Raw genomic sequence first — 447,506 nt, forward strand, 5'->3', positions numbered from 1 at the left:
CCGAGGGCGCCAAGCGGCTGGCCGTCGAGCGGGCGATCGCCTCCCTCGACCAGCACCTCGTCGAGCCGCTGATGTCGTGCGTGGCCTTCGACGCCCAGGGCGACCCGTGCGTCGAGGCCAAGATCCCCCAGGACGTCGAGCGCGACCTCGCGATGCCCGGCGGCCACATCTTCCACGGCGACCTCGACTGGCCCTGGGCGTCCGCCCGGGCCCGTCTCGACACCCCGGCGCAGCGGTGGGGTGTGCAGACCGACCGCGACGCCGTCCTGCTCTGCGGCTCCGGCTCGCGCCGCGGAGGCGCGGTCTCCGGCCTGGGCGGCCACCACGCCGCGCAGGCCGTGCTCGAGTCGCTCTGAGGCCCGTGCGAGGCGACGTGACCGATCTCGATTTCATCGCGCCGATCCCCGCTGGTAACGTTCTGTCTCGCGTTCACCGCACGCGGCATTAGCTCAATTGGCAGAGCAGCTGACTCTTAATCAGCGGGTTCGGGGTTCGAGTCCCTGATGCCGTACAGATACAGCCCCCGATCCGGTCACCCGGATCGGGGGCTGTCGTCGTCCCCGGCCCCTCAGAGGTGTCGGGGCAGCCGGATCGTCACGGTGGTGCCGTGCCCGGGGTCGCTGGCGACGTCGACCGTCGCGTGGTGGGCCCGGCAGATGTCGCGCACCAGCCCCAACCCGATGCCGATGCCCTGGACCGCCTGGTCGCGGGCGTGCTCCGCGCGCCAGAAGGGGTCGAAGACCTGATCGACCTCGTCGGCGGTCATCCCGACGCCGGAGTCGGTCACGGTGATCAGCACGTGGTCCTCGTGCCCGGTGACGCCGAGGGTGACGGTCCCCGGCGACGAGGTGTACTTCACGGCGTTGGAGACCAGGTTCTCGAGCACCTGCTCGATCTTCGGCGCATCGACGGTGGCCCACTCGGGCTGCGCGGCGTCGAGCCGCAGGCTCAGCACGGCCGACTGGGCCTGGGCGGCGAAGGTGCGGACCACCCCCTCGGCCAGGCCGGAGATGTCGGTCGGGGCCGGCGAGAGGTCCCGGCGCTGCTCGGCGGTGTCGAGGAGCTCCTGGATCCGCAGCTCGAGGTTGCGCGCGGCCTTGCGGATGCGGTCGAGGGTTTCGACGACGAAGGACCCGCTCCGTGCCCCGGGACCGGCCACCGACTGCCCCGTGAGGCCTGCAGGAACGCCGTCTCCGAGCTCCTCGGTCAGCAGCTCGAGGTAGCCGACGATCGCGGTGAGCGGGGTCCGCAGCTCGTGGGAGACCGTGGTGATGAACTCCTCCTTGGTCCGCAACGAGCGGGCCAGGTCGGTGACGTTGTAGGCGACGATGAGGGTGCCCCAGGCGGTGCCGTCGGAGCGCCGGACCGTCTTGGCGTTGGCGATGATCGCGATCTGGTGCCCGAGGGGCCCGATCCACTCCATCTCGTGGTTCTCCAGGTCGCCACGCAGCGCCCGCGGCACGATCTGGTCCTCGAACGGGATGACGGTCTTGTTGTCGGCGCGGCGGACGTGGTGCCCGGCGTACGGCGGCTCGTCGAGTCGGAAGCCGGCCGCGGCCACGGCCGCCTCGGCGAGGGAGTTGGCCATCACCAGGCGCTCCTCGGTGTCGTAGAAGGCCAGGGCCACCTCGACGGACTCGAAGAGGGTGCGCGACAGCAGGGCGCTGTCGCGCGCCTGCCGCAGCGAGTCCTGCAGCTCCTTGTTGGCCTCGCTCAGGCGCCGCTGGCTCGCCTCGAGCTGCCGGGCGGCCTCACCGACCGCGACGGACAGCCCGGTGATCAGGACGGGCAGGGTGACGACCCGGGCGATGTCGATCGAGCTCGAGGGGGCGGGCCCGTGGACGAGGATAGGGAGCAGCGTGATGAAGAACGAACCCGCCACCGCGACCAGGATCACCCAGCGGCGGAAGGCGTAGGCGAGCCAGATCACCGGGAACACCGCCAGGATCCCCACCGAGGGCAGGTCATCCACGTAGGCCAGGCGCATGAGCGCCACCCCGACGATGTCGGCCACCGCGAGCGTCATCATCGACCCGGTCGTCCGCCACCGCCACGGCAGCGCCAGGAAGAGGCAGCTCACGACGAGGATCACCCCGATCCCGGCCACCGCCTCCGCCGATCTCGCCCTCTCCGGGATGGCCCACAGACTCTCGCCGGTGACGAACAACGACCCGACCAGCAACGGGAACTGCGCACGCAGGAAGGCCCGCCGACGGCCGCCCAGCTTCTGCGTCGTCTCGTAGACCGGCATGGCGCCACTCCTCACAGACGCACCACGCCAGACCGGCTCAGTCGGCCGAGGTTGCGTCGATCAGTCCTCGTGCTAGCGGGCAGCGGCGTCCTGGGGCAGCGGCGACGCAGCCCGCCGACTCAGGGAGCGGCCTGGATGGTGGGCCCGGTCTCAGCCGCCTTCTCCTTGACAGCACCAACGGCCTCGGAGGCCTTCTCCTTGGCGGTCTCGGCGACGGTGACGGCCACCTCGCCCGCCTTCTCCTTCACGGCCCCGGCGGCGGCCTGGACCTGGGGGTTCTCCGCGACCTTCTGGGCGCTGGCGCGGATCTGCTCGTAGCGGTCGCGACCTGCCTTGGCGCCGACGACGTAGCCGGCAGCGAACGCCGCGGCGAGGGTGAGCTTGGACATGGCGGACCTCCTGGATCGATGTGTCCCCCTGTCTAGCAACAAGACCCACCCGCCGGTTCACGCCGCGGGGTGGAGGGGAGCGCAGCGCTCAGAGGTAGAGGCCGGCCGACTCGTCGGCGAGGCGGTCGGCGGCCACGGCGTGCACGTCGCGCTCGCGCATCACGACGTAGGTCTCGCCGTGCACCTCGACCTCGGACTTGTCGTCGGGGTCGAACAGCACCCGGTCGCCCACCTCGACGGAGCGCGCGTGGGGGCCGACCGCGGCGACGACGGCCCAGGCCAGGCGCCGGGCACCCATGGCCGCGGTCGCGGGGATCACGATGCCTCCGGAGGAGCGCCGCTCCCCCGCCTCGTCGTCGAGCTCGCACAGGATGCGGTCGTGCAGCATCTTGATCGGCAGCTTGTCGGCCATCTCAGCGCGCCGGACGGGTGCTCAGCGGGTGACGCGGCGGAGCACGACGAGGAGCACGACCGCGCCGACGACACCGCCGACGGTCTTGAGGATGTTGTCGGTGCGTGGCTCGCCGGTGACGGCGTCGACGTAGTGGCCCTTGATCTGGGCGACCTCGCGGCTCACGATCGTCTTGGGGCTCGACCGGTAGAGGAGCTGGTCGATCGTCGTCGCCAGACGCTCACGGGTCTCCGCGATCTCGCGCTCGAGGTCGGCCAGTTCGTCACTCACCCGGGAAGGGTATCCGAGCCCGGGGTCCGCGGGGAGACCGGGAGCAGCGCCCGGTCGATGGTGCGGGGGTCGAAGCCGAACGGCAGCTCGAGCCGGTGGGCCCGCATCAGGTCGTCGTCGGTCAGGACGTCGTACGTCGACCCGTCGGCCACCACGTGCCCGCCGCTGAGCACCACGGCACGCGGGCAGAGCTCGAGGGCGTAGGGCAGGTCGTGGGTCACCATCAGCACGGTGACGTCGAGGGAGCGCAGGATGTCGGCGAGCTCGCGGCGCGAGGCCGGGTCGAGGTTGGACGACGGCTCGTCGAGCACCAGGATCTCGGGCTCCATCGCCAGCACCGTCGCCACGGCCACCCGGCGGCGCTGCCCGAACGACAGGTGGTGCGGCGGGCGGTCGGCGTAGTCGGCCATGCCCACCTGCTCCAGCGCCGCCATCACCCGGGTGTCGAGCGCGGCCCCGGAGAGTCCGAGGTTGGCCGGACCGAAGCCCACGTCAGCGCGCACCGAGCCCATGAAGAGCTGGTCGTCGGGGTCCTGGAAGACGATGCCGACGCGGCGGCGGATCTCGGGGAGGTGCTGCTTCTCGACCGGCAGCCCGCTCACGGTGACCGAGCCGGCCCCCGCGGCGAGGATGCCGTTGAGGTGCAGCACCAGCGTGGTCTTGCCGGCACCGTTGGGCCCGAGCATCGCGACCCGCTCGCCGGCGTGGACGTGGAGGTCGACGCCGAAGAGCGCCTGATGGCCGTCGGGGTAGGCGTAGGCGAGGCCGCGGACGTCGAGGACGGGGGTGCTCACGGGCGGCTCACTGGATCCTCACTGGGGCAGCTTGCCGGTGTAGCCGCGCGACAGCATCGCCAGGTGGACCCGCTCACCGCGCTCGTAGCTGCGGATGAACAGCGCGCCGAACGACTTCGCCAGGACCGGCCAGTGGCGCGGGTCGCTCGCGGTGAAGCCGCGCGACTCGCGGGCCACCTTCATCCGGCGCAGCTCGTCGGTGACGACCTCGAGGTAGCGGATCATGAAGCCCATGATCTGCACCAGCAGGGCGGGCATCCGCAGCCGGGTCAGTCCCTGCAGCAGCGCCTGCGGCTCGGTGGTGGCCGCCAGCGTCACGCTCGCCATCACGCCGAGGGTCGCCGTGGCCAGCAGCTTGGCGCCCGCGTGCGACCCCGACTCGCTCACCGACAGCCCCAGGACGTCGGTGCGCGGACCGGTCGCGACGAACGGCAGCAGCACCGCGAAGAAGACGATCGGGACCTCGACGACCATCCGCTTGAGCACGTACGCCGGGGGCACCCGGCTCAGGCCGATCACGACGAGCAGCAGCCCGAGGTAGGCGGCGTACGCCGGCCACCAGCCGCGCGGGGTCGCGACGACGACGAGCATGAACACCACCAGCGCGACCAGCTTGAGGTGGGCCGGAGCCCGGTGGACCGGGGAGTGCGCGTGGAAGTGCAGCTGGTGGCCGTGGGCGGCGCCCATCAGACGGCCATTTCAGACGGTCGTGTCCACGGGGGCCGACGCGTCGTCGTCGACGCCACCGTCGCCGTGACGGCGGCGCAGCGCGAGGGTGAGCCCACCGGCCAGGGCGAGCACGACGACGACCCCGACGACGCCGGCGAGGCCGCCGCTGAGCCGGTCGTCGTCGACGAACGAGGCGCCGTAGCCCGCGAACGGGCCGTCCTCGGTGCCGTGGGTCTCGGCGGTCGCGGCGAAGCCCTTGTCCTCGGAGACCTTGGTCAGGCCGTCGGGGGTGCTGGCGGCGTAGAAGCTGACGACGCCCGCGAGCACCAGCGCCACGACGAGGATCGCGAGGGCGACGGCCCGGTTGGAGACCCGGCGGCCACCGGCCGGCACGGGGGCGCTCATGCCGCGACCCCGGCCGTGCGGACCTCGAGCGTGCGCTGTCGGAGCACCGACCGGGCGCCGTAGACCAGGTCGGGGCGCACGGCGATGATGCTGCCGACGGCCAGGAAGGTGATGACGCCCTCGCCGATGCCGATGAGCACGTGGACCCCGATCATCGCGCCGGCCAGGTTGCCGATCGGGATGTCGGCGGTGCCGCCGACGGCGTAGAGGCCCACGAAGAGCAGTGCGGCGACGGGCACGCTGACCAGCGCACCGACGCCCGCGGCGATCGGGACCATCGCGATCCGCTTCGGCAGCACCGCGACGAGGCCGCGGAAGACGAACCAGCCGACGACGACGGTGGTGACCCCCATCAGCACGATGTTGGTGCCGAGCGCGGTGATGCCGCCGTCGGCGAACAGCAGGCACTGGACCAGGAAGACGACGCTGGTGGCCAGCACCCCGGTCCACGGTCCGACCAGCACCGCGGCGATCGCCCCGCCCATCAGGTGGCCGCTGGTGCCGGAGGCCACCGGGAAGTTGAGCATCTGGGTGGCGAAGATGAACGCCGCGACCAGGCCGGCGAGCGGCGCGGTGCGGTCGTCGAGCTCACCCCGGGCCTTGCGCAGCGACACGCCGACCGCCACGGCGGCGACCGCTGCGGTGGCGATCGACGTCGGCGCGTCGAGGAATCCGTCGGGTACGTGCATGGGGTCCACTCCGTCGTCAGGTGGGTCGTCAAGTGGTCGTCAGGTGGGTCTGCAGGCGCGCGCGCCGCTCAGTAGGTTGAACGTGGCTCGCGCACTCACTCTAGGTTGCTGCAATCGACTTGCAACAGCGACCCTCTCCGGATTGGAGCACCCCATGACCGGCACCACCGACCGCCTGACGCCCGGCGACACCGCACCGGCCTTCACCCTCACCGACGACACCGGCGCCCAGGTGTCCCTCGCCGACCTCACCGGCAGCGGGCCGGACGGGTCGCGGGTCGTCGTCTACTTCTACCCGGCCGCGATGACGCCGGGCTGCACCAAGCAGGCCTGCGACTTCAGCGACTCCCTCGACTCGCTGCGGGGCGCCGGTCTCACCGTCGTCGGCATCTCCCCCGACAAGCCCGAGAAGCTCGCGAAGTTCCGCGAGAAGGAGGGCCTGACCATCCGGCTGCTGTCGGACCCCGACAGGACCGTCATGCAGCAGTGGGCGGCGTACGGCGAGAAGACGATGTACGGCAAGACGGTGCAGGGCGTCATCCGCTCCACCTTCGTCGTCGACGCCGACGGCAAGGTCGAGGTCGCGCAGTACAACGTCAAGGCCACCGGCCACGTCGCCAAGCTGCGCCGCGACCTGGGACTCGACTGAGAGGTAGGTGCTCCTGGCGCTCAGGTGCGACGAGCCAGGACGGGTCGTGGGCCCGTCGAGTGCCGAAGAGGGGACTCGAACCCCTACGCCCGAAGGCACAGGTACCTAAAACCTGCGTGTCTACCAGTTCCACCACTCCGGCGAGTGCGGGTCGATTGTGCCAGTCGGCGTCGGTCGAGCCCGAGGTCGCCGCGTGCGTCGTGCCCGGCGTACGTCGCTCAGACCGGGCGGGGCGAGGCGGGGCCGTTCACGAGGAGGGCCAGCACCCGACCCATCAAGTCCGCCGGCACGTCGTCCGGCGCGATCATGCGCTCCACGGCCAGCCCGTTGACCAGCGCCATCAGCACGATCGCGAGGTCGGAGGCAGGCATGGACAAGGAGGTGCCGGATCTGGCCGCGCGCTCGCCGATGGCGTCGCTCACGGCGGCACGCAGCGACGCACGCTGCTCCCCGAAGGTGCCGCCGGGGTCCTGGGTGCGCACCGCGCGCTGCCAGAGCTCGAGGAAGAGCAGGTGCCAGTCACGCTGCTCGTCGCCGGCGGCGGTCAGCCGGTCCCCGAGCACCTGCGCGAGCACGGCCAGGTCGCGGGCGTCCTGGTCGACCTCGGCCACCGCCTCCAGGCCGAGGGTGAGGTAGGCCGAGGTGCGGTCCTCGACGAGGGCGCTGACCAGGGCCTGCTTGCTGTCGAAGTTGGAGTAGACCGCCCCCTTGGTGAAACCGGCGTCGGCCGCCACGTCGTCGAGGGTGGAGCCCTCGATGCCCCGGCGGGCGAAGACCCGGGCCGCAGCCTCGAGCAGGGCCCGCCGCACGTCGTCGCGAGGGGGGCGCCGGCGGGCGGGGGCGGGGGGACGCGCGGACATGCCGCCACGATACCCACGAGTACTGCATACTCAGGAGTATCCACATCGATCTCCGAGGAGCGACCATGGCCAGTGACACCGCGGCTCCCACCCCGCGCCCTCCTCTCGAGCGGCTCCGACAGGGTGCGCGGTGGGGCCTCAACCACGCCTTGCCCAAGTGGGTGATCGCCCGCGCGGCTCGTGCCGGCGACCTGCACGCCCGGCTCGTCGTGGCGTCCCGCACCTCCAGCGACGTCCCCCTGGACCTCTTCGAGCAGATCCGGGTGGCGGGCCCGTTGCACAGGTCGACGTACTCGTTCGTCACCGCGAGCCACCCGACCGTGCGAGAGGTCCTGGCCAACCCCGACATGCGCGCCGGCGTGGACTTCGGCAGCGCCTCCGGACCGCTGGGCCGGCTGGGTCGCTGGTCCGCGGCCACAGCCCCGATCGGTCCGCTCACGCCGCCGTCCCTGCTGGTGACCGAGCCGCCCGACCACACCCGCATGCGCAAGCTCGTCACGCGGGTCTTCACGGTCAAGGCCGTGCAGGGTCTCCGCGAGCGCACCGAGCAGATCGCCGACGAGCTGCTCGACTCGCTCGCAGCACGGGCCCGCGCCGACGGCTCGAGCACCGACCCCGTCGACCTCGTCCCTGCCTACTGCGCACTGCTCCCGGTGACGGTGATCGCCGAGATCCTCGGAGTCCCCGAGGTCGACCGCGACAAGGTCCTGGAGTTCGGCTCCGGGGCGGCGCCGAGCCTCGATCTCGGGCTGTCCTGGCCGGAGTTCCGCTCGGTCGAGGACGCACTGTCCCGGTTCGAGGGTTGGCTGACGGCTCACCTCGAGCTCAAGCGCCGGGTGCCCGGGGACGACCTGCTGAGCAAGCTGGTCGCCGCTCGCGACGACGACGGTGTCGCCCTCACCGACTCCGAGCTGCGGGCCACGGCCGGCCTGGTGCTGGCGGCCGGCTTCGAGACCACCGTCAACCTGCTCAGCAACGGCATCGCCCTGCTCCACGACAACCCCGACCAGCTCGCGCTGCTGCGTCGCGAGCCCGGCCGGTGGCCGGCCGCGGTGGAGGAGGTGCTGCGGCTCGACCCGCCCGTCCTCCTCACCGGCCGCACCGCCGTGCGCGACACCGAGGTCTCCGGGGTCCGGGTCCCGCGGGGCGGGGTCGTCACCGCCCTGCTCGCCGGCGCCAACCGCGACCCGGACGTCTTCGCCGACCCCGGGACCTTCGACGTCAGCCGGAGCAACGCCAACGAGCACCTCTCCTTCTCCGGGGGCCGACACTTCTGCCTCGGAGCCGCTCTGGCGCGCATGGAGGGCGAGGTGGGCCTGCGCCGTCTCTTCGACCGGTACCCCGACCTGCGGCTCCAGCCCGGTGCCCGACGCCGCGACACCCGCATCCTGCGCGGCTTCGAGACACTGCCGGCCACGCTCTCCTAGCCCTGGCGACACCGGCTCGTCGTCCTGGGAGCACGACGGCATGATGGTCAGGAGGACTGCGGTACGCGACCGATGTGTCAGCGACTGCGGGCGTCGTACCGGTGTAGCCACGGCCGAAAGACGTGTTCGATCTGCCTCAAGGGAGGCGGCATGGTGGGCTGAGGTGGGCGTTCATAGCCAGCCGAAGCAAGTCACACGAACTGCGCGAGGCGGATCGGCTAGTCCTTCGCCCCTTCCGTCTCGTAGCGCTGAACACAGGCATCCTCGGACAGCTCCGCCCCACAAAACACGAGTGTGGCCGGGAACTCATCTCGGTAGGCCTTGCCGTTGACCACCGTGCCAACCGCGACGCCAGTGCGGACCGAATAGCTGTCAGATATGACCTCGATGCCGATGAGCAACTCGTGGCCGACCTCCCCATCTGTGACGGTAGTTCCAATGGCGTCGCCAATAGTGCCGAATCCACTACTGGTCGGAGGAAATCCCGGGGATATCTGCATGGCCCCGAATTTTCGATCAGGGCCAGCAACCTTCCACCCTATGACCTTGGCTGCGGCTTCTCCGCCAAGCCACGAGAGATCGCTGATCCTGGCTGGCGCCCCCGCTGGGTACATCCGTTCCAAGCCGTCTGTGAAAATAGTCCCCACCGGAAATCGGTCATAAGTGAGGTAGGTGACGTGTTCGCTCGGGACCCTCAGCCCACCGCTCGGCCGAGCGTCATGGGAGTCTGCCGAGGAATTGTGGCCAAGGGAGCACGAAACGCTTGCGGACAGAATGACGCAGATCGCGACGACCCTAAGCCCTGCCACTGAAATGGTCTTTCACTCCATCCGGTCGCTCGGTCAGGACGCCTGCATCCTCCGCGGCAGACGACGTGGGCGGCCTTTGCCCGGACGTCGATCCATCGGACCCGCACCCCGCTGCCACCAAGGCGAGCGCAAGTATGCCGACCGAGAGGAGGTAGTGCATGGCGGGATCGTAGGGGGAGCTCGTGGGCCCCGTCCTGAGCTGTGGGTACGTCGTACCCAGTTGATCCACGATGGCTGGACCTGCTCCTCGATGTGCCGTGGGGATCAGCCCCACTGACCTGCGGAAACGTCCAATTGTGCAGGTCAGGGCGCCTCGCTCGATCGTATTCACGTCCCCTCGTCGGCACTTCCCAGGACCACGACCCATACTTGTGCGGTGAGCGACCAGAGCCCGTGGGGCGCGCCCCCGCCAAGCAGCCCCTACGGCACCCCGGCCCAGCCCCCGCAGCCGCCGTACCAGCCCGGCGGCACCGGCGGGTGGAACGGCGGCCCCCCGTCGTACGGCGTCCCGCTGCAGCACGGCCCCCAGGGCCCGCAGGGCCCGAAGAAGAAGCGCACCGGTCTGATCGTCGCGGTCGTGGCCGTGGTGCTCCTGGTGGCGGCGGCGTTCACGGTGACGCTGGTCGTCGTCGGCAACGACGACGGCGACAAGGCGCCGGACGAGGCGTCGAGCAGCGACGCGTCGTCGCAGCCGACGTCCGACCCGACGGCGTCGGACCCCACCGCCACCGACTCGAGCGACCCGACCGACCCCACGAGCGACCCGACGACCGGGACGTCCGCGCCCCCGGTGGGCGACGGCGACATCAGCGGCGACGGCTACAGCTACGACCTGCCGGCGACCGGGTGGAAGGACGCCTCGAGCGACGCCAAGAAGCTGGCCGACACCATCGACAGCGCGATCGTCCTGGGCTCCTCGATCAACCTCGCCCAGAGCAGCATCATCGTCGAGGCGCTCAGCGCCGGCGGGGCCGAGTCGCTCGAGGACCTCGAGCCGCTGTGGAAGCGCAACCTGTCGAGCACCGACAACGCCACCCCGGTCGACATCGCCGACACGACCATCGACGGCGAGCGGGCCATCGGCGTCAAGATCGAGGACCGCCTCAACAACGCCGGCGACCCGATCACCCAGATCGCCTACCTGGCGCTGCACAACGGCAACCAGTACTCCATCGGCCTGTCCTACCCCAAGACCGGCGACACCACCTCGGTCGACGACTTCAAGAAGATGCTGGCCAGCTGGAGATGGTCGTCCTAGCGAGCAGCCGGAGTCAGGCCAGCAGGTCGTCCAGGGCCCCCGCCAGCTCGCGCAGCGCGGCACCCCGGTGGGAGATCGCGTCCTTCTCGGCGACGCTCAGCTCGGCGGTCGTCAGCCCCGGTCGGACGTCGGCGACGAAGAGCCCGTCGTAGCCGAACCCGCCCTCGCCGCGGACCTCGCGGATGACGGTGCCGTCCATCCGGCCCTCGACGACGTGCTCGCGCCCGTCGGGCAGGACCACCGCGACCGCGCAGACGAAGTGGGCGCCGCGGCGCTCGTCGGGCACGTCGGCGAGCTGGTCGAGCAGCAACCGGTTGTTGCGGGCGTCGTCCTTGGGCGGGCCCGACCAGCGCGCCGAGAGCACGCCGGGCATGCCGTGGAGGGCGTCGACGCACAGGCCGCTGTCGTCGGCGACCGTGGCCAGGCCGGTGGCCGCCGCACCGGCGCGAGCCTTGAGCAGCGCATTGCCCGCGAAGGTCGCCTCGTCCTCGACCGGCTCGGGGTAGTGCTCGACGTCGTCGAGGCCGCGGACCGTCGCGCCGGGCAGGTGTGCGGCGAGCATCCGCTCCATCTCCGCGATCTTCTTGGCGTTGCGCGAGGCCAGGTGGAGCTCGCGGGTGACCTCAGGCACCGAGCGCGACCCGCTGCAGCTCGGTGAGGTCGGCGCAGCCCTTCTGCGCCAGGTCGAGCAGCGCGTCGAGCTCACGGCGATCGAACGCCGCACCCTCGGCGGTGCCCTGCACCTCGACGAACGCGCCGGTGCCGGTCATCACGACGTTCATGTCGGTCTCGGCCCGGACGTCCTCGACGTAGGGCAGGTCGAGGCGGGGGGTGCCGTCGATGATGCCGACCGAGACGGCGGCGACCGAGCCGGTCAGGGCCCCGGCGACGCCGAGCGAGGCGCAGGCGTCGACCAGGGCGACGTACGCCCCGGTGATCGCGGCCGTGCGGGTGCCGCCGTCGGCCTGCAGGACGTCGCAGTCGAGCTGGATGGTGTTCTCGCCCATGGCGTCGTAGTCGATGACAGCGCGCAGCGAGCGGCCGATCAGCCGGCTGATCTCGTGGGTGCGACCGCCGATGCGGCCCTTGACCGACTCGCGGTCCGAGCGGGTGTGGGTCGAGGCGGGGAGCATGGAGTACTCGGCGGTGACCCAGCCCTGGCCCGAGCCCTTGCGCCAGCGCGGCACGCCCTCGGAGGCCGAGGCCGCGCAGAGCACCCGGGTCTTGCCGAACTCGACCAGGACCGACCCGGCCGCGTGGTCGAGCCAGCCCCGGGTGATCTTGATCGGCCGCAGCTCGTCGTCGGCGCGGCCGTCCTCGCGCGGGGTCGGGGTCGCAGTCTCGGAAGTCATGCGTTCGACCCTAGTCAGGTCACGTCAGCCCCGACACCGTGGTGCAGCCGACCTGTCGCTCGCCGGTCCTGGGGTAGCGGGTGCGTCATACGGTCTGGCGGCTCGGGGCGCCGCTCCGTATGACGTCCAGGCGGGCGGGGACGTCATACGTCGCGGCGCCCCCGGCCACCAGACCGTATGACGGACGCCGCCTACTTCACCTCGGCCTTCACCAGGCGCCACAGGCCGAGCGCGAACGGGATGACCAGCCAGATGAAGCCGGAGACGGCCATCTGCGCCCACTCCTCGCCGTCGGGGCGGTAGTCACCGGTGAACAGCGGGACCTGGGCGGTGTTGAACTCGATCCACGGGGCGACCTTGTCGAAGCCGTCGATGAGCGCCTCCAGTGCCGCGGCCACGGTGGGCAGGATGAACGTGTAGACAAAGTAGGCCACGATCGCGGCCGGGGTGTTGCGTAGGAGCATCGCCAGCGCGAAGCCGATCAGGACGCCGATCAGGCTGGTGAGCAGGAAGCTCTGGACCTGGTCGTAGCCGAGGTTCCAGACCGCCTCGCCGCCGTTGACCGGGCTCAGCGCCGTCCCGGCGGCAGCGACCAGGGCGCCGAGGACCAGGGCGGCGACCGCGAGGCCCAGGCCGGCCGTGATCTTGGCGCCCATCACGCGCGGTCGGCGCGGCTCGAGGGTGAAGGTGGCCAGCCCGGTGCGCTGGCTCCACTCGCTGGTCACCAGCATGATCATCAGGATCGGCAGGAAGTAGCCGAGCACCCCGCCGGCGACGCCGAGCATGGCGACGTAGTCCTGGTTGTCCTCGGGGAAGGCGACGGCCCCGATCGCGATCACGGCCACGACCAGCCCGATGATCGAGAAGGTCAACGCCCGGCCGGCGCGGGTGTCGAACGACTTGCGGGTCTCGACCGACACCAGCCGTCCGAACGGAACCGGTGCGTCGCCGCTGATGTCCATGGTGTGCGGGCGGGGAGCGGTGGAGGGGGTGGTGGCGCTCATGCTGCGGCTCCGTTCGTGTCGAGGGCGGGCGCGGTCTCGCGCTGGGTGTCGGAGGTGAGCTCGAGGAACAGGTCCTCCAGGCCGCTGGCGCCGTTGCGCAGCTCGGTGAGCACCACCAGGTGCTCGAGGGCGAGACGACCGACATCGGCCGTCGAGGCGGCGACCCGGAAGCCGCTGCCCTCCGGCGTGGCGGCGTACCCCGCCTGGTGCAGGGCCCCGGCCAGGGCGTCCTGGTCGAGTGCGGACACGATGCTGCTCGCCCTGCCCTCGCCGGCACCTCGCGCCAGCAGGGCCTGCTTGTCGCCGCGGGCCACGATGCGCCCGTGCCCGATGAGGATCATCTCGTCGGCGATGAGCTCGACCTCGTGGAGCAGGTGGCTGGAGAGCAGCACGGTGCCGCCGCGGCGGGCGTAGCCCTTGAGCAGGTCGCGCATCCAGCGGATGCCGGCGGGGTCCAGGCCGTTGGCCGGCTCGTCGAGGATCAGCACCTCGGGGTCGCCGAGCAGCGCGTGGGCGATGCCGAGGCGCTGCTTCATGCCGAGGGAGTAGTTGCGCAGGCGGCGCTTGGCCTCGGTCTCGCTCAGGGAGACCATCGCGAGCATCTCGTCGACGCGAGACGACGGCAGGCCCATCGTGCGCGCGCCCAGGGTGAGGATCTCGCGCCCGGTGCGCCCGGCGTGCTGGGCGCTGGCGTCGAGGAGCACCCCGACCCGGCGTCCGGGGTTGGGCAGGTCGCGGTAGGCGTGCCCGCCGATGGTGACGGTGCCGCTGGTCGCGGGGGTGAGCCCGACCATGATGCGCATCGTGGTGGTCTTGCCCGCGCCGTTGGGGCCCAGGAAGCCGGTCACGCTGCCCGGCTCGCAGGTGAAGCTGACGTCGTCGACGGCCGTGAAGCCGCCGTAGGTCCGGGTGAGTCCGTTGACTTCGATCATGGCTCCACTGTGTCGGTCGTCGAGGAGCCCGCGCATCGGCCGCGCGGCTGGCGTCCTGCGACCAAAGTCGTACGCCGAGCAGCCGACGGGCCGATGCCCGCGACCGCACGGCTCCCTAGGCTGGGTCCGTGACCGACGCGGGCCGGCCCAGCCCGGCGGAGTTCCAGCCCCACCTGCGGTGGTGGAGCCACGGGTGGCGCCTGGCCGTCACGCTCTCGGTCAGCACGGTGGTGTGGTTCACCATCAGCGAGACGCGCTCGACCGTCGTCATCGTCGCCGACCTGACCCTGGGCGCCGCCGCCTTCGTCCTGGTGCAGTACCGGCGTCGCTGGCCGCTCGCCGTGGCGCTGGTGACCGCTGCCCTGGGCACCTTCTCGGCCGTGGCCGCCGGACCCGCGGTCCTGGCCGCCGTCTCGCTGGCCACCACCAGGCGCTGGGTGCCGGTGGGCGTGGTGGCCGCCGTCAACTTCGTCTCGGCCCTCGCCTTCAGCCACATGTTCCCGCCCGACCAGCCCGAGCCCTGGTGGATCACGGTGTCCACCAACATCGTCTTCGTCTCCGCGGTGCTGGCCTGGGGCATGTACATCGGCTCGCGCCGCGAGCTGCTGTGGACCCTGCGCTCGCGGGCCGAGCGCGCCGAGGCCGAGCAGGAGCTGCGCGCCAACCAGTCACGGTTCGAGGAGCGCGGGCGGATCGCCCGCGAGATGCACGACGTGCTCGCGCACCGGATCTCCCAGATCTCCATGCGGGCCGGGGCGCTGAGCTACCGCGACGACCTCGGCGCCGACGAGCTGCGCGAGGGTGTGACCGTCATCCGCGACGCCGCCAACCAGGCGCTCGACGACCTGCGCGGCGTCCTCGGCATCCTGCGCGGCGGCGACGTCGGGGCGCACCACGCACCGCAGCCGACGTACGCCGACCTAGGCGAGCTGGTCGAGGAGGCCCGGCGGGCCGGGCTGCGCGTGGCGTACGCCGACGCGGTGGCCGACGTCGACGTACCCGTCCCCGACGCGACCGGGCGCACCCTCTACCGGATCGTGCAGGAGGGCATCACCAACGCCCGCAAGCACGCGCCCGGCGCCGAGCTGAGCATCGACGTGCACGGCTCCCCCGAGGACGGCATCGACGTGGTCCTGGCCAACCCGCTGGGCTTCGGGCCGACGGCCGCCCCCGGTGCCGGACTGGGCCTGGTCGGGCTCACCGAACGGGCCACCCTGCGCGGCGGGCGCATCGAGCACGGCGCGAGCGGTGGCCGGTTCGTGCTCCGCGGCTGGATACCGTGGTCGGCGTGACCCGGGTCCTGCTCGTCGACGACGACCCTCTGGTGCGCTCGGCCCTCCGGCTGATGCTGGGCGGCCAGCCCGACCTCGAGGTCGTGGGCGAGGCGGTCGACGGGCTCGACGGCGTCCGGCTGGCGGGCGAGACGCGCCCCGACGTCGTCCTGATGGACATCCGGATGCCGCGGCTCAACGGCCTCGAGGCCACCCGGCGACTGCTCGCGGCGGAGCACCCGCCGAAGATCATCGTGCTGACCACCTTCGACGCCGACGAGCACGTGGTCGAGGCGCTCGGGGCGGGCGCGGACGGGTTCCTGCTCAAGGACACCCGACCCGCCGACATCGTCGCCGCGATCCGCCGGGTCGCCGACGGCGACCCGATGCTGTCGCCGTCGGTGACGCGCACCCTGATCGCGCAGCTGCGCACCGGACCGGGCGACGACCGCGCCCAGTCGGCCGCGCTGCGGCTGACCGCCCTCACCGAGCGTGAGTACGACGTCGCCATGGCCGTGGGCCGAGGACTCTCCAACGCCGAGGTCGCCGCCGAGCTCCATCTGTCGGTGCCGACCGTCAAGACCCACGTCTCACGGGTCTTCGACAAGCTCGGCGTCACCAACCGCGTCCAGGTCGCGATCTGCGTTCACGACGCTGGTCTGGACTAGTCGGTCGGCCTGGCAGCCTCGGCTGGGGTGATCTCGACGCGCTCGCACGCCTTCGCAGGCTCAGGCGTGTCGCTTGCTCGATCTTCACCCGCAACGGCCCCTCGCTCGTTCCTCGCGAGGCGCCTGCGGGCTTATTTCACCTCGGCCTTGAGGATCCGGGTCATGCCCAGCCCGACCGGGATGACGACCCAGATCAGCAGCGCGACGAGCAGCCGCGCCCACTCGCTGCCGGAGTCGAGCGTGCCCGACAGCACGGGGTAGAGCGCGCCCTGCAGGTTGAGGTAGCGACCGAAGTCGCGGAAGTCGGCCCACAGGGCACCGATGGTGGCGACCACCGTCGGGACGGCGTAGATGACGGCGAGGAAGGTGACGATCGTCGCCGGGGTGTTGAGCAGCAGGGTCGCTGCGGCGAAGGCGACGGCCACACCGACGAAGAGGAACACCAGCAGGCCCACGGTGCCGGACAGGCTGGTGCCCCAGTCGACGTTGTCCTGGAAGACCCACAGCAGCAGCAGGCACACCAGCGCGACGGCGAACAGCACGACGGTCATCAGCAGGGCGACCATCGCGCCAGCGGCGAGCTTGGCGTAGACCACGACCAGGCGGCGCGGCTCGGTCGCGAAGGTCACCATCGCGGTGCGCTGGCTCCACTCGCTGGTGACCTGCAGCGCGACGACGATCGGCAGCAGCGGCTGCAGCACGTAGCCACCGAGGGTGGTGAAGTCGACGAGCCGGTACTGGGTGTCGCCGTTGAGCAGCCCGATCACCAGCAGGAAGCCCTCGACGATGATGATCAGCACCGCGATGGCGGCCAGCAGCCAGAACCCCGCGGAGGTGTCGAGCGCCTTGCGCAGCTCGACCTTGACGAGTCGGGCGAACGGGATCGGCGGCGTGCCGGAGACGTCGAGGACCGGACCCTGGTACGACGCCGGCGCGCCCTGGGCGTAGCCCGGGGGCTTGCCCTGCGGGAAGCCCTGGGGCGGGCCCTGCGGGTAGCCCGGGGGCTGCTGCTGCGGCTGGCCCTGCGGCGGGCCCTGGAACGGGGGCGGGTGCGGCGCGCTCATCGGGGGGCTCCTGGCTGCTGGGGGTATCCGGGCGGGGGTGCCTGCTGGCCCTGGTAGGGGTAGCCGGCCGGGGGCCCCTGTTGCTGGTAGCCGGGGGGCGGCCCCTGGTGCGGTGGGAAGCCCTCGCGCTGGGTGGTGGAGGTGAGCTCGAGGAAGAGGTCCTCGAGGCCGCCCTCGACCGAGCGCAGGTCGACCAGCACGACCTGCTGGTCGGCGGCGACCCGGCCGACCTCGACCGCCTCGGCCACCACGGTGAGGGCCTCGGGACCCGGGGTCACCTCGAGCCCCTTCGCGCGCAGGGCGGCGGCCAGCCGGTCGTTGTCGAGGGACACCACCGTCGTGGTCGCCCTGCGGGTCGCCTTCTGCGACTCCATCAGGGTCTTCTTGTCACCGCGGGCCACGATCCGGCCGCGGCCGATGAGGATCATCTCGTCGGCGATCTGCTCGACCTCGTGCAGCAGGTGGCTCGACAGCAGCACCGTGCCGCCGCGGTCGGCGTACCCCTTGAGGAGGCCGCGCATCCAGCGGATGCCGGCGGGGTCGAGACCGTTGGCCGGCTCGTCGAGGATCAGCACCCGCGGGTCGCCGAGCAGCGCGTGGGCGATGCCGAGGCGCTGCTTCATGCCCAGGGAGTAGTTGCGCAGCCGGCGGCCGGCCTCGTCGGGGCTGAGCGAGACGAGGTGCAGCATCTCGTCGACGCGCGACATCGGCAGCCCCATGGCGGTGGCGCCGATGGTGAGGATCTCGCGCCCGGTGCGACCGCCGTGCTGGGCACTGGCGTCGAGGAGCACCCCGACGTGACGGCCCGGGTTGGGCAGGTCACGGTAGAGGTGCCCGCCGATCGTCGCGCGACCCCGGCTGGCCGCGGTCAGACCGACCAGGATGCGCATCGTGGTGGTCTTGCCCGCCCCGTTGGGCCCCAGGAAGCCGGTGACCCGACCCGGTTGGCAGGCGAAGCTGACGTCGTCGACGGCGACGAAGTCGCCGTAGGTGCGGGTGAGCCCCTCGACCGTGATCATGGCGCACACTCTGCCCGATGGGCGACCGCGACCGCCGCGGGACCCGCGGTCGGGGCGCGGGTCGTCGGATCAGGTCTGCGAGCGACGCTCGACGGTCGTCTGGGTGCCGTCGGGGTTGGTGACCGTCTCCACGGTGCGGGCGCGGCGACCGGAGTTCCACGTCACGGCGGTCAGCACGATGACGACGGCGCCGACGGCGGCCATGATCCAGCCGACCATGGTCAGGTCGACGCCCTCGATCTGGTCGGTGACCGCCAGGGCGAGCACCAGTCCGACGACCAGCAGGAACCCACCGAATCCGTAACCCATGACGACTCCTTCGTGCGTGTGGACCGGGCGGCTGCCCGGGCGCGTCACGACGATGCTCGGAGTCGTCGACGGCAGGTCCACCCCCACGGGTGGGCGTCGGGCCGGGCCCGGCACTCAGATCTCGTACGTCGCCCCGGTGGCCGCGAGCTCGATCGGACCCGAGTAGGCCGTGCGCGCCTCGGCCACCATCCCGTCGGCGTCGAACCACGGCGGGACGTGGGTGATGACCAGGCGACCGGTCCGTGAGCGGGCGGCGGTGGCGCCGGCCTCGACCCCGGTGAGGTGGATGCCCGGCGGGTTGTCGTCGACCTCGCGGAAGGACGCCTCGCACAGGAACAGCCGCGTGTTGGCGGCGATCCGGTCGAGGCCCTCGCAGGTGGCCGAGTCGCCGCTGTAGCCCAGCGTCGACTGCCCCACGCTGATCCGCAGCCCGTAGGCCTCGACCGGGTGCTCCACGGGGATCGGCAGGATCGTGAAGGGTCCCAGGGTGATCGGGCCGGCGTACTCGCGGAAGTCGAAGGCGTCGGCCATCCCGGCCCCGTCGGGCAGCCCGTAGGCCTCGGACATCCGCTCGGCGACCCCGGTGGGGCCGTAGACCGGGATCCGCGGCTGGGCGCCGTCGGGGTGGTACTTGCGCAGGACGTAGTAGCCGCACAGGTCGCTGCAGTGGTCGGGGTGCAGGTGGCTGAAGAGCACCGCGTCGACGGCCAGCGCGTCGGCATGGCGCTGCAGGACGCCGAGCGAGCCGCTGCCGAGGTCGAGCAGGATCCGCCAGGTGCGCTTGTCGTCGCCGTCGCCGACGTCGGCCTCGACGAGGTAGCAGCTCGCGCTGGCGTCGGGTCCCGGGTAGGACCCGGAGCACCCGATGATCGTGAGCCTCATCAGGCTGCTCCTCCGACGAACTGGGTGGCCGAGGCCATCTCGGGGCCGAGGAACCGACGGCCGATGGTCTCGAACTCGACCGGTGAGCCGGTGGTGACGAAGCGGTACGACGGCTCGCCCGAGGTGCGCATCAGACCGGTGTCGGCCAGCATCCGGTAGACGTCCTTGGCGCACTCCTCGGCGCTGCTGACCAGGGTGACGCCCTCGCCGACGACGTAGGAGATGACGCCGGTCAGCAGCGGGTAGTGCGTGCAGCCGAGGATCAGGGTGTCGACGCCGGCCTCGACGAGCGGGTCGAGGTAGTCGTGGGCGGCGGCGATCAGCTCGTCGCCGCCGGTGACGCCGGCCTCGACGAAGTCGACGAAGCGGGGGCAGGCGCGGGTGCTGAGCGTGACCTGAGGGGCGGCGGCGAACGCGTCGTCGTAGGCCCGGGAGTCGGCGGTCGAGCGGGTGCAGATCACGCCGATCCGACCGGTGTGGGTCGCGGCGACCGCGCGCCGGGTGGCCGGGAAGATGACCTCGACGACGGGCACGTCGTAGCGCTCGCGCGCGTCGCGGAGCATGGCAGCACTCGCCGAGTTGCACGCGATGACGAGGGCCTTGACTCCCTGGTGGACGAGGTGGTCCAGGCACTCGAGGGCGTACTCGCGGACCTCGCCGATCGGCTTGGGGCCGTAGGGCTGGCGGGCGGTGTCGCCGACGTAGAGGAGCGACTCGTGGGGCAGCTGGTCGATCACCGAGCGGGCGACGGTGAGGCCGCCGAAGCCGGAGTCGAAGATGCCGATCGGGGCGTCGCGCAGGCCCTGGCCGTCCGAGGACTCAGCGGGCCACCGGGGCGAAGGCGGCACGGTCACGAGACGCAACGGTACGGCGTACCCGTGCCTCGGCGCACGACGTCTCGGGGGTGATGTCCGCGACGTCCGGGGCCGGCACGCGCATAGGGTGGGGCCGTGCGCGAGATCGTGGTCTTCAGCGGCAACGCGCACCGCGCGCTGGCCGAGTCCATCTGCGAGCGGCTCGGGGTGCCCCTGTCACCGGTCGAGCTGACCCGCTTCTCCAACGACTGCCTGCAGGCCCAGCTGCAGGCCAACTGCCGCCAGCGCGACGTCTACCTGGTCCAGCCGCTGGTCCCGCCCACGCAGGAGCACCTGATGGAGCTGCTGCTGATGGTCGACGCGGCCCGCGGTGCCTCGGCGGACAAGATCACCGCGGTCGTGCCCTACTACGCCTACGCGCGCTCGGACAAGAAGGACGCCTCGCGGCTGTCCATCGGCGGGCGTCTGGTCGCCGACCTGCTCGCCACCGCCGGCGTCGATCGGGTGATCACCATGACCCTGCACGCCCCGCAGGTGCACGGGTTCTTCTCGATGCCCGTAGACCACCTCACCGCACTGGGGGTGCTTGCCGACCACTACCTCGGCCAGGACCTCGGCGACGCGGTGGTGGTCTCCCCCGACTTCGGCAACGCCAAGACCGCCACGCAGTTCGCCCGGCTCCTCGGACTGCCGGTGGCCGCCGGCAGCAAGAAGCGCCTGGCCGACGACCGGGTCGTCATCGACGCCATCGTCGGCGACGTGCACGGGCGGCGCGCGATCGTGCTCGACGACGAGATCGCCACCGGCGGCTCGATCGTCGAGCTGCTCGACCGGCTGCGCGACCAGGGCTGCACCGAGGCCTCGGTCGCCTGCACCCACGGCCTGTTCGTGGGCGCCGCCGTCGAGCGGCTCAAGGACCACCCGATGATCACCGAGGTCGTCACGACCGACACCGTGCCGCCGCCCGTCGTCCCGGGCGGGTGGCCGCAGCTGAGCGTCCTGTCGGTGGCCGGGCTGCTCGCCGAGGCCGTGGCCCGCATCCACGCCGGCGAGTCGGTCAGCAGCCTGTTCGACGGGGTCGATCCCGCGCTCGGCCCGCCTCAGCCGCGGCTCTTCGACTGACCCGGCGCGTCGGCGACGTCCGGACCGTACGCCGGCGCCCTCGAGGTCACCTCGACTGCTCGCCCAGCCTGCGCCGCGCCTCGTCGTGCCCGAACAGGCCGGGCAGGCCCAGCCGGGCGCCGACCGCGGCGGTGAGACGGGCGTGGTTGCTCTGCGCGGCTCCGCTGGTCACCAGCGTGTCCGCGCCGGCCGCGAGAGCCTCGGCGCAGGTCCACTGGAGCTTGCGGACCTTGTTGCCACCGCCGCCGGGTCCGACGAGGTCGTCGCGCTTCACCAGCAGGTCACCGGGTCGCAGCCCGAGAGCGTCACCGAGCCGGTCGGCCAGCTCGACGGGGGTGCGGATCGGGGCCAGGTCGACGGGGGTCAGGCTCACTCACCCTTCCTAGCAGGACCGGCCCCGGAGCATCCGCTCGGCGCAGCCCGGCCTCGACGCGGCACGTTGATTCTGACCGCCCCTCCACGTTCACTAACCGGTTAGTGAACGCAGGAACGCCCTCGTGCGGACGGCACGGACCGCGTCTCGTCCGTTCAGCGCAGCTCGGCCGCGGTCGGCCACGGGTTGAACGTGCAGCCCTGGGTGCCCTTCGACTGCTGCATCATCACCGGCGCGAGCGCACCGGCCCGCGGGCAGCTCGCGTGGCCGTTGCCGAGCCAGTGCCCGGTCTCGTGGTTGACGACCATGTGGCGGTAGTCGCGCAGCGAGCGGCGGGCCTTGTTCCAGGCCGGCGAGGCGTGCAGCCAACGGGTCTGGTTGATGACCACGAACCGGCCCGCCCGGCAGCTCCACGTCGTGCTGCAGATGCTGTCGTACGACGGCAGCCGGCTCGCCTCGGCGAGCACCACCGTGAACGACCCGCCGCTCGACACCCGCCGGAAGCTGACGCCCGAGGCGCGCCAGCCGCGCGGGTCCTCGTAGGTCTCCTGCACGAGCCGCTTGAACTCAGTCAGGTCGGCCGTGATCCGGCCGTCCGTCCTCACCGAGTAGGTGACCGAGCGGCGTACGTCGACGACGTGCTTGGCCAGGACCGAGGGCGAGCGCGCCGCGGTGGTCCGGCGGCCGGTGGAGGAACCGGTCACCTGCACGCTGATCCGGCGCCCGACGTCGGCGGGAGCCAGGGCGTAGCGCGCGGAGCGGGCGTTGGCGATCGGGTCCGGCCCGCGGAACCACCGGTAGGTGAAGCGCTCGGGCTGCGGCCACCAGCGGCCGACCCGGGCGGCGAGGACCCTGCCGTAGCGCGGGGTCCCGGCGACCTGCGGACGTTCGCGGTTGACCAGCGCCGCCCGCACCACCCGGGCGCGCTCGGGCGACGTCGCCGTCGCGGTGTTGCCCTCGGCCTCCGTGGCCGTGACGCGCACGCTGAGCCGGTGGCCGAGGTCGCGGGTGCCGAGCCGGTAGGTCGACGCGGTCGCGCCGCTGATCGCCTGACCGTCGCGCAGCCAGCGGTAGGTCTTGGTGACCCGGGCCGGCTCCCACGCGCCACCGGAGGTCGAGAGCGTGCGGCCCCACACGGGCTCGCCGCGGACCGTGGGCTCCAGGGTGCTGACGACCTCGCCCGCGCGGGCGGGCTCGGCGGAGGTCGATGGCACCACGAGGGCCAGGAGGGCGCTGGCGAGCACGGCGACGACCAGACCTCGGGGCTTCCACATGCCGTCACCGTAACCCGGGGGCGCCGGGTGCCAGGGTGTCCCCATGTCCCGGATCTCGCTGTCGCGCCTGGCCGGCGACCGCGTCCTGGTGGTCGACGGCGGGGCCACGCACGAGACCACCCGGGCCGACCTCCCGGCGTACGTCGCCGGGCGCGAGGCCGAGGGTGCCGAGGCGGCCGATCCCCCGCGATGGGTCTGGGACGACACGGCCCGCTGGTATCCCCCACTCCTCGCGGCGGGGGTGCGGGTCGCGCGCTGCCACGACCTGCGTCTGGGCCACCACCTGCTCCGGCGGGCGCCCGCGGTCGACCCGGGGCAGCTCGTCGGCGAGGAGTCCGAGCACTGGGACCGGCTCGGCCCGACCCAGCCCTCGGAGCCGGTGCTGTTCTCTGGCGACGACGTCGTCGAGCACCTGCGCGCCGACCTCGAGGACGCCCGGCAGCTGGCCGCGGTGGCCGCGGCGACCGGACCCGGCGAGGCGGCCCGCCTCGGGCTGCTGCTCGCGGCAGAGTCGTCCGGGGCGCTCGTCGCGGTCGAGATGACCCACGCCGGCCTGCCGTGGCGCGTCGACGTCCACGAGCGCCTGCTGGCCGACCTGCTCGGCCCGCGACCGCCGCGTGGCGCCCGACCGGCCGGCCTCGAGGCGCTGGCGGCCCAGGTGCGTACGGCGTTCGCCGCGCCCGGTCTCAACCCCGACTCGCGGCCCGAGCTGCTCACGGCGCTGCGCCGTGCCGGCCTCGAGGTCGCCGACACCCGCGCGTCGTCCCTGCGCCGGCTCGAGCACCCCGGCATCGAGCCGCTGCTGCGCTACAAACAGCTGGCCCACCTGTTCTCGACCAACGGCTGGGCGTGGATCGACCAGTGGGTCAGTGGCGGCCGGTTCCGGCCGTCGTACCAACCGGCGGGCTCGACCACCGGACGCTGGTCGTCCAACGGCGGTGGCGCGCTCTCCATCCCGGTGCAGGTGCGCCCGGCCGCGGTCGCCGACGACGGCTGGGTCCTGGTCGTCGCCGACGTCGCCCAGCTCGAGCCGCGGGTGCTGGCCGGGATGAGCGGCGACCGGGCGCTGGCCCGAGCCGCGCGCGGCGCGGACCTCTACCAGGGCATGGTCGACACCGGCGCCGTCGCGAGCCGCAACGACGCCAAGCTCGGCCTGCTCGGCGCGATGTACGGCGCCACCAGCGGCGAGAGCGGTCGGCTGCTGGCCGGTCTCGCGCGCCGCTACCCCGACGCCTTCGGCCTGGTCGAGACGGCCGCCCGCGCCGGCGAGCGCGGCCAGGTCGTGCGCACCCTGCTCGGGCGCGGCTCCCAGACGCTCGGCGAGGTGCCCGCGGACCCCGAGCAGCAGGCCGCCTACCGCCGCTCCTGGGGGCGCTTCACCCGCAACTTCGTGGTGCAGGGCACCGGCGCCGAGTGGGCGCTGTGCTGGATCGCCGACCTGCGCCACCGGCTCTGGGCCCTGGGCTCGGGCCGGCTCGAGGAGCGGCCGCACCTGGTGTTCTTCCTGCACGACGAGGTCGTGGTGCACGCCCCGGCCGACCTCGCCGGCCAGGTCGCCGCGGCGGCCACCGAAGCGGCCACCGCCGCGGGCGCGCTGGTCTTCCGCGATCTGCCGATCGACTTCCCGCTCAACGTCTCCGTCGTGGCGTCGTACGCCGACGCCGGCAAGCCGGGAGTGGCAACCCCGGGATAGGCGAGCTCAGCCCCGGTCGACGTCGATCCGGTGCAGGGCCAGCCCCCAGGCGACGCCCTTGGCGACGGCGCCGATGAGCAGGAACGCCTGCCCGGCAGCGGTGACGAACCAGCTGAGCGGCAGCGGGCCACCGTCGGTCAGCATCCACAAGCCCACGAAGGTGAGCAGGACACCGGGGATGATCGCGATCCCGGGAGAGGGGGCCTGCCAGGTCGTGGCTCCGGCGCGGGGGGATGACATACCCCCAGTGTCGGTCATCGACCGCCGGTGCGGTGCGCGATCAGGCCCAGAGCTGACCCTCGAGCCGGTCCTCGGCCTCGTCGACGGTGCCCTCGTAGGCGCCGGTGGAGAGGTACTTCCAGCCGCCGTCGCACACGATGAACACGATGTCGGCACGCTCGCCGGCCTGCACCGCCTTGGCGGCCTGGCCGAGCGCGGCGTGCAGGATCGCGCCGGTCGAGACACCGGCGAAGATGCCCTCGAGCTCGAGCAGCTCGCGCACCCGGCGTACGGCGTCACGCGGGCCGACCGAGAAGCGCGAGTCGATCAGGTCGGCGTCGTAGAGCTCGGGCACGAAGCCCTCGTCGAGGTTGCGCAGCCCGTAGACGAGCTCGCCGTAGCGGGGCTCGGCGGCGACGATGCGCACCTCGGGCTTGGCGCGGCGGAAGAAGCGCGAGACGCCCATCAGGGTGCCGGTGGTGCCGAGGCCGGCGACGAAGTGGGTGATCGAGGGCAGGTCGGCGAGCACCTCGGGGCCGGTGCCGCGCTCGTGGGAGAGCGCGTTGGCGGCGTTGCCGTACTGGTAGAGCATCACCCAGTCGGGGTGCTCGGCGGCGACCCGCTTCGCCACGCGGACCGCCTCGTTGGAGCCGCCGGCCGCGGGCGAGGAGATGATCTCGGCGCCCCACATCTGCAGCAGCTGACGGCGCTCGACCGAGGTGTTCTCGGGCATCACGCAGACGATCCGGTAGCCCTTGAGCTTGGCCGCCATCGCCAGCGAGATGCCGGTGTTGCCCGAGGTGGGCTCGAGGATCGTGCACCCGGGACGCAGCGTGCCGTCCTTCTCCGCCTCCTCGATCATCATCAGCGCCGGGCGGTCCTTGATCGAGCCGGTCGGGTTGCGGTCCTCGAGCTTGGCCCACAGGCGTACGTCGGGGCTCGGCGAGAGCCGCGGCATCCCCACGAGCGGGGTGTTGCCGACGGACGCGAGGAGGTTGTCGTAGCGCACGGCTCCAGTGTGACAGTCGCCGCGAACCTCGCCGTGATCGTCAGACGTGCCCGGACAGCTGGGCCATCCGGGTCTCGAGGGCGTCGAGGTAGGCGTCGCGCTGGGCCGTCGAGACGGCGTCGCCGTCGAGGTGGCTGCACGCCGGCAGCACGTCGATCGAGAGCTTGGCCGCACCGGCCAGCGCGCGCAGCTCGTCGAGGCGGTCGCCGAACGGCGTACCGCTGCCCGGTGAGTAGGAGCGCACCACCTCGTCGACGTCGTCGGCGAACAGGTCGACCTTGGTCACCACCACGACCAGCCAGGTCGGGTGCGGACGGCGGACGGCCATCGAGGCGATGCGGTGGGCGGTGACGGTCCAGTCCTCGAGCTCGCGGGCGCGCTGCTCCTCGCGCTCGACGAGGGCGGGGCCGGTGGTGCCGGCCAGCCGGCGTCCGGTGGCCAGGCCGTCGGCGACCACGTGGAGCACGCCGTCGACGGGGTCGTCGTGGAACACCTCGTCGAGCGCGCCGAGGCGGGTGGCGGCGTTCTCGCCGGGCACGACCCGGAACCGGAAGCCCCGCAGGCGCCGGTCGCGGCGCACGCGGCGCTCCATGACGGCCGAGCCCGACTCCGACGTGCCGCCGGGCGCCGCCCGACCGCACAGGTGGTCGACCAGCTCGGTCTTGCCGACGCCGGTCATGCCGGTGACCGCGACCGTCGGGTAGCGGCGTTGGAAGGTGCCGGTGATCCGGTCGCGCCCGCGGCCGATCGCCGACGGCACGTCGCGCACGCCCATCAGCGCAGGAAGTAGGTCGGGTCGAACTCCTCGAGCGGGATGATCCGCACCCGCGGGAGCTCGGCGTTGAACGCCCGGACGTCGTACTCGAGGTCGAAGTGCTCGACCCCCTCGATCGCCAGCTGGGTGCTGGTGAACTCCCGGAACCCCAGGACCCCGACCCGTCGGTCGGGCAGCAGCGCGTGGATCGCCTCGGCGAAGTCGGCGTCGTGGCTGCCGAGGACGACGTCGGCGTCACCGCGCTCGCGCAGCGCCTCGAGGGTGCGCAGGATGCCGATGTCGACGACCTTCTCGTCGGCGCGCCCCGACAGCGGGACGGGTCGGTACTCCATGGCCAGCAGCGCCTGCACGAAGCCCGTGGGCAGGTTGCCGTTGCTGGCGTTGAGGAAGAACAGGCCGGTGACCGGCTGGCCCCACTGCTCCTCGAGGTAGGTCGTGACCCGCTCCCAGCGGGGACGCTCCTCGGGCAGCGGACGACGGCCGAGCACCGCCGAGCCGAGCGTGGCGTCGAGGTTCTCACCGTCGACGAGGACGAACGTTCGGCGCTCGGTCATGCGTGGAGACTATCCACCAGGCGCCACCACGGTGATCGAGCTGCCCGGACCAGACGGTGGTCGAGGAGGTTGCGCTGGCAACCGTCTCGAGACCACGCGACCGGGGCGACGAGGTGAGGTCGCCGGTCGGCGGCTGTGGAGTGGTCTCGAGACAGGCGCTAGCGCGCCTTCCTCGACCGGCGTGTGATGACCGTGGGGGTTATGCCGCGCCTCCGGCGACGGCGGGCAGCACGACGACCTGGTCGCCGTCCTTGAGCTCGGCGTCGAGCGAGCCGATGAACCGCACGTCCTCGTCGTTGACGTAGACGTTGACGAAGCGGCGCAGCTCGATGGAGCCGTTCTTGTCCTCGACCAGGCGGTCCTTGAGGCCGGGGTGGCTGCCCTCGAGGTCGTCGATCAGCGCGCGCAGCGTGGCGCCGGCGCCGTCGACGGCCTTCTCGCCGTCGGTGTAGGTGCGGAGGATGGTCGGGATGCGGACCTCGATGGCCATGGCGGTGCTCCTAGATCTCGGGTGTGAGGGAAGGGACGACGGTGATGTCTTCCTCGGTCACGACGCCGTCGACGATCCTGTAGGACCTGAACTCGACCGGACCCTCGTTATTCCCGTGCTCGCGGGTGCTGACCAGCACGTAGTGGGCGCCCGGCTCGCTGGCCAGGCCGATGTCGGTGACGCTGGGGTAGGCCTCGGTCGCGGTGTGCGAGTGGTAGACCACGACGGCTTCCTCGTCGCGGTCCCACATCTGCTTGTAGAGCGCGAGCAGCTCGGTGGAGTCGAACTCGTAGAACGTGGGGCTCCCGGCCGCGTTGACCATCGGCACGTGCCGCTCGGGCCGGTCGCTGCCCTCGGGGCCGGCCACGACGCCGCAGGCCTCGTCGGGGTGGTCGCGCTTGGCGTGCGCCACGATGGCGTCGTACGTCGCCTGGTCGATGGTGAGCACGACATCGAGGGTAGTGGCCCGCGACCCGGTCACCGTGCCCGGTATCTCCGCTCGGGACGGCCCGCCGAGCCGTAGCGGAGCCGCACCTCGGCCGCGGCGGTCTCGACGAAGTGCTCGAGGTAGCGACGCGCCGTCACCCGCGAGAGCCCGACCAGCTCGCCGGCCTCGGAGGCGGAGATCTCGGTGCGCTCGCGCATCGCGGCCAGCACCAGGTCGGCGGTCTCGGGGCTCAGGCCCTTGGGCAACGGCCCGCTGCCGGGGCGCAGCGGCGTGGTCCCGAACGCCTGGTCGATGGCCGCCTGGTCGGCGTCGCCGTTGCCGCCGGCCAGGACGCCCAGCGCGGCGGCGACGCGGTGCAGCCGGTCGGCGAGGTCGGCGTGGTCGAACGGCTTGACGAGGTACTGCATCGCCCCGCCGTGCAGCGCAGCCCGCACGGCCTCGGCCCCGCGCTCGGCGGTGACCATGACGACGGCGGTGTGGTGACCGGCCGCGCGCAGCCGGGCCAGGACCTCGAGCCCACCGAGGTCGGGCAGGTGGACGTCGAGCAGCACCAGGTCGGGGTCGACCTCCTCGACGAGGCGGAGCGCGTCGGCACCGGTGTGGGCGGTGCCGACGACCTCGAAGCCGTCGGTCTGCTCGACGAAGCGGGCGTGGATGCGCGCCACCATGAAGTCGTCGTCGACGACGAGCACCCCGATCACGTCTCGACACCCTGCCGTACGGCGGCGGCGGACACACCTCGAGGCAGGACGACCCGGAACTCCGCGCCTCCCTCCTCCGCGGCCCGGTCGACCTCGACCCGCCCGCCGCGCTGGGTGCAGATCAGCTGCACCAGCGGCAGGCCGATCCCCCGTCCGCCGAGCACGTCGGGCTTGGTGGAGAAGCCGCGCACGAAGATCGCGTCGCGCAGCTCGTCGGGGACGCCCGGCCCGTTGTCGCGCACCCGGACGTGGACGTCGCCGTCGACCTCGGTGACCCACACCTCGACCTGCGCGTCGGCCGTCCCGGCGCATGCGTCGACGGCGTTGTCGACCAGGTTGCCCACGACGGTGGTCAGGTCGGCGGACACCTCGGCGGGCAGCGGCCCGAGCCGCGAACCGGGGTCGAGGACGAGCTCCACGCCGCGCTCCACGGCGACGGCGTCCTTGGCGATCATCAGCGCGGCGAGGGCCGGGTCCTCGAGACGGGCCGACACGAACGCGCCGATCTCGGACCGGTGCCGGGTGATGCGGCCGACCAGCGTGCGCACCTCGTCGTACTCACCGAGCTGGACCAGGCCGGAGATGGTGTGCAGCTGGTTGTCGAACTCGTGGGTCTGGGCCCGCAACGTGTCGGTGATCGACAGGTTGGAGCTCAGCTGGCTCTGCAGCGACAGCAGCTCGGTGCGGTCGCGCAGCGTCGTCACGCTGCCGATGCCGCGACCGCGCGAGGACGCCGAGCGGCGGTTGAACACGACGACCCGGCCGCCGACCAGGGCGACGGCGTCCTGCACCTCGCCGGCCCCGGCGTCCGCCCCGTCGGTGCCTGCGGCGCCGGCTCCGTCGAGGAGGGCCTCGACGTGCGGTCCGAGCCCGAGGTCGGCGATGTGGCGGCCGACGGGATCGGCGGCGACCCCCAGTGTGACCCGCGCGGCGTCGTTCATCATCGTGACCCGGCCGTCGGTGCCGACGGCGACGACCCCCTCGCGGATGCTGTGCAGCAGGGCCTCGCGGTGGTCGGCGAGGTTGGCGATCTCGGTCGGGGCCAGCCCGCGCGTGCTGCGCTTGACGACCCGCGACACGACGTAGGTGCCGACGACGCCCAGCAGGGCACCGAGCCCGAGGTAGAGCGCGAGGTTGCCGGCCGCACCGGTGAGCCGGTCACCGATCGACGGGTAGGTCTGCTCGGCGAGCACGGCACCGACGAGCCGGACCCGCGTGCCGGATCCCGAGGCGTCCGGTACGACGGCGTAGACCGGCGCGTGGCCGGCGACCGCACGCTCGCCGTCCCCCGAGGCCCCGGGCTCGACGTTGCCGACCCACCCCCGTCCCTGCAGCACGTCGCTGTCACCGAGGTCGGCCCGGGAGCCGACCAGGGACGGGTCGGACGCCGCCAGCACCACGCCGTCGAGCGAGACCACGAGCACGTCCGTGGCGTCGGACGGGCTCAGGCCGCTCTCGATCGGCGGTGCCAGCAGCCGGGCCACCTCGGGGCCGGCGACCTCGCCATCGACCGCCGCCAGCAGGGTCGAGCGGACGAAGTCCTGGGCGGCGAGCGACTCGGCCACCGAGCGCATCGCCGGTCCCCGTTCGGACTCGAAGGTCGCGGTCGACTGCCGCACGCTGATCACGCCCACGATGAGGAGCAGCAGGGCGACCACCCCCAGCTGCAGGAGCAGGAACTGCCCGGCCAACGTCAGCTCGCGACGTCGTCCCCTCACCCCCGCGACCACAACGACCACAACCTCCTTTGCCACCGCAAGGGTGACGGGCGCCACACCTCCAGGACATGCTCCACGGCGTGTCACCTACATCACACCACCGAACCGGCCGATCCCGCCGGACCCGGCCGTTCGTCGCGGTCGTGGTCGCGATCGCACTGGCCTGCGCCACGTCGTCCTGCGGCGTCACCCGTGGCTCCGACGACCCCCACAACCGCCGGCTGCAGATGATGATCCCCAACAGCCCCGGCGGCGGCTACGACCTCACCGGTCGGGCGGCGGCCAAGGCGTTGGAGGACAACGACCTCACCGGCCGGTTCGAGATCACCAACGTGCTCGGGGCGAGCGGCACCGTCGCGATGCAGCGCCTGGCCAACTCCGAGGGCGCCGACGACCTGGTGATGACCATGGGCCTGGGCGTGGTCGGCGCGGTCTACACCAACAGGTCCGACGCCCGCGTGTCCGACATGACCCCGATCGCCCGGCTGGTCGAGGAGCAGGAGGGCCTGCTGGTCCCGGCCGACTCGCCGTTCAAGACCGTCGACGACCTGGTGGAGGCCTGGGAGGCCGACCCCGGCTCGGTGACCATCGGCGGTGGCTCGTCGCCGGGCGGACCCGACCACCTGTTCCCGTTCCAGCTGGCCCAGGAGGTCGGCATCGAGCCGCGCGACGTCACCTACGTCCCCTACGACGGCGGCGGCCCGCTGACGACGGCGCTCCTGGGCGAGAAGATCGACGTCGGCACCTCCGGTCTCGGCGAGTTCGAGGGCCAGATCGAGGACGGCTCGCTGCGCGTCCTGGCCGTCTCCGGCGAGGAGCGCCTCGACGGCGTCGATGCGCCGACCCTGACCGAGTCCGGCATCGACCTGGTCTTCACCAACTGGCGCGGCGTCCTCGCCCCGCCCGACATCAGCCAGGAGCAGGTCGACTACCTCGTCGACCTCTTCACCGAGATGCACGACACGGACGAGTGGCGCGAGGCCCTCGCCCTCAACGGCTGGACCGACAACTTCGCCACCGGCGAGGAGTTCACGACGTTCCTCGAGGAGCAGGACCGACGCGTCGAGGACACCCTGAAGGAGCTGGGACTCGCATGACCACGACCACCAACGAACCGGGCACCGCGACCGAGGGCCCACGGATCGTCGACCGGGCGCAGTACGGCCTCGCGGCCTTCCTGGTCGCCGTCGGCGGCTACGTCGTCTACGACGCGACCACCATCCCCGCCGGGTTCGCCGACCAGCCGGTGCAGCCCTACGCGTTCCCGTACGTCGTCGGCGCGGCCCTGCTGGTGCTCGGCGTCCTGCTCGCCGTGGCGACCGCACGCGGCGACCGGCCCGAGGCCGAGGACGGCGAGGACGTCGACCTCAGCGCCGGCAGCGACTGGCGCACCGTCGCCCTGCTCGTCGTGGTGTTCGCCGCCAACGTGCTGCTCATCGGCTGGCTCGGGTGGGCCATCACCGGGGCGCTGCTCTTCGCCGGCGCCGCCGGCGTGCTCGGCAGCCGCACCCACGTCAAGGACCTGGCGATCGGCGCGGCCCTCTCGGTCGGCACCTGGTACGGCTTCTACGTCGGCCTCGGCATCCCGATCCCCGCCGGCATCCTGGACGGGATCCTCTGATGGACCTGCTGCTCGAGGGCTTCCAGACCGCCCTGACCCCCCAGAACCTGATGTTCGCCGTCATCGGCGTGCTGCTCGGCACCGCCGTGGGCGTGCTGCCCGGCATCGGGCCCGCGATGACCGTCGCCCTGCTCCTGCCGGTGACCTACAGCGTCGCGCCGGAGAGCGCGCTCATCATGTTCGCCGGCATCTACTACGGCGGCATGTACGGCGGCTCGACCACCTCGATCCTGCTCAACACCCCCGGGGAGTCGTCGTCGGTCGTGACCGCGATCGAGGGCAACAAGATGGCCAAGGCCGGTCGCGCCTCCCAGGCGCTGGCCACGGCCGCGATCGGCTCCTTCGTCGCCGGCACCATCGGCACGATCCTGCTGGTCCTGCTAGCCCCCACCGTCGCCGACCAGGTCGTCAAGCTCGGCGCCCCGTCGTACTTCGCGATCATGGTGCTGGCCCTCTTCGCCGTCACCGCGGTGCTCGGCACCTCCAAGCTGCGCGGGTTCGTGTCGCTCTCCCTGGGGCTGGCGATCGGGCTGGTCGGCACGATGTCCGGCCCGGCCCGCCTCACGCTGGGGTCGCCCCAGCTCGCCGACGGCATCGACGTCGTGGTGGTCGCCGTGGCGATCTTCGCGATCGGCGAGGCGCTGTGGGTCGCGGCCCACCTGCGCCGCAAGCCGCTCGAGGTCATCCCCGTGGGCCAGCCCTGGATGAGCAAGGCCGACTGGGGCCGGTCGTGGAAGCCGTGGCTGCGCGGCACGGCGTTCGGCTTCCCGTTCGGAGCCCTGCCGGCCGGTGGCGCCGAGGTGCCGACGTTCCTGTCCTACATCACCGAGAAGAAGCTCTCCAAGCACCCCGAGGAGTTCGGCAAGGGCGCCATCGAGGGCGTCGCCGGCCCCGAGGCCGCCAACAACGCCTCGGCCGCCGGCACCCTGGTCCCGCTGCTCGCCATCGGCCTGCCGACCACCGCGACCGCCGCGGTGATCCTGGTCGCCATCCGCAGCTACGGCATCCAGCCCGGACCCCAGCTCTTCGACACCGAGCCGGCCCTGGTCTGGGCCCTGCTGGCCAGCCTGTTCGTGGCCAACCTGCTGCTGCTGGTCCTCAACCTGCCCCTCGCCCCGGTCTGGGCCAAGCTGCTGCAGATCCCGCGCCCCTACCTCTACGCCGGCATCCTCTTCTTCGCCTCGCTCGGCGCCTACAGCGTCAACTTCTCCGCCTTCGACCTCGGCCTGCTGCTGGTGATCGGCCTGCTGGGCCTGGCCATGCGGCGCTTCGGGCTGCCGGTGCTGCCGCTGATCATCGGGGTCATCCTGTGCCCGCGGATCGAGGAGCAGCTGACCACCGCGCTCAACATCTCCCAGGGCGACGTCAGCACCCTGTGGAGCGAGCCGGTCGCGATCGGCGTCTACATCGTGATGGCCCTGCTGCTGCTCGCCATGGCGATCAGCGCCCGACGCAAGACCGAGCCCGCGTTCCCCGCGCGGGCCGACTCCTACGACAGTGCGGACTTCTGACATGACGATCGTGGTGGGCTACAGCCCCGACGCCTACGGCCGTGCGGCCCTCGACCACGCGGCCGCCGAGGCCACCGAGAGGCGCGAGCGGCTCGTGGTGGTCAACGCGACCGCCGGGCAGAGCCTGGTCGACAAGGGCTACGCCCACGACGACGACATCGCTTCGCTCACTGCCCGGCTCGAGGCCGACGGTCTCGACCACGCCGTGATCCACGAGGTGGTGGCCGACGTGGCCGACGCCGTGCTGGCCGCCGCGACCTCGGAGCAGGCGCGCCTGATCGTGGTCGGCGTACGCCGGCGCACGCCGGTCGGCAAGCTGCTCCTGGGCAGCGTGGCGCAGCGGGTGATCCTCGAGGCGGCGTGCCCGGTGCTGGCGGTCAAGCCGCCGAGCTGATCAGCCCGCGACTCAGCCCCGCGACAGCGCGTCGACGAGGGTCTCCTGGAGACCGCCGACCCACTGGTAGATGTCGTGGGCCTGGGCCCGCGGGTCCTCGTCGGGCAGCGACCACCAGTAGTCCTCGTCGTCGTCCTCGACCCCGAGCCGGGTGGCCAGGGCGAGGCGGACGTCGTTGAAGGACCGCAGCCAGGTCATCGCCTCGGGCTCGTCGAGCTCGACGTCGATCATCAGCCCGTCCTCCTCGAGCAGCGGCGGGAGGCCGGCCTCCTCGAGGGTGTCGATCACGGTGGAGGCCGCCTGCGCCTTGCCGTCGCGCAGGGCGCCCTCGGTGAAGCGCCGGAACTCCGAGGCGGCCTCGTCGTCGTCGGCGTACGCCGAGGGGAACAGCCGGGCGAGCACGGGGTCCTCGGGCGGCGCGGTGGGGCCGGAGAAGTCCATCAGCGCCTCGAACGGGTCGCGGTCGTCGACGGTCGCCGACTCGTTGCGCAGCAGCTCGACGAGCTGACCCGTCAACGAGCGCAGCAGGTCGGCCTCGAACCCGGTGAAGGTCGCGATGACCCTCCCGCTGCGTCGGTGCCGCGTGAAGCCACCCATGCGCTTGCGCCTCATTCCGACTTCGACAACGTGGCCCACAGGCCGTACTCGTGCATGGCCTGGACGTCGCGCTCCATCTCCTCGCGGGTGCCCGTGGACACCACGCTGCGACCGTCCTCGTGGACCTCCATCATCAGCTTCTCGGCCTTCTTCTTGTCGTAGCCGAAGTGCTTCTGGAAGACGAACGTCACGTAGGACATCAGGTTGACCGGGTCGTTCCACACGATGGTGACCCAGGGGGTCGACAGGACGGTCAGGTCGTCGTGCTCCGGGACCTGCTCGAGCCCTGGATCGACCTCGACAGGACTAGCGGTGGACACGTCTTCATGGTGGCACACTTGCGCTCGTGCCCGACGCCACCTCACCTCCCGCCCTCGCCGACCCTGCCGCCCACGTCCGCGTCGACGAGGCCGACGGCGTGCTCACGCTGACGATGGACCGCCCGGAGGTGCTCAACGCCATGAGCGCCGAGATGAGCCTGGCCCTGGCCGAGCAGCTCGAGCGCGCCCACACCGACGACGCGGTGCGGGTGGTCGTGCTGACCGGCGCCGGTGACGCGTTCGGCACCGGCGCCGACATCGGTGGCCTCGACGCCCACGAGCGCTTCGACGTGCGCGCGATGGACGTGACGAGCCGGATGGTCCGCGCGATCGTCGGCTGCGACAAGCCCGTGCTGGCCGCCGTCAACGGCATCGCGGCGGGCGTCTCGTGCTCGCTCGCCCTGGCCTGCGACGTGATCGTGGCCCGGGAGTCGGCAGCGTTCCTGCTGCCGTTCGCCCGGATCGGGTTCATGGTCGACGGCGGCGCCTCGGCCACCGTCGCGGCCGCCGTGGGGCGCGCCCGCGCCATGCGGATGGGCCTGCTGGCCGAGCCGCTGGCCGCCCAGGAGGCCTACGACGCCGGCCTGGTCACGCACCTCGCCGCCGCCCCGGACGCCGACGGGGCGTCGTACGACGATCTCGTCGCGACCCTCACCCGCCGCCTCGCGGCCGGCGCGCCGCTGGCCCAGGCCGCGACCAAGCGCGCGATCAACGCCGCCACCCTGGCCCACCTCGACACCGCCCTCGACCGCGAGCGCACCGGCCAGACGTTCCTGATGCGCACCGACGACGTCGCCGAGGGCATGCGCGCCTTCTCCGAGCGCCGCAAGGCCGTCTTCCGGGGCGAGTAGTACGGCGGCGCCCGCCCGCCCGCCCGTTACCTGCTTGACAGTGCTCGGCGGCCGGAGACACGCTGGCCCGGCCCTGCGGCACGCACCCAGGGCGACCAGAACCAGGACGACCAGGAGACCGGCCATGACCTGGCGTCACTCGCTCGCCCCGCTGCGCGAGCGCAACTTCCGCTTCTACTTCGCCTCCCGCTTCGTCAACACCGCCGGCAACGCGATGGCCTCGGTGGCGCTGGCGTTCGCGGTGCTCGAGGTCACCGACGACGACCCGGCCGCCCTGGGGTTCGTGCTGGCGGCCCACACGATCCCGATGGTCGTGCTGCTGCTGTGGGGCGGCGTGCTCGCCGACCGCTTCCCGCGGGCGGTGGTGCTGCAGGTCTCCAACCTCACCTCCGCCGCCGCGCAGGGCGCGATCGCCTTCCTCGTCATCACGGGCACCGCCGAGCTGTGGATGCTGATCGCGCTCAGCGCCGTCCACGGCGTCGTCTCCGCCGCCGGGCTCCCGGCGATGGCCGGCATCATGCCGTCGCTCGTGCCCCGCGAGGAGCTGCAGCGCGCCAACGCCCTGATGTCGCTGGTGCGCTCGGGCCTGGTGATCATCGGCCCCACGATCAGCGCCCTGCTCGTCGTCGGCGCCGGCGCCGGCTGGGCGCTCGCGGTCGACGCCGTCATGTGGGTCGCCAGCGCGGTCTTCCTCGGGTTCGTCGACCTGCCCGCGCGCGAGCGCAAGGACGACGCGGCCAGCACCTGGACCGAGCTGCGCGAGGGCTGGACGTTCTTCCGCTCCACGCAGTGGCTCTGGGTCGTCGTCCTGGGCTTCGGCGTCCTCAACGCCATCCACGCCGGGCCCTGGTACACGCTCGGCCCCCTCCACGCCAAGGACACGATCGGCGAGGAGGGCTGGGGCGTCGTGCTCTCGGCCGAGGCCGTCGGGCTGCTGGCGATGACCCTGGTCATGCTGCGGATCCCCCTGCAACGCCCGCTGCTGTGGGGCATGCTCGGCATCTCGCTGCTCGGCGTACCGATCTTCCTGCTGGGCGCCGACCCGACGCTCGTCGTGCTCGTCGTGGCCGCCTTCGTCGCGGGCGCCGGCACCGAGGTCTTCGGCATGGGCTGGAACCTCGCCATGCAGGAGAACGTCCCCGACGAGATGCTCTCGCGGGTCTACTCCTACGACATGCTCGGCTCGTTCGTCGCGATGCCGATCGGGCAGATCGCCGTCGGTCCGCTGGCCATCGCGTTCGGCTATGGCGAGGTGCTGATGGTGAGCGGTGCTCTCTATGTCGTGACGTGCCTGCTGGTGCTGCTCTCCCCCGCCGTACGCCGGCTGCCGCGGGTCACGACAACCACTTCGGAACCAGCGCCCGCAGCACCGTGACGTTGCGGTTGGTCGTGACGCCGATCCGCTTCTCGATCGGCTTGAGCAGCGTCGCGTCGAGGAAGCCGCCGTCGATCAGCAGGTGCACCGCCCGCTCGGACAGCCCCACCCGCTCGTGCTCGGTCGTCAGTGCCTCGAGCTCCTCGCGGAGCGACGCGGACGGCGCCTCCTTGAGCAGCCACACGTAGTGCTTGCCGTCGTGTCCGTCGCCGAGGCGGTCGGCGTCGTCGACGACCGCGCGCAGCTCGTCGGCCGGGTAGACCATCGTCGGCACCTCGAACCCACGGTCCTCCCGGTAGGCCGTCTCGAGCGCCGCCTCGATCCGCGCCCGCGACCGCATCCGTGTCTCGAGCCGCACGTTGCCGGTGTTGATGTGGGTCGCGACGCCGTCGAACCCGGCCCCCTCGGTCGCCGCCACGATGGCGTCCTTCGGGAACTTCCGCGTGGCGCCGAGGTTGATCGCGCGCAGGAAGGCGACGTAGGTCGCCATCAGGCGCCCTCCTTGAGAAACCGGTCGAACCACGCGACGACCCGCCGCTGCAGGTCGACCTGGTGCCGCCTCTCGCGGACCAGGTGACCCTCGCGTGGATAGGTGACCATCTCGAGCGGCGCGTCCTGACCCCTCAGCGCCCGCCGGAACGCGACCGCCTGGCTGTGCGGCACCCGGACGTCGTCGGCCCCGTGCAGGATCAGCAGCGGGGTACGACGCCGCGCGGCGTGGGAGATCGGCGAGCCGACCGCGGCGCGGTGGGGCCCCGGACCGTCCCACGGCGTACCTCCGCCCAGGACGGCCTCGATGTCGGGGATGTCGCTGGTCTCCGCCATCAACAACCAGTCGCTGACGCCCGCACCCATGACGCCCGCCTTGAACCGGTCGGTCGCGGTGACCGCCCACGCCGTCATGAACCCGCCCTGGCTCCACCCGCCGATCCCGAGGCGGTCGGGGTCGGCGACACCCGCGGCGACGGCCGCGTCGGTCACGGCCAGCACGTCGTCCCACTCGACAGAGCCCATGGTGCCGCGGGCGGCCGCCGCGAACTCGTGACCGCGACCGGCGCTGCCGCGGTAGTTGGGCATCACGACGGCGTACCCCCGCGTCGCGAGCAGCTGACCCCAGTCGAGCGGGTGCACGTGCGCCTCGAGGGTGTCGCGGCCGTAGGGGCCGCCGTGCACGAGGACGACCGTCGGCCACGGCCCGGCGCCCGCGCCGCTGGACGGCGCCGGCCGGATCAGCACGGCGTCGAGGTGGGTGCCGTCCGGGGCGGTGGCGGCGAGCGCCTCCGGCACGCCGAGCTCGACGTCGGGCAGGTCGGCGCCGTGGTCGACGACGTCGCGCAGGTCGTCGGGCGGCCCGGCCAGGACCCGCACCGGCAGACCCGCGTCGAACAGCACGACCGCCAGCACCGGCCCGGCCCCCGTGGTCGCGAACGACAGCCCGAGCGGCTGCCCTGGCAGCTCGGCCGCCAGGGTCCGCTCCCCCGTCGCGACCTCGACCCACTCCAGTCGGTCGTCGAGACCGTCGGCGATCGCGACCAGCGCACGGGTCCCGTCGGTCGCCATCCCGGCCGTGCACCTCGGCTCCTCGCGTCCGGTGCCCACGACCCGCGGCTCGGCCCCCGCCGCCGGGACCGACCACGCGGTCGAGCCGGTCTGCACCCCGAGGTCGTGGTCGGCCAGGAAGACCAGCTCGTCGCCGACCCAGCCCAGCCCGCGGGCGTACGGCGCCGCGCAGACCGTCGACGCCTCCCCCGTGATCGGGACCACGACGACGTGTCGAGATCCCCAGTCCTCGTTGGTCGGAGCGTCGTCCGCGAGCACCGCGATGCGGGTGCCGTCGGGAGACCAGGCCAGCTCGACGAGGTGTCGGTCGAGGTCGTCGAGCCGCGTCGGCTCGGCACGGTCGCCGTCCACCTCCACCAGCCACAGGTGCAGGCGCTGCCACCTCTCACCATGGACCTCGGCGTCGTCCTTGTCCTTCTCCCGCCGCTCGTCCTCGTCGTCGGGCTCGTCGGGCGCCAGGAACGCGAGCCGGCCGCCGTCGGGCGACCACGCGACGGCGGCGACGTCCCGCTTGCGCACGACGACCGGCCGCGCCTCGCCACCGGCGACATCGAGCACGTAGACGCCGTGGGTGCCCCGCTCCTTGCGGTCGGAGAGGAACGCGAGCCGCGAGCCGTCGGGCGACCAGCGCGGCGACGAGTCGTGGTTGCCGAACGTCCACTGCCGTCCGGGGTCGCCACCGACGTCGGCCACCCACAGCCCCGCCTCGGGGTGCTCACCGTCCATGCCGAACGTGGTCACGGTCCACGCCACCCGACGCCCGTCGGGCGAGACCTGCGGGTCGAGCGGGAAGAGCAGCGAGGAGACGAGCTCGGGATCGATGCCGGACATGGTCGCGACGCTATCCGCTCAGGCGCGGCGTCGAGGAGCACCTGACCACCTGCGTGCCGGCGACCTTGTCGTGCAGCGCCTGCCGGTTGCGGTCCCACAGCGGCCACCCGTGGTCGAGCACCGCCAGCACGGCCACGACGACGAGCGCCACCGGGTGGTAGGCGAGCCGCGCCGGCCCGAACTGGGCGAACCACCGCAGCGCGGCCGTACCGAACGACAGGGGGCCCGGATCCGCGCGACGTCGCACGCGCAGGCCGGTCAGGAGCTTGCCCGGGGTGGCCTGCTTCCACAGCAGGAACCCGACGACGTAGGCGAAGTGGACGGCGGCCCCCACCACGGCGAGCGAGACGGCACCCCACGTCGAGAGCTCGACGACGGGCTCGTCGCGGGCTCCGTCGACACCGTCGAACCAGGCCCCGATCACGTCGAGGCCCCAGAGGCGGGCGACCGGCGCCCAGAGCAGGAAGACCAGCAGCCAGTCGACCACGAGAGCCGCACCACGGCGTCCCCAGCGGGCGAGCGGCTCGCCGTCCTGGGTGGTCGAGGCGACCCGCGGCTCCGGAGCCACCGGATCCGGCCAGCGACCACCGCCCTCCGGCCGCCCGTCCCACTCCTCGCCGTCCCAGTACCGCTGCTTGGTCAGGCCGGCCGGGTCGTCGTACCAGCCGGGGAACGCTGTGGTCATGGGTGCTCAGGACCGCCGGTGCATCACGACGCTGGTCTTGGCGGCCTTGTCGTGCAGGGCCTGCTTCTCGCTGTCCCACAGCGGCCACAGCGAGTCCAGGAGGTACCACAGGCTCGTCGCGGTGCCGACGAGCGGGACGAACCCCAGCGACGACGGGCCGTACTGCACCAGCCAGCGCAGCAGGATCGCCTTGAGGGGCAGCCGGCCGGGCGTCTCGCGCAGGCGCACCCGGGTGCCCATCGCGAGCTTGCCGAGGGTGGCCTGCTTCCAGGCCAGGAAGCCGACGACGTAGACGAAGTTGAGGGCCACGCCGATCAGCGCGATCACGACCAGGTCGCCGAAGAGGTCGCCCTGCAGGTCGGTCGCGCTGGGCGGCGTCGACCCCGACTCCGAGGCGTCGATCGACTCACGGATGAAGTGGCCGTACTCGGAGAAGACGTGGCTCCACCACGACCAGCCGACCACGATGCTGACCGGGATCAGCACGACCCCGTCGATGACCGAGGCGGCCACCCGGCGCCACCAGCCGGCGAGCTGCTGGCCGTCGGGGGTGGTGGGCGGGCCGGCGTACTGCTGGCCGTACTGCTGCCCGTGCTGCTGGCCGGCTGCGCCGTACGCCGCCGCGCTCGGCCCGAGCGGGGCGACCTGGTCGGTCCAGCTGGTGCCGTCCCAGAAGCGCTGCTGGCCGGGCACGTGCGGGTCGGGGTGCCACCCCGCCGGGGTCTGCGTCATGGGCGGATGGTGTCACGCGCTCGGGGCGGGCCCGAGCGCCAGGTGTCACAGGTTGCCGCGGGCGTCCTGCTCGCGCTCGATGGCCTCGAACAGCGCCTTGAAGTTGCCCTTGCCGAAGCCCAGCGAGCCGTGCCGCTCGATGAACTCGTAGAACACCGTCGGCCGGTCGCCCATGGGCTTGGTGAAGATCTGGAGCAGGTAGCCGTCCTCGTCGCGGTCGACGAGGATCTTGCGCTTCTTGAGCTCCTCGATCGGCACCCGCACCTCGCCGATCCGGGCGCGCAGCTCGGGGTCGTCGTAGTAGGAGTCGGGGGTGTCGAGGAACTCGATGCCGTTGGCGCGCAGGATGTCGACGCTGCGCAGGATGTCGTTGGTGGCCAGGGCGATGTGCTGGCAGCCGGCGCCGTCGTAGAACTCGAGGTACTCGTCGATCTGCGACTTCTTCTTGGCGATCGCCGGCTCGTTGAGCGGGAACTTCACCCGGTGGTTGCCGCTCGCGACGACCTTGCTCATCAGCGCGGAGTAGTCGGTGGCGATGTCGTCGCCGATGAACTCGGCCATGTTGGTGAAGCCCATGACCTTGTTGTAGAAGGTCACCCACTCGTCCATCCGGCCGAGCTCGACGTTGCCGACGCAGTGGTCGACGGCCTGGAACAGCCGCTTCGGGTGACCGGCCTGGCGGGTCACGGTGGTCGAGCGGGCGGCGTAGCCGGGCAGGTAGGGGCCGGAGTAGCGGCTGCGGTCGATCAGCGTGTGGCGGGTCTCGCCGTACGTCGCGATGGCGGCCATGCGGACCGTGCCGTGCTCGTCGGTCACGTCGTGCGGCTCGACGAGGATGGTGGCGCCGACGGTGCGGGCGTGGTCGATGCACTTGTCGACGTCGGGCACCTCGAGCGCGAGGTCGACGACGCCGTCGCCGTGCTTGCGGTGGTGGTCGTGCAGGGGGCTGTCGGGCAGCACGCCGCCGGTGAAGACGAAGCGGGCGCTGCCGCTGCGCAGCACGTAGGACTTCGAGTCGCGTACGCCGGTCTCGGGGCCGCGGTAGGCCTCGAGCTCCATGCCGAGCGCCAGCTGGTAGAAGGTCGCGGTCTGGGTCGCGTTGCCGACCACGAAGCAGACGGCGTCCATCGCGGTCACCGGGAACGGGTCGCGGCTGGCGTCGTACTCGACGAGGCCGACGAGCTCCTTGAGCTGCTCGAGGGTGAGGTCCGCGCGAAGCTCGTCCGGGGTCAGCGTCATGGCTCGATCGTCGTGCCGGGACGACAAGGTGTGCAACAGTACGCCGACACGTTGAGCACTATGTACAGTCGAGAGGCCGCTCATGGACGACCTGGACCGCACCCTGATCAGTCTGTACGCCGCCGAGCCCCGCGTCGGGGTGCTCGAGGCGTCACGGCGTCTCGGGGTGGCGCGCGGCACCGTGCAGGCCCGCCTGGACCGGCTCGTCTCGTCCGGGGTCGTCACGGGCTGGGGGCCGGACCTGTCACCGGAGGCCCTGGGCTACCCGGTGACGGCGTTCCTGACCCTCGAGATCAGCCAGTCGGCCGGCCACGAGTCGGTGGCCCTCCATCTGGCCGCCATCCCTGAAGTGCTCGAGGCCCACACCATCACCGGCGTCGGCGACCTGTGGTGCCGCGTCGTCTCGCGCTCCAACGCCGACCTGCAGCGCGTCATCGACCGCGTCGTCGCCGTCGACGGCGTCCAGCGCGCCTCCACCGTGATGGCGCTCGCCGAGCAGGTGCCCTACCGCGTGCTGCCGCTCCTCGAAGCCACCTGACCCCACGCGTCGATCCAGGATCTCGACAAGCTCGATCACCGACGGCGAGCGCCACCCTCGTCGGTCGAGCTTGTCGAGACCCCCACACTTGCTCACGTGGACGCGCTCACCGAGACCTGGGACCGCGCGACCGCCGTACAGCCCCTGCCCGAGCCGTGGGTCGTGCTGGCCACCGGGGCCGTCGCGCTGGTCCTCGTGCTGGGCTCGGCCACCTGGCGGCGCGTCCGCCTCGGCGTCACCGTCGTCCACGAGGCCGGCCACGCAGTCGTCGCCGTCCTCGTCGGCCGTCGCCTGCAGGGCATCCGGCTGCACGCCGACACCTCGGGCGTGACCGTCTCGCGCGGGCGCCCCACCGGCCCAGGCATGGTGGCGACCCTCGCGGCCGGCTACCTCGCCCCGGCGGCGGTGGGCGTGGGTGCGGCCCTGCTGCTGGCGAGCGGTCGCGGCGTGCTGATGCTGTGGCTGATCCTGCTGCTGCTCGTGGCGCTGCTGGTCTGGGTGCGCAACTGGTACGGCGCCCTGACCCTCGTCGTCATCGGCGCGGGCATCGGCCTGCTCACCTGGTACGCCGAGCCGGAGGTCCAGGCGGTCGTCGCCTACCTGGTCGCGTGGCTGCTGCTGCTCGCAGCACCGCGACCGGTGCTCGAGCTGCTCACCGCCGGCAAGCGGCGCAGCCGCACCTCCGACCCCGACCAGCTCGCCCGGCTCACCCACCTGCCCGCGCCGGTGTGGTGCGTGCTGATGCTGCTCGCCAACCTCGCGGGGCTGCTCGTCGGCGCCCTCACGCTGGCGCCCGACCTGCTGGCCCGCGCCTGAGCGACCCTGACGGCCGCCTGTGCGATCTCACACGTCCATACCAGCAAGGAACTCGCGCAGGTAGGGCAATGCGTACGCGATCCGGCCCCGGCCCTCGGGTCGGATCATCCCGGCGACGAGAAGGCGCTGCCGGTAGCGCGAAGCCCACGCGTGATCGACCCCGAGGCGGTCGATGACGTCGGCGATCTGTGACACGCGGCCGTCGGGCACCATCGCGAGGAGGAAGTCGCGGTCCTTCGCCGACAGGTCGGCGACGGCAGGGCGGTGCACCTTCTCGCCCAGCGAGCGGATGGCTCGAGGGACGATCGACTCGACGTCGTCGAGCGTGATCTCGGCGCGGCGGGGGTCGACCCGCCACGCGAGGTCACCCACGATCTGGACCATGTAGGGATAGCCGGCCGCCGCCTCGACGGCCCGCGCCAGCGCCTGCGCACTGATCTCTCGCCCTGCACGTCGCACCGGTTGTGCCAGGGCGTCGGCGGCCTCGTCCGCGGTCAGGGTCTCGAGGGTGATGCGTTCGGCCCGACGCAAGAAGGTGGTGACGTCGTCGGTGAGCAGGTCCTGGACCGCGGCCGGCAGTCCTGCTGCGAGGAAGGCGATGTCACGTTCCTCACGCCACAGGTGCTGGATCGTCCCGGCGACGGTCTCGAAATCGCCGCGCGCCCTGCCGCTGACCTTGTGGATCTCGTCGACCGTCAGCAGCACACCGGCACCGCGCTCGGTCATCACGTCGCAGAGCCGGGTGAGGTTGGGTCGCAGCCCCACGAGGTCCTCGCCGGGATCCAGGGTGCTGCTCACGCCGCCGAGCCCCGCCGGCAACGTGATGCCGGTGAGCCGTCGCCGCGACCGTGGTCGAGCTGGGTCCGGGCCAATCTCGGCCCGGACCCGCCGCCAGGCCTCGGGAACATGCTCGTCCTCCAGCCTCGACAGGATCCCGGGGCTAAGCGTCTCGTTGATAACCAACCACCCGTGCCGTCGCGCCTCGTCCTCGATGGCGTTGAGCAGCACGGTCTTGCCGATCCCCCGCGCTCCGGTAGCGAGCGTGATCCGAGCCGCTGCCCCCGGCCCCGCCTCGAAGGCATCACCGATCTCGGCGATGGGTTCCTCTCGACCAGCCACGGTCGGCGGATTGACGCCGAAGGTGGGACGGAAGGGGCTACGTGGCAGGCCTTTCATAGTCCTTCATAATACACGCCCTGCTTCATAGACCTTCATAGATGTCGGGACGCGCTCAGGCGCGCGAGCGGTAGAGCAACCACAGGAAGTACGGCGCCCCGACGACCGCGACGACGAGCCCGGCCGGCAGCTCGGCCGGCACGATCGCCACGCGACCGACGGTGTCGGCGACGCTGAGCAGGACCATGCCGAGCAGCATCGCGACCGGCAGCACCCGCAGGTGCCGGCCGGCGACCAGGGCGCGCGCTGCGTGCGGCGCGACCAGCCCGACGAACGCCACGGTGCCGACGGCGGCCACGGCCGTCGCCGCGAGCAGCGCGGCCACGGCCAGCGCGACGATCCGCAGCCGCTCGAGCCGGATCCCCACCAGGCGCGGGGTCTCGTCGTCGAGGGCGAGCAGGTCGAGCTCGCGGTGCAGCAGGAGCGCCAGCGGCACGGTGACCACGAGCGCGACCGCCACCGGGACGACCTGGCCCCAGCTGCGCCCGTACGTCGACCCGGACAGCCAGGTGTAGAGCGCGGGGGTGTTGAAGGGGTCGCTGTAGACGAGCAGCAGCGCGCACAGGGCTCCGCCGAAGGCGGCCACCCCGATCCCGACGAGCACGAGGCGGTCGGGGTCGAGACCGCCGCGCCAGGTCACGGCGTAGACGAGGACCATCGCGACGATCGCGCCGACCGCGGCGGCCAGGGCGATCTGTGCACTGCTCGGCGAGCCGACCGTGGTGACCACGATGACGGCGCCCGCAGCGGCTCCGCCGGTGACGCCGAGGATGCTGGGCTCGGCCAGCGGGTTGCGGCAGACCGCCTGGGTCGTCGTACCGGCCAGGGCGAGGGCTGCCCCGGCGAGCAGCGCGGCGACCACCCGTGGGGCGCGCTCGTCGAGGCCGAGCCGGATCTTGGGCACGGCGTCGCCCTGCAGCCAGTTGGCGACGTCGCCGACCAGGAACCAGGAGTAGCCCGCCAGCAGGCCGACGACGGCGGCGGTCGCGGCCAGGACGACGAGCACCGCGACCACGACGCCGAAGCGCAGGCGTCCGTGCAGCGCCCCCGGCCGGGCCGAGGCGGGACGTCGGGTCGGGCCGGCGTCGCGCGCCTGCCGGGCCAGGACGACGAGCGCGACGGCACCGACCATCGTGGTCGAGACCCCGGTCGGCACGCGCAGCGACTGCTCGGCGCCGAGCACCGCACGGACGACAGCATCGGTCAGCAGGACCAGGACGGCGCCGACCAGGCCGGCCATCGGCAGCAGCACCAGGTGGCGCGAGACCGAGGGCACGACGCGGGCGGCGAGTCGCACCAGTGCGGGTGCGGCGAGTCCGACGAACCCGATGGGACCGGCCAGGTTGACCGCGCACGCGCACAGCAGCACGGCCAGGACGGTGCCGAGGACGCGCGTCGCCAGGACGGGTACGCCGAGACTCGAGGCGGCGTCGTCACCGAGGCCGAGCAGGTCGAGACGGCGGGCCAGGAGCAGCGTGGCGAGGACCGTGACCGCCACGATCGGGCCCATCGACTCGACCCCGTCGAGGCCGGTCTGGGACAGCGTCCCGCGCCCCCAGGCGAACAGCCCGGTGGTCTCCTGGTCGAAGAGCAACAGCATCGCGGTGCCCACGGCGTCCAGGGCCAGCGCCAGCGCCGAGCCGGCCAGGATGAGCCGGGTCGTCGAGGCCGACCCGCCGCCGGCGAGCAGCAGCACCAGCCCGGCTGCGAGCAGCGCGCCGCCGAAGGCGACGAACGTGTTGCCGACGAACGGCACCGAGATGCCGAACGCGGCGACGGTGGTCACCGCCGCGACCGCACCCGCGTTGACCGCGAGCGTGTCGGGCGAGGCGAGCGCGTTGCGGGCCAGCGACTGGAACACCGCACCGGCCACCCCGAGGGCGACGCCGACGACGAGGCCGGCCAGCATCCGCGGCAGCCGCGAGTCGACCAGCACGTCGACCGTGCTGCCCGGGGCGCGGCCGAGGACCACGTCGAGCAGGTCGCCGGCCCCGACGGCCGTCGTCCCCTGGGTCAGGTGCCAGGACACGACCGCGACCAGCGCGACGACCACGGCCAGCAGTGCGCTCGCGGCCCCGAGCACGCCACGGACGCCGACGTCCTCGACGAGAGGCGAGTCGGCGTCCGGGCGGCGCAGCGTGTCGGTCAGGGCCGTGCCGCTCAGGTGAGGGCGTCGACGTACGCGTCGAGGATCTGCTCGCCCGAGCGGGGGCCGCCGAAGGTCCAGATGCCCGTCGGGAACGCGGTCACGCGGTCGTCGGTGACGAAGTCCGAGCGGGTCCACAGGCGGTTGGAGTCCAGGGCCTTGAGCCACTCGGTCGACTCGGTGCCGGTGTAGAACAGCTCGGCGTCCTTGATCGCGGTGAGGCCCTCGACGTCGGTCTGGCCCAGGCCGTAGGCCGGGTCGACCTTGCCGGTCCAGGCGTTCTCGAGCCCCAGCTCCTCGCCGAGCTCGCCCATGTAGGAGCCCTGCCCGAACGGGCGGATCGCCAGCGTCGAGCCGGTGACGTAGGCGTCGGCGTAGACGAACCGCTTGCTCTCGGGCTCGGCCTGCGCGACGGCGTCCTTGGCCTCGGCCAGGGAGGTGTCGAACTCCTCGAGCACCGCGGCGGCCTCGTCCTGCTTGCCCAGCGCCTGGGCGATCAGCTCGAAGGTCTTCTTCATCTGCCCGATCGGGTCCTTGGCGTCGGCGCCGGCGGTGACCAGGATCGGGATGTCGGTGTCCTTCAGCAGGTCGACGTCGCCGCCCTGCTCGACGATGATCAGGTCGGGGTCCTTGTCGAGCACGGCCTGCTTGTTGATCGACCCGCGCATCCCGACGTCGAGGTCGTCGCCGTCCTCGAGCGGTACGGCGGTGTCCCAGGTGTTGTAGCCGGCGGGGTCGGCAGCGCCGACCGGGGTGACGCCCAGGGTCAGCACGTCCTCGACCTGCTGCCACTCGGTGACCACGACGTCCTGGGCCGGACCGGGCAGCTCGACCGTGCGACCGTCGGCGTCGGTCAGCGTGATCGGGCCACCGTTGGCCGCGGCCTCCGAGGTCTTCTCGGCCTCGCGCTCGGAGCTGCTGTCCTCGGTGGTGCCGCAGGCCGACAGGGCGAGCAGGGTGGCGGCGCCGACGGCGATGACGGTTCGTCTCATCAGGGGTTCCTTGTGGTGGGGCGGGTGGTGGATCGGTGGGTGGATCGCTGGGTGGATCGCTGGGTGTGGTGGTGCCGACCGCGCGGGTCGGTGCGGACGGCCCCGGTGTCGGGGTCGACGAAGGTCTCGATGGTCAGGCCGTAGACGTCGGTGAGCAGCTCGCCGGCGAGCACCTCGACCGGCGTCCCGGTCGCGCGCACCCGGCCCTGGTGCAGCAGGACGACCGTGTCGGCCACGCCGGCGGCATGGTTGAGGTCGTGCAGGACGATCCCGACGGCGACGTCGTGATCGTCGGCGAGGTCACGGACCAGGTCGAGGATCTCCACCTGGTAGCGCAGGTCGAGGTGGTTGGTCGGCTCGTCGAGCAGGAGCACGCCGGTCTGCTGGGCCAGGCAGGTCGCCAGCCAGACCCGTTGCAGCTCCCCGCCCGACAGCTCGTCGACGGCGCGGCCCTGCATCGGCGCCGTACCGGTGACGTCGAGGGCGCGGTCGATGGCTTCCCGGTCGGTGTCGGCCAGTCCCCCGAACCGGCGGCGGTAGGGGTGCCGGCCGAACGTGACGACGTCGCGCACCGTCAGGCCCGACGGGTGCGGGCGCGACTGGCCCAGCATCGTCACGCGCCGCGAGAACGCCCGCGCGTCCAGGTCGAGGGCCGACGTACCGTCGTCGAGCACGATCCGGCCGGCCTCGGCCTTGTGCAGCCGGGCGAGCGCGCGCAGCAGCGTCGACTTGCCGCTCCCGTTGGGGCCCACCAGCGCAGTGACGTGGCCCGCCCGCAGCTCGACGGACGCGCCGTGGACGACGGTGGTGTCGCGGTAGCCGAGGGTCAGCTCGGCTCCGGACAACGCGGGCAGGTCGACGGACACGGGAGAAGGTTAGCCTGACCTAACTCCCGCCGCCTCCCGGGTCCGGTCAGCGGATCTCGTGGTCGGGGTGGTCGTCGTCGTAGGCGCGGCGCGCCCGGGCGATCGCGGCCCGGTGGTCGAGCGACCAGTCGGCGAGCTGCTTGACCAGGTGCGTCAGGCTCGCGCCGGTCTCGGTGAGTCGGTAGTCGACCTGGGCCGGGACGGTCGGGTAGACCGTGCGCAGGACCAGTCCGTCGCGTTCGAGCCGGCGCACGGTCAAGGTCAGCATGCGCTGCGAGATGCCGTCGATCGCGCGCTGCAGCTCGCGGAATCGCCGAGGCCCCTGAGCGAGCTCGACGACGACGAGCACCGACCACGTGTCGCCGACCCGGTCCAGGACGTCGCGGATCCCGCAGTCGGGATGGTCCGGCTGACCGCACGGCTCGAGGTCGGCGGCCTCGGCGGTTACCTCCGTGTGCCTGACTGACACGACAGTGCCTCCTTGTGGGCCGGTCTCCCCCGGTCGAGGATCTCGACGTAGTTACTGAAGAGAACCACGATAGGAGACACGACCGCGATGATCATGGTGACCGGGGCCAACGGACAGCTCGCCTCCCTGACACTCCGTGCGCTGGCTGCAGCCGAGGTGCCCGCGACGGGCAGCAGTCGCGAGCCCGGCGACGGGCAGCGGCGCCTGGACTTCGACGACCCCGGCAGCCTCGACCTCAGGGGCACCTCGACCCTGGTCCTCGTCTCGGCGGGGTACGCCGAGGACGATCGGGTCGTCGCCCGCCACCGGGCCGTCCTGGACGCCGCGGTCCGCGACCGTGTCGGCCACGTGGTCTACACGAGCCTGACCACGGCCGGCGACCACCTCGGCTTCGCACTCGCCCACCGGTCCACCGAGCAGATGCTCAGGGCCAGCGGCCTCTCGTGGACGGTGCTGCGCAACGGGCTGTACGCCGAGCTCTTCGGTGCGCTGCTGACCTGGACCGGGGACGCGGTGGAGTCCGCGTTCGGCGACGGCCTCCTCGCGGCGGTGGCGCGCCCGGACCTGGCCGCCGCTGCCGCCCTCGTGGCCAGCGACCCCGCGGCGCACGACGGCAGGACGTACGACCTCGTCGGGGAGCCGATCGCTGCCGCCGACGTGGCCGACCGGCTGGGCGTCGCGCACCGCACCGTGGCGCTGGGCGAGTACCGCGCCCGGCTCCTCGCCGACGAGACCCTGCTGCCGTTCCAGCCGCCGATGCTGCTGTCGATCGCGTCCGCCGTCCGACACGGCTTCCTGGGCGGCACCACCACCGACCTCGCAGGCCTGCTCGGGCGACCACCCGCCGACCCGCTCACCGTCGCGGCGGACACCGCCGCGTCGATGCGCCCCTGACACGTCTGAGCCGTCGGGACAACCGTGCCACCACCGCGAGGGGGCCACTCGACTCATCCAGGCCACCCCACGTCGGCTGAGGTGCGAGGAGCCCCAGCGACGAGCCTCGAGGCCACCGCAACCGATCCGCTGGCTCCCCCCACTCCCACGTCGGTCGAGGTGCGAGGAGCGCTAGCGACGAGCCTCGAGACCACCGCAGCCGACAGTCCCCACCCGACCCGGGGCTGTGGAAACAACCACGAGTCATCCACAGGAAGCGGACGCGGCCGGGTTGTCCACAACCCCCGTGGTTGAGCGGGAAACCCGTCCAGGACTGTCGGTGGTCGGTGCTGGAATACTCCTATGGCCCAGCACACCGAGACCCCTGGATCGGGACACCCGATCGAGGCGTTCCTGTGCACGGTGTTGGACGAGCTGAAGGGTCTGGCCGACGTCCCGACCTGGTCGATGGACGAGAAGACCACCACCAGGGTCGTGGGTCTCGCTGCCCGGGTCGCAGCAGGTGTCGCCGAGCTCGAAGCCAGGTCGATCAGACAGGCCGAGGTCCTGGACCTCCCCGGTGCCGCGCAGTGCCGCAACGTCGCCCGGTGGGTGCAACAGACCACCGGTGTCACCCGCCGCACCGCGAGGGCCAAGACCAGGCTCGCCGCAGGACTGTCCGATCTCGAACCCACCAGGACCGCGACCGCCCGCGGCGACATCCACGCCGAGCAGGCCCAAGCCATCGCCAACCATGTCGCTCTGCTGGACGACGAGAAGGTTCCCGCCCACGACAAGGCCCGCGCCGAGACCTTCCTGCTCGCTGAGGCTGTCGGTGGCCATGACGCCGATGCCCTGGCGACGATGGGGCACGCGATCTGGGAACGCCTGGACCCCGAAGGCGCCGACGAACGCGAAGCCAAAGCGTTGGAAGCCCAGGAAGAACGCGCCCGCAGACGCACCCGACTCACCATGGGCGACGACGGTGACGGACTGACCCACGGCCGGTTCTCCATCCCCACCGCCGCGGCTGATGCGTTCCGCAAACAGCTCCACGCCCTGGCCGCCCCCAAGCACGTCCGCGCCGAACACGGGGCGGGGTCCTACGACTGGACCAAGCCGTCGGCCGAACGCCTCGGCCAGGCGTTCACCGAGTGGATCGAGACCTACGACCCCGCCCAGCTCCCCAAGATCGGCGGCCTGACCGCCACCGTGATCGCCATCGGCGACTACGACCTCCTCCAGGGCAAGATGAAGGCCGCCCAGCTGGAGACCGGCACCAAGATCAGCCCCACCGAATACCTCCGCCTGGCCTGCGGCGCCGGGATCATCCCCGCCTGGATGAACGCATCCGGGGAAGTCCTCGCCCTGGGCCGCAAGCACAGGTTCCACACCCCCGCCCAACGCCTCGCCGCGATCGTCGAGCAACGCCACTGCCAACACCACAGTGGCTGCGACGTCCCCGGCTACCTGTGCCACGCCCACCACGACATCCCCTGGGCAGCAGGCGGAGGCACCGACCTACGCACCACCAGCCTGCTGTGCCCCCACCACCACGCACGCGCCCACCAACCCGGCCACGACCCCACCCGCACCTGACACCACAGATACATCACGTCGTACGTCGGTCGCTCGAGCTCGCGGAGCGCCCGCCTCACCACGCCTGCCCCCGGCACACGTGGGACGGGTACGCCCCTGGGCCGACGAGATCGCCGGTCAGTGAGCGAGCTTGAGCCCTACGACGCAGCCGACGAGCCCGACCATGAGGAGCACCTTGACCGCGGTCACCGACTCGTCGCCCGTCGCCATTCCGAACGCCACCGCGAGAGTCGCGCCGATTCCGACCCACACGGCGTAGGCGGTGCCGACCGGGAGGGTCCGCATGGCGTAGGCGAGACCGCCCATGCTGAGAACGAGGCCGACACCGAACACCACGGACGGCACCAGGCGACTGAAGCCCTCGGACCTGCCGAGCGCGACGGCCCACACCGCTTCGAGAACACCGGAGACCACGAGAACCAGCCACGCCATGACGAACTCCTCGAAGGCCGTCTTGTCGCGATCCGGGTACGGCTCCCTCGTCCGGTGGAGCCCGTCTCGGCTCGGGGGTCACGGTAGCCCGGCGGCGGGTGACCTCCGAATCATCGGACGGCTTCCCCACGCCTCGCCCGGGATGTGTGCTTCGATGCCCCGGATCAGACGACCCCGTTCGAGCCGTTGCCCTCGTCGAGGGCACGCCGTGAGAGGCAGGCATGGGCGACACCTCGACCCCCCGGACCACGGTGCGGATCACCACGTGCGACACCGACGAGACACTCGCAGCGGCCAGCGGCCTGTTCGAGCAGTACCGACACCACTACGGCGAGCCGCCGGATGCCGACGGGCGCGCTCTCGGTTGGCTCACCGAGATGGTCCGGTCGAGCATGCTCACGGTCTACACGGCGTCGGTAGGCCCGGGATCGGACGCAGCCCCCGTCGGCCTGGCGACCGCCCACGCGACCCCCGCGTCGCTGGCGATAGGCCGGTTCTGGCAGCTGCGCGACCTCTACGTGCTGCCCGAGCTCCGTGGCCGGGGAGCGGCGTCCGCTCTGGTCACCGCCGTCCGGGACGCGGCCCTCGTCGCAGGCGCGACCCGACTGTCCCTCGTGACGGAGCCGGACAACCACGCGGCGCTCGGGCTCTACCGAGGACTCGGGTTCAGGCCGATCGAAGGCCTGACGTCGCTCAGCCTCGACCTCACTCCCGGCCACCACCACCGCGCGGAACCCGACTGAGCCGCGTCGCGGTCGTCGCCCTCACGGACACCAGCCGACGCCGACCGCCCACGTACGGCGGCGATCAGAGGGCGTTGATCCGGTCCGCGTCGTGCCACAGGGACGTCTGCCGGGTGACGCGGTGGCACTCGAGCCCGGGGTCGGCCAGCAGCGCGTCGGCAAGGCGGGCGTCACCGGCGATCACGGTGCTGTCGTAGTCGACCTCGGTGTGCACGACCCAGGAGTGGTCCTGCGGCCACCAGTACGACGGCGACTGGACGGATCCGTGGTCCCTGGCCCACTGCAGCCACCTGGGGCCGTCGGCCGCGGTCGACTCGCGGCCGAGCGTGGTCAGGCCGGTCGGGCCCCGAGCGGAGAGCGCCTGCTCCTCCAGGCCCAGCACCTCGAGCTCGACCGACAGCTGGGGTACCTCCGCCACCGGCACAGCGGGGAACAGCCAGTAGCGCCGGTGCGGCCTCACGAACTGCGGAAAGCCGTGCCAGCTCTCGGGGACCGCGCCGGTGCCGTCCCACAAGGCGGCGTGGCAGGCCCCGGGGGTGCTGGTGTGCTGGGCGAGGTGCTGGGCGAGCCGGGCGAGGGTCGCGCGGTCCAGCGAGCCGGTGAGCGCCTGGTCGCTCGGCGACTCCGGGTCCTCGGGCCGGTGGGGCGAGTGGTCGCGACCACCGGTGATCGCGGTCCACTGGGCCTCGGGGTGCATGACGGTGCCGTGGCGCTGCGCGACCTCGGCCCAGGACGCCGCCGCACCGTCTCCGGGCAGTCCCTGGTCCGGCCGGTGGAAGAGCCGCAGGTAGGTCTCGAACCCGCCCGGCACCAGCTCGCCGACCGTGCCGCCGAAGTGAGCCTCGTCCACGACGAGCCACCGGGCTGGCGTCAGGTCGACACTCGGGTGCAGCACCGGGCCAACCTAGTCGGGAGCAGGCCCGCACGGATCGCGACTATCGTCGTCCCGTGAGCCGACTCCACCTGAAGACCGAGGCCAGCCTGGGTCTTCTCGCTGCCGACCTCGTGGTCCTGTGGCTGGCGCTGCCCGCGGCGTACGACGACACCGCTCCCACCTGGCTGCGCACCACGCTCGGTGCCGTGGCGCTCCTGGCGCTGGCGCTCGCGCTGTGGTCGATCCTGATGATCGTCCGCGACCTCCGGGCCCGCGGCGCGCGCTAGGACCCGCCCGCTGGGACTCGGGCGGTCCGCTCGGCCACCTCGGAGCGAAGCACCCGCCGCAGGTACAGCGAGACGAGCGGCCCCACCACGGCCATGGCCACCACCAGCAGCCGCAGCAGGGGCGGGCGGTCGACGTACTGGGCCCCGTTGGCGAGGTCCCACGTGCAGGTCACCCCGGGCGGCAACCACGACCGACTCGCCTCACCGAATGCCGACGCACCGGAGGACAGCGCGCAGTCGGTCATGTCGTCGACTCCCCACGGGGCCAGGTAGGCGACGACCAGGAGCGCGCACAGGCCCCACCCGACGAACGAGGCGTTCACCAGCCACCGACCGGGATATGTCATGCCAGCAGTGTCCAGGACCGCACCACGTCCGGGGCGCGGATCGGCAAGGGCACACCTACGCCCAGCGGAACCTCTCGAGACCCCGGGCCCCGAGTGGGACATGGGCCACCACGACGAGCAGGAGGAGCCCCACCGCGGCACCGACCACGTTGAAGATCAGGTCGTTGACGTCGGCGACGTGACCTCCGCCGAGGAGGTGCGCGGTGACGTACTGGGTCACCTCGATGGACAGGCTGACCGCGACCGCCGCCGCCAGCGCGCGGGCCCGTGACCACCTCGGCACGGCCAGCGACACGAGCAGCCCGACCGGCACGAAGACGACGACGTTCGTCACCGCATCGACGACCTCGTAGCCGGCCAACGGCGTGACGGAGACGAAGTCGCTCCAGCGGGGGCTGCTGGCCGGCTTGTCCGTGTAGATCGGGAACACCGTGTTGGCGACGACCCCCGCGACGTAGACCGCCATCGCGAGGGCCACCGCGGCTCGAGGCACCGTGAGCAGACCGCGGCGACGCAGGTGCCACACCCCGGCCACCACGACGCCTGCGGCCAGGGGGACGACCACCGGAAGCACAGGGACCTCACCGAACACCTCGAGCCACTCCGTCCTCGTTGCGCCGGCCAGCAGCCGCCGATCGGCAGCCGCCGACCAGGAGAACCCTGCCTGGCGACAGCACCGACCACCTCGTCCTGGGGTACCGACCCACGGCCCGCGAGTACCGGCCCGTGACGTCGTCGGTCAGTGCGCCTCGTCGGTGTTGCGCGAGTTGGTCAGCGTGAGCGCACCCCCGGCGGCCACGAGCCCGACGACGACCGCGAGCACGGCGTACGTGATCCGCTCGCCGCGGAAGAAGGATGCGACCAGGTCGCTGCTCCACGTGCCGGCAGGGAGCTGCGTGGTCACCAGGACGGCGATCAGGGTGCCGACGACCGCGGTGCCGACGCTGGTGCCGACCTCCTGGGCGGTGTCGTTGAGCGCCGCGCCGATCGACGTCCGGTTGGCCGGCATGGCGTCGATGAGGGCGACGGCGCAGATCGTCATCACGGTGCGCAGACCGATCGTCATCACGACCATGGCGACCGCGATGGCGGCGTACCCGTGCTCGACGCCCCACGACAGGCCGGCCATCGAGCCGGCCAGGCAGGCCGCGCCCACCAGGCAGGCGATCCGGTGGCCGAAGCGCGAGGCGAGCCACTCCGACACCGGCGTGGCGGCGATCATCGTGACGATGATCGGGAGGTTGGCCAGGCCGGCCCGCACGGGGCTCCAGCCGTAGGCGTACTGGAAGTGCAGGATCAGCCCGAACATCACACTGGCCATCGCGATCGACGTGCCGACCTGCGCGATGGCGGCCCCTCGGACGGTGCCGTTGGCGAAGAGGCCGAGGTCGAGCATCGGGGCGTCCGTACGCCGCTCGTGCCGCACGAACGCGAGGCCCGCGGCGACCGCGCCGATGATCGAGGCGAGGGTGACCGCGGAGAGCCAGCCGTGCTCGACGCCACTGGTCAGCGACCAGCAGGCCAGGCCGATCGTGGTGATGCTGAGCAGGGCGCCGGGCAGGTCGAGCCGGTCCGGGGTGAGGTCCTCGGGACGGTCGGCCGGTACGCCGAGGCGGACCCCGACGAACGCGACGAGCGCGATCGGGGCGTTGACGACGAGCAGCCACTCCCAGCTGACGTGGGCGAGCGCCGTACCGCCGAGCAGGGGGCCCAGGACGAACCCGGACATGCCGACGACGATCATCACCGTCATGGCGCGCATCCGCAGCGCCTTGTCGTCGAAGAGCCGGAAGACCAGCGAGTTGGTGATCGGCGCCATCGCCGCGGCCGCGACACCGAGGGCGGCGCGCAGCCCGATCAGCTCCCCGGGGCTCGAGACGGCGACGACGGCCAGGCTCAGCGTGCCGAACACGGCGAGGCCGACCAGCAGCACGCGCCGGCGTCCGAACCGGTCGGCGATCGACCCCGCGGTCAGCAGCAGGCCCCCGAAGGTCAGCGAGTAGGCGCCGGTGACCCACTGCAGCGACGTCGTACCGCCACCGAGGTCGCGTCCGATGGTCGGCAGCGCGATCGACAGCAGCGTGTTGTCGACCATCTCGACGAAGAAGGCCAAGCACAGCGCGGCCATCGGGATCCACGCGGCGCGCAGGGACGGATAGGTGTGCGTCGTGGCTGGCTGGCCGGACGTGGTGGGTGTGGTGGGTGTCGTGGCAGTCATGGTGGCCTCCTGGCGTACGGCGCTCGGGTTCCGAGCACGAGCAGACCGTAGGAAGCGGCACTTTCACGCCGGCTTCACGTCGGCTTCACGGGTTCGTCCGTGGTGAGTGCCGAGAACCCCGGCGTCGACGGGGCGACAGGTGCGACAGGTGCGCGAACGCGGCACACGGCGCAGGATGCACCCATGGCACACATCACGCGGTTCGACCACGTCGGGATCACGGTCGCGGACCTCGACACGGTGACGGCGTTCTTCGTCGGGCTGGGACTCGAGGTCGAGGGACGTCAGTACGTCGAGGGCGACTTCCTCGACACCGTCATCGGCATCCCCGGCTCGCGGACCGAGATCGTGATGCTGACCTCGCCCGAGGGCGGAGCCAAGATCGAGCTGTCGAGCTTCGTCCGCCCCGGCCACCAGCCGGGCTCGCCCACCGCGGCGGCGACCGAGCTCGGGCTGCGCAACGTGTGCTTCGAGGTCGACGACCTGCCGACCGTCCTCGACGGGCTGGCGGCGGACGGGTACGGCCTGGTCGGTGGGCTCGGAGAGTACGAGGACGTGTGGCGGATGGCCTACGTCCGCGGGCCCGAGGGTCTCATCGTGTCGCTGGCGGAGCGGATCGGCTGACCTCTGCCACGGGCCTCGACGACCCCGACGACGGCCCTGCCGACGGCCCTGCCGACGGCCCTGCCGACGTGAGCGAGCCCAGCAGTGCCAGCTTCTCGGCGGTGTCGGTATCGGCGCCCGGGTGGCAGAGGACCAGCACGAGGCCGTCGCGGGCTGATCAGTCGAAGATGACGTCACGCCCCTCGGCCCGCAGGCGCTCCAGGTTGTCCAGCATCGTCTGGAGCACCTCGGACGGGTGTCCCTCCCAGTCCTCGACCTCGCCGACCACGCGCAGCGGCTCGCGGCTCCGGTAGGACCGGGTGGGGTTGCCGGGGAACTTCTTGTCGGTCACGTTGGGGTCGTCCTCGAAGGGGCCGGCCGGCTCCACGACGTAGATGCGCCCACGTCCCTCGATGCCGCCCAGGGCGGTCGCCAGCTCGGCACCCCAGACCGCGGTCTCGAGGACCGAGGTGAAGTAGACGTGGTGCAGCACCCGCCCCTCCTGGAAGTTGGAGCCGAAGCCGGGCACCAGCTCGTCGCCCGGAGCAAGGGCGGCCTTGGTGCCGTGGAAGAACGGCCCCGCCACGTGGTCGTGGCTCTCGAAGGTCACCGGGACGTCGTCATCGCTCATGCCCCGACCATGCCCGACTCCACCGGGATCCGGCGAGGGCGCCTCAGGCGACGAGCCGACGAGGCGCTTGCCTACTTCGAGTGCCCCGGCACCGGCAACGGACCGATTCGAGGCAATCAACGGCAGACTCGAGCATCTGCGCGGATCGGCCCTCGGGTTCCGCAACCTGGCCAACTACGTCGCCAGGAGCCTGCTCGAGTCCGGAGGCTTCAGACCGCGACTCCCCCGGGTTGTAAGAGCCAGAATTCTCCCTTTTCCAACGCGCCGCTTCGTCGCGACATACGCTCCCACTACTTGTCCGCACGCCAGTGCTGGACCATTGTGGCGCAGTCGCGCATGAGGGCAGAAACGTGAACAACACCAGGAAAATGGCTGTCTTGGGCATTGCGCTCACTGCTGCAGGGGGTGTCAACCTATCGGCGTCTCCGGTGTCAGCCATGTCGGCTCCCGTCGTGGCCGCCGCCGCTTCGAGCGAGCCGGTGACGACGACGACATTGGACGCGTCTGGGAACTACGTCACCACGTGGGCCTTCGAAGGGTCTACAGCGGAGGTAGTGGGTCCGATTCCGATGATGATCGAACAAGCGATCGTTCCTGCAGCCGACGGGGAGTCTGTCGCAGTCAGTGCGACGGTCGAGCCGATCGACAACGTCGCTCCTGACGCACGCGCCGCCCACACCTCGGGAGGCGCGCACAGGAAGGTGAGCCGAGCGGCTTCCGGGGACTTCGGATGCGGAGGCACCGCACCTCTCGTGGCGTGGCCCTTCAAGGGGACGGTCAAGGACTGGGGCACGTACGCCGGCTCCGTGTACCTGTGTCGTGACTCCACAAGCTCCACGAAGGCTTATGTGATCGACAAGCAGATCATGACCGCACGCGGTTACGACGGCTTGTTCACAGACACGGTTCCGGACACATTTTGGGTCCAGGCACATGCCCACGACCACATCCAGGCGGGCGTGCTGGACTGGAAGCCCAACACCAACAAGAGTGACAGCAATGGCTGCACCTCCTATGACATCACCCTCGCTGGGGCAGTAGCCGAAGCCTCGACTACCGCCCAGGTGTGTGACGGCACGACCTCACCGATCTCCCCTCACTCGATTACCTACAAGGGTGTGCCGAGCGTCAGCCACGGATCGAAGTTCGAAGGGAACAACCTCTTCATGGAGGGCGACACTCCTTACACCATCAAGAACCTCGGATACCGACAGGCAAAGAGGTACAGCGCCTCCAACCCGTACCGCAATTTCGTGGCTCACACCGGCTATCGTTTCGAGATCGACTTCGATAAGGTCCCCGAGTAATCGAGTGATCACACATGGAGGATCACGTGCTTGCTGGCCCGTCAGCTGATCTGCGAAAGACATGGGTATCGGCGAACAGCTGGTGGGCGTCCTCTGCCCGGCGCCGCGAAGCCCGGGTACTTCTCGCTGGCCTCGTGCTGGGGCTCTTGATCTTCGCCGCAGTAGGTTGGACCTCCTCCTACCTCGAACAACGAACCAGCGAAGTGGTCACCGTCACACAAGTGTTCCAGTACGACTCCTCCCGCGTCTGCGTCCGCAGGTCCAGTGGTGAGGAGGAGTGCGGCAACTTTGTTGGTGCGAGTAGCGAGATCTCGACATCGCTGCTGGAAGTCGGACAGGAACTGCGAGTGCATCGCGAGGAGACGACCGTGGACGGCACTGATCTGCTCTTGTTCTACGGCCTCCACCAAGGGACTGAGTAGCCCCCTGGTCGTTGCCTCTCAGCGCGCCTCCTCGTAGGTGTCGGCCTCGACGTTCCACTCGTGCGCGTCGGCGTCTGTCTGGCCGTCGGAACGGGATCGAGGGCGGAGCTCCACGCTGTCACCGCATGACCGGGATCGCCCATACGCCGCGTCGCGTGTCGAAGGCGTCGTCGAGCTGGACTTCCTGCGTCAGGTCGTCCGCCTCGTCGGCCCGGATCGATGGCGCGGTGTCGTCGAGGTAGGTCGGGAGGACGTGAGCTTCTCAGACTGCTCGTCGCGGCCTGGCCGCGGGATGCTCAGCCGGACTTCTTCACGGCCCACTCGCGCACGCGGTCGATGCGGGCGCGCAGCTGCTCGGCGTTGGAGATGGCGGCGGCCGGACCGCCGCACTCCTTGCGCAGCGCGGCGTGGGTGACGCCGTGGGGCTGGCCGGTGCGGTGGTACCACGCGGCGACCAGCCCGTTGAGCTCGCGACGCAGTACGGCGAGCTGCTCGTGGGTGGAGACCTGGGCGACCGTGTCGGGCGGGTTGCCGGCCGCAGCAGCCGCCTGGTGGCGCGCCTTCTGGGCCTTGGCGCTGTCGGACTGGCGCTGCTGGAGCAGCTCCTTCATCTGCGAGGGCTCGAGCAGGCCGGGGATGCCGAGGAAGTCCATCTCCTCCTCCGAGCCGTAGGCGTCACCCTCGTAGAGCACGTGGTCGAAGGTGGCCTCGGAGCCCAACGCCTCGAAGGGCAGGCCCTCGAGCTCGGACGAGGCGGCCTCGCCGGCGTTGGCCTCGGCGAGCAGGTCGTTCTCCGCGGCGTAGATGTCGGTCTCGTCGATGACCCGGCGGCCGAGCACGTGGTCGCGCTCGACCTCCATCTCGGAGGCGTGACCGAGCAGCACCGGCACCGACGGCAGGAAGATCGAGGCGGTCTCGCCGCGCGAGCGTGCCCGCACGAAGCGGCCGATCGCCTGGGCGAAGAACAGCGGCGTCGAGATCGTGGTGGCGAACACCCCGACGGCCAGGCGCGGCACGTCGACGCCCTCGGACACCATCCTCACCGCGACCAGCCAGCGCTTGTCGCTGGCGGTGAACTCGGTGATCTTCTTCGAGGCGGCCTTCTCGTCCGAGAGCACCACGGTCGGCGCCTCGCCGGTCACCGTGCGCAGGATCTTGGCGTAGGCCCGCGCGGTGTCCTGGTCGGTCGCGATCACCATGCCGCCCGCGTCGGGGACGTGGCGGCGTACCTCGCTGAGCCGCTTGTCGGCCGCCGCCAGCACCGTGGGGATCCACGAGCCGGCCGGGTCGAGCGCGGTGCGCAGGGCCTGGTTGGTCATGTCCTTGGTCAGCGGCTCGCCCAGGCGCGCCGCGATCTCGTCGCCGGCGCGCGTGCGCCACGACATCTCCCCGGAGTAGGCCAGGAACAGCACCGGGCGCACGACGTGGTCGGCCAGCGCGTGGGCGTAGCCATAGGTGTAGTCGGCCACCGAGCGAGGTACGCCGTCGACCCCGGGCGCGTAGGTGACGAACGGGATCGGGTTGACGTCGGAGCGGAACGGCGTACCGGTCAGGGCCAGCCGCTTGGCCGCCGGCTCGAACGCCTCGCGCACCCCGTCACCCCACGAGAGCGCGTCGCCGGCGTGGTGCACCTCGTCGAGGATGACCAGCGTCTTGAACCGCTCGGTGCGGATGCGCAGCGCGAGCGGGTTGACCGCGACACCGGCGTAGGTGACCGCGATGCCGAGGAAGTCGCTGGAGATCTTGCCCTTGCCGGCCGAGTAGGTCGGGTCGAGCGGGATGCCGGCTCGCGCGGCGGCCTCGGCCCACTGCAGCTTGAGGTGCTCGGTCGGCGCGACCACCACGACGCGGTCGATGATCCGGCGTCCGATGAGCTCGGAGGCCACCGACAGCGCGAACGTCGTCTTGCCCGCGCCCGGCGTCGCCACCGCGAGGTAGTCGCGCGGCAGCCGCTCGAGGTAGTCCTTCATCGCCGCCGTCTGCCACGCCCGCAGCGAGGGGGCGGTGCCCCAGGCCGCGCGCTCGGGCCAGGCCGGGGTGAGGGCTGGCGTCAGGTGCGGGTCAGGGTCGTGACCCGAACTCACTTATCGTCGCCCGAGTCGTCCTTGAACTTCTCCCAGGCGTCCTTGCAGTCCGGGCAGACCGGGAACTTCTCCGGCGCCCGGCTCGGCACCCAGACCTTGCCGCACAGCGCGACGACGGGCGTGCCCATCACCATCGCCTCGGTGAGCTTGTCCTTCTCGACGTAGTGCGAGAACCGCTCGTGGTCGCCCTCGTCGGTCGGGATCGTGCGCTCGTCCTCGCGGACCTTGGTGTCGGTGGACGAGCCGAAGCCGAAGGGAGGAGCCATGCCGGCAAGTCTAGACGGGCTCGGCCCGACCACCCAGTCGGTCAGTCGCTCGCCGCTCCCCCCTTGAGCCTGATCGGTACGTCGCGGCGGTGCGGCGGCTCGGGCGGGTCGCCGTACGCCGCGAAGGCGGAGCAGATCGACACCGCACAGAGCGCCAGGCCCGGCAGGAGGAGGGCGAGGTGGGCGAGGTCGACATGGCCGAGCACGCAGGCGCACCCCATGGACACGACACCGACGACGAGTCCGAGGGCGCGCACCACCACCCGGTTGCGGGACAGGACGCAGGGCACCACGAGCATCAGCGGCACTCCGGTGCCGACCATGACGAGGGACCCGACCACCACCGCCAGACCGTCGTTGACGCCGCCGCCGTCGTCCAGGAGGTCGGTGAGCACGAGGAAGACGCCGCCGAGGAACCCGACGAGGAGCGGGAGGCCGTGCAGACCGACGAGGATCCGGATGACGAGGATGCTGCGATCACGAGTGGGCATCTCGGTGACCCTGGCGGCCGCGCGGTGGCGCCGGACCCGTCGGTGTACTCAGCTGGACCGGTCAGTTGACCTCGGGGTCCACCGGCCGGGTCGAGTGCCAGGCCAGGTCGCCGGGCTGGCGGCGCAGCACGTCACGGCGCAGCGTCGCGGTGTCGACCCGGAAGACGTCGCTCGCGGTGCCGGGGACGACGTACCAGCTGCCCTCCTCGATCTCGCGGTCGAGCTGGTCGGCGCCCCAACCGGCGTAGCCGGCGAAGATCCGCAGCCCGTCGAGCTCGTCGCTGACCAGCTCGACCGGGGTGTCGAGGTCGAGCAGCACGAGCCGGTCGACGACCTCGCGCAGGCCCAGGACCTCGGGCTCCGCGGTCGGGTCGGTACGCCGCAGCGCGACCGCGACGGCGCCGTCGGTCTCGACGGGGCCACCCGAGAACAGCACGTCGGGCTCGGCGACCACGTCGCTCCAGGCCTCGAGGACGGCGGCGACGGGCAGCGCGGTCGGCCGGTTGAGGACCACGCCGAAGGCGCCCTCGCCGCCGGCGTCGAGCACCAGGACGACGGTGTCGCAGAAGTGGGGGTCGCGCAGGGCGGGCGTCGCCAGCAGCAGCATCCCCGCCCGCACCTCGCTCACCGGACCATCATGACCCAGCCCCGCAGGGGTGGGCACGGCGCGACCGGATCAGGCGGCCAGCACCGAGCGCAGTCGGTCGAGCAGCGACGGCCGGTCGGCCCGGGTGATCGTGTCGTCGAGCAGGGTCGGGACGCCGTGGTGCAGGGCGCGGGCGCGCTCCTCGATCGCGGCACCGAGGGGGGCCGAGGCCGCCTCGGCCTCGACGCCGCCGATGCTGCCCTGACCCGCCATCACGGCGAGCAGGGCGTGCTCCTTGCGGGTCGCCTTGGCCATCGCGTGCGCCATCGCGTCGTCGACCGGCTCGGCCCGGTAGTGGTCGAGCACCAGGCGCACGCCGGGCAGCTCGTCGCACGCGGAGCCCCAGGCGGTGGCCACGGCGAGGGGCAGGTCGAGCGGCTGCTCGACCAGCCGGCGCTCGATGTGCCCGGCCAGGCGGGTGTGCCACTTGAGCTGCAGGACGCCGAGCAGCTCGAGGTCGTCGGCGAAGGTCTCGGCCACCCCGTCGACGTCGGTCGGGAGGACGCCGTCGCGGCGGGCGTCGGCGGTGGCGATCACCCTGCGCAGGATCTCGCCCCGGGAGTGGAAGGTCGTCCAGGTCATGGGGCGCTCCTCGGTCGGGGACACATTCACATACCGTGAGTACGTACCGTTAGTATGCAACATACTGGGAACCTTTCCCATGCTGCCCGAGGTGATGTGGGCAGGGTCATAGGCTGGCGCGATGCCGAAGTCGTCCGTGTCCAAGCTCGTGCCCAAGGTGCCCGGCGTGTCCGGGGTACCGGGCATGACCCGCCGGGCGGCGTACTCCGCCTCGACGAAGCGGGCCCTGGTCGACGTCGCCGAGGAGCTCTTCACCGAGCACGGCTACGCCAACGCCTCGCTCGACAGCATCGTCGCGGGCGCCCGGGTGACCAAGGGCGCGCTCTACCACCACTTCTCGGGCAAGCAGGCGCTGTTCGAGGCCGTCTTCGAGCGGGTCGAGGACGACGCCTCGCGCACCATCCAGAAGGCGCTTCGCGGCCGCAAGGACCCGTGGGAGAAGGCCCGGACGGGGCTGCGGATCTTCCTCGAGGTCGTCCAGGAGCCGCGCTACCGGCGCATCGTCGTGCAGGACGGGCCGGCGGTGCTCGGCCACGAGCGGTTCCGCGAGCAGGAGGAGCGCTCGACCTACGCCAACGTCGTCGACATCGTCCGATCGGTGCTCGTCGCGGGGTCGTGGGACCTCGACGAGGACATGGTGCAGACGTTCTCGCGGATCTTCTTCGGCGCCATGTCGTCGGCCGGCGAGTCGGTCGCCGGAGCAGAGGACACCAACGTCGCGGCCGACCGGGTCGAGGTGGCCATGGGGTTCATCATCGCCGGCTTCCAGGCCCTGACCGAGGCGGGCGTCGAGATGCCGACCGGCCTGCGCGGCTCGGGCCCGGACCAGGACGCGGACGAGCCCGAGCAGGACTGATCGAGCGGTCAGTCGCCGTCAGTCGAAGGTGACGTCGCCGCCGACCGCGGGGACGAGCTCGATCCACGTGTGCCCGCGGGGCACGCCGAGCGCGCCGGCCTTCGTGCGCAGCCGGAGCGGGGCGTCCAGGGCCTTCTTGGTCCAGGTGCCGCGCACCACGCGGCCGCCGTGGAACAGCAGCGCCTCGCCGTCGCCGACCAGCGTGGTCTCGGGCACGGGGTTGCCCGCGGGGTCGCGGTAGCCGGCGTCGCCGACCTCGACCCGCAGCACCAGGACGGTGTCGGCCGGGAACTCGTCGCCGTCCGCGGCCAGTCCGTCGTCGTTGCGGTAGCCGCCGTCGGCGTACGACCAGGTGGTGGTGTGGCTGGTCGAGAAGCGCGCCTGGACCGACGTCGCCGCCTGCCCGCCGCGCAGCGTGTCGGAGCCGGAGAACGGCAGGTAGTCGGGCGGGCGGGCGGGAGTGCTCCTCGCCTCGTCGGCGACGGTGTCGAGGTCGGCGAACAGGTTGTAGGGCGCGGGGCGCGACCGGTCGCGGGCGAAGCCGGCGGCGCCCTCCTCGTAGAAGGGGACGTCGGCGTCGCGGAGCCGGGCGATCGTCACCGTCGCCGCGCCGCTGGTGACCATGGTGGCGCCGACCGGGGTCACGATGCCGATGTCGGAGGCGCGCATCGAGCGCAGCGGGCCGACGTCGTCGGGGATGGTCGAGTAGTAGAAGGCCGCGAGCCGGGTGACGCCGCCCTCGACCATCTCCTCGACCACGAGGTCGGCCGCACTCAGGCCCAGCTGCGGAGCGCTCTGGCTGGTGTTGTCGACCTTGGCGACCAGGACCGGGTGCTTGCGGACCGAGGCACCCCGCGTGACGGGCAGGCCCGTCAGCGGCCACGTGTCGGGGTCGCCGCTGACCTCGTCGCGCGGCGCGCCGGCCACCGTGGCCTCGTCGTCGGGCTCGGCCGTGGTGGCGGGCTTGCTCGGACTGCCGCCGCAGCCGGCCAGGGCGAGCACGGCGACCAGGCCGGCGGCGAGCGTCGCCGCGGCACCGACGGCGCCGCGATCGGGGGCGCGGAGGACGAGCACGGGTCGAGTGTGCGCGACCCGGCCCGTCGGGTGTCGCACCTCGCCCGGCGAGTCCGTGCCCTAACCGAGCTTGGCGCCGCCGTCGACGTACAGCGTCTGACCGGTGATGTAAGACGCCTCGTCGCTGCACAGGAACGCGGCAGCGGCGGCGATGTCCTCGGGGAAGCCCACGCGGCGGACCGGGTTGGCCTCGGCGTTGAGCTTGCGGAACTCCTCGACGTCCATCTTGAGCCGCGCGGCGGTGGCGTCGGTCATCTCGGTGGCGATGAAGCCGGGCGCGATGGCGTTGGCGTTGATGCCGAACGGGCCAAGCTCGATGCCGAGGGTGCGGGTGAAGCCCTGCACGCCCATCTTGGCCGCGGAGTAGTTGGCCTGGCCGCGGTTGCCGAGCGAGGAGACGCTGGAGAGGTTGAGGATCTTGCCGTACTTCTGCTCGACGAAGTGCTTCTGGGCGGCCTTGGTCATCAGGAAAGCACCCTTGAGGTGGACGTTCATGACGAGGTCCCAGTCGCTCTCGCTCATCTTGAACAGCAGGTTGTCGCGGGTGATGCCGGCGTTGTTGACCAGCACGTGGATGCCGCCCAGCTCGCTGACGACCCGGCCGATCGCGGCCTCGACGGCCGCGCCGTCACTCACGTCGGCGCCGACGCCGATGGCCTTCGCGCCATCGACGAGCGGCAGCCTGGCGGCTGCCGCGGCAGCCGCGGTCTCGTCGAGGTCGACGACGGCGATCGAGGCGCCCTCCTCGGCCAGGCGGGTGGCGATGCCGAAGCCGATGCCCTGCGCCGATCCGGTGATGACGGCGACTCGCCCGTCGTAGCGACCCATCGTGGTGACTCCTCTGTGCTCGGGTGTGGCTCGTGGTGTGGTGCTGGCCACGGTAGATGGCTGGTGAATTTCGGGGTTCCGGGGGTCGGCATGAATCACCGGGTACCCGGTGATTCCTGCACTTCTGGGGCGTTGCAACGGGCCCGAAGTGCAGGAGTACCCGGGTACCCGGGGACTCCTGCTCAGACCCCGGGCCGCCCCAGCACCGCCCCGAGCCGCGCGGCGTACGACGCGGCCTCGGCGTCGTCGGCGTACGTCGTGCGGGGCCAGAAGAACCCGCGCAGCCCGTCGCCCTTGGTGCGCGGGACGACGTGCAGGTGCAGGTGCGGCACCGACTGGCTGACGGTGTTGTTCATCGCCACGAAGCTGCCCTGGGCACCGAGCCCGTCCTTGACCGCCGTGGCGAGGCGCTGCGCCGCCTCGAGGAACCCGTCGCGGTGCTCGGCGGGCAGGTCGGGCAGGGTCTCGACGTGCTCACGCGGCACGAGCAGCACGTGGCCCTTGAACACCGGGCGGGTGTCGAGGAAGGCCAGGAACCCCGGCTCGTCGAGGACGACGTGGGCTCCGGCCTCCCCCGCGAGGATCGAGCAGAAGACGCAGGGCTTGGCCACGGCTCGAGGGTAGGACAGTCAGCCGACCCAGTCGTCGCGCGCGTCGACGCAGGAGTCGGCGTAGTCGCAGAAGACCCCGTCGAGGCCGGCGTCCAGCAGCTGCTGAACCTCGCCGAACACGTCGCCCTTGGCGTTCGGGTCGGTGCCGCGGCGGAAGTTAGCGGGCAGGAACTGGTTCTCGTCGCGCACCGTGTAGACCACGACGCGCACGCCGGCCCGGTGGGCGTCGCGCACCAGCGTGCTCGGGACCGTGGTCGCGCCCGCGGCGTCGCGTGGCATCACCTGGGACTTCTCCGGGCCGACCCAGTCGGCGTACCGGGCGACCTGCTTCAGCCCGGCGGCCGAGGTCATCTGGGCGTACGTCGTGCCCTGCGCGGCCAGGTCGAACGGCCCGCCGATGGCACCGGTGAGCTGCACCAGCGGGACGTCGGTCATGGTGTGCAGGTCCTTGAGGTTGGAGACCTCGAAGGACTGGATGACGACCTTGCTCCGGGCGTTGTCCTTGCCGGCCTTCCTGAGCTGCCTGACGACCTTCTCCTCCAGCGAGAGCCCGATGGAGTCGAAGTAGGTCGGGTGCTTGGTCTCGGGCGAGACGCCGATCTTGTGGTGCAGCCTCTTCTCCCACTTCTTCACCAGGGCCAGGACCTCGGCGAACGTGGGGATCTCGAAGCGACCGTCGTAGCGGGTGTTGCCGGGACGCACCTGCGGCAGGCGCTCCTTGGCACGCAGGGTCTTGAGCTCGCGCAGGGTGAAGTCCTCGGTGAACCAGCCGGTCACCTGGACGCCGTCGATCGTCTTGGTCGTACGGCGTGAGGCGAACTCGGGGTGGTCGGCGACGTCGGTGGTGCCGCTGATCTCGTTCTCGTGACGGGCGACGAGGACGCCGTCCTTGGTGGAGACGAGGTCGGGCTCGACGTAGTCGGCTCCCAGACGGATCGCCAGCTCGTAGGAGGCGAGCGTGTGCTCGGGGCGGTAGCCCGAGGCACCCCGGTGGCCGAAGACGAGCGGCACGTCGAGCTGCTGGACGCGGGCGGTGGGCGCCTTGGCGGGTCGGTCGTCCACGAGCGCCTGGGCGGCCGGCGCGCGCAGGACGGGAACGGCGAGGGCGAGCGACAGGGCGAGCGGCAGCGCCGCACCCAGGGTCGTGCGCAGGGTCGTGCGCAGGGTCGTACGGGGGGTCCGAGAGGTCATGGCCCTACTCCACCCCCGCCCGGTGGCCGGGTCGTGAACGGGGCGCGACGGCTCCGCGGCCAGGTGTCCCCCGGCCCGGCGCCAGCCCAGGCCCGGCTCAGTCGCAGGGGTAGCCGCCGCACATCGGCGCGTCCACGACGAGCCGGCGCCCGCTGCCACCGCTGGTGGCGTCGAAGTGCTGGCTGTCGCTGGTGCCGTAGGTCCAGCTGAAGCCGGCCTTCAGCACGATCTGGACGACGGGGTGCGAGCGCGTGCGCCAGGCGACGCGCTTGTCGGAGCGCGAGGGCCACCACGTGTTGGGGACGGTGCCCTGGGCGGAGCGGTAGGGGTTCTCCCAGGTGTTGATGTCGAGCGCCCGTCCGGTCGCGTGGGGCGAGCGCACACCGGGGTTGCCGACGACGCCACGGCAGTTGAACGCCGAGGTGTTGCCGGCCGCCATCGAGCGGTAGTCGTCGCCGCCCTTGAGCCGCGAGGAGTAGCCGAAGTAGTCGACCCGGATGAGGGAGCGCAGCGGGTAGCCGCCGTCGTACATGCCCTTGAGCGCGCGGGACATGTTGTCGATCGCACTGGTCGCGGCGACCAGCTCGCCGCGGTACCGGTAGCCGTCGTAGCCCCAGTAGTTGATGCGGAGCAGACGCAAGCCGCTGCGGCCCACGGGGCAGCCGGAGCGCCACGAGCGCCCGACCATCGACGTCCACACCGAGTCGGGGATGCCGGTCACGACCGGGTCGGCGCCGGGCGTCGTGGCCCGTGGCTGGGCCGGCACCTTGACGGTCGGCTTGGGAGCAGCGCTGGGCAGCGTCACCGGGACGCCCGGGGGCCGGTTGTCGATCGCGTGGACGGGGCTCTTGTCACCGGCGACCCAGTCCTGGGACCAGGTGGTCGCACGCCAGCGCGAGTCGGCGCGCGGCCGGGTGACGAAGGTGGCGCGACCCCGGGAGTCGGTGCGCAGCGTGCGGTAGCGCTGCCACGCACCGTGGGACACCGACCTGTCGACGTAGACGAGCCCCACGACGGGGACACTGGTGCTGCTGTAGGAGCTGACGTTGATGCGCACGCTGCGCTCGTCGACCACGGAGCGGTCGCCGCCGACCTTGACGACGCCCATCCGCCGGATGAGCGGGGCCTTGGCCGAGGCGGAGGCCGCGTCGTGCGTCGCGTCACCGGCGTACGTCGCCCGGAAGGTGTTGTCCCAGCGGCTCTTGGCGCGCGCGGCCGTGGCGCGGACCTTGCCGTCGGCGTCGGTGACGACCGTGGTCACCGGCACCCAGGCGCCGTCCTGCCGGCGCTCGACGACCACGCTCGCGCCCGCGAGCGGGGTGCCGTCGGAGGCGGTCAGGACCACGTAGAGCGGCGCCTGGGCGCCGGCGTACCCCTGCGTGGTGGCCAGGGTGAGCACGGTGGGGTCGGCGGCGCGTGCGGGCACGGTGGCCAGGGTCAGGAGCAGGACGATCAGGGTCCCGAGACGGACGAGCATGCCCCGATGGTCCCTTGCCGGTCCTCGGTTGGGCCCACCCGGGCAGGCGACACGCCGCCACGAGGGCCTCGAAGCGCCCTAGCCTCGGGTGGTGCACCCCTGGGCGACGACGGCGCCGACCCCCGACGGGCGCCTGGCCGTCGTGCTGGTCGTGCTCGTCGCGATCGCCGTCGTGACGTCGTACGTCGGTCGGCTCGGCGTGGGGCGCGACCACGTCACCGCGGCCGTCCGGGCGGTGGTGCAGCTGGCCGTGGTCTCGGTCGTGATCGCCGCGCTGCTCGCGTCCGTGTGGGGTGCGATCGGCTTCGCCGTCGTGATGTACGTCGTCGCGACGGCGACCGCCGTACGGCGTCTCGGCGTGCCGGCGGGCCAGGCGGGCTGGGTGGCCCTCGCGCTCGCCGCGGGAGCCGCACCGGTGCTCGCGCTGGCCCTCGGGTCCGGGGTCGTGCCCTTCAACGGCGCCGGGATCGTGCCGGTCGCCGGCATCGTCATCGGGGGCGTGATGACGGCGGCCTCCCTGACCGGGCGGCGCGCCGCCGACGAGCTCGTCGCCGGCCGCGGCACCTACGAGGCGGGGCTCGCGGTCGGCCTGACGTCCACCGAGGCGGCCTACCTCGTGCTCGAGCCGACCGCCCGCGAGGCCCTCACCCCCGGTCTCGACCAGACCCGCACCGTCGGGCTGGTGACGCTCCCCGGCGCCTTCATCGGGGTCCTGCTCGGGGGAGGGACCCCGCTGGAGGCGGGGTCAGCACAGGTCCTGGTGCTGATCGGGCTGCTGGCCGGGCAGGCGCTGACCTGTGCGGTGCTCCTGCGACTCGTGGCCTCGGGTCGCGTCGTACGCCGGGACCTGGCGACGATGTTCCCGCGCTGAGGAGCGCTCAGCTCGGCAGGCGGAAGGTGACGGTGCCGGTCGCGCGACCGGCCGTGGCGTTGCCGGGGAAGACGACGCTCAGGGTGTTCTGGCCCTTGACCAGTCGTCGGCGGGAGATCCAGACGGTGGCCCTGCCGTCGCGGAGCCAGGCGTTCTTGACCACGACGCCGCCGCGTCCGCGGACCTCGACGCGGCCCCGGGCCTCGCTGCGCCACACGTCGACGTCGATCCGCACCTTGACCCGGGTCCGGGCGATGCTGAGGACCGCGGCGCGCACGACGGCGCGGGGCGGGGGCGGGGCGGCCGGACCGCGCACGGTGACCTTCAGCGACATCGAGGCCGCCAGGTGGGTGCGGGTGCGGGCGAAGGCCAGGGCCAGGGTGTGGGTCCCGGCGTCGAGCAGCCCGGCCGGCAGCGTGGTGGAGAAGACGCCGCCGGTGACGGTGACCCGGGCGAGCTCCTCGGCCCCCAGGGAGATGGTCAGGGTCCCGCTGGCGGCCGAGGTGGAGCGGACGGTGCCGGCCACCCGTACGCCGCCGGTGGAGGTGGTGCTCGTCTCGGCGGTGATCTGGGTGGCGCCGCGGCCAACGCTGAACTCGTCGATCACCCAGGGCGCCGTGTCGGGCTGCTTGACGTCGTACACCCAGGTGGTGACCGTCCGGGTGCCGGTGTCCAGGGCGCTGAAGACGCACAGGTCGTTGCTCTGCACGAACGGGAGCGGGACCCCGTCGGGGTTGGTGAACGGCTCGACCGACGGCAGGATCGGCTCGAGGCCGCCAGGGTTGCCCAGGGACAGGTAGTTGTCCTCGTCCCACGGGGCCGGCGGCAGGGGCCGGGTCCGGTTGGACAGGCTGTCGAAGGCACCGTAGGTGTTGCCGGTGTTGGAGGTCTCCAGGAAGTGGGTGCCGCTCGCCGAGCGGAACCGGTTCCAGAGGTGGCTGTGACCGTTGAGGACCAGGTCGGCGCCGGCCTCCTCCAGCAGCGGCTGCAGGTCGTGCAGCAGCATGTTGTCGCTGGGGTGGTACTCGTAGCGCACCGAGGTCAGGACGCCCGCGGCGTCGCGCGTCTCGATCCGGTCGGGGTCGGCGAAGACCGGCATGATGTTGTCGCCGAGGCCCTGGGGTCCCTCGTGCAGGACGATGACGGTGATCGGCGCGTTCTGGAACTCCCTGCTCGCCAGCTCCTTCTTCAGCCACTCGTACTGCTCGCTCCCGGCCGTCAACGACTCGAAGACGAACTCCCCGTAGCACTGGGCCATCGGGTCGGTGAGCGACGCGGCGGTCTCCTGGTAGCGGCTGCGCACGGCGCGGTCGGCCGGCAGCGGGTTGGCGGTCGTGCCGCGCCAGATCCGGGTGGAGAACAGGCTGACGAGCCGGACGTCGCCGACGGTGGTCGCGTAGTACTTCTTCCCCCCGGGCGAGTCCTCCGGGAGGCTGAACATCTCCTCGTACGTCGTGGTGCTCCAGGAGTTGTCCTCGATCCACTGCGCCTTGACCGCGGGGTCGCCGGTGGGGTTCACCGTGGCCGCGACCTTGTCGTAGTGCCGCTCGGCGATGTCGCGGGGCACGCAGTTGTTGAGGTCGAGCGCGGTCACCCCGTCCACCCGGCCCTGGACCTCGTGGTTGCCGATCGCCGGGTAGAGCACCGCCGACTGCAGGATCGCGCCGCCGGCGTAGGACCGACCGCCGGTGGAGACGCGGCCCCCGCGGCCCTGCAAGGACGGGAAGAAGCCGCTGCCGCGGGTGTCGTCGAACCACTCCGAGGCCCGGTCGGGCACGTTGACCAGGTCGCCGGCCAGGAACACCGCATCGATGTCACCGAGGGTCTGCTTGGCCAGCGCGAGGTTGGCGGGGGTGTTGACCATCGCCTGGTGGTCGCTGGTCAGCAGGATGGTCGCGGCCTGACCCTTCTTCAGGGCGGGGGCCAGCTCGAAGGAGCCCGACGCGGCGAACTCGCTGCCCGACGTGCTGACGATGCGGTACGGCGTCCGGCCGCTCAGCCCCGTGGCCACGGCCTCGTGACGGTGCACCTCGCGCGGCACCAGGGTGGTGGGCTTGTCGACCACGAAGGACGCAGCGTCCTCGACCACCCGCGACAGGCGCGCGGAGGCGGCCCGGAACACCTTGACGCCCGCCGGGGCGGTGCCGCTCGCGGCCGCCTGCAGCTGGGCGTCGCTCAGGCCCTCGACACCCGCGCCGACGAGGACGACGTGCGCGGCGCCGGCGTACTCGGTCATCCACACGACCGACACCCCGTCGGCCGTCGGGGCCTGGAGGTAGGGGTCGGTGAGCAGGGCCAGCGACCCGGCCCGAGCGGCCGACAGGACCCGACCCGTGCTGGCGGTGGAGGCATTGGCGGCGAGTGCGGGGCCCCAGGCCACCGCCGTCGCGGTGACGGCGCCGGCACCGACGACGGCGCGGCGCGAGAGGGGGAGCTTCGGGAGTTCGAGGGGCACGGCTGTTCCTTCGGCGGGTGGCGCGGACGGCCGAGCGCGACGTACGCATCGGACGCGGGCGCTGCGGTTGCAGCAGCTCTCGCCGCCCAGGCAACCGGGACCGGGCTCGCACCGGAACCAACGAAACCGCAGAACTCCCGGCGCGGACGAGTGTTGGTCTGGGCGATGCCTGCGGTCCACCCGGTGGCCGGGAAGACGGCCCAGGAGGCGCCAGACTCGGGGGGTCATGAAACGTGCCAGTGGAGCCCTCGGTCGACGCCACCTCACCACCGCGGACGGGGAGCCGGTCGAGCAGACCACGCTGGCGCGCAGCACCACCGTCGTGGCGCTGCTGATCGCCCTGCTGCGGCTGGGCACCCTCGTGCAGATGGTCCCCTCGCTGCTCGTGGCCGTCGACGTGTCGGCCCGTCCGGTCCTCTGCGCAGCCTCGTGGGGGTTGGCCATCCTCGCGGCGTGCGTCACCGCCGGCTCCTGCCTGCTGCGGCGTCGACCGCCCGGGGTGACCTGGGCGACCCTCGACGTGCTGATCGCCGTGACCGTGGTGCTGATCGGCATCCTCACCGTCCCCGAGCACCTCCGGTCCGGCAGCTGGGTGGGCTTCCAGCCCGGGTACGCCCTGTCCGTCGCGTGCTCCCTGCTCGTCGTGGCGGGTCCAGCCGTCTGGGCGGGTGGCGTCGCGCTCCTGGTGGCGGCCCAGGCGGCCTACCTCCAGCCCCTGCTCGCGTCGGGGCCCGTGGACGTCGCGTCCGCGGTGGGCCACCTGCTGACGTTGGTGGTCCTGTCCGCGGTCACCCGGGTCGGCGCCCGCGGGCTGCAGGAGGTCGCGCGCACGGCCGACGACCACAAGGCACTCGCCGTCGCGGCTGGGCGCGAGGCCGAGGCACGTCGCGGACGCATCGCCGTCCACAACGCGACCGCCGTGATGAGCCTGCTGGTCGATCTCGACCGACCCTCGGGCGCGAAGGAGAGCGAGGCGCGCGCCCAGCTGCTCCACCAGGCCTCCGACGAGCTGGTCCGGATGCGGAGCTACCTGCGTCGTACCGACCACGACCCGTGCTCCCCCGCGCCCGACCGGGCGGGGACGACCACCCTGACCGGGGTCGTGGACGAGGTCGCGCTCGACGTCGACGACCTCGACGTGGTGGTCCAGACCGACCTGGCCCGCTCGGTGCGGTTCGACGCGGGCACCGGCGCCGACCTCGCGGCGGCGCTGCGCAGCCTGCTCCTCAACGTCCGCCAGCACGCGCACGCGAGCCGGGTCGTGCTGCACGCCGAGGAGCTCGATCCGACCGGGACCTGGACGCTGAGCGTGCACGACGACGGCGTGGGCTTCGACCCCGCCGGGGTCGTCTGGGGCGCCGGCCTCACCGATCTCGTCGTCGGCCAGCTCGAGCGTCACCGCATCGACGTGGTCGTGGACAGCCTGCCCGGGGTGGGGACGACCGTGACCCTCACCGGCACCTCGGTCCCGGCCGGCGTCCGGAGCGGGGCGGGTCGTGGCTGACCCGCGGCTCAGCCTGGTGGACGACGCCACGGCGATCCGGGCGGCGGTGCCCGCGCTGCTGCCGACGACCACGATCGTCTCCACCCACAGCCGCGTCGAGGACTTCCTGGCCGCCTCGCCGGACTGCGACGTCGTGGCCGTGGACCTGCAGCTCGTCAACGAGACGCAGCCCGGCGCCCTGCAGGGGGTCGCGGCGGTCGCCGCGGTCGCCGACGCCGGCTACCGGGTGTGCGTCTACACCCAGGAGGAGCGCCGGTTCGTGCTGGCCTCCTGCCTGGCCGCGGGGGCCCTGGGAGCGGTGTCGAAGTCCGCGCCCCTGGAGGTGGCCCGGGCGGCGTTCGAGGGCGTGGCGCGCGGGGAGCTCGTGGCCCCGCCGGCGGTGGTGGGCATCCTGGAGGTCCTGAGCAAGCGCGGACGGCTCACCCTGCTGACCGACCGGCAGCGCGAGGTGCTCAACGGCCGGGCCCGGGGGCTCACCTACGACGAGCTGGCCCGGACCGTCCACGTGTCGCCGTCCACCCTGCGCAGCTGCTGGCGCGACATCACCGAGGTCGTCGGACGCCACCTGAGCGAGGTGTCGCCCGGCGACATCGAGCACGCCTTCGGGCTGCGACCCGGCGACCTGGTCGGCGTCTGGCCGGTGCAGCCCGCCTCAGTACCCTCGGCCCGACCGACCAGGAGGCCGCGATGACGACGGACGACGACCCGGTGCGCGACGCGCTCGCCGCACGGCTCGGTGAGCAGGCCGCGACCGAGCTGCTGGACCACGTCGAGGGCTACAGCAACTACCCCCGCACCGTCGAGGGCGTGGCGGCCTGGGACGGCGCCGCCGACATCGCCGGGGTCGACGCCGCAGCGCTCGCGGTCGTCGAGGACCTGGCCCTCCTCGGGCCCCTGGGTTTCGGTGTCCACTCCGACCCCGCCGACCGGCGCGCGGCCCGGCGGTTCTGGGGGCTGCTCACGCTGGCCGCCCGGGCCGACCCGGGCGTGCTGGAGCGGGTCCTCCCCCGCTTCGCCGGCCAGAGGTACGCCGACGACCTCGTCGCCACCATCCGTACGACGGCCGCCCCGGCGCCGGTCGACCCCGGTCCGGTCACCGCTCGCCCCCGGCACGCGGACCCCGACACGCTCGTCGACGGCTCCCCCGCGCAGGTCCTCCGCGTCGTCGAGCGGATGGTCGACCTGCCGTGGCCCGAGCCCGGCGCTGACGACCCCCTGCAGTGGGAGCGCGACGGTCTCGAGGGCCACACCCTGTGGCTGGCGCACGTGCTGCCGCTGGCGGCCGGTGCCGAGGCCGCTGACGTCGCGGCCCTGGTCGTGCCGCTGGTGGCGCTGGCCGACCAGCGGTGGCACGTGCGCCACCGCTTCGACGCGACGGCCTTCACCGACGACGCGTCGACGGACCCGGCGTCGTACGACCGGCGCAGCGCCCCGGCGGCGATGGTGCGCTCGCTCGGGGCCGAGCACGCCGTCTGGTGGCCGCTCGGCGACGACGCCGCGCTCCTCGTCGACACCTCGGGCGTCGTACCGGCCGCGGAGAGCAGGGCCGTGGTCCTCGTGCTGCCGGCACGGTGGCTGACGGCCCCCGACGCCGAGGAGGCGAGCCTGCAGCTCCCGCTGGTGCAGGACCTGCTCTCCGACGACGGGAGCCGGGTGATGAGCGCGGTGTGGGACGTCCTCGGCACGCGTGACCCCGAGGTCCTCGAGCCGCTGCTGCGGGTGCTGCCGACGATCAAGGAGGCGACCCAGGACCTCGAGCTCGGCGGGGCTCTCATCGCCAACGCCTCCCACGTCGCGCGTGCGCTCGACCGCGTCGCGCTGTTCGGGCGCGGCACCTGCCTGTGCACCGCCTACCTCTTCGACCAGCTCAGCGACCCGGCCAAGGAGGAGCGGCGCGGCCACGTGCGCATCGTGGAGACGATCCCCGGCGACGGCTCGTGGGTGCCCGACCGCATCTGCGAGTGCACCGACTGCGGCCGGCGCTACCGCGTCGAGGAGGGGCTCTACCACTACCCGTGGTGGGCGTGGACCTCGCTCGACGGGACCGAGCCGACGGTGCCGCGGCGCTGAGGTCGCGACGCCGGCACCACGCCGGGGTCACGACGCACCGCAGGGCCCCCGCGACGGTGTCGCGACGGCCCTGCGTCAAGAGGCTGTGGTGGTGGTGCGGTGCTGTGAGGCTGGTGGAGCTGCGGGGAATCGAACCCCGGTCCTCGAGCGCCGATCCAGGTCTTCTCCGGGTGCAGTCGGTGAAGGCGATTTTCTCGGCCCCGGCGCTCGCACAGACACGTCGCCGACAGGCCCAGTCAGGATTGAGTCCCGATCAACCCCCCTGACAGGGGATGAGCAGCAAGTCTCCTAGATGACGCCAGGATCCGGGACGGAGACGGATGCCCGGTCTGACGGTTCGATCACCGATCAGGCGGCGAGAGCGAACGAACTGCGCTTAGCGTCGGCAGTTATTGGTTTCCAGCGAGCGTTTACGAGATGACGCTGGCTCCTCGACCCGCTTCCCCTGGAACTAACGTCCCAAGTCGAAACCGATCAGCCCCTCTTGAGTTGTGGTGCGGTGCTGCGGTGGTGCTGTGGTGCTCTGCCCACTGTAGCGGTCGGGGGCCAGCGGGTATTCCGGTCAGGCGCCCTCGACCCCGAGCAGGGCCGCACCGTTGTGCCAGAGCACGTCGCGCAGCCAGTCGTCACCCAGGCCCAGGGCGGCCAGGGCGTCGAGCTGGTCGACGTAGGGGAACGGCAGGGTCGGGAAGTCCGACCCCCACAGCACCCGCGGCTGGAGGTCCGCCAGCGCGGCGACGACCTCGGGACCGAGGTGGTCACCGAAGAACGGGCTGACCGCCATCGAGGTGTCGAGGTGGACGCGGTCGTAGCGGGCGGCCAGCCGGGCGAAGTCGAGGCACTCGGGCGCGCCGAGGTGGGCGACGACCACCGTCAACCGGGGGTACGACGCCAGCAGGCGGCTCATCGAGGCCGGGCCGGTGAACTCGGTGCCGACAGGCCCCGAGCCGGCGTGGACGAGCACGGGTGTGCCGGCGTCGGCGAGCGTGCCCCAGACGGGCGTGAGCAGCGGGTCGTCGAGGTGGAAGCCGCCGACCTGCTGGTGGACCTTGAAGATCTCGACGCCGTCGGCGACGAGGCCCGCGACGTAGGCACCGGCCTCGGGCTCGGGGTAGAAGGTCCCCGACCACACCGCCTCGGGCACCGAGGCGGCGAAGTCGCGCGACCAGTCGTTGAGGAAGCCGGCCACGCCCGGCTTGTGGGCGTAGGGCAGCGTCGTGAACCGGCGTACGCCGAAGGACCGGAGCAGGGCGATCCGCTCGGCGACGGGCTGGCGGTAGCGGATCGGCCACTCGCGCCCGATCAGCGGACCGGCCTGGTCGAACACCCGCCAGACCGCGCGCTCGATCGCCGGCGGGTGGAAGTGGGCGTGGACGTCGATCAGCCCGGGGAGTCCGAGTCGCTCCCAGGCAGCGCGGGTGCGCTCGACCGGCTCGACGGGCTCGACCTGTGGGTCAGTCACTCATGCCCTTGAGGCGGCGGCCGACGGCCTGCTCGACCTCGCGCTGGGCGGTGCGCTCGGCGATGGTGTGGCGCTTGTCCCAGGACTTCTTGCCCTTGCCGACGCCGATCTCGACCTTGGCGCGCCCGTCGAGGAAGTAGAGGGACAGCGGGATCACCGACAGGCCCTTCTCGCTGACCCGGCGCTCGATCTTGTCGATCTCGATGCGGTTGAGGAGCAGCTTGCGCTTGCGGCGGGCGGAGTGGTTGGTCCAGGTGCCCTGGGAGTACTCGGGGATGTGGACCCCGTGCAGCCACGCCTCTCCCCCGTCGATGTCGACGAACCCGTCGACCAGCGAGGCCCGGCCCTGACGCAGCGACTTGACCTCGGTGCCCTGCAGCACGAGCCCCGCCTCGTAGGTGTCGTCGATGGCGTAGTCGTGCCGCGCCTTCTTGTTCTGCGCGACCAGCTTGCGGCCCTGCTCCTTCGCCATGTCCCCATCATCCCAGAGCGGCGCAATCGGGTTGCCGGGCGGCGCCCGGGTCGGGCCTCGGACAGGTCAGAGGTACTTCATCGGGTTGACGGCGACGCCGTCCTCCATGACCGTGAAGTGCAGGTGGCAGCCGGTGGACCAGCCCGTGGTGCCGGACAGCCCGACGACCTCGCCGCGGTCGACCCGCTCGCCCTTGGAGGCCTTGTAAACCGACATGTGGTTGTAGATGAGGACCAGGCTCTTGCCGTTGACCTTGCCGATGGACAGGTAGAGCCGGTTGCCGTAGACGGAGTCGAAGTAGGTGTCGATCACCGTGCCGCCCGCGGCGGCATAGAGAGGCGCCCCGCAGCCGGTGCCGAAGTCGGTGCCGTTGTGGAGGCTGTAGTAGCCGTAGATCGGGTGGATCCGGTAGCCGAAGGGCGAGGTGACCGGACCGGCGGCCGGCGGGCTGAGGTAGCCGCCGGACTTGCCCTGGAAGCCGCGGAAGTTGCGCTGACGCTCGGCGATCGCGAGCAGCTGCTTCTTGATCCGGGCCTCCCGGCCGCGCAGCGCACCGAGGACCCGGTTGTCGCGGGCGAGGGCGACATCGGCCTTCTGGCGCGCCCACGAGGCCTCCCTGACGAGGCCCTCGACCGTCTTCTCGGCCTCGACGGACTCGGTGTAGAGCCCCTCGAGCTCGACGAGGTGGGCGGCGGCCTGCTTGCGCTTCTTCTCCACCGCCAGGGTGGTGCGCTTGACGGTGGCCCGCTCGGCCGTGAGGTCGTCCTCGGCCTCGGTGAGGTCGACGAAGATGGTCGACTGGCGGCCGGTGACGACCTGGTTCGCCAGCTGGCGGGTGCCGAGGTCCTTGAGCGAGTTGCTCTCGAAGAGGTCGCCGATCTTGCGGAGCTCGGGGTCGCCCCCGGTGTAGATCATCGTGGTGGTGTTGCGCGCGATGCGGCGCTGCTTGTCGACGGCGGCGGTCGCGGCGCGCATGGCCCGGGTCGCCCGGTCCAGCTCGAGCTCGGCCCGGGTCAGGGCGTCCTGGAGCTCGGCGTCACGGTCGCGGGCCGCGCTCAACCGCTCGCGTACGTCGGCGAGGGTCCGGCGCGCGTCGGAGAGCCGGTCGAGGGCCTGGTTGAGCCGCGAGGTGGCCCAGGCGGCCGCCCGGCTCGACTCGTCGACGTCGGCGGCCGCTGCGGAGATGCGGCCCTTGACCTCGCGTTGCTTGTTCTTCAGGTCGCCCTTGTCGTCGGCATCGGCGGCGAGCGGTGCGGCCAGGGCCGCGAGAGAGACGAGGCCCACGCAGGCAGCGAGGAGTCGCTGCCGCGGAGCGCTGGGGAAGGAGCGCACGGGAAAGCCATTTCGTCGGGGGAAGCGTCCGGGGAAGAGGACGTGTTCGAAGGTAAGGCCGACAGGTCAGAATTTGAGGTATTTGCGGGTCAGCAGGAGTGTCGGGATCAGCGTGAGCAGCGGACCGGCCACCGCGATGACCGCCACGGTGAACAGGTAGTCGGGCCACCCGATGAACGGCAGGAAGTCGAACTCGGCGTCGAGGTAGTCGATGATCCCGAACTTCGTCAGCGCCGCGAGGCTGCCCGCGGCCAGTCCCACGCCCACGATGGCGTTGAAGATCGCCTCCAGCACGAACGGCAGCACGATGAACAGGCGCGAGGCGCCCACCAGGCGCATGATCTCGATCTCTCGGCGGCGGGCCAGGGCCGTCAGCCGGATCGTGTTGGCCACGAGCAGCACCGCAGCGATCAGGAGCACGCCTGCGGCGCCCCACGCGGAGTACTTGATGACGTTGATGAGCTTGAACACGTTGCCCACCAGGTCCTTGGCGAGCACGACGTTGCGGACGCCGTCGAGGTTCTCGACCGCGCTCTGCACGCCTTGGTACTCGTCGGCGTTCTTGAGGGTGATCTCGATCTCCTTGGGCACGAACTCGGCCGTGAGGAACGCATCGGGACCCACGGTCTGCGCCCGGGTGACCAGGCCCAGCCGGATGTAGTTCTCGAGCCCCTCCTTCTGGGAGACCTGCTTGATGTCCGCGACCTCGGGGTTGTCCTTGATCGTCTCGAGGACGGCCGCCTCCTGGGCCGGGGTCACGGCGTTGGGGCACTGCGGCTGGTCGTCGTCGGGCACGCAGAGGTAGACCGAGACGGTGAGCTCGCTGCCGATCACCTCGGTCGTCAGCTGCGCCTGCAGGTTGAGCATCACGCCGATGCCCCCCAGGGTCAGCGAGACGAACAGCGTGAGGATGACGGCCGCGTGCATCGACATGTTGCGACGCAGGCCCTGGCTCAGGTTGGTGCTGACGTGGCGCAGCTGCATGGAACGGGGTACTCCTGAAGATCGTGGGGTGGGCCGGGACGCGCCCGCTCGTGGTGCTAGTGCTGGAAGCCGTAGGCGCCGTCGGCCTCGTCGCGCACGACGTGGCCGTGCTCGAGCTCGATGACGCGCTTGCGCATCTGGTCGACGATCCCGTTGTCGTGGGTGGCCATCAAGATGGTGGTGCCGGTGGCGTTGATCTCCTCGAGGAGCTTCATGATGCCGACCGAGGTCGTGGGGTCCAGGTTGCCGGTGGGCTCGTCGGCGATGAGAATCATCGGCTCATTGACCATCGCCCGGGCGATGGCGACGCGCTGCTGCTCGCCGCCCGACAGCTCCTCGGGCATCCGGCCGGCCTTGTCGGCCAGGCCGACGATCTCGAGCGTCCGGGGGACGGTGGACTTGATCTCCCGGCTGGACTTGCCGGTGACCTGCATGGCGAAGGCGACGTTCTCGGCGACCGTCTTGGAGGGCAGCAGCCGGAAGTCCTGGAAGACGGTGCCGATCTGGCGGCGCAGCCGCGGGACCTTCCAGGTGGCGAGCCGGTTGATCTCCTTGCCGGCGACGTAGACCCGGCCGCCCGTGGGACGCAGCTCGCGCAGGACCAGACGCAGGGCGGTCGACTTGCCCGAGCCCGAGGTCCCGACGAGGAACACGAACTCGCCCTTGTCGACGTCGATCGTCACCTGGTTGAGCGCCGGCTTGCCGGGTCCGGGATAGGACACGGTGGCCTTCTCGAAGCGAATCACTGGAAGGACGGTACCCGCTCGGCGTGGTCGTTCCCCCGCTCCGGCGTGTCGCACCCGTCCGTAGGGTGGCGGGCGTGCCAGGTCGTCTTCGTCTCCTCCTGATCGCCGCCGGAGCGGGGGTCGTCGTGGTCGCGCTCGTGCTGTCGGTGCTGGTCAGCAGGGGTGACGACCCGGCGCCGCCGAAGGCCCCGTCGGACGCCGCGACGTCCAGCGGGGCTCCCGCCGAGCCCCCGGGCGTGGCCCTCGGCGACGTCGACACGCTGACCACCGCCGTGACACGAGACACGTTCTGCGCCGACGTCGCTCCGGGCGCGGTCGAGGCCGCCCTGGGCGGGCCGGCGAGCACCTCCACGCAGTACGCCGACGGTCAGCGCACCTCGGTGACCGGCAGCGTGCGCGACATCGCCCACGAGTTCGGCTGCACCTGGACCACGAGCACCGTCACCGCCCGGGCGTGGGTCTTCGCGCCGCCGGTGACGCGGCAGAGCGCGGCGGGCCTGGTCCGCACGGCGCGCCGGGAGGACGGCTGTCGACCGGTGGCGGGAGCGCCGGCCTTCGGCTCCCCCTCGATCGCCCTGCGGTGCCGCTCCGGGCGCGGCGTCCAGGCGTCGTACCGCGGTCTCTTCGGCGACGCCTGGGTCACCTGCGCCCTCGCCGACCGCCGCCCGGGCGGCGCCGACGACCTGGCCGAGCGGGCCGAGCAGTGGTGCGGCGCGGTGCTGGCGGCTGCGGGGTCCTGAGGCTCGCCGCTCTCGTCACGGGGCTACCCGTGGGCGCGCACCCAGGCCAGGGATCGCTTCAGGTCGCCGAGGTCGCGGTACCAGGTGCGGACCTCGACGCGACAGCGCAGCCGGGCGACGGCCGTGTCGTACTCCGCGCACTCGGCGGCGGCCTCGGAGTCGGTGGGCGGGCTGATGCTGGAGCCGTCGGCGTAGCGGAGCGTGAAGCCGTCGGCCGCGGTGCCCTCGACCTGCACGATCACCGGCCGGGCATCGCGCCCGGCCCCGTCGGTCGTGGAGGCCCCCGGGCGCGCGGCGTCGGCGGCGCCCGGGCGGGCCAGACCGAGGGCGAGCAACGCCGAGAGCAGCATCAGGACGGGCAGGAGCAGGATCTTCTTCATGGGTCCCCCGAGGGAGTCGTGCGCCGGCGGTTTCCGGCAGCGCGAGGGACGCTAGGCGCGGCGGCGGACGGTCCACCCGGCCTCGGCCGTGCCCTGTGGAGAACCCGTCGGCCCACCGGCCTGTGGACGACTCCTGGCTGCTCAGCGGGCCCGGGTCACCGTGATGGTGGTGTCGGGGCAGGTGTCGGCGAGGGAGGTCATCGCGGACTTCTCGGCGCTGTCGACCGACAGCCGCCACCGCAGCTTGACCGCGACGAACTCGCGCAGGTAGCGGCACTGCTCGTGGCCGGGGAGCCACTCGGCGACGTCCTGGTCGCCCTTGGCCCGGTTGTCGGCGGCGGTCACGGCGACCAGGCTCCGGGCGTCGCCCAGGTCGTTGGCGTAGGCCTCCCGGGTGTCGGCGGACCAGGTCGAGGCCCCCGAGTCCCATGCCTCGGCCAACGGGACCATGTGGTCGATGTCGAGGGCGCTGGCGGAGGTCTGCGAGACGGCGTCGTAGTAGGAGTACCAGCGCCCCCCGCTCAGGGAGCACGACGACCCGACCGTGACCGGGTCGTCGGCCTCGTCGATGAGCACCTCGTCGCGCGTCGTGCACCCGTCGCCGTCGGCGTCGACCCAGTGCCGGAAGAGGTCGCGGTCGTAGCCCGACCGGCTCTCGGCAGCCACGGGCAGGTCACCGATGGCCGTGGTGAGCGGGGCGGAGTAGTCCTCGGCGTACGCCGCGGACGGGACGAGGACGAGGGCCGAGCACATCCCCACACCGGCGAGGAGGCAGAGCAGCAGACGACGGACCATGAGGGACTCCCGAGAGTCGAGACGATGACCGGCGGACAGCCGGCCAGGACGACCCTGCGACACCTCGACCGGGGGCCACAACCTCTGGCCACCAGGTCGAGGGAGAACCCTCACCAGCAGGACCGCCCGCGCGGCCTGCGACCGCCGTTCTTGTGGACGACGTCACAGCGCGACAGGATCGCCACGACCTTCCCCACCCCGCACCTCGTCGAAGGGGCTGCCGTGCCCACACCGATCGACCCGACGTCCACCGGCTTCCTCCTCGCCGAGAACCGCAACATGCCGATGCACGTGGGTGGTCTCCAGCTGTTCCAGAAGCCGGAGGGTGCCGGGCGCGACCACGTGCGCGAGATGTACCGCTCGATGCTCGAGGCGGAGCAGATCTCACCGCTGTTCCTCAAGCACCCCTACCGCTCGGTGCGCACCGGCGGTCAGCTGGTGTGGAAGCCCGACGAGCAGTTCGACATCGAGCACCACGTGCGGCACAACGCGCTGCCGAAGCCGGGCCGCGTGCGCGAGCTCCTCGAGCTGTGCTCGCGCCTGCACAGCACCCGCCTGGCCTGGGAGCGGCCGCTGTGGGAGGCGCACCTCATCGAGGGCCTGCGCGACGGCCGGGTCGCGATGTACACCAAGACCCACCACGCCCTGCTCGACGGCGTCTCGGCGATGCGGCTGCTGGCCGGCACCCTGAGCACCGACCCCGACGAGCGCGACATGCCGCCGCCGTGGGGCGTGCTGCCCCCTCGTCGTACGAGGTCGGGCGACAGCGGCGGGGGCGGTCTGTCCGAGGTGCCGATGGCGGCCCTGCGCAGCGCGATGGGCATCACCGCCGAGGCCGCCGGCATGCCGTCCGCCCTGGTCAAGACGATCCGCAAGGGCCTGAGGAACGAGACCTCGGCGCTCTCGCTCCACGCCCCCCGCACGATCTTCAACCAGGACATCACCGGGTCGCGACGCTTCGCGGCCCAGGACTGGCCGATCGAGCGGCTGCGGGCGATCGGCAAGGCCACCGGCACGACCATCAACGACGTCGTGATGGCGATGTGCTCCGGCGCCGTGCGCACCTACCTGCTCGAGCTCGGCGCGCTGCCCGACCGCCCGCTGGTCGCGATGGTGCCGGTCGGCCTCAACGCCAAGCAGTCGCAGATCGCGTCGGCCGAGGGCGGCAACGCCGTGGGCGCGGTGATGGTGCAGCTGGCCACCGACCTCGACGACCCGGCGCGCCGCCTCGGCGCGATCCACAAGTCGATGAAGGACGGCAAGGAGGCGCTGTCGTCGATGACGCCGGTACAGATCCTCGCGATGAGCGCCATCGGCCAGGCGCCGGCGATCCTCACCCCGATGCTGCGCATGCAGGGCATCGTCCGGCCGCCCTACAACCTGATCATCAGCAACGTCCCGGGGCCGCGCTCCACCCACTACTGGAACGGCGCCCGACTCCTGGGCACCTATCCCCTGTCGATCCCGATCAACGGCATGGCCCTCAACATCACCTGCACGTCCTACGACGGCAACATGGCGTTCGGGCTGACCGGCTGCCGCCGCACGGTCCCGCACCTGCAGCGGCTGCTGACCTACCTCGACCAGGAGGTCGCCGCGCTGGAGCGGGCAGCCGGCCTCTGACAGGGGCCCGCCTCCCCGCGCCGGCTCCGGCACGTACCCGATTGTGGCGACGCGCCGTACGCCGCCCGGCTCCTAGGCTCGGGGGACGCGCAAGAGGGAGCGGACGATGGAGCAGATCTGGCATCACGTCCGGGCGTGGGCGGTGACCGCCGTGCTGGCGGCGGCGGTCACCTTCCTCGCCGGCACGCTCGTCGTGACGGGACCCGCCCCGGCGTCGTACGGCGCCGCGCCGGCGGGCACGCCGTACGCCTGGGGTGGCAACGCGTTCGGCGAGCTCGGTGACGGCACGACGACCTCCCACGGCGTCCCGGGCCCGGTGGCCGGCCTCACCGACGTGGTCGACCTGCACTCCGGCCGGGAGCACGTGGCCGCCCTGCGGTCCGACGGGACCGTCGTGACCTGGGGCAGCAACCAGATGGGCCAGCTCGGCTCCGGCACGACCGGGGGCAACCGGACGACGCCCGCGCCGGTCGCCGGCCTGAGCGACGTGACGATGGTGTCCACCGGCCACTACCAGTCGCTGGCGCTGCGCGGGGACGGGTCGATCTGGACCTGGGGCTACAACTTCGCTGGTCAGCTGGGCGACGGGACCACCACGACCCGCAACCGACCGGTCCGCGTCGTCGGCACCCGGACCTACCGCTACGTCGCCGCGGGACGCGACATGAGCTATGCCGTGGCCACCGACGGCACCGTGTGGGCGTGGGGGCTCAACGACGTCGGGCAGCTGGGCGACGGGACCACGACCAACCGGTCGACGCCGGTGCGCGTCGGCACCCTCACCGACGTCGTGCAGGTCGCGGGCGGACGCGACCACGGCCTGGCGGTGCGTGCCGACGGCTCGGTGTGGGCCTGGGGCTGGAACGCCTACGGCCAGGTCGGCGACGGCACCCTCGGCGACCGGTCGAGCCCGGTCCAGGTCGTCGCCGGCTCCCCCGCCCCGGCCGTCGGCGTCGCGGCCGGCGCCCACCACTCCTACGCCCTGCTCGCCGACGGCCGCGTGCTGTCCTGGGGCCGCAACTATCGCAACGAGCTGGGCGACGGCACCACGACCCAGCGCACCCGCCCGGTCCCGGTCCTCGGCCTGTCCGGCGCCGTCAGCATCGGGTCGGGGCGCGACCACGGCCTCGCCGCTCTGTCCGACGGCACCGTGCGCGCCTGGGGCGACAACAGCTCGGGACAGCTGGGCGACGGCACGACGACGAGTCGCTCCTCCGCGGTCGTGGTCGCCGGGCTCACCGGGGTGACCCGGATCGCGGGCGGCGCCGAGCTCTCCGTCGCGCTCAGCGTGGCCGGCGGGCCGCCGCCTCCGGCGGGCCCGACCGCCCGGTTCCGGGCCACCGCCGGCGCGAGCGCCAACGAGGCGACCGCGTCGGTCGCCGTACCGGCGTCGGTGCAGGTCGGCGACGTGCTGGTCGCGTTCGTGTCCACCGGCCGCCTGGCGAGCGTCACCGCACCCGTGGGGTGGGCCGCGCTGGGGTCGCGCACCGACGGGACCGACCTGAGGTCGTGGGCGTTCACCCGCTCCGCCGACGCGACGACGCCGGGCTCGACCGCCACGTTCGTCCTGGACGCCCAGAGCAAGGTCGACCTGACCCTGGTCGCCTACCAGGGCTCCTCCGTGACGGCCACGGCCTCGGCGGCCGAGGCCGGCAGCGGCACCGGGCACGACGCGCCGGCGGTCACCGTGCAGACCGACGGGTCGCTGGTCCTCCACCACTGGGTGACCAAGGTCAACGAGCAGGTCGTGTGGTCGCCGCCCGCCGACCTGACCTCGCGCCGGTCGGCCAACGGCGGCGGCAGCGGGCAGGTCTCGTCCCTGACGGCCGACGGCGGGCCCAGCGCCGTCGGCCCGTGGTCGTCACGTACGGCGTCGGCGAGCGTCGCGTCAGCCAAGGCCGTCGGGTGGACGGTCGTCGTCGCCCCCTGACGTCGCACGGGTCTCGTCGGCGAACCCGCCGCCCACCCGCTCCGCGACGGCACGCAGCCGGGCGCGCGTCACGTCGGCCATGGTGAGGAGGCCGGCCAGCTCGGCGTTGGAGCCGGGGCGCACCGGGGTCGCGACGTCGACGGACAGGCAGGTGCGGGTGCCGCCGTCGGCGGCGTTGGCCAGGGCCACCGCGTGGCCGGTGGTGCCGCTGCCGGCGAACGGGTCGAGGACGCGGGCGTCCGCCGGCATCGTCGCGAGCAGGCGCAGCAACAGGCCCGTGGGCTTGGGCGACTCGAAGACGTGCCCGACCAGGGCCTTGAGCTCGGCGACGGCGGTGTCGGTGGACCCGACCTCCTCGGCCAGCCAGACGGTGCGCAGCTTCTTGCGCCGCCCCGGCACGAGCCGGTCCTTCTGGAACACGTCGACCCGTACGCCGCCCCGCCCGCGCACGCGGCGGCAGACGAGGTCCGCGGGGCGCGCGTCGACGCGGGGCACCGACCAGCGCCAGACCGCCGGTGCCCCGTCGCCGAACACCGGCCGGATCTCCTGGCCGCCGGCGAACGGGCTGCTGCGCACCTCGCCGGTGTCCGGGTCGCCCCACAGCGCGAAGTGCATGGTCGGCGCGGTGACCGGGTTGAACTTCTTGTTGGTGTTGCGCAGCGGCAGCCGGCGGTAGGGGTGCGGCTCACCGGGGTCGCGCAGCGGGAAGTCGGCCGGGTCGACGGTGTCGGTGGTCGAGGCGTCGAGCAGGCAGGCGCGCGCGTCGCGGGCGTAGACGAGGAGGTACTCGTGCGAGGTGGCGAAGCCCCGTCCGAGCTGGCGGCCCTTGGGGTTGAGGTTGACGACGACCTGCGCCAGGAAGCAGGCCTCGCCGAAGACCTCGTCGAGCAGCAGCCGCAGGTGGGCGACCTCGTGGTCGTCGATGGAGACCGCCACGGCCCCGCCCGGGGCGAGCACCCGGCGTACCTGGGCGAGGCGGGGGCGCATCATCGCCGTCCACGCGGCGTGCGGGCCGTAGGAGTCGGCGTAGGCGAAGTCGTTGCCGGTGTTGTAGGGCGGGTCGAGGTAGGCCAGGTCGATCGACGCCTCCGGCAGCGTGGCGAGCACCGCGAGGTTGTCGCCGACGACCAGGCGGTTGGTCTCGGGCACGTCGCCATCATGGGGGACGTCGTCGCCCCGCCCGGAAACCGGTGAGTAACCGACGTCACAGTCGTGCGTTGTCCAGGTGTGAAGCTCCGTACGACGTCGGTCGTCGCCCTTGTCCTGCTCGGCGCCGGGCTGGTGCCCGCGCCTGCCCCCGCGGCCCCCGCCCCGGCCTCGTCGGCCTCGTCGGCCTCGGCAGCCTCGGCAGCCTCGGCAGCCAAGGTCACCACGACCGACGGCTGCGTCGCGAGCTTCCCCGAGCCGGGCACCTACACCAAGGTGAAGATCTGCTACACGCTCTTCCGGCCGGGCACGGCGACCAGCAAGAAGCCCGTGCCGATGCTCCTGCACAGCCACGGCTGGGGCGGGTCGCGCACCACCGACCCGACCCAGCTGGCCGCCTACCTCGACGCCGGCTACGGCGTGCTGTCCTTCGACCAGCGCGGCTTCGGCGAGTCCGGCGGCCAGGCCCACATCGAGGACCCGTCCCTCGAGGGCCGCGACGTCCGCACGCTCGTCGACCTGGTCTCCCGGCTCACCTGGGTCATGCAGGACGGGCGCGGTGACCCCCGGCTCGGGGCGGTCGGCGGCAGCTACGGCGGCGGCTACCAGTTCGTCGGCGCGTTCGAGGAGCTGCGGATCAAGGGCAAGCCGATCTTCGACGCCCTCGCGCCGGAGATCACCTGGAACTCGCTGCCCGGCTCGCTCGCGCCGAACGACGTGGTGCGCACCGAGTGGGCGGCCGCCCTGTCCGCCGCCGCCCTGCCCAGCAACGCGCTGCCCTCGTCGATCTACAGCGCGCTCGTCGAGGGGGTCGCCACCGGGCAGTGGCCCGACGGCACCGGTCCCAGCGGCGTCGACCTCGACCGGGAGCTGGGTCGCAACGGCCCGGCCTGGCACGTCTCGCAGGGCCGCCGCCTCGACATCCCGGTGCTGTTCGGCCAGGGCACCACCGACGGTCTCTTCCCGCTCGAGCAGGGCCTGACCAACTGGCGTACGGCGCTCACCCCGGCGGCTCGCAAGCGCAGCATCTTCGTCGGCTACAACGGGGGCCACGTGCTGCCGTCCGTCCTGCCCCAGGGGGTCAACGTCACCTCCGACCCGTGCAGCACCACGCTGGCCGGCGGCGACTTCCGCCGGCTGTCGATCCGGTTCTTCGACGAGCAGCTCAAGGGGCGTCGTACGGGCCTGGGCGGCTACGGCCGGCTCCACCTCGCGACCGCCGACTCCACCTGCGTCACCATCGCCACGCCCGGCGCCTCCCGGGTCAAGGCGATCGCCGGCGACGTCGTGAGCACCACCGGCGTCGGCGTCCCGCTGACCTACGAGATCGCCCCCGGTCCGATCAAGGTCGCCGGTACGCCGTACCTCACCGCCTCGGTGACGGCACCCGGCACGGACAGCCGGGCGTTCTACGGCCTGGCCGTCGGCACGAGCGCGCTGGACGCGCACCTGGTGCAGAACAACGTGCTGCCCCTGCGCGAGCCGGTCCCCGTCGACGGCGTGAGCCGTCGGATCGCGCTGCCGTCGGTCGCGGTCGACGTACCGGCCGGGCAGAAGCTGTTCCTGCTGGTGACGCCGATCAGCGACACGTTCGCCGCCATGGGATCGCGCGTGCCGGGCGTGATCACGCTCACCGGGACCCGGGTCCACCTGCCCGTCGTCCCGTAGTCACGGGCTCGTCACCGACCGGATCCGAGGAAACACCAGCCACACCAGCCCCATCGTGCCTACCCTGATCCGGTGCGGCCCCTCCCCTCCGTCGTCCTCGCCGGCCTGCTCACCCTGACGGCTCCCCTCGTGGGGTCCACGGCGAGCGCCGACCCGGCGTCGCCGGTCGCCCCGGTCGATCCCCACGAGGCCCAGACGAGTGACGGCGTCGTCGGCCCGATCGCGGCGAAGGTGTCCGCCCGGCAACGGCAGGACCGCACCGACAGCAACATCAAGCGGGTCAACGTCGTGCCGGGCGTCGACATCGTCCAGTGGGACCAGTCGTCCTCGCGTGGACCCAACGAGCTCTCCCTGATGACGGTCAAGTGGCAGACCCCGGGGCTGAGCGTCGACTACGCCAACCCGGGCAGCGTCGCGGCGACGGCGCCGGTCGCCACGATGCTGAAGGCCGACGCGGCGGCGGGTGCGGTGGCCGGGGTCAACGGCGACTTCTTCGACATCAGCGGGTCCGGCGCCCCGCGCGGCGTGGGCCGCGACCTCGACCGCGGCCTGCTCAACGGTCGGGTCTCCGGCTGGAACGGCGCGTTCTCGTTCACGAGCTCCGGGTGGCCCGCCATCGGCCTGGTCTCCACCAGGACCCGGGTGCGCAACTACCCCAGGCTCAAGGTCTCCTCGCTCAACGGCCCGGTCGTCGACCCCGACCACGTCGGCGCCTACACCCCGGCCTGGGGCAGGGCCTCGGGCACCGAGTGGACCGGCGGGCAGCGCAAGGGCGTGCGCTACCTGCAGGTCTACCGGCACCGGGTCGTGCGGAACTCCTACCGGCTCCCCCGCGGCAACGCGTTCCACGGCACCCTCCTCGTGGGTCGTGGCAAGGGCGCTCGCGCTCTGGCCAAGATCAAGGTGGGGACGCGCACCGACGTCCTGTCGGGCGCCGAGGGCGACCCGCGGATGGCGATCGGCGGCAACAAGTTCCTGCTGCGCCACGGCATCCTGCAGCCCTTGGACGACGCCCAGATGCACCCCCGCACCGCCATCGGCATCGACCGCGACACCAAGACCCTGCTGCTGCTCGTGGTCGACGGCCGTCGGTCCGACAGCCGCGGCTACACGATGGCCGAGCTGGCCGACGAGATGGCCGACCTCGGCGCCGACGACGCGCTCAACCTCGACGGCGGTGGCTCCAGCCAGCTCGTCGCCAAGCGCGGCAAGGTGCTGAAGGTGATGAACTCGCCGTCCGACGGCCACGCCCGACCCGTCGCCAACGCGATCGAGATCAGGTACCGGAAGCCCCGGTAGGCCCTCGGTAGCCCTCAGTCGTCGATCGCGACCAGCGCCACCGACGTCACCGCGACGACGCATTCCTGCTTGGGGTCCGCCACCTTGAGGCCGGTGATGGCGTAGCCCTCCCCCGACCGGCTCACGTCGACCCCGGGCGGTACGTCGCACCCGAGACCCACGACGGCGGCGTACCGGGTCCGACCGGCGGCGACGGGGTGGGCCGCGACGGCGCTGCGGACGTCGTCGGCGAGCGCGTCGGAGAAGGGCGCGACGAACGCGTCGACCTGCGCCGTCGAGGTGATCTCGACCGCCTGGTCGGAGACCCCGCCGCGCCCCGCGGCGCCGCTGACGATCTCGAGCAGCTCGAACGGCGCGCCACCCGGGATGAGCGGGGGGCTCTTGGTGGGTGGCTCGGACGGGTCGTCGGGGTCGGGGTCGGGGTCGGGCATCGTCGGCAGGTCCGAGGTCGTGGGCGCGGACGGGGAGGTGCTCGACGTCGTCGGGGCCGGGTCGGAGGCGGTCGGCGGCGCGTCCTCACCGCAGCCGGCGAGCATCACCGTCAGGACGGTCAGGAGCAGGGCACCGAGAAGTCGTCGCATGGTGGTCCGACGCTACTGGGACCGCCGTGGTTCCGGCGGCTGATGAGCGCTGAGGAGCGCCGATCCGCGCTGAGGCAGAGTGGGGCCGTGGGGTTCACGCGTGCCGAGCTGGAGTCGTTCCGCGATGCGGTCGTGCCCGACCTGCTGCCCCCGCCCGGGACGCCGCTGCGGCTGCTGTTCGTGGGGATCAACCCGGGGCTGTGGACCGCGGCGACCGCCACGCACTTCGCCTACCCGGGCAACCGGTTCTACCCGGCGCTGCTCGAGGCGGGGATCCTCGAGCGGCGCATCGATCCCTCGGCCGGCATGACCGACGACGACCGTGCCTACGTCCGCGCGCGGGGCCTCGGCATCACCAACGTGGCGCCCCGCGCGACCGCCAAGGCGTCCGAGCTCACCGACGACGAGGTCCGCGCGGGCGGGGCGGCGCTGGTCGCGCTCGTCGAGCGGACGGGTCCCGCCGTCGTCGCGGTGGCCGGGGTGACGGCGTACCGGGTGGCGTTCGGGCGACGCAAGGCCGTGATGGGGCGCCAGCCGGAGCCGCTCGGCGGCGCGGAGCTGTGGGTGGTGCCCAACCCGAGCGGGCTCAACGCCCACGAGACCGTCGCGACGCTCGCGGCGGCGTACGCCGAGCCGGCACGGGCCGCGGGTGTGCTGGCCTGACGGGTCTCGACAGGCTCGACCGCCGAGAGCCGGTGATCGAGCTTGTCGGTCTCCGCAGGCTCGACCGCCGAGAGTCGGTGGTCGAGCCTGTCGAGATCAGGTCGGGAAGTGCTGGTCCTTGCCCAGGACCGTGAGGCCGTCCTCGACCAGGAAGCCATGGGCGCGGTCCTCGTCGAGGTCGACGCCGATCCTGGCGCCGGCCGGGACCACGACGTTCTTGTCGAGGATGGCGTTGCGGATCGTCGCGCCGGCACCGACGCGGACGCCGCTCATCAGGACCGCGCCGTCGATGGTCGCGCCGGGGGCGACGTAGACCGCGGGCGAGAGGACCGAGCGCAGGACGGTCGCGCCACTGACGACGACCCCGGGCGAGAGCACGGCGTCGTCGACGAGGGCGGCGGTGCCGGCACCGGCCCCGACCTTGGCCGGCGGCTGCGGGCCGTAGGAGGTGTAGATCGGCCACTGGAAGTTGTAGAGGTTGAAGACGGGCAGCGGCGAGACGACGTCCATGTGGGCGTCGTAGTAGGAGTTGAGCGTGCCGACGTCACGCCAGTAGTCGCGGTCGCGGTCGTTGGACCCGGCGACGTCGTTGTCCTTGAAGTCGTAGACGCCCGCGAGGTCGCGTCGGACGAAGGCGGGGATGATGTCGCCCCCCATGTCGTGCTTGGACCCGTCGGTTGTCGCGTCGCGGGTGACGGCCTCGACGAGCGCGTCGGCGTCGAACACGTAGTTGCCCATCGAGGCGAGCACCTCGCCGGGGCTGTCGGGCAGGCCGATCGGGTTCTTGGGCTTCTCGAGGAACTCCCGGATCTGTCGCGGCGACTCGGGCTTGACGTCGATGACCCCGAACTGGTCGGCCAGGCCGATCGGCTGGCGGATGGCCGCGACGGTCGCGGCGGCGCCGGACTCGACGTGCTGGGCGACCATCTGGGAGAAGTCCATCCGGTAGACGTGGTCGGCCCCGACCACCACCACGATGTCGGGCTTCTCGTCCTTGATCAGGTTGAGCGACTGGTAGATCGCGTCGGCGCTGCCGAGGTACCAGTTCTTGCCGACGCGCTGCTGGGCCGGCACCGGCGTCACGTAGTTGCCGAGCATCGTCGACATCCGCCAGGTCTGCGTGACGTGCCGGTCGAGGCTGTGGGACTTGTACTGCGTCAGCACGACGATCTGCAGGTAGCCGGAGTTGACCACGTTGGACAGGGCGTAGTCGATGAGCCGGTAGATGCCGGCGAACGGCACCGCCGGCTTCGCCCGGTCGGCCGTCAGCGGCATCAGGCGCTTGCCCTCGCCGCCGGCGAGGACGATGGCCAGGACCTTCTTGCGGGCGCTCATGTGAGCAACGTTACCCATGTTCGGCGGGGCACTAGGTTGTGGACCATGAGGGTCGACGTGCTGAGCAAGGAGTACCCGCCGTCCATCTACGGCGGCGCCGGGGTGCACGTGGCCGAGCTGGTCCGGGCGCTGCGCTCGTTGCCGGCCGACCGCGACGTAGAGACGCGGGTCCACGCGTTCGGCGGGCCGCGCGACGAGGCCGGGACGTCGTCGTACGCCGATCTGCCCGAGCTCGCCGCCGCCAACCCGGCGCTGCGCACCTTCGGGGTCGACCTCGCCATCGCCGACGCCTGCGCCGGCACCGACCTCGTGCACTCCCACACGTGGTACGCCAACCTCGCCGGTCACCTCGCGGGGCTGCTCCACGGCGTGCCCCACGTCGTCAGCGCCCACTCGCTCGAGCCGATGCGGCCGTGGAAGGCCGAGCAGCTCGGCGGCGGCTACGCCCTGTCCTCCTGGGCCGAGCGGACGTCGTACGAGGCGGCCGCGGCGGTGATCGCGGTCTCCGCCGCGATGCGCGACGACGTGCTGGCGTCGTACCCGTCGATCGACCCGGCCAAGGTCCAGGTCGTCCACAACGGCATCGACACCGAGCTGTGGCGGCCGCGCGCCGCGCCCGACCGGGTGCGTGAGCTCGGCGTCGACCCCGACCGGCCGTCGGTGGTGTTCGTCGGCCGCATCACGCGCCAGAAGGGGCTGCCGCTCTTCCTGCGCTCGGTCGCCGCGCTGCCGCCCGAGGTGCAGGTCGTGCTCTGCGCAGGAGCCCCCGACACCCCCGAGATCGAGGCCGAGGTGCGCGGGCTCGTCGAGTCGCTCGCCGCGACGCGGACCGGGGTCGTGTGGATCGCCGAGATGCTGCCGCGCGCTGACGTGATCGCGCTGCTGACCGCGGCGACGGTCTTCGCCTGCCCGTCGGTCTACGAGCCGCTCGGCATCGTCAACCTCGAGGCGATGGCGTGCGAGACCGCGGTCGTCGCCACCGCCACCGGCGGCATCCCCGAGGTCGTCGTACCGGGCGAGACCGGGGTGCTGGTCCCGATCGAGCAGGCCACCGACGGCACCGGGACGCCGCTGGACCCCGAGCGCTACGTCGCCGACTTCGCCGAGGCCCTGACCTCGCTGGTCACCGACCCCGACCGGGCGGCGGCCTACGGGCGGGCCGGCCGCGAGCGGGCGATCGCGTCGTTCAGCTGGGAGACGATCGCCGAGCGGACCGTCGAGGTCTACCGGTCGGTCTGACGTGACCAGCAAGCTGATGTACGCCGTCTGGGACGGCGATGCCCCCGCGCTGCACTCCAGCGACCTGCACGCCGCCCTCGCCGCAGCCGGGGCGACCCGCCTGCAGGTCAACGTCGACGACGAGCCGGTCGCCGAGGCCATGCGGATCCCGACCGGACCCGCCTCGCTCGGCCCCGTGCGGGCGGTGGTGAGCGTGTGGGTCGGCAGCGCCGACACGGCACCCGTGGTGACGGCGGCCCTGGCCGCGGTCGCGCTCGTGGCCGGCTGGGAGGTCGAGGAGCGCCGGCCCCTCGACCCGCCGGAGGCCTGGGACGGCTCCCGCGTCGACGCGCTGGCCAACGTCGCGATCCTGCGCCGCCCCGCCGACCTGTCCGCCGAGGAGTGGCGGCACACCTGGCTGGTCGACCACACCCCGGTCGCCATCGCGACCCAGGGGACCTTCGGCTACCTGCAGAACGTCGTGGTCGCGCCGATCACCGACCTGCCCGACGGGTTCGCCCCGGTCGACGCGCTGGTCGAGGAGCTGTTCCTGTCGGCCGCCATCGACGACGTCCACGCCTTCTTCGGCAGCGGCGGCGACGCCGCCGAGCTCAGCGACCGGATGACGCGGCTGATGACCAGCGTGGCCCGCTTCGGGGCCGACCGCGACCTCGACCTGGTGCCGACCAGCCGCTACCTCTACGCCCTGTAGGGGTCAGGAGGGGGGTCAGGCGCGTTCGGCGAGGGCGAACGGGACCCGGACCAGGGTGCGGCCGGCGCGCAGGTGGTAGCTCGTGCGACCCAGCTTGACCACCTTGCCGACCTTGCCCTCGAAGTCGCCGGGCGCGGTGATGCGCAGCCGGGTGCCGACGCGGTGGACGGTCAGGCCACGGCCGGCGCGGAGCCGCGCGAGCTCGGCCTCGTAGTTGGGGTGCATCACGGCGGGGCGGCCGTGGTGGGTCCAGGTGAGCAGGTGGGACAGGTCGAAGGTGGGCAGGCACTCGCCGCACGTCGTCACCCGCTCGGGACGGCGGTGGCGCCCCGAGGTGTGGCCGGCCGGGCAGGTGCCGAGCCACGGCGGCTCGACCCGGGGCGAGTCGGGCGACACGCACCGTGCGCCGCTGCTGCCGATGCGGACCGCGATCGAGCGCCAGACCTCGTCGTGGCCGTGCTGGGGGCCGGCGAGGGCGTGGGCGATCTCGTGCAGGACCGTGTCGCGCACCTCGTCCTCGGAGTGCAGCGTCGTCAGGGGCGCGCTGAGGCCCAGCACCCGCGGCCCGAACCGGCAGATGCCGGCCCGCTTCTTGGCGCCGTCGTAGGCGACGCTCCAGTCACGCAGGCCGTGGTGCTCGAGGAGGTCCTCGGCCAGGGCGAAGGCGTCGCGCAGGTCCACGGACCCGACGCTAGCCGGAGCCACCGACAGCGCGACGCGACCCACCGGCGTACCGGTGGACGACGCGGGTCACAGCCGGTCGACCACGAAGTCGGCGGCCGCCTGCTCGAACGCGCGGCCGTGGCGCAGCATCGCGTGCTTGCCGCCCGGCACGACCCGGAACTCCACGTCGGCGGAGCGGCCCAGCCGGTCGGCGACCGCGCGGGCGCGTTCGGGCCGGGCGATCCGGTCCTGGTCGCCGTGGACGAACAGGACCGAGCGACCGGGCAGCGCGACGCCGTCCTGGGGATAGACCCACGCGTTGAGCGCGACGACGGTGCGGACCGCGTCGTGGGCCGCGCCGAGCAGCGCGGCGCGGCCTCCGAGGGAGTGCCCGACGAGCGCGACCGGCACCCCCGGCCAGCGCTCGCCGACCTGGGCGATCGCCCAGGCGGCGTCGTCGACCGGGGTGTGCCGGGTGTCCCAGCCGCGGTAGGAGTTGAGCAGGCGGAGCACGGCCAGGCGGCCGTGGCCGGCGTGGGCGATGCGCTTGGCGACCGGGATCATCCGCAGGACCGACAGCTGGGTGGGGCTGACCATCATCTGCTGCTGGCGCGAGGCGCCGCCGTGCAGCACGATCACGGCGCAGGCCGGGGAGGACGGCGTACGGACGTCGACGAGGCGGTGGGTGCTCATCGGTCGGCGTCAGCCCTCGTCGGCCCTCGGAGCGGGCCGGTCCGCCTCGGCCAGGCGCTCGTGCAGCCGGGTCCGGACCTCGTCGGGCGTCACCTGCGTACGACGGCGCTGGTCGCGCGCGATCACCGCACCGGTGGCGGCGACACCCGCCACCCCGGCCAGGCCGAGCCACTTCCAGAGCTTCATGCGACAGACTTCCTCACTGTGACGGACCACCGGACGACCAGCCTCGGGCTCGACGCCGCCGTCGACCTCACCCGCACCGGCGACCTGTGGCTGTTCCGCGGGCGCTCGGCTGCCGACCACGCTATCCGGATGGTCACCAACGCCCCGGTCAACCACGTCGGGATGGCCGTGGTGCTCGACGACCTGCCGCCGCTGCTCTGGCACGCCGAGCTCGGCAAGGGGCTGCAGGACGTGTGGACCGGCACGCACCACCGTGGCGTCCAGCTGCACGACCTGCGCGAGGCGGTGGTGCAGTGGTGCGGGCGCTACGAGCAGCGGGCGTGGCTGCGCCAGCTCGACACCGTAGTGACCGCCGAGCAGGAGGCCGCACTGCTGCGCACGATCGCCCGGCTCGACGGGACGCCGTTCCCCTCGACGGCGGCGCTGGCCGGTCGGTGGGCTCGTGGCCGGGTACGCCGTCAGGCCGGCGTCGAGATGACCTACTGCGCCGAGGTGGTGGCGACGACCTACCAGGACATGCGCCTGCTCGACTCGCGCCGCCCCTCCAACTACTACGACCCCGGCAAGTTCTGGTCCGGCGACGACCTCGAGCTCCTCGACGGCGCGACGTTGGGCGACGAGGTGGGGGTCGACGTCCCGGTCGTCCCGTAGCCCCCTACCGAGGAGGGGGCGTGCAGCCGACGCAGGTGCGCGCCGTGGGCCGCACCTCGAGCCGCTCGGGGTCGATCGGGCGACCGCAGACCTCGCAGGTGCCGTAGGTCCCCGCGTCGAGCCGGGCCAGGGCGGCGTCCACGTCGGTGAGCGTCTGGTCGGCCAGGCGCACCAGGGTGTCGATCTGCGACCTCTCGAAGGCGATGGTCGCCCCCTCGGGGTCGTGCTCGTCGTCGGCGTTGGTGTCGCGCGACGCCTCGACCACCTCGTCGAAGTCGCCGCGCAGCTGGGCCAGGCGTCGCGTCGTACGACGGCGCTCGGCCTCGAGCCGCTCGCGGGGGTCGGTCACGCACGCGCCGCTTCGTAGGCCGCCGCGACGTCGCGCGGGATACGGCCGCGGTCGCTGACGACGTAGCCCTGCACTGCCGCCCAGGCCCGGATCTCGGCCGGGGTCGCGGGGGCCGGGGTCAGGGGCGGGGCGTCGGCGAGGTCGGCGACGGCCGCGACGCCGTGGTCCTCCTCGGCGGCTGCGACCCACGCCGCGGCCAGGAAGCGGTAGGTCCACTCCTGGGCGAGCTTGCGGGTCTCGCAGAAGTGGATCGGCACCTGCGGCCATCGGACCTGGCACTCGGCCAGTCCCTCGAGCACGACGGCCGGTCGGACGTGCTTGACCCCCAACACCTGGGAGTAGCGGTCCTCCACGACGACGGCAGCCCGGGGTACGGCGGCGAGATCGGCGAGCTGGTATCTCAGCTTGCCGCTGGTCAGGGAGGACACCAGGTCGTCGAGGCTCTTGCGCTCGACGGACGCGACCAGCGCACCCGCGCGGACGACGCCGTAGTCGCCGGCGACCAGCGCCGCCTTGACGGTGGTCGCCTGTTGGTCGGAGAACCCGTAGGCGTAGCGCTCGTGGGAGTCGACCACGATCTCCAGGTCCTGGAGCCCGCTGGCGCGGGCGCGCGGGATGGCCCCCGCCGGCCGGGCCTGCTTGGTGGTGCGGGCCGACTGCCAGAAGATCGCCTGACGGCCACCCTTGATCGTCGTCATCACGAGCTGGCTGCGGTTCTCGCGGCCCCGGTCGAGCACCAGGTCGATGCTGGCGCCGCGCCGGACGCAGCTGCGCACCGGCACCCGCTCGACCACCTCGACGTCCTCGGGCCACTCCTCGACCCGATGGCAGTAGATCTTCGCCGTGCGCGGCCAGGTCTCGCGAGCCTTGAGGATGACGCCACGCTCGCCCAGCGGGATCCGCAGCAGGTAGGGCAGCGTGGAGTCGCCGTCGGGGTTGCGGGCGATCACGAAGTCGTCCGGCATGGAGCCGAGTCTGGCACCCCGAGGCACGAGACCGCGGGCGGCGCAAGGGCGGACGGCCAGGCTGTGGACGAGCGAGAAGTTCTCCACAGATTGCTCCGCGGGCCGCTCCGGGGTCGATTTCGCGGTCAGGGTGAAGGCGTCCTGCTGACCTCACTCGGGAGCTCGCCATGACCCTCGACCTCGTCCACGCCGACCTGATCTCCACCGTCGCCGAGCTGCGCGACGTCGCCTCCGCGCTCGACGCCGAACGACGGCGTACCGACCTCGCGGTCGACGTGCTGCTCGACGGCGGCTGGTCGGGGCGCGCCGCGTCCGCCTACCGGGAGGGCTGGGAGGAGTGGCGGGCCGGGTGCGGCCGGGTGCTGGCCGCACTGTCCTCGATGGCCGAGCTGATCAGCACCTGCCACGCCGACCAGGTCGAGCAGGACGAGCTCGCGGCCGCTGGGCTCCGCACGCTCACCGCGGAGCTGCTGTCCACGGGAGCCCGCTCGTGACCGCGTACGCCGTCGACCTCGACCGGCTGCTCGACACGATCGACCGGCTCGAGCGGTGCGAGGCGGCCTGCGACGAGGGCCTCGACCGCGTCTCGGCGCGGGTGCGCGCACTGCAGACCACCTGGTCCGGGCTCACCGCCGACGCCCAGGCCACCGCGCAGGCCGAGTGGGAGGCCGGCTTCGCGCTGATGCGCGAGGGCCTGGCCGACATGCGCCGCGTGGCGTCGACCGCGCGCGCCAACTACCTCCAGGCCGCCGACACCAACGTCCGGATGTGGACGCTGTGACCCACCTCGAGATCGGCGGCGTCGGCTACACCAACGCCTCCCAGATGCTCGGCGACGCCAACCGGCTCGCGGCGACCGCCGTCTCCGGCCTCAACGTGGCGCTCGCCGAGGGCGGCGCGATGGCGGGTGACTCGTCGTTCGCGGACGAGTTCGCGGCGGCGTACGACGAGGCCGCGGAGACGGTCGTCGACGTGTTCGTCGACGCGGTCGACGCGCTGGCCAGCCTGTGCCGCCTCGCCTACTGCTCGCTGGAGAACCACTACCGCGCCGAGCTCTCCTCGATCGCGACTACCACCACCTTCTCGACCGAGCCGGACGCCGCGGGCCACGACCTGTACACCGCCGTGGCCCTCGACCCACCTCCCTCGCTCGGCGGCGACGCCTCGTTCCTGCCCGGCTGGGCCAACGTCATCCTCGACCACGTCGAGGGCTTCGTCTGGCCCGACGCCGACGTCGACCGGCTGCGCTCGACTGCCGACGCCTGGCGCAAGGCGGCCGGCCAGATCGACTACGTCGTCGACCTCACCGGCGACGCCATCTGCGAGCTCTGGGAGGAGCGCTCCCCCGAGATCCCGCTCGCCACCGATGCCGTCGCCAGGCTGCGGATGGGGCTGCGCGAGCTCGCCACCGCCTGCGAGCAGCTGGGCACCGTCTGCGACGACTACGCCACGGCCGTGGAGACCCAGCGCGAGCTGATCCTCGACCTCGTCAGCGACCTGATCCGCGACGCCGTCCTGATCCAGGCCGCCGGGTTCGTCCTCGGCTTCGTCACCGGCGGCAGCACCAACGCCGTCGCGATGTGGATCAACTCCGGCAAGCTCGCCGCGCAGGTGCCACGATTCAAGGCGTTCGTCGAGGCGGTGCGGCTGGCGGGCGCCGGCGCGGCGACGACGATGCGAGCCGGCACGGAGGCGGTGGTGCGGGTGCGGAACAAGCTGAGCAGGTTCCGGAACGTCGCACCGATCAGGTCGTGGGGGCACTCAGCGGTAGTCGACCCGGGGCAACTTGCTCGGCTTCGTGCTTACATCGGGAACCCGAAGAGGTTCGATCCCAGGACGCTCAAAGGACTGTCGCGGCGAGACGTCCGCGAGGTCTTGGAACACTGGGAGATGCGGCCGGCCAAGAACGGCGTCGGCTTGATGTTCAAGGACCCGGTGCACGACGGACGACAGATTCGTCTGATGCAGGGCTACCTCAAGGGCAACCGCCCAGACGCCCTCACCCATGGCGACTACATGGTTGTCTCTCAGAACGGTAAGAAGTTCAAAGTTCCTCTGGAAGGAAACCCCCTGCTGTGATCGACATTCAGGCAGTCCGTGACGAATTGCTCGCCGACCTGGAGGAGACGCTCGAGTCTCAGGGCTACCTGCCAATGCACGATTTTGCTTGGACTCTCCGCGGGTACGAACTAGGACTCACGCCTCAGGAGATCCAGTCGATCAGCGCTGAGGTATACGAGCTCCTCATAGCAAAGACACCATCACGCCTGATGTGGAACGTATGGCCCAAAGACCTGGACGGAGCCTGGGACGCCGATGCGGGGACCGAGCCCGACTTCGACTTGGATCCGGATCGTCCGAAGGGCATACCTCTGCTCATGCTCGTTCCGCGACGCACCTGACTCGACGTGCCTCTACGTACCAACGGCGCTCGCGGCCTAGCCAAGGTGTGGCGCGTGGTTCTCGCCAGACGTGGCGGTCCGACAGCGCACTCCGGCTCGGCGAGTTGCCCGGGCCATACGTTGAGTCGGGGGTGACGGAGATCCGGACCCGAATCGCGGTACGGCGCACAGCAAGTTCAGCGTGATGCCCTATCTGCCGCCGTCTGCCGCCGTCGCCATTGACTAGAAGGGCAAGGTCATGTCATTTCCGCAACTAGAGGTCCTGATGAGCGCCTACTACCACCAGGACTGGGTCGAGCTGGGAATGTGGGAGACGCTCGAGCTCTACCTCCACGACTCGACTGGGGCCGACGCCGGTGCGTTGACGCTGGACCTCAGCCGGGCCCTCGGCACGCTGAGCGAGGCCGAGGTCAAGGCCCTCCTCGACTCCTACTACTGCGCGGTCTCCATGGAGGGCGAGCCGGGCGGCTATCGCGGCTGGCTTGAGGAGATCGCCCGCCGGGTCTCCGCGGGGCCCTGACTCGGCAGCAGCAGCCGCAGCCGCAGCCGCAGTCGTTTGTTCGTTCGCTTTCGGACTTGGAGGGCACGTGGAGACCTATGAACAACTGGGAGTCCTTATGGGGGCCTACTTCCACGAGGACTTCGAGGGCCTGGAGGCACCTCTTGAGGAGTACCTGGCTGACGCGTCCGACGACGAGATCAGTGTCCTGGTGTCGGACGTTGACGCGTTCGTCGCCGCCACCCCCATCACGGACCTGCAGCCGGCCCTGTACCGGCTCGGAAGCTACGTCTGGCTCGGTGAAGACTCGCGGGCATATCTGGACTGGCTAGAAGCCATTCGCCACGCAGCCGTTCTGCGATCAGCCGGCTGAGCCCACGGTCGTCCATCACAGCCCGAACGGTCTTTTGTTCGAACACGTGTTCGAGTATCATGAACCCATGCCCGCCGCCCTCGCCGACACCGCCGTGACCCCGGCGCTGCTGCTCGACGAGGTCCGCCGTGCCCGCGCTGCGGCCGAGGCCGCCGAAGCCCGGATCATGGAGCTCGCGGTCGAGTGGGCCCACGCCCACCCCGTCCTCGAGGGTGGTGAGGGGTGGCAGATCACCACGGCCACTGGCGTGGCCTACAGCGAGGTCGACGGCACCGCTCTGGCGTTGGACCCCACCGACCCCGCGGCTGAGGAGCTGGTCGAGTGGTGCGGCATCCCCCCGGTGGCCTGGGATGCCCCCGCGGCGTTCGCTGCGGCCAACAAGATGTTCACCGCCGCCGGCAAACGCCTGATCCGTGACGCGTTGATCCTGCACCACCGCCTGCCCCGGACCTGGGCGCGTGTGACCGGTGGTGAGGTCCCCGCGTGGCGGGCGCGTCGGGTCGCTGAGGCTGTGCTGGCCGCCCCGGCCGATGTGGTGGCCTACGTCGATGACCAGATCGCCCCCGTGGTCGGCACCATCGGCACCGTCACCCTGGACCAGGTCGTGGAACGAGCCATGACCCTGCTGCACGCCGAGGCCCGCGAGGCCGACCAAGCCTGCGCCACCGAGTCCCACGAGGTCCGCTTCCACGGTGACGCCCAACCCGACGGCACCGCCGAGCTGTTCGCCCGCGGGGACTACAAAGACCTCCACGACCTCCACCAGACCCTCACCCACGTCGCTGCAGCCCTCAAGGCCGCCGGCGACGACACCGACCTCGACGTACGCCGCGCCCGCGCCCTGGGGATCCTGGCCGACCCCGCCCAAGCCCTCGCCCTGCTCGCCGGCCGCGAGGCGCCCACGCTGTCCAAGCAGGCCGTGCTCTACCTGCACCTGACCGACCTGGCCCTGCTCGGCCTGGACCCCGTCGCCCTCAACGACACCACCCGCCACGCGATGCTCACCGCCCAGGTCCGCGACTGGCTGGCCCGCACCGACACCCACGTCGTGGTCAAGCCCGTCCTCGACCTCGCCGAGGACCTCCACACCGAGTCCTACGCCATCCCCACCCGGCTACGTGAGCAGACCCAGCTCCTGCATCCCACCTGCGTGTTCCCCTTCTGCACCCGACCCTCCCGACGCTGCGACCTCGACCACATCGATGCCTGGGACAGCGACCCGGAAAACCCGGGCGGGGCGACCTGCTCGCACAACCTCGCTCCCCTGTGCCGACATCACCACCGACTCAAGACCCACACCCCCTGGACCTACCGACGCCTCGACACCCGACTCTTCCTGTGGACCGACCCCCACGGGATCCACTACCTCCGCGACCACGCCAGCACGTCCCTCGTCGACCGCACCGTCGAGGACGCAGACGGCTACCCGGCAGGCGACACGCCCACCGGGTAGCCGTCGTACGTCGGGCTCAGCCCAGCCGCACCGCCGTCACCACCAGGTTGTCGACGTAGTGCAGGCGTCCGTTGGGCATCCGCCGCGGGGTGGTGCAGGTGATCAGGTGCACCAGGCGCTGGCCGTTGGTCCGGAACAGCTCAGCCGGCACTCCCCGGGTGCGTGGGTAGCGCCTCATGGAGCGCACCTCGAAGCGCTCCACCCGACCGGACGGGTTGGTCCAGCGCACGACGTCGCCGCGGCGTACGCCTCGCAGCGCGCCCATCTCCCCCGGCCGTCCCGAGACGTGACCGGACAGCACCGAGGCGCCGATCAGGTCGCCGTGGGCGGCGGTGGTGCGCAGCCAGCCGATGCGGCTGCGCTGGTCGGGTACGGCGATGGCGCCCCCGCCGTCGAGACCGACCGAGGCGACCGTGAGGCGGATGCCGACGCGGCTGACCGTGAGCGTGCCGCCACGCCCGGCCCTCGGCTCGGCCCGGTGGGACGCGGGCAGGCGGTAGTCGCTGTCGAGCCAGCGGGGCTCGACACGGCGCTGCGGCACGTACGGCGACGCCTCCGGTGCCGCCATGACGACGGCCGCACGCGGCGCGAGGCCGGACGTCGAGCGACCGGTCGGGACCTCCGGCACGACGGGCGTGACCGGTCGGGTCACCAGCGACGACTCACGGGTGAGTCCCGGCGGCGAGGCCGCCTCGTTCGTGGTCGCCGTCGCGACAGCGCGCTGGCTGTAGGTGTAGCAGCCGGGCCGCTCGAGGAGCACGGACGCCGTGTGGAAGACCCTGCTGCCGGTCACCCTCGTCGCACCGGATCCGGCGACCGGTGCACCCGACCAACGGAGTCCGGCGCACGACCGGCTGGAGGCGGGGGCGATGGGCCCGTAGAGCCGCCACCGCACCGTGACGGTGTCGTTCCACGCCAGGCCGGTGAGCCGGACGGTGTCGTGGATGCGGTCGCCGACGAGCGCCCGCTGGTCCGAGACGACGGTGGTGATGTGCGGGGTACGGCGGACGACCAGCGACGTCTCGGTGGCGAGCCCCGGCGGCGACGTCGCGGCCTCGGTGAGCGGGGTCGCGAGCACCTCCTGGCTGTAGGTGTAGCAACCGGCCCGGCGTACGACGACCGACGGCGTCCGGCGGTCGCGGCTGCCGGTCACCGTCATCGAGCCCGACCCGGCAACCGCGGCGCGCGACCAGCGCAGGCGGGCGCACGACCGGCCAGCGGCGGGGGCGAGCGGGCCGTGCAGGCGCCACCGCACGGTGACCGTGTCGTCGGCTGCGAGTCCGCGCAGCCGGACGGTGTCGTGGATCCGCGCGCCGACCACCGCGCGCTGGTCGGAGACGACCGTGGTGATGCGGGGAGTGCGGGGCAGGACGCGGGTCGTCTCGACGCGCAGCCCGCACGGCGTCGTCACGGGAAGCGTGTCGAGGTCGCCGGGCAGGCGCTGCACCCAGGTGTAGTAGCCGACCGCGCGCACGACGACCGACGGGGTGTCGTAGGTGCCGTCGACCGTGACCCGCTTGCTGACCCGGCCCGCCCGGGTCCACCTGCTGCAGTCACCGGGGCCGGGTTGCTTCGCGAACGGTCCGTGCAGCTCCGCCACGACGACGCCGCGGTAGCCCGGCGGGAGGTTCTTGACGGCGACGGCGTCGTGGATGGCGGCGCCGGGCCGCACCACGGCGTGGGAGGTCTTCGTCATGATCGCGGGCTGCGCCTTCTCGACGCGGGTCGAGGCGGTGACGGAGGCGACCGCGGTGTTGGACTGCGCGATCCAGCCGCGCTGCACCCCGGCTGCCCGGGCGGTCGAGCCGCCGTGCGTCGACCAGCCGCGCTGGCGGTAGAGCACGGCGTCGGACGCGGGTCCGCTCACGCGCGCCACCACCCGGAAGCGTCCGATGTCGGTGGGACGCAGCCGGACCACCGTCGTCCGGGTCCCGGTCGTCACCGGACGCGGGCAGGTCGTCGGCCCCCAGCACTGCCACCGCACGCGTACGCCGGGCACGGACCGTCCCGCAGCCGACCTGACGGCCACCCGGTAGCTGCGCACCTGGCCGACCCGGACCGGGCCGGTCCCCACGAGGTCGACCCGCAGCCGCCAGGGGCCGCGGAACGCCGAGCCCGCCCGCCACATCGACTGCGCCAGACCGAGGGTCCTGGCGTCGATGCCACCGACCGGCGGCCGCACGGTCTCGCCCACCTCGAGGCCGCCGGGATAGACGACGAGCCCACCGGGGCGGGTGCCGTCACCCATCACCTCACGCACGATCAGCGCGATCGCGGCGTCGCGGTCGTCGCTGCCGGTCGAGCCCCGCGCGGCCCAGGTCGAGACGACGTAGTTGAGCGCCGCGACCTCCGGGTCGCCGACGCGGCGGCCCAGTTGGTTGACCAGCCAGGCCGTCGACACCCGTTCGGCCCGTCGGGGCAGCCGCGAGTCGTAGAGGTAGTCGATGCAGAAGAAGATCCGGCCGTCGGGCGCCCGGTAGGTGCCGATCCAGGTCAGTCCGCTGCCCTGTGCCGTGGAGTAGCGCAGGCAAGCGCCGCGCACCAGGTTGGGGTCGATGCGACGGCAGTCGTCCTTGTCGACCCGGCGATGACTCGGCGGGTCGAGCGGACGGTCGTCGCGCTGGCTCGCCGGTGGCGAGGCCGTGGCCGGCGGTGCGCCGCCGGGTGGCGCGACGAGCAGCGTCAGGGCGCCGACGACGAGCGCCAGGATCAGGAGGGCAAAGGGAAGGGGACGGGTCCGAGAGGTCATGGCGCAGACGCTCGCCGCTGCGCAACCCTCGCTCAACGGGCCGCTCGCAGCCTGTGGATGGGAGCGTGAAAGCTCTGCGGTTTCGCGCCACTAAGGTCTCGCGCATGTCGTCATCCCGGCGCGGAATCGCCGTCGCCGCCCCCAGCGAGGTCGCCGCCGAGGCCGCCGAGCAGGTCGGGCACGCCGGCGGCAACGCCGTGGACGCCGCCCTGGCGGCCGCGCTCGTCGCGATGGTCAACGAGGTCGGCATCGTGTCACTCAGCTCGGGTGGCTTCGTGACGGTCCAGCCGGCGCGCGACGCCGCGGCGTACACCGTCGACGGCTGGATGGACGTCCCCGGCCGCGGCCTGAGCGAGGAGCAACGGCATGCGGCGCGCACCTGGGACGTCTCCACCGAGTACGGCGGCGGGGTCGACATCACGATCGGCCCGGGCTCCGTGGCGACGCACGGGTCGGTCGCGGCGTTCGGCGAGGCGCACGCCCGCGACGGGCGGCTGCCCTGGCGCGAGGTGGTGGCCCCCGCGATCGCGGTCGCGCGCGGCGGGTTCCGGCTCGGGTCCGCGTCGCGCTACTACCTCGACCACGTGCGCGACGACATCTTCGGCTGGGACGACGCCAGTCGCACCGCGCTGGCCTCCGACCTGCTCGTCGTCCCCGACCTGGCGGAGTCCCTCGAGCAGATCGCCGAGGACCCCCGGGCGATGCACGAGGGCGACCTCGCCGACGCGATCAGCCGTGACGTGCTGGCCCGCGGCGGGCTGCTGGGGCCGGCCGACCTGGCGGCGTACCGCCCGGTGGTGCGCCCGTCCCTCACCTCGCGCCTCGGCGCCTGGACCCTGGCCACGACTCCCCCGCCCTCGGTCGGCGGCGTGGTCGTGACCGCGATCCTGCGCCTGCTCGACGGCTGGTCGCCCGACGCACCCGACGCGGCCGCGCGTCTGGTCGACGCCCAGCGCCGGGTGCTCGGGCACCGACTCGACGTGCTGGACCACAGCACCGACCTGCAGGCCGACTCGTCGGCGTACCTGCGCACGCTCGGCGGGCTGACCGAGTCGGGCTCGACCGCCCACGTCTCGGCCGTCGACTCCGACGGGCTCGCCTGCGCGGTCACGGTGTCCTCCGGATACGGCTCCGGGATGATCGCCGCCGGCACCGGCATCTGGCTCGACAACTGCCTTGGCGAGCAGGAGCTCAACGCACGCGGCCTGCACGGCAGCCCCCCGGGCACCCGACTGCTGTCCAACATGGCCCCGACCGTCGTGCGGCACGACGACGGCTCGACACTCGCGATCGGCTCGCCCGGCGCCGACCGGATCACGACCGCGATCACCCAGGTGCTCGCGAGGTACGTCGCCGGAGTCGGCCTGCAGGACGCCGTCGGGCACCCGCGCGTGCACGTCCACCGGGCCGGTCGCGCCGACGAGGTCGTGCGCCAGGAAACCGAGCCGACGATGTACTTCGGCGGCGTCGGTGCCGCCCTGGTGCGAGCCGACGGCCGGCTGCTGGCGGCCGCCGATCCCCGCCGCGAAGGGGCGGTGCGGATCGTCCCGGCGTAGGCTGAGGTGACGGACCTGCGTGGAGGCCGCACGACCATGTGCCGCTCACGCTGTCCGGGACCGGGACCCATGACTGTCACTTCAGCGCACTGGCGCGAGCCTGACCTCGATCTCGACCACGACGCGGACAGCGAGGAGACGGGCGAGACCGCCGGACCCGTTCCCGTCGACGCCGCGGAGGCCGAGGCCGCCTGGGCCGCTCGCGTGCCGGAGGTCCTCGCCGAGGTCGCCAAGGGCTACCAGGCCCTGATCACGCACACCGACCTGGCGGCCCGGCTGCAGGCCGACACCGGCATCCGTACCCGCAGCAACCCCCAGACCTGGCTCGGTCGGGTCCTGGCCGTGGCCGCCGCCGACGACGTGGCCCAGGGCCGACCGCCGCTGACCGCCCTGGTCGTCCACCGCACCAACGGCACCGTCGGTGAGCCCTACAACGAGGTGCTCCGCGTGACCGGCCAGGCCGCGATCGAGGACGAGGTCGCGCGCGAGCGGCACGCCGCCGAGGCCCGGATGGAGTGCTACCGCTGGGCCGGCGCCAACCTGCCCGCCGACGGCGGCAACTCCGCGCTCTCCCCGCGCTACGACATGGTGCTCAGCCGCGGCCGCAAGAAGGCCCGCCAGGAGGCCGAGCCCGACGTGTGCCCGACCTGCTTCATGGCGATCCCGCCGACCGGGGTGTGCGACAACTGCGGCTGACCCGCAGCTGAGGTCAGTCGCCCTCGGCCCGTCGCCGCTGGGCGATGATCCGTACGACGTCGAGCGGGTTCTCCTCGCGCCAGGCCCTGAGCCGAGCGCGGTCCGACCGCCGCTGCGCGCTGGTGGCACCGGAACGTCGGTGCCACCAGCGCAGTGCGTCCTCGGCGTACGCGACGGCCGCGATGGGACGCGCCGCCCGGATCAGCGCGATCGCCTCGACGACGTCGACACCCTGCGCGAGCAGCACCGCGTAGCCGAGTGACGGCCCGCGGTTGATGCCCATGTGGCAGTGGCTCAGCACGACCGCGTCCGGGTCCTCGAGCGCCTCCTCGACCCAGCTGACCGCCGTCTCGAACCACGCCGGCGGCACCCGCTGACCCACGTCGTCCATGCCGTGCCACAGGTAGCTGACCCGGTCGCTCAGCCGTCGTACGAGGGCCTGGTCGTCGGCCTCGATCCGTACGTCGACCACGTGCGTGACGCCATGGGCCAGCAGCTCCCCGAGCTGGCGGTGGGCGAGCTCGTCGTCCCACTGGTCGAGGTCACCACCCACCGCGAGCCGCGGCGTCACGAAGGACGCGTTGGCCAGGTCGAGGGTCGGCAGGTCGCTCACGCCATCACTGTGCCGTACGACGCCAGCGCCGGGTCTGCATAGGACGTCCGACACACCCCGCCAGGCCTCGAGCGCCTCCGTCACCCCCCGAGTACGTCGCCGCCGTAACCGAACACGTGCAGGCTCAGCACGTCGACCTCTCGACGGGGTTCACCGAAGAAGGCGGCCAGGCGCGCCACCACTCGATTGAACGGACGTTCACGGGCCTGTCCCGCTTCGTTCCAGTTGGCCATCGGGACGACGAGGAACAGGTGCTGCGCGTCGGGCGCGATGTGCGCCTTCCACAGATCTTTGAGGTCGTGATTGTTGGTGGTGGTCCCACCCCGCTCCACCTCGGCCAGGATCCCGCGCTGCTCGGCCAACCGGAAGTAGAAGTCGGGTCGGGCGCGGGTGACGAACCCGTCCTGCGGCGTGATGACCACCTCCTCCCCGAAGCCGATCTCGACCCGGAGGAGCGTGGAGACGATGTCCTGCACCGCTCTGCTCTGCGCACGGTGGACGTGCACGAGGGCGATCTCCGGGCTGCTCGAGGCGAGGTGCGCCGACAGGCGCTGCGCGAGTCCGTCGACCCGTTCCAGCTCTGCGTTCTCCGCGTCGGTGGGGGAGGAACGGACGAAGCGTCGATAGCGGGTCAGCGTCACAGTCACGCAGCTTGGCCCGCCGGCCTGGCGGAAGCTAGTCGCGGGTGGAGAAGACCCGCACGGCACAGAACACAGCGAGGGCCAGACACCCGTCGGTGTCTGGCCCTCGCTGTCGGTTCGTCAGATCAGCTGCAACCGCTGGTCGAGCCGCAGCCCTCGCACACGTAGCAGGAGCCGGCGGGGCGCATCTTGGTGCCGCAGGTCATGCAGAGCGGGGAGTCGACGGCGGTGCCGGTGAGCTGCTCGAGGAGCTCGGCGGAGGTGTGGGCCTTGCCCTGGTGGACCTGCGCCGGGATCTCGCGCTGCTCGGCGCCGTGGGTGTCCTTGGTCTCGACGACCTCGTCGGTCTCGGCCGGGTCGGCCACCGAGGTCGACTCGACCAGCGTGACGCCGGACTCGATGAGCTCCGAGGCGTTGCCGGTCTCCTCGGGCGGGAGGTCGTAGGAGCCGGTCTCGAGGTGACGCTGGCGCTCGCTGGCCGAGTAGATGCCGAGCATGGAGCGGGCGTCGAAGTCGAGGTAGTCCAGCGCCAGCCGGCGGAAGACGTAGTCCATGAGGGACTGGGCCATCCGGACGTCGGGGTCGTCGGTGAGGCCGGCCGGCTCGAAGCGCAGGTTGGTGAACTTCGAGACGTAGGTCTCGAGGGGGACGCCGTACTGCAGGCCGATGGAGACCGCGATCGAGAAGGCGTCCATCACGCCGGCCAGGGTGGAGCCCTGCTTGCCGAGCTTGAGGAAGACCTCGCCGAGCTGGCCGTCGTCGTGGGCACCCGAGGTCATGTAGCCCTCGGCACCGCCGACGGTGAACGACGTGGTCCGCGAGGCGCGCGACTTGGGCAGGCGCTTGCGGGTCGGGGCGTAGACGACCTTCTCGATGACCTTGGTCTCGACGGCAGCAGCAGCCTCGGCGGCGTCGGCGGCGTCCTTCTTGGCGGTGCCGCCACCGTCGGAGAGGGGCTGGCCGACCTTGCAGTTGTCGCGGTAGACCGCAGTGGCCTTGAGGCCGAGCTTCCACGACTGCAGGTAGACGTCCTCGATCTCGGCGACCGTGGCGCTCTCGGGCAGGTTGACCGTCTTGGAGATCGCGCCGGACAGGAACGGCTGGCAGGCCGCCATCATCCGCACGTGGCCCATCGGCTTGAGCGACCGGGCGCCCATCGCGGTGTCGAAGACCTCGTAGTGCTCCTGGCGCAGGCCGGGAGCGTCGATGACGTGGCCGTTCTCGCCGATGAAGGCGACGATCGCCTCGACCTGCTCGGGCTGGTAGCCCATCTTGCGCAGGGCACGCGGGATGGTCTGGTTGACGATCTGCATCGAGCCGCCGCCGACCAGCTTCTTGAACTTGACCAGCGAGAAGTCGGGCTCGATGCCGGTGGTGTCGCAGTCCATCATGAAGCCGATGGTGCCGGTGGGCGCGAGGACCGAGGCCTGCGCGTTGCGGAAGCCATTGGCCTTGCCGAGCTCGACGACGTCGGCCCAGGCCTGGGTGGCGAGCTTGTGCACGCCGCTGTCGGCGATCGCGAGGGTGCGGATGGTGTCGTTGGCCGCCTGGTGCTTGCGCATCACGCGCTGGTGGGCCTCGGCGTTGCGGGCGTAGCCGGCGTAGGGACCCACGATCGCGGCGAGCTCGGCCGAGCGCTTGTAGGACTGGCCGGTCATCAGCGAGGTGATGGTCGCCGCCATCGCGCGGCCGCCGTCGGAGTCGTAGCCCAGACCCATCGCCATCAGCAGCGCGCCGAGGTTGGCGTAGCCGATGCCGAGCTGGCGGTAGTCGCGGGTGGTCTTGCCAATCGGCTCGGTCGGGAAGTCGGCGAAGCAGATCGAGATGTCCATCGCGGTGATGATGAACTCGACGGCCTTGGCGAACAGGGCGGCGTCGAAGGTGTCGTCGTCCTTGAGGAACTTGAGCAGGTTGAGCGAGGCCAGGTTGCACGAGGAGTTGTCGAGCGACATGTATTCGGAGCACGGGTTGGACGCGGTGATCCGACCGGTCTCGGGGTTGGTGTGCCAGTCGTTGATGGTGTCGTCGTACTGCAGACCCGGGTCGGCGCAGGCCCACGCGGCCTCACTGATCTTGCGGAACAGGTCGCGGGCGTCGACGCGCTCGATCTCCTCGCCGTTCTTGCGGCCACGCAGCGCGAAGTCGGTGCCGTCCTCGACGGCGCGCATGAACTCGTCGGAGACACGCACCGAGTTGTTGGCGTTCTGGTACTGGACGGAGGTGATGTCGACCCCGCCCAGGTCCATGTCGAATCCGGCGTCGCGCAGGGCGCGGATCTTGTCCTCCTCCTTGGCCTTGGTCTCGACGAACTCCACGATGTCGGGGTGGTCGACGTCGAGGACGACCATCTTGGCCGCACGGCGCGTGGCGCCACCGGACTTGATGGTGCCGGCCGAGGCGTCGGCGCCGCGCATGAAGGAGACCGGGCCCGAGGCCGTGCCGCCGCTGGAGAGCAGCTCCTTGGACGAGCGGATGCGGGAGAGGTTGAGGCCGGCGCCGGAGCCGCCCTTGAAGATGAAGCCCTCTTCCTTGTACCAGTTGAGGATCGAGTCCATCGAGTCGTCGACCGAGAGGATGAAGCAGGCCGAGACCTGCTGCGGCGACTGGGTGCCGACGTTGAACCAGACGGGGCTGTTGAAGGAGAAGTACTGGTTGACCAGGAGCCAGGTGAGCTCGTGCTCGAAGACCTCGGCGTCGGCCGGGGTCGCGAAGTAGCCGTGGTCGACGCCGGCCTTGGTGTAGGTCACCACGATCCGGTCGATGAGCTGCTTGAGGCTCCACTCGCGCACGTCGGTGCCGACGGCACCGCGGAAGTACTTGGTCGTCACGATCGTCGAGGCGTTGACCGACCAGGTGTCGGGGTATTCGACCCCGCGCTGCTCGAAGACGGTGGCGCCGGTCTTCCAGTTGGTCTGGACGACGTCGCGGCGCTCCCAGGTGAGCTCGTCGTAGGGGTGCACGCCCGGGGTGCTGAAGACCCGCTCGAGGGTGAGCCCCTTGCCGGTGCCGCCGCTGGTCTGGCTGGCGGCGTTGACGGTCTCGGTCATCTTGGTGCTCCTTGGGGGTTCCCGTGATCGGGGAGGTGGTCGTGGTCCAGTGTTGCGGGAGCCTCCGACAGTCCTGGTCGACTGCGGGGCCCTGGGGTGGAGCGGGGGGGAAACGACGTTGGTACGCCCGGCAGGCGGCTTCCCCACCACCTGCCGGGCGGTCTGTGTCAGCCCGTGGGCTGGGCGAGGGGCGGGAGCTCCTCGGCGTGCATCGACGCGATCTCCTTGATGAAGTCGTCGGCCGACTCGAAGGCGCGGTAGACGCTGGCGAACCGCAGGTAGGCGACCTCGTCGAGGGCCCGCAGCGGGCCCAGGATGGCCAGGCCCACCTCGTGGGCCGGGACCTCGGCGGCCCCGGTCAGGCGCAGGGCGTCCTCGACGTCCTGCCCCAGGCAGGCGAGCTGCGCGTCGGTGACCGGGCGGCCCTTGCAGGCCTTGCGGACCCCGGCGACGGCCTTGTCACGGGTGAAGGGCTCGGTCGCGCCGGAGCGCTTGAGCACGCTGAGCTGCATCAGCTCGACGGTGGTGAACCGCTTCTCGCACGACGAGCACGAGCGACGACGGCGGATCGAGCCACCGTCGTCGGCGACACGGGAGTCGAGGACCTTGGTGTCGGTGCCGCGGCAGTAGGGACAGTGCATGGTGCTCTCCTCCCTGAGGACGACGGTCGTGCGTGGGCCTGTGGACAACCGAGGTCTTCCTGGGGAGAACACTCGCCGCGCTGTGGGTCTTCCACCTCAAGCTGTGGACTAGATGTGGATAACTACATCGTTGTAACTACTAGATGTTGTGGTGACAGTACGCCGACGGCGGACGGGTACGCAACCCGAACCGGGACATTGCCCCAGGTTTGTTGGGCCCTCGGTCACGACATCGACAAATCCGCAGGTCACAGCCCTGGACAGCCGCCGCGCGCCCCGGTCTGGACCATGCCCCGACGGCGTGTCGGGCCCGCCGGGGCATGGGTGACAATGGGCCGCGTGACCCCGGGGAAGCGAGCAGGCGCACGGACGCGGCCCCGACTGCGTCCCCGCCTGCTGCTGCTGGCCCTCGGCGTGACCGCGGCCGTGGTCGCCTGGGGCTACCTGGTCAGCGCGGCCATCGACTTCGGCACCCGCGCCCGCGCCGGGGACGGGGCCGCCTGGGGCTTCCTGGTCCTGGCCGCCGTGGGCGCCGTCATGTGTCTGTTCCTGGGCCTGGCGCTCGCCGTGCGGGCGGTGCGCACGCTGGGCTCCACCCGCGTCGCCACACCGGGCTCCCCCACCGCGCCACCGGGACCCGGCACCCCTCCCACCGAGCCGCCGAGACCGCCGGGTGGACGCCGCGCCGCACGCTGACACCCGCCAGGGAAGTCGGGACGAGAGACGTCGGAAAAAGAAACAGAGGCTGCCAGGTGCGGGAGTCGTCTTCCCTCGACTCCGCACCCGGCAGCCCTCTGTGGGTTCGCCCGCCGGGGTCGAGGCGGCGGACGAAGCTGAGGACCTCAGTCGACCGGCACCGCGAGGCTCTGACCGGCATCGAGGACGACCGAGTCGAGGTCGTTGAGATCGACGAGGTGGGTGACCATGTCACGCACGTCGCGACCGTCGGAGGCGGCCGCGGCGATATCCCACAGGGTCTGGCCGGGCTCGACAACCACCGTCTCGGTGGCCTCGGGCTCACTGGTGGCCATCGATCCGCCGGCGAACATGACGCCGATCGCCGCGAGGACGAGGAAGGCCAGAACGAGCACCACGAGGCGTCCGCGACGGGTCAGCCGGTAGACGGGCCCAGCGACGGGCCCAGCAACGGGACGGACGGTGACGGACGTGGTGCTCATGGGTGCCTCCTGGGGAAGTGGTGCGCTCTCGATCTGATGTCTAGTGGTGACCACCGACAGTTCGATCGGTTCGAACACATGAGCGATTCTAGATCAGGTGTTCGAACGTGCGCAACCCCTCAGGCGAACAGGTGTTCTACTGCCGACGCAGGACCCGACCGCCCTGTCGCTCGAACACGGCGATCCCGGCCGAGGCCAGCGAGGGCGCCAGCATCGAGACGCGCATCGCCGCTCCACGCCAGGCGGGCACCGTGCGCAGCACCCGCCGCGACCCGATCAGGCCGAGCACCACCTCGGCGATCTCCTCGACCGTCAGCAGACGGCCGCCGGAGCTGACCAGGCGCTTGCCGGTGCCGTCGGACATGTCCTCGACCATCTGCGTCGCGACCCCGTCGGGCAGCACCGCATGCACGCCCAGCCCGGCCGGCGCCTCGAGGGCGACGGAGGTCGTGATGGACACGACGGCGGCCTTCGTGGCGGCGTACACCGACAGCCCGGGCACCGGGCCGAGCCCCGACAACGAGGCCACGTTGACCAGCGCACCCGAGGGCGCCCCGACCGGACCGAACGCGTCCAGGGCGGCGCGCATCCCCCACAGCGTCCCGAGCAGGTTGACGTCGACCAGCCCGCGCACCTGCTCGTCGCTCAGCGCCGCCAGGTCGCCGTCGAAGCCGACGCCGGCGTTGTTCACCCACACGCCCAGGGGCGCCAACCCCGTCGCGACCGAGGCGACCGCCCGGTGCGAGGCCGGGTCGCGCACGTCCTGGGCCACCCCGGTCGCGCCGATCCGGGTGGCCGTCGCGGCGACCGCCTCGGCATCGACGTCGGTGATCACGACCCGGTGCCCGGCGGCGACCAGGCGCACGGCGATCGCGCGGCCGATGCCGCGGGCCGCGCCGGTGACGACGGCGGACGTGGGAGCGGACGTGGGAGCGGACCCAGGCGGGGGCGAGGACGTCGGTGAGGGGGCGGAGGCCATGACCCATGGTCGCAGCCGTGCGCGCGACACGCCGTTCGAACACCTGTTTGAAATCGTCGGCGCCCGGTGGGACCCTGAGCCATGCCCGACAAGCAGCCCGACAAGCGGTCCACGAAACAGTCCACCAAGCAGTCGTCCAAGACCAGCAAGGTCTCCGAGCTCCCCGACGGCCCGGCCGACGCCACCGGCCTGACCCCGCGCCAGCAGCGCGTGCTGGCCCACATCAAGGACAGCCTCGAGCTGCGCGGCTACCCGCCGAGCATGCGCGAGATCGGCGAGGCGGTGGGCCTGACCAGCACCTCGAGCGTCGCCCACCAGCTGCGGGTGCTCGAGCAGAAGGGCTACCTCAAGCGCGATCCCAACCGACCGCGGGCCCTCGAGGTGTTCCTCCCCGACGTCATGGCGGCCCGCCGCTCGCTCGGCCAGGCCGAGGAGACGTCGTACGACGAGACCGGCATCGGCGATGTCGCCGTCGCGGCGATCCAGGTCCCGCTGCTCGGCCGGATCGCGGCCGGCGGCCCGATCCTGGCCGAGCAGACCTACGACGACGTCTTCCCGCTGCCGCAGCAGCTGGTCGGCGACGGCCAGCTCTTCATGCTCGAGGTGTCGGGCGAGTCGATGGTCGACGCCGCGATCTGCGACGGCGACTACGTCGTCATCCGCCAGGAGCAGACCGCCAGCAACGGTGAGATCGTCGCGGCGATGATCGACGGCGAGGCCACCGTCAAGACCCTGCAGCGCAAGGACGGCAAGGTCTGGCTGCTCCCCCACAACGAGGCGTTCGACCCGATCGACGGCACCGACGCCACGATCCTCGGCGTCGTCACGGCCGTGCTGCGCAAGCTCTGACCCACGATCGGGCCCGGCATACGCCGGGTGAACGCTCGACGACCGTTGTCACGACCCCCGTCACTCCACGTGCCGGGGGTCGTTGACTGTTTCCGTGACGACACCCACCGGCGTACGGCGACGTACCGTGCTCGCGACCGGCTCGACCGGCGCCGCCCTGACCACGCTCGCCGGCCCCGGCTCGGCGACCGCCGCGACAGCGCCCCGGTCACCGGCCGCTCGCGCCGCGCTCCACCACTTCCGCCACGGCGTCGCCTCGGGTGACCCGCTCCCCACCAAGGTGCTGCTCTGGACCCGGGTGACCCCCGACGCCGTCAGCAAGCCGGGCTCCGGCAAGGGCCCGCAGGTCACGGTGACCTGGGAGGTCTCGACCCGCAAGGACTTCCGCCGCATCGTCAAGCGCGGCACCTTCGTGACCGGTCCCAGCCGTGACCACACCGTCAAGCTCGACGTCGCCGGGCTCACCCCGGCCACCTGGTACTACTACCGCTTCGGATTCAAGGGCACCCACAGCCGCGTCGGGCGCACCCGCACCGCCCCGGCACCCGGGTCGACCCCGAGCCACCTGCGCCTGGGCATCGTCTCCTGCGCCAACTGGCAGGCCGGGTGGTTCGCGGCCTACCGCGGCCTCGCGGCGCGCAACGACCTGCACGCCGTGGTCCACCTCGGCGACTACGTCTACGAGTACGGCGCGGGCGGCTACGGCTACGGCCGGGACGACGTCGACATCCGCACCCACGACCCGAAGCACGAGATGGTCTCGCTCGAGGACTACCGGCGCCGCCACGCGCAGTACAAGACCGACACCGACCTGCAGGACGCGCACGCCAAGTTCCCCTGGATCATCACCTGGGACGACCACGAGGTCGCCAACGACCAGTACGCCACGGGGGCCGAGAACCACCAGGCCACCGAGGGCGACTACCTGCGGCGGCGGGCCCGCGCCCACCGCGCCTACGACGAGTGGATGCCGGTGCGGATGAACAGCACCACCAAGCTCGCCGACGGCGATCGGCTGTACCGGCGCCTCACCTTCGGGAAGCTGGCCGAGATCAGCATGCTCGACCTGCGGACCTACCGTTCGAAGCAGGTGTCGTCCGCGCTCTCGACGTCGTCCGAGGGCGGGATCGACGACCCCGACCGCACCATCACCGGCACCCAGCAGCTGGGCTTCCTCGAGCGCTCGCTGTCCAACCCCACGGCACTGTGGAAGGTCATCGGCAACCCGGTGATGATCACGCCGGTCACCTTCGCAGCGCTCCCCGGTGCACGGCGCGCGCAGGTCAACGAGGTCACCGGGCTGCTGCCCGACGACGGCCTGCCCTACAACGTCGACCAGTGGGACGGCTACACGGCCGACCGCCGCCGGGTGCTGGAGCACATCGAGGACCACCACATCCAGAACGCCCTCTTCGTCACCGGCGACATCCACTCGGGCTGGGCGGCCGAGGTGCCCTACGACACCGGCAGCTACCCGCTCGGCGGCACCGGTGCCGTCGAGTTCGTGTGCACCTCGGTGACCTCCAACAACCTCAAGGACATCACCGGCACCCCCGCCCACACCACGAGCACGGTCGTCGAGGCGGCAATCCTGGCCGCCAACCCGCACATCAAGTACCTCAACTTCGACGACCACGGGTTCTCCGTGCTCGACCTGGACGCCAAGCGGGCCCAGATGGACTGGTTCGTCATCGGCGACCGCGCCGACAAGGACACGCCCATCACCTACAGCCGCTCGTTCCTCACCCGCGCCTCGACCAACCGCGTCGAGGAGACCGACGTGCCGCTGCACCGCCAGGGCAGCCAGGGCAGCCAGCAGGACGGTGCCTGATGTGTGGCTGCGGTGACCGGCACGCGCCCGGCGAGCCCACGCCGTACGACGTCGGGCGCGACGCGCTGGTCACGGGGCGTCGCACGCTGCTGAAGGCGGGCGGCGGGGTCGCGATCTCGACCGCGGCGGTCGCGGCCGCCTCCTCCGCCGCGACCGCGGCCCCCACCCCGGCGCGCACCCGCAAGCGGGTCTACGTGCTGGTGGTCGACGGGTGCCTGCCCGAGGAGATCAGCGAGGAGCTGACGCCCCACCTCTACGCGCTGCGTGAGGGCGGCCGGCAGTTCGCGCAGGCGCGGTCCCAGCCGATCATGGAGACCATCCCCAACCACGTGATGATGATGACGGGCGTGCGTCCGGACCGGTCGGGGGTACCGGCCAACGCGGTCTACGACCGCGCGGCCAAGGTCGTGCGCGACCTCGACCGGGCCACCGACCTCAAGGCGTTCACCATCATCGAGCGGCTCAACCGGCAGGGCCTGCGCACCGGCACGGTCCTCAGCAAGGAGTACCTCTACGGCGTCTTCGGCACCCGGGCGACCGCGCGCTGGGAGCCGTTCCCGGTGCTGCCGATCACCGGACACGCGCCCGACGAGTTCACCATCCAGGCGGCGATGGCGATGGTCGAGGACGTCGACCCGCACCTGATGTTCGTCAACCTGGGCGACATCGACCGCTACGGCCACGCCGACGTCACCGGATCGGTGGGTGCCAAGGTGGCCCGCCGCCTGGCCCTGGTCAAGACCGACGGCTACGTCCAGCAGTTCGTCGACCGGCTCAAGGCGAGCGGCGCCTGGAAGAACTCGATGCTGATCGTGCTCGCCGACCACTCGATGGACTGGTCGACGCCCGACCGCGTCATCAGCCTGAGCGGGCCGCTCGACGAGGACCCGGTGCTGCGGGGGCGGGTCCAGATCGCCGACAACGGCGGGGCCGACCTCCTCTACTGGACCGGCCCCGCCGCGGGCAAGGAGGACGCGGTCGAGCGGATGCTGCGGATCGCGCAGGCCCAGAACGGCGTGCTGTCCGCCCACGACCGGCGCAAGGGGTTGCGCCTGGGCACCAACGCCGGTGACGTCGTCGTCTTCTGCCGGGCCGGCTGGCGGTTCAGCGACCCCGACCCGGTGACCAGCAACCCCATCCCCGGCAACCACGGCCACCCGGCCACCCGGCCGATCCCGTTCTTCCTCAGCGGCGGGCACCCGGCCGTGGTGAAGCGGTCCGCCTCCGCGCTGGTCGCCTCGACCGTCGACGTCGCCCCGACGGTGGCGCGGTTCTTCGGGTGCGCCACCCGACCGAAGGCCGGGTACGACGGCACCTCGCGGATATAGCGGTGCTGTCCGTGGTGGCGACTACGGTGACCGGCGTGCTGCTCTCACCTCCACGCCTCCGGGCCGGGCTCGCCCTCACCGTCGCGGCGGCGCTCACCGCCACCCTCCTCTCGCCGTACGCCGCCCCGCAGGCCTTCGCCGACCCGTCCGGACCGCAGGGCTCCGACGCGGCGGCGCGCACGGCCAGCCGGTCCGAGCGGGATGCGACCGCGGCCCTCGACCGGGCCCGTGCGGTCGTCGACGGGCGGGTGCGCGGCGACCTGACGATGGCCCTGCGCGACGTCGCGACCTCTCGTGAGGCCCTGGTCGGCGCCGACCGGGCCGCCGCCGACCGGCTGTTGGCCCGCCCCGGCGACAGCACCGGCGACGACCTCATCGACTACAGCGGCGAGACGATCGCCAAGCCGATCTGCTCCACGAGCGTGTGCGTCCACTACGTCACCACGGGCGCCGACGCCCCCTCGCTGGCCGACGCCGACGCCGACGGCAGGCCCGACTACGTCGAGACCGTGCTCGCCACGGTCGGCTCGGTGCGCACCAAGTACCTCACGGCCGGCTACCGCGCCCCCCGGCGCGACGGCGCGCTGGGCGGCGGCAGCAACAAGTTCGACGTCTACCTCGGCGACATCGGCCAGGGCGGCTACTACGGCTACTGCATCCCCGACGAGCCCAACACGTCCCACAACCGCGACCGCTACGACCGCTACTCGTTCTGCGGGCTCGACAACGACTACGCCGAGTTCGCCACCCACACCCCGCGCGAGAACCTGCAGGTCACGGTCGCCCACGAGTACTTCCACGCCACCCAGTTCGCCTACGACGCCTTCGAGGACGGCTGGCTGCTCGAGGCCACCGCGGCCTGGATCGAGGACGAGGTCTACGACACCGTCAACGACAACCTGCAATACCTCCGCACCAGCCAGCTCACCCGGCCCACGGTCCCGCTCGACACCTTCAGCACCAGCGGCAGCACCAACGGCTTCCACTACGGCACCTGGTCGTTCTTCCGCTTCCTCACCGAGCGCTACCCGACCCGCAAGGGCGGCCTGCCCAAGCTCGTGCTCGACGTCTTCCGAGTCGCCGACGGCGCCCCCGGCGGCGACGACGACTACTCGTGGCAGGCCGTCGACCGGGTCCTGCGGGCCAAGGGCACCTCGGGCGCCAAGATGCTGGCGAGCTACGCCGTCGCCAACCGGCGCGCCTCGACCCGCTACGCCGAAGGCGCGACCAACCACTACCCGTCGGCGCCGCTCGGCGCCAACAAGCGGGTCTCGCAGCGCACGGGCTACTCCCACACCTTCCGGCTCGACCACCTGGCGACCACCACCGTCCGGCTGACGCCCCAGTCCGTGGGCAGCCGCTACCGGCTCGAGCTCAAGCTGCGGCTGCAGCCGACGGCCCGGGGGTCCCTGGTCCGGATCACCAGCGCCAGCAAGGGCGGCCGCCTGACCACCACGACCGTCGCGCTCAACCGCAACGGCGATGCCAACAAGCGCATCGGCTTCTCCTCCGCCACGGTGTCCTGGGTCGAGGTCACCCTGGTCAACGGCAGCGGCCGGTTCCGGTGCTTCACCCAGACCGGCACCTCCTCGTGCCACGGCGACGCGCTCGACCAGCGGCAGCCGGGGACGCTCAGCGCCAAGGCGGTGCGCTGACCCGACCAGCCGGGGGCGTCATACGCCCCGGTCGGCCCGGCAGCCGAGCCGTATGACGTCCCGGAGCCGGGCCGTCAGCCCGGTCAGCCCGGTCAGCCCGCGCTGCCGGCGGCCGCGGCGAGCCGTGCCAGCGCCTTGCGGGCGACCTGGGGGTCGGCGGTGGTCCACATCGGCGGCAGGCTGGCCTTGAGGAAGCTGCCGTAGCGGGCCGTGGCCAGTCGCGGGTCGAGCACGGCCACGACGCCGCGGTCGGAGGTGGTGCGGATCAGGCGCCCGGCGCCCTGGGCCAGCAACAGGGCAGCGTGGGTGGCGGCGACCTGCATGAAGCCGTTGCCGCCGGCCTGGTCGGCGGCCTTCTGGCGCGCGCTCATCAGCGGGTCGTCGGGCCGCGGGAACGGGATCCGGTCGATCAGCACCAGCTGGCAGGTGTCGCCGGGCACGTCGAGGCCCTGCCACAGGCTGAGCGTGCCGAACAGGCAGGTGTGGGGGTCGCCGACGAACTGCGCCGCGAGCTCGGGCAGCTGCGCCTCGCCCTGGGCCAGGGTCGTGAGGTGGGGCAGCCGGGTGCGGACCTCCTCGGCGGCGGCCTCGGCGGCCCGGCGGCTCGAGAACAGCCCCAGGGTGCGACCCTCGGCGGCGTCGACCAGCTCGACGATCTCGTCGAGCTGGGCCTTGACCAACCCGTCACGACCAGGCGGCGGCAGGTGCCGGGCGATGTAGAGGATGGCCTGCTTGCCGTAGTCGAACGGCGAGCCGACGTCGAGCCCGATCCACGGCAGCACGGTGTCGGTACGCTCGCGCTCGCCCGAGGTCTCGCGCTCGGTGGGCTTGAGCCCGACGCTGGTCGCGACGGCCTCGAAGTCGCCGCCGAGCATCAGGGTCGCGGAGGTCATCACGACGGTCTTGTCGGTGAGCAGCTTGTCGCGCATCGGGCCCCACACCTGCAGCGGCGCGACGTGCAGGCGGGGCGGGGTCCGGTCGCCACCCTCGGACAGCCACAACACGTCGGCGTCGGACCCGGCCGCCATCCGACCGGCGTTGACGAAGACGTCCTGGACACTGCCCTTGGCCTGGGTGATGCCGGCGTCGCCGTCACCGCCTGCCGCGGAGCCCGCCTCGGCCTTGGGATAGGCCGACAGGCAGGCGCGGGCCGCGTCGCGCACGAGCACCAGGGCGTCGGCGAGGTCGTCGGGGACCTGGTCGAAGCGCCCCGGCCGGGCCTCGGCCATGGCGTCGCGCAGGGCGTCGGCGGCATCGGCGAGATCGTCGGCCTCGCTGCCCTCGACGTGGCGCTGGGAGCGCCGCGCGGCTCGCTCGACGTCGGCGGGCGCGAGCTCGTCGGTGGCGGCCTGGGTGACCCGGGCGACGAGCTCGTGCGCCTCGTCGATCACCGCGACGTCGTAGTCGGGGATCATCGGCACGCCCTCGATGGCGTCGATCGCCAGCAGGGAGTGGTTGGTGATCACCAGGTGGGAGCGGTGGGCCTTCTCGCGGGCCAGCTCGACGAAGCACTCCTGGCCGAAGGGGCACTTGGCCGCCCCGAGGCAGTCGCGGTGACCGACGCTGACCTGGCGCCACTCACGGTCGGTGTGACGTGGGGCGTTGTCGCGCTCGCCGGACCCCTTGGTCTCGGCCTGCTTCTCGGCCCACGACCGCAGCTCGAGGACCTTGCCGGCCATCGACCCCTGGGGGACGTCGACCAGCACGCCCTGGTCGTCGGGCACGCCCTCACGGATGCGGTGCAGGCAGGCGTAGTTGGAGCGTCCCTTGAGCACGGCGTAGGACGTGTCGAGGCCGGCGACGTCCTTGACGGCCTCGATCAGGCGCGGGAGGTCGCGCTCGACCAGCTGGTGCTGCAGGGCCAGGGTCGCGGTGGCGACCACCACGCGCTGGTCGTGCACCAGCGCCGGGACCAGGTAGGCCAGCGACTTGCCGGTGCCGGTGCCGGCCTGCACCAGCAGGTGCCGCTCGGCGGACAGGGCGTGCGAGACCGCCTCGGCCATCGCGACCTGGCCGTCGCGCTCGCTGCCGCCCAGCGCCGTCACCGCCCGGCTCAAGACGTCGCTGACGCTGGAGGCGCTGGTGGAGCTGGTAGCGCTGGTGGCGGTCTCGGGCACCCGAGCACCCTAACGACGTACGCCGACGACCCGCGGACCGGCGGACCCGGCTGTGGACAACCGTTCCACCACCTTGACGCACCGGTCGACGGACTTCGAACCAGGCGCGGGAGATCTTTTGTGCACCCCTCGACAGAAGCGGGTGATCGCTGTCACAGTGGCGGCACGGTCTCTCTCTCGGGCCGCACCTCTCCGGTCGCCCCCCTGGCACCGGACGACATGACGAGGAGATGCACATGTGCTTCGGTTTCGACGGTGAGGCAGCGCTGCGGCGCTCGCTGGAGGAGCGCGGCAGCTCGCGCCGCCAGATGCTGCGCGGCACCGCCGCGGGCGTCGGCGGCGCGGTGGGCCTGGCGGCGCTCGCGAGCGCGGCCCCGGCCAGCGCCAGCGCCGGCTCGCCCCAGCGCCACGGTCAGCACGGTGGCGGCCGTCGTCGCCACGAGGTCCCCGACGAGCTGATCAGCATCCAGCTCTACACGTTGCGCGCCGCCATGGGCACCCGTGAGGGCTTCGACCTGGTGATGAAGCGCCTGGCGCAGTACGGCTACCAGCGGGTCGAGCTGGCCGGCTTCGGCGACCGCACCGCCAAGGAGCTGCGCGACCTCCTGCGCGGCCTCGACATCTGGTCCAGCTCGAGCCACGACGGCATCAGTGCCACCCCCGCCGCCCTGCAGACCAAGCTGCAGAACGCCGCAACCCTGCGCCAGAAGTACATCAACGTGCCCTACCTCAACTCCACCAGCCTGTCGGAGTGGCAGAAGTGGGCCGACCAGATGAACGTCGAGGCGCGGGCGGCCAAGCGCTACGGCATCGCCTACGGCTACCACAACCACGCGCACGAGTTCACGATCGACCTCGGCGGCGGCAAGACGCCGTGGGACGTCCTCACCAACCGGCTCGACCCGCGCCTGGTCCACCTCGAGGTCGACCTCTACTGGGCCTACACCGCCGGGGTCAACACCGGTGCGAGCGACCCCGACCAGTTCGCGATCGACGTCGTCCGCGAGGCCCCGCAGAAGGTCCGCCAGTTCCACGTCAAGGACAAGGACGCGACCACCGGCGACATGAGCGACCTCGGCACCGGCGTCGTCGACTTCGAGCGGATCTTCCGCGCCCACGACGTCGAGGAGTACATCGTCGAGAACGACACCCCCGACGTCTCGCCGCTCACCTCGGCCGCCGTCGGCCGGTGCTACCTGGACACCATCAAGTTCTGAGCACCGACTGACCGCCTGACGCAGGCGCACCCCGACCGACGACCGGGGCCTGGAGACCCCGGGCCCCGGTCGTTCGCCGTCTCAGCGCAGGTGGTCGGCGACGGCCGCGGCGACGAGGTCGCCGAACTGCCGGTGCCCGCGCACCGAGGGGTGCAGGTCGTCGTCCTGGTAGTCGACGTCGGCGCCGAGCATCGAGACGTACGTCGCCCCGAACCCGGTCGCCGTCCGCGCCAGCACGGCATCGACGCGCCCGACCCGGGTCGCCCGTACGGGTGCGGGCGCAGGCCCCACGACGACCACCCGGTGGCCGGCGAGGGCGCCCAGCAGCCGCACGAACCCGTGCTCGATCGCGCGATCGCCCTGGTCGACGTCGTTGAGGCCGCCCTCGACCACGACCAGCGCGTCGGGATGGCCGGCGATCGCGCGCGCCGCGCGGTCGGCGTACGACGCGCCGTGGCAGTCGCTGGCCGTCTCGCTGAAGCCCGAGCCGCCGAACCCGTCGACGTGCACCCGCCCGGGCAGCCGCACCGGCCACGACTCCCCCGGCCCGACGCCGGTCCCGACCGACCAGGAGTCGCCGATGACGACGATGTCGGGCGCGGACCGTCCGGGGCCGGTCGGACCGGTGTCGAGGGCGCGCCGCTCGGCGGCGTCGATCCGGGAGCGCTCGCAGCCCTGCGGGGCGTCGCCCGTGGCGCGGGCGACGCCAAGCGAGGTCAGCGCGACCGCGGCCACCACGGCCAGGACCCCGGCGCGTCGACGACCGGTCACACGGCGTACGGCGTGAGCTCGCCGGCCAGGTCGGCGTTGGCCCGGCCGCGGACCAGGGTGCCGTCGCCGGTGTGCTCCATCGTGTCGATCTCGCCGTGCTGGTGGAGCTTGTTGACCAGGTCGCCGCGCTCGTAGGGCAGCAGCGCGTTGAACTCGACCCCCGGGCGCGGCAGCTCGCTCTCGACGAGCCGGAGCGCGGCGGCGATGCCCTCCCCGGTCTTGGCGGACACGACGACCGAGTGGGGCTCGTGCTGGCGCAGCCGGGCCAGCACCAGCGGGTCGGCCGCGTCGGCCTTGTTGACGACGATCAGCTCGGGCACGTTGGCCGCGTCGACGTCGGCGAGCACGGCACGCACCGCGGAGATCTGACCCTCGGGGTCGGGGTGGGAGCCGTCGACCACGTGCAGGATGAGGTCGGCGTCGGCCACCTCCTCCAGCGTGGAGCGGAACGCCTCGATCAACTGGTGCGGCAGGTGGCGCACGAACCCGACGGTGTCGCTCATCGTGTAGACGCGACCGTCGGCCGTGGTCGTGCGCCGGGTGGTCGGGTCGAGGGTGGCGAACAGCGAGTCCTCGACTAGCACCCCGGCGTCGGTGAGCCGGTTGAGCAGCGAGGACTTGCCGGCGTTGGTGTAGCCCGCGATGGCGACCGACGGGATCTGGTGGCGCTTGCGGTCGGACCGCTTGGTGTCGCGGGTGCCCTTCATGTGCTTGAGCTCGCGGCGCAGCTTGGCGATCTTGTCGTTGATGCGGCGCCGGTCGGTCTCGATCTTGGTCTCACCGGGACCACGACCACCGATGCCGCCACCGTCGGCGCCGACCCGGCCACCGGCCTGGCGCGACAGCTGGCCGCCCCAGCCGCGCAGCCGCTGCTTCATGTACTGCAGCTGGGCGAGCTCGACCTGCGCCTGACCCTCGCGGGACTTGGCGTGCTGGGCGAAGATGTCGAGGATCAGCGCGGTCCGGTCGACGACCTTGACCTTGGTGCGGTCCTCGAGGTTGCGCAGCTGGCTCGGCGCGAGGTCGCCGTCGCAGATCACGGTGTCGGCGCCGGTGGCGGCCACGATCTCGGCGAGCCCCTCGACCTTGCCGCGGCCGATGTAGGTCGCGGGGTCGGGCGTCTGCCGGCGCTGGTAGATCGCCTCGAGTACCTCGGAGCCGGCGGTCTCGGCAAGCAGGGCGAGCTCGGCCATGGAGTTCTCGGCGTCCTGCACCGTGCCCTCGGTCCAGACCCCGACGAGGACGACCCGCTCGAGACGGAGCTGGCGGTACTCGACCTCGGTGATGTCCTCGAGCTCGGTGCGCAGCCCGGCGACGCGGCGCAGCTGGTGACGCTCGGCGAGCTGCATCGCGCCCTGGGTCGGGTCGGCCTCCGGGTCGGGCTCGTCGGCGTAGCCGGACACGAAGTCGTCGGAGTCGTCGGAGTCGTCGTCGGTCTCGGGCCAGGCCTCGGTCTGCTCGAGCTCGGCGTCGAGGGTGAAGTCGCGGGCGTGCGGTGCGTTGGTCATATGCCTCCAGGTTAGTTCTGACACAACGCTGTGACGAGCGGCTTTCATCCGTGCGCGGCTGGTCGAGCTCATACAGTCTTGTCTACATGCCCGCTCCCCCACCCGTTCGGTTGCTCGGCCTGACGGGTGCGCCCGGCGTCGGCAAGTCGACGTACGCCGCCTCGCTCGGCCGGCCCGTGGTGCCGATGGACGGCTTCCACTACGCCGACGTCGAGCTGGTCCGCCGCGGGCTGCTGTCGGCCAAGGGGGTGCCCGACACCTTCGACGCCCCGGGCTACGCCGCCCTCCTGCGTCGGGTCCGCGCCGGCGAGCCCGACGTGGTCGCGCCGTCCTTCGACCGCGTGCTGGAGCAGCCGCTGGCCGGGGCGATCGCGGTGCCGGCCACCGGCCCGGTGGTCACCGAGGGCAGCTACCTGCTGCTCGACGAGCCGCGGTGGCGGGCCGCACGCGCCCAGATCGACGTCGTCTGGCACCTGCACCTCGACGACGCCGTACGCCGCGAGCGACTGGTCGCGCGCCACGTCGAGTTCGGCAAGACGCCGGACGAGGCGCGGGCCTGGGTGTCCCGCGTCGACGACGCCAACGCCCGGCTCGTGGAGGCCGCGGCAGCCCGTGCCGACCTGGTGGTCGAGCTCCCGGCGGGATAGTCCCTGACGTAAATCAAGAGTCCGGGCGCCGAATCCTTGATCTACGTCAGGGACTATCCCGACGCAGCAACTGCGAGTCCGCATTACTTGCGTATCCGCAGTTTGTGCGGGTAGGTTCGGACCATGCCCATCGACCCCGTCCTCCTCCAGGCGCTGCGCGACGCCCTGGTCGCGGCCGAGCAGCGCGACGCCGACGAGGCGCTCCCCCACCTGCGGGAGGCGGCCGACCGGCTCGCCGAGCTGATCGACGCGCAGCTGGCCGAGGCGGTCGTGCACCAGCGGGCCTCGCTGCGGGCGGCTGGCCAGAAGGTCGGGCTGTCCGAGAACGCCGTGGGCCCGCGGCTGGCGCGCACCGCCGCACTGGCGCCGTACGCCAACGACGAGGGGCGGGTCACCGCCGCCGCCGTCGAGCGCGCCCGCTACGACGCCGAGACCGGCGCCCCTCCCCCGGCGGCCAAGCCCGCCGCCGCCCCCATGCGCTTCCAGGCGCGCCGTACGACCCCGCCCCGACCGACGAGAGGCTCCTGATGACCGACCAGACCCTGACCCACCTCTACTTCCTGCTCGACCGGAGCGGCTCGATGCAGTCGATCAAGTCCGACATCGAGGGCGGGTTCGCCGCGTTCGTCGACGAGCAGCGCAGCGCCCCCGGCTCGTGCCGGGTGACGCTGGCGCAGTTCGACGACCGCTACGAGGTCGTCTACGCCGACCGCGACGTCACCGACGTCCCGGCCCTCGACCTCCAGCCGCGCAGCCGCACCGCGCTCCACGACGCCATGGGCCGGATGATCACCGACGCCGGCGCCTCGCTGGCCGCGCTCCCCGAGGACCGACGCCCCGGCACCGTCATCGTCGCGATCATGACCGACGGCCTCGAGAACGCCAGCCAGGAGTGGAACGCCGCCTCGATCAAGGCACTCGTCGAGCAGCAGACCCAGCAGTGGGGCTGGACGTTCATGTACCTCGGGGCCGACCAGGACGCCGTCGAGGTCGGTACGTCGCTCGGCGTGCCCGCCGCGCAGTCGATGACCTACAGCCGCGGCAAGGGCCGCGAGGCCATGGGCAAGAACAGCGAGAAGATCAGCCAGCTGCGCGCGGCCCGGATGACCGACGCCGCTGCCCCCATGCCGGCGTACACCGCCCAGGAGCGCGCCGACCTGGCCGACTAGTCGGACGCCGACCCGTCGCCCATGGGCGACGGGTCACCGCTGACGCACGTGGGCACAGGCGCCCGGGCCACCCGCGAACGCGACCACAGGTCCGCGGCCAATGTCACCGTGGGGGCATCCGGATGCCGCCGTCGAGGCGGACGGTCTCGCCGTTCATGTAGGAGTTGGTGAGGCACTCGATCACCATCGAGGCGAGCTCGGCTCCGGTGCCGAGGCGCTTGGGGAAGAGCACGTTCTGGCCGAGGTTGGCCTTGAACGCCTCGGACTCGGGGCCCTCGCCGTAGATCGGGGTGTCGATGAGGCCCGGGGCGACGGTGTTGAGGCGGATGCCGGAGGCCGACAGGTCGCGGGCGACCGGGAGGGTCATCCCGACGACGCCGCCCTTGGAGGCGGAGTACGACGCCTGGCCGATCTGGCCGTCGAAGGCGGCGACCGAGGCGAGGTTGACGATGGCGCCGCGGCAGCCGTCGGCGTCGGGCTCGTTCTGGCTCATCACGGTGGCGGCCTGGCGGACCACGTCGAAGGTGCCGATCAGGTTGATGTTGACGACCCGCTTGAACCAGTCGAGGTCGTGGGCGGACTCGAGCAGGCCGTCGCGGCCGATCGTGCGCGAGGCGAAGCCGATGCCGGCGGAGTTGACCGCGGCGCGCAGCGGCGCGATCTCGGCGGCGGCCTTGACCGCCCCGGCGATCTGGTCGGTGTTGGTCACGTCGACGTGGGCGAAGACACCCTTGATCTCCTCGGCCAGGGCCTCGCCCTTCTCGGCCTGGAGGTCGGCGACCACGACGGTCACCCCGAGGGCGGCGAGCTGGCGGGCGACGGCGGCACCGATGCCCGACGCGGCGCCGGTGACGATGGCAGAAGATCCGGTGAGGTCCATGTCACGGAGCATACCGACCCTCACACCGATGGTGTCAGGGTCCGGCGACCGGGCTCAGAGGTCGGTGGTGCCGCGCGCGACGATGACGGCGGGGCCGCTCATCAGCACCCGGCCCTCGCGGTCGCGGGTGATCGTGACGGTGCCGCCGGGCTGGTCGACGCGGTAGGTCGCCGGGCCCGAGCCGGCCATCGAGGCGAGCGCCACGGCGCACGCGCCGGTGCCGCAGGCCTGGGTCTCGCCCGCGCCCCGCTCGTGCACGCGCATCGCCACGTGGCCCTCGCCGCGTCGTACGACGAACTCGACGTTGACGCCGTGGGGATAGACCGCGGCGTCGTAGGCAGGCGCCTCGAGCAGCGACCCCGCGTCGGCCAGGTCGTCGACGAAGGCCACCGCGTGCGGGTTGCCGACATCGACGTGGGTGGCGGCCCAGGTGTGGTCGCCGACCGACACCTCGGTCTCGCCGAGCACGGTCGGGACTCCCATGTCGACGGTCACCTGCCCCTCGTGCGCGTCGCCATCGACGGTGACCGTCTTGACCCCGTCGCGGGTGTCGACCCCGAATGGCTCGCCGGCGTCGGCGAGGCCCTCCTGCACGAGGTGGAGGGCGAAGACGCGGATGCCGTTGCCGCACATCTCGGCGATGGAGCCGTCGGCGTTGCGGTAGTCCATGAACCACCGGTCCTGCTCGCGCACCACCCGCAGCACCCCGTCGGCGCCCAGCCCGCCGCGCCGGTCGCACAGCGCGCGGACGCGGGCGGCGTCGAGGTCGCCGTGCACCGAGCCGTCGTGGTCGGGCAGCACGACGAAGTCGTTGTGGGTGCCGTGGCCCTTGAGGAACGGGTAGCTCACCGGTAGAGGCCCTGGCTGTAGCTGGCGGGGTCGTAGTAGGCGTCGAGCAGCTCGAGGCTCAGGTCGCTGGCCTCGACCGTGGCGGCGATGACCGCACGCCGGGGCACGACACCCTCGGGGTCCCAGGTCTCGGGCTTCCACAGCCCGGAGCGCAGGAACGCCTTGGCACAGTGGAAGAAGACCTCCTCGACGTCGACGACCACGGCCAGGATCGGGCGGTGGCCCTTGACGACCATCTCGTCGAAGAACGGCGCGTCGGAGACCAGGCGGGCGCGGCCGTTGACGCGCAGGGTGTCGCCGCGGCCCGGGATCAGGAAGTGCAGGCCCACGTGGGGGTTGACCAGGATGTTGCGGTAGCCGTCGGCCCGCTTGTTGCCGGGTCTCTCGGCGAGGGCGATGGTGGTGTCGTCGATGACGTGGACGAGCTGTCCGGCAGGGTCGCCCTTGGGCGAGGCGTCGCACCGGCCCTCGGCGTCGCTGGTCGCCATCACGCAGAACGGCGACGCCGCCAGCCACTGCCGGTCGACGTCGAGCAGGGCCGTGCGGCCCTTGTCGCGGGCGCGCTGGTTGGGCTCACCGAGCAGGGCGACCAGCGCCTCGACGTCACCGATCTCGGTCCAGGCACCCTGCGGGGATGTGCTCGTCACCCGTCGAAGATACCGGGCCGGATCGGTCACCCGGGCTTGACGACCCGCGCGGAGCCCCCACCACGGCGGGTCGGCTCGGCGACCACCGTCAGCCGACCGCCCGGGGAGAACTCGATCGCGGTGACCGCCCCGATCTCGGCGGCGCTGGTGAAGGTGTCGCCGGAGGGGACGAGCTCGTGGCCGTAGCCCTCGAGCAGCGTCTGGTAGCGATCGAGGAACGGCGGCTCGGCGCTCACGGTCGGGGTGTTGCGCTGCGAGGCACGTGGCGCCGCGACCGCCTCGGGGAGCGTCATGCCGCGGTCGAGGCGGTTGAGCAGCACCTGCAGCACGGTCGTGATGATGGTGGACCCGCCGGGCGAGCCGACCGCGATGAAGGGCCTGCCGTCGCGCAGCACGATCGTCGGTGACATCGAGCTGCGCGGGCGCTTGCCGCGCTGCAGCCGGTTGGGGTCGTCGGCGTCGTAGACGAGGCTGAAGTCGGTGAGCTCGTTGTTGAGCAGGAAGCCGCGCCCGGGCACCACGATGCCCGACCCACCGGTCTGCTCGATGGTCAGCGTGTAGGACACGACGTTGCCCCACCGGTCGGCGGTGGTCAGGTGGGTGGTCGAGATGTTCTCGTTGTCCTCCTGCGAGGTCGGCCGGGTCGCAGCGTCACCGCAGGTGCCGTCGTAGTCGTCGACGTCGCCGGCCGGGACCGGCTTGGTGGCCGCGGTGTCGGGGTCGAGGCCGCAGGCCCGCTCGTCGGCGAAGCGCTGGTCGAGCAGCCGGTCGACCGGGACGTCGACGAAGCGCGCGTCGCCGACGTAGGCGCCGCGGTCGGCGAACGCGAGGGCACTGGCCTCGAGGTAGTGGTGGAGGAAGTCGCCCTCGGACATCGCCGACAGGTCGTCGGCCTCGAGGATGTTGAGCGCCTCGCCCACGGTGGTGCCGCCGCTCGAGGACGGGCGCATGCCGACGACGTCGAGGCCTCGGTAGCTGGTGTGGGACGGCGCCTGCACCGACGCGCGGTAGCGCTGGAAGTCGCCGGTGGTGAGGTAGCCCGGCGGGACCGGCAGGTCGGTGCCGCCCTGCGCGATCGGGGGGCGGCGTACGGCGACCGCGATCTCGCGCGGGAGCGCACCTCGCGTGAACAGCAACGGGTCGCGGCCGAAGGCCCGGTAGGTGCGGGCCAGGTCGGGGTTGCGGAACTTCTCGCCGACGACGGGCGAGCGCCCGCCGCGCAGGTAGAGGCCCTTGGTGGTGCGGAAGGCCGAGAAGCGCTTGCGGTTGTCGTTGGTCTGGGACCGGAACGTGTCGTCGATGACGAAGCCGGCGTCGGCGAGCCGGGCGCTGGGCTCGAGGACCTGGGCCAGCGACCGGGTGCCCCAGCGGCTCAGTGCGGTGCGCCAGGTGGCGGGGGTGCCGGGGACGCCGACCGCGACGCCGCTGGTGACCAGGTCGGGGGTGAAGGTGTAGGGCTCGCCGGTCTCGGGATCGAGGAACGCGTCACGGGTGATCGCCCGGGGCGCGGTCTCGCGGCCGTCGATGGTCTGCACCTGGCCGCTCTTGGCGTCGTAGTAGACGAAGTAGCCACCACCACCGACCCCAGCACTGAACGGCTCGGTGACCCCGAGGGCGGCCGCGGTCGCCACGGCGGCGTCGACGGCGTTGCCGCCCTTCTTGAGGACCTCCAGGCCGATGCGGGACGCGTCGGCATCGACCGAGGTGACCCCGCCACCGCTGCCGAACGAGACGGCCGGCCGAGCCGGTGTCGACGGGGCGGACGGGGCAGACGGGGCAGACGGCGCCGGGACGACGACCGGTGGCGTGGCCGCACGGGCCACGGGCCCGGCGGCGACGGAGCCGCCGGGGACGCTGAGCGCCACGCACAGCGCGAGCACGAGGACGGACAGGGCGGTGAGACGACGATGCATGGATCCTCCCGAGATCAGGTGGTCACACAATCACGAACCACCGACAGGCGCGAGCGGCCTGCGCGGCCGCGGCGAGCCGCAGCGCTCAGTGCGCGGGGACCGGGGCCCCGTGCTCGGACTCGACCCGACCGGGCATCAGGAACGCCAGCACCAGCACGGCGAAGCCGAGGACCGCGCCGACCCCGAAGCCCCAGCGCATGCCGCTGACCAGGGCGTGCACGGCGTCGGCACCACCCTCGGCCTGCGAGGTGGAGCGGGCGGTGAGGACGGCGATCACGATCGCCGTACCGGTGGCGGCGGCGACCTGCTGCAGGGCGCCGAGCATCGAGCTGCCGTGGGAGTAGAGGTGCGGCGGCAGCGCCCCGAGGCTGAGGGTGAAGACCGGCGTGAAGACCAGGGCCAGCGAGACCATCATCAGCACGTGGACGGGGAGCACCAGCCACACCGACTGCTCGACCGTGACCTGCGTGAACAGGCCCAGCGCGACCAGGATGCCGAACGCGCCCGGGATCAGCAGCGGGCGGCCGCCGACGCGGTCGTAGATCTTGCCGACCTGGGGCCCGAGCAGTCCCATCGCGAGGCCACCCGGCATCACCATCAGGCCGGACTGCAGCTCGTCGAGACCGTGCACGTCCTGCAGGTAGAACGGCAGCAGGATCATCGAGCCGAGCATCGCCATGAAGGCGACCGACATCAGCAGCAGCCCGACGGTGAAGGTGCGGTGCTGCAGGGTGCGCAGGTCGAGCAGCGGGGTGCCGGTGCGCTGCAGGGAGAGCTGCCGCAGCACGAAGGCCACGATCGACGCGACGCCGAGGGCGAGCAGGAGCCACGCCTTCACGCTCGCCCCGTCGGGGCCGCCCAGCTCGGACAGGCCGTAGACCAGGGGTCCGAAGCCGAGGGCCGAGAGGACGACGCTGGTCCAGTCGACGTCGCCGGGCCGGGTCTCGCCGATGTCGGTGAGCTTGCGCAGACCCACCAGGCCGATGGCCACCGCGATCGGCAGCACCAGCAGGAACATCCAGCGCCAGGAGGCCACGTCGAGGATCAGGCCGGACACGGTCGGGCCGAGCGCGGGGGCCACCGACATGGCCAGGGTGACGTTGCCCATGATCCGGCCGCGGTCCTGCTCGCGGACGAGCGTCATCACCGTCGTCATCAGCAGCGGCATCATGATCGCGGTGCCGGCGGCCTGGATGATCCGGCCGGCGAGCAGCAGCTCGAACGACGGCGCGAGCCCGCAGAGCAGGGTGCCGGTGGCGAACACGGCCATCGCGGACCCGAAGGCCTGCCGGGTGGTCACCCGCTGCAGGAACCAGCCGGTGACGGGGATGACGACCGCCATCGTGAGCATGAACGCGCTGGTCAGCCACTGGGCCGTCGACTTCGAGATCTCGAGCTCGACAGTCAGGCGCGGGATCGCGTTGATCATGATCGTCTCGTTGAGGATCACGATGAAGGTCGCGGCGACCAGCCACCGCAGCACGCCGTAGTCGGCGGGGATCTCGGTGCGGGTGTCGTCAGGCTTCTGGGCGGCGGGCGTGGTCACGGGGCCGGAGGTCTCGGGCGGCGTCGTCATGGTGGGTCGACCCTCTCAGAGGACAGGAGTCATCGGCACGTCGTTTGCCACATCTCCCGGCCGCGACTCCCGGCCGCGACTCCCGGCCGCGACTCCCGGCCGCGACCGGTCCGCAGACCCGCTCACCCGTCGAGCCGCGCCACGGCACGCAGCGCCTGCTCGACGCGGTCCGGGGCGTCGTACGGGACCCAGACGATGCGCGGGTCCTTGGTCAGCCAGCCCATCTGACGGCGAGCGAAGCGGCGCGTCGCGAACACGGTGCGCTGACGTGCCTCCTCCAGGGTGAGCCCGCCCCCCAGCAGGGCCGCGGCCTGCGCGTAGCCGATCGCGCGCGAGGCGGTGCGCCCCTCGGCCAGCCCCTCGTCGAGGAGCCGCTCGACCTCGGCGACCAGCCCCGCGTCGTACATCTCGTGGACGCGCTGCTCGATGCGCGCGTCGAGGGTCTCGCGGTCGATCTCGACGCCGACCTGGACCGTGCGCGGCTCGGTGTAGGTGAGCTGGGGAAGCGAGGCGGAGTAGGGCCGTCCGGTGATCTCGATGACCTCCAGCGCCCGCACGGTACGGCGCCCGTTCTCGGGCAGCATCCGCGCGGCCGCCTCGGGGTCGGCCCGCGCGAGCCGCTCGAACAGCGCGGCGGGCCCGACGGCGGCCAGCTCGGCCTCCCAGCGGGCGCGGACCGCCTCGTCGGTGGCGGGGAACTCGAAGCGGTCGAGGATCGCGCGGGTGTAGAGCGCCGACCCGCCCACCAGCACCGGCGTCGTACGACGGCCGCGCAGCTCGGCCACGACCCCGCGGGCCCACTCCTGGAACAGGGCCACCGTCGCCGGCTCGCGTACCGAGAGCAGGTCGAGCAGGTGGTGCGGGATGCCGCGGCGCTCGGCGACCGGGAGCTTGGCGGTGCCGATGTCCATGCCGCGATAGACCTGCATCGCGTCGGTGTTGACGACCTCGCCGCCGAGCCGCTCGGCGAGGTCGAGCGAGAGGCCGGTCTTGCCCGCCGCGGTCGGGCCGACCACGGCCACGATCGGGGGCCCGAGCAGGGGGTCGCGGCGCTCGGGCATGTCAGTAGTGTGGCGGTGCTCGCATCGAACTCACCGACTGGAGGAGGATCTCGTGGGCTTCATGGACACGATCAAGGGCAAGGTCGGCGTGGCCGTCGACAAGCACGGCGACAAGATCGCCGGGGGGATCGACAAGGCAGCGGCCGCGGCCGACAAGAAGACCGGCGGCAAGCACCACGACAAGATCGTCAAGGCCACCGGCAAAGCCAAGGACGGGCTCGACCGGCTCGACGGCAAGAACGACGACATCCGCGACCAGCGCCCATGACGCAGCCGGTCCCCGAGGAGTCCAACGAGGCCTACGACCTCGACAGCCCACCCCCGGGCGAGCACGAGAGCGAGGCCCCCGGCGCCGACGACGGCGCCCAGGCCGAGGAGGCCGTGCAGGAGGAGAACGCCGGCACCACGCTCGACCAGCCGTCGCAGTGAGCTCGTCCCCCACCGCGGGCTCCGCCGGCACTGCGGCGACGGACGACGACGGCTACTCCGAGCGGTACGCCGCGGAGCACGGCCGGTTCGTGGTCGTGCCGGCGTCCTACGTCTTCCTGCTGCGCCCCGGCACCGACGACCCGAGCCGCACCGAGGTGCTGCTGCAGCTGCGGCGCGGCACCGGCTACATGGACGACCACTGGGCCGCCGCGGCCGCCGGTCATGTCGAGCGCGGCGAGACGGCGTACGACGCGGCCCGGCGCGAGGCCCTCGAGGAGGTCGGCGTGAGCAACCTCGACCTCGCCTTCGTCACTGCCATGCAGCGCACCCGGCACGACCAGCCGATCGACGAGCGCATCGACTTCTTCTTCACCGCCCGCAGGTGGACCGGCGAGCCCCGCATCGTCGAGCCCACCAAGTGCGCCGACCTGCGCTGGTTCGCCCTGGACGCACTGCCCGACCCGGTCGTCCCGCACGAACGGGTGGTGCTCACCGGTCTGCGCGACGACAGCATCGATCCCTACACCAGCGTCGGCTTCTAGCCGACGCGTCTGGAGGCACCATGTCCGAGAGCGACACCCACCCGACCCCGGACGACCTGGGTCCCATGCCCGAGGCCGAGATCGAGCCCGGCGAGCCCAACCCCGGCGGCATCGACGCCGTCAGCCAGCCCGACGGCACCGACGAGGAGGCCGAGCCGCTGACGCGCGACCTCGACCCCGACGACAACCCCGTCACCGGTGAGATCCCGCTCGAGGTCAAGCAGACCGAGGACACCTCGACCGAGGCGACCCAGGAGAGCGGCGACGAGGCCGCCGACGAGGACCCGGGCGACGGCGGCACCTCCTCTCATGAGTCGCCGGCATGAGCGGGGCCGACGACGGCACGGGCGCGAACCCGGACGACGAGATGACCGCCCACGCCGGCGCCGACGACGGTGTCGACCACGACCACCTCGAGCTGACCGACTCCGACCAGGACACCGCCGGCGACATGGGCGTCAGCTCCGAGCGGGTCGGTCCCACGGGCCCCGGCCAGGTGGGCACGACCGGCACCCGCGATGTCGGTCCGGCCGACCGCGACGCCGACGCCGACGTGCCGCCCGAGCAGGCTGCGGGCGGCCCCGAGCAGAACCCCGACCCGCCGGTCCCGCCGGTGGCAGGCTACTCGAGCAGCGACCCGCGCTCGAAGGGCGAGGAGCCCTCCCGGCCCCGAGCCGAGCGCGAGGTCGACCGGCGTCCTGACGAGGACTGAGCGGCGCGCGGTTCGGGCCGGTCGACTCGCGCAATCGAACGAGTTGGGGGCTCGTGGATGGGGTGGGAGGGACCTGACTCGTTCGATTGAACGGGTTGGCCGCGCTCTCGGCGCCCAGACGGGCCCAACCCGTTCGATTGCACGAGTTGCCGGGCCCGCTCAGCGCAGCAGCCGCGTCTCCAGCGTCGTCTCGACCGCGGTTCCGTTCGGCCCGCGCTCCACGAAGTACGCCGAGGCCCCGGCACGCTCCGAGAGCGCCTCGACCATCTCGGTGCCGCGGTAGAGCACGCCCGCACCGTCGTCGGTGGCGTAGCCGGCCGGCAGCGCCCCGGAGCCGATCAGCGACTGGAAGAGCGGGCGACGCTGCTCCTCGGAGTCGTAGTGCACGCCGTTGGAGTAGGGCAGGAAGCCCAGCCCGTTGGTGATCGGGCGCAGGTCGGGGCCGAAGGAGTCGGTGGTGCCGCCGAGGTGCCAGCAGATCGATCCCGCACTGACGCCGGTCAGCACGACCCCCGCCTCCCACGCCGCGCGCATCGCCTCGCCGACGCCGTGGAGCTCCCACATGGCCAGCAGCCCGGCGACCGAGCCGCCGAAGACCCACACCACGTCCTGGGCGAGCAGGTGCTCGGTGAGGTCGGGGACGTTGGGCATCATGAAGAGCTGCAGGTGGGAGCCGTGCCAGCCCTCCTCGACCGCCATGTCGTAGAAGTTGTGGATGCCCTCGGCCGAGTCGCCGCTGGCGGTGCCGAGGTAGCAGACCCGGGGTGCCCGGCCCGTGACACCCGACAGCTCCACCGCGTGGTGGGTCAGCGCCCCGACGGACCACCGGGTCCGGACGCCGTAGTCGATGCCACCGGAGGTGGCCAGGATCGTGGGAGCATCAGCAGGCACCGGGCGACCCTACGTGCAGGCAGGCGCCTCGGGAAGCCTGGCGGGCACCCCCACGGTCGGCATCCCGAGACCCACCCCGGCCACGACCGGGGCGGAGGTACGGCGTTCCCACGCGTCGCCCGAGCGCGTACGCCGCGTGGCCAGGACGCGGTCGGCGACCAGGTGGTGCGGGGCGGCATAGGTGATCTCGACCGTGGCCACGTCGCCGGGCCGCACCGGCTCCAGCGACGCGTCGGGCACGCTGAAGTGCACGAGCCGGTTGTCGGGGCCGCGGCCCGAGAGGCGCAGCGTGGCGGCGTCCTTGCGGCCCTCGCCCTCGGACACCATCAGCTCGACGGTACGTCCGACGAGGGCCTTGCTCTCGGTCCAGGCGACGTCGTTGACCACGGTGACCAGGCGGTCGTAGCGGTCGCGCAGCACGTCGGCCGGCACCTCCCCGGGCATGGTGGCGGCCGGGGTGCCGGGACGCTTGGAGTACTGGAAGGTGAACGCGCCGGCGAACCGCGCCTCTCGCACGACGTCCATCGTCGCGAGGTGGTCCTCCTCGGTCTCGCCCGGGAAGCCGACGATGATGTCGGTGGTGATAGCGGCCTCGGGGATGGCGGCGCGGACCCGCTCGATGATGCCGAGGTACTTGTCGCGCCGGTAGGAGCGCCGCATCATCCGGAGCAGGCGGTCGGAGCCGGACTGCAGCGGCATGTGGAGCTGGGGCATCACGTTGGGGGTCTCGGCCATCGCCTCGATGACGTCGTCGGTGAACTCCGCCGGGTGGGGGCTGGTGAAACGCACCCGGTCGAGGCCCTCGATCGAGCCGCAGGAGCGCAGCAGCTTGGAGAACGCCTGGCGGTCACCGAACTCGACGCCGTAGGCGTTGACGTTCTGGCCCAGCAGCGTCACCTCGGAGACCCCCTCGGCGACCAGCGCCTGGATCTCGGCCAGCACGTCGCCGGGACGGCGGTCCTTCTCCTTGCCGCGCAGCGCCGGCACGATGCAGAACGTGCACGTGTTGTTGCACCCCACCGACACCGACACCCAGGCGGCGTAGGCGCTGTCGCGCTTGGTGGGCAGCGTCGACGGGAACACCTCGAGCGACTCGAGGATCTCGACCTGCGCCTCCTGCTGGCTGCGGGCCCGGTCGAGCAGGGCCGGCAGCGACCCGATGTTGTGGGTGCCGAAGACGACGTCGACGTAGGGCGCCCGCTCGGTGATCGTGGCGCGGTCCTTCTGCGCGAGGCAGCCGCCGACCGCGATCTGCATCGCCGGGTTCTTGGCCTTCACCGGCGCGAGGTGCGACAGGTTGCCGTAGAGCTTGTTGTCGGCGTTCTCGCGCACCGCGCAGGTGTTGAAGACGACGACGTCGGCCTGCTCGTCGCCGGGCGCCGCGGTGTAGCCCGCGTCCTCGAGCAGGCCGCTGAGCCGCTCGGAGTCGTGGACGTTCATCTGGCACCCGTAGGTGCGGACCTGGTAGGTGCGGGGCGCGGCTGGCGTGGTTGGCATGACAGTCGTCAAGGGTACGGCGACCGCCCGGGCGCGTCGGAATCACCGGCCGGGATCACCCTGGATCGACAGCCCCACCCGCGTCGCCTAGTCATTCCGGGGGGTGGTGATGGCCCACTCGGACTATCTAAGGATAGGGTCCCCTCGCATGACGACGCTGGAGAAGGACCCCGACGCCGGCGCCGGTGGCGCGCCCGGCGACCCGCTCGTCGTGCTCGAGCACGTCGACAAGTGGTACGGCGACCTGCACGTCCTCCAGGACATCAACCTGTCCGTGGGCCGCCGCGAGGTGGTCGTCGTGATCGGGCCGTCCGGGTCGGGCAAGTCGACGCTGTGCCGCACGATCAACCGGCTCGAGACCATCGACCAGGGCTCCATCACCCTCGACGGCCAGCCGCTGCCCCAGGAGGGCAAGGCGCTGGCGGGACTGCGGGCCGAGGTCGGGATGGTCTTCCAGTCCTTCAACCTCTTCGCGCACAAGACGATCCTCGAGAACGTCACGCTCGGGCCGATCAAGGTCCGCAAGCAGTCCCGCAAGGACGCCGAGGCACGAGCGCGCGAGCTGCTCGACCGCGTGGGCGTCGGCCACCAGGCCGACAAGTACCCCGCACAGCTCTCCGGCGGTCAGCAGCAGCGGGTCGCGATCGCCCGGGCGCTGGCGATGGACCCCAAGGTCATGCTCTTCGACGAGCCGACCTCGGCGCTGGACCCCGAGATGATCAAGGAGGTCCTCGACGTGATGGTCGACCTCGCCGAGCGCGGCATGACGATGATCGTCGTCACCCACGAGATGGGCTTCGCCCGGACCGCCGCCGACCGCGTCGTGTTCATGTCCGACGGTGCCATCACCGAGGAGAACACCCCCGAGTCGTTCTTCACCAACCCCCAGAGCGATCGGGCCAAGGACTTCCTCGGCAAGATCCTCAAACACTGAAGGAGCACACCTCATGCGGTTCTCTCGGATCACCGCCACCCTGGCCGCCCTCGGCCTGTCCCTGTCACTGGCCGCCTGTGGCGGCGACGACGGCGACAGCGCCGGTGGCGGCGACAAGATCAAGATCGGCATCAAGTACGACCAGCCGGGCCTGGGGTTCCGCGAGTCCGACGGCAGCTTCACAGGATTCGACGTCGACATGGCACGCACCATCGCCAAGGGCCTCGGCTACGACGAGAGCGACATCGAGTTCGTCGAGGCGGTCTCGGCCAACCGCGAGACGTTCCTCCAGAACGGCACCGTCGACATGATCCTTGCGACGTACTCGATCACCGACGAGCGCAAGGACGTCGTCGACTTCGCCGGCCCCTACTACGTCGCGGGGCAGGACCTCCTCGTCTCCGCCGACAACACCGACATCACCGGCCCCGACTCGCTCGACGGCAAGAAGCTCTGCTCGGTGACCGGCTCGACGTCCGCACAGAAGGTCAAGGACGAGTACTCCGACGGCGTGCAGCTGCAAGAGCTCGACTCCTACAGCAAGTGCGTCGAGGCGCTGCTCGGCGGCCAGATCGACGCCGTCACCACCGACGACATCATCCTGGCGGGCCTGTCCAACGCCAACCCCGGCAAGCTCAAGGTCGTAGGAGCGCCGTTCTCGGAGGAGAAGTACGGCGTCGGGCTGCCCAAGGACTCCGACAAGCGCGACAAGATCAACGACATCATCGAGGCGTCCTTCACCGACGGCGGCTGGAAGAAGGCGTTCGACGACAACCTCGGCGACTCGGGCTACCAGCTGCCCGCGCCGCCGTCGGTCGACCGCTACTGAGTCACCCGCGTGGCGCGGCCGATCACCTGGCCGCGCCACGCGCCTGAACGACCGTCCCGACCGATGTCCTTCCCTCTCACGACCAGCCAGGAGCCGCCGTGGACGTGATCGCCGACAACTTCCCCGCGATCCGCGACTCGTTCTTGCTGTGCCTACAGCTCGCGTTCTTCAGCGGCGTCCTGTCCCTGGCGCTCGGCACGGGGCTGGCGGTGTTTCGGGTGAGCCCGGTCCCGGTGCTGCGCCTCATCGGGGCGACCTACGTCAACGTCGTGCGCAACACCCCGTTGACCCTGGTGATGCTGTTCGTGCTCTTCGGGCTGGCCTACCAGCTCGGCCTCACCCTCGACGACGAGCTGCTCTACCGCAACAACTTCTGGTTGGCCGTGCTCGCCCTGACGCTCTACACCTCGACGTTCGTGTGCGAGGTCCTACGATCGGGCATCAACACCGTCCACGTCGGGCAGGCCGAGGCTGCGCGGGCGATCGGGTTGACCTTCACCCAGAACCTGCGCCACGTGATCCTGCCGCAGGCGATCCGCGCGGTGATCGCTCCGATGGGCAGCGTCATCATCGCTCTCACCAAGAACACCACGGTCGCCGTGGTCATCGGGGTCACCACGGCCGAGATGGTCAACGAGCCTGCGGGCTTGATGCGCGCGCTCATCAACGCCAACGGCGACGTCGTACCGCTGCTGTTCCTTACCTTCGCGCTCGGCTTCGTGATCATCACCCTGCCGATGGGGCTGGCCACGACCTGGGCCGCGAGCCGACTGAGGGTGCGCCGATGACCTCCGTGCTGTACGACGAGCCCGGACCGCGCGGCCGGCTCGTCAACCGGGCTCTCTCGGTCGTCGCGCTGCTCCTGCTGCTCGCCGTGGGCTACTGGGTCTACGCCAAGCTGGACGAGACCGATCAGTGGGCCTCGGAGAAGTGGAAGCCGCTGTTCGAGGGCGAGGTTTGGTCCAACTTCTTCATCCCCGGTATCGAGGGCACCCTGAAGGCGTTCGGTCTGGCGTCCGTGCTCGCCGTGGTCTTCGGCCTGGTCTTCGGGATGGCGCGGATGTCGACCTTCGCCCCCGTGCGCTGGGTGGGCGGGATCGTCGTGGAGTTCTTCCGGTCGGTGCCGCTGCTGATCCTGATGTTCGCGATCTACTACCTGTGGAGCATCACCCTCGGCTACCAGGCCAACATCTACATGGCGGTCGTGCTCGGCCTGATGCTCTACAACGGCTCCGTTCTTGCCGAGGTGCTCCGAGCCGGCGTGGCCTCGCTGCCGTCGGGCCAGGCCGAGGCCGGTCTCGCGATCGGGCTGCGTCGCACGCAGGTGATGCTGAGCATCCAGCTGCCGCAGGCGGTCCGGGCGATGCTGCCGGCGATCATCGCCCAGCTCGTGGTGCTGCTCAAGGACACCGCACTGGGCTACATCCTCGCCTACAACGAGCTCGTCAACCAGGTCAACAAGGTCTCGCGCGGCAACACGCTCCAGGTCATCGTCGTGGTCGCGCTGATCTTCATCCTGATGAACTGCTCGCTCTCGGGCTTCGCCTCCTGGCTCGAGAAGCGGCTGGGTCGCACTAGCAGGTCGTCGGGAGGCGTGACGCCCGTCGACCCCACCGGGCTGGTGCCGGGTGGCGCCCTCGTCGGCCGGGCCACCTGAGCCTCAGACACGCTCGTAGACCGCGAGCGCGGTGCCGTCCGCACCGACCAGCACCAGATGGTCGTCCGGGGTGAGGCGGAGCTGGGTGGCGTCCATGACGCCGAACCCGCTCGGCGCGCATCCAGGGGGCGGGCACATCACGGCCGTGCCGTACATCTGCCCGCTCTCCAGGGTCCCGTCGGTCCTCACCCGGATCGCGACGCCATACCCGTTGGCATCGTCGGAGTACGTCAGGTCGAGGCTCGCCCGGCCCGCAGCAGCGACGTCGAGGCCTCGCTCCGCCCCTGGTGGGACCGGGCCTCCGTCGACCCGGACGACGGTCCACGCGCCGACCACGTCGTCGCGGTCCGTGACGAGACGGCTCTCCGGCACCGAGACGTCGTACGGCGTGGCTCGGCCGGTGGCCGGGTCGACCACCCAGCCCTCGGGCAGCGGCTGCAGGGTGTCGACGATCTCGGAGACGTCCTGCTCGGAGGCGATCTCCTTCAACCGCAGGACGACCTGGTCGGTGACCACCGTCCGCGAGCACCCGGGGTCGCAGACGAGGGGGGACGCCCCGAACGGGACGTGCTTGCCGGTCAGGAGCCCCACCGAGGGCGGCTCGTCCCCGGTGGCGTAGCAGTAGCTGGCGTCGATCTCGAGGTAGTAGAACCCCGGCCCCTCGTCCTGGACCGCGCCGATGCACCTCGTCGTGGTCCGAGCCCACTCCCCCGGTACGGCGACCATGTAGCCGCCCTGGGAGATCCAGCGCGTGCCGGCCGGCGCGACCGGGCCGGCCGAGGTGGGCGTCGCCGAGGTGGACGCGGCCGAGGTGGACGCGGCCGAGGTGGACGCGGCCTGCGCCGCCTCGTGCCGGCGCGTCGTGGCGCCCCCACCCGGCAGCGTGACCGCCAGCGCGACGACCGCGACGGCGGCGACCGCTCCCCCGGCGGCCAGCCGTCCTCGCACCCGCCGCCGGCGGGCCGACCGCGCGGTGTCGAGCAACCCGGCCGGCACCGGCGACGCGACGTCCCGGGCGAGCAGGTCGAGGTGGTCCTGGGCGTCTGATCGGGTCATGAGGGTCCTCCGGGTCGGAGCTCGGCGAGGCCGCTGTCGGCGGCGAGGGTGGCGAGCGCGCGCGAGAGGCGGCTCTTGACGGTGCCCGGCGCGATGCCGAGCACCTCGGCGACCTGCGCCTCGGTGAGGCGCACGTAGTAGGTGAGCGCGACGACCTCGCGCTGCCCCACGGACAGCCCCGAGAGCGCCCGCGACAGGGCGTCGGCGGCGTCGACGCGGGCGGCCTCGTCGGGACCACCGACCTCGGGCAGCACGTCCACGGACGTCTCGGGGCGGCGGCTGCGACGGCGTACGGACTCACGGAAGGTGTTGAGCAGGACCTGGGAGACGTAGGCGTCGCGGTGGGTGGCGCGGCTGACCCGACCCCAGGCGAGGTAGCACTTGACGAGCGTGGACTGGGCGACGTCCTCGGCCTCGGGCAGGGAGCAGCCGAGCGACACCGCCGCCCGCACCAGCGTCAGCCAGCGGGCGGCGGCGTACTCGGAGAAGTCGGTGTCTCGGTCCATCGCAGTCAGGATGCCGCCGGACCGCGGATGGTTCCCTACTTCTTCGTCGGCTTGGGAGTCACCCAGAGCCTGATGACGCCCTCGATGACGACGGTGCCGTCGTCGCGCACGCCTCGGACCCGGACCGGCACGTGCGGGTCGTCGCCGGTCCACTGCCCGGGGTCGGTCTCGGCGGTGCAGGTGATGTCGCTGGTCGCCTTGGCCGGGTAGGTGACCTCCATGCCCTGGGGGATCCAGCGCTTGTCGGCGGGGATCGTGGCCTCGGCCAGCGCCCCCATGGCGGCCTCGAGCCCGTTGCACAGCGCGATGGCGTGCACGGTGCCGAGGTGGTTGTGGACCCCGCGGCGCTTGGGGATCACGAGCTCGGCATAGTCGGGCCGGATCTCGACGAAGCGCGGCCTGATCGTCGCGAAGTACGGCGCTTTCTGGCTGAACAGGAGGGAGAAGACGCGCTTGCCGAGGCGGTCGCCGACGACCGGGAGGCCGCTCGCGGTGCGCCACAGGGAGAGGACCTGACTCATGCGTCCACCCTAGGGCCAGATGCTACCGATCAGTAACGTGGCTCACGCCGGCACGAGCAGCTCGACCCGGTTGCCGTGCGGGTCGCGGACGTGGACCCGCACGAAGCCGTCGAAGGTGTGCCGCTCGGTGTGGTCGACCTCGTGACCCGCCGCCGCGAGCCGGTCCGCGGTGCGGTCGAGCCCGGCCACGTCGTCGAGCAGCAGCGCCGGATGGGCCCTGACCGCCGGGCGGAACGGGTCCTCGACGCCGACGTGCAGCTCGGCCGTGACCGCGCCGTCGTCGTCCCGGGCGCGGAACCAGGCCCCGCCACGGGCCCGCAGCGCCTCGGGCTTGGCGACCTCGGTCAGGCCGAGCCCGTCGACGTAGAAGGCGCGCGCCGCGTCCTCACCACCGGGCGGGCAGCCGACCTGGACGTGGTGCAGCCTCATGCGTCGGCTCCCCTCGTGCGGGCGACCACGAAGATCCGCCGGAACGGCAGCACGACGGTGCCGTCGGCCCGCACCGGGTACGCCGCCGCGAGCCGACGACGGAACTCCGCCTCGAACGCCGGGCGCACGTCGTCGGGCAGGGCCTGCAGCGTGGGTCGGGCACCGGTGCCGCTGACCCAGGTGAAGACCGGGTCGGCACCGGAGAGCACGTGCAGGTAGGTCGTCTCCCAGACGTCGACCTCGACGACCCGGTCGAGCGCGGACAGCGCGTCGAGGTAGGTGCCGGGCTCGTGGCTGTCGGGCACGGCCACCCCGGCCGTGTGCGCGGCGTACGGCGCCTCGGCGGCCAGGTCGCGCCGGATCGTGTGGCTCGGCTCGTCGAAGTTGGCCGGGACCTGGAAGGCCAGCGAGCCACCGGGCGTGACGGCCTCGACGAGGCCGGACAGCAGGTCGAGGTGGTCGGGGAGCCACTGCAGCGTCGCGTTGGAGAGCACGACGTCGGCGCTCCCCCGCCAGGCGCGGAGGTCGCCGACCTCGAACTCGATGCCGGGAACCGCTGCGTGCGCGGTGGCGATCATCTCGGGACTGCTGTCGACCCCGGTCACCCGCGCAGCCGGCCAGCGCGCGGCCAGGAGCGCGGTGAGGTTGCCCGGACCGCAGCCGAGGTCGACGACCGCGGCGGGCGAGGTCGGGGCGACGCGGGCGAGCAGGTCGGCGAACGGCCGGCCACGCTCGTCGGCGTAGGTGAGGTAGCGGGCAGGGTCCCAGGTGTGCGTTGTCTTGACCATAAGTATCTTGATATCAAGATTCTCGACGTTTGGCTAGACTCCCGCCATGACGGAGCCGAGGGACGAGGTCGACGACCTCGTCGACGCGTGGGCGCGCGAGCGCACCGACCTCGACCTCGACCCCGTCGCGGTGTTCTCCCGGATCTCGCGGCTGGCCCGCCACCTCGACCTGGCGCGGCGCCGGGCGTTCAGCGCCCACGGCATCGAGTCGTGGGAGTTCGACGTGCTCGCCGCCCTGCGACGCGCGGGGGCGCCGTACGAGCTGTCGCCGGGGCGGCTGCTGCGCGAGACGCTGGTGACCAGCGGCACCATGACCAACCGCGTCGACCGGCTGGCCGCACGCGGGCTGGTCGAGCGCTACCCCGACCCCGCGGACCGCCGCGGCGTCATCGTGCGCCTGACCCCCGAGGGCAAGGCCGCGGTCGACGGGGCGTTCGAGGCCCTCCTCGACGCCGAGCGGGCGCTGCTGTCCGGTCTCCCGCCCCGCGACCAGGTCCGCCTCGCCACGCTCCTGCGCACCCTGCTCGCGCCCTTCTCCGCCACCGAGCCGGGATAGTCCCTGACGTAAATCAAGGATCCGGTCGCCCGATCGTTGATTTACGTCAGGGACTATCCCGCCGGCCGAGGTCAGCCGCCGAGGACCTCGGAGGCCTCGAGCCACTCGAGCTCGACATCGTCCTTCTCGGCCAGGACGGCCTGGAGGTCGGCGGAGATTGCGGCGATGGCGGCGTAGTCGGTGCCGGCGGCGAGGACGGCGGCGTTGAGCTCGGCCTCGCGGGTGAGGAGCTTCTTGAGCTGCTTCTCGAGGCGGGCGACCGCCTTGCGGGCGTTGCGCTCCTCGGCCGAGCCGGCCTTGGCCTTGCCGGAGGCGGGTGCGGCCGGCCCGCTGGACGACGCGGGTGCGGGGCCGCCGGTCGCGACAGGGGTGGTGGCGGTGACCGCCCGGCGCTCGAGGTACTCGTCGACGCCGCGCGGGAGCATCGAGAGCTGGCCGTCGCCGAGCAGCGCCCACACCGAGTCGGTCACGCGCTCGAGGAAGTAGCGGTCGTGGGAGACCACGACCAGGGTGCCGGGCCAGCCGTCGAGGAAGTCCTCGAGGACGGTGAGTGTCTCGATGTCGAGGTCGTTGGTGGGCTCGTCGAGCAGCAGCACGTTGGGCTCGGTCAGCAGCAGCTTGAGCAGCTGGAAGCGGCGCCGCTCGCCACCCGACAGGTCGCCGAGGCGGGCGGTGAGCTTGTCGCCGGTGAAGCCGAACCGCTCGAGCATCGAGGTCGCGGTGATCTCGCCGTCCTTGGTCACCGTGACGCGTCGGATGGCCTCGACCGTGGGCAGCACGCGGCCCATCGGGTCGACGTCGTCGAGGGCCTGGGTGAGGTGCTGCATCGCGACCGTCTTGCCGAGCTTCATCCGGCCCTTGGTCGGCGCCAGGGTGCCCGACAGCAGCGACAGCACCGACGTCTTGCCGGCGCCGTTGACGCCGACGATGCCGACCCGGTCGCCCGGGCCGAGCCGCCAGGTCGCGTCGGTCAGGAGCTTGCGCTCCCCGCGCTGGAGGTCGACCTCCTCGACGTCGATGACGTCCTTGCCGAGCCGCTGGGTCGCGAACTTCTGCAGCTCGAGCCGGTCGCGGGGCGCCGGCACGTCCTCGATGAGCTTGTTGGCGGCGTCGATGCGGAACTTGGGCTTCGCCGTACGGGCGGGCGCGCCGCGGCGCAGCCAGGCGAGCTCCTTCTTGGCCAGGTTCTGGCGTCGCGACTCGGAGGCGTCGGCCTGACGGGAGCGCTCGGCCTTGGCCAGCACGAAGGCGGCGTAGCCGCCCTCGTAGACGTCGACGGCGCCGTCGTGGACCTCCCAGGTCCACTGGCAGACCTCGTCGAGGAACCAGCGGTCGTGGGTGACGACCACGAGCGCCGAGGTACGCCGCCGCAGGTGGTCGGCCAGCCAGGCCACGGCCTCGACGTCGAGGTGGTTGGTCGGTTCGTCGAGGACGATCAGCTCGTGGTCGCCCAGGAGCAGCGCGGCGAGGGCACAGCGCCGGCGCTCACCGCCCGAGAGGCCGTGGACCGAGCGGTCGAGCTCGACGCCGGCAAGCAGCTCGGTCACGATGCCGCGCAGGGTGGAGTCGGCCGCCCACTCGTGGTCCTCCAGGCCGCGGAGCACCGCCTCGCGCACGGTGTGGGTGTCGTCGAGCTCGTCGCCCTGGTGCAGGTAGCCGACGAGCAGGCCGCGACTGCGCGAGACGCGGCCGGTGTCGGCCTCCTCGATGCCGGTCATCACCTCCAGCAGCGTGGTCTTGCCGTCGCCGTTGCGGCCGACGATGCCGATCCGGTCGCCCGAGGTGATGCCGAGGGAGACGTTGGCGAGCAGCGGACGGACGCCGTAGGACTTCGAGACGCCCTCGAGGTTGAGGAGGTTGGACATCAGATGGGCCTCTAGACGTGGCTGGGGACGAGGTGGGAGCCGGCCACGGCGCCGTTGGCGACGAGGACGACGGGATGGCCGGTGCGCATGAGCGCGCCGGCGAGGTCACGGGCATGGTCGGCGGACTCGCACAGGAACACGACGGTCGGACCGGAGCCTGACACGAGACCGCGCAGCGCCCCCTCGGACTCGCCGCGCTCGATGAGGAGGCCGAGCTCGGGGCGCAGGTCGATCGCGGGGTCCTGCAGGTCGTTGTGGAGGGTGCGGGCCAGGCTGAGCGGCTGGCCGGTGCGCAGGGCGTCGAGCAGCTCGTCGGCGCCGGGCGGCGTCGCGGGGGCGTCGGGGAACAACCGGTCGAAGTGGGCGTAGACCACCGGCGTCGACATGCCCTCGAGGCTGGGGACCAGCACCCACCACCAGGTGCCCGCGTCGGTCACCGGGTCGACGAGCTCGCCGCGACCGGTGCCGAGCGCGGTGCCGCCGATGAGCGCGAAGGGCACGTCGCTGCCCAGGTCGGCGGCCAGGCGCAGCAGGTCGTCGTCGCTGGTGCGCAGGTCGTGCAGGCGGTCGAGCGCGACGAGGGCCGCCGCGGCGTCGGCCGAGCCGCCGGCGAGCCCGCCGGCGACGGGGATCGCCTTCTCGACGACGAGTCGGCCCGTGAGCTCGCGGCCGTGGTGGCGCCCGAGCAGGGTGGCGGCCCGGTGGGCCAGGTTGCTCGCGTCGGTGGGGATGACGCCGGCGTCGACCCAGTCGGCGGTGGCGAGCTCGACGCTCAGGTCGTCGGCGGGGTGGGCGGTGAGGTCGTCGCACAGCCCGACGGCCTGGTAGACGGTCGTGAGCGGGTGGAAGCCGTCGGCACCGACCGCACCGACCCCGAGGTGCAGGTTGATCTTGGCCGGGGCCCGCACGGTCACCGCGGTCGGGACGGTGATCACGCGGCCCTCAACCCCTCGGCGATGCGCGCGAACTGCTCGACGGTGAGCATCTCGCCGCGCGCGAGCGGGTCGATGCCGGCGGCGTCGAGGGCGTGGTCGACCCGGCCGCCGTCGGCGAGGTTGCGCAGCGCGCCGCGCAGCGCCTTGCGCCGGTGGGCGAACGCGGCGTCGACGACGGCGAACACCTCCTCGCGCGTGGCGGTGGTCGCCGGCGGGTCGCGGTGGACCCAGGCCACCAGACCCGAGTCGACGTTGGGGGCCGGCCAGAAGACGTTGCGGCCGATCGACCCGGCGCGGCGCACGTCGGCGTACCAGGCGGCCTTGACCGACGGGACGCCGTAGGTCTTGCTGCCGGGGCCGGCCGCGAGGCGGTCGGCGACCTCGGCCTGCACCATCACCAGGCCGCGCCGCAGGCTCGGGAGCAGGGCCATCAGGTGCAGCAGCACCGGCACCGAGACGTTGTAGGGCAGGTTGGCGACCAGGGCCGTGGGTGGCGGCCCGGGCACCTCGGTGACGCGCAGCGCGTCGACGTGCACGAGCTCGAACGCGGCGACCTGGTCGGGCGCGTGCGCGGCGATGGTCTCGGGCAGCAGGGCCGCCAGCTTGTCGTCGATCTCGAGGGCGACCACGCGGTCGGCGACCTCGAGCAGGGCCAGCGTCAGCGACCCGAGCCCGGGGCCGACCTCGACGACGACGTCGTCGCCGGTGATACCCGACTCGCGCACGATGCGTCGCACGGTGTTGCCGTCGATGACGAAGTTCTGGCCCTTCTACTTGGTGGGACGCAGGTCGAGCGAGTCGGCCAGACGACGTACGTCGGCCGCCCCAAGAAGTCTTGGAGCGGCCGACGTCATGGTCGTCAGGCTAACGACGACGTGAGGTGCTCAGGTGGGCAGGCCCAGCTTGGCCGCGCAGCCCGGCCACGCGCCGTAGCCGCCGGAGGCGTCACGCAGTCGCGTGGCGACGGCGATCTGGGTCTCGCGCGAGTTGTCGCTCGGGAGGCCGGTGCCGCCGTAGGCCCGCCAGGTGCCGACGTTGAACTGCAGGCCGCCGTAGTAGCCGTTGCCGGTGTTGATGGACCAGTTGCCGCCGGACTCGCACTTGGCGAGCTGGTCCCAGACGGTGCTGCCACCGGCGAAGTTGGCCGGCGCCGAGGGCTTGCTCTTCGTCGACGACTCGGGCGTGGAGACCTCGGGCTCCGGCTCCTGGGTGCCGACCTTGATCAGCGCGGAGACGGGCTTGCGGGTGACCTTCTGCTTGACGACCTTGCGGGCGACGACCTTGCCGTTGATCACGGTGATCCGGTAGGTCAGGTCGCGCCGACCCGTCGTGCCCTCGCGGACCACGTCGGTCTTGCCCTGCTCGAGGGAGTCGTCGTCCTGCTCGACCGTGGTGAAGTCGATGGCCTGGCCGCTGACGCGCTTGGTGGTGTAGCGGACGTCGGTGAAGACGATCTTGTCGCCGGCCTCGACCTTGGCGGCGCGGGCCGGGGTGGTGCGGTCGTGACGGTCGAGCGTGACGCCGACCTGGCGCAGGGCGTCGGCGACGGTGGTGGCGGGCAGCCAGCGGACGACCTGCTTCTTGCCGGCCAGGCGGAACGTGAGCCGCTTGGACGTGACCACCTTGAGGGTGACGCCGTCGCGGCCGATGCTGAGCCCGCGGCTGGTGTCGAGGCGGGCGTTGTCGAAGTCGGAGCCGATCTGGCCCAGCGCGGAGGCCACGTCGGTGGCCGTCACCCAGTGGACCTCGGTCTTGCCGTCGACGGTGAGCTCGACCGGGCGACCGAAGCGCACGCTGATGCGGCTGCCGTCCTCGACCTCCTCGTCGAGCGAGGGGCTGACCAGGTCGTGCTCGCCCACCTCGATGCCCGCGCCGTCGAGGACCTCGGCCACGGTGTCACCGTCGGCACTGATCTGGCGGTCCTGTCCGTCGACGCTGACCGTGACGGACTTGTCGAGGGCTGCGTAGCCGAGCGTCGTACCGGCCACGGCCAGCACGACGCCGACGACGAGGGTGGCCAGGAGCTTCTTGCTGTGCAGCGAGCGGCGCAGGGTGCCGCCGAGGGAGGGGGGCTGGGTGCCGGGAGTGGCAGTCATCTGGTTCCGAACGTCGAGCTCCCCGGGCCTCGGGCGCCGGCGCCCCACGTCGCGACCCGGGTTCCGGGCCGCTCGTCTGCGGGTGTCGGGCCGTGCTCCAGGGTCTGGAACCAGGCCATGACGCGCGCCGGACGGGTCTTCCCGATCCCGGCCAACGCCGTCAAGAACAACGTGACCGCGACCAGAAAGCAAACTCCCGGCGGTGCGTGCCGCGGATTTCGTGGTCGGAATCACGGCTCGTCGCCCGTCGCGTCACTCGAGTCACACCAGCCTCATCGCCCGGGCTGACGCCCAGCTCACGACGGGCTACCAGCGACCGCCGAACGCGACGTCGGTGTTGGCGTCGATGGCGCGGCACAGGGTCTCGAGGTCGTCACCGCGGACCTCGGCCATCGCGCGGACGGTGAGGGGCACGAGGTAGGACGCGTTGGGGCGGCCCCGGTAGGGCGTCGGGGTCAGGAACGGCGCGTCGGTCTCGACGAGCACCCGGTCGAGGGGGGTCACCGCGAGGGCGTCGCGCTGCGGCTGGGCGTTCTTGAAGGTCACGGTCCCGGCGAAGGACAGGTGGGCACCACGGTCGAGACAGCGTCGGGCCAGGTCGGCGTCGCCGGAGAAGCAGTGCATCACCCACCGCTCGGGCGCCCCCTCCTCGTCGAGCACGGCCAGCACCTCGTCGTGGGCGTCGCGGTCGTGGATGACCAGCGTCTTGTCGAGCCGCTTGGCCAGGTCGATGTGGCGCCGGAACGACTCCACCTGAGCTGCCCGACCGTCGTCGCCGGTGCGGAAGTGGTCGAGGCCCGTCTCCCCCACCGCCCGCACCTTGGCGTGGGCCCGCGCGAGGTCCTCGATCTCGGCCATCGCCTCGTCGAGGCGCCCCGCGGCGGCCAGCAGCGGGGCCTCGTTGGGGTGCAGCGCGACCCCGGCCACGATCGCGTCGTACGACGCTGCCGCCTCGACCGCCCAGCGCGCGCCCGGCAGGTCGCAGCCGATCTGCACGATGCGGGTGACCCCGACCGCCGCGGCCGCGGCGAGGGCGTCGTCGGTGCCGAACCACTCGCCGTCGGCGATGTCGAGGTGGCAGTGGTTGTCGACCACCGGGTGCGGGAGCGGCTCGGGGGCCGGCGGGCGCTCGCGGTCGCGGCGCGAGCCGCTGGTCTCCTCGGTCGCGGCGCGGGCGCGGGTGGGCTCGCTCATGGGCTCGCTCATGCCGATGTCACCCGCTCGAGGATCGCCTCGGCGAGCGCCCCGGGCGCCTGGGTCGGGATCCAGTGGGAGACGCCCTCGAGCACGACCAGCTCGTAGGGCGCATCGACCCAGTCGGGCGTGAGGTCGATGCCCTTGCGACCGAGCGCGACGTCGCCGTCGCTCCACACCATGGTGGTGGGACGGGTGATCCGGGGCCGCTCGAGCGCGTCGCCGCGCAGGAACATCGCGCGGTACCACGCCAGCCCGCCCGGGAGCGCGCCGTCGGCGGCGATCTCGCTGCGGAAGCGGGCGACGTCGTCGGAGGTCATGCCCGCGCGGCGCAGCGAGGCCTCGAAGCGGCGCGGCGCTCGACGCTGGAGCAGCTCGGGCAGCCGCGGCACGTTGAACAGCAGCATGTAGGACGACTTCAGCCCCTGCGTCGAGCTCACCCACGACCGCAGGAACGCCCGCGGGTGGGGCACCGAGACGGCGGTCCAGGTGCGGACCAGGTCGGGGTGCTCGGCGACCGTGGCCCAGCCGACGGCCGCGCCCCAGTCGTGGCCGACGAGATGCACCGGCCCGCCGGTCAGACCGATCAGCGCCGCGACGTCGCCCACCAGGCGACCCAGGGTGTAGTCGCGCCGACGCGTCGGTCGCGCGCCCGGGGAGTAGCCGCGCTGGTCGGGCGCGATGGTGCGGTAGCCCTGCGCGTGCAGCAGCGGCGCGACCAGCCGCCAGCACGACGCGCGCTCGGGGAACCCGTGGAGCAGCACGACGACGTCGCCGTCGATCGGCCCCTCGTCGGCGACGTCGAAGGTCAGCCCGTCGTGCTCGTACGACGTGAGGCGGGCGCGCGCGGGCCCGTCGGTCGGCCCGTCGGCGGGCCCGTCGGTGGGGCCGGTCATGCCTTGTGCACCAGGTCGTAGACGTCGCGCTTGGGCACCCCGGACAGGAGGGCCACCTCGGCGATGGCTGCCTTCGTCGTCATGCCGCGATCCTGCCGCGTCGCGACCGCGGCGCGCAGCGACCCCTCGTCGGTCGAGATGGAGGGCGCCGGGTCGGCCCCGCCCACGACCAGGGTGACCTCGCCCCGGACCCCCTCGGCGGCCCAGGCGGCGAGCTCGGCCAGCCCCCCGCGGCGTACCTCCTCGTGGGTCTTGGTCAGCTCGCGGCAGACCGCGGCCGCGCGGTCGTCACCCCACGTCTCGGCCATCGCCGCCAACGTGGCCGCGGTGCGGTGCGGGGCCTCGAAAAACACCATCGTGCGCTGCTCGTCGACCAGCGTCGCGAGCCGACGCGCGCGCTCCCCCGCCTTGCGCGGCAGGAAGCCCTCGAAGCAGAACCGGTCGACCGGCAGGCCCGACACGGCCAGCGCGGTGAGCACGGCCGAGGGGCCCGGCACGGCCGTGACCAGGACCCCCGCGGCCACTGCGGCCGTGACCAGTCGGTAGCCGGGGTCGGAGACGCTGGGCATCCCGGCGTCGGTGACGAGCAGCACCCGCTCGCCGGCGAGCAGCGCCTCGAGCAGCACCGGGGTGCGCTGCTGCTCGTTGCCCTCGAAGTAGGACACGACCCGGCCGCCGAGGGTGACTCCGAGGTCGCCGGTCAGCCGCCGCAGTCGCCGGGTGTCCTCGGCCGCCACCACGTCGGCGCCGGCGAGCTCCTCGGCCAGACGCGGCGGCGCGTCGGCCACCCGGCCGATCGGCGTGGCCGCCAGCACCAGCACCCCGGCCGCGGAGGAGGAGTCGCTCGGGGAGGTCATCGACCGATCATGTCGCACGTAGGATCCAGCCTCGTGACCACGCTGCAGGAGCCCCCGCCGACCGGCGGGCCCACCGGGCAGGTGGGACTCTCCGAGACCGCCGACGGCCGCCCGGTCCCGACGGCGTGGCAGCGGGCCCGCGGCCGGCTGACCGAGGCCGACGCGCGGCTCCAGGGCCGGGCCGCGGCGTGGGGCGCCGCGATCGGGGTCGCCCTGCTGGCCTTCGCGATGCGGCTGTGGCACCTCGGCTCGCCCCACCGGTTCGCCTTCGACGAGACCTACTACGCCAAGGACGCCTGGGGCCTTCTCAACCAGGGCTTCGTGCGCAACTACCAGGACCAGGTCGGCGGCAAGGACATCAACGACGCCATCCTCGACGGCCGGACCCAGGGCATCTGGGGCGACGGCCCGTCGATGGAGGTGCACCCCGAGGTCGGCAAGTGGGTCATCGCCCTGGGCGAGAAGGCCTTCGGCATGGACCCCTTCGGCTGGCGGATCTCCGCAGCCGTCGTGGGCGCGCTGATGGTGCTCGTGCTGTGCCGCCTGGCCCGACGGATGACGGGCTCGACGACGCTGGGCTGCCTCGCCGGGCTGCTGCTGACGTTCGACGGCCTGCACTTCGTGCTCTCGCGCCTGGCGCTGCTCGACATCTTCCTGGCGTTCTTCCTGCTCTGCGGCGTCGCGTGCGTGGTCAACGACCGCGACTGGTTCCGGGCGCGCCTGGCCCGCAAGATCGACGAGGTCGGCGCGGCGTCGTTCGGCCCGGTGCGAGGACTGATGTTCCGCCCGTGGCTGGTCGCGGGCGGTGTCTGCTTCGGCCTCGCGATCGGCACCAAGTGGACCGCCGGGCCGCCGCTGGCGGCGTTCGGGCTGCTGGTGTGGCTGTGGAGCGCCGGGGCGCGCCGCTCCTTCGGGGTGCGGTGGGCGGTCGTCCGCTCGGCCCTCGTGGACGGCGTACCCGCGTTCGCTCAGCTCGTGCTGATCGCGTTCTTCGTCTACGTCGTGTCGTGGACCGGGTGGCTGGTGCACGCCGACGACTACGAGCAGACCCTGTCGTCGACGCAGTACACCGGGTTCACCCAGGACAACGGCTGCACCAAGAACGCCGACGGCACCAGGAGCCCCAACAACGAGAGCGACGACTCTGCCACCTGGCCCACGGCCACCGAGCCCGACGCCCACGGCCCCGCCGAGATCGTGCAGTCGCTGCGGTCGTTGTTCTACTACCACCAGGACGTCTTCACGTTCCACTCCCACTACCTCAACTGCAGCAGCCACCCCTACCAGTCGCAGCCGTCGGGCTGGCCGCTGATCAACCGGCCCGTCGGCGTGGCCACCGACCTCAACGCGCGACCCGACCAGCCAGGCTGCACCGAGGCGGACTCCTCCGGCTGCTACTACCGCCAGGTGCTGCTCATCGGCACGCCCCTGCTGTGGTGGGGCGGCGCGATCGCGCTCGTCGCGGCCGGCCTGCTCTGGATCGGCGCCCGTGACTGGCGCTTCGGCGTGGCCGTCGTCGGCAGCCTGTCGACCTGGCTCCCCTGGCTGAGGTACGACGACCGGCCGATCTTCTTCTTCTACGCGATCGCCTACCTGCCGTTCATGGTGCTCGCGATCACGCTGTGCCTCGGCACGCTCATCGGCCGCTCCCGCCTGCCGTCGGGACGGCGTACGGCGGGCGTCATCGTGGCCGGGTCGTTCTTCGTGCTGGTCGTGCTCAACTTCGCCTACTTCTACCCGATCCTGTCCTACGAGACGATCCCGAAGTCGGCCTGGAACCACCGCATGTGGTTCTCCCGATGGATTTGACCCCGAGGAACGAGGGGGCAGATCCACGGAGGGAGGTTGAGCGAGCGACACGGCTGAGCCCGCGAAGCCGTGCGAGCGAGTCGAAACCCCCGCGCCCGACCAGAGCCTCTCGTGGTCGTGCGGCGCGCAGGGCTCGCCCGGCTCGATCACCGTGGGGATAGCCTCGCCACGTGACCTCCTGGACCCCCGGATGGGGCGACTTCCCCGAGGCGCTGCTCGAGTTCTGGACCGAGCGGCACCTCCACACCCTCACCACCCTGCGCCCCGACGGCCGGCCGCACGTGGTCCCGGTCGGGGTCACGCTCGACCACGAGCGGCAGTGCGCCTGGGTGATCACCCGGGGCGGGTCGCGCAAGGTCCGCAACCTGCTCGCCGCCGGTGACGCGGGCGGCCAGGTCGCGACCTGCGCGGTCGACGGCGGGCGGTGGTCGACGCTCGAGGGCACCGGGGTGGTCGTGCACGACCCCGAGTCGGTCGCCCGGGCCTGCGAGCGGTACGCCGCGCGCTACCGCACGCCGAGCCCCAACCCGGAGCGCGTCGCGATCCGGATCACCGTCGACCGGTTCGTGGGGTCGGCCGGGCTGTTCTGACGAGCCCGGGTGCTAGGGACGTCATACGGAACGGTGGCTCGACCCACCAGACCGTATGACGCCCCGGCTGCCCGAGTCGTCAGACCCGCGCGGCGCGCGCGGTGAGCGCGTCGGTGAGCAGCCCCACGAGCGCCTCGGTCTGGATGTCGGCCGACGAGCCGACCTCCTCGTCGGAGCCGTCGAGGGCGCGGGCGGCGAGGCCGGCCTTGCTGTCGATGAGCTCGGCGACCTTGGTGTCGACGGTCTGGGCGGCGATGACACGCCAGGCGGTCACCGGCTGGTCCTGGCCGATGCGGTGGACGCGGTCGATGGCCTGGGTCTGCTCGGCATCGGTCCACGACAGCTCGGCGAGCACGACGTTGGAGGCGACCTGCAGGTTGAGGCCCACGCCCGCCGCGGTCAGCGAGCAGACCGCGATCGCGACGTCGGGGTCGTTGACGAACGCGTCGATGTTGGCCTGGCGCGTCTTGGGCGACTGGTCGCCGCGCACCGAGGCCGACTTGATGCCCCGCTTGGCGAAGAGCTCCTCGGCCTGGTCCATCACGTCGACGTGCTTGGCGAAGAAGACGACCTTGCCGACGTTGCGCGCCAGCTGGGCGGCGTAGTCGGCCGCGAGGCCGGCCTTGGCCTGACCGATGCGCCGCATCATGGTGAACACGTTCTCGCCGTCGGACTTGCCCGAGCCCGTGGTGTCCTCGCGCTCCCAGGTCGCGACGCGGCGTACGAGGTCGTGGTCGATGCCCTCGGTCGTCACGCCGGTACGACGGGTGGCCAGCGCCATCTCGTAGCGCTCGACCAGGCGGCGCGCGAGCTCGCGCTCGGCCTCGCGGATGGAGCGGCCGACCTCGCCCTCGAGCTCGACGGGCAGGTCGGCGACGCGACGCGCGGGGATGTCGGAGGCGACGTCGACCTTGCGCCGGCGCACGATGCCCATGTCGATGACCGCGGCGCGGGCGGCGGGGTAGAACGGCGGGTCGATCGGGGTGAGGCCGGTGTCCTCGAGGCGGTCGATGAGCGGCGGCAGCGGCTTCTTCTCGTCGATCCAGCCCAGGAACTGCCAGATCGCCCGGAAGTCGTCGATGTCGTTGATCAGCGGCGTGCCGGTGAGCGCGGTCATCAGCGGCCGAGCCGTGCGCAGGCGGATCGAGTCGGCGATCTGCAGCACGTGCTGGGAGCGCTGGGAGTTCTTGTTCTTGATGAAGTGGGCCTCGTCGACGACCATCCCGCGGAAGCCGTGGTGGCGCATCCAGCCGACGTGCCGGTCGAGGATCTCGTAGTTGACGATCACGATGTCGGCGTAGCCGTCGACGTCGTGGCCGTTGCCGTGCACGACGGTGGCGGTGCGGTGGGGGGTCCAGAGGTTGACCTCGCGCGCCCAGTTGGTCTTGACGACGCTCGGGACCACGACGAGCAGCGGGAACGCGTCGGCGGCCTGCGCGGCCAGCAGGGCCTGCGCGGTCTTGCCGAGGCCGGGCTCGTCCGCGAGCAGGAACGTGCGGTGGCCCGCGGCGGCGGCGGCCACGACCTGGGCCTGGTGGTGCATCAGCTCCAGGCCGGCGGGGGCCTTGACCGAGGAGTCCTCGGGCAGCGTCATGCACGAGACGGCCCCGCCCGCGGCGCGCTCGAAGGACTCGAGCAGGGGCTCGATCAGCTCCCACCCGGCCAGCTGCCGGGCGTGGGTCGGACGGGTCGCGCCGGAGAAGTCGGGTCGCAGGAACGGGTTGGCGAGCTGGTGGGACAGCACCGACCGAGGGACGACCTGGCGCTCGACGTCGAAGGTGGAGGCGACCGGCTCGGCCGCGACCTCCTCCTCGGGGGCCAGCTCGACGCCGGCGAAGCCGAGCATCTCGCGCTTGAGCTCGCGGGCCGCCTCGGACACCACGGCGTCCTCGGCGAGCAGCGACAGCAGGGAGGTGTCGCGGGCGGTCGTCTTGGCCAGGATCGTGCCGATGCCGTCGAGGCGCTTGAGCTGGTCGGCCCGCTGACCCTCGCTGATGTCGGGGTCGGTCTTGACGCGGGTGCGCTCCTCGCGGGCCAGCAGGGCCACGACCTGGAACTTGGTCCGGCTCGACGGCTTGATCTTGCCGCGCTGGGCCGCACCCTCGACCTCGCGCACCGCGCGGGCCAGGATCGGGATGATGCCCTCGTTGTCGAGCTCGCGCCCACGGCGCTGGCGCGCGGACTGACCGCCGGAACCGCCGGACTGACCGTTGCGGTTGCCGCCGTGCTGGCGCTGGCCTCCTCGAGCCAAGGAACTCCTCCTCCGGAGCTGCGACACCGCGTGTGGGTGTCGCGGGGTACGCCGGGGCCTGGCCGTGGACCCGGCGGCGTCGAGGTGGAAGACGCACGCGGGGCCGGGCTGAGCGTCACCGGCGATGGTGCTGCCACCGGCTTCGGGGGCCGGGTGGCGGGGACATCGGCTCTCACCACCGACGTGCGGAGAGCATACCTCTCCGTTCCGGGGCCCGTGGCATCCCGGTCGGATCGGCGCGTGGGCCCTCGAGCCGCCGCCTACGGCACGTCGGCCTCGACCTCGCGGGTCCAGGCGCCCTTGACCGCGCGCCACTCCTCGTCGTCGTGCCCGCGCCGCCAGTAGGGCGAGCACGAGAGGTGCTCGCGCTGGACGAGGCCGCGCTCGAGGATCAGGCGGCGTACGGCGCGGGTGGCGGCGGCCTCGCCGTGCACGAACGCGCTCACGGTGCCGGGCAGGGCGTCGGGCAGGGCGTCGAGCCCGGCGACGGCGTCGCGCAGCAGCTCCTCGAGCGGGGCGGTGGCGCCGGCGCGGTGGACCCAGACGACGCGCAGGTCGCCGGGCGAGGTCAGCGGGATCTCGCCGGAGGCGTCCTGCACCTCGACGACCGCCACGGCCGGCCGACCGGCCGGGACGACCTCGAGCGAGGCACCGATCGCGGGCAACGCGCTCTCGTCGCCGACGAGGAGGTAGGAGTCGGCGTCGGGCGCCGGCCGCCAGCCCCCGGCCGGGCCACGGAACTGGAGCCGGTCGCCCGGCTCGGCGTGCTGGGCCCAGCGCCCGGCGCGGCCGACGTCGCCGTGGACGACGAAGTCGATCGTCAGCAGCTGCTGCTCGGCGTCCCAGGAGCGCACGGTGTAGCGGCGCGGGTAGGGGCGCTGCTCGCGCGGCAGGTCACGCACGGCGTCGTCCTCGAACGGGACGGAGTACGGCGCCGCGTCGGGCACGAAGAAGGCGTTGACGTAGGAGTCGGTGCCGTCGGGCGCGGGGAGCCCGTCGAGACCGGGACCGCCGAGGACGACGCGGATGAGCTGAGGACTGAGCGTCTCGGTGGAGACGACCTCGCCGTACGGCATGGGTTCCTTCTTTCGTGGGGTGCGTTGCGAGATTACGTGCGGGAGGCGGACCAGGCCGCCCACAGCGTGGCGTAGGGGCCGTCGCCGGCGGCCAGCTCGGCGGGCGGACCGACCTCGACGACGCGGCCGTGCTCGAGCACGACGACGCGGTCGGCCTCGGCGGCGGTGGTGAGGCGGTGGGCCACCAGCAGCGCGGTCCGGCCCTCGAGCGCGCGGCGCATGCCGGTCTCGAGCACCCGGGCCCCCGCACTGCCGGCCTCGGCGGTGGCCTCGTCGAGCACCGCGACCTCGGCGCCGCGCAGCACGAGCCGGGCCAGCGCGAGCTGCTGGGCCTGGACCGCGGTGAGGCCCGCTCCCCCGCTGCCGACGCGGGTCGCGAGACCGTCGGGCAGGGCACGGACCCAGCCGTCGGCGCCGACGACGGCCAGCGCGGCGACCAGGTCGTCGTCGGTGGCCTCGGGGCGGGCCAGGCGCAGGTCGTCGGCGACCGTGCCGGCGAAGACGTGCACCTCCTGGCTGACCAGGGTGACGTGACGGGCGAGCTCGTCGCGGCCCAGCGCGGTGACCGAGGACCCGCCGACCTCGATGGTCCCGCCGCTCGGGGTGTGGATGCCGGCGACGAGCGCGGCCAGCGTGGTCTTGCCGGCGCCGCTGGACCCCACGACGGCCACGTGCTCGCCCGCGGCCACGTCGAGGTCGACGCCGTGCAGCACCTCGGCGCCGTCGGCGTACGAGAAGCGGACGCCGCGAAGCCGCAGGACCGGTGCGGCCGGGGCGGGTGCACCCTCGGGCTCGGGCTGCTCGAGCATCGCGATCCCGGCGAGCCGGGCCAGCGAGGCGGTCGCGCTCTGCACCTCGTCGAGCAGGGTGAGCAGGGCGCTGATGGGGTCGAAGAGGCGGAGGAAGTAGAGCGCGGCCGCGGTCGCCTCGCCGAGGGTGGCCGAGCCGTTGCCGACGAGGACCGCCCCCATCACCAGCACCGCGGCGGTGCCGGTGAGCTCGCCGAGGTGGATGCGGCAGAAGAACCAGGCGCTCTTGTCGACGGCGTCCAGGTGGGCGCGGCGTGCCGACTCCGAGCGCGCGGCGACGCGGTCGAGGTGGCGAGGGCCCAGGAGCAGGGCCTGGACCGTGGGCAGCCCGCCGAGGGTCTCGACCAGCTGCTGGGAGCGCTCGCCCTCGGCGGCACGGGCGGCGGCGTAGAGGGGCGGGCTGACCCTGACGTAGAGCCGGCCGGCCAGCACCTGGAACGGCACCGCGGCCAGCCCGGCAAGGGCGAAGCGCCAGTCGAGCACGCCGAGGCCCACGACGGTGAGCGCCACGGTCAGCGCCGAGAACAGGAACTCCGGGAAGCCCTGGCGCAGCGCGTCGCTGACCCGGTCGACGTCGTCTCCGACGCGGGAGACGAGGTCACCGGTGCCGCCCTGCTCGAGACGCTCCTGGGGCAGGCCGAGCGCCCGCTCGACGACGGTCTCGCGCAGGCGGGCGAGAGCCCCCTCGCCGACGCTGGTCAGCCGCGCCCGTCCGAGGGCGGCGAACAGGCCCTGCCCGACGACGGCGAGGCCCAGCACCACCAGCGGTGCGGTCAGGTCGCCGCTCGGGCCACCGGCCTGGCCGAGGTCGACCAGCCGGCCCAGGGCGGGCGGGATGACCAGACCGGCCACGGTCGTGGCGACCAGGAGCAGCACGGCGACGATCGCCCCGCGCCGGTCGGGGCGTACGGCGGCGGCCAGCTGGCGTCGGGCCTGCGCGGCGGTCGCGATGGGGAGGCGGAGATCCGCGGTCGTCGTCACGACAGCACCGCCGCGACGTAGCGCTCGTCGAGGACCAGCTCGGCGTGCGTGCCGGTGACCGCGGCGCGGCCGCCCTCGAGGAGCACCACCCGGTCGGCGACGGCGAGCAGGGCCGGGCTGGAGGTGACCACGAGCGTCGTACGACGCCCGGCGCGCAGCGCGTGCAGGCCGCGGGCGACAGCGGCCTCGGTGACGGCGTCGAGCGCGGTGGTGGGGTCGTCGAGCACGAGCACCGGCGGGTCGGCGGCCAGCGCCCGGGCCAGCGAGAGGCGCTGGCGCTGGCCGCCGGAGAGCGAGGTGCCGTGGTGGCGCGAGCCGGCGTCGGCGAGCGCGGCCGCGACGTCGGCGGCGCGGGCCGCGGCCAGGGCACGGTCGGGGGTCGGGCCGACGACGTCGACCAGCGGCTCGGTGAACAGCATCGCCTCGTGCGGCACCACGACGACCGCGCGGTGCAGGTCGTCGAGCGCGACCTCGGTGGAGGCGACGCCGCCGACCAGGACGGCGCCGGCCTCGGGGTCGCGGCGTCGGGCCAGCGTGTCGAGCAGCTCCCGGCGCGCGACGAGGTCGTCGCACACCACGCCGACGAGCTCCCCGGGGGCGACCACCAGGTCGAGTCCGTGGAGGTGCTCGGTACGCAGTCCGGCCACCTGCAGGCCCTCGCCGAGAGGCCGGTCGGACGGGGCGGGGGCGTCGGTGACGGCGTACGGCGCCTCGAGGACGTCGGCGATCCGCTGCGCCGAGGCACGCACGGTGGCGATGCCGGCCCCGGCCCACGAGAGTCGGGCGACGGGTCCGACCAGGAACTGCGCCAACCCCACCCCCGAGACGAGCTCGCCGGGGCTGATCGTCCCGTCGAGGGTCAGCCGCGCGCCGACGCCGGCGACCGCGACCAGGAGGAACCCGGCGATCACCAGCGTCACGCCCTCGAGCGCGGCCTCGGTCGTGCCGGCGCGCACCCGGGCGCGGCGCGCCACCTGGCTGGAGGTCCGGAACCGGTCGACCGCGTGACGCTGCGCCCCCAGCCCGTGCAGCACGCGCAGGCCCTCGACGAGGTCGACCGCGAGGCCCGAGCTGTCGGCGGCGGCCTGCTGCTGGGCGGCGCTGCGCTCCTGCAGCGGGCGGGCCAGGAGGGGGACGACGAAGACCGCGACGGCCACGCAGCCCAGGGCCACCAGCCCGAGCGTGACCGAGGTCAGCATCAACGCCGCCGAGGCGACGAGCAGGGCGACCAGGCCGCTCAGGCCGACGCCGGCGACCACGACGGTCTCGCCGACGCGCTCGGCATCGGAGCCGGCCAGGCTCAGCGCGGCACCGGTGGGTTGCGCCCTCGTGGTGCCGCGCGGGTCGAGCAGGCGCGCGACGATGCGCTGGCGCAGGTCGTGCTCGGCCCGGGTGGCGACCCGCGCGCCGACCGGACCCGCGCCGTTGCCGGCGGCCGACAGGACGACGTACACCCCGGCGAGCACGGCGACCCAGACCAGGACCTTCGGGACCGACCCGGGCGCGATCGCGTGGTCGATCGCGAGCCCGACGATCACGGGCGTCGCGGCCTCGCAGACCTGGTGGAGGCAGAGCAGCCCGGCGTACGCCGCGAACCCGCCGCGCGAGCGACGGAAGGCCAGTTGGACGACACCGCCTGCTCCCCTGTCAGCCACCAGGTAAGGCTAGCCTTAGTTGGCCGTCGGGCCGTCGCCGGGTCGGCCCCTTCGCCGAGTTCAGCCCTCGGCGGCGCGGGTGCTAACGTGTCGCTTCGCGTCGTACGACGCACTGGGGCTGTGGCGCAGTTGGTAGCGCGTCTCGTTCGCAATGAGAAGGTCAGGGGTTCGAATCCCCTCAGCTCCACCACCCGAACCGCAGGTCGCTGTTGACCTGCGGTTTCGTCATCCCCAGGCAGTCGCGGCGACCGGATCCCCTCTGTGGTTCGAGATCGACGAGCTCGCGCTCGCCCCCGAGGCCCGCCGGACTCCTCCACGCCTGGAGCCGTCGGATGGAGGACAGACGGAAGCTGAAGTCAAGCATCAGCCCGTTGTTCCGCCACGGAGACGACGGCCAGCTCCCAGCGCCGAGGCCCTCCGAGTCTGCTCGAGCTGACGAGCGAGGACGGGCAGAGCTAGGTAGACCGGTGTCTGTTCCCGAGTATCGCGGGCTGCGACGAGCTCGAGTCGTGCTGGGCGGGTGAGGCCTTACCGATGTTCACCTACGAGATCGCGGTGTGACTTCAGCGGTCGACTACCTTCGTGGTCGGTGCCGTGGGCGTGATGAGGGTCTTGTAGCCCGGACGGGTACGCACGATCTGGGCCGTCATACGTGCGCCGATGTCGGCGCGCACGAGCTGATAGGTCAGGGCATAGCTGATGGAGACGATGTGACCGTTGCGTAGCCATCGGACGCGGGTGCGTTCGGGGCTCGGGGTGACGGTCCCCGGGGAGGCTCGGAGGTGCGATCCGACGCGTGGTGTGCCGCTCACGGTCGGACGCCGGGTCACCCGGAACGAGCCAGGTCCGACAGCTCTAGCCGACGAGACCGCCCGCGCACTGGACCAGTCGGGTCGGGTGGCGGTCACCCGCACCGTCACCTGTCGCCCGTTGGCTCGAAGCGGCAGCTTGAAGGTACGCCGGTAGGCGCCGGCTACCGGCTGACCGTGGATGTACCAGCGGTAGCTGTAGCTGAGGTGTCCGGGGGTCCAGCTGCCGGTCAACGCGGTGAGCGTCGAGCCGACACGCGCATGTCCCGTGATCCGCGGCCGGGATCGGTTCACGATGTCGCCCTCGACCGGCTCGGTCGGTGCCGAGGTGATGCTTCGTGTCCTGTGACCTGGACTCGATGCGGTGACTCGTACGCGGACGCGGTGGCCGACGACACCCTCACCCGGAGTGAAGGTCGACTTGGTCTCGCCCCCGGCGGGTCGATCGTCGACCAGCCACTGGTAGGTGAAGGTGGCCGCGTCGGGTGCCCATTCTCCGGGGCTGGCGGTGAGCCGCGACCCCAGCACGGGGTCCCCCGGGACTGATGGTGGGGTCACGTTGACGGTCCGAGGCAGAGCAGCGTCCGGCGCAGCCGTGCTCCATAGCTCAAGACCGTGGGTGCTGTCGCCGACGGCCAAGAACAAGTTGCCGCCGACGGCCGCGAGCTGGTCGACCTGCTCGTAGAGCGCTGGACTTCCTCGGCCGTCGGCCCTGTCGCTGACGTCGACGTCCTCGACGATGAACGGAGTCTCCGAGACGGCGTCGGTGCTCCACAGACTGCCACCATGGACGTCGTCGCTTCCTACGTAGTAGAGCCGGCCCCCCACCGCGGTGAGCTGTTCGGGCCGTGCACCAGGTAAGACACTCGAGTTGGGAAGCGGGTTCAAGCTCGTGACCAGCTCCGTTCCGGCCGTCGTGCCATCCGAGCGCCACAGATCGAAACTGACAGCGTCTTGCCGTGCGAAGAAGTAGAGATTGCCCCCCATCACCGTTTGGAACCCGGTCGACCGGCTCGGCACCACTGCAGACAGCGGCTGCGTTCCATCCGTGGTGCCGTCAGAGGACCAGAGAACAGGATCGCCACCGCTCACGGGGACCCAGAACAACGCGCGGCCACCCAAGGCATTGAGGTTGCGCCCCGCGAGAGACCGGCTCGTGGTGGCGTCGGCGGTGAGGTGCGTACCCGCGGGGGTGCCGTCGGAGACCCACGTCTCAGGGCCGTGGACCCCGTCGTCCGCCAGGAAAAAGACCTGGTCATCCGCAACCGTGATCTCCCGAGGGCCAGACGACGCCGGATACCCGCCGCTGTCGACGGCCGGGTTGATGTCAGAAACCATCACGGTCCCGGCGTCGGTGCCATCGGAGCGCCACAACTCGGTTCCGTGAAGACCGTCGTTCGCGGAGAACCACACTTCGTTCCCCACAGCCACCAGCGATTGAGGGTCTGAGGAGCCCGCGCCCGGCCGCAGGTCCGCCACCCGGCGCGTCCCGCCTACGGTCCCGTCGCTTGTCCAGAGCTCGCGGTCGGTCCCGTCGACGTTCGAGTAGCTGAAGAACAATCGGCCACCCACCGCAGCCAGGTAGGCCGGGGAGCCGCGCCCTCCCCCGTCGACCGCAGGAGTGTTTGTCAACGGCAGCGTTCCTCGAACGGTGCCATCGGTCACGAACAGCTCAGGATCCCGCCCCGGGGCTTCAGCGACAAAGAAGCCGAGACCACCCGCTGGCACCACGGCAGACGGACTTCTCACGTTCAAGTCCCAGGTTCCGGCGGCGGTGCCGTCAGAGCGCCAAAGTTCACGGTAGAGCCGACTTGGAGCCAATACGGAGTACAAGGCTTGACCGCCAAGATCAACGATATCCAGCGGCCTTGATGACGCCGCTCCGGGAATGGAGTCGGCGACCAAGTCGACGCCAGGAACCCCGTCTACGTGAACAGGTACGCGGTGTGCTGGGAAATCTGTCTGTCCCGGCTCAGCACTTGCCTCCGGCGACACCAGGGCTGTGACCACCAGGAGTGCCGCGACAGCGCAACTGGCCGCGAATTGAGCCGCGAGCCGAACCTCCAGATTGCGTACACGAATCGAACCGCGGCTCAGACCTCCAATATTCGTGCGAATGGCGGAACTCTCCCATCCTTTGCGGTCACGCCGCGAACACTCGTCAGGCATTCGACCCGGCTCGCCCCTCCACCACCGCCACCCTGAGGCTCTGGGTCCGCACGTCGAGTCCGGTCGAGGACGCTGCGCGTCGGTAGGCGTCGCGGGCCTGGTCGACCAGGCCGGCCTCGTCCAGCAGGTTGCCCAGGTCGAACCACATCTGTCCGGCACCGCGATCGGCGCCGATGCCGGTGAGGACCCGGATCGCCTCCACGTAGTGGGTGCGCGCACCGTCCACGTCACCGCTGCTGGCGGCGACCTGACCGAGCAACGTCAACCCGGCCATCTGGACGAGGGGCAGGTCGCCGGCCATCTCCAGAGCGCGTTGTGCGTGCTCGCGGGCTCGCTCGGCGTCGTCCTCCATGAAGTGGGCCCGCGCGAGCACGAGCGTGTTGCGGGCGTGGTCGACGGTGTTGGCCGAGCTCCACTCGAGCTCACGGCCGGCGAGGTCGAGCATCGACTTCGCCTCGTCGATGTGCGGCGGGTCGGCCCTGAGAAGAATGGTGCCCAGCTGGGTCCTCATCCGAGCTAGGTGGCGCACGCCGTCCTGGCTCTCCAGGAGATGAAGTGCCCGGCGCGCCAGGTCCAGGGCCAGGTCGATGGCGCCCGACTCTGCCTGGATGACGCTCATGTTCCAGTACGCCGCGGCACGAGCGGCCGCCGAGTCCAGGTTCTCCGCGACAGCGAGCGCATCGCGACAGATCGCCTGGGCCCCGGCTTCGTCCCCGGCCTCGAACAGGGCCGCGGCCAGGGTCACCTGCAGCTTGACCGCCTCGTCGATCCCGACCTCGACGGCGCCGGCCACGGCGTCCAGCGTCTGACGCGCGATCTCGATGGCACCGGAGAGGTCCCCGGACTCGCGGCGCAGGCTGCTGAGCGCCGTGGCGGCTCTCAACCTCGTCCTGGCCGAGACGTCCTCGGCGAGCAGCTCCTGGTAGTCGGACTCGGCGGACGGGTCGGCCAGCGCCTCCCGAGCGGTGGCGCTGATCAGTCGTGCGCGTTCGACGACCTCGCTCGAGCCCAGCGACGCTGCCTCGTCCACGATGGCCCGCGCCGCGGTGAGCGCCTTCTGGGGATTGCCGCCCACCAGATCGAGCTCAGCAAGGTCGACACGCAGCAGGACGGCACGACCGTCGACAGCATCGGCGCCCACGATGAGGTCGCGAATGGGAACCCGCAGGCGCTCAGCGAACTGGATGAGCACCTTCGTTGCCGGCCGACGCTCTCCCCGCTCGATGCGGGAGATGTGCGCCGCGGACACGGAGCCCTCGCCCAGCTCAGGTTGGGTCATACCCGCAGCCACCCGAGCCGTGCGGATGCGCTCCCCCAGCAGCTTGGGGTCTAGAGCCTCCAGTTGACGCACCAGTTCTCGATCCATCCGCACATCGTGCCCTCTCGGACCTGGCCGCACGGCAAGAACTGCTGCAACGCGCTCAAGAGATTTGCCAAGAGGTGTCTCTACACACTCCCCGACGGTCGCCGTCCCAGTCGCGCCGCCGCCGACCGGCCGACTTCGACGAGAGGGCCTTCAGCGACTCATCTGACCCACTAATTAACACGCGTCACAAATTGACATGATTTAGCACGTTTTGAACTTGTCATTGCTTGACTCCGGGCGTCCATTCCCACGAACCCCGGAGCCACAGCCATGTCCCAGCCCACTCGCTACCTCGTCGCCACCGTCGCCCTCCTCCTCAGCGTGGTCACCGCTGCCGTCGTCTCCACCCCTGAGCCAGCGCCGGCCCAGGCGAACGACCGCACCTGGTGCTGTTGAGCAGCGATGCCACCCACCACCGCTCTCGCCTCACCAGGAGGTGACGCTCATCCACTCGCTCCGATCGGGCAGGAGACGGCGCCATGGCCCTGCCTTGGTTCGATGTCGTCGTGCGGGACTTCCCCGCCATGAGGACGTGCGCCTCGCGCCCCGGCCCTGGAACCAGCGGTCCGGAGCGCCCGGACGGCCTCGTGGAGTCGGCGGAGTCCGCCTCTGGCTCGAGCCAGGTGCGCGCAGACCGAAACAGCGAGTGTCCGCGGGGCCAGTGAGTGGCGTGGACGGCCGATGACGGATCGGTGAGGTTGTCTGCGGTTGTCACCAGTCACCTCCACGTCGGTCACTGGCCCGGCAACGGATCGACCCTCGATATCGCCGGCAACCTGCCGGCGTCGTGCGGTTGATCGGAGGTCCTGACACCACGGGAGGGCCGGCGTGATGCCGGCCCTCCCTGGTGGTGCGTCCGGTTTGCCCCACCGCTCGACTCCGCGCCGGGCAACCGACACTCGACGACGTCAGCCACGGTGGCGAAGGTCGACGGCACCAATGCCGTGGGCCGGCCGGCCCTCGTCGTTCAGTCGTGGGCCAGGCCGAGGTACGTGACCTGCCAGCCGTAGGCGTTGTCGGAGGGCGCGAGGATCGCGTAGTAGGCAGCGCCCGGGTGGGCGTCGAGGGCGATCTCGCAGTCCATGGTGCCGCCGCCGTTGTCGCGGCAGGGCTCCGCAGTGCCGGGCCGTCCCGCGGCATAGCGAACCAGCTGGGTCCACTCGCCGTCGTCGATCACGTTCGGGTCGCGCAGGGCGCCGCGCTCGTCGGCGCCGGCCTTCGTGACCACGTCGGTCAGGGTCTGCTCCGGGCCGAACGTCACCGGCGGCGCGGTCTGCGCCTGCGGGTCCGGCGGTGTCGACGGCGATGAGGACAGCGACGAGGGCGGCGTGGTGGCCTGCTCCTGCGAGGCCGGCGATGTCGAGACCGGTGAGGACGGCGACGAGGGCGGCGTCGCGGTCTGCTCCTGCGAGGCCGGCGGCGTCGAGACCGGTGAGGACGGCGACGAAGACGACGTCGCGGTCTGCTCCTGCGAGGCCGGCGGCGTCGACGCCGACGAGGACGCCCAGGAGGGCGGCGTCGCCGAGCTACCACCCGGCTGACGCAGCAGCACGGTGAGGGCGCCGGCGACGAGGAGCACGGCGGCCGCGGCCAGGAGCGGGGGCAGCCAGGGCGCGCGGCGCAGTGGAGCGGTCGTCGCGACCGGCGACATCGCCGGTACGTGGATCGCGTCGGCCACGGCGTTCAGCTCGCGGGCCAGGGTGCGTTCGAGCTCGGTGGTCATCTCAGCTCTCCTCTTGATCTAGTACGTCGGGGCCGACCGCGGCTCGCAACGACGCGAGCGCGCGGTGCGCAGTGGACTTCACGGTGCCGGTGGAGCAGCCGAGCGCATCGGCGATCTCGGCCTCGCTGAGCTGCTCGTAGTAGCGCAGCACGATCACCGCGCGTTGCCGTGGTGCCAGGCTGGCGACGTGCGGCCAGAGCAGCATCCGGTCCTCGGGTCCGGCGCCGGCCGCCGTCCGTGGTTCCGGGGGAGCATCGGTCAGCACCTCGAGCCGGCGTGCCTGGGGCCGCCGCTGCGAGATGTACAGGTTGGTCAGCATCCGCCGCAGGTAGGCCTGGGGCCGGTCGGCCCGGCGTACCTTCCCCCACGACCGGTACGCCTGCAGCAGCGTCTGCTGGGCCAGGTCCTCCGCGTCGGCGTGGTTGCCGGCGAGCAGGTAGGCCGACCGGTAGAGCCACCCCCACACCGACGCGGCGAACTCGTCGAAGGTCGTCGCGTCGTGGTGCTGCTTGGTCGTCGTCAATGTCATCAGTGCCCCTTTCCACCCCACCTGACGACGGCGCGGTCCAGGAGGTTGCGTCGGCTCAGGAGGTTTCGGCGGTGGCCCTCTCGACCACGCGGGCACGAGTGCCCACCACGACGGGACTCCGGCCCCTACGGTGCGAGCCGGCGCCCGACCAGGCTGGGCTCATGACGATCCCGAGGAGCAGCCCGTGCCCGTGGCGTGGGTTGAGCGACGGCCAGACCCTCGACCACCTCGGCGTCGAGGAGTGCTGGAGGCTCCTGGGGTCTCAGTCGTTCGGCCGCCTCTCGTTCAGCGTCGACGACCGGGTGCAGGTCGCCCTGACGCCGTACGTCGCCCGCACCAGCCGGGTCTTCCTCCGCGCGGCCGCCTTCGGGTCGGTCGCGCGTCGTGTGGTGACGCGACCCGTCACCCTCCAGATCGACGACCTGAGCGGTGACCACCACGCCACGTGGTCCGTGACCGCCACCGGCACGGCTCACCACGTCGACGACGCGGCCACCCTGGCGGCCCTGTGGACCCCCGTCCGCCCCGCACCGTGGGGTGTCGGGCAGGAGTCGCTCTGGATCGAGCTACTACCGGACGAGGTCCACGGGCAGCGCATCCGCGACTGACCGTCGTCAGCCCCGGCACGCTCAGGTGGGCTGCCCGACGGGCATGGCGCTGACCTGGGTGCCGGCGGCACCCGAGATGACGTCGGCCGCCTCGGCCAGCGATCCGATGGCGGCCCGTCCACCGGTACCGGCCGCGAAGGCGCACGCAGCAGCGACCTTCGGGCCCATCGACCCGTCCGGGAACCGCTCGGCGCGCAGGTTGGCCGCACTCACGTGCCGGATGGCCCGCTGCTCGGGCGTCCCGAAGTCGATCATCACCGCGGGGACGTCGGTGAGCATCACCAGCAGGTCGGCGCCGAGGTCCGTTGCCACGAGCGCTGCGACGTGGTCCTTGTCGACCACGGCGTCGGCCCCGCGCAGCCCGTGCGGCCCCTCGACGACCGGGACCCCTCCCCCGCCGGCCAGCACCACGGTGGTGCGGTGCTGCAGCAGCACCCGGGCCGTCTCGACCTCGACGATCCGCACCGGCAGGGGCGAGGCCACCACACGCCGCCAGCGCGAGCCGTCCAGACGCACCGTCCACCCGTGCCGCTCGGCCTGCTCACGGGCCGTGGCCTCGTCGTACCCCGCCCCGACGAACTTGGTGGGGTGCGCGAACGCGGGGTCCTCGGCATCGACGACGGTCTGGGTGACCAGGGTGACGACCGGCGAGGTCAGGCCCGCGTTGGTCAGGGCCTGCTGCAGCCAGTAGCCGATCAGTCCCTGGGTCTCTGCCACCAGCTCGCTGAACGGGTACGGCGTGGTCAGGTCGGGATCGGCCGCCGACTCCAGCGCCAGCATCCCGACCTGGGGCCCGTTGCCGTGCACCAGCACCAGCTCGTGCTCGGCGGCCACCGCGGCCAGGGCCGGGGCCACCTCGGCGATGCGCTCGACCTGGATCGCGGAGTCCGGCCTCTCCCCGCGCGGCAGGAGGGCGTTGCCACCGAGGGCGACGACGATCCTCATCGGGCGACCCCCCGGGGTCGGTTCCTGAGCCTCATCCGTCCCTCTCCGCGGAGGGAGAGGCCCCCCGACGGTCCTCACCCAACCACCGGTGGGCCCGGCCGGATCAGGGTCGAAGGTCCCGCGGAGACCGGCGGGGGGGACCATCGGCCCTGTCGGGCGCTCGCCCGGACTGTGACCATGGACGGGTACGTCGTCCCACCCCCAGCCGCCGCGCAGCCGCGCAGCCGCGCAGCCGCGCGCCAGGAGCTCACCATCGAACCCAAGATCCGCGTCTACCTGCTCGACGACCACGAGGTCGTCCGTCAGGGCCTGCGCGCCCTGCTCGAGAGCAGCGGCGACATCGAGGTGGCCGGCGAGTCCGGCTCGGCGGTCGAGGCCACCCACCGCATCCCCGCGCTGCGCCCGGACGTCGCCGTCCTGGACGGCCGGCTGCCCGACGGCTCGGGGGTCGAGGTGTGCCGCGAGATCCGTTCGGTCGACCCGAGCATCCAGGCCCTCATCCTCACCTCCTACGACGACGACGAGGCGCTCTTCGCCGCGATCATGGCGGGGGCCGCGGGCTACGTGCTCAAGGAGATCAAGGGCAACGACCTGGTCACCGCGATCCGCCAGGTCGCCGCGGGCAAGTCCCTGATCGACCCCTCCCTCACCGCACGCGTGCTCGAGCGGGTCCGCAACCCCACGACCACCGCCCCCGAGCTTGCCACCCTGACCGAGCAGGAGCTCAAGCTCCTGGCGCTCATCGCCGAGGGACTGACCAACCGCCAGATCGGCGAGCGGATGTTCCTGGCCGAGAAGACCGTGAAGAACTACGTCTCCAGCATCCTGTCCAAGCTCGGCCTCGAACGCCGTACCCAGGCCGCGGTGATGGCCTCCAAGCTCCTGGGCCCCGGTCACTAGGAACGAGGAACGAGCAACAAGGTCCCGCTCAGGCCAGGTCGGTCTCGAAGACCCACTCCCCCGACGAGGTAGAGCGTCGTGGGTCCATCAGCAGCACGGGACACGCGGCGCGACGCGCGAGCGCCTGGGCCACCGAGCCCAGCGTCGAGCCACCCGGGTGGTGTCGGTGGTGGCGCCCCACGACCATCAGCTCGGAGGTGCGAGACGCCGCGCTCACCTCGGTGAGGGCGTCGCCCTCGACGAGGACCAGGTCGACCACGGCCGGGCCGGGCCGGGCGTCCAGCCGAACCAGCTGCGCCATCTGGTCGCCGATGAACCGGCGGGCCTCGGTGAGCTCGTCGTCCGGTCCCACGTGGAGCACCCGGAGCCCGGCGCCGCGGGCCACGGCTGCACTCGCCGCCACGCGCAGGAGGGGCCCGCACGTGACCGGGTCCTTGACCGCGACGGTCACCGTGCCCGCCCCCGGCGAGCCCGCCCAGAGCCGGGGGACGCACACGACGGGTACGCCGACCCGGGCGGCGACCTGGCGACCCACCTCGGCCCGGCGGCCCCTCACGTCGGGCTGGACCGCCTGCTGCAGGACGACGTACGCCGCGGTGTGTGCCGAGGCCACGATGCGCTCGACCAGGCCGCCGTGCGCCAGCTCGCTGGTCACGGCCACCGTCCCGGGGACCAGGTCGCGCGCGTGGACGACTGCGTCATGGAGCACGCGCGCACCCGCGGCGCCGGCCCCGTCGACCACCGGAACCAGCTCGACGACGTGGAGCACGTGGAGCGGACGCCCCTCACGCGCCGCGAGCGCCGTCGCCACGCGAACGGCGGCGGCGGAGCCGTCCGGGGCCACGGCCACGAGGACGGGGCGTGCGCGAGCATCGCGAGGAGGTGCTGGCTGCGTGGTGCTCACCGCTCGAGCCTGTCGGGATCCCTCGAGCGCGCCCAGGGCCGGAAGGACCCGGATGACCGGGACCTTCGCCTCCCCGGCTCGACGTCGGCGGGACTACGGCGCCAGCACCGACGCCGGCAGCGCCAGGTCCGGCACCAGCTCGACCACGAGGGCGCGGACCCGGTGATCCAGGTCGGCGACGACGCGTCGGACGGTGTCGTCGTCCTGGCCCTTCGGGTCGTCGACGGGCCAGTCGACATAGCGGACTCCGGGGACGTAGGGGCACTCCTCGCCGCAACCGAGGGTGACGGCGACGTCGCTGGCGGCGATCGCCTCGCGGGTCAGCACTTTCGGCCTCTCGCCGGAGGTGTCCAGACCCAGCTCCTCGAGCACGCGCGCGACCTCGGGATGGATCCGGTCCCCGGGCTCGGTGCCGGCGGACAACGCGGTGACGGCCTCCCCCGCGTAGTGCTGGGTGAGGAGACGCGCGATGACGGAGCGACCGCCGTTCTTGCGGCAGGCGAAGACGACCTGGGGCGGGGTGGTGCTCATCGGGCTCCTCGAGGTGCGGCGACAGCGGGGGTGGCCGCGGTGGCGGCGGTCGGGTAGAAGCGGCGGGCCCACAGGGCGACGTAGACCAGGCCGACGAGGACGGGGACCTCGATCAGCGGGCCGACGACCCCGGCCAGGGCCTGGCCGGAGGTGACGCCGAAGACGCCGATGGCCACCGCGATCGCCAGCTCGAAGTTGTTGCCGGCCGCCGTGAACGCCAGCGTGGCCGACCGCTCGTAGGTCATCTCCAGGCGGTAGGCGAGGTAGAACGAGCCGACCCACATCAGGGCGAAGTAGGCCAGCAGCGGCAGGGCGATACGGGCCACGTCCCACGGCCGGCTGGTGATGGTGTCGCCCTGCAGGGCGAACAGGACGACGATGGTGAACAGCAGGCCGTAGAGCGCGACCGGGCCGATCCGCGGCAGCAGGGTGGTCTCGTACCACGCGCGACCCTTGGCCCTCTCGCCCAGGAAGCGGGTGAGGAACCCGGCGACGAGCGGGATGCCGAGGAAGACCAGCACCGAGCGGGCGATCTCCCAGACCGACACCTCCAGCGCGGTCTGCTCCAGACCGAGCCAGCCCGGCAGGACCTCGAGGTAGAAGTAGCCCAGTCCGGCGAACGCGACGATCTGGAAGACCGAGTTGATCGCGACCAGGACCGCGGCGGCCTCGCGGTCCCCGCAGGCCAGGTCGTTCCAGATCAGGACCATGGCGATGCACCGCGCCAGGCCGACGATGATCAGGCCGGTGCGGTAGGCCGGGAGGTCGGGCAGCATCAGCCAGGCCAGGGCGAACATCAGCGCGGGCCCGAGGACCCAGTTGAGGAGGATCGAGGCGGCCAGGAGCCGCCGGTCGCTGGTGACCAGGCCGACCCGGTCGTAGCGGACCTTCGCCAGCACGGGGTACATCATCACCAGCAGGCCGATCGCGATGGGCAGCGAGACCGAGCCGACCTCGACGGCCGACAGGACGTCGTCCAGGCCGTCGACACCGCGGCCCAGGACCAGTCCGACGAGCATCGCCGCGACGATCCACACCGGCAGGAACCGGTCGAGGGTGGACAGCCGCCGCAGCACGGCGCCGTCGAGGTCGTCGGACGCGCCCGTCGCGGTCTCCTGCGCAGGGTCGCTCATGCGTGGGCTCCCGCCGGCTCGAGGAGCGTGGTCAGCGCACGGAGCGCCTCGGGACGCGCCTGGTAGTAGACCCACACGCCCCGCTTCTCCCGGCCCAGCAGGCCGGCGTCGTGGAGGACCTTGAGGTGGTGGCTGATCGTGGGCTGGGACAGCTCGAACGCCGGCAGCAGGTCGCACACGCAGGCCTCGCCGCCCTCGTGGGACAGCACCAGCGACATCAGGCGCAGCCGCACCGGGTCGGCCAGCGCCTTGAGCACCACCACCACCGACGCGGCCTGCTCGGCGCCGATCGGCTCGCGCACCAGCGGGGCACAGCAGGCCAGCGCGTCGGACCCATACCCGGAAGACATCGACATGTGTCGATAGTGACAGCCGTCTATGTCTCGGGCAAGTCACCGCTCGGACCGCCTTGTGTGCCACGACGGATCGCCCGGACCGACCTTGTGGTCATCGACGAACACGCTGGGGGCGGTGCGCTCCTAGCGTGACGGCATGACCGCACTCGAGGACGTCGACACCTGGATCGCCGAGCAGCTGCCCCTGCTCATCGAGAAGTACGACGTGCCCGGCGCCGCCGTGGCCGTCCTCGCCGGGGGCGAGGTGATCGACCACGCAGCCGGGCTGCTCAGCCGGACCACGGAGGTCGAGGCCACCGTCGACTCGGTGTTCCAGATCGGCTCGATCACCAAGGTGTGGACCGCGACGCTGGTGATGCAGCTGGTCGACGAGGGCGCGCTCGACCTCGACGTCCCGATCCGCACCTACCTGCCGGAGTTCGCGATCGCCGACGAGTCGGTGGCCGAGAAGATCACCACCCGCCAGCTGCTCAAGCACACGGCCGGCTTCGAGGGCGACATCTTCACCGACACCGGATCCGGCGACGACTGCGTCGAGAAGTACCTCGCCGTGCTGCACGAGGTGCCGCAGCTGTTCCCTCCCGACACGATGTTCTCCTACAACAACGCCGGCTACTGCGTGCTCGGTCGCCTGGTCGAGGTGCTGCGCGGCAAGCCGTACGACGTCAGCCTGCGCGAGCACCTGATCACGCCCCTCGGGCTCACCCACACCGCCACCGACCCCTACGAGGCGATCCTGTTCCGCGCCGCGGTCGGCCACCTGCAGCCCGAGCCCGACGCCCCGGCGCAGGCGGCGCCCGTGTGGGCGCTGACCCGCTCCAACATCCCCGCCGGGTCGATGCTGGCGATGCGCCCGCGCGACCTGGTCGCGTTCGCCCGGATGCACCTCGACGGCGGCACCGCCGCCGACGGCACCCGCGTGCTCGAGGCCGCCACGGTCGCCGCCATGCAGGTCCCGCAGGTCGAGCTGCCCGACCTGGGCCTGATGGGCACCCACTGGGGCCTGGGCTGGGAGCTCTTCGAGACCCCCGACGGCGTCCTCGTCGGCCACGACGGCAACACCATCGGCCAGGCCGCGTTCCTGCGGGTCGTGCCCGAGAAGGGCGTGGTGATCGCGCTGCTCACCAACGGCGGTGACGCCTTCTCGCTCTACCGCGACCTCTACTCCCACCTGCTCTCCGAGCTCGCCGACGTCACCCTGCCGGCCCTGCCCGCGCCGCCGACCGAGCCGGAGACGATCGACGCCTCCCGCTACGTCGGCACGTACTCCGCCGAGGTCTTCGACATCGACGTCACCCAGGACGACGCCGGCCGGATCTGGATGGACCTGACCCCGAGCGGCATCGCCGAGGAGCTGGGCGAGAAGGCCGAGCGCAAGGAGCTCGTGCACTACGCCGGCGACAGCCTGATCCCCGTCGAGGCCGACCGCGGCATGTTCATGCCCCACGCGTTCCTCGGCGACGACGGCGACGGCCACGCGCTCTACCTGCACGTCGGTCGCGCCGTACGCCGCGCCGGCGCCTGACCCTCCTGCCCCTCACCACCCATCCCACCCCGTCACCAGAGGACTTGCCCATGAAGCTGACCACCGCCGCCCTCGGCCTGTGCGTCACCACCGTCGTCCTGGCCGGCTGCGGCGGAGGAGGGTCGGGCTCCTCCTCGGGCGGCGGAGGCGAGGTGGTCGACGGCGGCACGTTCACCATGTCGCTGGCCTCCGACCCCGGCAACCTCGACCCGCAGATGGGCGCCGGGAGCGGCCTGTTCGCGACGACCCAGTTCGGCTACGACGCCCTGCTCAGCGTCAACGCGAAGGGTGAGATCGAGTCGGGCCTGGCGACCACGTGGTCCGCCGAGGGCACCAAGGTCGAGCTGACGCTCGGCGACGGCATCACCTGCTCCGACGGGACGGCGTTCACGCCCAGCGCCGCGGCCGACAACGTCAACTTCGTGGCCGACCCCGCCAACCAGAGCCCGCTCCTCGGGACCTTCCTGCCCGCCGGGGCCAAGGCGACCGGCGACGACGCGGCCGGCACGGTGTCCATCACGCTCACCACCCCGGCGCCCTTCGTGCTCAACGGCCTGGCCAGCCTGCCCATGGTCTGTCCTGGCGGCCTGGACGACCGCAAGTCCCTCGCGCAGGCCACCAACGGCACCGGCCCCTACGAGCTGACCGACGCCAAGCCCGGCGAGAGCTACACCTTCAAGATCCGCGAGGGCTACACCTGGGGTCCGAACGGTGCCTCCACCGACGTCAAGGGGATGCCCGACACGGTGGTCCTCAAGATCACCGAGAACGAGACCACGGCCGCCAACCTGCTGCTGTCCGGTGAGCTCAACGCCGCCCAGATCGTGGGCCCGGACGCCAAGCGCCTCGAGGGTGCCGGCCTCTTCACCGCCAAGACCCCCGCCCTGGTCGGAGAGCAGTGGTACAACCAGGCCGCGGGTCGACCCACCGCGGACCCGAAGGTCCGCATCGCCCTCACCCGGGCACTCGACCTCGGTGAGCTGCAGAAGGTCCTCACCTCGGGCACCGGCGGCCCGGCGACCACGCTGGCCGCGGTCGAGCCCACCACCTGCCCGGGCGACTCGGTGTCCGGTTCCGTGCCGTCGTACGACGCCGACGCGGCCGGGACGCTCCTCGACGAGGCCGGCTGGACCCTCGGCGAGGACGGCACGCGCACCAAGGACGGCAAGCCGCTCGAGCTGGTGCTGCTCTACCAGGCCAGCTCCGGGACCGGCGGCGCCGCGGCCACCGAGCTCGCCGTCCAGCAGTGGAAGAAGGTCGGCGTGAAGGTGACGGCGAAGAGCCAGAACGAGACCACCCTGACCGGGACCATCTTCAGCGGCGGTGACTGGGACGTCTCGTGGGTCTCCCTCAACGTCAACGCCCCCGACCAGCTGGTGCCGTTCCTCTCCGGGGCCAAGGCACCCGACGGGACCAACTTCGCCGGCATCGACAACGCCGACTACCAGGCGGGGCTGGCCGAGGCGTCGAAGACGCAGGGGGTCGAGGGGTGCGACGCGTGGCTCGCCGCCGAGTCGGCGCTGCTGAAGTCCGCCGACGTCGTCCCCTTCGCCAACAACATCGTGCGCACGTTCGGCGCCGGCGCGGAGTTCACGACGCCGGGCAACCTGGTGCCGACCAGCATCCGCATGATGGCGAAGTAGTCGGACGATGACGACGACGGCGAGCTCGGTCGCCGCCGCTCCCGCGACGGACCGGAAGGTCGGACGGGTCTCGGGGGCGCTGTCCCACCGCTGGGTGCGCTTCGCCGTACGGCGCCTCGCGCGGCTGGTCGGCTCGCTGGCGGTCCTGGTGACCGCCGCGTTCGCGATGATCCACCTCATCCCGGGCGACCCGGTGCGCGGCGCGCTCGGCCCGACCGCGCCCGCGGCCCTCGTCGAGGCGCGGCGCGAGTCCCTCGGGCTCAACGACCCGCTCTGGGAGCAGTACTGGCACTACCTCCAGGGCCTGTTCACCGGTGACCTCGGGACGTCGCTGACGATGCAGCTGCCCGTCTCCGACATCGTCGCGCAGCGGCTGCCCGCGACCCTGACGCTGGCCGTCCTGGGGTTCGTGGTGGCCGTCGCGGTGGCGGTCCCCCTCGGGGTCGCGATGGGCGTCGTCACCCGGCGCGGCCGGGGCCGGCGCAGCGAGCTGGCGTTCACCACCACCAGCGTCGTGCTCGGCACCATCCCCGACTTCCTCATCGGCGTCGGCCTCGTCTACGTGTTCGGGGTCAGCCTCGACTGGCTCCCGGTCGCCGGCAACGAGACCGCGGACGCCTACGTGCTGCCCGTCGCGGCGCTCGCCGTCGGTCCGGCCGCCATCCTGGCCCGGATCATCCGGGTCGAGATGGTCTCGGTGCTCGAGGCCGACTTCGTGCGCACCGCCCGCGCCAAGCGGCTGCCGGCCCGCACGGTCTACCTCGGTCACGCCCTGCCCAACGCGCTGACCGCGGCCCTCACGCTGGGCGGCCTGCTGCTCGGCAGCCTGGTCGCCGGCACCGTGCTGATCGAGAACGTCTTCGCCTGGCCGGGCCTCGGCAAGACCATCGTCTCCTCGATCCTCAGCAAGGACTACCCCGTGGTGCAGGCGATCGTGCTGGTCTACGGCGTCAGCGTGCTGCTGGCCAACACCGTCGTCGACGTCGCGCTCGCGCTGCTCGATCCCCGTTCCATGGTCGTGGAGGACTGACATGGCCCGCCGATGGTCCCGGGTGCTGCGCACCCCCCTCGGGCTGACCGCCAGCGTGCTGGTGCTCGCCGTCCTGCTCCTCGCGGTGGCGGCACCGGTGCTGTGGTCGGGCCGCGCCGACGCGGTCGACACCGACCACATCCTCACCGGCCCGTCGGCCCAGCACTGGGCGGGCACCGACAGCCTGGGCCGCGACATCCTCTTCCGCTCGCTGGTCGCCGGCCGGCTCTCGGTCGAGCTGGCGCTGCTCGCGACCGGGATCGGCGTCGTCGCCGGCCTGCTGCTCGGCACCGCCCCCCTGCTGGTCGGACGCCGCCTGGGCCGCCTGGTCACCACCGCGGTCAACATCGCGGTCGCCTTCCCGGGCCTGCTGCTCGCGCTGTTCTTCGCCGTCGTCTTCGGCGTCGGCGCCACCGGCGCGGTCCTGGCCATCGGCCTGGCCAGCGCGCCGTCGTTCGCGCGGCTCGTCGAGACGCTGGTCGCCGGGGTCGCCGCGCTCGACTACGTGTCCGCCGCGCGGGTGGCCGGCGTCGGGCGGCTGCGGGTGCTGACCCGCCACGTGCTGCCCAACATCGCCGAGCCCCTGGTCGTCAACGCGACCATCGCGGCGGGCGGGGCGCTGCTCGCCTTCGCCGGCCTGTCCTTCCTCGGCCTCGGCGTCCAGGGTCCGGCGTACGACTGGGGTCGGCTGCTGTTCGAGGGCGTCGGCACGATCTACGTCAACCCCGCCGCGGCCCTCGCCCCGGGCCTGGCCGTGCTGCTGGCCGGCCTGGCGCTCAACCTGTTCGGCGAGGTCGTGGCCAAGGGCCTCGGCGTCACCACGGTCGGCGGCCTCCCCGTCCCCGCGAGCACCGACCAGCACCCCGCCGCCGACCGGCCGGGCGCCGCCAGGGGCGAGCACCTCGCGATGGCCCCCTCCGACCTCGTGCTGGACGTGCGTGACCTGCGGGTGTCGTTCCCCGGGCCCGTGGGACCCGTGCGCTGCGTGCGCGGCGTCACCTTCTCGGTGCGCCACGGCGAGGCGCTCGGCCTGGTCGGGGAGTCGGGGTCGGGCAAGTCGCTCACCGCCCTGGCCGTCGCCCAGCTGATCGAGGAGCCGGGCCGCGTCGAGGCCTCGCGGCTCGAGTTCCGCGGTGCCGACCTGCGCGCCGGCGCCCGCGCCCACCGGCACCTGCTCGGCACGTCGATGGCGATGGTGTTCCAGGACCCGATGTCGTCGTTCAACCCGACCCGACGCATCGGCGGCCAGCTCGCCGAGGTGGCCCGCCACCACCAGGGCATGACCCGCTCGGACGCCCTCGCCCGCGCCGTGGACCGGCTGCGTGCGGTCCGGGTGCCCGAGCCCGAGCGGCGCGCGTCGCAGTACCCGCACGAGTTCTCCGGCGGCATGCGCCAGCGCGCCATGATCGGCATGGGCATCATGGGCAGCCCCGCGCTCATCATCGCCGACGAACCCACCACCGCCCTCGACGTGACCGTGCAGCAGCAGGTGCTCGACCTGCTGCAGGCCATCCGCGAGGAGGACGACGTGGCCCTGGTGCTCATCAGCCACGACGTGACCGTCGTGCGCGAGGTCTGCGACCGCGTCCTGGTGATGTACGCCGGCCGCATCGTGGAGGACCTGCCCGCGGCCCGGCTGCGCGGCGGCGCCCGCCACCCCTACACCCGTGCGCTGGTCGCGGCGGTGCCCGACATGGAGACCGACCTCGACCAGCCCCTGGCCGTCGTGCCCGGGCGCCCGGTCGACCCCGTCGACGTACCGGCCGGGTGCGCGTTCGCGGCCCGGTGCCCGCTCGCCGACGACCACTGCCGGACCGTGGACCCGCCGCTGGAGACGGCTCCCGACGGCAGCCAGGTCGCCTGCTGGAAGCCCGGCGTGCCGATGGCCCTCGACGAGGCCACCGGCGAGATCACCGGCGAGGTCACCGGCGACCGCGAGGCGGTGGACGCCCCGTGAGCGAGCTGCGCTTCGAGGACGTCACGGTCCGCTACGGCAGCGCACGACGTCCGTTCACCGCCGTCGACGGCGTCAGCCTGACCGTGCCCGACGGGCAGGTCGTCGGCCTGGTCGGCGAGTCCGGCTCGGGCAAGTCGACGCTCGCCCGCGCGGCCGTCGGCCTCGCGCCGCTGCACGGCGGGCGGATCCTGCTCGGCGGGGAGCCGGTGCCCCGGCGGGGCCGGGTGCGCCCGCTGCAGATGGTCTTCCAGGACCCGTTCTCCTCCCTCGACCCGCGGATGACCATCCGCGAGAGCGTCGCCGAGGCGATGCCCCCGGGCACCTCGCGCAACGAGCGGCGGGCCGAGGTCGAGCGGCTGCTCGCGCTCGTCCACCTCGACCCGGCCATCGGCGCCGCCCTGCCGGGGCGGCTCTCCGGCGGGCAGCGGCAGCGGGTCGCGTTCGCCCGGGCGCTGGCCGCGCGCCCCGAGGTGGTCATCGCCGACGAGATCACCTCCGCGCTCGACGTCTCGATCCAGGGCGCCGTGCTCAACCTGGTCCGCGAGCTGCAGCGCGAGCTGGGTCTCTCGATGCTCTTCATCTCCCACAACCTGGCCGTGGTCCGCTACGTCGCCAGCCACGTCGCGGTGATGTACGAGGGCCGGATCGTCGAGCAGGGCCCCGTCGCCCAGGTGCTCGTCGAGCCGCAGCACGACTACACCCGCCAGCTGCTCGCCGCCGTCCCCGGGACCCGACCCGTCCGGTCCGCCCCCTCCCTACGCAAGCCCTCTCCCGCCCCCACCGCCCCCACCGCTAGGAGCTCCTCGTGACCCGACGGATGCGCATCGACGACCTGACCGCCCTGGCGGTCCCCTCCCAGCCGGCCCTGTCGCCCGACGGCTCGCGGGCGGCGTACGTCGTCCGCACGCTGGACGTCGACAGCGACCGGCCGGTGGACCGGTTGTGGATCGTCGGCACCGACGGCAGCGGGGCTCCACGCCCCCTCACGAGCGGCCCCGGCGACACGACGCCGCGCTGGTCGCCCGACGGCTCGCGGCTGGCGTTCGTGCGGTCCGACGACGGCGTCGCGCAGGTCTGGCTGCTGCACGCCGACGGCGGTGAGCCCGAGCAGGTGACCTCGCTGCGGTTGGGGGCCGGCGCCCCGGTGTGGAGCCCGGACGGCACGCGGATCGCCTTCACCGCCCCGGTCGACCCGGCGCCCCGCGGCACCGGGCCGATCGTGACCACGCGCATCGACTACCAGGCCGACGGCGTCGGCATGCTCGCCTCGATCCGCACCCAGCTGCACGTGCTCGACCTGGCCGGCGGCACCTGCCGCCAGGTGACCGACGCACCCGAGCACGCCGGCGAGCCGGCCTGGGCCGCGGACGGCCGCACGCTCGCCTTCACCCGCCGCGTCGGAGCCGACAGCGACCTCACCTTCCGCACCGCGGTGCACCTGCTCGACGTCGACGACGCCGCAGCCCGACCCCGCGTCGTCGCCCTCGAGGACGGCGTCGCCGCCGCCGTCTCCTTCGCCGCCGACGGCAGCCTGCTCGTCGTGGGCCACCCCGGCGACCTCGTCGGCCACGCCCACCTGTTCCGCGTGCCGCTCGAGGGGACCGTCGGCGGCGAGCCCGTCGACCTGGCCGGCCACCTCGACCGCAACGTGATGCCCGGCGCCACGGCCTACCCCGGCGCCCGTCCCGTCGACACGCCCGAGGGCGTGCTGTTCTGCGTGCGCGACCGCGGGTGCACGCACCTGTGGCGGGCGGCCGACGACACCACCACGCCGGTGCTCGTCGGCGACGGCCGCGTCGTGTCCGGGCTCTCCGTCGCGGGCGGCGTCGCCGCGGTCGCGCTGGCCACCCCCACGTCGTACGGCGAGATCGTGGTCGTCGACCTCGCCACCGGCGCCGAGCGGGTGCTCACCGACCACGGCGCCTCGCTCGCCGACATCGAGCTCTTCGTGCGCCAGGAGCGCACCTTCACCAGCGCCGACGGCACCGAGCTGCAGGCCTGGCTGGTCCGCGACCCCGCGCTCACCGGCCCCGGCCCGCTGGTGGTCGACGTGCACGGCGGACCCCACAACGCGTGGAACGGCGCCGCCGACGAGATGCACCCCTACCACCAGGAGCTCGCCGCCCGCGGCTGGACGGTGCTGCTGGTCAACCCGCGCGGCAGCGACGGCTACGGCGAGGCGTTCTACGACGGGGTCAACGGCGCCTGGGGCGTCGCCGACGCCGACGACTTCCTGGGCCCGATCGACGACCTCGTCGCCGAGGGCATCGCCGACCCCGAGCGCCTCGCGATCACCGGCTACAGCTACGGCGGCTTCATGAGCTGCTACCTGACCGCGCAGGACCACCGGTTCAAGGCCGCCGTGGGCGGTGGGGTCGTCAGCGACCTGGTCAGCCAGTTCGGCACCTGCGACGACGGCACCTGCCTGAGCGCCTACGAGCTCGGCGGGATGCCGTGGGCCGAGCCGGAGCGGTACGCCGCGATGTCACCGATCACCCGCGTCGCCGACGTGCGCACGCCGACCCTGCTGCTGCACGGCGGCGCCGACCTCACCTGCGACCTCGGCCAGGCCCAGCAGTGGCACACCTCGCTGCGCCAGCTCGGCGTGCCGACCCAGCTGGTGATCTATCCCGAGCAGTCGCACGCGTTCGTGCTCACCGGCCGCCCGTCGTACCGGATGGACTACGCGCGCCGCACGGTCGACTGGCTCGAGCAGCACACGCTCGCGGCCGGGCGCCCGCGCATCGACGTCGCGCACTGGGAGCAGCGGCTCGCCGAGCTGGCCCGCCGGCACCAGGTGCCGGGTGCCTCGCTCGGCATCCTGCGGGTCTCGCCGTACGGCGAGGACGAGGTCGTGACCACGTCGTACGGCGTGCTCAACGTCGAGACCGGCGTGCCGACCACGCCCGACTCGCTGTTCCAGATCGGCTCGATCTCCAAGGTCTGGACCGCGACGGTCGCGATGCAGCTGGTCGACGAGGGGCTCCTGGAGCTCGACGCCCCGCTGGTCGAGGTGCTGCCCGAGCTGCAGCTGTCGGACCCCGACGTCACCAAGTCCGTCACGCTGCGCCACCTGCTCAACCACACCAGCGGCATCGAGGGCGACGTGTTCACCGACACCGGCCGCGGCGACGACTGCCTGGAGAGGTACGTCGACGTCCTGGCCGAGGCCGGCCAGAACCACCCGCTCGGCGCGACCTGGTCCTACTGCAACTCGGGCTACTCGCTGATCGGCCGGGTGATCGAGAAGGTCACCGGCACCACCTGGGACCAGGCCATGCGCGACCGGCTCTTCACGCCGCTCGGCCTCACCAGGACCGTGACGCTGCCCGAGGAGGCGCTGCTCCACAGCGCCGCCACCGGCCACGTCGAGCACGAGGGCGAGACCCTCGTCGCCCCGGTGTGGACGATGGCGCGCTCGGTCGGGCCCGCCGGGCTGATCACGGCCACGGCGGCCGACGTGCTCACCTTCGCCCGGCTGCACCTCGCCGACGGCGTGGCGCCCGACGGCACGCGGCTCCTCAGCGAGGACGCCGCCGCCGCCATGGCCGCGCACCAGGCCGACCTGCCCGACAAGATCGTGCTCGGCGACTCGTGGGGCCTGGGCTGGATCCGCTTCGGCTGGGACGGGCAGCGGCTCATCGGACACGACGGCAACACCATCGGCCAGGCCGCTTTCCTGCGGGTGCTGCCCGAGGCCGGCTTCGCGGTCACGCTGCTCACCAACGGCGGCCACGGCCGCGACCTCTACCAGGACCTCTACCGCGAGCTGTTCGCCGAGCTGGCCGGCGTCGCGATGCCGGCGCCGTTCACCCCGCCGGCGGACCCCGAGGTCACCGCCGACGTCGACATCACGCCGTACGTCGGGAGGTACGAGCGCCACTCCGTGCTGATGGAGGTGCTCGACGGCCCCGACGGGCCGACCCTGCGGACCACGCTGAGTGGCCCCATCGCCGAGCTGACGGCCGACCCGGTCGACGAGTACCCGCTGGTGCCGGTCGGACCCGCCCTGTTCGCCCTGCGCCCGCCCGAGGTCGAGAGCTGGGCGCCGGTGACCTTCTACGAGCTGCCGACCGGGGAGCGCTACCTCCACTTCGGTGCCCGTGCCACGCCCCGGGTCGACTGAGTGACCACCACGCTCCTGCCCGCGTTCCTGGACGACCTGCGCGAGCTGGTGGAGTGCGAGTCGCCGTCCGCGGACCTCGCTGCTGTCGCCCGCTCGGCCGAGGTGGTGGCCCGGCTCGGCACCGCACGCCTCGGCACGGCCCCGGAGACGATCGTGCTCGACGGGCGCACCCACCTGCGGTGGCGCCTGGGCGACGGTCCGTCACGCCTGCTGCTCGTCGGCCACCACGACACGGTGTGGCCCCTCGGCACGCTCGCGGAGCGGCCGTTCTCGGTGGCCGACGGCGTCGTGCGCGGGCCCGGGTGCTTCGACATGCTCACCGGCCTGGTGATGGCGTTCCACGCCCTGGCTTCCCTCCCGGACGTCGACGGGGTGACCCTGCTCGTCACCGGTGACGAGGAGCTCGGCTCGCCCAGCTCGCGGGGGCTGATCGAGGACGAGGCCCGGCTCGCCGGGGCGGCGCTCGTGCTCGAGGCATCGGCCGACGACGGCGCGCTCAAGACCGGACGCAAGGGCGTCTCCCTCTACGACGTGGGCCTGCACGGCCGCGCCGCCCACGCCGGGCTCGAGCCCGAGAGCGGCGTCAACGCCACCCTCGAGCTGGCCCACCAGGTGCAGGCCGTCGCGGCGCTGTCCGACCCGTCGGCCGGTACGACGGTCACGCCGACCGTCGCCACCGCCGGCACGACCACCAACACCGTCCCGGCGACGGCGTCGTTCGCGGTCGACGTACGGGTGCGCACCGTCGCCGAGCAGGACCGGGTCGACGCCGCGATGCGCGCGCTGGGCCCGGTGCTCCCCGGTGCCCGCATCGAGGTGCGCGGCGGTCCCAACCGCCCACCCCTGGAGGAGGCGATGTCGGACGCGCTCTGGGGGCGCGTCCGGTCCCTCGCCAGCGAGCTCGGCCTGCCCGCCCCGACCGCCGTGTCCGTCGGCGGGGCCTCCGACGGCAACCTCACCGCCGGCGTCGGCACCCCGACCCTCGACGGCCTGGGTGCGGTCGGTGGCGGCGCCCACGCCGACCACGAGCACGTCCTGCTCGCGCCGATCGCCGGGCGCACCGCCCTGCTCACCCGGCTCGTCGCGGACCTGCTGGCCCACCCGCTGGAGCACCCGTCGGGCGCGACCAACACGCCCCTCCCGACTCGTGGATCGCGACCATGACACACGCCGACGACCTGACCAGCATGGGTGCCGTGACCCACATGACCCAGGTGGCCCAGGTGGCCGCGCCCACCGCGCCCACCGCCACTGCCCCCGGCCTCGACGAGGCGGTGCAGGTGGCCGACGCGGCCGCCCGGGCCGCCGGGGTCACCGTGCGCGAGGTCGGCGACCTGGGCGAGCTCGGCGACGTCGTCGACCTGCTCGCCACGATCTGGGGCCGCGGCGTCAACCCGCCGGTCACCCTGGAGCTGCTCCGCGCGTTCACCAAGGCCGGCAACTACGTCGGCGGCGCGTTCGAGGGCGACCGCCTCGTCGGTGCCTGCGTCGGCTTCTTCCACTCCCCAGCCGAGGACGCCCTGCACAGCCACATCGCCGGCGTCTCCTCGACTGCGCTGGGCCGCAGCGTCGGGTTCGCGATCAAGCTGCACCAGCGCTCCTGGGTGATGCTGCGCGGCGTCTCGGACGTCGCCTGGACCTTCGACCCGTTGGTGCGCCGCAACGCCCACTTCAACCTGGTCAAGCTCGGCACCGTCCCGGTCGAGTACCTCCCCAACTTCTACGGCGCGATGCCCGACCGCATCAACGGCGGCGACGACACCGACCGGCTGCTCGTGCGCTGGCCGCTGCGCGACCCCGCGGTGCTCGCGGCGTGCGCCGGGGCCGGCTCGCGACCGGTGGTCGGCCCGGACGCCGTCGTCGCCCTCGACGTGGGGACCGACGGGCTGCCCGTCCTCGGCCGGCTCGACGCCGCGACGTCCCTGGTGCAGGTGCCCCACGACGTCGAGACGCTGCGTCGTACGGACCCCGCGGCCGCCCAGCAGTGGCGTACGGCGGTGCGCGAGGTCCTCACCACCCTGGTGGCCGACGGGGCGCGGATCGTCGGCCTCGACGCCACGCACGGCTACGTCCTGCACCGCACCGAGCCCGAAGGAGACCTGGCATGAGGCTGACCGGTGTCGAGCTGAGGTGGGTGTCGCTGCCCCTGGTGTCGCCCTTCCGCACCTCGTTCTCCACCCAGACCACCCGCGACCTGCTGCTGCTGCGGGTCGTCACCGACGAGGCCGAGGGCTGGGGCGAGTGCGTGGCGATGGCCGCGCCGCTCTACTCCGAGGAGTACGTCGACGGGGCGGCCGACGCGCTGCGCCGCTTCCTCGTGCCGGCCCTGGCTGCGGCACGCGGACCGCTCACCGGACCCGCCGTCGCCCGCGTGCTGGAGCCCTTCCACGGCCACCGGATGGCCAAGGCCGCGCTCGAGATGGGCGTGCTCGACGCCGAGCTGCGCGCGGCCGACCGGCCCCTGTCGCGCGAGCTCGGCGCGGTGCACGACCGGGTCCCGTGCGGCGTGTCGGTCGGCATCATGGACGACCTCGGGGCCCTGCTCGACGCCGTCGGCGGCTACCTTGACGAGGGCTACGTCCGGATCAAGCTCAAGATCGAGCCCGGATGGGACGTCGCTCCGGTCCGCGCCGTCCGCGAGCGCTTCGGCGACGACGTGCTGCTGCAGGTCGACGCCAACACCGCCTACACCCTGGCCGACGCGCGTCACCTCGCGCGGCTCGACCCCTTCGACCTGCTCCTCATCGAGCAGCCGCTGCCCGAGGACGACCTCTTCGGGCACGCGGACCTCGCCCGGCTGATCACCACCCCGGTCTGCCTGGACGAGTCGATCACCTCGGCACGGACCGCAGCGGCCGCGATCCGGCTGGGCGCCTGCTCGGTGGTCAACATCAAGCCGGGGAGGGTCGGCGGCTACCTCGAGGCGCGCCGCATCCACGACCTGTGCGTGGCGCACGGGGTGCCCGTGTGGTGTGGCGGCATGCTCGAGACCGGTCTGGGGCGCGCCGCCAACGTCGCCCTCGCCGCCCTGCCAGGCTTCACGATGCCGGGCGACACCTCGGCCTCGGACCGCTACTACGCCACCGACGTGACCGCCCCCTTCGTACTCGACGACGGCCACCTCACCGTGCCCACGGGACCGGGCCTGGGCGTCGAGCCGTTGCCCGACGCGCTCGCCGCCGTCACCACCGCCACGGAGTGGATCCCGGTCTGACCGGCAGCTCCCGGAGCCGTCCTCGTCGCGCCCGACCAACGCCGGGCGTCTTCTGGTCGTGCAGGACGAAGCACGCCCGGCGACGGACCCCTATCGTCGGCAGATGACCCCAGCGGCGACGCCCACGGCGGCCCCCACGGTGAACCTGCGTCCGCGCGCCAGCCTCGGGCGCGTGCTCGACGACCTCGGCGCCACCCTGCTCCAGCTGGTGGCCGGCGACGTCGAGGGTGCCCCCGAGATCGGGGGCGTGGTCATCCACGACCCGCTCGACGTGCCCGCGCTGCCGGCCGGCGCGCTGGTGCTCGCGGTCGGGCTCGAGGACGAGACCGACGTCGTCGCGCTCCTGCGCGACCTGGGCGAGCAGGGCGCCGCGGGGCTGGTGCTGCGCGCCCCCGCCCCGGTCAGCGACGACGTACGACGCGTGGTCGAGGCCACCGGGGTCTGCCTGCTGGTGCTGAGCCGGGGAGCGCCGTGGGCGCACCTCGCCACGATGCTGCGGTCCCTCCTCGCGGAGGGCGACATCGCCGTCGCCGGGTCCGAGTCGCTCGGCGGCCTGCCCTCCGGTGACCTGTTCGCCGTGGCCAACGCGATCGCCTCCCTGCTCGACGCCCCGGTCACGATCGAGGACCGCCGGTCGCGGGTGCTCGCCTTCTCCGGCCGCCAGGACGAGGCCGACCCGTCGCGGGTCGAGACCATCCTGGGCCGCCAGGTGCCCGAGCGCTACGCGCGGGCGCTCGCCGACCAGGGCGTGTTCCGCGAGCTGCACCGCACCGACCGCCCCGTCTTCGTCACCCCGATCCCGATGGACGGCGACACCTTCACCCGCCCGCGGGTCGCCGTGGCGGTCCGCGCCGGCGACGAGGTCCTCGGCTCGATCTGGGCCGCCGTCCCGGGCCCGTTGAGCGACGAGCGCACCGAGGCCCTCTGCGACGCCGCCAAGCTCGTGGCCCTCCACCTCCTGCGCGTGCGGGCCGGCGCCGACGTCCAGCGCCGGCTGCGCGCCGACCTGCTCAGCACCGCGCTCGAGGGCGGGGTCCAGGCCCAGGGTGCCCTGGACCGGCTGGGACTGGGCGGCGGCGTGCAGCTGATGGTGCTCGGGGTCGCGGTCACCGGGTCCGACGTCGGGGCGGGCCCGGACGACGACGCCGTGGTGGCCCACGACCGCGAGCGCCTGGGCGACGCGTTCGCCGTGCACCTGAGCGGCGCCCACCCCCGGTCGGCGGCGGCGCTCATCGGCGGCGTCACCTACGGACTGGTCCCGGTGCCGGGCGTCGTCGACGGCGCCGAGGACCGCGCCGCCCGCATCGCCCAGGAGTTCCTCGACCGGGTCGGCGACCGCCGCAGCGCCGTGGTCGGCATCGGCCCCACCGCGGGCGACGTCACCGCGCTCGCCCACTCCCGGGCCTGCGTCGACCGGGTCCTACGGGTCCTGCGCGACCGCCCCGGCGGCCGGCCGGTGGCGCGGCTGGCCGACGTGCACGTCGAGTCGCTGATGCTCGAGATGCGCGACATCGTGGCCGCTCGCGGCGACCGTCCCGAGGGGGCGCTGGCGCGCCTGGCGGCGTACGACGTCCAGCACCGGACCAACCTCGTGGAGACCCTACGGGCCTGGCTCGAGGCCTTCGGCGACGTGGTCGCGGCCGCCGAGGGGCTGTTCGTGCACCCCAACACCTTCCGCTACCGGCTGCGCCGCGTCGCCGAGGTCGGTGGGATGGACCTCGACGACCCCGACGTCCGCTACGGCGCGCTGCTCCAGCTCCGACTGCTGCCGCCGGCGGCCCCCGCGAGCCCGGCGGCCCCGGCCCCGGAGCACGCCGCAGGCGGATGACCGAGCGCTGCGCGTCACCTTCCGTTCAGACGGGCTCGCTAGGTTCGGCGCATGCTGGGTGACGTTCGCGAGTACATCGACCGACTGCACGTCGACGGCTTCACCATCGGCGAGGACCACGACGACGACCCGGTGCTGCTCGACGCCGACGGCCGCGCCGTCGACACCTGGCGCGAGAACTACCCCTACGACGAGCGGATGCCGCGCGACGAGTACGACGAGGCCAAGTACCTCCTGCAGGTCGAGCTGCTGAAGTTCCAGCGCTGGGCGTCCGACACCGGGACCAAGCACGTCCTGCTGTTCGAGGGGCGCGACGCCGCCGGCAAGGGCGGGACGATCAAGCGGTTCATGGAGCACCTCAACCCGCGCTACGCCCGCACCGTCGCGCTGAGCAAGCCCAACGACCGCGAGCAGAACCAGTGGTACTTCCAGCGCTACGTCCGGCACCTGCCGACCTCGGGAGAGATGGTGCTGTTCGACCGGTCCTGGTACAACCGCGCCGGGGTGGAGCGGGTGATGGGCTTCGCCTCCGACGGCGAGTACGACCAGTTCCTCGCCCAGGCCCCGCTGTTCGAGCAGATGCTCGTCGACAGCGGCATCTCGCTGAGCAAGTACTGGTTCTCGGTCACGCAGTCCGAGCAGCGCACCAGGTTCATCATCCGCCAGGTCGACCCCGTGCGGCAGTGGAAGCTCTCCCCCATCGACCTCGAGTCGCTCGACAAGTGGGACGACTACACCGAGGCCAAGGAGGCGATGATCCGGCGTACCGACACCGAGTGGGCGCCCTGGACGACCATCAGGAGCAACGACAAGAAGCGGGCCCGGGTCAACGCGATGCGCCACTTCCTGTCCCGCTTCGACTACGAGGGCAAGGACACCTCGATCGTGGGCACCCCGGACCCCCTGATCGTCCGGCGCGGCATCGAGGCCGTCGGCGACTGAGCCCGGGCCCGCCGGTGAACGTCCGGCGAACTCCGGCCGCAGGGGGTGCCCAGGACCCCCTCCAGGGAGCACCGTGGTCGGGTGACTGAGGCAACGCTGATCCTCGTGCTGGTGGTCGTCACGGCCCTGGCCTTCGACTTCACCAACGGGTTCCACGACACGGCCAACGCGATGGCGACGTCCATCGCGACCGGTGCGCTGAAGCCCAAGGTGGCCGTGACGCTGTCGGCCGTGCTCAACCTGGTGGGGGCGTTCCTGTCCGTCGAGGTGGCCCTGACCGTCACCAACTCGGTGATCAAGGTCCAGGAGAAGTCCGGCGCCCCCAATCCCGACCTCACCGGGGACCAGGGCTACGCCCTGCTCCTCATCGTGCTGGCCGGACTGGTCGGCGGCATCGTGTGGAACCTGACCACCTGGCTCGTCGGGCTGCCGTCGTCGTCGTCCCACGCCCTCTTCGGCGGCCTCATCGGCAGCGCCATCGCCGGCCTCGGCCTCGACGGCGTCAACTGGAACGGCGACGGGTCCAAGCTCGACGGCGTCATCGGCAAGGTGATCCTGCCGGCGCTGGCCTCGCCGGTGATCGCCGGCGTCGTCGCCGCGGTCGGGACCTGGCTGATCTTCCGGGTCACCGTCGGCGTGGCCGCGCGGTTCACCGAGAACGGCTTCCGGTGGGGCCAGATCGGCAGCGCCTCGCTGGTCTCCCTGGCCCACGGCACCAACGACGCGCAGAAGACCATGGGCGTCATCACCCTCGCCCTCATCGCCGGCGGCCGGTGGGACGACACCGAGGCCGTCCCCTTCTGGGTCAAGCTGTCCTGCGCCTTCGCGATCGCCGCCGGCACCTACCTCGGCGGCTGGCGCATCATCCGGACCCTGGGCAAGGGCCTGGTCGAGATCGGCTCCCCGCAGGGCATGGCCGCCGAGAGCTCCTCGGCCGCCGTCATCCTCATCTCGAGCCACCTCGGCTTCGCGCTGTCCACGACCCACGTCGCGACCGGCTCGATCATCGGTACCGGTGTCGGCAAGCGGGGCGCCGAGGTCCGCTGGGGGATCGCCGGCCGGATGGCCCTCGCCTGGCTGATCACGCTCCCCGCCGCCGGCCTGGTCGGCGCGGCCATGTGGTGGCTCGGTGACCTCCTCGGGGGGTACGCCGGCCCGCTCGCCGTCACCGCCGTCCTGATCGCGACCGCGGCGACGCTCTACGTCCGATCCCGGCTCCAACCGGTGTCGGCCCACAACGTCAACGACGACTGGGACGGCGCCGACCAGGGCGCCCGGTCGACCGACCGGAAGAAGGCCGTCGCATGATCGACAACCTCGGCTTCGCCCTCGACGGCGCCTGGCGCGTGCTGGTCTTCGGCCTCCTCTTCGGGGCCGGCCTGCCGCTCGTCTTCGCGCTCGGGATCCGCTCGCTGGCCTGGGGCAACAGCGGCGACGCGCTCGCCCCGGATGCCGGTGCCGCCGACAGCCACGACTCACCGCACCCGCTGGGCCGCGTCGTCGCCGGCCTGTGCCTGCTCGTGGTGCTCGCCGGAGTCGCCCTCGGACTGACCATCATCACCGCGACCGGGTTCGGCAAGACGGTTTCCTTCGAGCACGTCTATCCCACCATCGTCGCGAAGGAGGGCTGAGATGACCGCCCCGACCCCCGAGTCCGGTGGCAAGCTGCGCGGGATCCTCGACTGGCTGCGCGCGGGCTACCCGGCCGGCGTACCGACCAAGGACTACATCCCGCTGCTCGCCCTGCTGCGCCGCCGCCTGACCGAGGACGAGGTCGCCGAGATCGCGCGTCAGGTGGCCGCGCCCTCCCGGTCGGGTGAGGGGTCCGAGCCCGACGTGGGGGTCCTGATCACCAAGATCACCGACGCCCTGCCGAGCCCGGAGGACGTCGCCCGGGTCGAGGCCCACCTGACCGCGCACCACGCCTGGCCCGAGGACACCTCGCCGGAGGCCTGAGCTCGGCCTCAGCGGGCGTTCTCGAGCACCACGGCGAGGGCCTGCCCCACGCCGATGCAGATCGCGGCCACCCCCCACCGCTCGCCGCTCTCGACCAGCCGGTGGGCGAGGGTGCCGAGGATGCGGGTGCCGCTGGCGCCGAGCGGGTGCCCGAGGGCGATCGCCCCGCCCTTGGTGTTGACGATCGCAGGGTCTCTCAGCCCTTCGGCGGCCCAGGCGTCGACGCACGCGAGGGCCTGCACCGCGAACGCCTCGTTGAGCTCGACCGCCCCGACGTCGGGCCACCCGATGCCGGCCCGGCGCAGGGCCTTGTCGGCCGCCTCGACGGGAGCGAAGCCGAAGTCCTGCGGGTCGAGGGCGTGCACCCCCCGACCGGCGATCCGTGCGAGCGGCGCGAGTCCGAGAGCAGCGCTCTCGCTTCCCAGCAGGACGGCGGACGCGCCGTCGTTGAGCGGTGAGGCGTTGGCCGCCGTGATCGTGCCGTCCGCACGGAACGACGGTCGGAGGCCGGCCAACCGGTCGGCGGTCGACCCCGGGCGGATGCCCTCGTCGCGGTCCAGGTCGACACCGGGGACCGGCACGACCAGGTCGTCGTAGAACCCGGCGTCCCAGGCGGCCGCGGCCAGCCGGTGGGAGCGGGCCGCGAACTCGTCCTGCCGCTCGCGGGAGATGGCGAAGCGCTCGGCCAGCATCTCGTTGGCCTCGCCCAGCGCGACCGTCCACTCCGCCGGCATCCGCTCGTTGACCAACCGCCACCCCAGGGTGGTCGAGACCGCCTCGAGGTGGCCGGCCGGGAAGGCCCGCGACGGCTTGGGCAGCACCCACGGGGCCCGGGTCATCGACTCCACGCCTCCCGCCACCACGACGTCGGCGTCCCCGGACTCGATGGTGCGCGAGGCGACCATCGCGGCGTCGAGGGACGAGCCGCACAGCCGGTTGACCGTGGTGGCCGGCACCGAGGTGGGCAGTCCGGCCAGGAGCACGGCCATCCGGCCGACGTTGCGGTTGTCCTCGCCGGCACCGTTGGCGTTGCCCCACACCACGTCGCCGAGGCGGACCGGGTCCAGGCCCGGCGCCGCCGCCAGCACCCCGCTCAGCGCGAGCGCCGCGAGGTCGTCGGGACGGACCTCGGCCAGCGCGCCGCCGTAGCGGCCGAAGGGGGTGCGGGCGGCGGCGTACACGAAGGCGGTGGGCACGCTCCGAGCCTAGGGCTGGGGTCCGTGGGCCGGCGGAGGGTCAGTCGTCGTCGCCGTGGCCGGAGCGGTCGTCGTCGCGGCCGTCGTGGCCGGAGCCGTCGTCGTCGGAGCTGTCGTGGCCGGAGCGGTCGTCGTCGCGGCCCGAGCCGGACCGGTCGTCGTCGCCGTGGCGGCCCTGGTCGTCACCGGCGTCGTGGCGCGGGCCGTCGTCGCTGCGGTCGTCGCTGCGGTCGTCGCGGCCGTGGTCGTCACCCGCGTCGTGGCGCGGGCCGTCGTCGCTGCGGTCGTCGCGGCCGTGGTCGTCACCCGCGTCGTGACGGGGGCTGTCGGTGCTGCGGTCGTCGCGGCGGTCGTCGCGGCGGTCGTCGCGGCGGTCGTCGCGGCGGTCCTCACGGTGGTCGTCGCGGCGGTCGTCGCGGCGGTCCTCGCGGCGGTCCTCACGGCGGTCCTCACGGCGGTCCTCACGGCGGTCGTCGTCCGCACCGGTGGTCGGGGCGTTGGTGGGGGCGTTGGTCGGGGCGTCGGTGGGCTGCGAGGTCGGGGTGCTCGTCGTCGCTGAGTGCGACGAGCGGTGCGGGGCGGTGTCGGCCTGGGCGAGGGCTCCGACGCCGAGTCCGGCGGTGGGGAGGACGACGGCGGCGACGATGAGGGTCTTCTTGAAGGGGTTCATGTGATGAGGCTCGGTCCTGGCCGTGAGCCCTCCATGAGCCGCCGGTGAGAACGCTCTTACGCCGCAGGCACGGCGGGGTCCTCGGCCGACTCGTCGGCCGGCTCGTCGGCCGGGCGGTCGACGACGGCGGCGCCCAGCGTGAGCAGGGCCAGCACCAGCCACGAGAGCAGCACGGCGACCGGCCGCACCCCGACCGAGGTGCCGAAGAAGACATCCGCCCGGGTCAGCGAGAGCGCTGCTCCCGGAACGGTCCAGGGCACGATGTCGGGCCACGGCGACGGGAGCCCCGCGGGGTCGGTCAGGGCGAGCAGCGGCGCGAGGGCCGCCAGCGAGAAGGACCCTGCGACCGCGAGTCCCGCCAGGCCGAACACCGCCTCGGCTCCACGGATCAGCCAGGCGGTCGCCGCGATGGTGGTGGCGCCGACCGCGGTCGTGCGGAGGAGGCCGAGGTCGGTCGAGGCCGTCACCGTGGAGACGACGAGGGCGATCGCGAACGCCGCCACCACGCTGAGGACCGCGAGCACCAGCACGCGGGTCAGGGCCTGGCGCGTCGAGGTCACCCGCGACCCGGCCACCAGCAGCAGGCCGATCGCGAGCGCGACGCCGAGCACGATCCACGCCACGACCACGGCGTACGGCGTCCCGCGCCAGGCGTCGGGGTTGCGGACCGGTCGGACCTCGACGACCCGGACCACGCGGCCGTAGCCGAGGCTCACCGACGCGACCTGCGCCCGGACCGCGGCGACGAGGTCCGGGTCGGCCGTGGACGACACGCGCAGGACGTCGTACGGCTTGCCGAGGTCGATATCGACCGTCGCGTCGAGCAGGCCGCGGCGTACGGCGTCGGCGGGGTCGTCGTCCTCGGGCAGCACCACCACGCGGCGCGGCGCCCCCGGCAGGGCGGCGGCGCGCTCCACGACGCTCTGGGACACCACCACCGGTCCGACGACGCCCATCTCGACGGCATCGGGCTGCGGACCCTCGCTGCCCACCTGGAGTGCGAACATGAGGGGGGCCAGCACCAGGCCGGCCACGAGCATCACCACGAGCACGACCGGGAGGCCCGGGCGTGGGCGGAGCGTGGTCGGCGTGTCCATGTCGGGCTCGACGCTAGCGGGAGAGGAGGCGCACCGGATGAGGATTCCCTGGCGGGCCCGGGTCGTCGCGACGGTGGCGCCTGCGGCCGTGGCGCTCGGCGCCCTGCTCTGGACGCTGCCCGACGGCCCGGCCGTGCGCCCGGCACCGACCGTCGTCGGGGCGACCCAGACCCGCTGCCTGCCGACCCACGGCCTCGACACGGTCAGGGAGCTCGACCGGTTCGCGCGTGAGGTGCGGGGCAACCCGGAGTTCCAGGGCGGCGACGTCGGCGCGAGCGTCGCGCTGCAGGACGGTCGCCAGCTGTTCCTGTTCGGCGACACCCTGCGCGGCGCCGACTTCGACGGCCAGGCGTTCGTGCGCAACTCGATGCTCGTCTTCAGCCCCGCGTGCGCCCAGGTCCTGCTGCCGGCCGACCACGGCGCGATCCTGCCCGACCGGGCCGACGGCGTCGGCTACTGGCCGATGTCGGTCGCGCGCGTCGAGCGGCCCGGCTACGACCTGGTGGGGGTGACGGCCCAGCGGGTGCGCGACAACGGCGACCAGTCCGCGGGCATCTTCGCCTTCGACAACCTCGGCCCGGCCGTCGCGGTCTTCGTCGTCCCGCGCGGCGGGACCCCACAGCTCATCGAGCTCCAGGACGTCGGGCCCGACCGGGTCGACACGACCCGGCCCGTCTGGGGTGCCGCGTCGGCCGTCGTCGGCGACACGGTCTACCTCTACGGCACCGCCCGGCCCGCCGAGGCCGGGGTCTTCGGGTTCTCGCTGCAGGTGGCGCGGGTCCGCGTCGACGACCTGCTCGACCCCACCAGGTGGCGCTACTGGGACGGCCAGGCGTGGCAGCGCGACCCCGGCCGGGCCGCCGTTCTGATCCCGGCCGACGGTGGGGTGTCGCAGACGCTCAGCGTCTTCGAGCAGGAAGGACGGTGGTACGCCGTCAGCAAGCGCGACGAGGTGCTCGGCACCGACCTCACCGTCTGGACGTCGCCGGGGCCGACCGGCCCGTTCACGCCGAGCCCGGCGCTCGCGCAGATCCCGTCCGACGCCGCGACCGGGACCCTGCGCTACCTGGCCCTCGCCCACCCCGACCTGCTGCCGAAGGCGGGCACGATGGTCGTCTCCTACAGCCAGAACGACACCGACGTCGGCGACGTGCTGGCCGACCCCCGGCGCTACCGGCCGCGGTTCCTGCGGGTCACGCTGCCCCGCTGAGGTCGAACGGCAGCCCGCTGATCTCCAGGACGCGGGCCGCGAGGGTCCCCGAGCGGGTCACCAGCGTCACCTCGCCACCGCGGGTGCGACACCGACGCATGGCCGCCGCCAGGATGCCGAGGCCGATGCTGGGCAGGAAGTCGACCTCGCTGAGATCGACCCTCACCGGCACGGTGAGCTCGGCCGACGCGGTGGCGAGCGCGGACTTCATGTCGTCCAGGGAGAGCTCGTCGACGATGCCGCTCAGGGTCAGCGTCGAGGTCGACTCGTCGTACGACGCGTCGAAGGGCCGTCCACTCATGCCGAAATCCTAGGAGGTCGGCCTATCTTCCACCCGCAGGCCGTCTCACCGCGCCGCGACGGCGCGCTGCATGCGCGCCTGGTAGCGCTCGACGCGCCCCTGCCAGGTCAGCACCAGGAGGGGGCCGATGACCGGCACGAAGACCAGGACGATGAAGCCCCACACCCCGTGGGGCAGCCGCATCTTGCCCCGGAGCAGCTGCACGACCACGACCGCGACGAGGACGAGGTGCACGATGCTGACCACGGTGATGCCCACCTCCAGCGGCGACGGGGCCAGCGGGGGAAGCTCGTGGTCCTGCTCAGGCATGTCGTGCTCTCCGTACGTCGTGGCTCTCGGCCCCGAACCGTACGCGGCGCGGACCTGGACACGGAACTCGGCGTGCCCCTACGCGCCCCGGTCCCGGGCTGCGACGGGCAGCGGGAGGTGGAGCCCGTCGCCAGCGGAGAACGCTCTTCCTCAGGCTCTGAGGGCGCGCCACACTCGTACGTGCCCTGGGCGTCGACTCGTCATGGCGACCGGTACCCGGGTGCGGCGATGCGGTGAGCGACCTGCGGTGTCAGGTGCGGGTGGGGTCGTGGCCGGGTTGGTGGGCGCGTGCGTGGTGGTAGGGGCACAGCAGGCTGGTGGTGCGGAGGTCGGTGCCTCCGCCGTGGGCCCAGGGGATGTGGTGGTGGGCGTGGCACAGGTAGCCGGGGACGTCGCAGCCACTGTGGTGTTGGCAGTGGCGTTGCTCGACGATCGCGGCGAGGCGTTGGGCGGGGGTGTGGAACCTGTGCTTCCGGCCTAGCGCGAGGACCTCGCCGGATGCGTTCATCCAGGCCGGGATGACCCCGGCGCCGCAGGCCAGGCGGAGGTACTCGGTGGGGCTGATCTTGGTGCCGGTCTCCAGCTGGGCGGCCTTCATCTTCCCCTGCAGGAGGTCGTAGTCACCGATGACGATCACGGTGGCGGACAGGCCGCCGATCTTCGGTAGCTGGGTGGGGTCGTAGGTCTCGATCCAGTCCACGAACGCCTGGCCGAGGCGTTCGGCTGAGGGTCTCTGCCAGTCGTAGGACCCGGGCCCGTGTTCGGCGCGGACGTGCTTGGGGGCGGCCAGGGCGTGGAGCTGTTTGCGGAACGCATCGGCGGTGGCGGTGGGGATGGAGAACCGGCCGTGGGTCAGTCCGTCACCGTCGTCGCCCATGGTGAGTCGGGTGCGTCTGCGGGCGCGTTGTTCCTGGGCTTCCAACGCTTTGGCTTCGCGTTCGTCGGCGCCTTCGGGGTCCAGGCGTTCCCAGATCGCGTGGCCCATCGTCGCCAGGGCATCGGCGTCATGGCCACCGACAGCCTCAGCGAGCAGGAACGTCTCGGCGCGGGCCTGGTCGTGGGCGGTGACCTTCTCGTCGTCCAGCAGAGCGACATGGTTGGCGATGGCTTGGGCCTGCTCGGCATGGATCTCCCCGCGGGCCGTCGCGGTGCGGGTGGGTTCGAGGTCGCCCAGGCCTGCGGCGAGCTTGGCCTTTGCGCGAGCAGACCGTCCGGTCACCCCGGTGGTCTGCTGCACCCACCGGGCGACGTTGCGGCACTGCGTCTGGCCAGGCAGGTCCAGGACCTCGGCCTGTCTGATGGAGCGGGCTTCGAGCTCGGCCACACCGGCGGCGACCCGGGCACCCAGACCCACCACACGGATGGTGGTCTCTACATCCATCGACCAGGCCGGGACGTCGGCCAGACCCTTCAGCTCGTCGAGGAACCGGCACAGCACTGCCTTGATCGGGTGTCCCGATCCGGGGGTGTCGGTGTGCTGGGCCATGGGTCTATTCCAGCACCGACCACCGACAGTCCCGATCGACTTTCCCGCTCAACCACAGGGGTTGTGGACAACCCAGCCCCACCCCGTCCCTGTGGACGACTCGTGGTTGTTTCCACAGACCCGTGGGTCGGGTTGGGCGGGTCGGTGGCGGTGGCTTCGAGGCTCGTCGCTGGGGCTCCTCGCACCTCAGCCGACGTGGGGGCGGGGCCGGGGCGGCGTACCGGGTCGGGTCGCCGCTGGGGCTCCTCGCACCTCAGCCGACGTGGGGTTCGGCGGCGTGGCGCCGGGCCTCCTCAGCCGACGGCGGACAGCGGTACCGTCGATCCATGGGCGACGACTGGCGCGACGAGGTGGTGACGAGGGTGCGGGGCCTGGTGCTGGGTGCCGACCCGGAGATCGTCGAGGAGGTCAAGTGGCGCAAGCCGACCAACCCCGACGGGGTGCCGACGTTCTCTGCCTCGGGCCTGGTCTGCACGCTCGAGACCTACCAGGACAAGGTCAAGATGACCTTCGCCAAGGGCGCGGCGCTCGACGACCCGGCCGGCGTGTTCAACGCCAGCCTCGACGCCGGGACCCGCCGGGCCGTCGACGTCAAGGAGGGTGACGCCCTCGACGAGGACGCGTTCGTCGCCCTGGTCCGCGCCGCGGTCGAGCTCAACCGCCGCTGACGGCACGACCGGGCCCGCCGTCGTACGACGGCTCAGGGGTTGGTCGGGATGTGCATGACGGTGCCGCCGTCCATGACGAACTCCGCACCGGTGGTGAACGACGACTCGTCGCTGGCCAGGAACAGCACGAAGCTGGCGACCTCCTCGGGTCGGCCCGGGCGGCCGAGCGGGATGGGGATCAGGCCCTCGGGCATCTGGTCGGTGGCGGGGGTGCTGATCCGGCCGGGGTGCAGGGAGTTGCAGCGGATGCCGTGGGGCGCGAGCTCCATGGCGACCGACTTGGTGAGCCCGGTCAGCCCCCACTTCGAGGCGACGTAGCCGTGGGCCCAAGGGGTGCCACGCAGCCCCTCGATCGAGGAGGTGTTGATGATCGAGCCGCCGCCGGCGGCGATCAGCGCCTCGGTGGCGGCGCGGATGCCGAGGAAGGCGCCGGTGAGGTTGACGTCGAGCATCTCCTGCCACAGCGCCCGCTTGTAGCGCTGCAGCTGGCCGCCGTTGAAGATGCCGGCGTTGTTGAACAGCACGTCGAGCCGGCCGAGCTCGGCGACGGTGAGGGCGACGGCGGCCTTCCAGTCCTCGTCGCTGGTGACGTCGAGGTGGACGTAGCGGGCGACGCCCTCACCGAACTCTCCGCACAGCTCGTCGGCGAGCGCCCGACCCTCCTCGTCGAGCAGGTCGCCGATGACGACCCGGGCACCCTCCGCGACGAGCATCCGCGCGCTGGCGCCCCCGATGTTGCGAGCCCCGCCGCTGATGAGCACGACCTTGCCCTCGACCCGTCCTTCGCGTTCCATGCGCCGGACCCTACCGTCCGAAGTAGAACCTGTTCTAGATTCACGCCCATGTCTCCGCAGACGATCCGCGTCGCCCAGGTCGCCACCGGCAACGCCGGCAGGCTGACCCTCCGCCAGCTCATCGACGACCCGCGGTTCGACCTCGTCGCGGTCAGCACCTCGACCCCGGACAAGGTGGGCCGGGACGCCGGCGAGCTGGCCGGCCTCGCGGTGACGACCGGCGTCACCGCCGTCGGCGACCTCGCCGCGCTCATCGCGACGAGGCCCGACGTGGTCGTCTACTGCGCGATGGGCGACACCCGGCCGGTCGAGGCCACCCACGACGTACGCCGGCTGCTCGAGGCCGGCATCGACGTCGTCGGGTCGGCGCCCGGCACACTGCAGTACCCCTGGGGCACCATGCCGCAGAAGGTGATCGACAAGGTGGAGGCCGCCGCGCAGGCCGGCGGCGCGAGCGTCTACGTGACCGGCGTCGACCCCGGGTTCGCCAGCGACCTGGTGCCGTTGGCCCTGGCCAGCACGTGCCAGCGGATCACCCAGGTCAAGACCTACGAGCTCGCCGACTACGCGACGTACGACGGCGCGGAGGTGATGTTCGACCTGATGGGCTTCGGTCAGCCGGTCGACTCCACTCCCCTGCTGTTCCTGCCGGGTGTGCTCGCGATGGCGTGGGGCACCACGATCCGGATGACGGCCGCCGGGCTGGGCATCGAGGTCGACGAGATCGTCGAGCACTGGGAGGCCGCGCCGGCGCCCGAGGGCTACGACATCGCCGCCGGCCGCATCGAGCAGGGCACCATCGCAGCGCTGAGGTTCTCGATCAGCGGCCTGGTCGACGGCCACCCCGCGATCGTCGTCGAGCACGTCACCCGCACCCGCGACGACCTGCGCCCCGACTGGGCCCGCCCCGCCGCGGGCGGCGGGTCCTACCGCGTCGAGATCACCGGCGAGCCGTCGTACGTCGTCGACATCGTGCCGAGCAGCGAGCACGGCGACCACAACCACGCCGCGATCGTCGCCGCGTGCGGTCGCATCGTGAACGCGATCCCCGACGTGGTCGCCGCCCGTCCCGGGATCCTCACCACGCTCGACCTGCCGTTGCCGACGGGCCGGGGCACCTACGTCGGCCCCGGCGGGCGCTGACCGCCGCGCCGGGCGACGCCCAGCCCCGCCAGACCCGCAGACCGACCTCAGCCCATCGACTTCCGGCCGTCGATCGTCTCGCGGATGATGTCGGCGTGCCCGGCGTGCTGGGCCGTCTCGGCCACCAGGTGCACGAAGACCCGCAGCGTGCTCCAGCTCGCGCCGGGCTCGAACCACGGCGCCGTCGGCAGCGGGTGACGGGCCGACAGGTCGACGGTGCGGACCAGCTCGTCGGTCGAGGCCGCCGCCTCGTCGTACGCCGCGAGCAGGCCGGCGAGCGTCTCGTCGTCGCGCATCGTGAAGCCGTCGAGGTGAGCGAGCACGACGGCCGGCGGGTTGCTCCAGTCGACGTTGGCCCAGTCGACATCGGGAGCCTCGTCCGGTCCGTCGACGACGAACGCGGCCCACTGCCGCTCGATGACGGTCACGTGCTTGATCAGCCCACCGAGGCAGAGCTCGCTGGCGGTCGGGGTCAGCCGGGCCTGGTCGTCGGTGAGGCCGTCGACCGTGCCGCGGAACAGCCCACGGTGCTTGGTCAGGGCCTCGAGGAGGTCGGCGCGGTCGAGGTCGGTGGGGTGCTGGGTGGTGGTCATGGCGTCAGGCTAGGACCGCTTCAGGTCAGTTTGCGGCCTGAATGAAGCGTTGGGAAATTCTCCGCCGGCGTGGTGAAACTCCCGCCTCGTCGACGACGTTTCGTCATAGGGGCGGGAGTTTCACCGCTGTGGCGGTGAATCTCCCAACGGGTCCCAGAACCCTCAGACCCCGCCCGCCGGCAGCGCCTCGAGCATGATCTCGGGGTTGTCGCGCGCGGTGACGTCGGCTCGCCACCGGTCGACGAAGAGGGCCATGGGGGTGCCGTCGGAGCGGCGCAGCACCTCGACGCCCCGCTTGCCGACCAGGGCGGCGGCGCCGTCGTCGTCGGTACGGCGGGCGACCTGGTAGTCGAGGCGGGAGAGTCGGATCGGGGAGTTGAACTCGTGGGTCATCCGCTCCTGGACGACCTCGAACTGCATCGGCCCGACCGCCGCGAGCACCGGGCTCTGGTCGCCGCGCAGGTCGGAGCGCAGCACCTGGACGACGCCCTCCTGGTCGAGCTGCTCGATGCCCTTGCGGAACTGCTTGTAGCGGCCGATGTCGGCGGCGGTCGCGACCTGGAAGTGCTCGGGGGCGAACGACGGGACGGGCGGGTACTCGATCGGGTCGCCGGTGTAGACCGTGTCGCCGACGCGCAGCGACGCCGCGTTGACCAGGCCGATGATGTCGCCGGGGGCGGCGGTCTCGATCGACGACAGCTCCCGACCGAAGACGGCCTGGGCGTACTTCGTCGCGAACGGCCGGCCCGTCGAGGCGTGGGTGACGACCATGCCGCGCTCGAAGGTGCCGGACACGACGCGGGCGTAGGCGAGCCGGTCGCGGTGGGCGGCGTTCATGCCCGACTGCACCTTGAAGACGAAGGCACTGAACTCGTCGTCGACCTCGCGCAGCGACCCGTCGACGCCGGGCGTCGTGTGCGGGGCGGGAGCCAGGTCGAGGAGCAGGTCGAGCAACTGGGCGACGCCGAAGTTCTGCAGCGCCGAGGCGAACATGACCGGGGTCGTCGTACCGGCCAGGAAGAGCTCCTGGTCGTGGTCGGCGCCGTCGGCCTCGAGCAGCTCGCTCTCCTCCACGGCGTCCTGCCAGACCGCGCGGTCCTCGTCGCCGACCTCGTCGGGCGACATCCGCCGCTCGGGCGCGCGGGTGGCGCCGCCGGCGGTGCGGGTGTACTTCACGAACTCGCCCGTACGACGGTCCAGCACCCCCCGGAAGTCGCCCGCCTCCCCGACGGGCCAGGTCAGCGGCGTCGGGCGCAGCTTGATCTGCTTCTCGATCAGGTCCATCAGCTCCAGGGCCGACAGGCCCGGCCGGTCCCACTTGTTGATGACGGTGATGACGGGGATGCCGCGCAGCGCGCAGACCTTGAACAGCTTGAGGGTCTGCGGCTCGAGCCCCTTGCCGGCGTCGACCAGCATCACGGCGGAGTCGACGGCCGACAGCACCCGGTAGGTGTCCTCGGAGAAGTCGGAGTGGCCGGGGGTGTCGACGAGGTTGACGACGTGGTCGCGGTAGTTGAACTGCAGCGCGGCGGAGGTGATCGAGATGCCGCGGGCCTTCTCCATGTCCATCCAGTCCGACACGGTCGCGCGGCGACCGCCCTTGCCGTGCACGGCGCCGGCCTCGGTGATGACGCGGGCGTGCAGCGCGAGCGCCTCGGTCAGCGTGGACTTGCCGGCGTCGGGGTGGCTGATGACGGCGAAGGTACGGCGGGGACGGGCGTCAGACACTCCGCGAACCTACCGTCCGTCCGGGTGGTCCCCCGACTCTGCGCCGATGGTGGGGTTGGCCCATGAACAACGCTCACGACCAGACGACGCAGGACACCCGCGAGAAGAAGGGCTTCCCGCTCTCCCCCAAGCAGGTCGTCGGCGTCGTCCTGCTGCTCCTCGTGGCCATCTTCTGCGCCCAGAACACCGGCGACACCACGATCAAGCTCTTCGGCGGCGAGACCGAGTCGCCGTTGTGGGTCTGGCTGCTCGGCGTCCTCGCCCTCGGCGTGCTGATCGGGATCCTGCTGCCGGTCGGCCGCAAGAAGGACTGAGCGCGACGCCGGCTGAGGTGCGAGGAGCCCCGGCGACGAGCCTCGAAGCCACCGCAGCCGACGTACCCGACTCGACCTCCGGTACCTGGTTTCGAGGCTCGCTCCGCTCGCACCTCAACCGACGTGAGTCACTCCCTGCGGATGCCGCCGTAGATCACCCGGCGCGCGATCACGTCCTGCATGACCGCGCGCGCCGTCCAGCCGGGGAAGCGCAGCTTCTGCCCCGACGGGAAGTAGATGTCGACGCCCTCGGGCTGCACGCCGGTCACCGAGCCCCAGCGCCGCCTCGTCGTACGGAACTGCTCGAGCGGGCGACCCGCGAGCTCGGCACGGATGTTGGCGGCCAGCACCTTGTCGGCCCGGTTGCGCGCCGAGGAGCGCAACGCGTCGGTCGCGGCGACGTCGCCGATCGCGAACACCCCCGGCATCCCGGGCACCCGCAGGTCGCGCCCGGCGCGGACGAACCCGTCGCCGTCGAGCAGCTCGGCCGGCAGCCAGGAGGTGTTGGGCCGGACCCGGCCGATCGCCCACAGCACCGCGTCGGCCTCGGCCGGAGGCTGGCCGGTGCTCCACGACACCGGGCCGGTGGTGATCTCGTCGAGCGCGAACCCGTCGGGTACGACGGCCCGGTGGCCCGGGTGGACGCCCACCCCGAGCGCCGCGAGGCGCCCGGACAGGTCGGCCCACACCCGACCGTGGTGGGTGGGCAGGCCGCGCTCACCCGGGAAGTAGAGGTCGACCCGGCGCCCGGGCAGCGCGGCCGCGAGGTTGACGGCACTGCCCACCGCGGCCGCTCCCCCACCGATGATCGCGATCGAGCCAGCGGCCGCCAGCCGGTCGTGGGCGGCGCGCAGGCCGGCCTCGACCTCGTGGGGCGTCTCCAGCCCGGGCCGCCGCCAGAACCCGTTGGTCACCCCGGTCGAGATCACCAGGACGTCGTAGGGCTCGTCGTACGTCGACCCGTCGGCGCGGGCGACGGTCACGGTGCGGGCGTCGTGGTCCAGGGCGGTGAGGCTGCCGTGCACCACCCGCAGCGCGTCGAGCCGCCGGTAGCGACCGAAGTCGACGAGGTAGTCACGGCGCCAGTCGTCGGGTCGGGCCAGCCGGATGCCGAGCTCCTGGCCGCTGACCAGCATCGGCTTGCTGGAGATGCCGACCAGCTCGAGACCCCGGTCGGCCCGCGCCAGCTGGATCGCGGTCAGCAGCCCGCTGTCGCCCAGCCCCGCGATGACGACCCGGGTCACGGCACCGCCGGCGCGGGCGGCGTACGGCGCCCCCGGCGCGGGGGCCGCGGCACGAACCTCGGCACCCGGTCGATCACGTCCTGGTAGCTCGGGCGGCGATCGAGGCTGCGCTCCTCCATCATCGGGATGCTCGCGCCGAGGAACATCGCCAGCATCGCGATCGCGCCGAGGAACAGGACCCACCAGTCGCCCGGCGACGCCGCGAGGCCGAACAGCGCGAGCGACAGCCAGAACCCCCACTCGCCGAAGTAGTTGGGGTGTCGCGACCACGCCCACAGGCCCCGGTCCAGGGCCTGGCCGGGCTGCTTGGTGCGGGCGAAGCGGTACATCTGGGTGTCGGCCACCCACGTGAGCAGGACCGACCCGAGCCCCACCACCGCGGCGACGACGTCGAGCCAGCCGACCGCGCGGCCGGGGCGGGTGAGGGCGACGTAGGCCGGCACCATCGCGAGGAACACCTGGAGCGTCGGGAAGACGTGGATCGCGAGCAGGTCGACGACCAGCTCGGCCCGGCCGGCCCTCTCGCGCAGCATGGGGTAGCGCCAGTCCTCGTGCTGCAGGCCGGGGAAGGCATAGATCCAGTTGCCGGTCAGCCGCACCGCCCACACCACGATCACGCCCAGGACGAGCACGTTGCGGGTGGTGTCGACGGCGCCGTCGGCCTGCGCCGCGATCCACCAGTACGCCGCCAGGTAGGGCGGCAGCACCGACCAGTAGGCGTCGTAGAAGCTCGAGTTGTGGTGCAGCCGGCTCGCGGCGAACACCACCAGCGTCGCCAGGAGGTCGGCGACCAGGGCGTCGAGCCACAGCCGGCCGGTGTCGGGCCCGCCGACCAGCCAGGCCGTCGCGAGCACCAGCGCGATCAGGTAGGCGACGCCGACGCGCGCCAGCGAAGCACCTTTGGTCATGGCCGCGAACCTAGTCGACCGGACACCTGTCCGGTGCTGGAATGCGTGACTGGCGTCACTCGTACCCGAGCTCGGCCCCCACGGTGATCGAGCCGACGGGCCGGCCACGGGCCGGCGAGTCGAGATCGCCGCAGGAACAGGCCAGGTGGGGCATCTCGGCTGCGGGCGTCTCGACTCGCGGTGACTACGTCCCCGCGGCTCGACGACCGTGAGTGTCAGGAACCGGCGGCGCGGCGCTCCGCCTCGGTCTGGACACGAGAGGTCTGGGCGCGGGAGGTCTGGCGCTCCTGGTCGGCCTCGCGGGCCAGGGCGGAGTCGGAGGCCAGCGGGCCCGAGGTCCACACGCCGGTGGCGTCGAGGTCGATGGTGCGCACCGAGCGGCGGACCGCGGCCGCCTTGTCGACGTACGTCGGCAGGGTGGTCGGCACCGGGTCCCAGCCACCGGCGACAGGCTCGGGCCCGGCCGTGTCGGTGTCGGTGTCGGCGGGAGCAGGGGTGTCGCGGGCCGCCAGGAACGCGGCCTCCTCGGCGAGCTCGACCTCGACCCGGACCGCGAGGATCTCCTCGGTCACCGGGCCGCTGTCGTCGAGGGGCGCGGGGTCGGCCGCGACCGGGACCCGCGCCGTGGCGCCGGTGCGGGCGGGACGGGCGGCACCGACGGCACCGACGGACCGCTCGCGCTTGACCATCAGCCGACAGGCGACCAGCCACGCGAGCAGGACGGCGGCCGGAGCGGCCAGCCAGATCCAGGCGACCACGCCGGCGACGGCGAGGCCGGCGACGACGACACCGGCGAGCAGGATGGTCAGGACGACGCGCAGCCGACGCCGGGCGGCGCGCGCGGCCGCGGCGCGGCGTACGGCGGGCGGGACGGTGGTGCGCTCGGCGCCGACCTCGGGGGCCGCCTCGACCGGCACGGCCGACGAGGCGGGCTTGCCGGGCTCGACCACGAGACGCGCCGACCGGCCGTCGACCGGCTCGCGCCGCGCGAGCACGCGCATCCGGGCCGAGAAGCCGACGACCTCGGCGCCGTTCTCGTGCTGGCGCAGCGCCTTGGGGATCAGGTAGGTGGCCCAGGCCACCGCCAGGGCGACGAAGATCAGAGCACTGAGGTCCACAGACCGAGGTTAGGAGCGTCACCGCACCCCGCAGCGGAGGCGGCCAGGTGTGTCGCCAGATTGCTGGAGTGACTCATGTGATCTGGAACCACGCTGACCCGTCGCCCGTGGGCGACGGGTCAGCGCTCGAGGCGGCTCAGGAGACCGTGCGGGACCTCTTCCTTGGTGATCGCGTAGAGGCGGTGGTCGCGCCAGTCGCCGTCGATGTGCAGGAAGCGCGGGGCGTAGCCGACCTCGTGGAGGCCGAGCTTCTCCACCACCCGCAGGGAGTTGGAGTTCTCGGGGCGGATGGCGACCTCGATGCGGTGCAGTCCGACGACCTGGAAGCAGTGGTCGACGGCCATGGCGACGGCGCGGGGCATGACGCCGCGGCCGGCGACGTCCTGGTCGAGCCAGTAGCCGACCGAGGCGAACTGCGCGGAGCCCCGCACGATGTTGTTGATCGTCAGCTGGCCGGCGAACCGGCCGTCGACCTCGACCGCGAACGGCAGCGTCGTGCCCTGCCGCGCCGCGACCGCCAGCCGGCGCACGAGGGTGCGGAAGGTGACCGGTCGTGGCGGGGAGCCGGGCGGGGCCGTGGCGTCCCAGCGCACGAGCCACATCGCGTTGCGCTGGCGCGCCGAGCGCCAGGCGTCGAGGTCGGAGCGGCGCAGGGGCCGCAGCGTGACGACGGGGTCGGAGCCGCTGGTGAGGGTCGCGGGCCAGCCGGTCGGACGCCGACGACCCCACCCACCGTTCAGTGGTCGCTCCCGACGACCTGCTCGACGGCGTGCACCAGGATCGGTCGCAGCACCGCGAGCCCGTCCTTCACGCCGCCGCGGGAGCCCGGCAGGTTGACGACCAGGCAGTCGCCGACGACGCCGGCCAGGCCGCGGGAGAGCACGGCCGTCGGCACGCCCGCCGCCGCGCCGGCCGCGCGGATCGCCTCGGCGATGCCGGGCACCTCGCGGTCCAGGAGCGCCCGGGTCTGCTCGGGGGTGCGGTCGGTCGGGGTCAGGCCGGTGCCGCCCGTGGTCAGCACGAGGCGCGCTCCCCCGGCCACCGCGGCGGCGATCGCGGCACCCACCGGGTCTCCGTCGGGTACGACGACGGGCGGGTCGACCACGAACCCGAGCTCCTGCAGCGCGGTGACGATGATCGGCCCGGTCTCGTCGGCGTAGACGCCGGCGGCGGCCCGGTTGGAGGCGACGACGACCTCGGCCCGCAGGCTCACGCCTCGACCTGCGCAGTCCGTGAGAAGTCGCCGCTCTTGCCGCCGGACTTCGTCTCGACGCGCACGTCGGTGATCACCGCGGCCTTGTCGACGGCCTTGACCATGTCGACGACGGTGAGCGCGGCGACCGAGACGGCCGTGAGCGCCTCCATCTCGACGCCGGTGCGGTCGGTGGTGCGGACCGCTGCGGTGATGTCGACGGAGGTGTCGGTGACCACGAGGTCGACCGAGACGGCCGAGAGCGCCAGCGGGTGGCACAGCGGGATCAGCGACGGGGTCTGCTTGGCGCCCATGATGCCGGCGAGCCGGGCCACGGCGAGCGCGTCGCCCTTGGGCACGCCCTCACCGCGCAGCAGCGCGATCACGGCCGGCGAGACGAGCACCCGGCCCGAGGCGGTGGCCTCGCGGGCGGTGACGTCCTTGGCGGAGACGTCGACCATCCGGGCCGCACCGGTCTCGTCGACGTGGGTCAGTCGGTCGCTCATCGTTCAGTCCTGGTCCAGGCGGATGACGGTGACGGTGTCGCCGGCGGCGACGGCCGTGACGTCCTCGGGCACGACGATCAGCGCGTCGGAGGCGGCGAGGTCGCCGACGAGGTGGGAGCCCGAGCCGCCGACGGGGGCGACCTCGGTGACGGTGTTGCCGTCGCTGCCGATCGTGACGACGCCGCGGAGGAACTGCCGGCGTCCGGCCGGCGAGGTGACGGCGTGCGTGAGCCGCGCACGCACCGTGGGCCGCGACTCGGGGGTCAGCCCCATCATCCGGCGCAGCGCCGGGCGCACGAACATCTCGAAGGACAGGTAGGACGACACCGGGTTGCCGGGCAGCGCGAAGAACGGGACCTGCCGGCCGCCGGCGGCCACGGCGCCGAAGCCCTGCGGCTTGCCGGGCTGCATCGCCAGGCCGCCGAACCACACGGTGCCGCCGGGGGTGAGCGCGGCCTTGACCACGTCGTAGTCGCCCATCGAGATGCCGCCGGAGGTGACGACGAGGTCGGCCCCGTCGGGCGCGCCCAGCGCGTCGTCGAGCGCGGCGAGGAACGCGTCGGGCCGGTCGGGGACGAGGCCGACGCGCAGGGGTACGGCGCCGGCGCGCAGCGCGGCCCCGGCGAGGAGGTAGGAGTTGCCGTCGTAGATCGCGTCGTCGTCGGCACCGGGCACCAGCGCGACGCCCGGCTCGCGCAGCTCGGAGCCGGTGGAGACGATGAGGACGCGCGGCCGCCTGCGCACGCGTACGACGGACCGCCCGACCGACGCGAGCAGCCCGAGGTGACGCGGCCCCAGGGTGGTGCCCACCTCGACCAGGAGGTCGCCCTCGGCGACGTCCTCGCCGGCGTAGCGGACGTGCTGACCGGCAGCGGCCGGCCGGTCGATGCTCACCTCGGCGACGCCGCGGTCGGTCCACTCGTAGGGCACGACGGTGTCGGCACCGGCCGGCATCGGGGCGCCGGTCATGATCTTGGCCGTGGTGCCGGGCTCGAGGTGGGTCACCGGCGTGGGCGACTGGCCCGCGCCGATGTCGCCGACGACGGGCAGGGTCACCGGGGTCGCGGCCGAGGCACCGGCGACGTCGGCGGCGCGGGCGGCGTAGCCGTCCATCGCGGAGTTGTCGAAGCGCGGCAGCCGCAGCGGGGCGTGCACGTCCTCGGCGCAGGAGAGGTCGAGCGCGTCGAGGAGGGGCAGCTCGACGTCGGGCAGCGCGGCGGTCGCCTCGAGCACCAGGGCGAGGTGCTCGTCGACGGTCCGCAGCGGAGCCCGCCGGTCACTCATCGGACTGCAGCACCGTCCCGGCGGCGATGCGGTCGGCTCCCCTGACGTCGAGCTCGACGTCGCCGATGACCTGCACGCCCTTGCCGAAGGTGACGTCGCCCTCGATGCGCAACGAGGTCGCCTTGGCCAGCGACGGAGCCCCCTCGGGGAAGTGCCGGTCGAAGTCGCCGACGAGCTTGTAGTGCTCACCGTCGAGGTCGATGAAGGGCAGCTCGGCCGACACCTGGTCGAGCACGAAGTCGGTGCCGATGTCGTAGACGTCGGAGCGCAGCACCAGCAGGTCGTTGGTCGTCTTGACCGGCACGAACCGGTCGCGGCCCACCTCGATCAGCACCGAGCCGTCGAAGACCTCGATGGCGGCACCCATGGCGGTCTCGACCTGGATCACCTCGGGCGAGGAGGAGTCGGCGGGGTCGACGGTCTTGACGTTGCGGATCAGCGGGAGCCCGAGGATGCCCTGACGCTGGTCGAGGGCGGACTTCATCGCGGCCAGGTCGAACCAGAGGTTGTTGGTCGACATGTAGCGGTGGCGCTCGAGGTCGGCCAACGCGCCCTGGTCGGCGGGCGGCACCTGGGCGCTCTCGCGGAGCACCAGCCGACCGTCGCTGCGGCGCCGGGCGAAGTGGCCGCCCTTGCGGTCCGAGGCGGTCCGGCGGACGGCCTCGATCGCGAACGGCGCACCGCTGCTCGCGAACCAGCCCGCGACCCGCGGGTCGGGCACCGCGCCGAGGTTGTCGGAGTTGGAGACGAACACGTGCCGGAACCCGCGCTCGAGCAGCAGGTCGATCAGGCCCGTGCCGCGCATCGCGGTGTAGAGGTCGCCGTGCCCGGGCGGACACCACTCGAGGTCGGGGTCGGCCGGCCACGAGACGGGCTTGAGGTCCTTGGCCAGCAGCTTGGGGACCTTGTTCTGCAGGAACTCCAGCGGCAGGCCGTCGATGGCGAGGCCGTCGTAGCGCCCGAGCGCGGCCATGGTGTCGGCCGAGGTGCGGAAGGAGTTCATGAAGATCAGCGGCAGCGTCGCGTCGTGCTGCTCGCGCAGGTGGAGCACCTGGCGGGCGATGATGTCGAGGAACGACAAGCCCTTGCGCACGCACAGCAGCGACTTGGCGCGACTCATGCCCATCGAGGTGCCGAGACCACCGTTGAGCTTGATCACCACGGTGTGGCGGATCGCCTCGGCGGCGACCTCGTCGTCGACCTCGGCCCCCGCGAGCGACGGCACGTCGACCGGGTCGATCGCCGACTCGGGGACCAGCCCCGTCTCGCCGTGCTCGAGCAGGCGGAAGTAGTGGGCGAAGGTGTCGATCGCGACCGGGTCGACGCCTGCGTCGACCATCTTCTCGCGCGCCTTCTTCAGTGCGGGACTACCCATGCGGCCGAGCCTAGGCTCCTGTCGTGCCGTCGTCACAACCCGCCCGGGGGGCGCACCCCGGCAAGCTCGCCCTGCGCGACCAGCTGACCACCGCCCGCAACCGGCTGGCGGTCGTCGAGCTCGGCCTGTTCGCGCGCGCCCTCGCGGGCCACCTGCTGGCCACCGAGGAGGTACGCCGGGCCGCCACCGTGGCGGCGTACGTGTCGATCGGGACGGAGCCGGGGACCTCCTGGCTGTTCGACGGGCTGGTCGCGGCGGGCAAGCGGGTGGTGCTCCCGGTGCTGCTGGCCGACGGCGACCTCGACTGGGCGGCGTACGACGGGGGCGCGGGGCTCGCCCCCGCCCGCCACGGCCTGCTCGAGCCGACCTCGCGCCGTCTCGGCGTCGACGCGATCGGCACCGCCGACGCGGTCGTCGTCCCGGGCCTCGCGGTCTCGCCCTCCGGCGTACGGATGGGGCGCGGCGGGGGGTCCTACGACCGCGCGCTGGGCCGGGTGCCGGTCGGCACGTTCACCTGTGTCGCGCTCTACGACGACGAGGTCGACCGCGCGGTGCCCGTCGAGCCGCACGACCGCGCCGTCACCGCCGCCGTCACCCCGTCGGGCCTGCGCCGCTTCTGAGGGATCTCGACAAGCTCGATCACCGATGTTGTCGGTCGAGCCTCGGTTGTCGAGCCTGTCGAGACCCGAAGCCTCGGTGGTCGAGCCTGTCGAGACCCCTCAGTCGGCCGGCACCAGCCTCAGCACGTCCTCGCCCGCATCCCGCACCGCGTCCTCAGAGAACGCCCACGGCAGCGTCTCGCCGTCGACCATCAGGTCGGTCTGGTCGGTGTAGTGCGGGTGGAAGGCGTGTCCCGAGACACCGGTGAGGTTGACCCACCGGGAGTCGTCGAGGTCGGCCAGCGACACGACCATCCGCATCGAGGGGGCCGTGGTGACCTCGAAGCCGCGACGTGCGTCCCAGCCCGTCGCGTCGACGGCCGAGGCGCCGCCGCCGACGTCCCAGCCGCCGCGGTCGAGCAGCCGCCCGACCGGGGCGAGGTCGGCGCGGCCCAGGGTCGAGCCGGTCAGCTCGAGGCGGTGCAGGCGACCCCAGGTCCACTCGGCCGGGTCGGGCGACAGCGTCGAGGTGAGGTCGTCGCGGGCCTCGAGCAGGGCGGTGCGCAGGATGTCGTCGCGGGTCTCGACCCGGTCGGTGGTGACGTCGTCCCACCAGGGGTCGTCGGGGCGCTGCAGCAGGTCGGTGACGGTCGCGATCCAACGCTGGCCGCCGTCGGCGCGCTGGTCGCCGGTGAGCTCGTCGTCGAAGGTCAGCCGCAGCAGGTCGCGCCAGACCGCGTTGAAGTAGGCCGCCGCAGCGCTCTGCGCCCCCTCGGCGGGCTGGGTGTGGTCCCAGTCGCGCAGCAGCCGCTGCCCGTCGTCGTCGTACGTCGGGTCGAGGCGCTGCCGCAGGAGGTGGGGCACCAGCACGGGGGCGAGGGGGTTGCGGTCGTCGAGCTGGGTCGCGAGGACGTCGTCCATCGACACGGTGCCGCCGTGTGCCAGCTGGGTGCCGAGCAGCTCGCGGATGCGCTCGGACCGGTAGCCGCGATCGAAGTCGTCGCCGAGGTCGTAGGTGTAGTCGGGTCCGACGACCCGTTGGTTGGCGGTGACGACGAAGCCCTCGCCGGGGTCGAGCACGCTGGGGAGCCCGTCGTAGGGCACGTACTCGCCGGTCCAGTCGTTGTCGGGGCGCCAGCCCGCCGCCGGGTAGCGGCCGTCGTTGCCCGACTTGCGGATGGGGACGCGTCCCGTCGCCTGGTAGCCGATGTGGCCGGCGCGGTCGGCGTAGACGAGGTTCTGGGCGGGGGCGGCGAGGTCGGCCGCCGCGGCCCGGAACGAGGTCCAGTCCTTCGCGCGGTCCAGGGCCAGGATCGCGTCGGCCGAGGGGGCGGGGGTGAGCGCGGTCCACGACAGCGCGACGGCGTACTCGTCACCCTTGGTCGTCCTGCCGGTCGTCCCCCCGGTCGTCCTGCCCCGGGACTTGTCGGCGTTGCCCGCGACCTCGGCGATCGAGTCCGCGACATCGCTGACGAGGGGGCCGTGGTCGGTCGAGCGCACCGTGATCGTCACGTCGTCACCGTCGGCGACCTCGATGGTCTCCTCGCGGACCTTCAGCGGCTTCAGCTCGTCGCCGTGGCGCCACTGGTCGCCGGCGATCCGCTCGACGTAGAGGTCCGTGGTGTCGGACTCGAGGTTGGTCAGGCCCCAGGCGATGTCGGCGTTGTGGCCGACGATCACCCCGGGCACGCCGGAGAAGGACGAGCCGGCGACGTCGTACGGGCAGGCCGCGCCGACGGTGCGGCAGTGCAGCCCGACCTGCATCCACACCCCGGGCAGCGACACCCCGAGGTGCGGGTCGTCGGCGAGGATCGGCTTGCCGGTGTCGGTGTGCCGGCCGGAGACGACCCAGCCGTTGCTGCCGATGCCGTCGCCGCGCCCGAGCCAGGACGGCATCCGCCGGGTCGTGCCGGCGAGGCTGCGCAGCTCGTCGGTGACCGGGCCGAACGGCGCCGGGCGGGTCGGCAGGCGGGTGCCGATGGTCCTCGCGTCCTGCTCGAACACCCCGTCGACGACCGCGCCGCGGCGTACGACCGGCCGGGTCCCCCGCGGCGCCGCCGGCCACAGCTGCTCGGTCCGCTCCCGGCCGACCGCGGCGGCCGTGAGGCTGCGGTCGATCTCGTCGGCCATGTTGCCGCGCAGGTCCCAGGCCATCGCCTTGAGCCAGGCGAGCGAGTCGACCGCGGTCCACGGCTCCGGCACGTAGCCGAGCCCCCCGGCGTTGAGCAGGGTGTACTCCAGCGCGATCTCGCTCGGCGACCGGTCCTCCAGGTAGGCGTTGACCCCCTGGGCGTAGGCGTCCAGGGCGACCCTCGTGTCGGGGTCGAGCAGCGGCACCTCGGCCTCGGCGACCCGGCGCCACCCCATCGTGCGCACGTAGGCGTCGGTCTCGAGGGTCTTGGCGCCGAACATCTCCGACAGCCGCCCGGCGGTCGCGTGCCGGCGGACGTCCATCTCGTAGAAGCGCTCCTGCGCGTGCACGTAGCCCTGCGCCCGCATCAGGTCCTCGGTCGTGTCGGCGTAGATCTGCGGGATGCCGTGGTCGTCGCGGACGACCTCGGCGGTCCCGGTCAGGCCCGGCAGCTCGACCTCGCCGGTCGTCTGCGGGAAGGACCGACGCACGAGCACCACCCCGGTCAGAAGACCGGCGACGATCGCGAGCACGACGACCACGGCGACGTACGTCGAGATCCGCAGCGGCCTCGGGAGCAGCCGGAAGCGGCGCCACCACCGGGGTCCGCGCGGGAGCGGGGCGTCGGCCGGGATGGCTGTCGTGGTGTCCGTCATCGTGCGGAACATTCTGCCGTGCTCTAGCATTGGCACTCGCGGGGCGCGAGTGCCAACACCTCCGCCCGAACGCCGAACCCTTGAGGGAGCTCTTGTGCCGACCTACCAGTACGCCTGCACCGAGTGCGGCCACGCCTTCGACCAGGTCCAGTCCTTCACCGACGACTCGCTGACCGTGTGCCCGCAGTGCCAGGGCAAGCTGCGCAAGGTCTTCAACGCCGTCGGCGTCGTCTTCAAGGGCTCGGGCTTCTACCGCAACGACAGCCGGTCCACGACGTCCTCGTCGACGCCGGCCTCGGAGAGCAAGTCCGAGAGCAAGTCCGAGAGCAAGTCGGACAGCAAGCCCGAGAAGAAGTCGGACTCGTCGGGCGGGTCGACGGGCGGTTCCAAGCCGGCCGCCAAGAGCGACTCGAAGCCCGCGGCCTCCTCGTCCTCCTGAGCCCGCAGGGGGCCTGTGGATGACCGCCGCAGGCCGGCCGCTGCTCGCCTAGCGTCGGGGGATGCCCCTCGACCTGAGTCGCCCCGCTGCCCTGCTCGGCGTCGTCCGCCGTCAGGTGCTGCGGCGGCGCCGCCTGCTCGCCGCCGTACTGACCGCGGTCGCGGTCGCCTCCGGGCTGGCCGCCACCACCCGAGGGCCGACGGCCTCGGTGCCGGTCGTGGTCGCGGCGCACGACCTGCCCGCCGGCGAGGTGCTCGACGCCGACGACCTGACGACCGTCGCCTTCGCCCCCGCCTCGGTGCCCGAGGGACGGGTCGATCGGCCCGCTGAGGTCTCCGGCCGCGTGCTCGCCGCCCCGCTCACCCGGGGCGCACCCCTCACCGAGGTCGCCCTGGTCGGCCCGGCCATGACGGGCAACCGCAGCGACCTGCGCGCCGTCCCGGTGCGTCTGCCCGACGCGGGAGCGGTGGCCCTGCTGCGGGTCGGCGACCAGATCGACGTGGTCGCGACCGACCCGCAGACCGGCCACACCGCGACGGTCGCCGAGGCGGCCGTGGTGCTGGCGCTCCCGGCCGCCGACCCGGCGACCGGGCCGACTGGGCTGTCCGGGCGCCTGGTGGTGCTGGGCGTGGGCGACGCCGAGGACGAGCCACTGGCGGGCGCCGGGGCCCGCGAGGTGCTGACGTTCTCGTGGTCGAGGCGCTAGCGTCGTTGCTCCCACTCCGGACTCCCGGATCTCTCAGGAGGAGCGCACGTGACCGGCTTCAAGAACTTCATCCTTCGCGGCAACCTGGTCGACCTCGCGGTCGCCGTCATCATCGGTACGGCGTTCGCCGCGGTCGTCACCGCCTTCACCGGCACCCTGCTCTCGGCCATCGCCAAGGTCACCGGCGGCAAGCAGCCCAACTTCGACGACTACGCCCCCGGCGACATCGAGGTCGGCCCGTTCCTGACGGCCCTGGTCGCGTTCCTCATCCTGGCCGCCGTCGTCTACTTCTTCGTCGTCACGCCCTACGTGAAGGCCAAGGAGCGCTTCTTCCCCAGCCCCCAGCCCGGCACCCCCGAGGACATCAAGCTGCTCCAGGAGATCCGCGACCTGCTCCGCGCCCAGCAGGACGGCGGCCGGGCCATCACCACCGACCCGGTCGAGTAGCCACCAGCCACCAACCCCCGCGCCTACGCCGGTCGAGGTGCGAAGGCCGCCAGGCCTGAGCCTCGAGACCCCCGCAGCCGACGTACCCAACGCACCCACCTCACCCGTGGTGCGGCGGCACCTGCGCTCGGAGCCACTCGTCGCCACGCGACCCGGAGTCGGGCGCCTCGTGGTCACGCTCGTCGGAGGTCGTGTCGGGGAGCACGTCCCCGAAGACCGCCTCGATCCGGCGACGCCGCTGCGCCGCGGTCTCCGGCGTCTCGACCGGCTCCTGCTCCGACGGCCCGCCGCTCACGTGCACAGCCCCGCGGACGCGCGCTCCTCGTCGCTGACGGCACCGCTGTCGGGGGTGCCACCCGCCGACGGGGACTGCGACGGGGAGCCCGACGGAGAGCCCGACGGCGACGCCGACCCGGACGGCGACGCCGACCCGCTCGGCGTACCGCCCTCGACGTCGTCGCCGGCCGAGATCACGCCGGTGGCGGCCTTGCCGGCCAGCGGCTTGTCGAGCTTGACGCGCTTCCAGAGCTGGGCGGCCTCGGGCAGCCACGCGACGCGGTTGGGGTCCTCCGGCGAGTACTGCCAGGGCACGGTGAGGAACTTGATGTTGCCCAGGCCGATGTCGCGGAACGACGAGCCGACCTTGGCCATCTCGCGCACCGACGAGAAGTCGGTCTGCAGCGAGCGGGTGGCGGCGTCGAGGAAGCCGAGGACCCGGTCGGGACGGGCCAGGGTCCCCTTGGAGACGAGCTTGCCGGCCATCGCGGCGAGGAAGGCCTGCTGGCGCTTGATCCGGCCGATGTCAGAGCCGTCACCGATGGAGTAGCGGGCCCGCACGTAGCCGAGCGAGTCGGAGCCGTCGAGCACCTGGGTGCCGGCCGGGAGGTCGACGCCGGCCTTGGTGTCGTTGATCGGCGCCGGGAGGCAGACGTCGACCCCGCCGATCGCGTCGACCATGCCCTTGAACCCGTGGAAGTCGACCTTGACGTAGTTGTCGAGACGGATGCCGGTGAGCTGCTCGAACTGCTGCATCGTGCACGCGGGTCCGCCGACCTCGAAGGCCTCGTTCCACATCACGTCCTGGGCCGCCGGGATGACGGTGCCGTCGTCGGCCTTGCACTCGGGGCGGTCGACGAGGCTGTCGCGCGGGATGCTGATGCCGTAGGCGAAGGTCCGGTCGGCCGAGAGGTGGAACATCAGCGTGGTGTCGGAGCGCTCGGTGTCGTCGGTGTAGCCGTCGACGGCGTTGCCCGCGCCCTCGCGGGTGTCGGAGCCCATCACCAGGATGTTGAGCGGCTCCTGCGGGCCGGTGTCGACCGCCACCTTGGCCGGGCGGTTGGTGAGCTGGTCGCCGTAGTCCTGGTACTTGATGTTGTCGTCGAGGTGCCGCAGGAAGTAGACCGACCCCAGGCCCGCCACGAGTGCGAGCACCGTCGTCGTCGCGAGCAGCGCCGTCAGCACCCGGTAGCGGCGCTTGCTGCGCCCCTTGCGCTTCGGGCGCGCAGAGGTACGCCGCGCAGAAGGCGCGTCGTCGCTGCTGACGGTCTCGGACGGCGTGGGCCGGTCGGGCTCGTGGGGCATGGGCACCTTGGCGTAGACAGCAGGGGCATCTTATTGTCGGTCGCCCGCCGGGACCCGCCAAACCGGCGACCCGGCTCGACTCCGCCCCTAGCCCGCGGACCCGGTAGCCTCACCGTCGCCGGGCACGAGCCCGCACGCCCCAGTAGCTCAGTGGATAGAGCAGCCGCCTCCTAAGCGAAAGGTCGCAAGTTCGACTCTTGCCTGGGGCACCACCGGCGATAGGACCGTCACGCACCGCTCTCGGAGCCGTGGGCGTCATCCGGCGATCCGTCCGGCGTGGTCGAGCCGGACCCGGAGGGCATCGAGATCTCCGCGACGACCGGCCACCGGTAGACCTACATCCGATCGGCGTACCGCACGATGGGAGTGACTCGACGCACCGAGGCTGTCCTCTGGTACCTCAGCCATGAAGGACGCCAGTCGTGACGAGAGGATGCACGACTGACGTCCTGGTGCTGCGCGTCCCGTACCGGCGGAGACGCCGGTCCCGGTCCGCGTCAGCGAAGCCAGCTGTCGCCGACCTTGCCGCCCCACCAGCGTCCGAGACCGAACGTGTCCCCGGCCTTGGTGAGCGCGAGGGCGATGATGGCCAACGCGTCGACCCAGTGGTCGTCGGTCAGGGGGTTGGTATAGGTGCCGGCGTCTGCGCCGACGGGGAACTCGGCCAGGTACATGAGGCCGAGGAGGGTCGTCGCAGCGATCGCGGTGATCTTCAGGCCGCAGCCGGTGATGAGGGCGACGCCGATCGCCAGCAGCCCGAACATGAACCCGTAGTCCGCCCACCGTCCGGAGATCGAGCTGAAGAAGTCGGCGAACGGCCCCTCGGCATGGGTCATGAACCCCTGGGCGGGTGTTCCGCCGTCGATCATCCCTGAGCCCGACGGGGTCAGGTAGCCGAAGCCGAAGAGCTTGTCGACGAAGGCCCAGAGGAAGTACCACCCGAGCACGATGCGCAGCAGTGCGAGGGTCATCCGCGCTGGGCCGGAGCGGACGATCTCGGTCTCCCAGGTGGCGGGAGCACTCGTGGAGGTGGGAGCTGAACTGGTGATGGTCATCGTCTTCCCCGATCGGTTCTGGTCGTGTGAGAGGTCTCCGCAGCGGGTCCTCGGGACAACTGTGGCTCCGGCGTGGACCGGGTCACCAGGGACATTGGTCCCAGGGGCAGGGGGTCCCCGGACACGCAGCGAGGCGCCCCTCAGCGGCGCCGGCCGCCCGTACCCGCGGTCGTCTCCGACGGCTCCACCACCATGACCGGGACCGCACTGTGTCGGAGCACGGTGCGGACGACTGCGCCGAGGTGGGACCCGACCGCCAAGGTGTGGTGTCGCCGGCCGAGCACCACGATCCCGGCCGAGTCGGCAGCATCCGTCAAGGCGACGGCGGCCGGCGCGTGGATCACGCTGACGCCCACCGCGACGCCCGGGTAGTCACCCTTCATCACCTCGAGCTCTGGGCCCAGCTCCTGCTCGAACTGCCGCTCCCTCTCGACCCGCATGGCGGCGTCGACGACGAGGCTGTCGTAGCCATTGGCGAGCCACCACGTGTGGACGACGTGCACGTCGACGGCGCGGTTGGCCGCCATCTCGAATGCCGCTCTCAGGACTCCCCGTGAGCGCCCGGGCTCGTTCACGCCCACCAGGACCGGTCGGTCGACCTCGACGGGCTGGCGCCACGACTCCGGCACGGACACGACCGGCGCGTGCGCGTGCGCCGCCACGCCGCTCGTCGTCGACGAGCTGGTCACGCGACGGACGCCCATGAGACGGCGGTGCTGCGTCAGGACCATGCGTGCGTCGGCGCTCCGTTCGACCAGCACCTCGACGGGGTCGCCCCTCGTCACGAGCTCCGCGGTGACCGGGACAGCACCGTCCACGCGTGCCTTCGTCGCGTCGACCACGTCCGCCACGACCCGGGCGCCGTACTCCTCGGCGGCCTGGTAGGCCATCGCGAAGGACTCCGGGAGGCTCGGCGGGGTCCGGACGACATGAACCAGGTGCAGGGTGCACCTGTCGGCCACGGCCTCGGCCGCAGCGAAGTCGAGAAGCGCTCGGCAGTCGCGATCCGCGACGGCGACGACGATGGGCTTGCTGGTGACGTTCAAGGTCTCCCTCTCCCGGTGCGGGTCGTGCCCCCAGTCTTCTGGAGACAAAGCGCCCGAAGCAGGGTCCAAGGGCCTGTGCCGGCGGGACGCCGAGCGCTCCGGATTCGCTCGACGACGTACCGGTTCGGGGTGCCGGGGGTCGTCAGGCCGGAGCGGACGCCGCCACGCGGCGGGCGCCCTCCGGTGCCGCGAGCAGGACCGGGCAGGCCGAGCGGCGCAGGACGGCGCGGGCGACCGGCCCCAGCCGCGATCCTGAGCGGAGCAGCGGGCTGTGGCGACCCAGGACGACCAGCGTCGACTCGCGCGAGGCCGCGACGAGCAGGTCCTCGGGGCGTCCACGGACCAGCTCGAGGGCGACGCCGCAGAGGTCGCCGCCGGCCTGGTCGATCAGGCGCCCGATCTCCTCGCGGGCCTCCCGGTCGACGCCCGGGTCGACCCGGGCGAGCTCGGCCGACCCGCTGCCGGGACGGCGCCAGGTGGCCGAGATGACACGGAGCACGGTGTGGTGCAGGAGCGCGGAGACGACGGCTGAGCGCAGTGCCACGTGTTGTCCGTGGGCGACGTCGAGCCCCATCGTCACGGTCCCGCCTCGCTTGCCGTCGGCCCATCCCCTCGGTACGGAGAGCAGTGGGCAGTCGGTCGCCGCGGCGAGCGCAGCCGTGAGGGAGGGCGCCGGGTGCAGCACGGCGCCCGGAGCCCGGCGCTCGGTGACCAGCAGCGCGCAACCGGACGCGGCCCGGGCCAGCTCAGGGACGGCGCTCCCCCGCAGCAGATGGGTGCTGACCTCGCCACCGTTCGTCCCGAGGATCTGGCGTGAGCGGGTCGAGGCGTCCACCAACGCCTCGCGCCCTACCTGCTCGGCCGGCCCCTTGCCGGCGCAGACGTGCACGAGTCTCAGGGGACGTCCGGTCCGCGCAGCGTCCGCCGCGCCCCGGCGTACGGCTGCGGCGGAGCCGTCCCGGTCGACGGCCACCACGACTGCCGCCGCGGCGTTCACGAGAGCCCCGCTGCAGCCAGGGCGGGAGCACCGACGACGAGCACGGGGCACGGTCCACGCTCCAGCACGGCCTGCGTCGTCGCGCCGAGTCGCCCGGGCCAGGAGAACGACGGTGTGCCGCGGCCGACGACGAGCAGGTCACTGCCCGCGGCGAGTGCCAGCAACGCCGACGCCGAGTCGCCCCGGGCCACGACGACCTCGCACGCGACCTGTGGGTGCGCGGCCAGCACGTCCGCGTACGACGTGGCGAGCCCGACGATGCGCAGCCCCACGCGGCGGAGCTCGGCCTCCTCCAGGGCCGCCCGGATCACGTGGGTCTCGGCCTCGGGCTCGGCGACCACCACGGTGACCCGTCGACCGCGCGACGTGCCGTCTCTCGGGTGACCGGCCGGCAGCACCAGCGTCGGGACCACCGACCGGGCGGCGACCCGAGACGCGACCGATCCCCGGGGGACGCCGCTGTCGGCGCCGACGACGACCAGGCACGAGCGCCTGCTCTCCGCGACCAACGTGGCGACCGCGGGCCCGCGGCACAGCTCGGTGCTGAGCGGCAGTCCGTCGCCGACCAGACGGCGCAGGCCGTCCTCGGCCGTGCGCAGCATCGCCCACCCCGCGTCAGGCTGGAGGCCACCTCCGGGAGGCACCACGTGGACGAGGTGCACGCCACGCCCTCGGCGCCGCGCCTCGTTCGCCACCAGACCCAGACGGGCCGGCAGCGGGTCATTGTCGATGGCCATGAGGATCTTCCTCGGTGTGGTCTCCCACATGTGCGACCTCCCTGTCGTGGCGCTTGTCGTGGCGCCTGTCGTGGCACCTGCACGATGTCGCGGCCGAGCGGTGGCAGGCAGGGCCGTTCGTCCTCATCGACCTCGACGTTCTTCCCCTGGACGCCGTGCGCCGTCGTCACCCCGTCGGGCGTCGGACCGTGGGTCACTCCGTCGCCCTCATCGGCCGGCCAGCCGTCTCCACCACGACGACGCGGCACGGCGCCAGGAGCGAGCACAGCTGATCGACCGCGAGCCCCTGGCGCGGCTTGCGCCCGTCCGAAGCGCCGACCACGAGCAGGTCGCACGGCGAGCAGCGGCTGACGAGTGCGTCCACCGGGTGCGCGTTGGCGACCGTCGTGACCACCTCGACACCGACGCAGTCCTCGCGCGTCACCTCCATCGCGTGCTCGAGGTCCGCGACCGCGCGGTTGCGCGGAGAGCTGAAGTGGCCTGGCACCTCGTGCACGAAGAGCTCGCCCGGGTCCGGCCAGCACGCCACCACCTCGAGCGTGCAGGATCGGGCCCGCGCCTGGGCAGCCGCCCAGCGCAGGACCTCGACGCCGGACGTCGATCCGTCGTACCCGAGCACGACCCGGGGGTCGGCTGCGGGGCAGGGACTCGAGGCAGCCTCGGGCATGGGCATCTCCGATCCTCGTGGACCTCAGTCGGTCAGGCGGCGCCCGGAGATGGTCGAGATCTCCAGCTGGAGCCGGAGCGGTCGCGGGCCGGCGGGCCACACGTCGACCTCCGGGGCGTCGACCCGGCCGAAGGACCAGTCGACGTCGAGCCGGCCGTGGGCGAGCACACTCCACCCGGTGCGGGTCTCGGGGTCGATGTGGTCGACCTGGAAGGTGATCGGGCTGTCGTCGGTCTCCCGGACGGCGGCCGAGTACGCCGTGGTCTTGACGACGATCCCGTCCGAGGTGGCCACGTAGTTGACCGGGACCACGGTGGGCCCCGCGGCACCGTTCCACGCCAACCGACCGACCGGCGTACGACGTAGGAGCTCCCAGCACTCGTCCACGTCGAGCTCCACGAGACGACCCGGCATCTCGTGCCGGTGACTCGTCAGCAGGTGGTCGACCCGTTCCTGGCTCATGTCGCCACGCTCCGACGAACCCGGCATCCACGACAGGGCGCGTCGACCCTGTCGACCTGGGACGTTCGTCCCGAGGCCTCGGACCGGCGGTGGACGCCGACGCGACGGCCCGTGACCTCGTCCGGCTGGATCGCGAGCACCAGGTCCGTGGCGTCCGAGGCCCACACGACGAGGGCCTCGAGACCGGGGGACGCGAGAACCGCGGGGTCCGACACGACCGAGCACGCACCGCGGACCAGCACGCTCCAGCCCGTCGGGGCCAGGGCGGCGTGGTGGTCGACCTCGAACACGACACCGTCACGGTGGCCGACCAGGTCGCCGAGGGCACCAGCGCTCGAGGAACGGAACAGCACGGTGCCGTCGACGACCCGGTAGTTGACGGGCCGGAGCACGAGTCCGTGCGGCCCGACGAAGGCCACCCGCCCGACGATGCTCGCGGACAGCAGCCCGAGGCACTCCTCGGGGGTGAGGAGCTCCGAGGAGGCAACGGTCCCGAGGTCGTTCACGTCGCAGTGCCCATCTGCTGACGACCGATGGACATGCTGTCGGCTGGTCCCGGCACCACGGCGACCGGGCAGGTCGCGTGCTCGAGCGCGCCGATCGCGACGGAGGCGTACAGCGTGCGTCTCAGACCTCTGGCCGGGAGATGACCGAGCACCAGGAGCGCCGCATCGCGAGCCGCCTCGACGATGGCGGCCGAGCCGCCGCCTTCGATGATGTCGACCTGGACGGGCGTGTCCGGATACTTCTCCGCGAGCCCTGCCATGGCCTCGGCGACGGTGAGCCGAGCGTCGTCCTCGACGTCCGGTCCGGCAGGGACCAGGGCCCACAAGCAGTGCACGACACGGACCGAGGTGTCGAGCTCGGCGGCGGTGCGGAACGCGAGCTCGAGCACCGGGAGCGAGGCCGCCGTGCCGTCGACGGCAGCGACGACGGGTGCGTCCGGCTCGGGCTCGTCCCCGGGACGGACCACGACGACCGGGCAGGCGGCGTGCCGGGTCACGGCCACGCTCACGGACCCGAGCAGCACCGTCGCCACCGGGCCCCGTCCGCGTGACCCGAGAACGAGCACGTGCGCCCGGTGGGTCGCCACGGTCAGTCCCACCCGGGGATCGAGGGTGTCGATGACCTCCAGCACCCGGAGGTCGCGGTGGCGGCCGCGGACGCCCTCGGCTTCGAGGTGCAGGGACGCCAGCGCGTCCCGGGTCGCAGCACGGTTCACCTCGGCCCAGTCCACCGGCAACCCGCCGGACGCGTACCCGTAGCTGGGCGACATCGGCACGCAGGCGTGTACCAGCGCCAGGGGTCGGCGTTCCCTCTCGGCGGCGCCGACGGCCCAGGCGAGGGCGCGCCTGCTGTGGTCGGAGCCGTCGAGCCCCACGATCACACTGCCTACCGGGATGTCCTGGATCTTCATGACTCCAGCGTCACCGGACCCGCCGGGAGTGCCCATGGTCGACCTGCCCGGCGCGACAGGACCTTCGTCCGAGCGTCGACCACGACGTCACCGACGTGGTCGGCGACGCACCGATGGCAGGTATCGATCTTCCCCACACGGGACCAACGGCCCGAGCAGACGGGAACGCCCACGTTCCGCTCGCTGCCGGGTGGGAGCCCCGTGCGCTGGGTGGTGAGCGCAGCCGGCTGCGGGACGACGCTACTGGGCGCTGTCGGTCTCGGGACGGCGCAGGACGAACGTGCGACCGGTGACCACCTCTGGCACGAGCTCGATGACGTCGTACTTCAGCGTCGGCACCCAGGGCTGGCGGGACTCGTCGTCGAGACGGTGCTGCTCGTCCTCCTCCAGCTGTCGCAAGCGGCCCCTCGCGACGACCGACCACGCGGCACGGTCGTCGTGCCAGTCGATCTCGAAGGCGACGTCGGAGTGCAGAGCGGCAGCGAGCAGCTTGTTGCCGGACGCGGTCCGGAACAGCAGGCTCCGCCCCTGCACGACGTAGTTGATCGGCACCAGGTGGACCTCGTCGACGAGTCGGAAGGCCAGGCGGCCGAGCTCCTCGTGCTCGATCCGTTCCCAACACTGCTCAGCCGTGAGCTCGTGCACCGGTCCCTCGGCATCCATGGTCGCCATGGATCCATCCGAGCGGCTTCGCGAGCCGACACGTAGGGCCAGAAGGCCTTGCCCGGTGGGCCTCCAGCCGATGTCCCGGTCGCGAAGGAGACCCACGCGAACGTGCCGAGGATCGCGCACTCGGCGTCAGTCGATCACTGAGCGCGGCGCCGGCACCGTCCAACGCACCAGCGTGCCCGCGCCAGCTCGACTGAGGAGGTCCAGGCTGCCCCCGTGCTGCTCGGCGCGGCTGCGCATGTTGCCGACCCCGCTCTCGCGCACGTCATCCGGCAGACCCCGACCGTTGTCTTGGACGGTCAAGCCGATCTCGTCCCCGGTGACCGCCAGCACGACCTCGACCGCGGACGCCCCCGCGTGCCGGCTGGCGTTGGACAGCGCCTCGCTCAGCACGGCGAGCAGGTCCGGTGCCAGGTCCTCGCGCACCATCGTCCGCACCGGTCCCTCGAACCTCAGCGACGGCCGGAACTTCAACGTGGCCTCGGCACGTTCCACCAGACGGGTCACCTCGGCCTGGATGTCGGCCGACGCCTCCATCGCGCCGAGCGCGAAGATGGAGCGGCGGATGTCCTTGATGGTGGCGTCGAGGTCGTCGACCGCCCGCTCCAGGCGCGCTGCGACCTCGGGCTCCTCGGCCAGGCGTGCGGTGCCCTGGAGTCCGAGCCCGACGGCGAACAGTCGTTGGATGACCAGGTCGTGCAGATCGCGGCCGATCCGGTCACGGTCCTGGAAGACCTCCAACCGTTGCTGGTCCTGCCGCGCTCGCGCGACCTGCAGGGCGAGCGCCGCCTGCTCGGCGAAGGCGGCCGGGAGCGTCGGGTCGAGGTCGTGGAAGCGTTCGCGGTTCTCGCGCGTCCAGGCCAGGGCGAGGACGCCCTCGACCCCGCCGGTCGAGGTACCGAGCGGCACGACCACCGTCGGTCCCAGCCTCGGCCAGCCCAAGACCTCGGAGACGTCGAGCGCCCGCGGGTCGGCTGCCAGGTCCTCGACCGCCACCGGCTCACCGGTCCGCACGACGCGGCTCGCCAACGACTCACCCAGGTCCAGCATGCGCATGGCGTCGACGTCGGCCGGCGCACCCGAGACGACCTGCAGGCTCAGCTCGTCGGCGTCGGCACCCGCGACGACCCAGGACACGTCGGCCCCCGCGACCTCGCGCGCGAGGTCGGCGACGGTCTGGAGGGGGTCGACGGCGGTCTCGGCGCTGGTCAAGAGACGGTTGATCTCGGCAGTCGCCCTGAGCCAGTGCTCGCGCCGGGTGGTCTGCTCGTAGAGGCGGGCGTTCTCGATCACCACACCGGCTGCGGCGGCGAGCGCGACGACGACGTCCTCGTCCTCCTCGGTGAAGTCACCACCGCCGGCCTTCTCGGTCAGGTAGAGGTTGCCGAACACCTGGTCCCTGATGCGCACCGGGACACCGAGGAACGAGGTCATCGGAGGGTGGTGCGGCGGGAACCCGAACGACTCCGGGTGGGCTGCGATGTCGTGCAAGCGCAGCGGCTCGGGGTGGTCGATGATCCTGCCCAGCAGTCCGTGTCCGGCCGGCAGCTCGCCGATCTCGGCCACCTGCCCGCGATCCATCCCGTGGTGGATGAACGTCCGCAATCGACGTCCGGGGCCGCCGCCGAGGACGCCCAGCGCGGCGTACTGCGCGTCCACTAGGGTGCTCGCGATCGACACGATCCGGGCCAGCACCCCGTCGAGGGTCAGGTCTGCGGCCATGGTCACGACCGCGTCGAGCAGGAGCCGGAGCCGCGCCTGCTCGTCGAGGACGCCCTCGACCCGCGTCAGGACCTCGCGCAGCAGCTCGTCGAAGTCCGCCCGGGAAAGTGGGCTCGGCATACCGCACCTCCCGACTCGTTCGAACACGCCCGACGCGCAGGGCGGGGCACCCTGGTGGGCACGCTAGCAACTCCAGCGGGACGGAGGCGTCGGCGCTGGCGTGGCGGTCGCGGCTACCGCTGGTGCTTGGTCGCGAAGATCGCGGCCTGGGTTCGGCTCGTGAGGCCCAGCTTCGCGAACATCGAGGAGACGTAGTTCTTCACGGTCTTCTCCGCGAGGTACATGCGCTCGGCGATCTGGCGGTTGGTCAGGCCCTCGCCGATCAGCGCGAGGATCCGCTGCTCCTGGCCGCTGAGCTGCTCGAGCTCCTGATCGACCGGCGGTCCGTTACGGACCCGATCGAGCACCTGAGCGGTCACCCTCGGGTCGAGCATCGACTGGCCGTCGGCCACTCGTCGCACCGTGTCGATGAAGTCGGTCCCCCGGACCTGCTTGAGGATGTAGCCCGCGGCGCCCGCCATGATCGCGGCGAAGAGCGCGTCGTCGTCGTCGTAGGACGTCAGGATGAGCGCCTTGATCCGAGGGTCGCGTGAGCGCACCTCGCGGCACACGTCGATCCCCGAGCCGTCCGGCAAGCGCCCGTCGAGGATCGCGACGTCCGGGCGCAGCGCCGGAACGCGACGTGCTGCCTCCGCCGCCAGACCCGACTCCCCGACGACGACGATGTCGCCCTCGCTCTCGAGCAGGTCCTTGATGCCGCGGCGCACCAGCTCGTGGTCGTCGAGGAGGAAGACGCGGATCGGTTCCGACCTGGATGCGGTGTCTGCCATGACGCAAACCTAGACAGACACGGGCGGGAGATCACCCGACCGAGGGCCTCAGGTCATCGGGACCTAGGTCCCTGCTCCGCTTGCGCTTGCTGAGCGACGGTGGGAGGACACCAGCTCAGGAGGCACCCATGCTCGTCGAGGACGTCATGACCACCGAACCAGTCACCGTCTCTCCCACCGCAACGATCAAGCACGCCGTCGAGCTGCTCGAGCGCCACCGCGTGACCTCACTGCCGGTGGTGAAGGGCGCGCACCTCCACGGCCTCGTGAGCGAGGCGGACCTGATCCGTGACCTCGTCAAGGCCGACCCTCGTACGTCGCTCCGCCCCCACCGCCACGCCGGTGACCACCCCCGCTACGTGGAGGACGTCATGAGCCGCCACGCCGTCACGGCCCGACCCGAGACCGATCTCGCCGTCGCCGTCGACCTGCTGACCTCCACCACGATCAAGAGCATCCCGGTCGTCGACGACCGAGGCCGCCTGCGCGGCATGCTCAGCCGCAGCGACGTCGTCCGCACCTTCGCCCGCAGCGACGAGGCGCTGCAGCGGGCGATCGTCACCTCCTTCGCCTCGGTCGGTCTCGCGGACTGGATCGTGGAGGTGCAGGACGGGGTCGCCGAGATCTCGGGGGCCGATGACGCGGAGACCGCAGACGTCACGGTGGCCCGGGTGATGGCCTCCAGCGTGCCGGGCGTGGTGGACGTCCAAGCAGGTCCCGGGCCGCAGTGACCACCATGCCTCGTCCGCCGGCGACCATGACACGCGCGGGCTCCGGTCTGGAGGTCGTCGCCACCGCGTGCCGCGCCCCCAGCATCCACAACTCGCAGCCGTGGTGGTGGCGCGTCTCCGAGGGGGCCATCGAGCTCCACGCCGACCGGACGCGCCGCCTGCCACACGCCGATCCCCTGGGCCGCAACCTCCTGATCAGCTGCGGCAGCGCACTGCACCACGTCCAGGTCGCCGCGCGCGGCCTCGGGTGGGAGCCGACCGTCGAGCGCTGGCCGATGGGCACGGACTCCGATCTGTTGGCGCGCGTCTCCCTGGAGCCGAGGGTCCGTACGACGGGCGACGCGGTGCTCCTCAGGGCGCTCCGCGCGCGACGCACCGACCGGCGACGCTTCACGTCGTGGCCGGTCCAGGGACGTCGGCTCGACCAGCTCGTCGAGGTCGCGACGTCCTGGGGAGCCGAGGCGACGTCGGTCGACATCGTCGACCGCGTCCGGATCGAGCGCATGGTCGCCCGCGCCCACGTCGTCCAGGCCGCTGACCCCGCACTGGTCGCCGAGCACCGGGAATGGACCGACCGCGGCAGCGAGGACGGGGTCCTCGCCGAGCTGGTGCCGCCGACCGAGGGCGAGGACCCGACCCGGCAGCCGCGCTTCCCGGAGGGCACCCTGGACGACCGCGACCACGTCGTGCAGGCCTCCGACGGGATCATCGTCCTGAGCGGCTCGACAGACGACCGCAGGTCGTGGCTCACCACCGGGGAGGCACTGGGGGCGGTCTGGCTGCACGCCGTCACGGACGGCCTCTCGATCGTCCCGCTGAGCCAGGTCGTGGAGGTCGACTCGACCAGGATGTCGCTCCAGCACGAGGTGCTGCTCGGTCAGAGCTACCCGCAGCTGCTGCTCAGGGTGGGATGGCAGGCCATCGGACGTGACGAGCTGAAGGCGACGCCTCGCCGTCCGCTGTCCGACGTCGTGCGCCCGTGAGAGCCGGGCGAACCCGGGACCAAGGTCCCTGCTCCTCGGGCAGAGAGCCCGTACGACGGCCCGCCACACGTTCCTAGCGTGGGCGTCGACCCGCCGTGCCCGACCGGGGCACGACCGATCCAGGAGCTCCCGTGGACCCGACCGACATCGCCCGGTGGCAGTTCGCCATCATCACCGTCTACCACTTCCTCTTCGTACCGATCACCATCGGCCTGACGGCGATCATCGCGGGCTACCAGACCGCCTGGCTGCGCACCCGCAACCCGCACTGGCTGAGGCTGGTGAGGTTCCTCGGGAAGCTCTTCCTCATCAACTTCGCCATCGGCGTCGTCACCGGCATCGTGCAGGAGTTCCAGTTCGGGATGAACTGGTCCGACTACTCCCGCTTCGTCGGCGACATCTTCGGGGCCCCGTTGGCCGTCGAGGGCCTGCTGGCGTTCTTCTTGGAGTCGACGTTCCTCGGACTGTGGATCTTCGGCTGGGAGCGGCTCCCGGAGAAGGTGCACCTGGCCTGCATCTGGCTCGTCCACCTCGGAACCGTCTTCTCCGCCTACTTCATCCTTGCGGCCAACTCCTGGATGCAGCACCCGGTCGGGTTCGCCTACAACCCCGACACCGGGCGCGCCGAGATGAACGACTTCGCCGCGGTGCTGCTCAACAAGGTCCAGCTCGTCACCTTCCCGCACGTCCTGCTCTCGGCGTACATGACCGCGGCCGCGTTCGTGGTCGGCGTCGCGTTCTGGAACATGCGGCGCCACCGGGACGGCACCGACGACCACCGCATGTACCGCTCCGCCGTCCGCACCGGCGCGCTGCTCGTCCTGGTCGCCGGGCTCGGGGTCGCAGTCACCGGCGACCTCCAGGGCAAGGTGATGACCGAGGTCCAGCCGATGAAGATGGCGGCGGCCGAGGGCCTCTACGAGACCGAGGCACCTGCGTCGTTCTCGTTGTTCCAGCTCGGCACCCTCGACGGGTCGAAGGAGACCTTCGCGATCAAGGTGCCCGACCTGCTGTCGTTCCTGGCCACCGGCGACCCGAAGGCCGAGGTCCAGGGCATCGACGACCTGCGTGCGGAGTACGAGGAGACCTATGGGCAGGACCCGGGCGAGAAGTACTACTCCGCCGGTGACTACACGCCGGTCATCCCCCTGACCTACTGGTCGTTCCGACTGATGATCGGTCTCGGCCTCCTCGCCGCCGCCGGGGCCGGCGTGATCCTGTGGTCGACGCGTCGCCGCGCTCGACGTGCCCCGGGCCGTCGGGTCCTCGCGATCGCGGTCGCCCTGCCGTTGCTGCCCCTGCTGGCCAACTCGTTCGGCTGGATCTTCACCGAGGCCGGCCGTCAGCCGTGGGCCGTCTTCGGCCTGATGACCACCGACCTGGCCGTCTCGCCCGGGGTGAGCGCGTTCGAGGTGATCGCGTCCCTGACCGTGCTGACCCTGCTCTACGGCGGCCTCGCCGTGGTCGAGGTCCGGCTGCTGCTGACCTACATCGGCCGTGGCGCCGACCCCATGCCCGAGCCTCCCGACGACGCGGCCGGGAGCTCGGACAAGCCCCTCGCGTTCGCGTACTGACCACCGCACCGAAGGAGCTCGTCCGCCATGGAACTCACCACCGTCTGGTTCGCCCTCATCGCCGTCCTGTGGGTCGGCTACTTCACCCTCGAGGGCTTCGACTTCGGCGTCGGCATGCTGCTACCGGTGCTCGCCCGCGACGACACCGAACGGCGCGTCATGATCAACACCATCGGCCCCGTCTGGGACGGCAACGAGGTGTGGCTCCTGGTCGCCGGCGGCGCCACGTTCGCCGCCTTTCCGGAGTGGTACGCCACGCTGTTCAGCGGGTTCTACCTCCCGTTGCTGCTCATCCTCGTGGCCCTCATCGTCCGCGGCCTCGCCTTCGAGTACCGCCACAAGCGTGACGACGTCGCCTGGCGCGCGCGGTGGGACCTGGCGATCGTCGTCGGGTCGGCGGTGCCCGCCGTGCTGTGGGGCGTCGCGTTCGGCAACATCCTGCGTGGCGTGCCGATCGACGCCGACAAGGAGTACGTCGGCGGGTTCTTCAACCTGCTCAACCCCTACGCCCTGCTCGGCGGGGTCACCACGCTGCTGCTGTTCCTGACCCACGGCGCGATGTTCATCGCGCTCAAGACCGACGGGCCGATCCGCCACCGTGCCCGCGCCCTGGCGACCAGGCTGGGGCTCGGCGCCGCGGTCGCCGCCGTCGCGTTCCTCGGCTGGACCCAGCTCGACACCGGCACCACCGCCTCGGCCGTCGCGTTCGTCGGCGCAGCCGTGGCGCTGCTCGCCGGTGTGGCCGCGGCCACGAGCGGACGAGAGGGGTGGGGCTTCCTCGGTACCTTCGTCGCCATCGCCCTCGGCGTGGCGGGCCTGTTCCTCGCCCTGTTCCCCGACGTGATGCCGACCTCGCTGGCCGACGGCACCACGCTCACCACCACCAACGCCGCGGCCACGGCGTACACGCTCCGGATCATGACGGTCGTCGCCGTCGTCTTCACCCCGGTCGTGCTGGTCTACCAGGGCTGGACCTACTGGGTGTTCCGCAAGCGGATCTCGACCCACCACATCCCGGCCAGCACGGATCCCGGCCGTACGCCGACCACGCCGACCGCGCCGGCTGGTTCGGCCACGCCGTGAGGCCGTCCGACCCGCGGCTGCGTGCGCAGCTCGCTCCCGCCCGAGCCCCACTGGCCGGCGTCCTCGGCGCCGGCGTCCTCGGCAGCCTGCTCGTCATCGCCCAGGCCTGGGTGGTCACGGGCCTGGTCGTCGCCGTCGTCCGCGGTGCGGACCTCACCGTCTGGGGCACCGCCACCGTCGCCGTGCTGGCCGGCCGGGCCGGTGCCGGGTGGGTCGGCGACGTGCTCGCCGCCCGAGCCGCGGCCCTCGTCGGAACCGCGCTACGTCGCCGACTGCTCCTGGCCGCCACCTCGCGCCCCGAGCAGGCGCCCACGGGTGAGATCGCCGTGCTGGCGACCCGCGGTGTCAGCGCCGCCGAGCCCTACCTCACGCGCTACGTTCCGGCACTGGTCCTGGCGTGCCTGCTGCCGCCCCTGACCGTGGTGGCCATCGCCACGCAGGACCTCCTCAGTGCCGTCATCGTCCTCGCGACACTGCCCCTGGTGCCGGTGTTCGGCGCCCTGGTCGGGCTGGCCACCCGCGACCGCGCCGCCCGACAGTGGCGGGAGATGGCCTCGCTCTCGGGCCACTTCCTCGACGTCGTGCGCGGACTGCCCACCCTCGTGGCCCACCGTCGCGCGCGCGCCCAGTCCGTGCGGATCGCCGAGATCACCGAGCGCTACCGGGCCGCCAGCATCCAGACCCTCCGGGTGGCGTTCGCCTCCTCCGCGGTGCTCGAGCTGGTGGCGACCCTCTCGGTCGCGCTCGTCGCCGTGACCGTCGGCGTCCGCCTCGCCTCCGGTGGCCTCGGTCTCCACACGGCGCTCGTCGTGCTGCTCCTGGCCCCCGAGGCCTACTGGCCACTGCGGCGCGTCGGCGCGGAGTTCCACGCCGCAGCCGAGGGAGTCGCCACGTTCGAGAGGGCCCACGAGATCATCGCCGCGGCCGACGACGCCGAGGGTGCCGCCGGGGACCGGGACGGCGCGCTGGTCGTCCGCCACCTCGGGGTGACCTACCCCGGCCGTGCCCGGCCGGCGCTCCACGACCTCGACGCCGTCATCGCGGCCCGCGGCGTCACCCTCGTCACCGGCCCGTCCGGGTGTGGGAAGTCGACCCTCCTGGCCGCCCTGGCCGGCCTGCTCTCCCCGAGCGACGGCGCCGTCCTGCGGGGCGGTGTCGAGGTCGCCGGTCCGGCCTGGCAGTCCCAGGTCGCCTGGCTGCCGCAACGACCGCACTTCGTCACCGGCACCGTCGCCGACAACCTGCGCCTGGGCGATCCCGACGCGGACGACGACCACCTGTGGGCGGCCCTGCGCAAGGTGGCCCTGGAGGAACGGGTGCGTGCCCTCCAGGGTGGCCTCGACACGGTCCTCGGCGAGGACGGCACCACCCTGTCGGCCGGTGAGCGGGCCCGACTCGCCCTCGCCCGGGTGGTGGTGGCCGCGCGTCCGTGGGTCCTCCTCGACGAGCCGAGCGCCCACCTCGACGACCTGACCGAGCAGGTCATCGCCGACACGATCGTCGACCTCGGCCGCACCTCCGGCGTGGTCGTCGTCGCCCACCGCCCCGCCCTGGTCGCGCTGGCCGACCACGAGGTGAGGCTCGATCACCCCGGCCCCCCGCACGCCGCGAAGGTCCAGCTGCAGAGCACGGGCAGCGGCGGAGCCGGGCCCAGGCCGCTCGTCCGGACCACACCGGCCGACGGGTCCACAGTCACGACCGCACCGGCCCGCCCCCACTTCGTGGTGAGCACCGCTCTCGGTGCCCTGGCCTCAGCCTCCGGCGTCGCCCTGACCGCCACCGCCGGGTGGCTGATCGTGCAGGCCTCGACCCGACCCGCGGTCCTGACGCTGCTGGTCGCGATCGTCGGCGTACGCACCTTCGGTCTCGCCCGCCCCGTGCTCCGCTACGCCGAGCGCCTGCGCTCCCACGACGGCGCGCTGCGCCTGCTCGCCAGCCGGCGGGTCCAGGTCTACGACGCCATCGTGCCGCTCACGCCCGCCCGCCTGGGACAGCAGCGCGGGGACGTCCTCACCTCGATCGTCGACGACGTCGACAGCGTCGTCGACCGTGAGCTGCGGGTCCACCTGCCGGTGCGCACCGACGTCGCGGTCGCGGCGCTCGCAACGATCATCAGCGCTGCGCTCCTCCCCGCGGCCGGGCGAGCAGTCGCCGTCACCTGCTTGATCGCCTCGGTGGGCGCCTACTGGCTCGCGCGCGCTGGCACCCGCCACGCCGAGCGCGACGGCGTCGAGACCCGAGCCGCCCTGTCCGCCGCGGTCGTCGACGCGCTCCACAACCGCACCGAGCTGCGGATGTGGCAGGCCATGTCCGCCGCGGTCGACCACATCGCCGCGATCAGTGACCGATGGGGACGGGGAGTCAGGTCCGCCGCCACGTGGGTGGGCGCCGGGCGAGTCGTCGTGCTCGTCGCCACCGCCGGCGGGGTCGTTGCGACGGCCGCGATGACGCGGGACGCCGTCCTCGCCGGGTCCTTGTCCGGGCCGATGGCCGCGCTCCTCGTGCTGGTGCCCCTCGCGCTGGCCGACGTGGCCCTGCCGCTGGCCGACGCCGGCGCGCTCAGCGTCCGCACCCAGGCCGCCGAGGCCCGCCTCGACCGGCTGGAGCGCACCGCCCCGGCCGTACGGGACACCGTGACCCTCCCGTCACCCACGACCTTCGACCTCGACGTGCACCGGGTGCGGGCGGCCTGGGACCGCACGTCCCCCATGACCCAGGAGGTCTCGCTCACTCTGCGGGCCGGCGACCGGATCGCGGTCGTCGGCCCGTCCGGGTCCGGCAAGAGCACCCTCGCCGCCGTGCTCCTGCGCTTCCTCGACCCCGGCACCGGCACCGTCACCCTCGGCGGCGTGCCCGAGCGTGACCTCGCGCTCGACGACGTACGCCGACTGACGGGGCTCGTCGACGACGATCCCCACATCTTCGCCACCACCCTGGTCGAGAACGTCCGGCTCGCCCGGCCCGGTGCCGGCGACCACGAGGTCGAGGACGCGCTGCGTCAGGCCCGGCTCGGCGACTGGCTCGACGCGCTGCCCGACGGCCTCGACACCTGGCTCGGCGAGGGGCACGCCCAGGTCTCTGGCGGCGAGCGCGCGCGGCTCGGCGTGGCACGCTCCCTGCTGGCCGGACAGCCGGTGCTGGTCCTCGACGAGCCCGCCGCACACCTCGACCACGCGACCGCGGTCGAGCTCGCGCGCGAGCTGCTCACCGGACCGCGCACCCGCAGCGTCGTGTGGATCACCCACGCCGACGTCGGCCTCGACCTGGCCGATCGCGTCCTGGACCTGGGCCGGGTCACCCCTACCGACGCCGCCGACCGACCGTCACGTGGCACGGCCGGCACCTAGTGGCACGGGGCCGACGTTCTTGGACGCTTCGCGCACTGAGGGCACGCCAAGCCATCAAGAACTCCGGCGCCGCACCACGAGGGTCGCGAGCTCGATGTGCTGCCGCGTCGGGAGGGACCTGAGGCCCGCGCGACGGGTGCCTTCCAGCGCCCCCGCTGAGCAGCGTCGTTGGCCCGTCCCTGCGGATCGGGACCTTGTCCTCTCCTGACGGGGCGCCGGCCGGCGTTGGCTGGCCGGAGGCAGCCGACGAGAGGAGGGACGGCAGTGAGCACCGTGGACCGTCGTGACACCCGGACGCTGGTCGACGACGTGGCGAACTGGCTCTGCGGAACCACGAACGGTGGCCACCTGTGGGAGGTCGAGGAATGTCGCGATGGCGACCGGAACGTCGTCCGCGCCGAGCTGCCCGGGACCGACCCCGGCCGGGACGTCGACGTGTCCGTGGGTCACGGGGTCCTGCGGCTGCGAGACCGACGACGTGGTGAGCAACGCGACCAGCGGCGCACCGGAGCCCACCACGACAGCCTCGAGCGCCGGGGCCGCCTGCCCGAGGGATCTACGACCGACGAGGTCGACGCCGGGTACGCCGACGGGGCAGGGCCGCCGGCCCCAGGCGCACCGTGACCACACCGGCGACCACGGAGACCCCGAGGATGCGGCTCCCCAGGTCGTCCGGGACGGCCTGCACGTGCTCGACCCCGTCTCCAGGGCACCACGCGGGGCACCCCTCCTCCGCCTCGACGATCCGGATCTCCCCGTGGCGCACGATCACCTCCACCTCGCCGCTGGCGGGAAGCGTGAAGGACAGGTCGCACGCACCGCCACCACAGGGCGAAGCGGTGACGACGACATCGGTCCCGCCGGCGGCGTGCGCCAGCTCGCGCAACGCGGCGACGAACGCACCGAGCTCGGTGGGCACGGGCGCGGAGGTGGGCGTCGATGAGCTCATGCCCCCATCGCACCTCCCGTCGGAGGGTCCGTGCCACCGGCAATAGTCCCGCGGTGCCGAGCGGGGAGTGCCGTCGACGGGGGCACAAGGTCCTGGACCGCCGGGGTCACGGTCCCTCCCGCTCGGTCGGCCCGTCGAGGAGCCTGGGTGCGTCGACAGCGATCCAGGAGGGACCCCCGAGGATGGTCGAGCTGATGGAACCCCACCTCGTCGTCGCGGTCGACGGGACCTGCCGCAGCGCCGGAGCGATCCGCTACGGCGTCCGCGAGGCGGGCGTCCGAGGCCTGTCCCTGCACGTGCTGCACGTGAGCCCCGGCGCCCTCCCGGTCTCGCCGGTCCTCCCCTTCGTCCGCGTCGACGTCGAGGCGACAGGTCAGGAGATCGTCGCCGCCGCTGCCGGCATCGCCCGCGCGCTCGATCCCGACCTCGAGGTCGTGGAGGAACTGGTCGTCGGCGCTCGCATCGCCGAGATCGTCCTCCGCACCGCCCACGCCGACCTCGTGGTGCTCGGTCGCGAGACCCGTCACGGCCTCGACCGCATCCTCACCGGGGCCACGGTCGCGTCGGTCGCGTCACGGGTGCGCTGCCCGCTCTCGGTCGTCCCGTCCGAGTGGACCTCGAGCCGCTCACTCGGGCGCGTCGTCGTGGGGGTGGAGTCCATCGACGACGCACCACCCCTCCTCGGCGTCGCCCTCGACGAGGCACGCCGGCGAGACGCCTCGGTCTCAGTGCTCCACGCCTGGGGCCTGCCCGACGCCTACCGCGAGGTCTTCACCGGGCAGCTCCACGACGTCGCGTGGACGGCCGAGGCTGCCAGGAGTCTCGAGGCGCTCGTGAAGTCCGCCCGCAAGACCCACCCGGACGTCCTGGTCGAGGTGCGGGTCGTGCACGACCAACCGGCACGGGCACTCGTGCGCGCCTCGACGGAGGCGGACGTCGTCCTCGTCCTGCGCCACGTCCCGCGCCGAGTCCCCGGCCCCCACCTGGGGTCGACCGCACGCGCGGTGCTCGGCTCGGCGGCCTCGGTGGTCGAGGTCGTGCCGGCGCCCACCTGAGTCGTCGCCAGCCGGACCGGCCGCTCCCCCCAGCCCTCCCGGTAGGCGGACGCGGCGCGGCCCCGCAGCCCCACCGGCGCCCGGGGGGTGGGCCGCCCACCGTGCCGATCGGGCCCAAGGTCCCACGATGGACGGGTCCGTAGCCCGTGTCCCGGTTCGCTGTCCCGCAGGAGGGTGGCGCCATGAGGATCATCGAAGCGCCGCACGGCACCGTCGTCGTCGGCATCGACGGATCGACGGCCAGCACCCGGGCCGCCGACTGGGCGGCCGACCTGGCCCAGCGCGACGGACGAGCCCTCACCCTGGCCCACTCCTCCGACCCGTTCACCTTCGAGGAGGGCGGCGTGTGGTCGGGCTGGGGCGACTGGCACGAGCTGCAACGTCGCTCCCGGGCCGAGTACGGCGTGGCTCTCACCACCGCCGTGGACCGGGTCACCGAGCGCTACCCCGGCGTGGTCGTGCACGTCGTCGAGGACTACATCGACCCACGCCTCGCACTGACCCAGCTCTCGGAGCACGCCCACCTGCTGGTGGTCGGGTCCCACGGGCGCGGTCCCCTCGCCAGCGCGCTCCTCGGCAGCGTCAGCGCGGCCGTCGCCCGCACCGCACACTGCCCCACCGCCGTGCTCAGACAGCACCCGTCGGGCAGCGACCGCGTCGGGGTCGTCGTCGTGATCGATCGCGAGCATCCCTCGACCGCCGCCGTCGAGCTCGCCTTCCGGCACGCGTCCACGACTCAGCGGCCGCTGCGCGCCGTGCTGTGCCACGACGAGCACGAACACCCGCGGCAGCACCCCGACGCCGCACAGCTCCGGCTCGAGCTGAGCGAGCTGTGCGCCGGTCTCGGGGAGAAGTTCCCGGACGTCCGCGTCACCCACGAGGTGGAGCGCGGCCCGCTCGCCGACGTGCTCGTCGGCGCCACGGTGACCTCGGACGTCGTGTTCATGGACCGGGGCCCGCACCGCCCGCTCGACCGCCTGGCCCGCAGTGGTCTCGCGACCACGGTCCTCGAGCACGCTCGGGGCCCGGTCGTCGTCGTACCCGAGAGAAGGAGCTGACATGGACGAGCACGTCGCCGACCACCCGGACACCATCGTCTGTGCCGTCGGGTACGACGGCTCCCCGGCCGCCGTCGATGTCGCCGCCGACGAGGCGGTACGACGAGGGCTGCGGCTCCACCTCGTCCACGTCGCCCCGAAGGCGGACGGAGCCCTGACCGACACCGTGCTCGACGGCGCCGTCGCACAAGCCCGCGCCCGGCACCACGACCTGGTCCTCACGCGCGACCCCATCAACCGGACCTGGGTGGCCGCCGGTCTGGCGGACGCCGGTCGTGACGCCGCGTACGTCGTCATCGAGCGCACCCACCGCCACCGCCTGTCGCGGTTGCTGTCCGGCTCGACCGCCGACGGCATCGCCTTCAAGGTCGCCGCGCCCGTCCTGAGCGTGCCGCACGGCTGGGCCCCGGACCCGTCGTCCCCCGCCGTCGTCACCGTGGCGGTCCAGGACGTCGCGGAGCTGCCGGACCTCGTGGGCCTGGCCGCCGCCGAGGCCCGCGCCCGAGGTGCCGACCTCGTCGTGCTCCACGCGGCCTCGGCCTCCTTCGGCCACGACGAGGCCCAGGTCGACGCGCACCGTGACTGGATCGACCGCGCTCACCTCCTGCTCGACACCCCGATCCGCGCTGCGACGGAGCCCTACCCCGACCTCGAGGTGCGCCTCGACGTCGTTCTCGATCGCCCGGCCGACGTCGTTGTGCGCGCCTCGACCGGCTCGACCCTGCTGGTCGTCGGACGCCGGCACCACGAGCACGCCTGGGGAACCCACCTCGGACCGGTCGTCAGACGGGTGCTCCTCGACGCCGTCTGTCCCGTTCTGCTCCCGCCCGACAAGCGGACCGGGACCACCGCGCCGCAACCCTTCGTAGGACACGAGCGGGATCACCAGCCCATCGCGGACGACGTCGTGGTTGCCGTCGGTGAGGACCAGGCGGACGGCTCCCTCCGGTATGCGATCGGGGAGGCCGACGCTCGCGGCGTGGGGTTGCACCTGGTGCACGTCGTGGAGATGCCCGCCGTCGACGGGGTGCCCCTGGCCGAGGTGTGGCACGACGCGGAGGCCCACGGCAGGATGCTGCTGAAGCGTGCTGCCGACACGGCCCGGACCGTGGGCGGACCGCACCTCCGAGTGACCCACCACCTGGTCGAGGGCGGCCCCGTGGTCCGAGGTCTCGTGGCAGAGGGCCGACACGCGAGTGCGATCGTCGTGCAGCACCGCCGACTCGGTCGCGCCCGCCGCCTGGTCACGCGCTCGGTCACCAGCGCGCTGGCCGCCCGCACCGACGTACCCGTCATCGCGGTCCCCGCCGAGTGGACGTCGAAGGACGGACGGCCCGGATACGTCGTCGTCGGTCTCCAGGACCCGGACGAGGCCTCCACGGTGCTGACCGTCGCCCTCGAGGAGGCGACCCGGCGAGCGATGCCCGTGCGGGTGGCGCACGCGGCGTCCCTCTCGCCCACGGAGCAGAGACGGTTCCTCGGCAGGGTCGAGGAGGTCCACCGCCGCTACCCCGCTGTCACGGTGCACCACGTCGTGAAGGACCTGGACCCCGTCGACCTCCTGGTCGCCGCCACGAGGTCGGCCGAGCTGGTCGTCATCGGCCGCCGCCACAGCACGTTGTCCCGACGCTCGCACCTCGGGCCCGTGGCGCGCGGGTTGCTGGAGCGGTCGACCGTGCCCGTGATGCTCGCGCCCCCGCCCGTCTCCGCGCCGGACTGACCATGTCCGCGGACACGCCTCCACGAGCCGACGACCCCGGGCTCGTCGAGCGCCAGGGATGCCTGGTCGCCGAGCCGTCCCTTCCGTCGAGAGGAGTGCGTCATGGGCAGCACGCCGTCCCCGTCCCGCGAGAGGTGGGCCACCTCATGACGCTCGGGTCGACGAAGCACGTGCAGGAGTACCCCACGAGTCCCCACGACCCGCAGCTCCACGTCACGCACTCCGGTCTCGTCCTGCTCAACGGCAGCCGGGCCTACAAGTTCAAGCGCGACGTGAACCTCGGGTTCCTGGACTTCAGCACCGTCGAGGCCCGCCGGGACGCGCTCGTACGGGAGCTCCGGCTCAACCAGCGACTCGCCCCCGACGTCTACCTCGGGCTCGGATCCCTCGAGGCCGGGACGGCCGCGCAGCCCGAGCCGTGCCTGGTGATGCGGCGCCTGCCGGACGACCGTCGCCTGACCGCCGTGCTGACGGCGCGGCCGACCGACCCCGACCGGTCGCTCGCCGTGCTCGACGCCGTCGCCCGCCAGGTCGCCCGCTTCCATGCGAGCGCGCGCCGTGGCGCCGACGTCGACCGCGACGGGCGCCGGGACGCGCTGCGTCACCGGTGGCGTGACAACCTCGCGTCGGTCGAGTCGTCGACCGGGACACTTCTCGACCACGGTGTCGTGCAGGAGGTCGCCGATCTGGTCGACGAGTACCTCACCGGCCGGGAGGCTCTGTTCGACGACAGGATCGCGGGTGGCCACATCGTCGACGGGCACGGCGACCTGATCGCCCAGGACGTGTTCTGCCTCGACGACGGGCCTCGCATCCTCGACTGCCTCGACTTCGACGACCGCCTGCGCCACGTCGACGTGCTCGACGACGTCGCGTTCCTCGCCATGGACGTGGAGCGTCTGGACTCCCCCGCGCTCGCCGAGCACCTGTGGACCCGCTACCTCGAGCTGACCGGGGACCCCGCACCGCCGTCCCTGAGGCATCACTACGTGGCCTACCGGGCCTTCGTGCGCGCCAAGGTCGGATGCCTCTCCGGCGCAGCCCACGACCGCCATCACGGCCACCTCAGCTCGCCGGAGGAGCACGCCGTGATGGCGTTGCGACACCTCCGCACGGCCCGGGTGCGGCTGGTCCTGTGCGGCGGCGGGCCCGGCACCGGCAAGACGACGCTGTCCGGTGCGCTCGCCGATCGCCTCGGTTGGGTGGTCGTGTCGAGCGACCGGGTGCGCAAGGAGCTCGCCGGCGTCGACCCCGAGAGCGATGCCTCGGCGCCCTACGGGGCCGGCATCTACACCCCCGGATGGACCGAGCGCACCTATCGCGAGATGGTGCGGCGCGCCGAGCTGCTCCTGCAACGGGGCGAGTCGGTCGTCCTGGACGCGACGTGGAGTGCCGCCGAGCACCGGCTGCTCGCGTCGCACGCTGCTGCGCGTTGCTCGGTGCCCCTCGTCGAGCTGGAGTGCCGACTGACCGACAGCGAGGTGGCGGACCGCATCGCCACGCGGGGTGTCGCTCGGACGAGCGGGGGCACTCGGACGATGTCGGACGCCGACAGTGCCGTCGCGGACCGGGTGCGTGCCACGAGCGATCGATGGCACTCGGCCCACGGGGTCGACACGAGTCGCCCCGTGGCCACGACCGTCGACGAGCTCGTCGCGACCTTCAGCTGGGGAAGCACCGTCCCGGCCCGAGCGCGGCCGCGCCCCCAGATGGCACCGGACTGAACGCCCCGCACCGAGCCAGGACCTCTCGGCGACCCGCAGTCGGCGCTGGCACCCCGAGGGGGCAAGCCGGTCACCCCACGTCAGGACCTTGGTCTCTGGGCCGCGCTTCGCCGGGCTCGCAGGATCGAAGGACAGAAGGCACGCAACCTCTCACTCCGAGGAGGAGCGATGACCCAGCTCACCGACGAGCGACGGCGCGTCCGGGACCTCGCCGAGACCCTGGCCCTGGAGTACGGCGGCGCGCTCCCGCCCGGGCAGGTGCTCGCGGTGGTGTTCCGCTCGAACCACGCGCTCGGCCCCGACTTCGATCTGACCCTGGCCCAACGCCTGGGGACGTGCGAGAGCATCGCCCGGCGGCAGCTGACAGCCCGGCTCGCGGCCCTCCAAGCCACGCCCACGTGCGCCGATCGTGCCGTCGCGCGCCACCCCTGATCCGGACCCCACGGGTCAGGCGGGTTGGGCAGGCCCGTCCACCACCTCCTCTCGGCGGCCATCGGCAGGACCCCGGGAAGTCGTCGCGCGAGGCGGGAGACCCGGATCCCCTGCGGGAGGGGCACCGGACACCTCGTCGGGCGGCTCCGCACCTGTGCCACGATGCACCGGTGTCCGTGGTGACGTCCGTCCACGTCGTCGCAGCAGTCCTGGCTGCTTTCACGGCCGCCTATCTCGCACTGGGGGCCCAGAGGCCCTACGGATCCACGCTCTTCCTGATCTGGGCGTCGTGCGGGACGGTCCCCTGGGCACTGTCGGTGGCCTCGGTGAAGGCCGAGGGTCTGCACCCGTGGCACCAGGTGCTGTGGCTGCCCACGATCGCCTTCTGCGGCGGGGCGTTCCTGCTGTGGGCGGGCGGCTTCTCCCGCTACGGCTGGCGTCCGCCGCGAGCGCTGGTCGTCATGTGGCTGGGCGTGCCCCTGTGCATGCTGGCGATACGGATCGGCTGGGGCCTGGACTCCCGGGACCCGCTGTTCGTCGTCAACACCGTCTACTCCTTCGGCGTCCTCGTGGTGGCCACCGCCTGGGTCACCCAGCGCGCGAACGACCCCACCCCCGCCGTACGCCTCATCGCGCGCGGCATCCTCGTGACGGCGGTCGGGGTGCTGATCGCGGAGTCGTTCCTGCTGAACATCACCGACCTGGTGGCCTCGGCGCTCCTCTTCGTGCTGGCCGTCGCGACGGTGCGCGGCGCGGACGCACTGCGCGTCCGCCCCAGTCCCGACGTCCTGATCGACGACCTCGGTGCCCTGCTCTTCGTCTTCGACCACGACCAACGCCTCGTGGACCTCAACGCGCCGGCACGGCTCTTCTACACGCTGCGGGGATCCGGCGCGCCCGACCCGGGCAGCACCGGGGAACGGCTCTTCGGCTCGGACCTGACCAGCCTGGACACCGTCACCGTGGTCCTCGAGGCCGGTGAGGACGCCGTCCGCTTCAGCGGCTACGTCCAGCGACTGCCGTCGCGCGGCTCGCCGTCACGCGGGTTCGTCTGCCTGCTGCGTCGCTCGACCGGCGACCTGCCCGAGGAGGACACCCGCACCGCGCGCCTGGCGGTCATGAACCGTCTGCCGGCCTACGACCCGACGACCCGACTGCTCTCCGCCCGCGCGTTCGACCAGGCGCTCTCCAGTGCGTCGCTGTACGACGGCGCGCAGTCGGTGCCCGCGTCCGTCCTGGTCGTGCAGGCAGACGACACCGGGACGCTGAGCCAGGTCGCCCTCGTCGTCGCCGGTGCCTGGGAGCACCGCCTCGAGACCATCGCGGTCGGCCGCTGCGGCGAGCTCCGGCTCGGGGTGGTCGCCCGCGACGTGCCCGAGGAGGTCCTCCGGTCGTGGGCCGAGCAGGTGCTGAGCGGGGCCCGCGCCCGGTCGGCGACCCGGAGCGGGACGGTCGAGGAGGCTCACGACCTCGTCGACGACGCCCTCGCCGAGCTCACCCGGGCGTGGCGCACCCGACCCACGTCCTGACCCGCCTGCCGGACGCGGTCCGTGTCAGCGCGGACGATCGACGGCCTCGCGCAGGGCCGCCAGCACGCCCTCCGGGTGGCCGCCGAGCGGGAGGACCCGGATGGTCAAGCCCCCCAGGCCCGCCGGTGACAGGGCCTCGAGGCGCGCCCGCGCGAGCGACGCCCGGGCCTCCCCGGCGACGTCGTCACCGGAGCCGTCGTACGGCGGCACGACGAGCGCCACGAGACGATCGGGGTCGTGGTCGGTCGGCTCCCGGAGCAGGCTGACGTGCTCGCCGGGGAGGTCGAGGAACCGCGCCAGCACCTGGGCCGCGCCCTGCAGCTGGTCGGCAGGTCCCAGGACCGAGGCGAGGTCCGAGGCCCCTGCCGGGCGCGGCGTGGCGGCCCGGACCTCGATGAGCTGGCTCGCCGCGACGCGGTCGGACGAGCCGGTCAGGCTCCACAGGTGGCTCTCCAGCTCGGCCCAGGTCCTGGTCACGACCTCGCCGGCCGCCTCGGCGGCGAGGTCCTGGTGCGTGCCCGCCCACGCCAGTGCGCACGCGCGCAGCACCGCTGGCGGAAGGTCGTCGGTCTGCCCGATGTCGAGCACCAGCCGGAGGTCGTCGAGAGCGGCCGACAGCGGCAACCCGTCGATAGCGGCCTGTCGGGTCATCACGACGACGTCGCGCACCAGGTCGTCCTCGAGGGAGTCGGGCGCGACCCCGCGAGACGACTCGCTCCCGGGGCCACCCTGCTCGCTCATCGGCCGGGCCCCGCGAGGAGGTCGGTCGTCGTCACCCACGAGGTCACCCCGTCGGTCGCAGGAGACGGACCGCGGCACCGGCCTCGGCGGTCGCGAGCGAGACGGTCGGCGGCGTCCCGGCCGCGAGCTCGGCGCACCTGGCCGTGAGCGCGGCGACACTCCCGGGGAGCGAGGGCGACTCGGCCACAGCGGCGACCACGCGGTCGTGGGCCGGCTGGGCGGCGACGGCCGCCCGCGGGAAGACCCGCCTGGTCTCGCGCACCACGCGCGACAGCTCCTCCGGCGAGAGCAGCGCTCCGCCGTGACTCGCCGCGGGCCAGGTCACGATCAGCAGACGCCTCGGCGGAACCAGGTCGCCCCAGGACGAGCCGACGTCGAGACGTCCCAGGAGCCGCTCCACCTCGGTGAGTGCCTCGGCGTCCTGGGCGGGGCGGGCCGCCGTACCGCCCGAGGACCCGACGCCGTCGAGGAAGGCGTCGGACCAGGCGACCGAGGAAGCCTCGATCATCCGGCTGGAGGTGCCGATGCCCACGACGGCGCACAGCACGTCGAGGTCCTCGAGGAGGTCCTGCAGCGTGCGTCCGGCACGCGCGTACCCGCGGCCCAGGACCGTGAGAGCAGCCTCGTCGACCGCCTGTCCGGGCCCGTCGGGCCAGAGCAGGGGAAGGTGGGCGCGCAGGTCGGGGGGCGTCGCAGCCGCCTGCGCCGACAGCCGCGCCGGACGGGGCCGCGTGATGCGGCCCGCCAGCCATGTCCAGACCATCTCCACCGCCTCACGTCATCCAGCGCAATGCCGGCGGGGCCGGCGCCCCGCAGCGGCCCGGTACCTACGACGTGAGTAGCCTATCCGCGTGCTGAGTCAGCTGACGTCGAAGAGGCGCGACGCGACAGGTCAGCGACGACGCACCGCTGTTGCCTCGGCACGGTCCGCAGCAGACACCGTCGCAGCCGACCAGCGCGCATCGGACCGTCACCTCATCGAGCGCGCACGCACCGGCGACGCCGCCGCCGTCGCCGATCTGTACGCCGCCCACCACCCGGTCGCCCGCGCGATCGCGCAGCGCCTGTGCCGCCCCTCCGACGTCGACGACGTGGTCTCGGAGGCCTTCACCAAGGTGCTCGACCAGATCGCCCGTGGCGCCGGGCCCCAGGTGTCCTTCCGGGCCTACCTGATCACCGCCGTCCGCAGCGCCAGCGCCGACGTCGGCCGGGCCCGAGCGCGGTTGCTCCCGACAGACACCGTGGAGGACCTCCGGCAGGAGGAGACCACGCAGGCCGACGACGAGCCGCACAGCACCCTGCGATCCGACTCCGAGGTGCTGGCCCAGGCGCTCGCGAGCCTCCCCGCCCGCTGGCAGCTCGTCATCTGGTGGACCACCGTCGAGGGACGGTCGCTGGCCGACGTCGGTACCGAGCTCGGGCTCAAGGCCAATGCCGTGGCCGCCCTGGCCTTCCGCGCCCGCCAGGGACTGCGCGACGCCTACCTGGCGCTCCACGTGCGCCAGAGCACCGAGCCGGACTGCGACGCCGTCCGGGGTGACTTCCCGGCGTACGTCCGCGGGCGGCTCGAGGAGTCGCTCGTCGATGCCGTCGAGTCCCACCTCCCCGACTGCGCACCGTGTCGCGAGGTCCTCGACGAGCTGCACTCGCTCCTCGTCGTCGGCGCCGCTCGCTGACCCGCCGCTCGCGCCGTGGTCGCTGCGTGACGCGCACGCCTCAGGCACCGCCGCGGTCCCGATCCCTTCGGCGACGTGCGACCTCGAGCAGGGCCGCCAGGTCGGACGCGTTGGGAGCCCACCCGCGCGCCAGCTCGTCCCTCATCATGTCGTAGACGGCGCGACGTTCGTCGTCCGACATCTGGGCCAGCACGCTGTCGAAGCGCGACCGTGGACGGGCCCGCCCCGGCGTGCCGCGAGGACTGGACACACCGCGACCGTCGTCGGCAGCGGGGTGGGGTCGGATCACCTCCACCGGACTTCGAGGACTGCGACGTCTGAGGGTCATCTCACCCACCGGGAGCGTGGGCGGCGACGGACCCACAGGAGCAGGAGACCGAGTCCCACGAGCACGACGGCGAGGACCGGCACCCACGCCTCGACCGGCGACCCGGTGTCCGGCAGCGGGCCCCCGCCGCCACCAGCGCCGTCACCGTCACCGGAGCCACCGTCGTCGCCGGACGGGGAGACGACGTGCTCGGTGCACTGGTCCGAGCTGGCGGGGCAGCCGCCCACGACCCCGTCGAGGCCCATGGCGACCGCGTTGCGGATCATCGCGTCCCCGTCCCCGGACACCCTGACCGCGTAGGTGACGCGGACGACCTCTCCGGGCCCGAGACGGCCGCTCAGTCGGATCGTCGACCCCACCCGTTCCGCTCGCAGCCGCGGGCTGTCGACGGTCGGTCCGGAGACGAGGTCGGCGTCGTCCAGGACGTCGACGAGACGGTCGACCGCCGCCACCGGTGCCGAGGCGGCCGGACGGTCGCGCTCCCGGTTGCGGAGCGTCAGGGTGTAGGTGATGACGTCCCCCGCGGCGACCACGGTGCCGCCCGCGGGGTCGGCGGTCTTGCGCACGGTGACCGGTGACCGGGGGTTGCTGGTGCAGTCCGGTCGGTCGGGGTCGTCGGCGCGGCAGTCCCGCGGTGTCGCCTCCCCGGGGTCGAGGAGGTGGTTGCGCAGGTCGCCGTCCCCGTGGGCGCCGTCGAGCACCTGGACCGTGTAGCGCACCGTCGCTCGTGCGCCGGGCGCCAGGGCGCCGGTCACCCGCAGGAGCCCGGCCGCGGGACCTAACACGGTCAGGTCCTTGCTGGAGGACCGCGGCGAGCCGACCACCCGGGCGTCGTCCAGGACGCCACCGAGGTCGTCGATGCGGTCGACGGCGACGGCGGCCGTGCCGGTGTTGCCGAAGTGAAGGGTGTAGGTGACCCGTCGCCCGGGTTGCACCGACGTGCCCGACGGCGGATCGACGGTCTTCCAGTCCTCGAGCACGCCGACGGCGTTCGTGGTCCGCGACGGGTCGACCGGGCCGCAGGTGTCGACCGAGGGGCACGCCACCTGCGGCGCGTCCGGGGCCAGCACGTTGGACAGGTTGTGGTTGCCGTCGTCCGCTCCCCTGACCGTCACCTGGTAGCTCACGGTGACGCGGTCCCCCGGGTCGAGGGTGCCGGTGACCCGGAGGCGGTCGCCCCTCACGACCGCGCGCACGGAGCGGCTGGTGCTCGCGGGGGCACGGGTCAGGTCGGCGTCGTCGAGCACGTCGGAGAGGTCGTCCTCGGCGTCGATGCGACCGGCGACGGGACCGTCGTTGGTCCACGCCAGCACGTAGGTGACCAGGTCGCCGGGCTGGACCGGGCTCCCGCTCGGCGGGTCGACGAGCTTGCGGGGTACGACGTGGGGCAGCAGCGTGGTGACCGCGTCGGCGCAGTCGTCGGCGGTGCAGCCCGGCACCCCGGCGGCGTTGACGAGGCGGTGGTCCCCCAGGTTGGTGATCGTCACCCGGTAGGCGATGGTCGCCACGTCGCCGACGGCCATCGCGCCGCTCCAGGTCAGCACGTCTCCGGACACCCGGACCTCGCCCGTCGACGCGGTCGGCGTACCGGCCAGGACGGCGTCGTCCAGCACGTCGGAGAGGTCGTCGACGACAGCGGCCGGCTCCTCGGCCGAGAGGTCGAGCGCCCCGTCGTTGACGACGGTGATCGTGTAGTCGACGGTGTCGCCGGTGTCGGGCTCGGGGTCGGAGACCGCGGTCTTGGTCACCGTGAGGTGACGCACCGGGTTGCTCGTGGACTCGGGGGCGCAGCCGGCCGGCTCGCCGGGCTCGCAGCCCAGCACGTTGGTGAGCTCGTGGTCGCCCTGGGCCACCCAGTCCCGCACCCGGACGCGGTAGGTCACCGTGCGGGTGGCTCCGGTCGGCACCTGGCCCTCGATCTCGAGCCGGTCGCCGACGACCGTCGCGGCGAGGCCCGCATCGGCCTCGACGGCTCCGACCAGGTCGGCGTCGTCGAGGACGTCGCGCAGGTCGTCGCTGGTGTCGACGTCGGCGCTGGTGCCGCCGTCGTTGTCGAAGGTGAGCGTGTAGGTCAGCACCTGGCCGACCTCGACCGGCGTCCCGGTCGCGGGGTCGACGGCCTTGTCGTGGTGCAGGCCCGAGCCCGGCACGGACACGCTGCGGCAGGCCTCGGTGGGCTCGAGGGCCTCGGACGCCGGTACGCAGGCGCTGTTGACCAGCCTCTGGTCGCCGGCGCCGGTGTAGGCGACCCGGTAGGTGATCGTCGCCGACTGCCCGGCCGGCAGGGCCCCGCGCCAGGTCACCTCGGGGGGCTCGACGTCGGCGGTGCCGCTGCTCGCGGTGATCGCGGTGGGATCGTGCGTGTCGTCGAGGACGTCCGAGAGGTCGTCGACGAAGGTCGCCGGGCGGGCCGGGGTGTAGTCGCCCGGCCCCGCGTTGGTCACGGTGACGGTGTAGGTCACGGTCTGACCGACGGCGGGGAGCTGCGTGCGGTTCGCGGTCTTGGTGAGCTCGAGCCGGGGCAGCCGGAAGGTCTCGACGTCGCAGGGCGCGGCGGCGTCGCCGGTGCACGCCGGCGTGGTCGTCGGACCACCGGGGGCCGGCACGAAGGCCGTGTTGGCGGCGACGCCGTCACCGCGACCGGTGAGCCGGACCGTGTAGGTGAGCACGGCGGCTTCGCCGACGGCGAGCGGGCCGCTCCACGTCAGGCGCGGCTCCGCGTAGGAGGGTGCGTCGGCCGGCTGCCCGTCGACGGCCACCGCGGCGTCGCCACCGTAGACGGCGTCGTCGAGCACGTCGGTCAGGTCGTCGACCACCCGGGCGGGCTGAGCCTGCGTGTAGTCGTCGGTCCCCGTGTTGGTCAGGGTGACCGTGTAGGTCACGGTGTCGCCGGCGCGGGTCTCGGCTGTCGCGGTGGACGTCTTGACCACGCTGAGCCGCGGCACACGGACCTCGACACGGTGGTCCTCGACCTCACCGCCGGCAGCCGCGCCGGTCGGAAGCGGGTCCGGGACGGAGCCCGGGAAGAGCCGGAAGCGCGCGTACGTCGGCTGGGACCCGCTGACCCTGCCGAAGGTCAGGTCGAACGGCCGGGCCACGACGCCACCCGGCACGGCGACGACGACCCGCTCGTCGGGGTCGAAGCCGCCCGACCGGTCGAGGTCGATCCATCCGGCCAGGGTGGCCGCGGTCGCGGCGGAGTTGGTGACCGCCACCCTGGCGGTGGCCGGCAGGCCGGTCGTGGCGACCATCTCGGTGACGCCGTCCTCGTCGTCGGTGCGGTTGGTGTCGTCGCCGTCGGCACCCACGGTGGGCTGACCGTCGGCGTCGAACTCGGAGGTCGCTCCGAGGCGCAGGCCGGGGGTGATCGTGTGGTGCGGGCCCTGGGCGGCCAGGGTCGTGGCGTAGGTGTCGGGGGCGTCGCCGTAGTCGTCGCAGGACGCCTCGACCGGGACGTCGCTGTCGGCGTCGACGCCGAAGCCCGAGTTGGCGAACCCGTTCCAGGCGATCTCGGGGGCCGTCTGGTCGCGGAACCAGATCTGGAACCGCTGGCTCGGCTCCGCGTTGCCCGAGACGGTGCCGGCGAAGCGGACGTAGTCCGGGTCCTCCGCGACGGCCACGCTGCTGGCGGGGGTGACGGCGTACCCGCTCAGGAACGCGGGGCGGATGGCGGCGCGCTCGGTGGCGTCCATGTCACTGAAGGTCCAGACGCCGTTGACGGCGATCGGCGTCGTCGTCCCGGCCTCGACGAAGGAGTACCGCAGGGTGGCCCCGCCGCCCGGCAGGTTCCACGCGGCGTCGTCCGTCGTCCCCGGCGCGAGGCCGCCGAGGGTCGCGGACCCGCCGATCACCTGGAGTCGCATGTCGACCGGTCGGCCCCGGACGACGGCGACGTCGGAGTAGAGCCGCTGGGTGCCGGTCGCTCCCGTGCCGCCGGTCACCGGACCGACGTGCTGGAAGGTCATCGCGTAGTACGGCTCGTCGACGGGGCTGCACGCGGCCGGTACGACGAGCCGCTCGACCAGCACCCGGTAGTCCTCGACCTCGTCGCCGGGGGCGCCCCCGGTCGGTGAGTGGATCGTCGATGCGTCGGTGCTGTAGCGGACCCGGACGTCGGTGCGGATGTCGGCCGGGTTGTCGAAGCCGGGGAACGTGACGTCGTTGGCCCCGGCACCGACCGGACGGGCGTCGGCCACCCGCTCCGCGGCGTCGGTGAAGTCGCCGTCCTCGTTCCAGTCGACCCAGACGCTGGCGAATCCCTCGGCAGAGACGTCCAGCCGGACGGTGTTGGTGACCGGCAGCAGGGTGATCGGGTCGGTTCCGGTGCGGATCGTCGGGCCGGGGTAGCCCAGCGCCGGGTTGAAGGTGACGCTGTCCACCCCGTCACGCTCGGCCGCCACCGTCGGCCGACCGTCCGGCCGCTCCGCTCCCCGCGCCTCCGCCTCCGGGTCGGCACCCCCGTCGACCGCAGCCGACGGGAGCGTCGTCGAGCCCAGGACCAGGACGGCGGAGGCGAGGACGGCGACCAGCGGACAGCTGCGCCGCCGCCCCCACCGGCGCGTGACGGGCATCTAGGCGCCGGACACGGGTCGCCGCCGTCGTGACCTGAGGACCAGGCCGCCGGCGAGCAGCAGGAGCGCGCCGACCGGGAGCAGCCAGAGAGCAGGACCACCGGTGTTGGGCAGCAGGCCGCCGTCGCCGCCGTCCGCTTCGCCGTCCCGGCCGCCCACGGCACCGTCGACCACTCCCTCGTCGTCCCGGGGGAACGTGTTGGTCACGACGACCGAGGCGTCCGGATCGACGACGACGCGGCCGTCGCGCCGACCACCGTCGGCGGCCGTCGAGTCGGCGTAGCCGACCGAGGCCGCGTCGGGGACGTCGACCTCCTTCACCCGGCACTCGGCACCGACCGGGACCGAGATGGTCCGCGTCTGCCCCGCGCGCAGTCGGAACGCCGCGTCCGCCTTGTCCAGGTCGACCTGCCCCTGAGCGGTGGTGCAGGAGACCTCGAACGCGTAGGGACCGGCCGGGCCGTTGACGACCTTCTTGGTCACGGTCAGCTCGGCGGCGTCGAAGGTGTTCGTGACGCTGATCCGGTCATCGCCGGTGGGCGTCGCGGTCAACGGCTGCGTCGGGCCGGGGTGGCTCACCACGGTCGCGGTCGCCCCGCCGGCGTCGGTCTCCTCCGCCCAGCACTGCGCACCGACCGGGAGGTCCGGGACGACCACCGGGGTGCCGGCCACCACGGTGTAGGCCTGGGCGGTCAGGAGCGGGGTCATCGCACCGTCCTGCGGGAGCACGCAGGTCAGCGCCACGACGTACTCGCGGCCGGCGGCGTAGTCGGCGGCGTCGCCGTCGACCTTCTTGAGCAGGGCGATCGAGGTCAGGTCGAAGGTGTTGACGACCGCGAGCTCGAGCTCCTGGAGGTCGCCCGGGGTCCCCGCGGTGACCTCGACGCCCGTGTCGAACGAGTCGGCGTCGCTGGTGTGGCTGGTGGCGCCACCGGTCCGGGTCTCCTCGGTCCAGCACCTGGTGCCCAGCGGCAGCAGGACCGCATCGCCGTCGGCGTCGGTCAGCTCGACCCGCTCGCCGCCCTTGACCTGGATCGGCTCGGAGTAGAGCACGTCGGTGGCACGGTCCTTGGCGCAGGTGACCAGGACGGTGAAGGTCGCGTCCGTGGCGTAGTCGGCGTCCCGGCCCGCACCGGCGAGCACCTTCGAGAGCGCCACCGTCCCGGCGGAGAACTCGTTGGTGAAGGTCGCCTGCACCGTGTTGTCGGAGGCGTTCTCGACGATCGTCACCGTGACCGGGGCGGGGGTGGTGTCCGCGCCCCCGTCGTCGGTCTCGGTCACCGTGCACACGGCGCCGATGGGCAGCACCATCGGGACGTCCTCGACCATCTCGGTCGCGCCCGCGGGCCGGTCGACGGTCACCGTGACCGGCGGGAGCGTCGTGCCCTCGAAGGCGCACGAGACCTCGAAGTCGAACGGGCCCGTGGGCAGCGAGGCGCCCGCGCCAGTGATCTCCTTGCGGATCTGCAGGCGTCCGGCCTCGAAGGTGTTGGTCACGGTCAGCTCGAGTGCCGTCGGGGCGCCGGGGACGATGACGACCCCGTCGGCAGGTCGGACCGTCGTCGAGGTGGCGCCGCCGGCGTCCAGCTCGGCCGCGGTGCAGGTCGCACCCGTGGGTGCGTCCACGGTCCGGGTGTCGTTGCCGACCAGCTGCACGGTCTGCGGGAAGCCGGGCGCGGCCACGCCGCCGAAGGTGCAGGCCACCTCGACCGGGTAGGTCGTGTCGGCGCCGTACTGGGCCGCGGCACCGGTGACCGCCTTGGTGATCGACAGCGGCACCATCGGGAACGCGTTGCCGATGGTCACGGCCGACACCGCGGTCTGGGTGCCGAGCTGCGGGGCGATGGTGACCGTGGCCGGGTCGCTCTGCGGGTGGTCGCTGACGCCACCTCGCGCGTCGGTCTCCCAGACCTCGCAAGCCGCGCCGGCCGGGATGCCGGTCACGTCGGCGGACTCGCCGTCGCGGAGGGTGAGCGTGCCGGAGGCGGCGGTCTGCCGCGGGTTGCCGATCGGGTCGATCGTGCACCGGTAGGCGAACTCGAAGTCGAGACCGGAGACCGGCAGGTCACCGGGGTTCGACGTCACCTCCTTGGTCACGCGCAGGGTGCCGTACGCCGTGGCGACACCGACCTGGATCGGCTCGGTCGGCGGCAGCACGCGGGTGCCGCCGTTGGCGCGCCGGGTCGTCTCGGCGTGGCCGAAGGAGTTCCAGGCGATGGTCGGGTCGGCGACGCGGGCGACCTCGAGCGGGGTGTCCATCGAGAAGGTGACGCTCACCCCCTCACCGGGGGCCAGGGGCTGGTCCCACTGGACCCGCATCTGGGCGGCCACGACCCCGGGCCCGAACGGCGCGGACCAGTCGCCGGGCGCGCAGTCGTCGCCCATCGCCAGGTCGTCGGTGCACAGCGGCTCCGTGGCGGCGTACGACGTCGAGAGCGCGCCGCTGCCCACGAGCTGCGGGGCGGTGGCCAGGCGCGGTCGGTTGTCCCACTGGGTGCCACGGTCGGTGCCGCTGAGGACCACGCCCTTGTCACCGCTGACCGGGAACCGGTCGATGACCCGCATCCTCGTCGCCGGCTCGGTGCCGGCGTTGACGAAGCGGAGCAGGTAGTCGTAGCGGTCGCCCGGGTTGACCAGGGCGACGCAGGGGAACGCCGTGTAGGACCGGCCACCCTCGGAGCGCACCGGGCAGGCGTCGTCGCCCACCGGCACGAGCTCCTGGCTGCGGTTGTCCCACCAGCCCAGGCTGTCGTTGCCGGCGACCCACTTGCGGGCCTGGAAGGCGGCACCGGCCTTGGTGGTGACCGCCGCGGTGTCGGTGCACCACGTGCCGGCCCCGAGCGACCCGCCGGTCTGGGTGCCGCTGCCGGAGGCACAGGCCAGGTCGGGGTGCGAGGAGGTCGCCCCCATGAGGTTGGTGCTGACCTGACCCTCGGTCACCCCCGGAGCGAGGGTCACCTGGATCTCCAGGACGAGGGTGGTGCCCGGTCGCATCGTCCACGACCCGAACTCCCAGCGCAGCCCGCTGATCCGACCACCGTTGCCGGTGGTGGTGCTGAAGGTCGGTGTGGGGACCGGGGCGGTGCCGGCCGGGACCTGGGTGTCGACCAGGCGGTAGGGCTGGCCGCCGTCGCCGGCGAAGCTCTCTTCGAACGTGAGGCCGGCGGGAAGCTCGTCCTCGACCACCAGGTCGGGCAGGTCGGCGGTACCGCTGTTGACGACCTTGAGCCGGAACGGAGCCGTCTCGCCGGGGGCGATCGCGGAGTTGGGAGTCTTGTCCACCGCCAGCTGCGGGGCACCGCGCACGAAGCTCAGCGTGGCCTCCACCGGCGCCACCGGTTGCAGGGTGCCGGTGGTCTGGAGGCGCGTCTCGAAGCCTCCGCTGGCACTGTCGGTCAGGGTCACCCGGCCGAGGGGCTGGCCGTCGGAGCGACGGGTCTGTCGCGGGTGCACGTCGAAGGTCACCTGACCGGTGCACGAGGCGGGCGTGGGCGCGCCCTCGCAGGGACGCAGGGCGTAGCCGCCCGCGTTGGCGGTGAACGTGGCCCGCAGCCCGAGGACGTCAGCGGGCGCCACACCCGTCGGCAGGCCCCAAGGGGCCGAGCCGTCCGGCGTACCGGCGACCCAGCCGCCGGCCGTGAGCGCGTCGAGCTGGACCCGGTCGGCGCCGAGGGGGAACGTCACGCCGCTGACCTGGGCGAGGTCGACGGAGTCCCAGAAGTCGCGGACGCCGGCGGGCGCGGCGGGGTCGAGGTCCTCGTCGGTCAGGACCAGCCGGCTGGCGCTGGTGTTGCCGGTGTTGGCGATCGTCAGCCTCACCTGGGCCGTCTGCGTCGGCACGCCGGGGACCGGCTCGGCCAGCTCGGCGGGCTGGATGGCCTTGTTGATGACCGCGCCGCTGTCGGCGGGTCCGGTCCGCACGCCGGCCGAGCAGACGTCGTCGGCGAACCCCGTCCAGCCGTCTCCCGAGGCCTGGAAGCAGTTGGTCAGGGTCTGGCCGTCGGCCACCCCGTCGCGCCGGATCACGGTCACCCTCAGGAAGACCCGCTTGGTGGGGTCGAGCTCGCCGAGGACCCGGACGCGCACCCCGGTGGCCGCAGCGAGGAGCGCGGTGTCCGAGCCGCTGTAGGCCACCCAGGTCGAGACCCGGGGGTCGTAGACCTCGAGCGCGGTCGCGGGGGTTCCCGAGTCCTTGGTGACCACCGCGGAGACCAGGCTCACGAGGTCGAAGGGGTTGCCGGCGGCGCGGGGCGCTCCGCTGCCGTCGACCGGTGGGTCGACGATCTCCGGATCGACGAGCGGCACGTTGCCGTTGTTGGTCAGGGTCAGGTTGAAGTCGATCGGCTGCCCCTCGGGCAGGCTCGACTGCGACCTGGTCTTGACACCGGTGCCGGAGCTCCGCCTGGTCTCCACGGCCAGGGTCGCGCAGGCGCTGCCGCTCATCGTGCCGGTGCTGTTGGACGTGTCGGCGCGGGCCACGAAGGCGGCGCAGTTGCCGACTCCCGGCGAGGAGCCGTTGGGCAGGTCCGCGGCGTCGACCTGGCTGTTGAGAGTCCCGTGGACGTCGAGGTAGGCCGTGGCGTTCTCGGCGATGGACGGCGAGCCGGAGCCGTCGACCCCGGTGTAGGTCACCGACAGGCTCGTCACCCGGGTGCCGGCCTTGGTGACGTCGACGACCGAGTTGGAGGTGCGATCGAACGTCGCCGAGGTGCCATCGGCGTACTGGACGACGAGCTCGGCCGTGGTCGCCCCGCTCGGGAGGCGGAGGCGGGCGGTCGTCACGTCGAGCGAGTCGAACTCCGACTGCGAGGCGGGCGCGAGCGGGTCCGGCTCGGTGATGGTGATCGTGCGGATCGGGAACGCACTGGCGTTCTGGATCCGGACCGAGGCGGTGACCGGCGAGTCCTCCCCCACGACGGCGTACTCACCCGCGTCCTGGTCCCAGTCGCCGTTGGTGTCGGGGAAGAAGGTCTTCTGCGAGTTGACCAGGACCGTGTCGGGCAGGATCGCGAACGTGTCACAGACCGAGGTCCCGGCGGTGACCGCTCCCTGGTCGTCGACGGCGCGTGGCGCCGCACAGTTGGTGATCGTCAGCCGGGTCGTGGGGTCGATCTGGGTGCCGTCGCTCCGCAGCGTCGAGCGGAGCTCGAGTCCGGCGCGGACCTCGCCGCCGGTGCTGTCGAAGGGCAGGGCGTCGCCGCTCGCGTCGCGGAAGACGACGCGGAAGCCGGTGACGCCGGCGGGGTTCGGGACGGCGAACGCTCCCGGCGCCGTACGGGTGTCCACCGCCGTGTAGTCGGCGTCGGTGCAGGTGCCGACCGGCTCCCGGCACACCAGGAGCTGTGCGGTGTCCGCGCCGGCGGGGAAGCGGCTGAGCTCGACACCGGTGAGGTCGAAGTGCTCGTACGTCGCCGCGGTCGCGTCGGTCACGGAGAGCTCCTTGACGATGACAGGACCGGTGGAGGCGTTGCGGACGCCCAGGACGGCGACGGTGTCCTCACCGCTCCCGGCGATCGCGGACCCATCGGTCCAGCTCTTGGTGGCCACCGGCGCGACGACGCGCGGGACGTCGACCTCGACGAGGTTGGTGCTCGACGCCGGGTCGGCGTTGTCGGCGTCGGTCGTCGCGGTGTTCGAGATCCGGTCACCGTCGGCCATCGTCGTGCCGGCGGGCAGCCGGACACCCACCTCGATGACCCGGGTGGCGCCGTCGTTGAGCCCGACCGCGTCGGCCGGCTCCTGGAGCGCCTCGGTGAACCGGATGGTCAGCGTCCGGGTGGCCGGGTCGTAGTCGACCGTGCGTCCTCCCGTCGCCTGGGGCAGCGAGGTGACGTCGAGACCGGCCGGCAGGACGTCGGTCGCCGTCTGGTTGACGCAGCCGGCGGTCAGGCCCGAGCAGCGCACGGTGATGATGTAGAGGTACTCGTCACCGGGCTGCACGGGCCCGTCGTCGAGGTTGTTCTCCTTGGTGACACCCACGACCGACTGGGCCACGTCTCGAGGTGCGGCCGCGCCGCCCTCGTCGTCGGCCTCGTCCTGCTTCGAGGGCTGGGAGTGCGTGGACGGCTGGTCGTGGGGGGTCGGGGTCGCGGAGCCGGTCGGTGCGCCCGGGTCCGTCGGCGCGTCCGTCCCCTCGGCCGCGGAGCCGGTGGCCGACACCACGTCGGTCGGCTCGCCCGCCCCCGGATCGGTCGCGTACGCCGTACCCGCCGTCGTCAGGACCGTCATCGCCATGGCGCACAGCGCCATCCGGCGCCACCCGCGCACCGCGCGTGATGTGCGGCGCGACGTGCGCGCAGGCGCGGAGGAGGGATGAGGGGAGGAAGCGAAGAGCATGAGGCAACTTTCGTGAGGAGGAACTGCACGTCACCCGAGAGGAAGCGGGCGCCGGATGGGGCAAGGGACTGCGAGGCGCCCGTGGACGGGCGCGGACGTGACGAGCCACGCCGGGGACCGCGACGAGCGATCGGTCCGGGTGGCGCCACGCTGCGGGAGGTGCGGGTGGGGCTGGTGCTACGCGCACCGAAGGGGCACCACCGCTCGGGTCCCGCAGCGGTGGTCTCGGATCAGCCCCCGACCGGACCTGCCGGACCTGGTCGGGGGTCGTGCGTGCCGGGCGTGAGGACGGCCGGCTCGGCCCCGTGTCCCACGGTCGGTCCGGCGGTGCGGATCGTGTTGCTACAGGTGGTCATGACGTCCTGGACGAGCTGGGTGACGGTTGTCCCCCAAGAGACGGACACCGTCGCGATTCCTTACGCGACTCGCGAGCACCTCTCCTCGAGGGCCGGTCGCCGGGGACGGTCTGCCGCGCCCGTACGGCGATCACGGCACCGCCGGGCTGGCGTGACGGCACCAGGCCTCCGGGAACCGGGCGGGCCAGTGCCGTCCGCGCAGCACCGGTGGGAGCCGTGTCCGCACCCGGACCTGCCCGTCGATCAGCTCGCGCCAGGAGAGGGACTGCTGCACCTCGTCGCGCTCGACCAGCGTGCCCGGCAGCACCCGGTCAGGATCGACGCCGTGGTGGCGGAACCACGCTGCGACCGGGGTGGCCAGGTCCGGCGGGAGCTGGTCGAGGTCTGCAGGGAGCTCGAGCGCGGTGGGGCCGGCCACCTGCTCGGTGGGTACTTCGTCGTTGGTCGTGCTCATACCGTCCCGAACCGATCTGCGTGGGGTTGTCCCAGACAAGACGGGCGGGAGCCGATTCCCTTACGGGGTTTGCGGGAGCAGTTCAGCCACGGAAGGACAGGGCGTCGTTGCCGGGGCGCGGATCCTTGTTGCCAGGGGCACTCACCACGGCGTCGACCCTGAAGCCGTCGCCCGCGACCAGGTCGAACCCGAGGGGTCCGCGGGTGGACAGCACCTCGCACACGACGCGCGCGGGGGCGGGCTCTCGACACGACGCCACAGCCCAGGACGGCCCGGAGTGCAGCGTCCAGGAGTCGACGCCGGCGAGCCTCAGCTCCACCCGCACCTTCGACAGCGCACCGTTGCCGACGCCGACCTCGAAGTGCTGGAAGTCGACGAGGTCCTCGGACCTGGCGTTCGCGAGCCACAGGTCGGCGCGGGGTGTGGACGACGAGGGCGGGAGGGGGGTGACCGGCTCGCCGATCGGAGGCATGACCGACGGGTCGATCGGCGTCGGCGTGAGGTCGGGCGGCACGACAGGGACGATCGGGGGCGTCGTGGCCGTGAGCGGCGACGACGGAAGTGGCGTGGGGCTGTCCGGGGGTGTCACGGGCGAGGCGGTCGACGGCGCCGAGGGTGTCCCGTGCGGCGAGGGCGGCTGGGAGGTCGGGATCTCGATGGACGGCGCCGACGTCTGCGCCGTCCCGGGCGAGGCCCCGCCGCCGGGCGCGGAGGACTCGCGGTCGTCCCGGCCGGACTCGCGGCCGACCAGAGCCTGGACGCTGCCCGCGACCAGGACCAGCGCAGCCGCGACGGCGACCGCCACCAGCAGGTGGCGCCGGTCGCGCCTGCGGCCCGAGGCCAGCTCTGCCTCGGCGGGCAGAACCCCGCTGCCCTCGTAGGCCGCGGTGACGTAGGCCGCACCGGCGACCCCCAGGACACCGGGTCCCAGGAGGAGCCCGGTCCCGCGACTGATGCGACGCAGGTCGTCGATGGCCGCGGTGCAGGTCGAGCACTCCGCGAGGTGGGCCTGGACCACACGCTCCCGGCGACCGTGCAGACCACCGCGGGCGAAGGCCGCCAACGAGCCGCGGGTCGGCTGGCAGCCGGCGGGGAGCTGTCCCAGGTGTGCCGTCAGGTAGGCCTCGCGCAGTCCGTCGCGCGCACGGAAGGCCAACGCAGCCACGGCGTTCGCCTTGATGCCGAGCAGCCGGCCGACGGTCGCGTGGTCGTCGTTCTCGACCACGGTGTGCCACAGCACGGTCTGCCAGCGCTCGGGCAGGCTGTCGAAGGCGCGGGCGACCAGGCGTGCCTCGTCGCTCGTCTCGAGGGGTACGTCGGCTGCCGGGGCCGTCTCACGGTCCGTCGGCTCGTCCTCCCAGACGTAGCGACGGTCGTTGCGGACGTGGTCGACGTGCACGTTGCGCACGGCTCGGAGCAGGTAGGGCCGGAACGCCTCGTGCGGCCCCCTGCCCTCACGGAGGGACCGCAGCACGCGGGCGAACGCCTCGGCGGCGATGTCCTCGGCGGTCACCGGATCGGTGAGCCCACGCGCCAGTCGCAACGCGGCGTCGTGGTGCCGCTCGAACAGGACGGCCACGGCAGCGGTATCGGACATCCGGGCGCGCGCCGTCAGCTCGACGTCGCTGGCGTCACCCTCGCCATCGGCCCCCACGGTCATGATGGCGACATTGTGCATCAGCCGCCGAGGCGGGCCACGACCCCGTGTGGCCCGGGGATCGTCACCGGTCGAGCCGTGCTCAGCGGTCGACCGCCGACACGAGATGGCCGAAGGCCACCAACCTGTCGTCGGTGTGGAACAGCTCGGCACACGTGGTGAGCGTGATCAGCTCGGCCTCGTCCTCACGCGGGCCGACGCCGGCCGGGTCGGGGTTGACCGGCTCGGCCCCGACGACCCACCCCGCGGTGAACGGCACCCGCAGGTCGTCACCGTCCGTGTCCAGCACGTAGGTGTAGACGACGTCGCGGGTCTCCACGACGACCAGGTCGCCGACGTCCAGCGACTCCATCTCGCGCAACGGCTCGCCGTGGGTCACCCGGTGCCCGGCCAGCGCGTAGTTGCCCTTCTGGCCGGGCCCGGCGGAGCCCTCGAAGTGGCCGACGCCCGAGGCGAGGGCGGCGTCGTCGACACCCTCGAGCACGGGGACGGCGAAGTCGTCGCCCCAGGCCGGGACCCGCAGGATCGCGGACGCCGTGCCCTGGGCGGTGCCCACGTCGGCTCGGGCCTCGCCCTGCGGCTTGGCCCACTCGTCCTCGAGCCGCTGCACCGTCTCCTGGTGCCGATGCCTCGAGACCACGTTGGTGCCGTAGAGCTGCCAGCCGACCCACCCCAGGACCGCCAGTCCGGCCAGGACGAGGCCGATCCCCAGCCAGAGGCTCCAGCCCCGCCGGCAGTACGCCGTCCCGCGGCCGCCCGCGGCGGTGGCGTCGGGTCCGACGTCCTTCATGGCGCGCAGTCTGTCAGGACCCCTCGCAGCCTCGCCGACTCGCGGCCCGCGGCCGTCGACCACGTCGCAGCCGCCCGGCTGGTCCACACTGGACCCGTGCCGATCCGTCCCCTCGCCCAGACCGCAGCACTCGCCGTCGCGACGCTGGTCCTGGCCTCGTGCGGCGCGAGCGACGAGTCCGGCGACGGACCGACGGGCACCGGCGACGGCAACCCGTTCGCCGAGCGGGCGCAGACGGTGCTGGCCAACCCGCGGCTCACGGCCGCCGTCCGGCAGGCCGAGGCCGACGGCGACACCGACCGGGCCCGCGTGCTCGAGCGGCTCGCCAAGGTACCCACCGGCATCTGGCTGACCCCCGAGGCGTTCCCGGCCGGTCGGGTCGGGCCCTACGTCGCCGGGGCGGTCGGCGTCGCCGACGGTGCCGACGGCGGCAAGGGGTCCACGGTGCCGCTGTTCGTCGTCTACGGCATCCCCGACCGCGACTGCACCGGCGGCTTCTCGGCGGGCGGACTGACCGACGAGACCTACGTGCCGTGGGTCTCGGAGATCGCCGCGGCCGCCGGCGACCGGAGCGTCGTGGTGCTCGAGCCCGACGCCCTGGCCTCCTCGGTGAGCTGCGGTGACAAGGAGTCGCGCATCCGGCTGCTCAAGCAGGCGGTCGGGGTCCTCGACGCCGCCGGGGTCACGACGTACGTCGACGCCGGCCACTCCGCCTGGGTCCCGGCCGCCACGATGGCCGAGCTGCTGCGCGCGGTCGACGTCGGCTCGGTGCGGGGCTTCGCCACCGACGTCGCCAACTACCAGCCGTTGTCGCGCGAGCGGGCCTACGCCGCCCAGCTCAGCAAGCTCCTCGACGGCGCCCACTACGTCATCGACACCGGCCGGTCCGGAGCCTCCAGCGCCGCCGGCACCCCGGTCGACGACTGGTGCAACCCCGAGGGCCAGTCGCTGGGCGAGAACCCGGGGTTCGTCGACGACGGCACGGGTCTCGACGCCCTGCTGTGGATCAAGCCCCCCGCCGAGTCCGACGGCACCTGCCACGGGGGGCCCCCGGCCGGTGACATCTGGCTTGACCGGGCGGTTCGTCTTGCGGAGGACGCCGGGTGGTGAATCATGGGTCGCCACACCGCCGTACTCCCGCCCTTGTGAGACTGTCCTCCTCCCCCCTCGATAGGACCTCGTTGTGCCCCAACTCCGCCTTGCGGTGATCGCCGAGGACGACGCCGACGTGCGCGACCTCATCCACCTGGTGCTGTCACAGTCGGGCTTCACCGTCGTGCTCGCCAAGGACGGACCCGAGGCCATCGCGGCCGTCCAAGAGCACCAGCCCCTGCTGACGACCCTCGACGTCAACATGCCCGGGATGGACGGGTTCGCCGTCGCCAAGACGTTGCGCCAGTTCAGCCGCACCTACCTGATCATGATCACCTCGCTCACCAGCGAGGTCGACATCATCCGTGGGTTCGAGGCCGGAGCCGACGACTACCTGGTCAAGCCGTTCCGCCCGCGCGAGCTGCGGGCCCGCGCCGACTCCATGCTGCGCCGCGCGGCGTACGCCGAGCCCGAGGCCGGCTCCGCCCCGTCGGTGCCGCGCCCCGAGCCCGGGCTGGTGCCCGATCCCGAGCCCGAGGTGTCGTCGTGGGCGGCGTCGGCCGCCCAGGAGCTCCGCGACGCCTCCGGCACCCCCACCCCCTACGTCGGGCGCCGGGTGCGGCCCGTGGACGCCGAGCCGCCGCCACCGGCCCAGCAGCCCGTCCAGCCGGCCCAGCAGCCGATCCAGCCCGTCCAGCAGGTGCCGCAGACCTATCAGCCGGCCGAGCCCGCCCAGCCGCAGTACCAGCAGCCGATCCAGCAGCAGCCGGTCCAGCAGCCGGTCCAGCAGCAGCCGGTCCAGCCGGCCGTCGTGCCGGTGAGCTCCGCCGCGTCGCACGACGCGATCGCCCACGAGCCGATCGCGCCGGGCCACGTGCTGCGCTTCGCCGACCTGGTGGTCGACACGACCAACGGGGTCGCCGCGATCGGGGGCCGCGCCCTGCCGCTGACCCAGCCCGAGGCCGAGATCCTGCTCTCCCTGCTGCGCACCGGACGCCGGGTACGCAGCAAGGCCGACCTGGTGCTGGCCGTGCGTGGTCAGCAGTACGTCACGTCGTACTTCGTCAACGAGGCGGACAAGAAGGCCATCGACGGGCACGTCGCCAGCCTGCGCCGCAAGCTCAACGACGACGGGCCCACCCCGCGCTACATCGAGACCGTCAAGGGTGTCGGGTTCCGGATGGCCGACGGCTGAGTCGACCACCCGGCCCCGGGGTCAGTTGGCGTTGATCGGGATCTTGCTGGCGACGGTGTCCTTGTCGGAGGGGAAGATCGCGATCGGCACGACCTGCTTGATCGTGCGCTTGAGGTAGGTCGACGACCCGACCTTGGCCTGCACGTAGACCACCGCCCGGAAGGTCAGCTCGACGCCGGCGGTGTCCTTCGACATCGGCCCGATGGCCTGGTTGCGCAGCTCGAAGGCCCCCTTCGGGGACGTGACCAGCATGCCGTACCTGGTGGTGACGGGCTGAGGATCGAACGTCGAGTCCGCCGCGGTCACGTCGAGCTCGTAGGGCTGCTCGGTCGCGCCACCGTCGGTCGTGATCGTCTCGGAGGTGACCTCGACCCGGTCGAGGTAGACCCGGCGCTTGGTGCTGAACGGGGCGCGCAGCTTCTTGGCCAGGTCGTAGGCCTGGAAGGTGAAGGTGAAGTACTTCTTCCCGCCGGGGTACCACTCGTTGGTGCGGGGCGTGGCCTTCGTGGGATAGATCGTGAAGACGAAGTCGACCTTGGTGGCCCCGTTGGTCGACAGGTGGGACTGGAAGGTCCCGTCACGGGTGAACTGGGAGTCGACCAGGTCGGTCGAGGCCGTGGCCGACGTGGGCGCCTGGGGCGCGGGCTCCTTGTCGTCACCGCCGCTCAGCACGCTGCAGCCGCTGGCCGCCAGCGCGAGCACCAGGGAGGCCAGCAGCACGCGGAGGGGGCCGGGAGCCTTGCTCGAGAGGCCCCTCATGCCCGGTAGCCGCGGTGACGCTTGGAGATCTTGACGAACATCCAGACGGTCTGCAGGGCCGTGATGAGACCGAGCACCGGCCAGCACGCGGCGAGGACGTCGGAGCGCGTGGCGATCGGCAGCTGGTACCAGACCACGCCGCTGATCACGAGGAACACGACGAGCGCGATGAACGGGTAGAGGAACGCGGTGCCCTTGCCGCGCTCGGCCTTGGCCTGCGCGGCCCAGTTGTCGGTCTGCTGGCGGCTGAAGAACTTCAGCCAGGCGCGCACGAAGTGGCCCATTCGGATCCACATGTAGAACTCGGCGGGGAACATGAGGATCCCGAAGAGGTAGTCGCGTCGGTTGACGAAGGCCATCGACTTGGCGACCTTGACGTTGAGCAGGACGGCCGCGATCGGCGGGATCGCCCAGTACCACTGGAAGACCAGCGCGTCGATGGTGATCGACCCGGCCAGCAGCATCAGGAACCCGAGCCGGGTGATGATGTTGACGACCATCGAGAGGTGCTCGAACCAGCGCAGGCGCAGGTTGGGGTGCAGCGGCTGGCCCTTGGTGTCGCCGCGCTGCCCGGGCCACATCAGGTCGATGGCGCCGAAGTTCCACTTGACCTGCTGGCCGTCGAGGGCGCGCAGCGTCTCCATGCCGCCGACGTGGGCGCGCGCCTTGGCGCTGATCTTGGTGAGGTAGCCGGCGCTCTTGATCTGCAGCGACAGCAGGGAGTCCTCGACCTCGCTGTCGCTGACCCACGGGGTGCGCTGGTGGCTCTCGCGCATCACGTCGCGCAGCGCCGCGGTCGAGAAGATCGAGAACTGGCCACCGAGCACCGCCATGTTGCGGCCCTTGAGCAGGTTCTGCATGTTGAACGCCGAGAACTGCGCGCGCTGACCGGCGATGAGCAGCTTGGGCATCAGCCCCTCGATGGCGCTGTCGTCGATCGAGTAGATCGCCGAGATGCCGCCGATGCGGTCGTCGGAGGAGATCTCGTCGACCAGCGCCTCGAGCGCGTCGGGCTCGGGGGTGGTGTCACCGTCGACGCCGAGCAGGAAGTCCATGTGCTCGACCAGCGAGTAGCCGTAGTTGAGCGCGCCGACCTTCTTGTCGGGGTTCTTGCCGATGTCGTGGACGTAGATCAGCGTGGACTGCTCGCCGGTCGCCGTCATCCGCGTCTGCGGGCCGGCGTAGTGGCTGGCGATCTCGACGGAGTCGTCGCTGGAGTTGTTGATGATCACGTGGATGACGTCGGGCAGCCGGCTCTGCATCAGCAGGGAGTCCAGCACGCCGGCGATCGTCTCGGCCTCGTTGTAGGCCGGGATGATGCATCCGACCGTGGCGCGCTGCTCCGGGATCGAGGCGACCTCGCCCAGGAACTGGTCGGCGTAGGCCTCCAGCTCCGGGTCGGGGAGGCGCACGAACGGCGAGGAGGTGACGGGCACCGTGGGGTCGAGGCCCGTCGCTGCGGTGGGGGGATGGTCGATGCTCACGGGAGGAGTCTCCTCGTCGGGGTTCCGGTTCGGCGCAGTTTCACCGCATGGGGGAGGAACAGTTTCTCAACGAATCCTCAAGAGTCGAGGACCGTGGATCAAGGTGTGGGTGTCGCGGTGGGTGTCGGCGTCGGCGCAGGCGTCCGGCACTGCTCGCCGTCCTGCGCCGAGTCGGGCTGGTGCTTGAGCAGGAGGTTGCCCGCGTAGGTGCGCTTCCCGGTCTGCAGGGAGACGGCGACCTTGGTGACGGCGTACTTGCAGTAGCTGGTGCTGTTGCCGCCGCTGCCGGGGCCGAGGTAGTCGCTGTAGGGGCCGGGACCGGCCACGACCCGCAGGCCGTACTGGGTCGTGAGCTGCCCGTCGAGCGTGTAGGCCCCGCTGGCCGACGACGTGGTGGTGTCGAGGACCTTGCCGTTCTTGTCGAACAGCCGCACGACCGCCTTGCTCAGGCCGACCGTCGGGTGGTTGGCGTCGACGATGCGTCCGGTGATCCAGCCGCCGCGCTTGGTGAGCCGGGCGCTGCCGAAGACCAGGCGCTGCGAGCGCACCTCGGTGCGGACGCTGACGGTGGCCGGCAGGTAGTTGCCGATGCCGGGGACCTGGACGCGGTAGCGGCCGGGGAACAGACCCTTGAAGGTCACCGATCCCTGGCGGACGCGGGCGGTCCAGAACTGACCGGTGCGCACGCTGACCGCGGTGACCGAGGCGGTGGTGCGGGCCGGCTCCTTGCCGGCGTAGACGTCGAGCAGGAGGTTGCCGGCCCGGGTGACCAGGCGCAGGTCGACCTGGCGGAACTTGCTGCCCTTGACCGAGCCGAGGTAGGTGCTGCGCGCGACCCAGGTCTGCTTGCGGTCGTAGGTGAAGACGGAGTACTTGCCCGCCGGCAGCCCGCCGAGCGCGTAGTTGCCCTTGCCGTCGGCGGTGGTGGTGAAGCTCTGCTCACTGGTGTTGGCGGCCACGACCTTGGCCCCGGCCGCGGCCTTGCCGCCGGCGAGGACCTTGCCGCCGATGGACGCACCGCGGCGCATCCGGACGTTGCGGACCGTCGTGCTGCCGGTGTAGACGGTCACGCTGACGGTGGCCGGGGCGTTCTTCGTGACGTCGTAGGCCGGCCGCTGGTCGACGAACTGCAGGAAGTACTTCCCGGGCTTGAGGGTCAGCGAGTAGCCGCCGGCGTCGGCCTTGCGGGTGCCGAGGTAGCGCCACCCGGCGTCGAACCAGAGCACGTTGGTGCGCGGGGTGCTGCTGCCGGACTGGACGATCGCGCCGCGCACCTTGCCGGTGGCGGTGGCCGCGGAGGCCGGGGTCGCGGCCAGGCTCAGGCCGACGAAGAGGGCCAGCAGGAGGCCGACCAGCAGGCGCACGGCGTACGACGAGGTCGTCCCAGCGGAGGGAGCACGGTGGTTCATGACGCCATCATGAACCGCGAACCTCAAGACCCGTGCGTCGAAGGCACCACGACCCCTCAAGTTCCGCCGTTAGAGCGCCGGACCCGGGTCGCGGGACCCTCCCTTCCCACGGGCGGCGGGGCCGCACATACTTCGAGCACCGCGGGCCCCCGCGCCACCGCCCTCCTCGACCCCGGAGCACCGCATGACTGCCCCCCGCCCCCTCCGTCTCCTGACCCTCCTCGCCGCCCTGGTCGTCCTCGTCGCCGCCCCGACGGCCGTCCCCGCGGCCCAGGCCGCCGGCGCCTCCTCGGCCGGCGCCCGCGACGCCGACCTGACGACGTACCGCAGCGGCATCTCGGTGCGCCGGGAGACCAACGTCAGCACCAAGCTGGCCAAGCTGCCCGCGGACTACCGGCGCGCCGTGCGGGCATGGCTGGAGAGGGCCTACCAGGAGGCCGGGGCCGACGAGGCGTGCGCCAACAGCCCGCGCCTGACGGCCTACGCCTACCACCGCGACGGCTTCGTCACCAGCAGCCAGGGCATCTCCCCCGCCACCGGGGAGCCCGACTCCTGCGCCCAGGGTGGCTACGCCTCCATCTGGTCCAAGCGGGGCGGCCCGTGGCGCGAGGTGATCAAGGGCCAGGAGCCGCCCTCGTGCCGCGCGCTGGTCTGGCACCGGGTGCCGCGGTCCATGGTCGACCGGTGCTTCGACGACCAGGGTCAGCCGGTCACCTACTAGGTCGTCCCTCTCACGCGCGGCAGCGCCCGCCCCGGACACGTCGGGGCGGGCGCTGCGGCCTCAGCCGACGACCTCGAACGTGATGCCACGCGCGCTGAGCCGGGTGATCAGGTTGTCGCCCATCGCCTGCGCGGTGGTGACGCTGCCGACGGTCGGCGGGTTGTCGTCGAAGGCCAGGCACAGCGCCGACTCGGCGAGCATCTTCGCCGTCTCTCCGTAGCCCGGGTCTCCCCCGCTCACCTTGGTGCGCAGCGAGCGGCCCTCGGACTCGGCCACGAACTCGACGGTGAACCACGACTTCGCGCGCTTGGCCTCGTCGGGCCCGTGGCCCTGCGGGACCCGCTTGAGCAGGAGGTTGCGCGCGGGCGGCACCTGCGCCGCGACCCCGATCACCGAGACCGCCGCGAGCCCACCGAGCGCGTAGCGCAGCGTCTTGGTGCCGGCGTAGTGGGAGTAGCGGAAGTCGGGGCCGTACGCCGCCAGCGCGGCGCCGCTGCGCGCGACCACCTGCGGGTCGATCGTCGGCATCGGCAGCAGCCAGTAGCCGAGGTCCTTGTCGCGGTGGGGCTTGCCCGCGACGGCGCGGGACTTCCGCCCGTCGGCGGGACGGCCCTCGGCCCGGCGGCGCGTCTTGGCGGCGGCCGACATCTGCTTGGCGCGCGAGAACGCGCCCATCGCGGAGTGGAAGGTGCCGCCGGACGCGCTCCCGGACGCGCGGACGACGCCGCGCAGCGTCACCGGCCCGGTGGCCTGCAGCTCCTTGACGGTGAAGTAGGCGCCGAGGTCGTGCGGGATCGAGTCGAAGCCGCACGCGTGCACGATCCGCGCCCCGCTGGCGACCGCGGTCTCGTGCTGGGCGACGTAGGTCGTGTCGACGAACTCCGGCTCACCGGTCAGGTCGACGTAGTCGGTGCCCGTCTCGGCGCACGCGGCGACCAGCGGACCGCCGAGCTGCTGGTAGGGCCCGACGGTCGTGACGGCGACCTTGGCCCGGCGTACGACGTCGGCGAGCGCGCCCTGGTCGCCCGCGTCGACGACGACGAGCTCGAGCTCGCCCAGGTCGGGGTGCGCGGCCGCCAGCCGGTCGCGGACCGCCTCGAGCTTGGTCCGGTTGCGCCCCGCCAGCGCCCAGCGCAGGCCGCTCGGACCGTGCTCGGCCAGGTAGTCGGCCGTGAGGCCGCCGGTGAACCCGGTGGCACCGAACAGGACGAGGTCGAGGTCGCGCGTGGTCTCCGCCATGGCGCCATCGTGGCACTTCGCCCACATCGGACCCGACGGGGTGGAACCTTCGAGACCTCACACCACGTCGTACGCCAGAACGCCGCACCACCCAGCCCTCCCCCAGCTCCCCCTGCTCGCCCTCCCGAGAAGAGACCCATGGACCACGACGCGGACTACGCGGCCTACGTGCGCGAGTCGTGGAGCACCCTCGTGCGCTCCGCGGTCTTCCTCGGCTGCCCGCTGCACGAGGCCGAGGACCTGGCCCAGACCACGCTGGTGCGCTGCTACACCGCGTGGCCGACCGTGGCCGCCGCCGACAACCGCGCGGCCTACGTCTACCGGATGCTGCTCAACTGCCTGCGCGACAGCAAGCGCCGGCGCTGGTGGGGCGAGCGGCCGGCCGAGCGGCTGCCCGAGTCGCGGACCACCGTCGTGCGCGACGACACCGCCGACGTCGACACCGCCGACGCCGTGCACCGGGCCCTGGCCGGGCTCACCAAGATCAACCGCGACGTCGTCGTGCTGCGCTACTTCACCGGCCTGAGCGAGCAGCAGACCGCCGAGGTGCTCGGCGTCCCGGCCGGCACCGTCAAGAGCCGGCTCTCCCGGTCGCTGGCGCAGCTCGCCCGGGACGCCCACCTGGCCGACCTGCGGCCCGAGTTCCAGCCCACGCTCCAGCCCGAACCCACCGAGGGAGCCACGTCATGACCGACCTGGAGAAGCACTGGGACGACCTGGCCGTCGGGCCCGCCCCCGTCGACGCGATCCTGCGCCGCGCCCGCCGTACGTCGCTCGGCCCGGCCGCGACCGGTCGGCGCCGGCCCGAGGACCGGCTGCGTCGCTCGCTGACCACCGTCGCCGTGCTCGGCGGCGTCGCCGCCGCCTTCGTGGCCGGCACGATCGTGCCCGACGCGGGCGGGCCCGACGGCCCGGTCGCGGGCGGTCTCGGCGGCAACGCGACCCCGGTCGCGTTCCACGGCGAGCTGCAGGCGAAGTCCTGCGACGGCCTGCTCGCCTCCTACGTGGACCGGAGCGTCGACCTGGTGACGAAGGACGGATGGGGCGACCCGTTCCTCGTGAACCGCGCGGCGAGCAACTGGGTGCAGGAAGACGGCCTTCGCCGGCTGGATGACTTCAGCACCGCCAGGGACAGCGTCATCCCCCGGAGCACCTCCCTCGACCAGGCCGCCGGAGCGACGTCCAACTTCGGCAAGACCTCGAACGCCAAGTCCTCCGACACCGGCACCAACGTCCAGGAGACCGGCGTCGACGAGCCCGACAGCGTCAAGACCGACGGCACGGTGCTGATCCGCCTCCGCGGCGCCGTGCTCACGACGTACGACGTCTCCGGCGACACCCTCGACCAGCTCGGCCGGCTCGACCTGGGCGACTTCCACGACGGCGAGATCCTCCTGGCCGGCTCGACGGTGGTCGCGGTCGGCAACGACGGCAGCCGCTACTCCCCCGACAGCGTCCAGGGGGCCGCCCTCGGCACCGGGGCCGGCAGCCCGTCGCCGCAGACCCGGGTGCTGAGCGTCAGCATCGACGACCCCGCCGCTCCCCGGCTCGAGCAGACCGTCGACTACGACGCCGCGCTCGTGGCCGCCCGCCAGCACGGCACCGACGTCCGCGTCGTGCTGTCCAAGGGCCTGCCCGACCTCGCCTTCGAGGACGGGGCGACCGCCGAGGAGAACCGCAAGCTCGTCGAGAGGACGACGCTCGACGACTGGCTCCCCCACGTCTCCGTCGACGGTGGTGAGTCCACCGACCTGCTCGACTGCGACCGGGTGGCCGTGCCGCGCGCCGACCTCGCCCCCGCCACGATGGCGGTCGTCGGCTTCGGCGCCACCACGCCCGGCACGACCGACGCCCTCGGGCTCGCCGGCGACGCGCCCCTGACCTACGAGTCGGACGACCACCTCTACCTCGCGGCCAGCGCGCCGGGCAGCAGCTTCGACGGCTGCTTCGACTGCCTGCGCCGCACGACGGCGTCCGGCTCGGCCACCGGCGCCTCCGACGGGACCTCCCACGTCTACGACTTCACCGTCGACGGCACCGGGGCGACCTACGTCGGCGCCGGTGAGGTCGAGGGCTCGATCCGCGACCGCTGGTCGATGGACGAGTACGACGGCGTGCTGCGGGTCGCGGTCGGTCCGTCGACCGAGACCGCCGACGCCAGCTCGATCGTCACCCTGCGCGCGCAGGGTGAGGAGCTGGTCGAGATCGGCCGGATCGACGACCTCGGCGCCAACGAGGACATCAAGGCCGTGCGCTGGTTCGACGGTCTGGCCCTGGTGGTCACCTTCCGGCAGATCGACCCCCTCTACGCGGTCGACCTCACCGACCCCACCAAGCCGGTCCTCGAGGGCGAGCTGAAGATCCCCGGGTTCTCCAGCTACCTCCACCCGCTCAGCTCCGTGCGGGTGCTGGGCATCGGCTCCGACGGCCGCAACCGGGCCCAGGCCGGGTTCTTCGACGTCTCCGACCTGACCGACGTACGCCGCCTCGACAAGCTGACCTACGCCCCGGGCACCCAGGCCAGGGCCGGTGACGACCCGCGCCAGTTCACCTGGGTCCGCGAGGCGCGCAGCGCACTGACCGTGATCGCCCGGGGCAACAAGGGCTTCGTGTCCGAGCTGCACATCGAGAACGGCCGGATGACCAACACGATGACCGAGGTCGAGTACGGCCGCGACGTCGACGCCGTACGGCTGGTGCAGGTCGGCGACGGCAAGGTGGTCCTGGTGACCGGTGAGGACGTGCGGTTCTTCCCGCTGGCCTAGGTCATGTCGACCAGGCCGGCGGGGCGATGACGCGACGTAGATTGGGCGGCATGTGCCGCAACATCCGCCCGCTCAACAACTTCGCGCCGCCGGCCTCCGACGACGAGGTCCACGCCGCCGCCCTGCAGTACGTCCGCAAGGTCGCCGGCACCACCAAGCCGTCGGCCGCCAACCAGGCGACCTTCGACCGGGCGGTCCACGAGATCGCCCACCTCACCCGCCACCTGGTCGACGACCTGGTCACCACCGCCCCACCCAAGGACCGCGCGGTCGAGGCCGAGAAGGCCCGCGCCAAGGCGCGCCTGCGGTACGGCGCGTGACGGCTGCGGCCCAGCCCGACCTCGAGGCCACCTACGAGGCCGCCCTCGAGCTGCTCGCCGGTCGGCCCCTGGTCCTGCTGACCGGTGCCGGGATGTCGACCGACTCCGGCATCCCCGACTACCGCGGCCCGGGCTCGAGCAACCGCACCCCGATGACCTACCAGGAGCTCGTCTCCGGGCCGGCCGCACAGCAGCGCTACTGGGCGCGCTCCCACGTCGGCTGGGGCCGGATGGGCGGTGCCGAGCCCAACGCCGGCCACCACGCCTGCGCCCGGCTCGACCCCGACCTGCTCATCACCCAGAACGTCGACGGCCTGCACGAGGCCGCCGGGTCGCGCCGCCTGGTCGCCCTGCACGGCCGCATCGCCGACGTCGTCTGCCTCGGCTGCCGCCAGACCACCTCGCGGCTCGCGCTCCAGGCCCGGCTCGAGGCCGCCAACCCCGGCTTCGCCCAGCGGTACGCCGATGTCGCGTCACGCCCCGACGGCGACGTCGACCTCGACGACCCCGCGACGTACGCCGACTTCGTGGTGCCGGCGTGCGAGACCTGCGGCGGGGTGCTCAAGCCCGACGTCGTGTTCTTCGGCGAGAACGTCCCCAAGCCCCGCGTCGAGCGCTGCTACGCCGCCGTCGACGCCGTGGGCACGGCCGGCGGCGCGCTGCTCGTCGTCGGCTCCTCGCTGACCGTGATGAGCGGGTTCCGCTTCGTCCGGCACGCCGCCAAGGCCGACACCCCCGTCGTGATCGTCAACCGCGGCGCCACCCGGGGCGACGACCTGGCGACGTACAAGGTCGAGGCGGGGTGCTCGGAGTTCCTGGCGGAATTGGCGCCGGCACCCGTTGGGAAATTCACCGCTGAAGCGGAGAAACTCCCGCCGCTATGACGAAGTTTCGTACCAGGAGAAGGAGTTTCACCGCCGTAGCGGTGAATCTCCCAACGCGTGTCAGAGCCGCTTCACAAAGATGTGCTCAGCCGCCTCGGGCACGATCTCGGCGGTCTCGCCGCCGGAGCCGATCAGCACGCCCTCGTCGGTGGTGATGGCGGTGATGGTCTTGTCGGGCATCGCGCCGACGCGGCGCAGGGCGCTCATCAGCGCCTCGTCCTTCTGCATCTCCTCGGAGATCCGGCGGACCAGGACGACGGCCTCGCTGCCGGTCGCGGCCTTCGAGAGGGGCTCGACGCCGGCCATGAACTCCTCGCCCAGCTCGCTCTCGCCGAGCTCGTCGAGGCCGGGGATGGGGTTGCCGTAGGGCGACTCGGTGGGGTGGTCGAGCAGCTCGACGAGGCGGCGCTCGACGGTCTCGGAGATGACGTGCTCCCAGCGGCAGGCCTCCTCGTGGACGAGCTCCCAGTCGAGGCCGATGACGTCGGTGAGGAGCCGCTCGGCGAGTCGGTGCTTGCGCATCACGCGGGTGGCCAGGCGGCGACCGTCGTCGGTGAGCTCGAGGTGGCGGTCGCCCTCGACGGTCAGCAGGCCGTCGCGCTCCATGCGGGCCACGGTCTGCGAGACCGTCGGGCCGCTCTGGTGCAGGCGCTCGGCGATCCGGGCCCGCAGAGGCACGATGCCTTCCTCGACGAGCTCGTAGACGGTCCGCAGATACATCTCGGTGGTGTCGATGAGGTCGCTCACGTGCCTAGTCTGACGCATCTCCGACGGGGTGGGTACGCAGGCGGTCCCCGCTGGCACAGTCGGGCAGATGACGTCCGTGATGTGGTTCCGCCGCGACCTGCGCAGCGCCGACAACCCGGCGCTCCTCGCGGCCCTCGCCGACGGGCCGACCCTGCCGCTGTTCGTCCTCGACCCGGCCCTGTGGGACCCCGCCGGGCCGTCGCGCCGCGCCTACCTCGTCGCGAGCCTGCGCGCGCTGCGGCGCGACGTCCCGGTCTCGGTCCTCCAGGGCGATCCCGTACGCCGCGTGGTCGAGGCCGCGCAGGAGGTCGGCGCCACCAGCGTCCACATCGCCGCCGACTTCGGCCCGCACGGCCGCGAGCGCGACGCCGCCGTCGAGCAGGCGCTGCGCGACGCCGGCGTCGAGCTGGTCCGCACGAGCTCGCCGTACGCCGTCGCTCCCGACCGGGTCAAGAACGGCAGCGCCCAGCCCTACAAGGTCTTCACGCCGTTCTCGAAGGCCTGGGGCGAGCACGGGTGGCGCGCGCCGGCGGGCGCGCTGCCGTCCGACGCGCGCTGGCGCCACCTCAAGGAGACCGTCGACCTGCCCGACGTCGAGCTGCCCGAGGGCCTCGAGCTGCCCGAGGCCGGCGAGGCCGCGGCGATCGACGCCTGGCACGACTTTGCCGACCGGCTCGCCGACTACGACGAGGCCCGCAACCTGCCCGGCGTACCGGGCACCTCGCGGATGAGCCACCACCTGAAGTGGGGCGAGATCCACCCGCGCACGATCCTCGCGGACCTCGGCGGCCCCCGGGGCAAGGGCCCGGCGACCTATCGCACCGAGATCGCCTGGCGCGACTTCTACGCCGACGTCCTCTTCCAGCGCCCCGACTCCGCCCGCGACTACTACCGGCCCGAGTTCGCCTCCATGCAGTACGACGACCCGGGCGCCGACCTCGACGCCTGGAAGGAGGGGCGCACCGGCTTCCCGATCGTCGACGCCGGGATGCGTCAGCTCCTGGCCACCGGGTGGGTGCACAACCGGCTGCGGATGATCGTGGCCAGCTTCCTGGTCAAGGACCTCCACGTCGAGTGGCAGCACGGCGCGAGGCACTTCATGCACTGGCTCGTCGACGGCGACCTCGCCTCCAACCAGCACGGCTGGCAGTGGACCGCCGGCAGCGGCACCGACGCCTCGCCCTACTTCCGCGTCTTCAACCCCACCAGCCAGGGGCGCAAGTTCGACCCGGCCGCCGACTACATCAAGCGGTGGGTCCCCGAGCTCGCCGACGTCGCCGACCCCCACGAGCCCAGCGCCGACGACCGCGACCGCGTCGGCTACCCCGCCCCCATCGTCGACCACCAGGCCGAGCGCCGGGAGGCCCTCGACCGCTATGAGGCCATCAAGTCCTGACGGTGGGTCTCGAGACGGTTGCTAGCGCAACCTCCTCGACCAGGGTGGGTCACGGTGGTCGAGGAAGGCGCGCTAGCGCCTGTCTCGAGACCACCCGCCGGCCGCTAGCGTGACGACCGTGGCCGACACGCTCGCTCCCCTGACCATCCCGCCCCGCTTCCGCGGGCCGACCTCGTCGGGCAACGGCGGGTGGACCGCCGGGGCGCTGGCGTCCTACCTGGCCCCCGGTCCGGTGCGGGTGATGCTGCGGGTCCCGCCGCCGCTCGACGTACCGCTGACGGTCGAGACCGTGACCGACGAGCGCGGCCACGACGGCGCCCGCGCGCTGCGCGACGACGTCCTGGTGGCCGAGGCTGCCCCCGCGGAGGCCGACGTGCCCCGGGTGGAGGCGGTCGGCGCGGACACCGCGCGGGCCGCCGGGGCGTCGTACGCCGGGCACCGCTTCCACCCCTTCCCGTCCTGCTTCGCGTGCGGCACCGACCGCGGGGAGGGTGACGGGCTGCGGATCTTCCCCGGCCGCGTCGCCGACGACGCCGAGGACCGGGTCCGGGTGGCCGCGACCTGGACCCCCGACCCGAGCCTCGGCGGCGACGCGGCCTCGTTGGCCGTCACCTGGGCCGCCCTCGACTGCATCGGCGGCTGGGCCGGCGACCTCGAGGAGCGGCTGATGGTGCTCGGCTCGATGACCGCCCAGGTCCGCGACCTGCCGCGCGTCGGCGAGGAGCACGTCGTGGTGGGCGGGGCCCGCGGGTCGAGCGGACGCCGTACGTTCACCGCTGCCAGCCTGTACGCCGCCGACGGGCGCCTGCTCGGCTCGGCCGAGCACGTCTGGTTCGCCGTGTCGCCGGAGGACTTCTCGTGAGCGCCCGCGAGTGGTGGCGCGACGCCGTCGTCTACCAGGTCTACGTGCGCAGCTTCGCCTCGTCCGGCGAGCGCGGCGGCGGGCCTGGCGTCGGCGACCTGCCCGGCATCACCAGCCGCCTGCCCTACCTGCGCGACCTCGGGGTCGACGCGGTGTGGATCACGCCGTTCTACACCTCGCCGCAGCACGACCACGGCTACGACGTCGCCGACTACCGCGACGTCGACCGGCTGTTCGGCACCCTCGACGACGCGGACCGCCTCCTCGCCACCGCCCACGAGCTGGGGCTCAGGCTGATCGTCGACCTGGTGCCCAACCACACCTCGAGCGACCACGTGTGGTTCCAGGCCGCCCTGGCCGCGGCGCCGGGCAGCCCCGAGCGCGCCCGCTACCTGTTCCGTGACGGCAAGGACGGCGCCGAGGGGCCGGGCAGCGAGCCGCCCAACAACTGGCAGTCGGTGTTCGGCGGACCCGCCTGGACCCGCGTGATCGACGACGGCCGGCCGGGCCAGTGGTACCTCCACCTCTTCGACTCCTCCCAGCCCGACCTCGACTGGCGCAACCCCGAGATCGGCGACATGTTCGAGTCGGTGCTGCGGTTCTGGCTCGACCGTGGGGTCGACGGGTTCCGGGTCGACGTCGCCCACGGGCTGCTCAAGGTCGAGTCGCTGCCCGACCAACAGCAGGTGCTGCCGCCGCCCGGGCCGGACTCCCCGCCGGCCAGCATGGTCGAGCGCACCCAGGACGACGAGCCGATGTGGGACCAGCCCGAGGTCCACGACGTCTACCGACGCTGGCACCGCGTGCTCGCCGAGTACTCCACCGACGGGGCAGCCGGGGCCGACCGGATGGCGGTGGCCGAGGCCTGGACCCGCACCCCGGAGTCCATGGCGCGCTACGTGCGGCCCGACGAGCTGCAGCAGGCGTTCAACTTCGGCTGGCTGCTCGCCCCCTGGTCGGCGACGTCGTTCGGCGACGTCGTGACCGGCACGTTCGCCGCGCTCGACCCGGTCGGCGCCACCCCGACCTGGGTGCTCAGCAACCACGACGTCGTGCGCCACGTCACCCGGTACGGCGGTGGCGCGCAAGGCCTGGCCCGGGCGCGGGCCGCGACCCTGACCATGCTGGGCCTGCCGGGCTCGTCGTACCTGTTCCAGGGCGAGGAGCTCGGCCTCGAGGAGGTCGACGTCGCGCCACAGGACCGGCAGGACCCGTCCTGGTTCCGCACCGGCGAGGTCGGCCGCGACGGCTGTCGGGTGCCCGTGCCGTGGTCGGGCGACGCGCCGCCGTACGGCTTCGGTCCGGGCGACACCCAGCCCTGGATCCCGCAGCCCACCGACTGGGCGCCGCTCACCGTCGCGGCGCAGACGGGGGTCGACGGCTCGACGCTCGAGCTCTACCGCGCGGCGCTGACCGCCCGCCGCGGGCTGCCGCCGGCCACGTCGGTGGAGGTGCACGTCGACGGCGACGTGCTGCTGATCGAGCGGGGCGAGGTCACCATCGCCCTCAACTGCGGGACCGCTGACACCACCCTGCCCGCCGGTGACGTGCTGCTGGCCAGCGGACCCTGCGGCGACACGCTGCCACCGGACACGGCGGTGTGGGTCAGACGGCGTTGAGCGCCGGGACAGAGGCTGTCTGAACGTCCGACAGCCATCCCGGCACCGCCAGTCCTGTCCCCTACTCGGCGTCGACCGCCTCCCAGTCGCTCTCGAACTCGTCGTTGGTCATCAGATGACCGTCGCGGCCGTACCTGTACTTGCCGACCATCCGACCTCGCCAGCACTCCTTGGGACCCAGCGGATATCGGTTGGCTTCGTCGTTCTCCTGGTCGAGCTCCTCTTGGGCGTACTCGTCTCCTACGACCGAGACGATGATCTCCGCGACGGACAGTCCGTCGACCTTCCCGCTGACCCTGCGAACGTAGACGTTGGCCGGGTTGAACCCGTGCACGTCGGAGACCACGAGGTCTCCGACGGCAATCGAGTGGTTCTCGTAGCCGATCTGGCCGACATACTCCGCGGGGTAGCGGATCAGACTCGGATACGTCCACGGTCGCGGGTCGTCAGTCGACGTCGCGAGCGTCAACCGCTCGGCAATCCACGCCGCAAGCACCGGGAGGGGAATCCCGCCGGCTGCCGCGGCTTCGACGGCATCAGAGGTCTCTCACGAGATCCGTGCGCATCGCCTCGACGGCCGCATCGAAGAAGTCAACGAGCGTGAGGTAGTTGGTCTCACCGCTCACGATGGCGTGCCTTGCTCAACGCGCCAGTCGATCGAGGGCATGCCGGTTGCGCTCTGCCGCCCGACGAAGGAGCTCACGGACGGCGTCGCGGCTGTCATCCCCCTCACGGCGGCCCGCCGTGGTCTGGGCGATGAGGGTCTGCTCGTCCTGGACCACCGACTTGTCGCCGTGGGGCGACCGCTGGGTCACGTCGGCGGGCGGGACCGCGGGAGAACTCATGAGGTCATGGTCTCACTCGATCGGCAGCCACCACAGCAGTTGCGCTGCGCCTGTGCACAACCCGGGTCGAGACCGCGACCGACGTCAGACGGCGTTGAGCGCCGCGTTGTAACGACCCAGCTCGGACACGAACGACGTCAGCTCGTCATCGGACCACTCCGAGAGCTTCTCGCCGAGCTGCTTCTGTCGGTGCTCGACGACGTCGGCCAGCCGGGTGTGGCCCTCGTCGGTGACCGACAGCAGCGTGGCGCGGGCGTCGGCGGGGTCCTTGGCGTGGGTCAGCAGGCCGAGCTCGACGAGGTGCTTGACCTGACGGCTCACCGCACCCTTGTCGACGTCGAACAGCTCGGAGATCGCCGAGGCGCGCACGGGCTCGCCCTGGGCGATCGTGGTGAGGATGAGGTAGGACGCGGGCTGCAGGTCGGGGTGGACCAGGCGGGCGCGGTCGCCGATCACCCGGCGTACGCGTCGGATGAGCACGCCCACCTCGGTCTCGAGGTCACGCAACGTGTCGGTCCGACTCATCGCAGCTTCGCCGCCGGGACGGGCACGGTCGCCCCGGTCTCGACGGGCTCGCCCACGAGCTCGTCACGGTCGTCGACGGTGGTCCGCAGGGGGACCTCCTTGATGAAGAGCACAGACACGAGGGCAAGGATCGCAAACGGCACGGAGATCAGGAAGATGTGTCCGATGGCTGTGCCGAACGCGTGCTCGTAGAGGTCGCGGACCGGGGCCGGCAGCGCCTTGAGGTCGGGGATCGAGCTGCTCTGGTGGCTGGTCTCGGTGATGCCCATCGCGGACAGGCCGGAGCGCACCTTGTCGGCCACCTGGGTGGACAGCACGGCGCCCAGCGCCGAGACGCCGATCGACCCGCCGAGCGAGCGGAAGAACGCCACGACCGAGCTGGCGGCACCCATGTCCTCGAGCTTGGTGTTGTTCTGGACCGCCAGGACGAGGTTCTGCATCGTGGCGCCCAGGCCGATGCCGACCAGGGCCATGAAGAGGGCGACGACGACGAGCGGGGTGTCGGCGTCGATCGTGCCGAGGAGCGCGAGGCCGACCACGACGAACACGAGGCCGCCGACGAGCCAGCGCTTCCACACGCCGGTGGCGCTGATGATCCGACCGCTGACGATGCTCGAGACCAGGAGTCCGCCGACCATGGCGATCGACATCAGGCCGGCCTCGGTCGGGCTCATCCCCCGGGCGAGCTGGAAGTACTGGCTGAGGTAGACGGTGGCGCCGAACATCGCGATGCCGACCATGACCGAGGCGGTGGTGGCCAGGGCGGTGGTGCGGTCGCGGAAGAGGCGCAGCGGGATGACGGGCTCGATGGCGACCTTCGCCTCGACGTACAGCGCGGCGGCGATGGTGAGCACGCCGGCGGTGACCAGGATCGCGGTCGTGGTGGAGGCCCAGGCGAACGAGGAGCCGGCGAGGGAGACCCAGATGAGCAGCAGGCTGACGCCACCGATGATGAGCGTCGCGCCGAGGAAGTCGATGTGCACCTCGCGCTTGACGACCGGCAGGTGCAGCTTGCGCTGCAGGACGAAGAACGCGGCCAGGGCGAACGGCATCCCGACGAAGAAGCAGCCGCGCCAGCCGAGCGGGCTGTCGACGACGAGTCCGCCGATGAGCGGGCCGGAGACGGTCGCGAGGCCGAAGACAGCGCCGATGTAGCCGGAGTAGCGGCCGCGCTCGCGCGGGGAGACCATCGAGGCGATGACGACCTGGACCAGCGCGGTGAGGCCGCCGACGCCGAGGCCCTGGACGACACGACCGCCGATGAGGACGCCCATGCTCGGGGCGAACGCGGCGATCAGCGACCCGATCGTGTAGATCACCAGCGCGCTCTGCACCAGGAGCTTCTTGCTGAACAGGTCGGACAGCTTGCCCCAGATCGGCGTGGTCGCCGTCATGGCCAGCAGCGTCGCGACGACCACCCACGTGTAGCCCGACTGCGACCCGTTGAGGTCGGTCACGATCCGCGGCAACGCGTTAGTGACCACGGTGCTCGAGAGCATCGCGACGAACATCGCGAGCAGCAGCCCGCTCAGGGCCTCGAGGATCTCGCGGTGCGTCATCTGTACGGCGGGCTGGTGGGACTCGGTCACGGTGTCTGGCTCCATGGGGGATAGAAGGTTGCCGAGGTCAACCGTATTCCCCGATGGTTGACACTGGCAACCATCGTGACCTGTCTCACGGAGCCGGGGTCCGTCGACCGCACCCGAAAAAGGGACAACCCGCAGGCGTGGTCTCCGTGGAGACCGCCCCCGGGGACATGGTCCGGGTTCGCCTGCGGGTCGGGTGACTGCGGTGGATTGACCAGCAGCCTCGTCGGGTAGTCGGGCCCGACGTGTTGCTGGGCTGCTAGTGCGCAGCCACCTCACTTGTCCTATGGGAATGCATTGTGTAGGACCACCTCCTTTCCGTGTACGGCGAGCCTAGGTCGGCGCGTGGGCCGCGACAAGGGAATTGAACCGACCCCGAGAGCGGGGGGACCCGGCCGGTCCGCGTGGCCCTCGGCCGACGGACCGCCGGATCCAGGGTCGTGTGCCTGACGACGACCTGTCCGACGTTCTCAGGCACACGACCCCCGACCGTGGAACCAAGGGCTGAGTCACACCCGCGCCGCACAAACCGTTCTCATTGTTGACGCTTGTTCGCGAATGTATACAATGAGATACATGCCCGCAGCGAGTCCCTCCACCAGCGCCGAGCAGAGAGCGGACCTCGAACGACTCGGGGCGCGCCTGCGCGAGCGCCGCAAGGCCCTGGGGGTCACCGCGGTGGCGTGCGCCGAGGCCGCCGGCGTATCGCGGGTCACGTTGCACCGCATCGAGACGGGCAATCCGTCCGTCACGATCGGCGCCTACGCCAACGTCGCAGCCTCCTTGGGGCTTCATCTGGTGGTGCCGATCCTCGAAGGACCTGGCACTGGCCGAGCCGCTGAGCGGACCCCCGTCCAGGTCGGTGACTATCCGGGCCTCCGCGCGCTGGCCTGGCAGACGGACGCAGGGACGACCATCACTGAGTCCGAGGCCCTCAATCTCTACGAACGCGGGTGGCGTCACCTTGATCAGCAGAGCTTGACCGACCGCGAGAGAGCCTTCATCCAGCACCTTGCTGACACCTACAGCCACGGGTCGCTCCTTGTTTAGGCGCCAGCACCACCAGCACGTGGCCGAGGTGCTGTCGAAGTTGGACGCACCCCTCTTGGCCGCGCACGACTGCTGGTTCGGGGGTGGCACCGCGATCGTTCTCGCCCATGACGAGTACCGGGAGTCGGTGGACATCGACTTCCTCGTCTCTGATCCGCAGTCGTACCGGGCGCTACGAGAACTCGTGCGGGACAAGGGCCTGCGAGGTCTGGCCAGACAAGACCTCGACGTGACACGAGCTCCCCTGATCGATGGGTACGGCATCAGGACAGCGGTCCTCGTGGCTGGCGTCCCCATCAAGCTCGGGATCATCCTCGAGGCCAGGATCGACCTCGATGCTCCGCCCCCCGGCGGGGAGATCTGCGGTGTTCGTGCACTGACCAGGACTGATCAGGTCGCCAGCAAGCTTCTCGCCAACGACGACCGCTGGGCCGACACCTCCACCTTCAGCCGTGACCTCATCGACCTGTCCATGATGAGACCGGACACCGTCACCCTCGAAGCCGGCGCACGCAAGGCAGTGGACGCATACGGCAGGTCGATCGGTGAAAGCCTGTTCAAGGCGATCGAGAGTCTGCGTGAGCGCCCGCAGCGGCTCGAGGAGATCGTTCGCGCCCTCAAGATGGATGCACCGCGAGCGGCGGTGTGGCAGGCCGTTCGCGACCTGGCGGCGACGTGCGAGAAGGTCGATGGCCTCGACCCGGCTGCGTTCCGCGCGAGCTGAGACCACGTCCAAGAGCGACCGTGGGCCCGCGCCGACGGGGACTGAGGCTCAGACCGGCGTGACCGGCTCGGCCGCCGCCGCGAACTGCGCCTGGTAGAGCCGCGCGTAGGCACCCTCGGCCGCGAGCAGCTCGGCGTGGGTGCCCTGCTCGACGATCGCGCCGGACTCCATCACCAGGATCAGGTCGGCGTCGCGGATCGTGGAGAGCCGGTGGGCGATGACGAACGACGTCCGGTCGCTGCGCAGCGCGGCCATCGCGTGCTGGAGCAGCAGCTCGGTGCGGGTGTCGACCGAGGAGGTCGCCTCGTCGAGGATGAGCAGCGCCGGGTCGGTGAGGAACGCGCGGGCGATGGTGACCAGCTGCCGCTCCCCCGCCGACAGGTTGGAGCCCTCCTCGTCGACCACCGTGTCGTAGCCGTCGGGCAGCGAGTGCACGAACCGGTCGACGTACGTCGCCCGCGCCGCCTCGAGCACCTCGGCCTCGGTGGCGCCGGGCCGGCCGTAGGCGATGTTGTCGCGGATGGTGCCGCCGAAGAGCCAGGTGTCCTGCAGGACCATGCCGATGCGCCCGCGCAGCACCGAGCGCGGCAGCGCGGTGATGTCGGTGCCGTCGATGGTGATCCGGCCGCCGTCGAGCTCGTAGAACCGCATCACCAGGTTGACCAGGGTGGTCTTGCCGGCGCCGGTCGGGCCGACGATGGCCACCGTCTGCCCGGGGCGGGCGACCAGCGACAGGTCGGTGATGAGCGGCTGCTCGGTGTAGGCGAACGACACGTGCTCGAAGGCGACCTCACCGCGGGTCAGCGTCCTGCTGCCGCCGTCGGCGTGGTCGGAGGCGGTGATCTCCTCGACCTCCTCCTCGGCGTCGAGCAGCTCGAAGACCCGCTCGGCCGATGCGACGCCCGACTGCAGCAGGTTGACCATCGAGGCGACGGTGGTCAGGGGCTGGGTGAACTGCCGGGTGTACTGCACGAACGCCTGGACGTCGCCGAGGCTCAGCGACCCGCTCGCCACGCGCAGCGCGCCGATGACGGCGACGATGACGTAGTTGAGGTTCCCGACGAACATCATCACCGGCATGATCAGCCCGCTGACGAACTGCGCGCGGAAGCTCACGTCGTAGAGCTCGGCGTTCTGCCGGTCGAACTCCTCCTGCACCGCCTCCTGGCGCCCGAACACCTTGACCAGCGAGTGGCCGGAGAAGGTCTCCTCGATGTGGCCGTTGAGCTTGCCCGTACGCCGCCACTGGGCGACGAACTGGCTCTGCGAGCGCTTCATGATCGCCCGGGTGACGAGCAGCGAGACCGGCACGCTGATCAGCGCCACCAGCGCGAGCAGCGGCGAGATGAAGAACATCATCCCGAGCACCGCGAACAGCGAGACCAACGAGGTCAGCAGCTGGCTCATCGTCTGCTGCAGCGTGGTCGACACGTTGTCGATGTCGTTGGTGACGCGGCTGAGCAGCTCACCGCGCGGTGAGCGGTCGAAGTAGCCGAGGGGCAGCCGGTTGATCTTGTCCTCGACGTCCTGGCGCATCCGGCGCACGGTGCGCTGCACGACGCCGTTGAGCACGTAGCCGGCCAGCCAGCTCAGCACCGACGCGCCGACGTAGATCGCGAGCACCAGCAGCAGCACCCGGCCGACGGCGTCGAAGTCGACGCCCGCGCCGGGTACGACGTCCTGACCCTGCACCGCATCGGGCAGGTCGGCCTCGGGGGTGCCGGCCGGGAACTGCCGGCCGATGAAGCCGTTGAAGACGAGGTCGGTGGCGCGACCGAGGAACAGCGGGCCGACGGCCATCATCGCGACGCTGGCGACGGAGATGACCACGACGAGCAGGGCCGGCCAGCGGTCGGGCGCCATCCGGCGCAGCACGCGCCTGGCCGACGGGCCGAAGTCCATGGCCTTCTGGGCGACCATGCCGCCGCCCATCGGGCCGCGGCCGGGGCCGCCGCCCGGCGCCTCGATCCGCTCGGTGGCCTTGAACTCCGTGACCTGCTTGGGCTTGCGGGCCTGCTGGGGGGCCTGCTGGGGGGTCTGCTCGCTCATGCCATGACCTCCTCGGCCGAGAGCTGGGACGCGACGATCTCCTGGTAGGTGGAGCAGGTCTCGAGCAGCTCGGGGTGGGTGCCGCGACCGACGACCCGGCCGTCCTCGAGCACGACGATCTCGTCGGCGTCGCGGATGGTGGAGACCCGCTGGGCGACCACGACGACGGTCGCCTCGGTGATGACGGGGGCGAGCGCGGCCCGCACCCGGGCGTCGGTCGCCAGGTCGAGCGCCGAGAACGAGTCGTCGAAGAGATAGATGCCGGGGCAGCGTACGACGGCGCGCGCGATGGCCAGCCGCTGCCGCTGGCCGCCGGAGAAGTTGGTGCCGCCCTGCACGACCGGCGCGTCGAGACCGTCGGGCAGCGCCTCGACGAAGTCGCGGGCCTGGGCGACGTCGAGGGCGGCCCACAGCTCGTCGTCGGAGGCGTCGGCGCGGCCGTGGCGCAGGTTGGTGGCGACGGTGCCGGAGAAAAGGTAGCCCTTCTGGGGCACCAGCCCGATCTGGTCCCACAGGACGTCGGGGGCGAGGTCGCGCACGTCGACCCCAGCGACCCGGACGGCGCCGGACGTCGCGTCGAACAGCCGCGGCACCAGGTTGACCAGCGTCGTCTTGCCGGCGCCGGTGGAGCCGATCACGGCGACGGTCTGGCCGGGACGGGCCCGCAGCGAGACGCCGTCGAGCACGGGCGCCTCGGCGCCGGGGTAGGCGAAGGTGACGTCGTCGAGGTCGAGCTCGCCACGGCGGGCCGGGTCGGGGGTCACGGGCTCGGGCGACGGCACCACGGAGGACTCGGTGTCGAGCACCTCGACGATCCGGTCGGCGCAGACCGCCGAGCGCGGCACCTGCATGAGCATGAAGGTCGCCATCATCACCGACATCAGGATCTGCATGAGGTAGCTGAGGAACGCGGTCAGGGCACCCACCCCCATCTGGCCGTCGTCGACGCGGTGGCCGCCGAACCAGATGACCCCGACGCTGGCGACGTTGACCACCAGCATCACCAGCGGGAACATCGTCGCCATCCAGCGCCCGGCGCGCACGGCGACCTCGGTGAGGTCGTCATTGGCCTGCCCGAACCGCTCGCGCTCGTGGGGCTCACGGACGAACGCGCGGACCACACGGATGCCGGTGATCTGCTCGCGCAGCACCCGGTTGACCTCGTCGATGCGGCCCTGCATCAACCGGAAGCTCGGCACCATCCGCGTGATGACGAAGCCGACGGAGACGAAGAGGGCGGGTACGACGACCGCGAGGATCCAGCCGAGGCCGGCGTCCTCGCGCAGCGCCATGACGACGCCACCGACCATCATGATCGGCGAGGACGCCGCGATCAGGCAGGTCATCAGCACCAGCATCTGCACCTGGGTCACGTCGTTGGTGCCGCGGGTGATCAGCGACGGGGCGCCGAAGTGCTGCAGCTCGCGGGTCGAGAAGCGCCCGACCCGGTCGAAGAGGTCGGCACGCAGGTCGCGGCCGAACGCCATGGCCGTGCGGGCGCCGTACCAGGCGGCGCCGACCGATCCGGTGATCTGGAGCAGGGAGACGGCGAGCATGATCGCGCCGATCCGGACGATCGCGCCGGTGTCGCCGACCGCGACGCCCTCGTCGATGATCCGGGCGTTGAGGCTCGGCAGGTAGAGCATCGCGAGCACGCTGACGAGCTGGAGCCCGACGACGGCGAGCAGCCAGGAGCGGTAGGCGGGCAGGCGTTCGCGCAGGAGGCGGAGGAGCATCAGTGGTCTTTCTGGTCTACGGGGCGCAGGAGGCCGTGCAGGACGGTGGAGACGATCTGCTCGGGGCTGAGCAGGTGGCCGTCGGCGATGTGCTCGTGGCTGCCGGCGAAGGTCAGCAGGCGCAGGGTGTGGACGAACTCGTCGACGGGGCAGGCGAGCCGGTCGGCGTCGGCGCCGACGACGCCGTGGAGCAGCAGCCGGAGCCGGGCCCGCCACTGCGCGGCGGCCGGGTCGTCGTGCACGTGGTCGGGCGGGCGGACCAGCCCGACCTTGCGCATCAGCGAGAAGGTCGCCCGGAACCGCTGCTGGAGGATGGCGACCAGCGAGAGGAGTCGCTGCTCGAGCGGGAGGTCGGCGTCGATCTCCTCGATCCGCTGGACCAGGTCGCCGGGCTCGAAGGCGCGCTGGACCGCCGCCTCGAGCAGCTCGTCCTTGGTGTCGACGACCCGGAAGATCGTGCCCTCGGCGACACCGGCCGCCTCGGCGATCTGCTTGGTGGTCACGTTGCTGCCGTGCTCGCGCATCAGCCGCAGGGTGACGTCGACCAGCGCCTCCCGTCGGGCGTCGGGGGCCATCGCGGGGGCTCGTGGGCTCACCGCGCCACTCTAAGTGAGTGAGCGCTCACTCACAACTGGTTTCGGTCTTGCGGACTACCGTGGCGCCATGACCGACGGCCCGAGCGAGAAGAACGTCGACCAGCGAGCCGAGCTGCTCCCCGAGGAGCGGGCGGCGGGCAGCGACGACACCGACGCCCAGGCCCGCGCCATCCTCGAGGAGTCGCAGGAGCGCACCGACGACCCCGAGGGCACCCGGCACGACTCCACGCAGACCCCGGGCGGCTAGGCCATCCAGACGGGTTGTCGACGACCGCGACACTCAATCAGGTCGGGGCGCCCCGGTAGGCGCCGAGGTCGCACGGGTGCATCGCGCGGCCGAGACCGAGTCGCGCGACGAGCCGCACGGGCGGCTGCTGCGGCTCCCGGTTCGAGTCGGCGTCGATCGACAACCCGCACCCGACGTCGAGCCCGTAGGAGGAGCGCAAGGGAGAGTCGACTGGCCTGGTGGTCTCGACGCGACGCTTCTCGGTCAGCAACCCTCGTACTCTCCATGGTCACTGCACAGCACGAACGACCACGGTACGTCTACGTCGAATCTCTTCCCGTCCGCCATGTATTCGACCACGACCGAATCGACGACCACCCCATCCCCGTTGTCAGTGTGCAGTTCAGTGAGCAACTCGATCCGACCTGCGCTCGGCGATGGTGGCGCACAACGACGTCGAACCTGAAACCCTTCCGGGTCAAGCTCCAGGTCGCCCGGAACCTGCCTTTGCACTTCGGGATTGCTCAGTTCACCGCGAACGGCCGAGAGCGGGGCCCACACGGCCGAATCCGGTCGTTGTCGCTCCTTCGCGACGGGGACAATCCTGATGGCGGGCTGGATCGTGGCACCGGGTGTTGCGCGCGACATGTAGCGAATCTCCGAAATCGTGACTGTCGGGCCGTCGGTGCACAGCAGCAACCCGCCGAAAACCGCACCTCGGTTGTCCTCACCCTCTAGCGACCCGAGGGTCCCACGACCACCGCTACCGTTCGACACGCTCAGTGGGCCGCCCGAGATGGGCTTAGAAGATCCACCGTCGCCGCCAGCTGTCGGTGAGGGCGGTGAGGTACACCCGCTCACGAAGAAGGTGAGTGCCATGACCACCCAAAGACGAGACATCAATTGCCCTCTCACTCTCGGCCGCGAGGCATGCAGAAGGACACATTGAATGCGAGTGGAGCGTAAGCCACCGCACGGAGAACCCCACGCATCCAGGCGACTGAGTCGTCGCTCAGCGGGACCCCTGCGCCGGCTGCCTTCATTCTACCCAATAGGGTCGGTCGACCATCTTGCCAGCAAGTGCCGGGTATTCGTCGTACCCGCAAAGCGAGTGCTTTGCGCTTCCAGCGAACTTGTACGAAAGCCTGTTTGACTTCGTGTAAGCCTTTTTCACCGACAGGTTGATGCCAATGATCTTGGCAAACTTGACCGCAGCGCCGTAACTGTAAGCCTTGCCCCTGTCGTCCGTTCGATCGAACTGGTAGTTTCTCGGCTGATTCGCGCAGTACTTCTTCCATCCGGGGCGGACTAGCCCGCTTGTGTTGTCCTGGGCACCGCCGGTTTCGACGTGGGGGCGCTGGTAGCGGGTCTCGCCCTTGCACCCCTCACCAAGAACGTAATAGTGGTAGTTCACCTGTATCTGGTAGCTGCGGGCGACCTTGAGGGGGTCCCAGGTCCCCGTCCATGAACCGCCCACAGTCCGCGTTCCGCTCGCTTTGTAGTCGAATCCGCTGCCACCAGAAGTCTCTACGCCGATTGCCACACCATATTCAGTCTCGTTGGAACTCCCTTGACTGTGCGCCATCCACGACGTGGTGTACCCGGCCGGGTACGAAGTTCCGATAATGGAGTACACGTTCCGATCGCCCTTGTATTTCTCCTTGAGACATTGCTGGGCGTCACGAGAATCCGTAGTCGGCACTTCAGCTTCGACAAACTGCTCGGGTGGTATGTCGACTCCGTCGAGTTCCTCGTCGTCCTCGTCGTCGCGTGTCACATCATCCCCCCTCAGCTGCGCCGAACTCTTCAGTACCGGATAACCAGCCGAAGTTCGCGACCCGCTCAATCGCGGGGATGAGTCCAAGACTGAAATCCAGCTGTAGTGAGACGTGGGCTGATTCGACGATCGAGCGCCGCTTCCTTCAGGCAAGGGTTGGAGCCCAGCGCGAGCCGACAGGAAAGTTGTCCACGTGTCACCGCGAGCGTCAGTAACATAAAGAATGAAGTCCACAACGCCGTCGGGCCGCCGTGCGGAGTCAGGAACATCCAAAGGACTAGCAAGCACCGAAAATTCCGAGCCTAGATCCCCGAGGGTAGCGGGAACCGGAAGGAGTGATTTAGTGGAGCCCACTAGCTCTTCACCTGTCGAGGGAGGCACAGCAAACAACTGGACCTTCCGCGCCTCTCCTGCGCTTGGGACGGACGCAATCACTAGAGGCGGCACGTCCCTCGGCGACGCAGCAAAAGACGACGTCTGTATCGGCGAAAACATAGACGCTACAAGCGTCAAGGAAATAGCGATCGCTAGTTGAACGCCGCGTCGCCAAGCTCGGGAACTGCGACGGCAAATTTTCTGCATGGCGTATTGACGCATGGGATCCACCATTGGTCAAAATGGCAAGCTCTCACTCTGCCCTCAAAGGCCCGTGGCGGCGCTCCGGGATGTAGTGCGGCACCACAGGCGGAGCGGCTTGCGCTGTCAACATGGCTCGACAACTGTTCGGACTGAGCCCCGTCCGACCGGACTTGTTCGCGGAGAAAAGTTCTTCGGAGTGGGTAAGTTCACCCCCTTTGATCCGTCGCGGCGTGCTATCGGGGTACACGCTTAGCGCCACGTCGGAGGTTTCGTTAATCCGGATGCCCAGGACGCGCGCAGGAGGGGGCAGCGTCGAGGGTCAGGACCCAACCGGGTGGTGTACTTCTATCGCGTCACCGTCCACGACGTAACAGGACCCACGTCGCGACTTCCGGCCGAGCTCCACGGAGTTCCGGTCCGCGACTGCGCGGCATACCTGCGAAGCCGTCTCGAGGTCCCGCCATCCGCTCCTCAGCCGGTCACCCCGGAACCCCCGGACACACGGCCCGAACCGCGAGCTGTCCGGCAGCGACGACACCGACGCCCAGGCCCGCGCCATCCTCGAGGAGTCGCAGGAGCGCACCGACGACCCCGAGGGCACCCGGCACGACTCCACGCAGACCCCGGACTAGCGGGGCTCACCGCCCCGGCGGAAGCATCCGGTCAGGTGGGGGTCGAACAGGCCGAGGGCCTCCATCAGCGCATACATCGTGGTGGGCCCGACGAAGGCGAAGCCGGCCTTCTTCAGCGCCTTGGACAGCGCCGCCGACTCGGCCGAGGTCGTCGCCATCGTCGCCGTGTCGTCGTACGCCGGGCGGTCGGCCGGGGCGAACGAGAGCACGAACGCCTCGAGCCCCTCGCGCTCGCGCAGGGCGAGGGTGGCGCGGGCGTTGGTGACGGCGGCAGCGATCTTGAGCCGGTTGCGCACAATGCGGACCTCGCCCATCAGCCGCGCCTGGTCGGCGTCGTCGAACGCGGCGATCCGCTCGGCGTCGAAGCCGCAGAACACCTCGCGGAAGGCCTCGCGCTTGAGCAGGATCGTCGACCACGACAGGCCCGACTGGAACGCCTCGAGCGTCAGGCGCTCAAGGTAGGCGGCCTCACCGTGGACGCGGGTGCCCCACTCGGTGTCGTGGTAGTCGCGCATCACCGAGGCGGTCGGGCCCGCCCACGGGCACCGGGTGACGCCGTCGTCGCCGAGCAGGGGTCCGACCATGGGCGTCATCCTGCCGGGTCTCGACAAGCTCGACCACCGAGGGACGGCTCGACCACCGAGGGACGGCTCGACCACCGAGGGACGGCTCGACCACCGAGGGACAGGCTCGACCACCGAGGGCCGGGCTCGACCACCGAGGGCCGGGCTCGACCACCGAGGGCCGGGCTCGACCACCGAGGGCCGCTCAGCGCCCGGGGTCGGCCGGCGTGTCTATGCTGCGCCGGTGCCCCGTCGATGTCGTGCCGCCGTGGTGGCGGCCCTCCTGGGCCCCGTCGTCGTGCTGGCCGGCTGCTCGGGCGGCGACGACGGCGCCGACACCGGTTCGGCCGCCACGCCGACCGCGGTCGGGGACCGGCCGCTCGTCGAGGTGCTCGACGCGGGCGCCGACGACCGACGGGTGCTGGCCTTCGACCCGGCGCCGGACTCCTCGTCGGAGGCGACGATCGAGGTCGCCCAGCGGGTCTCCCGCGACCAGGAGCCGACGGTGGTGCCCCCGGTCTCGATCCCGTTCACGTCGAAGGTCACCGGCGTCGACCGCGCTGACGGAGACAGCGACGCGACCCTGACGACGACGCAGACCTACGACCGGCCGACCGTCGATGCGACGGGGTCGAGCTCCTCGGCCGTCAGGGACGTCGAGCAGGCCCTGTCGTCCCTGGCCGGGACGACGTCCACGCTCGTCGTGCGCCCCGACGGCACCACGGTGGAGGCGGCGAGCGGTGTCCCGGCGGCGGATTCGGTCGATGCCCAGGTGCGCGAGCTGGTGGCGGTGCTGCCCTCCGAGGCGGTCGGGATCGGTGCCCGCTGGACGGCGACCTCGGTGGACCAGGTCGACGGAGCCGTGGTCGACCAGGTCGCGACGTACGCGCTGACCGCGCTCGACGGCGACGCCTACGAGATCGAGGTGACCATCGACCAGACCTACCGTCCGGGCCAGGTCGAGGAGGTCGAGGTCAGCTCGGGACGCGGCACCCTCACCGCCACGCTCACCGGGTCGCTGGACCGTCTCCTGCCCGACACCGCGCGGGGCAACGTCGCGTCCCAGGTGTCCTACGTCGTGGGCGGTCAGCTCACCGAGGTGCGCACCACCGCGACGCTGGGGCTCGAGGCCGGCGTGTCCTAGACCAGGCCGAGCGGCAGCACGAACGAGAAGGTGCTGCCCCGACCGGGTTCGCTCGCGACGCCGAGGACGCCGCCCATGAGGGTCGCCAGCTGGCGCGAGATGGCCAGGCCCAGGCCGGTGCCGCCGTACTCGCGGGTGATCGAGGAGTCGGCCTGCTGGAACATCTCGAAGATGACGGCCTGCTGGCCGGCGTCGAGCCCGATGCCGGTGTCGGCGACCGTGAAGCGCACGGCGACCTGGTCGTCGGTGACGTCGCCGGGCAGCTCGGCGCGCTCGGCCGCCGCGACCCGGACCTCGATGCCGCCCTCGTGGGTGAACTTGCCGGCGTTGTCGACGAGGTTGGTCAGGATCTGCCCGATCCGCTCCCGGTCGCCGACCAGCTGTCGCGGCAGGTCGCGGTCGACCGTGCAGACGAGGTCCAGGCCCTTGTCGTCGACGGTGCCGCGGACGACGAGGGCCGCCTCGTCGACGAGCTCGGCGAGCGTGAACGGCGCGTTCGTGATCTCGGCCCGTCCCGCCTCGACGCGGGAGAAGTCGAGGATGTCGTTGACCAGGCGAAGCAGGCGTTCGCCCGATCGCTCCATCAGGGTCACGAGCTGGTGCTGGTGGGCGGTGAGCGCGGTGTCGCCCATGAGCTCGGCCGCGGCCAGGACGCTGGTGAGAGGGGTCCGGATCTCGTGGCTCATGGTGGCCAGGAACGCCGACTTGGCCGTGCTCGCGCTCTCGGCGGCCCGACGGGCGTCGCGCAGCTCGCGCTGGAGCAGCCTGCGCTCGGTGATGTCCTCGGCGATACCGACGACCTCGACGACCTCGTCGCCGACGACGACCGGCAGCCCGATGATCTCGAGCTCACCGAAGGTGCCGTCGGCGCGCCGGAACCGGACGTCGAAGGTGCTGGGCAGGCGGTCGAGGAGCCGGGTGAAGTGGCCCACGACCGTCGGCACGTCCTCCTCGAGCAGCAGCGCCAGGAACGGCTGGCCGAGCAGCTCCTCGGCGGTGTAGCCGCCGCTCAGCAGCAGGGCCTCGCTGTTGACGGAGATGAAGCGGCCCTCGAGGTCGAGCGAGAAGATCCCGTCGGGATGGAACTCGGACAGCGACCGCAGCCTGGCCTGCGCGAGCTCGAGCGCACCGACCGGGTGGTCGGCGCCCTCGTGGTGCGGGTCGGTGGTCATCTGCGCTCCCGCAGCCGGACGTGGGGCAGCTCGGGCGCGGGGACCGGGGCCCGGTCGTCGCCGACCGGGATACCGAAGTGCCCGTCGGCGTACGTCGATCCGTCGGCTCCCCCGTGGACCTGCGCCTGCCACGCGGCGCGGAAGGCCACCACCTCGTCGTGGGTGCGGCCCACGAAGTTCCACCACATCACGACGGCCTCGCCGAACGGCGGGCCCCCCAGGAGCAGCAGCCGGACCGGCTCGTCGCCGGCCACGAGGTCGAGACGAGCCGAGCCGGGTGGCACGTAGACGAGGTCGTGGGTCGCCGCGTCGTGCCCGGCGACCCGCACGGTGCCGGTGTCGAGCAGCACGCCGTGCTCGAAGCCCGCGTCGACGTCGAGGGCGACGGCGGTCCCCGGGGCGAGCAGGAGCTCGGCACCGAGCAGGGGCGTGGCCGTCTCGACCGGCGAGGTCACCCCCAGCAGCGAGCCGAGGAACACGCGGGCCTCGAGCCCGTCGCCCCGCACCGGGTCCGGGGCGTGGTGGACGAACCCGGGCTCGCCGTGACGTGCGTGCTCGGGCAGCGCGACCCAGAGCTGCGCACCGTGGAGCGTCGTGCTCGCCGCGGTCGAGATCTCGGAGTGGCTGATGCCCCGACCGGCGGTCATCAGGTTGACCTCGCCGGGGCGGACGAACGCGTGGTGGCCGGCGCTGTCGCGGTGCTCGATCTCGCCGGTGAAGAGCCAGCTGACGGTCTGCAGGCCGGTGTGGGGATGCGGCGGCATCACCATGTCGAGGTCGTCGGGGCCGTAGTGGTCGACGAAGCACCACGCGCCGATCAGGCTGCGCTGCCGCGACGGCAGCGTGCGTCGTACGGTCATCGCCCGCGGGCCACCCAGCGGCACCTCGCGAGGCCCGAGCACCTCGACGGCGACGGCCGGCCCAGCGGCGCAGGTGACCTCGTCGGGGTGGGGGTCGAGCGCGCTCATCCGCCTATCGTGACACCGCCGCCGCCCCTCGGCACCGGTGGACGGGGTTCGTGACCCGCCCGCTCTCCTCGGCAATAGCCCGCTGAGGCCTGTCCCCCGACACCTCGGACGCGCTACTTTTCAGCGCCGACCGCGCCGACGCGGTCCCCGACCCTGTTGTTGCGACCCCGAGGAGCCCCCCATGTCCGACTACCCGCCGCCGCCGCCCTCCCAGGGCGGGTACGGCGCCCCGCCGCCGCCGCTCGGTCAGCCGCGGCCCGGTGAGCTGATGGACCGGTTCCTGGCCCGTCTCATCGACGGCGTCCTGCTCGGCATCGTCTACGTCATCCTGTTCGCGATCTTCGTCGCGATCCTGGTCAGCGACCGGACCTACAACTTCGAGAGCGGCGACTACGAGGGCGGCAGCCGCTTCCTGTTCGGGATCGTCTTCGGCGTCGTCGCCGGCGCCCTGAGCCTCGGCTACTACGCGTTCATGGAGTCCTCGCGTGGTGCCACCATCGGCAAGCAGGTGATGAAGCTCAAGGTCGTCGGCCCTGACGGGGTCAGCAACCCGACGATGGAGCAAGCCGTGAAGCGCAACATCTTCACGGCCGCGCCGATCGGCTACATCGTCCCGATCGTCGGGCCGGCCATCGCCGGCCTGGCCGCCCTGGTCGGCGAGATCCTGATCGCGGTCGGCATCAACAACGACCCGGTCAGGCGCCAGGCCTGGCACGACACCTTCGCCGGCGGCACCCAGGTGCTCAAGATCGGCTGAGTCCCCCGCACCCCAGCACGCACGGCGCCGGATCCCCCTGCGGGACCGGCGCCGTTCGTCGTCGGTGGCCACTACATTGCCGCCATGGGTCTGCTCACACCGCTCGCCGTGCGCATCGGTGCGCTCTCCTGGATGCCCCGGCTGCTCCCGCAGGTCGTGTGGGTCGACACCCGCCTGCAGCGGGCGTCGCGCGGCCGGGTCACGGTGCTCGACCTCGCGGGGCTGCCCAACCTCGCGCTGACCGTCGCCGGCCGCAAGAGCGGCCTGCCGCGCACCACGCCGTTGCTGTGCGTGCCCCACGACGGCGGCTGGCTGATCGCCGGCTCCTACTTCGGCGGACCCCAGGTCCCCCTGTGGGTCGGCAACCTGCGCGCCGCCACCACCGCGCACGCCCGCGTCCGCGGACGGATCCACGAGGTCACCTGGCGTGAGGTCGAGGGCGCCGAGCGGGCCGAGCTCTGGCAGGTCATGCTCCGGACCTGGCCCAACTACGCGACGTACGAGGAGCGCACGAGCCGGGTGATCCCGGTGTTCGTCCTACGGCCGGTCCGAGGTCAGTACGACGGCGGGGCGACCGGCGGCGGACCCGGCGGCATCGGCGGGTAGCCGGGCGTCTGGGGGCGCTGCGTGTCGGCCGCGACGACGTCCTTGTGGAAGCGCTTGTGCACGTAGATCGGCCGGCCCAGCGACTCGCACTTCCACCACAGCCCCGACGGGGGCCCGATCTGGACGGTCCGCGGCACCTCGGCCAGGACACCGGTGACCTTGGTCTGGCTCATCCGGGTCCCGTCGAGCACGAGGATGCGGCGGTCGGTCACCACGACCGTGCGGTAGCGGTTGGCGAACAGCACGATGAACGCCGACAGCAGGACCCACCACTGGGTGATCTTCTGGCCACCGAAGACCGCCTGGACCCGCTCGCCCGGTTGCAGGAAGGGCTGAGCCCTCGTGACCATCGTGTCGCGTAGCGCCATGCACCGAACCCTAGCCTGGGGTCGCCCCAGGAATCGGCGTCCGACACGGGGTCTGCGTCGCACGGGACCGCCGTCAGCGGTCGGACGTCGCGCTGCGTCGTACGAGCAGGTAGCCCAGCACGGTCGTCAATGCGGTGAGCAGCAGCAGCACGAGCACCGCGAGCACGAAGTGGCCGCCGCCGCCGAGCAGCGGGTCGCCGGAGAAGCGGTCGTCGCCGGAGCGGTCGAGCCCCATGGCGCTGCCGGCGGCGGCGTACGCCCAGCGCGAGGGGGCGAGCCAGGCGACCTGGGCGAGCAGCGGGCGGCCGTGGATCTGGAACAGCGAGGCCGACAGCACCAGCTGGACCATGATCATGCCGACCAGCGCCGGCATGGTCTGCTCGGTGCTGGTGACGACGGCCGAGAGGGTCAGGCCCGCGACCACCATCGAGGTCGCGAGCAGGCCGATCACCAGCGCGAGCCGGACGCCGCCCAGGCTGCCGTCGGGCCCGGGGAGACCCACGACGGCGATGAAGGTGACCACGAGGCCCTGCACGAACGCCGCCGAGCCGAGCACGATGATCTTGCTCGCGAAGTAGACGCCGGGCGAGAGCCCGACGGCGTACTCGCGACGAAAGATCGACCGCTCCCCCACCAGCTCGCGGATGGCCAGCGCGGTGCCCATCAGGCAGGCCGCGACGATGAGCACGATGAGGCGCTGCAACGACTCGGCGGGCGAGAACGCGAGATCGACCGTGCACGCGTCGAGCGAGCCACCGGGCGGGCAGACGAGCGAGCTCTCGAGCGAGAGACCGTCGCCGCCGGGGACCAGCCGGCTCAGCAGCCCGAGCACGAGCGGCAGGGCCAGGAGCATGGTGAGCAGCAGCCGGTCGGCCACGACCACCGCGAGGTTGCGGCGGACCAGCGTCGACAGTTGCTTGCCGAACGACTGGCGCGGCGCGACCGGCACCGGGGCGGCGGTCGCGCGCAGGGCGGCGGTCTCGGTGGAGGGTCGCGGTGCGGCGATGCGCGACCAGAGGTCGGGCTCGTCGAGCCGGTCGAACACCTCGGGGTAGCTCGCGACCCCGAAGTGGTCGAGGACGCCGGAGGGCGGGCCGAAGTAGGCGGTCCGGCCGCCGGGGGCCAGCACCATCACGTTGTCGCAGACGTCGAGCGCGAGCACCGAGTGGGTGACCACCACGACGACGCGCCCCTCGTCGGCCAGGGTGCGCAGCTGTCGCATGACCTCGAGGTCGAGGCCCGGGTCGAGGCCCGAGGTCGGCTCGTCGAGGAACAGCAGCGGCGGCGCGGTGAGCAGCTCGGTGGCGATCGAGACGCGCTTGCGCTGCCCGCCGGAGAGCTGGCTGCCGATGCGGTTGTCGAGCCGCTCCTGGAGCTGCAGCTGGCCCGCGACCGTGCGCACCCGCTGGTCGCGCTCCTGCGGCCGGGTGTCGGGCGGCAGCCGCAGCTCGGCGGCGTAGGCCAGGGCCTGGCGGACCTTGAGCTGGGGGTGCTGGATGTCCTGCTGCGGCACCAGGCCGATCTGGAAGCGCAGCTGGTCGTAGTGGGCGTAGAGGTCGTGGCCCTGCCAGACGACGCGGCCGTGGGTCGCCGGGCGCAGACCGGTGAGCGCCCCCAGCAGGGTGGACTTGCCGGCACCCGAGGGACCGATCACGGCGGTCAGCGACGACGGGGCGAGCGTGCAGGAGACGTTCTCGAGCAGCAGCCTGCCCCCGTCGACGACGACGGTGAGCCCGTCGGCGTAGAGGGTGAACTCGTGCTGCGTCGCCGACGACAGCAGCTGGGCGCCGTCCCAGCGGAAGGTCTGGTTGCCGACGATGACCTCGTGGCCGGGCTCGAGCGCGGCGGCGCCGACGACCCGGTGGCCGTTGACGAAGACGCCGTTGAAGCTGCCGAGGTCGTGGACGACCGCAGGACGCCCGAGCTGGAGCCGGGCGTGGAACCGCGAGACCAGCGGGTCGTCGAGCACGACGTCGTTGGACAGGTCGCGCCCGATCGTGACCGAGCCACCGGGGACGGCGTGCGCCGGCATCATGGTCCGGCCGTGGGTGAGCTGCCCGGGCGGGACGACCTGCTGGGCCACCACGGGCGCCTGGCCGGCGCGGGGCGGCGGGGTCGCGACGTACGGCGGCGGGGTGGGTTGGGAGGGCTGCTGCGGGGCTGTCGGGACCGGCGGGGGTGCCTGGGCCGAGGCTCGGTAGGGCGGCGGCGTCGGGGGCACGTACGGCGGCGGGGTGGGGGCCACCGGCGGGACCGGCACCGTCTGCCAGGCCTGCACCGCCTCGCCCTGGGGGTCGCCGAGGTGGAGCACCGTGGCCCCGGCGTGCAACGGCTCGCGTCCGATGCGCCGACCGGCCACGAAGGTGCCCCCGGAGCTGGCGTCCACGGCGTACCAGGACGCGCCCTGGCGCTCGAAGGTCAGGTGGTGCCGCGAGGCCCGCGGGTCGTCGACGACGAGGTCGCAGGTCTGCTCTCGTCCGACGACGACGCGCTCCTGGTCGAACTCGCGTCGCCCGCGCGCGGTCTGCACCACGAGGCGTGCGGGGTCGAGGTCGGTCATGGCGCAGTCACCCTAGTGGCCGCGATCTCAGGACCGGCGGAACGAGCGCAGCGCCACCATCGCCCGCACACGCCGCTTCCACGGGGCCGACCCGGTCATCAGCCGCCGCTCCTCGTCGACCATCGCCCAGAACTCGTCGGCGACGGCCGGGTCGGGGTCGCTGGGACCGAAGACGATGCCGTCGGCGGTGCGGGCGAGGTCGAGGGCTGCGGGGGTGGCGACGTGGGGGGCCTGCTGGCGCCGGGTCAGGCCGGCGCCGACCGGGACGGGCTGGCCCAGGTCTCGGGCGTGGTCGACGAGCTCGCGCCAGCCGCCGACGACCCGGGACGACGCCCGGGCGGCGGCCCGCCGGCGCCGTCGACGCCAGGCCTTGAGGCCGACGATGGTGCCGGTGACCAGCAGGACCAGCAGCAGCGGTCCGCCCACCCCGAGGACCACCCACCGCCACCAGCCCGACAGGGCGCCGGGCTGGTCGTCGTCGTCGTCGGCCGGGTTGACCTTGCGGTCGTCGAGCTCGGTGTCGTTCTGCTCGGCCAGGGTCGAGGGGGGCGGGATCGGCGCGGGTGGCGGGACGACGGTGCCGCTCATCTGCTGCTCGGTGACCGGCGGCTGCTCGGCGGGCCGGTCGAGGTCCATGAACGTCTCGGTCGGCAGGGTGCGCCACGACCCGTCGGCGACCTGCAGCTCCACCCAGGCCGAGACGTCCTTGCCGCGCACGACGCCGCCGGCCGGCACCACGGCGCCCATCACGACGCGGGCGGGGACGTCGACGCTGTTGGCGAGCAGCGCCATGATCGCGGCGTACTGCTCGTCGTTGCCGACGGGGATCGGCGCGTTGGCGAACTCGTCGCCGAGCCGCTTCTGGTGGTGGCCGGGGTGGTAGATCTTCTCGGCCTGCAGGACCCCGTCGGAGTACTTGCCCGCGGTCTTGAGGTGGTCGGCGATCTTGAAGACCCGGTCCATCGGGTCGGTGGCCCCGGCGGACCACTGCCGCGCCTGGGTGTCGAGGAAGGCCGCGGCGTAGCGGTTGTCGGTCACCGCGCTCGACGGGGCGTCGTCCACCTCGACCTCGTCGTCGGGCTGCACGGTCGTGAAGCGGTAGACGTCGCCCGGGCGGACGCCGGTCGGCACGACCGCGGTGGCCGAGGCGAGGTTGTAGCGCCAGGAGTCGCGCTTGGCGTCGGCGTCGCCGCGCTCGAAGTCCATCGACTGCAGGTCTCCGACGGTCGGGAGCCAGACGGCGGCGTAGCCCTCCCCCACCGTGACGGTGACGTCGAGACGCGCGCCCTCGACCGGGTTGTCGATGGTGCTCGAGACCCGCTGGAACGCATCGTCGGTCGTCGTCGGGTCGGTGTCCTCGGCGGCGCCCCAGACGATGCCGTCGTAGGAGTCGAGCGCCGCGATCCGCACGCGGGTCCCGGCGGGCACCCCCTGCACGGTCAACAACGTCTTGGTGAACAGGTTCTGCGGGTCGGCCGGCGCCGGCTCCTCGACGTAGCGGCGGAACGACGCCAGCGGCGAGGGGTACTGCCCGATGTCGAACGGCGGTCGGACCTTGCTGCGCAGCACGACCCGGCCGTCGTCGTCGCCCAGCGCGGCGGAGGTGACCGGGAGGGCCAGGACCCCGGCGACGGCGACCAGCACCAGCCCCGCCGTCGTACGCCGGGCGCGACCGGTCGCACTGCCCTCGACCGGACGCAGCCGCCGCCCCTCGCGCACCGCGAGCCAGCCCACGGCCAGGACCGCGAACCCGACGCCCTGCAGCCACAGCGACTGCGGACGGGTCACGCCGAGCAGGATCACCGCACCCAGCAGGAGCAGCGGGGCCAGGAGCGCGACGGCCGAGCGCAGCAGCACCGGACCGGAGCGCAGGGCGCGGGTGAGCCCACCGAGCAGCCCGGCGACCAGGCCGAGGGTCCACGGCAGGACCAGCACGACCCCCGAGCCCTCGACCGGTGGCAGCGTCGTGAGCAGGTCCTTCCAGCCGCCGACGACCTGGTCGGTGACCGGGCCGAAGGGCTCCTGGGCGATCAGCACCGCGACGCCCAACCACACGGGCACGCCGAGGGTGACCGCGGCGATGCCGGGCCAGCGCAGCGCGCGGACCAGCCCGGCCAGCAGCAGGCCGACGACGACGCCGAGCAGCGACACGACGAGGTAGCCGACGCCGGTGAAGGTGGTGCCGAGGCCGAGCAGGGCCACCGTGCACAGGGCCAGCAGGAAGCCGACGTCGACCAGCGCGGCCCGGGTCGGGGTCCACCGGGACGTGGCGGATCGAGCGGGCCGGGCGGACCGGGCGGACCGGGTGGAGGTGGCGGACGAGGTGGTCGTGCTCATCGCACGCTCCAGCGCAGCAGGCCGGCCAGCTCGTCCTTGTCGCCCAGGCGCAGCACCGAGAGCCCGCTGACCTCGCTGACGGCGGGGGTCGCCCCGTCGGACAGGAGCAGCGCGATCCGGCGGACCTCGGGTGGGAAGACCGCCGAGGCGCGCAGGACGGTCTCGAGTCCCGTCTCGCCCCCGCTGAGCAGGAAGAGCAGGCTGGTGTCGGGGGCCAGCTGGACCGCCTGGCGCGCCGCGCCCACCAGGCCGTCGTGGCCCCCGCCCAGCACGGCGCGGCAGACCGCGTCGAGGGCACGGTTGCCGTCGGTGCCGGTGGAGGCCGAGGACCCGCAGACGAACGACGTCTCGAACTCGTCGGTCACCGCGCGCACCAGGATCGAGGCGGCCACCGACATCGCGGTCTCGAACGCGTCGTCGCTGCCCCAGGAGGCGACGGCGTCGTCGACCACGACGGTGGCGTGGCTGCGGCGGGTGTCGAGGTACTGCCGGACGAGCAGCTGCGAGTCACCGGAGGCACCCATCGCCTTGGCCGAGGACCGCCAGTGCACGTGGCGCAGGTCGTCGCCGGGGACGTACTCGCGCAGCGCGTGGAAGGCCAGGTCGCTCGGCGACAACGAGTCGGTCGAGACGCCCTCGAGGTCGCGCAGCAGCCCGGCGCCCATCTCCTCCAGGGGCACCAGCGGCGGGCGCACCAGGATCTCCTGCAGCGGGGCCCAGACCGCGTCGCGCGAGAACAGGCCCAGGGCGTCGCCGCGCCGGGTGATCGCCGGGCCCACGCCGATGACACCACGGCGCTCGGTGCGCACGGTGAAGGACTCCTCGTTGGTCGCGCCCGCGGCCAGGGCGGGGACGCCGTAGCGGTGCAGCGACTCCCCGACCGGGACCTCGAGCAGGGTCGGCAGCATCCGGCGACCCGCCGTGTTAGTGACGTCGACCCCGCCGGACACCGATCCGCCCGCCACGACGCGCGAGGGAGCCAGGGAGATCACGACGTGCACGCGGGTGCGCCCGAGCAGGAACGGCAGGCAGAGGGCCAGCAGCAGCAGGCAGGTCGCGCCGAGCACGACGAGCTCACGCCAGTGGGTGCGGCTCGCGACGGCGAGCGCCAGCACGCCGAGCCCGAGCAGCAGCCAGCCGAGGGGACGGACCACCCCCAGCACCCGTCGTACGGCGCTCATCGTCACCTCAGGCCGTCGCCACGCGGTCGGTCGGCGGGGCGACCGCGTCGAGGAGTCGCGCGATCACGGTGTCGACGGTGACGCCGGTGAACTGGGCCTCGGCGTCGAGGAGGAGTCGGTGGCACAGGACGGGGACGGCCATGGCCCGCACGTCGTCGGGGACGACGTGGTCGCGACCGTCGGCCGCCGCCCACGTCTTGGCCACGCGGATGAAGGCCAGGCACCCGCGAGCGGACAGGCCGAGCTTGACGTGGGGCTGGCGGCGCGACTCCTCGGCCAGCTCGGCGACGTAGCCGATGACGGCGGGGTCGACGTAGACCTCGTCGGCCAGCTCGCTCATCTGGGCGATGGTCTGAGAGGTGATGACGGGGGTGACGAGCGAGGCGCGGTCGCGCACCTTGGCGTTGACGAGCAGCGCGATGGTGGCGGCCTTGTCGGGGTAGCCCACCGAGCTCTTCATCAGGAAGCGGTCGAGCTGCGCCTCGGGCAGCCGGTAGGTGCCGGCCTGCTCGATGGGGTTCTGGGTCGCGATGACCATGAAGGGGCGGCCCACGTCGTGCGGGTGCCCGTCGACGGTGACCCGGCCCTCCTCCATCACCTCGAGCAGCGCGGACTGCGTCTTGGGCGAGGCCCGGTTGATCTCGTCGGCCAGCACGATGGTGTGGAAGATCGGTCCGGGGTGGAAGTCGAAGGTGCCCTTGTGCTGGTCGTAGACCGTGACGCCGGTGACGTCGGAGGGCAGCAGGTCGGGCGTGAACTGGATGCGGGCGTGGCTGCCCTGCACCGTGTTGGCCAGCGCACGCGCGAGCATCGTCTTGCCGGTGCCGGGCACGTCCTCGAGGAGCATGTGCCCCTCGGACAGCAGGCAGGTCAGCGTCAGGCGTACGACGTGCCGCTTGCCGAGCACCGCCTTCTCGATGTTGTCGGTGAGCTGGTCGAAGGTCTGCTTGAACCACGCAGCCTGCTCGTGGGAGATCGTCACGTGTTCCTCATCAGTTGGGCCAGCGGAGGTCGTTGCTGCGGGCGAGCACGTTGCCCGAGGAGTCGCCGCACTCGGCGTGCACCGTCTCACCCGGGAAGCCGTAGTAGGGACCCGGCGACACCGTGCGGTTGGTCGCGACCTGGCGGTCGTTGATGTACTTCCCGGTCCGGGTGTCGACCAGGTCGCAGAACATCGGGTTGAACTCCCAGTTGGCGCTCTCGAACCGGATCTTGGCGCACTGCGGGACGTTGCACAGGGTGCCCGCGGCGGCGCTCCCGCCGCAGGGGTTGCTGGTGCCGTCGCGGCAGGCCTCGCCCTTCGAGATCGTCACCGTGGGGTCGGGCGGGTCCTGGGTGCGGTCCGACGTCGCCTGCCGCTCGGCGGGTCCCCGGGCGGGCGAGGCGTCGCTGAGCGTGGCGGTGAGCGTCTCGGTGTTGCTGTAGCCGATGTCGACCGCCTCCGTGCGGAAGGTGAAGGTGCCGGGACCGGGGAGCTCGAACGTCTGGGTGCCGCGCTGCCTGCTGCGCACGGTCAGCGTCGCCGGGTCGCCGTTGGCGTCGACGGTGATCGACCACCGCACGTTCTTGCCGTTGTTGTCCCAGGTCATGTTGGTGATGTGGCCCCGGTTCAGCGGGCCGTAGGTCTGCAGGTTCTGGACGTCGGAGCGCACGCACGCGCCCTTCTCGTTGCAGGCCTCGAGCTGGAACGCGTGCGGACCGTCGTTGTCGGGCGTCGCGATCGGCTCGGTGCGGGGCCCGGTGGCGTCGAACTCGGTGAGCAGCGCACCGTCGCGGTAGATCCGCACCCGGGACTGGGCCCCGTTGGTGTCGGGGATCGTGTAGCTCGTCGTCCCGGTGTTGTTCGCCCCCGTCGGCGCCACGGTCCACGGACCCCAGGGCTCCGGCTCGCCGACGGCCTGGAACGTCGTGGCGGGCCCCGTCGAGGTCTTGCCCTTGCCGTTCTTGTTGGTCGCGCGGACGGAGTAGGCGTAGGTGGTGCCGTCGTACTGGATGCCGGCGTTGGTGCACGTCGTCGCCCTGATGTCGACGCAGTTGACCAGGGGCCGGCCGTCGCGCAGCACGGTGTAGCGCATCGGGCCGGGCCCGTTGGGCGGGTCGACCGCCGGCCAGGTGACCTGCACGGCGGTGTCGTCGGAGCTGGTGCGGGCCTCGGTGAGCACGGGGGCCGCCGGTCTCGCGGGCGTGCCGAACGACTGGAAGCGTCCCGAGACCCGGGCCTCGCCGCGGAAGGTCTGGTTGACGGCGTAGACCGTGAACGAGTAGGGCCGGTTGTTGTCGAGACCGGTCACGGTGAGCCGGGGGCTCCGGGTGGTGGTCGAGCCGCCGTTCTGCCACGACACGACGTACTGCTTGATCTGGGAGGTCTCGGTGGCCGGCGGGGTCCAGCGGATCTTGACGAAGCCGTCGCCCTCCTGGACCAGCTCGATCGGGCCGACCCGCCCCGGACGGGCATCGGGCGTGGCGACCGCCGACGGCGAGCTCCACTCCGACCAGCCGACCGCGTTGTGGGCCCGCACCTGGAACCGGTAGTCGCGACCGTTCTGCAGCCCGCCCACCTCGCAGCTGGTGCCGCCGCACGACTGGGTGACGCCGCCGCTGCGCACCTCGTAGCGGTCGATCGGCGAGCCGTTCTGGGCCGGCTCGCGCCAGGTCAGCGCCACCTCGCGGTCGCGTACGGCGTTGCCCGGCACGGGGGCCGCGGGCGCGTCGGGCCGGTCGAGCACGTCGAGGACGAGGCGGCCCTCGACCTGGCGCTCGGGACCCGTCGAGCCGGTCACGTCGCTCATCACCACCAGGAACTCCGCGCGACCGTTGACCTTGTCACCGGTGCTCAGGCGCACCGTCGAGCCGTCCTTGGCGGCGCGGACGTCGAGCCCCGTGAGCTGCCGGACGGAGACCACGGTCGGCTGGGGGTCGATGACGCCCGCCCGCAGGTAGGGCGCCAGGTCGATGGTGCGCTGCTCCCCCGCGGACATGTCGTCGAGCCGGATCGGCGCGAGGGTCGGCGGCGGGGACTTCACGACCACGATCTCGAGGAGCCCCGGAGCGCTGCCGCCGGACGTCACCTCGAGGGTGGCCCGGCTGCCGGGCGCCGCGGCGCCGTCGGCGTTGACCTCGATCGTCGGGCCCTGGGGGTCGATGATGCCGAGCCCGTCGACCGAGGTGCGCCAGTCGGCGTCGAAGGACAGCCCGTCGACGGCGGCGGGGTCCGGTGTCCACACGTGGCACAGGGACGCGATGTCGAGGGTCACCGAGCGGGCCTGGGCCACCCGCACCGGCTCGTCCGGGCAGCGCAGGATCGGCTCGGCCGCCCCGACCTGGACCGGGACCGACAGCACGGCCTCGACGCCGTCGGGGTCGTCGACGGAGTCGCCGGTGGTCACCTCGAAGACGACCGCTCCCGGGCCGGCGTACCGCTTCGCGGCGGCGATCTCGAAGGCGCCCTCTCCCGTGATGCGCGGGGACAGCGCCGCGGACGGCGAGGCCGAGATGCGGTCGCGCAGGGTGAACGCGACCGGGCCGCCCGCCGGGTCGGCCACGTAGTCGGCGAGGTCGAGGTCGGCGGTGTCGCCCGGAGCGACCTCGATGGCCGCGCCGGGGATGACGTAGGGCGCACCGCCCTCGAGCGGTGGCACGTAGATGGAGGCGGTCGCTGAACCGCCGTCGGCGTCGGCCACGCGGAACGGTACGACGAGCGGCTCGCGGCCGCGCTCGACCACGACCTTGCCGCCCGACACCGAGGCCGTGACGCCCGGGGGCGCGATCACCTCGGCGACGCGCAGGTCGGCGTCGTCGCCGTCGGGGTCGTACGCCGTCTCGAGCACGTCGACGCTGACCGAGGAGGCGTCGCCCTCGCCGTCGACGTCACCGGAGTCGATCGCGCCGTCGCCGACGGACTCCTCGGCGGCGGGGGTGCCGTAGGCGTCGAAGACCACCGGCGGGTTGTTGAACGAGTCGGCCAGGCGCAGCGTCGCCGTCGACTGGGAGGAGTCGAGCCCGTTGGAGACGCGGTAGACGACCTCGACGTTGCGAGCACCGGTCGCCGGTGCGGTGACGACCAGCGGCCCCTGGGGCGACTCGAGCCGCACCCCGGGCTGCTTGACCGGCAGCGACAGCGTCACCCGGTCGCCGGCGGCGACGTAGTCGTTGGCGAGGACGTCCATCCGCGCGACGCGCCCGGGCTCGGTGGTGATCGAGTCGGCGACGGCGAGCGGGGGCTGGGGCGTCCCGGGGGCGGTGACCGCGACCCGGACCTCGCCGGTCGCCTCGGCACCGAGGGCATCGACGACGGAGTAGGTGAACTCGTCGGTGCCGACGCTGCCGGGATAGGCCTGGTAGACGAGCGACGTCGCTCCGAAGCGGACGATGCGACCCCTCGTGGGCGCCGAGGCGATGCCGACGAGCGTCACCGGGTCGCCGTCGGGGTCGACGCCCACCCCGGGCAGGCGCAGCTTGACGGTGTCGCCCGCGACGGCGCGGGCCTCGAGCACGGGCGGCTCCGGGGGCTCGTTGCGTCGGGTGGCCGGGACGACCTGGACCTCGAGGGTGCCGGGCGTGCGCTGGCCCGCCGCGTTGGTCGCGAGGTAGCGGATGGTGAAGGTCTCGGCGTCCTCGAGGGTCCGGGGCGCGACGTACCGGACGAACCGGTCGGTGACGAAGGCCTGCCCCGTCGGCACGGAGTCGTCGTCGCCGCTGCGTACGGCGAGGACGCCGGCGTCCTGGTCGGGCAGGTCGGACACGAGCTCGAGCTCGTCACCGGCCGGGCTGAAGTCGTTGTCGAGCACCGGGACCGACACCGCCCCGCCCGCGCGCACGACGGCGCGGTCGTCCTCGGTGACCGGGGTGTTGTCGGCCGGCGCCGGACGCCAGGTCACGACGACCTGCCCCTCGACGCCGGAGCGGCTGCCGTTGCTGATCGTGTAGCGGACGAGCTGCGGGTTGGGCCTCAGCTCGCCGGTACGGGCCGAGACGCGCAGCCACCGTCCCTGCACGACCGCCACGTCGAGGGAGTCGTCGCGGTCGGGCACGGCGCCCTGCACGACGAGGATGCCGCCGGTGGGGTCGATGTCGTTGGCGACGACGTCGACGAGCGTGGCGGCCTGGCCGTAGAGCGTGACGCTGTCGGGCATCGCCACCGGCGCCTCGGGCGGCTTGTCCGGTGCCTTGACGTCGACCCGGATCCGGCCGCGGTCGAAGCGGGCGTTGCCGTAGCGCAGGTCGTAGTCGAGGAAGTAGGTGCGCGGCTTGTCGGCGACGAAGCTGACGGTGCCGTCGACCAGGTCGGTGGTGACCTTGGCGCCGCCGACCTGGGCGACCTTGCCCGCCAGCTGCGACACCGCGGTCGGCGTCACCGGGTCGGAGCCCGGCAGGTCGTTGGCCAGGGGCCGGATCGTGATGGTCTTGCCGGCCTCGCCGGCCACGACGTCGGGCTCGGCGACGCCGGGGTAGGCCTTGCGGTCCTTGACGTCCTGGACCTGGATGGTGAGCTCGTCCGGCACCGGCTCGCCGATGCCGTCGGTGACGGCGTACTTGACGGTGACCAGGCCGCTGCGGGCCGGCGCGGTGAAGCGCACCCGGCCGGCCGAGGTGGTCCGGGCGACCGCGCCGGACCGGCCCCCACCGACCGCGGCCGCGGTGTCCAGCGCCAACGGGTCGCCGTCGGCCTTGTCGCGCCAGTCGGGCAGCACCGGGATGTCGAGGGTGCCACCGGCCGGGACCGTCCAGGTGCGGGGCTCGAAGCCCTCGCGCAGCTGGGGCGACGCGTTGGCGTCGGCGGCACGCGGGGTGACCCGCACGGTCGCGGTGTCGCTGACGCCGCTGCGGCCGTCGTCGATCGTGTAGTCGAAGCGGGTCGGCCCGGCCCCCTCGGGGAGCTCGATCTGCACCGTCTGCCCGTCGGGGCTGATGGTCACCTCGGCGTCTGGGTCGGTGAGGTCCTGGACGCTGGCGATGGCCAGCAGCCGCCCGGCCGGCGCGGTGTCGTTGTCGAGGGGGTGCAGCACGGTGGTGCGTCCGGGCCGGGCGCCGAGGTCGTCGTCCTCGGCCCGCGGCGGCCGGCGGTCGCCCTGGTCCTGGTTCTCGTTCTGCTCGTTCTTGTCGGTCTTGTCGGGCTTGAGCTGGAAGTCGTCCCAGTTGTCGAGGCGGGTGGGCTGGTCGGAGTCGAGGTCCCACACGGCACCGGTCGAGCGGTCGTTGAGGACGATCTCGCCGCGGTTGACCCGGAAGACCAGGTCGGCGGTGTCGGTGCCGAGGTCGGACACCCGCGGCTCCGCGCCGTCGCAGGCGGTGGCGACGGCGCCGAAGCCACCGGACCACGCGCCGTAGGAGCAGGCACCGAGACGCACCGGCGTCGTCGGCCGCCCGCCGATGGCGTCGCGCACGACGTCGGTCGACTCGCCGCTCGTCAGGTCGATCGCCACCAGCGCGGACGGGGTCGCCACGAGCACGGAGTCGGCGTCCGGTCCGGGCACCTGCAGCTGGGAGCCGGGAGGTACGTCGGCGTCGGGGCCGCCCACCACCTGCAGCACCCCCGACGCGGTGTCCAGCACCACGGCCCGGTCACCGACCGCCGTGACGGTGGTCCCGGAGCCGAGATCGGCACCCAGCGCCTCGGTCGTCGGGGCTCCCAAGCCGGCTTCGCTCACCGGGAACCGGCGGAGCCTGTCGTCCTCGCCCGAGGCGACGAGCACGGACCCGTCGAGCGCGACGGCGAGCCCGGCGTCGGAGGCCGTCCTCGCGGACGGGTCGGACTCGGTGTCCAGGGCGGAGACCGGGTCGACGCCCTTGCGGGTGTCGACGCGCTCGGCCCACAGGGTGCCCTCCGCCGGGTCGAGGACCGCCAGGGTGCCGCCGGCGAGCTGCACCTGGGGGGCCGCCGGCAGCTGGGCCGTCTCGCCGTCGGGGAGCGTCACCTTGCCGGGGTCGATCACCGACAGCACCCCGGCGGAGAGGTTGATGCCGAACACCGCCGCACCGTCCTGGACGACGTCGAGCTGGGCGTCCTGCTCGGCGAAGGCGACCCCGTCGAGCTGGGCGATCGGCTTGTTGATCCGGCCGTGGTAGCCGTCGTGCCCGTTGGTCACCCAGATGCCGCCGTCGTGCAGCTGCGCGTCGTGCTTGCGGTAGCCGTCGGCCTGGGTCGCGACCGCGACCACCCCGACCGCCGCGACGAGCAGCGCGAGGTTGGAGGCGATGGCGACGCGGTGGCGCTTGAACGTGCCCGGGACGGACAACGCGGCCTCCTGTGACTGGGGTGGGACGAGGGTAAACGACCTCCGGGCTGCGCCGAGCCACGAGGCCGGGTGAGAATGCCCCTGTGCAGGCGACCTACACCCCCGGTGACGGGCTCGTCGTGGGCGCTGGCTCGCGGTGGCTGCTCGTCACCCCGGCCCCCGGTGCCGCGGCGGCCGACGACCTCTGGGCGCTGCTCACCGGGCCGCGCGCCGAGACCGCGCTGGTCCTCGACACCGTGGCCGAGACCTGCGGGGCCGACGCCGCCGTGGTCCTGGTCGACCTCACCGTCGGCGCCGAGACCTCGGTGACCCGCGGCCGCGGCCGGCACCACACGCTCGACGGGGTGCACACCCTCGACCTGGGCGAGGCCGCCCCCGACGACGCACCCGTACGACGCCTCGTCGGCGGCGTCGTCGGCGCCGCCTCGCTCGTCCTCCGCCCGGCGGCGCGGGCCGTGCTCCCGCCCGTGGTCGCAGAGCCCACCCCGGCGCCGACGGCCGGCGGGCCCGGCGGGCCCGGCGGGACCGGTGGGACCGGTGGGCCGGTGGCGGGGCTGATCGACGGCATCCCCCCGGAGATCCTGGCCGCGGTCGCCCCGCCCCCGCCGCCTCTCCCCGAGGCGTCGGTCGTCGCCGTGCAGACCGACGAGCCGCCGCCCGAGGCCGTCCGCCTGGTCGAGCGGGTGGGCCTGACCAGCACCGTGCGCCGCGACCACCCGGGCGCCGCGCTCGACCCCGACCCCGACCACGGCCACGACTACGACCACGACGGGCAGACCACCTACCGCCCGGAGACCGCCGGTGGCCTCCCGCCGCCCCCTCCGCCGCCCGGTCACCTGCAGCACGCGACCCACGAGATGGTCCTCGCGGTGCACTGCCCGGCCGGCCACGTCACCGCGGCCTACAGCCCGCGCTGCCGGGTCTGCCACGAGCCGGTGCCGGCGCAGGAGCCCCACCGGATGCCGCGCCCGCGGCTCGGGACGCTGCACCTCCCCGACGGCGAGCGGGTGCCGCTCGACCGCGGGGTGGTCTTCGGTCGCCAGCCCGAGCCCGTCGGCGCGGTGGCCGACTGGCCCCACCTGGTGCGGCTGCCGGCGGACTCGACGTACGTCTCCCGCAGCCACCTGGCGGTCGCCCTCGACGGCTGGCTGGTGCTGGCGACCGACCTCGGGTCCCGGGGCGGCACCACGCTGCGGGTGCCCGGGCGACCGGCGCAGCGCATCCGCGGTCACGAGCAGTACGTCTGGGAGCCTGGGCAGGTGCTCGACCTGGCCGACAGCTACGAGATCGTCTACGAGGTCACCGAGTGAGCCCCTCGTGACCGGCGCCCCCGAGATCCCCGGCTACACCTTCCTGCAGCACCTCGGCAGCGGCGGCTTCGCCGACGTGTTCCTCTTCGAGCAGGAGTGGCCGCGCCAGCGGGTGGCGGTCAAGGTCGTGCGGCCCGACGTGTCGCTCACCGAGCGTGAGAAGGGCCTGTTCGCCGCGGAGGCCAACGCGATGGCCAAGCTCGCCGACCATCCCTACATCGTCTCGGTGATCACCGCCGGGATGACCGGCGGCACCGGGCCGGCGGCGGGTCGCCCCTACCTCGTGATGCGCTACTGCCCGCCGCCCGACCTCGGGGTGCGGGTGCGCCAGTCGCCGATGCCGGTCGCCGACGCCCTCAGCACCGGCATCAAGCTCGCCAGCGCCGTCGAGACCGCCCACCGCGCGGGCATCGTGCACCGCGACATCAAGCCCAGCAACGTGCTGGTGACCACCTACAGCGAGCCGGCGCTGACCGACTTCGGCATCGCCGGCTACCTCCACGAGATCGCCGCCGAGTCCGAGGTCCGCATCTCCTACCCGTGGTCGCCGCCCGAGCTGCTCGACGGCCGCTCCAACGGCTCGGTGGCCAGCGACGTCTACTCGCTCGGCGCGACGATCTGGAACCTGCTGACCGGCCGCTCACCGTTCGCGGTCCAGCACGGCGACAACACGCCGCGCGCCCTGTCGGCGCGGATCCTGCACACGCCGGCCCCCGCGACCGGGCGCCCCGACGTACCCCCGGCGCTCGAGGCGCTGCTGGCGCAGTGCCTGGCCAAGCCGCCCGAGCACCGGCCCGGGTCGGCCCTCGAGCTGGCCCGCGCGCTGCAGCGCGTCGAGTCCCAGGCCGGCTACGCCCGCACGGCCATCGCGGTCGAGGGCGACCGTCCGGCCGGCGAGGGCAGCGCCCCTCCCCCGCCCTCGGGCGACCCTGACGCGACCTACGTCAAGCCGATCACCGTCATCCCCGCCTCCGGGCCTCGGGCGGCGCGGATCGAGTCGGCCGTGGTCCCCGGCGGTGCCGCCGTCGTCGAGCACGGGTCGCGGGCCGCCTGGGTCTGGGCGGTCCTGGGGGTCCTGGTCGTGGCGGCGGTGGTCGTCGCCCTGGCGCTGCGCGGCGGCGGCGAGGAGGAGCCTCCCGCGGCGCCACCGCCGACCACGCCTGCGCCCGTCGAGGACGGGCTGGTGCAGCTGCCCCCTCAGGTCGACGGCGTACGCCGTGGCGCGCAGGTCGTCTTCACCTGGCGCGCCGCCGACGCCGCGCGCGGCGGCGACACCTTCGAGTGGCGACGTACCGACACCGACGAGGGCGCCCGCACCGCCGATCCGAGGGTCACGGTGAAGGCGGCGAGCCGGGTCTGCGTGCAGGTACGGCTCATCCGCGGGTCCGACGCGTCGGCGTTCACCGAGCGCTGCGTCGACTGAACCCGGAGCGTCCCGCGCGACGATCACCCGACGATCGCCCGACGACCCGGAAGTCTCCGCCCGCCTCCCTACAGACGGGGACCGTCCGACCGACCTAGCGTGCTGCCACGTCGTCACGTTGACCAGACGCGACGGAACGGGACAGCAGGAGGAGTCATGGCCGGACTCATCGGTGCCGATGTCGAGGCACTCGAGCGGCTCGCCGCCGACTTCGGCGACGGCGCGCAGGAGCTGCGCGACCTCAGTGCCCGGATCGCCGGCTCGATCGAGGCGGCCCGCGACTGGCACGGCCCCGACGCCGACCGCTGCAAGAACGAGTGGGGCACCTTCGCCCAGGAGCGGATGGCCGGCGTCAGCGACGCCCTCGCGACGGCCGGCAAGCTGCTCGCCCAGAACGCCCAGGAGCAGGAGCAGGCCAGCGGCAGCGGGGCGGCCGGTGGCGCCGCGGCCGGCTACGGCGTCATGAAGCTCCTCACCGACCTCAACACCATCAAGAACTTCCTGATGAAGCCGATCAGCGCGGTCCTCAAGGCCAAGTCCCTGGTCGACTTCCTCAAGCTGCTGCGGATGAAGGTCCTCGGCGAGCTGCTCAGCTCGGTCAAGGTCGCCGAGGCGCTCAAGGTGCTCATGCAGGGCGCCAAGGAGGGCGGCTTCCTGGCCAAGATCGGGCTCCCCGGCCTCGGCAAGCTGCTCGGGAAGGCCTTCCTGCCCCTCACCGCGATCTCCGGCGTGGTCGACGTGTTCACCGGCGGTGGCTACGACGGGTGGCGCGGCTGGGCCACCCGCGGGTTCGGGCTGGCCGGTGCCGCCGGGGCAGCGACGCTCCTGATCGGCGGAGCCGCGCTGGTCGCCTCGGCCCCCGTGACCGCCACCGTCGCGGCCGTCGCCGTGACGGCGTACGGGCTGTGGAGCGCGGGCAACTACGTCGTCGACCACTGGAGCACCATCCGCGACACCGCGACCCGCGTGACCACGCAGATCGGCGAGACCGCCGGCCGGGCGTGGGACGGCATCAGCAGTGGCTACGAGTCGGCGATCGGGTGGGCACGCGGCCTGCTCGGCGGCGGCGCCCGACCGGCAGGAGCAGGCGCATGAGCATCACCTACAGCGACGAGAAGGCCAGCCCCGCCGAGCCGGCCCCGGCGGCCCAGACCATCGCGCTCGAGATCCTCACCGACGAGGAGCTGTCGGTGCTGGTGCCGGCCCAGGGGGTCGTCGTGGCCCCGGTGCTCGACGCCGTCCCGGTGGCCGAGCGTGACGCCGTACGACGCACCGCGTTCCGCGGCCTCGTGGCCCGCGGGATCGTCGACCCGCCCGATCCCGCGGGGGTCGCGGCGGTCCTGGAGTCCTCGGCGGCCGCCACCGGCGGCGACGTCGGCATCGACCTGCGGGTCCGCAACGACGTGCTCTCGGCGCTGACGCTACGCCAGAGCGCATCGGCCGTCGTCGCGGTCGCGCGCACCACCTCGTCGGCCCAGGACTTCTGGTACGCCCACGTGGTCGAGGAGGTCGCGCTCCTCGAGGAGGTCGGCAGCGACGGGCTGCACCGCTTCGCCCTCGGGCACGCGCGCGACCTCCCGGCCCTGCTGGCCGCGGCGGTCGTGCACCCCGAGGCCACCGACGGCGCGGGCGACGACGTCGAGCTGGCCGTGGCCCCCGACTCCGAGGCGCCCGCCGAGCTGCTCGAGCGACTGGGCCAGGCCTACCTGCGCGCCGACGTCCTCGTCGTGACCCGCGAGACCGGGGCCCCCGTCGAGCGTCCCGACCTCACCGGCCTGTTCACCGGCCCCCTCGGCTCCTGGTCGGTGGTCTCGAGCCCGGGGTCCCAGCGGGCCTGGGCCCGCGCCGAGACCGTCGCGTCGGTCACCGAACGCACCGCCGAGCTGGCGCGGATCGCCGTCGAGCACGCGCGCACCCAGGCCGGCCGGACCACGGCGCGGACGGAGGTGCCCTCGTGATCTACGGGATGGACACCGAGAGTGTCACGGCACTGGCCACCACGATGGCCGACGTCGCCCAACGCGTACGCGCCATGGAGGCACGCCTCAGCCAGGGACTCTCGTCGACCGATTGGGTCGGCAACGACCGCAACCGCTTCGAGTCCGACTGGACCGCCCAGCACGTCGTCGCCCTGCGCCAGGCCGCCGAGGCCCTCGACGACGCCGCCCGCGTCGCCCACGACCAGGTCCAGCAGCAGGACCGCGCCAGCGCCTGAGCCCCGAGGGCTCACCCATCCACGCTGACCCGTCGCCCATGGGCGACGGGTCACCACCAGAACGACGCTGACCCGTCGCCCATGGGCGACGGGTCAGTCTCCGCCGTAGGTGACGCCGAGCGACTCGAGCATGCTCCGGCCGCCGTCGAGCGCGGTCAGGACCCAGGTGCCGCCGTCGGGCGTGAGGGTGAAGGTGTGCTCGTGGTGGGCCGCCCAGGACCCGTCGCGGGTCACGACGGTCCAGTCGTCGTCGAGGACGTCGACGTCCGCGCTTCCGAGGGTCACCATCGGCTCGACGGCCAGGGCCAGGCCCGGCACCAGTCGCGGCCCGCGGCCCGGCTTGCCGAGGTTGGGTACGTCGGGGGGCTGGTGCATCTCGGAGCCGATCCCGTGGCCGGTGTAGTCCTCGACGATCTCGAAGTCGCCCGACGCGCGCACGTGGTTCTCGACGGCGTGGGAGATGTCGGTGACGCGGCCGCCGAGGCCCGCGGCGGCGATGCCGCGCCACATGGCCTCCTCGGTGACCCGGTTGAGGGCGACCACCTCGTCGGGGACCTCGCCCAGGGCGACCGTGGTCGCGGCGTCACCGTGCCAGCCCTCGACGATCGCCCCGCAGTCGATCGACACGAGGTCGCCCTCGGCGAGCACCCGCCGGCCCGGCATGCCGTGCACGACCTCGTCGTTGACCGACAGGCACAAGGAGCCGGTGAACCCGTGGTAGCCCAGGAACGACGGGGTCGCCCCGAGCTGCCGGATGTGCTTCTCGGCGGCAGCGTCGAGCTCGCCGGTGGTCAGGCCAGGGCGCGCCAGGTCGCACACCATCTCGAGGGTGCGCCCGACCACCAGCCCGGCGCGGCGCATCAGCGCGACCTGCTCCGGCGTCTTGATCTGGACGCCGCGGTCACGCCATCCCATGACGGCCGCGGCTCAGGACTCGGGGATCACGTCGAGGGCCGCGAAGATGCGCGCGGTCACCTCGGAGACCTCGCCCATGCCGTCGACCTCGACGAGGATGCCGCGGGCGCGGTAGAGGTCGATGAGGGGCTCGGTCTGCTCGGCGTAGACCTCTTGGCGCCGGCGGATGACGTCCTCGGTGTCGTCGGCGCGGCCCTCGGTCTGGGCCCGCTGCAGCAACCGGGCGACGAGCTCGTCAGGGTCGACAGTGAGGACGACGGCCGCATCGAGCTTGTGCCCGGTGAAGCTGATCATCCCGTCGAGCTCCTCGACCTGCGCCGGCGTGCGCGGGTAGCCGTCGAGCAGGAAGCCGGGCACGGCGTCGGGCTCGTCGATGCGGTTGCGGACCATCTTGTTGGTCAGCTCGTCGGGGACGTAGTCACCGGCGTCCATGAAGCGCTTGGCCTCGACCCCCAGCTCGGTGCCCTGGGACACGTTGGCCCGGAAGATGTCGCCGGTCGAGATCGCGGGGATGCCGAAGTGGGAGGCCACCGTGGTGGCCTGGGTCCCTTTGCCGGCTCCGGGAGGGCCCATCAGGATGAGGCGCATGTGTTACCGCAGGAATCCTTCGTAGTTGCGCTGCTGGAGCTGGCTCTCGATCTGTTTGACCGTGTCGAGTGCGACGCCGACCATGATCAGGATCGAGGTACCGCCGAACGGGAAGTTCTGGTTGGCCTCGATGAGCACGAGCGCGACCAGCGGGATCAACGAGATCAGCCCGAGGTAGAGCGCACCCGGCAGCGTGATGCGGGACAGGACGTAGGACAGGTAGTCCTCGGTCGGCTTGCCCGCCCGGATCCCGGGGATGAAGCCGCCGTACTTCTTCATGTTGTCGGCCACCTCTTGGGGGTTGAAGGTGATCGAGACGTAGAAGTAGGTGAAGAAGATGATCAGCGCGAAGTAGGCCGCCATGTAGTACGGGTGGTCGCCCTTGACGAAGTGCGCGTTGATCCAGTTGATGTAACCGGGCGCGTCGGCGTTGCCCTGGTTGAACTGCACCGCCATCGCCGGCAGGTAGAGCAGCGAGGAGGCGAAGATAACCGGGATGATGCCGGCCTGGTTGACCTTGAGCGGGATGTAGGTCGAGCTGCCGCCGAACATCTTGCGTCCGACCATCCGGCGGGCGTACTGGACGGGGATGCGGCGCTGGGCCTGCTCGATGAAGATGACCGCGGCGATGATGACCATGCCGATCACGATCACGATGGCGAAGGTCCACCAGCCCTTGGTCTTGCCCACGGCCCACAGCTGGCCCGGGAAGGTGGCGACGACCTGGGTGAAAATGAGGATCGACATGCCGTTGCCGACGCCGCGCTCGGTGATGAGCTCGCCGAGCCACATGATGACGGCGGTGCCAGCGGTCATGGTCACGACCATGACGATGAACGTCGAGAGGCTGTCGCTGTGCAGGACGTTCGGGCAGTTCTGGAGCAGGTTGCCAGACCGCGCGAGAGCAACGATGCCCGTGGCCTGCAGGATTGCGAGACCGAGCGTCAGATAGCGGGTGTACTGGGTGATCTTGGTCTGGCCAGACTGCCCCTCCTTCTTCAGCGCCTCGAGCCGCGGGATGACCACGACGAGCAGCTGCAGGATGATGCTGGCAGTGATGTAGGGCATGATCCCGAGCGCGAAGATCGTCAGCTGGAGCAGCGACCCGCCGGAGAACAGGTTGATCAGGCTGTAGACACCGGTGCTGTTGGCGTCGTCACCGAGGCAGGACTGCACAGCAGTCACGTTCACCCCCGGGGCCGGGATCTGTGAGCCAGCCCGGAAGATCACGATGATGCCCAGGACGAACAACAGCTTCTTGCGAAGGTCCGGGGTCCGGAAGGCGTTCGCGAACGCGGTGAGCACTCGAAATCCTCTTTTCGTTAACTGATTACGAACGCTGGCCCAACGCGTCGGCTAAGCGCACTGGTTGACCTCATGACACATTCGCACACACCCGGTTGCCCCGGACTGCCTAGCGCTGAGCCCCAGTTCGGATCGCCGCGAACTGCTCGCGACGATCCGAACCGAGGAAGTACTCACGCCGCATCGCACCCCCATCGGGCCGACGCGATCGCTCAGGTCTGAAAGCCGTCCTCATCAGCGCACGCCACGTTTGCTGTTGTCGACATGACACAGAACTTGTACTGGATGAACTTGTTGTTCGTCACGGAGCAGGTCTTCGAGGTGCCGGACCCGCCACGGTTTTCGCAGACGTTGTACGTGGTGGCACCGTTGACCCGCCAGTAGAGTCGCTGGCCGAGTCCGTCCGCGGACTTGTCGGAAAGCTTCACGGTAGCGTCCGACTTCGCCGTGCTGCGCGCCCGCTCGTTGTCGTCCTTCTTCAGCACGTAGGTCTCTGAGCCTACGGATGCGAAGTAGGACTGACTCCATCCGGACGCCGCATGGGCCGGCCCACCGAAGGTGAGGGCCAAGGTCACGCCAAAGACAAGTACACCGAGCCGAGTTCCTAGCCGAGATGGCCGCATACGTCCTCCAGTTGGATCCACAGATTGTGCCGTGACCTTACCCCAGGCCGTGACACCGAGCGCCAGGTTGGCCTCAGCCCAGGGTGACCGAGCCGCCAGCGGCCTCGATCTTCTGCTTTGCCGAGGCCGAGAACGCGTGCGCGGTGACCGACACCTTGACGTCGATGTCACCCTGCCCGAGCACCTTGACCGGCAGGCCCTTGCGGACCGCACCCTTGGCCACCAGCGCGTCGACGGTCACGTCGCCGCCCTCGGGGAACAGGGTGCCGAGCTTGTCGAGGTTGACGACCTGGAACTCGACGCGGAACGGGTTGCGGAAACCCTTGAGCTTGGGCAGACGCATGTGGATGGGCATCTGGCCACCCTCGAACGCCACCGGGACCTGGTAGCGGGCCTTGGTGCCCTTGGTACCGCGACCCGAGGTCTTGCCCTTGGAGCCCTCACCGCGACCCACGCGGGTCTTGGCCTTCTTGGCGCCCGGTGCGGGGCGCAGGTGGTGCAACTTGAGCGTCATGTCACTCGACCTCCTCGAACGTCACCAGGTGACGGACGGTGTGGACCATGCCGCGGATCTCGGGCCGGTCCTCCTTCACGACCACGTCACCGATGCGCTTGAGGCCCAGCGAGCGCACGGTCTCGCGCTGGTTGGCCTTGCACCCGATGGTGGACTTCAACTGCTGGATCTTGAGCTGGGCCATCACGACACTCCTGCTGCTGCGGCGTCGAGAGCCTCTTGGCGCCCCTCGGCCTGGGACTTCAGCAGGGCAGCCGGTGCGACGTGCTCGACGGGCAGGCCACGGCGAGCCGCGACGGCCTCCGGGGTCTCGAGCAGGCGCAGGGCCTCGACCGTCGCGTGGACGATGTTGATCTGGTTCGACGAGCCGAGCGACTTGCTCAGCACGTCGTGGATGCCGGCGCACTCGAGCACGGCGCGCACCGGGCCACCGGCGATGACGCCGGTACCGGGCGAGGCCGGACGTAGGAACACCACGCCGGCTGCCTTCTCACCCTGCACCGGGTGCGGGATCGTTCCCTGGATGCGGGGCACCCGGAAGAACGCCTTCTTGGCCTCCTCGACACCCTTGGCGATCGCCGCGGGCACCTCCTTGGCCTTGCCGTAGCCGACGCCGACCATGCCGTCGCCGTCACCGACGACGACGAGGGCGGTGAAGCTGAAGCGACGACCACCCTTGACGACCTTGGCGACACGGTTGATCGCGACGACGCGCTCGAGGTACTGACTCTTCTCAGCACCCTGACCACGACCGCCGTCGCGGCCACGACCCTGACGGTCGCCGCCACCACGCTGTCCGCGCTGGGGTCCACTCATGAGTTCTCTACTCCCTGTTCGTGTTGGTCGCTGGCTCTAGAACACGAGCCCGCCGGAGCGGGCCCCGTCAGCCAGGGCCGCGATCCGGCCGTGGTACTTGTTGCCGGCGCGGTCGAAGACCACGGTGTCGACGCCCTGCGCCTTGGCGCGCTCGGCGACGAGCTCACCGACACGGGTCGCCTTGGCGCTCTTGTCACCGTCGAGGCCGCGCAGGTCGGCCTCCATGGTCGAGGCCGAGGCCAGCGTCTTGCCGACCAGGTCGTCGACGACCTGGACGGAGATGTGCTTGGTGGACCGGGTCACCACCAGGCGCGGACGCTCGGGGGTGCCGGAGAGCTTCTTGCGACCGCGCACCTGGCGCTTGAGCCGCGACTGCAGGCGCTTGGACGCGTGCTTCTGCTGCTTGATCTTGACGGCCATGGACTACTTACCAGCCTTTCCGACCTTGCGGCGGATGTGCTCGCCGGAGTAGCGGACACCCTTGCCCTTGTAGGGCTCGGGCTTGCGAAGCTTGCGGATGTTGGCGGCGGTCTCGCCGACCAGCTGCTTGTCGATGCCGACCACGCCGAGGCGGGTCGGTCCGTCGACGGTGAAGGTGATGCCGGCGGGCGCGTCGAAGATGATGACGTGCGAGTAGCCGAGCTGGAACTCGAGCTGCGTGGGGCCCTTGGAGAGCACGCGGTAACCCACGCCCACGATCTCGAGCTTCTTCTCGTAGCCGTCGGTCACGCCGACGACCATGTTGTTGACCAGGGTGCGGGTCAGCCCGTGGAGCGACTTGCTGATGCGCTCGTCGTCGGGACGGGTGACGTCGAGGACGCCGTCACCCTTGACCACGGCGATCGGTGCGGGGATGGAGTGGCTGAGGGTTCCCTTGGGACCCTTGACGGTCACCAGGGGGCCGTCGATGGCCACGTCGACACCGGACGGGACCGCGACGGGGAGCTTGCCAATGCGCGACATGCTGTGTTTCTCCTATCTCGGTCTCGGTTACCAGACGTAGGCGAGGACTTCTCCGCCCACGCCCTTCTGGTTGGCTTGACGGTCGGTGAGCAGACCCTGGCTCGTCGAGATGATCGCGATGCCGAGGCCGCCGAGCACCTTGGGCAGGCCCGTGTGCTTGGCGTAGACCCGGAGGCCGGGCTTGCTGACACGGCGCAGACCGGCGAGCGAGCGCTCGCGGCTGCGGCCGTACTTGAGGGTGATCGTGAGCGTCTGGCCGACGCCCTCGTTGTCGGTCACGTCGAAGGAGGCGATGTAGCCCTCCTGCTTGAGGATCTCGGCGACGCCCTGCTTGAGCTTGCTGTAGGGCATGGAGACGTCGTCGTGGAACGCCTGGTTGGCGTTGCGCAGACGCGTGAGCATGTCTGCGATCGGGTCGGTCATCGTCATGGAAGGTCGTTCTCTCTCTTCTGTGGTTTCCGCTCCCGCAGGAGCGGACCTTCAGCGGTTGGTGTGGCTGGTGGTCACCAGGAGGACTTGGTCACGCCGGGCAGCTCGCCGCGGTGAGCCATCTCGCGCAGGCAGATGCGGCACAGGCCGAACTTGCGGTAGACGGCCTTGGGGCGTCCGCAGCGCTGGCAGCGGGTGTAGCCGCGGACGGCGAACTTGGGCTTGCGGGCCGCCTTGACCTTCAGAGCAGTCTTGGCCATGTCAGTTCTCCTTGAAGGGGAAGCCGAGCTGCTTGAGCAGCGCGCGACCCTGGTCGTCGGTCGTGGCGGTGGTCACGACGGTGATGTCCATGCCGCGCTGGCGGTCGACCTTGTCCTGGTTGATCTCGTGGAACATGACCTGCTCGGTCAGACCGAACGTGTAGTTGCCGTTGCCGTCGAACTGACCGGGGTTGAGACCACGGAAGTCGCGGATACGGGGCAGCGCGAGCGACAGCAGCCGGTCGAGGAACTCCCACATCCGGTCACCGCGCAGCGTGACGTGGCAACCGATCGGCATGCCCTCACGCAGCTTGAACTGGGCGATCGACTTGCGGGCCTTGGTCACGGCCGGCTTCTGGCCGGTGATCGCGGTGAGGTCGCGGATGGCGCCCTCGATCAGCTTGGAGTCGCGGGCGGCCTCGCCCACACCCATGTTGACCACGATCTTGACCAGGCCGGGGACCTGCATGATGTTGGGGATCTCGAACTCGGCCTTGATCGCCGGCACGATCTCCTCGCGGTAGCGCGTCTTGAGACGCGGGGTGACCTTCTCGGCCACTGCTCCCTCGGTCATGCTCAGATCTCCTTGCCGGTCTTGCGCGAGATGCGCACGCTGCGCGTGCCCAGGTAGGTGGAGCCGTCGGGACGGCGCTTGGTGACCTCTTCGCGGCGGAAGCCGATCCGGGTCACGCCGTCACCCTCGACGAGCATCACGTTGGACACGTGGATGGGCGCCTCGGTGGTGATGATGCCACCGGTGTTGCCCGCCCGACCGCCCTGGTTGACGACCTTGGTGTGCCGCTTGATGCGGTTGACGCCCTCGACGATCACGCGCTGCTCCTCGCGGAGCACCTTGATGACCTTGCCCTCGGCGCCCTTGTCCTTGCCGGCGATCACCTTGACGGTGTCACCCTTCTTGATGTCGACCTTCGCGGCCTTCTTCTGCGTAGCCATCACAGCACCTCCGGGGCGAGCGAGATGATCTTCATGAACTTCTTCTCGCGCAGCTCGCGGCCCACGGGGCCGAAGATGCGGGTGCCTCGCGGCTCGCCGTCGGCCTTGAGGATGACGGCGGCGTTCTCGTCGAAGCGGATGTAGGACCCGTCGGCACGACGGCGCTCCTTGACGGTGCGCACGATGACGGCCTTGACGACGTCGCCCTTCTTGACGTTGCCGCCGGGGATCGCGTCCTTGACCGTGGCGACGATGACGTCACCGATGCCGGCGTAGCGCCGACCCGAGCCGCCGAGCACGCGGATGCAGAGGATCTCCTTGGCACCCGTGTTGTCGGCGACCTTGAGTCGCGACTCCTGCTGAATCACTGTTGTCTCCTTGTCGAGCCGGTTCTCCGCACCTCGCGGGCGAGGAGCCTGGCTGAACGGTGTTGATGAATGAGGGTGTTACTTGGCCTTCTCGAGGACCTGGACCAGGCGCCAGCGCTTGGTGGCCGACAGCGGGCGGGTCTCCATGATCAGGACCCGGTCGCCGGTGCCGCACTCGTTGTTCTCGTCGTGCGCCTTGAGCCGGCTGGTGCGACGCAGGACCTTGCCGTAGAGCGCGTGCTTGACGCGGTCCTCGACCTCGACCACGACCGTCTTGTTCATCTTGTCGCTGACGACCAGGCCCTCGCGGGTCTTGCGCGCGTTGCGCTGCACCGAGGTGTCGCTGGTGTCGCTGCTGTCAGGGGTGCTCATGCGGTTGCCTCGTCGTTCGTGCCGGGAGCGGTACGGATGCCGAGCTCGCGCTCGCGCACCACGGTGTAGATCCGCGCGATGTCCTTCTTGACCGTACGCAGCCGGCCGTGGCTCTCGAGCTGGCCGGTCGCGGCCTGGAAGCGCAGGTTGAACAGCTCTTCTTTGGCCTCGCGCAGCTTGGACTCGAGATCGATGTCGTTGAACTCGTCGAGCTCGTGGGCCTTGACCTCAGCCATCAGAACTCACCGGCCTCTCGGGTGATGAAGCGGCACTTCATGGGGAGCTTGTGGATGGCACGACGCATCGCCTCGCGGGCGGTCTCCTCGTCGACACCGGACAGCTCGAACATGACACGGCCGGGCTTGACGTTGGCGATCCACCACTCGGGCGAGCCCTTACCGGAACCCATGCGGGTCTCGGCGGGCTTCTTGGTGAGCGGGCGGTCGGGGTAGATGTTGATCCAGACCTTGCCGCCACGCTTGATGTGACGGGTCATGGCGATACGGGCCGACTCGATCTGGCGGTTGGTCACGTAGTGACCCTCGAGCGCCTGGATGCCGAACTCACCGAAGGCGAGGGACGTGCCGCCCTTGGCCGAGCCGCGGCGGTCGGGGTGGTGCTGCTTGCGGTGCTTGACGCGACGGGGCATCAACATGGGTCAGCCCTCCTGACCGGGGGTCTCGGCCGACGGCGTCGCGACGGCGGTGGTGCCGCCGGCGGGCGCCTCGGTGCTCTCGGAGCCCTCACGGGCCGGGCGCGTGCCACGGCTGGGACGCTCGCCGCCACGCTGCGGGCGGTTGCTGCCGCCGCGGCCGGGGACACCGGCGCGGGCAGCGGCCTGGGCCTGACGCTCGGCACGGGTGCCGGCGACCTCGCCCTTGTAGATCCAGACCTTCACGCCGATGCGACCGAACGTCGTCTTGGCCTCGTAGAAGCCGTAGTCGATGTCGGCGCGCAGCGTGTGGAGCGGGACGCGACCTTCGCGGTAGAACTCGGTGCGCGACATCTCGGCGCCGTTGAGCCGGCCCGAGCACTGGATCCGGATGCCCTTGGCACCCGAGCGCATCGTGGTCTGCATGGCCTTGCGCATCGCGCGGCGGAACTGCACGCGGCCGGCGAGCTGCTCGGCGACACCCTGCGCGACGAGCTGGGCGTCCATCTCGGGGGCCTTGACCTCCAGGATGTTGAGCTGCACCTGCTTGCCGGTGAGCTTCTCGAGCTCGCCACGGATCCGGTCGGCCTCGGCGCCGCGGCGACCGATGACGATGCCGGGACGCGCGGTGTGGATGTCGACGCGCACGCGGTCACGGGTGCGCTCGATCTCGACCTTGGAGATGCCGGCCCGCTCCATGCCCTTGGAGAGCAGCTTGCGGATCGCGACGTCCTCGCCCACGTAGGACTTGTAGAGCTTGTCGGCGTACCAGCGCGACTTGTGGTCGGTGCTGATGCCCAGACGGAAGCCGTTGGGGTTGATCTTCTGGCCCATCAGGCACCCTTTCCGTTCTTCTTGGCGACAGCGGCCGGCTGCACCACGAGCGTGATGTGGCTGGTCCGCTTGTTGATCCGGGTGGCCCGGCCCTGGGCACGGGGGCGCCAGCGCTTCATCGTCGGGCCCTCGTCGACCATGGCGATGGAGACGACCAGGTCGCTGGCGTCGAGGCCCTCGGTGGTCTCGGCGTTGGCGATCGCGCTCTCGAGGACCTTGTAGACGGTCTCGGAGGCGGCCTGCGGCGCGAACTGCAGGATCGACAGCGCGTCGTCGACGGGCAGGCCGCGGACGAGGTCGACGACCCGGCGGGCCTTCATCGGGGTGATCCGCTGGAAGCGGGCACTCGCGAAGGCGCCCGGCTGGTCGCCCAGCAGGGTGTCGCGGCGCGCGCTGATGCGGTGACGCTCAGTGGTGGCCATCAGCGACGACGCCCCTTCCGGTCTTCCTTGACGTGCCCGCGGTAGGTGCGGGTCGGGGCGAACTCGCCCAGCTTGTGACCGACCATGGAGTCGGTGACGAAGACCGGGACGTGCTTGCGTCCGTCGTGCACGGCGACCGTGTGACCGATGAAGTCAGGCGTGATCATCGAACGGCGCGACCAGGTCTTGATGACGTTGTGGGTGCCCTTGTCGTTCTCGGCGTCCACCTTCTTCTGAAGGTGGTCGTCGACGAAGGGGCCCTTCTTGAGGCTGCGAGGCATCTGTCTTCTTCCCTATCAGCGCTTGTTCTTGCCGGACTTGCGCCGGCGGATGATCTGCGAGTCGGAGGCCTTGCGCTTGCGCGTGCGGCCCTCGGGCTTGCCCCACGGAGTCACCGGGTGGCGACCACCGGAGGTCTTGCCCTCGCCACCACCGTGCGGGTGGTCGACGGGGTTCATGACGACACCGCGGACGGTCGGGCGCTTGCCCTTCCAGCGCATGCGGCCGGCCTTGCCCCAGTTGATGTTGGACTGCTCGGCGTTGCCGACCTCACCGATCGTGGCGCGGCAGCGAACGTCGACGAAGCGCATCTCACCCGAGGGCATGCGCAGCGTGGCGCGCGAGCCCTCACGGGCGACGAGCTGGGCGCTGATGCCGGCGGACCGGGCGATCTTGGCGCCGCCGCCGGGGCGGAGCTCGACGCAGTGGATCGTGGTACCGACCGGGATGTTGCGCAGCGGCAGGTTGTTGCCGGGCTTGATGTCGGCGCCCACGCCGGACTCGATCCGGGTGCCCTGGGTCAGGTCCTTGGGAGCGATGATGTAGCGCTTCTCGCCGTCGGCGTAGTGCAGCAGCGCGATCCGGGCGGTGCGGTTGGGGTCGTACTCGATGTGAGCGACCTTGGCCGGGACGCCGTCCTTGTCGTAGCGACGGAAGTCGATGATCCGGTAGGCACGCTTGTGCCCGCCGCCCTGGTGGCGCGTGGTGATCCGACCCTGGTTGTTGCGGCCGCCCTTCTTGGGCAGCGGACGCGTCAGGGACTTCTCGGGCGTCGTACGGGTGATCTCGACGAAGTCGGCGACCGAGGAGCCGCGACGGCCCGGGGTGGTCGGCTTGTACTTGCGGATAGCCATGTGTCTTGTCTTCCTTAATCAGGCGCCGGTCAGGAGACCGGGCCCCCGAAGATGTCGATGCGGTGGCCCTCGGCGAGGCTGACGATCGCGCGCTTGGTGTCCTTGCGCTTGCCCAGGCCGGTCTTGGTACGGCGCGTCTTGCCGACCCGGTTGAGCGTGTTGACCGAGGTGACCTTGACGTTGAAGATCTTCTCGACCGCGATCTTGATCTCGGTCTTGTTGGCCTCGGGGTGCACCAGGAAGGTGTACTTGTTGTTGTCGAGGAGGCCGTAGCTCTTCTCGGACACCACGGGTGCGATCAGGACGTCACGGTGGTCCTTGTGGATCGTGCTCACTTGTCGCCCTCCTCGGTCTTGTCGAGGCCGACGGTGGTGGCGGCGGCCTTGCCCTCGCGCGTGGCGTGGGCGATGAAGGCGTCGTAGGCACCCTGGGTGAACACGATGTCGTCGGAGTCGAGGACGTCGTAGGTGTTGAGCTGGTCGACCGCGACGATGTGGACCTCGTGCGCGTTGCGCAGCGAGAGCCAGGTGACGGTGTCGGTGCGCTCGAGGACCACCAGGAACTTGGTCCGCGACGAGAGCTCGGCCAGCGCCAGCAGGGCGTTCTTGGTCGAGGGCTTCTCACCGGTGACGATCGACTCGACCACGTGGATGCGCTCGTTGCGGGCCCGGTCGGAGAGGGCACCGCGCAGGGCGGCGGCCTTCATCTTCTTGGGGGTGCGCTGGTCGTAGCTGCGCGGGTGCGGGCCGTGGACGACGCCACCGCCGGCGAACTGCGGCGCGCGGGTCGAGCCCTGGCGGGCGCGGCCGGTGCCCTTCTGCTTGTAGGGCTTGCGTCCACCACCGCGCACCTCGGCGCGCGTCTTGGTGGAGTGGGTGCCCTGGCGGGCGGCGGCGCGCTGGGCGACGACGACCTGGTGGATCAGGGGCACGTTGACCTTCGCGTCGAAGATCTCGGCGGGGAGGTCGACCTTGACAGTCTTGACAGCCATGCTCAGGCCTCCTGCTTCTTGGCAGCCGAGCGCAGCATGATCAGGCCGCCCTTGGGGCCGGGTACGGCGCCCTTGACGAGGATCAGGCCCTTCTCGATGTCGACCGCGTGGACGGTGATGTTCTGGGTGGTCACGACGTCGGAGCCCATGCGACCAGCCATCCGGGTGCCGCGGAAGACGCGACCGGGAGTGGCGCAGGCACCGATCGAGCCGGGCTTGCGGTGGTTGCGGTGAGCACCGTGCGAGGCGCCCACACCGTGGAAGCCGTGGCGCTTCATGACGCCGGCGAAGCCCTTGCCCTTGCTGGTGCCGGTGACGTCGATGACGTCACCCGCGCCGAAGGTGTCGACCGCGAGCTCCTGGCCGACCGTGTAGGTCGAGGCGTCGGCGGTGCGGATCTCGACCACGTGACGGCGCGGCGTGGTGCCGGCCTTGTCGAAGTGGCCGGCCTGCGGCTTGGTGATCTTGCGACCCTCGATCTCGCCGTAGCCGACCTGGATGGCGTTGTAGCCGTCGGGCTCGGGCAGGCGGACCTGGGTGATGACGTTGGTGGCCGCCGCGATGACGGTGACCGGGACGACCTTGTTGTTGTCGTCCCACAGCTGGGTCATGCCGAGCTTGGTGCCCAGCAGTCCCTTGACGTTGCGTTCGGTAGTCATGGCTCTCCCGACCTCAGAGCTTGATCTCGATGTCGACGCCCGCAGGCAGGTCGAGACGCATCAGCGAGTCGACGGTCTTGGGCGTCGGGTCGATGATGTCGATGAGGCGCTTGTGGGTGCGCATCTCGAAGTGCTCGCGGGAGTCCTTGTACTTGTGGGGCGAGCGGATGACGCAGTACACGTTCTTCTCGGTCGGCAGCGGCACGGGGCCGGCGACCTTCGCACCCGTGCGGGTGACGGTGTCCACGATCTTGCGCGCCGAGGTGTCGATCACCTCGTGGTCATAGGCCTTGAGCCTGATGCGGATCTTCTGTCCCGCCATAGGTAGCTCGTCCTTCTCGCTCGTCCTGCGTCTGGGTCTTGGCTCCGCGTCCCACCCCCGCGGTCGGGCGTGTCGCCTGCTGTTGGAACAGACGATCCGCGCACGAACGCTTTCTGGCCCGTGGATCATGAGCCTGGAGGTGGTGCTGATCGGGTCTCCAGTGCGGTGCGGCTGCTGCCACCACCACGTCACGGCGCAGCCCGTGGGGCCGTGCTGGGAGACGCGATTCAGTAGTCAAGACCTGCCACACCCCGGCAACCCGCCGGAGCAACCTGGATATCTTGGCAGACATCGGCGCGTGGTTCCAACTTCACGCCGACGATGTGCCTCGAGCTTGCTCGCAGCACGTCGTCAGGGCGGGAGGTCGAGCGAGCACGGAGCGCCCGTCGCGAAGCGTCGGGCGGTCCGAGCGCAGTCGAGACCCGACGCCGCACCCGTGCCGCGAGCTTGCTCGCCGCCACTGACGGACTACCCCCGCGGCCGGCTCCGTCGTACTGTCGGCACGGCAGAACGAGAACACGTTCTACATGGCTGCGGTGCGGACGACGAAGGGACACCACATGAGGATCGACGTGCCCGAGGGCAAGGACCCCATCATGTACGTCTGGGGCGAGATGGTGCCGGGCATCGGGCCTGCCGCGGCCGGCTTCGCCCAGAGCGTCTACTCCCACGGCACCCTCGGGCTCCGCGAGTTCGAGGCCGCCCGGCTGCGGATCGCGCAGATCAACGGGTGCCTGTTCTGCCAGGACTGGCGCACCGAGCGCGACGGCGTCACGGTCGAGGACACCTTCCCCGAGGCGGTGACCGCCTGGCGCACGACGTCGGACCTCGACGAGCGCGCCCGGCTCGCCGCCGAGTACGCCGAGCGCTACGCCCTCGACCACCACGGCCTCGACGACGACTTCTGGTCCCGGCTCAGGGCGGCGTACTCGGACCGGGAGGTCGTCGAGCTGTCGATGTGCCTCGGATCGTGGCTGTCGTTCGGACGTCTCAACCGGGTGCTGGGCCTCGACGAGGCGTGCGTGCTCCCCCACGTCGCGACCAGATGACAGGATGTCCTCCCCGCCACCTGCGATGAGGACTCATGTCGGACTTCCCGCCCCCCGGCTCGCCCCCGCCGCCCGGAGCGCCACCGCCCGGTGAACCCGTGGGTCCGTCGCGCTGGGGGCCGGCGACCCCGGCACCGCAGCCCGGCTCCGTCGTCCCCCCGCCACCGGGGTGGGCGCCCCAGCACGGCATGCACGGGGCGGTCCACAAGCCCGGCGCGATGCCGCTGCGGCCGCTCTCGCTCGGCCAGATCTACGACGCGGCGTTCCGCATCATCCGGTTCAACCCCAAGGCGACCGTCGGCTCGGCGGTGCTCGTGGCCGCGGTCGCCATGGCGCTGCCGGTGCTCGTCGTCGGGGTGCTGACCTGGACCGTCGGGCTCACCTACGACCCGTCGGCGACGACGATCGACGACGAGGACCTCGTCGGCTACGTGGTCGCCTACGGCTCCTACGCCGTCGCCGCACTGCTGCAGGGGATCGGCCTGATCCTGGTCACCGGCATGGTGGTGCACGTGACCGCGGCCGCCGCGGTCGGCAGGCGGCTGAGCCTCGGGGAGGCGTGGGCCGCCACCCGCGGGCGCCGTTGGCGGCTCGTCGGTCTCGCGGTCGTCCTCGGGCTGGCGACGCTGCTCATCCTCGCGATCTACGCCGCGCTGGTGGTCGTCGTCGTGCTGACGACCTCGACCCTGGTCAGCGTCCTGGTCATCGTGCTGTCGGTGCCGGTGCTGATCGCCGTCATGGCGTGGTTCTGGATCCGGGTCTACTACCTCCCGGTGCCGGCGCTGATGCTGGAGGACCTCGGCGTCGTCGCCAGCATCGCCCGCGGCTACCGGCTCACCCGCGGCGGCTTCTGGCGCATCCTCGGCATCGCACTGCTGACGGTCCTCATCGGCGGCGTCGCCGGGCAGGTGCTCGGCGTCCCGTTCACCATCGCCGGCACCGTGGGCTCCCTCGCGGTGGGCGACGACCTCGCCCTGTTCGTCACGATCCTGTTCACCGCGCTCGCCCAGGTCGCGTCGACCGCCTTCGTGGCGCCGTTCGGCGCCACGGTCACCTCGCTGCAGTACCTCGACCAGCGGATGCGCAAGGAGGCCTACGACGTCGAGCTGATGCGGCAGGCCGGGGTGCTCTCGTCGTGACGGCACCGTGCCGGACGTGGTGACGGGCCTGCGGCTCGACGCGCCGCTCGACCCCTCCGGCGACGAGGCCCGCCGGCTGCTGCGGCGCGAGCTCGCCGATCCGGCGTACTTCCAGGACAACCTGCTCCAGCGCCTCCTCGACTGGCTCGGCCGCCAGCTCGACGGCAGCGTCGAGGGCGCCCGGGGCATCCCCGCCCTGACGTGGCTGGCGATCACGCTCATCGTGGTGCTGCTGGTCGGCGCCCTGGCGTTCCTGGCCTCGCGGGCCCGTCGTACGGTCCGCCGCGACGACACCGGCCCGGCCATCGTGCTGACCGGCGAGGTCGTGACGGCGGCGCAGCTGCGGGTCCGGGCCGAGCGCGCGCTGGCCGAGGGACGCCACGCCGACGCGGTCGTCGACGGCTTCCGCTCCCTGGCCCGCCGCCAGGTCGAGCGTGGTCGGCTCGAGGACTCCCCCGGCATCACCGCGCACGAGGTGGCGGCCGTCCTGGCCCACGAGTTCCCGCCCCAGCGCGAGCGGACCGCGACCGCGGCCGACCTCTTCGACGCCGTGATGTACGGCGAGCGCCCGGCCACCCGCGACCAGGCGCTCGCCGTGCTCGACCTCGACCTCGCCCTGGCAGGGGCCCGGTGACCGGCATCGGCACGCCGGACGCGCCCACCGGCCCGGCCGCGCCGGCCGCGCCGGCCGCCGCGGCGTCCAGGCGCCCCGGTCCGATCGGCTGGCTGCGCCGTCACCGCACCGCGCTGGTGATCGCGGCGTTCCTGCTCCTCGCCGTCGTCGTCGCGCTGCTCACCCGCGGCGGACCGACGGGCGAGTCGGCGTCGTACGACCCGGCCAACGCGGGCGGGGACGGCGCGCGGGCGGTGGCCCGGGTGCTCGACGACCAGGGCATCGACGTCGACGTCGTCCGCTCCGCCGACGAGCTCGCCGACGCCGGGGCCGACCGCCGCACCACCGTGGTGGTCACCTCCGCCCGGCAGCTGGGCGAGAGCACGGTCGAGCGGCTGCGCCGCGACGCCGGCGGCGCCCGTATCGTCGTGGTCGACCCCAACCCCGAGCTGCTCCAGCTGCTCGGCCGGTCGGGGTCCGACGGCGCGGCCGACACCGACGGTCCGATCGCGGCCGACTGCGCTCCCTTCGACGGCCTGGCGATCGCGGTCGACGACGCCACCCGGATGCCGGTCGACGACGGCACCGCCTGCTTCGACGCCACGCTCGTGACCAGTGACGACGTGGTGCTGCTGGGAGCGCCCCAGCTGCTCACCAACGACCAGGTCCTGCGTGCCGACAACGCCGCCGTGGCGCTGCGGCTGCTCGGTCAGCAGGACCGCGTCGTCTGGTACGTCGCGTCCTACGACGACCTCGTCGGCGACGACGGCGTCGACTTCTGGTCGCTGGTGCCCGACTGGACCGGTCCCGGGATCGCGCTGCTGGCGCTCGGCGTGCTCGCGCTCATCGGGTGGCGCGGACGCCGGCTCGGCCCGCTGGCGACCGAGCCGCTGCCCGTCGTGGTCAAGGCGATCGAGACGACCCGCAGCCGCGGCCGGCTCTACCGTCGAGCCGGCGACCGCACGCACGCCGCGGAGATCCTGCGCGCGGCGACCCGCGACCGGGTGCGCACCCGGTTGCGCCTGGGACCGATCGTCGACGAGGCCGCGCTGGTACGCGACGTCGCACGCCACGTGGACCGCCCCGAGGCCGAGGTCGCCGACCTCCTCGGGACGTTCGGGCGTCGCCCCGGCACCGACCGTGACCTGATCAACCTGGCGGCCGCCCTGGCCGCTCTCGAGGAAGAGGTACGCCGCTCATGACGTCGCTCGACAAGTCCCCCGACTCGCCCGACTCGCCCGCCGACGGAGCCGACAGGGCCGACGGCGCCGCGCGCGAGCGGCTGGTCGCCGTACGCCACGAGGTGGCCAAGGCCGTCGTCGGCCAGGACGCCGCGGTGTCCGGGCTGCTGGTCGCGATGCTCTGTGGCGGCCACGTGCTGATGGAGGGCGTGCCCGGCACGGCCAAGACGCTGCTGGTGCGCACCCTCGCGGCGTCGCTGTCGGTCGAGACCCGCCGGGTGCAGTTCACCCCCGACCTGATGCCCGGCGACATCACCGGCTCGATGGTCATCGACTCCCAGGCCGGCGAGCTGTCGTTCCGCGGCGGGCCGGTGTTCACCAACCTGCTGCTCGCCGACGAGATCAACCGGACGCCCCCCAAGACCCAGTCGGCGCTCCTCGAGGCGATGGAGGAGGGGCAGGTGTCGGTCGACGGCGTCTCCCACCTGCTGCCGCGCCCGTTCCTGGTGGCGGCCACCCAGAACCCTGTCGAGTACGAGGGCACCTATCCGCTGCCCGAGGCCCAGCTCGACCGGTTCCTGCTCAAGCTGGTGCTGCCGATCCCCGAGCGGGCCGCCGAGATCGAGATCCTCACCCGGCACGCGGCCGGGTTCGACCCGCGCGACGTGCGGGCGGCGGGGGTCACCGCGGTCGCCTCCGGCGCCGACGTCGAGGCCGGGCAGCGTGCCGTGAAGACCGTGCAGGTCAGCCCGGAGGTGGCGACCTACATCGTCGACATCGCCCGGGCGACCCGCCAGTCCCCGTCGCTGTCGCTGGGCGTCAGCCCCCGCGGTGCGACCGCGCTGCTGCGGGCCGCCCGCGCGTGGGCGTGGCTCTCGGGTCGCGACTTCGTGACGCCCGACGACGTCAAGTCCCTCGCGCACGCGACCCTGGTGCACCGGCTCGGCCTGCGACCCGAGGCCGAGCTCGAGGGCGTCGACGTGGCGCAGGTGCTCGCCTCCGCTCTGGGTTCCGTGCCCGTCCCCCGCTGATGACGATCTCCGGACGGGTGCCGCTGCTGGTGCTGCTGGGCTTCGCCGCGGTGCTCGTGCGGCCGACCGGCAGCACCGTCTGGCTCTGGCTGGTCCTCGTGCTCGTCCTGTGCGGGGTCGACCTGCTGCTCGCCCCGCGGCCCACCTCGTTGTGCCTGGCGCGTCGACCCGTCGGCACGGTCCGCCAGGGCGAGCCGATCGAGTCGCTGCTGGCCGTCGACAACACCTCGACCCGGACGGTACGAGGCGTCGTACGAGACGCGTGGCAGCCCACCGCCGGCGCCACGTCCAACCGGCACCGGATCCGGCTCGGCCCCGGCGACCGCGCCGCCCTCGTCACGCCGCTCCTCCCCCGACGGCGCGGCGACCTGCATGCGCTCGGGGTCACCCTGCGGCTGCGCGGTCCGCTCGGTCTCGTGGCTCGCCAACGCACGATCGCCGTGCCCGGCACGGTGCGGTCGCTGCCGCCGTTCGACTCCCGCAAGCACCTGCCGTCACGGCTCGCGCGCCTGCGCGACCTCGACGGGCGCTCCGCGGTCCGGGTGCGCGGACAGGGCACCGAGTTCGACTCGCTGCGCGAGTACGTCCGCGGTGACGACGTCCGCTCCATCGACTGGCGTGCCTCGGCTCGCACCCCCCACGTCGTGGTCCGCACCTGGCAGCCCGAGCGCGACCGTCGGGTCGTGCTCGTCCTCGACACCTCCCGTACGTCGGCCGGGCGGGTCGAGGACGTCCCCCGGCTCGACTCGGCGATGGACGCCGCGCTCCTGCTCGCGGCGCTGGCCGCCCGGGCCGGGGACCGCATCGACTTCGTCGCCGGGGACCGGCGGGTCCGCTCGCGCCTGCGGTCGGCCGGCGCCCGCGAGGTGTCGGCGCGCCTGCAGGACGCGATGGCCGACCTGGAGCCGGTCATCGCCGAGGCCGACTGGGACGCCCTCGCCGGCGCCGTCCAGGGCCTGGGGCGGCAACGCGCGCTGGTCGTGCTGCTCACGCCCCTCGAGCCGAGCGCGATCGAGGAGGGGCTGCTCACGGTGCTGCCCGCGCTCACGCGCCACCACCGGGTGGTGCTCGCCTCGGTGCGCGACCCCGAGCTCGACCGGCTCGCCAGCACGCGCGACACCATCGACGAGGTGTACGACGCCGCGGCGGCCGAGCAGTCCGGCTCGCGTCGTCGTCGTACGAGCGAGCTGTTGACGAAGCTCGGTGTCGACGTGGTCGACGCCGACGCCGAGCGACTGCCCCCTGCCCTGGCCGACCACTACCTGTCGCTGAAGGCTCGGGGGTTGTTGTAGGTTGCCCGACCCGTGCGATCGAACGAGTCGGTCGGCCCGAGGAGCACCATCAGCCCGCCGACCCGTTCGATCGAACGGGTTGGTCGGCCCACCCGCCCGGTGACCCAGCGACGTGCCCTCAGGCCTGGGTGGCGACCTTGTCCTCGAGCAGGTCGGCCGACAGGTCGCCGGTCTCGCCCTCGGCGACGGCGCGCCGGCCCAGGACGAACACGTAGGCCAGGAACGCGACCTCGGCCAGGACGCCGATGGCGAGCCGTGCCCACGTCGGGAGCGGCGAGGGCGTCACGAACGCCTCGATGACGCCGCTGACCAGCAGCACCACGCCGAGCCCCATCGCGACGGTCACCGCGGTCCGGCCCTCGCGGGCCAACGACGCGGCACGGGACAGTTCCCGTGGCTCGATCCACGACCAGAACAGCCGCAGCCCCACCCCGCCGGCCACGAAGATCGCGGTCAGCTCGAGCAGGCCGTGCGGGAGGATCAGGCCGAAGAACACCTGGCCGCGGTCGGCTCGGATCATGATCGAGCCGATGATCGCGACGTTGAGGACGTTCTGGAACAGCAGGTAGACGACCGGCAGCCCCAGGATCCCCAGCGCGATGCACAGCGCGGCGACGCGGGTGTTGTTGAGCCACACCAGGCTGGCGAAGCTCTGGGCGGGGTTCTCGCTGTAGTAGCTCTCGAAGTCGCTGTTGACCAGCTGGTCGACCTCCTGCGGCGAGAGCAGCGTCTGCTCGACGTTGGGGTGGTCGAGCAGCCACAGCATGATCACCGCCATGGCGAGGACGTTGAGCGCCAGGCAGCCGAGCCACCACCACCGCAGCCGGTAGAGCGCCGCCGGGAACCGGTGGGTGAAGAACCGGCCGACCGACCTCCAGGTGGCGGTGCGGGTGCCGACCAGCTTGATCCGGGCGCGGGCCAGCAGCGAGGACAGGTAGGAGATCAGGTGGCTGTCGGGGGCGGAGGTCCGCACGACCGACAGGTGGGTGGCCACCTGCTGGTAGCGCTCGACCAGCTCGTCGCTGGCGGATCCGTCGAGACCGCGGCGCCCCACCAGCTCCTCGAGCCGCTGCCACTCGTGCGAGTGCGCGAGCACGTAGGCGTCGAGGTCCACGCCCACACCCTAGGGCGGCGACGTACGCCGGCGCGCGGCCCGACCGCGACCTGGGAGACTGGTGTCGTGGCCGGCCCTGGATCTCGAGACACGCCGCGCTCTCAGCCGCTCACGCGGCCGAGTGCGCCGGCGCCCTCGATCTCCCGGCCTGGTTCCTCGTCCGAGCAAGGTCGGCCGAGGGGCCGTGAGTTCGCGACGATCACCGGTGACGACCTGGTCACCGGTGAGGCCGTGGCGCTCGATCTGCCGCCGGCGAGCCTCGGCGCCCGGATCGCCTCGGGCCTGATCGACATCGCCGTCACCTTCGTGGCGCTGTTCGTCCTGCTCGTGGTGTTCGCGATCGCCTCCCTCGACACCGACCCGGCCTTGGCGCAGGCCGCGGTCATCGCGGTCACGCTCCTGGTGCTCGTCGTCGCGCCGACCACGCTCGAGACGCTGACCCGTGGCCGATCGCTCGGCAAGCTCGCTCTCGGGCTCAGCGCGGTCCGCGACGACGCCGGCCCCATCTCGTTCCAGCACGCGCTGGTCCGCACGCTCATCGGTGTGGTCGAGATCTACGCGTTCGCGGGTGCGCCGGCGTTCTTCTCGATGCTGCTGAGCAGCCGCGGCAAGCGACTGGGCGACTACGCCGCCGGGACCTACGTCGTCCGCACCCGGGTGCCGCTCGCCCTGCCGCCCCCGCCGCTGGTGCCCTACCACCTCGCAGGCTGGGCCGCCCGGGCCGACATCGCCTCGCTGCCGACCGGGCTCGCCCTGGCCGTGCGGCAGTACCTCGGCCGGGCCGCGGCGCTCGACCCCGCGTCCCGCGCCGACGTCGGGGGGCGACTGGCCGAGGAGGTCAGCGCCTTCGTCGCGCCGCTGCCGCCCCACGGCACCAGCCCCGACGACTTCCTCGCGGCGGTGATCGGGGCGCGCCGCGACCGCGACCTGGTCCGGTTGCAGCGCCAGGACGCCGTCCGTCGACGGCTCACATCGAGTCGTTGACCGCGACGTCGGCGCCCTCGTGGTCGGCGCCGGGCTCGCGCTGCGGCGGGATCATCAGCACCGCCCCCGCGGCCGCGATGCAGAGGACGCCGGCCGTCATCCAGGCGCCGTAGTAGTCACCGGTGCCCTGGCGGACCAGCCCGGCGTAGCTGGCCGCGACGCCCGCGCCGACCATGTGGGCTGCGAAGACCCAGCCGAACACCACCCCGGCCCGCTCGACGCCGAAGTGGGCACGGCACAGCGCGACCGTCGGTGGCACGGTCGCGACCCAGTCGAGGCCGTAGAACACGATGAAGACGAACAGGCTGGGGTGCACGACGTCGGCCAGCAGGTAGGGCACCGCGAGCAGCGACAGCCCGCGCAGCAGGTAGTAGACGAGCAGCAGGTAGCGGCTGTCGACCCGATCGGTGAGCCAGCCGCTGGCGATCGTGCCGATGATGTCGAAGACGCCGATCAGGGCCAGCAGCGAGGCGGCGGTCGTCTGCGGCAGCCCGTGGTCGTGCGAGGCCGCGATGAAGTGGGTGCCGATCAGTCCGTTGGTGGACCAGCCGCAGATCCAGAACGTGCCGAAGAGGATCCAGAAGACCTTCGACCGGGCGCTCTCGCGCAGCGTGTCGATCGCGGTGCGGGCCGCGCCCCGGGTCGGCGCGGCGGCGGTGGCATCAGCCGGGTCCGCCGGGTCCGCGGGGTCCGACCGGTCCGCGCCGTACGCCGTCGTGCCGACCGAGGCCGGCGAGTCGGCGAGCACGAGCAGGACCAGCGGCACCAGCAGCAGCGCGAACCCCGCCACCAGCCCGGCCGCCCACCGCCAGCCCGGACCGTCGGCGAGGTGGGCGATCCCCGGGAGGAACACCAGCTGGCCGGTCGAGCTCGCGGCCGAGAACACCCCGATCACGACGCCGCGGTGGCGCACGAACCAGCGGTTGGCGACGATCGCCCCGAAGACAAGGGCGAGCGAGCCGGTGCCGATGCCGATCGCGAACCCCCAGAGCAGCCACAGCTGCCAGGCCCGGGTCATCACCAGCGTGAGACCGGAGCCCGCGGCCACCAGGGTCAGCGAGGCCGCCACGACCCGGCGGATGCCGAAGCGCTCCATCAGCGCGGCGGCGAACGGCGCCGTGAGGCCGTAGACGATCAGGTTGAGGCTGACGGCGCCCGAGGTCGTGCCGCGTGACCAGCCGAAGTCGTCCTCGAGCGGCTCGAGCAGGGCCCCGGTCGAGGACCGGAAGCCGGCAGCCGCGATGAGCGCCGCCATGGTGATCGCCGCGACCCACCACGCCCGGTGGATCCCGGTACGGCGCGGGGTCTCGAGCGTGGTGGTCACCGGAGCAGCCTAGGAGGCCTCGGGCCCGGTGGCGTGGGGTTCGGCGGACCGCGGACGTCGATCTCCCGCCAATCCGGGGCCGCCCGCGACACGGCGGTAGGCGAGGTCGGTGATCGACCGGCCGACGGCCAGGCCCTTGCGCTCGAACTTGGTGACCGGGCGCTCGGGCCACCGCTCGACCACACCGCCCTCGAGCCGGGGCTCGGCGTCGAGAACGGCGACCATCTGCTCGGCGTACGCCGCCCAGTCGGTGGCCAGCCGCCAGCTGGCCCCGGGGCGCAGCCGCCGGGCCGCCGTGGCGGCGAAGGCCGGCCCCAGCAGGCGGCGCTTGTGGTGCTTGGCCTTGTGCCACGGGTCGGGGAAGAAGGTCCAGAGCTCGTCGAGCGAGTCCGGCTCGACGAGGTGCTCGAGCACCCAGGCCGCGTCGACCTCGCAGACCCGGACGTTGGTCAGTCCGGCCTCGGCGACGCGCGCGAGCGTCTCGGCGACCCCGGGACGCCATACCTCGAGCGCCAGCACGTTGGTCGCCGGACGTGCTGCCGCCAGCGACACGGTCGCCTCGCCGATGCCGCTGCCGACCTCGATCGCGAGCGGCGCCGCGCGGCCGAACCACGGCGACCAGCTGAAGCCGGGCTCGTCGACGGCCTCGTCGGGCACGACCCAACGCCCGTGGTGGGCCTCCCACGCCGCGGCCTGTCGTGGGGTGAACCGGCTCCCGCGCCTGCTGTAGCTCAGCACCTCGCGGACGCGACGGCCGTCGTCCATTCGGCTCTGGTGCGGTCGCGGCGGGCGGGTCCGCTCCTCCCCCGCTCCGGTGGCTCCTGGCGCGCTCACCGGAGGGGCGCGACGGTGGGCGCCAGGCCGTAGTCGTCGTCGAAGGAGCCCGGCACGGAGAGGGCGATCACGACGAACGCGACGACGAGCAGGAGGGAGAGCACGAGGATGATCGTGCCGACGATGCCGCAGATGCGGCCGGCGTTGACGGTGCCGCGGCCGCCGTAGCGACCGCCCGAGGCGTCGATCTCACGCAGGGTACGTCCGCCCAGGACCCAGGCCACGGGCGAGAGCACCTGGCACAGCACGAGGCCGAGGATGCCGAGCACCAGCACGGTGGACGCGCTCGGGTGGTCCGGCGGCGGACCGAACGGCACCCCGGTCGGACCGGTCGCGACGTACGGCGTGGGCTGGTAGGGGTGGTAGGGATTGACCGGCGGAACCCCGGGCTCCTCCTGCGGGCGCTTGCCGAGGTCGGGCGTCTCGCTCATGGCCGACATGTTTTCACGCACGGACGAAAAGCAGCGAAGCCCCCCTGCCTCGCGGCAGGGGGGCTTCGACGTGGTGTCAGTCGATCACTTGGTGATCTTGACGACCCGGCCGGCGCCGACGGTGCGGCCACCCTCACGGATCGCGAAACGCAGGCCCTCGTCCATGGCGATGGGCTGGATGAGCTCCACGGCCATCTCCGTGTTGTCGCCCGGCATGACCATCTCGGTGCCCTCGGGGAGGGTCACGACGCCGGTCACGTCGGTCGTACGGAAGTAGAACTGCGGGCGGTAGTTGTTGAAGAACGGCGTGTGACGGCCGCCCTCCTCCTTCGAGAGGATGTAGACCGAGGCCTCGAAGTTGGTGTGCGGGGTCGTGGTGCCCGGCTTGATGACGACCATGCCGCGCTCGATGTCCTCGCGCTTGGTGCCACGGAGCAGGAGCCCGACGTTCTCGCCGGCCTGGCCCTCGTCGAGCAGCTTGCGGAACATCTCGACGCCGGTGACCGTCGACTTCTGGGCGGTCTCGCGGATGCCGATGATCTCGACCTCCTCGTTGACCTTGACGATGCCGCGCTCGATGCGACCGGTGATGACCGTGCCGCGACCGGTGATCGTGAAGACGTCCTCGACGGGCATGAGGAACGGCTTGTCGGTCTCACGCTCGGGGGTCGGGATGGCCTCGTCGACCGCGTTCATCAGCTCGATGATCGACTCGCCCCACTTCTCGTCGCCCTGGAGCGCCGGGAAGGCAGCAACGCGAACCACGGGAATGTCGTCGCCCGGGAACTCGTAGTCGGAGAGGAGCTCGCGCACCTCCATCTCGACGAGCTCGATGAGCTCCTCGTCGTCGACCATGTCGCACTTGTTGAGCGCCACGACGATCGAGGGAACACCGACCTGGCGGGCCAGGAGCACGTGCTCCTTGGTCTGCGGCATCGGGCCGTCGGTCGCGGCGACCACGAGGATCGCGCCGTCCATCTGCGCGGCACCGGTGATCATGTTCTTGATGTAGTCGGCGTGGCCGGGGCAGTCGACGTGCGCGTAGTGGCGCGCCTCGGTCTGGTACTCGACGTGCGCGATCGAGATCGTGATGCCGCGCTGCCGCTCCTCGGGAGCCTTGTCGATCTCGTCGAACGCCGAAGCGGCGTTCAGGTCGGGGTACTTGTCGTGCAGGACCTTGGTGATCGCTGCGGTCAGCGTCGTCTTGCCATGGTCGATGTGACCGATGGTGCCGATGTTGACGTGCGGCTTGGTCCGCTCGAACTTCGCCTTAGCCACGGGGGCTCCTCCTGGTGTGGGTTGGTACTTGACTCGTACAGATGATGGATGGTGCGCCGAGGGCTGCGACGCGCAGGGTCTCCGTCAGGGAGGGGACCTACTCGCCCCGAACCTTCTTGATGATCTCTTCGGCGATGTTCGTGGGAACCTCGGCGTAGGAGTCGAACTCCATCGAGTACGAAGCCTGGCCGGAGGTCTTGGACCTCAGGTCGCCAACGTACCCGAACATCTCGGACAGGGGCACGATGGCGTCGATGACCATGTCACCGTGACGCTCCTCCTGTGCCCTGATCTGGCCACGACGCGAGTTGATGTCGCCGATGACCGTGCCGAGGAAGCTCTCCGGCGTGATCACCTCCACGGCGAACACGGGCTCGAGCAGGACCGGCTTCGCCATGCGGGCGGCCTCCTTGAAGGCCTGGTTGCCGGCGATCTTGAACGCCAGCTCGGAGGAGTCGACGTCGTGGTAGGCGCCGTCCTCGAGCGTGAACTTGACGTCGACCATGGGGTAGCCGGCGAGCACGCCGAACGCCATGGCCTCCTGACCGCCCTGGTCGACCGAGGGGATGTACTCCTTCGGCACGCGACCACCCGAGGTCGCGTTGACGAACTCGTAGCCCGCGCCGACACCGGTCTCGGGGTCGATGTTGGGCCCGAGCGAGACGACGACCTTGGCGAACTGGCCGGAGCCACCCGTCTGCTTCTTGTGGGTGTAGGAGTGCTTGGTGACCTCCTTGCGCAGGGTCTCGCGGTAGGCGACCTGCGGCTTGCCGACGGTGGCCTCGACGCGGAACTCGCGCTTCATCCGGTCGACGAGGATCTCGAGGTGGAGCTCGCCCATGCCGGCGATGATCGTCTGACCGGTCTCCTCGTCCGCCTTGACGGTGAACGTGGGGTCCTCGTCGGACAGCCGCTGGATGGCGGTACCGAGCTTCTCCTGGTCGCTCTTGGTCTTGGGCTCGATCGCGACCTCGATCACCGGGGCCGGGAACGTCATCGACTCGAGGATGACCTGGTTGCTGGGGTCGCTGAGCGTGTGGCCGGTCTTGGTGTCCTTGAGACCCATGACGGCGACGATCTGACCGGCACCGACCGACTCGATCTCCTCACGCTTGTTGGCGTGCATCTGGTAGACCTTGCCGATCCGCTCCTTGCGGCCGTTGACCGAGTTGACCACGGTCGAGCCGGCGACGAGCTTGCCGGAGTAGACGCGGACGTAGATCAGCTTGCCGAGGTGGGGGTCGGTCGCGATCTTGTAGGCGAGACCGGAGAACGGCTCGTCGTCGGACGGCTGGCGACGGATCTCCTTGGACTCGTCGCGCGGGTCGTGACCGATGATCGCGTCGATGTCGAGCGGGCTCGGGAGGTACTTGACGACGGCGTCGAGCAGGGGCTGGACGCCCTTGTTCTTGAACGCGGTGCCGCACAGGACCGGGTTGAGCTTGTCGGCCAGCGTCGCCTTGCGGATGGCAGCCTCGAGCTCCTCGACGGTGAAGACGTCGCCGTCGTCGAGGTAGCGCTCCATGATCGCGTCGTCGGTCTCGGCGACGGTCTCGACGAGCTTCTCGCGGTACTCGGCAGCCTGCTCGGCGAGGTCGGCCGGGATCTCCTCGATCTCGTAGTCCTCACCGATCTTGGTCTCGCCGCGCCACACCAGGGCGCGCATGCCGACCAGGTCGACGACGCCGAGGAAGTCGGACTCGGCGCCGATGGGCAGCTGCAGCACCAGCGGGGTGGAGTTGAGGCGCTCGACCATCATGTCGACGCAACGGAAGAAGTCGGCACCGGTGCGGTCGAGCTTGTTGACGAAGCACATGCGGGGCACGGAGTACTTGTTGGCCTGGCGCCACACGGTCATCGTCTGCGGCTCGACACCGGCGACACCGTCGAAGACGGCGACGGCGCCGTCGAGGACGCGCAGCGAGCGCTCGACCTCGGCGGTGAAGTCGACGTGCCCGGGGGTGTCGATGATGTTGATCTGGTGGTCCTTCCACCAGCAGGTCGTCGCGGCGGACGTGATCGTGATGCCGCGCTCCTGCTCCTGCTCCATCCAGTCCATCGTGGCCGCACCCTCGTGGACCTCACCGATCTTGTAGCTGATACCGGTGTAGAAGAGGATGCGCTCGGTGGTCGTGGTCTTGCCGGCATCGATGTGCGCCATGATGCCGATGTTGCGGACGACGTTGAGGTCGGTCGTGATGTTGACAGCCACTGTTGTCAGCGTTCCTTAGAGGTCTGAGAGGGACTGGGTGGGCGAGGGCGCCGAGTCGGCGCCCCCGCCGCAGGTCACCAGCGGTAGTGGGCGAAGGCCTTGTTGGACTCGGCCATCTTGTGCGTGTCCTCGCGCTTCTTGACCGCGGCACCCAGGCCGTTGGACGCGTCGAGGATCTCGTTCATCAGCCGCTCGTGCATGGTCTTCTCACGGCGGTCGGCGGCGTAGCCGACGAGCCAGCGCAGCGCCAGCGTGGTGCCGCGCGTGCCCTTGACCTCGATCGGGACCTGGTAGGTCGCACCGCCGACGCGGCGGGACTTGACCTCGATGGCCGGCTTGACGTTCTCGAGCGCACGCTTGAGCGTGACGACCGGGTCGGTGCCGTTCTTCTCGCGGCATCCCTCGAGCGCGGTGTAGACGATGCGCTGGGCGACCTGCTTCTTGCCGTCCTGCAGCACCTTGCTCACGAGCTGGGAGACGAGCTGCGACCCGTAGATGGGGTCGGTGTCGATCGGCCGCTTGGGGGCCGGACCCTTGCGGGGCATTAGCTCTTCTCCTTCTTGGCGCCGTACTTGCTGCGACCCTGCTTGCGGTTCTTGACACCCTGGGTGTCGAGGGAGCCGCGGATGATCTTGTAGCGGACACCGGGGAGGTCCTTCACCCGGCCGCCGCGCACGAGCACGATCGAGTGCTCCTGCAGGTTGTGCCCGACACCCGGGATGTAGGCCGTGACCTCGACGCCGCTCGACAGGCGCACGCGGGCGACCTTGCGGAGGGCGGAGTTGGGCTTCTTCGGGGTGGTCGTGTAGACGCGGGTGCAGACACCGCGTCGCTGGGGTGATTCCTTCAGGGCGGGCGTCTTGTTCTTCGACACCTTGTCCTGGCGGCCCTTGCGGACCAGCTGCTGAATGGTGGGCACTCGGCGGTTCCCTCTCGGTCTACTCTCAGTGCTCGGCGCTCTGCCGCACACGGATGTCACGTGATGATGCGTGCCCCGCGAGCCCGGCGACCCCGATCGACTCGACCTGGTGCGCGGTGGGCGGACGAAGGTGTCCGGACCTGCCGGACACACAAGTGTCGAGCCTACTGGCCGCCCCACCCCGCAGCAAATTCACCGCCGCGGGGGCAGCGAGCTCGCGCCGACGTGCGAGCGGGACCCAGCCCCGGGGGCTCAGGTCGCCTGGACGACCTCGGGCGCCAGGTCGTCGAGGCGCCGTGCGGGCGGCGTACGGGAGGCGGCGAGGAGACCGCGCCAACCACCGGTCATCCGCGCGTAGACGGCGATCGCCAGGGCGACGCCGAACAGGGTGACGAGACCCCCGACCACCAGGGTCCACCGCGCCCCGAAGTGCTGGCCGACGAAGCCGATGATCGGCGACCCGAGGGGCGTGCCTCCCATCACGATCGTCATGTAGAGCGCCATCACCCTTCCCCTCATCTCCGGGGCCGCGCTGAGCTGCATGGTCGCGTTGGCGGAGTTGAGCATCGTCAGGGTGCAGAACCCGATGACCGGGGAGAACAGCGCGAAGGCCGTGAACGACGGCAGCGCCGAGGCCACCAGCAGCGCCGCACCGAAGCCGGTGCCGGCGATCACGAGCAGGCGCAGCCGGACGCGCACGCGGCGCGCCGCCATCAGCGCGCCGGTCAGCGACCCGACCGCGAGCGCCGACCCGAGGACGCCGAACTCCCCCGCTCCCTTGCCGAACACCTGGGTGGCCATCAGCGCCGAGGTGATCATGAAGTTCATGCCGAAGGTGCCGGCGAAGAAGACCAGCACCAGGATCATCACCATGCGTGGCTGGCTGCGGACGTAGCGGACCCCCTCGAGCAGAGCCCCCGGTCGGCGTCCGGTCGGCTTGGGCGAGTGGAGCTGGGCCAGGTCCATGCGCTGCAGCTGGGCGATGATCGCCAGGTAGCTGACGGCGTTGATCAGGATCACCCAGCCGGTGGCCCGGGTGCCGTCGCCGAGCGCGTGGATCATGAGCCCGGCGATGGCCGGACCGAGGATCCGAGCGAGGTTGAAGCTCGCGGAGTTGAGGCCGACCGCGTTGGTGAGGTCGTCGGGCCCGACCATCTCGGACACGAACGACTGGCGCGCCGGGGCGTCGAACGCCGAGCCGATGCCGAACACGACCGCGATCACGTAGACCTGCCACGTCTGGGCCGCCCCACTGACGGCCAGCAGGCCCAGGAGCAGGCTGGCCACCCCCATCGCCGCCTGGGTCAGCTGCAGGAGCCGCCGCTTGGGGAACCGGTCGGCGATCACGCCGGCGTACGGCGAGAGCAGCAGCACCGGGAGGAACTGCAGACCGGTCGTGATGCCGAGCGCGGTGCCGCCGCCGCCGAGGGTCAGCACGAGCCAGTCCTGGGCGACGCGCTGCATCCAGGTACCCGTGTTGGACACCAGGGTGCCCGCGACGTAGAGGCGGTAGTTGTGGTTGCGCAGGGCGCGGAAGGTGGGACTCACGGGATGATCACTCGGCGTCGGCCAGTCTTTCCAGGATGGGGGCCGCCTCGCGGAGGACGGCACGTTCGTCGGGGGTCAGGTCGCGCAACCGGCGGGCCAGCCACTCGTCGCGTCGGCGACGGTCGGCCAGCAGCGTGCGGCGACCCAGGTCGGTCAGCACCACGACGACCTGGCGGCCGTCGGTCTCGTGACGGCGCCGCGCGACGTAGCCGTCGGCCTCGAGGAAGGTCACGGTGCGGGTCATGCTCGGCGGCTGCACCCGCTCGCGGGTCGCGAGCTCGCCGATGCTCAGGTCGCCGTGACGATAGAGACCGGCCAGCACGGCCATCGCGTTGAGGCTGAGCTCGTTGTCGGGGTGGCGCTCGCCAGCGAGCCGGCGGCGCAGGCGCATCACCGACATCCGGAGCTCGGAGGCGAGACCGGTGTCGGTGCGGGAGGCCTTCGCGACGGTGGGCATGTCGTTAGCGTAACTCATTACTCTTGCTAAGCATTCCCGGCGAGTGTTGGCTCTTCACGGTGCCGGTCCCACGGGGTCGGGGCGTCCGCGCGACCCGGAGATCTGGCGACGGGAGAGAATCCCGTGAACCTGGTTCACGACAATCGCTCCGGTCGAGCCACCGCCGAGGCCGGCGGTGCGTCAGCCACCGAACCCACCCGCCCGAGGCCCCAGAACGGTGGCTCACGCACCGCCCGACCCGAGCACCACGAGACCTGGGGACGAGAGGACGTCGCTGCAGACGGCAAGACGCTGCGGGGGTCTCGAGGCTCGGCGCTAGCGCGCCTCACACCTCGACCGACGTAAGGCCGGGACGGCGTACGGTGAGCGGGTGGAGTTCCGCGACGACCAGCCGATGCAGCACGAGTTCAGGAACAAGACCTACGTGCTGGCCGACGTCGAGCCGCTCGACGTCGACGGGGTGCGTACGGTCGAGGTCGGGACGGGGCTGTTCTTCCTGGCCTTCGTCGGGCTGCTGCCGTTCTACGGCCGGCTGCAGGAGGACGGGCACACCTGGGTGCTGTGGATGTGCCTGGCGGGGATGGGCCTGGGGCTGTTCGGGCTGGAGTACTGCCGTCGCCGGCGTCGCGCCCGCCACGAGCGCGACGCGGACGTCGGGTAGGTCAGAAGACCTCGTAGTCGTCGAGACCGAGGGTGTCGAGGACGTGGTCGGGCGTGGGCAGCGGCTCGTGCTTCTTGGCCAGGCGGACCTCGGAGTGGGCACCGCAGCCGTGCTGGAAGGCGACGACCCGGCCGTCGTCGTTGGCGTCGCCGTTGGCGCACACGCCGAAGGTCTCGGACAGCGAGCCGGAGATCCGCAGCAGGAACCCGCAGGTCGAGCAGGGCTCCGGGGCGCCCTGGGCCAGCGCCGACTCGGGGCCGCCGTCGCCGTCGTACCAGCGCTGGGCGGCGAGGTCGCGGCCCTCGGGTGACAGGGTGCGGACCCGACCCAGGCCGAGGTCCTTCGCGACGGTACGGATCTGTGCCTTGGCGTCGTCGTCGAGCGGGTCGTCGCCGAAGGAGTAGGTCGGCACCAGGCGGGGGTCGTCGTCGTCGACCGGCAGCAGGTCGCCGGGCGACATGTCGCCGGGCCGGATGCGCTCGCGGTAGGGCACCCAGGCGGGCGCGGTGATCGCCTCGGCGCCCGGGATCAGCACGACCTCGGCGACGGTGACGGGCTTCTGGCGGTAGGCGCGCACGACGGTGACGGCCCAGCGCCAGCCGGAGTAGCCCGGACGGCTGCACGCGAAGAAGTGGGTGACGGTGCGCTCGGCCTCGGTCTCGGCCTCGACGCCGAGGTGGTCGCCCACCTCGCTGGCCGGGACCTCCTCGAGGAGCGCGGCGCGCGCCACGTCGACGGCGCGGGCGGCCACGCTGTCGGGCTGGCTGCGTACCGAGGCGGTGAGGGACGTCGTCACGGGCGCAAGTGTGACCGATCCGGCAACCGGCTGTCAGGTCGGGGGCGGACAGCGGCAGGTCGCGGGCCACGCCGTCGGCGCCTCGGGGCAGGATGGACCCCATGACCTCCGGCCCCGGCGACGCCCCGCCTCCCGGCGGACACGACCCGCAGCCCGCCGAGGTGCACACCGCGTACGCCGAGCGCGACCCGTCCCCCGGGGGCTCGACCTCCACCGGCGCCGACCGGGCCCGTGCGGTCGGTCAGGGCCTCGGTACCGGCGCCAAGGCCACCGCCCGCGGGGTGAAGGCCTCGGCACGCGTGACCGGGCGCTTCGGGCGGTTCGCGGTGACCCAGGCCAAGCGGGCAGCCAACGCGCAGGGGGCCGAGCAGTCCGGCCTCAACCGCCTCATCTACCTGCACGCCGCCAACGCCGCCGGCGACGCCGCGGTCACCATCTCGCTAGCCACCACCGTGTTCTTCGCCGGCGCGACGAGCGAGGCCCGCGGCCAGGTCGCCCTGTTCCTGGCGCTGACGATGGTCCCGTTCGCCATCGTGGCCCCGCTGATCGGACCGTTCCTCGACCGGTTCAGCCACGGCCGTCGGTGGGCCATCGGCGCGACCTTCGCGATCCGGGGGTTCCTGTGCTTCGTGCTGGCCGGGGCGGTGGCCGACGACTCCGCGCTGCTCTACCCCGCCGCCCTCGGCGTCCTCGTGTCGTCCAAGGCCTACGGGGTCACCCGGGCCGCGGCGATCCCCCGGCTGCTGCCGAGCGACTCCACCCTGGTCAAGGCCAACGGCCGCGTCTCGCTCGCCGGTCTGGTCGGGGCGGGCATCTCCGCGCCGCTGGCCGGGGGCGCCGCCACCATCGGCCCGCAGTACTCCCTCTACTACGCGTTCCTCGTGTTCATCGTCGGCACGATCGCCGCGATCCTGCTCCCGGCCCAGGTCGACTCGACCGAGGGCGAGCAGCAGGTCAGCCTGCGCAAGGACACCTCCGGACCGCGCCGCGGCACCCAGATCCCACCCCAGGTGGCCTACGCGCTGCGCGCCAACTGCGGTCCGCGCTGGCTCTCGGGGTTCCTCACCATGTACATGGTGTTCCTGCTGCGCGACAAGCCGCTCGAGGGCTACGAGGACCGCCAGACGATCCTGCTCGGCATCGTCATCGGCGGCGCGGCCGTCGGCAACGCCATCGGGATCTTCCTCGCCTCGGTCCTGCGGCGGATCAACCCCGCCGTCACCGTGACGTTCGCGCTGCTCGCCGACGCGGCGATCGTGCTGGCCGGCACCCTCTTCTACGGACTGGCCGTCCTGGCCGGGCTGGGGCTCGTCGCCGGGCTGGCCCAAGCCCTGGCCAAGGTGTCCCTCGACTCGACCATCCAGAGCGGCGTACCGACGCACGTGCAGGCCAGCGCCTTCGCCCGCAGCGACACCACCCTGCAGCTGGCGTGGGTCGTCGGCGGCTTCATCGGCATCGCCCTCCCCCAGATCCCGCGGCTCGGCCTCGGCATCGCGTTCGCGGTGCTGGCGCTGTGGACGCTCTTCGTGCTGTCCTCGCGCCCCCGGGGACGTCGTCGCCCGCAGCCCGCACCGGCGCCGCCACCTCCACCCCCGGCCAGCACCCCGCCCTCGCTCCGCAAGGACTGACCGACCGCCTCAGACGACCACCACTCACACCAGGCACGCACGCACCCGAAGCAGACAGGCACGTGGGCACAGGCGCCCGGGCCCCACTCAAAGGCGACCACACGGCGCACGCCGAGGTCGGCCGGCCACCGCCCAGGTCGGCCCCGCGAGGTCAGGCCAGCGGCAGCGAGCCCAGGCGGTGCGGGGTCGCTGGGCGAGCCGGCCGAGCCTCGGCCAGACGATCAGCTCAGCTGGAGCTCGTCGGCGAGGGCGTGGAGCAGCATGGCGACGGGCTTGGCCGACTTGGGGTCGGGGTGGCGGCCGTGCCGGTAGGCCTCACCGATGCCGTCGAGGAGTCGGATCAGGTCCTCGACGATCGGGGCCATCTCGTCGGGGCGCTTGCGACGGGCCTGGGACTGGTTGCGGCTGACCGAGGCGGGCGCGTCGAGCACCTTGACCTGCAGGGCCTGGTCGCCCTTGCGGCCCTGGGCGATGCCGAACTCGACCCGGGTGCCGGGCTTGAGCGTGCCGCCGGCCGGGAGGGCGTCGGCGTGCACGTAGACGTCGGGACCGTCGTCCTGGGACAGGAACCCGAAGCCCTTGTCGACGTCGAACCACTTCACCTTGCCGTTGGGCACTGTTCCCACCTCTACGCGTGACGTGCTCGTCCGTCGGACGAGCGACCGTCACCTTATGTCACGTGGTCGTCGAGCCACGACGGGAAATCCTCGAGGCTGTCGAGCACCACGTCGGTGCCGGCGGCGATGAGCTCCGCACGGGTGCTGCCGCCGGTCAGGACCGACACGCTCAGCACGCCCGCGGCGCGGGCGCCCTCGACGTCGTGGACGTGGTCGCCGACGTACATCGTGGCGGCCTCGCGGCGCAGCACGTCGGCCTTGCCGACGCCCCAGACCCACCCCTCGAGGAGGTCGACGTCGAGGCCGAGGTGGTCGAGGTGCAGCCGGGCGTTGGGGGCGTACTTGCCCGTCACCACGAGGACCCGGCCCGCGTGACGGCGTACGGCGTCGAGGGCGAGCGCCGCTCCGGGCAGCAGCGGCACGGACGCGACGGCGTGCTCGGGGTAGAGGGCGCGGAAGCGGTCACCGGCCGCGGGGATGGCGTCGGCCGGCAGGTGGGGGGCGAGCATCAGGTCCAGCGGCGGCCCCAGCGCCGCGGTCATCTCCTCGACCGGGAAGGCGACACCGAGCTCGTCGCCGAGCGCCCTCAGCACCGCCACGAACCCGGGCGCGGTGTCGATGAGGGTCATGTCGAGGTCGAATCCGACGACCAGCGGGGAGGCCACGACGCCACCCTATTCACGTGCGCCCCACCTGTCGGTGGGCTCCTTCGCGTGCGGTGGATCGCTGCGTGCGTCACAATCGACGATCCAGGAGGAGGGAGGACCAGCGATGCGACTGCCATCACGCCACCAGCGGCGCGCACGGCTGCGCTCCGTCGTCGCGTCCGCGGCCGTCGGCGTGCTCGGCTCCGGTCTCCTGGTCGCCGCCGTTCCCGCGGCCGTTCCTGCAGCCGTTCCCGTCTCCGCGGCGGCGTCCGCCGGCAGCGGTCGTCTCTACCTCGTGACGCTGCGGACACCGGGCACCTCCACGGCCCTGGGAGCGCTCAGCCGCACCCTGGACACCGCGCGGGTGATCCGCGAGCAGGACACCGTGCTCGACGCGCTCTCCGCCCTCGGCGCGCCGCCGCCGGTCTACCGGTGGACGACCGCGGTCAACGGCTTCGCGGTCCGCCTCGACGCCGACCAGGCGGCCGAGGTGTCCTCGCTGCCCCAGGTACGTGCCGTCGAGCGTGACTCGGTGCGCCCCCTGGCCGACGTGGCCGACGTGGCCGACGTGGCCGGTCTGCCGTCCCGGCTCACCCGCCGTACGCCGACGGCCGCGGTCGCCGGGCCCAGCCGCGGCGGCGCTGGCGTCGTCATCGGCGTGGTCGACACCGGTCTTGCCCCCGACAGCCCGGTCTTCGCCCAGCGGGGCTCGCTGCGCCCGCCCACGACGTTCAGGGGAGCCTGCGAGACGGCCGCCGACTGGGACGCCGCCGAGTGCAGCGGCAAGGTCGTCGGGGCCCGCACCTACGTCGACGGCTTCGGCACCGACCGCCTGCGGGCCGCCACCACCGTCTCCCCGCGCGACCTCGACGGCCACGGCACCCGTACGGCGTCCCTGGCGGCCGGCAACGCCCGTGTGCCGGTCGTGGTCGACGGCGAACGGCTCGGCACCTTCGGGGGGCAGGCCCCCGACGCCCACCTCGCCGTCTACAAGGCCTGCTGGAGCGCCCCCGACCCCGCTGACGACGGCTGCTCGACCGCCGACCTGGTCACCGCCGTCGACGACGCGACCCGCGACGGCGTCGACGTCCTCACCCTCGCGGTCGGCGGCCCCGGCGGCATCGACACGCTCGAGCGGGCGCTCCTCGGCGCGACCGAGGCGGGCGTCGTCGTCGTGGGTGCGGCCGGCAACGAGGGCACCGGCTCGGTCGCGCACACCTCACCGTGGGTGGTGACGGTCGGCGGCTCCGACGGCGACGTACGCCGGGGCGAGCTCGTGCTGCCCGGCGGCCGACGTCTCGTCGGTGCGATGCAGTCGCGGCGCAGCGTCGAGGCGACCCGGATCGTCCTGGCCGCAGACGCGGTCGCCGACGGCGCCTCCGTCAGCGACGCCGACGTCTGCACGCCCGGAAGCCTCGACGCCGCCCGGGTGGCCGGAGCCGTCGTCGTCTGCGAGCGCGGGCGGGTGGGCCGGGTCGACAAGTCGCGCGCCGTGGCCCTGGCCGACGGCGCCGCGATGGTGCTCCTCAACGGCGGTCCCGGCTCCGTCGACGCCGACCTGCACCGCGTCCCGACCGTCCACCTGGCGGCCGGACCGGCACGCCGGCTGCGCGCGTGGCTGGCCGCCGACCCGTCCGTCCGCGTCCGGCTGCGCCCGCTGGGCACCTCCGACCCGCTCCCCCGCGTCGCCGACTTCTCCGGGTCCGGAGATGCCGACGGCACCCGCAAGCCCGACCTGGTGGCCCCGGCGTCGAGCGTCCTGGCTGCGGTCCCCGACGCCACCGGCACCTGGGAGGTCGCCAGCGGTACGTCGGCCGCGACCGCCCGTACCGCCGGTGTCGCCGCGCTCCTGCTGGGCCGCGGCGCGAGCCCGGCCGCGGTGCGCTCGGCGCTGGTGACGACCGCGCTCCCGCTGCGTGACGGGGTCCTGCGCAGCGGTACGGGCCTGCTGCGTGCGGCCGCCGCCGACCACCCGGGGCTGGCCTACCTGGTCCAGGACGACGACTACCGCGCCTGGCTCGATCGTGGTCGCACCCACCTCAACACCCCGTCGATCACGCTGTCCAGCGGCCAGCTGACGGCCTCGCGCCGGATCACCAACGTCTCCGGGCGCCGTCTCTACTTCTCCTCCTCGGCGGCCGGGTTCCGCAGCGACGTGGTGGTCCGCCCGGCCGCCGTACGCCTCGGGCCCGGTGAGAGCGCCACCTTCAGCGTGCGCGCGTCGGGGCGCAGCGGCCGCGGTGTCGACGACGGCTACGTGGTGTGGCGCGGCGCCACCGGCACCATCACCCGGATCCCCGTCGTCGTCACCCGATGACCCCCGTGGTCTCGCTGCCGCTGCGCACCGAGCGGCTGGTGCTGCGCGAGGTCCGCGACGACGACGTCGACGCGATCCTCGGCTACTGCGGCGACGACGAGGTGACCCGCCACCTCCCGTTCGACAGCCTCGATCGCGACGGGGTGCTCCGACGCGTCGACCGCTGGCGCGCCGACCTGGCCCGCGACCCCGCCGACGAGCCCGACCTCGACTGGGGGCTGACCCTGGTCGTCGAGCACGACGGGGCCGTGGTCGGCGACGTGATGCTGCGGCTCAAGGCCGGCGAGGTGCGGTCGATGGCCGAGCTCGGCTACGTCTTCGCACCGGCCGCCGGCGGACGCGGCCTGGCCACCGAGGCGGCCCGGGCGCTCGTCGACCTCGCCTTCGAGGTCTTCGGGTGCCACCGCGTGTTCGCCCAGCTCGACCCGCGCAACACCGCCTCCGCGCGGCTGTGCGAGCGGCTCGGGATGACGCACGAGGCCCACCTGCGCCAGGACTGGTGGGGCAAGGGCGAGTGGTCCGACACCTCGGTCTACGGGCTGTTGCGCGACGAGTGGGCTGGCGCAGCCGGAGACGGTTGCTAGGTCGAGCTCGTCGACGAGGACGACCCGACCGGCACGACGGCACCCCTCGCCCACCTGGGCCGAGCTCGCGGCTCACGGAGACGGAGGCAGGTCCCTGCGTCTCGCCGGCCGCAGTCGTCACGCCAGGCCGAGCTCGGACGCGGAGCGCTCGCGCATCTCGACCTTGCGGACCTTGCCGGTGACGGTCATCGGGAACTCGTCGACGACGAGCACGTAGCGCGGGATCTTGTAGTGCGCGAGACGGCCGGTCGCGTAGGCGCGGACCGCGGCCGCGTCGAGCGGCTCCGCGCCGGCGCGCATCCGCAGCCAGGCGCAGAGCTCCTCGCCGTAGCGCTCGTCGGGCACGCCCACGACCTGGACGTCCTCGATGTCGGGGTGGGCGTAGAGGAACTCCTCGATCTCGCGTGGGTAGATGTTCTCGCCGCCGCGGATCACCATGTCCTTGATGCGTCCCACGATGTTGCAGTAGCCGTCCTCGCGCATCACCGCGAGGTCTCCGGTGTGCATCCAGCCGTCGACGTCGATCGCCTCGGCGGTCTTCTCCGGGTCGTCCCAGTAGCCGAGCATCACCGAGTAGCCGCGGGTGCAGAGTTCGCCGGCCTCGCCGCGCTCGACCGTCGCGCCGGTGGCGGGGTCGACGACCTTGACCTCGACGTGCGGGTGCACCCGGCCGATGGTCGCCGTACGCCGGTCGAGGTCGTCGTCGGCCCGGGTCTGGCACGAGACCGGCGAGGTCTCGGTCATGCCGTAGGCGATCGACACCTCGGCCATGTGCATGTCGTCGACGCAGCGCCGCATCACCTCGACCGGGCAGATCGACCCGGCCATGATGCCGGTGCGCAGCGACGACAGGTCGCGCTCGGCGAACGACGGGTCGTGCTGCATCGCGATGAACATCGTCGGGACGCCGTAGACCGCGGTGCAGCGCTCGTCCTCGATCGTCCTCAGCGTCGTGGCCGGGTCGAACGCCGGGCCCGGGATGACCATCGTCGCGCCGTGGGTGGTGCACCCGAGGTTGGCCATCACCATGCCGAAGCAGTGGTAGAACGGCACCGGGATGCACAGCCGGTCCTCGTGGGTCATCCCGATGGTCTCGGTCGTGAACCAGCCGTTGTTGAGGATGTTGCGGTGGCTGAGGGTCGCGCCCTTGGGAAAGCCCGTGGTGCCCGACGTGTACTGGATGTTGATCGGGTCGTCGGGCCCCAGCCCGGCCCCGCGTACGACGAGCGCGTCGGCCGGCAGGTCGGCGCCGGCCGCGACGAGGCCGGCCCAGTCGCCGTCGTTGTCGCCGTCGGTGTCGCCCTCGGTGTCGAGGAAGACCGTGCGCTCGAGCATCGGGGCCTCGGGCGCGACCTCGGCGATCATCGCGCGGTAGTCGCTGGTCCTGAAGCTGGACGCGGACAGCATCCAGCGCAGGCCGCTCTGGTGGACCGCGTAGGCCAGCTCGTGGGTGCGGTAGGCGGGGTTGATGTTGACCAGGACCACGCCGGCCTTGGCCGTGGCGTACTGGGCGATGGTCCACTCCGCGCAGTTGGGCGCCCAGATGCCGACGCGGTCGCCGACGGCCAGTCCCCCGGCGACCAGCCCCCGGGCGACGGCGTCGACCTCGGCGCCGAGCTCGGCCCAGGTCCAGCGGCGGCCGGTCGAGACCTCGACCAGGGCCTCCCGCTCGGGCCAGGCCGCGACGGTGCGGTCGAAGGCCGTCCCGATCGTCTCGTCGAGCAGCGGCTGGTCGGTCTCACCCCGGGCGTAGGACTCCATGGACCGAACGTAACTCGCGTCACACACCGGCGCGAGGCGCGCCCCGCGCGCAGGCCTCGGGCGAGCGTCGGGGTCGAGGTGTGCTGGCGTACATTCCCTGTCGTGCCCGATGACGACGTGCCGAGCCGGCCCGCCCTGGAGAACAACTCCTCCGACGAGCCGGCCGCCGTGCCGGTCGACGGCGACGGGACGGCGGCCACGGCCGACACCCGGGAGAAGCGCCGGGCACCGCTCTGGCTCGAGACGGCGGTGCTCCTGGTGGTCGCCCTCGGGATGGCGCTGATCATCAAGACGTTCCTGGTGCAGGCGTTCTACATCCCGTCGGCCTCGATGGAGCCGGGCCTGGTCGTCAACGACCGGATCCTGGTGCAGAAGGTGTCCTACTGGTTCGGTGGATCACCGTCTCGCGGCGACGTCATCGTCTTCGAGGACCCGGGCGACGCGACCCCCGACGACGAGGCCGACGACTGGCTCAACGGGCCCGAGGCCGGGCCCAAGACCATCCTGGCGCGGGGTCTGGCCAAGGTCGGGCTCTACCCGACCGGGGGTCACCTCGTGAAGCGCGTGATCGGCGTACCCGGCGACACCATCGAGTGCTGCGACGACCAGGGACACCTGATCGTCAACGGCGTCGCCATCGACGAGGACGCCTTCATCGCGCCGCAGCCCGACTGCGACGGGCCGATGGTCAACGCCTGCCAGAAGGACTGGAAGGTCACGGTCCCGCCCGGCCGGCTCTTCGTGATGGGCGACAACCGCGCCGAGTCGGCCGACTCCTCCGCGCGGCTCTGCCAGGACTCCCCCAAGAACTGCGACCCCGACGAGCCCTCGCTGCCCAAGGACGACCCCGACCGGCCCTTCGTGCCGATCGACAACGTCGTCGGCAAGGTCTTCACCCTGGTCTGGCCGCTCAAGCACGCCGAGTTCATCGGCCGGCCCGAGGTCTTCAAGGAGATCCCCGACGCCGACTGAGCGTCAGGCGGACTCGGCGGAGCCGACCAGCGCGGCCAGGGCGAGGGGCGCCTGCGCGGTCACCATCGGGCCGACGTCCTCGGCGCCGGGACCCTGGACGGTGGTGGAGACGGTGACCTCGCTGCCTCCGTCGGCCGAGGCGACGACCAGGTGGTCGATCCGGATCACCAGCTCGCCCATCGTGAGCTCGTCGACGTAGCGCTCGCCGGGGACGACCACCGCGAGCACGACGGGCACCTCGAACGGACCGGCCAGGGTCATCGTGCCGGTGGTGCCCTGCTCGAACGGACCGTCGAGGGTGACGCCGACGACCGCGGGGTCCCAGGCGGGCCAGCTGGACGGCTCGGACCACAGGGCCCAGATCGCGGCGGTCGGCGCGCTCGTCGACACCGTCAGGGAGTGCTCGAAGCCCATCAGGCGTCCTTGGCCACGGTCATGGTGCGGTCGCCGAAGCGGACGGTGTCGCCGTCGATCAGGGTGGACGGCCGACCCGCGGTCAGCGATTTCGAGACGCCCTGACGGATCACCACCGAGCCGTTGGTCGAGCCGCGGTCCATCACCACCAGGGCGCCGTCGGGCACGACCTGGAACTGGGCGTGGGTCTTGGACAGCGACATGTCGGAGGACCGCAGCGGCACGAGGTGCTTGACGGGCTCGTTGGCCCGGGGCTCGGGCCGACGTCCGACGAGTGCCAGGCCCTCGACGACGAACGTCTCGCCGGTGTCGAACGTGACCCGCCACCGGGTCGTCGCGCCCGAGGGGACCGGGTCGGGTCGTCGGGTCGTCGGGCCGTCGAGCGCCGACGGGGTCGGGACCTGCGGCGTGGCCGCGGGGGTGGGGGCCGGCGCGGCGGCCCGAGGGGGTACGGCGGCCGGCGGGGCGGGCACAGCCGGCGCGGGGGCGGCGGGGGGCACGGCCGGTCGCGGCGCCGGGACCTGTGCCGACGCCTGTGCCGGCGTCGGGTGCGGCGCGGGTACGGCGGGAGCCGGACCGCTCGGCGGCGGCGGCGAGACAGGTCGGTCGACGCGCGCCGGCACGGCGGGGTCGGTGGCCGCGGGCGGGGTGGGCATCAGCCGCATCGCGGTGAGGTTGACGATCGCCCGCGGACGGGGGTCCTCGGCCTCGGTGACGGGCGCGGGGCGGACGTCGACGACGACGGCGTCACTCATCCGGTCGTGGCCGCCGCGGCGGCGTCCGCCGGGGTCCATGACCGCGGTCCAGGCCAGGGTCGCCAGCCCGAGGCCGACGGTCGGCAGGGTGAACATGCCGAGCACGGCGGTACGGACCAGGGCCTTGGAGAAGCCGATCGGGCGACCGTCGTCGAAGCGCACCACCCGCAACCCGACCAGCGCCTTGCCCGGCGACACCCCGGCGACGCCCAGCAGGACGGCGAAGAGGACCGAGACCAGCACGACGGTCCCGACGATGACGCCGACGCCCGCGAGGACCCGGTCGTCGTCGAGGAAGAAGCGCCAGGCGAGGTAGGCGGCGCCGGCGAAGATGCCCCACGCCACCAGCCGGTCGATCACGAACGCGTAGAAGCGGCGGTCGAGCTCGGCGGCGGGGTAGGTCGTGTCCACGCGGGCCGGCGGGAGTCCGGGGGCTCCGGGGGTGCTCATGCGCGATCCATCAAGGGTGGGTGACCTGGATGGTGATGCCGTCGCCGAGGTTGATCGTCGCGCCGGGGATCAGCTGGACGGCGATCCCGGGCTTGAGCTCCTCGGGCGCGAGGCCGGGCTGGACCAGGACGGTGCCGTTGGTCGAGCCCATGTCGGTGATCACGGCGCTGCCGTGGTCGGCACCCGAGCCTGGACGGATCTCGACGTGGGTCGAGGAGATCTCGTGCAGCGGGCTCGGCACCGTGACCAGGCGGGGCTGGTCGGTGGTGGTGAAGCGCCGGGCCTCGGGGGCCCGACCGACCAGGATCACACGGTCGACGTCGACGGTCTCACCGTGGGAGATCACCAGGCGGGCGACCGAACGGCCCACCACGGGGGCCATCTGCTGGCCGGCGATGCCGGGCAGCGGACGGGCGAACTCGTCGGCGTTGACGCCGATCTGGGTCATCCCGTCGTGGTCGGCGACGTCGTCGACGTCCTGGGGGGCCTCGTGGGGGGCCTCGGGGGCGCCGTCGGCCGCCTCGTCAGCAGGCGCGTCGGACGCGTCGTCCGTCGGCAGCTCGAGGACCTCGGTCGGCACCTCGGTGTCGGCCTGGTCGACCGGCGGCTGCTCGGGCGGTGGCCCGCTCGGCGGCGCGATCGTGGGCGCGTCGAGGGACGGCGCGAACGGCGGCGGTGAGGTCGGCGGAGGGGGCGGAGGCGTGCTGCCCGGCCACGCGGGCGGCGACGGGGGCAGCACCGGCGGCGGCGGGATCGGAGGGAGACCCGGGGGCGGTGGCGGTGCGGCGATGCTGCTGGTGTCGTCGTCGTCGTCGAGCGGCGAGGACTCCTGGACGGCCTCGACGGCCTCGGCGACCTCGAGCAGCTCCATGTCGAGGGACTCGGCGGGCACGGCCCCCTCGGCCTCGTCGTACGTCGGCTCGACCTCGGTGACCGGCTTGTCCAGCGAGTACGCCGGACCGGTGGCATCGACGTCGTCGGCGTCGGCGTCGGCGTCGTCGTCGTCGTCGTCGAGCGCGAGGGCGGCGACCGGCTCCGGCTCGGCGTACGGCGGGTGGTCGACCCGGCCGACCCGCACCAGACCACCGTGGATGGGCAGGTCGCTCGCGTCGGGGTCGCCACCGTCGACGGTCACCGAGAGCGAGGTGACGTCGGGCAGGGTGCGCTCGACCCAGGTGGTGACGGTGGAGCCGTCGAGCTCGACGGTGCCGCTCGCCGTGGTCACGGCGGCGCGCACGGAGGCGCCGCGGACCAGGATCTTGGTCGGCCCCTCGCCGCTGCCGACCAGCACGAACCCGGGCAGCACGCCGAGGCCCGACTGCAGGAGCGTGTCGAGGACGGCGTCGAAGTCGGCGCCGTCGTCGATCGTGGACCACAGGTCGGCGACCCGGGCCTTCTCGGAGGCCGGGAGGAGCAGGGTGGTGGCCGCTCCGAAGACGCCGAACCACGATCCGGGTCGGTAGGACCAGGTGCCCGTGGGCCCTCCGGTGGTCTGTCCGGTGGTCTGCTCGGTCATGGCCGGGCTCCCAGCTTCTGCTCGAGACTCACCCGCTGCGCGTCGGAGTCATAGGGTCGGTCGTCGGCCAATCCCACCACATCGACGACGACCGCCGTGGCGTTGTCACGACCACCGGCCGCCACGGCCGCGGCGACGACCTCGTCGGCGGCGTCGCGCGGGTCGGAGGTACGGGTCAGGATCTCGCCGATCATGGCGTCGTCGATCATGCCGCTGACCCCGTCGGAGCAGAGCATCAGGCGCTCGGCCCCCGAGAGCGGGAGGACGAAGAAGTCGGCGTCGAGGCGCCCGCGACCGCCGATCGCGCGGGTGATCACGTGGCGCTCGGGGTGGACCGCGGCGTCGTCCGCGGTGATGACCCCGGCCTCGACGAGCTCCTGCACGATGCTGTGGTCGACGCTGACCTGCTCGAGCAGGCCGTCGTTGATGCGGTAGATGCGGGAGTCGCCCAGGTTGGCCAGCAGCCACTTGGGCTCGGTCGACTGCTCGATGAGGAGTGCGACGACCGCCGTGGTGCCGGCGGCGAAGTCGTGGGCGCCGCCGGCGCGCTGCTCGGCGTCGTAGTCGGCGATGCGCAGCTGGGCCTCGAGCAGGGTCTGCGCGATGACCTCGGGCCCGTGGGCGGGGTCGTAGCCGGTGTCGGCGAGCCGGGCGAACTCCTCGACCACGATCCGGCTGGCGACGTCGCCGCGGTCGTGGCCTCCCATGCCGTCGGCGACGACGAAGACCGGCGGGGCGACGAGGAAGGAGTCCTCGTTGACCGTGCGCACCCGACCGACGTCGGTGGCCGCGCCGTGGTGGAGCTCGACCCCGGTCATCCAGCCACCACCGGGTGGTCCGGCCCGACTACCGTGGGGCGGATGAGCACCAGGGACGGCGCGGGCTTCCGCTCGCTCGCAGACCAGCTGCGCAGCTGGAGCGACGATCGCCTCGCGGGGTTGCTGACGGCCCGCCCTGACCTCACCACACCCGCCCCTCACGACTTCGGTCAGCTCGCGTCGCGGGCCACGGTCCGGGCGTCGCTGGCGCGAGCACTCGACACCTTGACCCGGGTCGAGCTCTCGGTCCTTGATGCCCTGGTCGTCGCCGGTCAAACAACGGCCGCCGACGTGCGCAGCATCATCCACGCCCAGCCCGCGACTGTCGACGCCACCCTCCGCAGACTGCTCGACCTGGCCCTGGTGTGGGAGACCCGCGGCGGGCTGCGCGCGGTCTCCGGGGCGGCCGACGCGCTCGGCACCGGACCGGGGGCCTCCGGCCTGCGCCCGTGCACCCCCGAGGCGCTGTCGCCGCGCGAGGTCGTCCGGCGGCTGCGCGAGGTGTCGCCCGCGGCCCGGGCCCTGCTCGACCACGTGGCCGAGCACGGCGGCGAGGCCACCTCGGGCGCGGCCCGGCTCACGGTCCTGCCCGAGGACGCCGCGACGCCGGCCGAGGAGCTCGTCTCACGCCGTCTGCTCGTGCCGAAGCCCGGGGCGGCCGGGGTGGTCCTGCTGCCCGGCGAGGTCGGGATCGCCCTGCGCGGCGGCCGGACGACGACCGAGCCGGTCGACGTCGTACCCCCGCTCGCGACGACCGACCGGCCCGCCGCCCTGGTCGACCGGACCGCGGCCGGCGCGGCCTTCGAGCTCGTACGACGCGTCGAGCTGCTCCTCGACCACTGGGGCGACCACCCGCCCGCGGTGCTGCGCAGCGGCGGTCTCGGCGTCCGCGACCTCAAGGCCGTGACGACGCTGCTCGCGGTCGACGTGCCGACGGCCGCCCTGGTGGTCGAGGTCTGCTCGGTCGCCGGGCTGGTCGCCGGCCGGGCCGACGGCTCGGGCAACCCGGTGTGGGTGCCGACCGACGCGTTCGACACCTGGCTCGACCTGTCCCCCGCCGCCCGCTGGGTCACGCTGGCGCGGGCGTGGCTGACCAGCCCGCGGCTGCCCGCCCTCGTCGGCACCCGTGACGAGGCCGGCAAGGCCTGGAACGCCCTGTCGCCCGAGCTGTCGTCGTACTCCATGGCCGAGTCGCGCGCCGGCACCCTCGCCGCCCTGGCGACGCTGCCACCCGGCACGGTGCTCGCCGCGACGACCGGCCTGCCCTCGCTGGTCGAGCAGGTCGCGTGGCACCGGCCCCGGCGCCCGCGCTCGCGGGCCCAGCAGGTCGCCTGGACGATGACCGAGGCCGCCGTGGTCGGCGCCACCGGTCTCGACGGCCTGGCCTCCTTCGCGCGCACCCTCGTCGCGGGCGGCGACGCCGAGAAGGCACTGGCCGGTCTGCTCCCCGAGCCCGTCGACCACGTGCTCCTCCAGGCCGACCTCACCGCGGTCGCGCCGGGCCCCCTCGAGTCGGCGCTGGCGCGCTCGCTGCAGCTGGTGGCCGACGTCGAGTCGCGCGGCGGCGCGACGACCTACCGCTTCACGCCCGCCTCGGTGCGCCGCGCGCTCGACGTCGGGTGGACCGCGGTCGAGCTGCACGAGTTCCTGGCCTCCGTCTCGCGCACCCCGGTGCCGCAGCCGCTGACCTACCTCGTCGACGACACGGTCCGCACCTTCGGGGCCATCCGGGTGGGGGCCGCCGAGTCGTTCCTGCGCGCCGACGACGAGGCGGCGCTGAGCGAGCTGCTCCACCACCCCCGGGCGCGCGGCCTCGGGCTGCGCCGCATCGCCCCCACCGTCGTGGTCAGCAGCACCCCCGTCGACGTGCTCCTGCCGCGCCTGCGTGACCTCGGCGCCGCGCCGGTGCTCGAGGCCGCCGACGGCACGGTCCAGGTCACCCGTCCCGACGCGCTGCGCGCGCGGGCGCCGCGCGACCGGGGCCCGTCGGCGCGCTCGGTGCGCGAGTCGGCCCGCGTGTCCGCCGTCGTGGCCGCCGTACGCTCCGGCGACCGGGCGACCTCCTCCCGGCCGCTGGCTCCCACCACCCCGCTGACGCCCTCCGGGGCGCTGGCCGCGCTGCGTGAGGCCATCGAGGCGAGCGCGACCGTGCTGATCGGCTACGTCGACAACCAGGGGGTCTCCTCCGACCGGGTCGTCGACCCCCTGTCGATCGAGGGCGGGTCGCTGACCGCGCGCGACCACCGCGCCGACGACGTCCGGTCGTTCGCCGTGCACCGGATCACCACGGTGCGGGCGTTGGCTGGGGAGTAGGTCGCGCGGTGGCATGAATCCCCGGGTACCCGGGGATTCCTGCTCTTCTGCCCCGTTGCAACGCCCCAGAAGCGGATGAGCTCCCCCCGAAGCAGGGCAGCCGGGGGCGGCGCAGCGGCGGGCGGTACCCCGGCCCTCCGTAGACTCGGTCGGTGACCGATGGCCCCCTGATCGTGCAGTCCGACAAGACCCTCCTCCTCGAGATCGACCACGACCAGGCGGCCGACTGCCGCAAGGCGATCGCGCCGTTCGCCGAGCTCGAGCGCTCCCCCGAGCACGTCCACACCTACCGGCTGACGCCGCTGGGTCTCTGGAACGCCCGCGCCGCCGGCCACGACGCCGAGCAGGTCGTCGACACGCTGCTCCAGTACAGCCGCTACGCCGTCCCGCACGCGCTGCTCGTCGATGTCGCCGAGACGATGGCCCGCTACGGACGGCTGCGGCTCGAGAAGCACCCCGTGCACGGCCTGGTGCTGGCCAGCAGCGACCGGCCGGTGCTCGAGGAGGTGCTGCGCGCCAAGAAGATCGCCGGGATGCTCGGCGCCCGCATCGACGACGACACCGTCGCCGTCCACGCCTCCGAGCGCGGCAACCTCAAGCAGGCACTGCTCAAGCTGGGGTGGCCGGCCGAGGACTTCGCCGGGTACGTCGACGGCGAGGCCCACGCGATCGCGCTCGACGAGAGCGAGTGGCAGCTGCGCTCCTACCAGCGCGAGGCCGCCGAGTCGTTCTGGCACGGCGGGTCCGGGGTCGTGGTCCTGCCCTGCGGCGCCGGCAAGACCCTCGTCGGCGCGGCCGCGATGGCGCACGCGCAGGCGACGACGCTGATCCTGGTCACCAACACCGTGAGCGCCCGGCAGTGGAAGGACGAGCTGGTCCGTCGTACGTCGCTGACCGAGGACGAGATCGGCGAGTACTCCGGCACCGTCAAGGAGATCCGGCCGGTCACCATCGCGACCTACCAGGTGATGACGACCAAGCGGGGCGGCGTCTATCGCCACCTCGAGCTGCTCGACGCCCGCGACTGGGGCCTGATCGTCTACGACGAGGTCCACCTGCTGCCGGCGCCGATCTTCCGGATGACCGCCAACCTCCAGGCCCGTCGGCGGATCGGGCTCACCGCGACCCTGGTGCGCGAGGACGGCCGCGAGGGCGACGTGTTCTCGCTGATCGGCCCCAAGCGGTACGACGCCCCGTGGAAGGACATCGAGGCCCAGGGCTGGATCGCGCCGGCCGACTGCGTCGAGGTCCGGGTGACGCTGCCGACCTCGGAGCGGCTGGTCTACGCGACCGCCGAGCCCGAGGAGCGCTACCGGCTCGCGTCGTGCACGCACGAGAAGGTCCAGGTCGTGCGCGACCTCGTCGCGCAGCACCCCGGCCAGCCCACGCTGGTGATCGGACAGTACATCGACCAGCTCGACGAGCTCGCCGAGCAGCTCGACGCCCCCGTCATCAAGGGCGAGACCCCGGTCAAGGAGCGGCAGCGCCTCTTCGACGCCTTCCGCTCCGGCGAGGTCGGGCTCCTGGTGGTCTCCAAGGTCGCCAACTTCTCCATCGACCTGCCCTCGGCCGAGGTCGCGATCCAGGTGTCGGGGTCCTTCGGCTCGCGCCAGGAGGAGGCCCAGCGCCTGGGGCGGCTGCTGCGCCCCAAGGACGACGGCAAGTCCGCGCACTTCTACACGATCGTCAGCCGCGACACCGTCGACGCCGACTTCGCCCAGAACCGGCAGCGGTTCCTGGCCGAGCAGGGCTACGCCTACCGGATCGTCGACGCGGAGGACCTGCCGGCCTGAGCCCGGCCGTAGCCTCGGCCCATGTCGACGACTCCGGCCCGGCGCGGGCGACGTCCCGGCTCCCCCGACACCCGGGCGAGCATCCTGGTGCACGCACGGACCCAGTTCGCCGCTCAGGGGTACGCCGGCACCTCGGTGCGCAAGGTGGCCGCGGCAGCCGGCGTCGACGCGGCCCTGGTGCACCACTACTTCGGCAGCAAGGACGACCTGTTCCTGGCGGCGCTGGAGGTCGCGCTCGACCCGCGCGAGGTGCTGCGGCCGGTGGCCGAGGGTGGGCTCGACGGCGCCGGTGAGCGGCTGCTGCGGGTCTTCGTCGCGGTCTGGGACGACGAGACCACCTCGTTGCCGCTGCGCACGCTCCTGCGATCGGTGTTCGAGCCCGAGGGCGGTCGGTTGACCCGCGACGGGCTCATGCGGCTGGTGCTCGGCCCGCTGGGGACTGCCCTGGGCCTCGACCAGCCCGACCGACGGATGGCGTTGGTCGCCTCGCAGCTGGTGGGCCTGGTGGTGACCCGCTACGTGCTGGGGATCGAGCCGATCGCCTCGGCCCCGTCGGAGGAGCTCGTGGCGTCGTACGCGCCCACCGTGCAGCGCTACCTGGAGGACCCCCTCGGTTGACCTCGACCGCGTCCCGAGGTTAATTTCACCACATGATGAATTATGTGGTGGAGACCCGCGGGCTGCGCGTCGTGCGCAGCGGCCGGGTCGTCCTGGACGGACTCGACCTGAGCATCGGGTCCGGCGTGACGGGACTGCTCGGACCGAGCGGCTGCGGCAAGTCGACGCTCCTCCGCTCGATCGTCGGGGTGCAGCGCGTCGCCGGAGGTGAGGTCACCGTCCTGGGCGAGCCCGCCGGCAGCCGGAGCCTGCGCCGCCGGATCGGCTACGTGACCCAGGCCGCCAGCGTGTACGACGACCTCACCGTCGCCGAGAACCTGCGGTTCTTCGCGCGGGTGCTGGGCAGCCCCGTCGGCGAGGTGGACGCGGCCCTGGAGTCGGTCGACCTCACGGCGTACGCCGAGGCCGTCGTCGGCCGACTCAGCGGTGGGCAACGATCGCGGGCCAGCCTCGCCGTCGCCCTGCTCGGTCGTCCGTCGCTGCTCGTCCTCGACGAGCCGACGGTGGGGCTCGACCCGGTGCTGCGCCGCGACCTGTGGCGGCTGTTCCACGGACTGGCCGACGACGGGGTCACGGTCCTCGTCTCGAGCCACGTGATGGACGAGGCCGAGCGCTGCGACCGACTGCTGCTCATGCGCGACGGCGCCGTGCTGGCCCAGGGCACCCCGGCGGAGATCCGGGAGCGGGCCGGCACCGACGACGTCGAGTCGGCGTTCCTGTCGCTGGTCGGAGCGTCGTCGTGAACCCGCGCACCACCCTCGCGGTGGCCGGTCGGGTCCTGACCCAGCTGCGTCGCGACCGCCGGACGGCGGCGATGCTGATCGTGCTGCCCTGCCTGCTGATCACGTTGCTGTGGTGGATGTTCCGTGACCTGCCGGTCGACCCGTTCGACCGCCTGGGACCGGCCCTTCTCGCGGTGTTCCCCTTCATCGTGATGTTCCTGGTCACCAGCGTCACCACCCTGCGCGAGCGGTCCAGCGGCACCCTGGAGCGGCTGCTGGCCATGCCGATGGGGCGACTCGACTTCCTCCTGGGCTACGCCCTCGCGTTCGGCGTGGTCGCCGCCCTCCAGTCCGGCCTGGCGGTCTCGGTGTCGGTCGGGCTGCTCGACCTCTCGGTCGAGGGACCGGTGTGGCTCCTGTGCGTCGTGGCGACGGCCGACGCCGTGCTCGGCTCGGTCCTCGGCCTGTTCGTGAGTGCGTTCGCGCGCACGGAGTTCCAGGCGGTGCAGTTCCTGCCGCTGGTCGTGTTCCCGCAGCTGCTGCTCTGCGGGCTCTTCGTGGCCCGCCCGGACCTCCCGGAGGTCCTGGACGTCACGGGCCGTGCGCTGCCGCTGACCTACGCCGTGGACGCGATGGACCGGCTCACCGGCAGCAGCACCACCAGCGACGTCTGGCTCGACCTGCTCGTCGTCGGTGGCTTCGTCGTGGCCGGGCTCGCGCTGGGGTCCGTCACGCTGCGGCGACGTACGGAGTGAGGACCGAGCGTCACGACGTCGCGTCGACCACCGTCACGGTGCGGCGTACGCGCTTGTCGTCGATCCAGATCACCACGGACAAGGTCTCGGAGCCCTCGCGCACCCGGTCCTTGACGGTGGGGACGACCAGCCGGGCGGATCGCTCGCCCGGGTCGATCTGCGCGAAGCCGTAGACCTCCAGCTTGTAGAGCGGGCTGCGCGGGTCGCCCGCGGCCCCGCGGGACGCCAGGAACCAGCGCGGCACGTCGGTCCCGCGGAGCGGCCGGCCAGGGCTGCGCACGATCTGGAGGAAGGGCGACAGCGCGTAGCCGACCGGGCGGTCGGTGCTGACCGTGAACACGATCGGCGATCCCTCGCGGACCCGGCCCGGCGAGCTGACCCGCAGCGCCGGGGTCGGGTCGTCGTCGTCGATCCGCAGCATGCCGAGGTAGTCGTCGGTGACCAGACCGTGGACCGGCCACGCGGTGATGTCGGTCTGCAGGTCGTAGTCGTCGAGCCGGTCGGCGGTGTAGTCGATCGCGATCGTGCCCGACGTCTGGCCGGGCGCGAGGTCGACGGTCTGGCGCCCGGCGGTGCTGCCGTCGGCCCGGTCGCCCTCGTCGCCGCCGCTGACGAGGACGAAGCGGGCGGGCGCGGTGAGGGTCCCGCTGACGGTGAACGGCACCCGGGCGGTGCGGTGCGAGACGGCCCCGAAGCGGGTGCCGCCGGGGTTGCCCTCGTCGATCACGAGCTCGCCGAGGTCGATCTGCGGCAGACGCGTGGCGGGGACCGCCGCGAGGGCGTCGGGCGCGGCCGACACGTCGGCGAGCCAGATCCGGCCGCGGGCGTTGCCGGCGATCAGCTCGACCGACGTCACGTCGGTCAGGTCGAGGCCGGTCGCGTCGGTGGCGTCGACCAGCAGGGCCTGCGCCCACAGCTTGGTGACGGACTCGCCCACGAGCAGCGGCTCGGTCGTCGAGCCTCCCTCGGGCGTCAGCGTCGCGGTGGCACCCGTGCTGTCGGCGATCCGGACCCGCAGGTCGACCGGGCCGCGCCGAGGGTCGACGATCGTGCGCAGCTCGAGCCGGTCGGCGCTCAGGTCGAGCGGGGCGGTGAACCTCAGGCCACCCACCGCGCCGGCACGGAGCCACCCCATCTCGAGGAACTTCCGGGCGGGCTGTCCCTCCCACTCCGCCCGCCAGTGCGGGGCGACGACCTCGCCGAGGCCGCGGCCGCAGGCGCTCGCCCGCGCGTCGTCGTACGACGTCTGGCCGACGCACAGCCGGTTCGTGGCACCGCCCGCCGCGGGCGTGGGCGTGGCGTCGATGCCGGGCCGACGCGTGTCGCGCCCACCGCCGAGGGCGTGGGTGCGCACGTCGGCGCCGGCCGCGGACGGCACGCTCGTGCGGGAGCCGTCGACGAGCGGGAGGTAGGCGTCCTCGCCGGTGAACAGCCGGACGGCGCCGGCGACGTAGGCGCGGCCGACGGCGCGCTGGTGCCGGCCGTCGAGGCGACCGGGGTCGCGGCGACCGCAGGCCTCGCGGGACGGGCCGGACCAGTCGTCGGAGGACGGGGCGACCGACCCGGGGGTCCACTCGGTGTTGAAGTAGTTGTGGTTGGCGCCCATCACGAGCACCGAGCTCTTCAGCGAGGTGTCGTCGGCGGCCAGGTCGCGGCCCACGTCGGTGAACTTCTGGCCCTGCAGGTCGGAGACGTCCCCGTCGCAGTAGGGCAGCACCGTCACGGTCGGGACGTACGGCGCGGTGTGGGACGCGAAGTCGGTCGGGGCGAGCAGCACCTGGCCGACGATCCGGTAGGGCGCGTCGAGGGGGATCTGGATCGACGCGCGGTCGACCCCCTCGCCGCCTCGGCTGTGACCGACCAGCACGACGCGGGACAGGTCGACCTGGTGCGCGGCGGCGATGGTGGTCCAGTGGTCGAGGTGGCGGCGCACGATCGCGGCCCGCGCGTCGGCGCCACCGTCGTCGAGGCGGTAGTCCTGGGCGTTGATGCCGTTGACGCGCACCGAGACGGTCGTGAACCCCTGCGAGGCGAGGGTGCGCTGGATGTAGTCGTAGCCCAGGTGGCTCGGGATCTCCCGGAACGCGCCCGCGCACGGCCAGGTCTCGGAGTAGGCGCCGGGGTGACCGGGCTGATAGCAGACGCTGTGCCGCCCGTGGAGGAAGAGCACGAGCGGACGCGGGCCGGTCGCGGCGTCGGCCGCGGGCTCGACCACGTGGCCGACCATCTCGATGCCCCGCGGCATGCCCGGGAGCCGTACCGAGCGCAGCGCGTAGTCGCTGGTGACGACGGCGTAGGGCCCGGTGGCGCCCGGGTCGGGGGCCGCGAGCGGGGTGGTGGGCGGTGCGTCGCGTCGCGCTCCCCCGCCCACGTCGGTCCGGTCGGTGCCGCGCTCGTCGAGGCGGTCGCCGGAAAGCAGGACGTCGAGCTCGGCCGGGTCGGGCGCCTCGGTGGCCGTGACGACGCTCTCGACCGTACGGCGGTCCGCGCCGATCGTGGTGGGTCCCAGCTCCAGGCCGTCGCCGACGATCGTGGGTCGGTCCGACGTCGTCGGCAGCGGGTCGGCGGAGGTCCACGACACCGTGTACCGGCCGCCGCCGAGGTCGGTGACGCGCCACCCGGTCGGGGTGGTGTCCGGATCGGTCGCGGACGGGTCGGGAGTGCTCGGGTCGGGAGTCCGCGCGACGGAGGGGGCGGGGGTCGCGGCCTGCGCACCCGGGGCGACGCCCGTGGCGGCCGGGACGGCGAGGGCCGAGAGGGCAGCGAGCAGGGCGAATCGGACAGGCAGGCGGAGACGCAGGCGTGGGGACACACTGACAAGACGCGTCGACCGGGCGGTTGGTTGCCGGCGACGTGGGGCTGGCTAGTCCAGTCCGTCGGCCCTCAGTGCTGGTAGCGGACGGCGTCGACCAGGACGCTGCCGGCGCTGTCGAGGTACGGCTCGAGCTCGGCGTCCAGCCGGTGCCACGTGGCCGTGTCGACGACCACGCCCGGGCCGACCTGCTCCCGCTCCTCGACCAGCCGGATGCGCTGGGCGTGGCTGGGGTGGGAGTCGTCGATCCGGCTCTCCTCCTGGACGGCGTGGGCGCGACGCCGGAGCCGGGTCGTGAGGTCGTCGCGGGCCAGGGTCGTCCGGACCTCGTGCCACGCGTCGTCACGGCGGATCGCGGCCCGGCCCACGGCAGCCTCGACGGCGCTGCCGGCGAGCAACGTGTCCAGCAGCGCGAGGGCGCCGTCCGACCCCCCGGTGCTGATGGCATCGAGGTCGGCGAGGTACTCGCGGCTGCGCGACGACGACGCTGCGAGCAGGTCGAGGAGGTAGACGTAGCCGGCCAGCAACGCCCGGAACGGAAGGACCAGGACCCGGATCACGACGGTGACGATCCGCAGGCCGGTCCCCCCGTCGAACGGGTCGTCGCCGAGCTCGCGGAGCACCAGTCGCCACTGCTCGAGCGCCCGGTGGGCCGGCGCGGTCCAGGACGAGGACAGGACGTCGCGGTGAGCGAAGTGCCCGAGCTCGTGACCCAGCAGGGCCAGCCGCGCGTGCGGCGGCGCGGCGACCCACAAGGGGGCACCGAGGACGAGCACCCGGCGCCGACCGAGCGCGAACGTGGAGGCGTTGTAGTCGGGGTCGAACCCGACGAGGTGCGGCACCGGCCCGCCGTTGTGCTCGGCGACCCTGTCGAGAAGGGCGAACAGCTCGGGCAGGTCGACTCTCGTGTGCGCGCCCAGCTTGCGGACCGACCGGGGCCACGGGACCAGGAACAGCCCGAACAGGACGATCACCAGCCCGGGGACCCGCAGCACGAGGGACGGGGCGATCAACGTCAGCCAGGCACCGAGGACGAGGGTCGCGACGGTCGTCAGGTGCACCAGCCCGGCCAGGCCCCACACCGCGACGGTCGCAACGGAGGGCCGGCTGGAGTCGATCGCCTTGGCCGCCGCCTTCGCGCGGGAGCGATCGGCGTACCCGTCCATCAGCCGGCGGCGTCGGCGGGCCAGCCAGCCCTGGTCATCGGTCACGGCCGTGACACTACGGCCGCCGACAGGGTCGCGGCCGGGGATCACCCGGATCAGTCGGTGCCGCGGTCGTGCGGCCACCACCCGGGCAGCAGTCGCAGGTAGAGCGCGAGGAAGGCGTCGACGTCGAGGTCGTCGGAGCCGACCCAGGCCTCGATGGCGCCCACCGTCGCGGCACAGACGAAGTGGATCGCGGTGTCCTCGACCCGGACGCCGTCGATGCCCGCGACCTCGAGGTCGACCCGCAGGCGGGCGCGGGCACTCAGCAGCCGGCTCGTCTCGCGGAAGTGGCGGGCCAGCATGGGGTGCAGGCTGGCCACCCCGCTGTCGTCGGCCAGCCCGCGCCGGTAGATCTCGGCATGGCGTCGTACGTGCTCGAGGACGCCGCGGGTGACGCCGGTGACCGCCCGGTCGAGATCGGGGTCGCCGTCGACCAGGAGGCCGGCGCGCAGGTCGTCGAGCTCGGCGCGCAGGGCGCGCTCGACGAGATCGGCGGGCGAGCTCGCGAGCTCGTAGAAGGTCGAGCGGTGCACACCTGCCTCGCGGGCGAGCGCGGTCGCCGTGAGCGAGCCCACCGGCGCAGTCGCGGCCAGCCGGAGCGCCGCCGCGAAGAGCGCGGCCTGCGAGCGCTGCTGACGCACGTCCATCGGGTCTCCTCGGGGTCGGAATGAACTCCGACGACTGTAGGTTACCGACGTATCCGACACATGTCGGCGAACATGACGAAGGAGTGACAGACATGGCTACCTACGACGTGCAGGACCGTTCCGCGATCGTGACGGGATCAGGCTCGGGCATCGGCCGCGCGGTCGCGCGACTGCTGGCCGCCAACGGTGCCGCCGTGGTGGTGCACGACCTCGACGCCGCGGCCGCCGACCGCGTGACGGCCGAGATCGTGGCTGACGGCGGTGTGGCATCGGCGTTCGTCGGCGACGCGTCGGACCCCGAGGTCGCCGTACGCGCGGTGGCCGCCGCCGAGGCGCTCGCCCCCCTGCGGATCGCGGTCAACAACGCCGGCATCGGCGGGCCCTCGCTGCCGATCGGCGACTACCCGCTCGACTCCTGGCGCCAGGTCGTCGACGTCAACCTCAACGGCGTCTTCTACAACATGCGCGCCCAGCTGCCGGCGATGGCCGCCCACGGCGGTGGCGCGATCGTCAACATGGGCTCGGTCCTGGGCTCGGTCGGCCTCCCCGGCTCCTCGGCCTACGTCACGACCAAGCACGGCCTGGTCGGTCTGACCAAGAACGCTGCCCTCGAGTACGGCGAGCAGCGAGTGCGCGTCACTGCCGTCGGTCCCGGCTTCATCTCCACTCCCCTGCTCGAGGCCAACCTCGACGCCGACGCCCAGGCCGCGCTGGCCGCGAAGCACGCCGCCGGTCGCCTCGGCACCACCGAGGAGGTCGCCGCCCTGGTCGCCTTCCTGGTCTCCGACGCCGCCACCTTCGTGACCGGCAGCTACCACCTCGTCGACGGCGGGTACGCCGCGTCCTGATCGACGCCTCGCACCACCACGTGACGCGGGTGATCGCGCGGGTTCCACCCCATGGAGGCCACCCCGACCCCGGCTCCGCCCCTCACTACCCTGGACCCGTGAAGGCCCTGCTGCTCGAGAACATCCATCCCATCGCCGTCGAGACCCTCGAGCGGCGCGGCTTCGAGGTCGAGCTCCGGACGGCCGCGATGTCCGAGGACGAGCTGATCGCCGCGCTGCCGGGGGTCGCCCTGCTCGGCATCCGCTCCAACACCACGATCACGACCGCGGTGCTCGACAGCGCCCCCGACCTGCTGGCGATCGGCTGCTTCTGCATCGGGACCAACCAGGTCGACCTGGCCGCGGCGGCCGAGCGTGGCGTGGCGGTGTTCAACGCGCCGTACTCCAACACGCGCAGCGTGGTCGAGCTCGTCATCGGCGAGATCATCGCGCTGGCACGGCGGTTGACCGAGAAGACCGAGAAGATGCACGCCGGTGTCTGGGACAAGTCGGCCAAGGGCAGCCACGAGATCCGCGGTCGCACCCTCGGCATCGTGGGCTACGGCAACATCGGCACCCAGCTGTCCAACGTCGCCGAGGCGCTCGGTCTGCGGGTCATCTTCTTCGACACCGCCGACCGGCTCGCCCACGGCAACGCCCGCCGGACGTCCTCGCTCGACGAGCTGCTCGCCGAGGCCGACGTCGTCACGCTGCACGTCGACGGACGCCCGGGCAACGCCGGGTTCTTCGGCGCCGAGCAGTTCGCCGCCATGAAGCCGCGCTCGATCTTCATCAACGCCGCCCGCGGCATGGTCGTCGACACCGAGGCGCTGCGCGAGCAGATCCTGAGCGGTCACATCGCCGGCGCCGCGCTCGACGTGTTCCCCGTGGAGCCCAAGGCCCAGGGCGACGAGTTCGAGTCGCCGCTGCGCGGCCTCGACAACGTGATCCTCACCCCCCACGTCGGCGGCTCGACGCAGGAGGCGCAGGAGGAGATCGGCTGGTTCGTCGCCGGCAAGCTCGCCGGGTTCGTCCTCGAGGGTCGCACCGAGCTCTCGGTCGACCTCCCGGCCGTCCTGGCCCCGCGGCTCACGACCGGCTCGCGGATCGGCTTCCTGCACGTCAACGTCCCCGGCGTCCTGGCCGACCTCAACGCGCGGCTCGCCGAGCAGGGCGTCAACGTGACCGGTCAGTACCTCGCCACGCGCGGCGAGCAGGGCTACGTCGTCACCGACGTCTCCGAGCCGGTGTCCGAGGCCGTGGCGACCGCACTGGGTGCCTCCGACCAGACGATCTGGCTGCGTTCCTGGTCGGCCTGACCGTCTCCCCTCGTCGGTCGAGCCTGTCGAGACCGCTCCCAGGATCTCGACAAGCTCGATCACCGATCACCGATCACCGAGGACCGGAGGGGTGGGACCGGGGTCCGTAGGCTCGCACCGTGGACGTGACGAGCGTGACGAGCGGGGTGCGTGACCGGTTGGGGCAGGCCCTGTTCGAGCGGGTCGCCGGGCCCGACGCGCTCGACAAGCGCGACCGGATCCACTTCACGCAGGGCGCACGCTGGTTCGAGCCCGACAGCCCGATCTCGGTGGTGCACGGCGACGCCTCGATGTTCGTCGGCGGCATCCGGGCGCTCCTGCTGCAGACCCTGCACCCCGCCGCCATGCTCGCGGTCTCCGAGCACTCCGGCTTCCGCGGTGACATGTGGGGACGCCTGCACCGCACCAGCGAGTTCCTCGCGACCACCACGTTCGCGACCGCCGAGGACGCCGAGCGCCAGGTCGACATCGTCCGCGCCATCCACAAGCGGGTCGTCGGCACGATGCCCGACGGGACGCCGTACGCCGCCTCCGACCCGCACCTGCTGCGCTGGGTGCACGTCGCCGAGGTCGACAGCTTCCTGCGGGCCCACACCGTCTACGGCAAGCAGCGGCTCGACCAGGCCCAGCGCGACACCTACGTCGCCCAGGTCGGCGAGATCGCGACCCGCCTCGGGGCCAGCGACGTGCCGGGCACCGAGGCCGAGCTGGTCGAGGCGCTGGCGTCCTACCGCCCCGAGCTGCGCGGCACCTCCGAGGCACGGGAGGCCGTGCGCTACCTGCTCTTCCGGCCGCCGCTGCCGCTGGCCGCCCGACCGGCGTACGGCGTCCTGGTGGCCGCCGCGGTGGGCCTGATGCCCGCGTGGACCCGGGTGCCGCTGCGGCTGCCCTGGCTGCCGGTCACCGAGCGGACGGTCGTGCGCGCGCTCGGGTCGGCCGCCACCGGCACCATCCGCTGGGCGATGACCCCGGGCGCGTAGGCCACGGCGCACGTCGGGCGACGTACAGGGTCTAATGGGGCGATGCCCCCGCCTGCTGGTCCGTCCTGGCCCCTCGACGACGGTCTGGCCGTCCGCGACGAGCTGCTGGCGGCGTACGCCGACCCCGAGCGCGGCTACCACGACACGACCCACCTGACCGAGGTGCTCGCCCGCGTCGACGAGCTCGCGGCGGCCGGGGTGCCGTTCGAGCACCTGCCCGTCCGGCTGGCGGCGTGGTTCCACGACGCGGTCTACGACGGCGAGCGCGACGCCGAGGAGCGCTCGGCCGCCTGGGCCGAGCACGCGTTGCCGGGCCTGGTCGACGACGCGGTCGTCGTCGAGGTCGTGCGGCTGGTGCGGCTCACGGAGTCGCACCGCCCCGAGGAGGGCGACGCGAACGGCTGCGTGCTGTCCGACGCCGACCTCGGCATCCTGGCCGCGCCGGCCGAGCGCTACGCGGCGTACGTGAGCGACGTGCGGGCCGAGTACGCCCACCTCGACGACGAGACCTTCGCGGCCGGGCGCCGGGTGGTGCTGACCGACCTCGTCGGCAAGCCCCGGCTGTTCCACACCTCCTACGCCCTCGAGCGCTGGGAGGACGCCGCGCGCGCCAACGTCGCGGCCGAGCTCGGCTAGGGCGTGTCCCTCGGCCGGCGCGGCTTGCGGCGGCGCAGGCCCGCGGCGTTCAGGCGCGCCACGAGCTCGCGCGAGCTGACCGGGCTCGCGCCGGCGGCGACCACGACGTCGTACCACTCCGAGGGGACGTCGTAGTGGTCGCGGTCGAAGCCGCGCTCGGGGATGTCGAGGCGGCGCGCGAACGCGTGCAGCTCGTCGTACGACGTGTCGCTGGCCAGGTGGGACCAGCGGCGCCCCCAGCGCTCGACCGCGGGCGGGTCGATGAGGATCACGAGGTCACGGTGCGGTCGGCGCGCGAGACGGCCGGGCCGTCGAGCAGCAGCCGCCACGAGCGGACCAGGCCCGCGTCGACGAAGGCCCGCGACGAGCCGCCCGGGCGGACCTGGTGACCGACCCGGAACTGGTGGACGCCCGCGCGTGCCAGCCACGGCACCTGCTCGGCGTCGAGCCCGCCGCTGGCGACCAGGAGCCGGGCGACCGCGGGGTCACGGCCGGCGAGCGCGAGCAGGTCGTCGTAGCCCTGGGCCAGGCCCTGGGGCGAGCCGCCGGACGAGACGGCCGTCAGGCCCGGGAGGCCGACGACCCGGCGCCACGAGCGTGCGAGGTCGAGCGTCGCGTCGATGGCACGGTGGAAGGTCCACGGGACGCCCGGCAGCGAGTCGGCCAGCGCGGTCGTGGTGGCGACGTCGACCTCGAGGTCGACGTCGAGGAACCCGAACAGCAACCCCTCGGCGCCGAGCGCGAGGTACTCCTCGCCCAGGCCGATCATCCGGACCAGGTCGCCGCCGGTGGTCGTGAACGTGTCGTCGAGCCGCAGCATCACCCGCACCGGCACGTCGCCGGCCACGGCCGCCCGGAGCACGGCGGCCGCCGTGGGCACGTCGGGCGAGCGGCCGTCCACGTCGAGGGTGAGCCGGTCGGCGCCGCCCTCGACCGCGCCCGCGACGTCCTCGACGCGGTGCACGGCGACCTCGAGCAGGGGGTTCACGCCCCCACGGTAGGAGATCGCAGCCGCCGTGTCGGGGAGGTCGAGCGGTACCGCCCTTGGTGCGCCCGTTTAATAGGACCTGTGGACGACCAACTGCTGCTCGACGCCCGAGCGCGCGTGCTGGCCGACCTCACGGCCCGCCAGCTCGCCACCGCCGCCGCCGTGACCGCCCTCGACGAGGCGTGCGCGTCGCGGGAGTGGTGGGCCGCCCAGTGGCCCCAGGGCTCCGAGTACGTCGCCGGCCTGGTCGCCCAGGACGTCCAGGACGCCCTCTTCGAGGCCGCCGGCCGCTGGCCCCTGTGCCTGGCCTGCCAGGAGGGTCCGGTCCACTCGCTCTACATCCAACCCGACCTCGGCGGCCCCGACCCGGTCTGGGTCTGCGAGGAGACCGGCGAGGTCGCCGCGGCGCTGGGGTTCCTGGGTCGCGTCTAGGTCCCTCCCCACGCCGGTCGAGCGCGACCTCACGTCGGTCGAGGTGCGGAACTCACGTCGGTCGAGGTGCGAAGGCCGCCAGGCCTGAGCCTCGAGACCCCCGCAGCCGAGGCAACCGACCCGATCGAGGTCTCGCGTGGTCCGGGCCCTCAGAGGCGACGGTCCCACGGGGTCGGGGTATCCGCGCGCCTAGCATTCCGGGTCTCGGCCGTCAAGGACGTCGCTTCGCTCCGCCGCTGCGCGGTCGCTTCGCGATCCTTGACCGCGAGCCTCTCCCGGAATGGTTGACGGCGCAGACAAGGGCGGGCTGCGCCGCGCCCTCGTCCAGCGCGGACACCCCGAGACCCGGGTCCTCGGCGACTGGAGAGAATCCCGTGAACCTGCTTCAGGAGAATCGCTCCGGTCGAGCCACCGCCCGGGCCGGCGGTGCGTCAGCCACCGAACCCACCCGCCCGAGACACCAGAACGGTGGCTCACCCACCGCCCCAAGCAGGCGGCCAGACCAGCGGTGAGCCAGCCACCGAACCCACCCGGCCAGAGCTCCAGAACGGTGGCTCACTGACCGCCCAGCAGACCCGAGGGTCGGGCGGCGGCGCAGGCGACGGCGAGCGAGCGAAGCGAGGTCTCGCCGTTGGTGCGCGCCGGAGCAGACCGCGAGAGGCTCGGGGTCAAGGACCGCGAAGCGGCCGCGCAGCGGCGCCGAAGGCGTCCTGGACGCCGAGACGCGGTCTGCTACGCGCGCCGCCGCCCGACCCGGACAGCGAAGGATTCGCGACGAGAGGACGTCGCTGAAGCCTGCAGGACGCTGCGGTGGTCTCGAGGCTCGGCGCTAGCGCGCCTCACACCTCGACCGACGTAAGGGAGCGCCTCGCACCTCGACCGACGCGTAGTCACGAAAGCGACACGAAGGTCACGAAACGATAACGACGGGGACCGGACGGGTCAGGCGTCGTGGCCGAGCTGGATCCAGAGCGTGAACCGGTCCGCACGGTACACGCTGCGCGACACGTTGACGATCTTGTCGTCGACCAGTCCGCGTCGCGAGTGACGCAGGACCACCGTGCCGGGATCGACCTCGAGGAGGGCGGCCTCCTCGTCGCCGACGGTGTCGGCGCTGATGGAGTCCTCGGCCCAGGTGGGGCGGAGGCCGCGGTCGTCGAGGGCGTCGTACAGGCTGGTCGGCATGCCGGTCTGCAGGAAGCCGGGGAGCAGCACCTCGTTGAGGTAGTTGTCCTCGAGGCAGACGACGGCGCCGTCGCCGCGGCGTACGCGGCGCCAGTGGATGACGGCGTCGCCCTCGGTGAGGTTGAGGGCGCGGGCGACGCCGGGGCCGGCCTGCTCACGGCGGGCGAGGAGGGTGACGGACTCGGCGAGCAGACCGCGGCGCGCCATCTCCTCGGTGTAGCCGATGATCGGGGTGGCGACGCGGCGCGGGCGGGCCACGAAGGTGCCGCGGCCGGGGATCCGCTCGAGGAGGCCCTCGGTGACCAGCGCGTCCAGGGCTTGGCGCACGGTCATCCGGGCGACCCCGAAGCGGTGCACGAGCTCACGCTCGGAGGGGGCCGGCGAGCCGGGGGCGTTGCCGGCGACCAGGCCTCGGACGTACTCCCGGACGACGACGTGCTTGAGCGCACGACCGTCCCTCAGCAGCACGTCCTCCACGTGTCGAGGGTAGGGAGAACACCGGGTCCACGTCAGCAGAATCGCGGGTTTGGTCCACCCTCGTCCCCGGCCGGGGCGACACCCGTGACCCGTGGTCGCTCAGTCGGTCGCGATCGCCGTCAGCACGTCGAGCCGCGCCGCGCGGCGTGCCGGGAGGACGGCCGCGACGACGCCGATCAGCACGGCCAGCGCGAGGAAGAGCCCGAGCTGGTCGAGGGGGACGTCGATGACCTCGAGGCCCTCGTCGCGTACGGCGTACATCAGCGCGACGCCGAAGCCGGTGCCGAGGACGACCCCGAGCACGGCGCCCAGCACGGCGATGACGATCGACTCCAGCGTGATCATCAGCCGCAGCTGGCGGCGGGTGACGCCGATCGCGCGGAGCAGCCCGACCTCGCGGGTGCGCTCGATGACCGACAGGGCGAGCGTGTTGACGATGCCGAGCACCGCGATCACCAGTGCCAGCCCGAGCAGGGCGTAGATGATGAGCACGAACATGTCGATGTTCTTGCGCTGGTCGGCGGCGAAGGCGGCCTGGTCCTTGGCGGTCACCGTCGGCTGGTCTGCGAGGACGTCGTCGAGGCGGTCCTGCAGGGCGCCGAGGTCGGTGCCGTCCTCGGTGTAGACGACGAGCAGGCTGTCCTGCTTCTTGTAGCCGGCGTCCTCGTAGGTCGCGATGTCGGTGACGACGCCCTGGGAGAGCAGCGCGTTGTCGTCGAAGATGCCGGCGACCTTCCAGGTGACCTTGCCCCGGGGCACCTCGATCTCGTAGGGGTCGCCCACCTGGAGGTCGTCGGAGGCGGCCGCCGTACGGCTGATGATCACGGTGCCGCGCGTGAGGTCGGCGGCGCTGCCCGCGAGGAAGTCGACGCCCAACCGGTCGAGGGCGGCGGGGTCGGTCGCGACGATGACGCTGAACCCGCCGTCGCGATCGGCGAACCCCGACCGCTGGCGCACGACCTCGGCCACGCCGTCGACGTCGGCCACCCGGCCGGCGATGCTGGAGGAGAACGACCCCTGGAAGATGCTGCTGATCACGAAGTCGCCGGTGAAGCTCTCCTCGACCGACTTGTCGACCGAGGCCTTGGCCGAGGCGCCGATGATGGCCATGGCGCAGGCCAGGGTCAGGCCGATCATCAGCGCCGACGCGGTGGCCGTCGTACGCCGGGGGTTGCGCAGCGAGTTCTGCCCGGCCAGGTTGCCGACCGAGCCGAACAGCCGTGCGTAGAGGGTGCGGGCCAGGCGCAGCAGCGGCGCCGAGAGCACCGGGCTCATGGCGGTCACGCCGAGCAGGATGGCGAGCATGCCACCCCCGACGAGGTAGCCGTCGCCGCCGATGTCGACGACGTCGCTCAGCCCGGCGAACAGGGCCACTCCCCCGGCCAGCGCGAGCGCGAGGCCCAGCACGAACCGGCGTCGCATCGACTCCTCGGGCAGGGCGATGTCGTCGCGCATGGCCTGCACCGGGGCGATCCGGGAGGTACGCCGGGCGGGGAAGTAGGCCGCCGCCATGGTGACCAGGATGCCGACGGCGTAGGCCGCGACGACGGTCCGCGGCCGGTAGACCAGCGGCTGCCCGGACAGGTCGAGCCCGATGAACCCGAACAGCGCGCGCAGCCCGATGGCCAGCACCACGCCGAGCCCGACGCCGATCGTCGCGCCGAGGAACCCGAGCACCAGCGCCTCGAGCTGCACCGAGCGCTGGACCTGGCGCTTGCTCGCGCCGAGGGCCCGCAGGAGGGCGAGCTCGCGACTGCGTTGGGCGACCAGGATGGAGAAGGTGTTGACGATGATGTAGGTGCCGACGACCAGGGAGATGCCGGCGAAGATCAGCAGGAAGATCGTGAGGAACGAGATTGCCTCGAGCAGGTCGTCGGCCTGGTCCTTCGCCTCGTCGTCGCCGGTCACGGCCTCGTAGCCGTCGGGGAGCACCTTCTCGACCTCGGCGCGCAGCTCGTCCTGGCTGACGTCGTCGTCGCGGGTGACCCAGATGCTGTCGAACTCGTCCTTGCCGTCGTGGAAGAGGTCCTGGGCCACCGAGGTCTCGAAGGAGGCGACCGTCGCGCCGTTGAGCGATCCCCCCTCGGGGAAGCCCGCGATCCCGACGAGGGTCGGCTCGAGGTTGGCGGTGCGGTCGGCGGTCGTGATCGGGACGGTGTCGCCGACGTCGTACCCGGCCTTCTCGGCGGTCTTCTCGTCGAGCACGACCTCGTCGGGGCCACGGGGCTCACGTCCCTCGAGGATCGTGAGGCCGACGAGGCCGTTGCCGGCCGGCGCGTCGGACCAGTTGGTGCCGAGCGACGGCGGCCCGAAGCCCCCGATCGGCTTGCCGTCGGAGTCGATCACGTAGACGCCGTCGGTGCCGATCTGCCCGTCGACCCGGGCCGCACCCGGGACGTCGGCCAGACGCTCGACGAGGTCGGCCGGCACCGAGCGCGTCGAGGAGGCCCCGCCGGGCGAGCTGCCCTCGGGCTGGACGACGACGTCGCCGACCGTCGCGTCGAACAGCGAGGTGAAGCTCCGGTTGAGGGTGTCGGTGAAGACGAGCGTCCCGACGACGAACGCCACGCCCAGCACGATGGCGAACGTGCTCAGCAGCAGCCGCAGCTTGCGGCCCAGCAGGCTCTTGAACGCCGCCCGGATCATCGGCCGTGCTCGGACATGCGCGCCATCACCGCGAGGACCGACTCGCGGTCCGGGTGGCGCAGCTCCTCGATCACGCGGCCGTCGGCGAGGAACACGACCCGGTCGGTGTACGCCGCCGCGACGGGGTCGTGGGTGACCATGACGACCGTCTGCTGCCGGTCGTCGACCGCCGCGCGCAGCAGCTCGAGCACCTCGGCGCCGGAGCGGGAGTCGAGGTTGCCGGTCGGCTCGTCGGCGAAGACGATGCGCGGCCGACTGACCAGCGCCCGCGCGACCGCGACCCGCTGCTGCTGACCGCCGGAGAGCTCGTTGGGCTTGTGGGAGAGCCGGTCGCGCAGGCCGACGGTCTCGATCACGGAGTCGAACCACGCGCGGTCGGGCTTGCGGCCGGCGATCGCCAGCGGGAGCACGATGTTCTCCTCGGCGCTCAGCGTCGGCACCAGGTTGAAGGACTGGAAGACGAAGCCGATCTCCTCGCGCCTCAGCACCGTCAGCGCCTTGTCCTTGAGCCCGCCGATCGGCTGGTCGCCGATCCACACCTCGCCCGTTGTCGGCTTGTCCAGCGCGGCGCAGACGTGCATCAGGGTGGACTTGCCCGACCCGCTCGGACCCATCACGGCGGTGAACTCCCCGGCGTACAGGTCGACCGAGACGCCGTCGAGGGCACGCACCTCGGCCTCGCCCTTGCCGTAGGTCTTGGTGACGTCGACGACGCGCGCGGCGACCGTCCGGGTGTCCGCGGCGGTGGGGGCGGGGATGGTCATGACCCAACACTGCCCGTCGTACGGCTGACGCGCCACGGGGATGACCCTGAGGCGTCCCTGTCGCCGGGCGACCGTAGGGTCGCGACATGCACGTCGAGCGCACGTTCACGGTCCCGCAGCCCGTCGAGGAGGTCTTCGACTACCTCGGCGACTTCACCCACACCGAGGCCTGGGACCCCGGCACGGTCACGACGTCACGCACCTCCGGCGACGGCGGCCTCGGGACGACGTACGCCAACACCTCGCGGTTCCTGGGCCGCACCGTCGACCTGTCCTACGAGGCGATCACCTTCCAGCGGCCGACGAAGGTGCAGTTCCGCGGGCGCAACAAGCAGTCGACGGCGACGGACTCGATGACGTTCACGCCGACCGCCGACGGCGGCACCTCGATCCACTACCGCGCCGACTTCGTGTTCCACGGACCGCTGAAGCACCTCGCCCCGCTGATCGTGAAGCGCAAGATCGACGACGTCGCCGACGAGACGGTCGCGAGCATCGTGTCGACCCTGGACGCGCGATGAGCGCGCACCCGCTCGGCGTCGACTTCGGCGGATCCGGCATCAAGGCGGCCCCGGTCGACCTCGACCGCGGCGACTTCGCCGCCGACCGGGTCCGCATCGAGACCCCCCAGCCCGCGACGCCCGAGGCGGTGGCCGAGGTGCTGGCCGAGCTGCTGTCGTCGTTCTCCTCCGACAACGGCGGCGAGTCGCCCATCGGCGTGACCGTGCCCGGCGTCGTCCGCGACGGCGTCGTCAGCAGCGCCGCCAACATCGACTCCTCGTGGATCGGCGTCGACGCCGGCGCGCTCTTCGCGCGGGCCACCGGACGCCCGGCCCTGGCGATCAACGACGCCGACGCGGCCGGCCTCGCCGAGACGCGGTACGGCGCCGCGCGCGGCCAGCACGGGCTGGTCATCGTCACCACCCTCGGCACCGGCATCGGATCGGCCCTGCTGCTCGACGGGGTGCTCGTGCCCAACTCCGAGCTGGGGCACGTCGAGATCGACGGACGCGACGGCGAGAAGTGGGCCGCCAACAGCGCCCGCGAGTCCGAGGACCTCTCCTGGGAGGACTGGGCCGCCCGCCTGACCACCTACTACCGCACCCTCGAGCGGCTGCTCACCCCCGACCTGTTCGTGGTGGGCGGCGGCGTCAGCAAGCACGCCGACCGGTTCCTGCCCATGGTCGACGTCGCGACCCCGATCATCCCGGCCCTGCTGCGCAACAAGGCCGGCATCGTCGGCGCGGCGCTGCACGCCGCCGGCGACGGCTGACGGGGCGGGGGATCTGCCGGGGGCGGGGCGGGGGCGCACCAACTCGCGCAATCGAACGAGTCGGTGGCCGGATTCCGCGGCTCGGCCGACCAACTCGTTCGATCGAACGAGTCGGCGACCGGGGTGGGCCCGCCAGGCGACCGACCCGTTCAATTGAACGGGTCGGCGACCGGGATGGGCCCGTCGGCCACCCAACCCGTTCGATTGCTCGAGTCGGCGACCGCCCACTCCACCAAACCACCCTCGAACGTCTGTTCGATCCTGGCGTACCATCGGCGCATGGACTTCCAGGGATCGCTGTTCGAGGCACCCGCCTCCGGCGTCGACGACTTCGACCGGATAACCCGCCGCGATCTCGGGCAGGGTGCCTGGCTCGACGTGCTGCCGACCTGGGTGCCGGCCCCTGACGACGTGCTGACGACGCTGGTCGACGAGGTGCCGTGGCGCGCGGAGCGGCGCCAGATGTACGACCGCGTGGTCGACGTACCCCGCCTGCTCCACACCTACATGATCGGCGAGCCGCTCCCCCACCCGTTGCTCACCGCGGCCCGTGACGCGCTGAGCGCGCACTACGCCGACGAGCTCGGAGAGCCGTTCCGCACCGCGGGCTGCTGCTACTACCGCGACGGCCGCGACTCGGTCGCCTGGCACGGCGACACGATCGGGCGTGGCTCCACCCACGACACGATGGTCGCCATCGTCTCCTTCGGCGACCCGCGACGGCTCCACCTGCGCCCACGCGGGGGCGGCGCCTCGGTCGTGGTCGAGATGGGGCACGGCGACCTGGTCGTGATGGGTGGGTCGTGCCAGCGCACCTGGGAGCACGCGGTGCCCAAGGTCGCGCACGCCGGGCCCCGGGTCTCGGTCCAGTTCCGGCCGTTCAATGTCTTCTGACCACGCGCGAGCGCAGCGAGGGCGTGCGGCAGAAGAGGTCGAGCAAGCGGCGCGGGTGAGGAACGAACCCGCGCCGGCGCGTCGAGACCACCGCAGCCGACATACCTGACCCGACCCGGTGGTGACGCCGGCCGGACGCTGCGCAGGTCTCGAGGCTCGGCGCTAGCGCGCCTCGCACCTCGACCGACGTGGGGGCAGGTCTCGAGGCTCGGCGCCGGGGCGCCTCGCACCTCGACCGACGTTGGGGACAGGTCTCGAGGCTCGGCGCCGGAGCGCCTCACACCTCGACCGTCGTCAGGGGTGGACCGGCCGCTTGCCCCGCCGTGCCAAGGTCGATCACGTGACTGAAGCAACCGCCACCATCGGACTGACCGGACTGGCGGTGATGGGGCGCAACCTGGCCCGCAACATCGCCCGTCACGGCCACACCATCGCCGTGCACAACCGCACCCACGCCCGGACCGAGTCCCTGATCGCCGACCACGGCGACGAGGGCGACTTCGTCGCGACCGAGAGCCTCGAGGACTTCGTCGCCGCGATCGAGAAGCCGCGCGTCGTGCTCGTCATGGTCAAGGCCGGCGACCCGACCGACGCGGTCATCGACGACCTGGTGCCCCTGCTCGAGGAGGGCGACATCGTCGTCGACTGCGGCAACGCCCACTTCGCCGACACCATCCGTCGCGAGAAGCAGCTCGAGGAGCACGGCCTGCACTTCGTCGGCACCGGCGTCAGCGGCGGCGAGGAGGGTGCACTCAACGGACCGTCGATCATGGTCGGCGGCAGCGACCAGGCCTACGAGCGCCTCGGGCCGATCCTGGAGTCGATCGCCGCCCAGGTCGACGGCGAGCCGTGCTGCGCCCACGTCGGCACCGGCGGTGCGGGCCACTTCGTCAAGATGGTCCACAACGGCATCGAGTACGCCGACATGCAGCTCATCGCCGAGTCCTACGACCTCCTCCGCTCGATCGGCGACCTCGAGCCGGCCGCGATCGCCGACGTCTTCGCCGACTGGAACGGCGGCGAGCTGGAGTCGTTCCTCATCCAGATGACCGCCGACGTGCTGCGCCACACCGACGCCGGTGGCCAGCCGTTCGTCGACGTCGTCCGCGACGCCGCCGAGCAGAAGGGCACCGGGCGCTGGACCGTGCAGAGCGCGCTCGACCTCGGCGTACCGATCACCGGCATCGCCGAGGCGACGTTCGCCCGCAGCCTGTCGGGCCACACCGACCAGCGTGCGGCGGCCCGCAAGGTGTTCTCGACGTCGCCCGAGGACGACACGGTCGAGGTCGACCGCGACGCGTTCGTCGACGACGTCCGCGCCGCGCTCTACTCCTCCAAGGTCGTGGCCTACGCCCAGGGCTTCGACCAGATCGCGGTCGGCGCCGAGACCCACGGCTGGGACATCGACCTCGGACAGGTCGCGAAGATCTGGCGCGACGGCTGCATCATCCGTGCGCGCTTCCTGGGCCGCATCACCGAGGCGTACGCCGACGAGCCCGACCTCACCACCCTGCTGACCACCGAGTTCTTCGCCGAGGCGGTCAAGGAGGGCGTCGACGCGTGGCGTCATGTCGTGGCGACCGCCGCACAGGGCGGCGTACCGGTGCCGGCCTTCGGGTCGTCGCTGTCCTACTTCGACGGGCTGCGCCGCGAGCGCCTGCCCGCCGCCCTGATCCAGGCCCTACGGGACAACTTCGGGGCCCACACCTACCAACGCGTCGACCGGGAGGGCACGTTCCACACGGCCTGGGCCGGCGACCTGAGCGAGAGCGAGCAGCACTGATGAGCACCGACACCACCACCGGGACCACTGCTGGCGACAACGTCGCCGCCCCGTCCGGCACCTTCAAGATCGGCGGCGACCTCGAGGTCGTCCGCCTGGGCTTCGGCACCATGCAGCTGCCCGGGGAGGGTGTGTGGGGCTGGCCCGACGACCACGACAACGCGGTCGCCGTGCTGCGTCGCGCCGTCGAGCTCGGCATCACCTTCTTCGACACCGCCGACTCCTACGGCCCCGTCGTCGCCGAGCAGCTGCTCAAGGAGGCGCTGCACCCCTACGCCGACGACGTGGTCATCGCGACCAAGGCCGGCCTGACCCGCCAGGGACCGGGCCAGTGGACCCCCGTCGGCAACCCGGCCTACCTCCGCCAGCAGTGCGAGCTCTCGCTGCGCAACCTCGGTGTGGAGCGCATCGACCTCTTCCAGCTGCACCGCATCGACCCGGCCGTCGACCTCGAGGACCAGGTCGGCGAGCTGGTCAAGCTGCGCGACGAGGGCAAGATCCGCCACCTCGGCCTGTCCGAGGTCAGCGTCGAGCAGCTCGAGATGGCACAGGCGATCGCGCCGATCGCGACCGTGCAGAACCTCTACAACCTCGCGCACCGCGACGCCCAGGACCTGCTCGACTTCTCCGAGAAGCACGGCATCGGCTTCATCCCGTGGTTCCCGCTCGCGACCGGCGAGCTCGCCGGCGACGACGGCGTCCTGGGCCAGGCAGCCAAGGACCACGGCGCGACCCCGTCGCAGCTCGCGCTGGCCTGGCTGCTGCGCCGCTCGCCGGTGATGCTGCCGATCCCGGGCACCAAGTCCCTCGAGCACCTCGAGACCAACACCGCCGCCGCCGCGATCGAGCTCACCGACGAGGAGTACGACGCCCTGACGTCGCTGGGCGACTGACGCCTCCCGGGCGGGGGTGGGAACCGTCGTACGTCGACCGAAACCGGGTCGAGGACCGTCGGGGGTCGCTGACAGACTGCAGGCGATGACCACCACCCCCGACGCACCGTCGCGTCCCGGCCTCGGCTCCTTCTGGCGCGAGCTGCCCCGCGAGGCACGGCTGCTGCTGACCATCGTCGCCATCGAGTTCATCGGCACTGGGCTGGTGCTGCCCTTCCACGTCGTCTACCTCAACGAGGTGCGGGGCTTCGGGCTCAGCGACGTCGGGCTGATGCTGGCGCTGCCGCCGCTGGCGGGCTTCGTGCTCACCGGGCCGGCCGGCGTCGCGATCGACCGGCTGGGGGCGCGGGTCATGCTGCTGACCTGCCTGGTGCTGATGATGTCCGGCAACCTGGTGCTCGCGTTCAGCGAGACCATCCCGGTCGCGTCGATCGGACTCGCCCTGACCGGCATCGCCTTCGGCATCTCCTGGCCGGCGTCGCAGAGCCTGATCGCGGGGGTGGTGCCGCGTGAGTCGCGCCAGCGCTACTTCGGGGTCAACTTCGCCCTGCTCAACCTCGGCATCGGCATCGGCGGCATCGCCGGCGGGCTGCTCGTCGACGTCGACCGGACCTCCACGTTCCAGGCCATCTACCTCGGCGACGCCCTGAGCTACCTGCCCGCGCTGGGGCTGCTGCTGGGCCCCCTGCGCCACGTGGCCGGGCGTCCCGTCCACGACCCCGAGACGGCCGAGGCCGCCGTGGGCTACCTCGCGGTGCTGCGCCGACCGGCGGTGCTGCCGCTGCTGGTGCTGAGCTTCGTGGGCGCCTTCGTGGGCTACGCCCAGCTCAACACCGGCATGCCGGCCTTCGCCCGAGCGGTGGGCGAGGTGTCGACGCGTGGCCTGGGGTTCGCCTTCGCCGCCAACACCGCCGTGATCGTGGTGCTCCAGCTCGTCGTGCTGCGCCACATCGACGGCCTGCGCCGCACCCGCGTGATCGCCGCGATGGGGGTCGTGTGGGCCCTGGCCTGGCTGGTGCTCGGCGCCTCCGGGCTGGTGTCCGGCACCATCGGCGCGACCCTGCTCGTGGCGGCGTTCGCGTCGGTCTTCGCCTTCGGCGAGACGCTGCTGCAGCCCACGATCCCGGCGATCGTCAACGACCTGGCCCCCGACCACCTGCGCGGTCGCTACAACGCGCTCAGCTCGGCGTCGTTCAGCCTGCCGTCGATCATCGCGCCGCCGTTCGCCGGGTTCCTGATCGACCACGGGCTGGCCGAGGTCTACATCGGCGTGCTCGTCGTCGGCTCGATCGGCGTCGCCGCGCTCTCGGTGCTGGTCGTCGAGCCCCGGCTGCCCGGCGACGTCAACGGCGTCAAGACCGACCCGCCCGCCCTCTAGAGCCGGCGCGAGCCGGGTCAGGCGGCGCCGAGCTCGCGGTCGAGGAACTGCACGCTGCGGCGGATCGAGTCCTCCCAGCGGTCGTAGAACGCGTGGTCCTCGCCCTCGTAGTAGACGAGCGTCGAGTCGACCCCGGCACGGCGCATCAGCCGGTCCGTGGTGCGCGCCCACGCCGGCGGGCAGGTGCCGTCGACCGAGCCGTGCAGCGAGAGCACCGGCTCGGTGATCCGGTCGAAGTAGGTGCGCGCGGACAGACCGGCGTAGAAGTCAGGGTTGTCCTGCGGGGTGCCGTAGCGCTTGTAGTAGGACCGCACCTGCTCCGGTCGGCTCCTGGCGGCGAACTGCTCGATGTTGTCGACGAAGTCGGAGCTCACCGAGGCGTAGAGCACCGCCGCGTCGACCAGGCCGGGGTAGGCGACCAGGACGTTCTGGGTCACGCCACCGCCCATCGACCGGCCAAGCATGCCGATCCGGTCGTCGTCGACGTACGGCTGCTGGCGCAGGACGCGGACGGCGTTGGCGGCGTCGCGGGTGCAGCCGAGGCGGGACTCCATCTGGACGGCCGGGACGTCGTCGGAGCCGGCGTGCCCGCGGTAGTCGGTGTGCAGCACGACGTAGCCCGCATCGGCCAGCCACGTCTGCTCGCGGGCCAGCCCCTGCCCGGAGTCGTAGACGTCGGGATCGATGTAGCCGTGGTTGAGCACGACCGCCGGGAACGGCCCCGGGCCGACCGGGCGGAAGAGCTCACCCGAGATGGTCAGGTCGTCGCTGCGGTAGGTGATCTCGAACTTGCGGTGCCCGTCGGTGTCGGCCGGCACCTCCCGCACGATGCGCAGGCCACGACCGTCGAGCGGCTCGCGCATGATCGCCGGCAGGGACACCGCGCTGGTGACCGGCGGCAGCTCCTCGGTCGGCGCTGCGGTGGGGGTCGGGGTCGGGGTCGGGGTGGGCGTGGGGGTCGTGCTGCTCGACGCCGACGGCGACGGCGACGGGGTGGACGTCGAGGGAGGCGGCGTACGCCGCGCGTCGGGCTCGGCCTCGTCGGAGCAGGCGACCAGGACGGAGGCGAGGAGGACCAGCGCCGGAAGGGTGGAGCGCATGCCCCGACCGTAGCGAGACGCTGGTCGCGTGCCGCCCGCCGACAAGACCTGCGTCGCCTGCGGGCGCCGGATCGCGTGGCGCAAGAAGTGGGAGCGCGACTGGGACGAGGTCCGCTACTGCTCGGCCTCGTGCCGGCGCCAGAAGGTCGATCCGACCGACCGGGCGCTCGAGACCTCGATCCTCGACCTGCTCGCGCAGCGCGCGGCCGACAAGACCATCTGTCCGTCGGAGGCGGCCCGCGCGGTCGCCACCGACACGAAGCGCGACGACTGGCGCGAGCTGATGGAACCGGCCCGCCGGGCCGCCCGTCGCCTCGTCGACGCCGGCGAGGTCGAGATCACCCAGGCGGGCCACGTCGTCGACCCGTCGACGGCCAAGGGGCCGATCAGGATCCGGCGCGTACGCCGCGGCTGACACAGCCCCGTCGGCTGAGGTGCGAGCGCAGCGAGCCTCGAAGCCACGGGGCCCGGTCGCCTCGACCCTGCGATGGCTTCGAGGCTCGTCGCCAGGGCTCCTCGCACCTCAGCCGGCGGTGGGCGTCAGCGACGCAGCAGCCGCCAGAGCACGGCCAGGACGACGAGTCCGCCGAGGCCCTGCTTCCAGTAGCCCTTGACGAGCACCGGGAGCACCGCGGCACCCAGGTCGAGGGCGTCGTCCTGGGCCGGCTTCGGGGTTGCCGGCTTCGGGGCGGCCGGCTTCGGGGCGGCAGCCGGACGCGGCGCCGTCGCGGCCGCAGCGGCTGCGTCGGCCAGCGGGGTCGGCTCCTCGGCCACCGGCTCCGCTGGGGTCGCCACGGGCTCGGTCGGCTCCGGCTCGGCGGTCAGCCGCTGCTCCAGGCAGGCGACGAACTGGCCGAGCAGCTTGTCGGAGACGTCCTGCATCACGCCGCGACCGAACTGGGCCGGCTTGCCGGTGACGTTGAGGTCGGTGACGACCTGCACGTCGGTGCCGCCGTCGGCACCGTCGGCCATCGTCAGCGTGACCTGGGCGCCCGCCGTACCGTTGCCGCGCTTGTCCTTGCCCTTGGCGTCGACCTTGAAGGAGTGGGCGGCGTCGTCCTTGTCGACGAAGGTGCCCGACCCGGAGTAGACCAGGGCGATCGGGCCGAGCTTGACCTTGACGGTCCCGGCGAAGGTGTCGCCGTCGGCCGAGGTGAGCTGGGCTCCCGGGAAGCACTCGGCGAGGGCGCCGATGTCCTGGAAGTGGGCCCAGGTCTCCTCGACCGGGGTGGCGACGGAGAACCGGTGGCTGAGGTCCATCGTCGGGCTCAGCCGCCGGCCGCGGCGGTGACCGCGCGCCGGGTCAGCACGTGCGACAGGTGCCGGCGGTAGGACGCCTCGCCGTTGAGGTCCGAGGGCGGGTTGGTGTCCTGGTCGGCGAGCGCGGCGGCCTCGGTGAGGTCGCCACCACCGCGCAGGGCGTCCTCGACGGCCCGGGCACGCAGCGGCGTCGAGCCCATGTTGGTCAGGCCGATGGCGATGTCGTCGATCGCGCCCAGCGAGCCCTTCACGGTCGCCGCGACCGCCACGATCGGCCACTGGTGGGCGACCCGCACGAACTTCTCGTAGTGCGCACCCCATCCCGTGTGCTTGGGGATCCGCACCTCGGTGAGGATCTCGTCGTCGCCGATGGCGGTCTCGAAGAGGTCGACGAAGAACTCCTCGGCCGGCACGCTGCGGGTGCCGCCCGGGCCGGCGATGACGAACGACGCGCCGAGGGCGAGCGCCGGGGCGCCGAGGTCGCCGGCGGGATCGGCGTGCGCGAGGGCGCCGCCGAAGGTGCCGCGGTGCCGGATCTGCTCGTCTGCCAGGTGCTCGACCGCCTGGTGGATCAGCAGCGCGTGCTCGTGGACCAGGGGGTCGCTGCCGACCACGGAGTGCGGGGTCATCGCGCCGATGACGATGGCATCGCCGTCGTCGCGGATGCCGCGCAGCGACTCGATCTTGCCGAGGTCGATGACGACCTCGGGTGCGTTGAGCCGCATCCGCAGGACCGGCAGCAGGCTCTGCCCGCCGGCCAGGATCTTGGCGTCGTCGCCGTGGGTGGCGAGCGCCGACAGGGCGTCCTCGACCGTGGTCGGGGCCACGTAGTCGAACTGGGTGGGGATCATGCGCCCGCTCCGTTTCCATCGGTGGTCGAGCTCGTCGAGGCCCCGGGTTCGGTGTCGGGGTCGAAGTGCGGCATCGCGGCCGCCTCGGTCGCACCACCGGACCCCTCGGTGTTGAGGGCCTTCCAGACCCGCTCGGGGGTGCACGGCATCTGGATGTCGTTGACGCCCAGGTGGCGTACGGCGTCGACGATGGCGTTGACGACGGCCGGCGTCGAGGCGATGGTGCCGGCCTCGCCGACGCCCTTGGTGCCGAGCGAGTTGGTCAGCGCCGGGGTCGTGGTGTGGTCGACCTCGAAGCTGATCGTGTCGGCCGCGGTGGGCAGCAGGTAGTCGACGAACGAGCCGGACACGAGGGTGCCCTGGTCGTCGTAGACCGCCTCCTCCCAGAGCGCCTGGGCGATGCCCTGGACCAGGCCGCCGTGGACCTGCCCGGAGACGATGAGCGGGTTGATGATGTTGCCGATGTCGTCAACACAGGTGTACTTGCGCATCTTCACCGCACCGGTCTCGGTGTCGACCTCCATCGCGCACAGGTGGGTGCCGTGGGGGTAGTTGAAGTTGACCGGGTCGAACGTCGCGTCGGCGTCGATCGACGGCTCGACGCCGTCGGGCAGGTTGTGCGCGGCGAACGTCGCCGTGGCGACCTCGGTGAGCGCGATCCCGGCGTCGGTGCCGACGACCTGGAAGCGGCCCTCGTGGAACTTCACGTCCTCGACGCTGGCCTCGAGCAGGTGCGCCGCGATGGGCAGCGCCTTGTCGATGACCTTGTCGGCCGCGCGGACCAGTGCCTCACCGCCGACGACCAGCGAGCGCGAGCCGTAGGTGTCGAGGCCCTTCGAGGCGATCTGGGTGTCGCCGTGCAGGACCTCGATGTCGTCGAAGGGGATGCCGAGACGGTCGGCGACGATCTGGCTGAACGCCGTCTCGTGCCCCTGGCCGTGGGCGCTGGCTCCCGTGACGACCTCGACCTTGCCGGTCGCGAGCATCCGCACCGACGCGTGCTCCCAGCCGCCGGCGCCGTAGTCGAGCGAGCCGAGGATGCGGCTCGGGGCGAGCCCGCACATCTCGGTGAAGGTCGACACGCCCAGGCCGAGCTGGACGGGGTCGCCGCTGTCGCGTCGGCGCTGCTGCTCGGCGCGCAGCTCGTCGTACCCGAAGAGCTCCTTGGCCTTGGCCGTCGCGAGCTCGTAGTTGCCGGAGTCGTACTCGAGGCCCGCCACGGTGGTGAACGGGAACTCCTCGTGCTTGATCCAGTTCTTCTCGCGGACCACCAGCGGGTCGACGCCCAGCTCGGCGGCCAGCTCGTCCATGATCCGCTCGATGGCGAACGTCGCCTCCGGTCGTCCGGCGCCGCGGTAGGCGTCGGTCCAGGTGGTGTTGGTGAGCACCGTCTGGCAGGCGAAGTGGTAGGCCGGGAACTTGTAGATGGCGTTGAACATGAACGCGCCCAGCACCGGTACGCCGCCGCCGACGATCGCGACGTAGGCGCCGAGGTCGGCCTCGAGCTCGACCTTGAGGCCGGTGACGGTGCCGTCCTTCTCCGCCGTGAGCGTCAGCTTCTGCCACTGGTCGCGGCCGTGGTGGGCGCTGACCAGGCTCTCGCTGCGGGTCTCGGTGTACTTGACCGGCTTGCCGAGCCGCCGGGCGATCGCGAAGGTGATCATCTCCTCCGGCGTCTGCTGCAGCTTGCCGCCGAACCCGCCGCCGACGTCGGGCGCGATGACCCGGATCTTGGACTCCGGCACCCCGGTGGTGGCCGCCAGCGCGAACCGCAGGATGTGCGGGATCTGCGTCGAGGACCAGATGGTGATCTGCTCGCCGGTCGGGTCGACGAGCGTCGAGCGGGGCTCCATGAACGCCGGGATCAGCCGCTGCTGGCGGTACTCGCGCTCGATGACGATGCCGTCGGCGCGCGCCTTGGTGATGGCGTCCTCGACGTCACCACCGGTGCCGGCGGTCGCGGAGTCGAAGACCCACAGCGCCGACTTGTTGGTGCCGAGGTCGGGGTGCGCGAGCACCTCGTCCTTCATGGCCTCCTTGATGCCGAGGACCGCTGGCAGCTGCTCGTACTCGACGTCGACCAGCTCGGCCGCGTCGCGTGCCTCGGCCGCCGTACGGGCCACCACGACGGCGACGATCTCGCCGGCGAACGCGACCCGGTCCTGGGCGACCGGCAGGTGCACCGGGGTGACCTGCTCGGGCGTGATCGGCCAGGCGTTGATGCACACGCCCTGGCTCTCGCCGAGGTCGGCGGAGGTCAGCACGTCGACGACGTTGGTGGACTGCTTGGCCGCCGTGACGTCGATCGAGGTGATCGTGGCGTGGGCGAAGGGGCTGCGCACCATCGCGAGGTAGAGGGTGCCGGGAGGCGTGAGGTTGTCGGTCCAGCGGGTGCGGCCGGTGATGAGGCGCTGGTCCTCCTTGCGGCGGCGGTCGCGGCCGATCTCCTTGGCCAGGTCGGGGGCGTCGGCGACGGTCGTCATGCGTGCATCTCCTCGGCCTGGCCGGACGCGTGCTGCACGGCGCGGACGATGTTGTGGTAGCCGGTGCAGCGACACAGGTTGCCCTCGAGGCCGAGCCGGATCTCCTGCTCGGTGGGCTTCGGGTTCTCGTTGAGCAGCGCGACGCTCTGCATGATCATCCCGGGCGTGCAGTAGCCGCACTGCAGCCCGTGGCACTCGCGGAACGACTCCTGCACCGGGTGCAGCTCGCCCCCGTCGTACGTCGCCGCGAGGCCCTCGATCGTGGTCACCTCGGCGCCGTCGGCCTGGACCGCGAGCACGTTGCACGACTTCACGCTGGTGCCGTCGAGGTGGACGGTGCACGCACCGCAGTTGCTGGTGTCGCAGCCGATCACGGTGCCGGTCTTGCCGAGCTTGTCGCGCAGGTACTGCACGAGCAGCAGCCGGGGTTCGACGTCGTCGGCCACCTTCGCGCCGTCGACGGTGAGGTTGATCCGGGTCATGGACTCTCCCTAGATGGTGGACGCAGCGCGGGGCTGTGATGCGGCTCACGCTAGGCAGGATCGGTTGGGGTCAGGTTGGTCGACCGCGAGGGGTCAGGTTGGTCGACCGCGAGGAACGAGCGGTCGGCCAGAGCTGTCCCGGTCGAGCGAGCGGCGCAGGTGAGCCTGCGAACCTGCGCCGGCGAGTCGAGACCACCGCAGCCGACGTGCACCAGGCGAGCGGACGCCCGTTTGCCCCGCGGTCACGCGGGCATGGCCTGCCCCATGGTCCTGCTCCTGGTCGTCGCCTGGGTCGTCGTCGCCGCCCTGGCCCTGCTGACCGCCATCGGCCCGCGCCGGTGGTGGTCCTACATCACGCGCCAGGTGCGCCCGCACGTCACAGAACCCACCGGCGACGGCTACGGGATGCGCACGATGCGCAACGTCGCCGTCACGATCGTGGCGTTCGTGCTGGCCTTCGTGGTGACCTACGACTGGGCGCGGGTCAGTCCCGAGGAACTCACCGAGGCCGCCCGCGACGTCGTCGACCGGGTGCCGGACGACGACCTCGACCAGGCCCGGTTCCGGGTCGAGATGGAGGACCACCTGCACCGCGACGTCTTCGTCGAGTCGGTCGACCTCGAGGACGACGAGACGGGGTGGGTGGTCACGCTCACCGACCCCGAGGAGACCGACGTACCGAAGGAGTCCGACGGCCTCTACGACGGCCCCGCGGTCACCTGCTTCACCGTGACCGAGCGCGACGGGACCCGGTCGTTCGGGGCGATCAACGCCGGGCCCTGCTCGGGGGCGGAGTAGGAGCACCCGATCGGCATCGCGCAGCTGGTCAGCCGCCGACTCAGGTGGTGGCGGCCGCGAGCCGCCCCTTGAGCAGCGGCTTGGCCGGGTGAGCGGTGTCGCCCAGCACGGCCAGGCACCGCTCGATCACCGCCGTGTCGTACGGCGCCCGCTCGGCATAGCGCAGCACGGCGTCGGGCTGCGGGTCGGCCAGGAGGGCCTCGCGGACCGCGACCGCGACGTACTCGCCCAGCTCGGCGAGCGCGGGCGAGTTGGTGCCCGGGAGCAGGTCGCCGCCGTAGGCGTCGACGGCGGCGGCGACGCGGCCGCGGCGGACCAGCGCGAGCACGTGCTCGACGTCGGTGGCGACCGGCATCGTCAGGCGATAGGGCCGCGAGGACAGCTGGCCGCCGAGGGCGGCGCGCAGGTGGGAGACCTCGGCCTTGAGCGTGGAGAACGTGACGGCCTGGTCGCCGTAGACCAGGGCGTGCAGCTGGTCGAGGGAGAGTCCCTCGGGGTGCAGGGCGAGCAGGGCGAGGACCTCGGTCTGGCGGCGGTTGAGCAGCAGCCGCTGGCCGTCGAGGCGCACCTCGGCGGTGCCGAGCAGCGTCATGACCAGGCCGGGGTCGCCGGTGTCGTCGAGCGGGCCGGCGCCCGTGTGCTGGGCCGACGGCGGGAGCGCCGTCTCGATCAGCCGCGCCATGACGCGCGCGGTCGCCAGGCCGATCGGGTGCGAGCGGTCCCAGGTGGTGGACAGGTCGATCACCCCGAGCCGCCGGCCGCTGACGGGGTCGAGGACCGGCGCCGCCCAGCAGACCCAGTTGTGCACGATCGAGGCGTAGTGCTCGGCACTGAACACCATCGCCGGCTCGCCGAGGCGGTTGGCGAGGTCGAGGGCGTTGGTGCCGACCGACTCGTCGTCCCAGCGACCGCCCGCGACGAAGTTGACGCTCTCGGCCTTGCGACGCATCACGCGACCGCCGTAGGTCCACAGGATGCGGGTGTCGGCGTCGGTGACGGCGAGCACGAGGTCGCCGTCCTCGGCGGTACGGCGCAGCTCGGACTCGACCCGCTCGACCGCGACCTGCAACGGCGAGTCGCGCCAGATCGAGGTCGTCTCGGACTCGTCGGCCAGCGGGGCGGCCTGGATCTCCGGGGTGATCGCGGCCTCGGACCGCGCCCAGCTGGTGAGGATCTCGGGGCGCACCATCGGCTCGGCCGCGTCGCCCTGCTCGACGAAGGTCGTCCACGCGTGGTGGCACGCTCGCTTGCGCTCGTCGAGCTCCGGCTGCGGCATGCCGCTCACGCTACCTCGCCCCATGTGACCGAGGTCACGATCGCTCCAGGTCGCGGGTCACGACCCGTGGATGCGGCCCTCGCGCTCGGCCAGGCGCAGGCCGGACCCGCCCCAGCGGCCCGCGATGAACTCCGCGGCGATGCTGATCGCCGTCTCCTCCGGTGTCCGCGCACCGAGGTCGAGGCCGATCGGGCTGGAGAGCAGGTCGAGCTCGGCGTCGCCTAGGCCGGCCTCGCGCAGCCGGGCCATCCGGTCGTCGTGCGTACGACGAGAGCCCATCGCCCCGACGTACGCCACCTCGGGCAGCCGCAGGGCCACCTCGAGCAGCGGTACGTCGAACTTCGGGTCGTGGGTGAGCACGGTGATCACGGTGCGTGCGTCGATGGCGCCGGCCTCCTGCTCGGCCAGCAGGTAGCGGTGCGGCCAGTCGACGACGACGCGGTCGGCGTCGGGGAAGCGGCTCGCGGTGGCGAAGACCGGACGGGCGTCGCACACGGTCACGTCGTACCCGAGGAACGAGCCGACCCGCGCCACGGCCGCGGCGAAGTCGATCGCACCGAAGACCAGCAGCCGCGGCTTGGGCGCGAACGCCCAGACGAACACCCGCATCCCCTCCCCGCGCCGCTCGCCGTCGGGCCCGTAGGACAGCGTCGCGTTGGTGCCGCTGGCCAGCAGCCCCAGGGCGTCGTCGCGTACGGCGTCGGTGGCCCGGTCCGACCACAGCCGGGATAGTCCCTGACGTAAATCAAGGTCTCCGGCCCCGGAGTCTTGATCTACGTCAGGGACTATCCCGCCGGCCGGGTCCGGGCGTACGACGAGCCGCTGGCCCAGGCGGGCCGGGTCGGGGTGCTCGATGACGGTGGCCAGGGCGACGGGTCGGCCGGCCTCGACGTCGGCGGCGATCTCGGCGAGCTCGGGGAAGGTGTCGCGGGAGACCTTCTCGACCCAGACGTCGAGGATGCCGCCGCAGGTCAGGCCGACGGCGAACGCGTCGTCGTCGCTGACGCCGTAGCGCTCCAGCGTCGGCTCGCCCGAGGCGACCACCGACTGGGCCAGCTCGTAGACGGCGCCCTCGACGCAGCCGCCCGACACCGACCCGACGGCGGTCTCGTCGGGGCCGACCAGCATCGAGGCGCCGGCGGGACGGGGGGCGGACTGGAACGTCGCCACGACGGTGCCGACGCCGACGGTCTCGCCGGCCTCCCACCAGTCCATCAGCTCGGTCAGGACGTCACGCACGGGCCACCACCTCCACGAGCTCGGCGAACGTCGCGAGCGAGTGGCCCGCGACCAGGTCGTCGACGTGCGGCAGCACCGCGACGATCCCCTGCTGCACCGGCTCGTAGCCGACCTTGCCCCGGTGCGGGTTGACCCAGACGAGGCGGTGCGCGACGGCGCGCAGGCGGCGTACCTGCTCGCCGAGCAGGGCCGCGTCGCCGCGCTCCCACCCGTCGCTGAAGATCACCACGACCGCCCCGCGCGCGAGCCCGCGCCGGCCCCACCGGTCGACGAAGACCCGCAGCGTCTCGCCGAGGCGGGTGCCCCCGGACCAGTCGGGTACGGCGGACCCGGCGGCCACCAGCGCCCGCTCGGCGTCGCGACTGCGCAGCGCCCGGGTCAGGTGGGTGAGGCGGGTGCCGACGGTGAACGTCTCGACCCGGCCGCCCCGGGTCTCGAGGGCGTGGGTGAGGGTGTGCGCGAGGCGCAGCAGGGCGTCGGCGTAGCCGCTCATCGAGCCCGACACGTCGAGCAGCAGGACCACCCGGCGCGGCCGGGCGCGCCGGTGGCGCCAGGCGATCGGGGCCGGCTCGCCGTGGCGGCGCATGGTCGCGCGCAGGGTGCGGGCGGCGTCGACCTCGCCGCGGCGCCACGGCTCGCGGCGCAGCGTGCGCCGCATCGGCGGCCGCGGTCGCAGGGTCGCGAACATCGCGGCGAGGTGGTGCTTCTCGGCGGCGGTCATCGTGGCCAGGTCGCGGTGGCGCAGCACCTCGACCTCGCTGGCCAGGGCGCGCACGGCGTCGTCCTGCTCGTCGGCGTCGCCCTCGCCCGCCCCCTCCCCCAGCGCGATCGACGACGTCACCGGGCGGCTCGGCGCGGCCGGCTTCTCGCGGGGCAGCCCGTCGCGGGCGTCGAAGAACGCCTCGAAGACCTGGTCGTAGCGCAGCAGGTCGTCGGGGGTCGAGCAGAGCGTCGCCCGGCCCGCGGCGTACGTCGCCCCGCGAGCGCCCAGGCCCACCAGGGCCGTCGCCTCGAGGAAGCCGGCCGCCCGGTCGTGCGTCACCCCGACGCCGGCGGCACGCAGCGCGCGGGCGAAGGCGAGGAGCACCTCGTCGGGCGCGTGCGCGCTCGTCGGGGCGCTCACGGGGGTGCTCACGGGGGCGCTCACGGGCGCGCTCATGGCCGCAGCATGTTGTCGAGGGCGTGGCGCACCCGGTCGGCGTCCTCGCGGTACTTCACCAGCGCACCGAGGGTGCGCGCGGAGGACTCGAGGTCGAGGTCGGTGGTGCCGAGGTGCTGCAGGGCGCGGGCCCAGTCGAGGGTCTCGGCGACCCCCGGCGGCTTCTCCAGGTCGAGCTGGGTGCGCAACCGCTGCACCACGCCCACGACCTGCTCGGCGAGCGCGGCCGACACCTCGGGGGCGCGCGAGCGGACGATCGCCACCTCGCGCTCGAGGCCGGGGTGGTCGATCCAGTGGTAGAGGCAGCGCCGCTTGAGGGCGTCGTGCAGCTCGCGGGTGCGGTTGGACGTGAGCACCACGATCGGCGGCGTCGTCGCCCGCACGGTCCCGAGCTCGGGGATGCTCACCTGGTAGGTCGAGAGCACCTCGAGCAGGAACGCCTCGAACTCGTCGTCGGCGCGGTCGATCTCGTCGACCAGCAGCACCGCCGGGCTCTGCTGGAGCGCCGTCAGCACCGGCCGGGCGAGCAGGAAGCGCTCGTCGTAGAGGCTCTTCTCGGCCTCCTCCAGGTCTCCCCCGCCCACGCCGCCGGTCGCCTCGAGCGCGCGCAGGTGGAGCACCTGCCGCGGGAAGTCCCAGTCGTAGAGCGCCTGCGTGGCGTCGATGCCCTCGTAGCACTGCAGCCGCACCAGGGGTACGTCGAGCGCGACGGCGAGCGCCTCGGCCAGCGCGGTCTTGCCCGTGCCGGGCTCGCCCTCGAGCAGCAGCGGTCGCTGCATGGCCAGTGCGAGGTAGGCCACGGTCGCGAGGTCGTCGTCGCACAGGTAGCCGGTGGTGCCGAGACGCTGGGCGACCTCGGCGACGGACGACGGTGTCTGCACCCTCGTGAGCCTACGAGCCGCGGGTTGGACCGACGTCGGTCGAGCCGACTCCCACGTCGGTCGAGGTGCGAGGAGCCCCGGCGACGAGCCTCGAGACCACCGCAGCCGACCCACCCGACCCGCTCAGCGCGAGTCGACGTCGCGACCGCTGGCCAGGTCGCCGCACTCGACGCCCACGCACCCGTGCTCCCTCAGGTAGTCCTTGGCGCCGGCGTCCCCCTCGACCGTCGCGGCCGCGGGGAACCAGTGCTCGCGCCCCATCAGCACCGGGTGACCTGGCCGACCGTCGTACGTCGCCCGCGCGAGGCTGTCGGGGCCGGCGGCGACCGCGAGCACCCGGCGCGCGACGTCGGCGCCGACGTCGGGCAGGTCGACCAGCGTGATCAGGGCGACCTCGCCGTCGTCGTGCTGCAGCGCGGACAGCCCGGTCGAGAGCGACGCCGCCATGCCGGTGGCCCAGTCGTCGGCGACGACGACGCGCAGGTCGTCGGGCAGCGGGTCGGGCAGCAGCGCCCGGGCCTCGTCGGCCGCGGCGCCGAGCACGACGAGCAGGTGGTCGCAGCCGGCCTCGCGCAGCACGTCGATGCTGCGCAGCAGCCACGAGGTGCCGTCGGGGTCGCGCACGAGCGCCTTGGGCGTGCCCATCCGCGACCCGCCACCGGCCGCCAGCAGCACTCCCGCCGTCATCCGCTCGACCTCAGCCCGGGAACGCGGTGGCGTAGACGTCGGCCAGCGACGCGGAGTACTCGGCGCTGAAGCCGCACAGGGTCACACGACCGTCGGTCGCGGCCACGAGGTAGCGCTTGCCCTCCTCGAACCTGACGGCCGACAGCAGCGCCTCCATGTCGGGGCCGGGCGCCTGGACGACGACCACGTCGGTCGGCTCGCCGGCATAGAAGCGGGTGGGCGTGATCGTGACGGTGCTGCCGCTGACGGAGTCCACCGTGCCGTCGACGACCGTCGTCTGGCTGGCCACCACGTCGGGGGACGACTCGGGTGTGCGGCACTTGGCGGCGGCGCCACCGGTCGCGGTCAGGTCGGTCACCGACGGGCTGCCGCCGCCCTCGGACCCGGCCGGGTCGCCGTCGGTATCGGCCGGCGCCGACGGCGCGTCACCGGCGGTCGGGGGCGCCTCGTCGTCGCCGCGCGTGGTGGCGAACAGGACGCCACCGCCGATCACCAGGACCGCGGCCGCGGCCACGATCCAGGTCAGCGGGCTCCGGCCGTGCGCACCGTCGGCGCGGGACTCGTCGGTGAGGTCGTCGGTCATGGTGTCCTCCAGGAGTCGGGCCACCCGGGTCGGGTCGGCCTGGGGCAGGGAGGCCGCCGGGTCGACCGAGCGCAGCAGCGCGCGCAGGTCCGCGTCGTCGCCGCGGTCGATGTCGTCGATGTCGTCGCTGTCGTCGTGGTGCTCGTCGGTCATGGCGTCCTCCCCTCCGTCGACTGTTCATGTCCGGCACCGACGCCGATGTTTCGCAGCTCGTCGCGCAGCTTTCCGCGGGCGCGGTGCAGCCGGATGCTCACGGCGTTCGGCGTCGCGTCGAGGACGACCGCGATCTCGGCCGGGGTGAGCTGCTCCCAGGCCCACAGCCGCAGCAGCTCGGCGTCCTTGACCGGGAGTGCGCCCAGGGCCTCGGTGACCGCCGCCTCCTGCGGGCTCTCCCCGCCCGGCCCGGGCGTGCCGACGGCCGGCGGGTCGACGGTCGCCACCCTGGCCGCGACCCGTCGCTGCCGGCGGGCACTGCGGTCGGCGTTGGCCAGGCAGAGCCGGGCGACGCCGTACGTCCAGGCGAGCGGAGCGTCGGGCACCTCGTCGATGCGCCGCCAGCACACGAGCAGCGTCTCGGCCAGCACGTCGTCGGCCGTCGCGGGGTCGGTACGCCGGGCCAGGAAGCGCCGCAGCGGCTCGACGACCTCGGCGGCGACGTCCTCGAACCGGTCGCGGCGGGCCGTGGAGGTCACCCGGACACCGTGTCACACGGCGCCGGGCCGTCCACTCACCGCGACAGGTGGACCACGGCGTTTCGACCGGGCCCCGCAGTGAGAGGCTGAGCGACACCGGTCCGGCTCGAGGAGGTGACCCGTGGCCCGTTTCCCTTCCGTGGGCGAGGAGTTCGGCAGCTATCGCATCGTGCGCCAGCTGGGACGTGGCGGCATGGGTGTCGTGTTCGCCGCCGAGCACCGGGGGCTCGGCCGCACGGTCGCCCTCAAGGTGCTGTCCCCCGAGCTCGCCGCCCAGGACGACTACCGCACCCGCTTCTCCCGCGAGGCCACCGTGCTGGCCCGCCTCGACTCCCCGCACATCGTGCAGATCCTCGACCACGGAGAGCACGACGGCTGCCTCTACATCGCCACCCAGTACGTCGCCGGCGGCGACCTGTCCGGCGCCCTCGGAACCTACGGGCCGATGCCCGCGGCACAGGCCGCCCAGCTCGCCGAGCAGCTCGCGTGGGCGCTGGGCGACTCGCACGCCGCCGGGGTCGTGCACCGTGACGTCAAGCCGAGCAACGTGCTGCTGCGCGAGGTCAGCACCGAGCTCTTCGTCTACCTCTGCGACTTCGGCATCGCCCAGGACCGCGACCCGGGCCTGACCGCGCCGGGCGTGGTCGCCGGCACCTTCGCCTACCTGGCCCCCGAGCGCCTGCGCGGCGAGCCCGCCACCGCCGCGGCCGACCTCTACGCCCTGGGCTGCGTGCTGTTCACCTCGCTCGTCGGCGCGGCGCCGTACGCCGGGAGCGACGTCGAGATCGGGATGAGCCACCTCAACGCGCCGGTGCCGCAGCTGGTGCCGAGCTCGCCGGTGGCGGTCGCCGCCAACGCAGTGCTGCAGCGCTCGATGGCCAAGGAGCCCGGCGCGCGCTACCCCGACGCCCGGGCGATGCGCGAGGACCTGCGCGAGCTCGGCCGGCTGGCCGCGGCGACACCGCACCCGCCCTTGGTGCCGCTGACCCCGTTGACCGGACAGCGGCCGTCGGGGCCGTCTGGTCCCTCGGGGGTTCCGTCGGGCGGGCCGGGCGGCTACTCGTCGGCCCCGCCGCTTCCTCGTCCGGCCACCCCGGTGCCGTCGGTGCCGTCGGTGCCGTCGGTGCCGTCGGTGCCGTCGGTGCCGGCTGCCGCCTGGTCCCCCGGTCCGCAGACGTGGCAGCCCCCGCGCACCCAGCCCCCGCGGCGGCGTACCGCCCTGGTCGTGGTCGGCGCCGTCGTCGCGGTCGTGGCGATCGCCGTCGGGGCCGGCATCGCCGTGGCCGTCAACGGGTCCGACGGCGACCGTCCCGAGGCGGCCGGGTCGACAACCCAGCCCGTCGAGACCTCCGCGACGAGCGATCCCACCACCGATCCGACGACGTCGCCGACCACCGAGCCGACCACCCAGGCGCCGAGCCCGACGCCGACCTCCACGCCGACCTCGAAGCCGACGCCGCCGAAGAAGAAGGCTCCCAAGCCCTTCTACCCCGACGTGAAGGCGGCGACCGGCCCGCGGATGACGCTGGGGGTCGCCTCGCTGCGGGTGCCGAGGGGCTGGGGTCGCATCGACTCCGGGATCGTCGACTCCGGCATCGGCTCGCGCGACTACTCCGACCGCGAGGGCTACTACTCCTCGGTGTTCATCCGGCGCAGCAACCCGGGCTTCAAGATCGAGTCGATCGAGCTGCTCAAGGTCGCCGCGCAGAGCGCCGTGAAGGCCCTGGACAAGAACGACAAGAGCATCCGGCTCAAGAACAGCAAGCTGCTGCGCACCGCGTGGCTCGACGGCCAGCGAGCGGTACGGATCACCGCGACCTACTACTCGCCGAAGGACAACCTGTCGTTCGTCGAGGAGACCTGGTTCGCCCAGCGCGGCACCTTCCTCTACCGGGTGACGTTCCAGCACAGCGCCAGCGACTCGGTCGCCGAGCGGCGCGCCCAGATCGACCCGATGATCGTGTCGTTCCGCTGGAAGCGCTGAGGTCCCGCCCGGGCTGGTGACGCCGCCGGCCGACTCGTGCGATCGAACGAGTCGGTGGGGGGTGGGGGCTGGTCCCCGAGCTCCAACCCGTTCAATCGCACGAGTCGGCCACCGCAGACGGCAGCTCCCGGGGCCCAACCCGTTCGATTGCGCGAGTTGGTCACCGCCGCGGCCGCCGAGAGCCAGGTCTGGACGAAACGACACCGGCCCGCCGCGATCACTCGCGACGGGCCGGCGTACGGATCTAGCAGGCGGTGCAGCCTGGACGGGCTGGACTCAGAAGTCCATGCCGCCCATGCCACCCGAGGGGTCGCCGCCCATGGGCGCGGCCTTCTCGGGCTTGTCGGCCACGACGGCCTCGGTGGTGAGGAACAGCGCCGCGATGGAGGCGGCGTTCTGCAGGGCCGAGCGGGTGACCTTGGCGGGGTCGATGATGCCCTCGGCGATCATGTCGACGTACTCGCCGGTCGCGGCGTTGAGGCCGTGACCCGGGGTCAGGTTGGCGACCTTCTCCGCGACGACGCCACCCTCGAGGCCGGCGTTGATCGCGATCTGCTTGAGCGGGGCCGACGTCGCGACGCGCACGATGTTGACGCCCGTGGCCTCGTCGCCGACCAGGTCGAGCTTGTCGAACGCGGTGGCCGCAGCCTGGACGAGCGCCACGCCGCCACCGGCGACGATGCCCTCCTCGACAGCCGCCTTGGCGTTGCGGACGGCGTCCTCGATGCGGTGCTTGCGCTCCTTGAGCTCGACCTCGGTGGCCGCGCCGACCTTGATGACCGCCACGCCGCCGGCCAGCTTGGCCAGGCGCTCCTGCAGCTTCTCGCGGTCGTAGTCGGAGTCGGACTTCTCGATCTCGGCGCGGATCTGGTTGACCCGGCCCTCGATCTGGCCCTGGTCGCCGGCACCCTCGACGATGGTGGTCTCGTCCTTGGTGATGACGACCTTGCGGGCCTGGCCGAGCAGGTCCATGGTGGCGGTCTCGAGCTTGAGGCCGACCTCCTCGGAGATGACCTGGCCGCCGGTCAGGATCGCGATGTCCTGGAGCATGGCCTTGCGGCGGTCGCCGAAGCCGGGGGCCTTGACGGCGACCGACTTGAACGTGCCACGGATCTTGTTGACGACCAGCGTGGACAGGGCCTCGCCGTCGACGTCCTCGGAGATGATCAGCAGCGGCTTGCCGGACTGCATGACCTTCTCGAGGAGCGGCAGCAGGTCCTTGACGCTGCTGACCTTGGAGTTGGCCAGGAGGATGTAGGGGTCCTCCAGCACGGTCTCCATGCGCTCGGGGTCGGTGACGAAGTAGGCCGAGATGTAGCCCTTGTCGAAGCGCATGCCCTCGGTCAGCTCGAGGTCGATGCCGAAGGTGTTGGACTCCTCGACCGTGATCACGCCCTCCTTGCCGACCTTGTCCATCGCCTCGGCGATGGCGTCACCGACGGTGGTGTCGCCACCAGCGGAGATGGTGGCCGTGGCCGCGATCTGCTCGCGGGTCTCGACCTCCTTGGCCATGGCGGACAGCTGCTCGGAGACGGCCACGACAGCCGCCTCGATGCCGCGCTTGAGACCCATCGGGTTGGCGCCGGCGGCCACGTTGCGCAGGCCCTCGCGGACCATCGCCTGGGCCAGGACCGTGGCGGTCGTCGTACCGTCACCGGCGACGTCGTCGGTCTTCTTGGCGACCTCCTTGACCAGCTCGGCGCCGATCTTCTCGTAGGGGTCCTCGAGCTCGATCTCCTTGGCGATGGAGACACCGTCGTTGGTGATCGTGGGCGCTCCCCACTTCTTCTCGAGAACGACGTTGCGGCCCTTGGGACCGAGGGTGACCTTGACGGCGTCGGCGAGCGTGTTCATGCCACGCTCGAGGCCGCGCCGGGCCTCCTCGTTGAATGCGATCAACTTGGACATAACTTCTGGATCCTCACGATGCAGAGTTCTGGGGATCCGGGGTGGTGGGCTGCCCGCGACGGACGACGCGCTCGGCCGGCGAACCCTTTCTCGCCGACGAGCGTGCCTCAGCTGGCACCGCTCCGGTTGTCACTCTCGTGCTGAGAGTGCCAGCCTCATGTTTAGCACTCGGCCCCCGAGAGTGACAACCCAGGGGTCGGGCCGAGGGTGAAGGGACGGGCTCCTGCCGAGGATGGTCATCCCGCTTGGACCTGGGCTCGTCCGACCCGCGCAATCGAACGGGTTGGTCGCACCGGACGGGCCTGGAAGCCGCCCGACTCGTTCGATCGAACGAGTCGGCGGCCCGGAACCCGTCTCAGCCCCACCCGACTCGTTCGATTGCGCGGGTTGGAGACCCCGACCACCCCACCCCACCCCGCCCACCTCAGCGGCCCAGCCGCACGGCGACCGCGTCGGCGAAGCTCTCGGCGTTGTCGGAGACCAGGTCGAGGTAGAGGCCGGGCTCGGTGATCTCGACCTCGCTGACCAGCAGGCGACCGTCGCTGCGCAGCATGTCGACGCGCGCGTAGAGGATCTCGCAGCCCAGGATCTCGGTGGTGGCCGCGACCGCGTCGACCGCCAGCATCGCCGCCTCGTGGGTCAGGACCGCCGCGACCGAGGTGCCGCCGTACTCCTCGTGCACCCGGATGTCGTGGGGCGAGGCGATCTTGTTGACCTGACTCACCGGGTGGCCGGCCATCACGAACACCGACACCTCGCCCTCGTGGTGGACCGACTCGAGCAGCGGCTGGACGATCCAGGGACCGGCATCGACGGGCAGCCACGTCTCGGCGTCGTGGACGATGACGATGCCGCGGCCACCCGCGCCGACCCGCGGCTTGACCACCGAGGTACCGAAGCGGCTGATCGCCGCCCGCAGGTCGACCGGGTCGTCGGCGACGACCGTCGGGACCGTCGGTACGCCGCCCAGCCGGGCGAGGTCGTCGAGGTACCTCTTGTCGGTGTTCCAGCGGAACGCCTCGACGCCGTGGAGCAGGCGGGGCCCGACGCTGCCGGCCCAGCCGAGGAAGTCAGGCAGGCGCGCATGGTAGTCCCAGGTCGAGCGGACGCACACCAGCTCGGCGTCGGACCAGCCGACGAACGGGTCGTCCCACACGACCCACCGACTGGTGAGGCCGCGCGCGGCCAGGGCCCCGACGAGGAGCTCGTGGCCCACCTCGCCGTCGGGGTAGCTGCTGCTGGTGACCAGGAGGACGTCGGTCACGAGCACCCTCGAAGGATCAGCCACACGGCCCGCCGCATCGGGTCCTCTCGGGTCGTCACGGACCCGGACTGTAGTGCCCTGCTAGCCGGTCCGCGCCGCGTCCGACCAGGCCGCGAGACCGGCCGGCACACCGTCATCCAGGCCCAGTGCGGCCAGCAGCGACGGCAGCAGGGCCGCCGCCGTACGCCGGTACCCGAGGCCGCTGGGGTGGAACCGGTCGAGGCTGAACATCTCGTCGGGATGGGAGATGAAGAACGGCCCGACGACGCGGGCCAGGGACACCACGTGGCCGCCGGCCCGGAGCGTGGCCGCCGCCTGCGCCGAGGCCAGCTGTCGCGACGCCCGCGACCCCAGAGCCCGCAGGGGTTGGGGCACCGGTCGCAGCGCGCCGAGGTCGGGGCAGGTACCGACGACGACCTCGACCCCCCGCTCGCGCAGTGCGCGGACGGCAGCCTCCAGGTCGGCCGCGGCCTGGGCCACCGGGACCCGGTGGGTGACGTCGTTGCCGCCCACCACCACGACCGCGACGTCGGGCGCGTAGTCGTCCGGCAACCCCGCCAGCTGAGCGGCGAGCATGGAGCTCTCCGCCCCGACGACCGCCGCAGTGCGCAACCGCACGGCCCGCCCCGTGCTTTTCGCAAGTCCCTTGGCCAGCCGCCCGCCGAGGGTGTCCTTGCGACGCTCGGCGCCCAGCCCGGCCGCGATCGAGTCGCCGACCAGGAGCAGGTCGAGCGGGTCGCCGTACGCCGACCTCCACACCCGGTCGGCGTCCGGGGGGCCGTCGGCGTGCGGCTTGCCGATGATGCGGCGGGCGATCGCGGCCTGGCGGTGCAGCAGCTCCCGGGCGCCGTACGACGTCGCGGCGGCCCCCACGACCACGGTGAGCACGGCACTCACGGCCACCTGTCTTCTCTCCACGCCCCATCTCCATCAGGACCAGGTGAACGACGGTGTCGATTCGGGGGGTGTCCGCGCGTCACCCGGGTGACAGACTCACCCACACCGAGAGAGGGGACGTGCCATGACGAAGTTCCTGGTGCTGCTCACCGAGGCCGACCACTTCGCCCACTGGGACGCGGCCGGCGATGCCGAGCGCGACGAGACCTACGCCGCCTTCCGCGCCTTCCAGGACGCGGTCACCGAGCGCGGCACCATCGTGGGCGGCGAGGCGCTGTCGTCGACCGACACCGCGCGCACCCTCGGGCCGGGGCCCGACCGCACCATCACCGCCGGGCCCTACGCCGAGACCGTCGAGCAGCTGGGCGGCTTCTACGTGATCGACGTGGCCGACCTCGACACGGCCGTCGAGCTCGCGGGCCTGCTGCCGGCGGCCTACACCCTCGAGGTGCGCGAGTGCCTCGACGTCGAGGTCGGCTGACCTGACGCCGCTCGAGACGCTGCACCGCGACGAGTGGGGCCGGCTGCTGGCCCTGCTCGTCGCCCGGTTCCGACGTCTCGACCTGGCCGAGGACGCGCTGGCCGACGCCTTCGAGGCCGCCGCACGCCGGTGGCCCACCGACGGCCTGCCCGACAACCCACCGGCGTGGCTGCTGACCGCCGCCCGGCGCCGTGTCCTGGACCGCCTGCGCGCCGAGGCCGTGGCCGCCCGGACGCTGCCGGCGCTGGCCGTCCAGGCTGACCTGGTCGAGGAGGCGACACGCGTGATGGCGGACGGCACACCCCCCGGCCGGGCCGGCCAGGCCGGCCAGGTCGGCCAGGCCGGCGCGGTCGACGAGCGGCTGCGGCTGGTGCTGCTCTGCGCGCACCCGGCGCTGGCCCCCGAGGCAGCCGCGGCCCTGACGTTGCGGCTGGTCCTCGGCGTACCGACCGCCGACATCGCCCGGCTCTTCCTGGTGCCGGTGGCGACCATGGCGGCCCGGCTGACCCGCGCCCGCAAGCGGCTGGCCGGCGAGTCGTTCGCGGTGCCGACCGGTGCCGCGCTGGTCGAGCGGCTCGACGGGGTCGCGGCGATCGCCTACCTCGCCTTCACCGCCGGCTACGCGCCGGGCTCGGGCGCCGACGTCGTCCGGACGGCCGAGGCCGGCGAGGCGGTGCGGCTGGTGCGGGTCGTGCGCGAGGTCGCACCGTCCGCGGCCCGCGCCGACCTCGACGCGCTGCTCGCACTGGTCCTGCTCCAGCACTCCCGGCGCGACGCACGGGTGCGCGACGGCGAGCTGGTGCTGCTGTCCGACCAGGACCGCACCCGCTGGCGGCACGACGAGATCGCCGAGGCGCTGGGGCTGCTCACCCCGCTCGTGGCGACGGGCGCGTCCACGCCCTACCTCCTGCAGGCGCTCATCGCGGCCGAGCACGCGGTCGCCGCCACGTCGGGCGACACCGACTGGACCCGCATCGCCGCCTGGTACGCCGAGCTCGAGGAGCTCACCGGCTCCCCGGTCGTGCGACTCAACCGGGCGGTGGCCGTCGCTGAGGCCGACGGCCCCGACGCCGGCCTCACCCTGCTCGCGGGGCTCGACCTGCCCGGCCACCGACTGCCCGGCGTCCGCGCCGAGCTGCTGCTGCGGGCCGGCCGTGCGGCCGAGGCCGTGACGTCGTACGACGCCGCACTGGCCACCTGTGACAACGCCGCCGAGGCCCGCCACCTGCGCGTCCGGCGGGCCGCGGCGACCGCGGTCGGCGGCTGAAGGGCCGAGCAGCGCGCGTCCTCAGGACATCCTTCGGGCGCCCTCTGGGCGTCCTGCGGGTGAACGGAGGACCCATGGGCCCCGTCACCCGGACGGGTGACTGGCCAGTAACTTTTACCTTCGTCCGGTGATTTCTGTCATATGGTGCATGCTCCCCCTCCCCTCTCGCGAAGGCTGCTCCCCATGCGACTGGTTCATTTCCCCCTGTCCTCCCCGCTCCACAAGTCGCTCGCCCTGGTCGGTGCCGGAGCGCTGACGCTGCTCGCAGCGTCGCCCGGCATGGCCGCCGAGCCGGTCGCCCAGGCGACCGCCACCGGCCTGGTCCTCACGGTCGCCAGCACGCCGACCGACTCGGGCACCTACCGCGTGACCAACGACGGGACGTCGGAGAAGGCCAGCGGCGCCAACAGCCCGCGCATCACCGCGCTCGGCGGGCAGTCGGCCATCCAGGCCGGCACCCTCGCGCAGGACGCGTCCACCTCCGTCGTCGACGGCGCCGGACGCTCGGCCGCCTGTGCCGGTCTCGCGGGCGACGGCGCCTCCCTCGTCGAGGCGGGCGAGGGCTTCTGCCTCAGCCCCGACGACAACGCCACGATCAACGCTGGCAGCGTCGACCTCAGCGGCCTCCAGATCGTCCAGTCCGACCTGCTCGCCGGTCTCGACACCCAGCTCCAGACCGCCCTCGCCCCGCTGCTCAACGCGGTGCTCCCGGCCCTGTCCGACGGGCTCGAGCAGGGCCTGACCGCACTCGGCGACCTCGACGTGTCCCTCGACCTCGGCGCCGTCCAGAGCCAGTGCTCGGCGGTCGTCGGCAGCGCCTACGGCGACAGCCAGCTCACCGACGCCGACCTCTCGGTCGAGGTCGCAGGCACCGACGTCACGCTCCTGGCCCTCCCGGTCAACCCGGCGCCCAACACCAAGGTCGTCACCGACACCGACCAGTTCGTCGACGCGGTCGTCGACGGCCTGCAGGTGCAGCTCTCGACCGCGCTCGACGGCGCGCTCGACCCGGTCACCCCGATCCTGCAGCAGCTCGAGGACGCGCTCAACGACAACATCCTCACCGCCCTGTCCGACCAGCTCGCGCCGATCGAGGACAACCTCCTCGACGTCACCCTCAACAAGCAGGTCCGCCCCACCGACGACAGCATCGAGGTCACCGCCCTCGACCTGCGCCTGCTGCCCGCCGCGGCACAGTTCGTCGACCTGCTCGACATCGAGATCGGCCGCACCACCTGCGGTCCCAGCGCACGGGTCGCGGTCGCCGCGCCGACCGACTCACCGAGCACCACGCCGTCCGACGTCCCCACCCCCGCCGTGCCGACGTCGATCCCCGCTGGTGAGGACGCCGCGCCGCGCGCCACCGCCGACGGCTCGATCAACGGCCTGCTGGCCACCGGGGCCATCGTCCTGGTCGCCCTGCTGGCCACGGCCGGCGGCGTCGTCAGCTTCCGTCGCACGCTGCGGGGTTGAGCAACCCACTCGACATCACCGGTGGCCGGGGCGCGAGCTCCGGCCGCCGGTGGCGTCAGCGCGCACTCCTGGTCCTGGTGCCCGTGCTGGTCGCGGTCGTGATCGTCGCCGCTGTGGTGCTCGGCGGTCGCGAGTCCGACCCGTCGACGCAGGGACCCGGGTCCGGCTCGGCGGCGGAGCAATCGAGCACCCCGACGCCGACCCCGACCGCGCCGCCCACCTCTCGGGCCACGCCGGCGCCGCCGACCAGGCTCATCGTCCGCTCGCTCGCCATCGACGCCCCGGTCGTCGACATCGACCTCGGGACCGACGCGGTCCTCGAGCCGCCGTCGGACCCCGACCTGGTCGGCTACTGGACCGGCAGCGCCAAGGTGGGCGCCACCCGGGGACGCACGGTGATCACCGGACACACCGTCCAGCGCGGCGACGGTGCCCTCGACCGCCTCCCCCGGATCAAGCGGGGCGCGACCGTCACGCTCGCCGACCGCACCGGAACCCACCGCTACCGCGTCACCGACAACCTCTACGTCACCTACAAGGACGTCGCCAAGCGCGCCCAGGAGATCTTCGGGCAGACCACGAAGGCGCCCGAGGGGGCTCCGCTGGTGCTGGTGACGTGCACCGAGTTCAACGGCCGCTTCTACGAGGGCAACTCCATCGTCGTCGCCGAGCCGGTCGGCCCCGGCCGGGCCGACCCGGCCGCGTAGGGCGTCCGTCGAGACCTGCGCAGCGCCCTGTGGTCTCGAGCGACGTCTCGCCGGTCGAGGTATGGCGGCGTTCGGCTCGGGCGGTGAGTGAGCCACCGATCTGGTGCCCGAGCCGGGTCGGTTCGGTGGCTGACGCACCGCTGGCCCGGCGGCCTGGTTGAGCGGTGGGTGAGCCACCGTTTGCGGTCGATCTGACGCTCGGTTCGGTGGCTGACGCACCGCTGACCCGGCCGGCGCCTCGACCGGATGACACCCAGACCGAGATCGAAGCCTCGACCGCGGGCTGGCGAGGCGCAGGCCTGGGAGGATGCCGCCCATGACACGACGTTTCGAGCACAAGCGGGTCCTGGTCACCGGTGCGTCCGGCGGCATCGGTGGGTCGACGGTCGAGCTGCTGGAGGCCGAGGGCGCGACCGTCGTGGGGCTCGACCTGGTCGCCGGCGAGGGCGTGCTCGGCTGCGACGTCAGCGACGCCGACTCGGTCGCCCACGCCGTCGGCGCGGCCGTGGAGACCCTCGGCGGGCTCGACGTGCTGGTCAACGTGGCGGGCGTCGACCGCTTCCGCCGCTTCGAGGACCTCGACGTCGCGACGTGGCAGCTCCACCTCGGCGTCAACCTCACCGGGCCGATGCTGATGAGCCACGCCGCACTCCCCCACCTGCGCGCCAGCCGCGGCAACATCGTCACCATCGCCTCGATCGCCGGGCTGCGCGCCCAGCCCTTCCAGGCGGCGTACTGCGCCTCGAAGGCCGGCGTGATCGCGCTGATGAAGTCGCTGGCCCTCGAGCTGGCGACCGACGGCATCCGGGTCAACACGATCTGCCCCGGCGGCGTCCAGACCGACCTGCCGACCCGGGCCGCCGCGGAGCACTCCGGGGCCGCCGGTGCCGCGATCGACTGGGACCTGCTGATGGAGACCTCGGGCGCCCGGTGGGGCTTCATGCCGCCGCGCGACATCGCCGACGCGGTGGCCTACCTGGCCTCCGACGCGGCGGCCTCGGTCAACGGCGCGGTGCTGTCGGTCGACCGCGGCACCGCCTGCTGATCGACACCGCCCGGGGGCGTGGTGACGTGGGACACTGCAGCGGTCCCCGTGCTCCCCGGGGGTGAGGGGACGACCCCGCGGTCTCCCACACCGATCCAGTGAGGTCTCCGATGGCTGCCGACACCCCGCGCCCCTCGTCCTTCGACGCCGCTCTGTCCGCACTCACCACGGCCCTGCTCATCGTGTCGGTGGCCGGCGTCGGGTGGGGCGTCGTCGCCCCGAAGTCCGACGGCCCGCAGGCCGCTCCCCGGGCCACCCCGAGCCAGCCCGTGCGCCTGCGGGTCCCCTCCCTCGGCATCTCGGCCGAGGTGGTGCCGATCAAGCTGGGCTCCGACGCGGTGCTCGAGCCGCCCGAGGACGCCGACACGGTGGGCTGGTGGAACGGCAGCGCGCTGCCCGGCGCGCGGACCGGCCGGGTCGTCATCACCGGCCACACGCTCAGCCACGGCAAGGGCGCGCTCGACGACCTGGTCAAGCTGCGCAAGGGCGGGATCCTGCTCAGCACCGGCACCGGGACCCGGCGCTACCAGGTGACCGACCGGCTGGTCGTCGACTACGCGACCGTGGCCGAGCGGGCCCGCACCCTGTTCGGGCAGAAGGACCGGGCGCCCGACGGCGCCCGACTGATCCTGGTGACCTGCACCGACTACAACGGCCGCGTCTACGAGAGCAACGTCATCATCGTCGCCAAGCAGGTGCCCGACCGGCCCGCCGACCAGCGGGCGGGCGCGACTAGCCGCCGGCGACCGCCGGGATGACCGAGACCTGGGTGCCGTCCGGCGTCGGCGTTGCCAGGTCGTCGAGGAACCGCACGTCGTCGTTGCCGACGTAGACGTTGACGAACCGCCGCAGCTTGCCGTCGTCGTCGAGGATCCGCGCGCGGATGCCGGCGTACGACGCCTCGAGGCTGTCGAGCACCTCGGCGAGGGTCGTGCCGTCGGCACTGACCTCCGACTGCCCGTCGGTGTAGGTGCGCAGGATGGTCGGGACGCGGACGGAGACGCTCACGGTGGTTCCTTCTGTGGTCGGTGGTCGAGCCTGTCGAGACCGTCAGGCGCCCAGGCCGGTGGCCTGGAAGGCGGCGTACGACGGCTCGATGGTCGCGGCGGCCGAGACCCGGTCGGACACGGAGTCGAGGGTCTTCAGCCCGTGGCCGGTGTTGATGACCACCGTCTCGAGCGAGGTGTCGAGCTGGCCGCTCTCGACGAGCTTCTTGAGCACACCGACCGTGGTGCCGCCGGCGGTCTCGGTGAAGATGCCCTCGGTACGGGCCAGCAGGACGATGCCGTCACGGACCTCGTCGTCGGTGATGTCCTCGACGGCGCCGCCGGTCTCGCGGCAGATGTCGAGCACGTAGATGCCGTCGGCCGGGTTGCCGATGGCCAGGCTCTTGGCGATGGTGTCGGGCTTGACCGGGCGGATGGCGTCGGTGCCGGCCTTGTAGGCGACCGAGACCGGCGAGCAGCCGGAGGCCTGGGCGCCGAAGACCTTGTAGGGCTTGTCCTCGACCAGGCCGAGCTTGATCAGCTCCTGGAAGGACTTGTGCACCTTGGTCAGCTGGGAGCCGGAGGCGACCGGGATGACGATCTGGTCGGGCAGTCGCCAGCCGAGCTGCTCGGCGATCTCGTAGCCCAGCGTCTTGGAGCCCTCGGCGTAGTAGGGGCGGACGTTGACGTTGACGAACGCCCATCCCTCCTCCTCGCCGGCGATCTCGGAGGCGAGCTTGTTGACGTCGTCGTAGTTGCCGTTCACGGCGACCAGCGAGTCGGTGAAGATCGCGGAGTTGACCTGCTTGGGGTGCTCGAGGTTGCTCGGGATGAACACCACCGTCTTGATGCCGGCGCGGGCGCCGGCCGCGGCCACCGCGTTGGCGAGGTTGCCGGTCGAGGGGCAGGCGAAGACCTTGGCGTCGAGCTCGATCGCGGCGCTCAGGGCGCAGGCGACGACGCGGTCCTTGAAGGAGTTGGTGGGGTTGGTCGAGTCGTCCTTGACCCACAGGTGGTCGATGCCGAGCTCGGCGCCGAGGTTGTGGGCCCGGAGCAGACGGGTGAAGCCCGGCTCGGTGTTGCGGCTGGTCTCGATGTCGTCGGGCACCGGCAGCAGCGCCTTGTAGCGCCAGATGTTGCGCGGGCCGGCCTCGATCTCCTCGCGGGTCACCGCCGGGAAGGCGTAGGCCACCTCGAGCGGGCCGAAACACTCCGGACAGGCGTAGAACGGGCCGAGCGTGACCTGGTGCTGGCACTCACGACACTGGAGGTGCGTGGCGTTGCCGAAGGCGCCCTCGCGAGGCGTGTGCTTCGCGGGCTCCGCGTGCAGCTCGGCGCCGGTGGCGTTGTCGGTGTCGGTGTCGCTGGGGATGGCGTCCTGCGTGACGGTGCTCATGCGTCCTCCTTCTCATCTTCCCCGGGGCGACCGTCGCACCCGGGCGGAATTAGCACCGTTTCCGCGATCCGTTCCGGAGTTGTCCGGAGGCGGAGGTTCGCGGCGGTTGCCGGGACTTCACTGGGCCGTTCCCTCAGTCCCTCTTGATGAGCTGTCTCCGACTGTACGACGTCGCGTCTCAGCATGCGTCATCGCGTCCCGCCATCTGGACCGATCCCGGCCTGGACGCGGAGCACGACCGGGCGGTCGTCCGCGTGGTGCCAGAGCTCGACCCGGTGCGTCAGCCGGGGCGGGCCGAGCGCCACCACGACCGTCCCGTCGCCGACCGTCGCGTCGAGCGGGACGGCGGCCAGGCCGGCCCCGCCCGCGACCAGGGCGGCCACGGTGGCGGCGTCGGTGCCGTCGTACGCCGGCCCGCGGCGCACCTCAACGGGGCCAGCGGGCTGGGCGACTGGCCCGAGGGACGGGCGCTGCTCGACTCGCTCAGGGCCTGACCGGCCACGCGAGCCGCGTGCGCCAGGCGGCGGGGTCCGGGGTGTCGACCGGCCCCGCGTCGTACAGCTCCTCGACGGGTCCCTCGGCCCCGGCGCCGCTGCGCACGACCCAGGAGCCCAGCAGCGCGTAGGTCAGGTCGATGTCGTCGTGCGGTCCGTGGTGGGTCGTGACGGCGACGTCCCGTCCGGGCAGCTGCAGCCGCTCGACCCGGCCGGCGGGCTCCCCGGACGAGCACGGCTGGTGGACCAGCACCGCCCCGCGCCCGTCGGTGAAGAGCTCGTGCGCGTACTGGCCGCCGGCGGGTCCGGTCCGGTCGCCGACGGCGACGAGCGCGTCGATCTCGGCCCGCGCGGCGGCGTACCAGTCGAGGACGTCGTCCTGGGCCACGACCGCACGGACGGCGAGCACGGACCGTCCCGGAAGGGTCGTCACCGTGACCTCGGTGCGGCGCTGGGGGCCGAGCAGCGCACGCAGCGAGGCGATCGCCGAGCGCGTGTCGTCGAGCTGGGCCTCCAGCCGGTCGAGGTGGGCCAGGACGATGTCGTCGCGCCGCTCCCCCTCGGCGGCGAGGAGCTCACGCAGATCCGCGGTCGGCAGCCCGAGGTCGCGGAACCGGCGTACGGCCTGGGCGGTGGGCACCTGGTCGAGGGTGTACCAGCGGTAGCCGTTGTCGGGGTCGACCAGGGCGGGGACCAGCAGGCCGCCGTCGTGGTAGCGCCGGAGCCGACGGATGCTGAGGTGGGTGACGCGGGAGAACTCCCCGATCGTCATCCCCCCGTCCACGGTGGTCATCATGGCCGGATCCGCAGCTCCTCCACCAGGTCGGCGTCGTCGAAGCGGAACCAGAACGCGAGGTCGACCGGGCTTCCCGGGAAGTCGCCGGACACCGTCGTCCGGACCGACCAGCCGGCGCCGTCGGCGACGACCTCGCCCGGGGTGTAGGACACCTCGGGCACGTCGGCCCGCCACGCGCGGACGGCGTCGCGGCCCGCGAAGGACCGCCCGTCGTCCTCGACGACGGCCTGCGGGGCGAAGAGGGCGACGTACGACTCCCGGTCGGGGTCGACGGCGGCGGCGAAGTAGGTCTGGACCAGGTCAGCGGGTGTGGTCGTCATGGGGACGACGCTCCCGCCTCTCCCGGGGAGAGGGTCAAGGGCGACGGTCAGGCCCGGATCGAGGCGGCGTCGTCGGCGAGCTGCTCGAGCAGCTCCAGGACGCCGTCGGGTCCCTTGACCACGACGTCCGCGAGGTCGATCAGCGCGCTCTCCTCCTCCGAGGACGAGCACACGAGCAGCGTGGAGAGTCCGGCCTCACCGAGCTCGCGGACGGCGTCGAAGGCCTCGAGGTCGCCCAGGTCGTCACCGGCGAACAGGAACCCGCCCGCGTCGAGCTCCTCGGCGAGCGTGCGCACGGCCTGACCCTTGTGGACCCCTGGCGAGCGCACCTCGATCACGGCCTTGCCGGGCTCGACGTGCAGGTCGTGGGCGGCCGCCAGCTCGCGCAGCGCCGGCAGCAGCCGGTCGAACGCCGCCTCGGCGTCGGGCAGCCGTCGGGTGTGGACGGCGACCGCCAGGCCCTTGTCCTCGATCCAGGCGTCACCGGCGCCGACCCGGCGCAGCGCACGGGGCAGCTCGCGCTCGAAGGTCGCCAGGCCGGCCGGCGGACGGGGCCCGATCACGCGGCGGTGGGTGGAGCTCCAGCGCTCGTTGCCGTACTGGCCGAACAGGTAGAGGTCCTTGCCGGTCTCGCCGATGGCGTTGCCGACCTCCTCGAGACCCCCGAGGTCGAGGGCCTGACGGGCCGGACGGCCGGTGATGACCGCCACCGCGCGCACCTGCGCGGCGAGGTCGGTCAGCACCCGTCCGGCATCGGGGTGGATGTGTGCCTGGGCGGGGTCGTCGACGATCGGCGACAGGGTGCCGTCGAAGTCGAGCCCGACGACTGTCTCGGCCGCGGCCCGGACCAGGGCGGCGTACCGCTGCTCCCCCCGGGCGGTCGTGAACTCCACGAGGCCACCCAACCATGGGCACGTGGCACGGGTGCGACTGCTGCATGGCGACTGAGACACATGTGCCACGCGGCACAGGCGCCCGGCCGCCCGGCCGGGCTGGGGAGACTGGAGTTGCGGGCGCCGCGCGATGTTACTGACCGTTCGGACTTCTGGGCAGCGCGTTGAAGCGCATGCCAGAAGTCCGAACGGTCAGTAACAAGCCCGCTGGCCGGCGCCGGCGCCCCGGGCGAGGCTGGCGCGGTACTAGAGCTGACCGGTGAGGATGACGGTCAGGCGGTCGAGCTTCATCGCACCGTCGGCGGCGGCGGTGCGGTCGATGCCGAGGTCGCGGGCCAGCTGCTTGGCGACCCGGGACATCTTCGGCGGGTAGTAGACGGTGTTGGTGGGCACCGAGCCGTACCAGTTGTCGGTGCCGACGACCTTCCAACCGGCCGCGGTGGCCTTCTCGCCGACGGTGCCGGCCAGGCCGGTGATGCCGGAGTTGTTGTAGACCTCGACGTAGTAGTCGTCGCGCTGGATCGGCTTGGGCTTCGGCTTGGGCTTCGCGGTGGCGCTCGGGGTCGCCTTCGGCGTCGCCGCGGGGCTCGAGGCCGCGGAGGACTCGTTGCCGGCCGGAAGGACGCGCTCGCGCTCGGTCGGCTGGTCGCCGCGGGTCGCTACGAAGGCGATCACGGCCATCGCCACGGCGACGATGCTGAGCACGACGACCGGGGAGGGGAAGACGACGCTGCGCTGCGCGCGCGGTCGTCCGGGGCCGGTCGGGCTCGCCATGGGGCTCAGACCTCGAAGCCGAGGCGGCGAGCCGAGCGCTGACGCTGCCGCTCGGAGCGGAGGCGACGCAGGCGGCGGACCAGGAGCGGGTCGCCCTCGAGGGCCTCGGGCCGGTCGATCAGCGCGTTGAGGACCTGGTAGTAGCGCGTCGAGCTCATGTCGAACTTCTCGCGGACCGCGGTCTCCTTGGCACCGGCGTACTTCCACCACTGGCGCTCGAACTCGAGGATCTCGCGGTCGCGGTCGCTCAGGGACGCGGCGACCTCGGGGCCGTCGGGTGCTTCGTGTCGCTGGGCTTCCATCGCTGATCTCCCGCAGGGGTCGTGCGCGGTCGGGTGGTCGAGGCACACTCTAGACGGCTAATCACACAGATGTCATTCGGGTCCTGCGACACGCCGGGGCGATCTCGGTTCCCTAGGCTCGGGTCATGGACCACGACGACGAGACGGACGCCAGGACCATCGGGTGGGGCGTGCTGGCCACCGGCAAGATCGCGCGCAAGCTGAGCACCGACCTGGCGCTGGTCCCCGGGGCCGAGCTGGTCGCCGTCGGGTCACGCACCCTCGCCTCGGCGGAGGCGTTCGCGGCGACGTACGGCGGAGCGGCGACCCGCGCGCACGGCTCCTACGAGGAGCTGCTCGCCGACCCCGCGGTCGAGGTCGTCTACGTCGCGAGCCCGCACGCGCTGCACCTCGAGCACGCACGCGCGGCGTTCGAGGCCGGCAAGCACGTGCTGTGCGAGAAGCCGCTGGCGACCAGCGTCGCGGACGCCGAGGAGATGGTGGCCCTGGCCCGTCGGCACGACCGCTTCCTCATGGAGGCGATGTGGACGGCGTGCCACCCGGTCGTGCGCGCGCTCGCCGAGGGCCTCCGGTCCGGGCGGTACGGCGCCCCGCGGCAGCTGCACGCCGAGCTGGGCTTCGTCGTCGACGCCGACCCGGACGACCGGCTGCTCGACCCGGCGCTGGGCGCGGGGGCGCTGCTCGACATGGGCATCTACCCGCTGACGTTCGCCCACCTCGTGCTGGGCGAGGCCGAGTCGCTCGCGGCCACGGCCGTGCTCTCCGAGAGCGGCATCGACCTCGACATCGCCGTGGCCGGCCACTACCCCGGTGGCGCGCTGGCGACGATGACCGCGTCGATGACCTCGCAGTCGTCGCGCGCGGCGACGATCGCGACCAACCGCGGTCGCATCGACCTCGCCGACTTCCACCACCCCACGCGGGCCACGTGGACGCCGTACGCGGACGGGGGCGACGACACCCTCGCTGCGGCCGGGGAGATCGAGGGCGTGGAGCCGGTGATCGGCGTGGGCTACGGCAACGAGGTGGCCGAGGTCGGCCGCTGCCTGCGGGCCGGGCTGCGCGAGAGCCCCCTCGTGCCGCACGCCCAGACCCTGACGCTGATGCGCCAGATGGAGGCGGTGCTCGCCTCGGTGGGCGTCACCTACGGGTGACCCGGGCGCGGGTGCACAGCAGCGCGTCGGCCACGCCGGCGTGCAGTGCCGCGCACCCGCGGGCCACGAGCGGGAGGGTCAGCAGGGCCACCACCCCGAACCCGAGCTGCAGGAGGCTCTCGTCACGGCGCCCCTCCCCCAGGCCGAGGACCTCGACCAGGGTGCGGTCCTGGTCGGGCAGCCACTGCTGCCACCACCAGTAGGTCAGTCCGCCGAGCGCCGTCACCCACCAGGTCACGAGCACCGAGAACGCCACGGTGCCGGTGACGAACGAGACCAGCGCCCACAGGGCGTCGAGCCACGACTGCGGGTCGCGCAGCGGGGTCAGCAGGCGGCGCAGCGCCCCGGCCCCGGCCGGGGCCTCGACGTACGACGCCGGGGGGACGTCGCGACCGCGCCGTACCAGCCGGTGCCGCTCGAGGTGGGCGAGCCCCCGAGCCAGCAGCAGGGTGCCGGCGAGGACGGCGAGCCCGATCCACACGACCACCAGGCCGAGACCGGCCGAGACGCCGGTGACCACCACCGCGAGGCCGACGACCCCGAGGGCGAACCCCGCGGCGACGTACGTCGTGTCCTGGCCGAGGCGGCGTACGAGCCCCGTCGCCGGGGTCCGGGTCATCGTGAGCGTCTGGTCCATGCCTCGAGCGTCCTGCGCGACGGCGGGCCCGCACGAGGGTGCAGGCACCACCATCGCCGGTGGTGCACCCCACCCCTACCGTCGTAGGCCGGGCCCGGCCGGTCCCCCTAGGGTTGCCGACGTGCCCGCTGACCTCGTGATCGTCGCCAACCGGCTACCGGTCGACCGGGTGACCCAGCCCGACGGCACCCCCGGGTGGCGTCGTTCACCCGGCGGCCTGGTCAGCGCGATCGAGCCGGTGATGCGCGCCAACGACGGCACCTGGATCGGCTGGCCCGGCGGCGACGGCAGTGGCGAGGACGATCTCGAGCCGTTCGAGGCCGACGGCATGCAGCTGGTGCCGATCGGGCTCGAGCAGGACGAGGTCGAGCTGTTCTACGAGGGCTTCAGCAACGCCACGATCTGGCCGATCTACCACGACCTGGTCGCCAAGCCGGAGTTCCACCGGGTGTGGTGGGACTCCTACGTCAAGGTCAACCAGAAGTTCGCGGCCAAGGCCGCCTCGCTGGCCTCCGAGGGCGCGACGGTGTGGGTGCACGACTACCAGCTGCAGCTGGTGCCCCAGATGCTGCGCGACCTGCGGCCCGACCTGCGCATCGGCTTCTACCTGCACATCCCCTTCCCGCCGGCCGAGCTGTTCCAGCAGCTGCCGTGGCGCCGCCAGATCCTCGAGGGACTGCTCGGTGCCGACCTGGTCGGCTTCCAGCTGCCCGGCGGCGCGGCCAACTTCGTGCGGCTGGTGCGTCAGCGCGTCGGCCACAAGACCCACCGCGACCTGGTCTACCTGCCCGACGGTCGCACCGTGCGCGCCGGCGCGTTCCCGATCTCCATCGACGCGGCCGGCTACGAGAAGCTCGCGCGCACCGAGTCGGTCGTCGAGCGCTCCGCCGAGATCCGCAAGGCCCTCGGCAACCCGCGCAAGATCTTCCTCGGCATCGACCGGCTCGACTACACCAAGGGCATCTACGCCCGGCTCCGTGCCTTCGCCGAGCTCATCGAGGACGGCCACTTCGACGTCGAGGACGCCGTCTTCGTGCAGGTGGCGGTGCCCTCGCGCGAGCAGGTCGAGCAGTACCGCATCCTGCGCGACGACATCGACCGCCTCGTGGGTCGCATCAACGGCGACCTGGGCCGGATCGGCCGCCCCGCCATCAGCTACCTCCACACGTCCTACCCGCGCGAGGAGATGGCCGCCCTCTACTCCGCCGCCGACATCATGGTCGTCACGCCCTATCGCGACGGCATGAACCTGGTCGCCAAGGAGTACGTCGCCACCCGCACCGAGAACGACGGCGCCCTGGTGCTCTCCGAGTTCGCCGGCGCCGCCGACGAGCTCCGCCAGGCCTGGCTGGTCAACCCCTACGACCTCAACGGCATGAAGTCCGCCCTCCTCGAGGCCTACCGGTCCGACGACAAGGACCTCACCCGCCGCATGAAGGCGATGCGCAAGACCATCCAGAAGCACGACGTCGCCGCCTGGGCCGACTCCTTCATGACCGAGCTCGCCGCCGTCTCCCACAGCTCGCACGCCAAGACCGTGCGTCCCGCCAAGCGTTCCTAGGCACGCCGGTCGACGTACGGGTCCCCACGTCCGTCGAGCGACCCCACGTCGGTCGAGGTGCGAAGGCCGCCAGGCCTGAGCCTCGAGACCCCCGCAGGCGAGGCACCCGACTCGATCCAGGTCTTGCCGGATCGGGGCTCTCCCCGGCGCGACACTTTCTGGGTCGGGGTGTCCGCGCGCCTAGCATTCCGGGTCTCGCCGTCAAGGACGTCGCTTCGCTCCGCCGCTGCGCGGTCGCTTCGCGATCCTTGACCGCGAGCCTCTCCCGGAATGCTCGCGGGCGCAGACAAGGGCGGGCTGCGCCGCGCCCTCGTCCAGCGCGGACACCCCATGGCCGCCGGACCTGGTGCTTCTACGACGAAGCTTCGTCGTAGAACTGGGAGGTTCGTCGACCCCCGAACGCCAGTGGGACCTGTGAGACCTCTGGGATCACGGGAGGGTCGGGCGGCGGAGCAGGCGACGGCTCGCCGTTGGTGCGCGCTGCAGCAGACCGCAGGCCGCTACGGGGGTCTCGAGGCTCGGCTCCAGCGCGCCTCGCACCTCGACCGGCGCCAGGTCGACCGGCGTGGGGTGCCCACCGACCCCCTCGGGCGTGCCGCGGGGCGCCCGGGCCGAGGTACTTTGCGAGCGTGGACCTCATCCCCAAGCCCGACCAGGTGATCTCGGCCGCGGGAAACCTCGCGCACCAGGTGGTGCACGGCGGGCTCGCCGACCTGCGGCCGATGCCGCGCACGCTGATCGACGAGGGGATGCAGCGCGAGGTCTACCACTACCGACCGTCGGCCTCGGCGCAGGAGCAGGGCGACCCGGTGCTCCTCGTGACGCCGCTGGCGGCCCCGGCGACCTGCTACGACCTGCGGCGCGGGTGCTCCCTGGTCGAGCACTTCGTGGACGCCGGGCGGCCGACGTACCTGGTCGAGTACGGCCAGGTGTCGTTCCGTGACCGCCACCTCGGCATGGCGCACTGGGTCAAGGAGGTCGTCCCGACGGCGATCCGCGAGACGTCCGCCCACGCCGGTGGCCGACCGGTGCACGTGGTCGGCTGGAGCCTCGGCGGGATCTTCTCTCTGCTCGCGGCCGCCGCCGACCCGGACCTGCCGATCGCGTCGCTGAGCGTCGTCGGCGCGCCGGTCGACGTCGCCCAGGTGCCCCTGGTCGCGCCCCTGCGCCCGCTCCTCGACGTGTCCGACGGACCTGGCCCGGTCGCCCGGGCCTACCGGGTCCTGGGCGGGGCTCCCCCGCCGATCCGGTGGGCCCTCGAGCGGTCGTCGTTCCAGCGGCTCGTCACCAAGCCGGTGGCCAGGGCGACCCACTACGACGACACCGACTACCTCGCCCAGCTCGAGGCCGTCGACCGGTTCACCGCCGGGATGACCGCCTACCCCGGCCGCGCCTTCGGCCAGCTCTACCACCGGTTCGTCCGGGGCAACGCGCTCGTCGAGGGCACCTTCGACCTGGGTGAGGTGACCGGTGACGAGGACGCCCGGGGCCACACGGTCTCCTTCGCCGACATCACCGCACCCGTCCTGGTCTTCGCGGGCGCCACCGACGGCATCGCACCGGTCGACTCGGTCAAGGCCGTGGTCCCGCTGCTCACCGGCTCGGCCGAGGTGCAGTTCGAGATCGTCCCCGGCGGGCACCTGGGGATGCTGACCGGCCGCGCCGCGCGGACGACGACCTGGGCCGTGCTCGACGACTGGGTGTCCCAGTGGTCCGACGTCGGACCCGAGCCCGCGGCCGACCCGGCTGACCCGTCCGACGACGAGCCGCCGACCCCGATCGGGACCGGCCGCCGCCGCCACGGCTCCGCGGCGTCCCGCTCCCTCTCGCGCTGACCCGTCGCCCGTTGCGGACGGGTCACCGCACATTCCTCGCTAACCCGTCGCCCGTTGCGGACGGGTCACCGCACATTCCTCGCTGACCCGTCGCCCGTTGCGGACGGGTCACCGAGGGTTATCCCGGTTTCCGCTGCGCGGCGGGGGGACGAGGGTGGAGGCATGACCCGACTGCGCGCCGTCCTCGTCTCGCTCGTCGTGACGATGACCAGCCTCGTGGCCATCACCGCCACGACCACGACCCCGGCCCACGCCGACGAGTGCTACTCGTGGGGACGATCCCTGTCGTCCGGCGCGAGCGGCGCCGACGTCGCCGAGCTGCAGATCCGGGTCGCCGGCTGGGCCGGGTACGGCGTCAACATGGCCATCGACGGCAGCTTCGGACCGCAGACCGTGGCCGCGGTCCAGGGGTTCCAGGCGGCGTACGGCCTCGAGGCCGACGGCGTGGCCGGCCCGGCGACGTACGCCCAGATCTACGAGCTCCAGGACCCCGACTGCACACCCCTCCACTTCTCGTACGACGAGGTGGTTCCCGACTGCGGGGGCACCGGCTTCTCGGGTGGTTCGGTGCCGGAGGAGACGGTCAAGGAGAACCTCAAGCGCGTGATGTGGCGCGCCGAGGCCCTGCGCCAGCGCATCGGCAACGTCCCGCTCACCGTCTCCTCCGGCTTCCGCTCGCAGGCCTGTGACGTGGAGGTCGGCGGCAGCGGCAGCGGTCAGCACACCTACGGCAACGCCCTCGACCTGATCGGCGTCCCGTTCTGCACGCTCGCCGACAACGCCCGCTACAACGGCTTCGGCGGCATCTTCGGCCCGGGCTACCCCGACCACGACGACCACGTGCACGTCGACATCCGCGCCGGCAACACGTGGAGCGCGCCCGACTGCGGGGTGTAGCTCGAGTCGGTACGTCGGCTGCGGTGGTCTCGAGGCTCGTCGCCGGGGCTCCTCGCACCTCGACCGACGTGGGAGCCGGGCTCCTCGTACCTCGCCCGACGAACGGCGAAACCGCCGTCCGGGGGCGGCTCGACGTACTAGCCTCGCGGGGTGCCCGAGACCGACACTCTCTCCCGGCGCGTGCGCGTCGGCTACGGACTGGGATCGGTGGCCACCGGCGCCTTCGGCACCGTGCCGGGGCTGATGCTGCTGCCCTACCTCACCGACACCCTCGGGGTCGCCGCCGTCGTGGCCGGCATCGTCGTGGTGCTGCCGAAGGCGTGGGACGTGCTGCTCAACCCGGTCGCCGGACGCATCAGCGACCGGACCGTCGACCCGCGCGGGCCGCGGCGACCCTGGCTGCTGCGCGCCGGGGTCGCCCTGGCGATCACCTTCGCGCTGCTGTTCGCCGGGCCCGACCTCGACTCGACGGTCCTCGAGACGGGCTACGTGCTGGTGCTGTTCCTGGCGTGCGCCTCAGCGTACGCGTTCTTCCAGGTGCCGTTCGTGGCCATGCCCGCCGAGATGACGCAGGGGTACGCCGAGCGCACGAGGCTGATGACGTGGCGGGTCGCGATCCTCGCCTTCACGATCCTGCTGGCGGGTGCCACGGCGCCGGCGATCCGCGACGCCGTCGGCGGCCGGGACGGCTACCGGCTGATGGGCGCGGCGATGGCCGTGGTCATCCTCGTCGGCGTGGTCGGGGCCTACCGCGGCACCCGCGACGCCCCGGTCGGCTCGGTCGCGCCGGGTGCCGGGTCGTTGCGCGACCAGCTGCGGGTGGTCGCCGGCGCGCGCGACTTCCGGTTGCTGCTGACGACGTGGGTGCTGCAGGCGCTCGCGACCGGCTGCATGCTCGCCGGCGTCGACTACCTCGCCGGCGACGTCATCGGCAGCGACGGCGCGTCGACCATCCTGTTCGTCTGCTTCGTCGGCCCCGCGATCCTCCTGACGCCGCTGTGGTCGGCGATCGGTGCCCGGGTCGGCAAGCGCCGGGCCTACCTCGCCTCCTCGGTCCTGCTCGGCCTCGGTGCGGCGCTGGCCGCCACCGCGCGCGTGGCGCCGAGCGGGATCGTCTTCGCCGCGGTCGCCGTGGTCGGCATCGGCTACGCCGGCTGCCAGGTCTTCCCCCTCTCGATGCTGCCGGACGTCGCCGCGGCCGACTCGCGGCGTACGGGCGAGAACCGGGCCGGGGTCTACACCGGGGTCTGGACCGCCGGTGAGACGCTCGGCCTCGCGCTCGGACCCGGCGTGTTCGCCCTGGTCCTGGCCCTCGGGTCCTATCGCTCGGGCACCGACGACGCGGTCACCCAGCCCGACAGCGCACTCACCGCGATCACCCTCGGGTTCTCACTGCTGCCGGCGGTGCTCGTCGCCGTCAGCCTGTGGTGGCTGACCCGCTACCGGCTCGACGACTCCCTGCACGCCGACGACACCGACGACGCCCAGGAGGCGCCCGCATGACCGACGACATCGCCGCCCGCCTGCGCGCGCTGCAGGCCGCCGACCTGCCGGTGCACGGCGGCCGCACCCTGGCCTACGTCTACGACTCCGGGCTCGCCGAGGTCGACGAGGTCGCCCGCCGGGCCGTCGCGTCCTTCGCCGGCTCCAACGGGCTCGACCCGACCGCGTTCCCGAGCCTGCTCACCATGGAGAACGACCTGGTCGCCGCCGCGGCCCGCCTGCTCGACGCGCCCGACACCGTCGTCGGGAGCGTCACCTCGGGCGGCACCGAGTCGGTGCTCCTGGCCGTGCAGGGCGCGCGCGACGCCCACCTCGCCACGCACCCCGACGTGCGACCCGCGATGGTGCTGCCCGACACCGCGCACGCGGCTTTCCACAAGGCCGCGCACTACTTCGGCGTCGAGGCCGTGCTGGTGCCGACCAGCGCCGACTTCCGCGCCGACCTCGACGCGACCGCGCGCGCCCTCGACGAGCTCGGTGAGCGTGTTGCCCTGGTGGTGGGCAGCGCACCGTCGTACGCGCACGGGGTGGTCGACCCCATCACCGACCTCGCCGCGCTGGCCGCCGAGCGCGGGATCCGGTGCCACGTCGATGCGTGCATCGGTGGCTGGGTGCTGCCGTACGCCGCCCGGGTCGGCCGCGAGGTCCCGCCCTGGACCTTCGCCGTCGAGGGCGTCACGTCGATCTCGGTCGACCTGCACAAGTACGCCTATGCCCCCAAGGGCACCTCGGTGCTGCTGCACCGCACCGCGGCCCTGAGGCGGCCGCAGTTCTTCGCGAGCGCTGCCTGGCCGGGCTACACGATGCTCAACTCGACCATGCAGTCGACGCGCTCGGGCGGGCCCCTGGCCGGCGCCTGGGCCGCGGTGCAGTCGATCGGGGACACGGGCTATGAGCTCCTCACGCGCGAGGTCTTCGAGGCGGTCGACGCCATCGTGGCCGGCACCACCGACATTCCCGGGCTGCACGTCGTGGCCCCGCCCGACTCGACGCTGATCGCGCTGGCCACCGACGACTCGTGCGACCCGTTCACGGTGTGCGACGAGATGGCGGCGCGCGGCTGGTACGTCCAGCCGCAGCTGTCCCACGGCGCCCACCCGGCGACCATCCACCTGTCGGTGAGCGCCGCGACCCGCCCGCACGTGCCCGACCTGCTGACCGCGCTGGCCGAGGCGACCCGGGCCGCGCAGGACGCCGGCCCGGTCGCGGTCGACGCCGGCGTGGCGGCGTACGTCGGGGCGCTCGACCCGACGACCCTTACCGACGACGACTTCGACGGGCTGCTCGCGGCGGCCGGTCTCGTCGGTGACACCCCGGGCGACGACGGCGGGCTCGCCCTGCCGACCCGGATGGCCGAGGTCAACGCGCTGCTCGACCTGGCCTCCCCCGCGTTGCGCGAGGCCGTGCTGGTGTCGTTCCTCGACCGCCTCCAGCGGCCGACGGGATGGCCCGCCTAGGACCCCGCCACCAGCGCCTGGACCGAGGACAGGGAGTAGTCACCGGCGTCGGTGCCGAGTCCGCGCGCGACCTGGTGGGCGGTCGCACAGCCCAGGCGCGCGGCGTCGGCCGGCGCGAGGCCGAGGGCGTGGCCGCGCAGGAAGCCGGCGCTGAACGCGTCACCGCAGCCGGTGGTGTCGACGAGCTCGCCGTCGCCGAGGGGGTAGGCCGCCACCTCGACGACATCGTCGAGCTCGGTGCCGGTCACGACCAGTGCGCCCTTCGCGCCCTGGGTCACCGCCACGCAGCCGGCACCCGCGGCGACGAGCGCGCGCGCCCCGGCCGCGAGGTCGCTCTCGCCGGTGAACCCGCGCACCTGCTCGTCGTTGGGGAGCAGGAAGTCGGTGTGGGGCAGCGCGTCGGCGATCCAGGCCAGCAGGTCGGGGTCGCCCGGGGCGAGCACGTCGACCGAGGTGGTCATGCCCTGCTCGCGCGCCCACGCCAGCAGCTCGCCGGCCGCCGGACCGCCCAGGAACTCCGGGCCCCCGAGGTGCAGGTGGGTCGAGCCGGCCAGCGCCGACCGGTCGAGGTCGTCGAGGGTGAAGGCGCCGTTGGCGCCGATGCAGTGCCACGCCGGCCGGTCCCCGTTGGCGCGCACGGGGATCACCGACGCCGAGGTCTGCTGGTCGTCCTTGCGGACCAGGCCGGAGACGTCGACGCCCTCGCGCCCGAGCAGCGCGAAGAGGACGTCGCCCAGCGGGTCGCTCCCGACGGCGCCGTACGACGCCACCTCGGCGCCGAGCCGGGCCAGGACGAGCGCGGTGCCACCCGCCGTACCGGCGGCCGACAGGCGGATGGTCTCGACGAGCTGGCCGTCCGAGCCCTCCGGGATCGACTCGATGCCGATGACGTGGGTGTCGAGCACGTGCACGCCGACGCAGGCGACCTTCATGTGTTCTCCTCGGAGGGCTGGACAATCCCGTAGTTGCGGGCCAGGGCGGTGAGGACGACGTCCTCCTGCTCGGCGTCGGTGAGCACGCGGGGCGTGCCGAGCGCCGAGGCGCGGTGGTGGAGGGCAGCGAGCCACTCGAGCAGCACGGCGTGCTCGACGGCCTTGTCGAGGCTCGCGCCGACGGTGACCGAGCCGTGGTTGCCCATCAGCGCGGCCTGCCGACCCTCGAGCGCAGTGCGCACCGAGGCTGCGAGCTCGGCCGACCCGAAGGTGGCGTACGGCGCCACGCGGACCACGCCGCCGAGGAGCAGCTGCTGGTAGTGCAGGACCGGCAGCTCGTCGAGCACGCAGGCGACGGCGGTCGACCAGGGCGCGTGGGTGTGCACGACCGCACCGACGGCGGGCTGGTCGGCGTAGACGCCCAGGTGCAGGCCGAGCTCGGACGTCGGCACGAGCCCACCGTCGACGAGGGTGCCGTCGTGGTCGACGAGGACGACCTCGTGGGGCTGGCAGTCGGCGAGCACGACGCCGGTGGCGGTGATCGCGACGAGGTCGCGCACCCGCATGCTCACGTTGCCGGCGGTGCCGACGAGGAGCCCCTCGGCGGCCAGGCGTCGGGCCGCGGCGGCGACGTCGTCGCGGGCGCTCACGGCGTGAACCTCTCGAGGTAGGAGGTGATCATCGCGATGCCCTCGGCCACCAGCGCCTGGTCGCCGTGGGCGTCGTGCTCGTAGGCCAGCTGGAAGACGCGGTCGCCGACCTCGACCGCCAGGACGACGACCTGCTCGGTGAGGTCGGGGCGGACGAGCCCGGACTCGACCGCGAGCTCGCGCATCGCCCGGGCGAGGCGGAGGTTGTGGTCGCGACCGAAGGCCTGCACGGCGGTGTTGGCGCGCCCCCGGAGGTAGATCTCGACGAAGGCGCGGCGGCGCGCGTAGACCGTGACGAACGCGCGCATCGCGGTCTCGACGAGCGAGGCCACGGTGAGGCCGCCGAGCTCGCCGGTCGCGGCCAGCGCGTCGAGGTCGGCGGCGACCTGCTCGTCCATCTCGGCCATGTCGCGCTCGGCGAGGGCGATCAGCACGGCCTCCTTGTCGGCGAAGTACTGGTAGAGCGAGGCCACCGGGACCGCCGCCGCGAGCGCGATCTCGCGGGTGGTCAGCGCCTCGACCCCACGCTCGACCACCAGCCGCTCCGCGGCGTCGAGGATCGCCTCCACCCGGCGGCGGCTCCGCTCCTGCACGGGAGCGCGTCGCGTCACCGGACCGGAGGCCGGACCGGACACCTGCTCGACCGTCGCCATCTGGCCCCTCCCTCGTCGGACGGGGACAGCGTAGGGCATCGAACCGAAACATGACACACGTTCAGGTCGTCAGGTCACGCCGGCCGACCTCCGCCGACGACCCTCACCACGACCGCTCGTACTCGGCGACCACGACCCCCGAGTCGTACGCCGTCACTGCGGACCGCTCGAAGAACCGGGGGACGTAGGAGCCGTCGAGCAGCGCCGGCCCCTTGCCCAGCACGACCGGGTTGACCTTGAGCACGAGCCGGTCGATCTCGTCGGCGAGCGACGCGGCCAGCAGTCCCCCACCGCAGAGCCAGATGCCGACCCCCTCCTGCGCCTTCATCCGGCGCACCTCGGCGAGGGGATCGGCGGTCGCGCGCACCCCGTCGGGGAGCTCGTGGTCGGCGTGCGCCCGGGTCGCGACCACCTGGTCGAGGTGCGGGTAGGGGTCGACGACGCCGTGCGGGAGGCCGGCGGCATAGGTGCCCCACCCCATGACGACGGCGTCGAACCGCGTGTGGTCGGCGGCCAGGCCGAGGGCCTGGAGCCCCGGCGCAGGCAGGGTGTCACGCCAGTCACGCAGGATCATGTCGATGTGGTCGCCCTCGACGGGAAACGCCGAGAAGTCGTCGCCTGGGCCGGCGATCCGGCCGTCGAGCGAGACAGCGACGTAGTAGGTGAGCTCTCGCATGGTCGTCTCCAATCACGACAGATGTAGTGGTTGGTTTGAATGTACGACAGGCGTAGTGGTTATCGCTAGGCTGGCTCCGTGGTTCGCAACGACGAACGTCGCCAGTCCCTCGCCGACGCCGGCATCTCCGTGCTCGCCGACGAGGGCGCCCGGGGCCTGACCCACCGCGCGGTCGACGCGCATGCCGGCGTGCCGGCCGGGACCACGTCCAACTACTTCCGGACCCGCGACGCCCTGCTGCAGGCGTTGGTCGGTCGCATCGGCGAGCGCCTCGCGCCCGACCCCGAGGTGCTGACCCGACTCGGTCGACGCAAGCCGAGCCGACGGCTGTACGCCGACTACCTGCGCGACATCGTGCGCCGACTGACCCGCGAGCACGACGTCACCCTGGCGCTCTTCGAGCTCCGACTGGAGGCCGCCCGGCGACCGGAGGTCGAGGAGGTCATCGGCGCCTGGCTGCGCGAGGGGTTCGCCGGCGACGTCGCGTTCAACACCGCGGCCGGCCTTCCCGGTGGCGCCCGCGAGGTCGTTCTCTTCCACTACGCGATCGACGGCCTGCTGCTCGACCGGATCACCACCTCGATCGACCGCGGCACCTCGACCGACGCCGTGATCGACGCCCTGGTCACGGCCCTGCTCCCGGACGCCTGACGCCGGGTAGCGTCGCGACCATGAGCGCGCTGGCCGGACTCGTCGACCGTGGACTGATGTCCCCCGACTGGGCCGAGGCCCTCGCGCCGGTCGACGACCGGGTGGCCGCGCTGGGCACGTTCCTCCGCGAGGAGATCGCCGCCGGCCGGCCCTACCTGCCGGCGGGCGACGCCGTCTTCCGCGCCTTCCGTGCGCCACTCTCGGGGGTGAAGGTCCTCGTGGTCGGCCAGGACCCGTACCCGACGCCCGGACACCCGATCGGGCTCAGCTTCGCCGTCGAGCGTGACGTGTGGCCGCTCCCGCGGAGCCTGGTCAACATCTACACCGAGCTGCGCGCCGACGTCGGCGTGATCCCGCCCAAGCACGGCGACCTGACCGGCTGGGCCGACCAGGGCGTGATGCTCCTCAACCGCGTGCTGACGGTCCGCCCCGGCACACCGGCCTCCCACCGCAAGCAGGGCTGGGAGGAGGTCACCGAGTGCGCGATCAAGGCGCTCGTGGCGAGGGCCGAGGCAGGGTCGCCGTTCGCGGCGATCCTGTGGGGCCGGGACGCCCAGTCCCTCAAGCCGATGCTCGGCAGCACCCCGTCGGTCGAGTCGGCGCACCCGTCGCCCCTGTCGGCCTCACGCGGGTTCTTCGGGTCCCAGCCGTTCAGCCGGGTCAACGCCTTGCTCACCGAGCGGGGCGCCGAGCCCATCGACTGGTCCGCGTTCGTCGAGGGCGACGCCTCCGCGCACTGACTCTCCGGAATAAAGTTCAGGATTCAACTATTCTGTCCTCGTGATCGACCGCATGCCCGCCCTCTACCTCGGCCACGGCGCCCCGCCCCTCCTCGACGACCCGCTGTGGTCGGGTCAGCTGGCCGCGTGGGCGCGAGACCTGCCCCGCCCGAAGGCGATCCTCATCGTCAGCGCCCACTGGGAGTCCGCACCGATCTCGCTGAGCGCGAGCCGGGCCCCCCTCGTCTACGACTTCGGCGGGTTCGAGGCGAAGTACTACTCGATGACCTACGAGACCCCCGACTCCTCCTGGCTGGCCGAGCGGATCGCCGCCACGATGCCGTCGACCGAGCCGGTCCACCAGCACCACGCGCGCGGGCTCGACCACGGCGCCTGGGTGCCGCTCACGATCATGTACCCCGAGGGCGACGTACCCGTGGTCCAGATGTCGCTGCCGACCCACGATCCCGTGCGGTTGATGGCGATCGGGGCACGACTGCGCGGCCTGCGCGACGAGGGCGTGCTGATCATCGGATCCGGCTTCCTGACCCACGGCCTGCCGTTCCTCGAGGACTTCCGGCTCGACGCCGCCGCTCCCGGCTGGTCGAGCGACTTCGACGCCTGGGCCGCCGACGCCATGGCCCGCGGCGACGTCGACGCGCTCGCCGACTTCCGCCACCGGGCCCCGGGCATGCCCTACGCCCACCCGACCGTCGAGCACTACTCGCCGTTGTTCGTGACCCTGGGTGCGGCCACCGACCCGAGCGCTCCCGGGGAGCAGGTCATCGACGGGTTCTGGATGGGGCTGTCGAAGCGGTCGCTGCAGGTCGCCTGACCCGGCGACCGGTCGCCCGGCGTACCCTCACCACGCCATGGACGACACCCGCCACCACCGTCTGTACGGCGTCGTCGGCCTGCTCGTCATGGTCGCGATCGCGGTGACGATCGTGGTGGTCGCCGTGCAGCGGTCGGGCCCGGCACCGGCGGAGTTCGAGTCCGACGCCGTCAGCGAGCAGCTGCGCGCCGCGACGGTCGAGCTCATCGGCTACCCGCCCGACGGCGAGCAGAGCCTCGCCGACGCGCTCACCTTCGCGCGCCGCTCGGTCGACGACATGGCCGCGCTCGACGACGCCGCGTTCCTCGAGACCTACGAGCGCAACGCCTCGGCGCAGGCCGAGCTCGTCGGGCGCTGGCTCGGCCTGGCCTCGCGCGAGCTGGGCGGCGACGACCTCGGCGAGGTCAGCCGTACGACGCTCGACCTGGTCGGGCGCACCCCCGAGGGGCTGCGCGACGTCCTGCAGGACGCCCTCGACGACGCGTCCGACGGCTGAGCCTCGCACCTCACCCGCGCTTGCGCAGGCGACGGACCTGCTCGCGCAGCCGATCGTTGTCGGCCTCCAGGCGCAGCACCTCGGCGATGCCGGCCAGGTTGAGGCCCTGCTCGAGCAGGTCACGGATCCGGTGCAGCCGCTCGATGTCGGCCGGACGGTAGAGGCGAGACCCGCCCGGCGTGCGGTCGGGGTCGACCAGCCCCCGGCGCTCGTAGACGCGGAGGTTCTGGATCTCCATCGAGACCATCCGGGCGGCCACCGAGATGGCGTAGACGCCGGGGTCGTGGCGTTCGGTCACCAGGTGATCGTAGCGGCACGGATTTGTTGACACGAGCGAATCAGTCGATCTATAACAGGTGATGCAGGTTCTTCCCTGCCAATCCCGACAATCCGATGAGGAGGACACCATGCTGCTCCGCACCACCGACCCGTTCCGCGACCTCGACCGCCTGGCCCAGCAGTTCTTCAACGGGTCCCCGGGCACGACCAACCGGCCCGTGACGATGGCCATGGACGCCTGGCGCGAGGGCGACACGTTCGTCCTCGAGCTCGACCTGCCGGGCGTCTCGCCCGAGTCCATCGACCTCGACGTCGAGCGCAACGTGCTGACCATCCGTGCCGAGCGTCTGGGCCGCAACGGCGACTGGGAGATGCTGGCGGCCGAGCGGCCCCGCGGCGCCTTCAGCCGCCAGCTGGTCCTGGGCGACAACCTCGACCTCGAGCACATCGACGCCGGCTACGACGCGGGCGTGCTGCGCCTGACGATCCCGGTCGCCGAGCGGGCCAAGCCGCGCAAGATCCAGGTCGCCACCTCCGGGCCGCAGACCGCGGCGATCAGCGCCTGACCCCCCACCTCTGACGGTCACGGGCCGAGTCGACCTCACGCAGGCCGACCGGCCCGTCGCCGTAGGGTCGCCGGCTCAGTCGCCGGCGGTGATCTCGTCGAGCTCGACGAGATCGGCCTCGGTGGGCTCCCAGCGCAGGGCCGCGGCGTTGCGTCGCACCTGGTCGCCCGAGGTCGCGCCGGCGATGACCGACGACACTGCCGGCTGCGCGGCGAGCCCGGCGATCGCGACGTCGATCGGCTCGAGGTCGCGCGCGGCGGCGTACGCCTCGAGGGCCTCGATCCGGTCCCAGTCGGCGCTCTCGAGCCACGGGGCGGGCCCGCTGCTCGCCCGCGAGCCGTCGGGTGCCGCCTGGCCCCGGCGGTACTTGCCGGTCAGCAGGCCGTACTCGAGCGGGAAGAACGGCAGGACGCCGAGCCCGTACTGCTCGCAGGCCGGCACCACCTCGTCCTCGAGGCCGCGGTCGAGCAGCGAGTAGCGGTTCTGCACGCTGACGAACCGCTCGAGGCCCGCGCTGCGCGAGGTCCACTCGGCGTCGGCGACCTGCCAGCCGGAGAAGTTGGACGAGCCGAGGTAGAGGACCTTGCCCTCCCGGACCAGGTCGGTCAGCACCGACAGCGTCTCCTCGATCGGCGTCACGTCGTCGGGCCGGTGCAGCTGGTAGAGGTCGATGTGGTCGGTGCGGAGCCGGCGCAGGCTCGCCTCGACCGCGCGCCGGACGTAGTGGCGCGAGGCCCGTACGCCGCGGTCGGCCCCGTTGGCGCCGTTCATGTCCATGCCGAACTTCGTGGCCAGCACGAACTCGTCACGTCGACCCTGCAGCGCCTCGCCGAGCAGCTCCTCGCTGCCGCCACTGGGATCGCCGTAGATGTCGGCGGTGTCGAGCAGCGTCACGCCGACGTCGGAGGCGGCGTCGAGGATGTCGCGCACGCCGTCGAGGTCGACCCGTCGGCTGAAGGCGTTGCAGCCGATGCCGACCGCGCTCACCATCAGGCCGCTGTCGCCGAGGGGCCGGTAGTCCATGTCTGCGTCGTTCGTCATGACCTCGACGCTAGCCCGTCACGCCTCGGGCGACGCGTGGTCAGCGCAGGCGCGTCCTGCGCATCATCGACAGCCCGGACAGCATCCCCTTGACGTAGTCGTCGTAGTTCTGGCCCGGGCGCGCGCCCATGACCTGCTTCTTGAGCACCGCGAGGTTCTGCACGTCGGTGTACTTGGTCAGGCCCTGGTCGCCGTGGCGGGCACCGACGCCGGACTGCTTGACCCCGCCGGACGGGGTGCCCTTGGAGGCGAACGCCGTGGCCAGGATGTCGTTGACGTTGACGTTGCCGGACTGGATCCGGCGGGCGACGGCTGACGCGGCCTCGACGTCGCCACCCCACACGGAGGCGTTGAGGCCGTAGTCGGTGTCGTTGGCCAGGGCGACGGCCTCGTCGACGGTGCGGTAGCGGTGCAGGGCCACCACCGGCCCGAAGGTCTCGCACGAGCCGGTGAGCATGTCCTGGGTGACGCCCTCGAGGATCGTCGGCTCGTAGAACGCCGGGCCGAGGTCGGGGCGCGGCCGGCCGCCCGCGAGCACGGTGGCGCCCTTGGCGACGGCGTCGTCGACGTGCGACTGCACGCGCTCCTTGTGGTCGGGCGAGACGAGGGAGCCCATCTCGGGGCCGAAGTCGTAGGAGGCGCGTACGTCGAGCCCCTTGGCCCGGGCCACGAACTTGTCGCGAAACTCGGCGTACCGGCTCTCCGGGAGGTAGATCCGCTCGATGTGCATGCAGATCTGACCGGTGTTGCCGAAGACGCCGAAGACCGCGCCCTCGACGACGTCGTCCATGTCGGCGTCGTCGAGCACGATCATCGGGTTCTTGCCGCCGAGCTCGAGGCAGGCGCCGATGAGGTTGCGCCCGGCGCGCTCGCCGATGACGCGACCCGTGGCGGTGGAGCCGGTGAACATGACGTAGTTGGCGTGGTCGATGAGCGTCGGACCGACGTCGGGGCCCTCGCCGCAGACGACCTGGAACAGGCCCTTCGGCAGGCCGGCGTCCTCGAGCATCTGGATGCCCCACAGCGGCGAGAGCGCCGTCTTGTTGTCGGGCTTGAGCACGACGCCGTTGCCGGCGATCAGGGCGGTGACGGCGTCGGAGATGCCGGTGGCGAAGGGGAAGTTCCACGGCGCGATGACACCGACGACGCCCTTGGGCTGGCGGATCGCGGTCGACCTGGTCAGGAACGGGACCGGCCCGCCCTTGGTGACCGGCGCCAGCAGCCGAGGCGCGTGCTTGATGTAGTGGCTCATCACCATCGGCGGGTCGCAGGTCTCCTCGATCGCCATCCGCCGGTTCTTGCCGCTCTCGACCTGGATCAGGTCGGCGGTCCTGTGGGCGTTCTCGACGAAGAGCGCGTGCGCCCTCTTGAAGACCTTGAGCCGCTTGGCCAGCGGCCACTGCGACCACTCCGCCTGCGCCACCCGGGCGGCCGCGAACGCCCGCTCGATGTCGGCCGGCGTCGACTGCGGGAGCTCGACCAGGACCTCGCCGGTGTAGACCTCGGTGAGCTTCCAGGTTCCACCGGCGGTCGACGGAACCCGCTCGACGAGCTGCTGGAGGAACGCGTCGGTGACCGACGCCGGACGCTGCAGGTCCTGGCTCATGCTCATCCCCTCCCGAGGATCAGGTCGGCGCCGCGCTCGCCGATCATGATCGCGGGCGCGTTGGTGTTGCCGCCGGTGATCGACGGCATGATCGAGGCGTCGGCGACCCGGAGGCCCTCGACGCCGCGGACCTTGAGGTCCGGGGTGACGACGGACAGCTCGTCGACGCCCATCCGGCAGGTGCCGACCCCGTGGTAGACCGAGGTCGCCCGGTTGAGGATCGCGTCGCGCAGCTCCTGGCCCTGGAGGTCGGTGCCCGGGTGGATCTCCTCCTTGACCGCGCCCTTGAACGCCGAGCCCGCCATGATCTGGCGGACCATCTCGGACCCCTCGCCGAGGACCTCGAGGTCCGACGGGTCGGCGAGGTACTGGAAGTCGATCAGCGGAGAGGCGGTCGGGTCGGCCGACGCGAGCCGCAGCGTGCCGCGGCTCTTGGGATAGATCAGCGTCGCGAGCACGGTCAGCGACGTACGGGGGTCGACGTCGTGGCGGATCGGCTCGTCCTGGTTGGGCGAGACGTAGGACCACGGCAGCAGGTGCAGCTGGAGGTCGGGCACGTCCTTGGCCTGCGAGGTCTTGAGGAAGGCGAGCACCTCGAAGACCGAGTTGGCCAGGAACGTCGTACCGGGGCGCAGGACCTCCTTGGCGATCCCCTTGGCGAAGTAGGGCGCGGTGCCGCGGTTCTTGCTCGACGTCGCGTGGAAGGTCAGCGCGTGGAACATGTGGTCGTGCAGGTTGTCGCCCACGGGGAGGTCGGCGACGACCTGGATGCCGTGGTCCTTGAGGTGCTGGGCGTGACCGATGCCCGAGAGCATCAGGATCTGCGCGGAGCCGACGAACCCGGCCGAGAGGATGACCTCCTTGCCGGCCCGGATGGTGCGCTTGGCGCCGCCGCCCTTCTTGCTGACGTCGGTGACCTCGACGCCGGTCGCGCGGCCGTTCTTTACCACGACCCGGGTGACCAGCACCTCGCTCTGCAGCTGCAGCGTGCGCGGGGCCAGGTTGTGGATGTAGCCGCGCGAGGCGGAGTAGCGCAGGCCGTCAGCGGCGTTCTGCTGCATCCGACTGACGCCCTCCTGGGACGCGCCGTTGTAGTCGTCGAGGATCTCGCAGCCGGTCGCGTCGGACGTCGCCTGCAGGAACTGCAGCGCGCCCTCCTGCGGGAACTTGTTGCGGGTGATCCGGATCGGACCGCCGGTGCCGCGGAAGGCGTTCTCGCCGTCCTCGAAGTCCTCCATCCTCTTGTACGCCGCATTGACGGTGTCGGCGTCCCAGCCGACGTTGCCCTCGGCGGCCCAGGAGTCGAAGTTGGCGCGGTTGCCACGCACGTAGACCATGCCGTTGATCGAGCTCGACCCGCCGACGACCTTGCCTCGCGGCACCGGCATCTTGCGGTCGAGGAGGTGCTTCTGCGGCGTCGAGTAGTAGCCCCAGTCGACGGTCCTCTTGATCTCGGGCACCGAGTGCATCGGCCCGATCATCCCGGGCTTCCGGGTCAGGAACTTCTCGTCGGTCTTGCCGGCCTCGAGCACGATCACGCTCGCGCCGGACTCCGCGAGGCGGCCGGCGATCGCGGCTCCCGAGCTCCCGGAGCCGACCACCACGTAGTCGGCCTCGTTCTGGTACTCCGGCTTCTTCGCCATGCCTGACCCGCCCGTTCCTGCTCGTCGACTGGTTCTGGGTGTGGCCCACCACACATCGGCGAAACTGTAACGCGTTCTAGTTCGTCCGAGCCAGCGTTTCGACGAGCTCGCTCGTCGAGACGCTGACCAGCGAGGAGGTCGAGGGGGCCGGTACGGCGCGAGCTTGCTCGCGCCGTACGGCCCGTCTCGAGACCCACGGGTTCACCTGAGCCAGAATCACCCTCGTGAAGATCCTGTCGATCCAGTCCTCGGTCGCCTACGGCCATGTCGGCAACTCCGCCGCGGTCTTCCCGCTGCAGCGCCTCGGGCACGAGGTCTGGCCGGTCCTCACGGTCCACTTCTCCAACCACACCGGGTACGGCGCGTGGCGCGGCCCGCTGCTCGACCCCGCCGACGTGCGCGAGGTCATCGCCGGCATCGACGACCGCGGCGTCCTCGGCACCGCCGACGCGGTGCTGTCGGGCTACCAGGGCGACCCGGCCGTCGGCAGGGTCGTCCTGGACGCCGTCGCCCGCGTCAAGGAGCTCAACCCGGCCGCGGTCTACTGCTGCGACCCCGTGATGGGCGACGTGGGCCGCGGGATGTTCGTCAAGCCGGGCATCCCGGCGTACCTGCGCGACGAGGTGGTGCCGCGCGCCGACATCGTGACGCCCAACCACTTCGAGCTCGACTTCCTGGCCGGCCGCTCGACCACCACCCTGACCGAGGTGCTCGACGCCGTCGAGGTGGTCCGCGCCACCGGCCCCCGCGACGTGCTGGTCACCTCGGTCCTGCACGCCGACTCGGCACCCGACACCCTCGACGTCGTCGCCGTCTCCGATGCCGGCGCCTGGGTCGTCACGACCCCCCTGCTGCCGATCGCGCCCAACGGCTGCGGCGACGTGACGGCCGCGCTCTACCTGGCCCACCTGACCAGCACCGGCTCCCCCGCCCGCGCACTCGAGCTCACCACCTCGTCGGTCTACTCGGTCCTCGAGGCGACCCTCACCGCCGGCACCCGCGAGATCCAGCTCATCGCCGCCCAGGACGCGATCGCGGCACCGCCGGCGCGGTTCGAGGCGCGCCAGCTGCGCTGAGTCGCCGGCGGAGCCGGGCGTTCAAGGATTGCCCCTCGGAGCCGGTGACAGGAGTCGAACCCGCGACATCGTCTTTACAAGAGACGCGCTCTACCAACTGAGCTACACCGGCATGCAGCGCCCACATCCTAGGGCCCGTCGGCCCAGGTGGCCGTCGACGGCCAGCACGCTCCCGCCGATCACCCGCGCATCCCTCGAGGCGAGGCGCACGATCGCCATACGCAACCTCGATGACGCTTGAAGTTAGGCTGGCGTCATGACGTTGACGATCGGTCAGCTGGCCGAGCGGTCGGGGGTGGCCCCCAGTGCACTGCGCTTCTACGAGGACCGCGGGCTCATCAGCTCCGAGCGCACGATCGGCAACCAGCGTCGCTACCCCGCCTCGACGCTGCGACGGGTGGCGTTCGTGCGCACCGCCCAACGCGTCGGCCTCAGCCTCGGCGAGATCCGCGAGGCCCTGGCCGACCTGCCCGACGGGCGTACGCCGACCAAGGCCGACTGGCACCGGATCAGCAACGCCTGGCGACCCCGGCTCGACGAGCAGATCCGGCGGATCGAGCTGCTGCGCGACAAGCTCGACAGCTGCATCGGCTGCGGCTGCCTGAGCCTGCGGTCGTGCTACCTCACCAACCCCGACGACGAGATGGCCGAGCGCGGCCCCGGCGCGGTCCTGCTCGAGCCCTGACCACCGCCCACCGCCGGCACGACAGGGCTACGGTGCAGGTATGGCGCTGCACATCGTGGCCAACCGGCCCGACCCCGCGCTGCTCACCCTGCCGTGGGCGACGTGCCTGGAGGACTGGACCGACGACCACGTCGTCCCCCTCCCCCGCGGCCTGTCGCGCCACGTCGTCCGGATCGTGCGCCTGCGCGACCGCACCTACGCCGTCAAGGAGACGGTGGAGGAGATCGCGTTCCGCGAGTACCGGCTGCTGCGCGACCTGCAGCGCCTCGGTCTGCCGGCCGTCGTCCCCCAAGGCGTGGTGACCGGACGCGTCGACGAGCAGGGCGAGGACCTGCCGAGCGCCCTGCTCACCGAGCACCTGCGGTTCTCGCTCCCCTACCGCAGCCTCTTCGCCCACGGCATGAACGCCGACAACCTCCCGGCCCTGGTCGACGCGCTCGTGGTGCTGCTGGTCCGCCTCCACCTGGCCGGCTTCTACTGGGGCGACGTCTCGCTGAGCAACGTGCTCTTCCGGCGCAACGCGGGCGGGTTCGCCGCCTATCTCGTCGACGCCGAGACCGGTGAGCTGCGTCCGCAGCTCTCCGCCGGGATGCGCCAGCACGACGTGACGATCGCGACCGAGAACGTCTTCGCCGAGCTGCTCGACCTGCAGGCCAGCGAGGCCATCGACACCCAGGTCGGCGCCCACGAGATCGTCGAGCTCCTCGCCGACCGGTACGCCGCCCTGTGGGACGAGCTGACCGGCGTCGAGGAGTTCGGGCTCGACGAGATGTGGCGCATCGAGCAGCGCATCGAGCGCCTCAACGACCTCGGCTTCGACGTCGAGGAGCTCGACATCGTCACCGACATCGGCGGCGACTGGGTGCGCATCCAGCCCAGGGCCGTCGAGCTCGGCCACCACTGCCGCGAGCTGCAGGCGCTGACGGGCCTCAACGTCGAGGACGGCCAGGCGCGCCGGCTCCTCAACGACCTCGCCTCGTTCACCGCCCACGGCGACCTCGGTGGCGAGGACCGGTCGCTGGTCGCCCACCGCTGGCTGACCGAGATCTACGAGCCGATCACCGCGATGGTCCCGCCCGAGGCCCGCGGCAAGCTCGAGGCCGCCGAGGTGTTCCACGAGGTGCTCGTGCACCGGTGGTACCTCTCCGAGCGCGCCGGGCACGAGGTCCCCATCCACGACGCCGCGCGCGACTACGTCGACACGGTGCTGATGCAGAGACCCGACCCCGAGACCGAGACCGAGGCCTGAGCCTCGGGGCGTGCGGCGTCCTGCGGCCCTCGACGTCGTCTGGTGGCAGGTCTTCGGGGTGTGCGGGTCGGCGCCGCTACGGACCGGGCGGTGAGCTGGCGACCGTTCCGCGTCGGGGTTCGGTCGCTATGCCACCGCCCTCAAATCGGGCGGTGAGCTGGCGACCGTTTCGTGTCCGGGTTCGGTCGCTGCGGCACCGCCGGCCTGGCCGCCTGGATCGGGCGGTGGGTGAGCCACCGTTGTGGTGCCTCGGATGGGTCGGTTCGGTGGCTGACGCACCGCTGGCCTGGCCGGTGCGTGGACCGGAGAGATTCCCGTGAACCAGGTTCACGGGAATCTCTCCAGTCGCCAGATCGCCGGCTGTCGGGGTGTCCGCGCTGGACGAGGGCGCGGCGCAGCCCGCCCTTGTCTGCGCCGTCACCATTCCGGGAGAGGCTCGCGGTCAAGGACGGCCGAAGGCCGCCGCGAAGCGGCGCGAGCGCAGCGAGCGTCCTGGACGGCGAGACCCGGAATGGTAGGCGCGCGGACACCCCGACCCCGTGAGACCTGCAGTGAAAGGGCCCCGATCCGACGGATCCTCGATCGAGGCGAAGCCTCCAGGCTGCATAGGTCCCGAGGCCGAGGCCGAGGCCGTGGGCCTAGGCCCGGGCCTCGTTGACGGCGTACAGCACCACGGAGGCGGCCACGCCGGCGTTGAGCGACTCGAGGGTGTTGGCCATCGGGATCGAGACCAGGTGGTCGCAGGTCTCGGCGACCAGGCGGCCCAGGCCGTCGCCCTCGGCGCCGACCACGATCACCAGTGGGCCGCGGACCAGCTCGCGGTCGGCGACCAGCTCGGGCAGGGAGAGGTCGCCGTCGGCGGCCAGGCCGATCACCTGGCAGCCTTCCTGCTCCTGGAACGACTTCAGCTGGCGGACCAGGTTGACGGTCTGCGCCACGGGCAGCCGTGCGGCGGCGCCGGCGCTGGTCTTCCACGCCGAGGCAGTCATGCCGGCCGCCCGCCGCTCGGGGATCACGACGCCGTGGGCGCCGAACCCGGCGGCGCTGCGGATGATCGCGCCGAGGTTGCGCGGGTCGGTGATCGAGTCGAGCACGACGACCAGTGCCTTCTCACGGTTCTTGTCGGCGAGCTCGAACAGGTCGTCCGGGTCGGCGTACTCGTAGGGAGGGATGCGCGCGGCGAGGCCCTGGTGGACGGCGCGGTCGGTGAGCCGGTCGAGCTCGCCCTTGCTGACCTCGAGCAGGCTCAGGCCCTTGTCCTGGGCGATCTTGAAGGCCTCGCGCAGCCGACCGTCGCGCTCGGCGCCCTCGGCGACGTACAGGCCCGTGATCGGGATGCCCTCGCGCAGCGCCTCGAGGACGGAGTTGCGTCCGGCGATCCACTCGGCGTCGGTGCCCTTGCGGCGCGGCCCACCCTTGGACGCGGCGCGCTTCTTGGCCTGCACGGCCTTGTGAGCCTTGTGGTATTCGCGCTCGGTGGCCTTGGGCGTGGGCCCGCGGCCCTCGAGGCCGCGCTTGACGCGACCGCCCGAACCGGCGGTGGGCTTCTTGCTCGTCTTGCGGACCGAGCCCTTGCGTTGAGAGTTACCGGGCATTAGATGAGGCTCCATTTCGGGCCGGTGGGGGTGTCCTCCACCTCGATGCCGGCCGTCTTGATCTGGTCGCGGATGAGGTCCGCGCGGGCGAAGTCCTTGGCGGCGCGCGCCTCGGCGCGCTGCTCGAGCAGGCCGGCGACGAGGGCGTCGACGGCGGCGGTGAGGGCCGCGTCGTTGCTCGCTCCCCCGCCCCAGGCGGGGTCACGGGGGTCCAGGCCGAGCACCTGGAGCATGGCCAGCACGCTGGCCGCCTGCTCGGCGGCGTCGTGACCCTCGGCGAGCAGCCGGTTGCCCTCGCGGACGGTGTCGTAGACGACCGCGACGGCGGCGGGGGTACCGAGATCGTCGTCCATGGCGGCGGCGAACGCGTCGGGCACCTCGGACGCCGTCGGCTCGGGCACCCGCTCGAGGAAGGTCTCGATGCGCCGGAAGCCGACCGCCGCCTCGTCGAGCGCCTCGAAGGAGAACTCGACATGGGACCGGTAGTGGGCGCTGAGCATGTAGAAGCGCAGCTCGACGCCGCGCACGCGCTCGAGCACCTTGGGCACCTGCAGGGAGTTGCCGAGCGACTTGCTCATCTTCTCGCCGGCGGTGGTGATCCAGGCGTTGTGCATCCAGTACGAAGCGAAGTCCTGGCCGGCCGCACGGGACTGGGCCATCTCGTTCTCGTGGTGCGGGAAGCGCAGGTCGAGGCCGCCGCCGTGGATGTCGAACGCCCGGCCGAGGTACTTGCCGGCCATCGCCGAGCACTCGATGTGCCACCCGGGCCGACCCGGGCCGTACGGCGAGGGCCACGCCGCCGTCTCCGGCTCGTGCTCCTTCTTGAAGCCCTTCCACAGCGCGAAGTCGCGGGGGTCGCGCTTGCCACGGGGATCGGCGTCGCCGGCCGCCTCCATGTCGTCGACCTTCTGACCGGTGAGCTCGCCGTACGACGGCCACGAGCGCACGTCGAAGTAGACGTCACCCGAGCCGTCGTCGGCCGCGTAGGCGTGGCCCCGGGCGATCAGCGCCTGGATCAGCTCGAGCATCTCGGGCACGTGCCCGGTGGCCGACGGCTCGTAGGTCGGCGGCAGCACGTTGATGGCCGCCAGGGCCTCGGTGAGCCTGCCGTGCATCTCGTAGGCGAGGTTGAACCACGGCCGGCCCTGCTCGTCGGCCTTGGCGAGGATCTTGTCGTCGATGTCGGTGACGTTGCGGATGAACGTGACGGCGTAGCCCTGGTGGGTCAGCCACCGGCGCAGCACGTCGAAGTTGACCGCCGACCGCACGTGCCCGACGTGGGGCTCCGACTGCACCGTGAGACCACAGACGTAGATGCCCGCCTTCCCCTCCTCGAGGGGTCGGAAGTCGCGCACCTCGCGCGTCGCGGTGTCGTAGAGCCGGATGGTCACCGGCCGAGTCTATTGACTTGCGGGCCTGGTGGCCCATCCCGGCAGCGTGGGACGGATGGGACGAATGTGACCTATCGTCGTCCTGTGCGCCTTCCCCTCCTCCTCAGCGCGCTCGTCGCGTCCTGTTACGTTGCCACGGTGAGCCCTGGTACGCCGGACGCGAGCGCCGCGTCCGTGACCTCCGAGCGCCGCATCGCCTACCAGCAGTGGGACTCCACGACCCAGCTGAAGCGCGGTCGCACGTCCGGCGTCACGATCAGCAACGGTCGCGCGAGCTTCTCCTCCGGCACCACGCGCCTGACCGTCGGCTCCGTGCGCTACGACGCCGCGACCTGGGAATCGCCGTGGGAGACGCCGGGATTCGGGTTCACCCAGCTCATCGCGTCGTGGTCGGCCACGACCCCGGGCGACAGCTTCGTCGAGGTCCGCGTCCGCGGGCGCGACTCGGCCGGCAAGCTCTCGTCGTGGGACGTGATGGGCCGCTGGGCCGCCGGCGACGCCCACATCAAGCGCACCACCATCTCCGGTCAGGGCGACGACCTCGGCAAGGTCGACGTCGACACCTGGAAGACCGTGCGGGCCCTGAAGTCCTGGCAGGTCCGCGTCGTGCTCGCCCGCCGCGCCGGCACCACCGCGCGCCCCTCGCTCGACACCGTCGGCGCGGTCACCTCCGCCCTGCCGACCACGACCCCGAAGGTCTCCGAGCCCGGCTCGGGCGCCGGCATCGTGCTCGACGTCCCCCGCTACTCCCAGATGATCCACAAGGGCCACTACCCGCAGTGGGGCAACGGCGGCGAGGCCTGGTGCTCGCCGACCTCGACGTCGATGGTGCTGGCCTACTACCGCAGGCTGCCCAAGGCCTCGGCGTACGCCTGGGTGGGCTCGAAGCACACCGATCCCTGGGTCGACCACGCCGCCCGGATGACCTACGACCACGACTACGACGGCACCGGCAACTGGCCCTTCAACACCGCCTACGCCGCCCCGCTGGCCGGCAAGGCGTTCGTCACCCGCCTGCGCAGCCTGCGCGAGGCCGAGCGCTTCATCAAGGCCGGCATCCCCCTCGTCGCGTCGGTGACGTTCGGCAGGGGCGAGCTCGACGGCGCCCCGATCAGCTCGACCAACGGCCACCTGATGGTGATCGCGGGCTTCACCCGGTCCGGCGACGTCGTGGTCAACGACCCCGCCTCCTCCACGCGCAGCGGCGTACGCCGCACCTACGACCGGGCGCAGTTCGAGCGGGCGTGGCTGCCGACGTCGGGCGGACTGGTCTACGTCATCCGGGACGCCAAGCACCCGCTGCCTTCGGGCGGTCTGGGCAACTGGTGATGCGTTGGGAAATTCTCCGCTGAAGCGGTGAAACTCCCACCGGTTCGACGAAACTTCGTGATGGAGGTGGGAGTTTCACCACCGGGGCGGAGAATTTCCCACCGGTGCACCACAGCCCCCACCTACACCCCATAACCCCCGTCGACGTCCAGCTTCTGCCCACTGACGAACCCGGCGCGGTCCGAGGCCAGGAAGCAGACGGCCTCGGCGACGTCGACCGCCGAGCCGAACCGGCGCAGCGGGATGTGGGAGCGGGTGATCTCGAGGTCGGCGTCGGACAGGTCGCCGGAGCCGATGAGCCGTTCGGCCATGCCGTCGGTGAGCATCCCGGGGCCGACGGCGTTGACCCGCACCCCGAATCGGCCCTCCTCGGCGGCCAGCGCGCGCACCAGTGCCTCGACCGCGGCCTTGGGGCCCGACGACAGGCCGTCGCGCACGGGGTAGCGCGCGGTCGCGGCGGTGGTGATCGCGACGAGCGAGCCGCGCGCGGCCCGCAGGTGCGGGAGCGCGGCGTGGGCGACCGCGAAGAAGGCCGCGGCGTCGGCGGCGAGCTGCTCGGCCATCTGCGCGGGGCTGACCCGCGACAGGTGCACCATCGGCACGTGCGGGCCGGCCGCGTGCACGAGCGTGTGCAGCCCGCTGCCGTCGTGGGCGACCTGCGCGATCACGCCGGGCACGGAGTCGAGGTCGTCCAGGTCGAGCCGGTACGCCGCCTCGCGGCCGGGCGGCCGGCGTCGGTAGGTCACCGCGACACGGGCTCCCCGCGCGGCGAGCAGGTCGGCGACCGCGGCGCCCAGGCCGCCGTTGCCGCCCACCACGAGCGCGACGCCGGTGCGTGCGGCGAAGTCGTCGTCGTACGTCACGACGCCGTGAAGCTGACCGAGTGCCAGCCGGTCGCCCCGTCGGGCAGTACGTCGGCGCGCACGCTGGTCTGCACGTTGCCGTCGGCGTCGGTCGCGCGCACCGAGACCATGTGCTCGCCCTCCTCGAGGTCGAGGGTGACCTTCCACTGGACCCAGGTGTCGAGGTTGGCGGCGCGGCCGAGGGTGGCCGGGGTCCACGGGCCGCCGTCCACCTGGACGTCGACCGAGGAGATGCCGGTGTGCTGGATCCAGGCGGTGCCGGCCACGACGACCTCACCGGCCGAGACGTCGTCGCCGTCGGAGGGCACCTCGATCGTGGAGGCCATCTTGACCGGGCCGAGCTCGCCCCAGCCGCGCTGGGTCCAGTAGGCGTCGACCTTCTCGAACGTCGTCACCTCCATCTCGACGACCCACTTGGTGCCCGAGACGTAGCCGTAGAGGCCCGGGACGATCGTGCGGACGGGGTAGCCGTGGTCGCGCGGCAGCGGGTCGCCGTTCATCGCCACGGCGAGCATGGCCTGGCGGCCGTCCATGATCACGTCGAGCGGCGTCGCGCAGTCCCAGCCGTCGACGGAGGTCTGCAGGACCGCGTCGGCACCGGCCTGGGGGCCGGCCTCGGCGAGGATCGGGGCGAGCAGCACACCGCTCCACCAGGCGTTGCCGATGAGGTCGCCACCGACCTCGTTGGAGACGCAGTTGAGGGTGATCCAGGCCTCGACGCCCTCGCGGGCGATCAGGTCGTTGTAGGTCAGCACGATCTCGCGGTCGACCATGCCGTGGATGCGCAGCTCCCAGTCCTCGGCGAGCAGCACGGGCCGGGAGAACGCGGTGTCGATGAGGTAGAACTCGTCGGCCGGCGTCTCCCACGGCTGCACGCCGTCGATGTCGAGCTCGACCCCGGGCGGCACGACCGGCTTCGACACCGGCAGCCGCAGGCTCTGCTGCTCGGCCTTCTGCTTGCGCACGTCCTGCCCGAGGAACCGGCTGGCGACCGTGGCCGCCACGGCCGCGCCGGCCACGGCGGCGATCACCGCGAAGAGGTCGCGGCGCCGTCCGCGCCACACGACGCCGAAGACGTCCTGGTCGTCGAGCGACTGCAGCCGCGACAGCCGCCGGCCGATGGCGGCCATCGAGGCGACCATCACGACCAGGCCGAGCGCGACGGCGACCAGGTCGGTCGCCTTCGCGCCGTTGACGGCCAGCACCGCGGCGCCGCCGATCACCGCGACGACCAGGTAGACGCAGGCCGCAGCGGCGATCGTCCGGCGGCCGAGACGTCCGGCCAGCGCGAAGACGGCGGCCAGGATCAGCAGGATCACCGGGATGGTGATCTTCTTGCCGGAGTTCTTGCGGGCCCAGTTGACCAGGTCGGCCGGCGAGTGGTCGCGGACGACGTCGGCCACGGCGACCACGGCGCTCGTCTGGTCCCACCACGCGGTCAGCGCGTAGTTGACCGCGAGGCCGGTGAACCCGGCCAGCACGCCGGCGAACGACCACGCCGCCACGGAC

Annotated in this window: 442 protein-coding genes, 5 tRNA genes, 1 other RNA gene, 2 pseudogenes and 2 riboswitches (2 of these 452 cut by a window edge); of the genes and pseudogenes, 182 read left to right on the plus strand and 268 right to left on the minus strand. The window is 72.4% G+C overall.

The window, feature by feature from the left end; all coding sequences use genetic code 11:
- Positions 1-356, plus strand: the final stretch of a protein-coding gene (locus FJQ56_RS04150) for a phytoene desaturase family protein (protein WP_246083982.1). Its footprint begins 1,234 nt before the window's first position; 356 of the gene's 1,590 nt are visible here — the last part of the coding sequence; its start codon lies beyond the left edge, outside the window; it ends in the stop codon at positions 354-356.
- Positions 357-438: 82 nt separating this feature from the next.
- Positions 439-511 (plus strand) — tRNA-Lys (locus FJQ56_RS04155).
- Between the two features lie 57 nt (positions 512-568).
- Here FJQ56_RS04155 and FJQ56_RS04160 read toward each other — a convergent pair.
- From FJQ56_RS04160 to FJQ56_RS04190, 8 genes are all read right to left on the minus strand, one after another.
- Complete coding sequence (locus FJQ56_RS04160) at positions 569-2,251, minus strand: sensor histidine kinase (protein WP_140007907.1); 1,683 nt, start codon at positions 2,249-2,251, stop codon at positions 569-571.
- Positions 2,252-2,370: 119 nt separating this feature from the next.
- Positions 2,371-2,640 (minus strand): hypothetical protein, encoded by a 270-nt coding sequence (locus FJQ56_RS04165; RefSeq protein WP_211350747.1) that lies wholly within the window; start codon positions 2,638-2,640, stop codon positions 2,371-2,373.
- An 88-nt stretch (positions 2,641-2,728) separates the two neighbouring features.
- Positions 2,729-3,052 (minus strand): GroES family chaperonin, encoded by a 324-nt coding sequence (locus FJQ56_RS04170; RefSeq protein WP_140007908.1) that lies wholly within the window; start codon positions 3,050-3,052, stop codon positions 2,729-2,731.
- Between the two features lie 21 nt (positions 3,053-3,073).
- Positions 3,074-3,322, minus strand: a complete 249-nt coding sequence (locus FJQ56_RS04175) for a DUF3618 domain-containing protein (RefSeq protein ID WP_140007909.1) — start codon at positions 3,320-3,322, stop codon at positions 3,074-3,076.
- Complete coding sequence (locus FJQ56_RS04180) at positions 3,319-4,116, minus strand: energy-coupling factor ABC transporter ATP-binding protein (protein ID WP_140007910.1); 798 nt, start codon at positions 4,114-4,116, stop codon at positions 3,319-3,321. The genes FJQ56_RS04175 and FJQ56_RS04180 overlap by 4 nt, the downstream gene beginning before the upstream one ends.
- Positions 4,117-4,134: 18 nt before the next feature.
- Positions 4,135-4,803, minus strand: coding sequence for a cobalt ECF transporter T component CbiQ (gene cbiQ, locus FJQ56_RS04185; RefSeq protein ID WP_140007911.1), 669 nt, complete (start codon positions 4,801-4,803; stop codon positions 4,135-4,137).
- A 12-nt stretch (positions 4,804-4,815) separates the two neighbouring features.
- Positions 4,816-5,190 (minus strand): PDGLE domain-containing protein, encoded by a 375-nt coding sequence (locus FJQ56_RS21995; protein WP_170215251.1) that lies wholly within the window; start codon positions 5,188-5,190, stop codon positions 4,816-4,818.
- Positions 5,187-5,879: an energy-coupling factor ABC transporter permease gene (locus tag FJQ56_RS04190; protein WP_170215252.1), complete on the minus strand. Its 693-nt coding sequence runs from the start codon at positions 5,877-5,879 to the stop codon at positions 5,187-5,189. The genes FJQ56_RS21995 and FJQ56_RS04190 overlap by 4 nt, the downstream gene beginning before the upstream one ends.
- A 154-nt stretch (positions 5,880-6,033) precedes the next feature.
- Between FJQ56_RS04190 and bcp the strand changes: the two genes are divergently transcribed.
- On the plus strand, positions 6,034-6,528 hold the full coding sequence (gene bcp / locus FJQ56_RS04195) for a thioredoxin-dependent thiol peroxidase (RefSeq protein WP_140007912.1): 495 nt from the start codon (positions 6,034-6,036) through the stop codon (positions 6,526-6,528).
- 60 nt (positions 6,529-6,588) lie between these two features.
- Here bcp and FJQ56_RS04200 read toward each other — a convergent pair.
- Both FJQ56_RS04200 and FJQ56_RS04205 read right to left on the minus strand, forming a co-directional pair.
- Positions 6,589-6,670 (minus strand) — tRNA-Leu (locus FJQ56_RS04200).
- A 76-nt stretch (positions 6,671-6,746) separates the two neighbouring features.
- Positions 6,747-7,388: a TetR/AcrR family transcriptional regulator gene (locus FJQ56_RS04205; RefSeq protein ID WP_140007913.1), complete on the minus strand. Its 642-nt coding sequence runs from the start codon at positions 7,386-7,388 to the stop codon at positions 6,747-6,749.
- A 65-nt stretch (positions 7,389-7,453) separates the two neighbouring features.
- On the opposite strand from FJQ56_RS04205, the gene FJQ56_RS04210 reads away from it, so the two are divergent.
- The gene (locus FJQ56_RS04210; protein WP_140007914.1) at positions 7,454-8,815 is read left to right on the plus strand and encodes a cytochrome P450; all 1,362 of its coding nucleotides are present in this window, start codon (positions 7,454-7,456) and stop codon (positions 8,813-8,815) included.
- Positions 8,816-9,033: 218 nt separating this feature from the next.
- On the opposite strand, the gene FJQ56_RS04215 is transcribed toward FJQ56_RS04210, so the two are convergent.
- Positions 9,034-9,315, minus strand: a complete 282-nt coding sequence (locus tag FJQ56_RS04215; RefSeq protein ID WP_140007915.1) for a hypothetical protein — start codon at positions 9,313-9,315, stop codon at positions 9,034-9,036.
- Between the two features lie 685 nt (positions 9,316-10,000).
- Here FJQ56_RS04215 and FJQ56_RS04220 point away from each other — a divergent pair.
- On the plus strand, positions 10,001-10,882 hold the full coding sequence (locus tag FJQ56_RS04220) for a hypothetical protein (protein ID WP_140007916.1): 882 nt from the start codon (positions 10,001-10,003) through the stop codon (positions 10,880-10,882).
- 13 nt (positions 10,883-10,895) lie between these two features.
- Here the strand turns inward: FJQ56_RS04220 and rdgB are convergent, their stop codons facing one another.
- The 4 genes from rdgB to FJQ56_RS04240 form a co-directional block, all read right to left on the minus strand.
- Complete coding sequence (gene rdgB, locus FJQ56_RS04225) at positions 10,896-11,513, minus strand: RdgB/HAM1 family non-canonical purine NTP pyrophosphatase (RefSeq protein WP_281284655.1); 618 nt, start codon at positions 11,511-11,513, stop codon at positions 10,896-10,898.
- Positions 11,506-12,234, minus strand: coding sequence for a ribonuclease PH (gene rph / locus FJQ56_RS04230; protein WP_140007917.1), 729 nt, complete (start codon positions 12,232-12,234; stop codon positions 11,506-11,508). Before rph ends, rdgB begins: the two co-directional genes overlap by 8 nt.
- Positions 12,235-12,425: 191 nt before the next feature.
- The gene (locus FJQ56_RS04235) at positions 12,426-13,238 is read right to left on the minus strand and encodes an ABC transporter permease (RefSeq protein WP_140007918.1); all 813 of its coding nucleotides are present in this window, start codon (positions 13,236-13,238) and stop codon (positions 12,426-12,428) included.
- Complete coding sequence (locus tag FJQ56_RS04240; protein ID WP_140007919.1) at positions 13,235-14,170, minus strand: ABC transporter ATP-binding protein; 936 nt, start codon at positions 14,168-14,170, stop codon at positions 13,235-13,237. Before FJQ56_RS04240 ends, FJQ56_RS04235 begins: the two co-directional genes overlap by 4 nt.
- Positions 14,171-14,298: 128 nt before the next feature.
- On the opposite strand from FJQ56_RS04240, the gene FJQ56_RS22605 reads away from it, so the two are divergent.
- Together FJQ56_RS22605 and FJQ56_RS22610 are read left to right on the plus strand one after the other, a co-directional pair.
- A complete protein-coding gene (locus tag FJQ56_RS22605; RefSeq protein ID WP_246083983.1) occupies positions 14,299-15,462 on the plus strand; it encodes a sensor histidine kinase in 1,164 nt (387 codons plus the stop codon).
- Entirely contained in the window at positions 15,459-16,109 is a 651-nt protein-coding gene (locus FJQ56_RS22610) for a response regulator (RefSeq protein WP_246083984.1), read from the plus strand. The genes FJQ56_RS22605 and FJQ56_RS22610 overlap by 4 nt, the downstream gene beginning before the upstream one ends.
- Positions 16,110-16,240: 131 nt before the next feature.
- On the opposite strand, the gene FJQ56_RS04250 is transcribed toward FJQ56_RS22610, so the two are convergent.
- The 5 genes from FJQ56_RS04250 to murI form a co-directional block, all read right to left on the minus strand.
- Positions 16,241-17,173: an ABC transporter permease gene (locus FJQ56_RS04250; RefSeq protein ID WP_140007920.1), complete on the minus strand. Its 933-nt coding sequence runs from the start codon at positions 17,171-17,173 to the stop codon at positions 16,241-16,243.
- Positions 17,170-18,192, minus strand: coding sequence for an ABC transporter ATP-binding protein (locus FJQ56_RS04255; protein WP_211350748.1), 1,023 nt, complete (start codon positions 18,190-18,192; stop codon positions 17,170-17,172). Before FJQ56_RS04255 ends, FJQ56_RS04250 begins: the two co-directional genes overlap by 4 nt.
- Positions 18,193-18,261: 69 nt before the next feature.
- Positions 18,262-18,501: a DUF6458 family protein gene (locus FJQ56_RS04260; protein ID WP_140007922.1), complete on the minus strand. Its 240-nt coding sequence runs from the start codon at positions 18,499-18,501 to the stop codon at positions 18,262-18,264.
- A gap of 114 nt (positions 18,502-18,615) precedes the next feature.
- Complete coding sequence (locus FJQ56_RS04265) at positions 18,616-19,383, minus strand: MBL fold metallo-hydrolase (RefSeq protein WP_140007923.1); 768 nt, start codon at positions 19,381-19,383, stop codon at positions 18,616-18,618.
- A complete protein-coding gene (gene murI / locus FJQ56_RS04270) occupies positions 19,383-20,237 on the minus strand; it encodes a glutamate racemase (protein WP_246083985.1) in 855 nt (284 codons plus the stop codon). Before murI ends, FJQ56_RS04265 begins: the two co-directional genes overlap by 1 nt.
- Before the next feature lie 96 nt (positions 20,238-20,333).
- Between murI and FJQ56_RS04275 the strand changes: the two genes are divergently transcribed.
- Positions 20,334-21,320, plus strand: a complete 987-nt coding sequence (locus FJQ56_RS04275; RefSeq protein ID WP_140007924.1) for a ribose-phosphate diphosphokinase — start codon at positions 20,334-20,336, stop codon at positions 21,318-21,320.
- Positions 21,321-21,366: 46 nt separating this feature from the next.
- On the opposite strand, the gene FJQ56_RS04280 is transcribed toward FJQ56_RS04275, so the two are convergent.
- Entirely contained in the window at positions 21,367-21,693 is a 327-nt protein-coding gene (locus tag FJQ56_RS04280; RefSeq protein WP_140007925.1) for a pyridoxal-phosphate dependent enzyme, read from the minus strand.
- 155 nt (positions 21,694-21,848) lie between these two features.
- On the minus strand, positions 21,849-22,967 hold the full coding sequence (locus FJQ56_RS04285) for a DUF3152 domain-containing protein (RefSeq protein WP_170215253.1): 1,119 nt from the start codon (positions 22,965-22,967) through the stop codon (positions 21,849-21,851).
- Positions 22,968-23,010: 43 nt separating this feature from the next.
- Between FJQ56_RS04285 and FJQ56_RS04290 the strand changes: the two genes are divergently transcribed.
- Entirely contained in the window at positions 23,011-24,660 is a 1,650-nt protein-coding gene (locus FJQ56_RS04290; protein WP_140007927.1) for a bifunctional 3'-5' exonuclease/DNA polymerase, read from the plus strand.
- Between the two features lie 6 nt (positions 24,661-24,666).
- Here the strand turns inward: FJQ56_RS04290 and FJQ56_RS04295 are convergent, their stop codons facing one another.
- The 8 genes from FJQ56_RS04295 to FJQ56_RS04330 form a co-directional block, all read right to left on the minus strand.
- Positions 24,667-24,900 carry a hypothetical protein gene (locus FJQ56_RS04295; protein ID WP_140007928.1) on the minus strand — a complete coding sequence of 78 codons (234 nt, stop codon included), beginning with the start codon at positions 24,898-24,900 and terminating at the stop codon, positions 24,667-24,669.
- A 40-nt stretch (positions 24,901-24,940) separates the two neighbouring features.
- Positions 24,941-25,888, minus strand: a complete 948-nt coding sequence (locus tag FJQ56_RS04300; protein WP_140007929.1) for a PLP-dependent cysteine synthase family protein — start codon at positions 25,886-25,888, stop codon at positions 24,941-24,943.
- Positions 25,889-25,928: 40 nt separating this feature from the next.
- A complete protein-coding gene (locus FJQ56_RS04305) occupies positions 25,929-26,663 on the minus strand; it encodes a GTPase domain-containing protein (protein ID WP_140007930.1) in 735 nt (244 codons plus the stop codon).
- Complete coding sequence (locus FJQ56_RS04310; protein ID WP_140007931.1) at positions 26,663-27,217, minus strand: NYN domain-containing protein; 555 nt, start codon at positions 27,215-27,217, stop codon at positions 26,663-26,665. The genes FJQ56_RS04305 and FJQ56_RS04310 overlap by 1 nt, the downstream gene beginning before the upstream one ends.
- Positions 27,218-27,416: 199 nt before the next feature.
- Complete coding sequence (locus FJQ56_RS04315; RefSeq protein ID WP_140007932.1) at positions 27,417-27,707, minus strand: MoaD/ThiS family protein; 291 nt, start codon at positions 27,705-27,707, stop codon at positions 27,417-27,419.
- A 10-nt stretch (positions 27,708-27,717) separates the two neighbouring features.
- Complete coding sequence (locus FJQ56_RS04320) at positions 27,718-28,155, minus strand: M67 family metallopeptidase (protein ID WP_140007933.1); 438 nt, start codon at positions 28,153-28,155, stop codon at positions 27,718-27,720.
- A gap of 29 nt (positions 28,156-28,184) precedes the next feature.
- Complete coding sequence (locus tag FJQ56_RS04325) at positions 28,185-28,856, minus strand: response regulator (protein WP_140007934.1); 672 nt, start codon at positions 28,854-28,856, stop codon at positions 28,185-28,187.
- On the minus strand, positions 28,853-30,574 hold the full coding sequence (locus tag FJQ56_RS04330; RefSeq protein ID WP_140007935.1) for a sensor histidine kinase: 1,722 nt from the start codon (positions 30,572-30,574) through the stop codon (positions 28,853-28,855). Before FJQ56_RS04330 ends, FJQ56_RS04325 begins: the two co-directional genes overlap by 4 nt.
- A gap of 143 nt (positions 30,575-30,717) precedes the next feature.
- Between FJQ56_RS04330 and FJQ56_RS04335 the strand changes: the two genes are divergently transcribed.
- The 4 genes from FJQ56_RS04335 to FJQ56_RS04350 are packed head-to-tail and all read left to right on the plus strand — an operon-like array spanning position 30,718 to position 34,100.
- A complete protein-coding gene (locus FJQ56_RS04335; protein ID WP_246083986.1) occupies positions 30,718-31,671 on the plus strand; it encodes a Bug family tripartite tricarboxylate transporter substrate binding protein in 954 nt (317 codons plus the stop codon).
- Positions 31,668-32,195, plus strand: coding sequence for a tripartite tricarboxylate transporter TctB family protein (locus FJQ56_RS04340; RefSeq protein ID WP_140007937.1), 528 nt, complete (start codon positions 31,668-31,670; stop codon positions 32,193-32,195). The genes FJQ56_RS04335 and FJQ56_RS04340 overlap by 4 nt, the downstream gene beginning before the upstream one ends.
- Positions 32,195-33,706, plus strand: a complete 1,512-nt coding sequence (locus FJQ56_RS04345; protein WP_140007938.1) for a tripartite tricarboxylate transporter permease — start codon at positions 32,195-32,197, stop codon at positions 33,704-33,706. Before FJQ56_RS04340 ends, FJQ56_RS04345 begins: the two co-directional genes overlap by 1 nt.
- Before the next feature lies 1 nt (position 33,707).
- Entirely contained in the window at positions 33,708-34,100 is a 393-nt protein-coding gene (locus tag FJQ56_RS04350) for a universal stress protein (protein WP_140007939.1), read from the plus strand.
- 12 nt (positions 34,101-34,112) lie between these two features.
- Here FJQ56_RS04350 and FJQ56_RS04355 read toward each other — a convergent pair whose 3' ends face one another.
- Positions 34,113-34,697 (minus strand): DUF2017 domain-containing protein, encoded by a 585-nt coding sequence (locus FJQ56_RS04355; RefSeq protein WP_140007940.1) that lies wholly within the window; start codon positions 34,695-34,697, stop codon positions 34,113-34,115.
- 11 nt (positions 34,698-34,708) lie between these two features.
- Positions 34,709-35,017 (minus strand): ATP-dependent Clp protease adapter ClpS, encoded by a 309-nt coding sequence (gene clpS / locus FJQ56_RS04360; protein ID WP_140007941.1) that lies wholly within the window; start codon positions 35,015-35,017, stop codon positions 34,709-34,711.
- A 26-nt stretch (positions 35,018-35,043) separates the two neighbouring features.
- On the opposite strand from clpS, the gene FJQ56_RS04365 reads away from it, so the two are divergent.
- Positions 35,044-35,868, plus strand: a complete 825-nt coding sequence (locus FJQ56_RS04365; protein ID WP_246083987.1) for an enoyl-CoA hydratase-related protein — start codon at positions 35,044-35,046, stop codon at positions 35,866-35,868.
- 124 nt (positions 35,869-35,992) lie between these two features.
- Positions 35,993-37,243, plus strand: coding sequence for an MFS transporter (locus FJQ56_RS04370; protein WP_140007942.1), 1,251 nt, complete (start codon positions 35,993-35,995; stop codon positions 37,241-37,243).
- Here FJQ56_RS04370 and FJQ56_RS04375 read toward each other — a convergent pair.
- The 5 genes from FJQ56_RS04375 to hppD are packed head-to-tail and all read right to left on the minus strand — an operon-like array spanning position 37,203 to position 42,290.
- Positions 37,203-37,733: a DUF1697 domain-containing protein gene (locus FJQ56_RS04375; protein WP_140007943.1), complete on the minus strand. Its 531-nt coding sequence runs from the start codon at positions 37,731-37,733 to the stop codon at positions 37,203-37,205. The two genes, FJQ56_RS04370 and FJQ56_RS04375, sit on opposite strands and share 41 nt — an antisense overlap.
- Entirely contained in the window at positions 37,733-39,634 is a 1,902-nt protein-coding gene (locus tag FJQ56_RS04380) for a S9 family peptidase (RefSeq protein WP_140007944.1), read from the minus strand. The genes FJQ56_RS04375 and FJQ56_RS04380 overlap by 1 nt, the downstream gene beginning before the upstream one ends.
- Before the next feature lie 10 nt (positions 39,635-39,644).
- On the minus strand, positions 39,645-40,319 hold the full coding sequence (locus tag FJQ56_RS04385) for an RDD family protein (RefSeq protein WP_140007945.1): 675 nt from the start codon (positions 40,317-40,319) through the stop codon (positions 39,645-39,647).
- Between the two features lie 6 nt (positions 40,320-40,325).
- Positions 40,326-41,051, minus strand: coding sequence for an RDD family protein (locus FJQ56_RS04390; protein ID WP_140007946.1), 726 nt, complete (start codon positions 41,049-41,051; stop codon positions 40,326-40,328).
- A 45-nt stretch (positions 41,052-41,096) separates the two neighbouring features.
- Positions 41,097-42,290: a 4-hydroxyphenylpyruvate dioxygenase gene (hppD, locus tag FJQ56_RS04395; RefSeq protein ID WP_140007947.1), complete on the minus strand. Its 1,194-nt coding sequence runs from the start codon at positions 42,288-42,290 to the stop codon at positions 41,097-41,099.
- Positions 42,291-42,372: 82 nt separating this feature from the next.
- On the opposite strand from hppD, the gene FJQ56_RS04400 reads away from it, so the two are divergent.
- Positions 42,373-42,828 carry an Lrp/AsnC family transcriptional regulator gene (locus tag FJQ56_RS04400; RefSeq protein ID WP_140007948.1) on the plus strand — a complete coding sequence of 152 codons (456 nt, stop codon included), beginning with the start codon at positions 42,373-42,375 and terminating at the stop codon, positions 42,826-42,828.
- Between the two features lie 96 nt (positions 42,829-42,924).
- Complete coding sequence (locus tag FJQ56_RS04405) at positions 42,925-43,644, plus strand: M50 family metallopeptidase (RefSeq protein WP_140007949.1); 720 nt, start codon at positions 42,925-42,927, stop codon at positions 43,642-43,644.
- Positions 43,645-43,671: 27 nt separating this feature from the next.
- Here FJQ56_RS04405 and FJQ56_RS04410 read toward each other — a convergent pair whose 3' ends face one another.
- From FJQ56_RS04410 to FJQ56_RS04430, 5 genes are all read right to left on the minus strand, one after another.
- Positions 43,672-44,820, minus strand: coding sequence for an ATP-binding protein (locus FJQ56_RS04410; protein ID WP_140007950.1), 1,149 nt, complete (start codon positions 44,818-44,820; stop codon positions 43,672-43,674).
- A 55-nt stretch (positions 44,821-44,875) separates the two neighbouring features.
- Entirely contained in the window at positions 44,876-46,903 is a 2,028-nt protein-coding gene (locus tag FJQ56_RS04415; RefSeq protein WP_211350749.1) for an iron ABC transporter permease, read from the minus strand.
- Positions 46,904-46,980: 77 nt separating this feature from the next.
- The gene (locus FJQ56_RS04420; RefSeq protein ID WP_140007951.1) at positions 46,981-47,958 is read right to left on the minus strand and encodes an ABC transporter substrate-binding protein; all 978 of its coding nucleotides are present in this window, start codon (positions 47,956-47,958) and stop codon (positions 46,981-46,983) included.
- Complete coding sequence (locus FJQ56_RS04425) at positions 47,958-48,824, minus strand: ABC transporter ATP-binding protein (protein WP_140007952.1); 867 nt, start codon at positions 48,822-48,824, stop codon at positions 47,958-47,960. The genes FJQ56_RS04420 and FJQ56_RS04425 overlap by 1 nt, the downstream gene beginning before the upstream one ends.
- 46 nt (positions 48,825-48,870) lie before the next feature.
- Complete coding sequence (locus tag FJQ56_RS04430; RefSeq protein WP_140007953.1) at positions 48,871-49,293, minus strand: winged helix-turn-helix transcriptional regulator; 423 nt, start codon at positions 49,291-49,293, stop codon at positions 48,871-48,873.
- Positions 49,294-49,380: 87 nt separating this feature from the next.
- Between FJQ56_RS04430 and FJQ56_RS04435 the strand changes: the two genes are divergently transcribed.
- Both FJQ56_RS04435 and FJQ56_RS04440 read left to right on the plus strand, forming a co-directional pair.
- Positions 49,381-50,187 (plus strand): Rossmann-fold NAD(P)-binding domain-containing protein, encoded by an 807-nt coding sequence (locus tag FJQ56_RS04435; protein ID WP_140007954.1) that lies wholly within the window; start codon positions 49,381-49,383, stop codon positions 50,185-50,187.
- 342 nt (positions 50,188-50,529) lie between these two features.
- Entirely contained in the window at positions 50,530-51,765 is a 1,236-nt protein-coding gene (locus tag FJQ56_RS04440; RefSeq protein WP_140007955.1) for an HNH endonuclease signature motif containing protein, read from the plus strand.
- Positions 51,766-51,882: 117 nt separating this feature from the next.
- On the opposite strand, the gene FJQ56_RS04445 is transcribed toward FJQ56_RS04440, so the two are convergent.
- The gene (locus FJQ56_RS04445; RefSeq protein ID WP_140007956.1) at positions 51,883-52,197 is read right to left on the minus strand and encodes a DMT family transporter; all 315 of its coding nucleotides are present in this window, start codon (positions 52,195-52,197) and stop codon (positions 51,883-51,885) included.
- Positions 52,198-52,208: 11 nt separating this feature from the next.
- Positions 52,209-52,275: riboswitch (guanidine-III (ykkC-III) riboswitch) on the minus strand.
- 143 nt (positions 52,276-52,418) lie between these two features.
- Here FJQ56_RS04445 and FJQ56_RS04450 point away from each other — a divergent pair.
- Positions 52,419-52,940: a GNAT family N-acetyltransferase gene (locus FJQ56_RS04450; RefSeq protein ID WP_140007957.1), complete on the plus strand. Its 522-nt coding sequence runs from the start codon at positions 52,419-52,421 to the stop codon at positions 52,938-52,940.
- 64 nt (positions 52,941-53,004) lie between these two features.
- Here the strand turns inward: FJQ56_RS04450 and FJQ56_RS04455 are convergent, their stop codons facing one another.
- Positions 53,005-53,835: a hypothetical protein gene (locus tag FJQ56_RS04455; RefSeq protein WP_140007958.1), complete on the minus strand. Its 831-nt coding sequence runs from the start codon at positions 53,833-53,835 to the stop codon at positions 53,005-53,007.
- Between the two features lie 53 nt (positions 53,836-53,888).
- On the opposite strand from FJQ56_RS04455, the gene FJQ56_RS04460 reads away from it, so the two are divergent.
- Positions 53,889-54,101, plus strand: a complete 213-nt coding sequence (locus FJQ56_RS04460) for a hypothetical protein (RefSeq protein ID WP_140007959.1) — start codon at positions 53,889-53,891, stop codon at positions 54,099-54,101.
- Here FJQ56_RS04460 and FJQ56_RS04465 read toward each other — a convergent pair.
- The 3 genes from FJQ56_RS04465 to FJQ56_RS04475 form a co-directional block, all read right to left on the minus strand.
- On the minus strand, positions 54,098-54,448 hold the full coding sequence (locus tag FJQ56_RS04465) for a hypothetical protein (protein ID WP_140007960.1): 351 nt from the start codon (positions 54,446-54,448) through the stop codon (positions 54,098-54,100). The two genes, FJQ56_RS04460 and FJQ56_RS04465, sit on opposite strands and share 4 nt — an antisense overlap.
- A gap of 55 nt (positions 54,449-54,503) precedes the next feature.
- Positions 54,504-55,013 carry a VanZ family protein gene (locus tag FJQ56_RS04470; RefSeq protein ID WP_211350750.1) on the minus strand — a complete coding sequence of 170 codons (510 nt, stop codon included), beginning with the start codon at positions 55,011-55,013 and terminating at the stop codon, positions 54,504-54,506.
- 174 nt (positions 55,014-55,187) lie between these two features.
- On the minus strand, positions 55,188-56,666 hold the full coding sequence (locus tag FJQ56_RS04475) for an MFS transporter (RefSeq protein WP_140007962.1): 1,479 nt from the start codon (positions 56,664-56,666) through the stop codon (positions 55,188-55,190).
- A gap of 183 nt (positions 56,667-56,849) precedes the next feature.
- Between FJQ56_RS04475 and FJQ56_RS04480 the strand changes: the two genes are divergently transcribed.
- Positions 56,850-57,290, plus strand: a complete 441-nt coding sequence (locus FJQ56_RS04480; RefSeq protein ID WP_140007963.1) for a VOC family protein — start codon at positions 56,850-56,852, stop codon at positions 57,288-57,290.
- A gap of 157 nt (positions 57,291-57,447) precedes the next feature.
- Here the strand turns inward: FJQ56_RS04480 and arr are convergent, their stop codons facing one another.
- Positions 57,448-57,900, minus strand: coding sequence for an NAD(+)--rifampin ADP-ribosyltransferase (arr, locus tag FJQ56_RS04485; protein ID WP_140007964.1), 453 nt, complete (start codon positions 57,898-57,900; stop codon positions 57,448-57,450).
- A 42-nt stretch (positions 57,901-57,942) separates the two neighbouring features.
- On the opposite strand from arr, the pseudogene FJQ56_RS04490 reads away from it, so the two are divergent.
- The 3 genes and pseudogenes from FJQ56_RS04490 to FJQ56_RS04500 form a co-directional block, all read left to right on the plus strand.
- Positions 57,943-58,123, plus strand: a pseudogene (locus FJQ56_RS04490) (transposase); the annotation flags it as partial.
- 127 nt (positions 58,124-58,250) lie between these two features.
- Entirely contained in the window at positions 58,251-59,207 is a 957-nt protein-coding gene (locus FJQ56_RS04495; RefSeq protein WP_140007965.1) for a hypothetical protein, read from the plus strand.
- Between the two features lie 14 nt (positions 59,208-59,221).
- Positions 59,222-59,629: a hypothetical protein gene (locus tag FJQ56_RS04500; protein WP_140007966.1), complete on the plus strand. Its 408-nt coding sequence runs from the start codon at positions 59,222-59,224 to the stop codon at positions 59,627-59,629.
- A 296-nt stretch (positions 59,630-59,925) separates the two neighbouring features.
- Here the strand turns inward: FJQ56_RS04500 and FJQ56_RS04505 are convergent, their stop codons facing one another.
- The 5 genes from FJQ56_RS04505 to FJQ56_RS04525 all read right to left on the minus strand — a co-directional run bounded on the left by FJQ56_RS04505 (position 59,926) and on the right by FJQ56_RS04525 (position 63,698).
- Positions 59,926-61,713: a DEAD/DEAH box helicase gene (locus tag FJQ56_RS04505; protein ID WP_425464892.1), complete on the minus strand. Its 1,788-nt coding sequence runs from the start codon at positions 61,711-61,713 to the stop codon at positions 59,926-59,928.
- Entirely contained in the window at positions 61,710-61,979 is a 270-nt protein-coding gene (locus FJQ56_RS04510) for a DUF3039 domain-containing protein (protein ID WP_140007967.1), read from the minus strand. The genes FJQ56_RS04505 and FJQ56_RS04510 overlap by 4 nt, the downstream gene beginning before the upstream one ends.
- Positions 61,980-62,020: 41 nt before the next feature.
- On the minus strand, positions 62,021-62,470 hold the full coding sequence (locus FJQ56_RS04515) for a hypothetical protein (protein WP_140007968.1): 450 nt from the start codon (positions 62,468-62,470) through the stop codon (positions 62,021-62,023).
- 61 nt (positions 62,471-62,531) lie between these two features.
- Positions 62,532-63,098: a YqgE/AlgH family protein gene (locus FJQ56_RS04520; RefSeq protein ID WP_246083988.1), complete on the minus strand. Its 567-nt coding sequence runs from the start codon at positions 63,096-63,098 to the stop codon at positions 62,532-62,534.
- A 48-nt stretch (positions 63,099-63,146) separates the two neighbouring features.
- Positions 63,147-63,698, minus strand: coding sequence for a hypothetical protein (locus FJQ56_RS04525; protein ID WP_140007969.1), 552 nt, complete (start codon positions 63,696-63,698; stop codon positions 63,147-63,149).
- Positions 63,699-63,819: 121 nt separating this feature from the next.
- Here FJQ56_RS04525 and FJQ56_RS04530 point away from each other — a divergent pair, with 121 nt between their 5' ends.
- On the plus strand, positions 63,820-64,554 hold the full coding sequence (locus tag FJQ56_RS04530) for a TetR/AcrR family transcriptional regulator (protein WP_140007970.1): 735 nt from the start codon (positions 63,820-63,822) through the stop codon (positions 64,552-64,554).
- Positions 64,555-64,572: 18 nt separating this feature from the next.
- On the opposite strand, the gene FJQ56_RS04535 is transcribed toward FJQ56_RS04530, so the two are convergent.
- The 5 genes from FJQ56_RS04535 to FJQ56_RS04555 all read right to left on the minus strand — a co-directional run bounded on the left by FJQ56_RS04535 (position 64,573) and on the right by FJQ56_RS04555 (position 69,735).
- Positions 64,573-65,628, minus strand: coding sequence for a DUF3048 domain-containing protein (locus tag FJQ56_RS04535; protein WP_170215254.1), 1,056 nt, complete (start codon positions 65,626-65,628; stop codon positions 64,573-64,575).
- A gap of 60 nt (positions 65,629-65,688) precedes the next feature.
- A complete protein-coding gene (locus FJQ56_RS04540) occupies positions 65,689-66,456 on the minus strand; it encodes an SDR family NAD(P)-dependent oxidoreductase (protein WP_140007972.1) in 768 nt (255 codons plus the stop codon).
- A gap of 182 nt (positions 66,457-66,638) precedes the next feature.
- The gene (locus tag FJQ56_RS04545) at positions 66,639-67,067 is read right to left on the minus strand and encodes an HIT family protein (protein ID WP_140007973.1); all 429 of its coding nucleotides are present in this window, start codon (positions 67,065-67,067) and stop codon (positions 66,639-66,641) included.
- Positions 67,068-67,085: 18 nt separating this feature from the next.
- Positions 67,086-68,258: a glycerophosphodiester phosphodiesterase gene (locus FJQ56_RS04550; RefSeq protein ID WP_140007974.1), complete on the minus strand. Its 1,173-nt coding sequence runs from the start codon at positions 68,256-68,258 to the stop codon at positions 67,086-67,088.
- A gap of 97 nt (positions 68,259-68,355) precedes the next feature.
- On the minus strand, positions 68,356-69,735 hold the full coding sequence (locus tag FJQ56_RS04555) for a M15 family metallopeptidase (protein WP_140007975.1): 1,380 nt from the start codon (positions 69,733-69,735) through the stop codon (positions 68,356-68,358).
- 91 nt (positions 69,736-69,826) lie between these two features.
- On the opposite strand from FJQ56_RS04555, the gene FJQ56_RS04560 reads away from it, so the two are divergent.
- A complete protein-coding gene (locus FJQ56_RS04560) occupies positions 69,827-70,606 on the plus strand; it encodes an ABC transporter permease (RefSeq protein WP_246083989.1) in 780 nt (259 codons plus the stop codon).
- Between the two features lie 7 nt (positions 70,607-70,613).
- Here the strand turns inward: FJQ56_RS04560 and FJQ56_RS04565 are convergent, their stop codons facing one another.
- Positions 70,614-73,061: a metallophosphoesterase family protein gene (locus tag FJQ56_RS04565; protein ID WP_140007976.1), complete on the minus strand. Its 2,448-nt coding sequence runs from the start codon at positions 73,059-73,061 to the stop codon at positions 70,614-70,616.
- A 226-nt stretch (positions 73,062-73,287) separates the two neighbouring features.
- On the opposite strand from FJQ56_RS04565, the gene FJQ56_RS04570 reads away from it, so the two are divergent.
- The 3 genes from FJQ56_RS04570 to FJQ56_RS04580 are packed head-to-tail and all read left to right on the plus strand — an operon-like array spanning position 73,288 to position 76,635.
- Complete coding sequence (locus FJQ56_RS04570; RefSeq protein ID WP_140007977.1) at positions 73,288-74,565, plus strand: sensor histidine kinase; 1,278 nt, start codon at positions 73,288-73,290, stop codon at positions 74,563-74,565.
- Complete coding sequence (locus tag FJQ56_RS04575) at positions 74,558-75,256, plus strand: response regulator transcription factor (protein WP_140007978.1); 699 nt, start codon at positions 74,558-74,560, stop codon at positions 75,254-75,256. The genes FJQ56_RS04570 and FJQ56_RS04575 overlap by 8 nt, the downstream gene beginning before the upstream one ends.
- Positions 75,253-76,635 (plus strand): hypothetical protein, encoded by a 1,383-nt coding sequence (locus tag FJQ56_RS04580; protein ID WP_140007979.1) that lies wholly within the window; start codon positions 75,253-75,255, stop codon positions 76,633-76,635. Before FJQ56_RS04575 ends, FJQ56_RS04580 begins: the two co-directional genes overlap by 4 nt.
- Positions 76,636-76,746: 111 nt before the next feature.
- On the opposite strand, the gene ssrA is transcribed toward FJQ56_RS04580, so the two are convergent.
- The 6 genes from ssrA to ftsE all read right to left on the minus strand — a co-directional run bounded on the left by ssrA (position 76,747) and on the right by ftsE (position 81,631).
- Positions 76,747-77,117: a transfer-messenger RNA gene (ssrA, locus tag FJQ56_RS04585) on the minus strand.
- An 80-nt stretch (positions 77,118-77,197) separates the two neighbouring features.
- On the minus strand, positions 77,198-78,097 hold the full coding sequence (locus tag FJQ56_RS04590; RefSeq protein WP_140007980.1) for an amidohydrolase family protein: 900 nt from the start codon (positions 78,095-78,097) through the stop codon (positions 77,198-77,200).
- Positions 78,090-78,569 (minus strand): SsrA-binding protein SmpB, encoded by a 480-nt coding sequence (gene smpB / locus FJQ56_RS04595; RefSeq protein ID WP_140007981.1) that lies wholly within the window; start codon positions 78,567-78,569, stop codon positions 78,090-78,092. The genes FJQ56_RS04590 and smpB overlap by 8 nt, the downstream gene beginning before the upstream one ends.
- A gap of 66 nt (positions 78,570-78,635) precedes the next feature.
- The gene (locus FJQ56_RS04600) at positions 78,636-79,853 is read right to left on the minus strand and encodes a M23 family metallopeptidase (protein ID WP_140007982.1); all 1,218 of its coding nucleotides are present in this window, start codon (positions 79,851-79,853) and stop codon (positions 78,636-78,638) included.
- A gap of 114 nt (positions 79,854-79,967) precedes the next feature.
- Positions 79,968-80,885: a permease-like cell division protein FtsX gene (gene ftsX, locus FJQ56_RS04605; protein WP_140007983.1), complete on the minus strand. Its 918-nt coding sequence runs from the start codon at positions 80,883-80,885 to the stop codon at positions 79,968-79,970.
- A 56-nt stretch (positions 80,886-80,941) separates the two neighbouring features.
- On the minus strand, positions 80,942-81,631 hold the full coding sequence (ftsE, locus tag FJQ56_RS04610; protein ID WP_140007984.1) for a cell division ATP-binding protein FtsE: 690 nt from the start codon (positions 81,629-81,631) through the stop codon (positions 80,942-80,944).
- A 74-nt stretch (positions 81,632-81,705) separates the two neighbouring features.
- Between ftsE and FJQ56_RS04615 the strand changes: the two genes are divergently transcribed.
- Positions 81,706-82,371 carry a hypothetical protein gene (locus FJQ56_RS04615; RefSeq protein WP_140007985.1) on the plus strand — a complete coding sequence of 222 codons (666 nt, stop codon included), beginning with the start codon at positions 81,706-81,708 and terminating at the stop codon, positions 82,369-82,371.
- A gap of 23 nt (positions 82,372-82,394) precedes the next feature.
- Here the strand turns inward: FJQ56_RS04615 and FJQ56_RS04620 are convergent, their stop codons facing one another.
- Positions 82,395-82,751: a hypothetical protein gene (locus FJQ56_RS04620; protein WP_140007986.1), complete on the minus strand. Its 357-nt coding sequence runs from the start codon at positions 82,749-82,751 to the stop codon at positions 82,395-82,397.
- Positions 82,752-82,892: 141 nt separating this feature from the next.
- A complete protein-coding gene (locus tag FJQ56_RS04625) occupies positions 82,893-83,546 on the minus strand; it encodes an HNH endonuclease family protein (protein WP_140007987.1) in 654 nt (217 codons plus the stop codon).
- A 222-nt stretch (positions 83,547-83,768) separates the two neighbouring features.
- On the opposite strand from FJQ56_RS04625, the gene FJQ56_RS04630 reads away from it, so the two are divergent.
- Together FJQ56_RS04630 and FJQ56_RS04635 are read left to right on the plus strand one after the other, a co-directional pair.
- A complete protein-coding gene (locus FJQ56_RS04630) occupies positions 83,769-85,169 on the plus strand; it encodes a WS/DGAT/MGAT family O-acyltransferase (RefSeq protein WP_211350751.1) in 1,401 nt (466 codons plus the stop codon).
- Positions 85,170-85,275: 106 nt separating this feature from the next.
- Positions 85,276-87,099, plus strand: coding sequence for an RCC1 domain-containing protein (locus tag FJQ56_RS04635; RefSeq protein ID WP_140007989.1), 1,824 nt, complete (start codon positions 85,276-85,278; stop codon positions 87,097-87,099).
- On the opposite strand, the gene FJQ56_RS04640 is transcribed toward FJQ56_RS04635, so the two are convergent.
- Positions 87,058-88,248 (minus strand): site-specific DNA-methyltransferase, encoded by a 1,191-nt coding sequence (locus FJQ56_RS04640; protein ID WP_140007990.1) that lies wholly within the window; start codon positions 88,246-88,248, stop codon positions 87,058-87,060. The two genes, FJQ56_RS04635 and FJQ56_RS04640, sit on opposite strands and share 42 nt — an antisense overlap.
- A gap of 78 nt (positions 88,249-88,326) precedes the next feature.
- Here FJQ56_RS04640 and FJQ56_RS04645 point away from each other — a divergent pair, with 78 nt between their 5' ends.
- Together FJQ56_RS04645 and FJQ56_RS04650 are read left to right on the plus strand one after the other, a co-directional pair.
- Positions 88,327-89,913, plus strand: coding sequence for an alpha/beta fold hydrolase (locus FJQ56_RS04645; RefSeq protein ID WP_140007991.1), 1,587 nt, complete (start codon positions 88,327-88,329; stop codon positions 89,911-89,913).
- A gap of 72 nt (positions 89,914-89,985) precedes the next feature.
- Positions 89,986-91,212 (plus strand): phosphodiester glycosidase family protein, encoded by a 1,227-nt coding sequence (locus FJQ56_RS04650; RefSeq protein ID WP_140007992.1) that lies wholly within the window; start codon positions 89,986-89,988, stop codon positions 91,210-91,212.
- Positions 91,213-91,226: 14 nt separating this feature from the next.
- Here the strand turns inward: FJQ56_RS04650 and FJQ56_RS04655 are convergent, their stop codons facing one another.
- A complete protein-coding gene (locus FJQ56_RS04655) occupies positions 91,227-91,793 on the minus strand; it encodes a hypothetical protein (RefSeq protein ID WP_140007993.1) in 567 nt (188 codons plus the stop codon).
- An 87-nt stretch (positions 91,794-91,880) separates the two neighbouring features.
- Between FJQ56_RS04655 and FJQ56_RS04660 the strand changes: the two genes are divergently transcribed.
- Entirely contained in the window at positions 91,881-92,456 is a 576-nt protein-coding gene (locus FJQ56_RS04660) for a mismatch-specific DNA-glycosylase (RefSeq protein WP_246083990.1), read from the plus strand.
- Between the two features lie 96 nt (positions 92,457-92,552).
- Here the strand turns inward: FJQ56_RS04660 and glgC are convergent, their stop codons facing one another.
- Positions 92,553-93,791 carry a glucose-1-phosphate adenylyltransferase gene (gene glgC, locus FJQ56_RS04665; RefSeq protein WP_140007995.1) on the minus strand — a complete coding sequence of 413 codons (1,239 nt, stop codon included), beginning with the start codon at positions 93,789-93,791 and terminating at the stop codon, positions 92,553-92,555.
- A 45-nt stretch (positions 93,792-93,836) separates the two neighbouring features.
- Between glgC and glgA the strand changes: the two genes are divergently transcribed.
- On the plus strand, positions 93,837-95,030 hold the full coding sequence (gene glgA / locus FJQ56_RS04670) for a glycogen synthase (protein WP_140007996.1): 1,194 nt from the start codon (positions 93,837-93,839) through the stop codon (positions 95,028-95,030).
- A 1-nt stretch (position 95,031) separates the two neighbouring features.
- On the plus strand, positions 95,032-95,721 hold the full coding sequence (locus FJQ56_RS04675) for an EthD domain-containing protein (RefSeq protein WP_246083991.1): 690 nt from the start codon (positions 95,032-95,034) through the stop codon (positions 95,719-95,721).
- A gap of 15 nt (positions 95,722-95,736) precedes the next feature.
- Here FJQ56_RS04675 and FJQ56_RS04680 read toward each other — a convergent pair whose 3' ends face one another.
- The 3 genes from FJQ56_RS04680 to FJQ56_RS22000 all read right to left on the minus strand — a co-directional run bounded on the left by FJQ56_RS04680 (position 95,737) and on the right by FJQ56_RS22000 (position 97,263).
- Positions 95,737-96,402, minus strand: a complete 666-nt coding sequence (locus FJQ56_RS04680) for a SprT-like domain-containing protein (RefSeq protein WP_140007997.1) — start codon at positions 96,400-96,402, stop codon at positions 95,737-95,739.
- Positions 96,403-96,471: 69 nt separating this feature from the next.
- Positions 96,472-97,077: a serine aminopeptidase domain-containing protein gene (locus FJQ56_RS04685; RefSeq protein ID WP_140007998.1), complete on the minus strand. Its 606-nt coding sequence runs from the start codon at positions 97,075-97,077 to the stop codon at positions 96,472-96,474.
- Positions 97,078-97,086: 9 nt separating this feature from the next.
- Positions 97,087-97,263, minus strand: a complete 177-nt coding sequence (locus FJQ56_RS22000; RefSeq protein WP_170215255.1) for a hypothetical protein — start codon at positions 97,261-97,263, stop codon at positions 97,087-97,089.
- A gap of 18 nt (positions 97,264-97,281) precedes the next feature.
- Here FJQ56_RS22000 and FJQ56_RS04690 point away from each other — a divergent pair, with 18 nt between their 5' ends.
- Complete coding sequence (locus FJQ56_RS04690) at positions 97,282-97,914, plus strand: C40 family peptidase (RefSeq protein WP_140007999.1); 633 nt, start codon at positions 97,282-97,284, stop codon at positions 97,912-97,914.
- 4 nt (positions 97,915-97,918) lie between these two features.
- On the opposite strand, the gene FJQ56_RS04695 is transcribed toward FJQ56_RS04690, so the two are convergent.
- Positions 97,919-98,263 (minus strand): TraR/DksA family transcriptional regulator, encoded by a 345-nt coding sequence (locus FJQ56_RS04695; protein WP_140008000.1) that lies wholly within the window; start codon positions 98,261-98,263, stop codon positions 97,919-97,921.
- Complete coding sequence (locus tag FJQ56_RS04700) at positions 98,260-99,228, minus strand: ERCC4 domain-containing protein (protein WP_140008001.1); 969 nt, start codon at positions 99,226-99,228, stop codon at positions 98,260-98,262. Before FJQ56_RS04700 ends, FJQ56_RS04695 begins: the two co-directional genes overlap by 4 nt.
- Positions 99,229-99,395: 167 nt before the next feature.
- Between FJQ56_RS04700 and FJQ56_RS04705 the strand changes: the two genes are divergently transcribed.
- From FJQ56_RS04705 to FJQ56_RS04735, 7 genes are all read left to right on the plus strand, one after another.
- A complete protein-coding gene (locus FJQ56_RS04705) occupies positions 99,396-99,722 on the plus strand; it encodes a WXG100 family type VII secretion target (protein ID WP_140008002.1) in 327 nt (108 codons plus the stop codon).
- Entirely contained in the window at positions 99,719-100,009 is a 291-nt protein-coding gene (locus FJQ56_RS22005) for a WXG100 family type VII secretion target (protein ID WP_170215256.1), read from the plus strand. Before FJQ56_RS04705 ends, FJQ56_RS22005 begins: the two co-directional genes overlap by 4 nt.
- A complete protein-coding gene (locus tag FJQ56_RS04715) occupies positions 99,997-101,307 on the plus strand; it encodes a WXG100-like domain-containing protein (protein WP_140008004.1) in 1,311 nt (436 codons plus the stop codon). The genes FJQ56_RS22005 and FJQ56_RS04715 overlap by 13 nt, the downstream gene beginning before the upstream one ends.
- Positions 101,304-101,630 carry a hypothetical protein gene (locus FJQ56_RS04720; RefSeq protein ID WP_140008005.1) on the plus strand — a complete coding sequence of 109 codons (327 nt, stop codon included), beginning with the start codon at positions 101,304-101,306 and terminating at the stop codon, positions 101,628-101,630. The genes FJQ56_RS04715 and FJQ56_RS04720 overlap by 4 nt, the downstream gene beginning before the upstream one ends.
- Positions 101,631-101,868: 238 nt before the next feature.
- Entirely contained in the window at positions 101,869-102,150 is a 282-nt protein-coding gene (locus FJQ56_RS04725; RefSeq protein WP_281284656.1) for a contact-dependent growth inhibition system immunity protein, read from the plus strand.
- A 67-nt stretch (positions 102,151-102,217) separates the two neighbouring features.
- Entirely contained in the window at positions 102,218-102,502 is a 285-nt protein-coding gene (locus FJQ56_RS04730; protein WP_140008007.1) for a contact-dependent growth inhibition system immunity protein, read from the plus strand.
- A 67-nt stretch (positions 102,503-102,569) separates the two neighbouring features.
- On the plus strand, positions 102,570-103,955 hold the full coding sequence (locus FJQ56_RS04735; protein ID WP_140008008.1) for an HNH endonuclease signature motif containing protein: 1,386 nt from the start codon (positions 102,570-102,572) through the stop codon (positions 103,953-103,955).
- 16 nt (positions 103,956-103,971) lie between these two features.
- On the opposite strand, the gene FJQ56_RS04740 is transcribed toward FJQ56_RS04735, so the two are convergent.
- The gene (locus tag FJQ56_RS04740) at positions 103,972-106,704 is read right to left on the minus strand and encodes a class F sortase (protein WP_140008009.1); all 2,733 of its coding nucleotides are present in this window, start codon (positions 106,702-106,704) and stop codon (positions 103,972-103,974) included.
- Positions 106,705-106,808: 104 nt separating this feature from the next.
- Between FJQ56_RS04740 and FJQ56_RS04745 the strand changes: the two genes are divergently transcribed.
- Positions 106,809-108,260 (plus strand): gamma-glutamyltransferase, encoded by a 1,452-nt coding sequence (locus tag FJQ56_RS04745; protein WP_140008010.1) that lies wholly within the window; start codon positions 106,809-106,811, stop codon positions 108,258-108,260.
- Positions 108,261-108,329: 69 nt separating this feature from the next.
- A complete protein-coding gene (locus tag FJQ56_RS04750) occupies positions 108,330-108,956 on the plus strand; it encodes a hypothetical protein (protein ID WP_140008011.1) in 627 nt (208 codons plus the stop codon).
- 13 nt (positions 108,957-108,969) lie between these two features.
- Here FJQ56_RS04750 and FJQ56_RS04755 read toward each other — a convergent pair whose 3' ends face one another.
- The 4 genes from FJQ56_RS04755 to nrdR form a co-directional block, all read right to left on the minus strand.
- On the minus strand, positions 108,970-109,569 hold the full coding sequence (locus FJQ56_RS04755) for a dual specificity protein phosphatase family protein (RefSeq protein WP_170215257.1): 600 nt from the start codon (positions 109,567-109,569) through the stop codon (positions 108,970-108,972).
- Positions 109,570-109,649: 80 nt separating this feature from the next.
- Positions 109,650-110,210 carry a hypothetical protein gene (locus FJQ56_RS04760; RefSeq protein ID WP_211350752.1) on the minus strand — a complete coding sequence of 187 codons (561 nt, stop codon included), beginning with the start codon at positions 110,208-110,210 and terminating at the stop codon, positions 109,650-109,652.
- A 125-nt stretch (positions 110,211-110,335) separates the two neighbouring features.
- Complete coding sequence (locus FJQ56_RS04765) at positions 110,336-113,257, minus strand: vitamin B12-dependent ribonucleotide reductase (protein WP_140008013.1); 2,922 nt, start codon at positions 113,255-113,257, stop codon at positions 110,336-110,338.
- A 167-nt stretch (positions 113,258-113,424) separates the two neighbouring features.
- Positions 113,425-113,898 (minus strand): transcriptional regulator NrdR, encoded by a 474-nt coding sequence (gene nrdR, locus FJQ56_RS04770; RefSeq protein WP_140008014.1) that lies wholly within the window; start codon positions 113,896-113,898, stop codon positions 113,425-113,427.
- A 339-nt stretch (positions 113,899-114,237) separates the two neighbouring features.
- Here nrdR and FJQ56_RS04775 point away from each other — a divergent pair, with 339 nt between their 5' ends.
- Positions 114,238-114,594 (plus strand): hypothetical protein, encoded by a 357-nt coding sequence (locus tag FJQ56_RS04775; RefSeq protein WP_140008015.1) that lies wholly within the window; start codon positions 114,238-114,240, stop codon positions 114,592-114,594.
- 146 nt (positions 114,595-114,740) lie between these two features.
- Here FJQ56_RS04775 and FJQ56_RS04780 read toward each other — a convergent pair whose 3' ends face one another.
- Together FJQ56_RS04780 and FJQ56_RS04785 are read right to left on the minus strand one after the other, a co-directional pair.
- Complete coding sequence (locus tag FJQ56_RS04780) at positions 114,741-115,076, minus strand: LysM peptidoglycan-binding domain-containing protein (RefSeq protein WP_140008016.1); 336 nt, start codon at positions 115,074-115,076, stop codon at positions 114,741-114,743.
- Positions 115,077-115,212: 136 nt separating this feature from the next.
- The gene (locus FJQ56_RS04785; RefSeq protein WP_140008017.1) at positions 115,213-116,055 is read right to left on the minus strand and encodes an SDR family oxidoreductase; all 843 of its coding nucleotides are present in this window, start codon (positions 116,053-116,055) and stop codon (positions 115,213-115,215) included.
- Positions 116,056-116,136: 81 nt separating this feature from the next.
- On the opposite strand from FJQ56_RS04785, the gene lexA reads away from it, so the two are divergent.
- From lexA to FJQ56_RS04805, 4 genes are all read left to right on the plus strand, one after another.
- The gene (lexA, locus tag FJQ56_RS04790) at positions 116,137-116,904 is read left to right on the plus strand and encodes a transcriptional repressor LexA (protein ID WP_140008018.1); all 768 of its coding nucleotides are present in this window, start codon (positions 116,137-116,139) and stop codon (positions 116,902-116,904) included.
- A 94-nt stretch (positions 116,905-116,998) separates the two neighbouring features.
- Positions 116,999-118,735: an alkaline phosphatase D family protein gene (locus FJQ56_RS04795; protein ID WP_170215258.1), complete on the plus strand. Its 1,737-nt coding sequence runs from the start codon at positions 116,999-117,001 to the stop codon at positions 118,733-118,735.
- A complete protein-coding gene (locus tag FJQ56_RS04800; protein ID WP_140008019.1) occupies positions 118,735-120,063 on the plus strand; it encodes an alkaline phosphatase family protein in 1,329 nt (442 codons plus the stop codon). Before FJQ56_RS04795 ends, FJQ56_RS04800 begins: the two co-directional genes overlap by 1 nt.
- A 35-nt stretch (positions 120,064-120,098) precedes the next feature.
- Positions 120,099-121,718 (plus strand): MXAN_6640 family putative metalloprotease, encoded by a 1,620-nt coding sequence (locus tag FJQ56_RS04805; protein WP_140008020.1) that lies wholly within the window; start codon positions 120,099-120,101, stop codon positions 121,716-121,718.
- 92 nt (positions 121,719-121,810) lie between these two features.
- Here FJQ56_RS04805 and FJQ56_RS04810 read toward each other — a convergent pair whose 3' ends face one another.
- Positions 121,811-123,835 (minus strand): ATP-dependent DNA helicase, encoded by a 2,025-nt coding sequence (locus FJQ56_RS04810; RefSeq protein ID WP_140008021.1) that lies wholly within the window; start codon positions 123,833-123,835, stop codon positions 121,811-121,813.
- A gap of 236 nt (positions 123,836-124,071) precedes the next feature.
- Here FJQ56_RS04810 and FJQ56_RS04815 point away from each other — a divergent pair, with 236 nt between their 5' ends.
- Positions 124,072-125,052, plus strand: a complete 981-nt coding sequence (locus FJQ56_RS04815) for a sugar phosphate isomerase/epimerase family protein (protein ID WP_140008022.1) — start codon at positions 124,072-124,074, stop codon at positions 125,050-125,052.
- A gap of 81 nt (positions 125,053-125,133) precedes the next feature.
- Here the strand turns inward: FJQ56_RS04815 and FJQ56_RS04820 are convergent, their stop codons facing one another.
- Positions 125,134-125,823: an SGNH/GDSL hydrolase family protein gene (locus tag FJQ56_RS04820; protein ID WP_140008023.1), complete on the minus strand. Its 690-nt coding sequence runs from the start codon at positions 125,821-125,823 to the stop codon at positions 125,134-125,136.
- Entirely contained in the window at positions 125,820-127,331 is a 1,512-nt protein-coding gene (hflX, locus tag FJQ56_RS04825) for a GTPase HflX (RefSeq protein ID WP_140008024.1), read from the minus strand. Before hflX ends, FJQ56_RS04820 begins: the two co-directional genes overlap by 4 nt.
- Positions 127,332-127,417: 86 nt before the next feature.
- Between hflX and FJQ56_RS04830 the strand changes: the two genes are divergently transcribed.
- From FJQ56_RS04830 to FJQ56_RS04840, 3 genes are all read left to right on the plus strand, one after another.
- Complete coding sequence (locus FJQ56_RS04830) at positions 127,418-127,978, plus strand: nucleoside/nucleotide kinase family protein (protein ID WP_140008025.1); 561 nt, start codon at positions 127,418-127,420, stop codon at positions 127,976-127,978.
- Positions 127,979-128,101: 123 nt separating this feature from the next.
- Complete coding sequence (locus FJQ56_RS04835; RefSeq protein WP_140008026.1) at positions 128,102-128,506, plus strand: hypothetical protein; 405 nt, start codon at positions 128,102-128,104, stop codon at positions 128,504-128,506.
- Positions 128,506-129,147, plus strand: coding sequence for a vWA domain-containing protein (locus FJQ56_RS04840; protein WP_140008027.1), 642 nt, complete (start codon positions 128,506-128,508; stop codon positions 129,145-129,147). The genes FJQ56_RS04835 and FJQ56_RS04840 overlap by 1 nt, the downstream gene beginning before the upstream one ends.
- Before the next feature lie 103 nt (positions 129,148-129,250).
- Here the strand turns inward: FJQ56_RS04840 and FJQ56_RS04845 are convergent, their stop codons facing one another.
- From FJQ56_RS04845 to miaA, 6 genes are all read right to left on the minus strand, one after another.
- Positions 129,251-130,027, minus strand: a complete 777-nt coding sequence (locus FJQ56_RS04845) for an SDR family NAD(P)-dependent oxidoreductase (protein WP_140008028.1) — start codon at positions 130,025-130,027, stop codon at positions 129,251-129,253.
- Positions 130,028-130,081: 54 nt separating this feature from the next.
- Complete coding sequence (dapF, locus tag FJQ56_RS04850) at positions 130,082-130,876, minus strand: diaminopimelate epimerase (RefSeq protein WP_140008029.1); 795 nt, start codon at positions 130,874-130,876, stop codon at positions 130,082-130,084.
- Positions 130,873-131,523 (minus strand): MSMEG_1061 family FMN-dependent PPOX-type flavoprotein, encoded by a 651-nt coding sequence (locus FJQ56_RS04855; protein WP_140008030.1) that lies wholly within the window; start codon positions 131,521-131,523, stop codon positions 130,873-130,875. The genes dapF and FJQ56_RS04855 overlap by 4 nt, the downstream gene beginning before the upstream one ends.
- 26 nt (positions 131,524-131,549) lie before the next feature.
- Positions 131,550-133,436 carry a gamma-glutamyltransferase gene (ggt, locus tag FJQ56_RS04860; protein WP_140008031.1) on the minus strand — a complete coding sequence of 629 codons (1,887 nt, stop codon included), beginning with the start codon at positions 133,434-133,436 and terminating at the stop codon, positions 131,550-131,552.
- An 85-nt stretch (positions 133,437-133,521) separates the two neighbouring features.
- Positions 133,522-135,012: an MDR family MFS transporter gene (locus FJQ56_RS04865; protein WP_140008032.1), complete on the minus strand. Its 1,491-nt coding sequence runs from the start codon at positions 135,010-135,012 to the stop codon at positions 133,522-133,524.
- Between the two features lie 122 nt (positions 135,013-135,134).
- Complete coding sequence (gene miaA / locus FJQ56_RS04870; protein ID WP_140008033.1) at positions 135,135-136,073, minus strand: tRNA (adenosine(37)-N6)-dimethylallyltransferase MiaA; 939 nt, start codon at positions 136,071-136,073, stop codon at positions 135,135-135,137.
- A 61-nt stretch (positions 136,074-136,134) separates the two neighbouring features.
- Here miaA and FJQ56_RS04875 point away from each other — a divergent pair, with 61 nt between their 5' ends.
- Genes FJQ56_RS04875 through FJQ56_RS04890 form a run of 5 tightly spaced genes read left to right on the plus strand, consistent with a single transcriptional unit; the run spans position 136,135 to position 137,756 of the window.
- Entirely contained in the window at positions 136,135-136,341 is a 207-nt protein-coding gene (locus FJQ56_RS04875; protein WP_211350876.1) for an Rv0909 family putative TA system antitoxin, read from the plus strand.
- Complete coding sequence (locus tag FJQ56_RS22010; RefSeq protein WP_170215259.1) at positions 136,338-136,502, plus strand: hypothetical protein; 165 nt, start codon at positions 136,338-136,340, stop codon at positions 136,500-136,502. The genes FJQ56_RS04875 and FJQ56_RS22010 overlap by 4 nt, the downstream gene beginning before the upstream one ends.
- The gene (locus tag FJQ56_RS04880; protein ID WP_140008035.1) at positions 136,499-137,044 is read left to right on the plus strand and encodes an NUDIX hydrolase; all 546 of its coding nucleotides are present in this window, start codon (positions 136,499-136,501) and stop codon (positions 137,042-137,044) included. The genes FJQ56_RS22010 and FJQ56_RS04880 overlap by 4 nt, the downstream gene beginning before the upstream one ends.
- A 20-nt stretch (positions 137,045-137,064) precedes the next feature.
- Positions 137,065-137,370: a hypothetical protein gene (locus FJQ56_RS04885; protein ID WP_140008036.1), complete on the plus strand. Its 306-nt coding sequence runs from the start codon at positions 137,065-137,067 to the stop codon at positions 137,368-137,370.
- Positions 137,367-137,756 (plus strand): hypothetical protein, encoded by a 390-nt coding sequence (locus FJQ56_RS04890; protein WP_140008037.1) that lies wholly within the window; start codon positions 137,367-137,369, stop codon positions 137,754-137,756. The genes FJQ56_RS04885 and FJQ56_RS04890 overlap by 4 nt, the downstream gene beginning before the upstream one ends.
- A 159-nt stretch (positions 137,757-137,915) precedes the next feature.
- Here the strand turns inward: FJQ56_RS04890 and FJQ56_RS04895 are convergent, their stop codons facing one another.
- Together FJQ56_RS04895 and miaB are read right to left on the minus strand one after the other, a co-directional pair.
- The gene (locus FJQ56_RS04895) at positions 137,916-138,647 is read right to left on the minus strand and encodes a Type 1 glutamine amidotransferase-like domain-containing protein (protein WP_140008038.1); all 732 of its coding nucleotides are present in this window, start codon (positions 138,645-138,647) and stop codon (positions 137,916-137,918) included.
- 9 nt (positions 138,648-138,656) lie between these two features.
- On the minus strand, positions 138,657-140,144 hold the full coding sequence (gene miaB / locus FJQ56_RS04900; protein ID WP_140008039.1) for a tRNA (N6-isopentenyl adenosine(37)-C2)-methylthiotransferase MiaB: 1,488 nt from the start codon (positions 140,142-140,144) through the stop codon (positions 138,657-138,659).
- A 148-nt stretch (positions 140,145-140,292) separates the two neighbouring features.
- On the opposite strand from miaB, the gene FJQ56_RS04905 reads away from it, so the two are divergent.
- The 4 genes from FJQ56_RS04905 to FJQ56_RS04920 all read left to right on the plus strand — a co-directional run bounded on the left by FJQ56_RS04905 (position 140,293) and on the right by FJQ56_RS04920 (position 143,564).
- Positions 140,293-141,078 carry an amino acid ABC transporter ATP-binding protein gene (locus tag FJQ56_RS04905; protein WP_140008040.1) on the plus strand — a complete coding sequence of 262 codons (786 nt, stop codon included), beginning with the start codon at positions 140,293-140,295 and terminating at the stop codon, positions 141,076-141,078.
- 13 nt (positions 141,079-141,091) lie between these two features.
- A complete protein-coding gene (locus tag FJQ56_RS04910) occupies positions 141,092-141,907 on the plus strand; it encodes a glutamate ABC transporter substrate-binding protein (RefSeq protein WP_140008041.1) in 816 nt (271 codons plus the stop codon).
- Between the two features lie 98 nt (positions 141,908-142,005).
- A complete protein-coding gene (locus FJQ56_RS04915; protein WP_140008042.1) occupies positions 142,006-142,695 on the plus strand; it encodes an amino acid ABC transporter permease in 690 nt (229 codons plus the stop codon).
- Positions 142,692-143,564, plus strand: coding sequence for an amino acid ABC transporter permease (locus FJQ56_RS04920; protein WP_140008043.1), 873 nt, complete (start codon positions 142,692-142,694; stop codon positions 143,562-143,564). Before FJQ56_RS04915 ends, FJQ56_RS04920 begins: the two co-directional genes overlap by 4 nt.
- A 3-nt stretch (positions 143,565-143,567) precedes the next feature.
- Here FJQ56_RS04920 and FJQ56_RS04925 read toward each other — a convergent pair whose 3' ends face one another.
- From FJQ56_RS04925 to FJQ56_RS04945, 5 genes are read right to left on the minus strand one after another with little or no spacing between them, the layout of a single operon-like run.
- Entirely contained in the window at positions 143,568-144,620 is a 1,053-nt protein-coding gene (locus FJQ56_RS04925) for an META domain-containing protein (protein WP_140008044.1), read from the minus strand.
- Entirely contained in the window at positions 144,617-145,126 is a 510-nt protein-coding gene (locus FJQ56_RS04930; protein WP_140008045.1) for a SigE family RNA polymerase sigma factor, read from the minus strand. Before FJQ56_RS04930 ends, FJQ56_RS04925 begins: the two co-directional genes overlap by 4 nt.
- 35 nt (positions 145,127-145,161) lie before the next feature.
- A complete protein-coding gene (locus FJQ56_RS04935; RefSeq protein WP_140008046.1) occupies positions 145,162-145,647 on the minus strand; it encodes a hotdog fold domain-containing protein in 486 nt (161 codons plus the stop codon).
- Between the two features lie 42 nt (positions 145,648-145,689).
- Complete coding sequence (locus tag FJQ56_RS04940; RefSeq protein WP_140008047.1) at positions 145,690-146,076, minus strand: VOC family protein; 387 nt, start codon at positions 146,074-146,076, stop codon at positions 145,690-145,692.
- Complete coding sequence (locus FJQ56_RS04945) at positions 146,073-146,864, minus strand: methyltransferase domain-containing protein (RefSeq protein WP_140008048.1); 792 nt, start codon at positions 146,862-146,864, stop codon at positions 146,073-146,075. Before FJQ56_RS04945 ends, FJQ56_RS04940 begins: the two co-directional genes overlap by 4 nt.
- A 46-nt stretch (positions 146,865-146,910) precedes the next feature.
- On the opposite strand from FJQ56_RS04945, the gene FJQ56_RS04950 reads away from it, so the two are divergent.
- A complete protein-coding gene (locus FJQ56_RS04950; RefSeq protein ID WP_140008049.1) occupies positions 146,911-147,420 on the plus strand; it encodes a MarR family winged helix-turn-helix transcriptional regulator in 510 nt (169 codons plus the stop codon).
- Positions 147,421-147,491: 71 nt separating this feature from the next.
- On the opposite strand, the gene FJQ56_RS04955 is transcribed toward FJQ56_RS04950, so the two are convergent.
- From FJQ56_RS04955 to rsmI, 7 genes and pseudogenes are all read right to left on the minus strand, one after another.
- Positions 147,492-149,285 (minus strand): ABC-F family ATP-binding cassette domain-containing protein, encoded by a 1,794-nt coding sequence (locus FJQ56_RS04955; RefSeq protein WP_140008050.1) that lies wholly within the window; start codon positions 149,283-149,285, stop codon positions 147,492-147,494.
- 11 nt (positions 149,286-149,296) lie between these two features.
- Positions 149,297-150,220: a 4-(cytidine 5'-diphospho)-2-C-methyl-D-erythritol kinase gene (locus tag FJQ56_RS04960; RefSeq protein ID WP_246083992.1), complete on the minus strand. Its 924-nt coding sequence runs from the start codon at positions 150,218-150,220 to the stop codon at positions 149,297-149,299.
- Positions 150,217-151,074 (minus strand): annotated as a pseudogene (gene rsmA, locus FJQ56_RS04965) (16S rRNA (adenine(1518)-N(6)/adenine(1519)-N(6))-dimethyltransferase RsmA). Before rsmA ends, FJQ56_RS04960 begins: the two are co-directional and overlap by 4 nt.
- A 30-nt stretch (positions 151,075-151,104) precedes the next feature.
- Complete coding sequence (locus tag FJQ56_RS04970) at positions 151,105-152,316, minus strand: resuscitation-promoting factor (protein ID WP_140008051.1); 1,212 nt, start codon at positions 152,314-152,316, stop codon at positions 151,105-151,107.
- 306 nt (positions 152,317-152,622) lie between these two features.
- The gene (locus FJQ56_RS04975) at positions 152,623-153,510 is read right to left on the minus strand and encodes a TatD family hydrolase (RefSeq protein WP_140008052.1); all 888 of its coding nucleotides are present in this window, start codon (positions 153,508-153,510) and stop codon (positions 152,623-152,625) included.
- A gap of 8 nt (positions 153,511-153,518) precedes the next feature.
- Positions 153,519-154,406, minus strand: coding sequence for an alpha/beta fold hydrolase (locus FJQ56_RS04980; RefSeq protein WP_140008053.1), 888 nt, complete (start codon positions 154,404-154,406; stop codon positions 153,519-153,521).
- Positions 154,403-155,263 carry a 16S rRNA (cytidine(1402)-2'-O)-methyltransferase gene (gene rsmI, locus FJQ56_RS04985; protein WP_140008054.1) on the minus strand — a complete coding sequence of 287 codons (861 nt, stop codon included), beginning with the start codon at positions 155,261-155,263 and terminating at the stop codon, positions 154,403-154,405. Before rsmI ends, FJQ56_RS04980 begins: the two co-directional genes overlap by 4 nt.
- A gap of 33 nt (positions 155,264-155,296) precedes the next feature.
- On the opposite strand from rsmI, the gene FJQ56_RS04990 reads away from it, so the two are divergent.
- Positions 155,297-157,072, plus strand: coding sequence for a dolichyl-phosphate-mannose--protein mannosyltransferase (locus FJQ56_RS04990; RefSeq protein WP_246083993.1), 1,776 nt, complete (start codon positions 155,297-155,299; stop codon positions 157,070-157,072).
- A gap of 170 nt (positions 157,073-157,242) precedes the next feature.
- Positions 157,243-157,662, plus strand: coding sequence for a pyridoxamine 5'-phosphate oxidase family protein (locus tag FJQ56_RS04995; RefSeq protein WP_140008056.1), 420 nt, complete (start codon positions 157,243-157,245; stop codon positions 157,660-157,662).
- A 79-nt stretch (positions 157,663-157,741) separates the two neighbouring features.
- On the opposite strand, the gene FJQ56_RS05000 is transcribed toward FJQ56_RS04995, so the two are convergent.
- From FJQ56_RS05000 to FJQ56_RS05015, 4 genes are all read right to left on the minus strand, one after another.
- Entirely contained in the window at positions 157,742-159,913 is a 2,172-nt protein-coding gene (locus FJQ56_RS05000; protein WP_140008057.1) for an SNF2-related protein, read from the minus strand.
- A 260-nt stretch (positions 159,914-160,173) separates the two neighbouring features.
- Positions 160,174-160,989: a siderophore-interacting protein gene (locus FJQ56_RS05005; RefSeq protein ID WP_140008058.1), complete on the minus strand. Its 816-nt coding sequence runs from the start codon at positions 160,987-160,989 to the stop codon at positions 160,174-160,176.
- A 32-nt stretch (positions 160,990-161,021) separates the two neighbouring features.
- On the minus strand, positions 161,022-162,779 hold the full coding sequence (locus FJQ56_RS05010; RefSeq protein ID WP_140008059.1) for an ABC transporter ATP-binding protein: 1,758 nt from the start codon (positions 162,777-162,779) through the stop codon (positions 161,022-161,024).
- Positions 162,776-164,434, minus strand: a complete 1,659-nt coding sequence (locus tag FJQ56_RS05015; RefSeq protein WP_140008060.1) for an ABC transporter ATP-binding protein — start codon at positions 164,432-164,434, stop codon at positions 162,776-162,778. Before FJQ56_RS05015 ends, FJQ56_RS05010 begins: the two co-directional genes overlap by 4 nt.
- A gap of 114 nt (positions 164,435-164,548) precedes the next feature.
- Between FJQ56_RS05015 and FJQ56_RS05020 the strand changes: the two genes are divergently transcribed.
- A tRNA-Ala gene (locus FJQ56_RS05020) sits at positions 164,549-164,624 on the plus strand.
- Positions 164,625-164,997: 373 nt separating this feature from the next.
- On the opposite strand, the gene FJQ56_RS05025 is transcribed toward FJQ56_RS05020, so the two are convergent.
- From FJQ56_RS05025 to FJQ56_RS05035, 4 genes are all read right to left on the minus strand, one after another.
- A complete protein-coding gene (locus tag FJQ56_RS05025) occupies positions 164,998-167,253 on the minus strand; it encodes a hypothetical protein (protein WP_170215260.1) in 2,256 nt (751 codons plus the stop codon).
- Positions 167,254-167,404: 151 nt separating this feature from the next.
- The gene (locus tag FJQ56_RS05030) at positions 167,405-168,778 is read right to left on the minus strand and encodes a helix-turn-helix domain-containing protein (protein WP_140008062.1); all 1,374 of its coding nucleotides are present in this window, start codon (positions 168,776-168,778) and stop codon (positions 167,405-167,407) included.
- 967 nt (positions 168,779-169,745) lie between these two features.
- Complete coding sequence (locus FJQ56_RS22015) at positions 169,746-170,501, minus strand: hypothetical protein (RefSeq protein ID WP_170215262.1); 756 nt, start codon at positions 170,499-170,501, stop codon at positions 169,746-169,748.
- Between the two features lies 1 nt (position 170,502).
- Positions 170,503-171,030, minus strand: a complete 528-nt coding sequence (locus tag FJQ56_RS05035) for a SigE family RNA polymerase sigma factor (RefSeq protein ID WP_140008063.1) — start codon at positions 171,028-171,030, stop codon at positions 170,503-170,505.
- A gap of 161 nt (positions 171,031-171,191) precedes the next feature.
- On the opposite strand from FJQ56_RS05035, the gene FJQ56_RS05040 reads away from it, so the two are divergent.
- Positions 171,192-171,638, plus strand: a complete 447-nt coding sequence (locus FJQ56_RS05040) for a pyridoxamine 5'-phosphate oxidase family protein (RefSeq protein ID WP_170215263.1) — start codon at positions 171,192-171,194, stop codon at positions 171,636-171,638.
- Positions 171,639-171,659: 21 nt separating this feature from the next.
- Here FJQ56_RS05040 and FJQ56_RS05045 read toward each other — a convergent pair whose 3' ends face one another.
- Positions 171,660-172,583, minus strand: a complete 924-nt coding sequence (locus FJQ56_RS05045; protein WP_140008065.1) for a carbamate kinase — start codon at positions 172,581-172,583, stop codon at positions 171,660-171,662.
- Positions 172,584-172,760: 177 nt separating this feature from the next.
- On the opposite strand from FJQ56_RS05045, the gene FJQ56_RS05050 reads away from it, so the two are divergent.
- Positions 172,761-173,483 (plus strand): response regulator, encoded by a 723-nt coding sequence (locus FJQ56_RS05050; RefSeq protein ID WP_140008066.1) that lies wholly within the window; start codon positions 172,761-172,763, stop codon positions 173,481-173,483.
- A 28-nt stretch (positions 173,484-173,511) separates the two neighbouring features.
- On the opposite strand, the gene FJQ56_RS05055 is transcribed toward FJQ56_RS05050, so the two are convergent.
- The 4 genes from FJQ56_RS05055 to FJQ56_RS05070 all read right to left on the minus strand — a co-directional run bounded on the left by FJQ56_RS05055 (position 173,512) and on the right by FJQ56_RS05070 (position 176,407).
- Entirely contained in the window at positions 173,512-174,387 is an 876-nt protein-coding gene (locus FJQ56_RS05055; RefSeq protein WP_140008067.1) for a universal stress protein, read from the minus strand.
- A 93-nt stretch (positions 174,388-174,480) separates the two neighbouring features.
- Entirely contained in the window at positions 174,481-174,918 is a 438-nt protein-coding gene (locus FJQ56_RS05060) for an arsenate-mycothiol transferase ArsC (protein WP_140008068.1), read from the minus strand.
- Positions 174,915-176,051: an ACR3 family arsenite efflux transporter gene (gene arsB, locus FJQ56_RS05065; protein ID WP_140008069.1), complete on the minus strand. Its 1,137-nt coding sequence runs from the start codon at positions 176,049-176,051 to the stop codon at positions 174,915-174,917. The genes FJQ56_RS05060 and arsB overlap by 4 nt, the downstream gene beginning before the upstream one ends.
- Positions 176,048-176,407, minus strand: a complete 360-nt coding sequence (locus FJQ56_RS05070; RefSeq protein WP_246083994.1) for an ArsR/SmtB family transcription factor — start codon at positions 176,405-176,407, stop codon at positions 176,048-176,050. Before FJQ56_RS05070 ends, arsB begins: the two co-directional genes overlap by 4 nt.
- A 136-nt stretch (positions 176,408-176,543) precedes the next feature.
- On the opposite strand from FJQ56_RS05070, the gene FJQ56_RS05075 reads away from it, so the two are divergent.
- The 14 genes from FJQ56_RS05075 to FJQ56_RS05140 all read left to right on the plus strand — a co-directional run bounded on the left by FJQ56_RS05075 (position 176,544) and on the right by FJQ56_RS05140 (position 194,628).
- A complete protein-coding gene (locus FJQ56_RS05075) occupies positions 176,544-177,932 on the plus strand; it encodes a serine hydrolase (protein WP_140008070.1) in 1,389 nt (462 codons plus the stop codon).
- Between the two features lie 50 nt (positions 177,933-177,982).
- Positions 177,983-179,575, plus strand: coding sequence for an ABC transporter substrate-binding protein (locus FJQ56_RS05080; RefSeq protein WP_140008071.1), 1,593 nt, complete (start codon positions 177,983-177,985; stop codon positions 179,573-179,575).
- Between the two features lie 7 nt (positions 179,576-179,582).
- Positions 179,583-180,605: an ABC transporter permease gene (locus tag FJQ56_RS05085; RefSeq protein ID WP_140008072.1), complete on the plus strand. Its 1,023-nt coding sequence runs from the start codon at positions 179,583-179,585 to the stop codon at positions 180,603-180,605.
- A 1-nt stretch (position 180,606) separates the two neighbouring features.
- Positions 180,607-182,562: a dipeptide/oligopeptide/nickel ABC transporter permease/ATP-binding protein gene (locus FJQ56_RS05090; protein WP_140008073.1), complete on the plus strand. Its 1,956-nt coding sequence runs from the start codon at positions 180,607-180,609 to the stop codon at positions 182,560-182,562.
- Positions 182,559-183,371, plus strand: coding sequence for an ABC transporter ATP-binding protein (locus tag FJQ56_RS05095; protein ID WP_140008074.1), 813 nt, complete (start codon positions 182,559-182,561; stop codon positions 183,369-183,371). The genes FJQ56_RS05090 and FJQ56_RS05095 overlap by 4 nt, the downstream gene beginning before the upstream one ends.
- A complete protein-coding gene (locus tag FJQ56_RS05100) occupies positions 183,368-186,688 on the plus strand; it encodes a serine hydrolase (RefSeq protein WP_140008075.1) in 3,321 nt (1,106 codons plus the stop codon). Before FJQ56_RS05095 ends, FJQ56_RS05100 begins: the two co-directional genes overlap by 4 nt.
- Entirely contained in the window at positions 186,689-187,852 is a 1,164-nt protein-coding gene (locus FJQ56_RS05105) for a M20 family metallopeptidase (RefSeq protein ID WP_246083995.1), read from the plus strand.
- Complete coding sequence (locus FJQ56_RS05110; protein WP_246083996.1) at positions 187,849-188,796, plus strand: GNAT family N-acetyltransferase; 948 nt, start codon at positions 187,849-187,851, stop codon at positions 188,794-188,796. Before FJQ56_RS05105 ends, FJQ56_RS05110 begins: the two co-directional genes overlap by 4 nt.
- The gene (gene menC / locus FJQ56_RS05115) at positions 188,793-189,902 is read left to right on the plus strand and encodes an o-succinylbenzoate synthase (protein ID WP_140008076.1); all 1,110 of its coding nucleotides are present in this window, start codon (positions 188,793-188,795) and stop codon (positions 189,900-189,902) included. The genes FJQ56_RS05110 and menC overlap by 4 nt, the downstream gene beginning before the upstream one ends.
- Before the next feature lie 103 nt (positions 189,903-190,005).
- Complete coding sequence (locus FJQ56_RS05120) at positions 190,006-191,730, plus strand: PucR family transcriptional regulator (protein WP_140008077.1); 1,725 nt, start codon at positions 190,006-190,008, stop codon at positions 191,728-191,730.
- A 51-nt stretch (positions 191,731-191,781) separates the two neighbouring features.
- Positions 191,782-192,672 carry a polyphosphate kinase 2 gene (ppk2, locus tag FJQ56_RS05125; protein WP_140008078.1) on the plus strand — a complete coding sequence of 297 codons (891 nt, stop codon included), beginning with the start codon at positions 191,782-191,784 and terminating at the stop codon, positions 192,670-192,672.
- Between the two features lie 81 nt (positions 192,673-192,753).
- On the plus strand, positions 192,754-193,980 hold the full coding sequence (locus FJQ56_RS05130) for an inorganic phosphate transporter (protein ID WP_140008079.1): 1,227 nt from the start codon (positions 192,754-192,756) through the stop codon (positions 193,978-193,980).
- Positions 193,977-194,303 carry a hypothetical protein gene (locus tag FJQ56_RS05135; protein WP_211350753.1) on the plus strand — a complete coding sequence of 109 codons (327 nt, stop codon included), beginning with the start codon at positions 193,977-193,979 and terminating at the stop codon, positions 194,301-194,303. The genes FJQ56_RS05130 and FJQ56_RS05135 overlap by 4 nt, the downstream gene beginning before the upstream one ends.
- Before the next feature lies 1 nt (position 194,304).
- Positions 194,305-194,628 (plus strand): DUF3349 domain-containing protein, encoded by a 324-nt coding sequence (locus FJQ56_RS05140; RefSeq protein WP_140008080.1) that lies wholly within the window; start codon positions 194,305-194,307, stop codon positions 194,626-194,628.
- A gap of 8 nt (positions 194,629-194,636) precedes the next feature.
- On the opposite strand, the gene FJQ56_RS05145 is transcribed toward FJQ56_RS05140, so the two are convergent.
- From FJQ56_RS05145 to FJQ56_RS05155, 3 genes are read right to left on the minus strand one after another with little or no spacing between them, the layout of a single operon-like run.
- A complete protein-coding gene (locus tag FJQ56_RS05145; protein ID WP_140008081.1) occupies positions 194,637-195,824 on the minus strand; it encodes a thiolase family protein in 1,188 nt (395 codons plus the stop codon).
- A 40-nt stretch (positions 195,825-195,864) separates the two neighbouring features.
- The gene (locus FJQ56_RS22020; RefSeq protein WP_170215264.1) at positions 195,865-196,494 is read right to left on the minus strand and encodes a hypothetical protein; all 630 of its coding nucleotides are present in this window, start codon (positions 196,492-196,494) and stop codon (positions 195,865-195,867) included.
- Between the two features lie 56 nt (positions 196,495-196,550).
- Entirely contained in the window at positions 196,551-197,591 is a 1,041-nt protein-coding gene (locus FJQ56_RS05155; protein ID WP_170215265.1) for a hypothetical protein, read from the minus strand.
- 37 nt (positions 197,592-197,628) lie between these two features.
- Between FJQ56_RS05155 and FJQ56_RS05160 the strand changes: the two genes are divergently transcribed.
- Positions 197,629-198,801, plus strand: a complete 1,173-nt coding sequence (locus FJQ56_RS05160; protein WP_170215266.1) for a glycoside hydrolase family 183 protein — start codon at positions 197,629-197,631, stop codon at positions 198,799-198,801.
- Here FJQ56_RS05160 and FJQ56_RS05165 read toward each other — a convergent pair.
- The 3 genes from FJQ56_RS05165 to FJQ56_RS05175 all read right to left on the minus strand — a co-directional run bounded on the left by FJQ56_RS05165 (position 198,785) and on the right by FJQ56_RS05175 (position 200,897).
- Complete coding sequence (locus tag FJQ56_RS05165; protein WP_140008085.1) at positions 198,785-199,102, minus strand: STAS domain-containing protein; 318 nt, start codon at positions 199,100-199,102, stop codon at positions 198,785-198,787. The genes FJQ56_RS05160 and FJQ56_RS05165 overlap by 17 nt on opposite strands.
- A gap of 45 nt (positions 199,103-199,147) precedes the next feature.
- Positions 199,148-199,411, minus strand: a complete 264-nt coding sequence (locus tag FJQ56_RS05170; protein WP_140008086.1) for a hypothetical protein — start codon at positions 199,409-199,411, stop codon at positions 199,148-199,150.
- Positions 199,412-199,661: 250 nt separating this feature from the next.
- Complete coding sequence (locus FJQ56_RS05175) at positions 199,662-200,897, minus strand: HNH endonuclease signature motif containing protein (RefSeq protein ID WP_140008087.1); 1,236 nt, start codon at positions 200,895-200,897, stop codon at positions 199,662-199,664.
- A gap of 326 nt (positions 200,898-201,223) precedes the next feature.
- Between FJQ56_RS05175 and FJQ56_RS05180 the strand changes: the two genes are divergently transcribed.
- The gene (locus tag FJQ56_RS05180; protein ID WP_140008088.1) at positions 201,224-201,565 is read left to right on the plus strand and encodes a DUF1801 domain-containing protein; all 342 of its coding nucleotides are present in this window, start codon (positions 201,224-201,226) and stop codon (positions 201,563-201,565) included.
- 32 nt (positions 201,566-201,597) lie between these two features.
- On the opposite strand, the gene FJQ56_RS05185 is transcribed toward FJQ56_RS05180, so the two are convergent.
- Positions 201,598-202,359: an SDR family oxidoreductase gene (locus FJQ56_RS05185; RefSeq protein ID WP_140008089.1), complete on the minus strand. Its 762-nt coding sequence runs from the start codon at positions 202,357-202,359 to the stop codon at positions 201,598-201,600.
- Positions 202,360-202,407: 48 nt separating this feature from the next.
- Between FJQ56_RS05185 and FJQ56_RS05190 the strand changes: the two genes are divergently transcribed.
- Positions 202,408-203,502, plus strand: a complete 1,095-nt coding sequence (locus FJQ56_RS05190; protein WP_140008090.1) for an NAD(P)H-dependent amine dehydrogenase family protein — start codon at positions 202,408-202,410, stop codon at positions 203,500-203,502.
- A 47-nt stretch (positions 203,503-203,549) separates the two neighbouring features.
- Here the strand turns inward: FJQ56_RS05190 and FJQ56_RS05195 are convergent, their stop codons facing one another.
- Both FJQ56_RS05195 and FJQ56_RS05200 read right to left on the minus strand, forming a co-directional pair.
- Positions 203,550-204,095, minus strand: a complete 546-nt coding sequence (locus FJQ56_RS05195) for a DinB family protein (RefSeq protein WP_140008091.1) — start codon at positions 204,093-204,095, stop codon at positions 203,550-203,552.
- 162 nt (positions 204,096-204,257) lie between these two features.
- Positions 204,258-205,823 (minus strand): peptide chain release factor 3, encoded by a 1,566-nt coding sequence (locus FJQ56_RS05200; protein ID WP_140008092.1) that lies wholly within the window; start codon positions 205,821-205,823, stop codon positions 204,258-204,260.
- Positions 205,824-205,885: 62 nt separating this feature from the next.
- Here FJQ56_RS05200 and FJQ56_RS05205 point away from each other — a divergent pair, with 62 nt between their 5' ends.
- Positions 205,886-206,137, plus strand: a complete 252-nt coding sequence (locus FJQ56_RS05205) for a lipopolysaccharide assembly protein LapA domain-containing protein (protein WP_140008093.1) — start codon at positions 205,886-205,888, stop codon at positions 206,135-206,137.
- Positions 206,138-206,265: 128 nt separating this feature from the next.
- On the opposite strand, the gene FJQ56_RS05210 is transcribed toward FJQ56_RS05205, so the two are convergent.
- The 8 genes from FJQ56_RS05210 to FJQ56_RS05245 form a co-directional block, all read right to left on the minus strand.
- A complete protein-coding gene (locus tag FJQ56_RS05210; protein ID WP_140008094.1) occupies positions 206,266-207,381 on the minus strand; it encodes an FAD-dependent oxidoreductase in 1,116 nt (371 codons plus the stop codon).
- A complete protein-coding gene (locus FJQ56_RS05215; protein ID WP_140008095.1) occupies positions 207,378-208,289 on the minus strand; it encodes a DUF1295 domain-containing protein in 912 nt (303 codons plus the stop codon). Before FJQ56_RS05215 ends, FJQ56_RS05210 begins: the two co-directional genes overlap by 4 nt.
- A 215-nt stretch (positions 208,290-208,504) precedes the next feature.
- Positions 208,505-209,407, minus strand: a complete 903-nt coding sequence (sepX, locus tag FJQ56_RS05220) for a divisome protein SepX/GlpR (protein ID WP_140008096.1) — start codon at positions 209,405-209,407, stop codon at positions 208,505-208,507.
- Positions 209,408-209,526: 119 nt separating this feature from the next.
- Complete coding sequence (locus FJQ56_RS05225; protein WP_140008097.1) at positions 209,527-210,147, minus strand: GNAT family N-acetyltransferase; 621 nt, start codon at positions 210,145-210,147, stop codon at positions 209,527-209,529.
- Entirely contained in the window at positions 210,144-210,620 is a 477-nt protein-coding gene (locus FJQ56_RS05230) for a MogA/MoaB family molybdenum cofactor biosynthesis protein (protein WP_140008098.1), read from the minus strand. The genes FJQ56_RS05225 and FJQ56_RS05230 overlap by 4 nt, the downstream gene beginning before the upstream one ends.
- The gene (moaC, locus tag FJQ56_RS05235) at positions 210,617-211,105 is read right to left on the minus strand and encodes a cyclic pyranopterin monophosphate synthase MoaC (protein ID WP_140008099.1); all 489 of its coding nucleotides are present in this window, start codon (positions 211,103-211,105) and stop codon (positions 210,617-210,619) included. The genes FJQ56_RS05230 and moaC overlap by 4 nt, the downstream gene beginning before the upstream one ends.
- Before the next feature lie 3 nt (positions 211,106-211,108).
- Positions 211,109-212,389 carry a molybdotransferase-like divisome protein Glp gene (gene glp / locus FJQ56_RS05240; protein ID WP_140008100.1) on the minus strand — a complete coding sequence of 427 codons (1,281 nt, stop codon included), beginning with the start codon at positions 212,387-212,389 and terminating at the stop codon, positions 211,109-211,111.
- Positions 212,382-213,764, minus strand: coding sequence for a UTP--glucose-1-phosphate uridylyltransferase (locus FJQ56_RS05245; RefSeq protein WP_140008101.1), 1,383 nt, complete (start codon positions 213,762-213,764; stop codon positions 212,382-212,384). Before FJQ56_RS05245 ends, glp begins: the two co-directional genes overlap by 8 nt.
- Positions 213,765-213,787: 23 nt before the next feature.
- Between FJQ56_RS05245 and FJQ56_RS05250 the strand changes: the two genes are divergently transcribed.
- Positions 213,788-214,384 (plus strand): 5-formyltetrahydrofolate cyclo-ligase, encoded by a 597-nt coding sequence (locus FJQ56_RS05250; protein WP_140008102.1) that lies wholly within the window; start codon positions 213,788-213,790, stop codon positions 214,382-214,384.
- A 99-nt stretch (positions 214,385-214,483) separates the two neighbouring features.
- On the opposite strand, the gene FJQ56_RS05255 is transcribed toward FJQ56_RS05250, so the two are convergent.
- Positions 214,484-217,150: a penicillin acylase family protein gene (locus FJQ56_RS05255; protein WP_140008103.1), complete on the minus strand. Its 2,667-nt coding sequence runs from the start codon at positions 217,148-217,150 to the stop codon at positions 214,484-214,486.
- Between the two features lie 94 nt (positions 217,151-217,244).
- Between FJQ56_RS05255 and FJQ56_RS05260 the strand changes: the two genes are divergently transcribed.
- The 3 genes from FJQ56_RS05260 (at position 217,245) to FJQ56_RS05270 (ending at position 218,742) form a co-directional block, all read left to right on the plus strand.
- Entirely contained in the window at positions 217,245-217,589 is a 345-nt protein-coding gene (locus FJQ56_RS05260; protein ID WP_140008104.1) for an FmdB family zinc ribbon protein, read from the plus strand.
- A 61-nt stretch (positions 217,590-217,650) separates the two neighbouring features.
- Positions 217,651-218,295 carry an SAF domain-containing protein gene (locus FJQ56_RS05265; protein ID WP_140008105.1) on the plus strand — a complete coding sequence of 215 codons (645 nt, stop codon included), beginning with the start codon at positions 217,651-217,653 and terminating at the stop codon, positions 218,293-218,295.
- 48 nt (positions 218,296-218,343) lie between these two features.
- Positions 218,344-218,742, plus strand: a complete 399-nt coding sequence (locus tag FJQ56_RS05270) for an MscL family protein (protein ID WP_140008106.1) — start codon at positions 218,344-218,346, stop codon at positions 218,740-218,742.
- Between the two features lie 100 nt (positions 218,743-218,842).
- Here FJQ56_RS05270 and FJQ56_RS05275 read toward each other — a convergent pair whose 3' ends face one another.
- A complete protein-coding gene (locus tag FJQ56_RS05275) occupies positions 218,843-219,037 on the minus strand; it encodes a hypothetical protein (protein ID WP_140008107.1) in 195 nt (64 codons plus the stop codon).
- A complete protein-coding gene (locus FJQ56_RS05280) occupies positions 219,034-220,323 on the minus strand; it encodes an LCP family protein (RefSeq protein WP_140008108.1) in 1,290 nt (429 codons plus the stop codon). The genes FJQ56_RS05275 and FJQ56_RS05280 overlap by 4 nt, the downstream gene beginning before the upstream one ends.
- A gap of 136 nt (positions 220,324-220,459) precedes the next feature.
- Between FJQ56_RS05280 and FJQ56_RS05285 the strand changes: the two genes are divergently transcribed.
- Positions 220,460-220,535: transfer RNA gene (locus tag FJQ56_RS05285), tRNA-Arg, on the plus strand.
- Positions 220,536-220,820: 285 nt separating this feature from the next.
- Here FJQ56_RS05285 and FJQ56_RS05290 read toward each other — a convergent pair.
- The 11 genes from FJQ56_RS05290 to FJQ56_RS05340 all read right to left on the minus strand — a co-directional run bounded on the left by FJQ56_RS05290 (position 220,821) and on the right by FJQ56_RS05340 (position 229,985).
- Entirely contained in the window at positions 220,821-221,378 is a 558-nt protein-coding gene (locus FJQ56_RS05290) for a DoxX family protein (RefSeq protein ID WP_140008109.1), read from the minus strand.
- A 140-nt stretch (positions 221,379-221,518) separates the two neighbouring features.
- Positions 221,519-222,424, minus strand: a complete 906-nt coding sequence (locus tag FJQ56_RS05295; RefSeq protein ID WP_170215267.1) for a universal stress protein — start codon at positions 222,422-222,424, stop codon at positions 221,519-221,521.
- A gap of 142 nt (positions 222,425-222,566) precedes the next feature.
- The gene (locus FJQ56_RS05300; RefSeq protein WP_140008111.1) at positions 222,567-223,421 is read right to left on the minus strand and encodes a universal stress protein; all 855 of its coding nucleotides are present in this window, start codon (positions 223,419-223,421) and stop codon (positions 222,567-222,569) included.
- Positions 223,418-224,158 (minus strand): universal stress protein, encoded by a 741-nt coding sequence (locus FJQ56_RS05305; protein ID WP_170215268.1) that lies wholly within the window; start codon positions 224,156-224,158, stop codon positions 223,418-223,420. Before FJQ56_RS05305 ends, FJQ56_RS05300 begins: the two co-directional genes overlap by 4 nt.
- Before the next feature lie 193 nt (positions 224,159-224,351).
- Complete coding sequence (locus FJQ56_RS05310) at positions 224,352-224,831, minus strand: universal stress protein (RefSeq protein WP_140008113.1); 480 nt, start codon at positions 224,829-224,831, stop codon at positions 224,352-224,354.
- Between the two features lie 18 nt (positions 224,832-224,849).
- Complete coding sequence (locus FJQ56_RS05315; RefSeq protein WP_170215269.1) at positions 224,850-225,287, minus strand: pyridoxamine 5'-phosphate oxidase family protein; 438 nt, start codon at positions 225,285-225,287, stop codon at positions 224,850-224,852.
- Positions 225,284-225,793 (minus strand): pyridoxamine 5'-phosphate oxidase family protein, encoded by a 510-nt coding sequence (locus FJQ56_RS05320; protein WP_170215270.1) that lies wholly within the window; start codon positions 225,791-225,793, stop codon positions 225,284-225,286. The genes FJQ56_RS05315 and FJQ56_RS05320 overlap by 4 nt, the downstream gene beginning before the upstream one ends.
- Positions 225,790-226,704 carry a universal stress protein gene (locus FJQ56_RS05325; protein WP_170215271.1) on the minus strand — a complete coding sequence of 305 codons (915 nt, stop codon included), beginning with the start codon at positions 226,702-226,704 and terminating at the stop codon, positions 225,790-225,792. Before FJQ56_RS05325 ends, FJQ56_RS05320 begins: the two co-directional genes overlap by 4 nt.
- A gap of 240 nt (positions 226,705-226,944) precedes the next feature.
- Positions 226,945-227,376, minus strand: a complete 432-nt coding sequence (locus tag FJQ56_RS05330) for a pyridoxamine 5'-phosphate oxidase family protein (RefSeq protein ID WP_211350755.1) — start codon at positions 227,374-227,376, stop codon at positions 226,945-226,947.
- A 126-nt stretch (positions 227,377-227,502) separates the two neighbouring features.
- Positions 227,503-229,215, minus strand: a complete 1,713-nt coding sequence (locus tag FJQ56_RS05335; protein WP_140008116.1) for a sensor histidine kinase — start codon at positions 229,213-229,215, stop codon at positions 227,503-227,505.
- 113 nt (positions 229,216-229,328) lie between these two features.
- Positions 229,329-229,985: a response regulator gene (locus FJQ56_RS05340; protein ID WP_140008117.1), complete on the minus strand. Its 657-nt coding sequence runs from the start codon at positions 229,983-229,985 to the stop codon at positions 229,329-229,331.
- Positions 229,986-230,113: 128 nt separating this feature from the next.
- On the opposite strand from FJQ56_RS05340, the gene FJQ56_RS05345 reads away from it, so the two are divergent.
- From FJQ56_RS05345 to FJQ56_RS23045, 6 genes are all read left to right on the plus strand, one after another.
- Positions 230,114-230,716 carry a CBS domain-containing protein gene (locus FJQ56_RS05345; RefSeq protein WP_140008118.1) on the plus strand — a complete coding sequence of 201 codons (603 nt, stop codon included), beginning with the start codon at positions 230,114-230,116 and terminating at the stop codon, positions 230,714-230,716.
- A 5-nt stretch (positions 230,717-230,721) separates the two neighbouring features.
- Positions 230,722-231,699: an Acg family FMN-binding oxidoreductase gene (locus FJQ56_RS05350; protein WP_140008119.1), complete on the plus strand. Its 978-nt coding sequence runs from the start codon at positions 230,722-230,724 to the stop codon at positions 231,697-231,699.
- 131 nt (positions 231,700-231,830) lie between these two features.
- The gene (locus tag FJQ56_RS05355) at positions 231,831-233,273 is read left to right on the plus strand and encodes a cytochrome ubiquinol oxidase subunit I (protein ID WP_140008120.1); all 1,443 of its coding nucleotides are present in this window, start codon (positions 231,831-231,833) and stop codon (positions 233,271-233,273) included.
- Positions 233,274-233,300: 27 nt separating this feature from the next.
- A complete protein-coding gene (gene cydB, locus FJQ56_RS05360; RefSeq protein ID WP_140008121.1) occupies positions 233,301-234,356 on the plus strand; it encodes a cytochrome d ubiquinol oxidase subunit II in 1,056 nt (351 codons plus the stop codon).
- Entirely contained in the window at positions 234,353-237,703 is a 3,351-nt protein-coding gene (gene cydD / locus FJQ56_RS05365) for a thiol reductant ABC exporter subunit CydD (RefSeq protein WP_140008122.1), read from the plus strand. The genes cydB and cydD overlap by 4 nt, the downstream gene beginning before the upstream one ends.
- A gap of 309 nt (positions 237,704-238,012) precedes the next feature.
- Positions 238,013-238,327 (plus strand): Hsp20 family protein, encoded by a 315-nt coding sequence (locus tag FJQ56_RS23045; RefSeq protein WP_425464896.1) that lies wholly within the window; start codon positions 238,013-238,015, stop codon positions 238,325-238,327.
- Here the strand turns inward: FJQ56_RS23045 and FJQ56_RS05375 are convergent.
- Positions 238,260-238,652 (minus strand): hypothetical protein, encoded by a 393-nt coding sequence (locus FJQ56_RS05375; RefSeq protein ID WP_140008124.1) that lies wholly within the window; start codon positions 238,650-238,652, stop codon positions 238,260-238,262. The two genes, FJQ56_RS23045 and FJQ56_RS05375, sit on opposite strands and share 68 nt — an antisense overlap.
- 194 nt (positions 238,653-238,846) lie before the next feature.
- Here FJQ56_RS05375 and FJQ56_RS05380 point away from each other — a divergent pair, with 194 nt between their 5' ends.
- The 6 genes from FJQ56_RS05380 to FJQ56_RS05405 all read left to right on the plus strand — a co-directional run bounded on the left by FJQ56_RS05380 (position 238,847) and on the right by FJQ56_RS05405 (position 246,170).
- Positions 238,847-239,707 (plus strand): universal stress protein, encoded by an 861-nt coding sequence (locus tag FJQ56_RS05380; protein ID WP_170215273.1) that lies wholly within the window; start codon positions 238,847-238,849, stop codon positions 239,705-239,707.
- Positions 239,708-239,889: 182 nt separating this feature from the next.
- A complete protein-coding gene (locus tag FJQ56_RS05385) occupies positions 239,890-240,765 on the plus strand; it encodes a universal stress protein (protein ID WP_140008126.1) in 876 nt (291 codons plus the stop codon).
- 1 nt (position 240,766) lies between these two features.
- Entirely contained in the window at positions 240,767-242,485 is a 1,719-nt protein-coding gene (locus FJQ56_RS05390; RefSeq protein ID WP_140008127.1) for a universal stress protein, read from the plus strand.
- A gap of 146 nt (positions 242,486-242,631) precedes the next feature.
- Positions 242,632-244,209, plus strand: coding sequence for a bifunctional aminoglycoside phosphotransferase/ATP-binding protein (locus FJQ56_RS05395; RefSeq protein WP_140008128.1), 1,578 nt, complete (start codon positions 242,632-242,634; stop codon positions 244,207-244,209).
- A 168-nt stretch (positions 244,210-244,377) separates the two neighbouring features.
- Positions 244,378-244,641, plus strand: coding sequence for a hypothetical protein (locus FJQ56_RS05400; protein WP_140008129.1), 264 nt, complete (start codon positions 244,378-244,380; stop codon positions 244,639-244,641).
- Positions 244,642-244,811: 170 nt separating this feature from the next.
- Complete coding sequence (locus FJQ56_RS05405; RefSeq protein ID WP_140008130.1) at positions 244,812-246,170, plus strand: hypothetical protein; 1,359 nt, start codon at positions 244,812-244,814, stop codon at positions 246,168-246,170.
- 24 nt (positions 246,171-246,194) lie between these two features.
- Here FJQ56_RS05405 and FJQ56_RS05410 read toward each other — a convergent pair whose 3' ends face one another.
- Together FJQ56_RS05410 and FJQ56_RS05415 are read right to left on the minus strand one after the other, a co-directional pair.
- Entirely contained in the window at positions 246,195-246,911 is a 717-nt protein-coding gene (locus FJQ56_RS05410) for a hypothetical protein (protein ID WP_140008131.1), read from the minus strand.
- A gap of 43 nt (positions 246,912-246,954) precedes the next feature.
- A complete protein-coding gene (locus tag FJQ56_RS05415; protein WP_140008132.1) occupies positions 246,955-247,674 on the minus strand; it encodes a hypothetical protein in 720 nt (239 codons plus the stop codon).
- An 88-nt stretch (positions 247,675-247,762) separates the two neighbouring features.
- Between FJQ56_RS05415 and FJQ56_RS05420 the strand changes: the two genes are divergently transcribed.
- The gene (locus FJQ56_RS05420; protein WP_140008133.1) at positions 247,763-248,587 is read left to right on the plus strand and encodes a sigma-70 family RNA polymerase sigma factor; all 825 of its coding nucleotides are present in this window, start codon (positions 247,763-247,765) and stop codon (positions 248,585-248,587) included.
- A gap of 40 nt (positions 248,588-248,627) precedes the next feature.
- On the opposite strand, the gene FJQ56_RS05425 is transcribed toward FJQ56_RS05420, so the two are convergent.
- The 6 genes from FJQ56_RS05425 to FJQ56_RS05450 form a co-directional block, all read right to left on the minus strand.
- A complete protein-coding gene (locus FJQ56_RS05425; protein WP_140008134.1) occupies positions 248,628-248,837 on the minus strand; it encodes a hypothetical protein in 210 nt (69 codons plus the stop codon).
- 74 nt (positions 248,838-248,911) lie between these two features.
- The gene (locus FJQ56_RS05430; protein ID WP_140008135.1) at positions 248,912-253,486 is read right to left on the minus strand and encodes a DUF7927 domain-containing protein; all 4,575 of its coding nucleotides are present in this window, start codon (positions 253,484-253,486) and stop codon (positions 248,912-248,914) included.
- Entirely contained in the window at positions 253,487-259,753 is a 6,267-nt protein-coding gene (locus FJQ56_RS05435; protein ID WP_140008136.1) for a DUF5979 domain-containing protein, read from the minus strand.
- Positions 259,754-260,308: 555 nt separating this feature from the next.
- Positions 260,309-260,632 carry a hypothetical protein gene (locus tag FJQ56_RS05440; RefSeq protein WP_140008137.1) on the minus strand — a complete coding sequence of 108 codons (324 nt, stop codon included), beginning with the start codon at positions 260,630-260,632 and terminating at the stop codon, positions 260,309-260,311.
- A gap of 82 nt (positions 260,633-260,714) precedes the next feature.
- On the minus strand, positions 260,715-262,292 hold the full coding sequence (locus tag FJQ56_RS05445) for a sigma-70 family RNA polymerase sigma factor (RefSeq protein ID WP_170215274.1): 1,578 nt from the start codon (positions 262,290-262,292) through the stop codon (positions 260,715-260,717).
- A 79-nt stretch (positions 262,293-262,371) separates the two neighbouring features.
- Positions 262,372-263,079: a class E sortase gene (locus FJQ56_RS05450; protein ID WP_140008139.1), complete on the minus strand. Its 708-nt coding sequence runs from the start codon at positions 263,077-263,079 to the stop codon at positions 262,372-262,374.
- Between the two features lie 96 nt (positions 263,080-263,175).
- On the opposite strand from FJQ56_RS05450, the gene FJQ56_RS05455 reads away from it, so the two are divergent.
- Both FJQ56_RS05455 and FJQ56_RS05460 read left to right on the plus strand, forming a co-directional pair.
- On the plus strand, positions 263,176-264,189 hold the full coding sequence (locus tag FJQ56_RS05455; RefSeq protein ID WP_170215275.1) for a glycoside hydrolase family 6 protein: 1,014 nt from the start codon (positions 263,176-263,178) through the stop codon (positions 264,187-264,189).
- Between the two features lie 73 nt (positions 264,190-264,262).
- Positions 264,263-265,366, plus strand: coding sequence for a winged helix-turn-helix transcriptional regulator (locus tag FJQ56_RS05460; RefSeq protein ID WP_140008141.1), 1,104 nt, complete (start codon positions 264,263-264,265; stop codon positions 265,364-265,366).
- 21 nt (positions 265,367-265,387) lie between these two features.
- On the opposite strand, the gene FJQ56_RS05465 is transcribed toward FJQ56_RS05460, so the two are convergent.
- The 3 genes from FJQ56_RS05465 to FJQ56_RS05475 all read right to left on the minus strand — a co-directional run bounded on the left by FJQ56_RS05465 (position 265,388) and on the right by FJQ56_RS05475 (position 269,018).
- Positions 265,388-266,125, minus strand: a complete 738-nt coding sequence (locus FJQ56_RS05465) for a hypothetical protein (protein WP_140008142.1) — start codon at positions 266,123-266,125, stop codon at positions 265,388-265,390.
- Positions 266,122-267,609, minus strand: a complete 1,488-nt coding sequence (locus FJQ56_RS05470) for a glycosyltransferase family 2 protein (RefSeq protein ID WP_211350756.1) — start codon at positions 267,607-267,609, stop codon at positions 266,122-266,124. Before FJQ56_RS05470 ends, FJQ56_RS05465 begins: the two co-directional genes overlap by 4 nt.
- Positions 267,610-267,707: 98 nt before the next feature.
- A complete protein-coding gene (locus FJQ56_RS05475) occupies positions 267,708-269,018 on the minus strand; it encodes an MSCRAMM family protein (protein WP_140008143.1) in 1,311 nt (436 codons plus the stop codon).
- A 184-nt stretch (positions 269,019-269,202) separates the two neighbouring features.
- Between FJQ56_RS05475 and FJQ56_RS22870 the strand changes: the two genes are divergently transcribed.
- Positions 269,203-269,739 carry a hypothetical protein gene (locus FJQ56_RS22870; RefSeq protein ID WP_140008144.1) on the plus strand — a complete coding sequence of 179 codons (537 nt, stop codon included), beginning with the start codon at positions 269,203-269,205 and terminating at the stop codon, positions 269,737-269,739.
- A 60-nt stretch (positions 269,740-269,799) separates the two neighbouring features.
- On the opposite strand, the gene FJQ56_RS05485 is transcribed toward FJQ56_RS22870, so the two are convergent.
- A complete protein-coding gene (locus FJQ56_RS05485; RefSeq protein WP_140008145.1) occupies positions 269,800-270,978 on the minus strand; it encodes a saccharopine dehydrogenase family protein in 1,179 nt (392 codons plus the stop codon).
- Between the two features lie 138 nt (positions 270,979-271,116).
- Between FJQ56_RS05485 and FJQ56_RS05490 the strand changes: the two genes are divergently transcribed.
- From FJQ56_RS05490 to FJQ56_RS05505, 4 genes are read left to right on the plus strand one after another with little or no spacing between them, the layout of a single operon-like run.
- A complete protein-coding gene (locus FJQ56_RS05490; protein WP_140008146.1) occupies positions 271,117-271,668 on the plus strand; it encodes a SigE family RNA polymerase sigma factor in 552 nt (183 codons plus the stop codon).
- Complete coding sequence (locus FJQ56_RS05495; RefSeq protein ID WP_140008147.1) at positions 271,665-273,743, plus strand: beta-propeller domain-containing protein; 2,079 nt, start codon at positions 271,665-271,667, stop codon at positions 273,741-273,743. The genes FJQ56_RS05490 and FJQ56_RS05495 overlap by 4 nt, the downstream gene beginning before the upstream one ends.
- Before the next feature lie 50 nt (positions 273,744-273,793).
- Positions 273,794-274,063, plus strand: a complete 270-nt coding sequence (locus FJQ56_RS05500; RefSeq protein ID WP_140008148.1) for a DUF2277 domain-containing protein — start codon at positions 273,794-273,796, stop codon at positions 274,061-274,063.
- On the plus strand, positions 274,060-274,947 hold the full coding sequence (locus FJQ56_RS05505) for an NAD-dependent protein deacetylase (RefSeq protein ID WP_140008149.1): 888 nt from the start codon (positions 274,060-274,062) through the stop codon (positions 274,945-274,947). Before FJQ56_RS05500 ends, FJQ56_RS05505 begins: the two co-directional genes overlap by 4 nt.
- Positions 274,948-275,007: 60 nt before the next feature.
- Here the strand turns inward: FJQ56_RS05505 and FJQ56_RS05510 are convergent, their stop codons facing one another.
- On the minus strand, positions 275,008-275,694 hold the full coding sequence (locus tag FJQ56_RS05510) for an iron-dependent transcriptional repressor DtxR (RefSeq protein ID WP_140008150.1): 687 nt from the start codon (positions 275,692-275,694) through the stop codon (positions 275,008-275,010).
- A gap of 67 nt (positions 275,695-275,761) precedes the next feature.
- Between FJQ56_RS05510 and FJQ56_RS05515 the strand changes: the two genes are divergently transcribed.
- From FJQ56_RS05515 to FJQ56_RS05525, 3 genes are all read left to right on the plus strand, one after another.
- Complete coding sequence (locus FJQ56_RS05515; RefSeq protein ID WP_140008151.1) at positions 275,762-277,090, plus strand: cryptochrome/photolyase family protein; 1,329 nt, start codon at positions 275,762-275,764, stop codon at positions 277,088-277,090.
- 118 nt (positions 277,091-277,208) lie between these two features.
- Positions 277,209-277,952, plus strand: a complete 744-nt coding sequence (locus FJQ56_RS05520; RefSeq protein WP_246083997.1) for a hypothetical protein — start codon at positions 277,209-277,211, stop codon at positions 277,950-277,952.
- Entirely contained in the window at positions 277,949-279,571 is a 1,623-nt protein-coding gene (locus FJQ56_RS05525) for a glycoside hydrolase family 13 protein (protein ID WP_140008153.1), read from the plus strand. The genes FJQ56_RS05520 and FJQ56_RS05525 overlap by 4 nt, the downstream gene beginning before the upstream one ends.
- 61 nt (positions 279,572-279,632) lie before the next feature.
- Here the strand turns inward: FJQ56_RS05525 and FJQ56_RS05530 are convergent, their stop codons facing one another.
- The 4 genes from FJQ56_RS05530 to FJQ56_RS05545 form a co-directional block, all read right to left on the minus strand.
- Positions 279,633-280,067: a hypothetical protein gene (locus tag FJQ56_RS05530; protein ID WP_140008154.1), complete on the minus strand. Its 435-nt coding sequence runs from the start codon at positions 280,065-280,067 to the stop codon at positions 279,633-279,635.
- A 145-nt stretch (positions 280,068-280,212) separates the two neighbouring features.
- Positions 280,213-280,416, minus strand: a complete 204-nt coding sequence (locus FJQ56_RS05535; RefSeq protein WP_140008155.1) for a hypothetical protein — start codon at positions 280,414-280,416, stop codon at positions 280,213-280,215.
- Between the two features lie 84 nt (positions 280,417-280,500).
- A complete protein-coding gene (locus FJQ56_RS05540) occupies positions 280,501-280,941 on the minus strand; it encodes a MarR family winged helix-turn-helix transcriptional regulator (RefSeq protein ID WP_140008156.1) in 441 nt (146 codons plus the stop codon).
- Entirely contained in the window at positions 280,938-282,530 is a 1,593-nt protein-coding gene (locus tag FJQ56_RS05545) for an MDR family MFS transporter (protein ID WP_342776424.1), read from the minus strand. Before FJQ56_RS05545 ends, FJQ56_RS05540 begins: the two co-directional genes overlap by 4 nt.
- 573 nt (positions 282,531-283,103) lie before the next feature.
- On the opposite strand from FJQ56_RS05545, the gene FJQ56_RS05550 reads away from it, so the two are divergent.
- Positions 283,104-283,577 carry a helix-turn-helix domain-containing protein gene (locus FJQ56_RS05550; protein ID WP_170215276.1) on the plus strand — a complete coding sequence of 158 codons (474 nt, stop codon included), beginning with the start codon at positions 283,104-283,106 and terminating at the stop codon, positions 283,575-283,577.
- A 19-nt stretch (positions 283,578-283,596) separates the two neighbouring features.
- Positions 283,597-284,301, plus strand: coding sequence for a nucleotidyl transferase AbiEii/AbiGii toxin family protein (locus tag FJQ56_RS05555; RefSeq protein ID WP_211350757.1), 705 nt, complete (start codon positions 283,597-283,599; stop codon positions 284,299-284,301).
- Positions 284,302-284,349: 48 nt separating this feature from the next.
- Here FJQ56_RS05555 and FJQ56_RS05560 read toward each other — a convergent pair whose 3' ends face one another.
- Genes FJQ56_RS05560 through FJQ56_RS05570 form a run of 3 tightly spaced genes read right to left on the minus strand, consistent with a single transcriptional unit; the run spans position 284,350 to position 288,682 of the window.
- Complete coding sequence (locus tag FJQ56_RS05560; protein WP_140008159.1) at positions 284,350-286,350, minus strand: ABC transporter ATP-binding protein; 2,001 nt, start codon at positions 286,348-286,350, stop codon at positions 284,350-284,352.
- On the minus strand, positions 286,347-288,086 hold the full coding sequence (locus FJQ56_RS05565; RefSeq protein WP_140008160.1) for an ABC transporter ATP-binding protein: 1,740 nt from the start codon (positions 288,084-288,086) through the stop codon (positions 286,347-286,349). Before FJQ56_RS05565 ends, FJQ56_RS05560 begins: the two co-directional genes overlap by 4 nt.
- Positions 288,086-288,682, minus strand: a complete 597-nt coding sequence (locus tag FJQ56_RS05570) for a TetR/AcrR family transcriptional regulator (RefSeq protein WP_140008161.1) — start codon at positions 288,680-288,682, stop codon at positions 288,086-288,088. Before FJQ56_RS05570 ends, FJQ56_RS05565 begins: the two co-directional genes overlap by 1 nt.
- 67 nt (positions 288,683-288,749) lie before the next feature.
- Here FJQ56_RS05570 and FJQ56_RS05575 point away from each other — a divergent pair, with 67 nt between their 5' ends.
- A complete protein-coding gene (locus tag FJQ56_RS05575) occupies positions 288,750-288,929 on the plus strand; it encodes a hypothetical protein (protein WP_140008162.1) in 180 nt (59 codons plus the stop codon).
- Positions 288,930-289,172: 243 nt separating this feature from the next.
- On the opposite strand, the gene FJQ56_RS05580 is transcribed toward FJQ56_RS05575, so the two are convergent.
- The 3 genes from FJQ56_RS05580 to FJQ56_RS05590 all read right to left on the minus strand — a co-directional run bounded on the left by FJQ56_RS05580 (position 289,173) and on the right by FJQ56_RS05590 (position 292,480).
- Positions 289,173-289,787: a hypothetical protein gene (locus tag FJQ56_RS05580; protein ID WP_140008163.1), complete on the minus strand. Its 615-nt coding sequence runs from the start codon at positions 289,785-289,787 to the stop codon at positions 289,173-289,175.
- A gap of 160 nt (positions 289,788-289,947) precedes the next feature.
- The gene (locus tag FJQ56_RS05585; protein WP_140008164.1) at positions 289,948-290,685 is read right to left on the minus strand and encodes a hypothetical protein; all 738 of its coding nucleotides are present in this window, start codon (positions 290,683-290,685) and stop codon (positions 289,948-289,950) included.
- Positions 290,686-291,892: 1,207 nt separating this feature from the next.
- Positions 291,893-292,480 carry a DNA-3-methyladenine glycosylase I gene (locus tag FJQ56_RS05590; RefSeq protein ID WP_246083998.1) on the minus strand — a complete coding sequence of 196 codons (588 nt, stop codon included), beginning with the start codon at positions 292,478-292,480 and terminating at the stop codon, positions 291,893-291,895.
- A 223-nt stretch (positions 292,481-292,703) separates the two neighbouring features.
- On the opposite strand from FJQ56_RS05590, the gene FJQ56_RS05595 reads away from it, so the two are divergent.
- Entirely contained in the window at positions 292,704-293,603 is a 900-nt protein-coding gene (locus FJQ56_RS05595; protein ID WP_140008166.1) for a hypothetical protein, read from the plus strand.
- Here the strand turns inward: FJQ56_RS05595 and FJQ56_RS05600 are convergent.
- Together FJQ56_RS05600 and FJQ56_RS05605 are read right to left on the minus strand one after the other, a co-directional pair.
- Positions 293,600-294,775: a PAS domain-containing hybrid sensor histidine kinase/response regulator gene (locus FJQ56_RS05600; protein ID WP_140008167.1), complete on the minus strand. Its 1,176-nt coding sequence runs from the start codon at positions 294,773-294,775 to the stop codon at positions 293,600-293,602. The genes FJQ56_RS05595 and FJQ56_RS05600 overlap by 4 nt on opposite strands.
- On the minus strand, positions 294,772-295,743 hold the full coding sequence (locus tag FJQ56_RS05605) for a pirin family protein (protein ID WP_140008168.1): 972 nt from the start codon (positions 295,741-295,743) through the stop codon (positions 294,772-294,774). The genes FJQ56_RS05600 and FJQ56_RS05605 overlap by 4 nt, the downstream gene beginning before the upstream one ends.
- Before the next feature lie 181 nt (positions 295,744-295,924).
- Between FJQ56_RS05605 and FJQ56_RS05610 the strand changes: the two genes are divergently transcribed.
- The gene (locus FJQ56_RS05610; RefSeq protein WP_211350758.1) at positions 295,925-296,500 is read left to right on the plus strand and encodes an RDD family protein; all 576 of its coding nucleotides are present in this window, start codon (positions 295,925-295,927) and stop codon (positions 296,498-296,500) included.
- An 84-nt stretch (positions 296,501-296,584) separates the two neighbouring features.
- Entirely contained in the window at positions 296,585-297,106 is a 522-nt protein-coding gene (locus tag FJQ56_RS05615; RefSeq protein WP_140008169.1) for a nitroreductase family deazaflavin-dependent oxidoreductase, read from the plus strand.
- Here FJQ56_RS05615 and FJQ56_RS05620 read toward each other — a convergent pair.
- The 6 genes from FJQ56_RS05620 to FJQ56_RS05645 form a co-directional block, all read right to left on the minus strand.
- Positions 297,055-297,474, minus strand: a complete 420-nt coding sequence (locus tag FJQ56_RS05620) for a hypothetical protein (protein ID WP_211350759.1) — start codon at positions 297,472-297,474, stop codon at positions 297,055-297,057. The two genes, FJQ56_RS05615 and FJQ56_RS05620, sit on opposite strands and share 52 nt — an antisense overlap.
- Positions 297,475-297,547: 73 nt before the next feature.
- Complete coding sequence (locus FJQ56_RS05625; protein ID WP_140008170.1) at positions 297,548-300,034, minus strand: ATP-binding cassette domain-containing protein; 2,487 nt, start codon at positions 300,032-300,034, stop codon at positions 297,548-297,550.
- Between the two features lie 27 nt (positions 300,035-300,061).
- The gene (locus tag FJQ56_RS05630; RefSeq protein WP_140008171.1) at positions 300,062-302,371 is read right to left on the minus strand and encodes a transglutaminase TgpA family protein; all 2,310 of its coding nucleotides are present in this window, start codon (positions 302,369-302,371) and stop codon (positions 300,062-300,064) included.
- Positions 302,368-303,552, minus strand: a complete 1,185-nt coding sequence (locus FJQ56_RS05635) for a DUF58 domain-containing protein (RefSeq protein ID WP_140008172.1) — start codon at positions 303,550-303,552, stop codon at positions 302,368-302,370. Before FJQ56_RS05635 ends, FJQ56_RS05630 begins: the two co-directional genes overlap by 4 nt.
- Before the next feature lie 7 nt (positions 303,553-303,559).
- On the minus strand, positions 303,560-304,534 hold the full coding sequence (locus FJQ56_RS05640) for an AAA family ATPase (RefSeq protein ID WP_140008173.1): 975 nt from the start codon (positions 304,532-304,534) through the stop codon (positions 303,560-303,562).
- Positions 304,535-304,544: 10 nt separating this feature from the next.
- Positions 304,545-310,787, minus strand: coding sequence for an Ig-like domain-containing protein (locus FJQ56_RS05645; RefSeq protein WP_140008174.1), 6,243 nt, complete (start codon positions 310,785-310,787; stop codon positions 304,545-304,547).
- Between the two features lie 83 nt (positions 310,788-310,870).
- Here FJQ56_RS05645 and FJQ56_RS22025 point away from each other — a divergent pair, with 83 nt between their 5' ends.
- From FJQ56_RS22025 to FJQ56_RS05665, 5 genes are all read left to right on the plus strand, one after another.
- Complete coding sequence (locus FJQ56_RS22025; protein ID WP_170215277.1) at positions 310,871-312,097, plus strand: FHA domain-containing protein; 1,227 nt, start codon at positions 310,871-310,873, stop codon at positions 312,095-312,097.
- A gap of 7 nt (positions 312,098-312,104) precedes the next feature.
- Positions 312,105-313,520: a serine/threonine-protein kinase gene (locus FJQ56_RS05650; protein ID WP_170215278.1), complete on the plus strand. Its 1,416-nt coding sequence runs from the start codon at positions 312,105-312,107 to the stop codon at positions 313,518-313,520.
- Positions 313,521-313,676: 156 nt separating this feature from the next.
- Positions 313,677-314,615 (plus strand): WXG100 family type VII secretion target, encoded by a 939-nt coding sequence (locus FJQ56_RS05655; RefSeq protein WP_140008176.1) that lies wholly within the window; start codon positions 313,677-313,679, stop codon positions 314,613-314,615.
- Positions 314,612-315,478 (plus strand): hypothetical protein, encoded by an 867-nt coding sequence (locus FJQ56_RS05660; RefSeq protein WP_140008177.1) that lies wholly within the window; start codon positions 314,612-314,614, stop codon positions 315,476-315,478. Before FJQ56_RS05655 ends, FJQ56_RS05660 begins: the two co-directional genes overlap by 4 nt.
- Positions 315,479-315,486: 8 nt before the next feature.
- Entirely contained in the window at positions 315,487-315,735 is a 249-nt protein-coding gene (locus tag FJQ56_RS05665; protein WP_140008178.1) for a hypothetical protein, read from the plus strand.
- Between the two features lie 93 nt (positions 315,736-315,828).
- On the opposite strand, the gene map is transcribed toward FJQ56_RS05665, so the two are convergent.
- The 25 genes from map to rpsJ all read right to left on the minus strand — a co-directional run bounded on the left by map (position 315,829) and on the right by rpsJ (position 328,855).
- Positions 315,829-316,650, minus strand: a complete 822-nt coding sequence (map, locus tag FJQ56_RS05670; RefSeq protein ID WP_140008179.1) for a type I methionyl aminopeptidase — start codon at positions 316,648-316,650, stop codon at positions 315,829-315,831.
- Between the two features lie 12 nt (positions 316,651-316,662).
- Positions 316,663-317,238 carry an adenylate kinase gene (locus FJQ56_RS05675; RefSeq protein ID WP_140008180.1) on the minus strand — a complete coding sequence of 192 codons (576 nt, stop codon included), beginning with the start codon at positions 317,236-317,238 and terminating at the stop codon, positions 316,663-316,665.
- A 3-nt stretch (positions 317,239-317,241) separates the two neighbouring features.
- Positions 317,242-318,543 carry a preprotein translocase subunit SecY gene (gene secY, locus FJQ56_RS05680; protein ID WP_140008181.1) on the minus strand — a complete coding sequence of 434 codons (1,302 nt, stop codon included), beginning with the start codon at positions 318,541-318,543 and terminating at the stop codon, positions 317,242-317,244.
- Positions 318,544-318,755: 212 nt separating this feature from the next.
- Entirely contained in the window at positions 318,756-319,028 is a 273-nt protein-coding gene (locus FJQ56_RS05685) for a hypothetical protein (RefSeq protein WP_140008182.1), read from the minus strand.
- 211 nt (positions 319,029-319,239) lie between these two features.
- Positions 319,240-319,680: a 50S ribosomal protein L15 gene (rplO, locus tag FJQ56_RS05690; RefSeq protein WP_140008183.1), complete on the minus strand. Its 441-nt coding sequence runs from the start codon at positions 319,678-319,680 to the stop codon at positions 319,240-319,242.
- A 1-nt stretch (position 319,681) separates the two neighbouring features.
- The gene (rpmD, locus tag FJQ56_RS05695) at positions 319,682-319,864 is read right to left on the minus strand and encodes a 50S ribosomal protein L30 (protein ID WP_140008184.1); all 183 of its coding nucleotides are present in this window, start codon (positions 319,862-319,864) and stop codon (positions 319,682-319,684) included.
- Positions 319,864-320,496, minus strand: a complete 633-nt coding sequence (rpsE, locus tag FJQ56_RS05700) for a 30S ribosomal protein S5 (RefSeq protein WP_140008185.1) — start codon at positions 320,494-320,496, stop codon at positions 319,864-319,866. The genes rpmD and rpsE overlap by 1 nt, the downstream gene beginning before the upstream one ends.
- Positions 320,497-320,532: 36 nt before the next feature.
- Complete coding sequence (gene rplR, locus FJQ56_RS05705; protein ID WP_140008186.1) at positions 320,533-320,916, minus strand: 50S ribosomal protein L18; 384 nt, start codon at positions 320,914-320,916, stop codon at positions 320,533-320,535.
- 3 nt (positions 320,917-320,919) lie between these two features.
- Positions 320,920-321,459, minus strand: coding sequence for a 50S ribosomal protein L6 (gene rplF / locus FJQ56_RS05710; RefSeq protein WP_140008187.1), 540 nt, complete (start codon positions 321,457-321,459; stop codon positions 320,920-320,922).
- Positions 321,460-321,486: 27 nt separating this feature from the next.
- Positions 321,487-321,888, minus strand: coding sequence for a 30S ribosomal protein S8 (rpsH, locus tag FJQ56_RS05715; RefSeq protein ID WP_140008188.1), 402 nt, complete (start codon positions 321,886-321,888; stop codon positions 321,487-321,489).
- 74 nt (positions 321,889-321,962) lie between these two features.
- Complete coding sequence (locus FJQ56_RS05720) at positions 321,963-322,148, minus strand: type Z 30S ribosomal protein S14 (RefSeq protein ID WP_011757321.1); 186 nt, start codon at positions 322,146-322,148, stop codon at positions 321,963-321,965.
- A gap of 1 nt (position 322,149) precedes the next feature.
- Positions 322,150-322,722, minus strand: a complete 573-nt coding sequence (rplE, locus tag FJQ56_RS05725; protein WP_140008189.1) for a 50S ribosomal protein L5 — start codon at positions 322,720-322,722, stop codon at positions 322,150-322,152.
- Between the two features lie 2 nt (positions 322,723-322,724).
- Complete coding sequence (rplX, locus tag FJQ56_RS05730) at positions 322,725-323,102, minus strand: 50S ribosomal protein L24 (protein ID WP_140008190.1); 378 nt, start codon at positions 323,100-323,102, stop codon at positions 322,725-322,727.
- On the minus strand, positions 323,102-323,470 hold the full coding sequence (gene rplN / locus FJQ56_RS05735) for a 50S ribosomal protein L14 (RefSeq protein WP_091109706.1): 369 nt from the start codon (positions 323,468-323,470) through the stop codon (positions 323,102-323,104). The genes rplX and rplN overlap by 1 nt, the downstream gene beginning before the upstream one ends.
- A gap of 78 nt (positions 323,471-323,548) precedes the next feature.
- Positions 323,549-323,842, minus strand: coding sequence for a 30S ribosomal protein S17 (gene rpsQ / locus FJQ56_RS05740; RefSeq protein WP_140008191.1), 294 nt, complete (start codon positions 323,840-323,842; stop codon positions 323,549-323,551).
- On the minus strand, positions 323,839-324,078 hold the full coding sequence (gene rpmC / locus FJQ56_RS05745) for a 50S ribosomal protein L29 (RefSeq protein WP_140008192.1): 240 nt from the start codon (positions 324,076-324,078) through the stop codon (positions 323,839-323,841). Before rpmC ends, rpsQ begins: the two co-directional genes overlap by 4 nt.
- Positions 324,078-324,497, minus strand: a complete 420-nt coding sequence (gene rplP, locus FJQ56_RS05750) for a 50S ribosomal protein L16 (RefSeq protein WP_140008193.1) — start codon at positions 324,495-324,497, stop codon at positions 324,078-324,080. The genes rpmC and rplP overlap by 1 nt, the downstream gene beginning before the upstream one ends.
- A gap of 3 nt (positions 324,498-324,500) precedes the next feature.
- Positions 324,501-325,328 (minus strand): 30S ribosomal protein S3, encoded by an 828-nt coding sequence (gene rpsC, locus FJQ56_RS05755; protein ID WP_140008194.1) that lies wholly within the window; start codon positions 325,326-325,328, stop codon positions 324,501-324,503.
- Positions 325,328-325,750 carry a 50S ribosomal protein L22 gene (gene rplV / locus FJQ56_RS05760; RefSeq protein WP_140008195.1) on the minus strand — a complete coding sequence of 141 codons (423 nt, stop codon included), beginning with the start codon at positions 325,748-325,750 and terminating at the stop codon, positions 325,328-325,330. Before rplV ends, rpsC begins: the two co-directional genes overlap by 1 nt.
- A complete protein-coding gene (rpsS, locus tag FJQ56_RS05765; RefSeq protein WP_140008196.1) occupies positions 325,750-326,031 on the minus strand; it encodes a 30S ribosomal protein S19 in 282 nt (93 codons plus the stop codon). The genes rplV and rpsS overlap by 1 nt, the downstream gene beginning before the upstream one ends.
- Before the next feature lie 15 nt (positions 326,032-326,046).
- Positions 326,047-326,883 (minus strand): 50S ribosomal protein L2, encoded by an 837-nt coding sequence (gene rplB, locus FJQ56_RS05770; RefSeq protein WP_140008197.1) that lies wholly within the window; start codon positions 326,881-326,883, stop codon positions 326,047-326,049.
- Positions 326,884-326,912: 29 nt separating this feature from the next.
- Positions 326,913-327,218 (minus strand): 50S ribosomal protein L23, encoded by a 306-nt coding sequence (rplW, locus tag FJQ56_RS05775; protein ID WP_140008198.1) that lies wholly within the window; start codon positions 327,216-327,218, stop codon positions 326,913-326,915.
- Entirely contained in the window at positions 327,215-327,874 is a 660-nt protein-coding gene (gene rplD, locus FJQ56_RS05780) for a 50S ribosomal protein L4 (RefSeq protein WP_140008199.1), read from the minus strand. Before rplD ends, rplW begins: the two co-directional genes overlap by 4 nt.
- 2 nt (positions 327,875-327,876) lie before the next feature.
- Positions 327,877-328,533 carry a 50S ribosomal protein L3 gene (rplC, locus tag FJQ56_RS05785; protein WP_140008200.1) on the minus strand — a complete coding sequence of 219 codons (657 nt, stop codon included), beginning with the start codon at positions 328,531-328,533 and terminating at the stop codon, positions 327,877-327,879.
- Positions 328,534-328,546: 13 nt separating this feature from the next.
- On the minus strand, positions 328,547-328,855 hold the full coding sequence (gene rpsJ, locus FJQ56_RS05790) for a 30S ribosomal protein S10 (protein WP_008360994.1): 309 nt from the start codon (positions 328,853-328,855) through the stop codon (positions 328,547-328,549).
- Positions 328,856-329,415: 560 nt separating this feature from the next.
- Here rpsJ and FJQ56_RS05795 point away from each other — a divergent pair.
- From FJQ56_RS05795 to FJQ56_RS05820, 6 genes are all read left to right on the plus strand, one after another.
- Positions 329,416-329,904, plus strand: coding sequence for a carboxymuconolactone decarboxylase family protein (locus FJQ56_RS05795; RefSeq protein WP_140008201.1), 489 nt, complete (start codon positions 329,416-329,418; stop codon positions 329,902-329,904).
- A gap of 98 nt (positions 329,905-330,002) precedes the next feature.
- Positions 330,003-331,043, plus strand: a complete 1,041-nt coding sequence (locus tag FJQ56_RS05800) for a hypothetical protein (protein ID WP_140008202.1) — start codon at positions 330,003-330,005, stop codon at positions 331,041-331,043.
- Positions 331,044-331,059: 16 nt separating this feature from the next.
- The gene (locus tag FJQ56_RS05805) at positions 331,060-331,677 is read left to right on the plus strand and encodes a DUF4129 domain-containing protein (RefSeq protein WP_140008203.1); all 618 of its coding nucleotides are present in this window, start codon (positions 331,060-331,062) and stop codon (positions 331,675-331,677) included.
- Positions 331,674-332,858 (plus strand): DUF4350 domain-containing protein, encoded by a 1,185-nt coding sequence (locus FJQ56_RS05810; protein ID WP_140008204.1) that lies wholly within the window; start codon positions 331,674-331,676, stop codon positions 332,856-332,858. Before FJQ56_RS05805 ends, FJQ56_RS05810 begins: the two co-directional genes overlap by 4 nt.
- Entirely contained in the window at positions 332,855-333,868 is a 1,014-nt protein-coding gene (locus FJQ56_RS05815) for an AAA family ATPase (protein WP_140008205.1), read from the plus strand. Before FJQ56_RS05810 ends, FJQ56_RS05815 begins: the two co-directional genes overlap by 4 nt.
- Positions 333,868-335,160 (plus strand): DUF58 domain-containing protein, encoded by a 1,293-nt coding sequence (locus tag FJQ56_RS05820; protein WP_140008206.1) that lies wholly within the window; start codon positions 333,868-333,870, stop codon positions 335,158-335,160. The genes FJQ56_RS05815 and FJQ56_RS05820 overlap by 1 nt, the downstream gene beginning before the upstream one ends.
- A 118-nt stretch (positions 335,161-335,278) precedes the next feature.
- On the opposite strand, the gene FJQ56_RS05825 is transcribed toward FJQ56_RS05820, so the two are convergent.
- Positions 335,279-336,274, minus strand: coding sequence for a stage II sporulation protein M (locus FJQ56_RS05825; RefSeq protein ID WP_140008207.1), 996 nt, complete (start codon positions 336,272-336,274; stop codon positions 335,279-335,281).
- A 231-nt stretch (positions 336,275-336,505) separates the two neighbouring features.
- Here FJQ56_RS05825 and FJQ56_RS05830 point away from each other — a divergent pair, with 231 nt between their 5' ends.
- Positions 336,506-337,258: an RDD family protein gene (locus FJQ56_RS05830; protein WP_246083999.1), complete on the plus strand. Its 753-nt coding sequence runs from the start codon at positions 336,506-336,508 to the stop codon at positions 337,256-337,258.
- Here FJQ56_RS05830 and FJQ56_RS05835 read toward each other — a convergent pair.
- The 9 genes from FJQ56_RS05835 to FJQ56_RS05875 form a co-directional block, all read right to left on the minus strand.
- Positions 337,242-338,582, minus strand: a complete 1,341-nt coding sequence (locus tag FJQ56_RS05835) for an MFS transporter (protein ID WP_246084000.1) — start codon at positions 338,580-338,582, stop codon at positions 337,242-337,244. The genes FJQ56_RS05830 and FJQ56_RS05835 overlap by 17 nt on opposite strands.
- A 9-nt stretch (positions 338,583-338,591) precedes the next feature.
- Positions 338,592-339,347 (minus strand): tRNA (guanosine(46)-N7)-methyltransferase TrmB, encoded by a 756-nt coding sequence (gene trmB / locus FJQ56_RS05840; RefSeq protein WP_140008208.1) that lies wholly within the window; start codon positions 339,345-339,347, stop codon positions 338,592-338,594.
- A 65-nt stretch (positions 339,348-339,412) separates the two neighbouring features.
- On the minus strand, positions 339,413-339,847 hold the full coding sequence (locus FJQ56_RS22370; RefSeq protein WP_211350760.1) for a hypothetical protein: 435 nt from the start codon (positions 339,845-339,847) through the stop codon (positions 339,413-339,415).
- A gap of 84 nt (positions 339,848-339,931) precedes the next feature.
- Positions 339,932-341,125: an elongation factor Tu gene (gene tuf / locus FJQ56_RS05850; RefSeq protein WP_140008209.1), complete on the minus strand. Its 1,194-nt coding sequence runs from the start codon at positions 341,123-341,125 to the stop codon at positions 339,932-339,934.
- A 97-nt stretch (positions 341,126-341,222) separates the two neighbouring features.
- Positions 341,223-343,337, minus strand: coding sequence for an elongation factor G (fusA, locus tag FJQ56_RS05855; protein WP_140008210.1), 2,115 nt, complete (start codon positions 343,335-343,337; stop codon positions 341,223-341,225).
- 74 nt (positions 343,338-343,411) lie between these two features.
- Positions 343,412-343,882 carry a 30S ribosomal protein S7 gene (rpsG, locus tag FJQ56_RS05860; RefSeq protein WP_140008211.1) on the minus strand — a complete coding sequence of 157 codons (471 nt, stop codon included), beginning with the start codon at positions 343,880-343,882 and terminating at the stop codon, positions 343,412-343,414.
- Entirely contained in the window at positions 343,882-344,256 is a 375-nt protein-coding gene (gene rpsL, locus FJQ56_RS05865) for a 30S ribosomal protein S12 (protein WP_134766928.1), read from the minus strand. The genes rpsG and rpsL overlap by 1 nt, the downstream gene beginning before the upstream one ends.
- A gap of 252 nt (positions 344,257-344,508) precedes the next feature.
- Positions 344,509-345,804, minus strand: coding sequence for an MFS transporter (locus FJQ56_RS05870; RefSeq protein ID WP_140008212.1), 1,296 nt, complete (start codon positions 345,802-345,804; stop codon positions 344,509-344,511).
- Between the two features lie 7 nt (positions 345,805-345,811).
- Positions 345,812-346,261, minus strand: a complete 450-nt coding sequence (locus tag FJQ56_RS05875; RefSeq protein ID WP_246084001.1) for a MarR family transcriptional regulator — start codon at positions 346,259-346,261, stop codon at positions 345,812-345,814.
- A gap of 370 nt (positions 346,262-346,631) precedes the next feature.
- Between FJQ56_RS05875 and FJQ56_RS05880 the strand changes: the two genes are divergently transcribed.
- Entirely contained in the window at positions 346,632-346,922 is a 291-nt protein-coding gene (locus FJQ56_RS05880; protein WP_246084002.1) for a DUF2530 domain-containing protein, read from the plus strand.
- A gap of 1 nt (position 346,923) precedes the next feature.
- On the opposite strand, the gene FJQ56_RS05885 is transcribed toward FJQ56_RS05880, so the two are convergent.
- Positions 346,924-347,718 (minus strand): DUF3027 domain-containing protein, encoded by a 795-nt coding sequence (locus FJQ56_RS05885; RefSeq protein WP_140008214.1) that lies wholly within the window; start codon positions 347,716-347,718, stop codon positions 346,924-346,926.
- A 101-nt stretch (positions 347,719-347,819) separates the two neighbouring features.
- On the opposite strand from FJQ56_RS05885, the gene FJQ56_RS05890 reads away from it, so the two are divergent.
- Positions 347,820-349,346, plus strand: coding sequence for an MFS transporter (locus FJQ56_RS05890; RefSeq protein WP_140008215.1), 1,527 nt, complete (start codon positions 347,820-347,822; stop codon positions 349,344-349,346).
- A gap of 221 nt (positions 349,347-349,567) precedes the next feature.
- On the opposite strand, the gene FJQ56_RS05895 is transcribed toward FJQ56_RS05890, so the two are convergent.
- Both FJQ56_RS05895 and FJQ56_RS05900 read right to left on the minus strand, forming a co-directional pair.
- Positions 349,568-349,963 carry a cold-shock protein gene (locus tag FJQ56_RS05895; RefSeq protein ID WP_140008216.1) on the minus strand — a complete coding sequence of 132 codons (396 nt, stop codon included), beginning with the start codon at positions 349,961-349,963 and terminating at the stop codon, positions 349,568-349,570.
- A 53-nt stretch (positions 349,964-350,016) separates the two neighbouring features.
- Positions 350,017-350,628: an HAD family hydrolase gene (locus FJQ56_RS05900; protein ID WP_246084003.1), complete on the minus strand. Its 612-nt coding sequence runs from the start codon at positions 350,626-350,628 to the stop codon at positions 350,017-350,019.
- A 106-nt stretch (positions 350,629-350,734) separates the two neighbouring features.
- On the opposite strand from FJQ56_RS05900, the gene FJQ56_RS05905 reads away from it, so the two are divergent.
- Together FJQ56_RS05905 and FJQ56_RS05910 are read left to right on the plus strand one after the other, a co-directional pair.
- Positions 350,735-352,927, plus strand: coding sequence for a S8 family serine peptidase (locus FJQ56_RS05905; RefSeq protein WP_170215279.1), 2,193 nt, complete (start codon positions 350,735-350,737; stop codon positions 352,925-352,927).
- Complete coding sequence (locus FJQ56_RS05910; protein WP_140008218.1) at positions 352,924-353,511, plus strand: GNAT family N-acetyltransferase; 588 nt, start codon at positions 352,924-352,926, stop codon at positions 353,509-353,511. Before FJQ56_RS05905 ends, FJQ56_RS05910 begins: the two co-directional genes overlap by 4 nt.
- Positions 353,512-353,628: 117 nt before the next feature.
- On the opposite strand, the gene FJQ56_RS05915 is transcribed toward FJQ56_RS05910, so the two are convergent.
- Positions 353,629-355,272 carry an AMP-binding protein gene (locus tag FJQ56_RS05915; protein WP_140008219.1) on the minus strand — a complete coding sequence of 548 codons (1,644 nt, stop codon included), beginning with the start codon at positions 355,270-355,272 and terminating at the stop codon, positions 353,629-353,631.
- A 102-nt stretch (positions 355,273-355,374) separates the two neighbouring features.
- Between FJQ56_RS05915 and lepB the strand changes: the two genes are divergently transcribed.
- On the plus strand, positions 355,375-356,244 hold the full coding sequence (gene lepB, locus FJQ56_RS05925) for a signal peptidase I (protein ID WP_246084004.1): 870 nt from the start codon (positions 355,375-355,377) through the stop codon (positions 356,242-356,244).
- 3 nt (positions 356,245-356,247) lie between these two features.
- Here lepB and FJQ56_RS05930 read toward each other — a convergent pair whose 3' ends face one another.
- From FJQ56_RS05930 to FJQ56_RS05945, 4 genes are read right to left on the minus strand one after another with little or no spacing between them, the layout of a single operon-like run.
- Positions 356,248-356,658, minus strand: coding sequence for an SRPBCC family protein (locus FJQ56_RS05930; RefSeq protein WP_140008221.1), 411 nt, complete (start codon positions 356,656-356,658; stop codon positions 356,248-356,250).
- Entirely contained in the window at positions 356,658-357,863 is a 1,206-nt protein-coding gene (locus FJQ56_RS05935; RefSeq protein WP_140008222.1) for an RDD family protein, read from the minus strand. The genes FJQ56_RS05930 and FJQ56_RS05935 overlap by 1 nt, the downstream gene beginning before the upstream one ends.
- A gap of 10 nt (positions 357,864-357,873) precedes the next feature.
- Complete coding sequence (locus tag FJQ56_RS22875; RefSeq protein ID WP_140008223.1) at positions 357,874-359,379, minus strand: FHA domain-containing protein; 1,506 nt, start codon at positions 359,377-359,379, stop codon at positions 357,874-357,876.
- Positions 359,376-360,197, minus strand: a complete 822-nt coding sequence (locus tag FJQ56_RS05945) for a PP2C family protein-serine/threonine phosphatase (protein WP_140008224.1) — start codon at positions 360,195-360,197, stop codon at positions 359,376-359,378. The genes FJQ56_RS22875 and FJQ56_RS05945 overlap by 4 nt, the downstream gene beginning before the upstream one ends.
- Positions 360,198-360,239: 42 nt before the next feature.
- Here FJQ56_RS05945 and FJQ56_RS05950 point away from each other — a divergent pair, with 42 nt between their 5' ends.
- The 5 genes from FJQ56_RS05950 (at position 360,240) to FJQ56_RS05970 (ending at position 366,398) form a co-directional block, all read left to right on the plus strand.
- Positions 360,240-362,510: a helicase-associated domain-containing protein gene (locus tag FJQ56_RS05950; protein ID WP_140008225.1), complete on the plus strand. Its 2,271-nt coding sequence runs from the start codon at positions 360,240-360,242 to the stop codon at positions 362,508-362,510.
- A 152-nt stretch (positions 362,511-362,662) separates the two neighbouring features.
- Positions 362,663-364,303, plus strand: coding sequence for a DNA repair helicase XPB (locus FJQ56_RS05955; protein WP_140008226.1), 1,641 nt, complete (start codon positions 362,663-362,665; stop codon positions 364,301-364,303).
- Positions 364,304-364,324: 21 nt separating this feature from the next.
- The gene (locus tag FJQ56_RS05960) at positions 364,325-364,921 is read left to right on the plus strand and encodes a TetR/AcrR family transcriptional regulator (RefSeq protein ID WP_140008227.1); all 597 of its coding nucleotides are present in this window, start codon (positions 364,325-364,327) and stop codon (positions 364,919-364,921) included.
- A gap of 35 nt (positions 364,922-364,956) precedes the next feature.
- Positions 364,957-365,664, plus strand: coding sequence for an ABC transporter ATP-binding protein (locus tag FJQ56_RS05965; protein WP_246084110.1), 708 nt, complete (start codon positions 364,957-364,959; stop codon positions 365,662-365,664).
- Complete coding sequence (locus FJQ56_RS05970) at positions 365,661-366,398, plus strand: ABC transporter permease (protein ID WP_140008229.1); 738 nt, start codon at positions 365,661-365,663, stop codon at positions 366,396-366,398. Before FJQ56_RS05965 ends, FJQ56_RS05970 begins: the two co-directional genes overlap by 4 nt.
- A gap of 10 nt (positions 366,399-366,408) precedes the next feature.
- Here FJQ56_RS05970 and FJQ56_RS05975 read toward each other — a convergent pair whose 3' ends face one another.
- The 3 genes from FJQ56_RS05975 to FJQ56_RS05985 all read right to left on the minus strand — a co-directional run bounded on the left by FJQ56_RS05975 (position 366,409) and on the right by FJQ56_RS05985 (position 371,065).
- Entirely contained in the window at positions 366,409-369,210 is a 2,802-nt protein-coding gene (locus FJQ56_RS05975) for an alpha/beta hydrolase (protein ID WP_140008230.1), read from the minus strand.
- A gap of 71 nt (positions 369,211-369,281) precedes the next feature.
- Positions 369,282-370,421: a M48 family metallopeptidase gene (locus FJQ56_RS05980; RefSeq protein WP_140008231.1), complete on the minus strand. Its 1,140-nt coding sequence runs from the start codon at positions 370,419-370,421 to the stop codon at positions 369,282-369,284.
- Positions 370,422-370,471: 50 nt separating this feature from the next.
- The gene (locus FJQ56_RS05985) at positions 370,472-371,065 is read right to left on the minus strand and encodes a TetR/AcrR family transcriptional regulator (RefSeq protein ID WP_140008232.1); all 594 of its coding nucleotides are present in this window, start codon (positions 371,063-371,065) and stop codon (positions 370,472-370,474) included.
- Positions 371,066-371,157: 92 nt separating this feature from the next.
- Here FJQ56_RS05985 and FJQ56_RS05990 point away from each other — a divergent pair, with 92 nt between their 5' ends.
- The 4 genes from FJQ56_RS05990 to FJQ56_RS06005 all read left to right on the plus strand — a co-directional run bounded on the left by FJQ56_RS05990 (position 371,158) and on the right by FJQ56_RS06005 (position 374,827).
- Positions 371,158-371,913 (plus strand): SDR family NAD(P)-dependent oxidoreductase, encoded by a 756-nt coding sequence (locus FJQ56_RS05990; RefSeq protein WP_140008233.1) that lies wholly within the window; start codon positions 371,158-371,160, stop codon positions 371,911-371,913.
- 98 nt (positions 371,914-372,011) lie between these two features.
- Entirely contained in the window at positions 372,012-373,211 is a 1,200-nt protein-coding gene (gene serA, locus FJQ56_RS05995) for a phosphoglycerate dehydrogenase (protein WP_140008234.1), read from the plus strand.
- Positions 373,212-373,330: 119 nt separating this feature from the next.
- Complete coding sequence (locus FJQ56_RS06000) at positions 373,331-374,191, plus strand: oxygenase MpaB family protein (protein WP_246084005.1); 861 nt, start codon at positions 373,331-373,333, stop codon at positions 374,189-374,191.
- A 42-nt stretch (positions 374,192-374,233) separates the two neighbouring features.
- Positions 374,234-374,827, plus strand: coding sequence for an HD domain-containing protein (locus tag FJQ56_RS06005; RefSeq protein WP_246084006.1), 594 nt, complete (start codon positions 374,234-374,236; stop codon positions 374,825-374,827).
- Here FJQ56_RS06005 and FJQ56_RS06010 read toward each other — a convergent pair.
- A complete protein-coding gene (locus tag FJQ56_RS06010; protein ID WP_140008235.1) occupies positions 374,824-375,099 on the minus strand; it encodes a DUF4031 domain-containing protein in 276 nt (91 codons plus the stop codon). The genes FJQ56_RS06005 and FJQ56_RS06010 overlap by 4 nt on opposite strands.
- Positions 375,096-375,815, minus strand: coding sequence for a copper homeostasis protein CutC (locus tag FJQ56_RS06015; protein ID WP_246084007.1), 720 nt, complete (start codon positions 375,813-375,815; stop codon positions 375,096-375,098). Before FJQ56_RS06015 ends, FJQ56_RS06010 begins: the two co-directional genes overlap by 4 nt.
- An 81-nt stretch (positions 375,816-375,896) precedes the next feature.
- Between FJQ56_RS06015 and FJQ56_RS06020 the strand changes: the two genes are divergently transcribed.
- Positions 375,897-376,247, plus strand: coding sequence for a hypothetical protein (locus FJQ56_RS06020; protein WP_140008236.1), 351 nt, complete (start codon positions 375,897-375,899; stop codon positions 376,245-376,247).
- A gap of 942 nt (positions 376,248-377,189) precedes the next feature.
- On the opposite strand, the gene FJQ56_RS06025 is transcribed toward FJQ56_RS06020, so the two are convergent.
- From FJQ56_RS06025 to FJQ56_RS06035, 3 genes are all read right to left on the minus strand, one after another.
- On the minus strand, positions 377,190-377,909 hold the full coding sequence (locus tag FJQ56_RS06025; RefSeq protein ID WP_140008237.1) for a GntR family transcriptional regulator: 720 nt from the start codon (positions 377,907-377,909) through the stop codon (positions 377,190-377,192).
- 99 nt (positions 377,910-378,008) lie between these two features.
- Positions 378,009-380,555 carry an ABC transporter permease gene (locus FJQ56_RS06030; RefSeq protein WP_140008238.1) on the minus strand — a complete coding sequence of 849 codons (2,547 nt, stop codon included), beginning with the start codon at positions 380,553-380,555 and terminating at the stop codon, positions 378,009-378,011.
- Complete coding sequence (locus FJQ56_RS06035) at positions 380,552-381,319, minus strand: ABC transporter ATP-binding protein (RefSeq protein ID WP_140008239.1); 768 nt, start codon at positions 381,317-381,319, stop codon at positions 380,552-380,554. The genes FJQ56_RS06030 and FJQ56_RS06035 overlap by 4 nt, the downstream gene beginning before the upstream one ends.
- Before the next feature lie 86 nt (positions 381,320-381,405).
- On the opposite strand from FJQ56_RS06035, the gene FJQ56_RS06040 reads away from it, so the two are divergent.
- The 6 genes from FJQ56_RS06040 (at position 381,406) to FJQ56_RS06065 (ending at position 387,540) form a co-directional block, all read left to right on the plus strand.
- Positions 381,406-381,840 carry an SRPBCC family protein gene (locus FJQ56_RS06040; protein WP_140008240.1) on the plus strand — a complete coding sequence of 145 codons (435 nt, stop codon included), beginning with the start codon at positions 381,406-381,408 and terminating at the stop codon, positions 381,838-381,840.
- Complete coding sequence (ppgK, locus tag FJQ56_RS06045) at positions 381,837-382,592, plus strand: polyphosphate--glucose phosphotransferase (RefSeq protein ID WP_140008241.1); 756 nt, start codon at positions 381,837-381,839, stop codon at positions 382,590-382,592. The genes FJQ56_RS06040 and ppgK overlap by 4 nt, the downstream gene beginning before the upstream one ends.
- Before the next feature lie 279 nt (positions 382,593-382,871).
- Entirely contained in the window at positions 382,872-383,486 is a 615-nt protein-coding gene (locus FJQ56_RS06050; protein ID WP_140008242.1) for an alpha-ketoglutarate-dependent dioxygenase AlkB, read from the plus strand.
- Positions 383,487-383,826: 340 nt separating this feature from the next.
- Complete coding sequence (gndA, locus tag FJQ56_RS06055; RefSeq protein ID WP_211350762.1) at positions 383,827-385,269, plus strand: NADP-dependent phosphogluconate dehydrogenase; 1,443 nt, start codon at positions 383,827-383,829, stop codon at positions 385,267-385,269.
- Positions 385,269-386,162 (plus strand): aldo/keto reductase, encoded by an 894-nt coding sequence (locus FJQ56_RS06060; RefSeq protein ID WP_140008244.1) that lies wholly within the window; start codon positions 385,269-385,271, stop codon positions 386,160-386,162. The genes gndA and FJQ56_RS06060 overlap by 1 nt, the downstream gene beginning before the upstream one ends.
- An 85-nt stretch (positions 386,163-386,247) precedes the next feature.
- The gene (locus FJQ56_RS06065; RefSeq protein WP_140008245.1) at positions 386,248-387,540 is read left to right on the plus strand and encodes an MFS transporter; all 1,293 of its coding nucleotides are present in this window, start codon (positions 386,248-386,250) and stop codon (positions 387,538-387,540) included.
- Between the two features lie 17 nt (positions 387,541-387,557).
- Here the strand turns inward: FJQ56_RS06065 and FJQ56_RS06070 are convergent, their stop codons facing one another.
- Positions 387,558-388,640: an alpha/beta hydrolase family protein gene (locus FJQ56_RS06070; RefSeq protein ID WP_140008246.1), complete on the minus strand. Its 1,083-nt coding sequence runs from the start codon at positions 388,638-388,640 to the stop codon at positions 387,558-387,560.
- A 28-nt stretch (positions 388,641-388,668) separates the two neighbouring features.
- Here FJQ56_RS06070 and FJQ56_RS06075 point away from each other — a divergent pair, with 28 nt between their 5' ends.
- Positions 388,669-389,055 (plus strand): DUF2256 and DUF3253 domain-containing protein, encoded by a 387-nt coding sequence (locus tag FJQ56_RS06075; protein WP_140008247.1) that lies wholly within the window; start codon positions 388,669-388,671, stop codon positions 389,053-389,055.
- A gap of 125 nt (positions 389,056-389,180) precedes the next feature.
- On the opposite strand, the gene FJQ56_RS06080 is transcribed toward FJQ56_RS06075, so the two are convergent.
- From FJQ56_RS06080 to FJQ56_RS06095, 4 genes are read right to left on the minus strand one after another with little or no spacing between them, the layout of a single operon-like run.
- Positions 389,181-389,900: an SRPBCC family protein gene (locus FJQ56_RS06080; RefSeq protein WP_140008248.1), complete on the minus strand. Its 720-nt coding sequence runs from the start codon at positions 389,898-389,900 to the stop codon at positions 389,181-389,183.
- 8 nt (positions 389,901-389,908) lie between these two features.
- Positions 389,909-390,751 carry an FAD binding domain-containing protein gene (locus FJQ56_RS06085; RefSeq protein ID WP_140008249.1) on the minus strand — a complete coding sequence of 281 codons (843 nt, stop codon included), beginning with the start codon at positions 390,749-390,751 and terminating at the stop codon, positions 389,909-389,911.
- A complete protein-coding gene (locus FJQ56_RS06090) occupies positions 390,748-393,234 on the minus strand; it encodes a xanthine dehydrogenase family protein molybdopterin-binding subunit (RefSeq protein ID WP_140008250.1) in 2,487 nt (828 codons plus the stop codon). Before FJQ56_RS06090 ends, FJQ56_RS06085 begins: the two co-directional genes overlap by 4 nt.
- The gene (locus FJQ56_RS06095) at positions 393,231-393,716 is read right to left on the minus strand and encodes a (2Fe-2S)-binding protein (RefSeq protein ID WP_140008251.1); all 486 of its coding nucleotides are present in this window, start codon (positions 393,714-393,716) and stop codon (positions 393,231-393,233) included. The genes FJQ56_RS06090 and FJQ56_RS06095 overlap by 4 nt, the downstream gene beginning before the upstream one ends.
- Positions 393,717-393,980: 264 nt before the next feature.
- Here FJQ56_RS06095 and FJQ56_RS06100 point away from each other — a divergent pair, with 264 nt between their 5' ends.
- Positions 393,981-394,514, plus strand: a complete 534-nt coding sequence (locus FJQ56_RS06100; RefSeq protein WP_140008252.1) for a hypothetical protein — start codon at positions 393,981-393,983, stop codon at positions 394,512-394,514.
- Between the two features lie 40 nt (positions 394,515-394,554).
- Here the strand turns inward: FJQ56_RS06100 and FJQ56_RS06105 are convergent, their stop codons facing one another.
- The 7 genes from FJQ56_RS06105 to FJQ56_RS06135 all read right to left on the minus strand — a co-directional run bounded on the left by FJQ56_RS06105 (position 394,555) and on the right by FJQ56_RS06135 (position 401,031).
- Complete coding sequence (locus tag FJQ56_RS06105; RefSeq protein ID WP_140008253.1) at positions 394,555-395,790, minus strand: helix-turn-helix domain-containing protein; 1,236 nt, start codon at positions 395,788-395,790, stop codon at positions 394,555-394,557.
- Positions 395,791-395,847: 57 nt separating this feature from the next.
- The gene (locus FJQ56_RS06110) at positions 395,848-397,029 is read right to left on the minus strand and encodes an XdhC family protein (protein ID WP_140008254.1); all 1,182 of its coding nucleotides are present in this window, start codon (positions 397,027-397,029) and stop codon (positions 395,848-395,850) included.
- On the minus strand, positions 397,022-398,188 hold the full coding sequence (locus FJQ56_RS06115; protein ID WP_140008255.1) for a vWA domain-containing protein: 1,167 nt from the start codon (positions 398,186-398,188) through the stop codon (positions 397,022-397,024). The genes FJQ56_RS06110 and FJQ56_RS06115 overlap by 8 nt, the downstream gene beginning before the upstream one ends.
- Positions 398,185-399,069 carry an AAA family ATPase gene (locus tag FJQ56_RS06120; RefSeq protein WP_140008256.1) on the minus strand — a complete coding sequence of 295 codons (885 nt, stop codon included), beginning with the start codon at positions 399,067-399,069 and terminating at the stop codon, positions 398,185-398,187. Before FJQ56_RS06120 ends, FJQ56_RS06115 begins: the two co-directional genes overlap by 4 nt.
- Before the next feature lie 123 nt (positions 399,070-399,192).
- Positions 399,193-399,756, minus strand: coding sequence for a nucleotidyltransferase family protein (locus FJQ56_RS06125; protein WP_140008257.1), 564 nt, complete (start codon positions 399,754-399,756; stop codon positions 399,193-399,195).
- A gap of 10 nt (positions 399,757-399,766) precedes the next feature.
- Positions 399,767-400,492, minus strand: a complete 726-nt coding sequence (locus FJQ56_RS06130) for a hypothetical protein (RefSeq protein WP_140008258.1) — start codon at positions 400,490-400,492, stop codon at positions 399,767-399,769.
- The gene (locus FJQ56_RS06135; RefSeq protein ID WP_140008259.1) at positions 400,489-401,031 is read right to left on the minus strand and encodes an RNA polymerase sigma factor; all 543 of its coding nucleotides are present in this window, start codon (positions 401,029-401,031) and stop codon (positions 400,489-400,491) included. The genes FJQ56_RS06130 and FJQ56_RS06135 overlap by 4 nt, the downstream gene beginning before the upstream one ends.
- A 121-nt stretch (positions 401,032-401,152) precedes the next feature.
- On the opposite strand from FJQ56_RS06135, the gene FJQ56_RS06140 reads away from it, so the two are divergent.
- Positions 401,153-403,015: a serine/threonine-protein kinase gene (locus FJQ56_RS06140; RefSeq protein WP_140008260.1), complete on the plus strand. Its 1,863-nt coding sequence runs from the start codon at positions 401,153-401,155 to the stop codon at positions 403,013-403,015.
- A 276-nt stretch (positions 403,016-403,291) separates the two neighbouring features.
- Here the strand turns inward: FJQ56_RS06140 and groL are convergent, their stop codons facing one another.
- The 3 genes from groL to FJQ56_RS06155 all read right to left on the minus strand — a co-directional run bounded on the left by groL (position 403,292) and on the right by FJQ56_RS06155 (position 407,084).
- Positions 403,292-404,923, minus strand: a complete 1,632-nt coding sequence (gene groL, locus FJQ56_RS06145) for a chaperonin GroEL (RefSeq protein WP_140008261.1) — start codon at positions 404,921-404,923, stop codon at positions 403,292-403,294.
- Positions 404,924-405,347: 424 nt separating this feature from the next.
- Entirely contained in the window at positions 405,348-406,187 is an 840-nt protein-coding gene (locus FJQ56_RS06150; RefSeq protein ID WP_170215280.1) for an ATP-grasp domain-containing protein, read from the minus strand.
- Positions 406,188-406,268: 81 nt separating this feature from the next.
- Positions 406,269-407,084, minus strand: a complete 816-nt coding sequence (locus FJQ56_RS06155) for an SGNH/GDSL hydrolase family protein (protein WP_246084008.1) — start codon at positions 407,082-407,084, stop codon at positions 406,269-406,271.
- A 124-nt stretch (positions 407,085-407,208) separates the two neighbouring features.
- On the opposite strand from FJQ56_RS06155, the gene FJQ56_RS06160 reads away from it, so the two are divergent.
- The 6 genes from FJQ56_RS06160 (at position 407,209) to FJQ56_RS06185 (ending at position 412,815) form a co-directional block, all read left to right on the plus strand.
- Entirely contained in the window at positions 407,209-407,565 is a 357-nt protein-coding gene (locus FJQ56_RS06160; RefSeq protein WP_140008263.1) for a YciI family protein, read from the plus strand.
- A gap of 52 nt (positions 407,566-407,617) precedes the next feature.
- Complete coding sequence (locus tag FJQ56_RS06165; protein WP_246084111.1) at positions 407,618-408,832, plus strand: RNA polymerase sigma factor; 1,215 nt, start codon at positions 407,618-407,620, stop codon at positions 408,830-408,832.
- Positions 408,833-409,015: 183 nt separating this feature from the next.
- Positions 409,016-410,305, plus strand: a complete 1,290-nt coding sequence (locus FJQ56_RS06170; protein ID WP_140008265.1) for a hypothetical protein — start codon at positions 409,016-409,018, stop codon at positions 410,303-410,305.
- The gene (locus FJQ56_RS06175) at positions 410,302-411,012 is read left to right on the plus strand and encodes a class F sortase (RefSeq protein ID WP_140008266.1); all 711 of its coding nucleotides are present in this window, start codon (positions 410,302-410,304) and stop codon (positions 411,010-411,012) included. Before FJQ56_RS06170 ends, FJQ56_RS06175 begins: the two co-directional genes overlap by 4 nt.
- A gap of 316 nt (positions 411,013-411,328) precedes the next feature.
- The gene (locus FJQ56_RS06180) at positions 411,329-412,057 is read left to right on the plus strand and encodes an SDR family NAD(P)-dependent oxidoreductase (protein ID WP_170215281.1); all 729 of its coding nucleotides are present in this window, start codon (positions 411,329-411,331) and stop codon (positions 412,055-412,057) included.
- A gap of 110 nt (positions 412,058-412,167) precedes the next feature.
- Complete coding sequence (locus tag FJQ56_RS06185; RefSeq protein WP_140008268.1) at positions 412,168-412,815, plus strand: class F sortase; 648 nt, start codon at positions 412,168-412,170, stop codon at positions 412,813-412,815.
- Here FJQ56_RS06185 and FJQ56_RS06190 read toward each other — a convergent pair.
- On the minus strand, positions 412,790-413,065 hold the full coding sequence (locus FJQ56_RS06190) for a MoaD/ThiS family protein (protein WP_140008269.1): 276 nt from the start codon (positions 413,063-413,065) through the stop codon (positions 412,790-412,792). The two genes, FJQ56_RS06185 and FJQ56_RS06190, sit on opposite strands and share 26 nt — an antisense overlap.
- A 42-nt stretch (positions 413,066-413,107) precedes the next feature.
- Positions 413,108-414,439 carry a threonine synthase gene (gene thrC / locus FJQ56_RS06195; RefSeq protein WP_140008270.1) on the minus strand — a complete coding sequence of 444 codons (1,332 nt, stop codon included), beginning with the start codon at positions 414,437-414,439 and terminating at the stop codon, positions 413,108-413,110.
- Between the two features lie 9 nt (positions 414,440-414,448).
- Positions 414,449-414,592, minus strand: a riboswitch (SAM riboswitch).
- Between thrC and FJQ56_RS06200 the strand changes: the two genes are divergently transcribed.
- A complete protein-coding gene (locus FJQ56_RS06200) occupies positions 414,586-414,933 on the plus strand; it encodes a hypothetical protein (protein ID WP_140008271.1) in 348 nt (115 codons plus the stop codon). It overlaps the preceding riboswitch by 7 nt.
- On the opposite strand, the gene FJQ56_RS06205 is transcribed toward FJQ56_RS06200, so the two are convergent.
- The 5 genes from FJQ56_RS06205 to FJQ56_RS06225 all read right to left on the minus strand — a co-directional run bounded on the left by FJQ56_RS06205 (position 414,923) and on the right by FJQ56_RS06225 (position 418,018).
- Complete coding sequence (locus tag FJQ56_RS06205; RefSeq protein WP_140008272.1) at positions 414,923-415,729, minus strand: MerR family transcriptional regulator; 807 nt, start codon at positions 415,727-415,729, stop codon at positions 414,923-414,925. The genes FJQ56_RS06200 and FJQ56_RS06205 overlap by 11 nt on opposite strands.
- Positions 415,726-416,049: a nuclear transport factor 2 family protein gene (locus tag FJQ56_RS06210; protein ID WP_140008273.1), complete on the minus strand. Its 324-nt coding sequence runs from the start codon at positions 416,047-416,049 to the stop codon at positions 415,726-415,728. The genes FJQ56_RS06205 and FJQ56_RS06210 overlap by 4 nt, the downstream gene beginning before the upstream one ends.
- A 47-nt stretch (positions 416,050-416,096) precedes the next feature.
- A complete protein-coding gene (otsB, locus tag FJQ56_RS06215; RefSeq protein ID WP_140008274.1) occupies positions 416,097-416,942 on the minus strand; it encodes a trehalose-phosphatase in 846 nt (281 codons plus the stop codon).
- Between the two features lie 246 nt (positions 416,943-417,188).
- A complete protein-coding gene (locus tag FJQ56_RS06220) occupies positions 417,189-417,716 on the minus strand; it encodes a LytR C-terminal domain-containing protein (protein ID WP_140008275.1) in 528 nt (175 codons plus the stop codon).
- Positions 417,717-417,721: 5 nt separating this feature from the next.
- A complete protein-coding gene (locus FJQ56_RS06225) occupies positions 417,722-418,018 on the minus strand; it encodes a DUF3263 domain-containing protein (RefSeq protein WP_140008276.1) in 297 nt (98 codons plus the stop codon).
- Between the two features lie 125 nt (positions 418,019-418,143).
- Between FJQ56_RS06225 and FJQ56_RS06230 the strand changes: the two genes are divergently transcribed.
- Positions 418,144-419,172, plus strand: coding sequence for a Gfo/Idh/MocA family protein (locus FJQ56_RS06230; RefSeq protein WP_140008277.1), 1,029 nt, complete (start codon positions 418,144-418,146; stop codon positions 419,170-419,172).
- On the opposite strand, the gene FJQ56_RS06235 is transcribed toward FJQ56_RS06230, so the two are convergent.
- A complete protein-coding gene (locus tag FJQ56_RS06235; protein WP_170215282.1) occupies positions 419,159-419,809 on the minus strand; it encodes a sensor domain-containing protein in 651 nt (216 codons plus the stop codon). The genes FJQ56_RS06230 and FJQ56_RS06235 overlap by 14 nt on opposite strands.
- A 121-nt stretch (positions 419,810-419,930) precedes the next feature.
- Between FJQ56_RS06235 and FJQ56_RS06240 the strand changes: the two genes are divergently transcribed.
- From FJQ56_RS06240 to FJQ56_RS06260, 5 genes are all read left to right on the plus strand, one after another.
- Positions 419,931-421,370 carry an alpha,alpha-trehalose-phosphate synthase (UDP-forming) gene (locus FJQ56_RS06240; protein WP_246084009.1) on the plus strand — a complete coding sequence of 480 codons (1,440 nt, stop codon included), beginning with the start codon at positions 419,931-419,933 and terminating at the stop codon, positions 421,368-421,370.
- Between the two features lie 629 nt (positions 421,371-421,999).
- Entirely contained in the window at positions 422,000-423,205 is a 1,206-nt protein-coding gene (locus FJQ56_RS06245; protein WP_211350764.1) for an alpha/beta fold hydrolase, read from the plus strand.
- Between the two features lie 162 nt (positions 423,206-423,367).
- On the plus strand, positions 423,368-424,102 hold the full coding sequence (locus FJQ56_RS06250) for a D-Ala-D-Ala carboxypeptidase family metallohydrolase (protein ID WP_140008280.1): 735 nt from the start codon (positions 423,368-423,370) through the stop codon (positions 424,100-424,102).
- Positions 424,103-424,252: 150 nt separating this feature from the next.
- Complete coding sequence (locus FJQ56_RS06255) at positions 424,253-425,605, plus strand: MFS transporter (RefSeq protein WP_140008281.1); 1,353 nt, start codon at positions 424,253-424,255, stop codon at positions 425,603-425,605.
- Positions 425,602-427,062, plus strand: a complete 1,461-nt coding sequence (locus tag FJQ56_RS06260) for an aminotransferase class V-fold PLP-dependent enzyme (RefSeq protein WP_140008282.1) — start codon at positions 425,602-425,604, stop codon at positions 427,060-427,062. The genes FJQ56_RS06255 and FJQ56_RS06260 overlap by 4 nt, the downstream gene beginning before the upstream one ends.
- Here FJQ56_RS06260 and FJQ56_RS06265 read toward each other — a convergent pair.
- From FJQ56_RS06265 to FJQ56_RS06280, 4 genes are all read right to left on the minus strand, one after another.
- On the minus strand, positions 427,059-427,994 hold the full coding sequence (locus FJQ56_RS06265; RefSeq protein WP_140008283.1) for a carbohydrate kinase family protein: 936 nt from the start codon (positions 427,992-427,994) through the stop codon (positions 427,059-427,061). The genes FJQ56_RS06260 and FJQ56_RS06265 overlap by 4 nt on opposite strands.
- Positions 427,991-428,644, minus strand: a complete 654-nt coding sequence (locus FJQ56_RS06270; protein WP_140008284.1) for a class II aldolase/adducin family protein — start codon at positions 428,642-428,644, stop codon at positions 427,991-427,993. The genes FJQ56_RS06265 and FJQ56_RS06270 overlap by 4 nt, the downstream gene beginning before the upstream one ends.
- Positions 428,641-429,297: a TetR/AcrR family transcriptional regulator gene (locus FJQ56_RS06275; RefSeq protein ID WP_170215283.1), complete on the minus strand. Its 657-nt coding sequence runs from the start codon at positions 429,295-429,297 to the stop codon at positions 428,641-428,643. The genes FJQ56_RS06270 and FJQ56_RS06275 overlap by 4 nt, the downstream gene beginning before the upstream one ends.
- A 103-nt stretch (positions 429,298-429,400) precedes the next feature.
- Positions 429,401-429,973: a dihydrofolate reductase family protein gene (locus tag FJQ56_RS06280; RefSeq protein WP_140008286.1), complete on the minus strand. Its 573-nt coding sequence runs from the start codon at positions 429,971-429,973 to the stop codon at positions 429,401-429,403.
- Between the two features lie 78 nt (positions 429,974-430,051).
- Here FJQ56_RS06280 and FJQ56_RS06285 point away from each other — a divergent pair, with 78 nt between their 5' ends.
- Genes FJQ56_RS06285 through FJQ56_RS06300 form a run of 4 tightly spaced genes read left to right on the plus strand, consistent with a single transcriptional unit; the run spans position 430,052 to position 432,674 of the window.
- The gene (locus FJQ56_RS06285; protein WP_140008287.1) at positions 430,052-430,624 is read left to right on the plus strand and encodes a TetR/AcrR family transcriptional regulator; all 573 of its coding nucleotides are present in this window, start codon (positions 430,052-430,054) and stop codon (positions 430,622-430,624) included.
- Between the two features lie 20 nt (positions 430,625-430,644).
- A complete protein-coding gene (locus tag FJQ56_RS06290; RefSeq protein WP_140008288.1) occupies positions 430,645-431,364 on the plus strand; it encodes a uracil-DNA glycosylase in 720 nt (239 codons plus the stop codon).
- 40 nt (positions 431,365-431,404) lie between these two features.
- Positions 431,405-432,178, plus strand: a complete 774-nt coding sequence (locus tag FJQ56_RS06295) for a dioxygenase family protein (RefSeq protein WP_246084010.1) — start codon at positions 431,405-431,407, stop codon at positions 432,176-432,178.
- Positions 432,179-432,215: 37 nt separating this feature from the next.
- The gene (locus tag FJQ56_RS06300) at positions 432,216-432,674 is read left to right on the plus strand and encodes a hypothetical protein (protein ID WP_140008289.1); all 459 of its coding nucleotides are present in this window, start codon (positions 432,216-432,218) and stop codon (positions 432,672-432,674) included.
- 10 nt (positions 432,675-432,684) lie between these two features.
- On the opposite strand, the gene FJQ56_RS06305 is transcribed toward FJQ56_RS06300, so the two are convergent.
- On the minus strand, positions 432,685-432,972 hold the full coding sequence (locus FJQ56_RS06305; protein ID WP_140008290.1) for a MerR family transcriptional regulator: 288 nt from the start codon (positions 432,970-432,972) through the stop codon (positions 432,685-432,687).
- A gap of 109 nt (positions 432,973-433,081) precedes the next feature.
- Here FJQ56_RS06305 and FJQ56_RS06310 point away from each other — a divergent pair, with 109 nt between their 5' ends.
- Positions 433,082-433,519 (plus strand): Hsp20/alpha crystallin family protein, encoded by a 438-nt coding sequence (locus FJQ56_RS06310; protein WP_140008291.1) that lies wholly within the window; start codon positions 433,082-433,084, stop codon positions 433,517-433,519.
- Between the two features lie 75 nt (positions 433,520-433,594).
- Here FJQ56_RS06310 and FJQ56_RS06315 read toward each other — a convergent pair whose 3' ends face one another.
- The 3 genes from FJQ56_RS06315 to FJQ56_RS06325 are packed head-to-tail and all read right to left on the minus strand — an operon-like array spanning position 433,595 to position 437,809.
- Positions 433,595-434,560 carry an aldo/keto reductase gene (locus FJQ56_RS06315; RefSeq protein ID WP_246084011.1) on the minus strand — a complete coding sequence of 322 codons (966 nt, stop codon included), beginning with the start codon at positions 434,558-434,560 and terminating at the stop codon, positions 433,595-433,597.
- Positions 434,561-434,600: 40 nt separating this feature from the next.
- A complete protein-coding gene (locus FJQ56_RS06320) occupies positions 434,601-436,166 on the minus strand; it encodes a succinic semialdehyde dehydrogenase (protein ID WP_246084012.1) in 1,566 nt (521 codons plus the stop codon).
- A gap of 2 nt (positions 436,167-436,168) precedes the next feature.
- Positions 436,169-437,809, minus strand: a complete 1,641-nt coding sequence (locus FJQ56_RS06325; RefSeq protein ID WP_140008293.1) for a GMC family oxidoreductase — start codon at positions 437,807-437,809, stop codon at positions 436,169-436,171.
- A gap of 224 nt (positions 437,810-438,033) precedes the next feature.
- Between FJQ56_RS06325 and pdxY the strand changes: the two genes are divergently transcribed.
- Positions 438,034-438,885 (plus strand): pyridoxal kinase PdxY, encoded by an 852-nt coding sequence (gene pdxY, locus FJQ56_RS06330; protein WP_140008294.1) that lies wholly within the window; start codon positions 438,034-438,036, stop codon positions 438,883-438,885.
- A 39-nt stretch (positions 438,886-438,924) separates the two neighbouring features.
- Here pdxY and FJQ56_RS06335 read toward each other — a convergent pair.
- A tRNA-Thr gene (locus tag FJQ56_RS06335) sits at positions 438,925-438,997 on the minus strand.
- Between the two features lie 144 nt (positions 438,998-439,141).
- On the opposite strand from FJQ56_RS06335, the gene soxR reads away from it, so the two are divergent.
- Both soxR and FJQ56_RS06345 read left to right on the plus strand, forming a co-directional pair.
- Positions 439,142-439,570 (plus strand): redox-sensitive transcriptional activator SoxR, encoded by a 429-nt coding sequence (gene soxR / locus FJQ56_RS06340; protein WP_140008295.1) that lies wholly within the window; start codon positions 439,142-439,144, stop codon positions 439,568-439,570.
- A 40-nt stretch (positions 439,571-439,610) separates the two neighbouring features.
- Positions 439,611-440,819, plus strand: a complete 1,209-nt coding sequence (locus FJQ56_RS06345; protein ID WP_140008296.1) for a DUF4032 domain-containing protein — start codon at positions 439,611-439,613, stop codon at positions 440,817-440,819.
- A 638-nt stretch (positions 440,820-441,457) separates the two neighbouring features.
- Here the strand turns inward: FJQ56_RS06345 and rlmB are convergent.
- Both rlmB and cysS read right to left on the minus strand, forming a co-directional pair.
- Positions 441,458-442,414: a 23S rRNA (guanosine(2251)-2'-O)-methyltransferase RlmB gene (gene rlmB / locus FJQ56_RS06350; protein WP_140008297.1), complete on the minus strand. Its 957-nt coding sequence runs from the start codon at positions 442,412-442,414 to the stop codon at positions 441,458-441,460.
- A complete protein-coding gene (gene cysS, locus FJQ56_RS06355) occupies positions 442,414-443,805 on the minus strand; it encodes a cysteine--tRNA ligase (RefSeq protein WP_140008298.1) in 1,392 nt (463 codons plus the stop codon). Before cysS ends, rlmB begins: the two co-directional genes overlap by 1 nt.
- A 138-nt stretch (positions 443,806-443,943) precedes the next feature.
- Here cysS and FJQ56_RS06360 point away from each other — a divergent pair, with 138 nt between their 5' ends.
- On the plus strand, positions 443,944-445,134 hold the full coding sequence (locus FJQ56_RS06360) for a C39 family peptidase (protein ID WP_246084013.1): 1,191 nt from the start codon (positions 443,944-443,946) through the stop codon (positions 445,132-445,134).
- Between the two features lie 122 nt (positions 445,135-445,256).
- Here the strand turns inward: FJQ56_RS06360 and FJQ56_RS06365 are convergent, their stop codons facing one another.
- Both FJQ56_RS06365 and FJQ56_RS06370 read right to left on the minus strand, forming a co-directional pair.
- Complete coding sequence (locus FJQ56_RS06365; protein WP_140008300.1) at positions 445,257-445,997, minus strand: SDR family NAD(P)-dependent oxidoreductase; 741 nt, start codon at positions 445,995-445,997, stop codon at positions 445,257-445,259.
- Positions 445,994-447,506, minus strand: the 3' portion of a protein-coding gene (locus tag FJQ56_RS06370; RefSeq protein WP_140008301.1) for a molybdopterin-dependent oxidoreductase. 8 nt of this gene lie beyond the right edge of the window; the window shows 1,513 of its 1,521 coding nt (coding positions 9-1,521); its start codon lies off the right edge, out of view; it ends in the stop codon at positions 445,994-445,996. The genes FJQ56_RS06365 and FJQ56_RS06370 overlap by 4 nt, the downstream gene beginning before the upstream one ends.

Origin of the sequence: Nocardioides plantarum (genome assembly GCF_006346395.1) — a bacterium.
In the GTDB taxonomy this organism is placed as follows: domain Bacteria; phylum Actinomycetota; class Actinomycetes; order Propionibacteriales; family Nocardioidaceae; genus Nocardioides; species Nocardioides plantarum.

Coding starts and splice junctions, on each gene's coding strand:
- FJQ56_RS04160 (WP_140007907.1), bottom strand. CDS start 2,251: ATGCCGGTCTACGAGACGACGCAGAAGCTGGGCGGCCGTCGGCGGGCC.
- FJQ56_RS04165 (WP_211350747.1), bottom strand. CDS start 2,640: ATGTCCAAGCTCACCCTCGCCGCGGCGTTCGCTGCCGGCTACGTCGTC.
- FJQ56_RS04170 (WP_140007908.1), bottom strand. CDS start 3,052: ATGGCCGACAAGCTGCCGATCAAGATGCTGCACGACCGCATCCTGTGC.
- cbiQ (WP_140007911.1), bottom strand. CDS start 4,803: ATGGGCGCCGCCCACGGCCACCAGCTGCACTTCCACGCGCACTCCCCG.
- FJQ56_RS21995 (WP_170215251.1), bottom strand. CDS start 5,190: ATGAGCGCCCCCGTGCCGGCCGGTGGCCGCCGGGTCTCCAACCGGGCC.
- FJQ56_RS04190 (WP_170215252.1), bottom strand. CDS start 5,879: ATGCACGTACCCGACGGATTCCTCGACGCGCCGACGTCGATCGCCACC.
- bcp (WP_140007912.1), top strand. CDS start 6,034: ATGACCGGCACCACCGACCGCCTGACGCCCGGCGACACCGCACCGGCC.
- FJQ56_RS04205 (WP_140007913.1), bottom strand. CDS start 7,388: ATGTCCGCGCGTCCCCCCGCCCCCGCCCGCCGGCGCCCCCCTCGCGAC.
- FJQ56_RS04210 (WP_140007914.1), top strand. CDS start 7,454: ATGGCCAGTGACACCGCGGCTCCCACCCCGCGCCCTCCTCTCGAGCGG.
- FJQ56_RS04215 (WP_140007915.1), bottom strand. CDS start 9,315: ATGCAGATATCCCCGGGATTTCCTCCGACCAGTAGTGGATTCGGCACT.
- rph (WP_140007917.1), bottom strand. CDS start 12,234: ATGACTTCCGAGACTGCGACCCCGACCCCGCGCGAGGACGGCCGCGCC.
- FJQ56_RS04235 (WP_140007918.1), bottom strand. CDS start 13,238: ATGAGCGCCACCACCCCCTCCACCGCTCCCCGCCCGCACACCATGGAC.
- FJQ56_RS04240 (WP_140007919.1), bottom strand. CDS start 14,170: ATGATCGAAGTCAACGGACTCACCCGGACCTACGGCGGCTTCACGGCC.
- FJQ56_RS04250 (WP_140007920.1), bottom strand. CDS start 17,173: ATGAGCGCGCCGCACCCGCCCCCGTTCCAGGGCCCGCCGCAGGGCCAG.
- FJQ56_RS04255 (WP_211350748.1), bottom strand. CDS start 18,192: ATGATCACGGTCGAGGGGCTCACCCGCACCTACGGCGACTTCGTCGCC.
- FJQ56_RS04260 (WP_140007922.1), bottom strand. CDS start 18,501: ATGGGTTACGGATTCGGTGGGTTCCTGCTGGTCGTCGGACTGGTGCTC.
- FJQ56_RS04265 (WP_140007923.1), bottom strand. CDS start 19,383: ATGAGGCTCACGATCATCGGGTGCTCCGGGTCCTACCCGGGACCCGAC.
- FJQ56_RS04285 (WP_170215253.1), bottom strand. CDS start 22,967: ATGTGGAAGCCCCGAGGTCTGGTCGTCGCCGTGCTCGCCAGCGCCCTC.
- FJQ56_RS04290 (WP_140007927.1), top strand. CDS start 23,011: ATGTCCCGGATCTCGCTGTCGCGCCTGGCCGGCGACCGCGTCCTGGTG.
- FJQ56_RS04295 (WP_140007928.1), bottom strand. CDS start 24,900: ATGTCATCCCCCCGCGCCGGAGCCACGACCTGGCAGGCCCCCTCTCCC.
- FJQ56_RS04305 (WP_140007930.1), bottom strand. CDS start 26,663: ATGGGCGTGCGCGACGTGCCGTCGGCGATCGGCCGCGGGCGCGACCGG.
- FJQ56_RS04310 (WP_140007931.1), bottom strand. CDS start 27,217: ATGACCGAGCGCCGAACGTTCGTCCTCGTCGACGGTGAGAACCTCGAC.
- FJQ56_RS04315 (WP_140007932.1), bottom strand. CDS start 27,707: ATGGCCATCGAGGTCCGCATCCCGACCATCCTCCGCACCTACACCGAC.
- FJQ56_RS04340 (WP_140007937.1), top strand. CDS start 31,668: ATGACCACGACCACCAACGAACCGGGCACCGCGACCGAGGGCCCACGG.
- FJQ56_RS04345 (WP_140007938.1), top strand. CDS start 32,195: ATGGACCTGCTGCTCGAGGGCTTCCAGACCGCCCTGACCCCCCAGAAC.
- FJQ56_RS04350 (WP_140007939.1), top strand. CDS start 33,708: ATGACGATCGTGGTGGGCTACAGCCCCGACGCCTACGGCCGTGCGGCC.
- FJQ56_RS04355 (WP_140007940.1), bottom strand. CDS start 34,697: ATGGGTGGCTTCACGCGGCACCGACGCAGCGGGAGGGTCATCGCGACC.
- FJQ56_RS04370 (WP_140007942.1), top strand. CDS start 35,993: ATGACCTGGCGTCACTCGCTCGCCCCGCTGCGCGAGCGCAACTTCCGC.
- FJQ56_RS04375 (WP_140007943.1), bottom strand. CDS start 37,733: ATGGCGACCTACGTCGCCTTCCTGCGCGCGATCAACCTCGGCGCCACG.
- FJQ56_RS04380 (WP_140007944.1), bottom strand. CDS start 39,634: ATGTCCGGCATCGATCCCGAGCTCGTCTCCTCGCTGCTCTTCCCGCTC.
- FJQ56_RS04385 (WP_140007945.1), bottom strand. CDS start 40,319: ATGACCACAGCGTTCCCCGGCTGGTACGACGACCCGGCCGGCCTGACC.
- FJQ56_RS04390 (WP_140007946.1), bottom strand. CDS start 41,051: ATGACGCAGACCCCGGCGGGGTGGCACCCCGACCCGCACGTGCCCGGC.
- hppD (WP_140007947.1), bottom strand. CDS start 42,290: ATGACGCTGACCCCGGACGAGCTTCGCGCGGACCTCACCCTCGAGCAG.
- FJQ56_RS04400 (WP_140007948.1), top strand. CDS start 42,373: ATGGACGACCTGGACCGCACCCTGATCAGTCTGTACGCCGCCGAGCCC.
- FJQ56_RS04410 (WP_140007950.1), bottom strand. CDS start 44,820: ATGAAAGGCCTGCCACGTAGCCCCTTCCGTCCCACCTTCGGCGTCAAT.
- FJQ56_RS04420 (WP_140007951.1), bottom strand. CDS start 47,958: ATGAGACGAACCGTCATCGCCGTCGGCGCCGCCACCCTGCTCGCCCTG.
- FJQ56_RS04435 (WP_140007954.1), top strand. CDS start 49,381: ATGATCATGGTGACCGGGGCCAACGGACAGCTCGCCTCCCTGACACTC.
- FJQ56_RS04440 (WP_140007955.1), top strand. CDS start 50,530: ATGGCCCAGCACACCGAGACCCCTGGATCGGGACACCCGATCGAGGCG.
- FJQ56_RS04445 (WP_140007956.1), bottom strand. CDS start 52,197: ATGGCGTGGCTGGTTCTCGTGGTCTCCGGTGTTCTCGAAGCGGTGTGG.
- FJQ56_RS04450 (WP_140007957.1), top strand. CDS start 52,419: ATGGGCGACACCTCGACCCCCCGGACCACGGTGCGGATCACCACGTGC.
- FJQ56_RS04465 (WP_140007960.1), bottom strand. CDS start 54,448: ATGACATATCCCGGTCGGTGGCTGGTGAACGCCTCGTTCGTCGGGTGG.
- FJQ56_RS04475 (WP_140007962.1), bottom strand. CDS start 56,666: ATGACTGCCACGACACCCACCACACCCACCACGTCCGGCCAGCCAGCC.
- FJQ56_RS04480 (WP_140007963.1), top strand. CDS start 56,850: ATGGCACACATCACGCGGTTCGACCACGTCGGGATCACGGTCGCGGAC.
- arr (WP_140007964.1), bottom strand. CDS start 57,900: ATGAGCGATGACGACGTCCCGGTGACCTTCGAGAGCCACGACCACGTG.
- FJQ56_RS04500 (WP_140007966.1), top strand. CDS start 59,222: ATGGAGGATCACGTGCTTGCTGGCCCGTCAGCTGATCTGCGAAAGACA.
- FJQ56_RS04510 (WP_140007967.1), bottom strand. CDS start 61,979: ATGGCTCCTCCCTTCGGCTTCGGCTCGTCCACCGACACCAAGGTCCGC.
- FJQ56_RS04515 (WP_140007968.1), bottom strand. CDS start 62,470: ATGCCCACTCGTGATCGCAGCATCCTCGTCATCCGGATCCTCGTCGGT.
- FJQ56_RS04525 (WP_140007969.1), bottom strand. CDS start 63,698: ATGACCTGGACGACCTTCCACTCCCGGGGCGAGATCCTGCGCAGGGTG.
- FJQ56_RS04530 (WP_140007970.1), top strand. CDS start 63,820: ATGCCGAAGTCGTCCGTGTCCAAGCTCGTGCCCAAGGTGCCCGGCGTG.
- FJQ56_RS04540 (WP_140007972.1), bottom strand. CDS start 66,456: ATGGGTCGCTACGACGGGCGAGTCGCCGTCATCACCGGATCGGCGCAG.
- FJQ56_RS04550 (WP_140007974.1), bottom strand. CDS start 68,258: ATGACCTCTCGGACCCCCCGTACGACCCTGCGCACGACCCTGCGCACG.
- FJQ56_RS04555 (WP_140007975.1), bottom strand. CDS start 69,735: ATGCTCGTCCGTCTCGGGACCCTGATCGTCCTGCTCCTGACCCTGGCC.
- FJQ56_RS04570 (WP_140007977.1), top strand. CDS start 73,288: ATGAAACGTGCCAGTGGAGCCCTCGGTCGACGCCACCTCACCACCGCG.
- FJQ56_RS04580 (WP_140007979.1), top strand. CDS start 75,253: ATGACGACGGACGACGACCCGGTGCGCGACGCGCTCGCCGCACGGCTC.
- smpB (WP_140007981.1), bottom strand. CDS start 78,569: ATGGCGAAGGAGCAGGGCCGCAAGCTGGTCGCGCAGAACAAGAAGGCG.
- ftsX (WP_140007983.1), bottom strand. CDS start 80,885: ATGCAGCTGCGCCACGTCAGCACCAACCTGAGCCAGGGCCTGCGTCGC.
- FJQ56_RS04620 (WP_140007986.1), bottom strand. CDS start 82,751: ATGAAGAAGATCCTGCTCCTGCCCGTCCTGATGCTGCTCTCGGCGTTG.
- FJQ56_RS04625 (WP_140007987.1), bottom strand. CDS start 83,546: ATGGTCCGTCGTCTGCTGCTCTGCCTCCTCGCCGGTGTGGGGATGTGC.
- FJQ56_RS04635 (WP_140007989.1), top strand. CDS start 85,276: ATGGAGCAGATCTGGCATCACGTCCGGGCGTGGGCGGTGACCGCCGTG.
- FJQ56_RS04655 (WP_140007993.1), bottom strand. CDS start 91,793: ATGCGACGACTTCTCGGTGCCCTGCTCCTGACCGTCCTGACGGTGATG.
- glgC (WP_140007995.1), bottom strand. CDS start 93,791: ATGAGCGCCCGCAAGAAGGTCCTGGCCATCGTCCTCGCCGGCGGCGAG.
- glgA (WP_140007996.1), top strand. CDS start 93,837: ATGAGGGTCGACGTGCTGAGCAAGGAGTACCCGCCGTCCATCTACGGC.
- FJQ56_RS04685 (WP_140007998.1), bottom strand. CDS start 97,077: ATGAGCACCCACCGCCTCGTCGACGTCCGTACGCCGTCCTCCCCGGCC.
- FJQ56_RS22000 (WP_170215255.1), bottom strand. CDS start 97,263: ATGAAGCTCTGGAAGTGGCTCGGCCTGGCCGGGGTGGCGGGTGTCGCC.
- FJQ56_RS04700 (WP_140008001.1), bottom strand. CDS start 99,228: ATGCCGGACGACTTCGTGATCGCCCGCAACCCCGACGGCGACTCCACG.
- FJQ56_RS04705 (WP_140008002.1), top strand. CDS start 99,396: ATGACCCTCGACCTCGTCCACGCCGACCTGATCTCCACCGTCGCCGAG.
- FJQ56_RS04725 (WP_281284656.1), top strand. CDS start 101,869: ATGTCATTTCCGCAACTAGAGGTCCTGATGAGCGCCTACTACCACCAG.
- FJQ56_RS04735 (WP_140008008.1), top strand. CDS start 102,570: ATGCCCGCCGCCCTCGCCGACACCGCCGTGACCCCGGCGCTGCTGCTC.
- FJQ56_RS04740 (WP_140008009.1), bottom strand. CDS start 106,704: ATGACCTCTCGGACCCGTCCCCTTCCCTTTGCCCTCCTGATCCTGGCG.
- FJQ56_RS04745 (WP_140008010.1), top strand. CDS start 106,809: ATGTCGTCATCCCGGCGCGGAATCGCCGTCGCCGCCCCCAGCGAGGTC.
- FJQ56_RS04750 (WP_140008011.1), top strand. CDS start 108,330: ATGACTGTCACTTCAGCGCACTGGCGCGAGCCTGACCTCGATCTCGAC.
- FJQ56_RS04765 (WP_140008013.1), bottom strand. CDS start 113,257: ATGACCGAGACCGTCAACGCCGCCAGCCAGACCAGCGGCGGCACCGGC.
- nrdR (WP_140008014.1), bottom strand. CDS start 113,898: ATGCACTGTCCCTACTGCCGCGGCACCGACACCAAGGTCCTCGACTCC.
- FJQ56_RS04780 (WP_140008016.1), bottom strand. CDS start 115,076: ATGAGCACCACGTCCGTCACCGTCCGTCCCGTTGCTGGGCCCGTCGCT.
- FJQ56_RS04785 (WP_140008017.1), bottom strand. CDS start 116,055: ATGGCCTCCGCCCCCTCACCGACGTCCTCGCCCCCGCCTGGGTCCGCT.
- lexA (WP_140008018.1), top strand. CDS start 116,137: ATGCCCGACAAGCAGCCCGACAAGCGGTCCACGAAACAGTCCACCAAG.
- FJQ56_RS04800 (WP_140008019.1), top strand. CDS start 118,735: ATGTGTGGCTGCGGTGACCGGCACGCGCCCGGCGAGCCCACGCCGTAC.
- FJQ56_RS04815 (WP_140008022.1), top strand. CDS start 124,072: ATGTGCTTCGGTTTCGACGGTGAGGCAGCGCTGCGGCGCTCGCTGGAG.
- hflX (WP_140008024.1), bottom strand. CDS start 127,331: ATGACCAACGCACCGCACGCCCGCGACTTCACCCTCGACGCCGAGCTC.
- FJQ56_RS04830 (WP_140008025.1), top strand. CDS start 127,418: ATGCCCGCTCCCCCACCCGTTCGGTTGCTCGGCCTGACGGGTGCGCCC.
- FJQ56_RS04835 (WP_140008026.1), top strand. CDS start 128,102: ATGCCCATCGACCCCGTCCTCCTCCAGGCGCTGCGCGACGCCCTGGTC.
- FJQ56_RS04840 (WP_140008027.1), top strand. CDS start 128,506: ATGACCGACCAGACCCTGACCCACCTCTACTTCCTGCTCGACCGGAGC.
- FJQ56_RS04845 (WP_140008028.1), bottom strand. CDS start 130,027: ATGGACCTCACCGGATCTTCTGCCATCGTCACCGGCGCCGCGTCGGGC.
- ggt (WP_140008031.1), bottom strand. CDS start 133,436: ATGCATCGTCGTCTCACCGCCCTGTCCGTCCTCGTGCTCGCGCTGTGC.
- FJQ56_RS04865 (WP_140008032.1), bottom strand. CDS start 135,012: ATGACGACGCCGCCCGAGACCTCCGGCCCCGTGACCACGCCCGCCGCC.
- miaA (WP_140008033.1), bottom strand. CDS start 136,073: ATGCCCGAGCGCCGCGACCCCCTGCTCGGGCCCCCGATCGTGGCCGTG.
- FJQ56_RS04875 (WP_211350876.1), top strand. CDS start 136,135: ATGGACACGATCAAGGGCAAGGTCGGCGTGGCCGTCGACAAGCACGGC.
- FJQ56_RS22010 (WP_170215259.1), top strand. CDS start 136,338: ATGACGCAGCCGGTCCCCGAGGAGTCCAACGAGGCCTACGACCTCGAC.
- FJQ56_RS04885 (WP_140008036.1), top strand. CDS start 137,065: ATGTCCGAGAGCGACACCCACCCGACCCCGGACGACCTGGGTCCCATG.
- FJQ56_RS04890 (WP_140008037.1), top strand. CDS start 137,367: ATGAGCGGGGCCGACGACGGCACGGGCGCGAACCCGGACGACGAGATG.
- miaB (WP_140008039.1), bottom strand. CDS start 140,144: ATGCCAACCACGCCAGCCGCGCCCCGCACCTACCAGGTCCGCACCTAC.
- FJQ56_RS04905 (WP_140008040.1), top strand. CDS start 140,293: ATGACGACGCTGGAGAAGGACCCCGACGCCGGCGCCGGTGGCGCGCCC.
- FJQ56_RS04910 (WP_140008041.1), top strand. CDS start 141,092: ATGCGGTTCTCTCGGATCACCGCCACCCTGGCCGCCCTCGGCCTGTCC.
- FJQ56_RS04920 (WP_140008043.1), top strand. CDS start 142,692: ATGACCTCCGTGCTGTACGACGAGCCCGGACCGCGCGGCCGGCTCGTC.
- FJQ56_RS04925 (WP_140008044.1), bottom strand. CDS start 144,620: ATGACCCGATCAGACGCCCAGGACCACCTCGACCTGCTCGCCCGGGAC.
- FJQ56_RS04930 (WP_140008045.1), bottom strand. CDS start 145,126: ATGGACCGAGACACCGACTTCTCCGAGTACGCCGCCGCCCGCTGGCTG.
- FJQ56_RS04935 (WP_140008046.1), bottom strand. CDS start 145,647: ATGAGTCAGGTCCTCTCCCTGTGGCGCACCGCGAGCGGCCTCCCGGTC.
- FJQ56_RS04940 (WP_140008047.1), bottom strand. CDS start 146,076: ATGAGGCTGCACCACGTCCAGGTCGGCTGCCCGCCCGGTGGTGAGGAC.
- FJQ56_RS04945 (WP_140008048.1), bottom strand. CDS start 146,864: ATGGTCAAGACAACGCACACCTGGGACCCTGCCCGCTACCTCACCTAC.
- FJQ56_RS04950 (WP_140008049.1), top strand. CDS start 146,911: ATGACGGAGCCGAGGGACGAGGTCGACGACCTCGTCGACGCGTGGGCG.
- FJQ56_RS04955 (WP_140008050.1), bottom strand. CDS start 149,285: ATGTCCAACCTCCTCAACCTCGAGGGCGTCTCGAAGTCCTACGGCGTC.
- FJQ56_RS04970 (WP_140008051.1), bottom strand. CDS start 152,316: ATGACTGCCACTCCCGGCACCCAGCCCCCCTCCCTCGGCGGCACCCTG.
- FJQ56_RS04975 (WP_140008052.1), bottom strand. CDS start 153,510: ATGAGCGAGCCCACCCGCGCCCGCGCCGCGACCGAGGAGACCAGCGGC.
- FJQ56_RS04980 (WP_140008053.1), bottom strand. CDS start 154,406: ATGACCGGCCCCACCGACGGGCCCGCCGACGGGCCGACCGACGGGCCC.
- rsmI (WP_140008054.1), bottom strand. CDS start 155,263: ATGACCTCCCCGAGCGACTCCTCCTCCGCGGCCGGGGTGCTGGTGCTG.
- FJQ56_RS05005 (WP_140008058.1), bottom strand. CDS start 160,989: ATGCCGTACGGCGAGGTCGTCTCCACCGAGACGCTCAGTCCTCAGCTC.
- FJQ56_RS05030 (WP_140008062.1), bottom strand. CDS start 168,778: ATGGATCGAGAACTGGTGCGTCAACTGGAGGCTCTAGACCCCAAGCTG.
- FJQ56_RS22015 (WP_170215262.1), bottom strand. CDS start 170,501: ATGACCACCGAGCTCGAACGCACCCTGGCCCGCGAGCTGAACGCCGTG.
- FJQ56_RS05035 (WP_140008063.1), bottom strand. CDS start 171,030: ATGACATTGACGACGACCAAGCAGCACCACGACGCGACGACCTTCGAC.
- FJQ56_RS05040 (WP_170215263.1), top strand. CDS start 171,192: ATGACGATCCCGAGGAGCAGCCCGTGCCCGTGGCGTGGGTTGAGCGAC.
- FJQ56_RS05045 (WP_140008065.1), bottom strand. CDS start 172,583: ATGAGGATCGTCGTCGCCCTCGGTGGCAACGCCCTCCTGCCGCGCGGG.
- FJQ56_RS05050 (WP_140008066.1), top strand. CDS start 172,761: ATGGACGGGTACGTCGTCCCACCCCCAGCCGCCGCGCAGCCGCGCAGC.
- FJQ56_RS05060 (WP_140008068.1), bottom strand. CDS start 174,918: ATGAGCACCACCCCGCCCCAGGTCGTCTTCGCCTGCCGCAAGAACGGC.
- arsB (WP_140008069.1), bottom strand. CDS start 176,051: ATGAGCGACCCTGCGCAGGAGACCGCGACGGGCGCGTCCGACGACCTC.
- FJQ56_RS05070 (WP_246083994.1), bottom strand. CDS start 176,407: ATGTCGATGTCTTCCGGGTATGGGTCCGACGCGCTGGCCTGCTGTGCC.
- FJQ56_RS05075 (WP_140008070.1), top strand. CDS start 176,544: ATGACCGCACTCGAGGACGTCGACACCTGGATCGCCGAGCAGCTGCCC.
- FJQ56_RS05080 (WP_140008071.1), top strand. CDS start 177,983: ATGAAGCTGACCACCGCCGCCCTCGGCCTGTGCGTCACCACCGTCGTC.
- FJQ56_RS05085 (WP_140008072.1), top strand. CDS start 179,583: ATGACGACGACGGCGAGCTCGGTCGCCGCCGCTCCCGCGACGGACCGG.
- FJQ56_RS05090 (WP_140008073.1), top strand. CDS start 180,607: ATGGCCCGCCGATGGTCCCGGGTGCTGCGCACCCCCCTCGGGCTGACC.
- FJQ56_RS05110 (WP_246083996.1), top strand. CDS start 187,849: ATGACACACGCCGACGACCTGACCAGCATGGGTGCCGTGACCCACATG.
- menC (WP_140008076.1), top strand. CDS start 188,793: ATGAGGCTGACCGGTGTCGAGCTGAGGTGGGTGTCGCTGCCCCTGGTG.
- FJQ56_RS05120 (WP_140008077.1), top strand. CDS start 190,006: ATGACCCCAGCGGCGACGCCCACGGCGGCCCCCACGGTGAACCTGCGT.
- ppk2 (WP_140008078.1), top strand. CDS start 191,782: ATGCTGGGTGACGTTCGCGAGTACATCGACCGACTGCACGTCGACGGC.
- FJQ56_RS05135 (WP_211350753.1), top strand. CDS start 193,977: ATGATCGACAACCTCGGCTTCGCCCTCGACGGCGCCTGGCGCGTGCTG.
- FJQ56_RS05140 (WP_140008080.1), top strand. CDS start 194,305: ATGACCGCCCCGACCCCCGAGTCCGGTGGCAAGCTGCGCGGGATCCTC.
- FJQ56_RS22020 (WP_170215264.1), bottom strand. CDS start 196,494: ATGAACCCCTTCAAGAAGACCCTCATCGTCGCCGCCGTCGTCCTCCCC.
- FJQ56_RS05155 (WP_170215265.1), bottom strand. CDS start 197,591: ATGGACACGCCGACCACGCTCCGCCCACGCCCGGGCCTCCCGGTCGTG.
- FJQ56_RS05160 (WP_170215266.1), top strand. CDS start 197,629: ATGAGGATTCCCTGGCGGGCCCGGGTCGTCGCGACGGTGGCGCCTGCG.
- FJQ56_RS05165 (WP_140008085.1), bottom strand. CDS start 199,102: ATGAGTGGACGGCCCTTCGACGCGTCGTACGACGAGTCGACCTCGACG.
- FJQ56_RS05170 (WP_140008086.1), bottom strand. CDS start 199,411: ATGCCTGAGCAGGACCACGAGCTTCCCCCGCTGGCCCCGTCGCCGCTG.
- FJQ56_RS05175 (WP_140008087.1), bottom strand. CDS start 200,897: ATGGCCCAGCACACCGACACCCCCGGATCGGGACACCCGATCAAGGCA.
- FJQ56_RS05180 (WP_140008088.1), top strand. CDS start 201,224: ATGGGCGACGACTGGCGCGACGAGGTGGTGACGAGGGTGCGGGGCCTG.
- FJQ56_RS05185 (WP_140008089.1), bottom strand. CDS start 202,359: ATGGAACGCGAAGGACGGGTCGAGGGCAAGGTCGTGCTCATCAGCGGC.
- FJQ56_RS05190 (WP_140008090.1), top strand. CDS start 202,408: ATGTCTCCGCAGACGATCCGCGTCGCCCAGGTCGCCACCGGCAACGCC.
- FJQ56_RS05195 (WP_140008091.1), bottom strand. CDS start 204,095: ATGACCACCACCCAGCACCCCACCGACCTCGACCGCGCCGACCTCCTC.
- FJQ56_RS05205 (WP_140008093.1), top strand. CDS start 205,886: ATGAACAACGCTCACGACCAGACGACGCAGGACACCCGCGAGAAGAAG.
- FJQ56_RS05215 (WP_140008095.1), bottom strand. CDS start 208,289: ATGACCAAAGGTGCTTCGCTGGCGCGCGTCGGCGTCGCCTACCTGATC.
- moaC (WP_140008099.1), bottom strand. CDS start 211,105: ATGAGCGACCGACTGACCCACGTCGACGAGACCGGTGCGGCCCGGATG.
- glp (WP_140008100.1), bottom strand. CDS start 212,389: ATGAGTGACCGGCGGGCTCCGCTGCGGACCGTCGACGAGCACCTCGCC.
- FJQ56_RS05245 (WP_140008101.1), bottom strand. CDS start 213,764: ATGGGTAGTCCCGCACTGAAGAAGGCGCGCGAGAAGATGGTCGACGCA.
- FJQ56_RS05255 (WP_140008103.1), bottom strand. CDS start 217,150: ATGACGGACACCACGACAGCCATCCCGGCCGACGCCCCGCTCCCGCGC.
- FJQ56_RS05265 (WP_140008105.1), top strand. CDS start 217,651: ATGCCCCTCGACCTGAGTCGCCCCGCTGCCCTGCTCGGCGTCGTCCGC.
- FJQ56_RS05280 (WP_140008108.1), bottom strand. CDS start 220,323: ATGCCCCACGAGCCCGACCGGCCCACGCCGTCCGAGACCGTCAGCAGC.
- FJQ56_RS05290 (WP_140008109.1), bottom strand. CDS start 221,378: ATGACCATCACCAGTTCAGCTCCCACCTCCACGAGTGCTCCCGCCACC.
- FJQ56_RS05305 (WP_170215268.1), bottom strand. CDS start 224,158: ATGGCCATCGACAATGACCCGCTGCCGGCCCGTCTGGGTCTGGTGGCG.
- FJQ56_RS05310 (WP_140008113.1), bottom strand. CDS start 224,831: ATGCCCATGCCCGAGGCTGCCTCGAGTCCCTGCCCCGCAGCCGACCCC.
- FJQ56_RS05315 (WP_170215269.1), bottom strand. CDS start 225,287: ATGAGCCAGGAACGGGTCGACCACCTGCTGACGAGTCACCGGCACGAG.
- FJQ56_RS05325 (WP_170215271.1), bottom strand. CDS start 226,704: ATGAAGATCCAGGACATCCCGGTAGGCAGTGTGATCGTGGGGCTCGAC.
- FJQ56_RS05330 (WP_211350755.1), bottom strand. CDS start 227,376: ATGGCGACCATGGATGCCGAGGGACCGGTGCACGAGCTCACGGCTGAG.
- FJQ56_RS05335 (WP_140008116.1), bottom strand. CDS start 229,215: ATGCCGAGCCCACTTTCCCGGGCGGACTTCGACGAGCTGCTGCGCGAG.
- FJQ56_RS05340 (WP_140008117.1), bottom strand. CDS start 229,985: ATGGCAGACACCGCATCCAGGTCGGAACCGATCCGCGTCTTCCTCCTC.
- FJQ56_RS05345 (WP_140008118.1), top strand. CDS start 230,114: ATGCTCGTCGAGGACGTCATGACCACCGAACCAGTCACCGTCTCTCCC.
- FJQ56_RS05350 (WP_140008119.1), top strand. CDS start 230,722: ATGCCTCGTCCGCCGGCGACCATGACACGCGCGGGCTCCGGTCTGGAG.
- cydB (WP_140008121.1), top strand. CDS start 233,301: ATGGAACTCACCACCGTCTGGTTCGCCCTCATCGCCGTCCTGTGGGTC.
- FJQ56_RS05375 (WP_140008124.1), bottom strand. CDS start 238,652: ATGAGCTCATCGACGCCCACCTCCGCGCCCGTGCCCACCGAGCTCGGT.
- FJQ56_RS05380 (WP_170215273.1), top strand. CDS start 238,847: ATGGAACCCCACCTCGTCGTCGCGGTCGACGGGACCTGCCGCAGCGCC.
- FJQ56_RS05385 (WP_140008126.1), top strand. CDS start 239,890: ATGAGGATCATCGAAGCGCCGCACGGCACCGTCGTCGTCGGCATCGAC.
- FJQ56_RS05390 (WP_140008127.1), top strand. CDS start 240,767: ATGGACGAGCACGTCGCCGACCACCCGGACACCATCGTCTGTGCCGTC.
- FJQ56_RS05395 (WP_140008128.1), top strand. CDS start 242,632: ATGACGCTCGGGTCGACGAAGCACGTGCAGGAGTACCCCACGAGTCCC.
- FJQ56_RS05400 (WP_140008129.1), top strand. CDS start 244,378: ATGACCCAGCTCACCGACGAGCGACGGCGCGTCCGGGACCTCGCCGAG.
- FJQ56_RS05410 (WP_140008131.1), bottom strand. CDS start 246,911: ATGAGCGAGCAGGGTGGCCCCGGGAGCGAGTCGTCTCGCGGGGTCGCG.
- FJQ56_RS05415 (WP_140008132.1), bottom strand. CDS start 247,674: ATGGTCTGGACATGGCTGGCGGGCCGCATCACGCGGCCCCGTCCGGCG.
- FJQ56_RS05430 (WP_140008135.1), bottom strand. CDS start 253,486: ATGCCCGTCACGCGCCGGTGGGGGCGGCGGCGCAGCTGTCCGCTGGTC.
- FJQ56_RS05440 (WP_140008137.1), bottom strand. CDS start 260,632: ATGAGCACGACCAACGACGAAGTACCCACCGAGCAGGTGGCCGGCCCC.
- FJQ56_RS05445 (WP_170215274.1), bottom strand. CDS start 262,292: ATGACCGTGGGGGCCGATGGCGAGGGTGACGCCAGCGACGTCGAGCTG.
- FJQ56_RS05450 (WP_140008139.1), bottom strand. CDS start 263,079: ATGAAGGACGTCGGACCCGACGCCACCGCCGCGGGCGGCCGCGGGACG.
- FJQ56_RS05465 (WP_140008142.1), bottom strand. CDS start 266,125: ATGAGGGGCCTCTCGAGCAAGGCTCCCGGCCCCCTCCGCGTGCTGCTG.
- FJQ56_RS05475 (WP_140008143.1), bottom strand. CDS start 269,018: ATGAACCACCGTGCTCCCTCCGCTGGGACGACCTCGTCGTACGCCGTG.
- FJQ56_RS22870 (WP_140008144.1), top strand. CDS start 269,203: ATGACTGCCCCCCGCCCCCTCCGTCTCCTGACCCTCCTCGCCGCCCTG.
- FJQ56_RS05485 (WP_140008145.1), bottom strand. CDS start 270,978: ATGGCGGAGACCACGCGCGACCTCGACCTCGTCCTGTTCGGTGCCACC.
- FJQ56_RS05490 (WP_140008146.1), top strand. CDS start 271,117: ATGGACCACGACGCGGACTACGCGGCCTACGTGCGCGAGTCGTGGAGC.
- FJQ56_RS05495 (WP_140008147.1), top strand. CDS start 271,665: ATGACCGACCTGGAGAAGCACTGGGACGACCTGGCCGTCGGGCCCGCC.
- FJQ56_RS05500 (WP_140008148.1), top strand. CDS start 273,794: ATGTGCCGCAACATCCGCCCGCTCAACAACTTCGCGCCGCCGGCCTCC.
- FJQ56_RS05515 (WP_140008151.1), top strand. CDS start 275,762: ATGACGTCCGTGATGTGGTTCCGCCGCGACCTGCGCAGCGCCGACAAC.
- FJQ56_RS05535 (WP_140008155.1), bottom strand. CDS start 280,416: ATGAGTTCTCCCGCGGTCCCGCCCGCCGACGTGACCCAGCGGTCGCCC.
- FJQ56_RS05540 (WP_140008156.1), bottom strand. CDS start 280,941: ATGAGTCGGACCGACACGTTGCGTGACCTCGAGACCGAGGTGGGCGTG.
- FJQ56_RS05550 (WP_170215276.1), top strand. CDS start 283,104: ATGCCCGCAGCGAGTCCCTCCACCAGCGCCGAGCAGAGAGCGGACCTC.
- FJQ56_RS05560 (WP_140008159.1), bottom strand. CDS start 286,350: ATGAGCGAGCAGACCCCCCAGCAGGCCCCCCAGCAGGCCCGCAAGCCC.
- FJQ56_RS05565 (WP_140008160.1), bottom strand. CDS start 288,086: ATGCTCCTCCGCCTCCTGCGCGAACGCCTGCCCGCCTACCGCTCCTGG.
- FJQ56_RS05575 (WP_140008162.1), top strand. CDS start 288,750: ATGACCGACGGCCCGAGCGAGAAGAACGTCGACCAGCGAGCCGAGCTG.
- FJQ56_RS05580 (WP_140008163.1), bottom strand. CDS start 289,787: ATGGCACTCACCTTCTTCGTGAGCGGGTGTACCTCACCGCCCTCACCG.
- FJQ56_RS05590 (WP_246083998.1), bottom strand. CDS start 292,480: ATGGTCGGACCCCTGCTCGGCGACGACGGCGTCACCCGGTGCCCGTGG.
- FJQ56_RS05600 (WP_140008167.1), bottom strand. CDS start 294,775: ATGACCACCGACCCGCACCACGAGGGCGCCGACCACCCGGTCGGTGCG.
- FJQ56_RS05605 (WP_140008168.1), bottom strand. CDS start 295,743: ATGAGCGCGCTCGACCCCCACCCCGACGAGGTCACCTGCGCCGCTGGG.
- FJQ56_RS05610 (WP_211350758.1), top strand. CDS start 295,925: ATGTCCGACTACCCGCCGCCGCCGCCCTCCCAGGGCGGGTACGGCGCC.
- FJQ56_RS05615 (WP_140008169.1), top strand. CDS start 296,585: ATGGGTCTGCTCACACCGCTCGCCGTGCGCATCGGTGCGCTCTCCTGG.
- FJQ56_RS05620 (WP_211350759.1), bottom strand. CDS start 297,474: ATGGCGCTACGCGACACGATGGTCACGAGGGCTCAGCCCTTCCTGCAA.
- FJQ56_RS05625 (WP_140008170.1), bottom strand. CDS start 300,034: ATGACCGACCTCGACCCCGCACGCCTCGTGGTGCAGACCGCGCGCGGG.
- FJQ56_RS05630 (WP_140008171.1), bottom strand. CDS start 302,371: ATGAGCACGACCACCTCGTCCGCCACCTCCACCCGGTCCGCCCGGTCC.
- FJQ56_RS05635 (WP_140008172.1), bottom strand. CDS start 303,552: ATGAGCGCCGTACGACGGGTGCTGGGGGTGGTCCGTCCCCTCGGCTGG.
- FJQ56_RS05655 (WP_140008176.1), top strand. CDS start 313,677: ATGGCCGGACTCATCGGTGCCGATGTCGAGGCACTCGAGCGGCTCGCC.
- FJQ56_RS05660 (WP_140008177.1), top strand. CDS start 314,612: ATGAGCATCACCTACAGCGACGAGAAGGCCAGCCCCGCCGAGCCGGCC.
- FJQ56_RS05665 (WP_140008178.1), top strand. CDS start 315,487: ATGGACACCGAGAGTGTCACGGCACTGGCCACCACGATGGCCGACGTC.
- map (WP_140008179.1), bottom strand. CDS start 316,650: ATGGGATGGCGTGACCGCGGCGTCCAGATCAAGACGCCGGAGCAGGTC.
- FJQ56_RS05675 (WP_140008180.1), bottom strand. CDS start 317,238: ATGCGCCTCATCCTGATGGGCCCTCCCGGAGCCGGCAAAGGGACCCAG.
- rplO (WP_140008183.1), bottom strand. CDS start 319,680: ATGACGCTCAAGTTGCACCACCTGCGCCCCGCACCGGGCGCCAAGAAG.
- rpmD (WP_140008184.1), bottom strand. CDS start 319,864: ATGGCCCAGCTCAAGATCCAGCAGTTGAAGTCCACCATCGGGTGCAAG.
- rpsE (WP_140008185.1), bottom strand. CDS start 320,496: ATGAGTGGACCCCAGCGCGGACAGCGTGGTGGCGGCGACCGTCAGGGT.
- rplR (WP_140008186.1), bottom strand. CDS start 320,916: ATGGCCGTCAAGATCAAGCAGCAGAAGCACGCGTCCAAGCGCCTGCAG.
- rplF (WP_140008187.1), bottom strand. CDS start 321,459: ATGTCGCGCATTGGCAAGCTCCCCGTCGCGGTCCCGTCCGGTGTCGAC.
- rpsH (WP_140008188.1), bottom strand. CDS start 321,888: ATGACGATGACCGACCCGATCGCAGACATGCTCACGCGTCTGCGCAAC.
- FJQ56_RS05720 (WP_011757321.1), bottom strand. CDS start 322,148: ATGGCCAAGACTGCTCTGAAGGTCAAGGCGGCCCGCAAGCCCAAGTTC.
- rplE (WP_140008189.1), bottom strand. CDS start 322,722: ATGACCGAGGGAGCAGTGGCCGAGAAGGTCACCCCGCGTCTCAAGACG.
- rplX (WP_140008190.1), bottom strand. CDS start 323,102: ATGGCTACGCAGAAGAAGGCCGCGAAGGTCGACATCAAGAAGGGTGAC.
- rpsQ (WP_140008191.1), bottom strand. CDS start 323,842: ATGAGCACCCCTGACAGCAGCGACACCAGCGACACCTCGGTGCAGCGC.
- rpmC (WP_140008192.1), bottom strand. CDS start 324,078: ATGGCTGAGGTCAAGGCCCACGAGCTCGACGAGTTCAACGACATCGAT.
- rplP (WP_140008193.1), bottom strand. CDS start 324,497: ATGTTGATGCCCCGTCGCGTCAAGCACCGCAAGCAGCACCACCCCGAC.
- rpsC (WP_140008194.1), bottom strand. CDS start 325,328: ATGGGCCAGAAGATCAACCCCAACGGCTTCCGTCTGGGCATCAGCACC.
- rplV (WP_140008195.1), bottom strand. CDS start 325,750: ATGGCCACCACTGAGCGTCACCGCATCAGCGCGCGCCGCGACACCCTG.
- rpsS (WP_140008196.1), bottom strand. CDS start 326,031: ATGCCTCGCAGCCTCAAGAAGGGCCCCTTCGTCGACGACCACCTTCAG.
- rplB (WP_140008197.1), bottom strand. CDS start 326,883: ATGGCTATCCGCAAGTACAAGCCGACCACCCCGGGCCGTCGCGGCTCC.
- rplD (WP_140008199.1), bottom strand. CDS start 327,874: ATGGCTGTCAAGACTGTCAAGGTCGACCTCCCCGCCGAGATCTTCGAC.
- rplC (WP_140008200.1), bottom strand. CDS start 328,533: ATGACTACCGAACGCAACGTCAAGGGACTGCTGGGCACCAAGCTCGGC.
- rpsJ (WP_008360994.1), bottom strand. CDS start 328,855: ATGGCGGGACAGAAGATCCGCATCAGGCTCAAGGCCTATGACCACGAG.
- FJQ56_RS05795 (WP_140008201.1), top strand. CDS start 329,416: ATGAGGATCGACGTGCCCGAGGGCAAGGACCCCATCATGTACGTCTGG.
- FJQ56_RS05815 (WP_140008205.1), top strand. CDS start 332,855: ATGACGTCGCTCGACAAGTCCCCCGACTCGCCCGACTCGCCCGCCGAC.
- FJQ56_RS05820 (WP_140008206.1), top strand. CDS start 333,868: ATGACGATCTCCGGACGGGTGCCGCTGCTGGTGCTGCTGGGCTTCGCC.
- trmB (WP_140008208.1), bottom strand. CDS start 339,347: ATGGACGACGGCCGTCGCGTCCGCGAGGTGCTGAGCTACAGCAGGCGC.
- FJQ56_RS22370 (WP_211350760.1), bottom strand. CDS start 339,847: ATGAGCGAGACGCCCGACCTCGGCAAGCGCCCGCAGGAGGAGCCCGGG.
- rpsG (WP_140008211.1), bottom strand. CDS start 343,882: ATGCCCCGCAAGGGTCCGGCCCCCAAGCGGCCGATCGACACCGACCCC.
- FJQ56_RS05875 (WP_246084001.1), bottom strand. CDS start 346,261: ATGCCCACCGTCGCGAAGGCCTCCCGCACCGACACCGGTCTCGCCTCC.
- FJQ56_RS05890 (WP_140008215.1), top strand. CDS start 347,820: ATGACCTCCGGCCCCGGCGACGCCCCGCCTCCCGGCGGACACGACCCG.
- FJQ56_RS05905 (WP_170215279.1), top strand. CDS start 350,735: ATGCGACTGCCATCACGCCACCAGCGGCGCGCACGGCTGCGCTCCGTC.
- FJQ56_RS05910 (WP_140008218.1), top strand. CDS start 352,924: ATGACCCCCGTGGTCTCGCTGCCGCTGCGCACCGAGCGGCTGGTGCTG.
- FJQ56_RS05915 (WP_140008219.1), bottom strand. CDS start 355,272: ATGGAGTCCTACGCCCGGGGTGAGACCGACCAGCCGCTGCTCGACGAG.
- FJQ56_RS05930 (WP_140008221.1), bottom strand. CDS start 356,658: ATGGGCTTCGAGCACTCCCTGACGGTGTCGACGAGCGCGCCGACCGCC.
- FJQ56_RS05935 (WP_140008222.1), bottom strand. CDS start 357,863: ATGAGCACCCCCGGAGCCCCCGGACTCCCGCCGGCCCGCGTGGACACG.
- FJQ56_RS22875 (WP_140008223.1), bottom strand. CDS start 359,379: ATGACCGAGCAGACCACCGGACAGACCACCGGAGGGCCCACGGGCACC.
- FJQ56_RS05945 (WP_140008224.1), bottom strand. CDS start 360,197: ATGACCGGGGTCGAGCTCCACCACGGCGCGGCCACCGACGTCGGTCGG.
- FJQ56_RS05950 (WP_140008225.1), top strand. CDS start 360,240: ATGAGCACCAGGGACGGCGCGGGCTTCCGCTCGCTCGCAGACCAGCTG.
- FJQ56_RS05960 (WP_140008227.1), top strand. CDS start 364,325: ATGTCGACGACTCCGGCCCGGCGCGGGCGACGTCCCGGCTCCCCCGAC.
- FJQ56_RS05965 (WP_246084110.1), top strand. CDS start 364,957: ATGAATTATGTGGTGGAGACCCGCGGGCTGCGCGTCGTGCGCAGCGGC.
- FJQ56_RS05985 (WP_140008232.1), bottom strand. CDS start 371,065: ATGGACGTGCGTCAGCAGCGCTCGCAGGCCGCGCTCTTCGCGGCGGCG.
- FJQ56_RS05990 (WP_140008233.1), top strand. CDS start 371,158: ATGGCTACCTACGACGTGCAGGACCGTTCCGCGATCGTGACGGGATCA.
- FJQ56_RS06005 (WP_246084006.1), top strand. CDS start 374,234: ATGCCCCCGCCTGCTGGTCCGTCCTGGCCCCTCGACGACGGTCTGGCC.
- FJQ56_RS06030 (WP_140008238.1), bottom strand. CDS start 380,555: ATGATCCGGGCGGCGTTCAAGAGCCTGCTGGGCCGCAAGCTGCGGCTG.
- FJQ56_RS06035 (WP_140008239.1), bottom strand. CDS start 381,319: ATGACCATCCCCGCCCCCACCGCCGCGGACACCCGGACGGTCGCCGCG.
- FJQ56_RS06040 (WP_140008240.1), top strand. CDS start 381,406: ATGCACGTCGAGCGCACGTTCACGGTCCCGCAGCCCGTCGAGGAGGTC.
- ppgK (WP_140008241.1), top strand. CDS start 381,837: ATGAGCGCGCACCCGCTCGGCGTCGACTTCGGCGGATCCGGCATCAAG.
- FJQ56_RS06050 (WP_140008242.1), top strand. CDS start 382,872: ATGGACTTCCAGGGATCGCTGTTCGAGGCACCCGCCTCCGGCGTCGAC.
- FJQ56_RS06060 (WP_140008244.1), top strand. CDS start 385,269: ATGAGCACCGACACCACCACCGGGACCACTGCTGGCGACAACGTCGCC.
- FJQ56_RS06065 (WP_140008245.1), top strand. CDS start 386,248: ATGACCACCACCCCCGACGCACCGTCGCGTCCCGGCCTCGGCTCCTTC.
- FJQ56_RS06070 (WP_140008246.1), bottom strand. CDS start 388,640: ATGCGCTCCACCCTTCCGGCGCTGGTCCTCCTCGCCTCCGTCCTGGTC.
- FJQ56_RS06080 (WP_140008248.1), bottom strand. CDS start 389,900: ATGGACCTCAGCCACCGGTTCTCCGTCGCCACCCCGGTCGAGGAGACC.
- FJQ56_RS06085 (WP_140008249.1), bottom strand. CDS start 390,751: ATGATCCCCACCCAGTTCGACTACGTGGCCCCGACCACGGTCGAGGAC.
- FJQ56_RS06090 (WP_140008250.1), bottom strand. CDS start 393,234: ATGACGACCGTCGCCGACGCCCCCGACCTGGCCAAGGAGATCGGCCGC.
- FJQ56_RS06095 (WP_140008251.1), bottom strand. CDS start 393,716: ATGACCCGGATCAACCTCACCGTCGACGGCGCGAAGGTGGCCGACGAC.
- FJQ56_RS06100 (WP_140008252.1), top strand. CDS start 393,981: ATGGTCCTGCTCCTGGTCGTCGCCTGGGTCGTCGTCGCCGCCCTGGCC.
- FJQ56_RS06105 (WP_140008253.1), bottom strand. CDS start 395,790: ATGCCGCAGCCGGAGCTCGACGAGCGCAAGCGAGCGTGCCACCACGCG.
- FJQ56_RS06115 (WP_140008255.1), bottom strand. CDS start 398,188: ATGAGCGCGCCCGTGAGCGCCCCCGTGAGCACCCCCGTGAGCGCCCCG.
- FJQ56_RS06125 (WP_140008257.1), bottom strand. CDS start 399,756: ATGACGGCGGGAGTGCTGCTGGCGGCCGGTGGCGGGTCGCGGATGGGC.
- FJQ56_RS06130 (WP_140008258.1), bottom strand. CDS start 400,492: ATGACCGACGAGCACCACGACGACAGCGACGACATCGACGACATCGAC.
- groL (WP_140008261.1), bottom strand. CDS start 404,923: ATGTCCAAGTTGATCGCATTCAACGAGGAGGCCCGGCGCGGCCTCGAG.
- FJQ56_RS06160 (WP_140008263.1), top strand. CDS start 407,209: ATGACGAAGTTCCTGGTGCTGCTCACCGAGGCCGACCACTTCGCCCAC.
- FJQ56_RS06170 (WP_140008265.1), top strand. CDS start 409,016: ATGCGACTGGTTCATTTCCCCCTGTCCTCCCCGCTCCACAAGTCGCTC.
- FJQ56_RS06180 (WP_170215281.1), top strand. CDS start 411,329: ATGACACGACGTTTCGAGCACAAGCGGGTCCTGGTCACCGGTGCGTCC.
- FJQ56_RS06185 (WP_140008268.1), top strand. CDS start 412,168: ATGGCTGCCGACACCCCGCGCCCCTCGTCCTTCGACGCCGCTCTGTCC.
- thrC (WP_140008270.1), bottom strand. CDS start 414,439: ATGAGCACCGTCACGCAGGACGCCATCCCCAGCGACACCGACACCGAC.
- FJQ56_RS06200 (WP_140008271.1), top strand. CDS start 414,586: ATGAGCTGTCTCCGACTGTACGACGTCGCGTCTCAGCATGCGTCATCG.
- FJQ56_RS06205 (WP_140008272.1), bottom strand. CDS start 415,729: ATGATGACCACCGTGGACGGGGGGATGACGATCGGGGAGTTCTCCCGC.
- FJQ56_RS06210 (WP_140008273.1), bottom strand. CDS start 416,049: ATGACGACCACACCCGCTGACCTGGTCCAGACCTACTTCGCCGCCGCC.
- FJQ56_RS06220 (WP_140008275.1), bottom strand. CDS start 417,716: ATGGCGAGCCCGACCGGCCCCGGACGACCGCGCGCGCAGCGCAGCGTC.
- FJQ56_RS06225 (WP_140008276.1), bottom strand. CDS start 418,018: ATGGAAGCCCAGCGACACGAAGCACCCGACGGCCCCGAGGTCGCCGCG.
- FJQ56_RS06230 (WP_140008277.1), top strand. CDS start 418,144: ATGGACCACGACGACGAGACGGACGCCAGGACCATCGGGTGGGGCGTG.
- FJQ56_RS06235 (WP_170215282.1), bottom strand. CDS start 419,809: ATGGACCAGACGCTCACGATGACCCGGACCCCGGCGACGGGGCTCGTA.
- FJQ56_RS06250 (WP_140008280.1), top strand. CDS start 423,368: ATGACCCGACTGCGCGCCGTCCTCGTCTCGCTCGTCGTGACGATGACC.
- FJQ56_RS06260 (WP_140008282.1), top strand. CDS start 425,602: ATGACCGACGACATCGCCGCCCGCCTGCGCGCGCTGCAGGCCGCCGAC.
- FJQ56_RS06265 (WP_140008283.1), bottom strand. CDS start 427,994: ATGAAGGTCGCCTGCGTCGGCGTGCACGTGCTCGACACCCACGTCATC.
- FJQ56_RS06275 (WP_170215283.1), bottom strand. CDS start 429,297: ATGGCGACGGTCGAGCAGGTGTCCGGTCCGGCCTCCGGTCCGGTGACG.
- FJQ56_RS06280 (WP_140008286.1), bottom strand. CDS start 429,973: ATGCGAGAGCTCACCTACTACGTCGCTGTCTCGCTCGACGGCCGGATC.
- FJQ56_RS06290 (WP_140008288.1), top strand. CDS start 430,645: ATGAGCGCGCTGGCCGGACTCGTCGACCGTGGACTGATGTCCCCCGAC.
- FJQ56_RS06300 (WP_140008289.1), top strand. CDS start 432,216: ATGGACGACACCCGCCACCACCGTCTGTACGGCGTCGTCGGCCTGCTC.
- FJQ56_RS06310 (WP_140008291.1), top strand. CDS start 433,082: ATGCTGCTCCGCACCACCGACCCGTTCCGCGACCTCGACCGCCTGGCC.
- FJQ56_RS06315 (WP_246084011.1), bottom strand. CDS start 434,560: ATGACGAACGACGCAGACATGGACTACCGGCCCCTCGGCGACAGCGGC.
- FJQ56_RS06320 (WP_246084012.1), bottom strand. CDS start 436,166: ATGAGCCAGGACCTGCAGCGTCCGGCGTCGGTCACCGACGCGTTCCTC.
- FJQ56_RS06325 (WP_140008293.1), bottom strand. CDS start 437,809: ATGGCGAAGAAGCCGGAGTACCAGAACGAGGCCGACTACGTGGTGGTC.
- soxR (WP_140008295.1), top strand. CDS start 439,142: ATGACGTTGACGATCGGTCAGCTGGCCGAGCGGTCGGGGGTGGCCCCC.
- FJQ56_RS06345 (WP_140008296.1), top strand. CDS start 439,611: ATGGCGCTGCACATCGTGGCCAACCGGCCCGACCCCGCGCTGCTCACC.
- rlmB (WP_140008297.1), bottom strand. CDS start 442,414: ATGCCCGGTAACTCTCAACGCAAGGGCTCGGTCCGCAAGACGAGCAAG.